The organism is Providencia sp. LY12 (assembly GCF_057621555.1).
In genome coordinates this window covers 692,055-1,153,427 of record NZ_CM172594.1, presented here as the reverse complement: position 1 = coordinate 1,153,427, position 461,373 = coordinate 692,055, and the positions used below count along the sequence as shown (strand labels likewise).

At 42.8% G+C, this 461,373-nt stretch carries 411 protein-coding genes, 2 tRNA genes, 1 other RNA gene, 15 pseudogenes and 1 other annotated feature (2 of these 430 running past the window's edge); of the genes and pseudogenes, 171 read left to right on the top strand and 258 right to left on the bottom strand.

Going from position 1 to position 461,373, the window contains the following annotated elements; genetic code table 11:
- The 4 genes from proB to gpt form a co-directional block, all read right to left on the bottom strand.
- Positions 1-32: the 5' end (the start) of a glutamate 5-kinase gene (gene proB / locus ACY3ZI_RS05210; RefSeq protein ID WP_211886773.1), read on the bottom strand. The gene continues 1,072 nt to the left of window position 1, outside the view; only the first 32 of its 1,104 coding nucleotides appear in the window; the start codon lies at positions 30-32; its stop codon lies off the left edge, out of view.
- A gap of 115 nt (positions 33-147) precedes the next feature.
- The gene (crl, locus tag ACY3ZI_RS05205) at positions 148-549 is read right to left on the bottom strand and encodes a sigma factor-binding protein Crl (protein ID WP_036954207.1); all 402 of its coding nucleotides are present in this window, start codon (positions 547-549) and stop codon (positions 148-150) included.
- A gap of 71 nt (positions 550-620) precedes the next feature.
- Complete coding sequence (frsA, locus tag ACY3ZI_RS05200) at positions 621-1,871, bottom strand: esterase FrsA (protein ID WP_487376323.1); 1,251 nt, start codon at positions 1,869-1,871, stop codon at positions 621-623.
- A gap of 169 nt (positions 1,872-2,040) precedes the next feature.
- Positions 2,041-2,505, bottom strand: coding sequence for a xanthine phosphoribosyltransferase (gene gpt, locus ACY3ZI_RS05195; protein WP_108479429.1), 465 nt, complete (start codon positions 2,503-2,505; stop codon positions 2,041-2,043).
- Positions 2,506-2,824: 319 nt separating this feature from the next.
- Here gpt and pepD point away from each other — a divergent pair, with 319 nt between their 5' ends.
- A complete protein-coding gene (gene pepD, locus ACY3ZI_RS05190; protein ID WP_036954204.1) occupies positions 2,825-4,285 on the top strand; it encodes a beta-Ala-His dipeptidase in 1,461 nt (486 codons plus the stop codon).
- Between the two features lie 81 nt (positions 4,286-4,366).
- On the opposite strand, the gene dinB is transcribed toward pepD, so the two are convergent.
- A complete protein-coding gene (gene dinB / locus ACY3ZI_RS05185) occupies positions 4,367-5,422 on the bottom strand; it encodes a DNA polymerase IV (protein ID WP_487376320.1) in 1,056 nt (351 codons plus the stop codon).
- 233 nt (positions 5,423-5,655) lie between these two features.
- Here dinB and ACY3ZI_RS05180 point away from each other — a divergent pair, with 233 nt between their 5' ends.
- Both ACY3ZI_RS05180 and ACY3ZI_RS05175 read left to right on the top strand, forming a co-directional pair.
- On the top strand, positions 5,656-6,552 hold the full coding sequence (locus tag ACY3ZI_RS05180) for a glycerophosphodiester phosphodiesterase family protein (protein ID WP_487376318.1): 897 nt from the start codon (positions 5,656-5,658) through the stop codon (positions 6,550-6,552).
- Positions 6,553-6,761: 209 nt separating this feature from the next.
- Positions 6,762-7,127 carry a hypothetical protein gene (locus ACY3ZI_RS05175; RefSeq protein WP_487376316.1) on the top strand — a complete coding sequence of 122 codons (366 nt, stop codon included), beginning with the start codon at positions 6,762-6,764 and terminating at the stop codon, positions 7,125-7,127.
- Between the two features lie 104 nt (positions 7,128-7,231).
- Here ACY3ZI_RS05175 and nqrM read toward each other — a convergent pair whose 3' ends face one another.
- The 8 genes from nqrM to ACY3ZI_RS05135 all read right to left on the bottom strand — a co-directional run bounded on the left by nqrM (position 7,232) and on the right by ACY3ZI_RS05135 (position 14,576).
- Positions 7,232-7,459 (bottom strand): (Na+)-NQR maturation NqrM, encoded by a 228-nt coding sequence (nqrM, locus tag ACY3ZI_RS05170; RefSeq protein WP_006657399.1) that lies wholly within the window; start codon positions 7,457-7,459, stop codon positions 7,232-7,234.
- 15 nt (positions 7,460-7,474) lie between these two features.
- On the bottom strand, positions 7,475-8,506 hold the full coding sequence (locus ACY3ZI_RS05165; RefSeq protein WP_036954198.1) for an FAD:protein FMN transferase: 1,032 nt from the start codon (positions 8,504-8,506) through the stop codon (positions 7,475-7,477).
- Between the two features lie 231 nt (positions 8,507-8,737).
- Positions 8,738-9,964 carry an NADH:ubiquinone reductase (Na(+)-transporting) subunit F gene (nqrF, locus tag ACY3ZI_RS05160; protein WP_036954195.1) on the bottom strand — a complete coding sequence of 409 codons (1,227 nt, stop codon included), beginning with the start codon at positions 9,962-9,964 and terminating at the stop codon, positions 8,738-8,740.
- A 15-nt stretch (positions 9,965-9,979) separates the two neighbouring features.
- Positions 9,980-10,576: an NADH:ubiquinone reductase (Na(+)-transporting) subunit E gene (gene nqrE / locus ACY3ZI_RS05155; protein WP_006657396.1), complete on the bottom strand. Its 597-nt coding sequence runs from the start codon at positions 10,574-10,576 to the stop codon at positions 9,980-9,982.
- A 4-nt stretch (positions 10,577-10,580) separates the two neighbouring features.
- A complete protein-coding gene (locus ACY3ZI_RS05150) occupies positions 10,581-11,210 on the bottom strand; it encodes an NADH:ubiquinone reductase (Na(+)-transporting) subunit D (RefSeq protein WP_036954193.1) in 630 nt (209 codons plus the stop codon).
- Positions 11,203-11,997 (bottom strand): Na(+)-translocating NADH-quinone reductase subunit C, encoded by a 795-nt coding sequence (locus tag ACY3ZI_RS05145; protein ID WP_036954191.1) that lies wholly within the window; start codon positions 11,995-11,997, stop codon positions 11,203-11,205. Before ACY3ZI_RS05145 ends, ACY3ZI_RS05150 begins: the two co-directional genes overlap by 8 nt.
- On the bottom strand, positions 11,990-13,228 hold the full coding sequence (locus tag ACY3ZI_RS05140) for an NADH:ubiquinone reductase (Na(+)-transporting) subunit B (RefSeq protein ID WP_036954189.1): 1,239 nt from the start codon (positions 13,226-13,228) through the stop codon (positions 11,990-11,992). The genes ACY3ZI_RS05145 and ACY3ZI_RS05140 overlap by 8 nt, the downstream gene beginning before the upstream one ends.
- Positions 13,229-13,232: 4 nt before the next feature.
- Positions 13,233-14,576, bottom strand: a complete 1,344-nt coding sequence (locus tag ACY3ZI_RS05135; protein WP_487376310.1) for a Na(+)-translocating NADH-quinone reductase subunit A — start codon at positions 14,574-14,576, stop codon at positions 13,233-13,235.
- A 415-nt stretch (positions 14,577-14,991) separates the two neighbouring features.
- On the opposite strand from ACY3ZI_RS05135, the gene ACY3ZI_RS05130 reads away from it, so the two are divergent.
- Positions 14,992-15,729: a L,D-transpeptidase family protein gene (locus ACY3ZI_RS05130; RefSeq protein ID WP_036954185.1), complete on the top strand. Its 738-nt coding sequence runs from the start codon at positions 14,992-14,994 to the stop codon at positions 15,727-15,729.
- Here the strand turns inward: ACY3ZI_RS05130 and ACY3ZI_RS05125 are convergent.
- Both ACY3ZI_RS05125 and lpcA read right to left on the bottom strand, forming a co-directional pair.
- Positions 15,700-16,467 (bottom strand): class II glutamine amidotransferase, encoded by a 768-nt coding sequence (locus tag ACY3ZI_RS05125; protein WP_036954184.1) that lies wholly within the window; start codon positions 16,465-16,467, stop codon positions 15,700-15,702. The genes ACY3ZI_RS05130 and ACY3ZI_RS05125 overlap by 30 nt on opposite strands.
- A 26-nt stretch (positions 16,468-16,493) precedes the next feature.
- Positions 16,494-17,072 carry a D-sedoheptulose 7-phosphate isomerase gene (gene lpcA, locus ACY3ZI_RS05120; RefSeq protein ID WP_036954182.1) on the bottom strand — a complete coding sequence of 193 codons (579 nt, stop codon included), beginning with the start codon at positions 17,070-17,072 and terminating at the stop codon, positions 16,494-16,496.
- 340 nt (positions 17,073-17,412) lie between these two features.
- Between lpcA and fadE the strand changes: the two genes are divergently transcribed.
- The gene (gene fadE, locus ACY3ZI_RS05115) at positions 17,413-19,878 is read left to right on the top strand and encodes an acyl-CoA dehydrogenase FadE (RefSeq protein ID WP_487376306.1); all 2,466 of its coding nucleotides are present in this window, start codon (positions 17,413-17,415) and stop codon (positions 19,876-19,878) included.
- A 94-nt stretch (positions 19,879-19,972) separates the two neighbouring features.
- Here the strand turns inward: fadE and lysA are convergent, their stop codons facing one another.
- Entirely contained in the window at positions 19,973-21,247 is a 1,275-nt protein-coding gene (lysA, locus tag ACY3ZI_RS05110; RefSeq protein ID WP_211886501.1) for a diaminopimelate decarboxylase, read from the bottom strand.
- A gap of 123 nt (positions 21,248-21,370) precedes the next feature.
- Here lysA and ACY3ZI_RS05105 point away from each other — a divergent pair, with 123 nt between their 5' ends.
- A complete protein-coding gene (locus tag ACY3ZI_RS05105; RefSeq protein ID WP_211886502.1) occupies positions 21,371-22,306 on the top strand; it encodes a LysR family transcriptional regulator in 936 nt (311 codons plus the stop codon).
- Here the strand turns inward: ACY3ZI_RS05105 and ACY3ZI_RS05100 are convergent.
- Positions 22,286-23,200, bottom strand: a complete 915-nt coding sequence (locus ACY3ZI_RS05100) for a LysR family transcriptional regulator (protein ID WP_487376302.1) — start codon at positions 23,198-23,200, stop codon at positions 22,286-22,288. The genes ACY3ZI_RS05105 and ACY3ZI_RS05100 overlap by 21 nt on opposite strands.
- A 125-nt stretch (positions 23,201-23,325) precedes the next feature.
- Here ACY3ZI_RS05100 and ACY3ZI_RS05095 point away from each other — a divergent pair, with 125 nt between their 5' ends.
- Positions 23,326-24,198, top strand: coding sequence for an MBL fold metallo-hydrolase (locus ACY3ZI_RS05095; RefSeq protein WP_211886504.1), 873 nt, complete (start codon positions 23,326-23,328; stop codon positions 24,196-24,198).
- A gap of 149 nt (positions 24,199-24,347) precedes the next feature.
- Positions 24,348-24,992 carry a DsbA family protein gene (locus ACY3ZI_RS05090; RefSeq protein ID WP_487376299.1) on the top strand — a complete coding sequence of 215 codons (645 nt, stop codon included), beginning with the start codon at positions 24,348-24,350 and terminating at the stop codon, positions 24,990-24,992.
- On the opposite strand, the gene ACY3ZI_RS05085 is transcribed toward ACY3ZI_RS05090, so the two are convergent.
- A complete protein-coding gene (locus ACY3ZI_RS05085; protein WP_211886506.1) occupies positions 24,985-25,662 on the bottom strand; it encodes a prepilin peptidase in 678 nt (225 codons plus the stop codon). The two genes, ACY3ZI_RS05090 and ACY3ZI_RS05085, sit on opposite strands and share 8 nt — an antisense overlap.
- 277 nt (positions 25,663-25,939) lie before the next feature.
- Between ACY3ZI_RS05085 and rsmE the strand changes: the two genes are divergently transcribed.
- The 9 genes from rsmE (at position 25,940) to hemW (ending at position 32,767) form a co-directional block, all read left to right on the top strand.
- Positions 25,940-26,671: a 16S rRNA (uracil(1498)-N(3))-methyltransferase gene (gene rsmE, locus ACY3ZI_RS05080; RefSeq protein ID WP_211886507.1), complete on the top strand. Its 732-nt coding sequence runs from the start codon at positions 25,940-25,942 to the stop codon at positions 26,669-26,671.
- A 9-nt stretch (positions 26,672-26,680) separates the two neighbouring features.
- Entirely contained in the window at positions 26,681-27,628 is a 948-nt protein-coding gene (gene gshB, locus ACY3ZI_RS05075; RefSeq protein ID WP_154604536.1) for a glutathione synthase, read from the top strand.
- A 150-nt stretch (positions 27,629-27,778) separates the two neighbouring features.
- A complete protein-coding gene (locus ACY3ZI_RS05070; protein WP_211886508.1) occupies positions 27,779-28,342 on the top strand; it encodes a YqgE/AlgH family protein in 564 nt (187 codons plus the stop codon).
- Entirely contained in the window at positions 28,342-28,761 is a 420-nt protein-coding gene (gene ruvX, locus ACY3ZI_RS05065) for a Holliday junction resolvase RuvX (protein ID WP_036954161.1), read from the top strand. Before ACY3ZI_RS05070 ends, ruvX begins: the two co-directional genes overlap by 1 nt.
- A gap of 128 nt (positions 28,762-28,889) precedes the next feature.
- Positions 28,890-29,582, top strand: a complete 693-nt coding sequence (locus ACY3ZI_RS05060; protein ID WP_283092569.1) for a YggS family pyridoxal phosphate-dependent enzyme — start codon at positions 28,890-28,892, stop codon at positions 29,580-29,582.
- Between the two features lie 16 nt (positions 29,583-29,598).
- A complete protein-coding gene (proC, locus tag ACY3ZI_RS05055) occupies positions 29,599-30,420 on the top strand; it encodes a pyrroline-5-carboxylate reductase (protein ID WP_487376295.1) in 822 nt (273 codons plus the stop codon).
- A 21-nt stretch (positions 30,421-30,441) separates the two neighbouring features.
- Positions 30,442-31,026, top strand: a complete 585-nt coding sequence (locus tag ACY3ZI_RS05050) for a YggT family protein (RefSeq protein WP_187128812.1) — start codon at positions 30,442-30,444, stop codon at positions 31,024-31,026.
- A 15-nt stretch (positions 31,027-31,041) separates the two neighbouring features.
- Positions 31,042-31,635, top strand: coding sequence for an RdgB/HAM1 family non-canonical purine NTP pyrophosphatase (gene rdgB, locus ACY3ZI_RS05045; RefSeq protein WP_211886511.1), 594 nt, complete (start codon positions 31,042-31,044; stop codon positions 31,633-31,635).
- Entirely contained in the window at positions 31,628-32,767 is a 1,140-nt protein-coding gene (gene hemW, locus ACY3ZI_RS05040; protein WP_211886514.1) for a radical SAM family heme chaperone HemW, read from the top strand. Before rdgB ends, hemW begins: the two co-directional genes overlap by 8 nt.
- 95 nt (positions 32,768-32,862) lie before the next feature.
- Here hemW and ACY3ZI_RS05035 read toward each other — a convergent pair whose 3' ends face one another.
- From ACY3ZI_RS05035 to trmB, 5 genes are all read right to left on the bottom strand, one after another.
- On the bottom strand, positions 32,863-33,813 hold the full coding sequence (locus ACY3ZI_RS05035; protein WP_487376291.1) for a siderophore ABC transporter substrate-binding protein: 951 nt from the start codon (positions 33,811-33,813) through the stop codon (positions 32,863-32,865).
- Positions 33,814-34,028: 215 nt separating this feature from the next.
- Positions 34,029-34,760: a YggN family protein gene (locus tag ACY3ZI_RS05030; protein ID WP_108479448.1), complete on the bottom strand. Its 732-nt coding sequence runs from the start codon at positions 34,758-34,760 to the stop codon at positions 34,029-34,031.
- A gap of 42 nt (positions 34,761-34,802) precedes the next feature.
- Positions 34,803-35,771, bottom strand: a complete 969-nt coding sequence (glsB, locus tag ACY3ZI_RS05025; protein WP_487376289.1) for a glutaminase B — start codon at positions 35,769-35,771, stop codon at positions 34,803-34,805.
- Between the two features lie 36 nt (positions 35,772-35,807).
- Positions 35,808-36,137, bottom strand: a complete 330-nt coding sequence (locus tag ACY3ZI_RS05020; RefSeq protein ID WP_036954142.1) for a YggL family protein — start codon at positions 36,135-36,137, stop codon at positions 35,808-35,810.
- A gap of 2 nt (positions 36,138-36,139) precedes the next feature.
- Complete coding sequence (trmB, locus tag ACY3ZI_RS05015; protein ID WP_108479449.1) at positions 36,140-36,856, bottom strand: tRNA (guanosine(46)-N7)-methyltransferase TrmB; 717 nt, start codon at positions 36,854-36,856, stop codon at positions 36,140-36,142.
- Between the two features lie 237 nt (positions 36,857-37,093).
- On the opposite strand from trmB, the gene mutY reads away from it, so the two are divergent.
- The 5 genes from mutY (at position 37,094) to ACY3ZI_RS04990 (ending at position 41,246) form a co-directional block, all read left to right on the top strand.
- Positions 37,094-38,161: an A/G-specific adenine glycosylase gene (mutY, locus tag ACY3ZI_RS05010; RefSeq protein WP_487376285.1), complete on the top strand. Its 1,068-nt coding sequence runs from the start codon at positions 37,094-37,096 to the stop codon at positions 38,159-38,161.
- The gene (locus ACY3ZI_RS05005) at positions 38,158-38,427 is read left to right on the top strand and encodes an oxidative damage protection protein (RefSeq protein ID WP_006657365.1); all 270 of its coding nucleotides are present in this window, start codon (positions 38,158-38,160) and stop codon (positions 38,425-38,427) included. Before mutY ends, ACY3ZI_RS05005 begins: the two co-directional genes overlap by 4 nt.
- A gap of 123 nt (positions 38,428-38,550) precedes the next feature.
- Entirely contained in the window at positions 38,551-39,624 is a 1,074-nt protein-coding gene (gene mltC, locus ACY3ZI_RS05000; protein ID WP_036954136.1) for a membrane-bound lytic murein transglycosylase MltC, read from the top strand.
- A 190-nt stretch (positions 39,625-39,814) separates the two neighbouring features.
- Positions 39,815-39,890: transfer RNA gene (locus ACY3ZI_RS04995), tRNA-Phe, on the top strand.
- A gap of 177 nt (positions 39,891-40,067) precedes the next feature.
- Positions 40,068-41,246 (top strand): tyrosine-type recombinase/integrase, encoded by a 1,179-nt coding sequence (locus ACY3ZI_RS04990; protein ID WP_006662598.1) that lies wholly within the window; start codon positions 40,068-40,070, stop codon positions 41,244-41,246.
- Between the two features lie 156 nt (positions 41,247-41,402).
- Here the strand turns inward: ACY3ZI_RS04990 and ACY3ZI_RS04985 are convergent, their stop codons facing one another.
- The 7 genes from ACY3ZI_RS04985 to ACY3ZI_RS04955 all read right to left on the bottom strand — a co-directional run bounded on the left by ACY3ZI_RS04985 (position 41,403) and on the right by ACY3ZI_RS04955 (position 49,533).
- Positions 41,403-41,660, bottom strand: a complete 258-nt coding sequence (locus ACY3ZI_RS04985) for a hypothetical protein (RefSeq protein WP_006662597.1) — start codon at positions 41,658-41,660, stop codon at positions 41,403-41,405.
- Positions 41,661-41,843: 183 nt separating this feature from the next.
- Entirely contained in the window at positions 41,844-42,971 is a 1,128-nt protein-coding gene (locus tag ACY3ZI_RS04980; RefSeq protein WP_006662596.1) for a hypothetical protein, read from the bottom strand.
- Positions 42,968-43,231 carry a PAAR domain-containing protein gene (locus tag ACY3ZI_RS04975; RefSeq protein ID WP_006662595.1) on the bottom strand — a complete coding sequence of 88 codons (264 nt, stop codon included), beginning with the start codon at positions 43,229-43,231 and terminating at the stop codon, positions 42,968-42,970. The genes ACY3ZI_RS04980 and ACY3ZI_RS04975 overlap by 4 nt, the downstream gene beginning before the upstream one ends.
- A gap of 12 nt (positions 43,232-43,243) precedes the next feature.
- A complete protein-coding gene (locus ACY3ZI_RS04970; protein WP_006662594.1) occupies positions 43,244-44,206 on the bottom strand; it encodes an SEL1-like repeat protein in 963 nt (320 codons plus the stop codon).
- Positions 44,188-45,987 carry a phospholipase D-like domain-containing protein gene (locus ACY3ZI_RS04965; protein WP_487376276.1) on the bottom strand — a complete coding sequence of 600 codons (1,800 nt, stop codon included), beginning with the start codon at positions 45,985-45,987 and terminating at the stop codon, positions 44,188-44,190. Before ACY3ZI_RS04965 ends, ACY3ZI_RS04970 begins: the two co-directional genes overlap by 19 nt.
- A gap of 2 nt (positions 45,988-45,989) precedes the next feature.
- Positions 45,990-48,716 carry a DUF2345 domain-containing protein gene (locus ACY3ZI_RS04960; RefSeq protein WP_006662593.1) on the bottom strand — a complete coding sequence of 909 codons (2,727 nt, stop codon included), beginning with the start codon at positions 48,714-48,716 and terminating at the stop codon, positions 45,990-45,992.
- Between the two features lie 319 nt (positions 48,717-49,035).
- Positions 49,036-49,533, bottom strand: coding sequence for a zinc-ribbon domain-containing protein (locus ACY3ZI_RS04955; RefSeq protein WP_487377449.1), 498 nt, complete (start codon positions 49,531-49,533; stop codon positions 49,036-49,038).
- Positions 49,534-49,934: 401 nt separating this feature from the next.
- Here ACY3ZI_RS04955 and ACY3ZI_RS04950 point away from each other — a divergent pair.
- Positions 49,935-50,093 (top strand): annotated as a pseudogene (locus ACY3ZI_RS04950) (IS3 family transposase); the annotation flags it as partial.
- A 141-nt stretch (positions 50,094-50,234) separates the two neighbouring features.
- On the opposite strand, the gene ACY3ZI_RS04945 reads toward ACY3ZI_RS04950, so the two are convergent.
- The 11 genes from ACY3ZI_RS04945 to ACY3ZI_RS04895 form a co-directional block, all read right to left on the bottom strand.
- The gene (locus tag ACY3ZI_RS04945) at positions 50,235-51,401 is read right to left on the bottom strand and encodes a GTPase family protein (protein ID WP_487376274.1); all 1,167 of its coding nucleotides are present in this window, start codon (positions 51,399-51,401) and stop codon (positions 50,235-50,237) included.
- Positions 51,402-51,678: 277 nt separating this feature from the next.
- On the bottom strand, positions 51,679-52,011 hold the full coding sequence (locus ACY3ZI_RS04940) for a hypothetical protein (RefSeq protein ID WP_006662590.1): 333 nt from the start codon (positions 52,009-52,011) through the stop codon (positions 51,679-51,681).
- 45 nt (positions 52,012-52,056) lie between these two features.
- Complete coding sequence (locus tag ACY3ZI_RS04935) at positions 52,057-52,548, bottom strand: hypothetical protein (protein ID WP_006662589.1); 492 nt, start codon at positions 52,546-52,548, stop codon at positions 52,057-52,059.
- 286 nt (positions 52,549-52,834) lie between these two features.
- Entirely contained in the window at positions 52,835-53,338 is a 504-nt protein-coding gene (locus tag ACY3ZI_RS04930) for a hypothetical protein (protein ID WP_487376271.1), read from the bottom strand.
- A 486-nt stretch (positions 53,339-53,824) separates the two neighbouring features.
- Positions 53,825-54,769: a COG2958 family protein gene (locus ACY3ZI_RS04925; RefSeq protein WP_487376269.1), complete on the bottom strand. Its 945-nt coding sequence runs from the start codon at positions 54,767-54,769 to the stop codon at positions 53,825-53,827.
- A gap of 2 nt (positions 54,770-54,771) precedes the next feature.
- The gene (locus tag ACY3ZI_RS04920; protein WP_487376267.1) at positions 54,772-57,672 is read right to left on the bottom strand and encodes a type I restriction endonuclease subunit R; all 2,901 of its coding nucleotides are present in this window, start codon (positions 57,670-57,672) and stop codon (positions 54,772-54,774) included.
- A gap of 68 nt (positions 57,673-57,740) precedes the next feature.
- A complete protein-coding gene (locus tag ACY3ZI_RS04915) occupies positions 57,741-58,976 on the bottom strand; it encodes a restriction endonuclease subunit S (protein WP_006662585.1) in 1,236 nt (411 codons plus the stop codon).
- Positions 58,973-60,583: a type I restriction-modification system subunit M gene (locus ACY3ZI_RS04910; RefSeq protein WP_487376265.1), complete on the bottom strand. Its 1,611-nt coding sequence runs from the start codon at positions 60,581-60,583 to the stop codon at positions 58,973-58,975. The genes ACY3ZI_RS04915 and ACY3ZI_RS04910 overlap by 4 nt, the downstream gene beginning before the upstream one ends.
- A gap of 274 nt (positions 60,584-60,857) precedes the next feature.
- On the bottom strand, positions 60,858-61,283 hold the full coding sequence (locus ACY3ZI_RS04905) for a putative zinc ribbon protein (protein WP_071524955.1): 426 nt from the start codon (positions 61,281-61,283) through the stop codon (positions 60,858-60,860).
- A 128-nt stretch (positions 61,284-61,411) separates the two neighbouring features.
- Positions 61,412-61,651 (bottom strand): helix-turn-helix transcriptional regulator, encoded by a 240-nt coding sequence (locus ACY3ZI_RS04900; protein ID WP_006662583.1) that lies wholly within the window; start codon positions 61,649-61,651, stop codon positions 61,412-61,414.
- Positions 61,652-61,750: 99 nt separating this feature from the next.
- Positions 61,751-62,374: an inovirus Gp2 family protein gene (locus ACY3ZI_RS04895; RefSeq protein ID WP_487376262.1), complete on the bottom strand. Its 624-nt coding sequence runs from the start codon at positions 62,372-62,374 to the stop codon at positions 61,751-61,753.
- Between the two features lie 862 nt (positions 62,375-63,236).
- Here ACY3ZI_RS04895 and ACY3ZI_RS04890 point away from each other — a divergent pair.
- The 6 genes from ACY3ZI_RS04890 (at position 63,237) to ACY3ZI_RS04865 (ending at position 67,230) form a co-directional block, all read left to right on the top strand.
- Positions 63,237-64,055, top strand: a complete 819-nt coding sequence (locus ACY3ZI_RS04890; RefSeq protein WP_006662581.1) for a hypothetical protein — start codon at positions 63,237-63,239, stop codon at positions 64,053-64,055.
- Between the two features lie 82 nt (positions 64,056-64,137).
- Positions 64,138-65,022 (top strand): GTPase family protein, encoded by an 885-nt coding sequence (locus ACY3ZI_RS04885; RefSeq protein WP_487376260.1) that lies wholly within the window; start codon positions 64,138-64,140, stop codon positions 65,020-65,022.
- 124 nt (positions 65,023-65,146) lie between these two features.
- Complete coding sequence (locus ACY3ZI_RS04880; RefSeq protein ID WP_006662579.1) at positions 65,147-65,431, top strand: hypothetical protein; 285 nt, start codon at positions 65,147-65,149, stop codon at positions 65,429-65,431.
- Between the two features lie 33 nt (positions 65,432-65,464).
- Entirely contained in the window at positions 65,465-65,779 is a 315-nt protein-coding gene (locus ACY3ZI_RS04875; protein ID WP_196718019.1) for a hypothetical protein, read from the top strand.
- A gap of 89 nt (positions 65,780-65,868) precedes the next feature.
- On the top strand, positions 65,869-66,309 hold the full coding sequence (locus ACY3ZI_RS04870; protein ID WP_487376257.1) for an antirestriction protein: 441 nt from the start codon (positions 65,869-65,871) through the stop codon (positions 66,307-66,309).
- Positions 66,310-66,393: 84 nt separating this feature from the next.
- Positions 66,394-67,230 carry a DUF932 domain-containing protein gene (locus tag ACY3ZI_RS04865; RefSeq protein ID WP_487376255.1) on the top strand — a complete coding sequence of 279 codons (837 nt, stop codon included), beginning with the start codon at positions 66,394-66,396 and terminating at the stop codon, positions 67,228-67,230.
- 456 nt (positions 67,231-67,686) lie between these two features.
- Here ACY3ZI_RS04865 and ACY3ZI_RS04860 read toward each other — a convergent pair.
- The 3 genes and pseudogenes from ACY3ZI_RS04860 to ACY3ZI_RS04850 all read right to left on the bottom strand — a co-directional run bounded on the left by ACY3ZI_RS04860 (position 67,687) and on the right by ACY3ZI_RS04850 (position 69,098).
- Positions 67,687-68,393, bottom strand: a pseudogene (locus ACY3ZI_RS04860) (ArsR/SmtB family transcription factor).
- Positions 68,390-68,782, bottom strand: a complete 393-nt coding sequence (locus tag ACY3ZI_RS04855; RefSeq protein WP_046050479.1) for an amino acid-binding protein — start codon at positions 68,780-68,782, stop codon at positions 68,390-68,392. Before ACY3ZI_RS04855 ends, ACY3ZI_RS04860 begins: the two are co-directional and overlap by 4 nt.
- A complete protein-coding gene (locus ACY3ZI_RS04850) occupies positions 68,775-69,098 on the bottom strand; it encodes an antibiotic biosynthesis monooxygenase family protein (protein ID WP_487376253.1) in 324 nt (107 codons plus the stop codon). The genes ACY3ZI_RS04855 and ACY3ZI_RS04850 overlap by 8 nt, the downstream gene beginning before the upstream one ends.
- Positions 69,099-69,486: 388 nt before the next feature.
- On the opposite strand from ACY3ZI_RS04850, the gene ACY3ZI_RS04845 reads away from it, so the two are divergent.
- Complete coding sequence (locus ACY3ZI_RS04845; RefSeq protein ID WP_487376251.1) at positions 69,487-72,096, top strand: AAA family ATPase; 2,610 nt, start codon at positions 69,487-69,489, stop codon at positions 72,094-72,096.
- A 309-nt stretch (positions 72,097-72,405) separates the two neighbouring features.
- Here ACY3ZI_RS04845 and ACY3ZI_RS04840 read toward each other — a convergent pair.
- From ACY3ZI_RS04840 to ACY3ZI_RS04815, 6 genes and pseudogenes are all read right to left on the bottom strand, one after another.
- A pseudogene (locus ACY3ZI_RS04840) lies at positions 72,406-73,839 on the bottom strand (IS1182 family transposase).
- 374 nt (positions 73,840-74,213) lie between these two features.
- Positions 74,214-75,494 carry a hypothetical protein gene (locus ACY3ZI_RS04835; protein WP_487376249.1) on the bottom strand — a complete coding sequence of 427 codons (1,281 nt, stop codon included), beginning with the start codon at positions 75,492-75,494 and terminating at the stop codon, positions 74,214-74,216.
- Complete coding sequence (locus ACY3ZI_RS04830) at positions 75,494-77,911, bottom strand: TcfC E-set like domain-containing protein (RefSeq protein WP_487376247.1); 2,418 nt, start codon at positions 77,909-77,911, stop codon at positions 75,494-75,496. The genes ACY3ZI_RS04835 and ACY3ZI_RS04830 overlap by 1 nt, the downstream gene beginning before the upstream one ends.
- Positions 77,912-78,055: 144 nt before the next feature.
- Positions 78,056-78,571 carry a CS1 type fimbrial major subunit gene (locus tag ACY3ZI_RS04825; protein ID WP_487376245.1) on the bottom strand — a complete coding sequence of 172 codons (516 nt, stop codon included), beginning with the start codon at positions 78,569-78,571 and terminating at the stop codon, positions 78,056-78,058.
- 109 nt (positions 78,572-78,680) lie between these two features.
- Positions 78,681-79,436, bottom strand: a complete 756-nt coding sequence (locus ACY3ZI_RS04820; RefSeq protein ID WP_487376243.1) for a hypothetical protein — start codon at positions 79,434-79,436, stop codon at positions 78,681-78,683.
- Positions 79,437-79,561: 125 nt separating this feature from the next.
- Positions 79,562-79,861: a helix-turn-helix domain-containing protein gene (locus tag ACY3ZI_RS04815; protein WP_487376241.1), complete on the bottom strand. Its 300-nt coding sequence runs from the start codon at positions 79,859-79,861 to the stop codon at positions 79,562-79,564.
- 659 nt (positions 79,862-80,520) lie between these two features.
- Between ACY3ZI_RS04815 and ACY3ZI_RS04810 the strand changes: the two genes are divergently transcribed.
- The 5 genes from ACY3ZI_RS04810 to istB all read left to right on the top strand — a co-directional run bounded on the left by ACY3ZI_RS04810 (position 80,521) and on the right by istB (position 86,479).
- Positions 80,521-80,868 (top strand): carboxymuconolactone decarboxylase family protein, encoded by a 348-nt coding sequence (locus tag ACY3ZI_RS04810; protein WP_487376238.1) that lies wholly within the window; start codon positions 80,521-80,523, stop codon positions 80,866-80,868.
- 802 nt (positions 80,869-81,670) lie between these two features.
- Complete coding sequence (locus ACY3ZI_RS04805; RefSeq protein ID WP_487376234.1) at positions 81,671-82,936, top strand: tyrosine-type recombinase/integrase; 1,266 nt, start codon at positions 81,671-81,673, stop codon at positions 82,934-82,936.
- A 481-nt stretch (positions 82,937-83,417) separates the two neighbouring features.
- Complete coding sequence (locus tag ACY3ZI_RS04800; RefSeq protein WP_487376231.1) at positions 83,418-84,002, top strand: antirestriction protein ArdA; 585 nt, start codon at positions 83,418-83,420, stop codon at positions 84,000-84,002.
- 267 nt (positions 84,003-84,269) lie between these two features.
- On the top strand, positions 84,270-85,751 hold the full coding sequence (istA, locus tag ACY3ZI_RS04795) for an IS21 family transposase (RefSeq protein ID WP_487376228.1): 1,482 nt from the start codon (positions 84,270-84,272) through the stop codon (positions 85,749-85,751).
- A 2-nt stretch (positions 85,752-85,753) separates the two neighbouring features.
- Positions 85,754-86,479 (top strand): IS21-like element helper ATPase IstB, encoded by a 726-nt coding sequence (istB, locus tag ACY3ZI_RS04790; RefSeq protein ID WP_487376225.1) that lies wholly within the window; start codon positions 85,754-85,756, stop codon positions 86,477-86,479.
- Positions 86,480-86,551: 72 nt separating this feature from the next.
- On the opposite strand, the pseudogene ACY3ZI_RS04785 reads toward istB, so the two are convergent.
- The 14 genes and pseudogenes from ACY3ZI_RS04785 to ACY3ZI_RS04720 all read right to left on the bottom strand — a co-directional run.
- Positions 86,552-87,061: pseudogene (locus ACY3ZI_RS04785) on the bottom strand (IS66 family transposase zinc-finger binding domain-containing protein); the annotation flags it as partial.
- Positions 87,062-87,142: 81 nt separating this feature from the next.
- Positions 87,143-87,487 carry an IS66 family insertion sequence element accessory protein TnpB gene (gene tnpB, locus ACY3ZI_RS04780; protein ID WP_487377446.1) on the bottom strand — a complete coding sequence of 115 codons (345 nt, stop codon included), beginning with the start codon at positions 87,485-87,487 and terminating at the stop codon, positions 87,143-87,145.
- Positions 87,488-87,523: 36 nt separating this feature from the next.
- Complete coding sequence (locus tag ACY3ZI_RS04775; RefSeq protein ID WP_487376222.1) at positions 87,524-87,874, bottom strand: hypothetical protein; 351 nt, start codon at positions 87,872-87,874, stop codon at positions 87,524-87,526.
- A 261-nt stretch (positions 87,875-88,135) separates the two neighbouring features.
- Positions 88,136-88,330, bottom strand: a complete 195-nt coding sequence (locus tag ACY3ZI_RS04770; protein ID WP_487376220.1) for a hypothetical protein — start codon at positions 88,328-88,330, stop codon at positions 88,136-88,138.
- A gap of 960 nt (positions 88,331-89,290) precedes the next feature.
- Positions 89,291-90,127, bottom strand: a complete 837-nt coding sequence (locus ACY3ZI_RS04765; protein WP_487376216.1) for a reverse transcriptase domain-containing protein — start codon at positions 90,125-90,127, stop codon at positions 89,291-89,293.
- Positions 90,120-90,659, bottom strand: a complete 540-nt coding sequence (locus tag ACY3ZI_RS04760; protein WP_487376213.1) for a fimbrial protein — start codon at positions 90,657-90,659, stop codon at positions 90,120-90,122. Before ACY3ZI_RS04760 ends, ACY3ZI_RS04765 begins: the two co-directional genes overlap by 8 nt.
- Before the next feature lie 9 nt (positions 90,660-90,668).
- On the bottom strand, positions 90,669-91,208 hold the full coding sequence (locus ACY3ZI_RS04755) for a fimbrial protein (protein WP_487376211.1): 540 nt from the start codon (positions 91,206-91,208) through the stop codon (positions 90,669-90,671).
- Positions 91,208-91,747, bottom strand: coding sequence for a fimbrial protein (locus tag ACY3ZI_RS04750; protein ID WP_487376207.1), 540 nt, complete (start codon positions 91,745-91,747; stop codon positions 91,208-91,210). Before ACY3ZI_RS04750 ends, ACY3ZI_RS04755 begins: the two co-directional genes overlap by 1 nt.
- 19 nt (positions 91,748-91,766) lie before the next feature.
- Positions 91,767-92,399 carry a fimbrial protein gene (locus ACY3ZI_RS04745; protein WP_487376203.1) on the bottom strand — a complete coding sequence of 211 codons (633 nt, stop codon included), beginning with the start codon at positions 92,397-92,399 and terminating at the stop codon, positions 91,767-91,769.
- 25 nt (positions 92,400-92,424) lie between these two features.
- Complete coding sequence (locus tag ACY3ZI_RS04740) at positions 92,425-93,162, bottom strand: fimbria/pilus periplasmic chaperone (protein WP_487376201.1); 738 nt, start codon at positions 93,160-93,162, stop codon at positions 92,425-92,427.
- A gap of 132 nt (positions 93,163-93,294) precedes the next feature.
- Positions 93,295-95,811 (bottom strand): outer membrane usher protein, encoded by a 2,517-nt coding sequence (locus ACY3ZI_RS04735; protein WP_487376199.1) that lies wholly within the window; start codon positions 95,809-95,811, stop codon positions 93,295-93,297.
- A gap of 42 nt (positions 95,812-95,853) precedes the next feature.
- The gene (locus ACY3ZI_RS04730; protein WP_487376197.1) at positions 95,854-96,393 is read right to left on the bottom strand and encodes a fimbrial protein; all 540 of its coding nucleotides are present in this window, start codon (positions 96,391-96,393) and stop codon (positions 95,854-95,856) included.
- Between the two features lie 63 nt (positions 96,394-96,456).
- The gene (locus ACY3ZI_RS04725; protein ID WP_487376194.1) at positions 96,457-97,002 is read right to left on the bottom strand and encodes a fimbrial protein; all 546 of its coding nucleotides are present in this window, start codon (positions 97,000-97,002) and stop codon (positions 96,457-96,459) included.
- Between the two features lie 378 nt (positions 97,003-97,380).
- Positions 97,381-97,872: a helix-turn-helix domain-containing protein gene (locus ACY3ZI_RS04720; protein ID WP_487376192.1), complete on the bottom strand. Its 492-nt coding sequence runs from the start codon at positions 97,870-97,872 to the stop codon at positions 97,381-97,383.
- Positions 97,873-98,462: 590 nt separating this feature from the next.
- Between ACY3ZI_RS04720 and ACY3ZI_RS04715 the strand changes: the two are divergent.
- The 8 genes and pseudogenes from ACY3ZI_RS04715 to arsC form a co-directional block, all read left to right on the top strand.
- Positions 98,463-99,190, top strand: a pseudogene (locus tag ACY3ZI_RS04715) (tyrosine-type recombinase/integrase); the annotation flags it as partial.
- Between the two features lie 159 nt (positions 99,191-99,349).
- Positions 99,350-99,486, top strand: a pseudogene (locus ACY3ZI_RS04710) (integrase); the annotation flags it as partial.
- A 491-nt stretch (positions 99,487-99,977) separates the two neighbouring features.
- A complete protein-coding gene (locus tag ACY3ZI_RS04705) occupies positions 99,978-100,898 on the top strand; it encodes a hypothetical protein (protein WP_487376189.1) in 921 nt (306 codons plus the stop codon).
- Between the two features lie 392 nt (positions 100,899-101,290).
- Positions 101,291-101,626 carry a metalloregulator ArsR/SmtB family transcription factor gene (locus tag ACY3ZI_RS04700; protein ID WP_487376186.1) on the top strand — a complete coding sequence of 112 codons (336 nt, stop codon included), beginning with the start codon at positions 101,291-101,293 and terminating at the stop codon, positions 101,624-101,626.
- Positions 101,627-101,673: 47 nt separating this feature from the next.
- Positions 101,674-102,039, top strand: a pseudogene (arsD, locus tag ACY3ZI_RS04695) (arsenite efflux transporter metallochaperone ArsD).
- Between the two features lie 13 nt (positions 102,040-102,052).
- Positions 102,053-103,794: pseudogene (gene arsA, locus ACY3ZI_RS04690) on the top strand (arsenical pump-driving ATPase).
- 55 nt (positions 103,795-103,849) lie between these two features.
- Positions 103,850-105,139: an arsenic transporter gene (locus ACY3ZI_RS04685; RefSeq protein ID WP_487376183.1), complete on the top strand. Its 1,290-nt coding sequence runs from the start codon at positions 103,850-103,852 to the stop codon at positions 105,137-105,139.
- A 10-nt stretch (positions 105,140-105,149) separates the two neighbouring features.
- Positions 105,150-105,602 carry a glutaredoxin-dependent arsenate reductase gene (gene arsC / locus ACY3ZI_RS04680; RefSeq protein WP_487376181.1) on the top strand — a complete coding sequence of 151 codons (453 nt, stop codon included), beginning with the start codon at positions 105,150-105,152 and terminating at the stop codon, positions 105,600-105,602.
- 74 nt (positions 105,603-105,676) lie between these two features.
- Here the strand turns inward: arsC and ACY3ZI_RS04675 are convergent.
- Positions 105,677-106,893, bottom strand: a protein-coding gene (locus tag ACY3ZI_RS04675; protein WP_487376179.1) for an IS3 family transposase whose coding sequence is annotated in 2 segments (ribosomal slippage) — positions 105,677-106,578 and positions 106,578-106,893 — 1,218 coding nt in all. Because the reading frame shifts where the segments join, the coding sequence is not laid out codon by codon here.
- Between the two features lie 242 nt (positions 106,894-107,135).
- Here ACY3ZI_RS04675 and ACY3ZI_RS04670 point away from each other — a divergent pair.
- On the top strand, positions 107,136-107,483 hold the full coding sequence (locus ACY3ZI_RS04670; protein ID WP_278979136.1) for a carboxymuconolactone decarboxylase family protein: 348 nt from the start codon (positions 107,136-107,138) through the stop codon (positions 107,481-107,483).
- Between the two features lie 268 nt (positions 107,484-107,751).
- Here ACY3ZI_RS04670 and ACY3ZI_RS04665 read toward each other — a convergent pair.
- The 6 genes and pseudogenes from ACY3ZI_RS04665 to ACY3ZI_RS04640 form a co-directional block, all read right to left on the bottom strand.
- Positions 107,752-108,662: pseudogene (locus ACY3ZI_RS04665) on the bottom strand (IS481 family transposase).
- 231 nt (positions 108,663-108,893) lie between these two features.
- Positions 108,894-110,177 carry an NAD(P)/FAD-dependent oxidoreductase gene (locus tag ACY3ZI_RS04660; protein WP_407901150.1) on the bottom strand — a complete coding sequence of 428 codons (1,284 nt, stop codon included), beginning with the start codon at positions 110,175-110,177 and terminating at the stop codon, positions 108,894-108,896.
- A 453-nt stretch (positions 110,178-110,630) separates the two neighbouring features.
- A complete protein-coding gene (locus tag ACY3ZI_RS04655; RefSeq protein ID WP_487376173.1) occupies positions 110,631-110,885 on the bottom strand; it encodes a helix-turn-helix domain-containing protein in 255 nt (84 codons plus the stop codon).
- A 152-nt stretch (positions 110,886-111,037) separates the two neighbouring features.
- Positions 111,038-111,385, bottom strand: coding sequence for a helix-turn-helix domain-containing protein (locus ACY3ZI_RS04650; RefSeq protein WP_487376170.1), 348 nt, complete (start codon positions 111,383-111,385; stop codon positions 111,038-111,040).
- Between the two features lie 1,915 nt (positions 111,386-113,300).
- The gene (locus ACY3ZI_RS04645; RefSeq protein WP_487376168.1) at positions 113,301-113,516 is read right to left on the bottom strand and encodes a hypothetical protein; all 216 of its coding nucleotides are present in this window, start codon (positions 113,514-113,516) and stop codon (positions 113,301-113,303) included.
- Between the two features lie 699 nt (positions 113,517-114,215).
- Positions 114,216-114,371 (bottom strand): hypothetical protein, encoded by a 156-nt coding sequence (locus ACY3ZI_RS04640; RefSeq protein ID WP_487376166.1) that lies wholly within the window; start codon positions 114,369-114,371, stop codon positions 114,216-114,218.
- 33 nt (positions 114,372-114,404) lie between these two features.
- Between ACY3ZI_RS04640 and ACY3ZI_RS04635 the strand changes: the two genes are divergently transcribed.
- Positions 114,405-114,572 carry a hypothetical protein gene (locus ACY3ZI_RS04635; RefSeq protein ID WP_487376164.1) on the top strand — a complete coding sequence of 56 codons (168 nt, stop codon included), beginning with the start codon at positions 114,405-114,407 and terminating at the stop codon, positions 114,570-114,572.
- Positions 114,573-114,924: 352 nt separating this feature from the next.
- Here ACY3ZI_RS04635 and ACY3ZI_RS04630 read toward each other — a convergent pair whose 3' ends face one another.
- Entirely contained in the window at positions 114,925-115,902 is a 978-nt protein-coding gene (locus ACY3ZI_RS04630) for a Wzz/FepE/Etk N-terminal domain-containing protein (RefSeq protein WP_487376162.1), read from the bottom strand.
- A 335-nt stretch (positions 115,903-116,237) separates the two neighbouring features.
- Entirely contained in the window at positions 116,238-116,582 is a 345-nt protein-coding gene (locus ACY3ZI_RS04625) for a helix-turn-helix domain-containing protein (RefSeq protein WP_487376160.1), read from the bottom strand.
- Between the two features lie 2,476 nt (positions 116,583-119,058).
- On the opposite strand from ACY3ZI_RS04625, the pseudogene ACY3ZI_RS04620 reads away from it, so the two are divergent.
- Both ACY3ZI_RS04620 and ACY3ZI_RS04615 read left to right on the top strand, forming a co-directional pair.
- Positions 119,059-119,826, top strand: a pseudogene (locus ACY3ZI_RS04620) (IS3 family transposase); the annotation flags it as partial.
- A gap of 59 nt (positions 119,827-119,885) precedes the next feature.
- Positions 119,886-120,583, top strand: a protein-coding gene (locus tag ACY3ZI_RS04615) for an IS1 family transposase (RefSeq protein WP_487376158.1) whose coding sequence is annotated in 2 segments (ribosomal slippage) — positions 119,886-120,135 and positions 120,135-120,583 — 699 coding nt in all. Because the reading frame shifts where the segments join, the coding sequence is not laid out codon by codon here.
- Between the two features lie 1,055 nt (positions 120,584-121,638).
- Here the strand turns inward: ACY3ZI_RS04615 and ACY3ZI_RS04610 are convergent.
- Positions 121,639-121,857, bottom strand: coding sequence for a hypothetical protein (locus ACY3ZI_RS04610; RefSeq protein ID WP_487376156.1), 219 nt, complete (start codon positions 121,855-121,857; stop codon positions 121,639-121,641).
- 123 nt (positions 121,858-121,980) lie between these two features.
- Here ACY3ZI_RS04610 and ACY3ZI_RS04605 point away from each other — a divergent pair.
- Both ACY3ZI_RS04605 and ACY3ZI_RS04600 read left to right on the top strand, forming a co-directional pair.
- Positions 121,981-122,480, top strand: a pseudogene (locus ACY3ZI_RS04605) (transposase); the annotation flags it as partial.
- Between the two features lie 554 nt (positions 122,481-123,034).
- Positions 123,035-123,661: a hypothetical protein gene (locus ACY3ZI_RS04600; RefSeq protein WP_487376154.1), complete on the top strand. Its 627-nt coding sequence runs from the start codon at positions 123,035-123,037 to the stop codon at positions 123,659-123,661.
- A 392-nt stretch (positions 123,662-124,053) separates the two neighbouring features.
- On the opposite strand, the gene ACY3ZI_RS04595 is transcribed toward ACY3ZI_RS04600, so the two are convergent.
- On the bottom strand, positions 124,054-124,572 hold the full coding sequence (locus ACY3ZI_RS04595; protein ID WP_487376152.1) for an H-NS histone family protein: 519 nt from the start codon (positions 124,570-124,572) through the stop codon (positions 124,054-124,056).
- Positions 124,573-125,007: 435 nt separating this feature from the next.
- Positions 125,008-125,523 (bottom strand): hypothetical protein, encoded by a 516-nt coding sequence (locus ACY3ZI_RS04590; RefSeq protein ID WP_487376150.1) that lies wholly within the window; start codon positions 125,521-125,523, stop codon positions 125,008-125,010.
- Between the two features lie 301 nt (positions 125,524-125,824).
- On the opposite strand from ACY3ZI_RS04590, the gene ACY3ZI_RS04585 reads away from it, so the two are divergent.
- Positions 125,825-126,439, top strand: coding sequence for a DUF2913 family protein (locus ACY3ZI_RS04585; RefSeq protein WP_487376148.1), 615 nt, complete (start codon positions 125,825-125,827; stop codon positions 126,437-126,439).
- A 1,668-nt stretch (positions 126,440-128,107) separates the two neighbouring features.
- Here the strand turns inward: ACY3ZI_RS04585 and hdeA are convergent.
- The 4 genes and pseudogenes from hdeA to ACY3ZI_RS04565 all read right to left on the bottom strand — a co-directional run bounded on the left by hdeA (position 128,108) and on the right by ACY3ZI_RS04565 (position 130,044).
- Positions 128,108-128,410 (bottom strand): acid-activated periplasmic chaperone HdeA, encoded by a 303-nt coding sequence (hdeA, locus tag ACY3ZI_RS04580; RefSeq protein ID WP_487376146.1) that lies wholly within the window; start codon positions 128,408-128,410, stop codon positions 128,108-128,110.
- A gap of 351 nt (positions 128,411-128,761) precedes the next feature.
- Positions 128,762-128,980: pseudogene (locus tag ACY3ZI_RS04575) on the bottom strand (ATP-binding protein); the annotation flags it as partial.
- Between the two features lie 29 nt (positions 128,981-129,009).
- Entirely contained in the window at positions 129,010-129,213 is a 204-nt protein-coding gene (locus ACY3ZI_RS04570; protein ID WP_487376144.1) for a hypothetical protein, read from the bottom strand.
- A gap of 558 nt (positions 129,214-129,771) precedes the next feature.
- Positions 129,772-130,044, bottom strand: coding sequence for a hypothetical protein (locus tag ACY3ZI_RS04565; RefSeq protein WP_487376142.1), 273 nt, complete (start codon positions 130,042-130,044; stop codon positions 129,772-129,774).
- 663 nt (positions 130,045-130,707) lie between these two features.
- On the opposite strand from ACY3ZI_RS04565, the gene ACY3ZI_RS04560 reads away from it, so the two are divergent.
- Together ACY3ZI_RS04560 and ACY3ZI_RS04555 are read left to right on the top strand one after the other, a co-directional pair.
- A complete protein-coding gene (locus ACY3ZI_RS04560) occupies positions 130,708-131,007 on the top strand; it encodes a helix-turn-helix domain-containing protein (protein ID WP_487376140.1) in 300 nt (99 codons plus the stop codon).
- Between the two features lie 264 nt (positions 131,008-131,271).
- Positions 131,272-132,006, top strand: a pseudogene (locus ACY3ZI_RS04555) (IS5 family transposase); the annotation flags it as partial.
- Here ACY3ZI_RS04555 and ACY3ZI_RS04550 read toward each other — a convergent pair.
- From ACY3ZI_RS04550 to ACY3ZI_RS04535, 4 genes and pseudogenes are all read right to left on the bottom strand, one after another.
- Positions 132,006-132,404, bottom strand: a pseudogene (locus ACY3ZI_RS04550) (DUF4277 domain-containing protein); the annotation flags it as partial. The pseudogenes ACY3ZI_RS04555 and ACY3ZI_RS04550 overlap by 1 nt on opposite strands.
- A 464-nt stretch (positions 132,405-132,868) precedes the next feature.
- Positions 132,869-133,444 carry a hypothetical protein gene (locus ACY3ZI_RS04545; RefSeq protein ID WP_487376138.1) on the bottom strand — a complete coding sequence of 192 codons (576 nt, stop codon included), beginning with the start codon at positions 133,442-133,444 and terminating at the stop codon, positions 132,869-132,871.
- A gap of 71 nt (positions 133,445-133,515) precedes the next feature.
- Positions 133,516-133,725, bottom strand: coding sequence for a helix-turn-helix transcriptional regulator (locus ACY3ZI_RS04540; protein WP_487376137.1), 210 nt, complete (start codon positions 133,723-133,725; stop codon positions 133,516-133,518).
- A gap of 105 nt (positions 133,726-133,830) precedes the next feature.
- Positions 133,831-134,418: an inovirus Gp2 family protein gene (locus tag ACY3ZI_RS04535; protein ID WP_487376135.1), complete on the bottom strand. Its 588-nt coding sequence runs from the start codon at positions 134,416-134,418 to the stop codon at positions 133,831-133,833.
- Positions 134,419-134,908: 490 nt separating this feature from the next.
- Here ACY3ZI_RS04535 and ACY3ZI_RS04530 point away from each other — a divergent pair, with 490 nt between their 5' ends.
- The 8 genes and pseudogenes from ACY3ZI_RS04530 to caiF all read left to right on the top strand — a co-directional run bounded on the left by ACY3ZI_RS04530 (position 134,909) and on the right by caiF (position 140,644).
- Positions 134,909-135,676: a hypothetical protein gene (locus tag ACY3ZI_RS04530; protein ID WP_487376133.1), complete on the top strand. Its 768-nt coding sequence runs from the start codon at positions 134,909-134,911 to the stop codon at positions 135,674-135,676.
- Positions 135,677-135,728: 52 nt separating this feature from the next.
- Positions 135,729-136,592: a GTPase family protein gene (locus ACY3ZI_RS04525; RefSeq protein ID WP_487376131.1), complete on the top strand. Its 864-nt coding sequence runs from the start codon at positions 135,729-135,731 to the stop codon at positions 136,590-136,592.
- Positions 136,593-136,683: 91 nt separating this feature from the next.
- A pseudogene (locus ACY3ZI_RS04520) lies at positions 136,684-137,109 on the top strand (antirestriction protein).
- A gap of 240 nt (positions 137,110-137,349) precedes the next feature.
- Positions 137,350-137,784 carry an antirestriction protein gene (locus tag ACY3ZI_RS04515; protein ID WP_076914455.1) on the top strand — a complete coding sequence of 145 codons (435 nt, stop codon included), beginning with the start codon at positions 137,350-137,352 and terminating at the stop codon, positions 137,782-137,784.
- Between the two features lie 101 nt (positions 137,785-137,885).
- Positions 137,886-138,707, top strand: coding sequence for a DUF932 domain-containing protein (locus tag ACY3ZI_RS04510; RefSeq protein WP_060561440.1), 822 nt, complete (start codon positions 137,886-137,888; stop codon positions 138,705-138,707).
- A gap of 17 nt (positions 138,708-138,724) precedes the next feature.
- Positions 138,725-139,207, top strand: coding sequence for a JAB domain-containing protein (locus ACY3ZI_RS04505; RefSeq protein WP_368875295.1), 483 nt, complete (start codon positions 138,725-138,727; stop codon positions 139,205-139,207).
- An 8-nt stretch (positions 139,208-139,215) separates the two neighbouring features.
- Positions 139,216-139,437 carry a DUF987 family protein gene (locus tag ACY3ZI_RS04500; RefSeq protein ID WP_004917300.1) on the top strand — a complete coding sequence of 74 codons (222 nt, stop codon included), beginning with the start codon at positions 139,216-139,218 and terminating at the stop codon, positions 139,435-139,437.
- A gap of 814 nt (positions 139,438-140,251) precedes the next feature.
- Positions 140,252-140,644, top strand: coding sequence for a carnitine metabolism transcriptional regulator CaiF (caiF, locus tag ACY3ZI_RS04495; RefSeq protein ID WP_036954132.1), 393 nt, complete (start codon positions 140,252-140,254; stop codon positions 140,642-140,644).
- Between the two features lie 96 nt (positions 140,645-140,740).
- On the opposite strand, the gene caiE is transcribed toward caiF, so the two are convergent.
- The 6 genes from caiE to caiT form a co-directional block, all read right to left on the bottom strand.
- Complete coding sequence (gene caiE, locus ACY3ZI_RS04490) at positions 140,741-141,334, bottom strand: carnitine operon protein CaiE (RefSeq protein ID WP_211886522.1); 594 nt, start codon at positions 141,332-141,334, stop codon at positions 140,741-140,743.
- Between the two features lie 33 nt (positions 141,335-141,367).
- On the bottom strand, positions 141,368-142,153 hold the full coding sequence (caiD, locus tag ACY3ZI_RS04485) for a crotonobetainyl-CoA hydratase (protein ID WP_211886524.1): 786 nt from the start codon (positions 142,151-142,153) through the stop codon (positions 141,368-141,370).
- 27 nt (positions 142,154-142,180) lie between these two features.
- Complete coding sequence (gene caiC, locus ACY3ZI_RS04480; RefSeq protein WP_487376126.1) at positions 142,181-143,740, bottom strand: crotonobetaine/carnitine-CoA ligase; 1,560 nt, start codon at positions 143,738-143,740, stop codon at positions 142,181-142,183.
- Positions 143,741-143,812: 72 nt separating this feature from the next.
- The gene (gene caiB, locus ACY3ZI_RS04475) at positions 143,813-145,033 is read right to left on the bottom strand and encodes an L-carnitine CoA-transferase (RefSeq protein WP_108479453.1); all 1,221 of its coding nucleotides are present in this window, start codon (positions 145,031-145,033) and stop codon (positions 143,813-143,815) included.
- Between the two features lie 70 nt (positions 145,034-145,103).
- Positions 145,104-146,246, bottom strand: coding sequence for a crotonobetainyl-CoA dehydrogenase (gene caiA / locus ACY3ZI_RS04470; protein ID WP_036954121.1), 1,143 nt, complete (start codon positions 146,244-146,246; stop codon positions 145,104-145,106).
- A gap of 80 nt (positions 146,247-146,326) precedes the next feature.
- Entirely contained in the window at positions 146,327-147,844 is a 1,518-nt protein-coding gene (gene caiT, locus ACY3ZI_RS04465) for an L-carnitine/gamma-butyrobetaine antiporter (protein ID WP_487376123.1), read from the bottom strand.
- A 527-nt stretch (positions 147,845-148,371) separates the two neighbouring features.
- Here caiT and fixA point away from each other — a divergent pair.
- The 5 genes from fixA to ACY3ZI_RS04440 all read left to right on the top strand — a co-directional run bounded on the left by fixA (position 148,372) and on the right by ACY3ZI_RS04440 (position 153,143).
- Positions 148,372-149,145, top strand: a complete 774-nt coding sequence (gene fixA, locus ACY3ZI_RS04460; protein WP_211886527.1) for a putative electron transfer flavoprotein FixA — start codon at positions 148,372-148,374, stop codon at positions 149,143-149,145.
- Between the two features lie 11 nt (positions 149,146-149,156).
- Positions 149,157-150,098, top strand: coding sequence for an FAD-binding protein (locus tag ACY3ZI_RS04455; RefSeq protein WP_211886529.1), 942 nt, complete (start codon positions 149,157-149,159; stop codon positions 150,096-150,098).
- 55 nt (positions 150,099-150,153) lie between these two features.
- Complete coding sequence (fixC, locus tag ACY3ZI_RS04450) at positions 150,154-151,440, top strand: FAD-dependent oxidoreductase FixC (RefSeq protein ID WP_487376120.1); 1,287 nt, start codon at positions 150,154-150,156, stop codon at positions 151,438-151,440.
- On the top strand, positions 151,437-151,724 hold the full coding sequence (gene fixX / locus ACY3ZI_RS04445; protein WP_036954107.1) for a ferredoxin-like protein FixX: 288 nt from the start codon (positions 151,437-151,439) through the stop codon (positions 151,722-151,724). Before fixC ends, fixX begins: the two co-directional genes overlap by 4 nt.
- Positions 151,725-151,820: 96 nt before the next feature.
- Positions 151,821-153,143 (top strand): MFS transporter, encoded by a 1,323-nt coding sequence (locus tag ACY3ZI_RS04440; protein WP_108479456.1) that lies wholly within the window; start codon positions 151,821-151,823, stop codon positions 153,141-153,143.
- A 32-nt stretch (positions 153,144-153,175) separates the two neighbouring features.
- Here the strand turns inward: ACY3ZI_RS04440 and ACY3ZI_RS04435 are convergent, their stop codons facing one another.
- From ACY3ZI_RS04435 to ACY3ZI_RS04405, 7 genes are all read right to left on the bottom strand, one after another.
- The gene (locus ACY3ZI_RS04435) at positions 153,176-153,757 is read right to left on the bottom strand and encodes a hypothetical protein (protein ID WP_211886530.1); all 582 of its coding nucleotides are present in this window, start codon (positions 153,755-153,757) and stop codon (positions 153,176-153,178) included.
- A gap of 456 nt (positions 153,758-154,213) precedes the next feature.
- The gene (locus ACY3ZI_RS04430) at positions 154,214-154,996 is read right to left on the bottom strand and encodes a sulfite exporter TauE/SafE family protein (RefSeq protein WP_132496240.1); all 783 of its coding nucleotides are present in this window, start codon (positions 154,994-154,996) and stop codon (positions 154,214-154,216) included.
- Positions 154,997-155,002: 6 nt separating this feature from the next.
- On the bottom strand, positions 155,003-155,845 hold the full coding sequence (locus tag ACY3ZI_RS04425; RefSeq protein WP_036954098.1) for a MurR/RpiR family transcriptional regulator: 843 nt from the start codon (positions 155,843-155,845) through the stop codon (positions 155,003-155,005).
- A gap of 15 nt (positions 155,846-155,860) precedes the next feature.
- Entirely contained in the window at positions 155,861-157,225 is a 1,365-nt protein-coding gene (locus tag ACY3ZI_RS04420) for a PTS transporter subunit EIIC (RefSeq protein ID WP_286270962.1), read from the bottom strand.
- 53 nt (positions 157,226-157,278) lie between these two features.
- Positions 157,279-158,199 (bottom strand): N-acetylmuramic acid 6-phosphate etherase, encoded by a 921-nt coding sequence (gene murQ, locus ACY3ZI_RS04415; RefSeq protein WP_211886534.1) that lies wholly within the window; start codon positions 158,197-158,199, stop codon positions 157,279-157,281.
- A gap of 187 nt (positions 158,200-158,386) precedes the next feature.
- Positions 158,387-159,079: a carbohydrate-binding family 9-like protein gene (locus tag ACY3ZI_RS04410; protein ID WP_249215462.1), complete on the bottom strand. Its 693-nt coding sequence runs from the start codon at positions 159,077-159,079 to the stop codon at positions 158,387-158,389.
- A 192-nt stretch (positions 159,080-159,271) separates the two neighbouring features.
- On the bottom strand, positions 159,272-160,183 hold the full coding sequence (locus ACY3ZI_RS04405) for a LysR family transcriptional regulator (protein WP_487376115.1): 912 nt from the start codon (positions 160,181-160,183) through the stop codon (positions 159,272-159,274).
- 103 nt (positions 160,184-160,286) lie between these two features.
- On the opposite strand from ACY3ZI_RS04405, the gene ACY3ZI_RS04400 reads away from it, so the two are divergent.
- The 7 genes from ACY3ZI_RS04400 (at position 160,287) to ACY3ZI_RS04370 (ending at position 167,235) form a co-directional block, all read left to right on the top strand.
- Positions 160,287-160,886, top strand: a complete 600-nt coding sequence (locus tag ACY3ZI_RS04400; protein ID WP_211886540.1) for an FMN-dependent NADH-azoreductase — start codon at positions 160,287-160,289, stop codon at positions 160,884-160,886.
- A gap of 521 nt (positions 160,887-161,407) precedes the next feature.
- Entirely contained in the window at positions 161,408-161,707 is a 300-nt protein-coding gene (locus ACY3ZI_RS04395) for a helix-turn-helix domain-containing protein (protein WP_211886542.1), read from the top strand.
- A gap of 92 nt (positions 161,708-161,799) precedes the next feature.
- The gene (locus tag ACY3ZI_RS04390; RefSeq protein ID WP_487376112.1) at positions 161,800-162,378 is read left to right on the top strand and encodes a fimbrial protein; all 579 of its coding nucleotides are present in this window, start codon (positions 161,800-161,802) and stop codon (positions 162,376-162,378) included.
- Between the two features lie 59 nt (positions 162,379-162,437).
- Entirely contained in the window at positions 162,438-163,148 is a 711-nt protein-coding gene (locus ACY3ZI_RS04385) for a fimbria/pilus periplasmic chaperone (RefSeq protein ID WP_487376110.1), read from the top strand.
- Positions 163,149-163,188: 40 nt separating this feature from the next.
- Positions 163,189-165,816 carry a fimbria/pilus outer membrane usher protein gene (locus ACY3ZI_RS04380; RefSeq protein WP_487376107.1) on the top strand — a complete coding sequence of 876 codons (2,628 nt, stop codon included), beginning with the start codon at positions 163,189-163,191 and terminating at the stop codon, positions 165,814-165,816.
- A 54-nt stretch (positions 165,817-165,870) separates the two neighbouring features.
- Positions 165,871-166,392 carry a hypothetical protein gene (locus tag ACY3ZI_RS04375; RefSeq protein ID WP_211886548.1) on the top strand — a complete coding sequence of 174 codons (522 nt, stop codon included), beginning with the start codon at positions 165,871-165,873 and terminating at the stop codon, positions 166,390-166,392.
- 30 nt (positions 166,393-166,422) lie between these two features.
- Positions 166,423-167,235 carry a patatin-like phospholipase domain-containing protein gene (locus ACY3ZI_RS04370; RefSeq protein WP_211886551.1) on the top strand — a complete coding sequence of 271 codons (813 nt, stop codon included), beginning with the start codon at positions 166,423-166,425 and terminating at the stop codon, positions 167,233-167,235.
- Positions 167,236-167,356: 121 nt separating this feature from the next.
- Here the strand turns inward: ACY3ZI_RS04370 and ACY3ZI_RS04365 are convergent, their stop codons facing one another.
- From ACY3ZI_RS04365 to ACY3ZI_RS04320, 10 genes are all read right to left on the bottom strand, one after another.
- Positions 167,357-167,698 (bottom strand): helix-turn-helix domain-containing protein, encoded by a 342-nt coding sequence (locus ACY3ZI_RS04365; protein ID WP_211886554.1) that lies wholly within the window; start codon positions 167,696-167,698, stop codon positions 167,357-167,359.
- 71 nt (positions 167,699-167,769) lie between these two features.
- The gene (locus tag ACY3ZI_RS04360; RefSeq protein WP_211886560.1) at positions 167,770-168,456 is read right to left on the bottom strand and encodes a fimbria/pilus chaperone family protein; all 687 of its coding nucleotides are present in this window, start codon (positions 168,454-168,456) and stop codon (positions 167,770-167,772) included.
- Between the two features lie 35 nt (positions 168,457-168,491).
- The gene (locus ACY3ZI_RS04355) at positions 168,492-170,906 is read right to left on the bottom strand and encodes a fimbria/pilus outer membrane usher protein (RefSeq protein WP_487376100.1); all 2,415 of its coding nucleotides are present in this window, start codon (positions 170,904-170,906) and stop codon (positions 168,492-168,494) included.
- Positions 170,907-170,946: 40 nt separating this feature from the next.
- Complete coding sequence (locus ACY3ZI_RS04350) at positions 170,947-171,597, bottom strand: hypothetical protein (protein WP_211886564.1); 651 nt, start codon at positions 171,595-171,597, stop codon at positions 170,947-170,949.
- Positions 171,598-171,632: 35 nt separating this feature from the next.
- Positions 171,633-172,292: a fimbrial protein gene (locus tag ACY3ZI_RS04345; protein WP_211886566.1), complete on the bottom strand. Its 660-nt coding sequence runs from the start codon at positions 172,290-172,292 to the stop codon at positions 171,633-171,635.
- 57 nt (positions 172,293-172,349) lie between these two features.
- Positions 172,350-172,976, bottom strand: coding sequence for a DUF1120 domain-containing protein (locus ACY3ZI_RS04340; protein ID WP_211886568.1), 627 nt, complete (start codon positions 172,974-172,976; stop codon positions 172,350-172,352).
- Between the two features lie 825 nt (positions 172,977-173,801).
- A complete protein-coding gene (locus ACY3ZI_RS04335) occupies positions 173,802-174,194 on the bottom strand; it encodes a hypothetical protein (protein WP_211886570.1) in 393 nt (130 codons plus the stop codon).
- Positions 174,191-174,733, bottom strand: coding sequence for a LemA family protein (locus ACY3ZI_RS04330; RefSeq protein ID WP_036954057.1), 543 nt, complete (start codon positions 174,731-174,733; stop codon positions 174,191-174,193). Before ACY3ZI_RS04330 ends, ACY3ZI_RS04335 begins: the two co-directional genes overlap by 4 nt.
- A 1-nt stretch (position 174,734) precedes the next feature.
- Positions 174,735-175,778: a hypothetical protein gene (locus tag ACY3ZI_RS04325; RefSeq protein WP_487376097.1), complete on the bottom strand. Its 1,044-nt coding sequence runs from the start codon at positions 175,776-175,778 to the stop codon at positions 174,735-174,737.
- A 21-nt stretch (positions 175,779-175,799) separates the two neighbouring features.
- Positions 175,800-176,360 carry a LemA family protein gene (locus ACY3ZI_RS04320; RefSeq protein WP_211886574.1) on the bottom strand — a complete coding sequence of 187 codons (561 nt, stop codon included), beginning with the start codon at positions 176,358-176,360 and terminating at the stop codon, positions 175,800-175,802.
- A 555-nt stretch (positions 176,361-176,915) separates the two neighbouring features.
- On the opposite strand from ACY3ZI_RS04320, the gene ACY3ZI_RS04315 reads away from it, so the two are divergent.
- From ACY3ZI_RS04315 to ACY3ZI_RS04300, 4 genes are all read left to right on the top strand, one after another.
- Positions 176,916-177,989, top strand: coding sequence for a zinc-binding dehydrogenase (locus ACY3ZI_RS04315; RefSeq protein WP_036954051.1), 1,074 nt, complete (start codon positions 176,916-176,918; stop codon positions 177,987-177,989).
- 170 nt (positions 177,990-178,159) lie between these two features.
- Positions 178,160-179,020, top strand: a complete 861-nt coding sequence (locus ACY3ZI_RS04310) for an ABC transporter substrate-binding protein (RefSeq protein WP_414153954.1) — start codon at positions 178,160-178,162, stop codon at positions 179,018-179,020.
- 178 nt (positions 179,021-179,198) lie between these two features.
- Positions 179,199-180,683: a sugar ABC transporter ATP-binding protein gene (locus ACY3ZI_RS04305; RefSeq protein WP_036954047.1), complete on the top strand. Its 1,485-nt coding sequence runs from the start codon at positions 179,199-179,201 to the stop codon at positions 180,681-180,683.
- 10 nt (positions 180,684-180,693) lie between these two features.
- Positions 180,694-181,665 carry an ABC transporter permease gene (locus ACY3ZI_RS04300; protein ID WP_036954045.1) on the top strand — a complete coding sequence of 324 codons (972 nt, stop codon included), beginning with the start codon at positions 180,694-180,696 and terminating at the stop codon, positions 181,663-181,665.
- A 58-nt stretch (positions 181,666-181,723) separates the two neighbouring features.
- On the opposite strand, the gene ACY3ZI_RS04295 is transcribed toward ACY3ZI_RS04300, so the two are convergent.
- The 6 genes from ACY3ZI_RS04295 to ACY3ZI_RS04270 all read right to left on the bottom strand — a co-directional run bounded on the left by ACY3ZI_RS04295 (position 181,724) and on the right by ACY3ZI_RS04270 (position 186,740).
- A complete protein-coding gene (locus ACY3ZI_RS04295; protein ID WP_211886580.1) occupies positions 181,724-182,728 on the bottom strand; it encodes a LacI family DNA-binding transcriptional regulator in 1,005 nt (334 codons plus the stop codon).
- A 259-nt stretch (positions 182,729-182,987) separates the two neighbouring features.
- The gene (locus ACY3ZI_RS04290) at positions 182,988-183,803 is read right to left on the bottom strand and encodes a sulfite exporter TauE/SafE family protein (protein ID WP_487376093.1); all 816 of its coding nucleotides are present in this window, start codon (positions 183,801-183,803) and stop codon (positions 182,988-182,990) included.
- Entirely contained in the window at positions 183,791-184,204 is a 414-nt protein-coding gene (locus tag ACY3ZI_RS04285) for a thioredoxin family protein (protein WP_487376091.1), read from the bottom strand. The genes ACY3ZI_RS04290 and ACY3ZI_RS04285 overlap by 13 nt, the downstream gene beginning before the upstream one ends.
- A 41-nt stretch (positions 184,205-184,245) precedes the next feature.
- Positions 184,246-184,911, bottom strand: a complete 666-nt coding sequence (gene ccmB, locus ACY3ZI_RS04280; RefSeq protein WP_036954037.1) for a heme exporter protein CcmB — start codon at positions 184,909-184,911, stop codon at positions 184,246-184,248.
- Entirely contained in the window at positions 184,911-185,528 is a 618-nt protein-coding gene (gene ccmA, locus ACY3ZI_RS04275; RefSeq protein WP_036954035.1) for a cytochrome c biogenesis heme-transporting ATPase CcmA, read from the bottom strand. Before ccmA ends, ccmB begins: the two co-directional genes overlap by 1 nt.
- A gap of 33 nt (positions 185,529-185,561) precedes the next feature.
- On the bottom strand, positions 185,562-186,740 hold the full coding sequence (locus ACY3ZI_RS04270) for an NAD-binding protein (RefSeq protein WP_036954033.1): 1,179 nt from the start codon (positions 186,738-186,740) through the stop codon (positions 185,562-185,564).
- 368 nt (positions 186,741-187,108) lie between these two features.
- On the opposite strand from ACY3ZI_RS04270, the gene cptA reads away from it, so the two are divergent.
- The 3 genes from cptA (at position 187,109) to ACY3ZI_RS04255 (ending at position 192,013) form a co-directional block, all read left to right on the top strand.
- Positions 187,109-188,818 (top strand): phosphoethanolamine transferase CptA, encoded by a 1,710-nt coding sequence (gene cptA, locus ACY3ZI_RS04265; RefSeq protein ID WP_211886585.1) that lies wholly within the window; start codon positions 187,109-187,111, stop codon positions 188,816-188,818.
- A gap of 207 nt (positions 188,819-189,025) precedes the next feature.
- On the top strand, positions 189,026-189,481 hold the full coding sequence (locus tag ACY3ZI_RS04260) for a hypothetical protein (protein ID WP_036954029.1): 456 nt from the start codon (positions 189,026-189,028) through the stop codon (positions 189,479-189,481).
- A 525-nt stretch (positions 189,482-190,006) separates the two neighbouring features.
- Positions 190,007-192,013 (top strand): BCCT family transporter, encoded by a 2,007-nt coding sequence (locus ACY3ZI_RS04255; protein WP_487376087.1) that lies wholly within the window; start codon positions 190,007-190,009, stop codon positions 192,011-192,013.
- Positions 192,014-192,162: 149 nt separating this feature from the next.
- Here ACY3ZI_RS04255 and hpaR read toward each other — a convergent pair whose 3' ends face one another.
- The gene (gene hpaR / locus ACY3ZI_RS04250) at positions 192,163-192,615 is read right to left on the bottom strand and encodes a homoprotocatechuate degradation operon regulator HpaR (RefSeq protein WP_036954025.1); all 453 of its coding nucleotides are present in this window, start codon (positions 192,613-192,615) and stop codon (positions 192,163-192,165) included.
- 461 nt (positions 192,616-193,076) lie between these two features.
- On the opposite strand from hpaR, the gene ACY3ZI_RS04245 reads away from it, so the two are divergent.
- The 25 genes from ACY3ZI_RS04245 to ACY3ZI_RS04125 all read left to right on the top strand — a co-directional run bounded on the left by ACY3ZI_RS04245 (position 193,077) and on the right by ACY3ZI_RS04125 (position 217,742).
- Positions 193,077-193,706, top strand: a complete 630-nt coding sequence (locus ACY3ZI_RS04245) for a fumarylacetoacetate hydrolase family protein (protein ID WP_036954023.1) — start codon at positions 193,077-193,079, stop codon at positions 193,704-193,706.
- Positions 193,707-193,708: 2 nt separating this feature from the next.
- Positions 193,709-194,476, top strand: a complete 768-nt coding sequence (locus tag ACY3ZI_RS04240; protein ID WP_211886587.1) for a fumarylacetoacetate hydrolase family protein — start codon at positions 193,709-193,711, stop codon at positions 194,474-194,476.
- Positions 194,476-195,942, top strand: coding sequence for a 5-carboxymethyl-2-hydroxymuconate semialdehyde dehydrogenase (gene hpaE / locus ACY3ZI_RS04235; protein ID WP_006657319.1), 1,467 nt, complete (start codon positions 194,476-194,478; stop codon positions 195,940-195,942). Before ACY3ZI_RS04240 ends, hpaE begins: the two co-directional genes overlap by 1 nt.
- Before the next feature lie 234 nt (positions 195,943-196,176).
- Positions 196,177-197,058 carry a 3,4-dihydroxyphenylacetate 2,3-dioxygenase gene (gene hpaD / locus ACY3ZI_RS04230; RefSeq protein ID WP_036954019.1) on the top strand — a complete coding sequence of 294 codons (882 nt, stop codon included), beginning with the start codon at positions 196,177-196,179 and terminating at the stop codon, positions 197,056-197,058.
- A 9-nt stretch (positions 197,059-197,067) separates the two neighbouring features.
- Positions 197,068-197,451, top strand: coding sequence for a 5-carboxymethyl-2-hydroxymuconate Delta-isomerase (locus ACY3ZI_RS04225; protein ID WP_154604480.1), 384 nt, complete (start codon positions 197,068-197,070; stop codon positions 197,449-197,451).
- Between the two features lie 56 nt (positions 197,452-197,507).
- Positions 197,508-198,737, top strand: coding sequence for a Bcr/CflA family multidrug efflux MFS transporter (locus ACY3ZI_RS04220; RefSeq protein WP_181478056.1), 1,230 nt, complete (start codon positions 197,508-197,510; stop codon positions 198,735-198,737).
- A complete protein-coding gene (locus tag ACY3ZI_RS04215) occupies positions 198,734-200,197 on the top strand; it encodes an NAD-dependent succinate-semialdehyde dehydrogenase (RefSeq protein WP_036954015.1) in 1,464 nt (487 codons plus the stop codon). Before ACY3ZI_RS04220 ends, ACY3ZI_RS04215 begins: the two co-directional genes overlap by 4 nt.
- 192 nt (positions 200,198-200,389) lie before the next feature.
- Positions 200,390-201,193 carry a 2-oxo-hept-4-ene-1,7-dioate hydratase gene (gene hpaH / locus ACY3ZI_RS04210; protein WP_036954012.1) on the top strand — a complete coding sequence of 268 codons (804 nt, stop codon included), beginning with the start codon at positions 200,390-200,392 and terminating at the stop codon, positions 201,191-201,193.
- 10 nt (positions 201,194-201,203) lie between these two features.
- Complete coding sequence (gene hpaI, locus ACY3ZI_RS04205; protein WP_036954009.1) at positions 201,204-202,010, top strand: 4-hydroxy-2-oxoheptanedioate aldolase; 807 nt, start codon at positions 201,204-201,206, stop codon at positions 202,008-202,010.
- 154 nt (positions 202,011-202,164) lie between these two features.
- Positions 202,165-203,535 carry a 4-hydroxyphenylacetate permease gene (gene hpaX / locus ACY3ZI_RS04200; RefSeq protein ID WP_036954007.1) on the top strand — a complete coding sequence of 457 codons (1,371 nt, stop codon included), beginning with the start codon at positions 202,165-202,167 and terminating at the stop codon, positions 203,533-203,535.
- 280 nt (positions 203,536-203,815) lie between these two features.
- The gene (gene hpaA, locus ACY3ZI_RS04195; protein ID WP_211886589.1) at positions 203,816-204,703 is read left to right on the top strand and encodes a 4-hydroxyphenylacetate catabolism regulatory protein HpaA; all 888 of its coding nucleotides are present in this window, start codon (positions 203,816-203,818) and stop codon (positions 204,701-204,703) included.
- A 451-nt stretch (positions 204,704-205,154) separates the two neighbouring features.
- Positions 205,155-206,717 (top strand): 4-hydroxyphenylacetate 3-monooxygenase, oxygenase component, encoded by a 1,563-nt coding sequence (gene hpaB, locus ACY3ZI_RS04190; RefSeq protein ID WP_108479482.1) that lies wholly within the window; start codon positions 205,155-205,157, stop codon positions 206,715-206,717.
- 19 nt (positions 206,718-206,736) lie between these two features.
- Positions 206,737-207,255: a 4-hydroxyphenylacetate 3-monooxygenase, reductase component gene (gene hpaC, locus ACY3ZI_RS04185; protein WP_036953999.1), complete on the top strand. Its 519-nt coding sequence runs from the start codon at positions 206,737-206,739 to the stop codon at positions 207,253-207,255.
- Between the two features lie 198 nt (positions 207,256-207,453).
- The gene (locus tag ACY3ZI_RS04180; protein WP_487376077.1) at positions 207,454-208,272 is read left to right on the top strand and encodes a winged helix-turn-helix domain-containing protein; all 819 of its coding nucleotides are present in this window, start codon (positions 207,454-207,456) and stop codon (positions 208,270-208,272) included.
- Entirely contained in the window at positions 208,262-208,744 is a 483-nt protein-coding gene (locus ACY3ZI_RS04175; protein WP_036953993.1) for a FidL-like protein, read from the top strand. Before ACY3ZI_RS04180 ends, ACY3ZI_RS04175 begins: the two co-directional genes overlap by 11 nt.
- Positions 208,745-209,101: 357 nt before the next feature.
- A complete protein-coding gene (locus ACY3ZI_RS04170) occupies positions 209,102-209,653 on the top strand; it encodes a fimbrial protein (RefSeq protein WP_154628270.1) in 552 nt (183 codons plus the stop codon).
- 41 nt (positions 209,654-209,694) lie between these two features.
- Entirely contained in the window at positions 209,695-210,252 is a 558-nt protein-coding gene (locus tag ACY3ZI_RS04165) for a fimbrial protein (RefSeq protein ID WP_487376075.1), read from the top strand.
- Between the two features lie 36 nt (positions 210,253-210,288).
- Entirely contained in the window at positions 210,289-212,778 is a 2,490-nt protein-coding gene (locus ACY3ZI_RS04160) for a fimbria/pilus outer membrane usher protein (protein ID WP_487376072.1), read from the top strand.
- Positions 212,779-212,790: 12 nt separating this feature from the next.
- A complete protein-coding gene (locus ACY3ZI_RS04155) occupies positions 212,791-213,519 on the top strand; it encodes a fimbrial biogenesis chaperone (protein ID WP_036953984.1) in 729 nt (242 codons plus the stop codon).
- A gap of 27 nt (positions 213,520-213,546) precedes the next feature.
- Positions 213,547-213,912: a hypothetical protein gene (locus ACY3ZI_RS04150; RefSeq protein WP_487376070.1), complete on the top strand. Its 366-nt coding sequence runs from the start codon at positions 213,547-213,549 to the stop codon at positions 213,910-213,912.
- Entirely contained in the window at positions 213,905-214,441 is a 537-nt protein-coding gene (locus tag ACY3ZI_RS04145) for a fimbrial protein (protein ID WP_036953980.1), read from the top strand. The genes ACY3ZI_RS04150 and ACY3ZI_RS04145 overlap by 8 nt, the downstream gene beginning before the upstream one ends.
- 10 nt (positions 214,442-214,451) lie before the next feature.
- Complete coding sequence (locus ACY3ZI_RS04140) at positions 214,452-214,958, top strand: fimbrial protein (RefSeq protein ID WP_036953978.1); 507 nt, start codon at positions 214,452-214,454, stop codon at positions 214,956-214,958.
- 15 nt (positions 214,959-214,973) lie between these two features.
- Complete coding sequence (locus ACY3ZI_RS04135; protein WP_036953976.1) at positions 214,974-216,041, top strand: MrpH family fimbial adhesin; 1,068 nt, start codon at positions 214,974-214,976, stop codon at positions 216,039-216,041.
- Positions 216,042-216,062: 21 nt separating this feature from the next.
- Entirely contained in the window at positions 216,063-217,451 is a 1,389-nt protein-coding gene (locus ACY3ZI_RS04130; RefSeq protein WP_487376067.1) for an O-antigen ligase domain-containing protein, read from the top strand.
- Positions 217,452-217,484: 33 nt separating this feature from the next.
- A complete protein-coding gene (locus ACY3ZI_RS04125) occupies positions 217,485-217,742 on the top strand; it encodes a helix-turn-helix domain-containing protein (protein ID WP_036953973.1) in 258 nt (85 codons plus the stop codon).
- A 205-nt stretch (positions 217,743-217,947) separates the two neighbouring features.
- Here the strand turns inward: ACY3ZI_RS04125 and ACY3ZI_RS04120 are convergent, their stop codons facing one another.
- The 12 genes from ACY3ZI_RS04120 to dnaQ form a co-directional block, all read right to left on the bottom strand.
- Complete coding sequence (locus ACY3ZI_RS04120; protein ID WP_211886594.1) at positions 217,948-218,223, bottom strand: VF530 family protein; 276 nt, start codon at positions 218,221-218,223, stop codon at positions 217,948-217,950.
- A gap of 173 nt (positions 218,224-218,396) precedes the next feature.
- Positions 218,397-219,473, bottom strand: a complete 1,077-nt coding sequence (gene fbaA, locus ACY3ZI_RS04115) for a class II fructose-bisphosphate aldolase (protein WP_132496207.1) — start codon at positions 219,471-219,473, stop codon at positions 218,397-218,399.
- Positions 219,474-219,533: 60 nt separating this feature from the next.
- Positions 219,534-220,697 (bottom strand): phosphoglycerate kinase, encoded by a 1,164-nt coding sequence (gene pgk, locus ACY3ZI_RS04110; protein WP_036953968.1) that lies wholly within the window; start codon positions 220,695-220,697, stop codon positions 219,534-219,536.
- A gap of 103 nt (positions 220,698-220,800) precedes the next feature.
- A complete protein-coding gene (gene epd, locus ACY3ZI_RS04105; protein WP_211886595.1) occupies positions 220,801-221,820 on the bottom strand; it encodes an erythrose-4-phosphate dehydrogenase in 1,020 nt (339 codons plus the stop codon).
- A 337-nt stretch (positions 221,821-222,157) separates the two neighbouring features.
- Positions 222,158-224,152 carry a transketolase gene (gene tkt, locus ACY3ZI_RS04100; RefSeq protein WP_211886596.1) on the bottom strand — a complete coding sequence of 665 codons (1,995 nt, stop codon included), beginning with the start codon at positions 224,150-224,152 and terminating at the stop codon, positions 222,158-222,160.
- A gap of 481 nt (positions 224,153-224,633) precedes the next feature.
- On the bottom strand, positions 224,634-225,869 hold the full coding sequence (locus ACY3ZI_RS04095) for a beta-barrel domain-containing protein (RefSeq protein ID WP_487376063.1): 1,236 nt from the start codon (positions 225,867-225,869) through the stop codon (positions 224,634-224,636).
- Position 225,870: 1 nt separating this feature from the next.
- A complete protein-coding gene (locus tag ACY3ZI_RS04090) occupies positions 225,871-228,087 on the bottom strand; it encodes a type I secretion system permease/ATPase (protein WP_487376061.1) in 2,217 nt (738 codons plus the stop codon).
- A gap of 3 nt (positions 228,088-228,090) precedes the next feature.
- Complete coding sequence (locus tag ACY3ZI_RS04085; RefSeq protein WP_211886600.1) at positions 228,091-229,350, bottom strand: TolC family protein; 1,260 nt, start codon at positions 229,348-229,350, stop codon at positions 228,091-228,093.
- A gap of 82 nt (positions 229,351-229,432) precedes the next feature.
- Entirely contained in the window at positions 229,433-235,447 is a 6,015-nt protein-coding gene (locus ACY3ZI_RS04080) for an Ig-like domain-containing protein (RefSeq protein ID WP_487376059.1), read from the bottom strand.
- Positions 235,448-235,512: 65 nt separating this feature from the next.
- Positions 235,513-236,022, bottom strand: coding sequence for an OmpA family protein (locus tag ACY3ZI_RS04075; protein ID WP_036953956.1), 510 nt, complete (start codon positions 236,020-236,022; stop codon positions 235,513-235,515).
- 1,088 nt (positions 236,023-237,110) lie between these two features.
- Positions 237,111-237,187, bottom strand: a tRNA-Asp gene (locus tag ACY3ZI_RS04070).
- Between the two features lie 122 nt (positions 237,188-237,309).
- On the bottom strand, positions 237,310-238,071 hold the full coding sequence (gene dnaQ, locus ACY3ZI_RS04065; RefSeq protein ID WP_211886602.1) for a DNA polymerase III subunit epsilon: 762 nt from the start codon (positions 238,069-238,071) through the stop codon (positions 237,310-237,312).
- A 54-nt stretch (positions 238,072-238,125) separates the two neighbouring features.
- Between dnaQ and rnhA the strand changes: the two genes are divergently transcribed.
- Positions 238,126-238,596: a ribonuclease HI gene (gene rnhA, locus ACY3ZI_RS04060; protein ID WP_487376056.1), complete on the top strand. Its 471-nt coding sequence runs from the start codon at positions 238,126-238,128 to the stop codon at positions 238,594-238,596.
- A gap of 12 nt (positions 238,597-238,608) precedes the next feature.
- On the opposite strand, the gene ACY3ZI_RS04055 is transcribed toward rnhA, so the two are convergent.
- The gene (locus tag ACY3ZI_RS04055; RefSeq protein ID WP_108479261.1) at positions 238,609-239,334 is read right to left on the bottom strand and encodes a class I SAM-dependent methyltransferase; all 726 of its coding nucleotides are present in this window, start codon (positions 239,332-239,334) and stop codon (positions 238,609-238,611) included.
- Between the two features lie 34 nt (positions 239,335-239,368).
- Here ACY3ZI_RS04055 and gloB point away from each other — a divergent pair, with 34 nt between their 5' ends.
- From gloB to ACY3ZI_RS04035, 4 genes are all read left to right on the top strand, one after another.
- Complete coding sequence (gene gloB / locus ACY3ZI_RS04050) at positions 239,369-240,121, top strand: hydroxyacylglutathione hydrolase (protein ID WP_487376052.1); 753 nt, start codon at positions 239,369-239,371, stop codon at positions 240,119-240,121.
- A gap of 82 nt (positions 240,122-240,203) precedes the next feature.
- Positions 240,204-241,583, top strand: a complete 1,380-nt coding sequence (gene mltD, locus ACY3ZI_RS04045) for a murein transglycosylase D (RefSeq protein WP_487376049.1) — start codon at positions 240,204-240,206, stop codon at positions 241,581-241,583.
- 527 nt (positions 241,584-242,110) lie between these two features.
- Complete coding sequence (gene tomB, locus ACY3ZI_RS04040; protein ID WP_036953942.1) at positions 242,111-242,479, top strand: Hha toxicity modulator TomB; 369 nt, start codon at positions 242,111-242,113, stop codon at positions 242,477-242,479.
- Positions 242,480-242,551: 72 nt separating this feature from the next.
- Positions 242,552-242,755 carry an HHA domain-containing protein gene (locus ACY3ZI_RS04035; RefSeq protein WP_004905417.1) on the top strand — a complete coding sequence of 68 codons (204 nt, stop codon included), beginning with the start codon at positions 242,552-242,554 and terminating at the stop codon, positions 242,753-242,755.
- 369 nt (positions 242,756-243,124) lie between these two features.
- Here ACY3ZI_RS04035 and ffs read toward each other — a convergent pair.
- Together ffs and ACY3ZI_RS04025 are read right to left on the bottom strand one after the other, a co-directional pair.
- An RNA gene (ffs, locus tag ACY3ZI_RS04030) (signal recognition particle sRNA small type) lies at positions 243,125-243,221 on the bottom strand.
- A gap of 180 nt (positions 243,222-243,401) precedes the next feature.
- Positions 243,402-243,860: a YbaY family lipoprotein gene (locus ACY3ZI_RS04025; RefSeq protein ID WP_036953939.1), complete on the bottom strand. Its 459-nt coding sequence runs from the start codon at positions 243,858-243,860 to the stop codon at positions 243,402-243,404.
- 238 nt (positions 243,861-244,098) lie between these two features.
- On the opposite strand from ACY3ZI_RS04025, the gene tesB reads away from it, so the two are divergent.
- On the top strand, positions 244,099-244,965 hold the full coding sequence (gene tesB / locus ACY3ZI_RS04020; protein WP_211886612.1) for an acyl-CoA thioesterase II: 867 nt from the start codon (positions 244,099-244,101) through the stop codon (positions 244,963-244,965).
- A gap of 157 nt (positions 244,966-245,122) precedes the next feature.
- On the opposite strand, the gene ACY3ZI_RS04015 is transcribed toward tesB, so the two are convergent.
- The 3 genes from ACY3ZI_RS04015 to ACY3ZI_RS04005 all read right to left on the bottom strand — a co-directional run bounded on the left by ACY3ZI_RS04015 (position 245,123) and on the right by ACY3ZI_RS04005 (position 249,195).
- Positions 245,123-246,907 carry a SmdB family multidrug efflux ABC transporter permease/ATP-binding protein gene (locus ACY3ZI_RS04015; protein ID WP_487376036.1) on the bottom strand — a complete coding sequence of 595 codons (1,785 nt, stop codon included), beginning with the start codon at positions 246,905-246,907 and terminating at the stop codon, positions 245,123-245,125.
- Positions 246,904-248,649, bottom strand: coding sequence for a SmdA family multidrug ABC transporter permease/ATP-binding protein (locus ACY3ZI_RS04010; RefSeq protein WP_211886616.1), 1,746 nt, complete (start codon positions 248,647-248,649; stop codon positions 246,904-246,906). The genes ACY3ZI_RS04015 and ACY3ZI_RS04010 overlap by 4 nt, the downstream gene beginning before the upstream one ends.
- 84 nt (positions 248,650-248,733) lie before the next feature.
- Positions 248,734-249,195, bottom strand: a complete 462-nt coding sequence (locus tag ACY3ZI_RS04005) for an Lrp/AsnC family transcriptional regulator (RefSeq protein WP_036953928.1) — start codon at positions 249,193-249,195, stop codon at positions 248,734-248,736.
- A gap of 229 nt (positions 249,196-249,424) precedes the next feature.
- On the opposite strand from ACY3ZI_RS04005, the gene queC reads away from it, so the two are divergent.
- Positions 249,425-250,126: a 7-cyano-7-deazaguanine synthase QueC gene (gene queC, locus ACY3ZI_RS04000; protein WP_211886618.1), complete on the top strand. Its 702-nt coding sequence runs from the start codon at positions 249,425-249,427 to the stop codon at positions 250,124-250,126.
- A 54-nt stretch (positions 250,127-250,180) separates the two neighbouring features.
- Here the strand turns inward: queC and ACY3ZI_RS03995 are convergent, their stop codons facing one another.
- From ACY3ZI_RS03995 to bolA, 9 genes are all read right to left on the bottom strand, one after another.
- Positions 250,181-250,609, bottom strand: coding sequence for an acyl-CoA thioesterase (locus tag ACY3ZI_RS03995; RefSeq protein WP_487376030.1), 429 nt, complete (start codon positions 250,607-250,609; stop codon positions 250,181-250,183).
- 214 nt (positions 250,610-250,823) lie between these two features.
- Positions 250,824-251,195, bottom strand: a complete 372-nt coding sequence (locus tag ACY3ZI_RS03990; protein ID WP_211886777.1) for a ComEA family DNA-binding protein — start codon at positions 251,193-251,195, stop codon at positions 250,824-250,826.
- A gap of 163 nt (positions 251,196-251,358) precedes the next feature.
- A complete protein-coding gene (gene ppiD / locus ACY3ZI_RS03985) occupies positions 251,359-253,227 on the bottom strand; it encodes a peptidylprolyl isomerase (RefSeq protein ID WP_211886622.1) in 1,869 nt (622 codons plus the stop codon).
- Between the two features lie 173 nt (positions 253,228-253,400).
- Complete coding sequence (gene hupB / locus ACY3ZI_RS03980; RefSeq protein ID WP_006662768.1) at positions 253,401-253,676, bottom strand: nucleoid-associated protein HU-beta; 276 nt, start codon at positions 253,674-253,676, stop codon at positions 253,401-253,403.
- Positions 253,677-253,914: 238 nt separating this feature from the next.
- Positions 253,915-256,344 (bottom strand): endopeptidase La, encoded by a 2,430-nt coding sequence (gene lon, locus ACY3ZI_RS03975; RefSeq protein ID WP_211886624.1) that lies wholly within the window; start codon positions 256,342-256,344, stop codon positions 253,915-253,917.
- Between the two features lie 233 nt (positions 256,345-256,577).
- Complete coding sequence (gene clpX, locus ACY3ZI_RS03970) at positions 256,578-257,855, bottom strand: ATP-dependent protease ATP-binding subunit ClpX (RefSeq protein ID WP_006657220.1); 1,278 nt, start codon at positions 257,853-257,855, stop codon at positions 256,578-256,580.
- Positions 257,856-257,972: 117 nt separating this feature from the next.
- The gene (gene clpP, locus ACY3ZI_RS03965) at positions 257,973-258,593 is read right to left on the bottom strand and encodes an ATP-dependent Clp endopeptidase proteolytic subunit ClpP (protein ID WP_006657219.1); all 621 of its coding nucleotides are present in this window, start codon (positions 258,591-258,593) and stop codon (positions 257,973-257,975) included.
- Between the two features lie 516 nt (positions 258,594-259,109).
- On the bottom strand, positions 259,110-260,414 hold the full coding sequence (gene tig, locus ACY3ZI_RS03960) for a trigger factor (protein ID WP_036953907.1): 1,305 nt from the start codon (positions 260,412-260,414) through the stop codon (positions 259,110-259,112).
- Between the two features lie 339 nt (positions 260,415-260,753).
- Positions 260,754-261,092: a transcriptional regulator BolA gene (gene bolA, locus ACY3ZI_RS03955; protein WP_132496192.1), complete on the bottom strand. Its 339-nt coding sequence runs from the start codon at positions 261,090-261,092 to the stop codon at positions 260,754-260,756.
- Between the two features lie 262 nt (positions 261,093-261,354).
- On the opposite strand from bolA, the gene ACY3ZI_RS03950 reads away from it, so the two are divergent.
- The 9 genes from ACY3ZI_RS03950 to ACY3ZI_RS03910 all read left to right on the top strand — a co-directional run bounded on the left by ACY3ZI_RS03950 (position 261,355) and on the right by ACY3ZI_RS03910 (position 271,676).
- Positions 261,355-261,936, top strand: coding sequence for a YajG family lipoprotein (locus ACY3ZI_RS03950; protein WP_211886628.1), 582 nt, complete (start codon positions 261,355-261,357; stop codon positions 261,934-261,936).
- A gap of 184 nt (positions 261,937-262,120) precedes the next feature.
- Entirely contained in the window at positions 262,121-263,641 is a 1,521-nt protein-coding gene (gene ampG / locus ACY3ZI_RS03945; protein ID WP_487376023.1) for a muropeptide MFS transporter AmpG, read from the top strand.
- A gap of 283 nt (positions 263,642-263,924) precedes the next feature.
- Positions 263,925-264,698, top strand: coding sequence for a nucleoside-specific channel-forming Tsx family protein (locus ACY3ZI_RS03940; RefSeq protein WP_211886632.1), 774 nt, complete (start codon positions 263,925-263,927; stop codon positions 264,696-264,698).
- A 426-nt stretch (positions 264,699-265,124) separates the two neighbouring features.
- Complete coding sequence (cyoA, locus tag ACY3ZI_RS03935; RefSeq protein ID WP_487376021.1) at positions 265,125-266,117, top strand: cytochrome o ubiquinol oxidase subunit II; 993 nt, start codon at positions 265,125-265,127, stop codon at positions 266,115-266,117.
- 4 nt (positions 266,118-266,121) lie between these two features.
- A complete protein-coding gene (cyoB, locus tag ACY3ZI_RS03930) occupies positions 266,122-268,113 on the top strand; it encodes a cytochrome o ubiquinol oxidase subunit I (protein WP_487376019.1) in 1,992 nt (663 codons plus the stop codon).
- On the top strand, positions 268,103-268,717 hold the full coding sequence (locus tag ACY3ZI_RS03925; protein ID WP_036953890.1) for a cytochrome o ubiquinol oxidase subunit III: 615 nt from the start codon (positions 268,103-268,105) through the stop codon (positions 268,715-268,717). Before cyoB ends, ACY3ZI_RS03925 begins: the two co-directional genes overlap by 11 nt.
- Positions 268,718-269,050 carry a cytochrome o ubiquinol oxidase subunit IV gene (locus ACY3ZI_RS03920; protein ID WP_006657209.1) on the top strand — a complete coding sequence of 111 codons (333 nt, stop codon included), beginning with the start codon at positions 268,718-268,720 and terminating at the stop codon, positions 269,048-269,050.
- 12 nt (positions 269,051-269,062) lie between these two features.
- Positions 269,063-269,950, top strand: coding sequence for a heme o synthase (gene cyoE, locus ACY3ZI_RS03915; RefSeq protein ID WP_036953887.1), 888 nt, complete (start codon positions 269,063-269,065; stop codon positions 269,948-269,950).
- Positions 269,951-270,314: 364 nt separating this feature from the next.
- Positions 270,315-271,676, top strand: a complete 1,362-nt coding sequence (locus ACY3ZI_RS03910) for an MFS transporter (protein WP_487376017.1) — start codon at positions 270,315-270,317, stop codon at positions 271,674-271,676.
- Between the two features lie 76 nt (positions 271,677-271,752).
- On the opposite strand, the gene ACY3ZI_RS03905 is transcribed toward ACY3ZI_RS03910, so the two are convergent.
- A complete protein-coding gene (locus tag ACY3ZI_RS03905) occupies positions 271,753-272,244 on the bottom strand; it encodes a YajQ family cyclic di-GMP-binding protein (protein WP_036953882.1) in 492 nt (163 codons plus the stop codon).
- A gap of 174 nt (positions 272,245-272,418) precedes the next feature.
- Here ACY3ZI_RS03905 and panE point away from each other — a divergent pair, with 174 nt between their 5' ends.
- Positions 272,419-273,330 carry a 2-dehydropantoate 2-reductase gene (gene panE, locus ACY3ZI_RS03900; RefSeq protein WP_036953879.1) on the top strand — a complete coding sequence of 304 codons (912 nt, stop codon included), beginning with the start codon at positions 272,419-272,421 and terminating at the stop codon, positions 273,328-273,330.
- Positions 273,293-273,886: a protein deglycase YajL gene (gene yajL / locus ACY3ZI_RS03895; RefSeq protein ID WP_211886638.1), complete on the top strand. Its 594-nt coding sequence runs from the start codon at positions 273,293-273,295 to the stop codon at positions 273,884-273,886. Before panE ends, yajL begins: the two co-directional genes overlap by 38 nt.
- 54 nt (positions 273,887-273,940) lie before the next feature.
- Here the strand turns inward: yajL and thiI are convergent, their stop codons facing one another.
- A complete protein-coding gene (thiI, locus tag ACY3ZI_RS03890; protein ID WP_036953873.1) occupies positions 273,941-275,392 on the bottom strand; it encodes a tRNA uracil 4-sulfurtransferase ThiI in 1,452 nt (483 codons plus the stop codon).
- A 223-nt stretch (positions 275,393-275,615) separates the two neighbouring features.
- On the opposite strand from thiI, the gene xseB reads away from it, so the two are divergent.
- From xseB to dxs, 3 genes are all read left to right on the top strand, one after another.
- Complete coding sequence (gene xseB, locus ACY3ZI_RS03885; RefSeq protein ID WP_036953869.1) at positions 275,616-275,867, top strand: exodeoxyribonuclease VII small subunit; 252 nt, start codon at positions 275,616-275,618, stop codon at positions 275,865-275,867.
- 3 nt (positions 275,868-275,870) lie between these two features.
- Positions 275,871-276,788: a (2E,6E)-farnesyl diphosphate synthase gene (gene ispA / locus ACY3ZI_RS03880; RefSeq protein WP_211886640.1), complete on the top strand. Its 918-nt coding sequence runs from the start codon at positions 275,871-275,873 to the stop codon at positions 276,786-276,788.
- 174 nt (positions 276,789-276,962) lie between these two features.
- Positions 276,963-278,828, top strand: coding sequence for a 1-deoxy-D-xylulose-5-phosphate synthase (gene dxs / locus ACY3ZI_RS03875; protein ID WP_487376013.1), 1,866 nt, complete (start codon positions 276,963-276,965; stop codon positions 278,826-278,828).
- Positions 278,829-278,895: 67 nt separating this feature from the next.
- On the opposite strand, the gene ACY3ZI_RS03870 is transcribed toward dxs, so the two are convergent.
- The 19 genes from ACY3ZI_RS03870 to queA form a co-directional block, all read right to left on the bottom strand.
- Positions 278,896-279,999 (bottom strand): hypothetical protein, encoded by a 1,104-nt coding sequence (locus ACY3ZI_RS03870; RefSeq protein ID WP_487376011.1) that lies wholly within the window; start codon positions 279,997-279,999, stop codon positions 278,896-278,898.
- 15 nt (positions 280,000-280,014) lie between these two features.
- The gene (locus ACY3ZI_RS03865; protein ID WP_487376009.1) at positions 280,015-282,597 is read right to left on the bottom strand and encodes a fimbria/pilus outer membrane usher protein; all 2,583 of its coding nucleotides are present in this window, start codon (positions 282,595-282,597) and stop codon (positions 280,015-280,017) included.
- Positions 282,587-283,336, bottom strand: a complete 750-nt coding sequence (locus tag ACY3ZI_RS03860) for a fimbrial biogenesis chaperone (RefSeq protein WP_211886646.1) — start codon at positions 283,334-283,336, stop codon at positions 282,587-282,589. Before ACY3ZI_RS03860 ends, ACY3ZI_RS03865 begins: the two co-directional genes overlap by 11 nt.
- Positions 283,327-284,079, bottom strand: coding sequence for a fimbrial biogenesis chaperone (locus ACY3ZI_RS03855; protein WP_487376007.1), 753 nt, complete (start codon positions 284,077-284,079; stop codon positions 283,327-283,329). The genes ACY3ZI_RS03860 and ACY3ZI_RS03855 overlap by 10 nt, the downstream gene beginning before the upstream one ends.
- 56 nt (positions 284,080-284,135) lie before the next feature.
- Complete coding sequence (locus ACY3ZI_RS03850; RefSeq protein WP_249215465.1) at positions 284,136-284,672, bottom strand: fimbrial protein; 537 nt, start codon at positions 284,670-284,672, stop codon at positions 284,136-284,138.
- Positions 284,673-284,683: 11 nt separating this feature from the next.
- Positions 284,684-285,250: a fimbrial protein gene (locus tag ACY3ZI_RS03845; RefSeq protein ID WP_336431242.1), complete on the bottom strand. Its 567-nt coding sequence runs from the start codon at positions 285,248-285,250 to the stop codon at positions 284,684-284,686.
- Complete coding sequence (locus ACY3ZI_RS03840; RefSeq protein ID WP_487376004.1) at positions 285,231-285,959, bottom strand: fimbrial biogenesis chaperone; 729 nt, start codon at positions 285,957-285,959, stop codon at positions 285,231-285,233. The genes ACY3ZI_RS03845 and ACY3ZI_RS03840 overlap by 20 nt, the downstream gene beginning before the upstream one ends.
- A 63-nt stretch (positions 285,960-286,022) precedes the next feature.
- A complete protein-coding gene (locus ACY3ZI_RS03835) occupies positions 286,023-286,562 on the bottom strand; it encodes a fimbrial protein (RefSeq protein WP_211886654.1) in 540 nt (179 codons plus the stop codon).
- 762 nt (positions 286,563-287,324) lie between these two features.
- Positions 287,325-287,834 carry a phosphatidylglycerophosphatase A gene (gene pgpA, locus ACY3ZI_RS03830; protein WP_211886656.1) on the bottom strand — a complete coding sequence of 170 codons (510 nt, stop codon included), beginning with the start codon at positions 287,832-287,834 and terminating at the stop codon, positions 287,325-287,327.
- Between the two features lie 10 nt (positions 287,835-287,844).
- Positions 287,845-288,816, bottom strand: a complete 972-nt coding sequence (gene thiL / locus ACY3ZI_RS03825) for a thiamine-phosphate kinase (RefSeq protein WP_211886658.1) — start codon at positions 288,814-288,816, stop codon at positions 287,845-287,847.
- Positions 288,817-288,945: 129 nt separating this feature from the next.
- Positions 288,946-289,362 carry a transcription antitermination factor NusB gene (gene nusB / locus ACY3ZI_RS03820; protein WP_036953841.1) on the bottom strand — a complete coding sequence of 139 codons (417 nt, stop codon included), beginning with the start codon at positions 289,360-289,362 and terminating at the stop codon, positions 288,946-288,948.
- 70 nt (positions 289,363-289,432) lie between these two features.
- Positions 289,433-289,906: a 6,7-dimethyl-8-ribityllumazine synthase gene (gene ribH, locus ACY3ZI_RS03815; protein ID WP_036953837.1), complete on the bottom strand. Its 474-nt coding sequence runs from the start codon at positions 289,904-289,906 to the stop codon at positions 289,433-289,435.
- 102 nt (positions 289,907-290,008) lie between these two features.
- Positions 290,009-291,124: a bifunctional diaminohydroxyphosphoribosylaminopyrimidine deaminase/5-amino-6-(5-phosphoribosylamino)uracil reductase RibD gene (ribD, locus tag ACY3ZI_RS03810; RefSeq protein WP_487376000.1), complete on the bottom strand. Its 1,116-nt coding sequence runs from the start codon at positions 291,122-291,124 to the stop codon at positions 290,009-290,011.
- Positions 291,125-291,129: 5 nt separating this feature from the next.
- Positions 291,130-291,579: a transcriptional regulator NrdR gene (gene nrdR / locus ACY3ZI_RS03805; protein WP_006662792.1), complete on the bottom strand. Its 450-nt coding sequence runs from the start codon at positions 291,577-291,579 to the stop codon at positions 291,130-291,132.
- A gap of 116 nt (positions 291,580-291,695) precedes the next feature.
- Positions 291,696-292,664: a protein translocase subunit SecF gene (secF, locus tag ACY3ZI_RS03800; RefSeq protein ID WP_132496178.1), complete on the bottom strand. Its 969-nt coding sequence runs from the start codon at positions 292,662-292,664 to the stop codon at positions 291,696-291,698.
- 10 nt (positions 292,665-292,674) lie between these two features.
- Positions 292,675-294,522, bottom strand: coding sequence for a protein translocase subunit SecD (secD, locus tag ACY3ZI_RS03795; protein WP_211886662.1), 1,848 nt, complete (start codon positions 294,520-294,522; stop codon positions 292,675-292,677).
- Between the two features lie 27 nt (positions 294,523-294,549).
- A complete protein-coding gene (gene yajC, locus ACY3ZI_RS03790) occupies positions 294,550-294,882 on the bottom strand; it encodes a preprotein translocase subunit YajC (protein WP_006657183.1) in 333 nt (110 codons plus the stop codon).
- Positions 294,883-295,098: 216 nt separating this feature from the next.
- Positions 295,099-296,226: a tRNA guanosine(34) transglycosylase Tgt gene (gene tgt / locus ACY3ZI_RS03785; RefSeq protein ID WP_487375998.1), complete on the bottom strand. Its 1,128-nt coding sequence runs from the start codon at positions 296,224-296,226 to the stop codon at positions 295,099-295,101.
- A gap of 75 nt (positions 296,227-296,301) precedes the next feature.
- Positions 296,302-297,384, bottom strand: coding sequence for a tRNA preQ1(34) S-adenosylmethionine ribosyltransferase-isomerase QueA (queA, locus tag ACY3ZI_RS03780; protein ID WP_132496176.1), 1,083 nt, complete (start codon positions 297,382-297,384; stop codon positions 296,302-296,304).
- A 193-nt stretch (positions 297,385-297,577) separates the two neighbouring features.
- On the opposite strand from queA, the gene ACY3ZI_RS03775 reads away from it, so the two are divergent.
- From ACY3ZI_RS03775 to ggt, 3 genes are all read left to right on the top strand, one after another.
- On the top strand, positions 297,578-298,189 hold the full coding sequence (locus tag ACY3ZI_RS03775; RefSeq protein ID WP_211886665.1) for an acyl carrier protein phosphodiesterase: 612 nt from the start codon (positions 297,578-297,580) through the stop codon (positions 298,187-298,189).
- A 206-nt stretch (positions 298,190-298,395) separates the two neighbouring features.
- A complete protein-coding gene (locus ACY3ZI_RS03770) occupies positions 298,396-298,998 on the top strand; it encodes a peroxiredoxin C (protein WP_036953813.1) in 603 nt (200 codons plus the stop codon).
- 214 nt (positions 298,999-299,212) lie between these two features.
- Positions 299,213-300,979 carry a gamma-glutamyltransferase gene (gene ggt, locus ACY3ZI_RS03765; RefSeq protein WP_211886667.1) on the top strand — a complete coding sequence of 589 codons (1,767 nt, stop codon included), beginning with the start codon at positions 299,213-299,215 and terminating at the stop codon, positions 300,977-300,979.
- Positions 300,980-301,053: 74 nt separating this feature from the next.
- Here ggt and brnQ read toward each other — a convergent pair whose 3' ends face one another.
- The 3 genes from brnQ to phoB all read right to left on the bottom strand — a co-directional run bounded on the left by brnQ (position 301,054) and on the right by phoB (position 304,909).
- On the bottom strand, positions 301,054-302,382 hold the full coding sequence (brnQ, locus tag ACY3ZI_RS03760; protein WP_211886669.1) for a branched-chain amino acid transport system II carrier protein: 1,329 nt from the start codon (positions 302,380-302,382) through the stop codon (positions 301,054-301,056).
- Between the two features lie 494 nt (positions 302,383-302,876).
- Positions 302,877-304,196, bottom strand: a complete 1,320-nt coding sequence (gene phoR, locus ACY3ZI_RS03755; RefSeq protein ID WP_211886671.1) for a phosphate regulon sensor histidine kinase PhoR — start codon at positions 304,194-304,196, stop codon at positions 302,877-302,879.
- 23 nt (positions 304,197-304,219) lie between these two features.
- A complete protein-coding gene (phoB, locus tag ACY3ZI_RS03750; RefSeq protein ID WP_036953802.1) occupies positions 304,220-304,909 on the bottom strand; it encodes a phosphate regulon transcriptional regulator PhoB in 690 nt (229 codons plus the stop codon).
- Between the two features lie 333 nt (positions 304,910-305,242).
- Between phoB and sbcD the strand changes: the two genes are divergently transcribed.
- The 4 genes from sbcD (at position 305,243) to ACY3ZI_RS03730 (ending at position 311,710) form a co-directional block, all read left to right on the top strand.
- Positions 305,243-306,457, top strand: a complete 1,215-nt coding sequence (sbcD, locus tag ACY3ZI_RS03745; RefSeq protein WP_487375997.1) for an exonuclease subunit SbcD — start codon at positions 305,243-305,245, stop codon at positions 306,455-306,457.
- A 2-nt stretch (positions 306,458-306,459) separates the two neighbouring features.
- Positions 306,460-310,143 (top strand): AAA family ATPase, encoded by a 3,684-nt coding sequence (locus ACY3ZI_RS03740; protein ID WP_487375996.1) that lies wholly within the window; start codon positions 306,460-306,462, stop codon positions 310,141-310,143.
- A gap of 216 nt (positions 310,144-310,359) precedes the next feature.
- Positions 310,360-310,959, top strand: coding sequence for a nitroreductase family protein (locus ACY3ZI_RS03735; RefSeq protein WP_036953792.1), 600 nt, complete (start codon positions 310,360-310,362; stop codon positions 310,957-310,959).
- A 451-nt stretch (positions 310,960-311,410) separates the two neighbouring features.
- Positions 311,411-311,710, top strand: coding sequence for a type 1 fimbrial protein (locus ACY3ZI_RS03730; protein WP_154637598.1), 300 nt, complete (start codon positions 311,411-311,413; stop codon positions 311,708-311,710).
- Between the two features lie 263 nt (positions 311,711-311,973).
- On the opposite strand, the gene ACY3ZI_RS03725 is transcribed toward ACY3ZI_RS03730, so the two are convergent.
- Positions 311,974-313,923 (bottom strand): bifunctional 2',3'-cyclic-nucleotide 2'-phosphodiesterase/3'-nucleotidase, encoded by a 1,950-nt coding sequence (locus ACY3ZI_RS03725; RefSeq protein WP_181478013.1) that lies wholly within the window; start codon positions 313,921-313,923, stop codon positions 311,974-311,976.
- Positions 313,924-314,569: 646 nt separating this feature from the next.
- The gene (gene mak / locus ACY3ZI_RS03720; protein WP_211886678.1) at positions 314,570-315,475 is read right to left on the bottom strand and encodes a fructokinase; all 906 of its coding nucleotides are present in this window, start codon (positions 315,473-315,475) and stop codon (positions 314,570-314,572) included.
- Between the two features lie 176 nt (positions 315,476-315,651).
- On the opposite strand from mak, the gene rdgC reads away from it, so the two are divergent.
- Together rdgC and ACY3ZI_RS03710 are read left to right on the top strand one after the other, a co-directional pair.
- Positions 315,652-316,557, top strand: coding sequence for a recombination-associated protein RdgC (gene rdgC, locus ACY3ZI_RS03715; RefSeq protein WP_132496167.1), 906 nt, complete (start codon positions 315,652-315,654; stop codon positions 316,555-316,557).
- 236 nt (positions 316,558-316,793) lie between these two features.
- Positions 316,794-317,309: a GNAT family N-acetyltransferase gene (locus ACY3ZI_RS03710; RefSeq protein WP_487375995.1), complete on the top strand. Its 516-nt coding sequence runs from the start codon at positions 316,794-316,796 to the stop codon at positions 317,307-317,309.
- Between the two features lie 40 nt (positions 317,310-317,349).
- On the opposite strand, the gene yedF is transcribed toward ACY3ZI_RS03710, so the two are convergent.
- The 4 genes from yedF to exbB all read right to left on the bottom strand — a co-directional run bounded on the left by yedF (position 317,350) and on the right by exbB (position 321,537).
- Entirely contained in the window at positions 317,350-317,589 is a 240-nt protein-coding gene (gene yedF, locus ACY3ZI_RS03705; protein WP_006657165.1) for a sulfurtransferase-like selenium metabolism protein YedF, read from the bottom strand.
- On the bottom strand, positions 317,586-318,800 hold the full coding sequence (gene yedE / locus ACY3ZI_RS03700; protein ID WP_211886684.1) for a selenium metabolism membrane protein YedE/FdhT: 1,215 nt from the start codon (positions 318,798-318,800) through the stop codon (positions 317,586-317,588). Before yedE ends, yedF begins: the two co-directional genes overlap by 4 nt.
- Positions 318,801-320,158: 1,358 nt before the next feature.
- A complete protein-coding gene (exbD, locus tag ACY3ZI_RS03695) occupies positions 320,159-320,590 on the bottom strand; it encodes a TonB system transport protein ExbD (protein ID WP_036950331.1) in 432 nt (143 codons plus the stop codon).
- 5 nt (positions 320,591-320,595) lie between these two features.
- The gene (gene exbB, locus ACY3ZI_RS03690) at positions 320,596-321,537 is read right to left on the bottom strand and encodes a tonB-system energizer ExbB (RefSeq protein WP_487375994.1); all 942 of its coding nucleotides are present in this window, start codon (positions 321,535-321,537) and stop codon (positions 320,596-320,598) included.
- 353 nt (positions 321,538-321,890) lie between these two features.
- Here exbB and metC point away from each other — a divergent pair, with 353 nt between their 5' ends.
- From metC to ACY3ZI_RS03675, 3 genes are all read left to right on the top strand, one after another.
- Positions 321,891-323,075 (top strand): cystathionine beta-lyase, encoded by a 1,185-nt coding sequence (gene metC / locus ACY3ZI_RS03685; protein WP_487375993.1) that lies wholly within the window; start codon positions 321,891-321,893, stop codon positions 323,073-323,075.
- A 138-nt stretch (positions 323,076-323,213) separates the two neighbouring features.
- Positions 323,214-323,888, top strand: a complete 675-nt coding sequence (locus ACY3ZI_RS03680) for a DedA family protein (RefSeq protein ID WP_211886690.1) — start codon at positions 323,214-323,216, stop codon at positions 323,886-323,888.
- Between the two features lie 137 nt (positions 323,889-324,025).
- On the top strand, positions 324,026-324,925 hold the full coding sequence (locus ACY3ZI_RS03675; RefSeq protein ID WP_211886692.1) for a PhzF family phenazine biosynthesis protein: 900 nt from the start codon (positions 324,026-324,028) through the stop codon (positions 324,923-324,925).
- Positions 324,926-325,012: 87 nt separating this feature from the next.
- Here the strand turns inward: ACY3ZI_RS03675 and ACY3ZI_RS03670 are convergent, their stop codons facing one another.
- The 9 genes from ACY3ZI_RS03670 to ribF form a co-directional block, all read right to left on the bottom strand.
- On the bottom strand, positions 325,013-326,038 hold the full coding sequence (locus ACY3ZI_RS03670) for a MerR family transcriptional regulator (RefSeq protein WP_487375992.1): 1,026 nt from the start codon (positions 326,036-326,038) through the stop codon (positions 325,013-325,015).
- A gap of 166 nt (positions 326,039-326,204) precedes the next feature.
- Positions 326,205-329,426 carry a carbamoyl-phosphate synthase large subunit gene (carB, locus tag ACY3ZI_RS03665; RefSeq protein ID WP_487375991.1) on the bottom strand — a complete coding sequence of 1,074 codons (3,222 nt, stop codon included), beginning with the start codon at positions 329,424-329,426 and terminating at the stop codon, positions 326,205-326,207.
- Between the two features lie 14 nt (positions 329,427-329,440).
- The gene (carA, locus tag ACY3ZI_RS03660) at positions 329,441-330,604 is read right to left on the bottom strand and encodes a glutamine-hydrolyzing carbamoyl-phosphate synthase small subunit (RefSeq protein ID WP_211886699.1); all 1,164 of its coding nucleotides are present in this window, start codon (positions 330,602-330,604) and stop codon (positions 329,441-329,443) included.
- 448 nt (positions 330,605-331,052) lie between these two features.
- Positions 331,053-331,874 carry a 4-hydroxy-tetrahydrodipicolinate reductase gene (dapB, locus tag ACY3ZI_RS03655; RefSeq protein WP_487375990.1) on the bottom strand — a complete coding sequence of 274 codons (822 nt, stop codon included), beginning with the start codon at positions 331,872-331,874 and terminating at the stop codon, positions 331,053-331,055.
- A 223-nt stretch (positions 331,875-332,097) separates the two neighbouring features.
- Positions 332,098-333,051 (bottom strand): 4-hydroxy-3-methylbut-2-enyl diphosphate reductase, encoded by a 954-nt coding sequence (gene ispH, locus ACY3ZI_RS03650; RefSeq protein WP_211886702.1) that lies wholly within the window; start codon positions 333,049-333,051, stop codon positions 332,098-332,100.
- A complete protein-coding gene (gene fkpB, locus ACY3ZI_RS03645) occupies positions 333,032-333,502 on the bottom strand; it encodes an FKBP-type peptidyl-prolyl cis-trans isomerase (RefSeq protein WP_036950308.1) in 471 nt (156 codons plus the stop codon). The genes ispH and fkpB overlap by 20 nt, the downstream gene beginning before the upstream one ends.
- A gap of 102 nt (positions 333,503-333,604) precedes the next feature.
- On the bottom strand, positions 333,605-334,108 hold the full coding sequence (gene lspA, locus ACY3ZI_RS03640; RefSeq protein ID WP_036950306.1) for a signal peptidase II: 504 nt from the start codon (positions 334,106-334,108) through the stop codon (positions 333,605-333,607).
- Positions 334,108-336,918, bottom strand: a complete 2,811-nt coding sequence (gene ileS, locus ACY3ZI_RS03635; RefSeq protein ID WP_487375989.1) for an isoleucine--tRNA ligase — start codon at positions 336,916-336,918, stop codon at positions 334,108-334,110. Before ileS ends, lspA begins: the two co-directional genes overlap by 1 nt.
- Positions 336,919-336,946: 28 nt before the next feature.
- Positions 336,947-337,885, bottom strand: a complete 939-nt coding sequence (ribF, locus tag ACY3ZI_RS03630) for a bifunctional riboflavin kinase/FAD synthetase (RefSeq protein WP_211886704.1) — start codon at positions 337,883-337,885, stop codon at positions 336,947-336,949.
- A gap of 599 nt (positions 337,886-338,484) precedes the next feature.
- On the opposite strand from ribF, the gene rpsT reads away from it, so the two are divergent.
- Positions 338,485-338,745, top strand: a complete 261-nt coding sequence (gene rpsT / locus ACY3ZI_RS03625) for a 30S ribosomal protein S20 (RefSeq protein WP_036950300.1) — start codon at positions 338,485-338,487, stop codon at positions 338,743-338,745.
- A 77-nt stretch (positions 338,746-338,822) separates the two neighbouring features.
- On the opposite strand, the gene nhaR is transcribed toward rpsT, so the two are convergent.
- Positions 338,823-339,746: a transcriptional activator NhaR gene (gene nhaR, locus ACY3ZI_RS03620; protein ID WP_036950297.1), complete on the bottom strand. Its 924-nt coding sequence runs from the start codon at positions 339,744-339,746 to the stop codon at positions 338,823-338,825.
- Between the two features lie 190 nt (positions 339,747-339,936).
- On the bottom strand, positions 339,937-341,124 hold the full coding sequence (gene nhaA / locus ACY3ZI_RS03615; RefSeq protein WP_487375988.1) for a Na+/H+ antiporter NhaA: 1,188 nt from the start codon (positions 341,122-341,124) through the stop codon (positions 339,937-339,939).
- Between the two features lie 394 nt (positions 341,125-341,518).
- Here nhaA and ACY3ZI_RS03610 point away from each other — a divergent pair, with 394 nt between their 5' ends.
- Entirely contained in the window at positions 341,519-342,367 is an 849-nt protein-coding gene (locus tag ACY3ZI_RS03610; protein WP_036950292.1) for an EamA family transporter, read from the top strand.
- Between the two features lie 137 nt (positions 342,368-342,504).
- Positions 342,505-343,872 (top strand): amidohydrolase, encoded by a 1,368-nt coding sequence (locus tag ACY3ZI_RS03605; RefSeq protein WP_442959124.1) that lies wholly within the window; start codon positions 342,505-342,507, stop codon positions 343,870-343,872.
- Between the two features lie 62 nt (positions 343,873-343,934).
- Here the strand turns inward: ACY3ZI_RS03605 and dnaJ are convergent, their stop codons facing one another.
- Complete coding sequence (gene dnaJ / locus ACY3ZI_RS03600; protein ID WP_036950288.1) at positions 343,935-345,083, bottom strand: molecular chaperone DnaJ; 1,149 nt, start codon at positions 345,081-345,083, stop codon at positions 343,935-343,937.
- 110 nt (positions 345,084-345,193) lie between these two features.
- Entirely contained in the window at positions 345,194-347,107 is a 1,914-nt protein-coding gene (gene dnaK, locus ACY3ZI_RS03595) for a molecular chaperone DnaK (protein ID WP_036950286.1), read from the bottom strand.
- A 351-nt stretch (positions 347,108-347,458) separates the two neighbouring features.
- Here dnaK and satP point away from each other — a divergent pair, with 351 nt between their 5' ends.
- On the top strand, positions 347,459-348,025 hold the full coding sequence (satP, locus tag ACY3ZI_RS03590) for an acetate uptake transporter (RefSeq protein WP_211886709.1): 567 nt from the start codon (positions 347,459-347,461) through the stop codon (positions 348,023-348,025).
- Positions 348,026-348,129: 104 nt separating this feature from the next.
- On the opposite strand, the gene mog is transcribed toward satP, so the two are convergent.
- Positions 348,130-348,714 (bottom strand): molybdopterin adenylyltransferase, encoded by a 585-nt coding sequence (gene mog / locus ACY3ZI_RS03585; protein WP_211886711.1) that lies wholly within the window; start codon positions 348,712-348,714, stop codon positions 348,130-348,132.
- A gap of 221 nt (positions 348,715-348,935) precedes the next feature.
- Complete coding sequence (tal, locus tag ACY3ZI_RS03580) at positions 348,936-349,889, bottom strand: transaldolase (RefSeq protein ID WP_211886712.1); 954 nt, start codon at positions 349,887-349,889, stop codon at positions 348,936-348,938.
- 450 nt (positions 349,890-350,339) lie between these two features.
- Between tal and yaaA the strand changes: the two genes are divergently transcribed.
- From yaaA to ACY3ZI_RS03560, 4 genes are all read left to right on the top strand, one after another.
- Complete coding sequence (gene yaaA, locus ACY3ZI_RS03575) at positions 350,340-351,116, top strand: peroxide stress protein YaaA (RefSeq protein WP_036950277.1); 777 nt, start codon at positions 350,340-350,342, stop codon at positions 351,114-351,116.
- A gap of 207 nt (positions 351,117-351,323) precedes the next feature.
- Positions 351,324-352,319, top strand: coding sequence for an aldo/keto reductase (locus ACY3ZI_RS03570; protein ID WP_211886713.1), 996 nt, complete (start codon positions 351,324-351,326; stop codon positions 352,317-352,319).
- A 224-nt stretch (positions 352,320-352,543) separates the two neighbouring features.
- Positions 352,544-352,762 (top strand): hypothetical protein, encoded by a 219-nt coding sequence (locus tag ACY3ZI_RS03565; RefSeq protein WP_154602774.1) that lies wholly within the window; start codon positions 352,544-352,546, stop codon positions 352,760-352,762.
- Positions 352,763-352,820: 58 nt separating this feature from the next.
- Positions 352,821-353,483: a hypothetical protein gene (locus ACY3ZI_RS03560; protein ID WP_487375987.1), complete on the top strand. Its 663-nt coding sequence runs from the start codon at positions 352,821-352,823 to the stop codon at positions 353,481-353,483.
- 80 nt (positions 353,484-353,563) lie between these two features.
- Here the strand turns inward: ACY3ZI_RS03560 and thrC are convergent, their stop codons facing one another.
- The 4 genes from thrC to thrL all read right to left on the bottom strand — a co-directional run bounded on the left by thrC (position 353,564) and on the right by thrL (position 358,408).
- Positions 353,564-354,859 (bottom strand): threonine synthase, encoded by a 1,296-nt coding sequence (thrC, locus tag ACY3ZI_RS03555; protein ID WP_487375986.1) that lies wholly within the window; start codon positions 354,857-354,859, stop codon positions 353,564-353,566.
- A 3-nt stretch (positions 354,860-354,862) separates the two neighbouring features.
- The gene (thrB, locus tag ACY3ZI_RS03550; RefSeq protein ID WP_487375985.1) at positions 354,863-355,792 is read right to left on the bottom strand and encodes a homoserine kinase; all 930 of its coding nucleotides are present in this window, start codon (positions 355,790-355,792) and stop codon (positions 354,863-354,865) included.
- Between the two features lie 3 nt (positions 355,793-355,795).
- Positions 355,796-358,255: a bifunctional aspartate kinase/homoserine dehydrogenase I gene (gene thrA / locus ACY3ZI_RS03545; RefSeq protein WP_487375984.1), complete on the bottom strand. Its 2,460-nt coding sequence runs from the start codon at positions 358,253-358,255 to the stop codon at positions 355,796-355,798.
- A gap of 24 nt (positions 358,256-358,279) precedes the next feature.
- Positions 358,280-358,401 (bottom strand) — a sequence feature (Thr leader region).
- Entirely contained in the window at positions 358,340-358,408 is a 69-nt protein-coding gene (gene thrL / locus ACY3ZI_RS03540) for a thr operon leader peptide (RefSeq protein ID WP_108479263.1), read from the bottom strand. (Overlaps the previous feature by 62 nt.)
- Before the next feature lie 1,123 nt (positions 358,409-359,531).
- On the opposite strand from thrL, the gene arcA reads away from it, so the two are divergent.
- Together arcA and ACY3ZI_RS03530 are read left to right on the top strand one after the other, a co-directional pair.
- The gene (arcA, locus tag ACY3ZI_RS03535) at positions 359,532-360,248 is read left to right on the top strand and encodes a two-component system response regulator ArcA (RefSeq protein ID WP_004905684.1); all 717 of its coding nucleotides are present in this window, start codon (positions 359,532-359,534) and stop codon (positions 360,246-360,248) included.
- A gap of 197 nt (positions 360,249-360,445) precedes the next feature.
- Positions 360,446-360,736 (top strand): hypothetical protein, encoded by a 291-nt coding sequence (locus ACY3ZI_RS03530; RefSeq protein WP_487375983.1) that lies wholly within the window; start codon positions 360,446-360,448, stop codon positions 360,734-360,736.
- A gap of 14 nt (positions 360,737-360,750) precedes the next feature.
- On the opposite strand, the gene ACY3ZI_RS03525 is transcribed toward ACY3ZI_RS03530, so the two are convergent.
- A complete protein-coding gene (locus ACY3ZI_RS03525; RefSeq protein ID WP_487375982.1) occupies positions 360,751-361,665 on the bottom strand; it encodes a helix-turn-helix domain-containing protein in 915 nt (304 codons plus the stop codon).
- A gap of 250 nt (positions 361,666-361,915) precedes the next feature.
- Between ACY3ZI_RS03525 and ACY3ZI_RS03520 the strand changes: the two genes are divergently transcribed.
- Positions 361,916-362,698: an LEM-3-like GIY-YIG domain-containing protein gene (locus tag ACY3ZI_RS03520; RefSeq protein WP_487375981.1), complete on the top strand. Its 783-nt coding sequence runs from the start codon at positions 361,916-361,918 to the stop codon at positions 362,696-362,698.
- A gap of 113 nt (positions 362,699-362,811) precedes the next feature.
- On the opposite strand, the gene creA is transcribed toward ACY3ZI_RS03520, so the two are convergent.
- Positions 362,812-363,249: a protein CreA gene (gene creA / locus ACY3ZI_RS03515; RefSeq protein ID WP_487377442.1), complete on the bottom strand. Its 438-nt coding sequence runs from the start codon at positions 363,247-363,249 to the stop codon at positions 362,812-362,814.
- Between the two features lie 251 nt (positions 363,250-363,500).
- Between creA and robA the strand changes: the two genes are divergently transcribed.
- Positions 363,501-364,403, top strand: coding sequence for an MDR efflux pump AcrAB transcriptional activator RobA (gene robA, locus ACY3ZI_RS03510; protein WP_132496141.1), 903 nt, complete (start codon positions 363,501-363,503; stop codon positions 364,401-364,403).
- A 188-nt stretch (positions 364,404-364,591) separates the two neighbouring features.
- Here robA and ACY3ZI_RS03505 read toward each other — a convergent pair whose 3' ends face one another.
- A complete protein-coding gene (locus tag ACY3ZI_RS03505) occupies positions 364,592-365,029 on the bottom strand; it encodes a GNAT family N-acetyltransferase (protein ID WP_132496140.1) in 438 nt (145 codons plus the stop codon).
- A 372-nt stretch (positions 365,030-365,401) separates the two neighbouring features.
- Here ACY3ZI_RS03505 and ACY3ZI_RS03500 point away from each other — a divergent pair, with 372 nt between their 5' ends.
- Positions 365,402-365,806 (top strand): RidA family protein, encoded by a 405-nt coding sequence (locus ACY3ZI_RS03500; protein ID WP_108479220.1) that lies wholly within the window; start codon positions 365,402-365,404, stop codon positions 365,804-365,806.
- A gap of 133 nt (positions 365,807-365,939) precedes the next feature.
- On the opposite strand, the gene gpmB is transcribed toward ACY3ZI_RS03500, so the two are convergent.
- Positions 365,940-366,587, bottom strand: coding sequence for a 2,3-diphosphoglycerate-dependent phosphoglycerate mutase GpmB (gpmB, locus tag ACY3ZI_RS03495; RefSeq protein WP_211886719.1), 648 nt, complete (start codon positions 366,585-366,587; stop codon positions 365,940-365,942).
- Between the two features lie 52 nt (positions 366,588-366,639).
- On the opposite strand from gpmB, the gene yjjX reads away from it, so the two are divergent.
- Positions 366,640-367,176, top strand: coding sequence for an inosine/xanthosine triphosphatase (yjjX, locus tag ACY3ZI_RS03490; protein ID WP_006657125.1), 537 nt, complete (start codon positions 366,640-366,642; stop codon positions 367,174-367,176).
- 104 nt (positions 367,177-367,280) lie between these two features.
- Here yjjX and trpR read toward each other — a convergent pair whose 3' ends face one another.
- Both trpR and sltY read right to left on the bottom strand, forming a co-directional pair.
- Entirely contained in the window at positions 367,281-367,598 is a 318-nt protein-coding gene (trpR, locus tag ACY3ZI_RS03485) for a trp operon repressor (protein WP_036950344.1), read from the bottom strand.
- Positions 367,599-367,729: 131 nt separating this feature from the next.
- Positions 367,730-369,646 (bottom strand): murein transglycosylase, encoded by a 1,917-nt coding sequence (sltY, locus tag ACY3ZI_RS03480; RefSeq protein WP_487375980.1) that lies wholly within the window; start codon positions 369,644-369,646, stop codon positions 367,730-367,732.
- Positions 369,647-369,978: 332 nt separating this feature from the next.
- Here sltY and ettA point away from each other — a divergent pair, with 332 nt between their 5' ends.
- Entirely contained in the window at positions 369,979-371,646 is a 1,668-nt protein-coding gene (gene ettA / locus ACY3ZI_RS03475; protein WP_108479217.1) for an energy-dependent translational throttle protein EttA, read from the top strand.
- 44 nt (positions 371,647-371,690) lie between these two features.
- On the opposite strand, the gene nadR is transcribed toward ettA, so the two are convergent.
- The 3 genes from nadR to serB all read right to left on the bottom strand — a co-directional run bounded on the left by nadR (position 371,691) and on the right by serB (position 375,701).
- On the bottom strand, positions 371,691-372,935 hold the full coding sequence (nadR, locus tag ACY3ZI_RS03470; protein ID WP_181477997.1) for a multifunctional transcriptional regulator/nicotinamide-nucleotide adenylyltransferase/ribosylnicotinamide kinase NadR: 1,245 nt from the start codon (positions 372,933-372,935) through the stop codon (positions 371,691-371,693).
- Positions 372,936-373,141: 206 nt separating this feature from the next.
- A complete protein-coding gene (radA, locus tag ACY3ZI_RS03465; protein WP_487377440.1) occupies positions 373,142-374,524 on the bottom strand; it encodes a DNA repair protein RadA in 1,383 nt (460 codons plus the stop codon).
- Positions 374,525-374,723: 199 nt separating this feature from the next.
- Positions 374,724-375,701 (bottom strand): phosphoserine phosphatase, encoded by a 978-nt coding sequence (serB, locus tag ACY3ZI_RS03460; RefSeq protein WP_036950248.1) that lies wholly within the window; start codon positions 375,699-375,701, stop codon positions 374,724-374,726.
- Positions 375,702-375,842: 141 nt separating this feature from the next.
- Here serB and ACY3ZI_RS03455 point away from each other — a divergent pair, with 141 nt between their 5' ends.
- Positions 375,843-376,604: an AhpA/YtjB family protein gene (locus ACY3ZI_RS03455; protein ID WP_211886723.1), complete on the top strand. Its 762-nt coding sequence runs from the start codon at positions 375,843-375,845 to the stop codon at positions 376,602-376,604.
- A gap of 13 nt (positions 376,605-376,617) precedes the next feature.
- Here ACY3ZI_RS03455 and ACY3ZI_RS03450 read toward each other — a convergent pair whose 3' ends face one another.
- A complete protein-coding gene (locus ACY3ZI_RS03450) occupies positions 376,618-377,400 on the bottom strand; it encodes an energy transducer TonB (protein WP_211886725.1) in 783 nt (260 codons plus the stop codon).
- Between the two features lie 165 nt (positions 377,401-377,565).
- On the opposite strand from ACY3ZI_RS03450, the gene ACY3ZI_RS03445 reads away from it, so the two are divergent.
- The 5 genes from ACY3ZI_RS03445 (at position 377,566) to ACY3ZI_RS03425 (ending at position 386,529) form a co-directional block, all read left to right on the top strand.
- Complete coding sequence (locus tag ACY3ZI_RS03445; protein ID WP_132496135.1) at positions 377,566-378,102, top strand: RNA polymerase sigma factor; 537 nt, start codon at positions 377,566-377,568, stop codon at positions 378,100-378,102.
- Entirely contained in the window at positions 378,102-379,103 is a 1,002-nt protein-coding gene (locus ACY3ZI_RS03440; protein WP_211886727.1) for a FecR family protein, read from the top strand. Before ACY3ZI_RS03445 ends, ACY3ZI_RS03440 begins: the two co-directional genes overlap by 1 nt.
- Positions 379,104-379,221: 118 nt before the next feature.
- Positions 379,222-381,996 (top strand): secretin and TonB N-terminal domain-containing protein, encoded by a 2,775-nt coding sequence (locus tag ACY3ZI_RS03435; RefSeq protein ID WP_487375979.1) that lies wholly within the window; start codon positions 379,222-379,224, stop codon positions 381,994-381,996.
- Positions 381,997-382,043: 47 nt separating this feature from the next.
- Positions 382,044-383,750: an ABC transporter ATP-binding protein/permease gene (locus tag ACY3ZI_RS03430; RefSeq protein ID WP_211886731.1), complete on the top strand. Its 1,707-nt coding sequence runs from the start codon at positions 382,044-382,046 to the stop codon at positions 383,748-383,750.
- On the top strand, positions 383,740-386,529 hold the full coding sequence (locus tag ACY3ZI_RS03425; protein ID WP_211886733.1) for a M16 family metallopeptidase: 2,790 nt from the start codon (positions 383,740-383,742) through the stop codon (positions 386,527-386,529). Before ACY3ZI_RS03430 ends, ACY3ZI_RS03425 begins: the two co-directional genes overlap by 11 nt.
- Before the next feature lie 81 nt (positions 386,530-386,610).
- On the opposite strand, the gene ACY3ZI_RS03420 is transcribed toward ACY3ZI_RS03425, so the two are convergent.
- Positions 386,611-387,864 (bottom strand): hypothetical protein, encoded by a 1,254-nt coding sequence (locus ACY3ZI_RS03420; RefSeq protein WP_211886735.1) that lies wholly within the window; start codon positions 387,862-387,864, stop codon positions 386,611-386,613.
- 254 nt (positions 387,865-388,118) lie between these two features.
- On the bottom strand, positions 388,119-388,652 hold the full coding sequence (locus ACY3ZI_RS03415) for a hypothetical protein (protein WP_211886737.1): 534 nt from the start codon (positions 388,650-388,652) through the stop codon (positions 388,119-388,121).
- A gap of 214 nt (positions 388,653-388,866) precedes the next feature.
- Between ACY3ZI_RS03415 and ACY3ZI_RS03410 the strand changes: the two genes are divergently transcribed.
- Positions 388,867-389,367, top strand: coding sequence for a GNAT family N-acetyltransferase (locus ACY3ZI_RS03410; protein ID WP_336431243.1), 501 nt, complete (start codon positions 388,867-388,869; stop codon positions 389,365-389,367).
- 50 nt (positions 389,368-389,417) lie between these two features.
- On the opposite strand, the gene ACY3ZI_RS03405 is transcribed toward ACY3ZI_RS03410, so the two are convergent.
- From ACY3ZI_RS03405 to ACY3ZI_RS03345, 13 genes are all read right to left on the bottom strand, one after another.
- Positions 389,418-389,777 carry a helix-turn-helix domain-containing protein gene (locus ACY3ZI_RS03405; protein WP_154637990.1) on the bottom strand — a complete coding sequence of 120 codons (360 nt, stop codon included), beginning with the start codon at positions 389,775-389,777 and terminating at the stop codon, positions 389,418-389,420.
- Between the two features lie 2 nt (positions 389,778-389,779).
- The gene (locus tag ACY3ZI_RS03400) at positions 389,780-390,085 is read right to left on the bottom strand and encodes a type II toxin-antitoxin system HigB family toxin (protein WP_211886739.1); all 306 of its coding nucleotides are present in this window, start codon (positions 390,083-390,085) and stop codon (positions 389,780-389,782) included.
- Between the two features lie 139 nt (positions 390,086-390,224).
- Entirely contained in the window at positions 390,225-390,941 is a 717-nt protein-coding gene (deoD, locus tag ACY3ZI_RS03395; protein ID WP_006657106.1) for a purine-nucleoside phosphorylase, read from the bottom strand.
- An 83-nt stretch (positions 390,942-391,024) separates the two neighbouring features.
- Complete coding sequence (deoB, locus tag ACY3ZI_RS03390; RefSeq protein WP_036950225.1) at positions 391,025-392,248, bottom strand: phosphopentomutase; 1,224 nt, start codon at positions 392,246-392,248, stop codon at positions 391,025-391,027.
- A gap of 80 nt (positions 392,249-392,328) precedes the next feature.
- Complete coding sequence (gene deoA, locus ACY3ZI_RS03385) at positions 392,329-393,651, bottom strand: thymidine phosphorylase (protein ID WP_036950222.1); 1,323 nt, start codon at positions 393,649-393,651, stop codon at positions 392,329-392,331.
- A 101-nt stretch (positions 393,652-393,752) separates the two neighbouring features.
- Positions 393,753-394,532 (bottom strand): deoxyribose-phosphate aldolase, encoded by a 780-nt coding sequence (gene deoC, locus ACY3ZI_RS03380; protein ID WP_108479208.1) that lies wholly within the window; start codon positions 394,530-394,532, stop codon positions 393,753-393,755.
- A gap of 460 nt (positions 394,533-394,992) precedes the next feature.
- Positions 394,993-396,288, bottom strand: a complete 1,296-nt coding sequence (locus ACY3ZI_RS03375; RefSeq protein ID WP_036950218.1) for a NupC/NupG family nucleoside CNT transporter — start codon at positions 396,286-396,288, stop codon at positions 394,993-394,995.
- A 295-nt stretch (positions 396,289-396,583) separates the two neighbouring features.
- Entirely contained in the window at positions 396,584-397,369 is a 786-nt protein-coding gene (locus ACY3ZI_RS03370) for a TatD family hydrolase (RefSeq protein ID WP_487375978.1), read from the bottom strand.
- The gene (locus tag ACY3ZI_RS03365; protein WP_211886743.1) at positions 397,362-398,438 is read right to left on the bottom strand and encodes a patatin-like phospholipase family protein; all 1,077 of its coding nucleotides are present in this window, start codon (positions 398,436-398,438) and stop codon (positions 397,362-397,364) included. The genes ACY3ZI_RS03370 and ACY3ZI_RS03365 overlap by 8 nt, the downstream gene beginning before the upstream one ends.
- Positions 398,439-398,580: 142 nt before the next feature.
- On the bottom strand, positions 398,581-398,994 hold the full coding sequence (locus ACY3ZI_RS03360; RefSeq protein ID WP_036950212.1) for a BON domain-containing protein: 414 nt from the start codon (positions 398,992-398,994) through the stop codon (positions 398,581-398,583).
- Between the two features lie 267 nt (positions 398,995-399,261).
- Positions 399,262-399,378 (bottom strand): Hok/Gef family protein, encoded by a 117-nt coding sequence (locus tag ACY3ZI_RS03355; protein ID WP_224061125.1) that lies wholly within the window; start codon positions 399,376-399,378, stop codon positions 399,262-399,264.
- Between the two features lie 338 nt (positions 399,379-399,716).
- On the bottom strand, positions 399,717-401,306 hold the full coding sequence (gene prfC, locus ACY3ZI_RS03350; RefSeq protein WP_108479204.1) for a peptide chain release factor 3: 1,590 nt from the start codon (positions 401,304-401,306) through the stop codon (positions 399,717-399,719).
- A 256-nt stretch (positions 401,307-401,562) separates the two neighbouring features.
- Entirely contained in the window at positions 401,563-402,210 is a 648-nt protein-coding gene (locus tag ACY3ZI_RS03345; protein ID WP_222784923.1) for a LexA family protein, read from the bottom strand.
- 117 nt (positions 402,211-402,327) lie between these two features.
- Between ACY3ZI_RS03345 and ACY3ZI_RS03340 the strand changes: the two genes are divergently transcribed.
- From ACY3ZI_RS03340 to eexS, 7 genes are read left to right on the top strand one after another with little or no spacing between them, the layout of a single operon-like run.
- Complete coding sequence (locus ACY3ZI_RS03340) at positions 402,328-402,579, top strand: helix-turn-helix domain-containing protein (protein ID WP_000451746.1); 252 nt, start codon at positions 402,328-402,330, stop codon at positions 402,577-402,579.
- Positions 402,580-402,634: 55 nt separating this feature from the next.
- The gene (locus ACY3ZI_RS03335) at positions 402,635-403,504 is read left to right on the top strand and encodes a hypothetical protein (protein ID WP_025515463.1); all 870 of its coding nucleotides are present in this window, start codon (positions 402,635-402,637) and stop codon (positions 403,502-403,504) included.
- On the top strand, positions 403,491-404,153 hold the full coding sequence (locus tag ACY3ZI_RS03330; protein ID WP_004249403.1) for a DUF6475 domain-containing protein: 663 nt from the start codon (positions 403,491-403,493) through the stop codon (positions 404,151-404,153). Before ACY3ZI_RS03335 ends, ACY3ZI_RS03330 begins: the two co-directional genes overlap by 14 nt.
- On the top strand, positions 404,140-404,688 hold the full coding sequence (locus tag ACY3ZI_RS03325) for a lytic transglycosylase domain-containing protein (protein WP_004249402.1): 549 nt from the start codon (positions 404,140-404,142) through the stop codon (positions 404,686-404,688). Before ACY3ZI_RS03330 ends, ACY3ZI_RS03325 begins: the two co-directional genes overlap by 14 nt.
- On the top strand, positions 404,685-404,984 hold the full coding sequence (locus ACY3ZI_RS03320) for a flagellar transcriptional regulator FlhD (protein ID WP_000210563.1): 300 nt from the start codon (positions 404,685-404,687) through the stop codon (positions 404,982-404,984). The genes ACY3ZI_RS03325 and ACY3ZI_RS03320 overlap by 4 nt, the downstream gene beginning before the upstream one ends.
- A complete protein-coding gene (locus tag ACY3ZI_RS03315) occupies positions 404,981-405,514 on the top strand; it encodes a FlhC family transcriptional regulator (protein WP_024008816.1) in 534 nt (177 codons plus the stop codon). The genes ACY3ZI_RS03320 and ACY3ZI_RS03315 overlap by 4 nt, the downstream gene beginning before the upstream one ends.
- Before the next feature lie 54 nt (positions 405,515-405,568).
- Entirely contained in the window at positions 405,569-406,000 is a 432-nt protein-coding gene (eexS, locus tag ACY3ZI_RS03310) for an entry exclusion protein EexS (RefSeq protein ID WP_032194320.1), read from the top strand.
- A gap of 32 nt (positions 406,001-406,032) precedes the next feature.
- Here the strand turns inward: eexS and ACY3ZI_RS03305 are convergent, their stop codons facing one another.
- The 19 genes from ACY3ZI_RS03305 to ACY3ZI_RS03215 all read right to left on the bottom strand — a co-directional run bounded on the left by ACY3ZI_RS03305 (position 406,033) and on the right by ACY3ZI_RS03215 (position 426,380).
- Positions 406,033-409,602, bottom strand: a complete 3,570-nt coding sequence (locus ACY3ZI_RS03305; RefSeq protein WP_487375977.1) for a conjugal transfer protein TraG N-terminal domain-containing protein — start codon at positions 409,600-409,602, stop codon at positions 406,033-406,035.
- A gap of 3 nt (positions 409,603-409,605) precedes the next feature.
- Positions 409,606-410,994: a conjugal transfer protein TraH gene (locus ACY3ZI_RS03300; RefSeq protein ID WP_004249395.1), complete on the bottom strand. Its 1,389-nt coding sequence runs from the start codon at positions 410,992-410,994 to the stop codon at positions 409,606-409,608.
- Positions 410,995-410,996: 2 nt separating this feature from the next.
- The gene (locus ACY3ZI_RS03295) at positions 410,997-411,941 is read right to left on the bottom strand and encodes a thioredoxin family protein (protein ID WP_004249394.1); all 945 of its coding nucleotides are present in this window, start codon (positions 411,939-411,941) and stop codon (positions 410,997-410,999) included.
- A gap of 240 nt (positions 411,942-412,181) precedes the next feature.
- Positions 412,182-413,609 (bottom strand): 5-methylcytosine restriction system specificity protein McrC, encoded by a 1,428-nt coding sequence (locus ACY3ZI_RS03290; RefSeq protein ID WP_004249393.1) that lies wholly within the window; start codon positions 413,607-413,609, stop codon positions 412,182-412,184.
- A gap of 3 nt (positions 413,610-413,612) precedes the next feature.
- Positions 413,613-415,256 carry an McrB family protein gene (locus ACY3ZI_RS03285; RefSeq protein WP_004249392.1) on the bottom strand — a complete coding sequence of 548 codons (1,644 nt, stop codon included), beginning with the start codon at positions 415,254-415,256 and terminating at the stop codon, positions 413,613-413,615.
- Between the two features lie 19 nt (positions 415,257-415,275).
- Positions 415,276-416,028, bottom strand: coding sequence for a hypothetical protein (locus tag ACY3ZI_RS03280; protein ID WP_040132802.1), 753 nt, complete (start codon positions 416,026-416,028; stop codon positions 415,276-415,278).
- Positions 416,029-416,117: 89 nt separating this feature from the next.
- Positions 416,118-417,191: a DUF7146 domain-containing protein gene (locus ACY3ZI_RS03275; RefSeq protein ID WP_004249390.1), complete on the bottom strand. Its 1,074-nt coding sequence runs from the start codon at positions 417,189-417,191 to the stop codon at positions 416,118-416,120.
- Between the two features lie 90 nt (positions 417,192-417,281).
- Complete coding sequence (locus ACY3ZI_RS03270; protein WP_024008818.1) at positions 417,282-417,623, bottom strand: hypothetical protein; 342 nt, start codon at positions 417,621-417,623, stop codon at positions 417,282-417,284.
- A complete protein-coding gene (gene radC, locus ACY3ZI_RS03265) occupies positions 417,623-418,120 on the bottom strand; it encodes a RadC family protein (protein ID WP_000797298.1) in 498 nt (165 codons plus the stop codon). The genes ACY3ZI_RS03270 and radC overlap by 1 nt, the downstream gene beginning before the upstream one ends.
- Positions 418,121-418,203: 83 nt before the next feature.
- Positions 418,204-419,859, bottom strand: a complete 1,656-nt coding sequence (locus ACY3ZI_RS03260; RefSeq protein WP_250250880.1) for a VWA domain-containing protein — start codon at positions 419,857-419,859, stop codon at positions 418,204-418,206.
- Between the two features lie 69 nt (positions 419,860-419,928).
- Positions 419,929-420,369: a hypothetical protein gene (locus tag ACY3ZI_RS03255; RefSeq protein ID WP_004249386.1), complete on the bottom strand. Its 441-nt coding sequence runs from the start codon at positions 420,367-420,369 to the stop codon at positions 419,929-419,931.
- A 61-nt stretch (positions 420,370-420,430) separates the two neighbouring features.
- The gene (locus ACY3ZI_RS03250; RefSeq protein WP_370602776.1) at positions 420,431-421,384 is read right to left on the bottom strand and encodes a DUF3150 domain-containing protein; all 954 of its coding nucleotides are present in this window, start codon (positions 421,382-421,384) and stop codon (positions 420,431-420,433) included.
- Positions 421,385-421,482: 98 nt separating this feature from the next.
- Positions 421,483-422,127 carry a hypothetical protein gene (locus tag ACY3ZI_RS03245; RefSeq protein ID WP_442959075.1) on the bottom strand — a complete coding sequence of 215 codons (645 nt, stop codon included), beginning with the start codon at positions 422,125-422,127 and terminating at the stop codon, positions 421,483-421,485.
- A 122-nt stretch (positions 422,128-422,249) separates the two neighbouring features.
- Positions 422,250-423,209, bottom strand: coding sequence for an AAA family ATPase (locus ACY3ZI_RS03240; RefSeq protein ID WP_108479196.1), 960 nt, complete (start codon positions 423,207-423,209; stop codon positions 422,250-422,252).
- A gap of 230 nt (positions 423,210-423,439) precedes the next feature.
- Entirely contained in the window at positions 423,440-424,435 is a 996-nt protein-coding gene (locus ACY3ZI_RS03235; RefSeq protein WP_487375976.1) for a YqaJ viral recombinase family nuclease, read from the bottom strand.
- A 60-nt stretch (positions 424,436-424,495) separates the two neighbouring features.
- Positions 424,496-424,639 carry a hypothetical protein gene (locus ACY3ZI_RS03230; protein WP_008844794.1) on the bottom strand — a complete coding sequence of 48 codons (144 nt, stop codon included), beginning with the start codon at positions 424,637-424,639 and terminating at the stop codon, positions 424,496-424,498.
- Positions 424,640-424,720: 81 nt separating this feature from the next.
- A complete protein-coding gene (gene bet, locus ACY3ZI_RS03225; protein WP_487377438.1) occupies positions 424,721-425,539 on the bottom strand; it encodes a phage recombination protein Bet in 819 nt (272 codons plus the stop codon).
- 79 nt (positions 425,540-425,618) lie between these two features.
- Positions 425,619-426,038: a single-stranded DNA-binding protein gene (locus ACY3ZI_RS03220; protein ID WP_394229997.1), complete on the bottom strand. Its 420-nt coding sequence runs from the start codon at positions 426,036-426,038 to the stop codon at positions 425,619-425,621.
- A 15-nt stretch (positions 426,039-426,053) separates the two neighbouring features.
- Positions 426,054-426,380, bottom strand: a complete 327-nt coding sequence (locus tag ACY3ZI_RS03215) for a plasmid-related protein (protein WP_088585952.1) — start codon at positions 426,378-426,380, stop codon at positions 426,054-426,056.
- A 367-nt stretch (positions 426,381-426,747) separates the two neighbouring features.
- Between ACY3ZI_RS03215 and ACY3ZI_RS03210 the strand changes: the two genes are divergently transcribed.
- The 3 genes from ACY3ZI_RS03210 (at position 426,748) to ACY3ZI_RS03200 (ending at position 429,294) form a co-directional block, all read left to right on the top strand.
- The gene (locus ACY3ZI_RS03210; RefSeq protein WP_487375975.1) at positions 426,748-427,350 is read left to right on the top strand and encodes a hypothetical protein; all 603 of its coding nucleotides are present in this window, start codon (positions 426,748-426,750) and stop codon (positions 427,348-427,350) included.
- A 108-nt stretch (positions 427,351-427,458) separates the two neighbouring features.
- Positions 427,459-428,145 carry an endonuclease gene (locus tag ACY3ZI_RS03205; protein ID WP_487375974.1) on the top strand — a complete coding sequence of 229 codons (687 nt, stop codon included), beginning with the start codon at positions 427,459-427,461 and terminating at the stop codon, positions 428,143-428,145.
- 51 nt (positions 428,146-428,196) lie between these two features.
- Positions 428,197-429,294 (top strand): hypothetical protein, encoded by a 1,098-nt coding sequence (locus tag ACY3ZI_RS03200; protein ID WP_487375973.1) that lies wholly within the window; start codon positions 428,197-428,199, stop codon positions 429,292-429,294.
- A gap of 82 nt (positions 429,295-429,376) precedes the next feature.
- Here ACY3ZI_RS03200 and traN read toward each other — a convergent pair whose 3' ends face one another.
- The 7 genes from traN to ACY3ZI_RS03165 form a co-directional block, all read right to left on the bottom strand.
- Positions 429,377-433,069, bottom strand: a complete 3,693-nt coding sequence (gene traN, locus ACY3ZI_RS03195) for a conjugal transfer protein TraN (protein ID WP_487375972.1) — start codon at positions 433,067-433,069, stop codon at positions 429,377-429,379.
- 2 nt (positions 433,070-433,071) lie between these two features.
- Positions 433,072-434,052 carry a TraU family protein gene (locus ACY3ZI_RS03190; protein ID WP_001980908.1) on the bottom strand — a complete coding sequence of 327 codons (981 nt, stop codon included), beginning with the start codon at positions 434,050-434,052 and terminating at the stop codon, positions 433,072-433,074.
- A gap of 31 nt (positions 434,053-434,083) precedes the next feature.
- Positions 434,084-435,154 (bottom strand): TrbC family F-type conjugative pilus assembly protein, encoded by a 1,071-nt coding sequence (locus ACY3ZI_RS03185; protein WP_487375971.1) that lies wholly within the window; start codon positions 435,152-435,154, stop codon positions 434,084-434,086.
- A 64-nt stretch (positions 435,155-435,218) separates the two neighbouring features.
- Positions 435,219-435,731 carry a S26 family signal peptidase gene (locus ACY3ZI_RS03180; protein ID WP_272530998.1) on the bottom strand — a complete coding sequence of 171 codons (513 nt, stop codon included), beginning with the start codon at positions 435,729-435,731 and terminating at the stop codon, positions 435,219-435,221.
- Positions 435,715-436,062, bottom strand: coding sequence for a hypothetical protein (locus ACY3ZI_RS03175; protein WP_487375970.1), 348 nt, complete (start codon positions 436,060-436,062; stop codon positions 435,715-435,717). Before ACY3ZI_RS03175 ends, ACY3ZI_RS03180 begins: the two co-directional genes overlap by 17 nt.
- Entirely contained in the window at positions 436,055-438,454 is a 2,400-nt protein-coding gene (traC, locus tag ACY3ZI_RS03170) for a type IV secretion system protein TraC (RefSeq protein WP_487375969.1), read from the bottom strand. Before traC ends, ACY3ZI_RS03175 begins: the two co-directional genes overlap by 8 nt.
- Positions 438,454-439,146: a DsbC family protein gene (locus ACY3ZI_RS03165; RefSeq protein WP_001228924.1), complete on the bottom strand. Its 693-nt coding sequence runs from the start codon at positions 439,144-439,146 to the stop codon at positions 438,454-438,456. Before ACY3ZI_RS03165 ends, traC begins: the two co-directional genes overlap by 1 nt.
- A 241-nt stretch (positions 439,147-439,387) precedes the next feature.
- On the opposite strand from ACY3ZI_RS03165, the gene ACY3ZI_RS03160 reads away from it, so the two are divergent.
- Both ACY3ZI_RS03160 and ACY3ZI_RS03155 read left to right on the top strand, forming a co-directional pair.
- On the top strand, positions 439,388-439,534 hold the full coding sequence (locus ACY3ZI_RS03160; protein ID WP_162838621.1) for a hypothetical protein: 147 nt from the start codon (positions 439,388-439,390) through the stop codon (positions 439,532-439,534).
- Positions 439,535-439,577: 43 nt separating this feature from the next.
- Complete coding sequence (locus tag ACY3ZI_RS03155) at positions 439,578-440,234, top strand: hypothetical protein (protein ID WP_025611037.1); 657 nt, start codon at positions 439,578-439,580, stop codon at positions 440,232-440,234.
- Between the two features lie 270 nt (positions 440,235-440,504).
- Here ACY3ZI_RS03155 and traA read toward each other — a convergent pair whose 3' ends face one another.
- The 17 genes from traA to ACY3ZI_RS03070 all read right to left on the bottom strand — a co-directional run.
- Positions 440,505-440,891 carry a TraA family conjugative transfer protein gene (gene traA / locus ACY3ZI_RS03150; RefSeq protein ID WP_000180225.1) on the bottom strand — a complete coding sequence of 129 codons (387 nt, stop codon included), beginning with the start codon at positions 440,889-440,891 and terminating at the stop codon, positions 440,505-440,507.
- Positions 440,888-441,460 (bottom strand): type IV conjugative transfer system lipoprotein TraV, encoded by a 573-nt coding sequence (gene traV, locus ACY3ZI_RS03145; protein WP_001944091.1) that lies wholly within the window; start codon positions 441,458-441,460, stop codon positions 440,888-440,890. The genes traA and traV overlap by 4 nt, the downstream gene beginning before the upstream one ends.
- A 74-nt stretch (positions 441,461-441,534) precedes the next feature.
- Positions 441,535-442,791 (bottom strand): TraB/VirB10 family protein, encoded by a 1,257-nt coding sequence (locus tag ACY3ZI_RS03140; RefSeq protein WP_487375968.1) that lies wholly within the window; start codon positions 442,789-442,791, stop codon positions 441,535-441,537.
- A gap of 35 nt (positions 442,792-442,826) precedes the next feature.
- A complete protein-coding gene (locus ACY3ZI_RS03135) occupies positions 442,827-443,726 on the bottom strand; it encodes a hypothetical protein (RefSeq protein WP_487375967.1) in 900 nt (299 codons plus the stop codon).
- On the bottom strand, positions 443,707-444,321 hold the full coding sequence (locus tag ACY3ZI_RS03130) for a TraE/TraK family type IV conjugative transfer system protein (RefSeq protein ID WP_001922895.1): 615 nt from the start codon (positions 444,319-444,321) through the stop codon (positions 443,707-443,709). Before ACY3ZI_RS03130 ends, ACY3ZI_RS03135 begins: the two co-directional genes overlap by 20 nt.
- 8 nt (positions 444,322-444,329) lie before the next feature.
- On the bottom strand, positions 444,330-444,611 hold the full coding sequence (gene traL / locus ACY3ZI_RS03125; protein WP_000433891.1) for a type IV conjugative transfer system protein TraL: 282 nt from the start codon (positions 444,609-444,611) through the stop codon (positions 444,330-444,332).
- 109 nt (positions 444,612-444,720) lie between these two features.
- Complete coding sequence (locus ACY3ZI_RS03120) at positions 444,721-445,449, bottom strand: hypothetical protein (RefSeq protein ID WP_487375966.1); 729 nt, start codon at positions 445,447-445,449, stop codon at positions 444,721-444,723.
- Positions 445,449-445,913: a Panacea domain-containing protein gene (locus ACY3ZI_RS03115; RefSeq protein ID WP_487375965.1), complete on the bottom strand. Its 465-nt coding sequence runs from the start codon at positions 445,911-445,913 to the stop codon at positions 445,449-445,451. The genes ACY3ZI_RS03120 and ACY3ZI_RS03115 overlap by 1 nt, the downstream gene beginning before the upstream one ends.
- A gap of 80 nt (positions 445,914-445,993) precedes the next feature.
- Positions 445,994-446,629 carry an IncC plasmid conjugative DNA transfer DtrJ family protein gene (locus ACY3ZI_RS03110; RefSeq protein ID WP_487375964.1) on the bottom strand — a complete coding sequence of 212 codons (636 nt, stop codon included), beginning with the start codon at positions 446,627-446,629 and terminating at the stop codon, positions 445,994-445,996.
- The gene (locus ACY3ZI_RS03105) at positions 446,616-447,176 is read right to left on the bottom strand and encodes a conjugative transfer protein (RefSeq protein WP_487375963.1); all 561 of its coding nucleotides are present in this window, start codon (positions 447,174-447,176) and stop codon (positions 446,616-446,618) included. The genes ACY3ZI_RS03110 and ACY3ZI_RS03105 overlap by 14 nt, the downstream gene beginning before the upstream one ends.
- A 9-nt stretch (positions 447,177-447,185) precedes the next feature.
- Positions 447,186-449,006 carry a conjugative transfer system coupling protein TraD gene (gene traD / locus ACY3ZI_RS03100; protein WP_169650383.1) on the bottom strand — a complete coding sequence of 607 codons (1,821 nt, stop codon included), beginning with the start codon at positions 449,004-449,006 and terminating at the stop codon, positions 447,186-447,188.
- A gap of 48 nt (positions 449,007-449,054) precedes the next feature.
- Entirely contained in the window at positions 449,055-451,205 is a 2,151-nt protein-coding gene (mobH, locus tag ACY3ZI_RS03095) for a MobH family relaxase (RefSeq protein ID WP_487375962.1), read from the bottom strand.
- A gap of 94 nt (positions 451,206-451,299) precedes the next feature.
- Positions 451,300-452,169: a restriction endonuclease gene (locus tag ACY3ZI_RS03090; protein ID WP_487375961.1), complete on the bottom strand. Its 870-nt coding sequence runs from the start codon at positions 452,167-452,169 to the stop codon at positions 451,300-451,302.
- Complete coding sequence (locus ACY3ZI_RS03085) at positions 452,166-454,916, bottom strand: phospholipase D-like domain-containing anti-phage protein (RefSeq protein WP_487375960.1); 2,751 nt, start codon at positions 454,914-454,916, stop codon at positions 452,166-452,168. Before ACY3ZI_RS03085 ends, ACY3ZI_RS03090 begins: the two co-directional genes overlap by 4 nt.
- 75 nt (positions 454,917-454,991) lie before the next feature.
- Complete coding sequence (locus ACY3ZI_RS03080) at positions 454,992-458,012, bottom strand: anti-phage-associated DUF1156 domain-containing protein (protein ID WP_487375959.1); 3,021 nt, start codon at positions 458,010-458,012, stop codon at positions 454,992-454,994.
- A 119-nt stretch (positions 458,013-458,131) separates the two neighbouring features.
- Complete coding sequence (locus ACY3ZI_RS03075; RefSeq protein ID WP_487375958.1) at positions 458,132-459,214, bottom strand: anti-phage-associated DUF3780 domain-containing protein; 1,083 nt, start codon at positions 459,212-459,214, stop codon at positions 458,132-458,134.
- A gap of 45 nt (positions 459,215-459,259) precedes the next feature.
- Positions 459,260-461,373, bottom strand: partial view of an anti-phage-associated DUF499 domain-containing protein gene (locus ACY3ZI_RS03070; protein WP_108717267.1) — the 3' portion only. 1,012 nt of this gene lie beyond the right edge of the window; only the last 2,114 of its 3,126 coding nucleotides appear in the window; its start codon lies off the right edge, out of view; its stop codon occupies positions 459,260-459,262.

Genomic DNA, 461,373 nt, shown 5'->3' with positions numbered 1-461,373 from the left:
AGTTTGACCACGAGTGTTTGGCTATTTTTCATCATTTTTCTGCCATTAGGATTAATAAATACAAAGTGGGTATCAGTTTTATCAGGAGATGCGCGTTATGCCAACAGGCATAACGCAAAATTAAACAAAAGTTGGTTTAAAACAATTTTATGCGCTTAATTCCAGCTTTAATTCTGTCATTAAGGGGGATGGGAACAAGCTTAACTCTAGGGCAGATAATTGCTGGGTAAGGCGTTGATGGAAGGCATGCAGATTCTTTTCGACGGCTTCCGTCGTTGCGGCATCTTTCAAGGTTTTTGCTTGCCAACTTCCCTGATTGTTGTAGATCCCTAACTTGTAAGCAAATTCGAAGCCTTCATCCATAGGGGCTAGTTCTAACCACCATCCCCAAAACTCACGTTTTTCAGGCGCGATATTCGCATTAACACAGACAACCAAGCTATCAAAAAAGTAGCAGTTTTTGATAGATTGTTGCTCACGTAAATAAGGCCCTATCGCAGCAAATTTCTTTAAAAATTTTCCATTTGTGTAATCAGTCGGTAACGCCATATTAAGGATCTCCTTCTTGGGAAGATCCCTTTTTAGCAAATGTTAAAAAATAAGCAAGCTATTCAATACAATTATAATATTTTACTTTCTAACCATTTGGTTGTATCTGACATTGATCGCTCGAAAGCCTCTAATATAGGGCTACTCGGCAACGTCAACAAATGACTATCCATAGACGAACGAGCGATTAAGTCTGAGTCAGCTTTCGGACTGTAGGGATCATTTTTAAAACATACTGACATCATCGGGACTTGGTTACGGCGACCTAACAAACCTTGATTACGCAGTGAATAGCAGCTGAGTTCATGGCGTAACGATTGACCATCAACTTGATAAACCCCTAAGCGGCTAGCAAAAACATCCAGCACCATACGGGGGATATCTTTTTGGTATTTTTCTTCATGCAATAGGCTATGAACGATAGGACCAATCACCGCAACTGCTTTGATTTTATCTGGGCACATATACGCTAAACGAACAGCGATATTCGCGCCAAAACGGATCCCTGTGATGGCAAATCGTGTGTGGTCAATCCATGGAATGGTGTCGAGCTGGCGAACAATCTGTTCATGCAACGTGCTGGTTTCTTGTGAAAGGCTGTATTTACTGGAATAACCGATAGATGGCATATCCAGCGTTAACATCGCAATCCCTCGAGGCTCTAAATACTCTCTAAAGTAGCGGCTGTAATCTGTCTGTAGGCTATCAAGCATGCCACAAACCATCACGGTTGGATAAGGACCTTGAACATTCGATGGTATGTGTAAAAAGCCACAGACTTCTTTACCACCATCGACTTTGAATGAGATTTTTTTCAATTGGTACTGTGAGAATTTTGCCGCGCTATCATAAGCCTTACAGGCTAATACAATCGCTTGGTCCGCCAGTTCATCCCCTTTAATAAACGGGTAAGCCGCAATGCTGTATAAGTTAGCGGCCCGCAGCCACGCATCACACGCTTCCTGACCTTTTTCAAATTCTAAGGCTTTTTGCTGCCAGCGCATGGCTTGATTAGACCATTCAAAACACCAATTACCACGGCGATTGCCAATGACAGTATCAAGCCATTCATCACGGCTGCGTTTAGCATCTGAGATGGCAATACGGCTTAAAACTTCTTCAATTTCAATCGCATCAATACCACGCCAAATCCACATTAACCGGTTGAGAGTACGATACCAATGATTATGTGAAGAGCCACTTAATACACTGTGGTTCTCTAATTGGGACAAAGTATGGGAGGAATAAGAAACCAACGTTGATGTTTCAACTTGTCTAACGCGAGGTTTAAAAAGTTTTTCGGATAAATTTTGCTGAGTCATGTGGGTTCCCTACTTTTACCTATTAAATCTGTCACATAAACAAAAAGGGAGTGCATTTCGCACTCCCCTCTATCATATCGTGTTTAGCTCAAATCACTTAGGTAATAATGTGTTGTTTTTATCAAACAACCCTATCACGGCTAAACAGATTTAAATTATTTCGTTCGGACTACTTATCTTGTTCGCACAGAGGATCGATAAACACAACGCCCATATCCCAAGGCTGTTCAATCCAAGTGTTTTGTGGGATATCAACCACATAATCATCCACTAATGGGCGACCTGCTGGTTTTGCAAAGATAGTCACGAAGTGTGCTTTTGGATACATGTCGCGGATAGCTTTCGCTGTGCCACCAGTATCCACTAAATCGTCAATCACGATAAAGCCTTCACCATCGCCTTCAGCGCGTTTGATTACATTCAATTCGCGTTGGTTATCATGGTCATAGCTAGAGATACAAACGGTGTCAACATGACGAATACCCAGCTCACGCGCTAACAGTGCGCCAGGGACTAAACCACCACGGCTAACTGCGATGATACCAGTCCATTGTTTTGCTGGTAATAAACGTTGTGCGAGTTTACGGGCATGTATTTGCAACATATCCCACGTTACGACATATTTTTCGCTCATAAAATTCGGGTCCCGAAGGTGAGTAAAACAGAAATGTGTCTTGCGGAAAAAAGGTTGCGCGAGATTATAGTGATTTGACGCAGGAAAAACCAGCGAAACCATCCCACTAAATGAATTATTCTTATTAACGCTCTCCATTATTCGATAGAAAGTGTTATGCTGAATCAATACTTAAAACCGCTTAAAACCTGAGTTGTTACACTTAAGTGCAATCTTAAATTAAGCGACCAACGCCGTCAGTCGATTGTTTTGGGTGTAAGCCAATCCCCAGCTTGAAATATGACGGAAAGATTACGATCAAAGTGTCAAGGAGAAGAACGTGTCACAATTATCAACGCTAAAACCACAGCCACTGTGGGATATTTTCGCTAAAATCTGCTCCATTCCTCACCCATCAAAACACGAAGAAGCTTTGGCTGCCCACATCATGGAGTGGTCTAAAGGGAAAGGTTTTCACGTTGAGCGCGACCAAGTTGGCAATATCTTAATCCGTAAACCGGCGACAAAAGGCTACGAAAACCGCAAACCAGTTGTACTGCAAGCTCACTTAGACATGGTGCCGCAAAAAAATAACGACACAGAGCACGATTTCACTAAAGATCCTATCCGCCCTTATATTAATGGCGAGTGGGTCACTGCTGAAGGCACAACACTAGGCGCAGATAACGGCATCGGTATGGCATCCGCATTAGCGGTATTAGCGGATGACAGCGTTGAACACGGCCCACTGGAAGTGTTACTGACCATGACCGAAGAAACCGGCATGGACGGTGCTTTCGGTTTACAACCAAACTGGTTACAAGCTGATATTCTGATCAACACCGATTCCGAAGAAGAAGGCGAAATTTACATGGGTTGCGCAGGTGGCGTTGATTTCACTGCCACATTTGATTTAACCCGTGAAGCATTACCACAAGGTTATAAAACCTTCACCATGACCTTAAAAGGCCTTAAAGGCGGTCACTCTGGTGGCGACATTCACTTAGGTTTAGGTAATGCCAACAAACTGTTAGCACGTTTCTTAGCGGGTCACGCTGAAGACTTAAGCTTAAAACTGCTGGAATTCACTGGCGGTACACTGCGTAATGCAATCCCACGCGAAGGCCACGCAACTTTCGCGGTACCAGCTGATAAAGTGGCTGAATTAACCGCGCTGAGAACTCGCTACGAAGGCATTCTGAAAAATGAATTAGCCGCAGTAGAACCTAACTTAGCTTTACTGTTAGATGAAACAACAAGTGACTTAAAAGCCCTGACGAATGATTGCCAACAGCGTTTAGTGTTCTTTCTGAACTCTGCGCCAAGCGGCGTTATCCGTATGAGTGATGTGGTGAAAGGGGTTGTTGAAACTTCTCTGAACGAAGGCGTTGTGAAGATGACTGAAGACAAAGCGGAAGTAATCTTCTTAATCCGTTCACTGATCGATTCAGGTAAAAATTACGTCGTTAATATGCTGACATCACTGACAAAACTAGCGAAAGCTCAACACCGTGCTGAAGGTGGATACCCAGGTTGGCAACCAGATGCAGACTCACCAGTCATGCATATTGTTAGCGACACTTACCAAAAACTGTTTGGTAAAATTCCAAATATCATGGTTATCCATGCCGGTCTCGAGTGTGGTCTGTTTAAAAAGCCTTATCCATTAATGGATATGGTCTCCATTGGACCAACCATCCGTGGAGCACACTCACCAGATGAGCGCGTTCACATTGAGAGCGTGGGTCAATACTGGACACTGTTAACTGCTATCTTAAAAGCTATCCCAGTAAAAAACTAAGTAGGCTTTAAGCTATCAATATCAGGGTCATAAGCGACAATTTATGACCCTATTTCTCTCATTCTTTAAACATAATAAAAACTATAAAAGTAATGAAAGCTGCCTTTCAATTTGTGGATTCTGCAATGTCACATGCAGACCAACTAACCTAACCCCCCGCCCTGCTCGTCGATTTTCCCAAGCCTGCTGTGCCAACCGAATAAGATCCTGCTTATCTATAATGGGATAAACATGCTCTTGCGTCGTTTGCTGAAAATCCTCAAATTTTAATTTCACTCCTTGGCGAGCAATGCGCAGATCTGGCTTCACTTTCTCTAAGCGAAAATGTAGCTCATCGTATAAAGTATCGAGTAAAGGCAAACACTCTTCCCACTGATGAATATCTTTGGCGAGAGTGCGTTCTACCCCAACGGATTTACGTAAGCGTTCGGTATTTACTGCTCGTTCATCAATGCCATGACAGCGTTCCCACAGAGCTTGTCCAAATTTACCCATGCTTTTTACCAACGCCAGCATGTCATAGCGCTGAACATCCGCGCAGGTCAATAACCCCATATCCGCAAGTTTTTGCGCTGTCACTTTTCCAACGCCGGGGATCTTTTTTAATGGCAGCGTGGCAATAAACGCCGGTAATTCCTGTGGAGTGATCACAAATTGCCCATTGGGTTTATTCATATCAGAGGCAATTTTGGCGAGGAATTTAATCGGAGCAATTCCCGCAGAAGCTGTGAGTTGAAGTTCATCAAAAATTTGCTGGCGGATAGCCTCGGCGATAAGAGTGGCAGAGCCGTGAAGCTGCTGGCAATCAGTCACATCCAAATAGGCCTCATCTAAAGATAATGGCTCAATCAGATCGGTATAGCGGGCAAATATTTGGCGAATATGATGGGAAACGTCTTTATAAACCGCCATACGACCGGGTACGACTTTCAGGTGAGGGCATAATTTCAACGCCAATGCCGTCGACATTGCACTGTGAACACCGTAGCGTCTCGCTTCATAATTTGCGGTACTCAATACGCCACGCCGGTCTGCACTCCCCCCGACAGCCAGTGGAACATTGCGCAATTTTGGGTCATCACGCATCTCTATCGCAGCAAAAAAGCAATCCATATCAATATGAATAATTTTACGCATGATAGCCGCCCCAACCAATGATTACTGAATAAATATACAGTTATTTTATTAGCCATGCAACTTATTCATCTGATTGAAATGTATTCCTGCAATACTGTAAATGACCGAAAAAGTAAAAAGTTACTCCTAATTTATAGGCTTATTGCTTACAAAACGGATAAAACATATTACAACAACCACTCGGTCAATCTTATGTTAGTTCATTGAATTTTCTATTATTATGGATTATATAAATGCAAATTATATCAACATCAGTGTTCAAAAAATCCGCCGCGATAGGCTTACTGCTTTTGGTTAGCCAATCCGCTTCCGCATTAATGCCACAGATTGTGGCACACCGCGCAGGTACCGCAGATGCTCCTGAAAATACCCTTTATGCAATCGAGCAAGCCAAAAGCAATAAAGCTGATGCAATTTGGTTAACTGTTCAGCTCAGTAAAGATAATCAATTAGTTCTGTACCGCCCAAGTGATTTAGACGCGTTAACGGATAAAAGCGGTGTTATTTCTGATTATTCCGCCAAACAATTAAGCCAGATAAATGCGGCGTATAAATTTAATCAGAAAAATAACCAGCAACTGCCCGCTGCGCAAAACACTATCGTCACACTAGAAGATGTTTTAAAAAAATACCCCGATACGATTTTTTATATCGACTTAAAATCCCCTGATGCAGACCCTAATGTTCAAGCTCAAGCTATTTTAGCATTGTTGAATAAAATCAACGCATTTAACCAAGTCCGTTTTTATTCCACCAATGATACATTTTTAAAAGCCCTTAAACCCCTTTCTACTAAGTTGCAGTTATTTGAAAGCCGAGATGAAACTCGCACCATGCTGGCAAACAGCGTGATGAGCCATCAATGCACACTTGATAATGATAAATCTGCGACTCGCTGGTATGGTTTTGAGCTGCATCGTAAAGTTGAAGTCGTTGAGAAATATACCCTTGGGGAAGCTCGCTCCCCAGCAACGCTCTCATGGGATAAAGAAGCTATTGACTGCTTTAGAAAAAATGGCAGCGCTTACATTATTGTTTTTGGTGTAAATAGCGATAGCGATTATCAATTGGCTAAAGAAATTGGTGCTGATGCCGTTATGGTTGACTCACCAAAAGCTTTCAAAAAATAAATTCTGACTATTAAGCTACTTTATTTTGAGAATGATTTATTCGATTTAAGTAGCTTATTTTTATTACTCATCTTTTCTACCCATACATTTCCCTATCTTATCTTTCCTTCTTTTTTAATAGTAAATAACATTCAATATTAATTACTTAGTAAAGTATCGATGCCAAAATAAGTAAATACATTTAAACTCTTATTCATAAGGAATTTAACATGGCGATATCAAAAGGCTTGCTTTCTATCGAGAATCTATGGAATGAAGACTTAAAAAAGGTGGAAATTTCTTTCAAAAATAATGCGAATGAGTATGGAAATGTTTTTATTTTTTATAATCTTATGAATGAAAAAAAATTAAGTGATATCACAGAGTTCACTTTTTCTTCAACCGAACAGAGCTATTGGATGGGAGTAATCACAACAAAATCAGGAGAAAAATGGAGTAGCATCGCTGACTTAGCATGCAAGCTCAATGAGAAAGATAATGGCAAAGTCACTCTCAGTTTCAAGGGAAATACGCGACACATGTTTGTTCACTACCCTGTTTCCACATCATGCTCGACTTCATTACATAAAATTTAGTTTGCAATGAAATATATCACTATTTTTATCAAAATAACCTTAAAATAAAAAACCCTAGCAGCTCATTAAAGCAACTAGGGTTAATATTCACAACAGAGTAAAAATTACAAAATGCGGTTTTTCTCTAGCATTTTTTTGCGCGCTTCTTCCCGTGCCATACGCTTTTTACGCGCATCGCAAGGCTCAGGGCAGTCACAAACTTTCTCAACCCCAATGCTACTTAAACCGCCGCAACTGCCTTGGATACTTTTCCGCTTAATAATATATCCAAGGGACATACCTAAAAACGCCAACAAAAATAAGGCAAAGGCTGCAAGAAAAACATTCAACATTCTGCTTTCCTCCTTTTACTGTTTTTTCTGTAAAAATGGCTCGAATGCTTTAGTGTAACGCTCTTCGAAGCCTTTATCTGTCTTCACAATCATAAAAACAGGAATATTCATCTTTTCAGCAAGTGCAAGACCCGCATCTGGTCCCATCACATTAAAACCTGTAGATAATCCATCCGCACTCATGCAATCGTCGGCTAATACGGTAATTGAGACTAAATTGTGGGAAATTGGCTTACCTGTTTTTGGGTCAATTGTGTGTGAGAAATGCACACCATTTTGTTCAAAATAGTTACGATAATCCCCTGAAGTGGCGATAGATAAATCTCCCGGCTCGATAATCTCCTGTGCCGTTTGACTCACACCATCCGTTGCAGGTTTTTCAATCGCAATACGCCATGGTGTATCTTTGCCATTTTTACCTTTTGTACGGACTTCGCCACCAATATCAACCATATAATCCTTGATACCGATGGACTCTAAATATTCCGCTACCACATCAACACCATAACCTTTAGCAATGGAAGATAAATCAACATACAGCTCAGGAATGGTTTTAATTAAGTTGTTGTCTTGTACAGAGAGTTTATCGATACCCACCCATGCACGACGTTTTTCAAGCTCCTCATCTGTAGGTGCTTTTGTGACTCGCCCCTCTGGACCGAATCCCCATAAATTAACCAGTGGACCAACAGTGACATCCAGACCGCCATCCGTTAATTTATTAATCTCAATGGCTTTACTGACCACTTTTGCCGTCGCGGCAGAAACAGGGAATGGCACATTAACTTCATTGGATTGATTGAAACGACTTAATTCGGAGCCAGGGCGATAAGTCGACATTTGGTCGTTCACTTCTTCCAAACGCTTGTCGATTTCGGCTTGGATAGCTTCCGATGAAGGCTCTGAAGAGTCTGTCACGAACTTAACAGAATAATAGGTTCCCATGGTTTGTCCCTGAAGATTCTTTTGTTCAGGTCCACCACATGCGGCAAGAAGAAGAGTGGCTGCGAATAGCAGCACAGGAGCAAATACTTTTCTGTTTAGCATAAATTTTCTCAGCGTTAATTGTAAGCGCCCACTAGAGAAAGAGTAGGTGCTGAGACGTCTAACAAACTCAACATTCACAAATCTAGAGAATACTCACGTTTAAAAATTGAATTGCCTATTTGGCGATTCACAGTTTACAACCAAAAAGAGGAAAAAAACCCATTTTTTCCTCTTTTTAATCAACAAGCGCCCAGTTTCCTGAGCGCTTAATAGATAATTCACAGTAACTAATCAGCCACCAAAATCATCCAGTAAGATGTTTTCGTCCTCAACACCAAGGTCTTTTAACATCTTAATGACTGCGGCGTTCATGACAGGAGGTCCACACATGTAGAACTCACAATCTTCTGGCGCAGGGTGATTTTTGAGGTAGTTTTCATATAGGACATTATGAATAAATCCTGTGTAACCGTCCCAATTATCTTCTGGCAAAGCGTCAGAAAGTGCAACATTCCATGTAAAGTTGTCATGCTCTGCGGCTAATTGGTCGAAATCTTCGGTATAGAACATTTCACGTTTAGAACGCGCACCATACCAGAAACTGATTTTACGCTTAGAATCTAAACGACGTAATTGGTCGAAAATGTGGGAACGCATCGGCGCCATTCCCGCACCACCACCGATAAAGATCATTTCCGCATCAGTTTCTTTCGCGAAGAACTCACCAAACGGACCAGAGATAGTGACTTTATCACCCGGTTTCAGTGACCAAATATATGATGACATAATTCCCGGCGGTACATCTGGATTACGCGGAGGTGGCGTTGCAATACGCACGTTCAGCATAATAATACCGCGCTCTTCTGGGTAGTTTGCCATTGAGTAAGCACGTACTGTTTCTTCTTTGACATCAGAAACATAGCGGAACAGATTGAATTTGTCCCAATCTTCACGGTATTCCTCAGGCACATCAAAGTCTGAGTACTTCACCACATGAGGCGGGCATTCAATTTGAATAAAACCACCCGCACGGAATGGAACCACTTCGCCCTCAGGAATTTTTAACTTCAGCTCTTTAATGAACGTTGCTTTGTTATCATTGGAGATAACTTCGCATTCCCATTTTTTCACGCCAAAAATTTCTTCAGGTAATTCAATTTTCAGATCTTGTTTTACGTTAACCTGACATGCCAGACGGCAACCTTCTTTCGCTTCACGTTTATTGATGTGTGAAAGCTCAGTTGGCAGGATGTCACCACCGCCCTCTTTGATTTTCACACGGCACTGACCACATGAACCACCGCCACCACAGGCAGAAGAAACAAAGATACCCTGGTTTGCTAACATACCTAACAGCTTATCGCCTGCTGGAGCATCAAAGCTCTTCTCAGGATCGCCGTTGACTTCAACTTTAATGTTCCCTGTATTGACCAACTTGGACTTTGCAAACAGGATCAGGCCTGTCAGCGCCAAGACAATCAGGGTAAACATAACTACGCCTAGAATAATAATATCCATGAATTCTTCTCGCCTTTATAGCTGCACACCGGAGAAGGACATAAAGCCCAATGCCATCAAACCGGTCGTGACAAAGGTGATGCCTAACCCTTTTAGACCCGCTGGAATGTCTGAATACTTCATCTTTTCACGAATCGCGGCCATTAAGACAATCGCTAACATCCAACCAATACCGGAACCAAAGCCATAAACAATGGATTCAGTAAAGTTGTAGTCACGCTGAGCCATGAAAGATACACCACCAAAGATTGCACAGTTTACGGTGATCAACGGTAAGAAGATCCCCAATGCGTTGTACAGTGATGGGAAGTAACGATCTAAAATCATTTCCAGAATTTGAACCAGTGCCGCGATAACACCGATAAAGGTAATGAAGTTGAGGAATGAGAGATCCACGCCTTCAACTAGCGCGCCGTCACGTAACACTAAGTTGTACACTAAGTTGTTCGCAGGGACGGAAATCCCAAGCACTACGGTTACCGCAATACCCAGTCCAAAAGCAGTTTTTACGTTCTTCGATACCGCAAGGAATGTACACATCCCTAAGAAGAAAGCTAACGCCATGTTTTCGATGAAAATGGCTTTTACAAACAAGCTAATATAATGTTCCATGCTCTTAATCCTTCTCTACCTGAGCTGGTTTCAGAGTACGTAGACCCCAAATCAGCATACCGATGATAAAGAATGCACTTGGTGCTAACAGGAATAAGCCGTTTGGCATGTACCAACCACCATTTTGCAATGATTCAAATACCGTAATACCAAACAGTTTACCGGAACCAAATAGCTCACGCAGGAAGCCAACCAGTACCAGAATCACACCGTAACCAAGACCGTTACCGATACCATCCATAAAACTTTCGATTGGTGGTGCTTTCATCGCATACGCTTCAGCACGTCCCATCACGATACAGTTGGTGATAATTAAACCAACGAATACGGAAAGTTGTTTCGAAATTTCATAGGCATAGGCACGTAAGATTTGGTCAACCACAATTACCAATGATGCAATAATTGCCATTTGAACAATAATACGAACACTGCTTGGAATGTAATTTCTAATTAATGAGATAAAAAAGTTAGAGAACGCGGTAACTAACGTTACGGCGATAGTCATAACCAATGCAGTTTCAAGTTTAGTGGTCACCGCTAATGCGGAGCACACACCCAAAACCTGCAATGCAATCGGGTTATTATCTAACAATGGTCCAAGTAGGACGCGTTTTACTTCTTTAGAATCAGCCATTATTCAGCGCTCCTTCACGAACTTTTTTCAGGAACGGACCAAAACCGTTATCGCCTAACCAGAAATCAAACATATGTTGAATACCGTTTGAAGTCAGGGTTGCACCTGAAAGACCATCGATACCAAATGGGTTATCGGTGGCACCACCACGTACGATTTTGATTGCAGGAATCCCCTGCTCATTGAACAGTTTTTTACCCGGCCATTGCGCTTTCCATTGTGGGTTGTCAACTTCACCACCCAGACCCGGCGTTTCACCGTGCGCATAGTAGGTAATACCGCGAGAGGTTACACCATCGATATCCACGGCGATAAAGGCATACATCACTGACCATAATCCTGAACCATAAACTGGCAGAATCACTTGGGTCACTTTCCCTTGTTCATCTTTAACCAGATAAATTTCAGCGCTATTGGCACGACGGCGAATTTTCGCAATGTCTTCTTCTGGAGATAGCGCGATGCTGGTCTCTTCGCTACGCAGTTCGCTGTTTAAGTCAAAACGACTGACGCTGTTGGATAACTCATTGGTTTTGAAATTCAGCAGTTTAGGCTCGATACGTTCGCCATACACTTTTTGAATTTCTTCCGCGCTCATTTTTGGTTGCAGCAAACCTGCAACACTTAAAATATTACGTTGAGTATCTAACATCATTTGTTCTTGCTGCTGTGGTTTAAGACCCACCGCAGCACCTGCAACAACGACGGAACAGACTAAGCAGAGAATGAAAACAACGATAAACGTTCTGCCGACGCCATCTTTATTTACTGGTTTATCATTAGCCACGGGCTTTTCTCCGTTTAATATTTGCTTGAACGACCATATAGTCAAACAGAGGAGCAAACAGGTTGGCGAACAGGATTGCGAGCATCATCCCTTCCGGATATGCAGGGTTCACAACCCGAACAAGTACGCACATTACGCCGATCAAGATCCCGTAAGCCCATTTACCTTTATCAGTAAAAGAAGCGGAAACAGGGTCTGTCGCCATAAAGATCATACCGAAGGCAAAGCCGCCTAAGACCATGTGCCACCACCATGGCATAGCAAACAGTGGGTTGGTGTCTGAACCGATAAAGTTGAACAGGTAAGACATGGCAATCATGCCCAGCATCACACCCGCCACGATGCGCCAAGAGGCGATACGGAAGAAGATAATAAATGCGCCACCGATGAAGATCATCAGGGTAGAAACTTCACCAATTGAACCCGGCATGTTACCTAAGAAAGCTTGCATCCAAGTGATTGGCTCGCCAGTTACTGTGTTTACCAGTGAACTCACACCACCCGTCGCCCATTGTGATAGAGGCGTTGCACCCGAGAATCCATCAGCCGCAGTCCAAACTAAGTCACCTGAAATTTGTGCAGGGTAAGCAAAGAAAAGGAAAGCACGACCCGCTAATGCAGGGTTAAGGAAGTTACGACCTGTACCACCGAAAATCTCTTTTGCAACAACCACACCAAAGGTGATACCGAGCGCCGCTTGCCATAATGGAATGGTAGGCGGAACAATCAGCGCAAATAAGATAGAGGAGATAAAGAAGCCTTCGTTGATTTCATGACCACGGATCATGGCAAACAATACTTCCCAGAAACCACCGACCAAGAATACCACTAAGTAAATTGGCAGGAAGTAAATCGCACCTAGCAGCATTTTGCTACCCCAGCCTGCATCAGGAGCTAAAGACGCGCCTAATAACTGTGCCAGAGAATAGTGCCAGTCACTCGCTAAAACTTGCTGTAGCTCAGCGCCACTGTATAAATGATGCAGTGCGGGAATAGCTTGGTTACCGACGTTATACATACCCCAGAACATTGCTGGGAAAACCGCAAGCCAGACTAAAATCATCATTCGCTTGAGGTCGATAGTATCGCGTACGTGTGAGCGACCTTTTGTCACCGTGCCCGGTGTATAGAAGACTGTCGCAACAGCTTCATACAATGGATAGAATTTTGCTAATTTTCCACCGGGTTCAAATTGGTGCTCATATTTTTCAAATAAATTTTTCAGACCCATGGAATTACCCTTCTAGCTCAATCTTGGTCAGGACATCACGCAGTACTGGACCATATTCATACTTAGCTGGACACACATAGGTGCACAGTCCCAAGTCTTCTTCATCGAGTTCCAGACAACCCAGTTCCTGAGAAGTATCGGTGTCCCCTGCAAGCAGATCACGCAGTAAGTGGGTGATCATAATATCGAGAGGCATTACACGCTCATAGTTACCAATTGGTACCATTGAACGCTCACCGCCATTCATCGTCGTGGTAAAATTGAAGCGTTTATTCTTCAAGAAATGCCCGATGGTGGTACGCGTGATAGTGAACTTGTTCACTCCTGGCATAATCCATCCAAACAGCTCTTTTTCACGACCTTCCGCTAATACAGAAACTTGGTTATGGAAACGACCAAGATAATGATGAGCATCATCACAAGTCACGCCCCACAGTACAGAACCAGAAATAATGCGGTTCTCACCTGCTTTGAGCTGACCTTTGGTTAATTCATAGATATCTGCGCCAAGGCGAGTACGTAGCAAGCGAGGTTTCTCAACTTGCGGACCTGCGACAGAGACAACGCGATCAGTATAAAGATGACCAGTGGTAAATAATTTACCGATGGCAATCACATCTTGGTAATTGAGGCTCCACACTTTTTTGCTAATGCTAACAGGCTCAAGGAAATGAATATGAGTCCCTGCTAAACCCGCTGGATGTGGTCCTGCAAATTGTGTGTATGTGATTTGTGCATTAGCAGCTTGTTTTGGAAGCTCGCCCGCACCATGGCAAACATGCACCTTGCCTTCAGTCAGTCGGCTCAAAACGATGAGGCCGTCAGTAAAGGCTTGTGCATTTTCACCAACAATAATCGAAGGATCAGCAGCAAGAGGATTGGTGTCAATTGCAGTCACAAAAATCGCTGCGGGGGATGAACCAGGCTCTGGCGAACGACTAAATGGTCGCGTTCTTAAAGCAGTCCATAAACCGGATCTTAAAAGATTTTGTTCAACCTGCTCTTTCGTCAGTGATGGGAGTTGGTCAGTAGAATAAGACTCAAAAGTCTCTTGTTCGTCACCATCGATTTCGATAACAACGGACTGAAGTACACGACGCTCACCACGATGAATAGCAATAATTTTACCGCAGGCTGGGCTCGTAAATACCACGCCAGGATTCTTTTTATCTTCAAAAAGAACCTGCCCTTTTTTTACACGCTCACCTTCTTTAACCAGCATCGAAGGACGCATTCCGACATATTCTTCACCTAGCACCGCTACGTGTTGAATTTTCGGGCCGTCTTCTATCACTTGGGCTGGCTCACCTGCTATTGGAAGGTTAAGGCCTTTTTTAATTTTAATCATAAGATCTGCACAAGTTTATCAGTTAAACCCTAAGCTAACGATTCAGCAATGAATGATAGCGACTCAATAATAAAAATAACTCAAGTTGCTTTCGCCACTCGAGTAAGTAAATCTAACAATATTGCTACACTTTCTCTTCTTCTGCCGAGGTCAATTTTATCAGTTCCCTCGTCCTCTGTCCGGTTATAGAAGTGACCTAGTTCAAGCAAATTGCAATAAAATTTAAAATTTTGTTGTAACAACTCGGAAATGCCTACATATTGGCTCACATTTATCGAGCATCGATTAATTTGTAGTCAATAATGATTCATTAGAAAATTATTAACTTGATATATTAAATTTTGTTCCATTCGTCTAAAATATGCTGAATTTGGTCCATTTTTAATCAGCTTATTTTTCAACATTTGGCTTAATTATGCATATAAGTAAAACCATCGGTGTTTATTTACTCTTCACATTTGCAGCGTCTGCATTTGCTCAAGAAGAAAACACATTATTCTCCCTTAATAGTAAGCCAACTGCTCAGCCTGATTCACCGATATTTATTCAAATATTTAAGCAAGAGGGTGTGCTTGAGCTCTACCAAAAAACAGCCGTAGGAAAGTATAAATTAGTCAAAACCTACCCTATCTGTAAGTTTTCTGGTGGACTAGGTCCTAAAAAGATAGAAGGCGACTTGAAAAGCCCTGAGGGGTTTTATCAGATCACGCGCTCGCAACTCAATCCAAATAGTCGATATTACCGATCTATCAATCTTGGATTTCCTAATGAGTTCGATAAGACGCAGGGGTATTCTGGTAACTATCTGATGATTCACGGTAGCTGTGTGTCTGTCGGATGTTATGCAATGACAGATAAATCCATGGGGGAAATTTATCAAACCGTGGAACAAGCACTTCAAAATGGTCAACCTGCCGTTGATGTGAGCATTTATCCATTTCGCATGACTAAAATGAATATGCTGCGTTATCGCAATTCAACGCATTATGCTTTCTGGAAACAGCTTCAACCTGCTTATGATTATTTTGAGCGAACCGGCAAACCTGCTGAAATATCAGTAACATTAGGTAAATATCATGTTAACAGCATGCCAGAAACGCCCACTAAGTTATTGGGATCTAAATCACAGTATGCGTTGGCCACGGTCGAATAGCACAAATTCACCGGGTTCAATTTTTTGCCACGTCTCGTTACCTGTTAAGGGAGCCGTGGCAATAACTGAAACAATATCACTTGGCGTTGTGCACTGTTGGAAGTCAATCTCGATGTCCTGATCCAACAGTTTCGCTTTACCAAACGGTGCTCTACGCGTGATCCAATGCAGCTTTGTTGAGCTAAACGCCATCAAATATTGCCCATCGGATAACAACATATTAAATACCCCTTTTTCACGCAGTTGCTGCGCAAGAGTGCCAATAAAACGGAAAACAGCTTTCCAGTTTGTTGGTTTTCTTGGATATTTTTGATTCAGTTGATGTAAAATCCAGCAAAATGCCCATTCGCTATCAGTTTCACCGATTGGTCGATAGTGTCCCGTCTTTAATGAACGAAACCCTTTCAATTGCCCATTATGCGCATAAGTCCAGTTTCGTCCCCATAATTCCCGCGTAAACGGATGGGTATTCACCAGTGAAACATCCCCTCGGTTCGCCTGACGAATGTGCGCCACAATGCTTTCTGATTTGATGGGGTATTCCTGCACAAAACGCGCCACAGGGGAGACAAAACTCGGTTGAGGATCTTTAAATGTGCGACAACCTAATCCTTCGTAAAACGTGATCCCCCATCCATCTTTATGTGGGCCAGTCTGCCCACCACGGGAAATCAGTCCACTTAGGCTAAACGTAATATCGGTTGGTACATTGGCACTCATGCCAAGCAACTCACACATTTAAAGTCTCCTGCTACTAAAAATGGTTACTTAACCATCTCTTTTTCAATTAATTGGATCAAAATATGGATCACTTTGATGTGGATCTCTTGGATACGATCTGCGTAACCAAAATGCGGAACGCGAATTTCAATATCAGCGCTTCCAGCCATTTTTCCGCCATCTTTCCCTGTCAGGGTGATGACTTTCATGCCTTTCGCACGTGCCGCTTCAATCGCTTTAATAATATTACCAGAGTTACCTGAGGTAGAAATGCCAAGCAGCACATCACCTTTTTGCCCTACCGCTTCCACAAAGCGAGAGAAAACAAATTCATAACCAAAGTCATTACTCACGCAAGAAATATGACTAACATCGGAGATAGCGATCGCTGGGTAGCCAGGACGGTTTTCACGATAGCGTCCAGTTAACTCTTCCGCAAAGTGCATTGCATCGCAGTGAGAGCCACCATTACCGCAAGAGAGAACTTTACCACCCGCTTTAAAAGAGTCCGCCAGCAACACTGCTGCTTTCTCAATTGCTTGCAGATTTGCATCATCACTTAAAAATTTTGATAGCGTATCTGCCGCTTCAGTCAGCTCACCACGGATCAAGTCTTGGTACATGAGTTTCCCCTTAATTTTCACGAATGCTTGATGGAGATAATTACGTCTTTATAGGTAATTTATCTTTGATTTCTCGATTGTTGCACAGGGTACATTTTGTTTCTACTTTTGATTGTACCGTATGGGGTATGGTTGACGAAATCTCCAGCAGTGCGCTTCTGGTCTGAGGCTAGCTAAATGCAGGCTATTTTTTCATCCGCTGTCCCTTTACAAAGGCAACTGATGATTTTGTGAGCCAAGTTGTAATTAAGATGTAAATATCTTGCTAATTGTTTATTACCAGATATAGATTAATAAAACAAACAGGTCAGACCTCTTACAAGTAGACAGGAGTTTCACTATGATCCTTCTCAGTATTGTTTTATTTATTGCGTTAATCGGCGTGCTGAGCTACCACAAAAGCTCACTTATGCTGAGCACAATTGTGTTATTGGCTTACACCGCAGCAATGGGAGCCGCCAATGTCTGGAGCTACTGGATGCTGTTACCCGTCGCTCTGGTTTTACTGCCATTTGTCATCACGCCAATTCGCCAATCACTGTTTTCATCAAAAGCGATGACAATGTTCCAGAAAGTAATGCCACCGATGTCTAGCACGGAAAAAGAAGCGATTGATGCTGGAACCACTTGGTGGGAAGGTGACCTGTTCCGTGGGGCGCCAAATTGGAACAAGCTTCATAATTACCCAAAACCACAACTCACCGCTGAAGAACAAGCTTTTATGGATGGTCCAGTGGAAACGGTTTGTGGCATGGTGAATGACTTTGAAGTCAGTCATGAACTTGCCGATTTACCGCCAGAAGTCTGGCAATACCTACGCGATCACCGTTTCTTCGCCATGATCATCAAAAAAGAGTATGGTGGATTAGAATTTTCAGCCTACGCCCAATCTCAAGTCCTGCAAAAATTAGCGGGTGTTTCCGGTATCCTTGCTATCACTGTGGGTGTTCCAAACTCATTAGGTCCGGGTGAATTACTGCAACATTATGGTACCGATGAGCAAAAAAATCGTTATTTACCAGGCTTAGCTACTGGTGAAGAGATCCCATGCTTTGCATTAACTAGCCCTGAGGCGGGTTCTGATGCAGGTGCCATTCCTGATGCTGGTGTTGTCTGTATGGGCGAATGGCAAGGCGAACAAGTTTTAGGTATGCGCTTAACTTGGAACAAACGCTATATCACCCTTGCGCCAATCGCGACTGTATTAGGCTTAGCCTTTAAATTAACTGACCCAGATAAGTTACTGGGTGGCGAGAAAAACCTCGGTATTACCTGCGCTCTGATCCCAACGAACACCCCAGGTGTTGAAATTGGTCATCGTCACTTCCCATTAAATATACCATTTATGAATGGTCCAACTCGCGGGAAAGATATTTTCGTACCTATCGATTACATTATCGGTGGTCCGCAAATGGCGGGACAAGGTTGGAGAATGCTGGTGGAATGTCTGTCTGTTGGACGTGGGATCACATTGCCATCCAACTCAACAGGTAGCTTGAAGAGTGTCGCAATGGCAACAGGGGCTTATGCTTATATCCGTCGTCAGTTCAAACTTCCTATCGGAAAAATGGAAGGTATTGAAGAGCCTCTAGCCCGTATTGCAGGTAATGCCTATTTAATGGATGCCGCAGCAACTCTAATTACCTCCGGTATTATGCTGGGCGAAAAACCAGCAGTGCTCTCCGCCATTGTGAAATACCACTGTACTCACCGTGGTCAACGTTCAATTATCGATGCGATGGATATCACGGGTGGTAAAGGCATCTGCTTAGGAAGTTCCAACTTCGTTGCCCGATCCTACCAAGGCGCACCTATCGCCATTACCGTTGAAGGCGCCAATATTTTAACCCGTAGTATGATTATCTTTGGACAAGGCGCTATCCGTTGTCACCCTTATGTTCTCGAAGAAATGGCCTCAGCTCAAGATAATAACCTGAATAAGTTTGATAAAGCGATATTCGGTCATATTGGTCATGTGATCAGCAATAAGTGCCGTAGTTTCTGGTTAGGTTTAACCAATGGACGCGGCAGCAGCGCTCCAACTAAAGACGAAACTCGCCGTTATTACCAAATGCTTAACCGCCAAAGTGCTAACTTAGCCCTGCTCTCCGATGTGTCTATGGGGGTTCTAGGTGGTAGCTTAAAACGCCGTGAGCGTATCTCCGCTCGTCTTGGGGATATTCTGAGTCATCTGTATCTTGCTTCTGCAACCTTGAAACGTTATGAAGATGAAGGTCGCCAAAAAGCGGATTTACCTCTGGTGAAATGGGCAGTTGAAGATTGTCTGTATCAATCAGAAAAAGCGATGGATGATTTACTGAAAAACTTCCCAAATCGCTTTATTGCTGGCGCATTACGTATTGTTCTGTTCCCGACAGGCCGTGCAATGTCGATGCCATCTGACCGACTGGATCACAAGCTGGCGCAGCTAATGATGGAGCCATCGGAAACACGCGACAGAATTGGACGTGGTCAATTCCTAACCCCTGTAGAGAACAACCCGCACGGCTTAGTGAACCAAGCACTGTATGACATCATTGCTGCAGAGCCAATCTTTGAACGTATCTGCCGCTTAAAAGAACGCAAATTCAGTTTCACGCGTTTAGATAAGTTAGCCGACCAAATGTTGCCAGAAAACATTATCACCCAAGAAGAAGCAGATATTTTACGTAAAGCAGAAGCCAGCCGATTACGTACTATTAATGTCGATGAGTTTGATTTCGATGATTTAGGTGTGGTTCCATCAAAAAAGCCACACGCTGAGTCAGAGGATGAATCTCAGTCGAAAAAGAAAAAAGCGGCATAATTAATTTAACGCGCTTAAAATTGTCACTGTACTAAAAACAACAAGGGAGCCAATAGCTCCCTTGATTTATATTCATCTATTAATATGAATTAATTTACAGCTCTAAAGCTAATAATTCTTGAATAGTTTGACGGCGACGAATCAGCGTCGGTTTTCCGTCAATGAACATAACTTCTGGCAATAATGGGCGGCTATTATAGTTCGATGACATTGATGCGCCGTAAGCCCCTGTGTCATGGAAAACCAAATAATCGCCAACGTTGACTGCTGGCAGTAAACGCGTTTCCACCATCCCGCCTTCTAGCTGGGTAAACACATCCCCAGATTCACACAATGGCCCCGCCACGATCGTCTCTTTTAATGGCTGATTGCCTAATGAACAAAAAACAGCGCTACTACCGTCTGCTGGCAATACCGAAATATGGTGATAACTACCATACATCGCAGGGCGCATTAAATCGTTAAAACCGCTATCCACCAGCACATAATGGCGGCTGCCCATATCCTTAACCGCGCGCACTTGTGCCAATAAAACACCCGACTCCGCCACTAAATAGCGCCCTGGTTCAATTTCTAATTCAATAGAGTGACCTAAGTGCTGCGCGATACGCTGGCGAGCGTTATCCCACAGGCTGTAATAGTGCTGAACATCAATAATTTCATCCTGTTCGCGATAAGGCGTTGATAGACCACCACCCGCCGAGATAGCCTCAATATCCACGCCCGCAGACATCACTAGCTCCACCATAGAATCACACACATTAGCAAGATGCTGGTAGTCAACACCGGAGCCAATGTGCATGTGAATGCCCACTAACTTCAGGTTGTACTGCTGTATTTTCGCTAATGCTTCAGGTAAATCTTGGTACCAAATCCCATGCTTGCTGTTCTCTCCGCCCGTATTGGTTTTTTGGCTATGACCGTGCCCAAAGCCCGGATTAATACGCAGCCAAACTGGATGACCCGCTTTATGCTCACCAATCTGTTGCAGCATATCGATAGAGCCCGCATTCACAGGAATATCTAACTCTGTCACTTTCAGTAATGTTGCTGGATCTAACACATCCGCCGTAAATACAATTTCGGACTTTTCACGACCCGGCTGAAAACCCGCCACTAGCGCACGCTCAATTTCACCCAATGACACCGAATCCACTTTCACCCCCTGCTCACGCATCAGACGCAAAATATGAATGTTTGAACACGCTTTTTGAGCAAAACGAACGGTATCGAACACTTTTAACTGTTCAATACGGTCAATAATCACTTCACTATCATAAACCCAGACAGGCGTACCAAACTGCGCAGGCAGTGCGCGTAAATGTTCAGGAGTGAGATACTGGCTGGTGGTATTGGCGAATGTGGTCATCGGAACCTCGTTGGCAAGTTTTATTATAGTGAGTTTGATTATTAGACGAATAAAACGGGAAAAAAAATATCCTTTTTGCTAAAGTCTATTCATATTTGATATAGAAATACGAGAGGAGCAATCATGCAGGCAATTTCTTGGCGACATATTGAAATTTTTCGTGCGGTAATGACCACCCCCAACCTCACGGAAGCGGCAGCATTGCTAAATACCTCTCAGCCAACCATCAGCCGAGAACTGGCGCGACTCGAGCATTTATTACAGTTTAAATTATTCGATAGAGTCAAAGGTCGCTTACACCCCACGGCACAAGGCTTGCGCTTTCACGAAGAAGTCGAACACTCCTATTATGGTTTGGAGCGTATTCGCAACTCAGCAGAAACTATTCGCCGCTTTGAATACGCTCAAATTTCCATTGCCTGCTTGCCCGCATTTGCACAATCTTTACTACCACAAGTTTGCCAAGCCTTTATGGAAAATTACCCAGATGTGAACTTAACAGTGATCCCGCAAGAGTCCCCCGTGTTAGAAGAGTGGCTATCCGCCCAGCGTTATGATGTGGGGCTAACTGAGCACTTACAAACCCCGCCAGGTACGGAACAACTGACTTTAGGTTCCTTAAATGAGGTTTGTGTGCTGCCCGTTGGGCACCCTTTAGAACAGAAAAAAGTTCTCACTCCACAAGATTTTCATCAGCAGCGCTTTATTAGCCTGTCTCTGACAGATAGCTATCGGCAAATCATTGATACCACCTTTGCCGAGCATCAAGTGGAGCGCAAAATGGTGATGGAAACCCACTCCGCTTCCTCTATTTGCGCTATGACATTGAAAGGAATTGGTGTCTCTATCGTTAATCCACTGACTGCATTGGATTTTTATCAGCAATCGGCAGGCAAACTGGTGATCCGCCCACTCAATTTTTCTATCCCTTTTACCGTCAGCTTAATTACGCCGAATCACCGACCGTCTTCACAAGTCACCCAGATTTTCACTGAGCATTTGCAGCGGACTTTCACACAAATTGAGCAAGATCTCGCCTTAGCGCTGCGACATCAATGAAAGCCAGTGAGGTGATGTTTTAAACCAATTGGCAAGGAAGTCGATCACAGCACGTAATGGCGTTGGCATATACTGCCGGCTGGTATAGACCCCGTAAATACCAAGGGGCATCGGTGTATAATCCGGTAACAGCTGAACCAACGCCCCCGATTGCAAATAACTCGCCACCGAATAGTAAGGCTGCATCGCGATACCCGCGCCATTTAATGTCGCTTCCATTAAAAATACGGATTCATTGGCGCTGAGTCGACCATCTACTAGCACCGTCGAGGTTTCCCCCGCTTTTTCAAAGCTCCACATGCTACGCCCAAAAAAGCTGTAAGTTAGGCACTCCATCAGAGCCAAACCTTCGGGTTTGGTGGGTAAATTTTTGCCTTGTAGAAACTTCGGCGAAGCACAAATCACGGAATGGCAGGTTGATAGCGGCTTGGCAATTAAATTCGGTTCTAACTGATTGGTAATACGGATAGCCAGATCGATACGTTCCTCGATTAAATTCACCGATTTATTCGAGATCTGCATATCAATCATCATATTGGGATACATCTGCAAAAACTCAGAAATGGCTAGAGACAATGCACTTTGAGCGATGGATTGAGAGCAGCTAATCCGCACCAACCCCGCCAACTCTTTCGTATCAAGCTTTTGCTCAACCGGAACGCTTAAAGAGATAGCATTTAGCTGCAATGATTGCTGATAAACCCCTTCCCCCGCTGACGTTAAACTTAAGCGCCGCGTGGTACGGTTAAGCAAGCGCACCCCTGCCCACTGTTCCATTTCAGCCAAATAGCGCGTCACCATTGCACGGGACATATCCAATTTATCTGCCGCACCGCTGAGGCTACCTTGTTCTACAATAGTAATAAACACCTGCACCGCTTTGAGTCTATCCATATTATTTGACCGATTTATGCAACAAAGATGACCTAATTATGGCGTTTTTCTTACCTTAATTGCAATTTAATATACACACCAAGCCAAATCAGGCACACAACATGACTTAACATTAGGATAAGAAAATGAAATTATCGACTGTATTAACTGCAACCGCCTTTGCTACTGCCACGCATTTTGCTCAAGCTGCAAATTTAACTTTAGATGTTTATAACCCGGGCAATAACAGTGTATTCCCAGTCTCCTCTGAAATTATCAGCGGCGATAAAGAAGTGGTTTTAATTGATGCACAATTCCAAAACAATGATGCCCAGCAGTTGGTCGATAAAATCAAAAAGCTGGATAAAAAGCTGACCACCATTTATATCAGCCACTCTGACCCAGATTACTATTTTGGTTTAGAAACGCTGACTAAAGCCTTCCCTGATGCCAAAGTGGTCGCAACTCAACAAACCGTTGATGCGATTAATGCGACTAAAGATGGCAAACTGGCTTACTGGGGCGGCGTCTTAAAAAATGAAGCACCAAGCAAAGTTGTAGTGCCTGAAGTTATCAAAACCAATCACTTCACGGTGGATGGTGAAACGTTAGAGATTAAAGGGTTAGATGGCGCATCACCAGACAGAAGCTACGTTTGGGTGCCTTCACTCAAAGCGGTTGTTGGGGGTGTCGTTGTTTCTGACAATATCCACGTTTGGGTTGCTGACACACAAACCAAGCAATCGCGCCAAGATTGGCAACAAACACTAGAAAGTATCAAAGCGCTGAAACCAAGTGTGGTTGTTCCGGGACACTTTACAGGTAAATCCAAAATGGATCTGGCGAGTGTGACCTTTACCCAAAAATATTTAACGGACTTTGAAAAAGCTAACAGCCAAAGTAAAGATTCCGCAGAACTTATCAATAAAATGGAAACGCTCTACCCAAGCTTGGATGATAAATCCAGCTTAGAATTAAGCGCGAAAGTAGTGAAAGGCGAAATGCAGTGGCCGCAATAAGCCGCTGCTCAGTATAAAGACTGTCAATAACGGAGATAGCGACGATTAACTCGCTATTTTCCGTTAGTTCGATTTGTTTTTTTTTAACGACTAGCTTTTCAGCGATTCGAATAGAATGATAAAACAAAGAATTAGAGAGAATAAAAACCATGAACACAATTACCCTACATTATATTTATGACCCATACTGTGGTTGGTGTTATGCCGCTGCACCATTAATCGCTATTACGGCTAATCACCCAAATATTCACCTAGAATTGCACGGTGGCGGAATGCTTGCGGGTAGTGCACGCCTGCATCTTGACGACCAATTCCGTCAATATATTTTGCAATCAGATAAACGCATTGCCGCAATGACGGGACAAGTTTTTGGTGATGATTATATTGCCATGTTGCATCAGCCAAACGTCGTGATGGATTCCGCGCCGCCACAAACTGCCATTTTAGCCGCAACAAAACAGGGCAAAGGCGTTGAAATGCTCAAAGCATTGCAGAAAGCCCACTATATTTCGGGTCGCCAAATTAAACAGCCCGAAGTCTTAGCGGAAGTGGCGCAAGAAATTGGTTTGAATATTGAACAGTTCCCAAAAGACTATGCCCAATGTGCACAAACGGAAACCGACGCACACATTGCCCAAAGTAAACAATTACTTGGTCAATCTGGCTCATCGGGCTTCCCAACACTACTGATCGAACAGCAAGGCAAATGGCTGCGCGTACCACTGCAAAACTACCTTGGCGAGCCCGAAAAATGGCAACAGTTTTTAGACTCGCTGGTGAAAGCTGCTAATTAGGATGCCAGCTAAGCAACAGCCAAAAACTGGCACTACAAATAATGGCGGGACCAAACGGGATGCTCTGCACGAATTTCTGTTTGCCTCGCCGTTCCTTTTTTTCTCGCCATGTGCGCCAAAGAAAATGCAGTAAACCTAAGCTCGCGGCAAGCCCTAGAAAATAGGGAAGATTGAATACACCGAGCCACGTCGCGCACGCAGCAATTAATTTAAAATCCCCTCTTCCCATTTGCGGACGCCGACGAATTTTCTCTACTAACGTCGTGATAGCCACTAACCCAATGTAACTGAACAGCAGCGCATAAATAGCGGATAACAAATTTCCCGTTGGTATTCCCCATTGAAATAACAGGCCAAAAACCAATAAAGGATAATTGAGGACATCCGGTAAATAGCCCGTTTTTAGGTCGATTAAAGCTAATGGAATAACCAAGTTAAAAAACAGAAATAATACAGCGAGAACTGAAGGTGGATAGCCAAGGAGCACAATCCCTGCCCCCAATATCCAATAACCTATCCATACCCAATTGAAGCCAATGATAATACTCGGTAAATCAAAATAACGGGCGGGAATCTCCCTCAATAGCAGAGTTGTCAGCCACGCTGACAAGAGCGACAATACAGTGATTAGCGATATAGGTATTAAAAATCCATTTACGGCATCAATCATGGTGTTCTCCTTTTCCATGAGCACTAAAGATAGGTTTACTAGACAAAGACAGGGCTTACTATACGGCGATGAATGCAGAAACCAACACTATAATTTCGTGGTTTGGGGTCGGTTTTATCGACAAATTTAGCGTGGATATGAGAGTGTGAAATGCAAGGCACAGACGAGCTAAAAAATCCCTCTTTTTAGTTATAAACTCAGTCCGTCCTCTTGTTTTTCGAGATTTTGCCCCCATATCCTGCATCAGTTATCTTAATTATTGGACTAAGGAAAAATCATGCGCGTTCCACGCATTTATCACCCAGAGCCACTCCAAATTAACACCACCATTTCGCTTTGTGATGATGCAGCCAACCATGTGGGTCGAGTTCTTCGCATGACAGCCGGACAACAGCTAGAATTATTTGATGGAAGCAACTATATATTCCGCGCTGAAATTACAGAAGCAACGAAAAAAAATGTGTTTGTCACTATCCAAGACAGCACATTGGATGACCGTGAATCCCCATTAGATATCCATCTTGGGCAAGTGATGTCCCGCGGTGAAAAAATGGAATTCACCATTCAAAAATCCGTTGAACTTGGCGTTAACACAATCACACCACTACTTTCAGAACGTTGTGGCGTACGCCTTGATGGCGAGCGTTTAGAGAAAAAATTACAACAGTGGCAAAAAATTGCCATTGCCGCCTGTGAGCAAAGTGGTCGCAACCGCATCCCTGAAATTCGCCCCGTTCAATCCCTTGAAGTGTGGTGTGCAGAAAATGACGGCGCGTTTAAAATTAATTTACACCCTCGGGCAAGTGAGAGCATCAACACGCTCCCCGCTGATTTAAAGCACGTAAGATTACTGATAGGTCCAGAAGGTGGCTTATCTGCTGACGAAATTGCCATGACAGCCAATTATCAATTTACTGATATCCTGTTAGGGCCACGAGTATTACGAACTGAAACGACCGCGCTAACCGCTATAACGGCATTACAAGTGCGTTTAGGTGACTTGGGTTAAGGAGATAAAATGATCAAGCTCGGCATAGTAATGGATCCTATTTCATCCATTAAAATCAAGAAAGACACCAGTTTTGCAATGATGCTGGAAGCTGCACGCCGCGGTTATGAAATCCATTATATGGAGATGAACGACCTGTACCTGCACCAAGGCGAAGCCCGTGCGACCACAAAGATCGTGACGGTCGAAGAGAACCCAACCAAATGGTATGAGTTCCATTCAGAACAAGACATCGCCCTGAGCGATCTTGATGCCATTTTAATGCGTAAAGACCCGCCATTTGATACTGAATATATTTACGCGACTTACATTCTTGAGCGAGCAGAACAAGCGGGCAGCTTGATTGTCAACAAGCCACAAAGCCTACGTGACTGTAACGAAAAGCTGTTTACGGCATGGTTCCCTGAGTTAACGCCAGATACCTTAGTCACTCGTAGCTCTGAAAAACTGCGTGAATTCCATAAAAAACACGGCGACGTGATTTTTAAACCGCTGGACGGTATGGGCGGTGCATCGATTTTCCGTTTGAAGAAAGAAGATCCGAACGTTGGCGTTATTATTGAAACATTAACCGAGCACAATTCCCGTTATTGCATGGCACAAAACTTCTTACCTGCAATCAAAGATGGCGACAAACGCGTGCTAGTAGTTGACGGTGAACCTGTGCCATATTGCCTTGCGCGTATTCCTGCTCAAGGGGAAACCCGTGGAAACCTCGCCGCTGGTGGTCGTGGTGAAGCACGCCCATTAACAGAAAGTGACTGGGCGATTGCTCGCGCTGTCGCACCGACCTTAAAAGAAAAAGGTTTGATTTTCGTGGGTCTGGATATTATCGGTGACCGCTTGACTGAAATTAACGTCACGAGCCCGACTTGCGCCCGTGAAATTGAAGCTGCATTTGATATCTCCATCACCGGTATGTTGATGGATGCGATTGAGCGCCGCCTGAAAAAATAATTTTTATGAAGGATCGTGTATAAATAAAAACACATCATTCAAAAGGCAGCCTTTCGAGGTTGCCTTTGGTGTTATTTACCATCACAGTAACAAGCTATCTTTATCATAACGACATAACGAATAGGAACATAACCCCTGAGCTTGCCATTTATGAATTTACAGAATCATTTTTTAATTGCCATGCCTTCACTGACGGATCCCTATTTCGACCATTCCGTGGTGTATATCTGCGAACATAATGAAAATGGCGCAATGGGACTTGTGATCAACAAGCCTATTGAAGATTTTTCTGTCGCAACCATGCTGAAAAAGCTCGAAATTGACGTGACTGACAACACCAACACGCGAAACCTTGAAAAAATGGTAATTGCGGGCGGACCTGTTTCTGAAGAGCACGGGTTTATTATCCATACCCCTGTTGCGGGCTATGCTGCAAGTTTGCGCCTCAATGACCATGTTATGGTAACGACCTCTAAAGATATTCTAGAGACGTTAGGCAGCGATCAGCATCCCATGAATTCCTTAGTGACCCTCGGTTATTCAAGCTGGGAGCCAGGGCAGTTAGAAAATGAAATCATGGAAAATAGCTGGTTGACTGTTAAAGCGGATCCTAAACTGATTTTTGATACGCCGTTAAACGAACGATGGAAAGCCGCAGGTAACCTTTTAGGCATCGACATTCATAATATCTCCATGCAAGCGGGGCATGCTTAATGTCAGCAAGAACTTTATTAGCGTTTGATTTTGGAACGAAAAGTATTGGTGTTGCTGTCGGTCAAGAGATCACCGGTACCGCTCGCGCGTTAGCCTCATTAAAAGCCAGCGATGGCAGACCCGACTGGTCACAAATTGAAAAATTGCTCAAAGAGTGGCAGCCACAGCTGGTGATCGTCGGGCTTCCATTGAATATGGATGGCACTGAGCAGCTCGTCACCAGCCAAGCACGTAATTTTGCCAATCGCATTCACGGGCGCTTTGGTGTACAGGTTCAGCTGCATGATGAAAGATTGTCTACGGTGGAAGCTAAATCAGGGCTGTTTGAACAAGGTGGCTATCGCGCACTGAGCAAAGGCAAAGTGGATTCTGCCTCTGCGGTGGTGATTTTAGAAAGTTGGTTCGAACAAAATTACTAAAAGGCATATCTTTACGTTTATTTTCCCCATTCAGTTGCTGCAAAGGTGCCGTTCGCCCTTAATATGTTTTACACTAGGGTTAATTCTCACTATTCACCGAAAGCAACTGAAAAACGGTATTGAATAACATGACCATTCAAAAAAACCTATCTGATGTCACTGAGCGTATTCATCTTGCAGCAACCGAGTGTCACCGCTCCCCTCAAGATATTACCCTGTTAGCTGTGAGTAAAACCAAGCCTTGTGAAGCCATTATGGAAGCCATTGACGCAGGTCAGCGCCAATTTGGTGAAAACTATGTGCAAGAAGGCGTTGAGAAAATTCAATATTTCGCAGATAGAACCGACCTAGTTTGGCACTTTATTGGTCCACTACAGTCCAATAAAAGCCGCTTAGTGGCAGAACATTTTGATTGGTTCCATACTTTAGATCGCGCCAAAATCGCTCAACGTTTAAATGAGCAACGTCCTCAAGATAAAGCGCCGCTGAATGTGCTGATCCAAATTAATATTAGCGATGAAAACAGCAAGTCTGGAATAACCCTTGAGGAAGTGAATGAGCTTGCGGCTCAAGTCGCCCAATTACCCAATTTAGTGTTGCGTGGGTTAATGACCATTCCAGCCCCAGAAACCGATTATGAGCGCCAATGCGCAGCGTTTCGCCAAATGGAACAGGCATTCGAGCAGTTGAAAGCTAACTATCCGACTGTGGATACCTTATCCATGGGAATGACCGACGATATGCGCGCCGCAATCCACTGCGGGTCGACACTTGTCCGCATCGGCACTGCAATTTTTGGCGCCCGTCAGTACCATAATTAATCTTTAGGAGAACAACATGCAACATCGCAAAATTGCCTTTATTGGCGCGGGAAATATGGCGAATGCCATTATTGCGGGTCTTGTGGCTCATGGCTATCCTGCATCGATGATCACCGTCTGTTCACCAACCCCTGTACGCCGTGATAAAATGGCGCAAGATTACGGCATCATTAGCACTAATGATAATTTCACTGCCGCCCAACAAGCAGACGTGATTGTGCTTGCCGTCAAACCGCAAATGATGAAAGAGGTTTGTGAGCCATTACAGAAACTCACAAACTTAGAAAACAAGCTGATTTTAACCATCGCTGCCGGTATTCCTGCCGCTCGTTATAATGACTATTTCGCCCATTCGCTGCGTTTAGTGCGCATTATGCCAAATACCCCGTCACTGGTGGGTAAAGGTGTTAGCGGCTTGTTTGCCCAATCGAATGTTTCTGAAGATGATAAGCAATTTACCCAGCAATTGATGGAAAGCGTCGGTTCAACAACCTGGTGTGCCAAAGAGAGTGAAATCAATAATATCATTGCGTTAACCGGTAGCTCCCCCGCTTACTTTTTCTTGTTCATGGAATCCATGCAACAAAAAGCCGAGCAGCTTGGCTATGATGAAAAACAAGCCCGCGAGCTGGTTCTTAATGCCATTGAAGGCTCCGTGGCGTTAGCGAAATCACAGGGAGATACCCCATTTTCAACCTTGCGTGAGCAAGTCACCTCTAAAGGCGGTACCACCGCAATGGCTTTAGAGCAATTTTACCAAGGTCATCTACCGCAAACCGTCGCCAACGCTATGCAAAGCGCGATTGACCGTGCGGAAGAAATGGAAAAACTTTTTTAATTTATTTTTTTGGGATAAGCCATGCAGACTATCGTTTTTGTTGTTACCACCCTAATTCAACTGTACATCTTTGTACTTCTGCTCAGAGTATGGATGCAGTGCGTTCGCGCCGATTTCTATAACCCATTCTCGCAGTTTGTGGTTAAAGCCACTCAACCTATCGTGGGGCCTTTACGCCGCCTAATTCCATCCGTTGGCTCCATTGATACTGCAACCCTGCTGGTGGCGTTTGTACTAGCAATTGCTGACATTATCTTTGGCATGTGGGCAACCAATATGCTGCCGGCCATCGGTCTAACCATACTGCCAATGGGATTAATTCTCTTACTGACTTATATCGGTAAATTGATTTTCTGGATGATCTTAATTCGCGCCATTTTAAGCTGGGTCAGTCAAGGCCGTAACCCTGTCGATTATTTACTGTTCCAATTAACTGAACCGTTAATGGCACCGATTCGTCGTATTATCCCAGCCATGGGTGGGTTAGATTTCTCCGCGATGATTGTGATGTTTATTTTGATCGCCCTGAACTACTTACGCGTTGATGTCTCTTTAATGATTGACCCTGCGTTAACCGCTATGCTGTTCTCTGTCGGCATTATGTAAGGGAAGAGAGAAACGATGCAAAAAGTTGTATTAGCCACTGGTAACCCGGGCAAAGTTAATGAATTAGCGGATTTACTTCGCGAGTTCGGCATGGATATTGTCGCTCAAACGACCCTTGGGGTTGAGTCTGCGGAAGAGACCGGATTAACCTTTATCGAGAACGCAATTTTAAAAGCTCGCCACGCTGCGGCACAAACAGGCTTACCCGCCATCGCTGATGATTCCGGTATTTCTGTTGATGCATTAGGCGGCGCGCCGGGGATTTACTCTGCGCGTTATGCGGGGGAAGATGCGACCGACCAGCAAAACCTCGATAAGCTTCTCGATGCCATGAAAGATGTGCCGGATGACCAACGCCAAGCGCAATTTAACTGCGTGTTAGTGTATCTGCGCCATGCCGAAGACCCAACGCCGTTAGTGTTTCATGGTCGCTGGCACGGAGTTTTAACCCGTGAAGCAAAAGGTCAAGGTGGCTTTGGCTATGACCCGATTTTTTACGTACCAGAATTAGGCTGTACCTCAGCAGAACTAACTAAAGCGGAAAAACAAGCGGTATCACACCGCGGTAAAGCCCTTGCGATGATGTTGGATGCTCTGAAAAATGCTTAAGCTTCCTCCATTAAGCCTGTATATCCACATTCCTTGGTGTGTACAAAAGTGTCCGTATTGTGATTTCAACTCACATACTCTTAAGGGGGAAATCCCTCAAACTGAGTATGTTGAGCATTTACTTAGCGATCTTGATAAGGACGTGGCGCTGATTGGCGCCCGTCCTGTCAAAACCATCTTTATTGGTGGCGGTACACCAAGCTTATTAACTGCTGAATCCATGCAAATGTTGATGGATGGCGTTCGTCAGCGAGTAAATTTAGACCCTGATGCGGAAGTCACCATGGAAGCTAACCCCGGCACTGTAGAAGCTGACCGCTTTGCAGGCTACCAAGCCGCGGGGATCAACCGTATCTCCATCGGTGTACAGAGCTTCGGAGACGACAAGCTGATCATGTTGGGGCGCATTCATGGCCCTAACGAAGCTAAACGCGCCGCTCAGCTCGCCACCAACTTAAATCTACGCAGTTTTAATTTGGATTTAATGCACGGCTTACCGTCACAAACTCGCGACGAAGGGCTATCGGATTTACGCCAAGCTATCGAACTCGCTCCGCCGCATCTTTCTTGGTACCAGCTAACCATTGAGCCGAACACGCAGTTTGGTTCTCGCCCGCCGCATTTACCGGATGACGATACTCTATGGGATATCTACACCGAAGGGCATAAATTACTGACAGCGGCAGGTTATCAGCAATATGAGACTTCTGCCTATGCCAAAGCGGGTTATCAATGCGAACATAACCTTAACTATTGGCGGTTTGGGGATTATCTGGGTATCGGCTGTGGCGCGCACGGTAAAATCACCTCAACCGATGGGCAGATTTTACGCACCGTCAAAACCAAGCACCCGCGGGGTTATATGGAAGGTCGTTATCTTGATAATCAATATAATGTCGAGAACGAAGACCGCCCATTCGAGTATTTTATGAACCGTTTCCGGTTACTTGAAGCGATGCCTCGCCGTGAATTTACTGAATATACCGGTCTGGCAGAGTCTGTGGTTCGCCCTGCTATCGATGAAGCCTTAGCCAAAGGCTATATCTCAGAAACCGCTGATGAATGGCAAATTACCGAACATGGAAAATTATTCTTAAACTCCCTTTTAGAGCTATTTTTAGGGGAAGAATAATTTCTATTTCTCCATAAAAAAGCCAGCTTGCGCTGGCTTTTTCTTTTACTAAAGGTAATAAACAAGGGTAATAAACGAAAATAATAATCTATCGATCACAGTGCCTTGGTGACTGCATCGATTTGTTCGGTGAGGCTGACTAAACCGCCACCGGAGAGATACCACAGGTCAGATTGCAAATAGGTAATTTTGCCATCTTTATACGCTTTGGTTTCTTGGATGTTTTGGTCTTCAAATACCGTTTTTTCCAATTTACCTGCGCCAATCGCTTCACTGCGATCCACAATCAAAATCACATCAGGGTTCGCTTGTGCGATAGTTTTGGTATCTACCACACGGCGTTTGGATTTATCAGCATCCGCTTCAACCGGTAATTCAGCACGTTGTGCTTTTACCACATCGTAAACAACCGCTTGGTTATTTGGGATTAATTTGCCGTCATTGTGCAGTAAAACCAGCACTTTTTTATTGGATGCAGCCGCTTTTTTCTGGGCTTCAGTAATGGTTTTATCCAATTGAGCCAGTTGCTCGTCCACCGCTTTTTGGTCACCGTATAAATCGCCAATTAAACGAATGTTGGCTTTCACTGACTCAATATAATTTTTGCTGTCAGAGCCTAAATTCAGTGTCGGGGCAATTTTTGATAGCGCATCGTAAGATTTACCTTGGCGACCCGTGATCACGATTAAATCGGGCTTCAATGCAGCGATCTCAGCTAAGTTTGGTTCTTTCATGCCGCCTGCATTTTTGACTGTCGCAGGGATACCCGCTTTTACATAAGCAGGTGCATTACCCATCGGCAGAGCAACAACCTTGTCCCCTAACCCCAGTTTTTGCATTGAGTCATAAATACCGAAATCAAACAGAACCACTTTTTGTGGTTTTTTCACCACTTCCGTTTCACCGGAAAGGTGTTTAACCGTGACTTTTTCAGCACCTTGTGCAGTGATTGCGTTTGGCGTAAATGCAGCAGACTCAGCACTCAGTGCGTAAGGCGCGGAGAATGACAGGATGGAAACCAGTACCGCTGGAATAAACTTTTTCATATGAATAACACCCATTTAGTCGTTAAGCCAAACCAGCATTCTAAGGAGAGTTACTCATAAGTCAATTAAATGATAATGATTCTTAGTATTGTTTTTATTTATGTTAATGTCGTCATGGTTTGATGAGACTTTTAATGTAAAAGGCAGTAATCAGTTTCCCTATTACTGCCTTTCATTACCGATGATAGCGTTGAGGACACATCAAACTATCTGAATTATTTACCGTTAATTGAATTCAGTAAGCTAATGCGTTGTTGCTCTAATGAAGTGACTTTAGAACAGACTTGCTGACCAAACTGCTGGAAGCTATTTTCTTGGTTTTTCCATTCACTATCAATTTCTTGCTGTAACCCACCAAGGCTACCTAACATGCCTTGCAGCATTTTGTTGGTATCACCACCAGCAAGTAACTGTTTGCGCCCCATTTCATTGATACTGTCTTGTAAAATCCCACCTAAGCTTTCATTGACTAATTCACGCCCTGAAGTTTCTACTTTCTTGATGCCTTCATGGTGGAAAGCGTAGCCGTTTGAACGAGTTTCAATGATTTGGTTAATTTGACCGTTTAAATCTTTTTCAAGCTTAGTCAGGCGGTTGCGAATATTACTATCGCTGCCAATCACTTTAACCACCACTTTATCGAGAGATTTACGCGATGCCGCTAATTTCTCTTCAGATTCTTTTTTGATCCACGGTAAATCCTGACGGATAGCCGATTGATAACGCAGTGCTTGCTGCTGTTGCTCAGAGGTCAGTGCAACTTTTTGGCCATTCAGCGTGACATCACCATTTGGGGTGATTTTTAAATCCCCACTGCGACCGACGACTTGGACATTATCAGGCGTCATAAAAATATCGTCTTTAGGGGTTACCGAGCAGTTGTAATCCGCCGCTTGGCTAGTGGCGCAGGCCAGTAATGAAAACGCAATTAAAGTACGGCGTAACATAAAATCTCCTCGTCGATTACCTCTATATTTATTGAGAGGTAATTAGAAAACAGAACGTCCAATTCGCTTAGATAAAAGCTCTAAGGCAGCACAACCCACCAAAGAGTTTCCGGCTGAATCTAATTCCGGTGACCATACTGCCACCGTAAATTGGTTAGGAACCACACACACAATACCGCCACCGACGCCTGATTTACCGGGCATTCCAATACGAAATGCAAACTCACCGGAACCATCGTACATACCACAAGTCATCATCAACGCATTGATTTGTCGAGATTGTAGCGGCGTGATAATTGGGTCTATCGAACAAGGCGACTCACCTTGATTCATTAAATAGGTAAAACACCTAGCCAGTTCGACACAATTCATACTTAGAGAACAATAATGAAAATAAGTTTCTAAAACCGTTAAAACATCATTATCAAAATTGCCAAAAGATTTCATTAAATACGCGATAGCTGCATTACGGCTCGCGTGTTCCATTTCTGAGCGAGCGACATTTATGTCGTAGCTAATGTCGGGTTCGCAAGCGAGTTTTCGGACAAACTCCAGCATCCGCTGTTTTGGTGCACTCAAACGAGATTGCAGCATATCAGCAATTACAATCGCGCCAACATTGATAAAGGGATTACGAGGAATACCTTTTTCCATCTCTATCTGAATCAATGAGTTGAACGGCAACCCTGATGGCTCTTTACCTACACGACTCCAAATTTCTTGCTCTTCGTAGCGCGTCATTGCCAAGGTTAAACTCAGAACCTTAGAAATGGATTGAACTGAGAAACGTTTTCTCGCATCTCCCGCTGTGAAAATATCGCCCTCTGCGGTATGAACCGCAATCCCCAAATGATGTGAAGGAATACCGCCAAGCGCCGGTATGTAGTCAGCCACCTTCCCTTGACCTATCAGGGGGCGGACTTGCTCCAAAATATCATGCAGTAATTGGTCAGAAAACTGGGTGCTCAAGTGTTTTGCTCCAGAATGGATTACTCTAGAAAACAAAGGCATCCAATTGGATGCCTTTATTAATAATCAAACTAGTTATTATTCCCACCAAACATCAAACAGTTCAGAAACAACAACGTCGTTCATCCCTTTTGATTTTAGCCAGTTTTCAACGATTTGACGGTGTTCTTCAGTGCATTTACCAATTTTCTGTAGGCAAACAATCCCTTCCCAGTTCATGTAGCCGCTAGCTTCAAATGCCAGACCGTTTGGCTCGATAGCTTCAGCAATCAGTTGGTCAACGACGCTGTCCACTTCTTCTATTGGCGTGCCTTCTTTAAAGTTCCACTTAACAATGAAACCTAATTCTTGGAACTCGTCCAAACGCATTTTTTTACGTAAACGGCGACTACGTTGTTGTTTAGCCATGATTAAACCCTCTTAAACATTAAATCCCATACACCGTGCCCTAACCGCTGGCCGCGCTTTTCAAACTTTGTTTCTGGTCTTGATTCTGGACGAGGAACGTAGTCCCCTGACGTGGATACGTTTTCATACCCAGCCACGCTGGTCATTACCTCAAGCATATGTTCTGCATAAGGTTGCCAGTCTGTCGCCATGTGGAATACGCCACCATCAATTAATTTACTGCGAATTTTTTCGGCGAAAGGCACCTGCACAATACGACGTTTATTGTGTTTCGCTTTATGCCAAGGATCAGGGAAAAATAACTGAACCATTGCTAAGCTGCCGTTCGGGATCATGAAGTCTAAAACTTCAATGGCATCGTGGCACATCACGCGTAGGTTGGTGATGTTCTCTTCTTTTGCTGATGCCAAACAAGCCCCAACGCCCGGTGCATGCACTTCAATACCCAGAAAGTTTTGATCTGGGTTTTGTGCTGCCATCGTCACTAATGAGGTGCCCATTCCAAATCCAATTTCCAGAGTGACTGGATTTGAATTATTAAATAGTTTTGCGAAATCAAAGGGTTCGTTGACAAAATCGATGCCCATTTCTGCCCATTCGCTTTCTAATGCCTCTTCCTGACGTTTTGTCAGACGCCCTTGACGGCGGACAAAACTACGGACACGGCGCATAACCCGCCCTTCTTCATTATATTCGGGGGAGATAACGTTATTGATCATAATAAAGTTCTAAAAAATTCGTTGTCCAGTTAGATAATGTGCCAACAAGAGTATAAAAAAACCCAAACATACCTAATTAATTAATATCTAAGTATGGTGGGAAAGGGAGTTTAGCAAAACTTCAAGGATCTTGCAGTTGATAATTGGATAACTTTACACAAGAAGCGGTTTACAGCTATCACCGTCTATGTTGCAATCCTCTCCATGACTGAAATCGCGATAAAAATATTATAAATAATGGAAGCTCAACAATTCTCAAGTGCAGTGCTCAAGTGGTATCACAAATACGGTCGTAAAACCTTGCCATGGCAGCAGGAAAAATCCTCCTACCATGTTTGGCTCTCTGAAGTCATGTTGCAGCAGACCCAAGTCAGCACAGTCATTCCCTATTTTGAAAAATTCACCCAACGCTTTGCGGATGTGACCGCGCTGGCGAATGCGCCCCTTGATGAAGTTCTGCATTTATGGACAGGGCTCGGCTATTACGCGCGAGCGCGTAATCTGCATAAAGCCGCGCAGGTGATTGCCACCCAATATAATGGTCAATTTCCTACCACGTTTGAGGAAGTGAATGCGCTTCCAGGGGTGGGACGTTCAACGGCAGGCGCCATTCTATCCCTTTCTCAAAAACAACATTACCCAATTTTGGACGGTAACGTAAAACGCGTGCTTGCTCGCTGCTATGCTGTCGCGGGTTGGCCGGGTAAGAAAGAAGTAGAAAATCGCCTGTGGGAAATCAGCACCAATGTCACCCCCAAAGTGGAAGTGGAATATTTTAACCAAGCCATGATGGATCTTGGGGCGATGGTGTGTACTCGCAGTAAACCCAAATGTGAGTTATGCCCACTCAATACCGGCTGTATTGCTTATGCTAACCACTCTTGGCAAGAATATCCGGGGAAAAAACCTAAGCAGAAAATTCCGGAAAAAAGTGCATGGTTTTTGATCCTTCAACATCAAGATAATGTCTGGTTAGAACAGCGCCCACCTTCGGGTATTTGGGGCGGCTTATTCGCATTCCCACAGTTTGAGAGCCATGAGCAACTGGCTCAGTGGCTGGCTGATTCTGGTCTGCAACATGACACGCCAGAACAATTAATTGCTTTTCGCCACACGTTTAGCCATTTCCATTTAGATATTATCCCTGTAAAAGTTAATATTCAGGCATTTAACTCTGCCATGGATGAAGGCAACGGACTCTGGTATAACTTACACCTAGGCGCAACCGTTGGGCTTGCAGCTCCGGTTGAAAGTTTACTAAAACAACTTGCCTTACTACCTGATATTCGAGGAAAAAATAAATGAGTAGAACCATTTTTTGCACTTTCTTACAACGTGACGCTGATGGGCAAGATTTCCAGCTTTACCCAGGTGAATTAGGAAAGCGTATTTTTAATGAGATTTCGAAAGAAGCATGGAGTCAATGGATGACAAAACAGACCATGCTGATCAATGAAAAGAAATTAAACACCATGAACCCAGACGATCGCAAAATGCTGGAACAAGAAATGGTGAAATTCTTATTTGAAGGTCACGATATTCAAATTGATGGCTATACCCCGGAAAAATAGTTTTTAGGTCTATACCTATCGAACCTCAAGTTGCATGGCTCGGTTTACTAACCTCCTGCAACTTGAATGTTTTAGAGTAAACGACCAAATAAGTAGCTAGCTTGCATTAATATTGTGGATCGTATGAAAAAATTATTTGCACTCACATTGTTGATTCCCCTGATTGTTTCTTGCTCCAGTAATCAGAAATCCGACTTTAATCCCGACTACGTCAAAGATACTAATGGCTTTGATATTTTGATGGGGCAATTTGCTCATAACATCGAAAATATTTGGGGAATAAAAGAAGTCCTCATTGCAGGGCCAAAAGATTATGTGAAATATACCGATGAGTATCGTACTCGTAGCCACATTAACTTTGATGCAGGGACTATCACGGTTGAGACCATCTCTGCCGTTGAACCGTCAGAACACCTGAAAAAAGCCATTGTCACCACTTTATTGATGGGCGATGACCCAAATTCCATCGACCTCTATTCTGATATTAACGACATTCCCTACAGTAAAGAACCATTCCTGTTTGGTCAGGTGATGGATAATACAGGGGAACCGATCCGCTGGGAGTGGCGAGCCACTAAATTTGCAGATTATCTGATTAGTAATAAAATGCAGCGCAGACAGTCTGGTATGAATATTGTTTGGTCGGTGACCATGCAATTGGTACCAAACCACTTAGATAAACGCGCCCATAAATATCTGCCTTATATTAAGAAATCCTCCGCAAAATACGGCGTGGATGAATCATTGATTCTGGCGATCATGCAAATTGAATCGAGCTTCAACCCATACGCGGTTAGCCGTTCTGATGCGCTAGGCTTGATGCAAATTATGCCAAACACGGCCGGTAAAGATGTGTTCCGCTCTCAAGGTAAATCTGGAGTACCAAGCCGCAGTTATCTATTTGACCCTGAGCAAAACATTGATACGGGCACGGCATATTTAGCTATCTTACAAAATAGTTATTTGGGGGATATCAGCAACCCAACTTCACGTCGCTATGCGGTCATTACGGCTTATAACGGTGGCGCAGGCAGCGTGCTACGCGTATTCCACAATGATAAAAAACAAGCGGCTCAGCGTATTAACAACCTCGAGCCGGGGGAAGTTTACGAAACGCTTTCCACCAAACACCCTGCGGCGGAGTCTCGTAATTATCTTATTAAAGTGAATAAAGCGCAGAAAAAATATCTACGCTAATAAATCCTTAAAATAGCGATAAAAATGCCAGTAAACCATCACGGTTGCTGGCATTTTTTTCACTTTTTGTGAGTTTTTGCATTGATTTGCTTAAAAATTAATTGAAACGCTGAAAAAAAACGCATTCAATCAAAAGTTTTTAGAAACCGCCTTGACTCACTCTCTTAAATCAGGTTTAATACGCTCCGTTGCCCGGATAGCTCAGTCGGTAGAGCAGGGGATTGAAAATCCCCGTGTCCTTGGTTCGATTCCGAGTCCGGGCACCACTTTCACTTCTACAGTGGTCTCCTCAAGTCAAGTAAACTCCTTTATATTCATTGAATTACCTTGTATTATCACTCATCGAGCTCCACCTAACTCAACACGACTCAACCTAAATCAAGTGTCTGTTGGGGGCTTTTTTGGGGGCTCTTCGTGTTCAATGTAATTTAGGGGCCCCCATTATGGCACTCAGCGCCCGGCAGATACAGACTGCCAAACCTAAAGACAAAGATTATAAGCTCTCTGATGAGCGTGGGCTTTACCTTCTCATCAAACCTAATGGCTCCCGTTACTGGCGTATGAAGTATCGCTTCGCAGGTAAAGAGAAAAAATTATCGATTGGTGTTTACCCTGATATTTCTCTTGCTGATGCCCGAGCTAAACGTGATGATGCAAGAAAGCTATTAGCCGAAGGTAACGATCCTGCCGAACAAAAGAAACTAGAAAAACTCACTAAACAACTCACCGTTGAGAATACATTTAAAGCGATTGCCGTTGAATGGCACACACATAAGTCATCCGAATGGTCGGAAAGCTATGCGGAAAGTGTCCTTGATGCTTTAGATAAAGATATCTTTCCTTATTTAGCTAAACGCCCCATCGCCGAGATCCTTCCATTAGAAATGTTAGAAATCTTACGGATGATTGAAAAACGCGGTGCTTTAGAGAAAATGCGTAAGGTTAGGCAATTTTGTAATCAAATCTTTCGTTATGCGATTGCAACAGGGCGAGCAACGATGAATCCCGCCGCAGAGCTCACAGGAACGCTTAAAGCACCAAAAACACAACACTTCCCTCACCTTACAGCTCAAGAGCTTCCTGAGCTGTTACAGAAGCTTTCTGAATATACAGGAAGTCCTATTACCCGACTCGCGACAAAGTTATTACTGTTGACTGGAGTCAGAACCATTGAGCTTAGGGCCGCTCACTGGCGTGAATTTGATTTTGATAATGCACTTTGGTTAATTCCCGAAGAACGAATGAAAATGCGTCGACCACACTCCGTTCCGCTTTCCAAACAAGTGATTGATATCTTAAAAGAGCTACATACTTTTACGGGTCAATATCAACTGGTTTTTCCGGGACGTTGCAATATCAATCAGCCCATGAGTGAAGCCAGTATCAACATGGTGTTAAAGCGAATTGGGTATGATGGTAAAGCGACAGGGCATGGCTTTCGCCACACAATGAGTACTATCTTACATGAGAAAGGATTCAATAGTGCATGGATAGAAACACAACTGGCGCACAGGGATAAAAACTCTATTCGTGGAACCTATAACCATGCGCAATATTTGGAAGGGCGAAATGAAATGATGCAGTGGTATGCAGATTTTATTGATGAGTTAGAGCGAACTTAAATGTACCGAATTGAATATCTATGTGGGTTTCCGCATAGATATTCTGAATTCATGTGTTTTATTTTTTAGGAGGATACCTTTTTACTCAGCTCTAAATTAAGAAGGTCATTGATGCACCTATTTTTAATAAAAAAACATTACAATAGTTTTGTCAATTTATCGTCCGCTTTTTATTCTAGCTAGATATATTTTTATTTTTGAAACAATTTTATTTATGTTTTTCTCCGAAGGAAAGAAAGCCGTAATGAGTGCAAGCATGAGAAATATCAAGCTTGTGGTTTCTAGTGATGATATATTTTCCATACAACCTTTCCCACATCCCGAGCCGCTAGCAGAAATTCCCGGGGCAATCAGTGCTATAAAACCATTAAATATACCTATAACAATAAAGATTAAAACCAATAATATTTTCATAGCACCTATTCCCCTCACTGATAAAAATCCAGTACATTAAATAAAACCAATGAAATGTTGTTTTTATTTATCTGTTAATCGTATTTAATCTAATAGATTTTATTTTGCAGTTGTTATTTTATTAATAACGACAATTCGCATTTCTTTTTATCACTAATTTAATAGTCTTCTCATAACTAAACTTTAAACCTGAATTTGTTGCAACAAAAGTTGCGTCCCATTTTGATGGGTAATAAGGCTGTAATGTGAATATTCATACACCAGTGACAAAGCCACCACATGACGCGCGATACCGCCTTTGCCTAAAAGGGCATCAATGTCATAAAGGCGTTCTGATAAATGAGACACATTCTGTCGGGCATAGTTTTCGATACACTTTCCTTTATTATCATTATCCTCTACGCCACTGTGCCAAATTCCATCTAATTGTTCGCCTGAATACTGGAATTCACACTGTGTTTTTAATGCGTCAGGGAATGACTCTATATCCGTGGATATAGGGCGCAGGAGCTTCGCTTTAATAGGCGCGCGTAAACGCTCGTAGAACCCTTGGGGTGCAAGTAATAGACTCCCTGCTTCTTCACTCGTCGTTGAGTCTAACTGAAAAGCTAAAATAGCGTATAACTTAGGTTCAAAGGGATTTTCATACAGCGCTAACAACCATTCACTTAATGAGTCATATGGCAATGTTTCAATAGATTCAAGCTCTAATGATAAGCGCGTGGCTTCCTGCTGAATGAGAGCCTGCCAACTAGCCTCATTATCTTCAGCTTGCCAATATAGGGTAATCGGCTGAGTAAGAGCATGTTGATGGTAATATTCGGCAATGGGGGCAAGTAACTTCCACACCACCATTTCTTGTTTTTCCCATGAAGGAAGTGATTTGAAGGCGCTTAATTGCAATATATTACCTTTATTAGGCGGCAGTGAAGACAAAACAACGTTTGTTTGTTTTTCTTCATCAAATTGTGTCAATCGTGTATACGCTAAAATTCCTAGATGCTTCCTAGCCCAATATCCCCATTCTTGACGTGCATCATCAAGCATATCAGTAAACTGCCGATGATCATATGACACTATCGAATAGGCCAATAAACGAATAAACAAAATAACAATCACGGGAAGAACAACAAATAAAGCGATTATTTGGTTGTTACTAACGTCACTAGACAATACCCCAATTGAAGAGAAATAAACACCTATGCCAAATCCGATAAAACCAATAATCGCGACTAAAAAGAACCAAAGCATCAAGCGAGGTAATTTAGGCTTAGGTGGGTGTTCTAAAGAGGGAATTTTCCAGCTTATCATGATTGCTCACCCGACGATGACAGACTAGCAATAAGCGTACAGCCACATTCGGTTTGAAAACCATTGAGTGCTGCCTGACGACCGGATATTAAAATACGCGTTGAACCGGGTAAAATAGCATTAACACCGTGTCCTTTTTTAGGGCAACTGACTTTATCTCCCACTAAAGCTATCGGTTTGCCGTACATCACCGAACCAGACGCGGAGATCACTTCGCCGCCATGAGTAGTTTTGTCACCTAATCGAACAAGTGCGCGCATGATAAAATCCTTTTATTGATTATCTGGTTGTTTTTTATATTCAAACGTACCATCCCATTCAGGGAGCTCGGCAGGTGGAAGAGGAACGATTTTATCGATATCGGGGAATTTGGCTCTAGGATTACGTCTCAACTCATTTTCTATCATTTCATAGCGACGAACTCTTTCTAGGTCAACCTGTTGCCCCATATAATTGAGCCTATCTTGATTATCTGATGTATTAAATACTTTTGCTAATTTGTATGCTGATTGCTCGTGACCATAACGAATAGCTAATTGAAAATAACGAACAGCTAGTACATATTGCTTTTCTAGAACTTTATAGTGCATAGCTAAAGAATATGCAGCATCAGTATTTCCTTGCTGGGCAGCACAATCAAGCATACTTTTCCCTAAAGAGGGTTGATATAAAGAAGTTTTTCCATCAAGGAATAATTCACCAATTGCAAGTTGACCATCTGGGTTTCCCATTACCGCGGCCTTTAAAAAATAACGCATCGCTGCATCTGAGTCTTGTTTTACTCCGTAACCTCTTTGGAGATAAGTACCCATAATGTAATAGCCAAATGGAATATCCATTTGTATCAGTTGCTCAACTAAATCAATCACCTCTTCAGAACGCTTTTTACCCATCATAGGTTCAGCTTGGCCTGTTGCTATCATATTCTGTAAGTTACCGATCGCTTTATAATGTTTTTTTTCAGCCGCTTGACGATATAGCATTGTGATACGTTTAAAATCCTTGGATCCTTTTTGTATTTGTAGCTGACGAGCTTCCTTAAACCAAATATCGGCTTCAGAATCAAGAGGTGGTAAATTCTCCATTTCGTGAGTACACGTAAATTGAAAATTTTTTAAAGTGTCATTCATCTCACTCACATCCTTTTTTTCGCATCCAATTAATAACAATAGAAATAACATGGCAAAGTACAGATTTATCTTCTCCGCTTTTATTGTTAATCCATATTTTTCCATTTTTTATTTCCATCAAAAAACTCAATTAAAGATGCAACTGGAGTTGCAGGAATACTACTGTTACTTAATTTCTTATTTTCACTAATAATATCAAACCAATGATTAAACTCTTTGCTCATATCATCACTAGACTGTTTTGTATGCATTTTCCATAAATGCTGTCGGATAGGCGGTATAATATTTGTCACATCAGTATCTTGAATGGCGATATTAAATTCGCTGTCAAATAACATGCTGCGCAAATTCACATTACTAGATCCCAATGTCATAAAGGTGTCATCAATCATTAGCACTTTGCTATGAACATAAACAGATTTCCAATGCGGTGTTGTTGAATCAGGTGAAACCAATGTGCAAATATGCGATTTTATTCCAGGAATTGAGCCTGCGGCTATTGGTTCCTCATCACCCAATTTATGCTCTTTGCGATGATAATTTGGCACCATATCTGGGCGTTGTAACGCTTCAATCATTTTATACGTTTGATAACTTCCGGAATGGATCGCTGCATCATTAGAACTATTAGTGACAACAAAGAGGTGGAGCGGATTTTGTTCTATATCATAACCTTCTTTAACTCGCTCATTGATAGCGTCTTGCAATAACTTAACGAAAGGAGGATAGCGAAAATATTGATTTTCAATATAAATATAGTTTCTTGCTCTCACTAATGTATGCTTATATAAGCGTAAAACATCGAACTCCTTATATTGAGGTTGGGTACGGCAGATTTGAGCCATCACTTTTTTTAATGGGATCATTCCATCTACAGTGACTGAATGAATCAACCTGTTATTAATTTTATCCATTCGCTGTTGGGTGAATTGATGGTCCTCCTCGGTAAAAGATGACCGTCGACTCAGTTCAGCATCTTCCCCAACATTTTTTTCCCATGCTTCGACAAAATTGTGATTGATATGCGCCAAAACGGCACCACAAACACATGATGAGTTATCTTGCCATGCAGTATCAGCATCTCGACCAATAGCTGCTGAAAACTGGTGTTCAGAATGAGAATCCTTATCCCAATAGGTGGAGAGGGAATTGTGCCCCATGACAAATCCGACAGAATCATCTGGCACTTCATAATCAACCAGAATCACTTTTTGATGGTGAGTTGGGTATAAAGCAAGTAGCCGCCCTTGAACATAACCAATATCGCCATATTCTTTTACGTGATGGCTTGTTTGTCGTTCAGTCGCTTCTTGAATATCATTGGTCCAATTTAATTCTCGATGTCTGACAAGGATATTCCCTTTTCCTCTTTTCTTGATTGAAATCTCCCAATGCCACTGACAGTCATATTCATAATCTTCAGGTGTTTGGTATGGTAACTGGTTACCGGAAGCACTGTAAACAGCAGGCGTAGCTGGTGTATAAACAGCGAAATTACCATAACCAAAGTTTTTAGGAGTAGCTTTCCATCCCGGAAAGTTAGGATCTTGACTATCCCCCCCTAATGTATACCAGACTAATATACGCACCTTAACACCGCGATCTGCCGCTTCAACAAGTAGATCTCCCACTCTTTTGGCTTCGTCTTTGCTCCCCCGTGTAAAATACATGGATGATTGAAATCCCCATGTAATAATATCAATACTTTTTTGTGCCTGTTCAATCGCTTTAGCTATTGTGGCAAAAGCACGTTCACCATTAATTAAAGGGGCAAAACCTGCAGCAACAGGTGCATATTTACCACTGATAAACCATTGAGGTGTCAGTATTGCACTATCATTTTCCCCTAACACGAGATTGATGGTTTGTTCCGTTGCATCGCTCATGACTATTTTTCCTCTTGGTTATCTTTCAGTGATTCACTCATCAATAATTTTTTGAAAATATCTCTATGTGTCATACCTGAAAGTTTTTTGCCTTCCATGCCCGGCATTGGTTTGAGAGCACGAAATCCCTCCCTTGAAGCCTCATCTTCTTGAGTATTTTCTGAGTCTGCTTTTAAAAGATTGATGGTGAATTTTTCACCGTCCAATAACTCTACTCGATATTTTTCTATGGACGTATCATGTTCAATCTGAATATTTCCATTTTCATCGGTGAATCCTTTCGCTAATAGCGCTCCATTACCATATAAAGTATACGGCTCAAACGCACGCGCCTTCATTGGGCTTTGCGGCGACGAGCTCAGTTGAAAGCGTAAGGTTTGTTTTGGCATTGACTGTGGGAACTGTGGATGAGTGACATCCATTGAGGCAGGGCCTTCAACCACCCAGTTAGTCGCTTTGACCGTTTGGTTATTGGGGCTGCCGTACTCAATTTGTCCGCCTTTTAAACGAATATAGGCACCACCGCAGGTTAGTAATAGTTCGTCTTTCGCAGCGACCACCGTTTTACCGCCGGTACTGGTGACGGTCATGTCTTTTAGGGAGGTGAGGTGCATCTCATCACTTTGTGCTTGAATTTCGACTTTGCCTTTTGCGGCAAAGGCCTTAATTCCTAGAGTGTGAGCAAATAAGCTAATTGCTTTGCCCGCCGCTAAGGTGATTTTTTTACCTACCGAGATATCGGCCTGTTTATTGGCCGTCAGGGTGATATTTTCACCGCTGTTCGCTTGTACGGTTTTGGGTGAGGTTAAGGCGATACCCGCGGGTGCACTGAGTAATAGCGCCGCTTGTTGCAGTTCGTGAATCGATTGGGTGAGTAACGTTTGTTGGGCGTTTAAATCGGCCAGCTCCGCTTTCGCGACTTCGGCAACCTCCCGTAAAGAACTCACCAAGTTCAGCGCATCATCCAATTGCTGCTTGGCTTCGCGCATATCCAGTTGTTCTGAAGAGGCTTTCGTGCGCAAATCGGTGCTGATAAACAGCCCTTTACCTGCTCGAATGGCACCCCAACTGTCAGTGCGCAATTCAAAGCCATCCCCACGTTTTTCCCGTCCTTGATTTACCAAGTGCCCTAAATTGAGTTGGGATTTACCGCCGTATTCAGTGCTGAGTTTGATGTGCTCTTGCCCGCGCTTATCTTCCATACGCAGTTTATTATTTGCCGGAGTACGAATGACGTTGCGGGTATTATTTTTGTCAGTGATGTGGTCGGGGCGATGGGAATCATGCAAGGCATGGGCGATATACGGCCTATCCGGGTCTCCCTCATGGAATGCGACTGCAATCTCTGTCCCTTGGATTAACGGAAAGTGCATCCCGTAGGTATCGCCTGCATAGGGTTTCGCCAGTCGCACAGGCATACTTTCATAGCCCGTGGGTTTTTCATCACGGTCGGCATCGAATTTGACCCAATAAAACCCGTGTTCATTTTGATGGGCGTAGATATCGTGGGATTTGGCACTGGTAATGCGCGCCATTAACGTCCCTGCAATCACGGGACGAGGCTTTAGAACGGGTCGCCAACACAGTGCTTCGGTGTACGGTGCCGCATCAAACTGAATAGTTAATGCGCTACTGCGACTGCCTGAAAAGCGCAATCGCGTGATTAGGATTGCGGATTGAAAGTCCGTGGGTAAGGTTGACGGTAATTGGCTATCGATGACTTTAAAAATCATCAACGGCGTCAGGCGAGGTGAATTACTTTTGCCTCTCAGCAACGTTTGACGAGCGAGAAAGCGTTCATGGTCTAGCCGTGACCAAAAATGGGCGGTTTCCGTTTCAGGTTGGTATTTCTCACCGCGCTCAAGATGGCGGGCTTTGTAGTGGTAAACGTCGCCATAGTTTATATCGTCCCCATCTCCACGAGTCATGTCCGTTTCAATGGATAGCAACGTTTGCATCGCTTGCCGGTGATTATAATCTTTAGTCACGACACTGCGTTCCACCACTTGGTGACGTAGCGATAACCCCCATACGCTTTCAACGCCATTGTCATTCATGCCAGAAGGGCTATTGAGTGGCAGCTGTAAATCATACACATAGGCGCGTTGGCTATCGCCAAAGTGAATAATTTCCGTCTTGGTATCTGTTTGCAGACTAAAGGAATAGAAAATGCCCACTTCACTGAGTAAACGCTCAATAAATTGCCAGTCATTTTCATTGATTTGGTTGATTTGTTCCCGCTTAGGATATTGGCGCTGTAAATGAAACTCAAACTCCCAGCCTTTCATGTCATGCTCACGTAAAATGAGGCCAATGACTTCCGGCACCGACTTATTTAAGAAGAAACGGTGGGAACGCAGTTGATGGCGCAGTAACGAAACAAAGGGTTCAATGACAATTTGGTACTGGGCTTCATCCGCTGAACCGGACAACCGCTTAAAGTGTGTCACCACACCATGCACTCGCTTTTGCGGTTCATTCAGTGAATGTAACTCGGCCAATGGAATAGTGGGTGATGAAAACGTAAAGTGCGCGGTACGGCGAAGAAACTGGGAGGCTTGCAGATTTTGGGCTGAAGAGGTGAACGTTATCTGATAACGATAAGTTTCGCTAATCGCTTCTCGCCCAATGAAAGATTCAACATCCAATAGCGCATCGCATCCTTGGACTACCAATTGATAGCGATTGTGGGATAAAAAAGGTGCTTTGAGGGGCTCTATCAGACTCATCGAATGTCCTTTTGAGGTTATTCCATGGGTTACGCCCGATAATCAAACCTCAAGCGCGACCAAGATAAATAGTATTTATTTTGGTTACGCTAACATTAACGTTCAACAAAAAACACACTAAACATGAAATAAATTGACGAATTCCACATAAAAAAGAGTAATCCGAAAGTAACAACACGTATGATGATTAAATCGTCACAACGCCCGTTCACAACTGGCGACGCTCGTGACTATTTCTTTTGAGGTAAATATTTTTTCCGCGTTTTATCACTTCGACACAATGATAAGTAAACACACTCAGGGCACCAAGTACCGTCTTTCACATGTGCTGGCGTGGTATACCAAACATGCCCCCGTGCACATAGCCAACCCACCTTATCATTCGCTGTCGTATAAACTGTTGCCAAACACTGTCCGCCTCGCTCGGCGGCAATAGACTGCAACTCTGCCAATGAGCCTCGCATCGCCTCAATCGGGCAAACAGGACACCATGAGCCTTGAGCATTACGCGTAATATGCGGCGAGGTTTCCCATTCATGACCGTGAGCACAACGGAATTTGAGTTTACTTTTAGTATGAATGTATTTATCGGATAAACATTCCCCCCACGCGCTTTCGCCATGGCCTTTATCTCTGCAAGATATTGCGCTTGCTGTTGAACGCGCAAGCACTGAGGACACCACCGTCCCATCTTGACCGAATCCGCCAAAGCCTCCCAAGTGTGGCCCTGTTCGCATTGCCAAGTGAGTTTTGAGTTGGAATTAATGTACACCGTTGACAGGCAGATTCCCTGACGCTGGGCCGCCCATGCCTGCATCGTGCCAATCGAATGCCGCTTACTGTCAATATAGGATTGCGCGCACCATACACCTTGCCGTAAATAAAATGGACGGGCATTAATAAGATGCCCTTGAGCACATTGCAGCTTTAGTTTCTGATTGCCGTCTTCAGGATTGAGCCATATACCGCCCCATACGTCCACCATTTGCTCAATTTTGGCTTTAAGCTGCGCAGAATAGGATTGGGTACTTTGGCCCACATTACTCGGTCAGTTTTCAATCACGGCAAGAAAAGCCTGTTGTTGTTCCGGTGGAGCATGACGTAAAGCAAAACCTGCATTTTCGGGTAAATCAAGGCGCGTCATAATAACCATCTTTATCTCAATAACCTATTCCACCCAAACTTAACCGATATTATTACATTTGACTAGCATTCTTCCCTGCCTCAAAGCGAGCGCATACTGGCAGAGTTGTAGTGAATAAAAGCAGCCAACGTTGGTGTTAAGATGGTTTTGAGTTACGATGAGATAATGGTGAAAAACTGCGCGTCACGTTCGCTTTAGACTGTTGTGACCGAAAAACTCTGCCTTGGAGTGCTGTAGGCTCTAGATCTTGAGGCCTGCAATAAATAACTCAAGTCTCCGTTCTTATTCATACTGACTGAGTCTACTTTTTCTCATGGAACTATCCTAGATGCCCTTAGTTATCGAGGATAGTCCCAAAAATAAAGCGGGATTGTCTACCCAAAGAAAAAATTCCATACTTTCTTCACCGCCGAAACTACAAGCTTTTTCGCTGCCTTAGCAACGCTCGCTACCGGTTTAGGCAAATAATGATCAATAATATCATCCAGTGCCTCATCCACGGTTTCTTCGAAACCGCCTTTTGCCTCTTCGACAATTTCCGTTGTTTTTACGTCATTTTTGACCTGTGCTACTACGCCACTTTTTGCTTCCTTTGGGAGCGCTCTGACCATCGTTTCGACCAGTTTTGAAATATTGTATTTTTCATTTGCAGACACGGAGATAACCGGATGCTCAGTAAAGCCAAACCGCTCGATTAAATACGCTTCTTTTTTTCGTATGTTAGTCAGTTGGTTAAGTGAAGGCTGATTGTGCTCTATATCCCACTCTCGAAAAGGTTCGATTTTATCGATTTGGTTTAACACAAATACGGTTTTTTTATCGCCACCGGCAGGCTTTAAAACCTGTTGGTAAAAATGTTCATCTGCAGAAAAAGCACGATCATCACCTTTAACAACCCAAAGAATTAAATCCATTTTGGGTAGCAAGCGTTTATATAATGCTTCATATTCATTATCCCGATTCGCATTCTCGCCCACGCCCGGGATATCAATTAATCGAATTGATCTGTGACCAAATTCAATCTTAATTTCTTTCGTTTCCCTCGTGCAAGCTTCAACATCACTCACTGGGCAGACATCCCCCTTAAATATTGCGTTAATAAGACTTGACTTACCAGCCCCCGTTTTTCCCATAACACCAATAACCGGTTCATAGTCAATAATATTTTTAATTCGATTAAAAACAGACTCTCTAATTTCTTTAGGTAGGATATCTACCGCATTTTTAATTAATTTACTGCCTTGGCTCTCATTGTCCATTTCAACCCCATTCACTGTGTTTTTTTCTGTTATTTCTATTTTTCTTTTTATTATAATTAGATTACTTTTTATTTCTTTTAGCTTATTTTTGATGTCTATTGATATATCTTGATTACTATAGAGTTTTTCATTAACTTCACGATCTATATTTTCCAACTGATTTAGTAATGATTTTTTGATATACTCACTACGTCCTTCGCTATTATCCCCAAAAATTAACTCTTTGTTTTTTTTAACAATAGCATTGACTTCTTTTCGTTTCATCAAACAAAAGTCATTCATAAAAATATATCCTTAATGATTATCTAATCACTCACAAAAAAACTCACATCAATGTCAATTCAAAAATATTTTTTCATAAAAGAGAACATGCATCATGAAAATTACGCTCATCGTTGCCCCACAATGAAGTCACATTCTTTTACTTCAATCACTTTAACTAAAAAGATATCGCAATGATTTTTTGATTAAAATCTTCTCAATATTTAACACGATCGTGCTGTAAATTATTAATCTTCAGTGAATCCACAAGATTTATGATATTGATAAGATGATAAATTTAATCTTCTATTTGAACAAAAAATTGACCTTTTTTATTTTCATCCAAAAAAACAGAGTAGTTGATAACTTCAGAGGTCATTCTACCGTTAGTCCCTCGTAAAACAACGCGAGCTTCACAGGAATACTCTTTCGCTTTTTCATGTTTTTCAATTAAATCATGTCCTGTCACTGTGGGTGTAACATCCATAACACCTAGCTTATTAAAATAATTAACAATAACTTTATTTAAAAGTTCTTTTGTTTCTTTACTATCACATTTAGGCGGCATATTTTCACTACAACCCAGCATGATAAATGAAGTCAGTATCATTAATAAAAATTTAAATCTCATTGCATTGCCTCTTAATTAAAATGTGTGTATTTTATTTCTCTAAGATTACTGAATATATGCAACATTATGAATACCTTTTTCAGTAAGGGATTTCCCAAGCCTAATCGTATCGGGTATACATTTATCCTCTATATTTTTTCCCGTCATTTTATTCTGACTAATAAATGTCATCTCATTCGTATAAACATGTTTGACCCCTTCATTTCCAAGGAATATCTTTGTATCTCGTAAGAATGAAACCACAACCGCATCATCACTATCAGGACTATCTCCCCGAAGACCAAAAAAATGTATTTGTCCATCGTAATATAAGATATCTTGTTTAACTTCACCCGATGGAATATCAAGTTTAATCACGCCCCCACCTTCATCAGGATCATCTCCGGGAGCAAAGAACGCGATATAGACGGTATTACTGCCATGACTGACTGTCATTTTTACACCATCATCGAGCGTACATTTCAAATCAAAATTATCATCAGCAAAAGAAGCGGTTGTAAATAACATCCCTATAATCATTAAAATAATGTTCTTCATTGTAGTTTGCCTATTAAATAAAATTTACCCAGCAATAAAAAATAAATTCTGGCATTTTACATATCAAAACCATCAAACTATAAAAATATCAAAGGTGTTCGCCTATAATCAGTATGAATTTCTATTCTATTTTTATCTATCGTGAACGATATTCATCCCTATACTCTCTTTAATGCTTTTATATGCATTTCATGAAATTGCAATATATTAAAATATGCCCGTTGTGTACACTGTATGGCATCGTTCTAATGTTACTTTATTATCAATCTATTTAAAAACACAGTCATTACTCATTTTCATGATTGGTTTTTTTCTCATTTTGTAAATAAGCTCTTTGAACCAAATCGCTTTTTTCTTTTATTTCAGAAATAGAATTAATTAAAAAATTGATGTAGTACGTGGAGAATAGCAAGGTATAAACTGCATTAGGTTTTATATCCACACCATGAACTTTTAAATAATACATTTGTAATACACTTTTCGCTTTGAACGCCCAAACAATTAGCGCAATGAAGTACACTTTTGAAAGAATGATGGAGAGACTATAAAAATCACTGCCCATTGACATCACCAATTGTGCATCCCCTAAGAACATGCTCCAACCCAGCAATAAGGAAGGGACAACAAAATAATAGGGATGGATAATGACGCTCTGAGTTTCCGACCCAATCAATTTACTGGCGTTGTACAACCAGATAACTGGGTAAATACCCGCCGTCACTAAGGTTAAGAACACAAATTGAAGCGTTGTCGTGCTAAGCTTTTTAGATAAGTCATCAATATCAGACATGCAATTTCCTTATATTCAAGGTATGAGATACCACGTTGAGTTTTTAGAAAAACCAACGAACAGATGTGAAATATTACTCTAATATTAACAATATATCAGAGTATTCAACCATTATTATCGGTAAAGTTAGGCTGTTGTTAATGTACACAACAACCCCGCTCGGTTCAAATAGGTTTAGCAGATCAATAAATTGAAACCGATCGGTTTCAACGATCGATTTTAAATCGTGATAAAAATCAATCAATTAAAACCATAGCAATCCTAAGCCAAATAAAAATGCCCTTTTTATTTAAAAAATAAATGTCATACGCAGGCTTCAGCACACCTTTAATAGGGACTTTACGAGAATATAGGTCGGGAGATTATTCAGGGGTCGAGGTAAAGATAAAAAGCGAGAGAGCCATACTGTTCGAGTTGTTGGTTGCTTTTAATTGTGAAAAGAGTGAGTACTGCAGCACTCACCCTAATAAAAATTAAAGGGGGGCATTACTGGCGCCATTTCCAATCACTTTTTTTCACTTCACCGAGTTTATAAAATTCACTGACTAACTCAATATAATGTTCAAAATCAGGATTGATGGAGATAAGACGATTACAAAGCTCCCAGTCTACATTTTCTTTTTCGGTGGCTTGAATGAGGATTTGGGTATTCGCAATATCCTCTTTATCCAGCAAAATAATGCCAATGTGATGAGCAGCACACAGCATCCTCAGCTCTTTAAGCGTCTCATCTCCCGTGATTTCGGCGGCGACTAAATAGCCGACATTGGCCCATGACGAGTTAGATAGGGTTTGAAAGAACACCTCTCTGACATTACTCATATTAATTCTTTTTTTGACTTCAAAAGACCATAAGCGAGTTCGTGGTTCACTGTATTCATTCACACAGGCTTTTAATGTCGCTTGCCAGTGCTGCCCTTTATCTTCCAACCCCACTAAGTCAGGATGAAGCCATTTATTGCCATTTTTACCTTGTGTATTTTGGCTTTTCTTTTCATTAACGCGCAGTGAATAGACATTCATATAGCGCACCAACCATTCATTCAGCAAAGGATAAAGGTCATGCTCCGTCCACTCATTGGGATGAGCCGTGATATCAGTAATTTCGCTTTGAGCGATTTCCTCATCATCGGTCATCTCACTGTAATAATATTTTCGAGGACGTTCAATTGTGGTTTTTATTCTGACAGGCCGTTGTTTTTTCGGGGTTAGCCATGCGGGGGTTAAGGCACCAATTTCCGCGGCATACTGTTTCACTGCATCGTCTAACGTCGTGAGTGTTTGGCTTTTATTGATTTTCTCTTTGGCCCAATCCGGGTCTTGCCTCACCAACTGCTCAGCAATGTCCCGTGCCGTATATTGCTTCCCTTGATTTTGTTTGAGAAAAGCTAATGTTCTATCATACAGCGAACGTGTTTTTGAGGTGCTCACGGTTACAATCCTTCTAAGCCATCAATAAAGGTATCGAAAAAGGTATTAAGTTTTTGACTCACATTCGCAAAGATTTTCTTACGTTGTAAAATCTTCGGTGGATGGATTAAGGCATCCGCCATTTCTTCTGTCCGTGGAAAACGCCCTTCAAAGAGGTACGTTTCTATCATGCGACGGATAACATCCGGCTTAAGCTGCTCACGCTCACACAAATCATCAATGGCTTTTTGCTTCTCGGTATCCAAGTAGGCTTGGAAGCGTTGCCGAATGTCGTCATTTTGCTTTAACTGAGACAAATCATTTTCAATAAATTGTTGGATCAGACCTTGTTTACTGCGTAAGCGAGTGTCCCCACTGATGATATCGAGGACTTGTTTTTTCCGCTCTGCTTTTTTATCGTCAGGCATATCCCGCATTTCACCGAGTAACCGTAAGATATACCCCACATTAATATCATCACGGTGAATTAAACTTAATTCAAAATCAATGTCAGTTAATGGGGAAGGTTGTGTGGTATCACCTTGTTGGCTGCGGCGAACGCTGTCATAAATATCGAGGTATTTACTTTTGAAGTCTTCCAACATTTGAACTGGTACAACTAAATTATCATCACTGTGTTCAATAAAGGTATTCATGATATTCCGCAAGCGAAGAACATCGCGATACGCTTTCACAAAGGCCTCTTTTTCTTCATCCGTGTGCAGTCGGTCTACCGCGGCCGGATTTTCAGCAATATCGAGTAATGCTTGCAGTTTTTCACGGTAATCAATCAAATATTCATTGTACGGTTGAACCAGTACGATGGTCTTCGCATTCTTATTTGAAAATAAACGAATAGCATCATCGGTGTTTTGTTTTAGGTTTCGAAAACACACAATGTTGCCTTGCTTTTTTTTGTTACCCAAAATCCGGTTAGTACGAGAAAAGGCCTGTATCAAACCATGGTAACGCAAGTTTTTATCTACATATAACGTATTGAGTGGTGGGCTATCAAATCCGGTTAAAAACATATTGACGACCAATAAGATGTCAATCTCACGATTTTTTACTCGCTCAGCAATGTCAACATAGTAGTTGCGAAAACTATCGCTGTCTTTGGCACTTTGGTTCGTTTTAAAGTCGCGATTATAGTCGAGAATAAACTGGTCTAAATAGTCTCGGCTGGAAGAAGGGCCTTTTGATTCCGGCAAGACTACATCTTCTTCATCCAACATGTCACTGGCGCTTTCTTTATCCAGTGGCTCATTGGGGGCATAAGTAAAGATAGTCGCAATTTTTAATGGGCGGTAATGGGGATTTTGACGCTGTCGTTCGGCCTGTTTTATTTTAAACAGGTGATAATAACGAATGAGTAATTCAACACTGCCCACACAAAACAGCGCGGTGAACTCACGATGAGCCGTTTTTGCATCATGGCAACCTAAAATATAATCAACCACTTGAGACAAGCGTGTTTCACTTTCTAAAACGGTTTTGCTTTCCGTAGGCTGTGTCAAAATGGCATCACAGTGGTTGGGATTAACGGTGCGATTTTCCCCTAAATACTCCACGGAGAAACGCAGTACATTTTCATCGCGTATCGCATCAACAATCACGTATTTATGCAGGCATTCATCAAACAGCATTTCCGTGGTTTGCTCTATCCCCATGGTCATGTTGACATTTTCCGCAAAAATTGGCGTTCCTGTAAAACCAAATAACTGTGAGTTACGAAAGAATTTGCGAATATTACGGTGGGTTTCGCCAAATTGACTGCGGTGACATTCATCAAAAATAAATATGACGCGCTTGTCTTGTAAATATGCCAACTTAGCCACGTGGTTTTCTTGGGTGATTGTCGTGTTGAGCTTTTGGATAGTGGTTAACACGAGCTTTGTATCTGTATCAACCAATTGATTGACTAAGGTGCGGGTGTTGTTGGTGGTGTCGACACTGTCTTTTTTAAACGCATTAAACTCGCGCGCGGTTTGGTGGTCGAGGTCTCGACGGTCAACAACAAAAATTACTTTATCGATTTCCGCCATCCCCATAATCACTTGACTGGCTTTGAATGAAGTTAGCGTTTTACCCGAGCCTGTAGTATGCCAGATATAGCCATTGCGAGCCGATGCCTGAACATGCTCAATTATCGCTTCACACGCATACATCTGATAAGGGCGCATGACCATCAGGCATTTCCCCGTCTCCTTCAACACCATGTAGTGTGTTATCATTTTGGCGATATGGCACGGTTTCAAGAATTCAGCCGTAAACGCATGTAAGTGAGTGATGAGGTTATTTTCTTTGTCTGCCCAGAAAAACGTTTGCTCAAAACTCAACGACTTATTGTTAGCATAATACTTGGTGTTGACGCCATTACTGATAATAAAGATTTGGGTAAACAGGTAAAGACCACTGCCCACCCAAAAGGCATCGCGGTGATAACGGTCAATTTGATGAAAGGCTTCTTTAAGCTCTAACCCTCGACGCTTCAGTTCAATTTGTACCAGTGGTAATCCATTAATCAATAACGTCACATCAAAGCGTGTTTTTCGCGTTTGCTGCTGAGCATTGTATTGTCGGACTTGATTGGTGACTTGAAACTCATTACAACACCAATCTTCTTTATTAATAAACCGTATCCACTTGGTTGACCCATCATCACGGGATAACGAATAATAATCTCGCAAGACTTTCGCCCGCTCAAAAACTGTATTACCTGCAGTTAAATGCAGGTAAATTCGCTCAAATTCGCCATCCGTTAAGGGAGCATGTTGCAGCTTATTATGCACCTCAATTTGCACACGAAGGTTCGCTTTCATTGACGCTTCATCATGCACATCCACCCAGTCATAATGCAAATCAGTGGTTAAACGTTGAATTAAATCCTGCTCTAATTCAAATTCACTCTGTGTTTTTTGCATATGACGGGCTCCATTATTTTTATTCGATTGATATCAATAGGGTAAAATATTCAAATCACAGTAACTAATTACACAAACATTTGTTGTAGTAATCCCTGTTTCCACTGTTTTAATTGATTGAGCTGAGTGTTCTCGAGGGTGATTTTATCATCAATCGATGAAAGACAATTGGCAATTTTACGCTGTTCTTCTATACAAGGGAGATCAACCTTAATCTCCATAAATTTATTTTTAGAAATATTGAAACGAGTGCTTCCTTGAGCTAATAAAATTACTTTTTTTCTAAAGCTTTCATTACCAAATAAAAATGGAGAAAATTCAGGCAACAATTTGTCAAAAGAATCAGGCCTAAAACCGAAACAAAAGCTATTGAGATAGGTTGATTCTAATAATTCATCTAAAAGCGTAGCGCTAAACCCTACCTCGTTAGGTGTTTCGGAAGAAGTTGTAAAAAATGAATCACCAAATTTCACAGTAGATTGGCTTTCATTAGCATCGATATTCACCTTTTCAAATTTAGTGACATCAATAACTCGATCATCAAAGATTTGTTTATATGTAATATAGTCTGCCCCTTTACCAAAATCTTTAGCTGTTTTTCCTGTTAGTCCATTGAATGATTTTCCAATTTCAGATAAACGGAAAGTCATCCAACCTTGAAAGTTATCACCGTCATTACCTTTAAACCGAATTTTTTGGCTAAACAGCTTTTGCATCATCCCTTTTTTATACTGCTGTAATAACTCTACTTTACGATTTTGTAGAGCTATTTTTTCATCAACAGATGATAAAAAGTCAGCGGTCTTAGCTTGAAGTTCTATACAAGGGTAAAGAATTTTTAAATTTTTTAATGAATCAGTTTCAAGTTTTCCAGCACCGATCCCCGTTCCAACGACCATTCCTAGTAGTTGATGTTCTTTGGCTAATAACCATTGCAATAAATACTGTGGTAACAATTGATGATTACAATTGATTGATTTAACGTCTTGATTAAAAGCAGCCGGTCTACTTAACATACCTATAGGGATTTTCTTAAACAGAATACTTCCTCTAACAAGCAAAAGGATTGAATTCGCTTCTGCTATCCTAGAACCATTTTCCAACCCTAATTTAGATATTTTTGTTTCAGAAAAGTGAAGGAGCGTATTTTTTAAACTGGATGCAGTATGCCAATCAATATTACCATCCCAATAATCAGGATTTGATTTTGAGGGAGTTCCTCCAGAAAACCATTGGGTTACTTCCCCCAATCGTTGCTCTTGGTATAATTCATTGTTTTTGAAGTTTAATCTGGGAGACTTCATTTCAGACTCCGTTTATTCTGAGAGAAAGGTGCTAATATTCCCAGTTCTTGACAATACTGAGCAATTTTCTCATCTACACTAGCCATATTGGATTCAAGGCTAATAAGGTCATTTGCAATGGCGTTTATATCAATTTCATCTTCAGCTTCAAAGGTATCCACATAACGGGGGATATTCAGATTGTAGTCATTACCTTTAACTTCCTCTAATGTAGCTAAGTGACTGAATTTCTCAATTTCAGTTCTGTCAGTATAGCAATCAATAATTTTATCAATGTGATTAGGGGATAAAAGGTTCTGCGTTTTGACCTTATCAAACTCTTGGCTAGCATCAATAAAGAGAATATGGTCATCATCTTTACGGCATTTTTTCAGCACTAAGATACAGGTTGGAATACTGGTGCCGTAGAACAAGTTTGCAGGCAATCCAATCACTGCATCAATACAGTTGAGCTTTTCAATCATGTATTGTCGAATATGACCTTCTGTTGCCCCTCGGAATAACACACCATGAGGGAGTACAACCGCCATCGTGCCATCTTCCGCTAAGTGATAATACATGTGCTGGACAAAGGCCATATCTGCTTTCGTTTTCGGCGCTAATTTACCGTATTGACTAAAACGTGGGTCACTGAGCATTAAGCTATCCGCAGACCAATGTGCTGAAAATGGCGGATTGGCTACGATTGCATCAAAGCGCTTTTCAAGATGCTGCGGTTGAGTTAACGTATTTTCTTGGACAATTTCAAAGTCTGCATAATGAACCCCGTGCAATATCATGTTCATTCGCGCCAAGTTGTAGGTGGTACGGTTTAATTCTTGTCCGTAAATTTTACCTACTGAATGCGCTTCACGTTTAACTCGCAACAGTAATGAGCCTGAACCGCAGGTTGGGTCATAAACGTTCTTTAATTTGAGTTTATGTGCAGTAACAATCTTAGCTAACAGTGTAGAAACAGGTTGGGGTGTATAGAACTCACCCGCTTTTTTCCCTGCACCACTGGCAAACTCACCAATTAAGTATTCATAAGCATCGCCCAGAATATCCGTGTTAGCATCGGTTAAATTAAAACTCAATTCATCCAGCTTATTAATGATGCTCGCAATCAATTCATTTTTAGCCGCTTCCGTATTACCCAGCTTACTGGAGGTTAAATCTAAATCTTCAAACAAGTTACTAAAATCATCGACAGACTCTGAGCCCAATGTGCTTTGCTCAATACCGCGTAGTATTTTACTTAAATCCTCTAAGATAAAACCTTGTCCAACCCCTTTCGGGTCAGCTTGAACACGTTTAGCCAGTGAGTGAAAAAGAGATTCAGGGGGAAGGTAATACCCAATCGCTTCAATGGCATCACTTTTCACGGCCTCAAGGATGTCGGCATAATCCGGTGAGTGAATGTCCAGTGAACTATAGGTTAAGCCGTCTTGTTTCAAAATATGGTCTGCATAGTTAGCAAATTGCTCAGACAAATACTTATAGAAAATAAAGCCTAAACAGTAATCTCGAAACTCATCTGCATGCATCTTCCCACGTAACGAATCTGCGATATCCCATAATTTACCCTGAAGTTCACGCAATTGCTGTGCGTCATTTGCCGTTGTCATGTCATTACCTTGATGATTGAAAAACTGCCACTCACATCCCCTAAATAGTGGGGGGTGAAAGTCACGATGGACACAAAATATCATAACGCCATCTTATCATAAAACCACGATAGAAACTGACTATGGCTGACAGCCCTACGGACTAAAACATAAGATGGCTACTTAAAGTTTTCAATTCTAAGTTACTGAAGAATAATTGCCATAACACCAACTGAATACTTAACACACTCATCCATCCGATGAGCCCTTAGATAGATGAGTGGGTAAGTTGAAATTAATACGGCAATGACCAATCTGATTTTGTTGCTAATGAAGTATCCCTTAATGCTGCCTCCGTACTGTAAACACTATGCTGACAATAAGGGCAACCTTTTGGACCATGATAATCGTGCTGACAAAGAGTACAGAACCAATGTCTTACAGGCACGAGTGGAGGAAGCCAAGCCCACCATCCTGCCAGCTTAAAATGTCGATAAAGTGGGTTTAGTTGTGCTTGGCAGTATGAACACTTTAGCTCCTCTGAGTTATTCACATGCATAAAATAATATTCTCGTCCTTCTTTGTGCAGAGAAAGTGCCGCTTGGCAGTGATAGCACTGGTACTGTGTGAGTGGTTGAGTCCCGGCTTCTTGAGCCCCAATGATTTTTAAGTCAGGATTTAACGCGAGATAAAGTCGTACTGGTGAAGGCATTAGCATCATTATAATTTAACTCCAATGAACTCCCCTCTTCTCAATAGGCGCGTCAAAACACCGCATACTGATGGGCTATGCATTGATATCAATGACGGGAAATAGCTAAAAAGAAGAGGTGGCTGAATAAGGGGGATTTATGACATGCGAGACATTTCAATACGCGCAGATAGCCACTGCTCAACTTCACTTTTAAGCCAACGAGAGCTACGGCCTAATTTAATGGGTTTGGGAAACTCGCCATCTTGAATGAGCTTATAAAACCATTTATCGGTTAACCCGGTTAATTGGGTAATAAATTTCATATCGATAAACTGGTCATTTAGTAATGGAGACAATGGCATTGCGGTCGTTGATGCTTCGATTGGATTTGTCATGAGGAAGAACTCCTGTCCTTAAAATTAAAGTCAGAAGCGATACCAGTTTGATAAAAGGGATATCACTTCACGTCATGACATCCCTTCTCCAGTTTTTAATTACCGACTGCATCCAAATGACCGTTCACCCTCTACATAAAACTTAGTATGCAACTTAGCGAGATACCGTATTCGATTTACAATGATATTTTGGGATTGATTCGTCACAATGTAGGTATAAATGCCATCTTCAGTTTCTTCTTGCTCCACACGATATAAATACGTGACATTTTTACCCGCAATGTTGACTAATGGGCGAGACGGTAAATACCTCATTTTAATAGCGCTGCACCAAGCTTGTTGTAACATGGCATAAAGGGTTCCACTGTCTTTTTTGAAATCCCCTAAGGAGTGATAGATATCTTTGTTAAGCAGCAACATCACGTGGTAGTGCTTTTGTTTATTCTTCTCGCCAATCTCTTTCACCCAAGAATAATGTAGTTCACAGGAAAGATTACGTTTCCAAGCATCTTTTTTCTTTTTAAGGTCATTTTTGATTTTAGCCTTAAGAGATTCAAAGAATCGGGTAATTGCTGCGGAGTCATCTGCGACGTCTTCGTCCTTTGTCGTTATAGGAAAGCGTAAATCAAGGTGTATGGCAGTTAAGCGCTTATGTACAGCCAGCGCCTTATTGATGGTACGGTTAATTTGGTTTACATAGTGTTGGTTAAGCTTTTTTGACATGACAAATTCCTCTTATGTTGATTGGATGTCATATCAATGGGAAGGCTTGTTGCTAATTACAGTTTCGTTATTAGGAGAATAAGCTCACCAATCTAAGTCTGCTGCTTAAGGCTGCTACATCGTCATACTGAGTGAACTTTTAAGGGAATAGTAGATTGGTAAGTCACTGTAGATTTATAAGGTATGTGCTTAACCATGTAGGTCATCTATGTATTAACAGGTTTATAGTGGATGATGTCACTCTAGGTCTATAGGTATCGTTTTAGATGTGTAGGTTGGTTTTTGTATTGGAGTCGTATTGTTTATATTTAAATGTATTGTTCATATGTAGCATGTATATTTATATAACTATACCAACACATCGATGAGGCTATTTTCGTTAAAAGGCCTCAGTAAGTACTCCAGCGTAAGGACGATAACCTGAAATTAAGCTGAGTTTAAATGCATTTTTTCAATAAAAACCACAACTCACTACTCTGATATTAGCCCCCTATTTTCACCTCTCAATGACCTCATTTTTATACTCTTCACTCTTAAAAAAACATACAAATTTTAATTGCTATCCTCATTTTTTCGCGGGTCATCACGAATAGCGTAAGCCTGAAGCCTTCCAGCCAATATCATCAAAAATAAATACATTAAATTATAATTATATAATAATATAGATATTTTATTAAAGTGCGCACCTTTGCGGTGTACGATAATCCAAGTAAAAATTAAGCTTATCGCTTATCCGTGGCTTTGGAAGTAGAACGTTTTTACCGAGTAACGCGTATTATTTTTTTACGACATAATGCATCTATTGGAGCTTGTTTCATTGTGTCATACTCGTTCATTTGACAGTGCGGATTAGGAAGGGACGATGACAAGTGAATACCGAGTTCATATTAATTTTAAAAACCAGCACATCTATGATCACATCCGTAAAGGTGCGGAGCGCGCTAATACAACACCAGGAAAATTTGCAGAACAACTTATTGAGAAAGAGATTAATCGTTCTATCACACACTATGACAGTGATAATGCCGATTTGAATCAAGCTTATAAGGACATGACATGGGTAAAGTCGAAAGAAGGATTGATGTCGAGACCAACTAAATTCTGGCCTGGAGGTGTCAATAAAGATTACACAGTAGAAGAATTTAATACTCGATTCATTAAATCTAAGAAAATCAATAGAACGGCTGTATCTGAATTAATTAAGGGTGAAATTATCAATCTAAAAAATTATCCTGCTAATCTCATCAAGCCACTTGCTGATATAACGCTTATACTCATAAAAGAAGCCAGCGTGCATATCTTAGATGTAAAAACCAGTTATCATGATGAAAAAGAATCTCAGCCAAAAATTAGAATTGCCTTGAGCTATGAGGCAGAAATCGTGCCTGTGTACTTACATGATGACATTTTAGAAATAAATATTCTCGACATTAAGCACTATACATTTGCCCAGTTATTTCAAGAAAATCGAGCTTATCATTTAAAAAAATTATTCTGTGTTCAAATAACGCGAAAAGGGGGATATTTTTTGAGGGCGCTCAATTCACCCATTTACCGTGGTGACGTGCTGTGTGAAATTCAGGAAAAATATCAGCATAAAGTGAAAGCTCACATTGAAGATAAAAATGTCAGTATAAAAAACCGTTCGGAGCAAGTTAAGCAACTTATTACACTTTATTAGTTATCACTTAATCATAACCCCTTTCAGTTAGATATTTTTTCAAAACTACATTATCTCCTTGTAAAATCACAAGGAGATTTTTATGTCTGCTGAACATATTGTTTCATCATTAATCAAAGCCACCCTACCTAACTCACTGTCACACCTGCAGTCCCAGCTCTTACATGAAGTGAACCAACTTGTTCACTATTCCCCCACGATTGGTCTTATGGGCAAAACGGGTGTGGGGAAATCAAGCTTATGTAATGCTTTGTTTCAATCTCACGTTTCTGCGGTGAGTGATGTCCAAAGTGGCACACAAACTGCTAAGCGGCTGCAAATGACGTTAGGAAAACGCACATTAACACTGATTGATTTTCCGGGCATCGGTGAATCACTGTCGTGTGATAAAACGTATCAAGCGTTATATCAACAAATGTTACCAGAACTGGATTTGATTATCTGGGTATTAAAAGCGGATGATAGGGCGTGGACGTCGGATGAGGTAACTTACCGTTTTTTAACACAGCATTGTGGGTATCAAGCTACGCAATTTTTATTTGTGATTAATCAAGCTGATAAAATTGAACCTTGCCGTGAATGGGATGTTCATGCTTGTCATCCCTCCCACAAACAAGCTAACCATTTACAGTTAAAAATCGATGCCGTACAAAAAGCATTTTCCCTGCATCATCCTGTCATTGCTATCTCCGCGAAAGAAGGCTATCAAATTGATGTGTTCGTTGAACATTTCATACACGCCTTACCCGCAAAAGCCAGTAGCAGTACCTTGACGCAATTAAAGCCAGTCTACCGGACAGAGTACATCAATTCACAGGCGAAACAAGATTTTGGGCAATGTGTGAATCAGGCGATGGATGACCTGATTTATCAACTGCCTCTCCCTATGGGGGTAAAAGACACCTTTATCCAAATCAAAGACACGCTGGTTTCTGCTGTCATCTCACTTTGGCGATGGCTATTTTAATCATTCTAACCGTTATTCATCAAAACACAGTTAATCATCTTATCTCGCTCCCATTGATTCTACACGTTATCAACCAAACTCATCATTTTTCATAATGATTACATCTTATCAATAAGGAATAACAATGAACCTAAATCCTATGTTCTCACCACTCAAAGCAAAATTTGTCCTATTTAGTGCAGCCCTATCATTCAGCACTCTACTGGTAGGATGTGGTGAAAATGCCTCCTTCATCACGCAGTGCAAACTTCAAGGGGGAAGTCGTGCAATGTGTGAATGTTCGTGGGATAAAATGGCTGAAAAATACCCCACGAAATACTTGGTTGCCATCGGAGAAGGCAAAGCTATGCCACCAGCCGACTTCACTCAGCAAATGCGAAATGCCTTTATTCAATGTAGTCAACAATAATCCGTTTAACGTCTAATCAGAAGGTCGTTAACTATGCTCTCCCTTTTTTTAAAGTACCTGGCTATCGCATTTAGCCTCGCCTTTATTATGCTCATTTTTAATGTGTTTAGCGCGACAGGTCATGTTCGTGGATTCTGGCATGGCGTGAGTATTTTATTCTGGCTCACGCTGAGCCCAGCGATAGGTATGACATTAGGTGCCCTGATAAGACAATGGCTAATGCCTGATGCAATTTATACTCGTGAAGGTTCATTAGGCATTGCTAAAGCTAAGCTCTTTTGGGCGATTGGACCACAAGGTATTGGTTGGTTATTCGGCGCCCTTGCTGTTGCCGATAAACTGGCTTAAAGCTTAATCAGTTATTTCATTCATTTTACCATCACGCCAACAGGGGAAACCTTGTTGGCGTTTTTCTTATTTCTGTAACGGAGAAAATTATGACGAAATCCTCTTTAGTTTCTAGAGACATCAACATCATTCATAGCAGCGCAGTTCCACTTATGCAGCGTTCTGATTTTTGGCCTAATTATTTTAAAGGCATCAAGGGCTGGCACACATTTGAAGTCGTCATATTTACCACGATGGGGCAGTTTTGTGACGATTACGAAGGCGGATATTGGGAGTATTGCACCTTATCGAATGGCGGTGCCTTTATTTACCCGGATTTAAACCGAGAAAAACTGACATTATTTAACCCTCATAACGGCAATGAAGCTGACGTAAGCTGTGAAGCCGCAGGCATTGCCGTGTGTTTAATGATGTACAGTTTATGGTCATTTCAAATCGAGAGTGAATTATTAGTCGAACGCTTTTATCAACTGCGTGATTATGCGGCACAACACACAGAAAGTTCAGCTATTTTCCATCTTATTGACTAAATTATCTTTCATCTCTTCAATCCCCTAACATCTCGCTAATTGCTTCAATTTTAAATTAATTCAACTTATTTAAAGGAGTTCCCTATGACTCGCTTAGCGTCCCGCTTTGGTGCGGCGAATAGCATTCGCCGTGACCGCCCGTTAACCCTCGAAGAGTTATTTCGCACAGTACCCAGTGTATTTTCAGAAGAAAAACACGACTCTCGTAGCGAAAAGTACACATATATCCCAACCATTACGCTACTCGATAGTTTACAGAAAGAAGGCTTTTATCCGTTTTTTGCTTGCCAAACTCGTGTGAGAGATGAAAGCCGTCGCGATCATACTAAGCATATGTTGCGCCTCAGACGCTATGACCAAATTACAGGAAGTCAAGTCCCCGAAATCATCTTACTCAATAGTCATGATGGCTCAAGCAGTTATCAGATGCTACCCGGCTTTTTTCGCTATGTTTGCCAAAATGGGCTGGTTTGTGGTGATACCTTTGGGGAGGTCAGAGTACCGCACAAAGGCAATGTCGTCGATAAAGTGATTGAAGGGGCTTATGAAGTATTAGGCACCTTCGATGCCATCGCAGATAAACGCGAAGAAATGCAAAGCTTGGTATTACCGCCACCAGCACAACACATCTTTGCTCAATCTGCTCTCACATATCGTTATGGAGAAGCGCATCAGCCGATCACCGAAGCGCAAGTATTACAGCCACGCCGCGTAGAAGATAAGAAGGACGATCTTTGGACGGTGTACCAACGTTTGCAAGAAAATTTAATTAAAGGGGGATTATCAGGCAGAAATGCGAAAGGTAAACGCGCTCGCACGCGTTCAGTGAATGGGATTGATGGGGATATTAAGCTCAATAAAGCGTTATGGGTACTGACAGAACAAATGCACGCCCACTTTTCTGGACGCGAACGACTATAGCCACAGTACACGTTAAATAATCGGATCTTACGGTGAACGCGATGAAACTATACAGAACGGCAACTAAAAACCTTGAGTAATGTGAAACTCAATTATGGCTCACTCTGTAACAAAAGGACGCTCGACTTGCTAGAGAAAAAAAGCTTAATCCGGTGGCATACATCTAGTCGTTAGATCTTAACTTAATTAGGTTTTCATATGCTGAATAACATAAAAGAGGTTCTTTAAACATTGAGGTATTAAATAATTCATCCCCCTAGCTTCCCCTTCCTATATCTATGACTTACATTAGCTCAGGCTTGAACCGACATGGTTTATAGTAGAACACAATTAAACCTGAAAGTCTGGTCTGAGCGAACAGTGGAAGTTCGAAGTTTTCCCACAGCTGGCAACGGTAATATTTAATCCTCGCTTTTTAAAATGCGGAGAGCAAACCACGATTTTCATTTGCAAAAATTAGATTGTCAGATCAAAGAAGTAGTTAAGCGCTTTTTTTCCACTATTGGTGAACACTACTTCTCTATAACCGCTTACTCTGGATATCCATTTTTTTGCTCGAATGTCTCCAGTAACACCGCACCAGCGCTTCCGCCAAGATGATACCTACGCTCACTCCAGTCCAGACAGCCACATGCACACTTGCGCCTGGTTTGAGGAATATAATTTATGCCAAGTTCCTGAAACCTCCTGATTCCAATGGGCGACAACGAATCTTGATCAGTGAGTAACCACTCCTGCTCGACCATAAAATCATATATCCCTACAGCGATTTCACCCGCCAGGTGATCATAACAAGTTCTCGCCTTGCGCAAATGTGCCGGAGTTCTGGTATTCAACTTTGGCTCTGACTTCATTGAAACCCCCATCAAGGTTTCAAGTAATGCAGCAATGTCTTGTCCTGAGAGTCTGTAATAACGATGACGCCCCTGAGACAAACAACTCACCAGCTTGTTTTGTAGGAGTTTTGCCAAATGAGCACTTGCTGTTGAGGGAGCAATTTCAGCAACAGCGCTTAATTCCGTTGCCGTCCATGCCCTGCCATCCATCAGGGCACAAAGAATACTGACCCGGGAAGGGTCAGCAATTGCAGTCGCTATATTTGACACAGATTGTTCGAGACAATCTGTGTCATCGGAAGGCTGGGGCGCTTTAAGAAGCTTCACTGTGTGGAAACATCCCATTTGTGGGTGACCTGAGCTGCCAGTTCATCATTGTCAGTTAAAAGAATCAATTGATTACTATGATCACTGTATTGCACAACAATATTGATGTTGTGACGTGCGAGCACATCAGCTATCTCGCCTAACTCACCAGGGCGTTCTTGCTTGAGTTTTCTGATAAGTGGTTTCGTGACCTTTTCAACATGTAAGCCAACCTTAGCCAGAGCCGTACAAGCCCCTTCCCCATCTTCAACCAGAAAATGAGCGTGGCTTTGTTGGTCTATGGCAAAGACTCCGCCACCTTCAAGCCCAATTCCATACTGACCAAGCGTAGTCCCCAACAACGCAAGGCCACCCGGCAAGTTGTTAAAAACGACGTGAATATCATACATTCGGGCCACTCCTGTTCTCTGATGAATACTCGCGCAAGACATGTGCGACTCTTATTCTGTAATGCGCAAAGATTGTTTGTTGTCCCTCTTTTTGCGCCGCCTGATGCCTCATGTTTTTTTTCCATTCGAGTACTGATTCTTCGTTTTCCCACCATGAAAGTGAGAGAATTTTGCCGTCGGTACTCAGGCTCTGAAAGCGTTCGATTGAAATGAATCCTTTTACATTATCGAGCTCAGGTCGAAGTTCACCCGCAAGTTGTAGATACCTTGCCTGATGTTTTGCAACTGCATCTGCTTCAAAAAGTACTGCAATCATGACTATCTCCCCATAGCGAACGAACCCACTATAGTGAGAGAAATAATGAATGCTTCGTTGGGGAACGAAATGTTGAAGACTATTACCTGACCATTATGTTCCCAGCATAACAGATGTGCTGAGACGGTGCTTGAGAGATATGCAACGTCCGCTGTTGGCGCGGAGCGCACTGATTTAAGGCGATGGAGGTCAGTGTTGAGCGAAGAGCTGACATTGGTATAACTATCGAAATCGTGGTGATTTATCCCGTATTCAACTGAGATCAGTTCAACACGAGAACAGAATTGTAGATATTTGACTTACAGTTCATTTGAATACATAAGCAGAAAGTGTATCTTGTAGCATTTCCTTACAACGAGAGAAAACGACAAATCAAAAAGGATTCATTATGCTCAGTAACGAGTTTTTGCGCTTTTTCCAAACCTTAGACGCAGCAGACGTACCCAGCAATGTCAGAAAAATGGCGAACCTAGTGTGGGATAATTTGGATAGTATTATCCCGTTGGGTACCGCGCAGGGCCAGCGGATTAGGCGTATCGTAGAGCTGGCGCAGCCCGCCTGGGATACCCTAAGCTTGGAAATCCAGCCACTGCCTGAGCAGAACTCCGAACGCGTCTCCACGTTCAGTCGGTTGAAAAAGCTGTCCGTTGGACCGTTCAGAGGATTTGCCAGACAGGAGGAATTTGATTTGGATTCGCGTCTGGTGCTGATTTATGGCCCCAACGGTACCGGGAAGTCCAGTTTCTGCGAAGCACTTGAATACACATTACTAGGAAACGTAGCTGAGGCTGCAAGTAAACGCTTTCGTAATCAATCCGACTATTTTAGAAATGCATACGTCAATCAATTTTCTGCACCTGTGATTACTGGTGTTGGAGCTCAAGGGCAGGATGTGGCTATTGAGGATAACGAAGCACAGCACCGCTTTTGCTTTGTTGAAAAAAACCGTATCGATAGCTTCTCAAGAATTGCGGCGCTGGCCCCTGTAAGACAGACCGAACTTATATCAACGTTATTCGGCTTGGATGCATTCAATGATTTTGTCCGAAATTTTACTGCGGAAATTGATGCAAAATACATCGATCTAATAGGCGTAAAAGCCGTTCAACTGGCAGAAAAACGCCGCACACTCGAGGGAGCCATTCAGCAACTGAAAGCGAGTAAGACTGATCTTGAAGGACTGGCTTCTGAGGAACAGGCGCTAGCTTCTAGATACCGCGAGGGCCTTTCTTTTCAGCAGATGATGATTGAATTAAAAGGAGATGAGCAAAATATGGGGGCTATCCGGCAGCTTGAGACAGAGCTACAGACCCCTCTTCCGAACAAGAGTCATCTGACCGGTTCTATGTTGAAGGACTTAAGCGGCTCTGTTGAAACTGTTTTGGCGACTCTGTATGGCAAACAGAAGCAACTGGCAGAAGCGAGTATGCAGGTTTCATTTAAAAGTTTATTCGAAGCAGTCGTCCAGTTACAGAGCACCAGCCCAGAACAGTGCCCTGCATGCCATACCCCACTCCAGCAAACCATAAAAAACCCCTACAGTCATGCCAGTGAAGAATTACTGAAGCTTGAGTTTTTGTCAGCCTTACAGGGTGAAATAGCTCAGCTGGAACAATCATTCAGCCAGAAGATGCACCTTGTCTTGCAAATTATCGGCACCTGTTGCCAGTTTCTTCATCATGAAAATGTACTCGAAAGATTCCGAAAAGATAATGGCATCACTTTGTGGCATGATCTGCATCAACCAGCAGACGATGGTATCACTCCCTGGTCTCTTCTGGAGAAACAGGTACTGCAGTTGGAAGATGAAGATAAAAAAACAGAAGCAACTGCTAAATCGCGGGAGTCACGGCAGCGTGATCTTGTGGGTCTGCGTGAGTCAGAACACCAAATAATAATACTACAGACAAGAAGAAGTACTACAGAAAGAGCTATCGCGACAGCTCAGTTGTTGATTGATAACTTTGATACAGAAAACAGGCAGCTTGTTGAAGAGGTTGCACTTGAGGAATCCGTTGTAAGAAAAAACGAAGAAATCTCAGCAGCCTATGCCCAGTTCGTATTGCAGTTGAATACCTATAAAGAGGGTTTGCCTCAGCAGTTGGTTGCGAATCTCGGAGACGACATTGTTACTCTGTACAATGCATTCAACCGCAATGACCCTCCAGGCGAAAAACTCGCTGGTGTTAAACTCCCTCAGATGCAAAACCAGCGTCTGGAGGTGGCATTCCAGAACAATCCAACTCAATATTTTGATGCTTTGCATGTGCTCAGTGAGGGGCATGTACGCTGCATAGGGCTGGCTATTTTATTGGCAAAAAACATCAGTGAGCAATGCCCACTTTTGATATTTGATGATCCGGTCAATGCTATCGATGACGATCACAGAGAATCTATTCGACGAACGCTGTTTGAAGATGCTTTCTTTGCAGATAAGCAAATCATCCTGGCATGCCACGGAGAAGAGTTTTTCAAAGACATTCAGAATTTATTGCCTGCGTCAGTGGCTGCACAGTCCAGAACTTTCAGCTTTTTACCGCGTCTGGACGAATCGCATATCCGAGTGGATTTTAACTGTGCCCCCAGGAACTATATTATTTCTGCGCGAAGCCATTATGGACGTAATGAAATTAGGGAAGCGCTAACTAAATGCCGGCAGTCACTTGAATCTCTGATGAAAGGGAAGGTCTGGCGTTATGTAAACAAGCACGGTGACGGTAACCTCAGTCTTAAACTGAGGTCAGCAACTGCACCTATTGAACTGCGTAATCTCTCAGAGCAATTGAAAAAACAAATCTGTCGTGCCGATTTTAATGACCCAAATAAAATTGCAGTGCTTTCTCCCATAGATGTTTTGACTGGCTTTAGCGGAGAATCACGTGAATGGAGATACCTCAATAAAGGTACACATGATGAAAATGACAGAGCAGAATTTGATAGGGCAACTGTAGAAGCCATGATAGGTGCAATCGAGGCGCTCGATCAGGCCGTGGGTTAAGACTAGTACTAAATCCCTCGTGTGATGTGATTCTGTAGAGGTATAGCTATATGAAGTGGTCGATAAAAGTTGACCACTTCATGAGAGTTTTTTAAAACCACGATAGGTCCGCTCTTGGCACAGACTGTGTAAAAACCATGATTTCACCCAACAAACACCAATTTGAGTTGCATTTAAGCATCCGAATAGCTCTCATTACATTCATAATATTCTGATTAAGATTGGTGACTTGTAATATGAAGTCTTTTAAAAGCAGCCTGCCTTGAACGTTGGGGGGCAGATTTTGGTTAAACTAAGCGACTTTATCACTTAGTTTAGATTGATAGCTGTCATCAAACCGACAGTTCCCAGTATGGTCATCATACGTTTCAGGTTGTAAGCAAGAACGCTAAGGCTGATTTCAGTGCTCACATTTTTGAGGCGTTTAGTCAAAAAGTGAGTCGCTCCCATCCACATTTTTATCGTACCAAACGGATGCTCAACACTCTGTTTCCTTGTCACTGGGAATTCCGGATTTTCGTCCAACCGTTTTTGCATATCATCAATAATCGATTCATGTACCCATCGTCTTATGCGGCGCGGTTCTTTTTTTGATGTCGTGCATTGAGATCGAATTGAACATTCATTGCACGCTAAATTGTTGAAGTAAACATCCAGTTCAACGCCTTTCTCCATTACCTTCATTCGCTTTTGTAAACCTTTATCCGCAGGACAAATGTATACATCACTGTCGTTGTCGTACTTGAAGAGAGATTTGTTAAAAATGCCTTTGCTCTTTGAACCTGAAGTATCAGTTTGTGGTACATTCACCGTGATACCTTGATCATATGCATTTTTGATATCATTTCGGCTGAAGTAGCCTTTGTCGGCTAACACTGTAATAGATTTCTTTCCCAAAACCTTTTGGACTTGCTCGGCAACTAATGTCAGTTGACCTCTATCTGTTGTCATGACGATATCGTGGCAAACGATGAGATGGTGCTTTGTATCGACTGCGGTTTGCACGTTATAGCAGACTTGTCTTTCCATGTGGTGTGTTTTCATCAAGCGGGCATCAGGATCTGTCTGTGATATCTGTTTATCCGGATGCTCATTAACTTGTTTTTCGAGTGCTCTTAGTTCAACTAAGCGCTGCTTTAACCAAGCTAATTTCGATGCAGCGACGGTCGGATCAGACTCTTTTTCGTTCTCATCCTTGGCATCCATCAGGCTTAAATATTTTTCGATGTTTTTTTCAACCCGCTAGATATGAAACAGCACTTTACTGGGGGTATAATTTTGGGATTTATTATTGACGACTTTGAATTTACTCCCATCGATAGCGAACACTGCATCTTCAAACATGTTGAGTTGTCTGCATAACTCGACGAATTTGCGGCAAACATTTTTAATTCCCTTGCCATTATCTTTTCTGAAGTTTGCAATCGTTTTGAAGTCGGGAGATAAACGTTCAAGCAGCCACATTAACTCGACATTGCGGTTGCATTCCTTCTCCAACCGCCGCGATGATTGAATTCGATTTAAATAACCGTAAATATAAAGCTTGAGCATCATGGCAGGGTGATAACTAGGGCGGCCAGTTGACTTGGGGGTCACTTTTTCAAAACCTAAGTCGAGTAAATCGAGATGTTCAACAAAGGCATCTATAACTCGCACTGGATTATCTTCGCGAACAAAGTCGTCCATGATTTCTGGAAAGAGCGTGGATTGATGCCTTGATTGACCTGTAATATGGTGAGACATGTGAGAATCTCCATGATTATGCTTACCAATCAGATAATACTGGATTTTGCTTTGAAATTGGATCGGTAGCTAAGACCAATTGTTCATAAGTACATCGCACTTAGGCCAAAAGGTGATCAAGAGTTTTTACACAGTCTGGGCACAGAGCGACCTATCAGATTACATTTAGTTTTGTATCACCGCCATACTAGATTAAATCTGAGCTAGTACATATAACTTAATGAAGTTTACTTTAGTGATCACAAGAACTACCTCCACTGAAGTCCACTACAATCAATGGAGATATTCATTTGATAAAATTATTCAACTTGATGTTGAAAAGCATCCTTGAAGTTCGCAACCAGTACGATTCCGTATTAGGATAGCCCCTAAAATTAATATATTTGCGGATCAAAAATGACAGTAACTGTTCCACGGTAAGTGTCGGGTCTTGTCATCAGCATGGTATCGACATCTTGTTGTGTCACCAAAAAATCAATACTTCCCTTGCGATTATACCCAATATCCCTTGTTAAAAACGTATTATTTAAAACATCTTTATTAATTGCCATAGGGGCGCGCAAAACCGTACTATTGGTTTGTTGATTAATAATATTATCTGGCATGCTCAAATACGCTTTCACTGGGACCAGTTGACCATTGTTGTCACTTTTAATAGCACAATGTTCACCTTGGATATATTCACATTGCAGATAAGTGGTAAACGCGCCCGTCGAAGATAACCAAAAATCACTACGAGCCGTAAGCTGAGGGGTGATTTTCGTTATCATCCAACGTTCCCAGTTTTGTTTTCCTTGTTCTTCCGTGCAAACTTTACCTGCACTGCATGGCTGTAATGATAAAGCGCGACTTTCTGGGGTTGTGGTGACGATTAAATCATGATTAACAGAAAGAATGAGATTGATATCAACAACGCTGTCATTGGCTTGGTAGTTATCGCCAAAATCAAAGTCGCCGCCTGGTCCTACAGTAAATGACAATTTCCCCAAGTAGGTTCCTGAACCTACCGTTAATAAGCTATCTTGAGCCTCCAATGAGTAACCCATACTTAAGTCGCTCAATTGTGAAGGGCTTTCCTTTCTCTCTATGGCACTAATTAAAAAACAAGGGGTTGTATTGTTTAATGCCTTCCAGAGAAACTGAACCCAACCCACGTTGCCCCAAGGGGCAAGCCCATAAGCGCAACCCGTTCCCGAGTCTGTTGGGTACCACCAGTCAGTGCGAGATGATAGATCGCTGGTTTGAGCAAGCCAATCATAGTCATTCTGTTTATTAACATAGGCACTAAAATGCGTTATTCTGAATGAGACAGAAAATGACTCCCCAGTTTCATTATTTGTAACGACAATATTTTTTTGTGTTTTTGGCAACCCGAAATAAATCCCTGCTCTGCGTTCATTAAATGCGGGTATAGGATATTGCATAGTAAGCGTTAGTGGCAGTTCCACACTAAATAAATTGTTAGCTACACATCTTGGGGCGGACCACGGTTTTATACAAAAACCCGACTGCGGTGTTGTATTGGTAAAAACGCCGTCACTGTTACTGTTATTTATCGCCGGTGTGAATTTTGCGGTTAGATTAACCGTTGCACTGTGGGCAACTGCGCTGAGTGCCAGCATGACGATACCAAAAATGTAATGAGAATAACGCATTATAAACCTTCCATTGATGAACAATGAATGACAGGAAAAAACTGTACAGCTTTTTCCGGTGACAGGGCGTCCGGTAACTGGCACGATAAGGCGGGCAATTGACCATCGGCTAAGACCGTGAGTGTTTGGTTATTGATGCCCGTATCTAATGTTAAAACGCCTTCAGCATTAATCACGCCACTGCTGATATCACTAGTCACCTGACGATGCCGTAACATTTGACCTCGCTTGTCTTGCAGCATCCCCACGAGCACCGTTGTTTTAACGGCTTTTAATTTTAAATATTTCACACTGCCTCGGTTCATTTGCACTGATTCATGCTCAGGAAAAACTTTGCCATTATGTGTCCCCATGCTGTAAAACTGGATGGACTCATTTTTCCAGACATCTGCCGGGATAACATTGCGACCGTGGAATAATTTTGTTTCGCTGACACTGTCGGCGGCGACAATTTGCATATCCGGAGAATCCGATTCCAAGTCCACAATAAATGCCGAATCCATGCCTAAACCGCGTTCGCCACTACTCGCCGCAAGCTTTCCATCCCCAAAAAGTAGTGTCTGACTTAAATTGACGCCCGCCGTGGTGCTCTTGTCTTGCACGTAATGCTGGACATAAGCATCCCCACTGAGTGCTCGACTTTCCAAAGCGCCATTACCATTAATGAGTGTGTTTCCGCCACTTTGCGATATGCCAGCGCCTAGCCAACGAAGTGCGCCGTCATCCAGAGGTTGCCATTGATAATTTAAACTCGAATAACTGTTGCTGTCGTTCACGCCAGCATCCACCGACAATGTATGTTTCGCGCTGGGCATTAATGACATGCTTACCCCGAATGTCACACCTTGCTCCCGATTTTTTTGGTTAAAGCCGGGGCGGTCATATGCACTGACCCGAAAATTAACATCTCGATGCGCCAAAACCGCTTTTGTTGCCAATGCTGCATCAATCCCAACCCCTTCTCTTGACGGATTTTTCATGTATTGGCCATTCAATGTCAGTGAACTTGCCCAAGGTAATTGGGTAAAGACTGACATGCCCCACGCATTCCCGACTTGCGAAGAGGAGTCTGTCGAGCGATAACTGTCATGGGAAGTTCGGCGCCAAAAGACATTCAAGGAGTTGCCCGGTGAAAGTGTTCGATAATAACGTAAATCCACACTTGAATTTTTTTGTGAATCGTCATCAGTCAGGGTATATTGCGCAAAAAGGCTATCATCGGAAGACAACGTGACCGTTGACCGTGCACTGAGTTGATATTTAGCTGCCGTCATTAACAGGCTGCTCCCCAAGATGACTCGAGGGGTCAATAAGTAATCGACGGTACCGCCACCGATGAGCGCGTTATCATTCTCGGTGGTGTTCTTACGGCTAATCACTAAATCTCTTTTTTGCCCACCCCAGAAATTTAAGCGCCATTTTTGATTGGGATTTCGCCATCCTAACGGCTTGTATACTTGAGCCGTTTGAGTATCGACAATTTTGCCATTCTCAAGAATATTAATGGTGATGTCATAAACGCCACTGGGTAAACGTCGTGTATCTAGCGCTTGCATTCCAGGTTGAAGTTGTTGTGAATAGATGAGTCGATTATCTAACCAGACTTCAGCTGTCGCTTGATTGGCTGCGGTGACATAAATAGGGGACGCACTGACACTTTCGTTATTTATCAATAATGCATTTGATGTTCCCCACATCGCTCCAGCGACAGAGCCGGTACTAAATCCATTGGTTTCGACATTTCCCTTATCACTGTCCGGAGAAAAAACACCCAAGCGGACAAAGTGACCTTCTAATTCTTTTTGGGTGTATAACGCATAAATATTGGTTTCTTGTGTCTGGTTGGCTTGACTCGAACCGTAGGTTTGTAGTGATATTTTTTGAGTCCATCCTAAAAGAGATGACACGATGGATGAGGTAAAATTCCATGTCTTCGCTGAAGGTACTGAAACAGCAGACAAATTATTGTGCATAATGACCCCATTGGGCAGAGTGCTGGGTAACTGTAGGTAGTCACTTTTCACTTGTTCCGTTTCATAGTGTGATGTAAATAATTTCAATGCAGAATTATCCAGTCGATATTCCGCTGAGACCAATCCCGCGGGGCAAGATGACTCACAGGTGCCCAGTGAGATACCGTTTCGTAAAATATCGGCCCATTCACTTTTGACTTGCGGTTTAATCCCTGCATCTTCATCTAAAATACGTAGGAGATGAATTTGCCCATTTTCATGAAGCGTAAAGACGGCATCGAAAAGGGGAGCGTCATTGAGGTAAACTTGAGAAACAATTTCTGAATTATAAAAATATTGCTTAAATTCACTGGGGATTTTCATCGTATTACTTGCCAGTAATAAATTTGACCCCAAAGCAATTCCTGGTGTTAAAATTAATGCAAATAATACTTTCACTTTCATACTATACTTCGCTAAATCACAGAATACAGACACAACAAAAGCACTCTGCAGCTCAATAAGTGCGGCAGTGCAATCATCAGAATGAACGTAGTCAGTCGAGGTAACAAGAAGGAAGGCTCCAAAGAGCCTCCTCAATTGAATTACTTATTCGCCACCAGACACTTCGACCACAGGCTCAAAAACCATCGCCACTTGACCGGTAAAAGACCCAGTTACCGTCAGAGGATTATCGTCTTGTTGTGTGATACGCAGGTTAGTACGACCGCCTGTTTTTGCATCAGCGGCATTAACTACCGTGGCGGCGGTATTACTGAGTGCAACGCCATTAAACGTCACGGCTAATGGGATAGTGTCGGTCCCATTCGATAAAATTGCCTTACCGGTTGAGTCGGTATTCGTTAAGGTTGCTTGAATACCCCCGGATGTGTTTTTATATTGAAATTGCTTGGAGAAATCTTGCAGCTTGCTGGTTCCTAAATCGTATACCATTTCTTGCGTTTGATTCACCCAGCCGCTCTCAACAGGAATAATTTGAAACGCTTCTGTTGGAATGGTGGCCGTTAAGTCAATAGCGTAGCGTTGTTCATCCGCCGCGTGAGCCCCAATTGAACCTAAAACAGCACAAGACATGAATACAACAGATAATGATTTTTTTAACATGTAAATACCTCATTTATGATGATTGACAAAAAAGAAAATAAATAAACTTCATTTATTTCCCATAACTGAAAATTAAGTTTAAATTAATGATGTAAAATAATACCTAACATTAATAATCAAGCGCTTTAGATGTGTCGCCTTCCATTAATGTGAGGTTGATTTTATTATTTTGTTTTTTGGGCAGAATAAATGTTCGTCCGGGTAAGATAATTTCTCGTGATTTATTCTCGCAGTGTGATTTTGCATTTTCACAATAACGGATATTATCTAAGACAATGGTGGCATTGCCTTTATTCGCGATGGAAATCTGTTTACTCGTATCATTAATGACCGTATTAAATAAAGGGTTTTTAGGTTGCATCACAACCACACTGCCATACCCCGTCAATACATTCACCCCCACATCCAAGGCGTTTTTCTTGTATTGATTTATTTCATCCTTATTCATTCCAAAGCCATCATTCTCTTCAGGAAGAACCGGGGTAAAACGCACTCGAAAATAGCGCTCTTTTTCTCTATCCCCCGGCCAAAGTATGCGTACTGATTGAAAACCCGATGGTGGAATAATTAATCGTAATGGTGAGACAATCAGTCGTTCTTGTGTTAGTGAACCGGCTTTAATTTCTTTTTGCGCGGATTCACGTTGATTCATTTTGGGATTTGCATCAATTTCCAATATTTCAACACGTACAAATGCCGTTGAGGTTCCGGTGTTATATACTCGCTTAGTAAGACTTTGGGTATCGGGCGTAAAAACATCATACATACTGCCAATGCCAATAGACGGTGAGGCATATACTGATGTTGTTATGCTTATAAATGATAATGCGGAATAAAATAAAATAACTTGAAGACGCTTAAGCATATATAATCCAATCGTCATGCAATCAAATAAAAGATAAAATCTTAATAAAAAAACAGAAATAGTCAGTCTCGGACATCTTAAAATTTAAGATAATCCCATTAAACTTCATTAAGTTAAAATGCGGGTTAATTTGCCAGGATCAAATCAGTATGACTTTCATGCTGATATATAATTAAGTTTTCATATGTACTGTCTTCATAAAGCACTTCAGCAATTAAATCAGAAATGCTCTTATCGATAGCATTCAATAAATGCAAAATAAGCTCGAATGAAAATACCGTTTGACCTCGTTCTAATCGAGAAATGTGTTGCTGGGAAAGACTTAATTTTTGACCTAGGTTTTTTCCAGACATTCCGAGCAATATTCTGTGTTTTCGAATAAACGAACCGATGCGAATATTAATGTTCAATGTATTGTATTTCATTAACACGTTTCACCTGTTTCATTGGAATGAAATATAGCTAATACCACAATTATCGGAGGAAAGACTAAATGAAATTAATCAGCATGGGAAATAGTTTAAGACGATCGATTTAATAAAAACCAATAGGGAGTGCCAATTGATAAGGTTAAAATTGATCGTCGCAATCAATGAGAATCATTTAAAAAAGAGTTAGGCGCTGATTTAAAAGAAATTTCAAAATAAAATATAAAGTAACGCTAAGGATAATAACGTTGGTGATTAGCGGGGTATTGACATATTAATATATATAATGAAACAAAATCTAACGATACACTCATTAGCGGTGTTTTGGTCATTAAGGCTTTAGCGTTTCTTATTTTGTGAATTACATTTAATAAACACGAAGACTATGTTTAATTAGATAGTGCTAACTAATATTAAAATATAAGTGGTTATTAAAATGTTAAGAGCTTATCTCTAAGGGAATTATCGTATAATAAATTCCAATAATCTTTGAGGATAAAAAGTGTCTGGAAATATAGGGTCAAATACATCGAGTGCCTATATTTGAAGTTAAATAGCGCATAGAAACTATGCGTAGTCGCTTTTAATTTATGCTAATATATTATATAAAATCAAATATCGTTTTATCTCTAACTCTCTAAAAAAAGGAACACGGTATGACTAAATTTAAAATGATTACTCACAACATTTCAACTAACTTAGCTGATCTTGGACAGCATATTCCTGACGTGATGAAAAACTTTTCTGGGTTAGTCTCTTCAGGAACAAAAGACGGTGCGTTAGATGCCAAAACAAAAGAACTGATTGCTATTGGTATTGCTGTTGCTAACCGCTGTGATGGATGTATTGGTTTTCATACAAAAAAATTAATTGATTTAGGTGTTACCGAGCAAGAGCTGGCTGAGGCACTCGGCGTTGCTATTTTTATGGGAGGAGGCCCTTCAGCCATGTATGCAGCAGAAACCATGGGGGCTTTTAAAGAGTTTAACTCAAAAACGGAATGAAAATAGTGGGGCTTACGCCCCATTTTTCACAACTACATGGTCATCTATTGGTTAAAAATGAATATGTTATTCTTTAGCCAGCATATAGAGATCGGTCATTGGCCCTTTGATTCTCTCTCCGACTTTGTTCATTTTGAACAAGGTATTTTCGCCCACAAAGAACTAATTTGGTTCATTATCCATGCCTTGCAGCGTAATGATGTGTCCGTTATCCTTCTAAAATATTTTCCTTTTAAAATAACTGATTAGCTATTTTTAACACCTACATAATGTCTAACTAACGTGTAAGTATCATTACTATCCAATGTTAATGTAACTGAACTCTACTATTATCTATCAATGCCAATGCAGAATATTAATTTGATAAAATTATGCTAAAATTCTTAAGTGATGATAAAAAGCATCCTTGAAGTAGGTAACCAGTACGATTCCGCGCTACGAACCCAAACTGCAATTCAGGATGGAACAGAAAAGTACCCTGTTCGACTTCAAAATCAATGCAAAAACATCTCGGGGCCCTAACGGGGGCTCTTTTGTTTTTGACTTTCGATAATTATAGGTATATCAATAAACTATACTGCGAGTTCTATTCTGAGTCCGGGCACCACCTTATTATCAACAGACGTCAACCGACGTCTGTTTTTGTTTGTAGCGCCCGCTAAAATCAACACTCTCCCAAAGTTTCAACTCAACTGAATTCAACTCGATTCTACCCGTATCAACCTCATTGCGTGGGTACAATTGCGGGTATACACTAGTTCGATAGAATTTTGTACCCATTTTATCCCTCAGGAAGCTCACTATGGCTCTAACTGACGCTAAAATTCGGGTCGCTAAACCCGACGTAAAATCCTACAAATTAACCGATGGTGCAGGATTGCACTTATTGGTTCACACTAATGGTTCTAAGTACTGGCGATTACGCTATCGCCACTTAGGTAAAGAGAAAACCTTAGCATTGGGTTTATACCCTGATGTGTCTTTATCTGAAGCAAGGCTTAAACGCGATGAAGCGAGAAAGCTGATTACTGACGGTATTGACCCCTGCGAGCAAAAGCGTGTCTCTAAAGCGGTTACAGATACCAACCTGTCTTTTGAGGCAATTGCAAGGCAATGGCATGCCAGTAATAAAAAGTGGTCAGAGTCCCACAGTGAAAAGGTTTTAAAAAGTTTAGAGTCGCATGTATTTCCTTATATTGGATTACGCGATATCACCACCCTCAAAACACCTGATCTACTGATTCCTATCCGTGCAGCAGAAAGTAAAGAGATTTATGAGATAGCTGCGCGTTTACAGCAACGTATCGCTGCTGTCATGCGTTATGCGGTGCAATCAGGTATTATTGGTTATAACCCTGCCATTGATACCGCAGGGGCTGTAACGACCGTACAACGCCAACACCGTCCAGCTCTTAACCTTGACCGTCTACCTGAACTCATTGCCCGTATCGATGCTTATAAAGGGCAACCCGTCACTCGCCTAGCCGTAATGTTAAATTTATTAGTATTTATTAGGTCAAGCGAACTTCGCTACGCTCGTTGGTCTGAAATTGACTTCGATAAAGCCTTATGGACTATTCCTGCTCAGCGAAAGCCTATACCCGGCGTTAAATTCTCTCACAGAGGCGCTAAAATGCGCACTCCGCATTTAGTTCCCCTTAGCCACCAAGCCATCACTATACTGAAAGAAATTTGGGCATGGACGGGTGAACATGAATTGATCCTAACGGGCGCTCATAATCCCTTTAAGCCTATGAGCGAAAATACAGTCAATAAAGCCTTACGTGTGATGGGCTATGATACGAAGACTGAAATTTGTGGACACGGTTTTAGAACGATGGCGTGTAGTTCATTAGTTGAATCAGGTTTATGGTCGAAGGATGCAGTAGAAAGGCAAATGAGCCACCAAGAACGTAACTCAGTGAGGGCTGCTTATATTCATAAGGCAGAACATATTGATGAACGCCGATTAATGGTGCAATGGTGGGCGGATTATTTGGATGCTAATCGGGAACAAACGATTTCGCCATTCGATTTTGCCAAGTTGAATAATCCAATGAATCACTAAGACTTTAGCCATGTCATATAGGAGATTCATTTGCAATACGAGAAGTCAAGTAATGCGGTAATATGCCGACTACATGGATTATTTACATTTGGAAAGCCAAAATAAAGTGATTTCGAAATAGCTTATGCCTAAAAACGTAATCATGATCACAGTTTTATTATAATGCATTTTAGTTTGTAACCCATATTCCACCAAAGCAAGAGCCTCTGTCCTGATGAACTGACCCTAGTTTATTAGACAGGGGCTTTTTTCGTTTTAACCCGCGCAAAATGAAATCATGATAGAAAGCATAACATGTTATCGGGACTGTAAGGCAACTCATTATCCTGCTCTAAAACGTCATTAATCATTTTTAAAGTGAGTTGCCTGTTTTTCAGCTGATTAGCTTTTTATATCAATATCATCTTCTAAAGGGAAATAGATCCCTTTATCAAAATATCGCCATTAATAAAACTCAATACATCAATAATAGGACATGAATATGCACATAGCTGCAACGGCTTCCCCATGCCTAAAATCGGGGATGATTTCTGTTTTTATTACGAACTTAGGAAAATATAACGAAGGTGAACTACTTGGTGAGTGGCTTGAGCTTCCAGCAACCTCAAAAGAGATCGAACACTGTTTAATGCGGATTGGTATTGATGGTATTCACTATGAAGAGTATTTCTTGACGGACTATGAATCTTCAATTGATGGCCTTTCTTCTTACATTTCAGAATATAGCCTTTTAGATGAGTTGAACGAGTTAGCCACCCAATTAGCCATGTTATCGCCTGATGAAATTGACCTTTATCAGGCGGCAATTGAAATCGGTTCTTCAGCGAGTTCAATCCATGATTTAATTCATTTAGCGGATAATTTAGATTCTTTCCAGCAATTATCGGGGGTCAATAATGATTACGATTTGGGCTATTACTGGCTTGAAGAAAGTGGTTGTTATGATTTAGCACAACTCGGTAACTTATCACACTATTTTGATTATGAACGCTATGGACGTGATGTTTGCCTTGAACAAGGGGGAATTTTTTACGGTGGGGGATATGTTTATCATACGGGCGGGTAGATAGGACAACAGAATAAGGGTAAAGCCGCTTTCCTCCCTTAGAGGGGAGAATAAATGAAGCGGTGGGATACCGATAACATAGATGAGTTGGAGTACGGGGTAGGGAATGTGGTTAGTGTGAATTTTTGATAGGTTTAGCCATCTTAATATAAAGATGGCTGTTAATGATCATGCAAAACTCCACCAAATTAGGCAGGAAAGATCGTGTAAAAATAATCCACCTGATAGCTCTGCTACACTCCTTGTTTTTGCAAGGGATAATTTGGAATGCTTTGTATGGAAACCATCACCAAAGTCCGACGTCTTTTTCATAAAGATAGGCTCTCTCAGCGGGAGATTGCTAAGAAATTACAACTCGATAGACGTACTGTTCGTAAATATTTAAATTCAACTGAAATCCCTCGTTATCAGCGTGAAAATTATCTTTCACCTAAGTTAGGTCCTTTTAAAGCTCGCCTCATTGACCGTTTAGAAGCGCAAATGTTATTGCCTAAACATCAACGACTCTCTGCCGTCCGCCACTTTGAGTGGCTATGTAGCATTGGATTTGAAGGAAAATACCCTTGTGTATCACGTTTTATTAAAAAGTTTCATCATGAATATCAGTCTGTTAAAACTGTTTTTATTCCTCAGTCCTTTCCGTGTGGGGAGTCTTATCAATTTGATTGGAGCCATGAGAAAGTCTCTATTCAAGGCGAAATCATTAAACTAAATGTGGCGCATTTTAGACTTTGCCATTCCCAAGCTTATTTTGTTAGAGCTTATCCACGGCAAACGGTTGAAATGCTGATTGATGCCCATAATCATGCCTTTCAATTTTTCGGTGGAATACCCCAACGGGGGATCTACGATAATCCCCAAACGATTGTGAAAAAAATTGGTCGAGGGAAAGAGCGCATTTTTAATGATGCTTTTCTCGCCATGATGAACCATTTTTTAATCGAGCCTGTTGCTTGTACGCCCGCTGCCGGTTGGGAAAAAGGCCAAGTTGAGCGTCAAGTCCAAACGTTACGAAAACGCTTTTTTATCCCCATGCTCGCCTTTGATTCCTTAGATGAACTGAATACCTATTTGCACTCAAAATGTCAAAAGCGGTTAGAACAGCCTTGGAAAGACGATAAACACCAAACAATCAACGAGAGGTTAATCAAAGAACAGCGCCTTTTTTCACCTTACATCCCTTATTCAGGCTATCGAACAGAGCGTTTACTTGTGAATACCTGTTCACTGATTTTATTTGATGCTCATCGGTATAGCGTGCCTTGCCATCTTATCGGGAAAGCTGTTACAGCTCAAATCACAGTGGATACGTTACGTATTTTTTATGAGCATGAAGAAGTGACTCAGCATCCGCGGAGCTTTTTAAAAAATCAAACTACCTACAATCCTTACCATTATTTATCGGCTTTGGCGAAAAAACCGGGGGCATTACGCCACGGTGAACCCTTTATTCATTGGCCCTTACCGGAATGCATCAAAACGCTACAAAAACACCTCATGTCACAGCCCAAAGGCGATAAAGCGATGGTCAAGCTATTAAGTTTAATTGCTGATTTTGGTGAGGACATCGGTATTACTGCGGCTGAGATTGCCTTAGAACAAGGCGTTCCCACAGTAGAAGCGGTTCTGAATATTATTCTTCGGCTAACTGAACCGACAATCCCTGAATTTGAATCTCAACATATCCCGTTAACGTGCCCTCCGGTGGCAACATTAAATCACTTTGACCAATTATTGGTAAGGAAATAACCATGGAAAGACAAGATTATATCGATGCATTAAAAACACTCAAACTCAGCACGATGGCAGAGGCTTTTGATGACGTGGTGATTGATGGCGTCAGACGAAAAAGGCCTACGTTGGATATTTTAGAAAAACTGCTCAATGCCGAAATGACTCAACGGCAAATCAATCAGACGGAAGCGAGGGTAAAGCGAGGACGCTTTCCCCAACAACGCCATTTTAGTGATTTTAATTTTACTCACAGTACGCTTGACCAAGCGCATCTCGATTTATTAATCATTGGTGATTATGTCAAACAAAAAAAGAATATCCTGTTTGTCGGTGGACCAGGGACAGGAAAAACGCATCTGGCGACAGCATTAGGGCTTCATGCTGCCACGCAAGGGTATAAAGTTCGATTTTGGAATGTGCTTGAATTAGTGAATCAATTGGAGTTAGACAGTGATAGCAAAAATTATAAGTTAACACCGCAAATGCAGAAACAGGACGTCGTCATTCTCGATGAATTAGGTTATTTACCCTTTAGTCAGCGAGGAGGGACATTATTATTTCATTTTATCAGTCAGTTACATGAACAAACGAGTTTAATCATTACAACTAACCTTGAATTTTCAGAATGGGCAAAATTATTCACGGATACAAAGATGACAAACGCATTATTAGATCGATTAGTTCACCATTGCCATATTCTTGAAACAGGGAATGAATCTTATCGTTTTAAACACCGAGATTGAGATTATTTTTTTAGGTGTTAGGTGGAGTATTTTTTAATGATCATTGTGGTGGACTTTTTGAAGATCATTGACATCAATGGGTATCGCGGGTAAGCGAGCTTGGCGGATTTGAACGGCGGTTTCATGCTTTTCACAATGGCGACAAGTGTATTTTGGACGAATGTGTTCAATCACTTTAACTTGTGCGGGGATAAATTCCAGTTTTTCCGATTTATCTTCGCCCATTTGATGTAATTCATGGCCACAGCAACCACACGTTTTATCCTCGATATCATGAATAATCTGTTCGCGAGGTAAATCGTTAGAGAGCGGATGGCCAGAAGGTTTATTGCGTGTGTAATTAATCGACTGTTTTTCGGCTTCAGGCGGCACTTCGTCCGCAATCACTTCCGCTTCATTAAACAAATCCCCTTGACCCGCAAAGTGCTCGGCACTTGGCACAAATTGGTTTTGTCGCACCAAAATAAACTGCTCATACAAATAGGCAATCTGCGCTTCTTTCTGCGCAATTTCTAAATCCTTTTGGATGAGCAACGTTTTAAATTCAGCGATTTGCTGTTGTAGCTGGGCAAGGGTATTCATGACGCTGATTATAGCGGAAATCGCCGTTTGAGAAGTCAATTAAACGCAACGTGATTGATGATCGTCAACCGATCATCCAAGTTAAAGGACAGCTTTATTATAGAGGTCAATGTGGGCGTGCCCGATGACATCAAAACCGGAGAGCAGCCATTGTAATTGCGCTTCCGTTAAGTTCAAGGTCGAGCTTTGCAGTTTCGGCCATTTAAATTTTTGTTTATCTAACCGTTTATACCAAGGTGCAAAGCCCGTTTGATCCCAGTACAAAAGTTTTAATTTATCCCGGGCTTTATTACAGAAGACAAATAAAGCCCCGCTGAGAACGGGCAATTTAAGTTCGGCTTCGACGAGTGCTGCAAGGCCATTAATGGATTTGCGAAAGTCGACAAACTCCGCACAGAGATAAACCGTTGGGGTATTTACGAACATTTGCACGGTGCTATCCCTTGAAGAAGCAATACCCCATCAGAAATGGGTACCGAAGCTGGCAATGTGAGCACACCGGGTGCGGGTAATATAGGTGAAGTTTGTTTGCATTGAATGAGCCGTTGCTGGATTTGAGTATTGCGCGGTAGACGATAAGACAGGAATAAAGCGAGGTGGGCCCGCCGTTGACTCAGCATGCGAAGGCGCCGAGACAGACGCCGTTGTGTGATCGAGCTCATTTAAAACGTTAGCGGCAAATTGAACCCGTTTTTTATAAAACATTTTGACGGAAATGTGATGTTTTTTACAATACTCGATATTGGAGCCATTAAAGAATTGCCGCCGATGGATCAGCTCTCGCCACTGCTCAGGTGTTTTTTGATTACGCATCGTGTTTCCCCTCCATCAGATAGGGAACATTGCGCGGATAAGGAGACGCAATTCGCGAGCCGGGGGTTCACCGGACGCTTACGGTTTATTAGACCATTACAAGTTGAAACTGAAGCATAACCGAGAGGGTCGGTATTTGCACCCCCCATTGTATTACGTTGGACATTAAACCCTAGGCGGGGTTCACCGGACGCTTCAATAATCCGAACACTGACGGCTGGAAAAAATATTAACGACACCGCCCCCAAAAAGCCAGCATATTTATTGATTATTGAGAAGAACAATGACGTTTCCCTCGAAAATTCCAGGTTGATTTCCCGCATCGGAGATATCGGCGGTAAAAAGAACATCGCTCGCGCCGTTGACGATACCAGTCCATCCAGATACTTTATTCCCGTTATCAATTTGCATCGATAGCGTAGCATAGACCTCGCTTCCGTTGACCGTGTTAGACATAATAATTCGGTCGTTGGTAGTTTGGTACGCTATTCGGAGCGATACCATATTAGGCGACGGGCACCGTATTGACGCTAGAACGGATCCAACAGTCGCCCCCCCTCGCCCGACCATTCCCAGGTCTATAGATAAGGGCCCAACTAGTGTACACGTTTCGGCACGGGTTCCGATAATAGAGCAGCTACTTTCGCCCGTTACATACCCGTGCGTTGAATTGAACCAATTCCCTCCATAATTCGCCCATCTATCTTGAGTGCAAATTCGCAGTTGATCCCCGGCTGTGAACCCCTGGTCCTTATACACGATGGCATAATCCTTTCCCGGCAAAACCTTGACAGGAGCAGTCTCGCCTATGTGCGCGGTACACATGTAAGGCGCTTCGTTCGGGGGAGCATCACGGCCCCATATCTCGGAATCCATATAGAGGTATTTACCCGGATTTACTGCCAGATACCCGTCAGACGATGAAAGATATTTGCCCGTGGTAACGTTGAACGCAGAGGAGATTCGGACAAACACGGAGCAGGAGACCATCGTATTGGTGAGATTTGAACACGGAGTGATAAATCCGGAAGTGGAGGGATTTGCCCCTGTCAAGCAGTCACCATTGATAGGGGGAACCGGACCCACGAACCCCGATACCGGTCTGATCTCTATCGCATACCCTCCTCGAGGTTTATAGTCATAGTAGATTTCACCTAGCACAGGTGAGGTCGTCATCACCAGCGAGCTGGTGATGATGGTTTCCCATAACATTGCCCGGTTATTCTTACCCGCTTTAATCCATCCAGCCATAGCGATTCCTCATCTTGTTTTTTCGATTATAACGTTTATATTATGTGATAATTATCATAGCTCGATCCTCACTCCTTCACACAAGAGCTGCTCCTAAAGCTGAGGTACTATCACATTCAGTATTCAATTTTACTTTGGTAAAATATTGGCAATCAAAGCAACACGTCACAACAGCGCTTTTGTCTTCATCACCACCTCCGAATTCTCCGTAAACCATCGTCCCAGCCAACTAAACCCGTTCTCGATCCGCCCTATCTGCGTCTTCTTCGGATGCCGCTCAAAACCCTCATCCGACAAATAGCCGTTTAATTGCGCAATTGCCCGTTTCAAGGGCCAACGCTTAGCTGACAGCACTAAAAAATCGTCCATATACCGTTCATACACGATATCCTTATGCCCACTGAGCTCGGCATCAACATGGTAAAGGTAACTGCCCCCAATAAGCGGACTCAACGAACATCCTCGACAAATCCCTGATGTTGGCGTAAAAAATTCACCACCCTGTTCAACCGTGTAGTCGATGTATTGATGAAGCAGTGATAAATAAACGTCATGTCGAATCCACTGTTTTAGCCAGTTCCACAATCGCTGTTTTGGAAAATGCCCGTAATACCCACGAATGTCAGTTCGAAAGACAAAACGATAGCGACCACTGGCTAACGCTTCACGGGTTTTGTGTAAAGAGCCTGCTACACCGCCATGCCCTTTCAGATGTCGACATCTGGGGTGCTTAGGCAGGGTTGGCGCAATGCACAAGGTCAGCCATTTCAACACGAGCGCATCACTCGCCGACCACATCACCACGCTTCCTTGTCGGGTCTCAAACCGTTGCATCGGCATTAACCGGTACCGCCCTGCAATCACTTGCTGATATAAGGCGTCTTTTCTCTCATGCCAATGAAAGCGTAAGTGCCACACATCGGCATTTGCAGGCACATATCGGCGTTGATAACACAGCCAATCATATGCCTGCTGCCAAGCCGTTTGTTGCCCTTCACTCATAACTCAGCGCATACGTCAGCGTCGCCCAAAATAACCCCGGCGTAATGCTCTTCGCCGCGATAGCCGCAGAGTCGCCTTGCACATAGGCCCTAAACCTCAGCGTCATATCCCCCTCCGTCAACGGAACCGAATACACGGTGCTGCCGTCAATACGTAACGGAACACCACTTGGCGTCTCCAGACCGATTAAAGCGCCGGAGGCTATACTGTCACTGTCAAATGCCAACAATCCCTGTTCATTGACTTGTGCCCCTGAAAAGGTCGCCGTCACCGTACTCCCGAGCGAGATGTCGCAATCCTCTAACACAAACGAAAATTCTGTGCCAGGGGTGCGAGTGTAGGTATACAAGTTTTGAGTAAAGACCTCCCCCATATCAATATACAAATCATACATAACCGGCTGTACGGTGCACGGTAACGCAATCAGCTTGCCACTGTAATTGACCGTGGCTGAGCCATCGGGTGCCGCCGAAGCCAGTACCGGTAATCCTATCAACAAACTCATCATGGCGGATTTGGGTGATATTCTCATGCTCCCTCCCTACGGATACTGCAGTTCAAACGTGGCCGTTGCCGTAAAGTCCCCTTCCAGCAAATCAGCTCCTACCGCCTTTACCGGTACGGCGTACAGACCTATCGACGTGGAACTTCCGCCTGACAGGGTCATCAGATACCCTGAGTTAATCGGAAACACCCCAGAATCACTGCTGCGGTATAACCGAATACCCAATCCGTCACGGTCAGTCTGTAAGGCATCCTTATCAAAACTGGGTGGTGCCGCCATCCCATCATACTGAAGAAACAGAGCCGTATCCCCGTCCATGGAAGCGTCACAATTGAGGGTCAGTGTCAATGACTGGGCATAGGCCACCCCGTCAATTTTCGTGATACCCACCTCACCAAACGGCACATCCACGGGGTCACCGTTATTCACCGTACACGGCGGATTATCAATCAGGGTACCGCTGAAATTAACGGGCACCGCTTGTCCCCCAAACGCGATAAAAAGAGCGCCAAATGACAGTAGACTGAAGGCGGTTCGCAATAAAACTCGGTTGTACACTGAAAATATTCTGCGCATTACTGATACTCCACACTCAAGGTGCCGGAAGCCGTAAACGTTCCCGCATCAACCCCGCCTTTTCCCGAAACAACCGGGATCACCCACAATGATGGCGCCGAATTATAATTAAACGGCGTCCAGGTGTTGAATGCCCAACTCGTTTCCCCAGCCATAAAACGCAGCCCCAGATTATCCTCACTGGTGCCCATATAGGCCGTGTTAAACTCCGCCGGTGTCCCTGTAAATTTCAATTTCAGTTTAGGGTTCTCCGCGGCATCCTCGCACTGCAAGGTATAAGGTATGGCCGTTTTACCGTAAGCAGTCCCATCAATCCGGCGGATAACCAGCGCCTCACCGTCCATCGCATCGGACAGAACAACATTAATGGGCTGGTTATTATTGATATCACAGGTTTTCTCCACCACCGTCACCTTCACTGTCAAGGTATAGGTTTCTGCCAGCCCCACCGAGCAAGCCAACAACGACACCGCGGTCACCGCACTTTGCATCCATCGGTAAGTCGGGCGCGAGTTCCCTAAATCTCGTTGCTTTTTCACTGAGGTCTCTCCGTTCGCCCTATTCATATAACATCTCAAACGTTATCACGGCCGAGTAAGCCCCCGCCTGCAGTGCCCCTGGGGTTCTGACGGGCGTTACGTTATACGTCAAGGTATTCTGTCCCGGCACCAGCAACCGCGGATTATCGGTTCCCCCTGCGTACAAAGGCTGCACCTGCCCCCGCGCATTATGAATTTCAAGCCCCAGGCCCTGAACCCCGCGCACCTGGGCCACGTTAGGCATCATCAGTACCGTCGGGGCGGTAAAGCGAATTTTCACTGCCGGTTGGGTACTGCTCCAAACGGTCTGCCCCGTCTGGAGGTTACTGAGCAGACTGACCATTTCCAAACAATCTTGCAGCTCAATCTGAAAAGACACCGGCTGACCGCGTGAGCCAACGGCGCGAAGCGCCGCAGTTTCGGTATTTCCCATCACAACCGACTGGTCAGCAGACGCCATGGTTAATCGGCATGGACTTTCCGTCAGTGTCCCGGTGACATGCAAAACACCGTTCGCGCCGTCAACCTCGGCGTTATTCGCAGGTATGAGTAACCCTGGCGGGGGTTCTGCTGCGATACCCGCGAGACTGTAGACCATGACACTGGCAAACCAGACCATCTGCCCATATCTTTTCTGTTTTTTGCTCATCATCCAGCACTCCCCCAACCGCGTTCATTTATTGTTGTGTGGCAACCTGACAGGCGGTGCCCTGACAAGTGAATTTCAGTGCCGGTCTTCCGCCGTAATCATTGATATACGTCAGTATCGGATGGTCACCCAGTACGGATGTACTGACGCCCAACGTGTCCTCACTGAAGGGTGAGAGCATCACGGGCGCAAAATCCGCCACAGCCTTTGTGGTCCCCGTCACCGCAATTAACGTCACGTAATACGGCGTCGGATTTTTCACTAAGACCTGTTCTCCCTGTTTCTGCAACGTCAGTTTTTCCTCCCACGGCGCCGCATTTTTCTCAGGAATGATGGCTTTTGGTCGATAAAACAATTTCACCCGTGTCTGTAACGCAATCTGCAACGTATTGGGCTTGTCCGTTTTTGGCGGAATTTCCCGCAGGTTAAAGTAGAATAGGCTCTCTCTGTCTTGTGGTAATGCACTGATCGCAGGCAGAGCCTCAATTTTCACCTGACTCGCCTTACCCGGTTCAATTCGCTGCACTGGGGGGAGTACCACTAAAGGGGACGTCACCTTTTGCCCCTGGGGATTCTCTATCCACCCCTGGGCCAAATACGGTAATTGGGTATTATTATTGCTCACATTGAGTGAAATCGATTTATGGTTACCGTCAAAAATAACCCGGGTCCGATCGATAGACACAGCCGCTTGTGCTGCACTGCATACCAACGTCACCATCACCGCGACGGCAATTGAAATCTGTTTTTTCTGATGCGGTTTCATCGTTTTTATTCACCTTGATTGTCAGCCTGTATCCCTGAGACCTTCTCGCGGGTGATACAGATTATTCACTATTCTTCATTTACCAGGCGGTATGACCGCCTACCCGCGGTCGCTTTCGTCTGCCCGGCATAATTAGGCATCAGGGGCACGCGAACACGGCAGTAACAATTCCTGTGTTAAATCGCCCAGAACCGTTGGGAACGTTAATTGGCACGTTTTATCATCCCCCCACTTGACGTTCATGATTTCACCGGGACTAATACCACTGATATACGCACTGCCAGCATCGCCCACTATCCCAGTCTGTCGACCTTTCGAATTCAGAACCTGCGCCCCAAAAGGAGGATAACGCCCATCGGTAAAGCGCAGGGTTGTCATCGCCTTCTGCCCCGAAATAACCTCAAACTGCCGATACCCCACGGCCCCTTCAGTCAGGGTCGCCTGAACCACCGATTGTTGAGCATCAACGTCATCCGGCAGCGTATTTAAGTCAATATTTGCCTTGCTGCGGTAGTAGCTGTTCATGTCACCAATGACCGCTTTACCAAACACATTAGAGACCACAGGGGCACCGACACCCCGCACTGGAACCCCCGAAACACCATCCGTATCAACCAACAAACGTGTCCCGCCAGGCATTCCCTCCCGGTGTAATGCCCCCCCTTCTGGGGTTACCGTCAATCCCCCGTTCACAGAAAAGCCTGCCGCGGTGTACTGCCCATGTTGATAACCGGCATTCGCACTTAACCTTGCGATATCCCCTTGATATGACACAAAGGTGCTACCGCTCCCCCCCCGACGACTGTTGCCCACGGCGGCCTGCCAAGAGGTTCTATCATTCAGTCGGTCCGAATACGTCACCCGATTCACCGTATCATGGCTAAATGTGCTCAAAGAGTAGCCAAGGTTAGCGCCATTCCCCAACGGGGCAGATAACGACACGTACACACTGTCATCGTGAACCCCACGATATTGACTGCGATTTGCCGATAACGTGGCACTGATGTTCTTCCATGACCCGATGTCAAAGTACTTCGACAACACCAAGGAGTAATAATCATTATTAGGGGCATCCCAATACGTTTGGTGGTTGTAATTCAACGACATAGACATGCCTATGTCACGAAAGCTTTTACTCAGCGACACGGTATACAGCTCCTTGCTGCTACCGTAACGCTCTCCCGACTGTTTTGCGGCGAGAAATTCTGACATACTCATGAAATTGCGATCGGAGAAACGGTACCCCGCAAATTGGATCTGACCGTCAATGGCATCAAACCGCTTGGTGTAGTTCAGTCGGTATGATCCGCCATTCAGCGCATTCTTTCCGGGTAATCTCGCCACTGAGTGAGTGATATCCAAGGAAAAAGCCCCGAACATCAGTAAATCACGCCCAATCCCCACCGCCGCCGCATTGTAGTTCTGGCTATTTAACGTGCCCCCAAACAGAGACCAACCATTGTTCACGCCCCAAGAAAACTCCCCGGTCGCAAACGTATCGCCCTGACTGTGGCGATGTGTATCTGTCGGTTGCCCTACTGCGACCTTATACTGCACCCGTCCTGGTCGCGTCAGGTAAGGTAGGCTAGCGGTATCCACCTGAAACGTTTGAATATTGCCATCTTCACCTTCTACGCTGACATCCAACGTTCCGCTCACCGCGTCATTCAAATCTTGAATGCGAAATGGACCCGGGGCCACTTGAGTACTGTAAATGACTCGTCCTTGCTGGCTGATTGTCACTGTCGAGTTGGCATTGGCAACCCCCGTCACCTCAGGGGCATAACCGCGCAGATTCGGTGGCAGCATATTCAAATCGGACTCTAGCCGCCCCCCAATAAACCGAAAACTGTCAAATATTCCTGAGTTTAAGTAATTCTCACCCACCGTTAACTTCGCTTGCAAAGCCGTTAATGCGCGGTAGGCATAAAATTGATTCCAATCAAACGATTTATCGGTATTCCGGCCGTTACCGTACCCGGTCGAATGGCGATACTGCCCTTGCCAATCCGCCCGAACACGCCATGCCCCCAGATTGATACCCGCGACCCCATTCCCATTGAGAGACCGGTCATCGCCGCCCCCATTCTGGGAGTGGTTCATATTGCCGGACACACTGTAATCGAACAGCAATGCCGAGATCCCTTCATCCCAACGCGAAGGCGGATCCCAGTTGGGCGCGGTGTATTCTAAATACGCTTGAGGAATTGAAATATATAAGGACGAGGTGCTTAAATCCCCACGCAATTGCATGCCGGGTAAGCTGGCAGGATCCAGACACTGACCATCATGCCACCAAGTGACCTTCCCAGCGGCATCCGCGGTCAATCCCAACTGATCTGTCACCGTCGGTGACAAGCACGGAACACTCCCCTGCGGGTCGTTCTCTGGAGTGTAATACGGGACCGGAGCGTCAGGTAGGGTGTCATTATTGACTTTAAGCGCCAGTGAATACTGACCGGGCATGATATAACCCGCGCGAGAAAACTGTTCAAGGTCAATGTTCTTTTTGTCTTCCACATCCAGCACATCCATGTTAAAACGGATGGTATCGGTGGGGAGTGACGCCGATGCCGGACACACCATTCCAGCAACAACTAACTGTGCCAATAGTTTCAGCTTAAAATCAAACCCGCTAGTCAAAGACATAAAGAACCCACCTCAGCCTAGAAAAAATTAAAATAGCCGCCCTCATTCGTAATCCATTCGAAAGCGGATCGCTGTCCTGTAGTGCCCCGGATGGGGTGGTGTATGGTCACTCACTAACCGTAATCGGTAATACAACCGCATATCAGAGGGAATAATGGCCTGTCTGGGCAAGCTTTTTCCCGGGATGACCTGCCGGTCAGCACTATCTGACAGTAACAATCCGACACCTTGAGCCTCCCCAGAAACTTGAAACAATGCCCCCTCGGAGTGACCGTCAAAAGTGACCTTAACGCCCTGCCATTGCTGTCCCGGATCACTGTCTTTATCCAAACGGCAGTTAATCAAACGGATTTCAACCGGCCTAACAGGTCCTTGCCCCTGCGAACGGATAATCCCAACGGGCAATACCCCCATATCAATCTCCTGCTCTCGAGAACCGGTTTCAATTGCACAGGCCGCATCAATAATCTGTCCGTTTACCGTGACCGTTCCGCTACCCTGCGAAACGGCCTCGCCCGGTGGTGACAAAAAAAGTAGGCCCGATGCAACCAACAGCATCCGTGATATTGCAAAACGTGTCATACAGGCCCTCTTTTATTCATGTCACCCACACAGGGAAGAAAACGGAAACGGACAGTGTCTCTATTACTGGTAAGCTAAGGTGTAGTTAGCCAGAGCCTCAAAAGAACCCGGGACAATCGTGTCACTGTTACCTTGGAGATAAGCTGAATAGAATAAGGTCGCCTGACCGTCCTGCAGAAATGCTGGAGCTGTCGCCACGGAGCCGTCTAACTTGACCGGGGAACCATCTGCCGTGATCACCACACCCGCACCGGATGCATTACCAACAATCGCTAATTGAGTCTGGTCGGTATCCCCCTCAGACAGGATCCCCGTGAACGTTGCGGTTACCGTCTTAACTGGGTCAGTGCCGCCTGCTGGAACGAAAGCCATATCACAATCTTTTAACTCGATTTTAAACGACGCAGGTGTAGACGCACCTCCATCTGCCAATGATGCAGAAGTGACAGCCCCCAGTTCAACGGTCTGATCTTGTGAGCCCGGCGCAATTGAACACGCCGCCTCAATGATAGAGCCCGTAAACGTGACCGTACCAGAACCTGCATCTACAGCTAAAGCGGAAGCACTCATTGCACCAGAAATTAATGTTGCTAAAATAACTTTTTTCATAATTAATCCTTAAATAAATAGATAGATTGACAATTAATAAAAACAGTATTAATAAACGAAAAGCGTCTTCATTAAATGAATAAAAAACATCCCTTTTAATTTCACTGAAAAATGAAATTAAAAAAACTTAATCTAATCACGATATATTTATCGCCGTAGTTTTTTAATTACACTCATCAATAAAATACATACCCCAAAGCAATTAAGAACAGCCGGCCCTTGGCAATAAATGACCATTGCGTATTTTTAATACACAACTTTATTTATCACGCGTATTTTATATTCCTATAAAATAAAATCGGCCTACCCAAATGATGTATTTTTACGCTTTAAAACCGTGTGAATTAATATTATTCCAAACAAGACCTCATTTTATTTTCAGTCATTTATCTCTGCCGTGAATGCGTTATCACCATAGAGATAGTTACGTAATTCATCCTCCGCATTAATCTCCTGTGTATTAATCTCCGGTGTATTAACATCCTGTTCTCTTTCTATAGCTGAGGGTAATACCTCTGGGGGCGATACCTTTTGACTCGCCGTATCCCGACCATCCATCATCCGACATAATTCATGGATAAACTGGGGAAAGGTTAGTTCTAACGCAGTCGCGAAAAGCCCCACTGTGGACAAGGTCAACTCCGTATCGCCTCGCTCATAGCGCAGAGCTTGCAATCGATTCATCCCAACCCTGTCACCTAACTGCTTTCCCGTCAGACCCAATTCACGGCGACATTGCCGAATGAATGCCCCTGCCTCCATCAGTAACGACTTCTCGGCGATAGAACCTCGTGACGGAGTTTCAACATTTCCCTCACTCACCACACCGATGGCATGGATGTCTTGTGGACGCTTATGCGCTCTTCCCATCGCACCTTCCCAATGATTAACAAAATGTTGAGCTGTTATATCGCTGCTTAGTTTAATCATGAACGGTAGATTGTCAAAACTCGCCTTCGTGTTGTTTCCCCTCGTTTTATTACCCATTACAAACTGTAAATACCCCATTTTGAGTCGGTAATTTCTTGTTATTCACTGTAAAAATAATCCGTCATTGATACTCTTCTTTTCAGACGGCTTTTGCTTGATATGGTTTTTTATCTCGAGAATCACTGTTTTCGATATAAATTTAAGGTATTAATATTTTATTTATTTGCAATTCATAAACGTTAATATTTCCATCACCAAGACCGCACATTTTGTCTCATTTTGTTACATCTTAAATCACCAATAACTTACGTTATCCCTTTAAATTTTAAAGCATTTATTCCAGACTAGGTAAAGGGATAGGCGGTGACGCAAACGCCTTTTTCTCACGATGAATACACATAAAACATCCGAAATAGGCGTAAATGCTAGGGTAATAAAAGGAGGTGGTGGTCATTTTAAGATTAACATTGGGCATGACTATCAGAAACGAGTCGAGGAACTGCGTAAGGTAAGTTCAATTCTGTCATCAGATTTTTCGCTATGCAACTACAACAGGACGCGCAACCGTTAACCCTGCCGCAGAGCTTGCAGGATCACTTAAAGCGCCAAAACACAACACTTCCCTCACTTAACGGCTCAAGAGGTTCCTGAGCTGTTACAGAAGCTTTCTGGGTATTCCGGTAGTCCTATACCCCAACTTGCGACAAAGTTATTACTGTTGGCTGGAGTCAGAACCATTGAGCTTAGGGCTGCTCCCTGGAGTGAATTTGATTTTGATAATGCATTTTGGTTAATTCCCGAAGAAATAATGAAAATGCGTACACCCCATTTAGTCCCTCTGAGTAAACAAGCAATAATGATACTGGAAGAACTCTGGACATGGACTGGTGAACATGAACTTATTTTAACGGGCGCTCATAATTCCTTTAAACCCATGAGTGAAAATACGGTCAATAAAGCCTTACGCGTCATGGGCTATAATACTAAGACTGAAATTTGTTGGCATGGTTTCAGAACCATGGCATGTAGTTCATTAGTTGAATCAGGGTTATGGTCGAAGGATGCAGTAGAACGTCAGATGAGCCACCAAGAACGTAACTCAGTGCGTGCCGCTTATATTCATAAAGCAGAGCATATTGAGGAAAGGCGATTGATGGTACAGTGGTGGGCAGATTATTTGGGTGCTAATCGGGAGCAAACAATATCACCTTTCGATTTCGCCAAATTGAATAACCCAATGATTAATACTAATGGTTGAAAATTAAACAAAAAAATAGTTTGATTCTTTCATCTGGGGGCCTATTTGGTGACCTCTGTATTCGATATAGACAAGAGCCCCCATACAGTCTAAAAAAACACTATAAATTAAAATGTTAATCAAGATTAATCTACAAATTGCATCTATTTCTACAATTTGACTATGAGTACGCTCTTACATGAAAAAGACTTTAACAGCGCTTGGATTGAAACACAGCTGGGCATAGCAATAAAAACGCTATATGTGGAACCTATAATCATGCGCAATATTTGGCTGGGAGACGTGAAATAATGTAATGATATACCAACTACATAGATTCTATGGAAAGTCAAAGTAAAGCAATTTTAGAATAGCTTATGCCTAAAAACGTAATCATGATAACTATTTTATTATAATGCATTTTAGTTTGTAGCCCATCCCCACAAAAGCAAGAGTCCCTGTCCTGATGGAAAGGGACTTTTTTCGTTTTAACCAGCGCAAAAGGAAATCATAGTTGAAGGTATGTAAATCGCTTGAAGATGCTGAAACCCCAGATGTATGGACGAGCAGGGTTCAAGCTACTGCGACAGCAGATAATGAGTCCTCTGACATAAAGGCTCCCCCCAAGTTGCGGAAAACCCGGTTTTGCCTCGCTGGTAACAAATAAAAATGAAATAATGATACTCATAATAGTAAATTGAAATATATTTCTACGTTTATCTATTTTTTTTACATTATTGATAACAAGTCATCATGATTAATGAGGTAAATTAATAAAACTCCTTCAATTAATTTAGGAATGACTAAAATGACAAACGTTATACTTTCCTCCAGTAATAATGCACCTGCTATCGCTATTGGTCCGCTGACCTATTACGCAGAGTTTCGTGTTTCCCTCCCCTTCAAAGAAGTCTTTAATAACGCAATAAAAAATTTTTCCAAGATTATGCTGCAACGGGGGGGGGGGTTAACTTTTAGTCTCAAGCAAATGATTGGTGATTCCACTATGGTAAAAAATTACCCAGAAAGCTATAAAGGGATCCTGAAAGATGTTTATGCCGAAGCGGCGCAAGCAGGTACACTTCCCCTATATTACAGTTTGTTTATGCGTTTTTCGTCAGCGAGTACATTAGTAGAAGCCAAGCCTGACGATATTTTTGACACTGAGGTACTTCCATATTTGCACGGTGCCATAATGCAAGATGGTAAGCTAGTGAAAACCCCCGAACCGATGTCTGTATATCGTGGTGTATTCGAAACAATTGCTGCTGGTGATCATCATGGCATTTATACAAATCATTCTGATATTATGGACTTTTTGCTTAAACCAGTTGATGCAATATCAAACAATAACTTTATTACAGTCGAAAATCATGTGTTTATTTCAGATAGTGTCATATATCCCTTTGAGCAAAAGATAGTCCCGTTATTGACGGTGGCACAAGAAACTTTTCAGCCAGAAACTGCGGTAGATGGTATCGGTCAAGCAGGCTCTGCTGACAATCGCTTCTACCGTAAGGCTCTCAGTACTGAAATCCTGCGCAAAACTACACCGGATGGGCAGTTACGTGCTTATATCATGCATGGTATCTGGGAATCAGTGTGGGACCACGAGAACTCTCACTTAGATCCTCGTTTTAAGTTAGCAGCGGCTCCTCTAGGTGCCATGGTAGAGATTGGTCCAGTAGAGCCGTTTTATACTACACAGCTGACAGCTCTCAAGGCATAGATTGGTATGGAGAAATTACTTTATATTTGACAGAAGCCAGCAACAAAAAACTATAAGAGCAGGATCGTCTACCGTTCTGGGATCAGTCCCCCTATTCAGGCGATCAAATTCATTAAACTACTATTATTGTCATGTGTGCTTACAATACCCTAGGTTGAAAAAATCCTTTATGAGATTAAGTAGCCATGCCTCTGAAATGCTGCAAAAGACGCAATAACTGCTTCTGCTCCTACATTAGCACTGATTTATCTGATATCGAATGGTACATTATTCTACTTTTGGGTACCCAAATGTATTTCTAATGAAGTCACTCTTATTGTATAAATAACATATATGTTTCTACGGATATTATTTTTTAGCTATAATCTAAAGGAAAGACTAAAGAGGTACATATGGAGCCATTACAATTGTTTAAAATTTTAGGTGACCAAACCAGATTGGATATCGTATTGCTTTTGAAAGCATCTGGTGAACTGTGTGTCTGTGATATCTATACGGCCTTGAATTTATCGCAACCAAAGACTTCTCGGCACCTAGCAATGCTAAGAGAATCAGGTCTTTTGCTCGATTCAAAACATGGTAAATGGGTTCATTATCGATTATTTCCAGCATTACTACCGTGGGTGAAAAGTATCATTGATGTCACCTATGCCACAGAGAAAAATAGAGTTGCAGGTTTGCTTAAGAGTCTAGAGACAAAAGAGTCTGCGAGTAGCTGTTCTATATAAAAATTTTTAAATTAACATATATGAAAAAACATATTTAAGGTTGAAGTATGAAAAAACTAGAAGTCTTTGACCCAGCGTTATGTTGTAGCACTGGTGTTTGCGGAACCGAAGTCGATCAAGCACTGGTAGACTTCGCAACAAATGTGGATTGGTAAAAAAAACAAGGGGCAAGTATAAGACGTTTTAATTTAGCGCAAGAGCCTATGGCGTTCGTTAACAACACAAAAGCAAAAACATTTTTGGAAACCACAGGTGCCGAGTCACTTCCACTATTGATTCTTGATGGTGAGATTGTGCTGACTGGTCGATACCCAAAACGACATGAGCTAGCCAGATGGTTTGGTATCCGACCGAATATTGAAAAAGCCGAAATTGTTAAATCGTGTTGTGGTAATGGTAAAACGTGTTGTTAACAGGAGCAATAAAATGAAATTTTTAGATAATACACCTAATTATTTATTTTTTACTGGAAAAGGTGGTGTGGGTAAAACATCTATTTCCTGTGCGACCGCAATTAAGTTGGCTGAAAAAGGGAAAAAAGTCTTACTGGTGAGCACTGATCCAGCTTCTAATGTTGGGCAAGTATTCTCTCAATCGATAGGCAACAATATTAAGCCAGTAACATTGGTTCCAAATCTATTTGCTATTGAAATAGACCCTCAAGCCGCAGCCGAAGAATATCGAAACAAAATTATTAATCCAATCAAAGAAAGTTTACCTGAAGCGGTAATTCAAAGTATTACGGAACAGCTATCAGGTGCCTGTACAACAGAGATTGCAGCTTTCGATGAATTTACTGGGTTGTTAACTAATACCGAAATTACGGCGCAATTTGACCATATCATTTTTGATACCACACCAACGGGGCATACCATCCGCTTATTACAACTCCCGAGTGCATGGAGTAATTTTATTAGTGACAATCCTGATGGTGCGTCATGTTTAGGGCCAATGTCTGGTCTTGATAAACAACGTGAGCAGTACAGCATGGCGGTGGAAGCGTTGAGTGATAAATCACTAACAAGGCTAGTCTTGGTTGCGCGACCTCAGTCTGCCGCATTGAGGGAAGTCGCAAGAACCTATAGCGAGTTATCATCTCTGGGTATCAAAAATCAGCAATTGATTGTCAATGGTGTTTTCCCTGAAATGGCGGTAACTGAAAATGATAAGTTATCCCATGTGCTCTACTCTCGTGAACAAGCGGCATTAGCGTCTATGCCTGAAGTACTACGCTTGTTACCTGTCGATATTCTTTATTTACAAAATATCAATATGGTGGGTGTCGATGCACTGAAGCAGTTGTTATCTAATGACATGCCACAAATTCCAACTATTACCCCGACAAAACAACCTATTTCTTTACCTACCTTGTCAGAACTGGTTGGCGAAATATCTCAGCAGCAGCATGGGCTGATTATGTTAATGGGTAAAGGTGGTGTAGGGAAAACAACGATTGCGGCATCAATCGCAGTTAAATTGGCAGAAAAAGGGCTTGATGTACATCTGACCCAGCCGCGCATATTGAATCAACCCTCGATGGTGTTTTACCTAATCTTCAAGTTAGCCGAATTGACCCTATCGCTGAAACTGAGCGTTATCGTAATTATGTCTTAGAAACCAAAGGGAAAGAGTTAGATGAAGAAGGGCGCGCATTACTTGAGGAAGATTTACGCTCTCCATGCACAGAAGAAATTGCGGTATTTCAGGCTTTTTCTCGCATCATTAGAGACGCGGGTAAACGTTTTGTCGTCATGGATACTGCGCCGACTGGGCATACATTATTACTTCTGGATGCAAGAGGGGCATATCATAAAGAAATTGCTAAAAAAATGGGCGAAAAAGGCCATTATTTAACGCCGATGATGCAATTACAAGATCCTGAACGCACCAAAGTTATTATTACGACACTCGCTGAAACTACGCCTGTGCTTGAGGCGGAGAACTTACAAAATGATTTAATACGGGCAGATATACATCCGTGGGCGTGGGTGATCAATAACAGTCTATCTATCACGGAAACAACATCACCATTGTTACTTTCAAGAGCTGAACAGGAAGTCGCTCAGATTGAAAAGGTGACATCAACATTGGCAAAACGTGTTGCTATCGTTCCTTTACTTGATGCAAAGCCTGTGGGGATATCCGCATTAAGTCAGCTCTCAGAATAAGTTTTATTTTCTAAAAATAAAAGGTGCGCTAAAGCACCTTTTAAACGAGGTTGTTATGTTTATTGCCGCATTAATTTTTATTTTAACGATCACCTTTGTTATTTGGCAACCCAAAGGACTGGGTATTGGCTGGAGTGCCACAGTAGGGGCTGTATTGGCACTGATCTTTGGTGTGATCAGTTTTCAAGACATCCCGATTGTTTGGAACATTGTTTGGAATGCCACGGCGACATTTGTTGCCGTCATTATCATTAACCTACTTTTAGATGAAAGTGGTTTCTTTGAATGGGCTGCATTGCATGTTGCTAAGTGGGGCGGGGGTAAAGGAAAACTGTTATTCAGTTATATCGTGTTACTTGGTGCAACGGTTGCGGCCTTGTTTGCCAATGATGGCGCAGCATTGATATTAACGCCCATTGTGATTGCGATGTTATTGGCACTTGGTTTCAACAAAGGCACGACATTAGCATTTGTCATGGCTGCCGGGTTTATTGCAGATACGGCGAGCTTGCCGCTGATCGTTTCGAACCTCGTGAATATCGTTTCTGCGGATTTCTTTAATATTGGATTTACTGAATATGCATCGATTATGGTGCCAGTGGATATTGCTGCAATTATTGCAACATTAGCGATGCTGCATTGGTTTTTCCGCAAAGATATTCCTAAACAATATGATGTTACCAAACTGATTGAACCGACTTTAGCCATTAAGGACATGACAACGTTTAAAGCAGGTTGGCTGGTATTGGCACTGCTACTTATTGGTTTCTTTGTCTTAGAACCATTAGGTATTCCAATCAGTGCAATTACGGCTATTGGCGCTTTAATTCTTTGGGTGATTGCAGCCAGAGGCCATACGATTAATACCAAAAAAGTATTACGTGGAGCACCGTGGCAAATCGTCATTTTTTCTTTAGGTATGTACTTGGTTGTTTATAGTTTAAGAAATGCTGGGCTGACTGACTATTTGTCTGAAACGCTCAATTACCTTGCGGATAAAGGGTTATGGGTTGCAACAATTGGTACGGGATTTATAACTGCATTTTTATCCTCAATAATGAATAACATGCCAACGGTATTAATTGGTGCCCTGTCCATTGAAGGAAGTGAAGCATCAGGGTTAATTCAACAAGCGATGGTGTATGCCAATGTGATTGGCGCCGATTTAGGTCCAAAAATCACACCAATAGGTAGCTTGGCGACATTGTTGTGGCTGCATGTTTTATCGCAAAAAAACATGACAATTACATGGGGATATTATTTCAAAACCGGGATTATCATGACTATCCCTGTGCTCATTGTCACACTCGTTGCTTTAGTACTTCGACTTTCACTGTTAAATTAAAGGTAACCCCATGAATGAGATCACTATCTACCATAACCCCAATTGTGGTACTTCGCGTAATACCCTTGCCATGATCCGCAATAGTGGTGTTGAGCCAACGATTATTTATTACCTAGAAACACCTCCGACTAAGGATGTGTTAGTGCAACTTATCGCCGATATGAAAATCACAGCCAGGGAGCTATTACGGAAAAATGTTGAGCCCTATGAGCAATTACATTTAGAAAATAACCTTTATTCCGATGAGCAATTGATCGATTTTATGTTGCAGTACCCGATACTGATTAATAAACCGATTGTCGTCACTCCGCTAGGCGTAAAGTTGTGTCGGCCTTCAGAGGTAGTATTAGATATATTGCCTAATCAGCAACAAAGTGAATTTATCAAGGAAGATGGTCAAATAGTGATTGGTGGTCACGATGTAAAAATGAAAATGAAGAGGCCAGTTAAGAAGAAACCCTAAGAAAGTGAATGGGATTGAGTGTTGCATGAACATTAACATATTGAATGTAGTTGCCCCCGCTAAAACGGACAGTACTAACTTGCCATTTTGAGAGCTCGATACTCTCGCGGTGACATCATTTTCAATCCGCTGTGCGGATGGAAGCTATTATAATCTTCGAACCACCCAGCAAGCTGATCCATCACCGTAGCTGCATCAGGCCGCTCGCTCAGGTACACATAATCACGCTTGAACGTTTTCACGAATGCTTCAGCCATGCCATTGCTTTCAGGACTTCTGACAGGCGTTGTGCACACTTTAAAGCCTAGCGTTTTGGCGAACTTTCGCGTTTCTTCGGCAATATAGCAGCTACCATTATCCGTTAGCCACTCAATTTCCTGAGGCAGCCTCTGGGTATTACCAAACCGTTTTTCTATACTTTCCACCAGGATATCTTGCACCATAGTCGCATTGATACCCGCTGTGGTAGCCACGTAGCTCATGATTTCTCTGTCACAGCAATCCAGACTAAATGCCACCCTGACTTTCTCTTTGTTCCAGCATTTTATCTCGAAGCCATCAGAGCACCAGCGCGTGTTTGAGTGAAGTGTTATAACTTTCCCCTCATGAGCACGGTGCTCGCCAACACGACCTATGTGCTTGACCAGCAGTAAATTATTCAGCCGCATGATGCGATAAACCCGCTTCGGATTAACTCGTGATATCGCATGCCCGTCTGTCTTCAACTGACGATTTAAGTGAGCGGTAATGCGTCTGTATCCACGAGTTTCACATTTACCGCAAAGCGCCTCAATCAGCAGTAGTAACGTGGCATCATCAGCCTTGCTATAGCGAGCTGAGCGTCTGGGCTGACGGCTGTTTATACGCTGATACAAGTTTGATCGCGACACACCAAGTGCTGCTGCTATTCGGATGACAGGGAATCGTCCGGTGGTAGTAATGGCATACGCGATATCAACTTTTTTGACTGGGCTATCTCCAGTGCCTCTTTAATAATTTCAAACTCCATGGTTTTACGACCAAGCAGTTGTTCAAGTTGTTTTACTTTTTTCTGAAGTGCTTTGTGTTCAGCTGCGCTTACAACTTCATCACCGGATTGGATTGCGGACATGCCACCATCTTGCATGAGTTTCTTCCACTTAAACAATAAACTAGGGGTAATACCATTTTGTCTGGCTACTAAAGACACCGAATAACCTGGTTGCAAGATCATGGCAACAAACTTGGCTTTCTCTTGGGGAGTATAACGACGGCGACGCTGTTCGCCAGTTAAAATTTCAATACGCTCCATAGACACTCCTTAAGATAGGTCTAAGCCTATCGCTTAATTAAAAAGTGTCCGTTTTAAAAGGGGGCTATTACATTGAATACTCATTGAAAATATGTACTCTATTTTATCATAATGCTGATAATCTCTTTTTGACTAGATCAAGTTAAATAACCGAAAGGTACAATCGTAATAGCTTTTTAGTTTATTAGTATATATTATATTAAATGATATATTTTATGGTACTCTCTAAAAAGGAACACTCTATGACTAAATTCCAAACGATTACTCACAATATTTCAGCAAACTTGGTAAGTCTTGGGCAGCACATTCCAGATGTGATGAAAAACTTTTCTGGGTTAGTCTCTTCGGGAACTAAAGACGGTGCTTTAGATGCCAAAACAAAAGAACTGATTGCCATTGGTATTGCTGTTGCTAACCACTGCGATGGGTGCATAGGTTTTCATACAAAGAAATTGATTGACTTAGGTGTTACGGAGCAAGAACTGGCTGAAGCACTCGGAGTTGCCATTTTTATGGGGGGAGGTCCTTCAGCAATGTATGCCGCAGAAACCATGGGAGCTTTTAAAGAATTTAACTCAAAAACGGAATGAAAATAGTGGGGCTTACGCCCCATTTTAACAGATGGTTATCTATTATTTAAAAATGAATACGTTATTCTTTAGTTATCATATAGATGATTAACCATTATCCTTTCAAAGAATCTTACCTTCCGAAATATCAGCTTGGCTATTTTTAGTAGATTCTAGATTGATCCCTTGGCTCTCCAGACATACGCTGAGAATATAAATCCATTACGATAGCCAGATAGAGCCAGCCTTCTGGTGTTGTGTCACTCAGAACCTCGGCTGACGTTTAGTCTTAAAGACCAAGTTTATTTTTTAACACTTCATACGGTGTTTTACCAGCATGAGCTGAGTGGGGGCGATGACAATTATAAAATGCCTCCCATTCAGCTAATTTTTCATGTAAATCGACATCATCCTTATAATCGATTAATTGATAAAATTCCTGTTTATCTGTTAAATGAGAACGCTCTACCTTCCCATTCAATCTGGGGGGAGCTGGCTTGATATAAACATGCTCCATCCCGAGATCATGAATATGCCAATTAAATTTTGATTGGAATTCGTGGCCATTATCCGTTCTAATCGTTTTGATTCTAAAGGGAAATTTATTTACAACATAATTAATAAAATCAATAGCATTATAGCTTGATTGTGCCTTTCATAAATATTAAGTGCTCTGATCCGTGTCGCATCATCAATCGCCGTATATTGAAAACGTTTAATTCGTTGTCCATCAGGCGTATTAAAAAATAGGAACTTCACATCAACCTGAACATGGTGCCCTGGCACTTGTTTCTGATAACGTTTAAATAGTGTTTTAGAGCGACTTCGCTGATTTTGGGGAAGTTGGTTTAATTTGTTTCTTAGCAATACATAGTAGCAGCCAGAGCGTGATATTTTGATGTTATGAAACCGGAGAAGATACCAAGCGATGCGCTGGGGATCAAAATGGTAAGTCGTACGCAGATAAATAACCAGCTCTTCGATGTGTTTTGCAACTCTTCTGGTTGGATTTTCAGGGCAGGGTTTATTGTTGATTAATCCTTTCTCGCCATCCCGTTCATAAGCTATTTTCCAAGTATAAAAAGTTTCTCTACTGCTCCCAAAATGACGACAAGTTTTAGCAATATTTTTGCTCTCACGGGCATGATTTAAGATTTTTGTTTTATGTGCAATATCTCGTTTAGCTTTAATGTTCATCATATCTGACCTCCGGCTACAATTAGAAAAAACTAATTGTCAACCGACGTCCAGACTTTCATAATAAGCATTCCCCTATAGTTTAACTAAGAATATAACTTATATTTAATGAAGTAATAACGTTATAACTTAAGAATAGAAAATCCCGCCATTTTTTGGCGGGATGATTTCAAATGAATTTTATCTATATAATTCGAGATTTTTTATTGGGTGCCCATACTTGATAACATCAAATTAGAGTTTTTCAGCCATAATTTCTGCAACGCTATCACCCCAAACGGGTACTTTACCATCGGTTTCAAAGAAAAGCGTTTTATATTGCATTTTGAGCATATAAGGAATGCGTCCCATTTTTAGTACTTGCGTATCTCCACCGAACCAAGAGTTTGAACGGATATAGAAACCTTTGTTGCTACCGATATCGCCGATACAAAAAACCCAAGGTTTTAGTGGTTCATTGGCTTTTTCTGCATTCATCTTTCCAAGATCAAGAGCTACTTGTCGAGCGATGATTTCAGATTGCTGATGACCAATTGCACCCAGTTTAGGCATCGTTACTGCAGCGCAATCGCCAGCGGCAAAAATATTCTTATATTTAGGGTTACGCATTAAAAGGTCAGTAATAATAAATCCCTGATTATCACTAATCTCCAACTCTTTGAGAAAATCATGGGCGATCCAGTCAGGGAAAATAATTTTTAATTCTGCAGGTAACTCAGTACCATTAGCAAAGATGATAGAATTTTCAGTTAATTTGATTATATCTTTAGTGTTATTAATGTAGTTAAATCCCATATTACTGGCAACTTCAAGTAGTTGAGACACTACTTTATCGCCAGCATCTTCCGCAATTATTTCTGCAGGTGTTGTAATTGTAATTTTCGATGCATCCCCCATTTTATGTCGTATAAGCCAATCAGCTAAACCCAGACTGATCTCAACAGGTGGTCCTTCACAAGCTGCCATGGCATCTGGAATTTGTCCTCCAGGATAAGGTTCCAGCCCTTTAGCTCCATCACCTTGATGAAATCTTGCAGAACCAACGACTATTGGTCCTCCTTTGTAAGTACCATCATGCAATTTTTTTCGGAGTTTATTTCCATGAAAGAAGTCAGAAACAGTATCACCATATTCTGCAAATCCTTCAATTCTATCGTAGGCTAGCTTTGCTCCCAATGCGATCACAAGGTAGTCATATTTTAATTGTGTATGCCCTGAACCAGGGCGCTCATTAGGAATGATAGAAACTGTTTGTGTTTCAGGATCTATTTTAGTCACTTCTGCGTTAATAAAATCGATATGGTCTTTCTTTAAAGTTGTTGGAAGATCCATTTTGAGGGAATCTTCAGGATTTCGATTTTCCAGCACTTCTGCCGGGATATTAGGTATATATAGCAAGTAAGATTTACGATCGATAACCGTGATTTCAACTTCATCTTTGGCATACTCTTTAATTTTTTGGGCTGCCCCTAAACCAGCAAAGTTACCACCTAAGACAAGAACTTTTCTTTTCACCATAAGTTATCCTTTATAGTATTAGAGTATAAATAGTTACATATTTTTAAGACTAATGGTTAATTAATATAAATTACCACTAGATTAGAGGCATTTAGATTTAACAAGTACATTATGATTATGTCTACTTGTAATGGTCTAATAAAGCTATAGAGATTTATCGCCTATATTGTATTAATTTCTTAGTATTTTTAGATTAATTTACATTGTCCTCCTTAAAAGTTATACGTTTGCCATATTTGATTAAGCCAGATGGCGTAATAAATTCTCTATTAAAATTAATTTTTTCCTAAAAATGCGTGTATATTAATAGTTAATGCCAATAGGATATTAAGAAAAACGAAATCAATCATACCATTCCATTTATTAAAATGTCATAAAAAATATGAACAGCACGTTTTTGCAATCAAGAAAAATTAAAACTTTAAAGCTAATAACATATCTCGGATTTTTATTTTAACTCTTTACACATTCATTATTAACTTCATAAATTAACTCATCGAAGAATACTTGAATATCAACACCAAGAATATTTAAAGCCGAAACCAATGTATCAATATCTATTCTATTTATACCTCTTTCATATCGACATAACTGTTGCTCACTTTTATGTATTAATCGACTAAAGTCTGTGCGTTTATACCCCGAAGACTCTCTTAATGCTTTTAATTTTCGTCCCGCTACCATGGCAAAAATATACTTTGACTCCATAAAATAACCTATAGAAAAATAAAAAATTAATTTAAACCTTTAATAATTAAAGGTCGAAGGTGAAAACCTAAAAGCACACTTAACTAAGCGTAAAAATAAAAAATATCATGTATCATAATTTATGATGTATGTAACGCATATCTTAATAATAATTAAGATTCGTTTAAGTCTTTTAATCTAGTTATAATGTCACTTTCCATGTCTGGGTCATTTTGTATTAAAAGCGAAGGAATGTTCTGTTTACAAGCGCCTTTCACAAAGCAAACCTCAAATAATTCATCCATAAATTGACGAAATGTTAACCCAAAAGCCGAAGCAAAGAGTTCTACATTCGACAATGTAAGGTCACAACAGCCTCGCTCATAACGAGAAATATGTTGTTGACTTAATCTAACAATACGTCCTAACTCTGTACCAGTCATCCCCAGAGCTTCACGATGTGCTCTTATCAAAGAACCTGCTGCTTGCTGTAATGATAAACATTTTCCTTCCTTAACCATTTAACGTAACCTCCACAATTAACGTCCTATATGACTATAATAAATTAATTTATTTTCCTGAATAATTATTACAATAAATAACATAATGAAATAATGATTAAAATAATATACAATTTATTATCACTTTCATTCTTCACATTAATATGAAAACAAACAATTAAATTACTCAGGATAAAAATACTTATATAACACACTCTCATTTTGTGTATTATTTTATTCGTGGAAATTTTATTTTTCAACCACTCATAATAATTGTTTTTCGAACCAACTTTACTCGTAAAATTTGTAACACAACCCAATTATGTCTGTAATTTATTGTTTATAAAAAAATAAGTATTTTCACGGATTACATCACTCACTTCTCATCTCAACTTATCATGGGATTTAATCCTTGAAAATTCTTTTTATGAGAACAAAAAAAGAACTTAAATCCAAAAAATAATGCAATTAATACTTTTTAACATTATAAATACCCCATAAGACAACATATAAAACCAATGATGAATAATAACTTTTCTCATATCAATTATATTAATAATTGGATATTATAGATTTTTTATTACATTCGATTAACAGAATTGCAACCCACCAAAGCAGCCGAATAAAAACATTTATTATCAATGAGTTAAAATCATATTGCTATAATCAAAAGTAAGATATCAATAGACTCAGGGAAGCTAATAATTTATATATTACTCAATACGTAAAGAGTGAATCTATTTATAGGCCATATGAATAATTTAAATTTATGAATCAATCAATATAAATACAAATGCTTTATCTGTAAGATAAAATAAACACTCCTAGTTAGAGTAATAAAGTTTTCATCAATAGTTATCATTTTCATTTTTTAACCCAGAAAATAGTGATGATACAAAAATATAATAGCCTACGAAATTTATAGTTTGTAATTGCGCAAAATATAATAAGAATCACTATTCCGTATTACCGTGAAGAAGGCGCGTGAGTAACAACTTTTTTCAAGCTTGTAATAGCACAGATCTCAAGTAACGGTTAAAACGATTTCGCTTTAGCAATATAAGGACGACAAACGATCAGGTTAAAACCATAATTCTGAGCGAGGGACAAAAGCTTAGAGCCCCAATGATGTTCCCCTATTTGGTAAGCATCACATTTGAGGATAATCACGCTTGCATTACCAAAAAGCGTTTCATGAGAAACGCCACCAAAAACTCGAAGCTACGGACTAATCCATCAATCCACACATCAGTTCGTTCATTGTCATAAAAATAATAGATTCGAGAAAAATAAGCGTTGCAATAGACACCTTTAATGCCTTTTTGAATTACCCCGTCGAATAATTGTAACATCGACTTACAGCGGCTTTCCTGGCTCTGTTTCAAATCGCACACGAGTTTCTGGCTATGCTTTAGGCTTAAAAGCGGCTAAATACCCACTCAATATTCGACGTTTTCCTTGATACCCCAAAGCAAGGCGTTTTTAATAAAGAACGGATGCGGATAACCCATCAGAATGAACTGCGTCAATCCGAGACTGAATATAGTCTTTAAATGGGTCCCGTTTACTTGGTCGATAAATTTTTCGCTGATAAACAGTTTTCGCTCCAGTACGTTGCAAATTCTTTTTAGCAGTACTGTTCGCTGGACCTCTTTCATTAGCGAACCTTTTGCTCGATTTTCCCTGATGTTTGAGAACCTTTATCGCCCCCTCTCCTGAGTTAACATTGGGAAGCGCTCTCGCAAGTAAACCAGCTATATTACATCAAAGACCAAGATTCAATCGCCACTATGGGGGAGCATTTTTACGCTGCCAGTAATATCTGGTCTCCAAGAACAACATTTGAGTGTCCGGAAAAATAATTCCAAGTATGAATTATCATTGCTGACCTTGAGGTGGGAATAACAACTTAACACACAGAGAACGTGCATGTTCGCTAACAACGTATAACTGCGCATTCGACTGCCGTTAATCGGAATGAAGCACTTCGTCGACAACCCAGCAATGAAACCAATGCACTGATGGAACCGTGTTTTATATCCTCGCGTAAAATTTTTTCGAGTTCGCGTAATCGGCTTTCGATTTTTCTTAATGCTTTGTTAATACGAAGATTTTCTGTCATTTTCATTTCATGGACTTTAATAGAGATCATTCGCCGTTCTTTAACCTGCTCGGCAAATAAGCCCATGCAACAACAATAATCTGCCAGTGCCATTTCAGATAATTACAGGTGAAATTTACACCTTACCTAGGACAGCTCACACAATTATACGTCCAAAATAAAAAAGCGACGGGAGGGATGGTAGAGGTCGAAGTCCTCATGATGAGAGTGATGACCATGCTCATATACTAAATATGACCGAACTTCCTACTTATGATATCGCTGAGTTTGTCAGCAATTTCTTATCGGATAAGTCATTGTTCACGGTCATCCCATTGTATAGTGCCACTGTAAAATTTTTGTATCCCTTATTATTCAGGGAGATTTTACCCGATATTGATATGGTCATTCATTTCTTTGGTATGCTGAAAACAGATTTTATACCAGACTACCATATTGTTATTTTTTGTTTAGGTGAAATCAAGAGAAATACCCATCAATATTCGCGTCAACACGTTTAATCGCATCGGAAAACGAAGTAATTCGAAAACGGGATACCATGTTGATTTTTCCCAGCGAAATAACCACCATTGTTGAAAAGGCGCATCATAAGATATGAGTACGATATTTTGTTGATAGATTATTGGTATCATTGGTGCCGAAGGTGATAGTGTGTGCCCTGATTAATGCAGTATCAACATTGGTCAGTGCCGAGTCAAGGGTAAAATTATTGTTTTCGAAGTTAGCCATTTAGCCGCCCAGGGTGATGGGTGCAGCCGCAAAGTTCAGGATGTTGTCAGTAAAAGCATCATAAGCGGTCGCCGAAGCGATTCGGTAAATAAAACCGCCATACAGAGAACCTAAAACCTTGGCAGTGTCATTGATGTTGACGGTATTTCCCGTCACACTGACAGAGCCGTTGCTAGAGTCAAAGCTGCCGTGAACATCAGACTACACAACACCCTGAACGGTCACATTATTGTTGTTGCTATTCCCCTGTTGACTGGCATTCTGTATAATACCGGCGCCTTCACAGGTCATATCGACCCCGCCGTTCGCATTGGGGGTATTGCTGACGGTGCAGTCCGCCCTGGCGGGAGCGGCTGAGTAAAATAATCCGCCGACAAACAGAGGCAATGCCGTCCTAGGAAAAATCCGACGAACCTTGTGCTTTTGCACAAACACACATCGTGAGATACTTGATGCATAAATTTATCCTTTAAGAAATTTTAAAATAGCGTCTTTTCATTGCATTACGTCATTGAATACCCATAACTTCAATACGTTTTAAATGAAAACACGTTAATCTTGCACTCCCATTTTTCGATACGGCGTCGTGATATTAGCGGGACTCATTAGCCAAAGTAACCGTTTAATAGGAACCATAATCCCCATAAGCACCCGACACTCGCCAAAAACAAGCCCACCATAAACAGTTTGGCTGACACACTCAGGACTTTCATGATTTAGACACCTTATTCTCCGGTTTAAATGAAAGACGTCCCCCGCTAGCCCTTAATGCGCCCCGGGCAAGTACATACGCACCACCAACCAGTCCCCCCAATATCACCGATAGCACCATCACCAGTGCGACCTTGGGGCTAGTCCGACTCACCGCCAATGACGGTGGACTCACCAGGGCAAAAGCGTGAAAATGACGCTCATCCAAACGAAAATCGGATAACAACATGAGCCACACTTGGTCGTCATAATACTCATCGCTCAATGGCAAAGGCCAATTCTGCGCTTGTTTAAGCAATGCCTCTAAGGCAGGCGCCCCCATCATGAACAGCGCTTCATCAGGAATAATGTTAGGCAATTGCTTAATTTCATTTGTGTTTAACTGCGTTTCTTTGGCAATCTGTAACGCGTTTTCCAATCGCATAACCTGCTGTTGTTGTTTATCTTTGGCTATGCCTTCTTGTACTCGAAGCTGTTGTTGTAGGGCTTTTCGCCGATTGTCGAGCTCTAACGACACGGTCCGATATAATGCGGTACGAGTTTGCTGATTTAACTCCGCCAATAAATCCGTTAATTCAAGCTGTGCGGTTTTGGCATTCTGTGCCGAAAACGAAATCACGTAATATCCCATTTCTTTGGATTTGGTGATACTCACTGGGGAGGTCGTTTTTTTCTGCGCAATATAGGCATCGATACTGGCTAAATAGCGATTAAACACCGATGTGACGAGTTCATTTCCGATAGGGGGATCCGTCCTCGGTAAACTTAAATTAACCGCTTGCGGGTAATTGGCTAACTGACCCATATAGGGCGGTAATAGGATAGCCTCAGACACCCATTTAGGTTTAGTGAAAAGTAAATACACACACCCCACCATATAAAAAAAGACGACACTAATAACAAGTGTTTTTTTATTTTGCTGCAGTTGATGAAGGAGTTGAAATAAATCAATCTCATCATGATTATCATTTTTCATATTGATATCTGTAGTGTCATAGTTAATTTGGTCACCAACTCAGAGGTGATATCATCACCTCATAAACAGTCTATGTGCATGATTCCATTCGCATCAAGAATGCACTTGGCGCGTTTAAATCATTAAGGTTATTTAGTTCAATTAAAACTAAAAAAATGAAAGGATATTTAATGCAATGGGAGAGACATGTTTATCTTATTTAGAAATAACGCTAAAAAATCATTGAGTGCCTGATATCCCTACTGAAAAAAGACAAGGCTTTTTTAATGAAGTATTATTCCTGAGTCAACCGTATCACATATACTATCCACATTTAATGTCTTTATTTTTATCGCTTATGTCGATATATCATGACTCCCCGCGTCCTGAACATAAACAACCCGAAATAATTCATTGATAAACTGCGGAAAGGTGAATCCAAGCGCGGTCGCAAAAAGATTTACTTTGGATAAGGTCAACTCTGTGTCTCCTCGCTCATAACGCAGAACATGTTGTTGACTCATCCCAATCCTGTCACCTAATTGCTTACCTGTCAGCGCCAATTCACGTCGACATTGTCTAATTAATGTGCCTGCGGCTATCTGTAGGGAGTCACCTTCTTGGTGCGGGATTTTAATCCGCCCCTCATCCTCAACAACAATCATATTGATATCTTGCTTAACTTGACGTCGTCTCCCCATCGTTCCTCCGAACCTTCACAAAATGCGATAACATGTTTAGCCGCTATTTTATGCTCACTATAACAATGAAAGGCGGATTATCAAAAACCGCCTTGATACAATTTTTCCGTGTTTTATCCTTTGTAACAAACGCTAAACTACCGACTTTAGGTAGATAACCTCTTGTTATTTGGTATAAAAACAATCTATCCTTGAGCGTTATCTTTTGAAATACACTGTCTAAAAATAGTTTTTTACTCTCATAACAACTAAATTTGATATACATTAAAGTTATTCATGCTTTTTTATTGGTAATTCATAAATATTAATATTTTCAGCGCCTGAATAGGCTATTTCATCTCATTTTGTTACATTTAAAATTCACCCTAGATTTATTTGAAGATTAATTAATCGGGATTAAATAAAGCTAAAAAAGAAAGTTATACGAATACTTTTTTTTCATAATAAATAATTATAAAACATCCGTAATAAGCGTAAATGGTAAGGTAAGCAACAGGAGAGCAGTCATTTAAAGATAAGCATTAAATGTAACCGACAGAAAATAACGGAGGAAATACGTTGTCACGTATTTTTCAATCACCACTTGACAGCAATGAACACGCTTTTGAGATTTAAAGCCTGTAAAACCCCTTTTTCATTCCGTTCTCTAAAAAATGTTTACGTCAAATCTAAAAATAAAAAGTTTCTCCCGAAGGGACCACAAAACGAGATTGTGAACCATTCAAAAAATAATTCTCCTCTATAAATCGAACGAGAAACTAAAACGAGATGAGAAAAAACACATTCCAAACATTGACACATTGACCAATATCGGTATAAGGACAGTGTGTTATATATTCACCGTTGATTGTAATTTGTACGACTTGACTTAATTTATGTTTACGTCCTTTGTTTCATCAAATACTGAAAGAAGGGCGCTATTCAAGAAGCGTACTCCAAACATGTTGTGCTTAACCACAAACGTCACCCTTTACGATATTCCTTTTCGTCATATCCATTCCGTATTTTGTTACATTTTATTTGTCGATAAAAAAAACGAAGGGGGTATTATTCATATACCCAATGACATCTGGGATGTTCAGTTTCAGAAACATTCTTTTAGCACATTCACCCTGCCCTATGCAGGGCCTTTTTTTCCTTTGCCGTTCAATTTTTCCCATGATTGTTTGGCTAACCTCAATAAGTTTCTTGGCTGTGCTCAAGTCAGTTATCACTTATCCGAACGAGCCGGACACTTCAATATGGTCTTAACGAAACCCACGCGTTAGGAAACGGCTCTAACCGAGCCTTTGCAACTTGCTAAGATTTCAGATTCCCGAATTCATTTCTAGCAGGAAGCTGCTGCATTGGTTTTACTCATTTATTCTTCAAACGATTTTGAATTGCCTGTATCATTAATTCAAAAAATGAATACCCTTTCGTTATACGAGAAAAGCCAATCGCTGCCCCACAAAATTCTATTGGTAACGTCCCCTCATCAGTATATCCACATCGAGATAACCTCCACTCTATTTTTATCTGGTATAGGTCTATCTTCTCTGACTGGGTTTTCACTTTATTGCGGTAATAAAAAACCATCAATCCATGAAATATGTTGAATTTGCTTTACAAGCGCTATAGGCGAAAAAAACCACATAAGGCGACCGCTGAAATAAAAGACTGATATAACACACTCTGACAAACTTGGACTAACAAGATAGTATGACTACAGAGTATGAGGGCTAGTCATAATTCATCGTGAGTTGATCTATAGAGCCATTTAGTCATGACGCCATTGCTAAACAAACAATTGCATGTTCCAGGCTTACCCCTAATGAGAGTTCATTTCGATTTAGATCAATATTTGTATAAGTAAGGTTAGATTAATATTTTAAATTATCTTCAATTACTGATATATTCAGTTGGCGTTTTGAGTATTTTTCAATTCATATAGATCTAGAATTAGCCTTTTGATCAGTAATTTTTGTCACTCCCTATGTGGGGTGGCATTTTTTTGTCTGCTAATTAGCTATACCTGCCTTCAAACTATTTTTCTAATAAAATTCACCTTCACCAAACAGACAGTTCCCTTATGAATAAGATTTCAACACTCTCCTGAGTTATCTGACACTATTTTTACCCTAATGCGCTAATATCATCGCACGATGCAAATTTTTATTCCCTCATAACTACGGGTGGTTTTATATTGACAAGCCAACAAATCATGTAACGATGATATGATAAGGTAATGGTACGCATTGAAATTTATGAGACATTAAATTATAGCCTTGAGACTTCAATACTAACTCAGATGAATACAGGCTCCATCTTCATAAAAGAACATTCAGTATCAGGCAAGACCGGTCCCCCATTCTAACGTGATTTATGATAACCAGAATCACTCAGTAGACTGGTCCCTTAGATCTCCAGACAGTTAGTATCACTTTAATTAGTGATAATCTTAATACTAGTTTTTAGACTAGTTCTTGGAGATAAAATGATCGAGATATTAGGTCCTGAGCGCAGAAAACGACGTTCCCCACAAGAAAAAATAGCCATTGTTCAACAAAGCGTTGAGTCGGGTATGAGTGTTTCCATGGTTGCTCGCCAATATGGTATCGCTGCAAGCCAGCTTTTCCTTTGGCGTAAACAGTATCAAGAAGGAAGCCTGACCGCGGTAACAGCAGGTGAACAAGTTGTTCCTGCCTCTGAGCTAGCCTCAGCAATAAAGCAAATTAAAGAGCTACAGCGGTTGCTCGGTAAGAAAACAATGGAAAATGAACTTGTTAAAGAAGCAGTCGATTATGGACGAGAAAAAGTGGATAGCGCTCGCGCCCTTATTACCCAAGGATGGAAAATAAGCTTAGTAAGCCTAACCTTATGTGTGTCACTAACGCAGCTATACGTTCTAGCAAAACGAAAAAGTGATTGGAAAGATAAACGAGAACGACACCCTCAAGATGATAGCGATACGCTTGCTCGTATACACAACGTGATTGATAAGCTGGCTATCGCCGCGTCTGGGCGATGTTACGTCGGCAATCTGAGAATGAAAATATCGCGATTATTAATGCCAAACGTGTTTACCGTATCATGAAGCAATCAACATTATTATTGGGACGTAACCCCGCAATCCCAGTCTCGAAACGAGCACATATAGGAAAAATGGCAGTGAATGAAAGCAACCAACGTTGGTGTTCAGATGGTTTTGAGTTGATGTGATAATGGTGAAAAACTGTGCGTCACGTTCGCTTTAGACTATTGTGGTCAAGTATTCAATGAGTTGATAATGAGGTAAACTAAGCTTTTCTGTTGAGGTTTAGTATGGCTACCATTTCAGTAAAATGCCGATTCTGTGGATTAACCGACCCTGTTAAAAAACATGTCACCGGCAATGGTGGGCATCCCCGTTATCGCTGTCAGGCCTGTTGCCGCTCTTTTCAACTCGATTATACTTACAACGCTTGTCAGCCCAGCATCAAAGAGCAAGTGGTTGAGCTTGCCATGAATAATGCGGGTATTCGTGACACCGCTAGAGCATTACATATCAGTATCAATGCCGTCGTCCGCACTTTAAAAAACTCTCGCCACGGAATGTAACAACACTGCCCCTAGATAATCTACAAATTCAGCTCATTTGTGAGGTCGATGAGATGTGGTCATTTATCGGTAACAAAAAGCGTCAGCGTTGGTTGTGGTATGCATGGGAGCCTCGCTTAAAGCGGATTGTCGCTCATATATTTGGTTCCCGAAGCAAGAAAACACTGGGTAAATTGTTAAAACTGTTGTCTGGGTTCCGTATCGCTTTTTGGTGTGCTGATGGTTACAGGGTGTACAAAGAGGCACTCCCTAGTGAAAAACATATTTTAGGAAAGCTATACACACAGCGAATTGAGCGTGAAAATCTGACGTTGCGTAACCGATTGAAACGACTCAATCGCAAGACGTTAGGGTATTCAAAATCATCCGGCATGCATGACAAGATCATTGGGACTTTCATTGAGCGAGAGTATTACGTTTGAAATGCCATCACCCCTTTGGATACGTGACCCTATTTGCACTAACTGTAATTTCTAAGAAGTAAGTCGCACGGGTGCATTATTCAGAAATTTCGGAGGCTTGAATTTGTAAGGATTATTTACATGTTGGAATTAATACCCGTTGTTACCACTTTTTGTTTACTGCCTCGAATTCGGGGGGAGTTAGAATCCTGCAAACTCATCAAACATACAAACCTCAATCGTGACAATGAAAAGAACACAGCACCTATAACGACCAGTGAAACTCAACAGTGCTCTTTCCATTGTAGAAATAGCCACCAAAGTGATTTTTAGATAATTTTGCGAAATATAATTCAATTTATAATTGTTAATTTAACTCCCCCAGAGAGTTACATGAAATCCAGATCAATATATATATAGGTAAGGTTAGACTAATGTTTTTCATTGCATTGCCTTGGTGATATATTTGAAGGGTATTTTGAGTACTTTTCAATTCATATAACTCTAGCTCCAGCATTAGCTTTTGATCAGTAATTTAGCCACTCCCTTTACGGGGAGTGGTATTTTTTTGTCTATTAGATACGGCTGGCGGGCAAAGCGAAGAGGAATAACTCATTTTGTGGGTTGATAGTATCAATCTGCTGGTTGATTCTTCAATCCTATTTTTTATCCAGTAATTTGGGTTTTAATGTCTTTGCACCAACTTATACGGAGTTAGGCACATGAGCACCAAATAAAAAACGCGCTAAAATCAGTACTCCTTACCCTATGAACGATTACGCCCATATACGCCACACTGCCGACTTTTTAGGTATTTCTGATGTTACTCGTTATCGTTAGGAACGTGATGGTAAATTACCTACGTCATTTGAGATTGAGAAAAGTTTTTTGTCTATGATGCTGCTGAGATTCGAGCCTGGGTAGAGTCTAAAAAAGCACAGAAATAAGCTGCGACAAGTTACTTATAGAAAATCACCAACGTGCAAACTCCCACAAATGCAGCAAACAATACCATGAAGAACCATGGCCAGCTTGGCATCTACCGTGTTTACATGACACTTCTTACAATTAGGTAGTCACTCACTCAATGCGATAATAAAACAAAAAAAACAATAAATACCAGCCCCAAGGGCAGTAAATACTATTGTCAAACCGCTAGACAGAGTTGCCCACCCACCAGAATTACGATGAGGGGACAAAAATTTATAGCCAATAAGATTGGTAAACACTAGGAGTCCATACCCAAACGCCTTTAACGATCTTTTACCAACCGCTTTATATTCAGGTTCATCCATGCCTACAGCTTCATCTTTAATATATCTTAAGCCAAATATACTATATTTTAAGAAATCTGAACTATCCGTAAATTCCGGAGAATTGAAACTTGAGTTAATGAGTGATAGAGCATAGCAATTTAACTCGTTTCCGAGCAAAAAGTCACTTTACCGCTTCAGGTTCAGCATTGTGTTGATGATCTTCTTGAACACTTTTCGCACATTGAAGATAGACTGATTAACTATAACCAAATCTTGCCTGAAATGGTAAAAACCGATCATCGTAGTCAACGACTGATGAAGTTTAAGGGAATTAGACCAACAACAGCCTGTGCGTTAGTTGCTAACATAGGTAACATGCATGATTTTAAAAATGAACACCAATTGGCGACTTGGCTAGGTTTGACTCCATCCCAATACAACAGTGGAGGAAAAGCAAAACTTGGCAGGATCACCAAAGCCGGCGATTCGTATTTATGAACCCTGTTAGTACAAGGAGCGCATTCAGCCCTGATTGGCGCCAATAAAAAACGGATCCATTCAGTCGCTGAGTTTATTCATTCGTTGAACGTCGAGTGTATTGGCGCGCTGTAGTTGCTATAGCGGCTAAAAATGCACAATTATGCTGGGCATCATTGCACTAGGGAGATGATTTCAAACTGTACTCAGCTAACTAAAGTACGAAGTAATATCACTACCTGACCAACAACTTGTTGATGATAAAGGGTTAAACCCCGTGAGAACGATCTAACGATTGTACAGGATATATATCCGCTTAACGAACAAGAGCCGCACGCGCGTCTTTCATCAGGGTCCGAATTGATAACGATTTATAATGACCGTTTGTAGTACCGCAGTTTCTCCCCTTTAACTTTCACGATCCTTCAGAGAGAAATTATGAATATCGGTGTTGACATACTGGGGAAGCTCTTATAATACAATAAATTTCGATATCCAAACTGCCCCCTAGTAGGCCTATTTTTTCAATGAGGGCAATTTTGAGAGCATAATTTTTCACAATTTCTCTTTTATGTCTTAATCCTGCGGCGGTTATCTGATATACTTAAGTGTTGTACTTGGCGCATAAAGAAGGCGTTATAACTTCTTAAGTGTAGAGTTTCAACTACAAGGAATTATTTATTCATCCCTTCCAGTTCTCCATTTTACAACTCAAAATCCAGAAAATGGACGTATTCAAATGAAAAATTTAAATATAATTTCTTTCTTACTTATATCTATAGTATCGATAAATGCTTGGGCTAACTCAACAAGTGACTTAAATTCAGCTCCATTTGGATTTAGATGGGGCGACGATTTAAATGAAGTTAAAAGCAAGCTAACTGAACAATATGAAATAATTGAAGATCTAGAAATATGTCCATTTACAATTGTAAAAACTAATAACTTAAATGAAGAAACAAAAGACACAGGGGAATATGAGTTACTCATTTTGCAAAAATATAACGGTATTACTATTTTCAGTGGATTAATAGCCGTCAGCTATAAAAGTAAGCCTGCTAATATCGGGGACTATTATAGGCTTCTTCGTAAAATCACGAATGATATAAAAAGAGAATATGGCATACTACAATATGCTAGAAGTATAGATACACAGGAGAGCTATTATTTTTTTGAAGGTAAAAACCTGACCATTAACCTTACTGCGGAACAATACAAAGATTATTTTTTTATTGATTTAGAATATGCCTTCACAGGGTACAGAAAAAATCCAGAAACAGAATATGGTTATTCTCGATACTATCGAGATTATACTATCGCAGAAGAAATATGTAAAAAACAACGAAGTCAGCAATTAAATCAATAAAATATTCCCCGAGGCACAGATATAAAATTAAATTTATTAAAAAATAGGTGAAAATATAGAAAAAAGAATATATATACTTAGCATTATTATACCAACAATTTTTTTGAGCAACCATGTATCATGCATACCATAATAACCCTACATCTTCATATAAAACAATATCACAACCTCAAGATAATTTTATTCTTGAAGCATCTGCGAGTAATATAAAAAAAACAAGGTCATTTAATTATCAGTATTCCATCTATGGGTGGCGATGATATTATTTTCTCTCTGGTGCTAGCGCATGATTGATAGAAAAATAAAATGGGTTATAGTTGATGAATCACCGTTCACAACATGCTGACATTGCCTAATAAAAGACAATGTCAGGAGAAAGTCAAAGAGGACCGTTAACCTAATGATGCGGGATGATTTTTAAACACATTTTCGGCTTCTTGAAATTCGCTTTTCACCTCATGGGCTTTTTCAATTAAGAATTCATCAAGGGTATGTCCGGCATTCAGTAGTTGCTGTAAACCTTTTTTCATGCGACCTATACCTGTGTATGTCTCTATTTCTCCTGTTTCAGGGTGTTTGAAGCGGTACTTTGGTGATCTTTTGTTGAGCTTTCTTTTTTTATCTTTTTTCTTTGCCTTTGTATCAAAGGTTGAAATATTAATGGTTTCAGGATCTAAACCCAACGCTTCTATATATTTAATGGCGTTAAGGCGCTTTTCCTCCAGTTCGGCAAGCCTTAATTTGTGTAACTCAAATTCTTCGCGTTGTTCCTCCACGATACTATTGAGTTGATTGGCCAGGTTTTCCAACCATTCAAAGTTTTTCGTTTTTACAAATTTTCTTAACTCTGTTAATCCAGTTAGCGTTTCCGACGTAATTTTATATTTTTCTTCACGGGTTAATTCAATCATGATTTACCTCATTGTATTGTTAATGAAAACGTTACTTTTTTTCATAGAGACTTAACTTACCCATTTATTGTCATTTAAAATGGGCTCAGTATCAAAGTTTGCCAGTTTGAAGCTTACATCCTTTAATAACTACCCTTTAATGACTACCTTTTCTGTGTTTAATACGTTATTCCATTTGCTCAGTGTATTTTTTTCACTCCAAAATGATGATTAAACTATCTTGTGTCTATTTGTTATTGAATATCACAAAATTATTTATTTTTAGTTTCCTTTATCTTTTTCATCACTAGAGAAAATAACATGTAATAGTCCCTTATTTGTTTGCTCCCCGTAGATTTTAATTAAAAAACCGATTTCTTCAATACTCATACCATATTCAATTTTTAGTACGCCATCTTTAACCCAATAGCTAAGCAACATATCAATATCAAATGATTATTTTTCATCATCAGTAAAATAGTTTATAACTGCTTCCCGTAAATAATTCGCTCGCCCCTTCCATTTCATTTCATCTAAAGTCATTTCACTCAACATATAGTTAATTTTACTTGGGTAATCATTCTCGCTTGATGGCTTCTCAATGTTTAATGTTTCCGCTATTTTAGTTAAAAATTCATCTTGTAATCGTATCCAATTGATCACCCACCAATGCGATTTAATAAAATCCGCATTTTCGTGACACAGTAAGTCTAACAGCGCTTTATTTTCGTCAATCCGTTTATAAATCCCTCGTTGATAGGTCGAACAGACTATTTTAATATTTTCAAGCATCTCAATATTGGCTATTTTTCTCTCTTCAAGAACGTCTAATTTTTTCCTCGTAGAAAAAAATAAAAAAACTTTAATACCTAACAATATCAATGTAATAAAAACACTCACAACCAAAACCAGATTCACAATAAGAGAGATTAAAAATGCATTACCCATAATAAAATCAGTTAAATCAAACATAGTCTGTCCTTACGTTTCATTTTCGTCAATGAGTAACAAGCTAGATCACCTTGGTAAATGAACATGCAATTTGTATTCATCGTAACCTTTTATCTTCTTATCCCATGTGATATAAGATAAAAAATGTTCAAAAAAGTAGATAATATAAGGTATAAAATGATTTTTTATATCGTTAAATGACATGAAATAAATGGATGTATATTGTTAGACATACATTAATACTGATATTTAATAGTATCATGTTGACGTATTTAGCCCGCCATGATTAGTTCCCTAAAGGCTGGAAGGAGGTCCAAGAATTATGTCGACAATAATTTCTGTTGAAGAAAAAAATCATGCTTTAGGCAAATTAGCATTTGCAGCTCTGGTTGCACTAAAGTTGGCTCAATGGGATGGGAGCGTTACCAGAAATACACAATCCGATAATTTCTTTCTCTTACGGTGGTTACAAACCGCCTTAAAACAAAAACGCTTTCACCGCTGTATTGCGCCTGATTTTGCGTGGCTAATTCACCTTGGGCAACAACGGCTGATAACCTCTCAATTGAAATCCCGACTAGAGTACTTGTGGCGTGCATGCTGTTACGAGATTGAAAGCCAAAGTGACCTATTTCGGTTATCAACGGCCACTAAAACACTCAACGATTTGGGATGGAAGAGTGTGGTACTCAATGATGAACTTTGGGAAAAATTTGTGACTGAAAAACCGGATATTAATGGGGGACCAAGCTTTTACGTTGCGGGAACGGCATTGACCGCCGGATTTAATGATGAGGGACAGCAAATACTCCCTGTGGATTTTGGGGTATTGGGAAATCAGCAGCAATTCGATGTAATCATGAAGCAACACCATCTTTTTGGCTGTTTTGATGCACCTTCCCGATGCTATACTTTGTTGACACTGCACTTACGCTAGCGGGATATTTTAGCTTAATATATCCTGTGATTTTCTATTTTTCGGCTTGGAACAAACGCCATTAGGCGCATCGCGCCGGCGATTTTTGCTCTAACAACATTTCATTGCGTATCTTTGTGGCATTTTTTCATTGCCTTCAGCTGATAAAAAAACGTGCTCTTCCCGATGCGTTTTATGAGGATTTTTCATAAAAATTCGTCATAAAGTAATGGGTTCATCAACCAGCGATCCCCTCTATCCCCAAGTAATATCTGTTTCGATAGTCCGTATCAACTAAACTCTTTCCTATAAGAGTTAATTACACCTATAGCCCCGTTGATTTGCCTGAATGGGCAAAGTCGGCTGAGATTAAGGGCGCTATTGCGGCGCTTCAGGACAAAAGAAAAGGTCGTGTCACTTTGGTTCTGAAAAACACAGGCTGGTCTGCCGAAAAATAACCCTCAAACTATTTGGGTTTACTTAACCACTTGCTAATCCAGCGAGTCACATAGGTGTAACTGAGAATAATAAAAGTAATCATAAAAATGTCTTTGTTCAGATCTTCGGTATTGAAACCAATTATGGTAATAAAAATAAATGGGGATAAAATCAGTAACAGCAAATCAAAAAAGATCTGTAAACGATATTGACTCCCCATAATCCAATGTCTTATAGCTTTAGTGATATTCATGTTTCTATTCTGAATGTATTCAATATGGGAATGTATACTATTATTTATATCTCAATGGCTGGGTAATTACTGCAACAGATCTAACAGTTTTTTGTGTTAACAGTGAGTACAACTACAAAATCCCTCCAACAGGACGCAACTGCCATTCCCCCCCCCTTGTATAACAGTTAGCTCGATACCCGTCAGAAGCATAATCAAAAATCAGCAGCCTGTTTTATTCGTCTGGTAACGGAGTCACTATGCAAAAAATAAATAACGGTCTAAAGACGATGGCTGACAGCAATAGCTATTACTTTCATCTACAGATATACACCTAACCAACATCAACATCAGTTTCACCTTGAGCGAATCCGCTGAAGCACCCCAAGCATAACCTAGCCCACATGCGTGTTGTAAATGGATTGATATACTTCGTTGAAAGATCCTCGACGTTTAGCCGCCCTTTTCTGCATGGCGGTAATTGGAATGTCACGAGGTACAGCATGAGCTGGTAGAATTATTTAGATTAGAACACATTGTAAGTCGGCTATTTAAATGGGGTAGACTTTTTTGAATAAATCGATCTTTTAGGTGATCGGCGGAGTTGATCATGACAACCTTTTCAATATCAGAGGATCAGACAAAAAAAGTGTAAAATCACCAACGGATTCACCTACCACAACTCACTCAAACTCCGCGGTTCACTGACTGCTCTATACTTGATGAGCTTTCCCTTACGCTCCCCAGATGACTCATTAGCCAACAGATAAGCAACGATAATACCCGATGGAAAAATAAAGTTATCCATCAACGGCGTTCAATGCCAAAAGCCTCAATTTTCCGGATTAAACCCTTTCGTGTGTTTTTTAATCGTCTTCTCGGTCAATTATTGGAAGATCATTGACATCTCATGATTCGGTGAAAAAAGGACCAAGCCTGATACAGGGCTCAATCCTTGGAGCTCACTGACCCAAAACATACGACGATTTGGGGTCCGATCACTGGATGTGTTTTTAGCCCTACAGTTTTTTCAAATATTCTTCAACTTTTTGAATAAACGATTCTTTAGGGGCTTTTTTACACGCATCAATAATAAGTGGTGTTGAGGTTTCGATACCGCTAATATCTAAGGTTGGATCTTCTACTTTTCCTTTTTGAGTCACGATCTCAGCGGCTCCAATTGCTGTTGGATAAAAACTGTCATCAATGGCTAAGAAATCTTCACACTTCCATTGAGATAAAGGCTTAGTGTCTGTCGCTGCAAAAACTGAAGTCGTCATCAAAGACATCGCAATGACCCCTGTAAATAGTACTTTGTTCATAAAAATACCTCGTTATCTATAGTGATATTGACCTTACATCGGTTTAAATATAACCTATTATTTTAAAAAGGAAAATATTCGAAATTTGAATATCTTTTTTATCCTCACTGTGTATCTAATTATCCCAAAAAGCGATAACGTGCTAATTTTAAGCTTGTTTTTAAATAATAACTGACCACTACACTTTTAAAATTTATCAATAAAAAACGCGATGTTTTAACAACGCTCTGCTTTTTAGTTTTGTACTGTGGATTTAACGAACTGAGCTTAGGTATGGCTTCGCTTAACCCCATCCCATTTACGATTTGAGTGATGTTTGAGAATATATCGTCTTGCTGCCGCTTCATTAAAATTTTCCTGCTTCGCTTTCGTCCGTGTCGCTACCAGCCAGTCTAGTGACATGAACAGAACTCGATGCCCAGCATCAGCGGTTTTCACTCCAAGAGCAACGGCTAGACTTTTTTCCACATCTGGTGGTTCTATCAAGATCTCATCCTCACAGCATTCTACGAACGCTAGCCCAGCGGCCACTCTGCCGACCTTGCGATCGATCCCCTGCGGGAATCTGAACCTCTTGCCCTTTAATGCGTTTAGCAAGGTCACGATAGTAAGTAGTAGTTCTGAAAACAGTTACCGTCTATACTGAAATTAGTTTCAAACTGAGTATCGTAATGACCGATGGCTGATTCCAGAAACTCCCTAGCACTGCTGTTCATGGTCGAGACATCAAAACTTTCATCGTTAATATCACCGACCACATCCAGATCTTCATTGGTGACAAAGGAAAATCTCACTGGGAACATTGGAATCAGAATATTATTACCTCAATAAATATAAAAATGAGGACAACTTAAAACGCGACGTCATTGATCATCATAACCAATTGAAAATAAAGAAAAATATGACCACCTTAGTCCTGTGCAATATCAATTAAGTCAAGCTACATAAGTAGGCCAAAATTTGGGTCGCAGTTCATTAATGATGTCTATTATTTTCCCAGAACTGGAGGAATTCTGATAAATGGCCTAATTGAGCCGCATACAAATTAGTGATCATGAAAAATCTTACGAAAGCCTTCGAGCATAATAGTGAATGGCATTCCAACAGTGTATTAGGCTATTGTTCTCCGCTGGAATATCTGTGGTGTCAAACCCATAATGAAATAAACGATAAAAAATGTCTGGAAATATAGGGACAGATACACAAAGCCTCCCTCTCCTGAAGTATTTTTAGAGCGTTATCTAAATCGAAAGGTTGTGTAATGAGTCACTCCTTTTTGAGGTAGTTTACTGGAATGACTCAGGATTTCTGACACTCCCATATGAGCCCCTGATAATGCCATACAAGGCTTTTTCTACTAATTACAATTGATAAGAACATGCTTCAGATACATTATTTAAACCTTGTTGCATGTGTTCAAAGTGAATATTTTTTGCACCTTGTTCTCGACTAATTCGTAAAACATAAATGCTGTCAAAATCATCCCCCGGCCATTCAAGAATAACCTCAGGGTTCCCCTCTTCACTTTTCATAATCGCCTTAGCAACGTTCTCTTTATGATGCCATGCACCCTTAATATATCTAATCCGATAATTAGCTTGTAAGGTGGGGCTAATTACCGGAGAGATATTCATGATCATCCGTTGGACTAATCACTTGTAAGACTTTTAATAAAACCACTTAGAACCTATTTCAATAATGATGTCTCTAGACAATAAGACCACCGGAGAAATGGAGCATCACCTCATCATTTCCCAACGTTCGTCATTAATCTGCCACTTATGGCTTATCATATTTTTCCCTCAAAGATTATCGGAATTTATTATACGATAATTCCCTTAGAGATAAGCTCTTAACAGTTTAATAACCACTTATGTTTTTATATTAGTTAGCACTATCTAATTAAACATAGCCTTCGTTTTTATTAAATGGAATTCACAAAATAAGAAACGCTAAAATCTTAACCACTAAAAAACGCCGCAGGTGAGTATATCGTAAGATTTTGTTTCATTATATATATTAATATGTCGGCACCTCACTAATAACCAACGTTATTATTCTTAACATTACTTTATATTTTATCGCGAAATTTATTTTAAATCAGCGACTAACTCTTTTTCAAATGACAACCATTGATTGCAACGATCGATACTTGGCACATTGATTGGTGAAATCTATTTTTTATTAAATCGATCGTTTTAAACTATTTTCCCTGCTGGTTAATTTCATTTAGCCTTTGTTCCGATAGTTATGGTATTAACCATATTTCATTCCAATGAAACAGGTGAAACGTGTTAATGAAATACAATACATTGAACATTAATATTCGCATCGGTTCGTTTATTCGAAAGCACAGAATATTGCTCGGAATGTCTGGAAAAAACCTAGGTCAAAAATTAAGTCTTTCCCAGCAACATATTTCTCGATTAGAACGAGGTCAAACGGTATTTTCATTCGAGCTTATTTTGCATTTATTGAATGCTATTGATAAGAGTATTTCTGATTTAACTGCTGAAGTACTTTATGAAGACAGCACATATGAACACTTAATTGTATATCAGCATCAAAGTAATACTGAACTCATCCTGACAAATTAGTCCATATTTAAAATCAACGTATTTTATTGGAGTTATCTTGAACTTTAAGATGACCTAGACTGACTAGTGTATTTGACCCTATATTTCCAGACACTTTTAATCCCTTCCTCCAACTTTATTTCCGCACTCTTTTGATATTTCATTATTTTCAGCTAACAGCTGATATAGATTGGCCTCTTAGATCACCAAAAAGTTGATATAACTAAAACCTATCCCAAAATGAATTGTCAGATAATACATAATGATAATTTCGGAGGGCGAAGCGTGGGGGGCAACAAGTGGCAGATCAGTGATGGACTCTGGGAGAAAAAGGCTCATCTCATCCCGGGGCATAGAAATCAACACCCGCTGAGTACGCACCGCAAGCGGGTTGATAATCGCTCTGCAATGAACACCATTTTCTTCGTACTCAGGACGGGTTGCCAGTGGAATGCGCTGAATGCAACCGGTATATGCTCGTCAAGCTCTGCTCATCGCCGATTTCAGGAGTGGCGGGATGCTGGAGTATTTGAACGCTTCTGGCAAAACGGGTTGCTTGCGAACAGTTGGACGCTATTGACTAGTCGTGGCTGTTGATGGATGGTTGTATGACCAAATCACCGCTGGTAGGCTCAAAAAACAGGCAGGACCCCTACAGACCGGGGGAAACAGGGCGTAAAGCGCAGTCTGATGACTGACGGGAACGGGCTTCCGCTTGCACTGGTTGTCGCCGGAGCAAATACATACGACATAAAGCTGGTTGCGGATACGCTCGATGCCCTCCAGACGGGCTGACAGGGCAAGAGGTTCCGGTTGTGCATGGATAAAGGGTATGAAGCGGAATGGTTGGAATCGTATCTGAAAAGTCGTCGCTATGAACCTCATATCCAGTCACGGAAGGATGAGTCAGAGGCCATCAAAAACACTGATTTTAAGGCTTACCGCTGGGTTGTAGAGAGAACACACATTTGGATGAATCGCTACCGTCGTGTCCTGACTCGTTGGAAGAAGAAGGTCAAGCTGGTGATATCGAGAGGGACGGCGGTGCTGTTCAACCCCAGCCGGGCGACGACCAGCTCAGCCATGACCTGATAAAGCGCGGAAACATCGGTCTCGAACAGCGCATCGAGACAACGACCCAAAGCATCATCATTGAGATGTTCGGGCTGAATACCGGGGTGGAGCAGGCGTTCGGTAAGTTTATCGGCAAAAAACTGAGGAAACATGTGCAGAGTGCGACTGTGAAATCCCAGACCATTGATGATCATGGCCACCAAGGCTTCACCATGCGAGACTTGATAATCTCCTTGCTTCGGTATAATGGCATCGACCATTAGGGCCAGTCCCAATTCACGGCACATTCCTGCCACTAGGCCCAAATGATCGAGGTTTTTAATGCGATAAGAAGGAGTTGCCATAATGCTGCCGCCAAATAGTAGTAATAGATCAAACAGGCGGATCTGTGTCAAGCACCAAAAATCAGAAAATTAGGTGCGGAATGACGGAAGTAACCCAGCAATATTTTTTATCTATTTATTTTATTATTTTAAATAGACATGAATACTCACATATGGAGTTATACGTGCCCTGTTAACAACAGATAAAAGGTGGATATTATGCAACTTAGGAGGATTTTCATGTCAGTGGATTCATTACCTTCGACAACACCATGAGTTAAGCCACTGAAGACGGTTATGCATATAGCAGTGACATCAGTTTGCCTGATTGATTGCCATCCGCAAGGTAATTACAAAAGTGTCTGAAGTGAAGGCATGACGTTATCAGATATGAGATTTATCATGAGAAAGAACATCAGCATATCTTAGATAGCCGTACATTAATGATATTGTTCATGTTGCTCTCCATATTGTGCATCCGTATTTTATCGGCTGAACAATACATATTCATCCATAATAGTTGTTAATCCCCAATTTTCGGCTTGCCTATCAATCACCCATTCCACGAGTTGTTCTTTGGATTTCAACTTAAGTGTATGGTTCCAATCGTCTAATGGTGACCCTAACTGCAAATCATACCAACATAACCAGACCAATTTCGGTCGTATTTCCGGATCATTAAATTGCTGAAATAAACTGATTAATTTGTTCGCAAAGGAATGCTGTTTAAGACGCTCACATTCACTCAGCAGTATACCTTCCAGCATAGGGTGGTAGCGTAACAGCCGTTCATCAATATGAAAACTCAGGTTTAAATCCTCTTCTTCGGTGAGCTTGTCAGGGTAGGCATTGCCATACACCAGTCGATAGAGACGAGCAGGAATAACCGCCACCTGGCAGGCTTCATGACTCGAAAAACGAATGTACGACACCATCAAATAGTGGCTATTTTGAATGAGTGAATGACACATACCTTGGCAAATGGACAACTTCGTATACCCATTTAACCAACGTTGATAATAACTCAATAACTCTTCATAACGAGCGGGCAGCTTTTTCATACTCTCGGTACTCCATAAATTAATTCATACAACAAATTGGGGTTAAATTGAATATGTTGACTTCGAAAGGGTTAATACCGAGAAGCCACAAGACGCGCTTGCAGCCATTGCTCCACTTCACTTTTTAACCAACGAGAGCTACGCCCCAGTTTGATGGGTTTAGGAAACTCCCCCTCTTGGATTAATTTGTAAAACCATTTATCCGTCAAGCCGGTTAGGCGAGTTATAAACTTCATATCAACGAATTGGTCATCTAATAAGGGGATAGCTTGAGTATTCATTATTGAACTCCTGTCTTTAAAGTCAAAAGGCAGAAGGGATATCGATAAGTGTTTAGGGATATCTCTCTTCCAAAAGATATCCCCCTCATGTTTTTTATTGGTAGATTAACGGCTGCATCCAAAAGAACGCTCACCATCACCATAATATTTTGTATGTTCTTTGGCTAAGTAACGACAGCGTTGGTTTAATTCGAATATCGTACTTTCATTGTTAGCATTATTGTTATCTAGCCAAGTAACAGCATTGTCTGGGATATGAACTAAATAACGCTCCGCAGGGTAGTTAACACCAATTGCACTACACCATGCTTGTTGTACTAATGCATAAAGCGTTCCTTCCGTTCTAGTGTAATCACCTAAACTCCAATAGACGTCCTTATTGACTAGTAGCAACAAGTGATAATGTTTCCGACAACTGATCTCACCAAACTCTCTGACCCAAACATAAGATAAGGGGCATGAATAATTACGATCCCATACTTTATTTTTGCGTTTTAGGTCTGCATCTATTTTGGCTTTCAGGGATTCAATGAAGCGAGTTATGACTGTTGAGTCCTCACGGTAATAAGTTGTCGATGATGGGAAGCGTAAATCGACGCGAATAGCTGTGACACGATTATTGGTGAGGAGTGATTTATGGATAGTGCTATCTATCTTACGAAGATAGTCCTCATTGTAGGTATAGCTAGACATGATTTATTCCTTATGGTTTTTAAGTCATATCTAGTTCGATGGATGTAAAAAATAGATAAGTTAGTCAAGATTGCTTGAGTGATCTTTAGGCCTATAAAATGCCATTCTTACCCTACTAAATATATAACTATACCAGCACCGTTTTTACACACGGAAGTCCTGTTAGTCAGAGGCTCAGATGACTCATCTCATTAAGAAGTACTCTGATATTAATTTTCTAACGAAAAAATGGATAACAGTGTCACTTTCACAACATTAGAATTATTTTTTTAGTATGCTTATCAATAAATACAATATTATTGTACTAGTATAAGCCTAATAATCTATGCATAACCCTTTAAAGATGAGGAATGATAAAGTATGAATATCACGATTAAATCATGAAAAAAAATGTATTTTAATTAGCTATATATTGGTAGTTTCAATAGTATTTTATTATTGTAAAATAAAATACTTATCATGTTTTAATCTATAAAAAAATGAGGCTTTCATGACGATGAATTATTCATATATAGAGAACGAAGTTTATGGTTATATGAGAAAGAATAAAGTTTTTTGTTACCTCATATGGCGTGTGTTGAGCAACAGCAAAGACGCTAATTTTTATATGTTTAAAACACGAAATTATTTAAAAGATCTCACGGTTAAGTACGATTTTAGTCGTGTTATAAAAACAGTAACGAATGATTTTTTCGACAAGAAATTTCTTTTTGAGCCGAAGAGCCATGAAGGGCGATATGTTGAAAGTATCGAATATATTAACTTTGTTGTTACAAAACTTAATGCTTATAACTACCCAGATTATGTTACTGATATTTATAGAATGCTTGACTATTTGAGAAATGACTTAGTCAAAAAGACCTGCCGTTACAGATATTTTGATTGGTTAAAAGCGTCTGATAGTAAAACTTGCGAGTGGGTCTATAACTACCTAATCAAGAGCAGAGTAATAGATAAAACTCAATATCAAGATAATGAAGAGCTGTATCTTTACATTGTGACTGGTTTTTATTTATGGCAACCACCCCAAGAGGAAAGAGATAACCGTTATAAAAAATTACTCCTAGCTCGAAATGAGCGAAAACACAGAACAACTAGCCAATCAAAAGGTTCGGTAAGGCCAAAAAAATCACCGAAAGATATTCAACTTTCAGCAGAAGCAAGAACTAAATTGACAGAGTTAGCCCTTAATTATGGTGTACCCGCGTCGGAATGGTTGAATAGCTTCATTATTGATGAATATGAAAAAATGAAATAAATTTCAAATATATATCATCTATGCGAACTTAACATATATTAAGGTTGCAACGATGAATAAACTCGAGAATCATTTTCTTTTCCTCCCTAAAGGGGCTAAGGATGTGTTTTTATCCCATTTGAATAAACTCATCAACTACTCCCCCACCATCGGTCTGATGGGTAAAACAGGGGCTGGAAAATCCAGTTTAATCAACGCCCTATTCCAATCTGCCCTATCGCCCGTCAGTAATGTCTCTGGCTGCACACGGCAAGCCCAGCGCTTCAGCATAACGATGAACAACCATACTCTCACTTTTGTAGATTTACCCGGTGTGGGGGAAAGCCTTCAACGAGATAGAAAATACTATCAACTCTATCGTAACTTATTATCCGAACTGGATTTAATCATCTGGGTGCTTAAAGCCGATGACCGAGCTTGGTCTTCCGATGAGCAATGCTATCGCTTTCTCACGAAGGAATGCGGTTATCCCCCTAATCAATTTTTGTTTGTCTTGAACCAAGCTGATAAAATAGAGCCTTGTCGCCAGTGGGATGAACACAACCACCTGCCATCCTCAGAGCAAGTCGCTAACTTAAAATTAAAACAACAAACCGTCATAACCGCCTTTAAGCCACATCATCCTGTGATGACTGTTTCTGCGGTCGAAAATTATCAGCTCACTGAATTAGCAGAGCAACTCATACAGGCGTTACCGGCGCAAGCCAGTAGCGGGGTAGCTAGGCAACTGAACACCCCTTACCGGACGCAATCGGTGGAGAACGCCGCCCGTAACGATTTTGGTCAATGTGTCAGTGATATTGTGGATACCTTAATCAATATCATTCCCTTGCCACCATTGATAAGAAGTACGATTAGCACCGTTAAAAACAGTATCGTATCCGTCGCTAAATCCCTGTGGAGCCTGTTCTTTTAACCTCTTACATTACCCCATTAATTATCACTCTCAGCGTCAGTCCTTAACAGGATTGGCGCTTTTTTATTTCTTTTTCTTGGAGTATCAACTGATGAATAATTCAACTGAATGTGCAATTACAATGACACTCGTTCCCGATGAGCAACGCCTGGATTTTTGGAGCAACCACTTCGGAAGCGTGAAAGGCTGAACCACCTTTGAAGTGGTCATCTTTACCACTATGGGGCAGTTTTGTGATGACTATCTGGGTGGGTATTGGGAATATTGCACCTTATCTAATGGTGGCGCCTTTATTTATCCCGATTTACCTCAAGAGACACTGACGCTGTTCAACCCACATAACGGTAACGAAGCCAACGTCAGTTGTGAAGCCGCAGGCATTGCCGTGTGTTTGATGATGTACAGTTTATGGTCATTTCAAACGGAAAGTGACATCCTCGTCGATCGCTTTTATCAATTGCATGATTATGCGGCGCAACACCCAGAACGTTCCGCCATATTCCATCTAATCGATTAACCACGTCCTTATTTACGCCTTCGTATTATCTGATTCATTATAAAAGCATCATCAGACTAACCCATTAATTAACTTACATTTATTTTTATATCTATATTATTTTAGTGAATCAATCATCAGAATGAGTCACTAAAAATGATACTCAATATACCTATCATTTCTAGAAAGCTCTGCACCGCAAGGTGTAGGGCTTTTTTGCTTATTACTGTCTATCAATATCGACTGAATTGGAGTTCTATTATGTTTACCTTACAAGAGCAAGAATCAACGGTTATCAAAACCAACCTCGTCAATTCCCGTGGTCGTAGTACCTTCTGGCGTTTCTATTTCAGCACAGTACCTGATTGGCAGCGTTTAGAAGGCGATATCTTTAATCTGATGGATAAGATGTGTGAGGTCTATCATGGAGCCTTCTGGGAGTTCAGTATGCTGTCTAATGGCGGCGCATTTATCTGGCCTGATATGCTCGAACCCTCCCTGCAAATGTTTAACCCGCATAACGGAAATGAAGCCGAGTTAAGCCCGGAGGCAGCCGGTATTGCAGTCTGTCTAATGGTGTATAGCATCTGGTCGTTTAAAACCGAGAGTTCTGTGCTGGTAGAGTATTTTTACCAACTTCGTGACTATGCGATGCAACATCCCGAGCAAGCACAAATCTTTCACCTAATTGGCTAAGTTATTGATAACGCTTTAATACAGCGTCCACCAGCTTATCACCTCACTTATTTCCTTTATCTTATTTTAATTTATCAGTGTTATCACTGAGGAGAACCCCTATGTCTCGTTTAGCTTCTCGCTTTGGTGCGGCGAATAGCATTCGTCGTGATCGCCCATTAACTATCGAAGAACTGTTCCGTACTGTACCCAGCGTGTTCTCTGAAGAAAAACACGAATCCAGAAGTGAACGTTATACTTACATCCCAACTATTACCTTATTGGATAGTCTTCAAAAAGAAGGCTTCTATCCGTTCTTTGCTTGCCAGACTCGTGTACGTGATGCTAGTCGCCGAGAGCACACCAAGCATATGTTACGTCTACGTCGTGAAGGTCAAATCACCAGTCAGCAAGTGCCTGAGATTATCTTGCTCAATAGTCATGATGGCTCATCGAGTTATCAGATGTTACCGGGGATGTTCCGATTCGTTTGTCAGAATGGCTTAATTTGCGGACAAACCTTTGGTGAAGTGAGAGTACCGCACAAGGGCGATGTGGTAAATAAAGTCATTGAAGGGGCTTATGAAGTATTAGGGCTATTTGAACGCATGGATGAGCAACGTGATGCCATGCAGTCCCTATTATTACCGCCACCAGCCCAACACATCTTTGCTCAATCTGCTCTCACATATCGTTATGGTGAAGAGCATCAGCCGATCACCGAAGCGCAAGTATTACAGCCACGCCGTGTAGAAGATAAGAAGGACGATCTTTGGACGGTGTACCAACGTTTGCAAGAAAATTTAATTAAAGGGGGATTATCAGGCAGAAATGCGAAAGGTAAACGCGCTCGCACGCGTTCAGTGAATGGGATTGATGGTGATGTGAAGCTTAACCGAGCCTTGTGGGTGATGGCTGAAAATATGCTTCAACTAGCCTCGTAATGATGGAGATATTAACGATGGAGAGTATCAATACTTATACGAATACCTTAACACTGCTTCCTAATGAACAACGTACTATCAAACGTGCGTTGACCATACTGGATAAGTATCTGCGTGAACCGGGTATTGCTTTTACATCAACGCAAAATGTGAGGAATTGGTTACGGCTAAAAATGTCAGCATTAGAGCGTGAAGCGTTTATTGTGCTCTACTTGAATCAACAAAATCAGTTGATAAGCAGTGAAACCCTGTTTGCTGGCTCGATTAGCAGCACACAGGTTTATCCTCGTGAAGTCGTCAAACGAGCACTTCATTTTAATGCTGCTGCCGTTATCTTTGCACACAACCATCCGTCAGGCGATATCACGCCAAGCCAAGCGGATAAATCTATCACGCAACAATTAATAAAAGCATTGCAGCTAATTGAAGTACGAGTGCTTGACCATCTGATCATCGGTGGTCAGCAAATCTTCTCTTTCGCTGAGCATGGCTTAGTATGAGGTGAACCATGAATATCATCCGTAAATCCGCAGCAATGAAGATCCATCAGCAACATTTAGGCTCTCGCCTTGCTCGTTATTGTAGGGGAAAGTATAAATGGGTTGGTAATAGCGAGCATTATATTGGTAAGGAGGTGCCAGATTGTCGTGGCGTGTTAGCTGTTTATGTTGAACGTCGCCAAGACAGAGATGGCCCTTATGCGTGTGTCATGTGTGTGACTTTGAATTGAATAAGTACTGATCACTTTGAGTTTATCCTATATTGGATGGATAAATTAAGCCTACTTCCACTTTGATTAGTATTCAATGGCACATATCAAACCGTTGGATCTTAACTGAATTAGACATTGAGGAATTAAACAAAAATGACACAATAAGACATCATTAAACATGTCAAATTGGCAATACCATGATTCATACTAGAAACAATTAACATGAACATGATCCCCATTAAATGTATACTTAAAAAGGATTCGAATACGTTATAATTACACCTGTCATCTGTGCAAAAAACCAATCTATTTGCTGCGCTCTATCGCCCCAACCGTGCTCAACAAAACCCACCAAACGGACCGAGGGTACAAAAGAGGGTATAAATAAAATCAAATTCAATTAATAGATTTAAATACAACCAGTTATAATGAAAAGTCGATTCCGAGTCCGGCACCACTATTTAAAGAACCCGCCCTAGTGGCGGGTTTTTGCTTTTTAGCCTTTCCAAACTGATTCAACCCCAATCTACTCAGCAATCACCTTAACTTAATCTAAATTTCATAAATTCAGATCTTATTTGATTTAGCTCCACATTTGCGTTGATTTTATAGCGTATAAATAACTATATGATAAAAGTTGTTTTGTAACTTATTGGTAAACAACAAAAAAACAACCCAGAGTTAATCTTCTCTCAACGTTTTTAACCAACTTTTAATCATTAATCATGGCTATTTATAGTCTAATAAATATACAAGACATCATAACAACAAGATTGGCGTATAGTTTCTTATTGCCTTAATCACTTTTAAGCAATGAGCTGAAGGAGCGCTTATGTGTAAAGAATCAGTGAAAAGCCCGATGTATTTATCCATTGCAAACTGGGTAATGAAACAGGGTCGCTGGATCACCGCCAGAGAAATCTCGAATAACTTTGAAATTCCGCATACCAATGCGGTGAATATTGTCTCTTATATTCTTTCAGATGTGGCTGAAATACAGTGTGAAGTCAAAATGATCCCGAATAAATTATCGGGACGAGGCTGCCAATGCCAACGGCTGATTAAAGTGACTAAAATTGATAGCCAGCTTTATTCGCGACTAAAAAATTACACTTCCGAGAAAATGACGATTGAGTCACCAGTGAAAACCAATCTCGTCCCACCAACAGAACTTAATCGTGAGCAGAAATGGCAGTGGATGCTATCTAAAGCCCAGCGTCGTTAGTATTATTTTCATCGACGCCATAACGAAAAAACGCAGGCTTAAAGCCTGCGTTGAGGTTACTGACAAAGTATTATTGACGATTTTTGCACATTGGTATCATTGACCTTTCGGTTTGACATCCGTGGTTCCCTGCAACCGAGGGCGATTCTGCTCTATCTCAGTTAACGGTATGGCTTCCTCTAAACTTTGAAGATAACGTCCCGCTAAATCTTGATACTCTTTGGTATTTAGCTGTTTCCAATGAAGCTCTTCATCGCTCACATGGCGAAAAAAACGCGCAGGTGCGCCGATCAACATTTGTCTTGGCTCACCTTGAAAACCCGCCTTAACGAAACTCATCGCACCAATAATGCTCTCGTCACCGATGACAGCGCCATCCATCACTACGCTATTCATGCCGACCAGTGCATCACGCCCAATAATACAACCATGTAAAATTGAGCCATGACCAATATGTCCAGATTCCCGCACAATAGTCTCAACATCACTGTAACCATGCATGATGCAACCGTCTTGAATATTCGCCCCTTTTTCGATGGTTAGGCGCCCATAATCCCCCCGTAATGAGGCATTTGGACCCACAAACACATCGGCACCAATAATGACATCACCAATCACCACGGCGGAAGGATGAACGTAGGCCGTTGGATGCACCACGGGTGTCACCCCTTCAAAGCTATAAAAACTCATAATCACCTCACAGTCATCCAATCACTGGTAGGATTAGCGCCCTGTCCAATTTGGCTCACGCTTCTCTGAGAATGCTAAAGGACCTTCCGTTGCATCTTCGGAGTGCAATACAGCCGGGTAGTTTTCTAACACACCACTGCGCATCAATTTATAGCCCTCTTCCACCGTTAATTCTCCGGTTGTACGGAAAATTTCTTTCAGTGCAGCAACGGCTAGCGGTGCGCTTTGTGTGATTTTTTCAGCCAGCTCTCGCGCTTTATCCATTAAATTCTCGATAGGCACCACTTCATTCGCAATACCCCAACGCAGCGCTTCTTGAGCATCCATTCGGCGCCCTGTCATCACCATTTCATTGACGATAGGCGCAGGCAGAATTTTTGGTAAGCGCAGAACGCCGCCGCTATCAGGCACAATACCTAATTGCGCTTCAGGTAGCGCGAAACTGGCATTTTCAGAGCAGATAATCATATCTGCCGCTAGCGCTAGCTCAAAACCACCGCCAAACGCATAACCGTTTACTGCCGCGATCACGGGTTTATTTAAGTTGAAAATCTCGGTTAACCCCGCGAAACCACCCGGACCAAAATCAGCATCAGGGGCTTCCCCTTCCGCCGCAGATTTTAAATCCCATCCCGCAGAGAAAAAACGTTCTCCAGCCCCCGTAATAATGGCTACTCTCAGCGTTGGGTCATCACGGAAATTAAGGAAAACTTCTCCCATTTTAAAACTGGTTTTTGCATCAATGGCGTTGGCTTTAGGTCTATCGAGTACAATTTCTAGCACGGCACCATGACGGGTAACTTTTAATGATTCGCTCATAGTTTAAACCTTTAGGTTGTTATTCGATTATTTCAGATGTTTTTTCAGCACCTTACCAGAGCAATTACGAGGCAAACCTTGACGGACTTCTACCAATGAAGGCACTTTGAACTTCGCCATTTTCGTTTCACAGAAGGCGAAAAACTCTTCTTGAGTTAGCGTAGTTCCCTCCTCCAGCACGATAAACGCTTTGATAGCTTCATCACGAATGGCATCCATCACACCGATAACCGCGACATCTGCAACCGCCGGATGGGACGCAATGATGTTCTCAATTTCACTACAAGAGACATTTTCCCCGCCGCGTTTGACCATATTGCTACTACGATCAACAAAGTAGAAAAATCCATCTTCGTCTTGATAAGCAAAATCGCCAGTGTGCATCCACCCTTCACTATCAAAGGTTTTCTCTGTGGCTTCTGGATTGTTGTAATAGGCTTTAAATAAGGTTTTACCCCGCTCGCCTTTTACACATAGCTCGCCAATTTCGCCGGTTTTTAACGGTTGATTATGTTTATCTCGAATTTGAGCTTGATAACCAAATCCGGGGCGTCCAATGGACGGCCAGCGCCGTTCATCCCCGGGTCTATCACCAATCAGCCCAACAATAGTTTCAGTCATGCCATACGAAGTGAGAAACTGCGTCACGGCAAAACGTTCCATAAACTGCTGCTTTTCTTTATCACTTAAATTGAGATAGAACATCACTTCCCGTAAACAGTGTGCTTGCTCATTGTCGGCAACCGGTTGACTCATTAAGGTGCGGATCATCATTGGGATCAGCTCCGCCACTGTCGCGCGATGCTTCACAATCTGTTGCCAGAAACGCCGAGCACTGTATTTCTCAAGGAGAACAAAGGTTGCCCCAGCGGAAAATGCCGCCATAGCCGCTGTGCATTGGCAATCGATATGAAAAGCGGGCATCACCGTCAAATAGACATCATCAGAACGTAATGCACATTGCCAAGAGGAGTAATAACCAGCAAAGCGCAGATTATAGTGGGTGATAATGACCCCTTTTGGTTTAGAGGTCGTCCCTGAGGTAAATAGAATTTCGGCAGTATCATCCACACTGAGTTCAACCTGCTCCGCCAGCACAATCGATTGTTGAGCTAGTTCAACGGTAAAGTCAGTTATACCTTGCTGCGTTGGTAATTGGGTGTCTGAAATTAAGAAGATATGTTCGAGCGCTGTTGCTTTGTCATCAACAAGAGTTTGGTAAATATCGGCAAAATGGGGACGAGTGACAACCAGCCGAGGTTGGCAGTTTTGGATGATCCACGCGCTCTCTTCGTACTTAAATCGCGCATTGACCGGCACCATGATCGCCCCAATTTTGGCAAGACCAAACCAGCAAAAGAAAAACTCTGGGCAATTATCTAAATGTAACGCAACTTTATCCCCTTTTTGGATGCCATAGCTTAAAAAGAGGTTGGCAGTGCGGTTAATCTGCTGATTCATTTCTAAATAGCTGAATTCACGCACATCGCCATCACAGGATTCAAAGATAAGCGCCTTTTTATTGACGTGAGTTTTCGCAAAATCATCCCACATTTGACGCAAATTTTGTTTACCGATTACATCCATTAATTGTTATCCCATCATTTCCCTAATGTCTATTCAGCCCAACAGGAATGATTGAACTGAATAGTCATTGAATTACTCAACAATTTTAGCCAGCCCTTTCTCGACCAGCCCCCTAATCTCATTTTCGTTATAACCAATGTTTTGCAGAATATCCGACGTGTCCATGCCGTGAGATGGCATGCCGCGCCAGATTTGCCCCGGATTGTTTTTGAATTTTGGCATCACATTTGGACCACGACAGGTACGCCCGTCCATGGTTTGCCAACTGGTGATAGATTCGCGGGCAATATATTGTGGATTGGTTTCTAATTCTGGAATGGTAAGCACCTTGGCACTGGCAATATTCAGCTCCGCCAAACGCGCTAAAACCACATCAATGTCACGCGCCCCTAGCCACTCATCTAATTTTTCTTCAACAAGTGGACCATACGGACACTCAACACGGTGAATGAGCTGCGTACCTTCAGGAATTTCCGGTGTACCCAATAAGTGAGCAAGGCCAATATCTTTGAAGATTTCTTGGATCTGAGTGATACCCACAATCTCCATTACGATATAACCGTCTTTACAGCTATAGAGGCCGCAGCCGGCATAATACGGGTCTTTCCCTTTCGTCATTCGTGGGCAAATTTCGCCGCCGTTAAAGTAGTCCATCATGAAATATTGCCCCATACGCAGCATTACTTCGTACATGGCAATATCAATACTTTCGCCTTTACCTGTTTTTTGAACTTTATACAGAGCCGCTAAAGCGGAGGTGGTGGCGGTCATGCCAGAAAAATAGTCTGCGGTATATGGGAATGCCGGCATTGGCTGGTCTTTATCACCGTTTTGAATTAAATAACCGCTGAATGCTTGCGCAATGGTGTTATACGCCGCAAGGTTGGTGTATTGCGGGTCTCCGTATTGTCCGAAGCCTGATAAGTGGGCGATCACTAACTTCGGGTTGTGCTCCCACAGTAATTCATCGGTGATCCCTCTGCGTGCAAAGGCTGGACCTTTACTGGCTTCGATAAAAATATCCGTCGTTTCCATCAGTTTAAGGAACGCTTCTCGACCTTCATCTTTAAAGATGTTCAGCGATAGCGCCCGTAGATTGCGGCGAGATAGTTGCGGGTAGTTAGGTTGAACGCGAATAGTGTCAGCCCATGCGACGTTTTCGATCCAAATAACCTCTGCGCCCCACTCTGCGAACATTTGTCCGGCAAATGGGCCTGCAATTTCAATCCCTGAAAATACCACCCTAACCCCAGATAGCGGGCCAAACTCGGGCATAGGTAAATGCTCTGCCATTTTCTCATCTCCTGTGAAACTAAAGTGATCTCCCGAAAATCTCAGGAGATCAATCAACGACAAACCTCGATTAGCGGTACTGTTTCAGTACGCTACGACCTAATGTCAGTATTTGCATTTCATCTGAACCGCCCGATACACGATCCACACGCAGGTCACGCCAGAAACGTGCGATACGGTGTTCACCTGCAATACCCACACCACCGAGGACTTGCATTGCTGAATCCACAACTGCAAATGCTGCGTTTGCACAGAAGTATTTACACATTGCCGCATCACCAGAGGTGATTAAACCGTTGTCACTCTTCCATGCAGTTTCATATAACATGTTGCGCATCGAATTGAGCTTGATCGCCATATGTGCAAATTTTTCTTGAATTAATTGATAACGACCGATGGCTTCACCAAATTGAACACGTTGGTTGGCATAACGCGCCGCATCTTCAAACGCACACATTGCCGTACCGTAGTTGGTCAATGCCACTAAGAAACGCTCATGGTCAAACTCTTCTTTCACACGGTTAAAGCCGTTGCCTTCACGACCAAACATGTCTTTTTCATCAAGTTCCACGTTGTCGAACGTAATTTCGCAGCAGCTATCCATGCGCAGACCCAGTTTTTCAAGTTTGTTCACCTTGATACCCGGCTTGCTCATATCTAAGAACCACTCAGTGAAAACAGGTTTATCCGGTGAATCCGCATCGCGGCTCATCACCACGATGTATGGGGTGTACGCACTACTGGTGATAAAGCATTTGCTACCATTTAAGTACACTTTTCCATTACGGCGAGTGTATGTCGTTTGTAAACTACCAACGTCAGAACCTGCGCCCGGTTCAGTAATAGCGGAGTTCCACATCTGTTTACCCGTACCACGGAACGCCATGATTTTGTCGATTTGCTCTTGAGTACCTTCACGCAGAACCGTATTAAAACCACCCGGTAATTGGTACAGAACATAAGTAGGAGCACCAAGGCGACCTAATTCCATCCATACCGCAGCAACCGTAATAAACCCCGCATTTAAGCCACCGTGCTCTTCGGGGATCAGCAGGTTATCGATTTCCATATCCGCTAAGGCTTTTACAAAACGCTCTGGGTATTTGCTTTCGCGGTCACATTCAGCGAAATAGCTTTCCCAGTTCTCACTTGCCATCAGTTCACGGATCCCTGCGACAAACAGTTCCTGCTCATCATTCAATCTAAAATCCATATCAATAACCTCTTCAATGTTGTTTCTGAAATATTGTTTCTGAGTAAAATTGTTTCTGATTAAAATTGTTACTTAGTAAATTAATCGTTTTTCCAATGCACTCTTGCATCTTTAATAAAGGAGAGCGTTACCATGATGTTCACGAAAAAAAGTGGGCATCCTCCGGCAATAATCGCCGTTTGAATGGGTTTCAATCCGCCTAATGCCAGTAAGACAATGCCAATCACGCCGACAAGAACAGACCAACCAATACGCACTAATAACGGTGGCTCCTCTCCATCTTTCACTGCGCGACAAGTCGACATAGCGAGAGTGTATGAACAGGCGTTAATCAGTGTGACAGTGGCGATAAAGCAGAGGATGAAGAAGCCCCAAATTGTTACAGTGCTCAAAGGTAAAGCGGCCCAAGTTTCAATGATGGCTCGTGCAACACCGAACTCTTCAATCAACTTAGGAATGTTAATGACATTTTTATCAATCAGTTGGAGCGTGTTACTGCCGAGAATGGTCCAAATTAAGGTAGTACCTGCGGTTAAGCCCGCAACCATACCTAAACACAGTTCACGAACAGTACGTCCTTTGGAAATACGTGCGAGGAAAATACACATTTGAATCGCGTAGATAACCCACCAAGCCCAGTAAAACACGGTCCAACCTTGAGGGAATCCACCTTTGCCAACTGCATCGGTATAGAACAGCATGCGTGGCATATACATTAATAATACGCCGACAGAGTCTGTAAAATAGTTGGCGATAAAGCTCGCACCACTGACAATAAGCACCCATCCAAGCATTAAGAAACTTAAATAGCTGCGTACATCACTGGCGGCTTTCACCCCTTTTTGCAGACCAAATGCTACACACACCGCATTGAGGATGATCCAGCTGAAGATAATGATCGCATCAAGCTGCAAGGTATGTGGAATACCGAACAGATATTGAATACATTCAGTCACCAGCGGTGTTGCCAGACCCAAGCTGGTTCCCATCGCTAAGATCAATGCAACCAAATAGAAGTTGTCGATAATGGTACCGAACCAGCCATTGGCACGCTTCTCACCCACTAGCGGAGCCAGCGTACTACTTGGGCGGATCACATCCATTTTACGAACAAAGAAAAAGTAAGCGAAAGCAACAGAGAGGAAGCTGTAAGTTGCCCACGGCAGCGGTCCCCAATGGAACAAGCTGTAAGCTAACCCGATACTTTTGGCTTCATTAGAATACGGTGCAAAATCAAACGGCGGCGATGAAATATAGTAATAAATTTCAATCGATCCCCAGAACAGCACCGCGGCTGAAGTACAAGATGCGAACATCATAAAAATCCAGCCTGCACGGCTAAATTCAGGCTTTTCATCCCCTAAACGTTTCTTCGCGTAAGGTCCGAAAATTAACCAAAACCAACCACCAAACATAATGACCATATACCATTCAAATGCCCATCCCCAGACATTGGTGACATAGCTAAAGACTTGGTTAATCACTTCGTTTGATGCATCGAGGTCACGTACTGTTAACCAGCACAGTAACCCGACAATAATTAATGGTGGGAAAAAAACTTTCGGTTCTATTCCGACCTTTTTATTTTCTTTGCTCATAGGTCTATTCCAATTTATTATTTAATACATAAGTTTTAAAACAATAAATATTTAACATTCATTTAATGACTTCTAAATAAACGCCTCTTAAATATGCCCAATTACTTATTATCAATAGCCAATTAAAGATTAATTAATTTATTTACTATTTGAATCATGTCGGCTCACCAATAACAATTCTGTTATTAAGGTCACAATATTATTCGTGATAAAAATTTGTTATTAATTTTTACTTTGAAAATAAAAAAATAAACCAATAAAAACAAAGCAATAAAATATAATGTTAGGTTAATGTTATTAAGCTCATTCAGTATTGGTGATTAAGCTAGCAATATTGAACATTAGCTTGCTAACTTGATGATTTTTACAGTATTGGTGAGTAATGTAACAGTATGAATATTTAAACCCGCTTTAATTTAAGGTGTTCAATATTGGTGATGTAGGTTTTATTTTTAAATATCCAGTTTGTGATACTCATATAAATATTAAACCGCAACTGTTCCATTTATTTTATTCTAGGAGATGTAATGAATATTATTACATGCTACAAATCTGTTCCTGATGAACAAGATATTGTTGTTAATAGCTCAGATGGCTCTTTAGATTTTTCTCGCGCTGATACTAAAATTAGTCAATATGATTTAAATGCCATTGAAGCTGCGAATCAAATAAAAGCGCAGCAACCAGAAAGTAAAGTTATTGCGTTAAGTATTGGTGGCAAAGCGCTGACCAACATGAAAGGTCGTAAAGACGTTTTATCCCGTGGTCCTGATGAATTAGTCGTGGTGGTTGAAGACCAATTCGAATATGCCCTGCCGCATCAAAGCGCGATTGCCCTTAGTGCCGCCGCCAAAAAGGTGGGCTTTGATTTGATTCTGTGCGGTGATGGCTCTGCTGACCTCAACGCCCAGCAAGTCAGTATTTTAATGGGAGAAGAGCTGCAAGTTCCTGCCATTAATGGGGTCAAAAAAATCCTCTCTATTGCACCAGATGCCATTGTTGTTGAACGTGAACTCGAAGACGAAATCGAAACGTTATCCATTCCACTGCCTGCGGTTCTTGCAGTGACTTCAGACATTAACGTCCCTGTTATTCCATCGATGAAAGCCATTTTAGGTGCTGCGAAAAAACCGGTTCAAGCTTGGACGGCTGCTGATATCGGTCTTGGCGATGTGGCGGCGTTATCGGCTCAATCGATTGCTGCACCAAAACAAAAAGTTCGTCAGCGCATCATTATTGAAGGCGATGGCGATGACCAAGTTGCACAGTTCGCTGAACACTTAAGAAAAATCATTAAATAATAGGGGGAGTTATGAGCAAATTATCAACCGTTTGGGTACTGAGTGACATGGCTTCTCGCTTACCTGAACTGATCGGCGGCGCACAGACTCTTGGTGAACATGTCAACGTTATCGCATTGGATGACGCGCAAACTACGCAAGCTTTTCAACTCGGTGCAAACCAAGTTATTCAATTATCCGGCAAACCGGATGACCGTATTATCGAAGATTATGCAGATACCGTCGTCGATGTGATCAAGCAACATGGTGATACCGGACTGCTGTTACTGCCAAATACACGTCGTGGAAAACTATTGGCGGCACGTTTAGGCGCAAGACTGCAAGCCGCAGTCTCGAATGATGCAGCCACTGTCGTCATTGAAGATAACAAACCGGTTATCAAGCACATGGTCTATGGCGGCTTGGCGTTCGGCAGTGAAACATTAAGCAGCTCATTTTCCATCGCCACAGTGGCGACTGGGACTTTTGATGCCGCATCAAGTAATGCATCACTTAGCGGCACAGCCCAAGTTGCACAATGGATTGAACCAAAACAATCTGTTGTACGTACCTCGGTTCAGCAAAAAGCCGGTAACTCTGTTGAGTTAGACAAAGCACGCCTTGTGGTCAGTGTGGGTCGAGGCATCGGTAGCCAAGAAAACATTGCCATTGCTAAAGCATTAGCGGATTCCATTGGTGCTGAAATTGCGTGTTCCCGTCCTGTGGCTGAAAACGAAAAATGGATGGAGCATGAACGCTATGTAGGTATTTCCAACCTGATGATCAAACCTGAACTGTATCTTGCAGTCGGTATTTCAGGGCAGATCCAACACATGGTTGGCGCTAATGGTGCTCAAACGATTGTTGCCATCAACAAAGACAAAAATGCCCCTATCTTCCAATTTGCAGACTACGGGATTGTTGGGGATCTCTTTAAAATTCTTCCAGCACTGACTCAGCAACTGGCCAAATAAACATCCTAAGTAGTGGGGGGAACTCCCTCACTACTGCATTAAGTTTGGAGACACTATGTCCGATGATATTTTTGATGCAATCATAGTAGGAGCTGGTCTGGCTGGCTCAGTTGCTGCACTGGTACTTGCCCGTGAAGGTGCTCAAGTTCTCCTAATTGAAAGAGGAAACTATGCGGGCGGCAAGAACGTAACAGGTGGGCGCATGTATGCTCACAGTTTAGAGCGGATCATTCCTGGGTTTACCAAAGAAGCACCTATTGAGCGCATGATCACCCATGAAAAGCTCTCTTTTATGACCGAAACCGGTGCAATGACGGTGGATTACCAAAATGGTGACCCACAAAAACCCGAAGAAACCTCATGGTCCATCCTGCGTGGAAAACTGGATCCATGGTTAGCTGAACAAGCTGAAAATGCAGGTGCACAATGCATCACTGGGATCCGCGTTGATAAGCTGGTTGAACGTGATGGCAAAGTCGTTGGTGTCGAAGCTGACGGTGATGTACTCGAAGCCAAAGTGGTGATCCTCGCTGACGGCGTAAATTCCCTTCTAGCAGAACAATTGGGCATGACAAAACGCGTCAGTGCCGAGCATGTCGCTGTCGGCGTCAAAGAACTGATTGAGCTACCAAAAGACGTTTTACAAAACCGCTTCAACCTTCAAGGCAACGAAGGTGTTGCATGGCTATTTGCAGGCTCGCCAACCGATGGTTTGATGGGCGGTGGTTTCCTTTACACCAACGAAGATACTATTTCGTTAGGGCTGGTGTGTGGTCTACACCACATTAAAGACACCAAAAAATCCGTTCCACAAATGCTCGAAGATTTTAAACAGCACCCTGCTGTCGCGCCATTAATTGAAGGCGGAAAAATGATTGAATACGCCGCCCATGTAGTGCCTGAAGCCGGTTTAAAAATGCAATCTGAACTTGTTCGAGATGGTGTTCTTGTTGCTGGCGATGCCGCAGGTATGTGCATGAACTTAGGCTTTACAATTCGCGGTATGGACTTAGCCGTCGCTTCAGGTGAAGCCGCAGCTCAAGCCGTACTCAGCGCAATGAAAAAAGAGGACTTTAGCAAGCAAGGCCTAAGCGAATACCTCACTTTGCTGGAACAAGGCCCATTGCGCGATATGAAAGCCTACCAAAGAATGCCTGAATTCTTAGATAACCCGCGCATGTTCACCGCATACCCGGAGATGGCACTTGGTATTGCCAAAAAACTGTTCACCATCTCAGATGAAGCCCCTGTGCCTCTGCGCAAAACCATGCTGCAACATGCGAAAAAAGTCGGCTTTATGAATCTAATTAAAGACGGAATTAAAGGAGTGAGAGCGATATGAGTGCTCCCGTAAATGTTGATGTCAAACTCGGTATTAATAAATTTAATGTCGATGAAGAGATCCCCCATATCGTTATCAAAGAGCAACCTGATATGGCGGTACTCGAAACATTAACCAAAGCCTGCCCAGCAGGTTTGTATAAAAAACAAGATGATGGCTCGGTGCGTTTTGATTATGCCGGCTGTCTTGAATGTGGGACATGCCGCATTCTGGGTCTCGGTAGCGCACTGGAAAAATGGGAATATCCACGCGGTACCTTCGGTATTGAGTTTCGATACGGCTGATATAACTAGCGCTTACTCTCGAAGCGAAGTTATCCCATAAAGTTATGTTGCTTCGAGAGTTTTTTTTATTTTATTGCGCTAATGCAGGTAACGACTATGCAACCTAAAAGCTTTGATGACATCCAGTTTTCCTCAGTCCACCGCCGCATTATGTTGTGGGGCAGCGGTGGGCCTTTTCTTGACGGTTACGTATTAGTCCTCATTGGCGTTGCCTTAGAGCAGCTCACTCCAGTGCTTAATTTAAGTAATGAGTGGATTGGTTTACTCGGTGCAGCCACGTTAGCGGGGCTGTTTATCGGTACCTCTTTATTTGGTTATATCTGCGACCAAGTCGGTCGCCGTAAAATGTTCCTGATTGATATTGTGGCGATTGGGGCAATCTCCGTCGCTACGATGTTTGTTTCAACGCCTTTACAGCTTCTGTTAATGCGCTTTTTAATAGGCATTGTCATCGGGGCTGACTACCCGATAGCCACGTCGATGATCACCGAATTTTCCAATACTAAACAGCGCGCTTTTGCTGTCGGGTTTATTGCTGCAATGTGGTACGTCGGTGCCACTTGTGCCAACCTTGTGGGCTATGCTTTATATGATGTTGAAGATGGCTGGCGCTGGATGCTTGGGAGTGCCGTAATCCCCTGCATCGTGATTTTGATTGGTCGTTTTGATTTACCTGAGTCGCCACTTTGGCTGATCCGCAAAGGTCGGCATCAAGAATGCCAAAAAATGATGACCAAATTATTCGGTCAGCCCGTGGTATTTGAGGCCGAAGAGCAAAAGAAAACCCGCTTTATTGATATTTTTACCAAGCGGCACTTCTCTTTTGTCTTATTCACCGCAGCGATTTGGACTTGCCAAGTGATCCCCATGTTTGCCATTTACACATTTGGCCCGCAAATTGTCGGGGAACTTGGTTGGGATCAAGGGAAAAATGCCGCACTCGGTAATGTCGTCATTAGCCTATTCTTTATGCTCGGCTGCTTACCTGCAATGTACTGGCTCAACAAAATGGGCAGAAGGCCATTACTGATAGGCAGCTTTGCAATTATGACCTGCGCACTGGCTATCCTCGGTTTATTCTCCAATCTGGGGATCTGCTTAGTGATCATTATGTTCGGTATTTACGCTTTCTTTTCTGGCGGTCCAGGGATATTACAATGGCTGTATCCGAACGAGCTTTTTCCGACCGATATTCGTGCTTCCGCTGTTGGCGTGATTATGTCTATAAGCCGCATCGGAACCATTTTTTCAACGTGGGCACTGCCTGTCTTTATTCACGAATATGGCATTAGCCATGTGGTACTCATGGGGGCTGGCGTTTCGTTAGTCGGCTTAGTGGTTTCCATCCTGTTTGCGCCAGAAACCAAAGGATTAACCTTAGCGCAAACCTCCAAGATGAGCATAATGAAAAGAAAATAGCCTAATACCCATTTTAAAAATCTTTCGTCTAATCACAACGAAATCTCGGGGATTAAATATCCCCGTGTCCTTGGCTCTATTTCAGGCTCTTTAGATATTAATTCAACTTTATCACTTCTTAAAAATTGAATACCCGTAAGATCATGTCCATAAATATCTTTCAGCGCCCATTCTTTTTTTAAAAAATGGCCGCTTAATAAGGAATCTAGCCGAGCTAAATCAACTTTTATTTTCTCATTAGAATAAGTATTGAGTTTTGTCTGTAATTTATAGCGAAGAAATTCCAACATAATAATGCTTGCATTACATATCGCATATTGGTTTATTGACGCTAAATTCCCACCAATGACATAACATTCCCAGTTATGATGAACATCAACAATCGCATCCACTTCACTATTTTCATATAATGGTATAAAGCCATAAAACATCTGAAGAAGAAAAAGAGTTTCACACTCAGTTAAATAATCATCCGAAGATGAAAAACTAGGTAGCTTATCTCTAATTAACTGAATATAAGCACACGCTTGTTGAAATTGCTCTAGGTTTAAGTTTGTTTCAACACCATAAAACTGTGTTGATTGGCTACACATATGTGTTAACTGATATTTCATAATATAATCATTTGGGATTGATGCTTTTCAATACTCTTGAAAAACAAATAATGTGTTTTCCAAAATATAAATCGCAATTTAAAGTTAATTACACACCGTATCTTTATAAGAGCATCCACTTCAATATCAATTGTTTAAAGCAAAAAAACAACATCAATTATTACATATACAAAAAAGATAGCGCCATATTTTAAAATTCAACAATGAAAATCAAAAATAGATTCACTTTCAATTAATAAAAATTTATTATAGTCCAACATTTTATTAATGATAATATTTTTTCAATTAAGAGAACAAGAAATCAATTATATTTATAAATTTATTAAAAATTGATTTTCTTTTTTAGATGGGAATTAAATAGAAACCAATGTTGATAGTTTAAATATAACGATATTTAAACTATCAACTTCAGATAAATGAAATAAAGTAGACGAGCAAGAAAAAATCATTTCACCTTTATGGCATAATCACTTTCCATGTCATCATCACCGCACTGCATAAAATCAGCAATAACGTAATATATTGGAAAGTTCGCTCAGATAATTTCACCAGCAAATATTTCGCTAGCGGCATCACTAACAGTGCCCCTACACATAAAATTAATGCCAGTTTTAAATCCGTGTGACCATCTTGCGCATAAGCCAGCGCCGAAGAGCCTGATAACACCGTCGTCACCACAATTGATGTGCCAATGGCTTGCTTAATATTTAAATCCATATAACGCAATAACATGGGTAGAACAACCACTCCGCCGCCAACCCCAGTTGCGCCTAATACAATTCCCGCCAATACCGCCGGGATCGCCATCGCTTTCAATTGGTTTTCTTTCACAGCAACTTTTTTACGCGGATTAGCAAAAAACATCCGTTGAATAAATAAATACAATGAAAAAATAATCGCAGCGGAGACCAACACATTAATGCCCCACTCCACCTGTTTTTCATAAGCAGGGATACTACCGAGCCACGTCACAAACAGGCTGGATAAAAACGTACTTGGCAACATAATCGCCAAGACAATCAATGCCCCTTTTAGTGGAATATTGCCTAACCGAAAATGCATGTATGACGAAGAGACCTTCATCAACATGGAGAGAAAGTTGGCCGTTGCTACTGCGGCTAAGGCGTTAAGCCCAAAAAAGTAGGTCAGTATGGGTAAAACAATCACACCACCGCCCACACCGGTTGTGCTTATAATCAAGCCAATCAGTGCGCCGATGGCTAACTCTGTGACAATCATGGTGGTTTATCCTGCCTGAGTAACGGCTTGTCGACCTTTTTGCAATGCGATGTCTGCATCTTCATTGGCAAGGGTTAAATATTTGAAAAATAACGTATCGAATATCACCATCTGCAACACTTGAGGTGTGATCACCCCCAGCTGAGAGTGTTGTTCATCATAGTAATATGGCAGCGTTAAATCCGCGAGACGCGCCGCGTCATCTTGCCCAAAGCGCGTTAAAGCAATCGTCGTGCAGCCATTTTCATGCGCCGACTTCAGCATTCGGTTAACTTCTGGCGTATTTCCCCTTGCCGTCACGGCGATGGCGAGATCCCCTTCACCTAAATTTGCCGAATAGCTCAACTGCACATGCAAGTCAGGGCTAAATAACGCCGATTTATTAACGCGAATAAGCTTATGGAAAATATCATTCGCTACAATCGCGGACGAGCCAATACCAAATAGCACAATGCGCTTGGCTTCAACTAATTTTTGCGCGACGGCATCAACCGCGGCGGGCTCTAGCAGCTCTAAGGATTTTTCAATGGCACTAATAAATAACTGCCCAGATTTAGCGATAATCTGAGCCGTATCATCGTTACGGCTCAGATTGCCATACAAACTTTCCGCTTTGTGTTGCTTCTCATCAGATAAATAATCGACTTTGAATTCAGGATAGCCACGATAGCCCATTTGCCTTGCAAAACGAATGACGGATGCGCTGCTCACGCCAGCCTCACGAGCCAATTCAGCGGCATTCATTGCCACAAGGCTATCGCGATATTCCAGCAAAAACTTTGCAATACGCTGCTCTGTGCCTTTGCCTCTCGTCAATAAGCTTTCCAATTTTACTGTCAGTGCTGACATGGCTATACCTTCTTATTATTTTTCTGGATCGTTGAAGCCTATTATCATACTGGCAATGAAACCGACAATCCATGCGCCTGCTACCGCAATCAGAAAATCCAGAATCTGCCCATCACCCACCAGCGGAATTAAGGATAAACCCGCGGTACCAAATGGAATGATAATACCCACATGGAAGAACGCCATCAGCGCACCGCCCGCGGCCCCACCGATACAGCCTGCAATAAACGGTTTACCCAGCGGTAAGGAAACCCCGAACAGTAATGGCTCACCCACACCGAAGATACCGACGGGTAATGCCCCTACTAAGGTTTTCTTTAAACGCTGGTTTTTGGTTTTCAGGAACACCCAGAAACATGACCCCACTTGCCCCATTCCGCCCATGGCTAAGATTGGGAATAAATAGTTCAAACCAAAAGTTTGTAGAATTTCCGCATGAATTGGTATCAAACCTTGGTGCAGACCAGTCAGTAATAAGAATAGGAAGCTGCCACCTAAGATGCCGCCCGTTGCTACTGCCCCGCCACCACTACTCAGTAGCGCCACAGAAACCCCTTGTGCCAGCACTTGGTTCAGATAATGACCCGCCGGTTGGAAGACGACTAACGCCACCATTGCAGAGACTAAAATCGTCACAAATGGCGTCACAATCAGATCTAAACTCTCTTTAATGATGCCCCTAAACCACACTTCAAACTTAGAGGAGAACACCACCACCATCAGCACCGCGAAAATTCCGCCGCTATTCGGTTGGAGTTTTTCACCAAATAAGGTGATATCAGCTAAGCCCGGCATCGCTAAAAGCCCCGCCATCACAGCACCAATCGACGTGGATGCGCCTAATTCTTTCGCGGTATTTACCCCAATCATAATGGATAAATAGGTAAATACTGCGCTACCGATCAGCTTTAATAATTTAAACAGCTCAGGGAACTGCTCAACCACGCCTGGTGCCACTAAACGCACAATATTAATTAGCCCCATAATTAGACCACAACCAATTAACGCAGGAATGGTTGGGACAAAAATTGCGGCTAATGTATTCAGCATACGGCGGATAGAAAACGATTTTTTCTCTGGCGCTGATGGTGTACTTTCATCACTCGCCACGCCGCTGTTTTGCATTCTTTTATTCATCACAGAGAAGACTTTCGCCGCCGTCCCCATGCCCACAATCACTTGCTGTTGTTCACCATTAAAGACAACGCCCTTCACGCCCTCCACTTGCTTGAGAGCATCTGCATCAAATTTACTATTATCTTTTAAAACCAGACGGATACGAGTCATACAGTGGGTTAAGGTACCCACGTTTTCAAACCCGCCCGCATATTTTTCTATTTCTCTGGCGAGCACTTCCAGATGTTCTATCTTATTAGCCATAGGATTTCCCCGGTGTCGACTGAGTTATGACTCTGTTTATGTTATGTTTTACGCTATTCACTGTGACTGTTTAGCATCGAATCCAAACTGGTGTTCGGGTTACACTGAACAATCTCTGTCGCTTGTTGTGCAGTAATATTCAATTCATGCATCAAAATGGCGCGGCGCGGGTGATAATCCACTTGCTTCAATAATGCTGCCGCAGTGTCTACATCAATCCCGCACACTTCCCCAACAATACGTTCAGCACGACGCAGTAATTTAATATTACTCGCCATCACATCGACCATTAAATTGGTATGAATTCGCCCTAAGCGTCCCATGACACAGGTGCTTAGCATGCCTAAAATCATTTTTTGTGCAGTGCCACTTTTCATGCGCGTAGAGCCAGAAAGTACTTCCGCCCCCACATCCGGCGCAATGGCATACTGCGCTAACTCACTGAGCAAACCGTGTCCACGAGTGGTTATCCCCACGGTTAATGCCCCGATTTGATTACCATATTCAATCGCCGCTAAGGTAAATGGCGTTCGTCCACTTGCCGCAATACCAATAATCACATCTTTTTCCGTTGCACCGCGTGCCCGTAGTTCTTCTACCGATGCTTCCGTTGAGTCTTCAATATTTTCAACGGCTTTCAACATAGCCGAATGACCGCCCGCAATAATCGATTGCACCATTTCTGGCGATGTACCAAATGTTGGCGGACACTCTGCGCTGTCTAATACCGCCAGTCGACCACTGGTGCCAGCACCCACATAAAAGATCCGCCCGCCTTGTTTTAAACGATCCGCAATCACATCCACCACATTGGCGAGCTCTGGCAATACCGACTGTAATGCCGTTGCTACCGTGCTATCAGCCTGATTGATCACCGTTAACATCGATAAGGTATCTAAGCGAGAAAACTGCAATGTGTCCTGATTAAGTTCATTGTTCAAACAATCACTAAGCGTATTTTCGGTTACTGACATGGCACACCTCAATTGAAACTATATTTCATTAAAAAATACTATTTATGAATTTTAATTTCAATCCTAATCATAACAAGTTATTCACTTGTGATGATTTACGTGACTGGTCTCACAACAACAACATGAAAAAGTGTGAAAGAACCGGTGGCAACTTTATAAACCGTTTAAGACTGCCACCGGATGAGGACTATTTGACGAGCTTACAACTTCCGAAAGCGGAAGGGATATGGAAGTCTGGCTTCACTGAATCCGGCTTGATCCAGCTGATCCACTTACGCACTTGCTTAGGCTCACCGGCACTAAACTCACCGCGCAGAATGGCGCACATCAAGGTTTTCTTGTCATTATCTTGCCAAAGATTCAACTTGGTGAATTCATCCAGATCGATTTTCCCCGTTAACACATAACCTTCAGGGGTAATTTGCCCGACCGTTTTTAATGTTTCCCAATTCCAGCTTGGATCCACTTCGCGGTAAAAATTGGCTTTCGCATCAAATGTACGCCCTGATGGGTCCATTTCCGCTGTGTAATACGGTTTTAACTCAGGGCTGGTTGCAAAAAATAATTCCACACGGTCTGAGTCCAATACCGCCTGATCTTTATCAGCATCTTTGCCTAGCTGGATATCTTTATCGTCAGCAATAAAGCGAAAATAGAGCGCATTATCGCTCCATAATGCACGGAAATCAGTTTTTGGTGGCGTCTCATTTTCCCACGGATAAGTAAAGTCAGTGAGCACTTCAGCCTGCTCCCAAACCGCTACTTTTTGAGCATCTTCAAGGGAATTAATCTGCGCAGTATGATGAATGGGGTACTCTTTTGCCGCCACGCTGGCGGTCACTAACAAGGTTGTTGCTGCAAATAGGGTGGTTAATTTCATGCCTTGCCTCACTTTATCGGTTTTATAATGTGCGAATAACATCATGGTGTTTTTTATAACAGAATCGTTATGATTGTTTAAGAAATTAAATTTCATAATATATAACGAATATAGAATTAAAATTTCACCAGGAGCAAGGCATGTTCAATAAAAAACCTCACATTGTGAAGAGGCTCACTGTTTATAATTTCGCTATTCTGACCTTAAACTTAAGGCTAACTTTTCACGGATCGCATCGATTACCACTCTTATTTTTAGCGGTAAAAAGGACGTTGCGACCCACACGACAGAAATTGGGTAACGAGCACTTTGATAGCCAGATAAAATCTCAACAAGCTGTCCCGAATGTATTTTTTCTTGTGCCAGCCACTGAGGCAAATACGCAATTCCCGCCCCTTTTATTGTCGCCAGCATAATGGTTTGCATATCATCCATAATCAATTTACTGGTGGGTAAATAGCGGTGCTCTTGCTGAGCTTGGTCATACACTTGCCAAGGCAAAATATGTCCGCCCTGTGTGTAGGCAATAAGCTGATATTTTTCTAATTCGCAGAGTGCCGTCGGCGTACCATTTGCCGTTAAATAATCAGGTGATGCACAAAAAATCATTTTATGGTGGCCAATTTCATGTGCAATCAATTGGTTTGAATCAGCAAGTTGCCCCACTCGCACTGCAACATGAACCCCTTCTTGCTGTAAATCTACATTCCTGTCATTCAATAACGTCTCAATTTCCAATTTAGGGTAAAGGTTCATTAACTCAATCAGTAGCGGGATAACATATAAGTTTCCCAATAGCCGAGGCGCGGTAATGCAGACTTTCCCTTCGACATTACGCTTGCCACTTTCCAAGAAGTTTGACGCTTCTTGCAGAGAATTCAGCGCATGACTCGCATATTCATACAGCACCATTCCATCATCCGTTAATGCTTGCTGACGGGTGGTTCGCTGAAACAATGCAACGCCTAGGCTATTTTCTAAACGCGAAATACTTTTGCTCACTGCTGAACGAGTTACATGTAGCCGCTCAGATGCCGCGGTAAAATTTCCACTTTCAACCACTGCAATAAAAATAGGTAAACAGTTCAAATCTAACTTGTTCATATTGGTGCTCATTTGGAAACAATATAAGGAAAGAATATCACTCATTGTCAACTTATCAAGCCAGATATACTGGTCACATCCTAAATTGATAAGGAAAAATTCCATGAAAATTTTAGTTATCAAATCCAGTATTAACGGTGCACAATCGCAGACCAACACTTTAATTCAGCAATATCTGGATGAACGTAAAGCCCAAGGCTATCAAGACTGTATTATCGAGCGTGATGTGGCAGAAAACCCATTACCCGTTCTCAATCAAGCCCGTTTCGCAGCATTAAGAGGCGCGGAAATTAGCAACTCTGATTTAAAAAATACCGCTGAACTTTCTGACCAACTTATTGCTGAGCTTAAAGAGAGTGACTTACTGATCCTTGGTGCGCCAATGTACAATCTCAATGTACCAACTGAATTGAAAAATTGGTTTGATTTAGTGGTTCGTGCTAGAGAAACTTTTCGCTATACCGCAACCTACCCACTAGGGTTAGTTGAAAATGTCAAAGCACTGGTATTTAGTGCTCGAGGCGGTATTCATTACGGACAAGAGACCGATGCAATTACCCCTTATTTAAACTCTGTATTAGGGTTAATGGGTATTAAGGATGTTCAGTTTATCTACGCAGAAGGTTTAGATATGAAGCCCGAAGGTTATGAGGCTGGGCTCGCCAATGCTCAACAACAATTAATGCTTCTCATTCATCATTAAGTATCATAATAAAAGAAATCCCCACTCTACATTATTTAATTCGTGGGGATTTTGTTTTCATTAAATTAACTATTAATACTCGCTTACAATTGTTAATTGTCAGCTAATGGACTGTATTAATTAATATTTAAATAGTCTATTTCTTTATAAAAACAGACAGTGTCGCAATACAGTACACCATAAAAACTCTCATAATGAGTAACTAAAAGTGCAAAATGAAAACAAATATTATATATTGTATCATTTTATTTCATTTCGGGATTAGTAAATAGATTTTATTTATTGATCTGCGTCATTATTCAAAAATTCTTTTATTTCACTTAAGTTTTAACTCAAAAAAAGAGTAATTTAATAGCCAATATTCTAGGTTTTTTATTTCATTTGAATGTAACATTATATTTCATCATATTTTGAGTATTTACATCATTATTTAACCTATCTACAATTCGCCTCGTTTTGAAATCATCAAATTATACAACTCATATTTAACCAACCTAGGTAATTAACTAATTATCAATATAATGAAACTAAATGAAAAAATAGGAACATTTATTAGAAATGCACGGATAAGCAAAGGGTTATCTGAAAAAGAATTAGCATCCTTAATATCAGTCAGTCAGCAGCAAATATCAAGATATGAAAGAGGAATATCAACATTAAGTATTGAGAATATTTTAAGAATTTTAAATTCATTAAATATTCCCTTCGATGAATTCAGTAGCAAGGTAATAAAGCCAGAGCAAAATAGACTTTTCAATTTGCTTATTGATGAGCTAGAAACTGACGGTGTAATTCATGTAGGCAATCTCAAAAATACATAGATGTATTTTTCGGAGTGCATGCTTTATTTTGAATGCAAGCACCAAATAAGAAATAAATCCTTTTAAAATTTTATCTAATGGAAATTAATATAATGAAATTTAAGTTAATCGCTATCGCATTGCCTATTTCTCTAGCTTTATCTGCAAATGTATTTGCAGACGGAGAACCTAGTGCTCCAGAAGAATTAGCTCCTGTAACTGTCAGTGGTGGCGTTGTTAATTTTGCGGGTACCATTGTGAATACCCCTTGCGTTATTGATAATGACGATGCTTCACAAACTGTTAATTTAGGTCAATACCGCCAAGATGGTTTTAATGGTAAAGATTCAGTGTCATCACCCGTTGGTTTTGATATTAAATTAACCGGATGTGCAACTGAAACATTCAAGAATGTCTCTCTGACGTTCGCGGGTATTACCGTTCCTGACGAAGAGAAAATCCTTGCTCCAGTGGCATCTCAAAGTGGACAAACAACCGCAACGGGCGTGGGTATCCAAATTTTACAAAACAGTAAATTAGTCAATGTTGATGGCCTGAAAGCAACAGATGTTATTAAGATGAATGAAGGTGATAGCACATTACGCTTCCAAGCACAGTACATCGCATTAGCGGATGAAGTTACTGCGGGTTCAGCTAACGCATCTGCCGATTTCACGATTACTTATCAGTAATATTTCTGTCTTTGCACCCGTGTCATAGCGGGTGCGCATTATTTATATCCGGAGTTTTTATGTTTTCGTTACCTAAAACAAGTCATTATTATCAATGGCTGGTTTCGTTATTCTATTTTGGTTTTTCTTCTCTTTGTTTAGCTGGTGGAATTACACTGGATAGCACCCGAATTATTTACCCACAAGAAAGTAAGCAAATTACCACGGGTATCCGAAACACCTCAGATAAATCAGCTTTTCTAGTTCAAACTTGGATTGAGGATGCTAAAGGAAATAAAATAAGCGATTTTATTTCCACGCCACCTTTATTTACTAGTGCACCAAGAAATGAAAATACCATTCGACTAGTTTATGTGGGTGAAAAATTAGCGAAAGATAAAGAATCTCTATTTTATTTTAATGTTAAAGCCATTCCATCCATTGATCGAAATGAATTAGCTGATAAGAATGCATTAATCCTTGCGGCTGTAACTCGAGTTAAACTTTTCATTAGACCAAAAGGATTAAAAATCACACCAAAGGAAGCTGAAAACCTTATCCGATTTAGCAAGATTAATAACCAGAAAATTAAAATATCAAATCCATCGCCGTATTACATGACCTTAACTGACCTTCGTTCAGGAAATAATGAATTACCATCAACGATGATCGCGCCATTTAGTCATATTGAGGTTAATGCACCAGCAGGATTTGACACCAGTAAATTGACGTTCAGTTCAATCAATGATTTTGGTGGGATCACTTCACCAAAACCAGCCATTTTCAATTAAGAATTAATCTATTTTATTTCAAATGGAAATAAGGTTTTCTATGTTCGTTTCACTAAAAAAATACAAAAAAATCATCAATAACCATTTGAGCCCCTCATACTTATTTATCTGCCTTTTTGTAATACAAAGCACTAACGCCCAAGAGGGAGAAAATTACTATTTTCCACCTTCATTGATCTCTATCGATTCAGAGCATATTGCTGATTTAAGTACTTTCGCAAGCCAAGGTTCACAATTACCAGGAACCTATGACGTTGATGTTTCATTGAATGGCAATCTCAAATACAGAAGAAATATTACCTTTGTCAAAGCACAAGATTGCCAAAAGCAAGATGACCAATTACCCCAATTAGTAGCAGACCAAACAGGGTTAATTCCACTGTTAACGCCGCAGGAACTGGCTGAGCTGGGAGTCAATATTGATAACCTTCCATTTCTGCAATCGGATAACCATCAATGTATTCCTCTGGCGCAGTTAATCCCTAATGCGCGCACTGAATTTGATTTTCCGAAAATGAAATTGAATATCAGTATTCCGCAGATAGCATTAAATAATTTAGCCAAAGATGAAATTCCAACTACTCAGTGGGATGAAGGAATTAATGCATTATTTACCAGCTATACATTAGGTGTTACTGATAACCAATATCAGCACGATTTCAGTAAAAATATCTATTTGAATCTAAGAAATGGCGTCAATTTAGGGAGCTGGAGATACCGTGATAACCGCACATGGACCAGCTATAAAAGCAAACATAATCAAGAAAGTAACTGGCAACATCTCAACAGCTATGTCGAGCGAGGGATCATCCCTTGGCGAAGCCGTTTAGTATTAGGCGACAGTTCAACTAATAATACAGTTTTCGATTCACTGGCTTTTCGAGGCGCACAATTGCGAACGGACGAAAGTATGTACCCTTCTAGTCAACAAGGGTTTTCGCCGATTATCCGCGGCGTAGCAAACAGTAATGCGACCATTGAAATTCGCCAAAATGACTATTTAATTTACCAAGCTAATGTCGCACCTGGTGAGTTCGCCATTACCGACTTAAACGCCATGAGTTCGAGTGGTGACTTGCAAGTCAGTATTCTTGAAGCTAACGGCGATATTCAATCATTTATCGTGCCCTACTCCTCTGTTCCGGTGTTATTACGAGAAGGTCGAATGAGTTATAGCCTGACCGCCGGTGAGCTTCGCTCGGATAACAGCCATTATGATACGACTCAATTTGGAGAAACGACGCTTATCTGGGGAGCATCGTCATTAACAACGCTGTATGGCGGCGTTCAATATGCTAAAAACTATCTGGCAGGAGCAGTTGGTACCGGATTTAACTTAGGGACATGGGGGGCATTTTCAGCAGATATCACCCATGCCAATAGCCAATTAACCGATGGGAGTCGCTATCAAGGGCAGTCACTGCGTTTTCTATACGCACGAGCCTTCCCTGAAACTGGCACTAATCTCCAACTCACTGGGTATCGCTACTCAACCCGAGGCTACTATACCCTACAAGAAACCTCGCTAAATCGGATGTCTGGTTGGCTATCACAAAATGAAACCCTTGATACCAATGGGGAACTGAAAACCAATAATACCGACTATTTCAATCTTTACGATAATAAGCGAGAAAGAATACAGACCAATATCTCACAAAAGATAACGGGGGTTGGTTCTATTTATTTAACCGGTGTCCGCCAGAGTTTTTGGGAGCGAAATGGCAGTTCGGTATCCATACAATCAGGGTTGAGTAGCCAGATTGGCGATATTAATTACACGCTCTCGTATGGATTAAATAAAAGTGTTGACCAATACGACGTAAAAACAACGGATAGGAATATTTTCTTAACGGTATCCATCCCTTTACAGAAATGGTTACCTCAAGGAGCGCCGTCAATGTATGCCTCTTATAGTGTTAACCACGATAACCAAGGAGAGTTGGTCCAGCAGACCAGCTTAAGCGGAAGTTTACTGGCTCAGCAAAACCTGAATTGGAACGTTGCTCAAGGGTATTCATCGAGTAATGGAAATGACGGGAATATCAACTTAGCTTACCAAGGCGGCTATGGAAATACACAAGCTGGTTATAGCTACGGTCAGGATTACCGTAAAGTTTCAACGGGTATTTCTGGTGCAGTGACCCTGCACTCTGACGGCATCATTTTTAGTCAACCCCTTGGTGAAACCAACATTCTGATTTCGGCACCGGGAGCGAGCGATATTCCCGTTGAACATACCAGTGGTGTGAAAACAGATTGGTTCGGTTACACCATCAAGCCTTACGCAACACCATATCGTTTAAATCGTATAGCACTAGATAGCAGCGAATTAGATGAACAGACGGAAATTGAAAATAGCGTTCTTACGACGGTGCCGACTCGTGGTGCTATCGTCAAAGCAAACTTTGTGACTCGCCAAGGTGCTCGTGCACTGGTTCACATCGTAAAAAATGGCAAAAACTTACCTTTCGGCACCTTGGTCTCGATTGGGCACCAAACGGCAATTGTGAATGATGATGGACAGGTTTATTTATCTGGGCTCGAATCCTCTGGCGAGTTAACTGCCAAATGGGGATATGACGATGAAAACCAGTGCCAAGCCATATACTCGTTACCTGAAAATGCAGATCTACAATCATTAATTCGATTCGATGTTAATTGCCAATAACCATTGGTCAATAACAAAACTATTTTAATCATTTATTTAAATAACAGGCTTAATATGAATTTAATTATCAATAAACTCATGAAATTAATTTTGGTCATCACCTGTGTTAGTGGCGCAAATATCAACTTAGCCAGCGCGGAAAGTGCAAGTGCGTTAGTTAAAATAAAAGCGACTGTTTTGGCAGGCTGTTCACTTGATGCACCCGATACCGTTTCTTTAGATAAAATTCCGAGTTCTGCATTCAATGGTAAAACAACCGGAGATGACCTAGATACTTATTCTAAAATATTTACGTTGACCGCCACCTGTTCAGGCACTAACAAATATAAATACACCTTCAAAGCAAATGAAGCAGATGGTTCCTGTATTAAAACAGATGCTGACTTTATGCGCTATTGCTTAAAATTCAATGACGATTACCTTGATTTATCGTCTACCACAGCCACCTTGGAAAGAGATAGCTCCAAAGATGGGGGTAAGACTGAAATCACTGTCGTTCCGCAGGTGTCCTCTACTTCAAGTACCCCTGTTGGTGACGTTAATGGACAGATTACTGTCACTATCGAGCCGATGTAAATTACGAATTAACCAGTAAGGTCAACAACATTGCGCCAGTTATTTATTTTTATTGTTTCATTGTTTCCGCTGTCTGTTTATGCGGAAACAACATTTATTCCAACAGAACCTCAATCTGTAATTTTTGATGAACTTACGTCCATATTAAAAAGACATGAAGTTCGATTTACGGTGAATTACACACTCCCTCAAAAAGCAACAGGTCACGTAATTACCTCATGTTGGTCAGGCTTTGACGAAATGAAAAATGCAATTAATAGTGTTGGCTTAGGCCCTAACCAAAGAACATATAGTGATGGAATGTTAAATGTTCGAGGTAGTAATCCAATGTCATTCATTGGCACTAATGGCTCCATTAATGGTGTCGCTTATCTCGATGCTGCATCCGGTTTTGAGAATAAAACATGGACTTTTTATTGTACAGCGGTAAACAGCGCAGCTATGAATGGTAATGATGAATATTTTCGTCCAAGCACAATTACCTATACCGAGATTAATGTACGCGCATCAAGTGCTTTTCCTCATATCAGCGCACCAGCTGTCATTGATTTAAAAACTTGTTCACCCAATGACAATCTAGAAGCGGTTATTCCATTAACAGTAGGTTTTGAGGGATATATGGGACAAAGTAAAAAAATGGATTTAACCGTAAGATCTCATGATTTACCTGATGATTTTGATATTGTTCTTGATAACCAAAGTATTCTCAATAAACCGCCCCAAGTCATTCAAATGCCAGCAGGGCAAAAAGAGAAACAGATTGAAACTCACTTAAAAGGAAAATGCCCAAATCAAGCAGGAGAATATATTTGGAATGCAGAATACATTACAACTATTCAGTAAGCTTGATTTCGCATTTCATGAGTCACTCATTAATATAAAAAAATCCGCCTAATGGCGGATTTACAATCAAGATGAATGTAGAAAAGAATAAATAAAGAAAAGTTCTTAATAAGATTAAATCCTAACTTGTTTTATCAAAATAGCTTTCAATATCCTTGTGAGTATCACTTAACTTCACATTTGGAATTTCACCGTGATAATCATTATTCAGCAGGAACCTTAACTCACTAAAAAAGTCCCCAAAATCAAAATCTAAAATAAAAAGAACACTTAATAATGTATCAACAGAAATACGGCATTTCCCACATTCATATCGCGAATAGTGCTGCTGTGAAATACCTAACTGGCTAGCCACCTTAGAGCCTGAGAAACCTTTCTTTTTACGAATTCGTTTCAGCTCTTTGCCGATTATTACGGAGTAAACATGATTTTCGGGTTTACTATCTTCATCTACGCTCTTCATATTTTATATATCTCCCTGTACAGGAACGATTAAATTAAAAATTTAATTCTCGATCCTACTGATAGATAAAGTTATCCATTATGAGTGACTTTGATGGTGTCATTATTTTGAGTTTTAAAACCGTAACGACTTAATGGCGAAATCACTAACTCCTGTACTGTGTTTTTCACATTAATAGTTTTGCTTTCATTCGGTCTTAAATAAAATTGATCAATGGTATAAGCGTCATTGCTCGGTAATGTCGTGACTGAAGGTGATAAACGAATAACTTGATCCCCTGTATTCGTCAACGTCAGTTGATTATTTTTTTGATTAACGGTGATATTTTTCCAAGGTGTTTGGCTTAATACCCCATTTGCTGGAGTAATCAGCATGGCCACATCTTGGCGAATAGGCATTTTTGCAGAGTTTTGCTTAACGGCACCGACACCTTGGAAAGAAACACGCAAAATCTGTTCTTGTTTTAAATCTAACCCTTTCTTTAAAACAAAATTAATTTGCTGGCTTTCATTTGGTTCAATTCTAACAATAGGCGGAGATACCATAACATCTTTAGCCATAGGCTGAGAACCATCTAAGTCAGAAACTTTTGTTGATAATAAAATAGGCTCTTTCGATGTATTTTTTACACTAAATACTTTGCGCTCTTCACCTGCATCTAAAATAACAGTCATCGTTTCTAATTGGAAACTCGCTTTTGCAGATACACTCATTAAGCCCATTAAACTTAAAAATGCGATATAAATTAACTTTTTCATTAAAACCTCAAACTTGTATTCAAATAATATTAAGATTATTGGCAGATAGCATCTGCCTCTTCATAAAGTGATTCAGCGGAAAAAAATTCCGGTACGTTATATTTAATAATGCAATCATCAGAGTTAGGTGAGCGCAAAATAATGTCATCGCCAATTTGCTCATTACTGAGTAATAAATTACCTTCCCCCATAATCACACCCATATAATCACCTTTTTTATTGAGCACACTGGCACCAAATGGAACGTCATTGCCATTGGCCATTTTGATGCTCAACAATAATTGCCGCATTGTGGTTGCCTGAATGCGCTTCGTCATAACAGTACCTCTCGCCGCAGCAACATCAAACGACGTTGTATCCAAACGCACATTCAGAGGAAGTTTCTCCGTATTTAGCTGCACGGTAGATTTTTGGTTCTTTGGTAACGATGAAATCGCTGCCGTCCCAAAATGATTGGTTATCGTGGTGCCACTGCCCATCGTGTTGACTCTAACCCCTGGCGCATCAGGTACATACACGATGCCAAAGGTGTCTCCTAAAGGTACGGATGACGTTGCAAATAACCCATCGGAATACGCCATGCCGCCTGATGCAGAGGCCGTGACTGAGTGCGTATTATTCTGGGACATCGAACCGCTCAGCGAAATATTGCTATACGCATTGGCATTATTAATACTGCCATTCACTACACTCGTGCCATCATTACGACCAGCCCCAACGGAGTACCTTAAATTATCGCTGACTTGCTGATTATAATTTGCCATTACCATGGTTTTATCTTGGTAATATTGGCTCTGCATACTCATGCTTTTTTTCTTACCTAACGGCATCGATGCATTAATAAAAATTCGGCTATCTCGATCATCACCCGTTTGGTAATTCACATTCAACGATATATCTGCAATTTTTCGGCTATAGCCCGCTGAATAAAAAACGGTATCAGATTTATCGCCATAAAAATGATTATGGTTTACGTTAGCGCTAAAGCGCCCCCATGTAACATCACCCCAACTGGCAAATAACGAGGAGGTAGTTTGCAATTCGCCACTAAACCATCCATTCGTATTTTCTTGCTCATCCTGAGCGGGCTGCTTTTTTAATAATGAGCTATCCAAGGTTGGAAATTTATTCGTACGATATAAAACAGATGCTCCGAATGTCATTTTTTCAAATGCAATATTGCTATTGAAATCGATCTGCTCCCCGCGCTTTTCATTATTTCTCGCACTTTGAACGCCAATCCCCGTAGAAATCGGTGTTGAAAAATCAAAATAAGAGTTAAGTCGTCCACTCACCGCTTGAAATTGATTTGAATAAAGTACGCCTGCCCCATAATTTGACATGCCATATTGCTGGCTGATTTCTGCACTGCCAATAATGGGTTTATCCGTTTGCAGATCACTTTGACTACGATAACGCCCCACTGAAAATTGATAGCTCATGGGGAAAACCGCAGTTTGCTGGTTGGCCGTCACCACCTGAAACTGCTGTTTTTCACCATTATCTTGGAAAACTGTGACATCCAAAGGCGAACCAATCACCACATTATTAATACGATTTAACTCAAAAGGTCCTGCTGGCACCATCGTTCGATATAGCAGTCGCCCATTTTGCTGCACTTCAACCGTTGATGGTGTACTTGCAAACCCAGTCACCGGAACAACTAAAATATTCGAACCTTGCAAAGAGCTATCTGAGTAAATTTGCACACCATCCAGCGGTGTTCCCCCAAAAAATGCGCCTTGCGTATTAAGTTGCCCGATATCTAATAACGACTGCAAAGGTTCGATGCTTTTTGACAGTACAGTTTCATTAAATTGATATTGTGATTTTGAATCTCCAGCAGAAAGGCTACTGTTATTTCGTAAAACCCAATTGTTCCAGTTAATACCCGTTTCAAACTCTCCTTGATAGAAACGCTGACTGTAATTACCGTTAATATGCATCCCGTATAACTGATAGTTACTGACAACACCAAAACCACCGTAAGTTAACTCATTGCCTTGTAGTTTTGGGTCTAAATTCTCTTCGGCAACCACCATATCAATTTGGTAGGAGCTAGGATGTAATGCAATTTTTGCCTCAGGGTAAATTTGTTCGAATGTATTACATCCGTCAGTTAAGTTAACTTTTTTTAACCTTAACTTACTCATTAACCCGTCAGTCAAGCAAAGCTCACCGTTTTCATTGATTTCAATATTCGCAGTATATTCATTACTGCCATTTAATTTTATGGTGACATCATGATTTCCGGGTAAAAACTGATTACCCTTCATAAAGAATTCAGCGACCTCTGCCCCATACCCTAGTGATTTTAAAGAGTCGATATCAAAATTAATTGACGATCCTGTGTTACTCTTTATTGATTCAGATGCATCGGAATTATTTACATGCAGTACGACAAAAATTAAAAATAGCTGGCAATAAGAAAATTTATTTTTCTTATTCATTATTATTTTTATTTCCAATATAAATTACTAAGAATTAAAGCTATATTCCAAATGAAAATATAATATCTGCACTGCCATCTAATTCCACAGCCTCAATAATTGGACCATTGGTTTCTTTAAGGCTGTTTAATATAGGCTTAACGGCTATATTAACGGTGAAATTTTTTCCACTGGATAATACGTTTTCATTTGTAAACCATGCATATTTTTTCCCTTTTAATACCGCTCCTTGAATGCGCTGAAATGGCCCTGCGCCTTCCACCACTCCGATTCCAACCGATTGACCATCCACTTTTGGTTGGTTAAGTATCAGCTGGTAATTCCCTAATCGTCCTTGGTTATTCACCTTCCCTAACCCAAAGTAATCTTCATTTCCCAATTGTGATGAATCACTTCGGTTATCCGAGAACTGAACAAGCAATTGAGTTGGTGTATTACACGACACTTGCCATGTTTTGGTAATCTCGGGTATTTCCGTTGCGTTAATCGCATTAAACTGGCGAGCATGCAATTGATTAAATTGATATTGCCCGCCATCAGGGATAACGATTTCACACGTAGGGGGTGACTCAACCTGTTCAATAATATTTCTATTTTGAAAAGTATGCGAATAAACTGCTTCACTAAAAAACAGACTACAATATGCAAACAGCAATGTAGCTTTAGTTACTGGAGTGACAAATAAACGCATATATTCCCCAAGAAACAAATTTCATTAGAATTTAATTAAATACCAAAGTTAAACGCCAGCACAGCCTCTGCTTGATAATCAACATTAGACGTCAAATCGATACCCGCTGTCGTTAATTGGTTGATTGAGCTAATATAAACGCTGGTTGTTACAAAATCCGCAGAGAATACTTTTCCCGCTGTTAATTTATTGGCGAATATTGTTGAGCTCTTTGTACCAAAACCATTAAGTATTTTCTTAGTCATGACAGAGTTATTTGCTGTAACACCATCACTTGCAATAAAAGCAGTTTTAGAATCAATCGTGACATCAGAAACAGCAAACATCACTGCACCGACGGATTTATCTGGGCTATCCGAATGCACCATGAAAAAATAAGTATCGCCAGATGCTGTAGGCCATGGCGTACTTTGATACGTATCCGTTGCACGATAGGTTAAATATGTCTCCGCATCACAAGTCACAGTGACATTCTTTTTAACCGGTGATTGTAATACCGTATAAGATGTTTGACTCAAATATCTTGGCGATGTTTTTGCTAATTCAAAAATAACATCTGACTGTTCATTTCCATTAATTAAACAGGTTGGCATTGCAACTTTGCCGGATACTTTTATATTTGCAGTTGTATTGGCAAATACAGCTGGAGATATTAATACCGTCGATAATATTAATGGTGTTATTTTTTTAATCATAGTTCCGTTCCATAATGAATAGATATAAATTTATATCTATTCATTTCAATCAAAAAATTAGAGAGAGAAAGCAAAGGCTAATGTTGCATGACCATCTAATTCCGCATCACCCGAGCTTGTTTTCAATTCAGAACTCAGCGTTGGTTTTACATCAAAGTCTGCTGCAAAAATTTGCCCAGCTCTTAATGTGCTCGTAGCTGTTGCCCACGCCATTTTTTTCGTTTTATCAATAGACATTGCTGTTGCATATGTTGCACCATTCGAAATACCAACAGCTTGAGCAGCACTTGAAGAATCCGCTTTGACTGTCGCATTCTTCATAGTAATTGTATAGAAACCAACTTTTTTATCGGTATCAAACAGACCTAGACCAAAGTTATATACACCCGCGGTTAATACAGAACTCGCACGATTATCAGTAGAGGAGAAAGTTAAATAAGTCGCTGCATCACAAATCACTTCAATGCTATTTGTTTTTGCATCAAGTCCTAAATTACCTGAAACAGGGAACATTCCAGGTGACACATCAAATACATATTCTAGATCAACTTCATTCTGACCTTTAATAGTACAAGTTGGTGGTGTAATTGAACCTGATACTTTTAAATTAGCCACAGGTGCAGCTGCTAATGTCGCGCTTGAAACAGAAATTAAAGATAATGCAATTACGGTTCTCTTAAACATGAAATAAATCCTATAAAATAAAAATAATATTTAAACGAATAAAACCCCTCCTATTGGAATTTTAAAATTAAAATCCTAATAAGAATATTTTAGATATTTATTTGGTTTTATTTGTTTTCAATATCGATTTAGTGCTAACAAACTCCATTAGCCTAATTAACTCGATGGAGCCATTATAAGCATATATTTTTAAGATTTGAATTAGGCTAAATAAAGCAAATTATTTAATTTTGCCTTATTACAAAGTATTTCAGTATGTTTCATCATAGAAAACAAACAAGTAAACTCAATTACTCGTTTTAAGATTATCTGTTGAATATATTTAAACCTAGAACCATCATAAAAAGAATATAAATACAATATTTTATATCAAATATACTTTTTTTTTGTTCCGATCAGCGAAGAATTACAATTTTACACACATACGGAGTAAAAATAAAATGTCGATAATTGACGAAAAAAGACAGAGATAACTTTATTTAGCCATAAATCAATAAGATACTGACAGGTAGCCAAATAAACCATTCACACTTATACACAGTAAACTAAAGAAACTATACAAACTTGTGAAGTTACACCAAAACCATCGCCAAGTTGTTACGCCAATGAAGAGTAATAATGGTGGTTTTATCTAGCCACCTCTTCCGATCGTCATATTTAGAGCATCTTTATATGATCACCTCTACTTACTTCTTGTGTTTTATACTAGTAGCTGATTTTTATTTGGTGAATTATGAAGCCATTATCTTACAGTTTGATAATTTATTTTTTGACTTACGCTATAAAACAGTCAGATATAATCTAATCAATAGTAAAAAACGCCTTTTATTTTTTCCGTTTTTTTCTCGCCGTCACACTCTTTTTCTTTTTATCTTCTCGGCTTGATGACCAAATCTCAATGTAATCCATATTCGTTAAGAAAAAGACAATACAGCTTCCTAGAACCACCATCCAAACTAACATCGCTTTTGGAATATTATCGAAGCGGAAAATTAATAACAGTGGAATAAGCACCATCATGCTGATAAACATTGAGCTAATCATGCCCAACACCACAGGAGCGATAAATTTCTTCATCCCGATCATTCTCATCACTAGCGTGAAAACAATACAGGCAGGGATCATTCCAAACGTAGCAAACATCACGATCAACCCCGGCTCCCCTTTATTCACCAACCAATCGGTGAAACCAAACCATGAAAAAGGAATTGTGATCATGATGCAGACTCCTGTTGAACATACAGCAAGGGAATATCTTTAAAACGGAATAAAAGTGTAAAAATGAGATTCGGGAAAAGACGAATGTTGGTGTTGTATAACGTGACTGTTTGATTAAAAAATTCTCGGCGATCCGCAATTTGGTCTTCTAACCCTTTTGCTGACGTTTGTAATGCTAATAACGCCTGCTGGCTAATCAGCTTGGGGTATTTTTCTGCCAGTAAAAAAATCGGCTTTAAATGTGAGCGAAATTGGTTTGCGGAATCCACTTTAACGTCGAGCTGTTCCGTGGATAAATAGTGCTGACGACTTTGCAGTAATTCGCTAATTAAACGCTTTTCATGAGTCATTGCCCCTTCCGCTACGATTGTTAATTGTGGCATTAAATCTGCCTGTTTTTTTAGGAGCACATCAATATTGGCAAATGCTTTGTCGCAATTATTTTTCAAGAAAATAATATTGTTGTAGATCCCCACAATATAGCGAACCAAAATGGTGCCTATCACCGCGACAAAAATCCAAAAGATAATCTGATTCATATCATTCACTGTCAGATAACGAAATTTGGTTAAAATGGAGCGTTAAGTATCCATCTTGATAACTCACTGGCGTCATTAATATTAGTGCAATCAGAATAGCTGCAATCATTGCTGTCACTCCAATATTCCGACGCATTGGCGCGGATTTATTCCAGCTAGTCACATAATCTGATGGCGAAACACCTAATAACATGTGTGGCGCTTTACGGGTGATCACCACTTTGCCATTCTCACTGTCCGCTGACCCAATCAATAAATAACTCTTCCCACTTTCAAGTAAATACTCTTTATAACGACGATTGCCACTCTCATAATCCATATGGGGGGATAATCCGGTATGGACAAAATAATCTGGGTCACAAATCACATTCACAGAGCCAGTATCATCCGTCATGGTGAAATTATGTAGCTGAACACTGCTGTCTCTGAGGGTATAACTTTTTTTACCTTCTTTATCCGTAGAGATGGAGTACTCGTAATAAAAAGCACCATAACAGCTACGATTACCTAACTTACTTTTGACTTCCTTTCCTGAGGTTATTTTCCCTTCTACTTCTACGAGCCCCATCGCAATTGAGCGAATTTTTGACGTTGCGAGGTTCTTTTGAAACTTTAGAAAACGTTTTTCGGGGGTATTTTGAATAAAACTGAAAACAAACAATAAGACGAAAGCCACAAAAAAGAGGCGAATATCGATAAAAAAGCCCATGGTTAAACACCCAGCCAATGCCGTGCCAACAAGGGTTTTTAATAACGCAGTAAATTTGGAGGAGCCTTCCTTTTGCAAACGTTGATAGCGATCATACGCACTTTCCGTTATTCCAACGACAATACGACTAGCCGCAAAAGCCATTCCTACTGCCACAGCATAGAAAAAGTAGCGTTCATATTCGCCAGGTCTCGGCGAGATAGTTTCCCATGCCCCAAATAGCACCGCAGTAAAAAGAATAATGCCCCAGTTTAATTTACGCTTTTTTGAATATTTTCTGTCTAAATAAAAAAGAATGCCACCTAATATGGCACCTAAAAAATAGTAGATATTCACAGATGATACCTTTAACGGTGATTATGATTTGAATTGAATACCATCATATTTTTTCTCAGCTTCGGAGATTTCCAATAAAGGCAACGCAGTAAAACCAAAAATATTGGCAAAAATACTGTCTGGGAACATTTGGATCGCCGTATTGTATTCCGTTGTTGCATCATTAAAACCTTCGCGGCGCTGAGCAATTTTATCTTCCACTTCGCTTAGTGCGATTTGTAATTGGGTAAATTGCTCTCCCGATATTAGCGTTGGGTAGTTTTCAGCAACCGCGACGAGGCTTTTTAATGCTTTATCCATTTCATTTGATGCTGCAATTTTTTCATTCACATTTTTAGCACTGAAATAATTTTGGCGAGCATCACTCAATGAAGTAAATAGCGCTTTTTCATGCTCCATGGCTTTTTCAACTATCGTGACTAGCTGGGGAATTTGGTCAGCACGCTGTTTTAAAATCACATCAATATTGGCAAATTGATTGCTAACTTGGTTCCGAGTACTCACCAAGCGGTTATAAATAGAAATTCCCCATCCCGCTAAAATAAGCAGTAAAACCAGAAGAACAATCATTGTCGTTGCCATTTTTATGCCTTTTAATTAAAAAAATCATTAATGCTAAGATATTTAATTTAAGTTATCGATATAACACTTTTTATTCAATCGGAAAAATAGCAAAGAAAAGGATTAATAGAGATTTATACACCATGCCAAATCGATCATGATCACATTAATGACGCAAACTAATTCAAATTTCACCTTAAAGTGTTAGCTGAAATGTTTTTTCAAAGATTCTTCACTTCTGAAAATAACGAAACTAATTATACTCTTTCGAAAATCATCGCATCCACTATAGTTTGCATTTTGTCTGGCAAACAAACCTCATAAACAAAAGAGTTTTTAAATAAAAAATAGGATTTGAATCACAATTATCACTTTTTTATTTAGCATCTCTCAAAAATGACGACGTCGTCATATTAAAAACCAAACAATTTATTTATAACAATAGAGCATCACTTTTCTCACACTATTATTATTTTTAGCCGTCAAGCGTTACAAAGAGAACGGTTTACTTACAAAAACGACGTTTAATGTTGACGTCAACATTATAGCCAACATCCAGAATGAGGTTATTAGAATATGAGTACCCTACCTGAAAAAATGAAAGCTGTTGTATGTCATGGCCCCCATGATTACCGCTTTGAAGCGATTAAAAGACCAACACCAGGATTTCGTGAAGTGGTCATCAAAGTAGACGGATGCGGTATCTGTGCAGGTGACTGTAAAGCGAATGATGGCGCTCAAATGTTCTGGGGTGAAAACCCATGGATCAAAGCCCCTGTCGTACCAGGACACGAATTTTACGGACGCGTTGCTGAGCTGGGCGAAGGTTCTGGCGAAAAATATGGTCTGAAAGTAGGTGATCGTATTTTAGCGGAACAAATCGTGCCTTGCTGGGAGTGTCGTTTCTGTAAGTCAGGCAAGTATTGGATGTGCGAAACCCATGATATTTACGGCTTCCAAAAAGAAGTTGCCGATGGTGGGATGGCGGAATATATGCGTTTTTCTGAGCGTGCCATTATTCACAAAATTCCAGATGAGCTTTCAGAAAAAGATGCGGCGTTAATCGAGCCAATGGCCTGTGCTATCCATACCGTTCGTCGCGGTGATATCGATTTAAATGACGTTGTCGTTATCGCAGGCGCAGGTCCACTGGGTCTGTGCATGATCCAAGTCGCGAAACTCAAAACCCCGAAAAAATTAGTTGTTATCGATGCTATCGATGAACGCCTTGAATTAGCGAAGAAATTTGGCGCTGATGTGGTGATCAACCCACTGAAAGAAGATGCCATCAAACTGGTGAAAGAGATGACCGAAGGTTACGGTTGCGATGTGTACATCGAAGCGACTGGCGCTCCAATCGGCGTGACTCAAGGGTTAGAAATGATCCGTAAATTGGGTCGCTTCGTCGAGTTCAGCGTTTTCGGTAAAGAGACCACCGTAGACTGGTCAATTATCGGTGACCGTAAAGAGTTAGATATCCGAGGTGCTCACTTAGGCCCATACAGCTACGAGGTCGCCATTGACCTATTTAGCCGCGGGTTAGTATGTGCTGACGATATCGTTACCCACTTCTACTCAATCGATGATTGGGAAGAAGCATTTGTTATGGCGAAATCGGCAGACTCTATCAAAGTCGTTATCAAGCCATAATGCTGTTGTAGTGCAATATAGTGAAATGCAATATCAGCATAATTAAAGTAAGTCATTAATAATCATAAATATTAGCAGTACCCTATAACACTAAAGGCTCTTTAGGAGAACATCTTATGTTGAGTAAATTTAAAAAGTTAGCTGTTGCAGCAAGCGTTTTAACACTGGGCATGGCTTTTAACGCGACAGCAAAACCGGTTTCTGTCGGAATGTCGTTTCAAGAACTGAATAACGAATATTTCGTGACCATGAAAGAGGCTTTAGAAAGCGCAACAGGTGAAATGGGCGCTCAACTTTATATCGCTGATGCGGCACACGATGTCTCAAAACAAACCAGCGATATCGAAGATATGCTTCAGAAAAAAATCGATATTCTGCTGATTAACCCAGCAGATAGCGTGGGTGCAGAAACAGCTGTATTAGCTGCGAAAAAAGCGGGTGTCGTGGTGATTGCAATCGATGCACAAGCTAACGGTCCAATCGACTCATTCGTGGGTTCTAAAAACTACGAAGCAGGTCTAATGGCGGGTAAACGTTTAGGTGAATCATTAGGCGGTAAAGGCGAAGTGGCTATCCTTGATGGTATCCCTGTCGTGCCAATCCTTGAGCGTGTTCGTGGTTTTGAAGCCGCCATGAAAGAGTATCCAAACATCAAGATTGTGACCAAATTAAACGGTAAACAAGAGCGTGATACTGCGATGAACGTCACTGAAAACATGCTGCAAGCTAACCCTGGCTTGAATGGTATCTTCAGTGTGAACGATGTGGGTTCTTTAGGCGCATTAGCGGCAATCGAATCTGCGGGTCGTGATGTGAAACTGGTGAGTGTTGATGGTTCTCCTGAAGCCGTCGCTGAAATTGCCAAAGGTAATTCACCGTTTATCGCTACTTCCGCACAATTCCCACGTGACCAAGTACGTATTGGTTTAGCCATGGGCTTAGCAAAACACTGGGGAGCTAACGTACCTAAAGAAGTTCCTCTGGATGTTAAGTTAATCGATAAAACCAATGCTAAAGATTTCCATTGGTAATCAGCAATTAATAAAGTAAGTAAATAAGTAAGTCGAGCTCGGTATTGCGCCTACGGATTATTCCCCGGCGCAATACTCTTAATAAAAATGAATGACACTCTGTTTATTGGAAAGCATTTCACTTTCCAACTCGCTTTGTTACCCATTTTTAAGCGGTAAAGAAAATAAGGGAAGCAACATGATGCAATTGTTAGCATTAAAAGATGTCAGTAAAACTTTCCCTGGGGTTAAGGCGCTAGATAATATTAATCTCTCTTTAGAAAAAGGAGAGGTACACGCACTGCTGGGTGAAAATGGTGCGGGTAAATCAACGCTAATGAAAGTGCTGTGTGGAATTCATAAACCAGATAGCGGGAAAATACTTATCGAAGGCGAAGAGTACACCTTCCATAATTATCGTGATGCCATTAAAGCGGGCGTCGGTATTATTTTCCAAGAGTTTTCGTTAATCCCTTATTTAAATGCTTTTGAAAATATCTTTTTAAACCGGGAAATTAAAAATAAATTTGGCTTATTAGATAGAAAGCTGATGCGTGAAAAAGCGCAGATAATCCTATCTGAGTTGGGCGTTAATATTGATATTGATGAACCCATTAGCCATTTAAGTATTGCTGAACAACAATTTGTGGAAATTGCCAAAGCGCTTTCTCTGGATGCCAAAATATTGGTACTAGATGAGCCAACGGCAACATTAACCCCCAAAGAAGCCAATCACCTATTTGATGTGATGCGTGACCTGAAAGCAAAAGGCGTCGGCATGTTCTTTATCTCTCACCACTTGGAAGAGATTTATGAAATTTGCGACACCATTAGCGTATTGCGAGATGGTCAATATATTGGATCCCGTAAGGTGGATGATACCGACCTTGATGTGATCATCGAAATGATGGTGGGTCGTGAAGTCGAAAATATCTACCCGCCAAAACGTCATTTTGATGGACAAGAGGTCATTCTCGACGCTCAAATTCAACGGTTTGCTTCTAGCCCAACCAATCGCATTCAATTGAAAAAAGGCGAGATCCTCGGTCTTGCAGGCTTAGTCGGCTCTGGCCGCACTGAAAATATTCTCGCCATGATGGGCGCGGATAAAGCCTACAAGAAAAAAGTGGTTCTAGAGGGGCAAGAAGTCAAAATGAAATCTGCGGCACAAGCGCTCCAGTTAGGCATTGGACTTTTACCTGAAAGCCGTAAAACCCAAGGTTTGGTTTTGCCATTCTCAGTTAAAGAAAATATTTGGCTAAATAACCACGCTCAAAAACTGTTCTTAATTCAAAATAAAAAAGAACATTTGTTATCTCTTGATTTAATTTCGCAAGTCAAAGTTAAAACACCAGAAGCAGATACAGCGGTTTCAACGCTTAGCGGTGGAAACCAACAAAAAGTGGTGATTGCACGTTGGCTGAATAAACAAGCCAAAATTCTTATTTTCGATGAGCCTACACGGGGTATCGACGTCGGAGCAAAATCAGAAATCTATCAATTAATGCGTTCACTTACCGAAAAAGGGATCTCAATTATTATGATTTCCTCAGAGCTGCCTGAAGTTATTGGCGTGAGCGATCGGGTTTTGGTGTTTCGAGATGGTGAAGTTGCTGCTGAATTAAGTGGGGACGAGATTAACTCAACCCAGATTATGTTACATGCGGCCGGCAATATTATATAGGATCATGACTATGTCTAACCAAAGTACAATTCCACTAGCGAAGAATAAATTTAATTTTGCCAAATTAACCAAGATACCGGCATTTTTACCTCTCGTTGGGTTAATTATTTTATTTGCTTGCATGTCCATTTTTAATGAGCATTTTTTAACGGTAAATAACTTATCTACTATTGCCCGCCAAGTTTCTATTAATGCAATCATTGCTATCGGGATGACATTTGCCATCTTAACCGGAGGGATCGACCTTTCCGTTGGGGCGGTGATGGCGCTATCTGGTACATTGATGGCTGGATTAATGAAATATTATGGTATGGATCCTTCCATTGCCATTGCACTGGGTCTGTTATCTGGTATCGCGTTTGGATTTATTAATGGGATTTTAACTGCTTACGGTAAAATGCCGCCAATTATCGTGACCTTAGGCGCCATGATTATTGCGAAAGGCTTAGCGCTAATTTACACCGGTGGCTACCCTATTTCTGGCTTACCTCAAGAGTTTGCTTTTTGGGGTCGTGAAGAATTGATGGGAATTCAAGTACCTATCCTGTTAATGCTGGGTCTGTATCTAATTTTTTATGTGGTGCTTAATCATATTCCATTCGGTCGCTATATTTATGCCATTGGCGGTAACGAAGAGGCTGCGCGTTTAAGTGGTATCCGCGTTGAGCGCTATAAAATGTTGGTGTACGTCATCAGTGGTTTCACTGCGGCATTTGCCGGGCTGATTTTTACTTCTCGCGTTATGAGCGGACAGCCTAATGCCGGTGTCGGTTTTGAGCTTGATGCCATTGCAGCCGTGGTTTTGGGTGGCGCTTCTATCGCAGGTGGTCGCGGGATGATCATCGGTACGTTGATCGGCGCAATGATTTTAGGCGTGCTAAACAATGGCTTGAACCTGCTAGGTATCTCACCGTACGTTCAATATATTGTAAAAGGCTTAATTATCTGGGGCGCAACCTTAATTAGCTCAATGAAGCGTTGATTTTCACGCTGTTACGAAAAACAACAAATAAGGATTTCATGATGAAATCCTTATTTTTTTAATCGTAAGTCACAAGTTTTCCATTGACGAAAATTTGCTTGGAACCCGTTTCTTTAGTGGTACCACCTTCTATCTCTGCAAACAGTAATTCCGCTGTTCGTTTACCTAAATAAACTGAGTCATGGTGAACGCCTGAAATCGATAAATGATAAGTATCAGCATAAGGCGGTAAGTCCACCGAGAAATAACGGCAAGATAATCCGAGTTCAGAAATAATTTTGTACATCCCCGCGGTAATAATTCCGTTTAACCCCACGATATACATATTGGGTGTATAGAGTTCTTTTATTTTATCTCTTAAATACTCTTCATCTTTCTTACTAAAAATATAACTACTGTACAGAACATGAATATTTTTACGGTTGGTAAATTGGTCATAAATACCCGCTAAGCGTGAAAGACTAATTTCAGAATGCTCAGGCCCTGAGACAATTAAGGTATTTTCGCTGCGTTGCTGATTGAGATATTTACCGGTTAATGCCCCGATTTCAAAGTTCTTCAAAAATAGCCCAGGGTAATCTTTGCCATAAATAGAACGGTCAACAAAAACCAGAGGGACTTTATGCTGATCAATCAGTGATAAATAACTCGGTTGATAGGCTTTATCGTCACGCACAGGCGAAAGTAAAATACCGCTAGCCTTATAGCTGACTAAGGTTTCAATAGCCGTTTGCTCGGCTTTTTCATCGCTATCGGTATCAAAGATCATCACCTGATACCCTTTCTCTTTCGCTAAGCGGGAAACCGTCTGGATTAATACAACATAGAACGGGTTAAAGGTACTGTCCGTAACAACCCCAATAATGCGGCTATTTTTATTCTTTAAATTCCGAGCAAATACATTGGGGACATAATTTAATTCTTGCGCGATAGCGAGTATTTTTTCTCGCGTCTCTTTTTTTACCAATTCTGGGTGATTAAAAGCTCGAGATACCGTAATATCGGTCACATTCGCGCGTTTGGCGATATCAATGATGGTTGTTGAACTATCTTGTTTAGTCATATTTGTGCTAGTCAACCTGTAATGATTATTGTATTTGGTAGGGTATAGCGTGTTCTGTTGATGTCGCTGCTGAATAAGAATTGCGATTAATCCATTATACCTGTTTATCATTGAAGATAAATCAGTTTTCTTTCTTATACATCAAACCAATAGCATCTTATGCCTAATATTCTTAATTTGAATCAAGCCAAATATAAAAATTGTTTTAAAAGTAAAATAACTGAAAAATCACTAATAAATGAGTAATGGAATGAAATTTTTATATTAAAAAATCGGGAATTCCATTATTATTTATAAAAACAAAAATTGAGTATAATAAATAAAATGAAACAAAAACAACCAATAATGCAAATATAGTTTGAACAATATTAACAGGGATATAGCCAATCAAAAAACGCCCAATAATCAACCCAAAAACGCAGGCTAAAATAAAGGTTGTACTCACCTCTAATGGATATTCAAAGCCATTCAATATATTAATTGAAATACTAATGCTGCCAATGAGAAATATCACCATCAGCGAGGTGGCAATAATACTTTTAAGGTTTAAATTGGTGAACTTTTTCATTGCAGGCACAATAATAAACCCGCCGCCTACGCCTAATAGCCCCGTCAGTAATCCAGCAACTAATCCAATTCCCCCTAATATAGATGCCGTTTTGATATTCCAAATAAATTTTCCCGTTTGCTGATTTATTTTGCACGGAGCATCATCATCTTCAATTACCTGTTTAAAAACAATACGATATACAACCACCAGCATGACGAAGCTAAATGCTAAAGTCAGCCATTGGGGTGAAATAATGTGTGCTAAATAAACCCCATATTTCGCGGTAGGAATGCTAATTAATGCAATCCAAATAGCCGCTTTATAACGAATATTCTGCTGAATAAGCCCTTGAATAACACCGACCAGTGCTGCCAATGTAATCGCCAATAACCCTACAGGCGCGGCGAGTGCGACACCCCATCCTTGAGATGTCATCAATGCAGGAACCGCTAAAATACCGCCACCAGCGCCCGTTAATCCTAATAGGCAGCCAATTACCAAGCCTTCTAATATTAATGTGAACATAGCAACCTATTTTCTATTTGGGTAACCAGCGATGAAAGTTGATATTCCCCCGCCATTAAATCCACAAGACGAGAATCGAGGAAAAGGGCAATGGACGGCACGGATTTAATTCCATACTGAGGGGCTATTGTCGGAGATTGAGCGATATCTACTATTCCAAAATTTATACTGCCACCAAAATTTATACGACCGCCAAAGTGCGTACCATTATCAGAAAAGTAATCCGTGAGTTGTAAATAGATAGGCTGCATGGTCTTACATGGCTGGCACCATGATGCACAAAAATAGATTAACGCCCATTGCCCGCTCGGCTGCATCGGGTCAGATAACAGCCGGCTAAAATTATCGCTACTGATGAGGGGAACAGCGGGCATGACGTTTTTTCCTTTTACACTGAGCATCACATCACCGACTGTATCAGCTCAATTAGAAAAAATCTCCCCTAGCTGTTACTCACGTTGATCTTCAATGCGGCAGCAATTGCCAACGGAGAAAAGGTGATACTTGCGGCAAATAGTGCGCCAAGGATCGCAAAATATCCGCCAAGAGGCATATTAAAACTGTATGCTTCCATCGTGCCCGTCGCATAAATTAACACCGGAATATACAGCGGTAGCACCAGTAAACTGACCAGTACGCCCCCCTTTTTTAATGATACGGTGAGCGCAGCACCAATCGCACCAATAAAGCTCAATACTGGCGTTCCTAGCAGTAACGTCCCCGCTAGCACCAATAATGTGTCGCCATTAATTGATAACATTACCGCTGCAACAGGAGACAGTAGCACCAGAGGCAGTCCTGTCACTAGCCAGTGGGAAATCACTTTGGCTAAAACCGTGATAAACAGAGGGTGTGGTGCCAGCAATAATTGCTCTAACGAGCCATCCAGATAGTCATCTTTAAATAAACGTTCTAACGAAAGCAACGACGATAAAATGGCGGCAACCCAAAAAATCCCCACAGAGATCCGAGCCAATAATTGCGGTTCAGGCCCAATACTCAATGGAAAAAGCGTGATGACGATTAAGAAAAACCACAGTGGGTTAACCAATTCGGAGAAGCTACGAAAGGCAATTTTAAGCTCTCTTTTTATTAATAGCCAAAACATCACTCGTACCCACCTGTCAGTTTTAATGTCCCAAAGTGCCCTGTCATCGCTTGGTGCGACGTAAATAAAATCATGCCACCTTGCTCTGCATGTTGATGAAAACACTCAGTTAAACGATTTACTCCCGCCACATCAATAGCCGTGAATGGCTCATCCAAAATCCACAGTGGCGCATCGCTTAACCATAAGCGGGCAAGGTTGACTCGGCGCTGTTGCCCTGCTGAAAGCTGCCCGACAGGAATATCCTCATACCCCATCAAAGAGACTTCTTCTAGCGCAGACCAAATTTTGTCGCCTTCAGGTTCTTGGTGGTGCATTTGGTAATAAAACTTCAGGTTTTCATAGGGGGTTAACAGTGATTTTACAGCCGGTTTATGCCCCAGATACAGCAAGTGGCGAGTAAACTCTTCCTTAAGTTTTTCAATGGAGTGCTGCTGCCATAAAATTTCACCTTCATCCGGCTTTAATAACCCAGCCATCATGCGTAACAGTGTGGTTTTCCCTGCCCCGTTGGGTCCTTCGACCTGCAAAATTTGGTTCGGCATAACCGAAAAATCCAGCTGCCGAAATAGCGTTCTATTTTGTCGATGGCAGGTAATTTTATCCGCACTTAACATGGGGCTGAGTTCCTTTTAACATCCGTGAGGTCGCTAGCTTTTTGTAATTTTGTTCAGCAGCATATCACTAATGCTGTCATTAGAAATTGTTTCACCGCAAAGCACTTGCATCAAAACTTCCGAGCCAAGGGACGAGAGTGAAAACAGCATATCCGGGTTCAGCAAACGGATTTTATCCATGTTTGACTCTTGGTTAACCAATACCACGGTTTTTGCTTCGCTTTTACTGCCCGATTGCGCTTTTACACCGAGCAAGGCAAAGGTACTTAACGAGTCACTATCGGTCATGATCAGCACACATTTCGCCTGTTTCACATTGGCTTCTGCCAATAAAGCGGAGTCCGTTGGGTCTCCTGTCACGATATTATCTTTTTCGGGATAGTGGCTGCGGTGACTTTCTTGGCAAATCACGGCGACAGGCAGTTCCCGTTTTTTCAGTGCTTGATAGACGTTAACCGCCATCGGTGTACTACCAATCACCACATAATGATTTTTCATATATGAAAACCTCTTGCGAACAATCTCTTTGGTACCTTTGGCTAATACGCCTACCACATACACTACGGAGGTCGTAAAAATGGTGATCCCTAAGATAATTACAGTCACCGTAAAGACCCTAGCATCCAGGGTGACAGGAACAATATCGCCAAACCCTACGGTCGTCATACATACCAGCGCAAAATAAAATGCCGTGGTGCCATCCTTCACAACGGGTAAGAATTCATCGCCGATATACAGCGTACCGAAAATGGAATAGAGCAATAATGAAATAATACAGGTGAGCGCCACAAACCCCGCGCTACTGATACTGTGTCGAGGGTACAGTTTCCAAAAGAGTGTTAATGCGACAAACAAGCCAAAAGAGAAATAACCTTGTCGCACATGTTCCGTCGCCACTTTTAAGTCAACAAAGGCAATGATTGCCAATAATAAGAGTGCGAAAACCCATGCAATGCGCGCGCCATTGATCATAAATAGCGAAAGAAAGATAAGCGAGATACCCAACAAGAAGCGGGGAATATCCAGCAATTTCATAAACCCTAAGGATTTTAACCACTCGGTAAATCCACTTTGGCGCCAATCGATATAGTCTGTGTAAGCACTTAAGATGGGCTTTAAGATGAGCCCGCCATCAACGATAATCAAAATGGAGAGCAGAATTCTCACGGCTAAAGCGGATTTCAAAAAAGCCACAAAGGCGTTATCTAGCATCGTTTATGCCTCGCATTAAGCATCCCCTATCAATTAAATGCCATCAGTATTTCTAGCTAATAGATTAACAAAGAATAATATCAATTCCATTGCTTATGCAATAAATGAAAAATGTGAAGGAAAGCCTCATTTCTTAATAGGTTAATCATTAAATGAGCGCCAAAAAGAAAAATTTATAAATGATTTAAAAATCATTGATAAACAATGTAATAAATTAGTCCTTATCTGCATCTACAATAAACAATAAAACAGTAAACACATTCTTAATATAATTTGAACTTACTCGATAACTATCTATCTAAAAAACGATTTTTCGACTATGTTTTGATTGTTACTTAACGAAACTAATAATTAAGAGCTAAAAATTTATGGTTAATTCGATAAAAGCAGGAAAGTTTAGCTGGATGTCCTTGTTCTGGCTGTTAATATTTTTCTGGTATTTTTCATCTTTACTACAGCTGTATGTGGTTGTTACCGGGCAAAGCAACACCATCGGGTTAAGAGATTCTTTACTCTATAGCTCACTCTGGCTCGTTCCCGCGCTATTTTTCCCTCGAAAAATCAAACTCGTGGCAGGCCTAATCGGGATTGTTTTATGGCTATCCTCGGTCGTCGCTCTCGCTTATTTCGTGGTGTATGGACATCAATTATCCCAAAGTGTGATGTTTGTGATGTTCGAAACCAACACCAACGAGGCGGGTGAATTCTTACGCCAATATCTGAGCTTTAAAGTGATTGCAGTGATTTTGGCTTACACCCTCGGCGCTATTTTCCTATGGACTCGTTTGAAACCCGTCACGTTGCCAGTGACTGGGCGCGTGATTGTGTCCGCGCTCGTTCTAATCGTGCTATTTGGTGTGCCTTACTACAATAAAGCCATCAAACAGCAGCGTCCTTTTGAGAACGTCGTTTCCTACGTTAACAGTAAATTAGCGTATGCCGCACCGTGGCAGTTTGTAAGTGGTTACTTCCTGTATAAGAACCAACTGGCAAACATGGAAGAATTAATCCGCGACAACAGCAAAATTCCACCGTTAGAAAATTTTGTTGATGCCAATGGCAATACCCCAAGAACGTTTGTGTTGGTGATTGGTGAATCCACCAGCCGCGACAGAATGAGCTTGTATGGCTATTCTCGTCAAACAACGCCAGAGCTTGATCAACTGGAAAAACAGTATCCAAACAATTTGACGGTCTTTAATGATGTGGTCACGCCACGCCCTTATACCATCGAAGCGTTGCAACAGATTTTAACTTTTGCTTCAGAAACTGAGCCTGATCTGTTTAATTCCCGCCCATCGATTATGAATATGATGAAGCAAGCTGGCTTTAAAACGTTCTGGATCACCAATCAGCAAACCATGACTGAGCGAAACACCCTGTTAACGGCGTTCTCTCGTCAAACCGATAAGCAATATTATTTGAACAACGATATGGCGCAAAGCTCCCGTATTTATGATGACGTGGTGCTCGACCCATTCAAAGAAGCCTTAGCTGATCCTGCTGAGAAGAAATTTATTGTGGTGCACCTGTTGGGTACCCATATGCGCTATGAGTTCCGTTATCCTGAAGATAAAGCCATCTTCACCGATAGCAATAGCCCAGTGCCAACCAACTTAAAAGGCGACCAAATCAAAGATTACAATGCCTATGATAATGCTCAGCATTACAATGACTATGTGGTTTCTACGCTGATTAAAGATTTCGATTCTTCAAAAGAAAATGGCTTCTTAGTCTTCTTCTCCGATCACGGTGAGGATGTTTACGACACACCACCACATGAAATGTTAGGCCGTAGCGAAGGCAAGCCAAGCAAAGTGATGTACAACGTTCCATTCTTAGTATGGCAGTCGCCAGAATGGTTACAGACTCATCAATTTGACTTGAAAGATAAAACCGCACGCCCATACAGCACTATGGACTTTATCTATACATGGTCTGATTTGGCAGGTCTGAAGTACACCGGATTTGAGCCACAAAAAAGTCTGATTAACAATGAGTACCAACCACAGCCTCGTTGGATTGGCGACCCAGAAAATAAAGCATCCATGATGCTGTATGACGACTTAAAGAAATAACCCTCAATTAGCGCAAGTGGGTGTTTACTCACTTGCGCTCTCTCTCATTCCCACACAAGCTCCATCCCACACATCTTTACAGACGCTACATGGATCTTTCGCCATTTCGTGTGCTACATTTTGATGTGTCTATGTCGGTATTTTAGCCACAAATGAATTTACCGTTTAATTAGTATTTTTCTAACATGACCTGTTAAGGAATTAATAATGAAACATAAAATCATTTCTTCTCTTGTTGTTGCTGGCGTTTTAACCCTTGTCGCTGGTTGTGATGATTCATCAAAAAAAGATGACGCGGTTCAACAAGTCGAAGAAAAAGCTACTCAGTTAAAAGACGCGACTGAGCAAAAAGCGACTGAGTTATCTGATAGCGCAAAAGCCACCGCGCAAGATGTGAAAAACGATGCTTCAGACAAAGCATCTGAACTCTCAGACAAAGCCAAAGAGTTAGCAGACCAAGGTGAGAAAAAAGCGGATGAGCTGAAACAAGATGCATCCGACTCCGCCGATAAGCTCAAAGAACAGTATGACAAAGCATCTAGTGAGTTTTCAGAAAAAGCGCAAGACATGAAAACGGATGCTATAAACAAAGCTGACGAACTCGCCACTGACGCTAAAGACAAAACTGAAGCGTTAAAATCAGAGAATGATGCGAAGAAATAAATCATCGCATTTTCCCCTTTTTTCATTCCAAAGCAGACCGATATTGTCTGCTTTTTTTATACGCATAAGCGTTAATTCATTTTGCTATTTAGCCCGCTTTAAGGCTATTTTTAACCACATAATTATCTCTTTCGCTCACTTGGCTACATTTCTATAAATAACACCAAAATACAGTAAGATAAATAAACAATGAATTGATAAATAACATGAAATTTACACCCTTTATTTATTTTCATTTTACCACTTAGGTTGATCATTGATGCCTACCATGGCAGTATACCCTTTCGTTTTTTGTTCATCACAGGGTTCAAAGGGGGTCACCACTTACCAATTTTTGTTGATAATTCAGCCGTAAATCACCGTTATCAACACTCACAATTTAGCCATTTTATTGTTCTTTCTATTTCGTTTCCTACAGGGAAACCCTTTCGCAATAACCTATTGTTTCATTCAGAAGGACAGCTCGCCGCATGCCCCCTTAAGATTGGTATGCAAAAAATAAAATAAAAATCAAAGAAGGTCGTTATGAGTCAAAACGTGACTGAAAACAAAAAAGTACGCTCCAAAATCAGCCCCCCTGTATTTTACAGTTCGGCTATCATTATTCTGCTTATCGTCGGTTTTGCCGCCTTAATGCCTGAAATGGCAGAATCTCATCTAAGTCATCTTCAAAAGAATTTATTTAACAACGCCAGCTGGTTTTACATTCTCGCTGTCGCCATCATTTTGTTGAGTGTGACTTATCTGGGACTCTCGCGTTATGGACAGATAAAACTAGGTCCTGACCACGCACAGCCCAATTTCAGCTATGTCTCTTGGTTTGCCATGTTGTTCTCCGCAGGTATGGGGATTGGCTTGATGTTCTTCGGCGTTGCCGAGCCCGTCATGCACTATCTCAACCCGCCAGTAGGGGATCCGCAAACCGTAGAAGCCGCCAAAGAAGCCATGCGCCTGACGTTCTTCCATTGGGGATTACACGCTTGGGCTATCTACGCCATTGTTGCCTTGATTTTAGCCTTTTTCAGCTATCGCCACGGTTTACCGCTCACCCTGCGCTCAGCTCTATACCCGATTATCGGTGACCGAATTTATGGCCCTTTAGGTCATGCTGTGGATGTGTTTGCGGTGGTGGGTACTGTGTTTGGTGTCGCGACCTCTCTTGGCTTTGGGGTACTGCAAGTTAACGCCGGAATGAATCATCTGTTCGGTTTACCGGTGAATGAGACCGTGCAAGTTGGTTTGATTATCACCTTCACGGCTCTTGCAACCTTATCCGTCGTCTCTGGGTTAGATAAAGGGATCCGTATTTTATCTGAGCTGAACCTCGGTCTCGCCTTCCTATTGTTACTGTTGATTGTGATCTTAGGTCCGACGGTCTTATTGCTAAAATCCTTTGTGGAAAATACGGGGGGATATCTCTCAGAGATCGTCAGCAAAACGTTTAACTTGTATGCCTACGAACCTAAATCCAGTGATTGGCTAGGGGGTTGGACGTTGCTGTATTGGGGCTGGTGGTTATCATGGTCACCATTTGTTGGGATGTTTATCGCAAGAATTTCTCGCGGTCGTACCATTCGTGAGTTTGTCACTGGCGTGCTGTTTGTTCCTGCGGGCTTTACCCTGATGTGGATGACGTTCTTTGGTAATACCGCCATTGATTTAATCAAAAACCAAGGAGCGACCCGACTGGCAGAAACGGTGCAGTCTGACGTGTCTCTCGCGCTATTCGAGTTTTTGACTTACTTCCCGTTCTCAACGGTATTATCGTTCTTCGCTATGCTGATGGTCGTCGTGTTCTTTGTCACCTCTGCGGACTCTGGCGCTATGGTGGTTGATACCCTCGCCTCTGGCGGTGATTCCAATACCCCTATTTGGCAACGTATTTTCTGGGCGGGCTTAATGGGCGTGGTGGCGATCACCATGTTGTTGGCGGGTGGCTTGCAAGCACTGCAAACTCTGACAATTGCCAGCGCCTTGCCATTTGCTATCGTTCTGCTTATCTCTATTTATGGGTTATTCAAAGCACTGCGCGTTGATGCCTATAAACGGGATAGTCAGCAATTAGCCACCATCGCCCCAACCGCCAGCCGTAACCCGATTCCGTGGCAGCGCCGCTTACGTAATATTGTTTATTTCCCGAAACGCGCTCATGTAAAACGCTTTATGGAAGAGTCCGTGAAACCATCCATGGAGATGGTTTCTGAGGAGCTCGCCAAGCAAGGTACGGTTTGCCATATCCATACCGATAAAGACGATAGGATTGGATTTGAGGTGGATTTAGGCGAAGATATGAACTTTTTATACGAAGTTCGCCTACGTTACTATATTCAGCCAGCCTTTGCCCTAGCAGGTATGGGAACAGACAGTGATGAAGAGCGCAGTGAAGAACAAAAATACTATCGCGCAGAAATTCACTTAAAAGAAGGTGGGCAGGATTACGACGTGATGGGCTGGGCGAAAGAGCAGATCATTCATGACATCCTCGACCAGTATGAAAAACATATTCACTTCTTGCACTTGCTCGGCAAGTGATCACTAAAATATGCCAGAAAAACAATACTCTAAATAATTTGAATTGCAGCTAGGCGGTAAGTGAAGCTATCTCGGGGAGCATACACAAGTATGTGACCCGAGTAGCTGAGCGCAACCAACAACGCTGCGGTTCAAAGTATGACGAGTATTTAGGCTGTCTTGCTTCTATCCATAATACTACTATAATCCGGGCTCTCCAGCGCAATCAACTCATCCAGCAGAGCCGTCAGTTGCTGCATTTTCTCTTGAGAGAAAGCCTGTTCAATCTTTTGATAACCCTCTTCAACTTCCTGACGTGCCTTGTCATACAACTCTTGCCCTGTAGGGGTCAGTGAGACATACAGTTTACGTTGGTCATTCAATGGCTTTAAACGGAAAATAAGCCCTTCGCGTTCCATACGAGTCAAAATCCCCGTTAAGCTTGGACGCAAAATACAGGTTTGCACTGATAATTCATGAAAATCAATAGAGCGATTATCCGCTAACACGCGAATGATACGCCATTGCTGTTCGGTCAAATTATAGGACTTTAATATCGGTCGAAAGAAGCCCATTGCGGTCTCTCGCGCCTGTAATAATGCAATTGTCAATGATTCATGCATAAGCTTAAAACTCACCACGCTATTTAAAGTTATGAAACACCCACTACCGGGGGTTAGTCAGCCTCCGTGCTGGTTACCATTTTTAACGCTGCCATTTTTAACGCGACGGTTTTTAACGTCGCTTTAGGGTTAGCAATAAATCATAGGGTAACTGCAACACACTCAATTATCTTAAATGCAAGAGTAGCATGCAGTACTAACAATCACAAAGAAAAACACCAAAATATTAATGAGTAAATAAATTTTATCAAAAAATCAAAGTTAATATATTGTAAATTTTTAAAAGTTAAAAAAATAATAAACTCATTATATACAGTCAGTTACATGAAGACCCCTTTATTATGTTAATAAGATCACAATTAAAATTAACATTTCCATAAAGCTATTGCTTATTACAAAATAATACTTTATTAATATATTAATAATTACTCAGAATCGATCTCTTTAATAAGGAGTTGTCAATGAAAGGCACTGTTTTTGCCGTTGCCCTCAACCATCAAAGCCAACTTGATCATTGGCTCGAGGCGTTCCAGCAAGCCCCTTATAAAACCCCACCGAAAACACCTGTGTGGTTTATTAAGCCGCGTAATACACGCATTAATTCCGGGGATAACATCCTGCATCCTGCTGGTGAAGAAGTACAAAGCGGTGCAACGCTGGCGCTGGTGATTGGTAAAGATGCACGCAAAGTGACTGCACAAAATGCGTTGGAGTTCATTGCTGGCTTTGCACTGGCGAATGAAGTTAGCCTGCCAGAAGACACCTTCTACCGCCCTGCGATTAAAGCAAAATGCCGTGATACTTTCTGCCCAATCGGCGAGTTAGTGAAAACGTCGTTATCTTCACCTGTTGAGATAGTGACACTGATTAACGGCAAAGAAGCTGACAGATGGTCAACCAAGGATCTCGTTCGTAGCGCAAGCGAATTAGTGGCTGCATTGAGCGACTTCGCAACCCTAAAACAAGGAGATGTGATTTTACTGGGTACCCCTCATCAGCGCGTCACCATCAAACCGGGTGACCAGGTTGAGATCCAAGCAGCTGGCTTCCCAAGCCTCAAGAACAGCGTTGTTGCGGCAGGAGGACAATAATAATGAAACACGCAAAAATTCGTTATCAAGGCACTGAATATTCCGTCACTGTCGGTGACAACGAAGCCATCAAGCTGCCAAACGGCAACGTGATTTCTGGCGATAACACAGATGTTGAGTGGCTACCACCTGCACAAGGTACCTTATTCGCGTTAGGTCTAAACTATGCCGACCACGCCACTGAATTAGAATTTAAGCCGCCTGAAGAGCCACTAATTTTTATTAAAGCAGAAAACAGCTTAACAGGTCACCGCCAAGTGTCCGTTCGTCCAGACAATGTTGAATACATGCACTATGAGTCTGAGCTGGTGGTGATTATTGGCAAAGCGGCTCACAAAGTTTCCCAAGAAGATGCCATGGATTACGTCGCGGGTTACACCGTGTGTAATGACTACGCTATCCGTGACTATTTAGAGAATTACTACCGTCCAAACCTGCGCGTAAAAAGCCGCGATACATTGACGCCAATCGGCCCATGGATGGTAGACAAATCAGATATTAAAGATCCACACAACCTCGCACTGTACACCTACGTTAATGGTGAATTGCGTCAAAAAGGCACCACCGCGGATCTGATTTTTAATATCCCATTTTTAATTGCCTACCTGAGTGACTTTATGACACTGCAACCAGGGGACATGATCGCAACGGGCACGCCAAAAGGGCTGTCTGATGTGGTTCCAGGTGATGAAGTGATCGTTGAAGTTGAAGGTGTGGGCAGGCTGATCAATACCATTATCAGCGCAAAAGAGTATGAGGAGCGAGTGTGATGACTAAGATTAACCATTGGATCAACGGCAAAAACGTTGAAAGCAAAGAGTATTTCGAAACCACTAACCCAGCAACGGGTGAAGTATTAGCGGAAGTGGCATCCGGCGGTCAAGACGAAATAAACCAAGCGGTTGCCGCTGCAAAAGAAGCCTTCCCTAAGTGGGCAAACACGCCAATGAAAGAGCGCGCACGCTTAATGCGCCGCTTAGGTGAGCTGATCGACGAAAACGTTCCGCAAATTGCTGAGATGGAAACCAACGATACCGGTTTACCTATCCACCAAACTAAAAACGTTCTGATCCCTCGCGCGTCACACAACTTTGAATTCTTTGCTGAAATTTGCCAGCAAATGAATGGTCGCACCTATCCGGTTGACGACAAAATGATGAACTACACCCTGATCCAACCTGTGGGTGTGTGCGGATTAATTTCTCCGTGGAACGTGCCATTTATGACGGCAACATGGAAAACAGCACCGTGTTTGGCGCTAGGTAACACCGCGGTTCTAAAAATGTCTGAACTGTCTCCGCTGTCTGCAAACCGTTTAGGTGAATTAGCCCTTGAAGCGGGTATCCCTGCGGGCGTACTGAACGTGGTGCAAGGTTATGGTGCAACAGCCGGTGACGCTCTGGTAAAACACCATGACGTTCGCGCAGTCTCCTTCACTGGGGGCACAGCAACGGGTCGCGCCATTATGCAAAACGCGGGTCTAAAAAAATACTCAATGGAATTAGGCGGTAAATCTCCGGTTCTGATTTTTGAAGATGCCGACATTGAACGAGCAATGGATGCCGCGCTGTTCACTATTTTCTCTATCAATGGCGAGCGCTGTACCGCGGGTTCACGTATTTTCATCCAAGAAAGCATTTACCCTGAATTTGTGAAGCGCTTTGCTGAGCGTGCAAATCGCCTGATCGTCGGCGACCCAACCGATCCAAAAACCCAAGTGGGCGCCCTGATCAGCCAACAGCACTGGAACAAAGTGTCTGGTTATATCCGTATTGGTATGGAAGAAGGTGCAACTCTGTTAGCGGGTGGTCCAGACAAACCAACGGATCTGCCAGCTCATCTGAAAAATGGTCATTTCCTGCGCCCAACGGTTCTGGCGGATGTGGACAACCGCATGCGTGTGGCTCAAGAAGAGATCTTCGGACCCGTCGCTTGTTTAATTCCATTCAAGACCGAAGAAGATGGTCTGCGTATGGCGAACGATGTTGAGTATGGTCTGGCGTCTTATATTTGGACTCAAGATGTCAGCAAGATCCTGCGTCTTTCTCGCAATATCGAAGCGGGCATGGTGTTTGTTAACACCCAAAACGTCCGTGATTTACGTCAACCATTCGGCGGCGTAAAAGCCTCTGGCGTGGGTCGTGAAGGCGGCGAGTATAGCTTCGAAGTCTTCGCCGAAATGAAGAACGTTTGTATCTCCTACGGCGACCACAACATCCCACGCTGGGGTGTGTAATTTATTGAAATACCATTATTCTTCAATCAATTAAGTAATCTATACGATTTGAATTATATGTAATTTTGAATCAATGATAATTAATTTAGCTACTTATCCTAAATAATTCGTGTTGTAGCTAGGCGGCAAGTGAAGTTATCCCTAGGAGCATACTGAAGTATGTGACTAGGGTGACTTTATGAAGCCAACAACGCTACAGCGCGAAGTATGACGGATAAGCGAAGGGGAAAAGACATGGGTAAGTTGGCATTAACCGCAAAGATCACACACGTCCCATCAATGTACCTATCTGAACTGCCGGGCAAAAACCATGGCTGTCGCCAAGCCGCCATCGATGGGCACAAAGAAATCAGTCGTCGCTGCCGTGAACTCGGCGTCGACACCATTATCGTTTTTGACACTCACTGGCTGGTCAACAGTGCTTATCACATTAACTGCGCCGATCACTTCAAAGGCATCTATACCAGTAATGAGCTGCCACACTTTATCCGCGATATGGAATATGAGTATGACGGCAACTCTGTATTGGGTCAGATGATCGGTGAAGAAGCTCGCAAGCTAGGCGTTCGTGCTCAAGCTCATGAAATTCCAAGCCTAACTCTAGAGTACGCGACGCTGGTTCCAATGCGTTATATGAACAGCGATCGCCACTTTAAAGTGATCTCTATCTCAGCATTCTGTACCTCACACAGCTTTGAAACTAGCCGTAAATTAGGCGAAGCCGTACTGACTGCGATTGAAAAATATGACGGTACAGTGGCGGTACTCGCGAGCGGCTCCCTGTCTCACCGCTTTATCGATGACCATCGTGCAGAAGACGGCATGAACAGCTATACCCGCGAATTCGATGAGCAAATGGACAAACGCGTCGTCAAACTGTGGCGTGAAGGCCGTTTTGCTGAGTTCTGCAAGATGCTGCCGGAGTACGCGGATTACTGCTATGGCGAAGGTCACATGCATGACACCGTGATGCTGCTGGGTCTGCTGGGCTGGGATAAATATGATGAGAAAGTGGAAGTGTTAACCGACCTGTTCGCCAGCTCCGGAACTGGGCAAATCAACGCGATTTTCCCACTACCAAAGTTTATCACTGACAAACAAACAGCCAACGCATAAGGAGCAGATATGCCTCATTTTTATGCTGAATGCACCGACAACATTCGTGAAGAAGCAGCCCTACCCGAGCTGTTCGCTAAAGTAAACAGCGCGCTAGCTGGCACTGGAATTTTCCCATTAGGGGGCATTCGTAGCCGTGCAATCTGGTTGGATACTTGGCAAATGGCGGATGGCAAACACGATTACGCGTTTGTGCATATGACCTTAAAAATTGGTGCGGGTCGCTCCCTCGAAGATCGCCAAAAAACCGGGGAAATGCTGTTTGATCTGATCAAAACCCATTTTGCCGATTTAATGGCAAAGCGTTACTTGGCACTCTCTTTCACTATGGAAGAGCTTGATCCTGTTCTGAACTATAAGCAGAACAATGTGCATGCACTGTTTAAATCATAAAAAGCTTAAGTCATAAAAATTTAAATCGTGATTGATGAATATCGATAGGGGGCAATATGCCAATTTCATTTACCAATAGACCGATACCGCGCTGGTTGATCCCGTTACTGGGTTCACTGGTGGCGTTCGGTCCCCTATCGATTGATATGTACTTGCCAGCCTTGCCACAAATGGCGCAAGCGCTGAATGCCACCCAAGGACAAATGCAGTACACCCTCGGGGCGTTTTTTGCGGGCTTCTGCGTCGGCATGCTGTTTTATGGTCCCCTAAGCGACCTGCTGGGTCGCCGTAAAATGTTGCTCAGTGGGCTGGTCATTTTCACCCTCGCTAGCCTGTTATGCGCTCAGGCCACCAGCTCAGAAGCCTTAATTACCTTTAGAGCATTGCAAGCATTTGGCAGTGGTGCAGCGATAGTGATGGCGCGCGCCATTGCCCGTGATGTGTATCCTTCTAGCGAGCTGCCTAAAGTGTTATCACTGATGACATTAGTCACCATGATAGCCCCATTATTAGCACCATTAGTGGGCGGTTTTTTATTAATTCATTTTGAATGGCAGGTGATTTTCTATGTTCTCGCGGCCGTGGGGCTGTGCTCTGTTTCAGCTATTTTCTTACTGCTGCCTGAAACCTTGCCTCATCAGCGTGAATCCCGCAATTTAGTCGGTGTCGCCTTTCATAATTATCGGTTGGTGCTCACAGACCGAGAAGCACTGAGCATTATTGGTACTATGGCATTCTCTTTTGCCGGTATGTTCGCCTTTATCAGTGGTTCACCGTTTGTGTATATCAACTACTTTGGTGTTTCTGAACAGTATTATGGGCTGCTGTTTGGCTGCAATATTTTGGGCATGATTGCCATGTTGCTGCTGAATGTCCGATTGCTCAAGGTGTATAGCCTGCCACGAATTTTGGGCATGCAAAGCGGTATCCAATTGATTTTTGGTGTTCTGTTGTTAATTTTCTATCAACAAAGCCTACCAATTATTGTTATCCTAGTGGTTCTGTTCCTATCGATGGTTAATGCTATCGGCACCAACAGTTTGTCACTGTTACTGCAACACCGCGGGAAAATCGCAGGCAGCGCCAGTGCGCTCGCCATCTCAATTCAGTTTGCCTTGGCAGCCCTTGCCAGTGTTGCAGTGTCCATACTACAAGATGAATCCCCATTTGCTATGGCACTCGTAATGGCGATTTGTGCCGGACTGAGTTTTTCAAGCCAACGCTTGTCCGCTAAAAATGTCCACGCGCACGTTCATTCAGTGTCTTCGGAGAACAACGAAAAATGAGCTTAAACACCAATTCTAAATTATTCCGCCAGCAGGCTTACATTAATGGTCAATGGGTAAATGCCCAAGACAGTAGCCAGTTTGATGTGACTAACCCGGCAAATGGAGAAGTGATTGCTCGCGTCAGTAATGTGGGTGCAACTGAAACTCAACAAGCCATTGAAGCCGCAGAAAAAGCATTGCCAGCATGGCGTGCAAAAAGCGCGAAAGAACGTAGCCAAATTCTGAACAAATGGTTCCGTTTAATGATGGAAAACCAACAAGAACTTGCGCAGATCCTGAGTACTGAGCAAGGTAAATCCATCAATGAATCCATGGGCGAAATTGCCTACGGAGCCAGCTTTATTGAGTGGTTTGCCGAAGAAGGTAAACGTACTTACGGTGAAACTATCCCATCCCCACTGCCGGGTCGCCGCTTAGTGACCATCAAGCAGCCTGTGGGTGTGGTCGCTGCTATCACCCCTTGGAACTTCCCGAATGCGATGATCACCCGCAAAGTCGGTCCTGCCCTCGCAGCGGGTTGCACCATGGTATTAAAACCTGCGGCTGAAACCCCATTATCGGCGCTGGCATTAGCAGCATTAGGTGAAGAAGCCGGTATTCCTGCTGGCGTATTCAATATCGTTCCAGGTACCGATGCCAAAGCGATTGGTGCGGTCATGACATCTAGCCCGATTGTTCGCAAGCTGACCTTCACCGGTTCTACCCGCGTGGGTAAATTGCTGATGGAACAGTGCGCAGATACCGTGAAAAAAATGTCACTGGAATTAGGCGGTAACGCACCATTTATCGTATTTGACGATGCGGATTTAGACGCTGCGGTTCAAGGGGCTTTAGCCGCTAAATTCCGTAATAGCGGACAAACTTGCGTGTGTGCAAACCGTATTTTAGTGCAAGAAGGTGTTTACGATGAGTTTGCGGCTCGCCTAGCGAAAGCTGTGAGCGCATTAAAAATTGGTCCAGCAACCCAAGCTGATTCTGAGCAAGGCCCGCTTATCAACCAAGCTGCCGTGGATAAAGTGTCTGAGCACATTGCGGATGCCGTTGCTAAAGGTGCGAGCATCGCTGCGGGCGGTAAATCATCCAGCCTTGGTGGTCTGTTCTTCGAACCGACGGTATTAGTCAATGTGACTGAATCCATGAAAGTGGCGAAAGAAGAGACATTTGGTCCATTAGCACCATTATTTAAATTCCGTGATGAACAAGAAGCTATCGACCTTGCCAACGACACTGAGTTTGGTCTGGCTTCCTATTTCTATTCACGTGATATCGGACGTATCTACCGTGTGGCTGAAGCATTAGAAAGCGGCATGGTGGGTATTAACGAAGGCATTATTTCAAATGAAGTGGCTCCGTTTGGTGGTATTAAGCAGTCAGGACTTGGTCGTGAAGGCTCCCGTTACGGAATCGAAGATTATCTGGAAGTGAAATATCTCTGCTTTGGTGGTCTTTCTAATTAGAAAGAAACATTAGCTGGCGGTCTTCGCTTTTAAAATCTTAGCTCTAAATAATTCAAGTTAGAACAAAACAGTAAATGAGACTAATCCCCTAGGAGCATACCGTGTGACTAGGGGATAGGCGCAAGCCTATCGTGAAGCTAACGTAGTTATAGCTCGAAGTATGACGAGCTGAGGTGCAAAAGGAAAAATAAGATGTTGCAACAAGATACCATTTCAACAATCGCTCAACGCCTAAACCAAGCGGAAAAAAGCCGCCAGCAAATCCGTCAAATCTCACTGGATCATCCCGAAATGACCATTGAAGATGCCTATGCCATTCAAAAAGAGTGGGTTGGCTTAAAACTGGCGGAAGGGCGCGTATTAAAAGGGCATAAAATCGGTCTGACATCCAAAGCGATGCAAGCCAGTTCCCAGATTGATGAGCCTGATTATGGCGCACTGCTCGATGATATGTTCTTTGATGATGGCTGTGATATTCCAACGGATCGCTTTATCGTTCCGCGTATCGAAGTTGAACTGGCATTCGTTTTAGCAAAACCGCTGCGCGGCCCTAACTGCACCTTATTTGATGTGTATAACGCCACGGACTATGTGATCCCCGCTTTAGAGCTGATCGACGCCCGTTGCCACAATATCGATCCTGACACTAACCGCCCACGTAAAGTGTTCGACACCATTTCAGATAACGCGGCAAACGGCGCGGTGATCTTAGGTGGGCGTCCGATTAAACCTCGTGATTTAGACATGCGTTGGATCAGCGCCCTGCTTTATCGTAATGGCGTGATCGAAGAATCTGGCGTTGCAGCGGCGGTTCTCAACCACCCAGCCAATGGCGTGGCATGGTTAGCCAATAAATTAGCCCCACACAATGTGGAGTTACAGCCGGGACAAATTATCCTTGGCGGTTCATTCACTCGCCCTGTTCCTGCTCGTAAAGGGGATGTTTTCCACGTTGACTACGGCGTGATGGGCTCAATTAGCTGCCGCTTTGCATAAGGAGTTCACTGTGGATCTGTTAGAAAATAAATTCAAAAAAGCCCTGAAAACAGGCAAACCACAAATTGGTTTATGGCTAGGATTGTGCAGCCCATACAGTGCTGAGCTGGTTGCTGGTGCTGGATTTGATTGGCTGTTGATCGATGGTGAACATGCACCAAACAATGTGCAAACGACCTTAGCGCAATTACAAGCAATCGCCCCTTATCCATCACAACCGGTAGTTCGTCCGGCGTGGAATGAGCCAGTGATTATCAAGCAATTGCTGGATATCGGTGCACAAACGCTGTTACTGCCGATGGTGCAAAATGCAGAACAAGCAGAGCAAGCGGTACGCTCAACTCGTTATCCACCCGCGGGAATTCGTGGGGTGGGCAGTGCCTTAGCGCGCGCCTCTCGCTGGAATCGTATTCCCGATTATTTAAAACGCGCCAACGATGAAATGTGCGTGATTGTCCAAGTGGAAACCCGCGAAGCTATCAAAAATCTGCCTGAGATCCTCAAAGTTGAAGGCGTTGATGGTGTCTTTATCGGTCCTGCGGATCTGAGTGCGGATATGGGCTTTTCTGGCAATCCAAACCATCCTGAAGTGAAAGCGGTGATTGAAGATGCCATTAAGCAAATTCGTGCGGCAGGTTTAGCGCCAGGAATTTTGATGGCGGCACCGGATATCGCAGAACACTATATTAAGCTCGGCGCCTTGTTTGTTGCCGTTGGCGTGGATACCACATTACTAGCGCGCACCGCTGAAGCCCTTGCCGCAAAATTCGGTAAAACGGTTTCCGATATGGATAACAGCGCATCTAGCGTGTACTAAAGCAATCTGAACTCCTCTAGGTCGCTCAATTTTACCCTACGCTCATGAGCGACCTAGATAGTAAGCAATAAAATCGCAACCACAACAAGGCAGCCCAAATGACTGCCTAGTAGACCCTTGTACCTATAATAAATTGTAATTAGAGGGCATTATAATGAGTCATTCACAGAATGTTGCTAGCACCAACCCTGCAGAGCAACATAAGAACCTTACCGAACCGCAACAGCGGGTAATTAATAAGCTTTTTAAACGACTGATCGTATTTCTGTTTGTTCTGTTTGTTTTCTCGTTCTTAGACCGAATTAATATCGGCTTTGCGGGGCTAACAATGGGGAAAGACATTGGTCTAACGTCCACCATGTTTGGTCTGGCAGCGACGCTGTTTTACGCCACCTACATTATTTTTGGTATTCCAAGTAACATCATGCTTGGCATTGTCGGTGCTCGTCGCTGGATTGCCACTATCATGGTGCTATGGGGTATTGCCTCTACTGCCACTATGTTCGCGACTGGGCCAACCAGCTTATATATTTTACGCATGCTGGTGGGTATTGCTGAAGCTGGTTTCTTACCAGGTATGTTAGTTTACTTAACTTACTGGTTCCCCGCTTATTTCCGCGCACGAGCTAACGCTCTGTTTATGATTGCCATGCCAGTTACTATGGCATTTGGTTCACTAGCTTCTGGTTATATTTTAGGGCTAGATGGTGTGTTAAATCTGAAAGGCTGGCAATGGTTGTTCTTACTGGAAGGTTTCCCATCCGTTCTGCTGGGTATTTTAGTGTGGTTCTATCTGGATGATTCTCCGAAGAAAGCAAAGTGGCTAACTCAGGAAGATAAAGACACCCTGCAAGAGATGATGGATAAAGACCAGTTAGAGCTTGTGCAGCCACACGGCTCAAAAAGCCAGACTGCGCTGCAAAATAGCAGCCTGTGGAAAGAGATTTTCACCCCGGTGATCTTAATGTATACCGTGGCTTATTTCTGTCTAACTAACACGTTGAGCGCCATTAATATTTGGACGCCACAAATTATGCAGAGTTTTAATCAGGGCAGCAGTAATGCCATGATTGGGCTATTAACTGCGATCCCTCAGTTCTGTACGATTTTGGGGATGATTTATTGGAGTCGCCGCTCAGATCGCTTGCAAGAGCGTAAGATGCACACTGCGTTACCGTATTTGTTTGCGGCGGCAGGTTGGATCATCGCAGCGATGACTCATCAGCCGATACTCCAATTATTGGGGATCATTATGGCGTCCACCGGTTCGTTTACTGCTATGGCCGTTTTCTGGACCACGCCAGATCAGTCGATCAGTTTACGCGCTCGCGCAATCGGTATTGCCGTAATCAACGCAACAGGTAATATAGGCTCCGCGGTCAGTCCACTATTAATCGGTTGGTTGAAAGATCAAACGGGTAGCTTCAATTCCGGTCTTTATTTTGTGGCTGGTTTGCTGGTGGTCGGCGCCCTTCTGGTCATCGCCATCCCAATGAAAAACTCAAGACCAAGAGCCACGCCGTAAACGGTCGAATTGAAGAAATGAGTGCTGCAACAGATTGGAAAAATTGAATTTATTTAATCCCCCTTAAATATTGTTCAAAATAATTCGAGTTGCAGTTAACCATGCTACAGGCAGAATTCTCAGTGGCTGCCTAATGTTCACAAATCTGTAGGTTAAAGGGGAGTAATTCCCCAAAATAATTCGAGTTGCAGCTAGGCGGCGAATGAGTTAATCCCTGGGAGCATACTTGAGTATGTGACTAGGGTTGACTCATGAAGCCAACAACGCTGCGGCTTGAAGAATGAAGGGGAAAGAATTGATCAATAACATAGATATTGGGAAGGACTACGATGACGTATTGGGCAACGACGACGTCCACTACCAAACCTTCGGCAAACTCGCCGCCTTCTTCGGCCGCGACATGCAGGCGCATCGTCACGATGGCTATTTCCAATTACACTATCTAGTCACTGGGCATATCACGCTCCAGCTGGATGAGTCTCGTTATTCTGTGCAGGCACCGTTATTTATTTTGACGCCCCCTTCTGTCGCCCATGCGTTTTTTACTCAAGAAGACACTGACGGGCATGTATTAACCGTGCGGCAAGATTTAATTTCGCCGCTGTTGGAGTCTCTTTATTCAGCCAATCTGGATAGAGTCGATATTCCGGCGATTTGTTTATCTGTCGCGGATAAGCCCCAAGACATTGAAACTTTTAATCACTATTGGGATTTAATGGCGCGGGAATCTGCGAATAACTATATTGGTCGAGACCAAGTGTTATCTTCGCTTGCCCAAGCCTTATTTACCTTTTTACTGCGCTCTGTCCCCCTTGACGAGCATCATGTTAGTGGCGTTCGTGGTGAACATCGATTATTCCAACGTTTTAACCAGCTTATCGATATGCATTATCGCGAGCATCTCTCTGTCCCTGACTATGCGGATAAACTCGGTGTTACTGAATCTCGCTTAAAAGATATGTGCCGGCGATTCGCCAACCGCCCACCAAAGAAGCTCATTTTCGATAGGATTTTGCGGGAAGCTAAACGCATGCTGCTATTTTGCGATAGCCCCGTTTCTGAAATTGCTTATCAACTTGGATTTAAAGACCCAGCCTATTTTGCCCGCTTTTTTAATCGCTCTGAGGGAACCTCTCCGAGCCAATGGCGTGAACAAAATATCCACTAGATCGCGGATATCAAAATTTTAGCATCCCCTTTAAATTATTTTACATAATGCAAACATTTTTGATGTCTTGCATTTTTATTTTTAAAGTTACAACTTGTACTATTAGAAGCAAACAAAAAGTGAATGCATGGCGCAAAAAATGATCAAATAAAATAATGGCAAATAAAATTCATTAAGTTTTTAATAAAATATAATTCAATGATAAATAAGGACTTATATATTGAAATTGAAATAGCATTAATATTAAAATATCGATAAGATCACATTTCTTTCATAAAACCATCTCACCAACGAAAAGTACCAGCTTTCCTTTGGAAAATCTCTTTTAAAACCCCACAGAAAACGATTCAATTAGTAAACACAAAACAAACATAAAATTAACATTATTCAAGCTTGCAACCTTTGTACGCCGACAACCCGCAAGCCCTCTTTGTTCTAAAACGAGGTAGACATGAAACCAGAAGATTTTCGTTCCGATGCTAAGCGCCCATTTAATAGCCAAGAATATCTAAAAAGTTTACAAGATGGTCGCGAGATTTATATCTATGGTGAGCGTGTTAAAGATGTCACCACGCACCCTGCTTTTCGTAACTCAGCAGCTTCTATAGGACAGTTATATGATGCGCTTCATGATAAATCGACTCATGACCAGCTTTGCTGGGGCACAGATACAGGCAACGGCGGGTATACACACAAATTCTTCCGCTTCGCAAAAAGTGCAGATGACCTACGCCAACAACGCGACGCCATCGCAGATTGGTCACGCCAAAGCTACGGATGGATGGGACGCACTCCAGACTATAAGGCGGCATTCGCCAGCTGTTTAGGCGCTAACCCAGAATATTACGGCCAGTTTGCCGACAACGCCCGCAACTGGTACAAACGTATTCAAGAGAGCGGTTTATACTTTAACCATGCGATTGTTAACCCACCAATCGATCGCCATAAGCCTGCCGATGAAGTTAAAGATGTTTATATAAAGCTAGAAAAAGAAACTGATGCAGGTATTATCGTCAGCGGTGCAAAAGTTGTTGCAACCAACTCTGCGTTAACACACTACAACTTTATCGGTTTTGGTTCTGCACAAGTCATGGGTGATAACCCTGATTTTGCGCTGATGTTTGTTGCGCCAATGGATGCGGACGGTGTGAAATTAATTTCCCGTGCATCTTACGAGTTAGTTGCTGGTGCAACAGGAGCTCCGTTTGATTATCCGTTATCAAGCCGTTTTGATGAGAATGATGCCATTCTGGTCATGGATCACGTGTTAATTCCATGGGAAAACGTGCTGATTTATCGTGATTTCGACCGTGCTCGTAACTGGGCGGTACAAGGTGGCTTTGCTCGCCTGTTCCCATTACAAGCTTGTGTACGTTTAGCCGTCAAACTGGACTTCATCACAGGTCTTCTGCAAAAGAGCCTTGAATGTACGGGTGTTATTGATTTCCGTGGTGTTCAAGCGGATCTCGGTGAAGTGGTCGCTTGGCGTAACCTGTTCTGGTCACTGACTGATGCTATGTGTTCAGAAGCAAAAGCTTGGGAAGGCGGTGCGTTCCTGCCAGATACTCAAGCCATCCAAACGTATCGTGTTATGGCACCAATGGCCTACACCAAAATCAAAAATATCATCGAAAGTAACGTAACAAGTGGTTTGATCTATCTGCCATCAAGCGTTCGTGATATGAATAACCCAGAGATTGACAAATATCTGGCAAAATATGTTCGCGGTTCAAATGGGATGGATCACGTTGAACGTATTAAAATTTTAAAATTAATGTGGGATGCTATCGGCAGTGAATTCGGTGGTCGTCACGAGCTGTATGAAATTAACTACGCGGGAAGCCAAGACGAAATTCGTCTGCAATGTCTGCGTCATGCATACGGTTCTGGCAACATGAAAGCCATGACTGACATGGTTGACCGCTGCCTGTCTGACTATGATCAGCACGGCTGGAAGCGCCCTCACCTGCACAACAACAACGATATTAATCTGTTAGATTCGCTGCTGAAGTAATCGGCAGCAGGAGGTCAAAATGTCTTTAGAAAATGAACATCGCTTACGTTTCAGAGATGCGATGGCAAGTCTCGGTGCCGCTGTTAACATCGTCACCACGGATGGTCCAGAAGGTCGTTGCGGTATTACTGCCACTGCGGTTTGTTCTGTGACTGATACGCCACCGACTTTGATGGTATGCGTTAACCGCAACAGCTCTATGAATGCGGTTTTTCAAAAGAATGGCCGCCTATGCGTTAACGTTCTCAACCATGATCAAGAAGATTTAGCTTGTCACTTTGCGGGCATGAAAGGCTCGACAATGGATGAGCGCTTTGGATGGGATATGTGGGATAAAGGTATTTTAGAACAACCATTGTTAAGAAATGCCCTTGCTAATCTTGAAGGTGAAATTACCCAAGTACAAGATATTGGTACTCACTCTGTCTATATGGTTGAGATGAAAAAGATTGTTGTTAGCGATGATGGACATGGCTTGGTCTATTTTAAACGTAAATTCCATCCCGTTTTGCATAAAATCTTAGAGCATACAGCCTAATTTAACCTCCATTTTATTACGCTATTCTAAGCCCCTAAATACATCATTTAGGGGCTTTTTTATTATATCTATCGAATGTAACTTTCTTAAATCAAATCCATTATCAGACAATTTCTGTCTAATTGACACCGACCAAATTAGAGGTATACACTGGAAAAATACTTATATGACATCCTAATAAATAAAATAAAACAAAATATGAAATATCTTATAAATAATATTATTTATGACAGCCATCAGGGGTTGTTATATCGCGATAATATCTGCGATGCAATTAAACTAACTACCACACTAAACCGCTTATTATTGGTGTTAGTGCAAAATAATGGTGAGGTTTTAGATCGTGAAACATTATTAAGCCGAGTGTGGGATGAACATAACCAAGTTGCATCCGATAATAACCTTAACAGTAGCATTTCTGTTTTACGCCGTCATTTGTCCTCATTTTGTGAGGATGAAATAATTACGACTATACCTAAAGTGGGTATCAAGCTTAATGCGCAATTGCAGTTGCTATCATCAGAATTAAATCATGATGTCCAGCAAAAAGAACCTCAAAAAATATTACTTAATGAACCACATAAAGCAGCCGTTATAGAAGAAATACCAAAAGAAAAAGCGCAAACAGTAAAGAAAAAAAGTTACATTCTCAATAACCGTTTTATTGAGCTAGCCTTAGTTGTGATTATTATTTTTTGCTTACTTTATCTTTTTAAAAGCTATTTTTTTGCTACGCGAACAGAATATCCTGAGGTGGGTCGCATTGATCAGTGCAGCATACGCTATATTAATAGTTACCATAAACCCGATACGACGACGATTAGTTTTACTGATTTACAAAATCAGTTAACACGGTTAAACATTGATTGCAAAAAACCGGCTACATTATTTTATTACAATGTTGGAATCGTCACGAATGATAAAAACCTCTATGATAACTTTTTATTTTTATCTTATTGTCCTAACACCCCCAAAGATAGTACAACAGTGAGTTGTGAGAATTTTTATGTCAAATAAGAAATCTATCAGGGCTTTTTGGCTACTGATTATTTCAACCATCTTAGTCTTCATTAGTAGCTATGTTTATTATAAAAACAACACGGCCATTGTTCCGAGTTGCAGAGCAACACTGAAAATTGATATTTCAGATAGCCGTTCAGACTTAAAAGGCTATTACCTACTTAGTATTATTCCAAATGAGCATGACCCTGAGCATCATACCTTTGTGATGAATGGAACCATTAGCAACGATGGTAAAAGTTATGTTATCGCTCGCAAATTTTATATGAAATATGTCTACCAAGGCGGGCATTTTTTCTCACAAGTCGAACGAGTTGTTATTGATCCTAATGACCAAGCTCAAAATAAAATAAAAATACGGGGTATTCCGCAAGAAGGGCAAATTTATTTTGTAAACATAAAGCGTTTGAGTGAAAAAAACTATATTTTTGAAGAGAACTTCTCCCCTCTTTTTATTTGCACAATTTAATTTAAATCAGCAAACATTTCATCATGACAAATATAGAGCATCGAATTATGACATTTGATGCTCTATTTTTTTAATTTTTAAAAATTACTTATTAATTTACCTTAAAGCAAAAGTGATTAAAAACCCCATACATTACCACAGCGAAATAAAAACATTAAAACTCACGTTAAAAATATTAATACCAGAATTAAATATTTTACTTTATTAAAATACCAATACTTTATTTCAAAAAACTCTCCTGATGGATAAACTTGTTTTCGTCGAAATGACTTACACAAAAAGCCGATGCATGGATGCACTAGGCAATTTGCATTCACTTTAGGGACTAAAAATTACTTATCTTTAAGGATCTATCACATGAAATTAAATAAATTATCTGTTGCTGTTTTATTTGCAGCTTCTACTCTGTCTGCATCTGTTTTAGCTAGCGGCAACACGGGTGAATTACATTTTAGCGGTCAAGTTGTTAACTCCCCATGTAATATCGAATCTGAAAGCACCAAACAAGAAGTTCCATTTGGTCAACTGTCACGTGCTTCTTTAGAAGCAGGTAATGCAGCAGAGAAAGATATCTCTATTAAATTAAAAGAATGTAACTTCGACGAATTCAGTAAGGATACTGAAGGTAAATGGGTTGCAGTTAAAGATATCAAAATCACTTTCGGTGGTAAAAACTACGTTGGTACTAATAAAGAGTTCTTAGGCGTGACTGGTACCGCTAATAACGTTGGTATTCAAATTAAAGATTTTAAATTTGATGAAGCTAAATCTGTACTGAACCAAATTCGTAACAGACAAGGTGAAAACGTTCTGGAATTTACTGCATTAGCAAAACGTGTTGATGCTGCTACTCCAGTAACTGAAGGTGAATTCAACTCTATCGCTGACTTCAAAATCACTTACGAATAATTTTTATGGGAGGGGAAACCCTCCCAATAAAAAGGTTCATTATGCGAAATTTATCTTTCTTATGGTCAACACTATTATTAGCTCCTTTTATTTCTAATGCAGAATATACAGTTGATGGCGGAATTCGTGGTGAAACTGTTATGCGCGGATATATTGTTGCTGCGCCCTGCTCAATAGAAACAGACAGCCAATATCAATATATTAATTATGACCTTGTTTCTAAAAGTGACATCAATACAGAAGAAGCAAAAAATAATAATAGAAAAACATTTAACATTAAATTAAACAACTGCATCAGTGAATATGACAAAGATAATAGTAAAGGCATAAAAATTAAATTCTTTGCCAATAGTGACATCTACAACAATGCAATCAAACTGTCAGGTCCTACGGATGGTGTCATTGTCTATATTTATGACACCAATAACAATTTAGTCACTCCGAATAAATCGTATTCTATTTCAAATAGCGCTATTTACTTTGATAGAAAAACAAAAGTCAGTTTTTTGAAATATGAAACAGAAATTGACACTATTAATAATGAGATTGAACCCGGAAATTACTTTGCCACGATTAAATTCAATGTAAGTTACGACTAATAAATATTTTAAATTAATTTATATGATAAGAACACTATGGCTAAATTTAATATTTTTCACCAGTTAATTATTATATCTTGCTTATCCAGTATTCCTACTGTTGCTTTTTCTGTTGAATTTAATACAGATATGCTTGATACCAAAGATACTCAGAATATTGACTTTAGCCAGTTTTCTCAGGCCGGATTTGTTATGCCTGGAAATTATCATCTAACGATTAAAGTCAATAATGAACGTTTGGGTAATGCCCGCGATATTACTGTGGGTGCGCCAACTTCTGCTGAAGATTCATTATTTAGCGTTGTCTGTGTTCCGGCAACCATTACAGATCAGCTAGGCTTAAAACCAGAAGCGGTTCGCCTAATTAAATACCGCGATAACGATCAGTGTATCGATTTGTCTGCGCTTGAAGGCAGTACCATGAGCGTGGATTTATCCACGTTAACACTGACGATCTTGATCCCGCAAAGTTATTTGGAATATACCGACCCTAGCTGGGTGCCACCTTCTCGCTGGGAAGACGGTATTAACGGCTTTTTACTCGACTACACCTTAACGGGTTCCTTTACCAACCGAAATAGCGGAACTAAAGAGTCCTATTTATCCGCAAACGGAACCACAGGGTTAAACCTCGGTGCGTGGCGTTTACGTGGGGATTACCAAGCGAACTACCGTAAATCATCGGGTAACTATAACAATGAATATAGCGATGCCATATTTAGCCGTTTATATGCTTATCGCTCATTAGCGAATATCGCCTCGGTTCTAACGTTGGGGGAAAACTATTTCTACTCGGCTATTTTTGATTCTTGGCAGTTCACGGGTCTGTCATTAGAGACCGATGAAAATATGCTACCGCCGAAACTGACGGGATATGCCCCGGAGATCATCGGGATAGCTCAGACTAACGCCACGGTCATCGTCAAAAGCCATGACCGAATTGTTTTGGAGACGACGGTTCCCGCAGGCCCATTCCAGATCCAAACGTTGGATAGCTCAATCCGTGGAACCTTAGATGTCACGGTGCGTGAAGAAAATGGCGAAGAACAAAAGTTCAGCATTACTACAGCGGCGCTGCCTTATTTAACGCGTCCTGGACAAGTTCGCTATAAGTTTGCCGTTGGTAAACCTCGTTACGATGGGCGTCACCTTGAAGGGGATATGACCGCATCGGGTGAACTCTCTTATGGACTTAATAATATTTGGTCTATTTATGGTGGTTCGATTTTATCCAAAAACTACCAAGCATTTTCAGCTGGTTTTGGGCGTGACTTATTTACCTTCGGGAGCTTGTCATTTGATATAACGCAGTCCCATGCAAAGTTACTCAGCAATACCTTAACAGGTCGCAGTTACCGTTTAAGTTACTCAAAATCGTTTGATGAGGCGAGAACCGATATTACCTTCGCAGGCTATCGATTCTCGGATGAAACCTATCGTTCATTGCAACAAACGTTGGACGAACGCCGTACAGGGATTGAAACCCAAGCACACAAAGAGAGCTATCAGGTCAATATTAATAAATATTTTGATGCATTCTCTCTGGGTGGAAACTACCAATACAACACGTATTGGAATAGCCAAACGGAAGAGCAATTTGGGGCCTATATCAACACCGCCTTCAATATTGCCTATTTAGGGTTAAAAAATATCAGCTTAACTGCTTCTGCGACACGCTCCAAAAGAGCGGGATATCAGGATGATGCCATTACGTTGTATGTCACCGTTCCCCTCACAATGGGCAGCAGCATGAGTTTCTCTGAGGGTTATACACGTGACCAAAATGGACGCCGTTCTTCAACCCATAACGTGGGCTATAGCGGCTACAACGATCAGCGTAGTTATAACCTGAACGTAGGTTACCAAACGGGACAGTATCAAGACTCACAAACCAGTTTCAGTGGTTATTTGAGCCAGAACTTCCCAACGGCATCACTCTCGGCCAATGCCAGTTATGTTCCCAATGAGTACCACACCATTGGTGGGTCGATTAACGGCGGGATCACATTGGTCAAAGAAGGAATTGCGCTGCATCAGGCAGCTTATGGTGGAACGCGCTTAGTCGTTGAAACACCGGGAGCGAGCAACGTGCCATTAAACGGCGGTGTTTATAAAACTAACCGCTTTGGATTAACCGTGCTCCCTAACGTGAGTAGCTATCGCAAAACAACAGCATCAATTAATACCAGTAAATTACCGAACAATATCGAAGCGTTAGAGAGTGTTACCGAAGCCACATTAACCCGTGGAGCCATCGGTTATCGCAGCCTTAATGTTATCCAAGGGGAAAAAACCTTTGCCCGTTTAAAACTGGCAGACGGCACTTATCCACCCTTTGGCGCCAGTGTGCGTAATAAAAATAACATTGAGCTCGGCATTGTGGGTGAGCAAGGGATCACATGGATTGTCGGTGTGATGCCAAATGACCTGCTTAACCTTTACTGGGGAAATAAATTGCAATGCAGTACGCAAGTCACTGAGTTTAAAAACAGTGCAGAAAGCTACCCTGTATTAATTTGTCATTAGGAAACAATTTAAATGAAATCAAATCTTTTTAATTTACTTCGCACCAGTGTCTTATTGACCTCTATCGGTGCAATGGGCGCCACTTACGCCGCAGTTACATTGGATCGTACTCGTATTATTTTTGATGGTGATCAGCAGTCTATTAACATCACTATTCGCAATGATAACCCCGAGCTGCCTTACCTAGCACAATCATGGTTAGAAGATGCGTCAGAGAAAAAATTGGAAGCTGGCCCGATTATCGCGACGCCACCGATTCAGCGTATGGAGCCAAAATCCACTAGCTTAGTTCGTTTAAGCACTGCGCCAGATATCAGTAAGTTACCTCAGGATAGAGAGTCTCTGTTTTACTATAACTTGCGTGAGATCCCACCAAAATCAACGGAAGCAGGTGTTCTACAAATCGCCCTACAAAGCCGTGTAAAACTGTTTTATCGCCCAGAAGCAATTGTGGCGGATAGCAAAAAAGAGTGGGCAAAACAGGTAACACTAACCCCAACAGCCAATGGTTATCAGCTAAATAACCCAACAAGTTTTTATCTGACCGTTATCGGCATTGGTAATAGCCAGAAGCAGTCTGAGCAAAGTGATTTTGATGCTGTTATGGTGCCACCGAAATCAACCCATAACCTAAAATCAGCGAAATTTGCGACGCCATATCTCACCTATATCAATGATTATGGTGGAAAGCCATCACTGGCGTTTAAGTGCCAAGCATCGCAGTGCACAGTCACACCATAGACGTAACGGATAAACAGGAATATCAACATGAAACTGTATCACTTTGGGTTATCGCTCATGTTCGCCATGCCTGTATTGGCAGAAACGCCATCGCAACCCTCATTATTGGAAACAACAGGCACTGTTTATGTTCATGCGCGTTTTCTCATAACACCTTGCCAGCCTCATGTAACGATGACAAGAGCGGTCAATCATGTCAATGAACCTGTTTATCAATTTACTGTGAGTTATGCCCATTGTGTCACCCGCACTTATAACCAAACGTGGGCACCATTCACGTTGAAATTTGCGGGTCAGCAATATGTTTTTTCAAAGCCGCAGACAAATAAAAGTATGACTTTTTTACTTCCAGCCGAAAGCTCAGCACGCCGTTTGGAGATGATTTATGACTAAAACATTCGCACTTATGGTTGGCATGAGTAGCTTGTTATTTACCAGCTACGGCAGCTTGGCAAATAGTCTATCCGTCTATTTTGAAGGGACACTGGTGCCTATCGGTTGTCGCTTATCCGACGATGACACGAAGAAAACGGTTTACTTATCAGGTCTGCGCTTTTCTGAACTTGAAAATCTGGGGCGTTCTGATGTTCAACCTTTTCAGTTGGATATCGTCGATTGCTCAACCGCGGCATTAAATAAGACCATCAAAATTACGCTAAATACTCAAGATACTGAAACTCACAATGGCGTCACCTATTTGAAAACAACCGGCGAGTCCAATGTGTTACTGGCGTTAACTGATGGCAAGAATGCTCAACCTTTGAAATTTAATACCCCGATTGATATCAGTACCGTCACGGAATCGGGAAAAGGCTCCATTAACCCACTGCAATTTGGGGTATATGCACAAAAGCCCTTTAACGGACGGCTCAAAACAGGGAGTTTCTCATCCTTAGTCACTTTCAATCTGGACTACCAGTAGGAGAATGCAGATGAAAATATCCGGTTTTTTAGGGGCGATTTGCCTGCTAATGAGCAGCTTTTCACTGGCTGATATTTTAATTACGTTGGAAACCACATTAGTGCGTCCATCCTGTGTGATCACCAATGAAAATGGTGATAAAGAGCTGTATGTGAATTTTCAAAATGTCGCATTAGATCGCATAACAGAAGAAAAGCAAAACTTTGGGATCCTAATTAAACAGTGCGATCTGCGTAAAAATTTACGAATTTATTTATCCCCTAAAGAGGGTTCGACCCTCACGATTAATAACGAAACGGTATTAAGCACCACGATCCAAGGATTAGGGATCCGCTTTTCCCAAGCCAATAGAAATACCGCTATCAATCTACTGAAATGGGAGCCCATCTTCCCGTCAGTGAGTGGTGACACCGCCACATTGACCTTACAGTCACAATTAGTTACGAATCAAGTGCCTGAAACACTTGAAGTCGGCCCGTTTAGTGCGGCACTGTCAGTGATGATTGATTATCTCTAAAGTTAGGTAACGACAATGAAAAAAACATCTAAAACTTCGCTAATTTCATTAATGACCATGCTGATGTCACTGTTTCTCTATAGCCAAGTGTCTCATGGGTTAACTCGCTACTCGTCCAGTGGTGGAGGTTATAGAATGAATCTTGTCTCCAATAACTCGGTCATCGCGAGCACTCCGACAATTGGAAGCAATGGCGAGAAATACTACTCCGTCGCTCCGCCAAATAAAGAGGGTATTGTGATTAATGAAAGTTCATCACAGCCCTACGGTACTGTCTATTGCACTGTGAATTTTTTAGCGGGTAACTACCAAAACGGACTGGCATGGAACTATGCCTTTCATCGTGTTTTTGCTTATATGCCAGAGGCTGGCTTTAGCATTAAGGGGCTAACCGCTTATAAAATTAATGCGAATACTTATTTCACACTGTATTCAGACAATGGAATTACTCAGGGTTGGAAAAACATTTCTGGACGTGGGTGTTCTTCCGAAGAAATGGGGCCATTAGACGCAGGATTCTTCACCGTTCAATTCCCATTTGAAGTACGTATTTATGTGAAAGATATTCCCATTGATGGCAAAGTTGTTATTCCACCAGCAATGATTGCAGGCTATACCCGAATGTTCCAATATCCGGGTACACCTGATGTATTCGTTCCAGCGGATAAAGCGAGTGTAAAACTGGATTTAACTCAGTCGGTGATTAACTACCCATCAAACTGTAAATCCAATATTGATAACTTAAATATCAATCACAATACACTGGATGCCATTGAATTTGATAGTAAACAAACCCGTACTGCAACCTATCAATGTGATAGAAGTCAGGGGGTTAGAGTGAAATTCGCCTTAGATTACGTTATGGATAACGATCCACAAAAGCGTGTGCCGCTGAAATCAGGTAATAACACGATTTACTCTGAGTTATCACTGTACGATGCAGAGAATAACCTACGCGGTAAAACTATCGAAACCACCATTGATAAAGTGAAAAATATTGAAATCGAAAGCCACCTTTATGGATTAGATGCTGAGCCAGGAAAATACACTGGTAATGCGTGGTTAATTGCAACTTATTTATAATTAACATGCAGTATAAATTTTATGATTATGCTTTCTCGTGCTGTATTTATTAGTATTTTTATTATTTGGAATCTCGCCAGCATAATTTACATTGATAATTTAGGTAGCTTAAGGCAATCGCTGCCACAAAATATTATTAGCTGGTTAGCGATTGCATTAATTATTTCCATCATTGCATTTACCGTATTTTATAGAAAAAATCGGATTTTCATTACGATTCCTGCAATGTGTTTTTGTTTAGCGCTAGCCATATTAAGCATCAATCTTTTTTATCTAAAAGAAAGTAATAATGTTATATTTTGGTATTGGTCTGGTATTAGCGCAGGAGTCATACTGTATATTGTTGGACTACAAATACGGGAGAAGTGGCTAATTCAATCTTTCTGTATTTATTGTTTTATCGCTATTAATGTTATTCAGTGTTTATTTACTATTTATCAATACTTTTTTGAAACCAACATTTTTTATTTTGCAACAGATATGCGGTCATATGGTTTGATGCAACAAATTACCATTTTGTCGGTTAACATGGCAATGAGCTGCATGTTTTCATTGATGACCCTTGTGTTATCACAATTTAAACTTGCATCACTTATCCAAGAAAAATGCCGCATCACACTATTAAGTTTCTGCATTTTCTTGTTTACGGTGACGCTGATTGTTCTGCAATCCATCACCACAACATTGAGTTTTGCAGTGTGTGCATTTATCTTTATCTGTTTGTTTTATCAAAAGAATAAAGTAAGGGTCAGTGTCAGCTATTTCATTATTGCCGTCGCTGTATTTATTGGAGTTTACCTTATTCAGCTATGCCCAAAGTATATCGACAGTGAGATAATCAACCGCTTTCACCTTAAGCAGATGTTACGGTTTTCCATTTCACTGTTTATCTACCCACCAGCTGAAGTTTGGGAACAACCTTTAATTATTAATGCGAGCATGGAGAAAAATCAGCTCCCATTTTTAAGTTCTGAAAATTATATTGTCCCTCATATTTATAATGAGATATTGCGTTGGATTATGACTGGTGGGTTTATCAACCTTATTTTTATGTCATTAATAATAACGGGGGGTATATATGTTATTTATCAGTCAATTATTAAATATAAAAAAAACGGGAACGGTTATTCAATATCCTTGGTATTAGCATTAACGCCTGTGGTTATTAATAGCAATTTAGAACACCCATTTTTACAATCGGTATTACATTGGGGAATGATTATATTGTTTTTATCATTTTCAGATGCTTCATTCCCACTGAGAGAACAATCCAGTTTCTATATTAATAAACATCTTTCTTTATTGTTTAGTTTTAGCACTTTTATTATTGGCCTCATCGTTTTTATTATTGGATTAAATTTATTTAATGGTCAATCTTTCTTTCACACCAATATTTTCTCATTTTCATAATGAGAAAATTAAAAGATAAACGAGGACAGCATAATGACTCTCTATGACAATCAAATCTCCAATACAGATATTGGTGCAAAAGTCCGTAAACGCCGACTATTATTGGGCTGGAGTGCCAGTATTCTTGGTAAAAAAACGGGCTTAAGCCAACAGCAGATCTCTCGCTATGAACGTGGAACTCAAAATTTTACAATCCACCGATTATGTATTTTTGCCAATGTGCTTCAATGTGATTTAAATTACTTTTTAGAACGTAGAAATTCTTCGGTAACAGTACCGATTAATCTGTAATGCTGTTGTATTTATATCGCCGAAAACCTTATTTGATCGCGACATAATCATGCCCTCTAAGTCTATTTTTAGGGGGTATTTTTATGAGTAAAAGTAACCTAAACTGATATTTCTACATCACTGAAATCTGCTAACCCACTCATTAGAAAAAACAAATAATAACAATGCATTATAGCTCAATTAGAGGCTACATTTCGTCGAGGTATTAAACGCGGTGATTACCCCATGGATCATCAGACAAATTAGCATCATCCATTGAATCGTCTTCTAGCATATCAAGATAGAGCGCTTCAACTTCAGCCCGCGCCCATGGCGTTCTTCGTAGGAATTTTAAGCTTGATTTTATACTGGGATCTTTGTTGAAGCAGTTGATTTTGATAATGTTGCCTAATTTTGCCCAGCCATAATGGTTAACTAATTCTGTTACCTGCATTTCAAGTGTAACCCCATGTAATGGGTCTTTAGATTTATGTTCAGTCATTTGCATTACCTTATAGGGCATTTCGGAGTGTTTAAAGCACGCGAAGATTACAAGAAATGCAAGGCGCTAGCAATCAATACAGGCAAGTCACAGGCACCTTAATGAAAACATAAAAAATCCCCCAGCAAGTTACCCTGCTGGGGGATGATTTATTCACAAGTTAAACTCGTAAATTACAGAACGTCTACGCAGTTCAGTTCTTTGAATGCTTGCTCTAAACGAACAACCATTGAGTCTTGTGCTTTACGCAGCCACACACGTGGATCGTAGTATTTTTTGTTTGGCTTATCATCGCCTTCTGGGTTACCTAACTGAGATTGCAGGTAGCCTTCTTTCGCTTTGTAATACTGTAAAATACCATCCCATGTTGCCCATTGAGTATCGGTATCGATGTTCATTTTGATAACACCGTAGCTTACTGCTTCTTTGATTTCAGCAGCGCTTGAACCGGAACCACCGTGGAAAACGAAATCTAAGCTGTTGTGTGGCAGGTTAAATTTCTCAGACACGTAGTCTTGGGAATTGCGCAGAATTTTTGGCGTTAATTGTACGTTACCTGGCTTATAAACACCGTGTACGTTACCAAAAGAAGCCGCGATAGTGAAACGTGGGCTGATAGCGTTCAGTTTTTCGTAAGCGTAAGCCACGTCTTCTGGTTGGGTGTACAGCGCTGAGCTGTCCATGCCAGTGTTATCAACACCGTCTTCTTCACCACCAGTACAACCTAATTCGATTTCCAGAGTCATGTCGATTTTCGCCATGCGCTCTAAATATTTAGAACAGATTGCAATGTTTTCTTCCAGAGATTCTTCTGACAGGTCAATCATGTGAGAAGAGAACAGTGGTTTACCGGTTTTCGCGTAGTGTTTTTCACCCGCATCTAACAGACCGTCAATCCATGGCAGTAATTTCTTCGCACAGTGGTCAGTGTGCAGAATCACTGGCACACCGTAGTGCTCTGCCATTTGGTGTACGTGGTATGCACCTGAAATTGCACCTAAGATAGCTGCTTGTTGCCCTTCAGCTTTCAGGCCTTTACCTGCGATAAATGCAGCACCACCGTTAGAGAACTGAACAATAACCGGAGCGCGTACTTTAGCTGCCGCTTCAAGTACGGCGTTAATTGAATCAGTACCAACACAGTTCACAGCTGGCAATGCAAAGTTATTTTCTTTGGCAACCGCGAAAACTTTCTGTACATCATCACCAGTGATAACACCTGGTTTAACAAAATCAAAAATTTTAGACATGTGAAAAGGTCCTGTGGTGAACAGGCAGCCTACGCTGCCTGTTGTGTATGAACAAATTAATTACGCTTTAGCACGTTCTTCTAGCATCACAACGGCTGGGAGCTTTTTGCCTTCAACGAATTCAAGGAAAGCACCGCCACCGGTAGAAATGTATGAAATCTTATCAGCGATACCGAATAAATCGATCGCCGCTAGGGTGTCACCACCACCAGCGATTGAGAAAGCGTCACTGTCTGCGATAGCACGAGCAACGATTTCTGTTCCCTTACGGAAGTTAGGGAATTCGAATACGCCCACAGGGCCGTTCCAAAGAATGGTTTTTGCATTTTTCAGAATTTCAGCCAGACGTTCTGCGGATTCATCACCTAAGTCCAGAATTTGCTCATCATCTTTGATAGCATTACTTGCTTTCAGTGTTGCTTCAGCAGTTTCTGAGAACTCGGTAGCCACGCGAACATCAGTTGGCACTGGGATTTGGCAGTTAGCCAATAATTTTTTCGCTTCTGGGATCAGGTCCGCTTCATACAGAGAACGACCCACATTGTTGCCTTCTGCTGCGATGAAAGTATTCGCGATACCACCACCCACAATCAGTTGGTCAGCGATTTTAGACAGGGAATCTAAAACGGTCAGTTTAGTGGAAACTTTAGAACCGCCTACGATAGCAACCATTGGACGCGCTGGGTTACCTAACGCTTTGCCTAATGCTTCTAATTCGTTGCTTAACAGCGGGCCTGCACACGCAACTGGTGAGAATTTAGCCACGCCGTGCGTTGATGCTTGAGCACGGTGAGCCGTACCGAATGCATCCATAACGTAGACATCACACAGTGCTGCATACTGTTTAGACAGCGTTTCGTCGTCTTTCTTCTCGCCTTTGTTAAAGCGCACGTTTTCTAAAACAACTAATTCGCCAGCAGCGATATCAACACCGTTCAGGTAGTCTTTAACTAAGCGAACTGGGTTGTCTAATTTTTCTGCCAGATAGTCAACAACAGGTTGCAGTGAAAACTCTTCATTGTACTCACCTTCCGTCGGACGACCGAGGTGGGAAGTAACCATGACTTTAGCACCTTGTTTCAGCGCTAATTCAATTGTTGGTAATGAAGCTCGGATACGTGCATCTGAAGTAACTTTACCGTCTTTAACAGGAACGTTTAGGTCCGAACGAATGAAAACGCGTTTACCCGCTAAGTCCAAATCGGTCATCTTAATTACAGACATGGTGAATCCTCTTGTTGATTCTCTATAAAGTTTTCATTAGCGACTGTGCGAGGTGGTCAATAGCGTTTTTATCTATTGTGCCCCGCTGTCTGTCAGACGCCAATTAGTTTAAACCTGTTGCTGCCATCGCTAGGGTTGTATCTAGCATCCGGTTAGCAAACCCCCATTCGTTATCACACCAAACCAGGGTTTTGATTAAGTTCTTGCCGCTAACTCGTGTTTGCGTGCCATCAATAATCGCGCTGTGCGGATCATGATTAAAATCCATCGAGACTAACGGTAGTTCAGTATAGTCTACTATACCACGAAAATGCCCGTGCGCGGCGCTCTGTAATAGCTTGTTAACTTTATCAACACAAACATCCGCATCTACAGTGACGCTTAAGTCAATGGCAGTGACATTGGTGGTTGGAACGCGTACAGAAATCGCTTCGAAGCTGCCTTGGAATTTTGGAAAAATTCGCGTGATCCCCGCTGCCAATTTGGTATCAACAGGAATAATCGATTGGCTCGCTGCGCGCGTTCTGCGTAAATCTTTATGGTAAGCGTCAATCACGGGTTGATCATTCATGGATGCATGAATGGTGGTGACTGTGCCTGACTCAATACCAAATGCATCATCCAACACTTTGATGACTGGAATAATACAGTTGGTGGTACAAGATGCATTGGAAACGATGTTATCACTTTTTTGTAGGCTGTCATGGTTAACGCCATACACAATGGTCGCATCGAGGTCATCGGTTCCCGGGTGAGAAAAGAGCACTTTTTTCGCGCCGGCTTGCAGATGCTTTAACCCATCTTCGCGAGAGCCGTAAACGCCCGTGCAATCTAACACCACATCCACACCGAGCTCTTTCCAAGGTAGCTTGCTGATATCCGCTTGATGGAAAAGACGCATACTGTCATCTCCAACTTGTAGCTGGTCGCCATTAAGGCGAACATCCCACGCAAAGCGTCCGTGACTTGAATCATATTTCAGCAAATGAGCGATACCTTCAGGTTCCGCTAATTCATTGACCGCAACAACGACAATTTCTGCCCGGCGACCTGATTCATATAACGCTCTGAGAACACTTCGACCAATTCGACCGAAGCCGTTTATTGCTACCCTGATTGCCATTCTACACCTTGTATCTGAGCAAAATCACACGGTTGCTAAGGATAACTGACTACCACCAACTCTACTGCTCATTTTAACTGTCAAACATCAAAAGTGTGCTTCACTCGACATTTTTAAAATTTATTTACACTATTTCAAATGCAACTGAAACGGTTCAGCTTATTGAGTTTTAGATTAAGGGATATATTTAGAGAACGCAATAGAAAAACAAGAAACGGTGCACAAAAAAACAACGCCCCAATACCAAACTTGATATTGAGGCGTAAATTAGGTTAATTCACTTGATTTTCAGAGGCGCGACCGTTTATTCAGAACACACCTCAAGCAATTAAATGAATTATTTCAGCAGAGATTTTGCAGCTTTAACGGCGTTTTCAACCGTAATGCCAAACTCTTTGTACAGTTGCTCAGCGGGTGCTGATTCACCGAATGAGTGCATACCGATGATAGCACCATTCAGACCAGTGTATTTGAACCAGTAATCTGCAATACCCGCTTCGATAGCCACACGAGCACTGACGTTTGCAGGCAGAACCGCTTCACGGTAAGCCGCGTCTTGCTTGTCGAATGCATCTGTAGAAGGCATAGAAACAACGCGAACTTTACGACCTTCCGCAGTCAGTTGGTCAGCCGCTTTCACCGCTAATTCAACTTCAGAACCGGTCGCAATAAAGATCAGCTCAGGCGTGCCTGCGCAATCTTTCAGGATATAAGCGCCTTTCTCGATATTCGCTAATTGCTCAGCGGTACGAGGTTGCTGTTCCAGGTTTTGACGAGAGAAAATCAGCGCGCTTGGACCATCTTTACGCTCAATTGCATATTTCCATGCAACCGCAGATTCCACTTGGTCACATGGACGCCATGTGCTCATGTTTGGTGTCACACGCAGGCTCGCCAGTTGTTCTACTGGTTGGTGCGTTGGACCATCTTCACCCAGACCGATAGAGTCATGAGTGTAAACGAAGATGCTGCGAATTTTCATCAGCGCTGCCATACGTACTGCGTTACGTGCGTATTCAACGAACATTAAGAATGTTGCGCCGTAAGGGATGAAACCACCGTGCAGAGCGATACCGTTCATGATAGCGGACATACCGAATTCACGAACACCGTAATGGATGTAGTTACCCGCTTTATCTTCGTTCAGAGGTTTAGAGCCAGACCACATGGTTAAGTTACTTGGCGCTAAGTCCGCAGAACCGCCCATGAATTCTGGTAATACTTTACCGAATGCTTCTAACGCATTTTGAGATGCTTTACGGCTTGCGATATTCGCAGGGTTTTGTTGCAGGTTTTCAACGAATTTTTTCGCTTCTGCATCAAAGTTCGCTGGCAGTTCACCCGCCATACGACGTTCGAATTCTTTCGCTAATTCTGGGTGTGCTTTTGCGTATGCCGCAAATTTTTCATTCCAAGAATGCTGTTTTTCTTTACCCGCTTCACGCGCATCCCAAGCTTGGTAGATATCTGCTGGGATTTCGAATGGACCGAATTTCCAGCCCAGTGCTTCACGAGTTGCTGCGATTTCTGCATCACCTAAAGGTGCGCCGTGAACCGCTTCGGTGCCTGCTTTGTTTGGTGAACCAAAACCGATAACGGTTTTGCACATAATCAGCGTTGGTTTGTCTGATTGTTTGTGTGCTTCGTTTACTGCAGCGTTGATTTGGTCTGCATCGTGACCATCGATGTCACGGATAACGTGCCAGCCGTATGCTTCGAAACGTGCTGCGGTATCATCAGTAAACCAGCCTTCGACTTCACCATCGATAGAGATGCCGTTGTCATCGTAGAATGCGACCAGTTTATTTAATTTCAGGGTACCCGCTAATGAACACACTTCGTGGGAGATACCTTCCATCATACAACCGTCACCCATGAACACATAAGTGTGGTGGTCGACAACGTCATGACCTGGACGGTTAAATTGTGCCGCTAAAGTACGTTCTGCAATCGCAAAACCCACTGCGTTTGCAATACCTTGACCTAAAGGACCGGTAGTGGTTTCAACGCCTGGCGTATAACCATATTCTGGGTGACCCGGGGTTTTAGAATGTAATTGACGGAAGTTCTTTAACTCATCAATAGATAAGTCATAACCGGTCAGGTGCAGCAAGCTGTAAATCAGCATTGAACCGTGACCGTTAGACAGTACGAAGCGGTCGCGGTTAGCCCAATGTGGATCTGCTGGGTTATGATTCATATGGTTGCGCCAAAGAACTTCAGCAATATCAGCCATGCCCATTGGTGCGCCAGGGTGCCCTGATTTTGCTTTTTGAACCGCATCCATACTTAGAAAGCGGATAGCATTAGCAAGGGTTTTACGAGTCGTCATTAGTATACTCCAAGTAGGATAGAACGTACTTAAACCAATATTCACAACGCAATAGGGAATCATTGCGGTTTATAGAGTTAGCCTCAATAATTCGAGCCGCAGGTGCATAAAAGCTTATTAGACCTACCCACAACTTGAAGTTTAGCGATGAGACCCTACGAAACTAGCGCAATTTCATCCATACAGCAATTATTTGAAACAATATGACAGCAGACTGCGGATCTTTATCGCAACCGTCAAGCTGAATCCTTTCCATTGCGCAAAATATCCCTTTGAGTTCTTCGTTTTGCGCAATTGCCTGACCGTATTAAACCTGAGTTCACCACTTAGGATCAAGGTGATTTATGCATCTTGAGTAATTAGCCGCAATATTAGTGATATTTGGCAAATTTTTTACTGGAAAACCCGCACAAAACAGCAAGGGCGCTCATCTTTGCGCCCTTGTTTTCACATTGCTTTCTTTTTGATTTTTTTATCGCGATTAACGCTCTGTCATCGCCTGTTTCATCCGCGTGATAGGCTTAATCAGGTAATCAAAGACGCTTTTCTCACCCGTTTTGATATCCACCGATGCCACCATACCCGGAATGATTTCCATTTTATGGTTATTTTTGTCTAACAAGTAATTGGTATCTGTTTCGACAAGAATGCGGTAGAACGTTTCATCCGGATTAAGCTTCAATTCACTTCGACGATTATCATTACTCAGCGTGTCTGGGCTGATTAACTTCACGACCCCATTTAAGCCACCATAAATGGCATAATCATAAGCAGTTACTTTAACGACCACCGGCATTCCTGGTCTTAAAAAGGCCACGTCTTGTGGGCGAATATAAGCTTCCACCATCAATTTGTCATCGAGGGGAATAATCTCAAGGATGTCTTGCCCCGTATTCACCACGCCACCGATGGTATTGATCTTAATATTTTTTACGATGCCGTGAACGGGCGCGCGGATCTCCGAGCGAGTGACAGGATCTTCACGCATACTCATTGTCTCTTCCGCTTGATCCAGCTCCGATTCCACTTTCACCAACTCAGCGTTTGCTTCCGCAAGGTAGTTATTCATGCGTTCATTAATTTGCGTCGCTAATTCAACGGACTGTCTTTCCATACGCAGAATTTCCACATTGGAAACTAACCCTTCTTTCGCCAGCGGTTTGGTAATAGCGATTTCTCGGTCTAATAATCCTTTGCTTTGACGTAAGCCTGCAACAGCTTGATCACGCTGCGTTTTTTTCGCGTTATAAGCATTGGTTTCACGCTCTACTAAGTCTTGATCCGTTATCTTTGAAAAATCAGGAACTTCGTTGCGAGATTCTCCCTGCAAACGCGCTGAGATGGCTTCAAGGTTTTGCACTCGCGCTTGGCTTTCACGCAATAATGCCATACTGCGCGCATCATCCAGCTTCAGCAAAATCTGCCCTTTTTCGACAATATCCCCTTCTTTGACGTACATCTCTTGGATATTGCCAGGGTCGATACTTTGAATGACTTGCTCACGGCTACTTGGAATAATGGTTCCTTGCCCACGAATGATCTCTTCTAAGTGACTGTTATACGCCCAGACCACAAAAATCGTCAGTAACAGCGCCAGAAAGATAATAGGCAAAAACAGTAAGTTACTGCGCTCTTTTCTCATTACCGATTCTAAATCGTGAGAAAAGTCACTGGAAAAAGTGCGATGCTCTTTTGGCGCTTTACCATATTGATCCATTTTAAATCGCCCCTTCTTCTTTATTAATTACGTGCCTAACCTGTGAAACGACTCGCACTTGTGGCGTAGACTGTGGAGCGGGTTTATCTGTCGTTACCGTGCCAGTGGCTTGCTCCGTTTGTCCTAACGCTTTTAAGACTTTCTGCTTCGGTCCATCAATTAAGATTTTGCCTTCATCCATCACAATAATGCGGTCAACTAAACGTAAAATTGGCAATTTGTGGGTGACGACAATCAGCGTTTTATCTTTCGTCCACGTTTCTAACGCATCGAGTACCAATTTTTCAGTATCCACATCAATGCCCGTGGTTGGCTCATCCAGTAACACCACATTTGGGTTATGCAGGGTTAACTGTGCCAGTGCCACCATCTGTTTTTGTCCACCTGAAAGCCCTAAACCATCTTCACCAAGGGGCATATCAAGCCCTGCTGGATGCTGACGAATAATTTTATCGAGCTGGAAGCGTTTGAGCGCACGCACTAAATCGTCATCACTGGAATAGCCATCAAGACGTGCTAAATCCAAGTTTTCACGCAGGGTTCCGAAGAATAAACGCGGCTTTTGCGTCAGCATGCCAACTTTGCTTCTGAGGAAAATCGGGTCAATTTGGCGAATATCGAGATCATCTAAGTTAATATTTCCTTGTTGTTGCTCATACAAGCCTGTCAGTAGCTTCAGTAATGTACTTTTCCCGCCACCGATTTTACCGAGGATCGCGACTTTCTCCCCCGCTTTGATCTCTAAGTTAATGTTGTTTAATGCAGGCTGCCCATCTTTACTATATTGATAAGTCACATTCGCCAGTTGTAATGCCCCGTGAACTGCAGTTGGTGAAATGTATTTCTTATGATCTTCGCGTTCAATAGGACGGCTAAAGATATTTCGCACACCGGCTAATGCCATACGCGCTGATTGGAAACGTGTTGCCAGACCCGCAATTTGCCCCAGTGGCGCTAATGCTCGACCCGATAAGATCACACTGGCGATCAGCGCCCCCATCGTAATACGCGAGTTCACATCGTTCGCGTGGATCAGGTAAGTTCCCAAGCACACTAACCCCACGGTATTGAGCTGCTGCATTGCCGCGCTAAAGTTGACCATAAAGTTGGTTAGATTGCGCACGGCGATGGATGAAAATGCCGTTTTCTCGGTAAGCATTTCCCAGCGTTGTTGCGCCCAATTCACCGCATTATTCAGCTTTAAGGTTTCGATCCCTTCAATGGATTCCACCGCTAAGCCTTGGCGTTGAGATGTTTCTTTCATTGAGGCGTTGATCCCTTTCGCCAGTGGCTTTTGAATCAAAAGACCTGCGATCACTACAATCGGGATAATCGTCAGTGGCACTAATGCTAGGTAGCCACCAATCATGCTGATTACGCCGATAAACAGCAAAATAAACGGCAGGTCGACGAGAGCTAATAAGCTCGCGCTGGTCATAAATTCACGAATGGATTCGAAGTCACGTAAGTTGTTCGCATACGATCCTGATGATGCTGGGCGCTTATCAAGGCGGATCCCCATCACGCGGTGGAAGAGCATCGCGCTGATCACAATGTCCGCTTTTTTCCCTGCGATATCTAATAGATAAGATCGCAACATTTTGGCGAGAAATTCAAAACCGATTGCCAGCACAACACCGATGGTCAGTACCCATAAGGTTTCGTAAGCTTGGTTTGGGATCACTCGGTCATACACGTTCATCACATACAAGGAACTGATTAACGCTAATAAGTTGATCACAAATGATGCGACGATCACTTGGTAGTAATATTTTTTATAACGCCAAATCACTTTCCAGAAACCGCTAGTTTCGTATTTATCGATTTCCGAACGAGTTTCCGAGCGAATATTGCGTTTAATAAACCAGCTGTAGCCGCTGTAGTTCGCTGCCAGATCTTGTACGCTTAATACTTGACGTAAGCCTTCTTCCGTTAATATCTCAAAATGGCGTCCATTTTCGCCATCTTCAATTTTACTGATCACCACTGATTCATTATTTGCTAATAGCACCAGAAACGGCGCCGCAATCGTCGGGATCTTATGCAGATCGATTTCAATGATCTGGTTATCAAATTGATGGGAATTCAACACATTCACTAACGAGGCATAATCAAAAGATTTCGATTCCGTGCGTTTAGTTTGTGCTAATAAAATTTCTGGTGAAAGGGTATAACCCAAACGCTTGGTAACTAAAGATAGGTTATTAATAATATTCATAATTTATCTAGAAGCCAATTCTTGGTTCATCCATGCAGACATTTTTGCCTGCACACTGAGGTAATTGAGTGTCGCGTCACGGAAGTCGTTTTGTAAGATAACAGCGCTGGTTTGAATACTTGCTAGCTCGTTATACGCATCAAGCAAATCAATCAAAGTGCGGCGGTTGATCGTAAATTGCTTTTCATAGTTACTGATCACCACTTTTTGCTCTGCGATATAGGCTTTGGCTATATTTCCTTGTTTTTCACTTTGCGCCATATTGATCGCCGCAGATTGGCTCATCTCTTTAATTTCACGGAATGTTTTTTTAATACGCTCATTGGCTGCGGACAGGGCATACTCTTTCTGTGCTTGGCTGTAATAGCTCGCTTGGTCAAAAATATTCCAAGAAACACGTAAGAAAACTTCGCTATTATCTGGTGTCGCATTAACTTCTAAATTCAGTGCTGGCTTTCTCATGGCGCTGGCGACTTTAACTTCAGCATCAAGGCTTTGAGCATCGGCCACTTGGGCTTTATAGCTTGGGTTATTTTCTAGATTATCTTCTTGAAATTTGGCTAAAATCGCACCGCTAGTCGTGGCTCTGAATGGGTCAACAAATTGGTCAACAGTTAGCTGGCGTTGAGTCAAAATCGATAATTGGCTCAGGGCTAAATTCAGGTTTCTTTCTGTTTCAGCGCGGCTCATTTCCACTTTTAAGGTACGCGCTTTCACTTGCGTTAATTCGCTCATTCGACCAGAGTCATGCTGAACAATCGAGGTCAGTTGCTTTTCAATTTGGTGATGACGAACAAGGTTTTCATCAATCACATCAAGGGTTTCTTTGTGGCGTAAAACCTGCAAATAAAGCTGGCTGATGCGCACGCTGATATCTTCTTGAGAAAGAATATATTGGTTTTCATAGTAGCTTTGCTTGGACTGTTCGCGGTCTACACCCGCTTCAATTCCACCCCAAGCATAAATGTTCATGGTCGCTTTGGTACCAAGGTGAAACCCCGACTCCATCGCGTTACTTTCGTATTTGTGTTGCTGCGCAAGAGGCTGAGTTCCCATTAAGCTGACGACTGGGTAATGCCCAGCTTCCGCTGCACTAACGTTGCTTTGTGCCGCTTGATAATTGGCATAAGCCTCTTGGACTTCTGGGGCATTATCGAGTGAATCTTTTAATAAGTTTTTTAATTCAACCACATCTGCCACAGCAGAAAGGGAAAGCATCTTCACGAGGAATAGCGCTAAGATGCTATTAATTAGAGATTTCATAAAGTTGGCACAAAGTAAATAAAACTGGTGTTGGCGAAATAAAATATTGAGGGCTACCCGTGGTAACCCTCAATCATTAGCCTTAAATAATGGCGCTCTGAGTTTCTTGTAACGCATCTAATGATGAGTTCATGAAACCAGTAGAGTGACTTGATGTTGCATTGACATCGGTGTCTACTCCATGTAACTCCATTGCACTTTCTGGCGAGAAGAGTTTCAGGGCTGTTAAATCAGTATCGTTTAAGCCCGTGTTACCAGACTCTTTTAACTTACTGATATCCACTGAAATTGATGACTTACCGTTGGTACCGTCGTTATCGGTTAACGTCAGCGTAAAGGTCTCTTTCTCCATTCCCGTCGGGCGTGTTGCCCCCGGACGATAGGTTAAGTGACCAAAGTTTTTCTCACCTAAAGAGATAGAGAGTAAACCGCCCGCATCGGTTTTAACGGCTAATTCACCCTGACCAAAATCAACCCACATGCTCTTATCAAGGTTATCCGACGTAATTCCCTTGGTTGTTGGATCGTATTTGTAAGTATGGCCATCCACTTCAATGCTGATAGATTTCATGCCATCTGCGCCGAAGCTCAAGGTTTCTTTACCATCATTCGCTTTTGAGAAGCTGCTTTCGATGGTGTTTTCGTTCGGTACATATTTGCTCAGGATATTGCCTAAAGAGCTCATATCTTTTAGAACGATAACGTCGTTAGCGTCGTTGTTTTCGCCTTTTTGTCCATCAAAAGCGATAGGCTTGATAAACTCTTCACCGGTTTTACCACCCACGCTCTTGAGCATGTCTTGACCAATACCAATAGCCACAGAACGAATACCTTTTTCTGTTAAGAAAGCCTTCCAGCTATCTTCACCAATATCAGTATTTGGGCTTCCTGGGACAAAACCATTTGGCGATGTGGGTGCGATACCATTTCCAGCAACAGGATCCTGACTATTGCTTTGGTTACCATAGTTCGGAATACCATCAGTAATCACAAACAATGTGTTATCTAGTTTTCCATTAATATCTTTTGCATCAATCGGTTCCATGCCACTACTGGATGTTTTTTGGAAAATACTGATCACCTGCTGCAATGCTGCATCATAGTTAGTATCTACACCGATAACATGCCAATCTGGGCGTAGCGTTTGAGCGCCACGTAAACCTTCAATAATTTGTTTTGCCTCAGAGATGGTACACCAGTATGGTTGATCCATTGGGTAACCCGGCGCCCCACCAATTGCCGATGCTTGCTTAGCAAAACCATTAATGCTAACGCGCACTTCTCCTGCATCAGCGCTGTTTAGACGCTCTTCATAACTACTTAACACGCTATCAATTGAATCTAACGCAGCGTCATATCGCGTTTTCATTCCTGATGCAGTGTTACCGCCTTGAATACCACTATCATCTCTACCCATGCTACTGGACAAATCTAACGAGATAATCAAGTTAGCATAAAAGGTATTTTCAACTGGTGGTTCTACTGATAACTCAACATTCGAGGCTTCAGGCTTATCATCATGAACCACGATTTCAGTTTTCACTTCATCGGTGCCATTTTTCACACCAAACTCAATATTCAGAGAGTCTTTGCCTGCTGGATGATCAACAAGGCCTTTGAGATTAACTTCATAATTAACCTTTGTGCTGCCATCTGCGGTTGGGGTATCTGTCACTTTAACGGAAATCACTTCTTTTCCATTTGGTATTTTACCCACAAAACCATTGTCAGTAGATTCCCATGAAATAGGCTCTCCACCTGAAGTCAGCTTGGTTGTCGGCTCAATGATCTTAATATCGCTTGGAGTTGTTGGTTTATCTGTTGGATTAGATAACTCAATAACGCCATGCACAGTCACAGGCGATTTATCACCCGCAGTTCCATCCGTTCTTAAGCCTTTCTCGAAGACTTCCGTCGGTGTCGTTTGCGTTGGTGTAATATCAATAGTGACAGTCGCTGTATTTGAGATACTGCCATCCTTATCTTTCACGGTATAAGTGATGGTATCTTGGCCTGTAGCACCTGGTTTTGGTGTATAAATCAGTTTGCCATCTGCATCAAACGTCGCGGTACCTTTGCTGCCATTCTTTTCAATATGCAGGGTTGATTTATCCAACTCCCCATCAGGGTCTTTGTCATTGATCAACACATCAATAACTGTCGGAACACCTTGCTTAGTTTGACCGTGGTCATCACCAGCAACAGGGGGTTCATTGATTACAATGGTCACGGTCGCTTTATTGGAAACATTACCGTTAGCATCCTTCACTGTGTAAGTGATGGTGTCCGTACCCTTCGCATCCGCATTAGGTGTGTAAACCAGCTTGCCGTTCACAATACTCACGGTGCCTTGTGATGGCTGCTCAACAACTGCTAACGTATTTGGATCGATATCATTATCTAAGTCAGTATCATTACCGAGTACATCAATCTCAACAGGTGTCGCTTTATTGGCTTTTGCTGAGTCATCAACTGCCACTGGCGCCGCGTCGATATCGACTGTCACCGTCGCTTCATTGGAGACGTTACCGTTTTTATCGAACACTTGGTACGTGATGGTGTCGGTGCCCACTTCACCCGCATTTGGGGTATAAACCAACTTGCCGTCGACAATGGTCGCGGTGCCTTTGCTGCCATTGGTTTTGATCACCAACGTGCTTGGGTCGATGTCTTTGTCTAAATCGGTGTCGTTCGCCAACACATCGATGGTCACCGGCACGGATTCTTTGGTCGTTGCTTTATCATCAACTGCCACTGGCGGTGCATCGATATTGATAGTTACCGTCGCTTCGTTGGAGACATTACCGTTTTTATCGAACACTTGGTACGTGATGGTGTCGGTGCCCACTTCACCCGTATTTGGGGTATAAACCAACTTGCCGTCGACAATAGTTGCCGTGCCTTTGCTGCCATTGGTTTTGATCACCAACGTGCTTGGGTCGATATCTTTGTCTAAATCGGTGTCGTTCGCCAACACATCGATGGTCACCGGCACGGATTCTTTGGTCGTTGCTTTATCATCAACTGCCACTGGCGGTGCATCGATATTGATAGTTACCGTCGCTTCGTTGGAGACGTTACCGTTCTTATCGAACACTTGGTACGTGATGGTATCGGTGCCCACTTCACCGGCATTTGGGGTATAAACCAACTTGCCGTCGACGATAGTGGCGGTGCCTTTGCTACCGTTGGCTTTGATCACCAGCGTGCTTGGGTCGATATCTTTGTCTAAATCGGTGTCGTTCGCCAACACGTCGATGGTCACCGGCACGGATTCTTTGGTCGTTGCTTTATCATCAACTGCCACTGGTGGTGCATCGATATTGATAGTTACCGTCGCTTCGTTGGAGACGTTACCGTTCTTATCTTTCACAGTATAAGTGATGGTGTCTGTGCCCGTTGCCCCTGGATTTGGGGTATAGATCAGCTTGCCATCTTCACCGATGGTTACGGTGCCTTTGGTGCCCGGCTGAGTGATCACTACGCTGTTTTTATCTAAATCGCCATCGAGATCGGTGTCGTTCGCCGTAACATCAATTTCAACTGGGGTATTGTGGCGAGTGTCGGCTTTATCTTCGTTCGCCACTGGCGGTGCATCGATAGTGACGGTCACGGTCGCTTCTTCTGACACGTTACCATTCTTATCTTTAATGGTGTAGGTGATGGTGTCGGTGCCGTGCTCACCCTTATTTGGGGTGTAGATCAGCTTGCCATCTTCGCCTATGGTCACGGTGCCTTTGGTGCCCGGCTGGGTGATCACCACGCTGTTTTTATCCAGATCGCCGTCTTTGTCGGTGTCATTGGCGGTGATATCGATTTCAACTGGCGTATTGTGGCGAGTATCGGCTTTATCTTCATTCGCTACTGGTGGTGCATCGATAGTGATGGTTACCGTCGCTTCGTTGGATACGTTGCCGTTGCTGTCTTTGACAGTGTATTTGATGGTGTCGGTGCCATGCTCACCCTTATTTGGGGTGTAGATCAGCTTGCCATCTTCGCCGATAGTCACGGTGCCTTTGGTACCTGGCTGAGTGATCACCACGCTGTTTTTGTCCAGATCGCCATCGAGATCGGTGTCATTGGCGGTGATATCAATTTCAACTGGCGTATTGTGGCGCGTATCGGCTTTATCTTCGTTCGCCACTGGCGGTGCATCGATAGTGATGGTTACCGTCGCTTCGTTGGATACGTTGCCGTTGCTGTCTTTGACAGTGTATTTGATGGTGTCGGTGCCGTGCTCACCCTTATTCGGAGTGTAGATCAACTTGCCATCTTCGCCGATGGTCACGGTGCCTTTTGTACCTGGCTGAGTGATCACTACGCTGTTTTTATCCAGATCGCCGTCTTTGTCGGTGTCATTGGCGGTGATATCGATTTCAACAGGCTTATTATGACGCGTGTCCGCAACATCATTGCCCGCCACTGGTGGTGCATCGATAGTGATGGTTACCGTCGCTTCATTCGACACGTTGCCGTTCTTATCTTTCACGGTATAAGTAATGGTGTCGGTACCCGTTTCCCCTGGATTTGGGGTATAGATCAGCTTGCCATCTTCGCCGATAGTCACGGTGCCTTTGGTACCTGGTTGAGTGATCACCACGCTGTTTTTATCTAAATCACCGTCGAGGTCAGTATCGTTCGCTGTGACATCAATTTCAACTGGGGTATTGTGGCGAGTGTCGGCTTTATCTTCGTTGGCGACTGGCGGCTCAGTGATATCAATGGTCACGGTCGCTTTATTAGACACGTTGCCATTTTTATCTTTGACCAGATACGTAATCGTATCTTGACCCGTGGCATCTGGGTTCGCAGTGTACACCAGCTTACCATCAACAACTTTGACGGTGCCTTTGGTTGGTTCACCCACAACAACTAATGTTGTTGGGTCAATATCACCGTCGAGATCGGTATCATTATCCAAAACATCTAATTCAACTGGCGTTGCCTTGTTGGCTTTAGCTGAGTCGTCGTTCGCTACTGGTGGCGCATCGATGTTGATGGTGATCGTCGCATCTTCAGAGACGTTACCGTTTTTATCTGTCACGGTATAAGTGATGGTGTCAGTACCCACTTCGCCTTTATTCGGCTGGTACACTAATTTGCCATTAACAAACTTCGCAAAACCCTTACCACCATTGGTTTTAATCGCTAAAGAGCTGTGATCAACATCGCCGTCTTTATCGGAGTAATTGTTTTCCATATCGATGGTGACAGGCTTAGATTCTTTGGTTGCCGCAGAATCGTCTTTCGCTTCTGGAGCCGCGTCAATTTTTACGGTGATGGTCGCAACATTCGACTCATGGCCAGCGCGGTCTTTTACCACGTAAGTGATGGTATCAACGCCATATTCACCTTTATTTGGTGTATAGATAATCTTTCCATCTTTACCGATTGTCACGGTTCCTTTAGAACCTTCTTTAACAATACGAATAGAGTTTGGATTTAAGTCGCCATCAACATCACTGTCATTCGCAGTAACATGGATAGTAACAGGGGTATTATGTTTTGCATGTGCAGAGTCATCACCCGCGATAGGTGCATGGTCGACAACTTTAGAGTGACCACCACCACCGCCGCCGCCACTGATTGCCACAGCAGGAATACCAATAAGAGGAACCAGTGCAGCTAACCACCATGGGTTAAATGCCCACAATGGAGGTAATGCATCGCCACCAATGGCTTGTCCAGCCGCTTGTCCATCAGCTAACTGGCTGATTGCATCTGCTTTTACTGCACTTTCCGGAACGTATGGGAAGTATTGGCCATTTTCATATTGACCAATAATGAGGTTTGCATCGCCTTCTTGATAACCAATGGCGCCATTCTCAGCAAAGTAATTTTCGATAATTAAATCAGGACTTTCTACATCGCCGCCTTCAAATGCGATGACAAGATTTTTATCAACACGCTTAACCGCAATGTTTTCTGGTGCGAATTGTGTACTTTCATCAATTAATAAATAATTTACATCTTTTTGTGCATTAATATGCAGTGGTTGTTTTAATTGTCCTGCACCGTTTTCCCCACCAGTAACAGAATATTGCTCAATCGTCTCTTTGCTATTATTAACTTTAATTGATATTTTTTTAATAGACATAGTTATCCATTGCCTCGTATCGGACAATTATTTATTGAATTAAATTTAGTTTAAAATCGTGTTAATTATTGGCAGCTTTGAGCTACATCCACACGCGGTAAAGTATGAACTTGGGTGCTAACTTTCCCTTTAAATTCATTAACTTCTTTTTCTGTCATTGGTTTTAATGATACTGTTCCATTGGTTTCAGTAACCAAGAATGCATAGGATTTTCCTGGCTCTAGTGGCTTATTATCGATTTCGTTTAATTTGGTATTATAGCGCTCGCTAACATCTGTCTTATATGCAGTAAAATTGTTATTTCCAGAGCATAATTTAATTTGTTTAGTCGCATTAGGCTCTAATGAAGTGAGGTACTGTTTATTCACAAATATATTAATTGTTTTCCCTTCAACTTGATTATCTATTCTATAGAAAGAGACTAATGCTTTATTACTTTCAACTTCCTTGCTTTCTTTAAGAATATTCTTATTCTTCCATGTTTCGTTATTATACCCGTGCAATCCTTCATTACGCACACAACCCGTCAATGCTGCAATACATAATAGTATTACAACGCTAGTGATCTTTTTCATATTAATCCTTTCAACGCTATGGTGTTTAATTTATGCAAAGCAAAATCCCTCTACGTAATATTAGAGAGAATAAATATCGTAGTGATTTGAATAAATACTAAAGCTGGAAATCATTTAGTCTCCAGCTTAAAAATAAAATGCTTATAATTATTTTTGCTTCAACTTAACCCATTAAATGGGTACCTGAAGCATTTTGTTACATGATGAAAACTTCAGCATTATATCGTTCAAAGTTGATATGCGTCAATTTTACTCCCCCGAATTTTACCAATCCAAAGAAATGCTATCAATTTTAGTCGCTATTCTATCAATTGATTCATAATATACTGTTTTTATTGAAATAATTTACATGTTAAAAAATTATTTATTTTTCTAACTCATATAGTGCGTGAGCATAAAAACCATAAAATTGATAAAAATAAAACTTAAATTCTATATACATATAAATACAAAGAGTTTATGTCTAAGTTAAAACCATCCTAAAAGAGGGGTCTATAGGCGGTGTTAATGCCTATTAACATTCTGGTAAAAATACCTTAATACGAGTAAATAACTTATTATCACGAAATACTCCCGCTGCGTGTAAAATATAAGTTTATCGCATTCTAATTAAACACCTTTATCATTTAATCGCCTTCAAAATAGTCAGAGCCCATAATTAGTAATATATATCATCTATTAATTTTCATAATTTCACTTAAATTCCATATTTAAATACAAACTAAGAACATTCCCTTATAATTCTAAATTTATCTAGGAATTATTCTTAGTTCATAAAATGAAATGTTAATTTAATATACATTGATGGCTCCTATTTCAATAATCGAAAATAACAATATCTCAGTAATAACGTCTATCGATAATAGAATTAATTATCGTTCCTATAAATAATTTGATGACTGTATATGCCCCCGAAAGTACAGAAAACAGAGTTGGCTGTAATAAGCCACCTAGCTTTCCCCTGTAAGGGTGAGAATGAGTGTGAGAGCGAATTGAGGCATGTACATCCAAAGGCCTGAGATGTCATGTAACGGGTGATTTTGCAGCAAAAAAAAGCCCCGAGTCGTAAGACTCAGGGCTTAATAAATTGGCGGAACGGACGGGACTCGAACCCGCGACCCCCTGCGTGACAGGCAGGTATTCTAACCAACTGAACTACCGCTCCGAAGTTCCCTACTGGGAACGCCAAGCATATTACGAATACTTGATATGACAGTCAACTCTTTTTCTTGAAAAATCGTACGGTTGAGCAGTTTTTAGCCTTATTAGATTACAAAACTGTCGCCATTAATGAAGGGTTTCGTCATCTTGCTCAGATTGCCGCCATAAACAGGGTTTTCCCCCTTTTTTATCCACGATATCTAAGCGGGCTTCATGCTCTGCAATTTCTTCATCAGAAGCATAAATAATTTTTAATCCACTTACTGGACGCTCAATACGTTGAATTTCATTGGCTTGTTCCGTATTGCTGGATTCAGATTCCATTGAAAATGCAAGAGAGGTCTGCCCCCCTGTCATCGCTAAGTAGACGTCAGAGAGGATCTCAGCATCGAGTAAAGCTCCGTGCAATGTTCGCTTGGAGTTATCGATAAGGTATCTATCACATAAGGCGTCTAAGTTATTACGTTTACCGGGAAAAATCTTGCGAGCTAATACTAAGCTGTCGGTAATGGTGCAGAATTCTGAGGTTGGAGGAATGCCTCTGTTGAGCTTACGAAACTCGTAGTCCATAAAGCCGATATCGAAGGGTGCATTGTGAATGACGAGTTCTGCACCGCGAATAAATTCGATAAACTCATCGGCTATATCGGCAAATACCGGTTTGTCTTGCAAAAATTCATCACTGATTCCGTGGACTTCGAAAGCTTCTGGGTCAACGAGACGGTCTGGTTTGATGTAGACATGGAAATTGCGCCCTGTTAAGCGGCGATTAATCACCTCTACAGCACCAATTTCAATGATATTGTGCCCTTCATAATGAACACCAAGCTTGTTCATACCTGTGGTTTCAGTATCGAGGACAATTTGTCGGGTTATCGCCGTGCTCATAATGTTTTTTTGTGTCAAACTAGAAGTTGATGAATAAGAAAGAGTGTAACAGAAATGACAAAGCAGGTAGAAATTTTCACTGATGGGTCTTGTTTAGGGAACCCAGGCCCCGGCGGATACGGTATCGTACTTCGTTATCAGCAACATGAGAAAACACTCAGTGATGGTTTTTTCCTCACCACCAATAATCGCATGGAATTACTCGCCGCAATCGTTGCCTTAGAGTCACTGACCCGACCTTGCGATATTATCCTGACTACCGATAGCCAATATGTACGCCAAGGGATCACTCAGTGGATCCATAATTGGAAACGTCGTCAATGGAAAAAGGCGGATAAATCGTCAGTGGTCAATGTGGATCTTTGGAAGCGTCTCGACCAAGCAATTACACGCCATACTATCGATTGGCGCTGGGTGAAAGGTCATGCTGGTCATGCTGAGAATGAAAAATGTGATGAATTAGCTCGCGCCGCGGCCAATGCGCCAACAAAAGAAGATACAGGCTACCAACCTACTCAAGAATAGCCAGGTTCAGATTTAACGAAGTTGCTTCGATTTACTGATTTCTTTCGTTGCACCCAACGCTGTTGAAATTTTCACTTTAGGTTGCTTAAATTTCAAGGGCGTTGGCGTTAATGGATATGTACGCTTTCTTGCAACAATCACGCTGATCACACCAATTCCACCACAACGTTTATTTACCCGTTTCTCCGATGAGATCCAAGGTAACACTTGGCAATTTCGGTGATATAGCACCTCATAATTGAGTAACCCTAGCCAATCAAATACCCGGAGAGAAGGGAAAAAACGGCTACAGTAAGGCTGCTGCTTACGTAAAATCGGTACTAATTTTGCCATTCCAGCTAAGCTGAATGGGTTAAATCCCGATAAAATCAGCCAACCATCATCGATCAATACCCGATCCACTTCCCGTAAGATCCAATGTGGATCATGGCTATAGGCGAGCAAATGAGGCATTAAACAGGCATCAATTGTCTTATCCGCAAAAGGCAAAGCTTCAGGATTTGCCGCAACATCAAATAAGTGAGGATCTTCACCTAACGTGAATTGATGAGGGATCATGCACTCTTTAGTGTGGATTTCTGTACTCAAATGACCTAATTTAAGCAGGTGAAAACCAAACATTTTTTGCCACCAAGGCGCTAACTGGGCTTCCAAGGCTTGGCGATAGTGTTCACCAAAAGGAATATCAGACCAACTGGCGGGCATTTGAATCTTTTCTTCAATACGCGCAGGTTTCATAACATTCCCCTTAAAAATCGGATCGAGGTTGATTATGGAGTTAATTCGAGTACCAGCGTTAAATGATAATTACATTTGGCTACTAGCAAACAACCAGCAGTGTATCATCGTTGACCCTGCTGAGTCAGAGTCGGTTCTCTCAATATTAACGGCTAACCAATTGACCCCTGTTGCAATTTTACTCACCCATCATCATAACGACCATACTCAGGGTGTAAAAGCTATTATTGCTCAATATCCAAAACTCCCCGTATTTGGCCCCCAAGAAACCTTAGTTAAAGGGGCGACAGAGCTGGTATGTGATGGCGATTCCGTCATTATTGGTGACTTCAATTTTCAAGTCATTGGTCTCCCTGGTCACACGCTTGGGCATATCGGTTTTTACCAAGCTCCTTACCTATTTTGTGGTGATACATTATTTTCAGCTGGCTGCGGGCGGATTTTCGAGGGTACCCCCGACCAAATGTATCAATCGATTCAAAAAATCGCAGTGCTTCCTGATGATACTCTCATCTGCTGTGCGCATGAATATACGCAGTCTAATTTACAATTCGCTCATCATATTTGGCCTGAAAATGAGACAATTACGAATTATTCCGAAAAAGTAAGGACTTTGCGCAACAATCAGCAAGCAACAGTACCTAGTACATTGAAAACTGAGAAAAATATCAACATTTTTTTACAATGTGACAATCCGAAATTACAACAAAAACTGAACATTAATGTGACAAATCCATCATTACGTGCAGTTTTCACCTTATTACGTAAATTAAAGGATGAATATTGATGTATAATCGTTGTCAATAACAGCTAAAGCCAGTATTATCTGGTCAACTTTTAAACATTAAAAACAAAGAAAAACAGAGCTAATGAAGATAATCGCGCCCCTCATCGCCATTGTTTTGCTTGCGGGCTGTCAAGGCACTTCTAAAGTCACCGTTAAGCAACCAAAATCTTCAGCCAACCACTCAATTGACACTGTTGCATCCCATAACCAAGCAGCAAGTAGACAGGTTTCCAAAGTCGATCATGACCTTTGGGGTTATATTAGTGGTGAGCTGAAGATGGATATCCCCGAAAACGCAACAATTCGGGAAATGGCCAATAGTTACTCCAATAAACAAAGTTTTATCTATGATGTGGCAGTAAGAGCTGAGCCTTACATGTACTTAATTGTAGATGAAATCAATGATCGTAACTTACCAATGGAATTAGCCTTAATTCCTGTCATTGAAAGTTCATATAATCCTAAAGCCACCTCTCCCGCGCAAGCGGCAGGTCTTTGGCAAATCGTTCCCATCACTGCACGTTCATATGGGCTAAAACAGACACAATGGGTTGATGAACGCCGTGATGTTGTGACATCCACAAAAGCGGCTTTAGATCTCCTTGAGAATCTGAATATTATGTTCGGTCACGATTGGGAGCTCACACTTGCTGCTTATAACTGCGGTGAAGGTTGCGTTCAAAACGCGATTAAAAAGAATGAAGCTGCTGGCTTACCAACAGATTTTTGGTCTCTTCAATTACCAAAAGAAACCAAACAATATGTTCCAAAGATCCTTGCGCTTAGCCAAGTGCTGAGACAACCAGAACGCTATCAAGTCAGATTACCAAAAAGTAATAAGAATAGAGGGTTAACGCAAGTTGATGTGGGACAACAAATCACATTGACTCAAGCAGCTGAATTAACAGGTTTAACGGAAGAATCTATTAAAACCTATAATTCGGGTTATACCCGAGGCGTTACGTCGCCAAATGGTCCACATTATATTATGTTGCCAACAGCAAAAGCTGAGCAGCTAAAAGTTTCACTGACGGATCAAGACGTATTAAATGATATTCGCAACGCAGTAGCACAAAATCGTTATGCGCAAGCCGCGGCGAGTAACATCCAGACAGCAAAAGCGAACTCGAAGCAAGCTAAAACCTTTAGTTATAAAGTTCGCAAAGGTGAATCTATCGCAAGCATTGCTAAAAAATTCAATACAACAGCTAAGAATATCCAACAGCTAAATGGGTTAAAAACAGCTAAAGCAAACATCGTTCCAGGACAAACATTAAAAATTTCAGGTACGACACCGACCAGCAATAATCGTAAAGGTGGAACTTACAAAGTCAGAAAAGGCGATACTTATTACAGTATTGCTAAGCGTCATGGAATTAAACTTAACGACCTGATGAATTGGAACTCAGGTGTTAAAATGGCAGATTTAAAGCCAGGTGTTACATTGAATTTATATCTTTAAATTAAATATTTCAAAAATCCCCATAAAGGTTAAACCTTAGGGGATTTTATATTAAATAAATTTCAATGATTAGAAATAAACTATTTAATTAGCCTTAATCTCGATATCAATCTGGATCACAATTTGAGTTGTAACATATCATCAAATACACTTAATTGCCGAAATCGCACAATATCATTTACATTCTTGATTAGGGTGTGATAGAAAAAATAATTATCCCGATTTTTCCTAGTTTCCCCTTACGATTCCCTGCTTAAAAAAGTCATTATTGGGTGGTGACTTATGAAATAAAAGTGCTATTATTATTGATGTGGCGAAAGCAATCTGAGCAATCAGTTTATATTTGAATATTACTTTTATATTAGTGACAACCTAAAACTCTCTCAATTAGTGATAATCTTATATTTATCAATATACTAACCATGTTTGTTTATATTGAAAACAGATGCTTATATTTAGTTGATGTGACATTATTTTTGATACAAAAATACGCAAAGTAAAAGTCAGATTCGCCCATGGAGGTGATTATGGATGAATACTCACCCAAGAAACATGATATAGCCGAATTAAAATATCTGTGTAACAGTTTGAATAGAGACGCAATATCAAGTTTACAAAAAACAAACACCCATTGGGTAAATGATCTTAGTTCGGCACAAAGCATCAGCCTCAATGAGCTCGTTGAGCATATTGCAGCTTTTGTCTGGCGATTCAAAATCAAGTATCCGAAAGAAAATCTCGTTATTTCTCTTGTTGAAGAGTATCTTGACGAGACATATAATTTATTTGGCAGCCCAGTAATTACTTTCAGCGAAATCATTGACTGGGAAAGTATGAATCAAAATCTTGTCGCAGTGCTCGATGATGATCTAAAATGCCTGACAAGTAAGACATAGAATCACCATTTACCTTTAATTTCACTATCCTATAGTACATTTTAGGTTATCGACACATAAAGAAAGGGCGTTATGACCAAATCCGATTATCTGATGCGTTTAAGAAAATGCACCACTATTGAAACACTTGAGCGCGTTATTGAAAAAAATAAGTATGAGTTATCTGATGATGAATTAGAGTTATTTTACTCCGCAGCTGATCATCGTCTTGCCGAACTCACTATGAATAAACTTTACGATAAAATCCCAGCATCTGTTTGGAAGTTTGTTAGATAAATACTTATTTACACGCATAGATAGTGAATGGTTATAGCCGGTAATACTTTATCGGCTCAATGAAAATTCCTTACTTATCTTAGTTAGTATTCACTGAATACTGGCAGCCTCTTTATATCCTTTTATTTTTACCTTTCCCTAATCCCAATTAATTTAACATTTCATGCGATAATAGCTATTTCAATATCAATTGAACCATTGTAAATACCAATTAAGAATAGCAATCAATTTCTTATTATTAAAATATAGTAAACTAAGCGCGATAATAACAAGAAAGCATAGCTAAAAGGCAATGATTATTGCTACTGAACATTTGATTGATGAAACAGGGATATGAAGATTAAGAGAGGGCTTAATATTGGGTGGGAGCCCTGCCAGCGACATCCCGGCACACACGACCCCTGCTATGGCTGCTTCCTTCCGGACCTGACCTAGTTAACAAGTTAGCGTTGCGGGAGAACCAACAGAGCCCCCATTGATTGCTTCTTTCAAAGCACGGGCATTATGCTTGATAGATAGCTAAATAGCAAGAAAGTGGCGATCAAGTGCTGTTTTATTACACAAAAATCTGAAGGGTTATTTAATACAGATTGGTATGAACAATAAATATTGGTAGGAATTAATACTTACTAATAAGAACCAGCCGCTAGTTAGCAGGAACCAGAAGTAAATCAATATTTTCAACCATGCCATTATTGATCACTTCAGTCGACGATTCTGTAATATAGATTAATTTTCCATCAGCGTGTAACGTCGCACTAACCGTGATTTTAGCTTGGTTTCTTATTTCATTTTTGTGGTATGTCAGCTGATACGGAAGCGTCACTTGATTGTTCAAGTTAGTATAGTGCTTTTGAGATAATATCAGCGCTGGCAACTCAACAAATGAGTTATCTACCATGGTGACTGTAATATCCACGTTTTCAGATAACCCTTTATTTTTAGCAATAAGGATATTTCCGCTAATCGTACCGATGTCTACTTGCTGATTTTCGCGATTACTTTTCCCTTTTACCCTTTTTTCAGGGGGATTGGCGTTGTTTCCTTCACACCCTACTAAGAAAATAAGTATCAACGAACTAATCATGTAGCGATAGAATGTCATTATAATTACCTATAATATTTTGATTTAATTAGACATTTTAATATGATTATTCTTGATATATTAGAGTTTATCTAAACTTAGAAAATTATATCTAATACAAATTAAATAATGAAATTATATTTCAAATTGTAACCAAAAACGATTGTCAATTAATCCGTACACAAACTGCCTACCTATTTCTGTGGATTAATGGGAAAATAGCGACATCTGATATTTTTTAACCATCTTCAAGGTAACTATGAGCACAGAATTACAAAACTTAATTAGCCTAATAAAACTCGAAAAAATTGAAGAAGGTATTTTTCGGGGGCAAAGTGAAGATCTTGGTTTGCCACAAGTTTTTGGTGGACAGGTTGTTGGACAAGCGATGTATGCAGCGAAACAAACCACGCCCGAAGATCGCATCATAACCTCATTTCATAGCTATTTTCTGCGTCCAGGAGATAGCCAAAAACCGATTGTCTACGATGTAGAAATTTTGCGTGATGGTGGCAGTTTTAGTACACGCCGTATTAGTGCCATTCAAAATGGTAAACCGATCTTCTTTATGACGGCCTCATTTCAAGAACAAGAAGATGGATTTAATCATCAAAATCTAATGCCTGATGTCCCCACACCAGAGCAATTGATTTCACAGGATGAAATCATTCAACGCTTCGCAGATCAGCTTCCTGATGCTGTCAAAAAATATGCACTGCGCCCTAATCCTTTCGAGTTTCGCCCGATTCAGTTCTATAGCCCGTTTGATAGCGCACCTCAAGAGCCCTTTCGCTATATTTGGTTTAAGGCCAAAGGACAACTTCCCAATACACCAGAGTTGCATGATTACTTGTTAGGCTACGCATCGGATTACAATTTCCTTCCCGCAGCATTACAGCCTCATGGACGTGGGTTTATGGAACGCGATTTACAAGTAGCAACGATTGACCATTCAATGTGGTTTCATCGTCCTTATCGCCTCGATGAATGGTTACTGTATGCCATTGAAAGCCCTTCTGCTTCTGGCGGGCGTGGTTTTGTTAAAGGGCAAATTTATAATCAGCAAGGGGATTTAGTGGCAACAACAGTACAAGAAGGGGTCATTCGTAAAAGAAAACCTCGATAATGTCCCGATTTATATCAGCCCGAAAAAAGTAAGTCGTTACTAACTTTAAGACAAGAAAAGCCTCAACTATATAGGAATTCCTAATTGTGAGGCTTTTCCTTGCTTAGTAACTTAATCAACTCGTCAATTCAACATAAAGTATGTCAGTAAGCACTAACTAAACTAATAATGCTTCTGCAGCCGCTTCATCACGAGAGTTCAGTGACTCGCCCACTTGTTGTAATTGATACATCTGGTAATAGCGACCTTCCTGCTGAAGAAGTTCAGCATGATTTCCTTGCTCAACGATCATTCCTCGATGAAGAACAACAACTTGATCAGCATCCACAATCGTTGATAAGCGGTGAGCTATCACCACCAGCGTCGTATTTCGACGAATAACACGTAGCGCCTTTTGAATTGCCTGTTCAGTGCCAGAATCTATATTCGCGGTCGCTTCATCCAATATCAGAATTTTCGGTGTTACGACGAGTACTCGCGCCATCGCCAATAGCTGTCGTTGCCCAACAGATAAAGTGTTTCCTTGCTCACCTAACAATGAATCCAATCCATCTGGCAATTCACGGACATGCTGAGCTAATTGTACAGTTTCAAGGACTTCCCACACCTTTTCTTGGGAAATATCACGTCCTAGAGCAACGTTATCAAAAAATGAAGCCGCGAGTACTACCGGATCCTGCTGCACCATAGCAATGCCATTTCGTAATACTTGATGGGACAGTGAATTTAAATCCCGTCCATCCAGTAAAATTTCCCCTTCCTGCCATGGGTAATACCCCATGATTAAGTTTGCAATGGTACTTTTTCCACTTCCCGTGTGCCCAACAAGTGCCACGAAATGGTGTTCTGGGACGGATAAATTAATATCATCAAGGACTTTTTTATCATCTCGATAAGCAAAAGAGAGGTGTTTGATCTCAATTGCTCCGCCCTGTAATGGCGCAATATTTTCGCCATAACCTTGCTGTGGGCTATCCATCAATTCAAAAACACGTTCACCGGATACAACCGCTTGTTGCAACATGGACTGCTGAGATGTTAGCTCAATTAATGGTTCGTTTAAACGACCTAAGTAGTTAATGAAAACATACAGAACCCCGACACCGACAGTACTGGTACCATCAAATCCAAATAGCAATAATAACCCACATAATACGCAGGCAGAGAACAAACTCAGTAGTGGTCTGAGTAGTAATCCATCTAATTTCAATGCTTTCATTCTGGAATGATAGTGATCTTCACTTGCTTCCAGCATTTTTTTGCCAAATCTGGCTTGCTGTAAAAATTGCTGGATAACCGTCATACCATTAATGACTTCATTGAAACCATTATTAATATCTGCAAGATACGCCCTAACACGGCGCACAATTGGCGTGCTAAGTCGCTGATAAACCAACATGACGATCAGAACCGCAGGAAAAATGAGTACCGCAATGGATGCCATTCGCCACTCTAAAGAAAACATGGCGACTAGCATGGCACAAATTAATGCCAAACTGCGAAATACTGTTGGTACTACCATGACAAACAAATCTTTAATCACTTCGGTGTCGTTGGTCACACGAGAAATAATCTGCCCCACTGGCTGCTTATCAAAAGCACTTAATGGCTGGCGCAGAGCCGCATTCATCACATCAGTTCGTAGATTTTGCACCACTCCAACAGAAGCTTGATTAAACAGAATTTTTTGATGATAGTGAAGAAGTGCTGCAATGATTTGCAGCGCAATAAATCCAATCACCATGTACAGCGTTAGCGGCATAATGATCTGTTTTTTCGCGACCATATTGTCAATAAAGTAGCTAATCAGTAAGGGCCCACTCACTTCTGCGGCGGCAGCCAACCAAAGCATAGCAATCGCTATCCCCATAGTACCGCGGTAAGGTTTACCGTAAGATAATAAACGTTTTAATGCTGGCCAAAGCGGCTTTCTCTGGTTCATAGATCACCGTCCAAAGCGGCTTCAATTTGCTGATAATGATACATATCGCTGTACCAACCAGATTGCTGAGAAAGTACTTTATGAGTGCCTTTGGCAACTATACTCCCATGACATAAAACAATAATATTATCGGCATCCACCAAGGCTGATAGACGATGGGCGCTAATAATCAACGTTCTCCCCTGTCTCCAACGACTCAAATTCTGCAAAATAGTGTGCTCTGTCTGCCCATCAACGGCGGACAGCGCATCATCCAAAATAAGGATTTCCGCATTTTGTAAAATCGCCCGTGCAATGGAAATTCGCTGTTTTTGCCCCCCCGAGAGCATAACACCACGCTCTCCCACTTGGGTTTGATACCCTTCGGGGAGGCGTAGAATATCTTCATGCACACAAGCAACCCTAGCCGCGTCTTCTATCTGCTCCATTGTTGCATTTGGCTGCCCAAGAGCGATATTGTTTGCGACCGAATCAGAAAATAGGAATGGAGATTGATTCACTATTGATAACCTTGCCCGCCACTCATCGAGTCGAATATCTGTCAGTGATTTATTTTGATAAATAATTTCACCTTCATTCACATCAAAATGGCGTTGTAACACAGTAATTAATGTCGACTTCCCTGATCCCGTTGGTCCACATAACCCAAGGAAGCGCCCAGGTTTTACATCAAACTGGATATCATGCAAAGCATGGCGCTGAGTTTCGGGATACGAAAATGTTCTGATATTGACGTTTAACTCGCCTTTTTCCGCAAGCAAACTTTGGTTACCATCTTTAATCACTAAAGGCTCGTCAAGCAGGCTTAAAATCCGGCTATATGCTGCGCTTCCTCGTTCAACAATATTAAACATCCATGCAAGGGCAAGCATTGGCCAGATCATCAACCCTAAATACATGACAAAGCTGGTGAGCTCCCCGAGGGTTAATGTGTCATTCAACACCATCCAGCTTCCGCCCGCGATGGCTAACAAGTTTGCCATTCCTATCGCCATAAAAATGGTCGGATCAAAGCGAGCATCAATCTTCGCTACATGCATATTCCTGCGTCCAGCTTCAGTGGCAACTTGCTCAAATTGATTGGATTGATGCGTTTCAAGACCAAATGCTTTGATCATTCTAATACTGGTTAAGCTCTCTTGTGCGTGGTTATTTAATGATGAAAAAGCACCTTGAGCATGTTTAAAACGATGATGAAGCTGGTCGCCATAACGCTTAATGACCAGTGCCATAATAGGCATAGGAATCAAGGCAAGGAGTGTTAGCTGCCAACTTATTTCGATGCTCATCATAATAAGGACGGCACATCCCATCACCAGAGAGTCAACTAGAGTTAAAACGCCTTCACCTGCGGCAAATACCACACGATCCACATCATTCGTGGTACGCGCGATAAGATCTCCTGTGCGATATTTCAAATAAAATGGCTGATTTTGTAAGCTAAGCTGCTGATAAATTTGTTGTCTTAGTCGGACAGCCAATTTGTAAGAAGCACCAAATAGCCATAAACGCCAAACATAGCGCAACCCATAAACTGTTAAAGCAATTCCGAGCATGGATAATACATACGTCACAAGTTGTTGATTCGTCATCGACCCTTTGCTAATACCATCCACTATCACACCAACAAAGCGTGGTGGGATCATTTGTAAAATAGCAATGACCACAAGAAAACAAATAGCGCCAACATAGCGACGCCATTCGCTTATAAAATACCAACGTAATTGTGAAAATAATCGCACGTATTACTGCCTTGAATGATGTTAGTGACTGCTTGCTCTATTATTAGGAGCTCTGCGCTCTTGGGCTAATATATGACTTTTGGATTAGTCAGGGATTGGCAAAACGGTTGTATATTTGATTTTTTCCATTGCAAAACTGGAGGTTACATCAATTAAGCCATGAACGCCATTAACCAATTTCTTATAAAATAGATCATAGGATTTCATATCATGAACTTCGACTTGCATCAGATAGTCATATTCACCAGCCATGCGATAAAACACTAAAACTTCAGGTAATTTTTCCACAAATGAAACAAATTGCGCATACCATTCGCTATTATGTTGTTGGGTTTTAATCATGACAATCACCGTCAGCCCCAATCCCAGTTTTTCGCCATCTAATAGCGTGACTCGTCCTCGAATGTATCCTTCATCCTCTAACCGTTTAAGTCGCTTCCAGCATGGTGTCGAGGTTAAATTGACGGCTTCTGCTAATGAGTTTAATGATAGGCTGCTGTCATTTTGTAATAAGCAAAGTAGTTTTTTATCTATTTTATCCAGCATGTTTAGCCCCTGAGCGAATCCTGTTATCCGCAAAATTCTATCATGATGAAATAATAAAGCTGTTACGAATTGCTAGTATTGTAGAATAACTTTGCATGAATAACCGAAACATAGCATAAATTGCTTATTTTAGAGGTTGAAGGTACAAAAACAGACTGTTCATTCCCCTCTTGGCTCGTTAACATAGATCTAAATTAATATTCTCATTATTTAATCTTAGGAGAGACTCATGAAACGTGCTGTTGTTGTCTTCAGCGGAGGACAAGATTCAACAACCTGCCTAATTCAAGCACTCAAACATTATGATGAGGTTCATTGTGTCACCTTTGATTATGGCCAGCGCCACCGCTTAGAAATCGACATTGCGCAAAAGCTTAGCATACAATTAGGCGCAAAAGCGCATAAAGTTCTTGATGTTACCTTGCTCAATGAGCTAGCGGTTAGTAGTTTAACCCGTGATAACATTCCGGTTCCTGACTATGAAGAAAGCGAAGCCAGCGGGTTACCAAGTACTTTTGTACCCGGACGTAATATTCTATTCCTAACACTCGCCGCTATCTATGCTTACCAAGTACAGGCAGAAGCGGTGATCACCGGTGTCTGTGAAACCGACTTTTCAGGTTACCCTGATTGTCGTGATGAGTTTGTCAAAGCGCTCAATCATGCGGTTAGCCTAGGGCTAGCAAAAGATATTCGTTTCGAAACACCACTTATGTGGTTAGACAAAGCACAAACATGGGCTCTTGCTGACTACTATGGGCACCTTGAGACTATCCGCACTCAAACTCTCACTTGCTACAATGGTATTCCAGGTGATGGCTGTTCCGAGTGTGCCGCATGCCATTTACGCAGCAAAGGCTTAAATTATTACCTAAATAATAAACAAGCCGTTATGGATTCATTACTTAAGCAACTCAACGTAACGATGTAATTCTAAAAGCCAACTATGGTTAGTGCTTCCTGGTTGGCTATACTGCTAATTTGCCTATACTTCGATAAAAGCATCTGTTTTATTTTTCAGCGACTCAATTTTTTCTCGAAGCTCATCCTCGATCACCATGGCTTTATTGACTTTACCGTCAATGAAGACAAGCGTGACATATGCATCGGATACCACTTCATCAACACCATTACGATGGCGAATAATTTGTTGGTAACAGACAGCACTCTTCACTCCGATTTTATCCATTCGAGAAATAACGGTTAGCTCATCACCCAACCCAACGGCTTGGAAATAGTTAACATTAATATTCACTGCCGCCATCACGATTCTATGCTGAATAGCCCATTCAATGAGATTAGCTTTTCCCATCCAATCCCATCTATCCGCTTCATAGAACTCTAAATACCTAGCATTATTGACATGTTGAAAGACATCAATGTGATAACCGAGCACTTTTATGCGTATCGCCATAACTACTCCGACCAGTTGAATTATTTGATAACATAAAAATAACAAATATTTGAAAGGGCTGCTTAAAAAATATCACTAATCAGACTTAGCTCTCATATTCGTGCTTTAAATTAAATTTAATAGCACAAATATTACCCACAATTTGTTTTTAATCTGATAACGCTACTTTCTATTTTCTAAAAAATAGCCCACGGTGAAAGTGGGCTGTTTTTGCTTATAGGACAAGTTTATTACGATTTTTCTCTAAAAATGCAGGTCCAATTCCCTGTACTTCAAGGATATTTTCAACTGTATTAAAAGCGCCATATTTTTCTCGGTATTCAACAATAGCCTGAGCTTTCTGTTTACCAATTCCATTGAGTTTTCTCGCTAACTCTTCAGCAGTGGCTTGATTAATATTCACTTGGTCTGGAGATGTTAAACTCGCCACGTTTTTTACTTCATCACTATTTTGAGGTTGCACTATCGCCGTGGCTGGTTTTTCAGTTTCTGCTTTTTTAACCACTGCAAATGCAGATAAAGGGCATAACATTACCACCATTAACGCTGTCCCTAATCCTTGTTTAATGCTTTTATTCCATTTCATCATTGTTCTCCTATGTGTGTTGAAACATCACAATGCCAGAGAATTTTTTCAAAAACCTTTCTTCAGTTTATACAATGCGAAAGGCCACCCAATGGGTGGCCTTCTATTACAGATATTACAATTTTAGTTGCGAAGCGCTTCGCAATTATTCCATGCAAATAACTTATTCTAAGCTTTGCACTTCAATTTTTGCATTCGCGCGTAAATTCAGCATTAACGCTTCATTCACCGCTGAGCTCATTGCACCACGATATTCGTTTGACAACTGGCTCAGTTCATCAGCAGTTGGCTGACCTAAAGTCACTTTATCTAATTGAACAATTAGTAGATTATCTTTTTGGTCATAAGCGATTGCGTAAGTTGGTTTACCATCAGTTGGCGGTGTCATTTTCATCGCAACGCCAGTCACATCCGTTGCAGGAGCAAGGAATGAAACTGTTTGAACAGCACCAAACTGAGTGTCTGCAGCTTTCAATGCTTCATCACCTTTACCAGCTTGTAACTCTGCCAGTAATTTCTCACCATTCGCTTTTAATTGTGCGGATGCTTTCTGACGCTTAACTAATGCTTCAATATCCGCTTTTACTGTTTCGAATGGCTCTGTTGATTCCGCTTTATAGTCAGTCACACGCAGGACAAATGCACGATCCCCTTCAACGTTGATCACGTCAGAGTTGATACCGGTTGTACCTTTTTTATCGACTAAACGGTCGCTGAAAACTTCATTAATGACTTTCGGGAAATTCAGTTGTGCCGGTGGGTTTTGACGATCAAACCAGCCAGTAGTCGCAACTTTCAAGCCAGAAATGCTTTCAACTGATGCTAATGATTCATTATCATTAGTCGCAGCTTCACTCACTTTCTGTTGTAAATCGTAAAATTGTTTGACGCTTTTATCTTGGATTAAGCTAGTTTCAATACTGGATTTAACGTCATCAAAAGGCTTAATCGCTTCTGGCTTAACATCATCCAAACGGAATAAGACATAATTATCTTGGACTTTGATCGGTGCAGAAATTTGACCTTTTTCGGTTAAATTCGCACTGACGATTTCGCTTGGTGTAGAAGTTGCTTCCATCCAACCAATCACGCCTTTGTTGCCTGCACTGAATTTATCTGTGGACTTTTCGGTAGCTAACGTTGCGAAATCAGCGCCGCCTTTCAGCTCCGCTTCTAAGGCTTGCGCATCTTTTTCTGATGCGACTTGAATCATGCTATACAGCTTTTGTTCCGCTTTCGTGAAATTCTTTAGATTTTCATCATAGTAAGCTTTCACCTCATCAGCCGTCACAGACGCTTTTGGCATAGATGCCGCATCCATTTCTACATAGCTTACTTGAACTTGTTCAGGTGAAATAAAACTGTTTTGATTTGCCGCGTAATACGCTTTTAATTCATCTTCAGAAACGGTTTGTTTAGCTTCTAGCGCAGCTAACGATAAGCTTGCCGTACGGACTTCACGCTCTTGCATAAACAGTTCTGCATATGCTTTTACTTCTGAAGGCAGTGCAAATTCTGTTCCGGTGAACGATTTACCTAATTGCGCACGAACTAAATCTTGGCGAATTTGTGCCGCAAAATCATCTGCATTAATATTGTAACGTTTTAAAATTTCGCGGTATTTTTCACTATCAAAATTTCCATTCGTTTGGAAAACTTGCATAGCAAAAATAGCTTGCTCAATTTGTTGGTCGCTAGCAGAGAGTTGTAATTCATTAGCGTATTGGTTAATCAATTGATTATTGATTAAGTTATTCAAAGCTTGGGTACGCAGCTCTTTCATGTAGTTGTCATTACTTGCAACTTCAGAGAATTTATCTCCTAAGTATTCTTGTAATGACTGGCGCTCTTGCTGGAAAGCTTGCTGTAATTGTTCCTTGCTTATTGGCTGTCCATTGACTTCAGCAGCATTATTACTTGAGCCACCAATCACATAGCCAGCAACACCTGTCAGCACGAATGACAAGATAATAATAGCTAACAACACTTTAATAAAAGGACTGTTCGCCTTCGTGCGTAGATCTTCCATCATAAAAAGGCTTAACTCCGCTTTGCTTTGTTGAATTTCTTAATATTACGCTAATTTTAACTCAGATAGAAAAAAAAGCGCACCATTTCCATGGCGCGCTTATATATTAGCTGATTAAAGACATTACGTCAGTTTGAGTTTTCGCAAAAATGCGTGAAAGACGAAACTAAACTCAATTAACCGTTAACAGCGTCTTTAAGACCTTTGCCTGCACGGAATGCAGGAACTTTTGCCGCAGCGATTTTAATTTCTTTACCTGTCTGCGGGTTACGACCTGTACGTGCTGCGCGTTGACGTACATTAAAAGTACCAAAACCAACTAAAGTAACATCATCACCCTTGCTCAGAGAAGTCGTTACAGAAGCAACGAAAGCATCGACTACGCGACCTGCTGCGGCTTTAGAAATGTTCGCTTCTGCAGCGATTTTTTCAATCAGTTGAGACTTATTCACTATTATCATCCCCATATTAGTTTTGACTTTATCGGTTAATTAACCAACTACAGTATAGTTAACATTACTAAGTATAGTTAATTAATGATGCAGCCGTTATATCAATCCTGAATATTAATGGCAAGAAAACAGATAGCACGCTAACCATTATCAGAATCTTCGCTAAAGTAACCACGAAAAAAAAGGCTGACAAGCCCTAAATTAGCTGTCAGCCTTAATTTTATACAAGCTTCTTGATTCAGCTCACTCTTTTAGCTTTCTTTTGGACCACTTCAGCCCCAAAAGGAGGATTGACTAATGCTAATGAGAGGACTTCTTCAATTGTCTTAACAGGATGGATTTGCAAATCAGCAATCACATTCTGAGGAATTTCTTCTAAATCACGTTTGTTATCATCAGGGATAAGAACCGTTTTAATACCACCACGATGAGCTGCCAGTAATTTTTCTTTCAGCCCACCAATTGGTAATACTAAACCGCGTAACGTGATTTCACCGGTCATCGCCACATCCGCTTTTACAGGGTTACCCGTTAAGCAAGAAACCAGTGCCGTTGACATTGCGATACCCGCACTTGGACCATCTTTCGGTGTTGCGCCTTCTGGTACGTGAACGTGAATATCACGTTTTTCATAGAAGTCACCGTTAATACCCAGTTTTTCTGCACGAGCACGTACCACTGTCAGCGCTGTTTGAATTGATTCTTGCATCACTTCACCCAGAGAACCAGTGTAAGTTAACTTACCTTTGCCCGGTACACAGGCTGTCTCAATGGTAAGTAAGTCACCACCAACCTCTGTCCATGCTAAACCAGTCACTTGCCCTACTCGGTTTTCGGTATCAGCATGACCGTAGTCAAAGCGACGAACACCTAAATAATCCTTCAGATTATCCGCAGTGATCTCAATATGCTTCAGTTTTTTATCCATCAGCAATGCTTTAACGGCTTTACGGCACAGTTTAGAAATTTCACGTTCTAATCCACGCACGCCAGCTTCACGAGTGTAGTAACGAATGATGCTCATAATTGCGCCATCATCGATAGATAACTCGCCTTTTTTCAAGGCATTACGCTCAATTTGCTTAGATAGTAAATGTCTCTTAGCAATATTCAGTTTTTCGTCTTCGGTATAACCAGACAGACGGATCACTTCCATACGGTCTAATAATGGTGCAGGGATATTCATCGAGTTCGATGTTGCCACAAACATCACGTCAGACAGGTCATAATCAACTTCCAGATAATGGTCGTTGAATGCAACGTTTTGTTCTGGATCTAACACTTCTAACAGTGCTGATGCAGGATCTCCACGCATGTCTGAAGACATTTTATCGATTTCATCCAGTAAAAATAGTGGGTTTTTAACCCCTACTTTCGCCATTTTCTGGATAAGTTTACCCGGCATTGAACCAATATAAGTACGACGGTGACCACGGATTTCCGCTTCGTCACGAACCCCACCCAGAGCCATACGGGTATATTCACGCCCTGTTGCTTTAGCGATAGATTGCCCCAGAGACGTTTTACCAACCCCTGGAGGTCCGACTAAGCATAAGATTGGCCCTTTGATTTTACTAACACGGCTTTGAACCGCGAGGTATTCAAGGATACGGTCTTTAACGCGCTCTAAGCCATAGTGATCTGTATCGAGCACTTCTTGCGCTTTCACTAAATCTTTTTTGACTTTACTGCGCTTATGCCACGGAACCTGAACCATCCAATCAATGTAGCTACGAACCACAGTCGCTTCAGCTGACATTGGAGACATCATTTTCAGCTTCTGCAATTCCGCTTCGGCTTTTTCTTGTGCCTCTTTTGGCATTTTCGCTTCTTCGATTTTGCGTTTCAGCGATTCATTTTCATCTGGAGCATCATCCATTTCGCCAAGTTCTTTTTGAATCGCTTTCATTTGCTCATTCAAATAGTACTCGCGCTGGCTTTTTTCCATCTGTTTTTTCACGCGGTTACGAATGCGTTTTTCAACTTGCAGTAACTCAGTTTCTGATTCCATCATTGCCATCAGGAACTCAACACGTTCAGCAATGTTTGCCATTTCTAAAACGCGCTGTTTGTCTGCCAGTTTTAACGGCATGTGTGAAGCAATCGTATCAGCCAGTTTATCTAGCTGGTCTTGCTCAATCGCATGCAGTGAGGTCAGAACTTCAGGTGGAATTTTTTTGTTCAGTTTGATGTAGCTTTCGAACTGGCTAACAATCGTGCGATATAATACTTCTTGCTCTTTTTCGTCAACCAATTCCGCAGTGCTTGGCACTTTTGATGCGTCATCATAGATAGCCGCTTTCGCACTATCATTTGCTAGATATTCAGCTTGTGCTAAGAAATACTCGCCGTTATCGGTCAGGCTAGTAATGCGAGCACGACGTAGTCCTTCAACTAGCACTTTAACAGTACCGTCAGGTAGTTTCAGCATCTGGATCACAGATGCAATTGTCCCAACAGTAAATAAATCATTCACCCCAGGTTCATCGGTTGAGGCTTCTTTTTGCGCAACCAGCATCACTTGCTTATCATGATCCATTGCTGCTTCCAGACTGTGAATGGATTTTTCACGTCCAACAAACAGTGGGATCACCATATGTGGGTACACCACTACATCACGCAGAGGCAATACTGGTATTTCAATGCGTTCGGAACGCTCTGGATTCATAAAGCTCTCTCTTCGTTTAGCACACGCCAGTTAAGGGTTTCTGCTTATAACAGAAAAAATTCTTGTAAAACACTGTGATATAAACAGTGCTCTTTCAAAATAAGGAAACCACAACTAAGAATATAAACTATATGGGGACAAGATTTTAGCATTCAATGGTTAGTTAAGCATAAAAAACAAAATGAGGGTTACCCCTCATTTTGATTGATTATTTATTGAACACAGACGAGAAGTTAATTATCGCCAGAAGCTTGAGCATCCGGTTTGCTGTAGATTAACAGTGGTTCTGACTGTTCATTAATCACATTTTCATCTACAACGACTTTCTCAACATCACTCATTGAAGGTAGATCGTACATGGTGTTAAGTAGAGCAGCTTCGACGATTGAACGTAAGCCACGAGCACCGGTTTTACGTGCCATCGCTTTTTTCGCTATCGCCGTTAATGCTTCTTCACGAAACTCTAACTCAGTGCCTTCGAGGTTAAACAGCGCTTGATACTGTTTAGTCAATGCGTTTTTAGGCTCTTTTAAGATCTGAATCAGTGCTTCTTCACTCAGTTCAGTCAAGGTGGCAACCACAGGTAGACGACCGATAAACTCAGGAATCAAACCAAATTTAATGAGATCTTCAGGCTCAGCTTGAGTGAGTAACTCACCTTCGGTTGCCTTCTCTGATTCACCTTTAACTTGCGCCGCAAAACCAATACCTGAACGAGTATTCAGACGTTGACCAATAACTTTATCCAACCCGGCAAATGCACCGCCACAGATAAACAGAATTTTCGAGGTATCTACCTGTAAAAACTCTTGTTGCGGATGCTTACGACCGCCTTGTGGCGGAACCGCGGCTACAGTGCCTTCAATCAGTTTCAGTAATGCTTGCTGCACCCCTTCACCTGATACGTCACGCGTGATGGATGGGTTATCGGATTTACGAGAAATTTTATCAATTTCATCAATATAGACGATACCACGTTGAGCTTTCTCAACATCATAGTCGCATTTTTGTAGCAGCTTCTGGATGATATTTTCAACGTCTTCACCCACGTAACCCGCTTCAGTTAATGTGGTCGCATCCGCCATAGTGAATGGCACATCTAAATAGCGAGCTAACGTTTCTGCTAATAAAGTTTTACCACTACCCGTTGGACCAATGAGCAGAATGTTACTTTTGCCTAATTCAACACCATCGCTGGTTTTATCGCCATTACGTAGACGTTTGTAGTGGTTATAAACAGCAACCGCTAATACTTTTTTCGCTTTTTCTTGACCAATAACGTAGTCGTCAAGATGCTGTCTGATTTCGTGGGGAGTTGGCAACTCACTACGCTCGCGATGCGGAGCCAGTTCTTTGATCTCTTCACGGATGATATCGAGGCATAAATCCACGCATTCATCACAAATATAGACTGACGGACCGGCAATCAGCTTACGCACTTCATGCTGACTTTTTCCGCAGAAAGAACAGTACAGCAATTTACCTGCTCCCTCTTTGCGTTTATCTGTCATCAGTAGACCTCACTTATATTTATAATACCTTGTTTTATCTAACTTTCGCAGCAAAACAAGGCAACAAATTTTCAAAAACTTTAGGATATAAACTAATTATATCAAAATATTTACAAATTAACGGCTGGTATAAATATGATCAACCAGACCATATTCTTTAGCTTCATTTGCTGATAAGAAACGGTCACGCTCTGTGTCACGACTAATTTCTTCAATGGATTTCCCAGTATGTTGGGCCATCAATTCATTCATGCGCGATTTCACTTTCAAGATTTCTTGAGCGTGAATTTCAATGTCTGTCGCTTGTCCTTGATAACCACCTAATGGTTGGTGGATCATGACGCGAGAGTTTGGTAAGCAGAAACGTTTACCTTTTGTACCTGCGGTTAATAAAAACGCACCCATTGAGCACGCTTGTCCCATACAGATAGTGCTCACATCAGGTTTGATAAATTGCATGGTGTCGTAAATTGACATCCCTGCAGTAATCACGCCACCTGGTGAGTTAATATAAAGTTGAATATCTTTCTCTGGGTTTTCTGCTTCAAGAAATAGCATTTGAGCGACAATTAAGTTCGCCATATGATCTTCCACCTGACCAGTCAGGAAGATAATACGTTCTTTTAATAGACGTGAATAAATATCATATGAGCGCTCACCTCGAGAGGTTTGCTCGATAACCATTGGCACAAGTGCCATTTGGGATGCTAACTGCTCCTGACCGCCAAAATGTGACATCGAAATCTCCTATTAAAAACTTTCTGGTGCTTGCGCCTAATTTGCTGTCTGTCCGCCATTTTGGGCAGGGCTCGTGCTACAAACAATATTTCTAAAAAACAATATTTCTAAAAAACACTCTTTCGAAGTTAGCTGTGTCTGCCTGCTTATACTCTTCACTTACTTCATTATTTTAGTCACTTTTTTAAATCTTAGTTAAAAAGTCGCTAAAGAATTAAGCCAGAATACAGTTGAAAACTCAGCGATAGGCAAGACGCTCTGTTACAGAGTTTAACACAAGTCTATCTAGTTACACGGTTTTATACTGTCGAAAAATGTGTTCCACACAAAAATCCCATCATCATCTAGCGAACGATATCTTGATGACTCTTATTATAATTAGGGTTTAAATGTAATTTTCAAGATGATTTGCACAAAGTCTAAATATTACGACGCTAATTGACAAAAAACCCGCAGTGAAACACCACGGGTTTTGCTTTGTACTTCTAAAAAGAAGAGTACTGCTAAAAAGAAAAATTAACCAGCTTGAACTTGGTTCATCAGCTCAGTGAAGTTAGTTTCTTTTTCAGTTACTTTAGCCGCTGCCAGAATAGTTTCTACAGCTTGCTCTTCTAATGCTAAGTTACGAACACTGTTCATCAGCTCTTCATTTTTGCTGTAGTATTCGATAACTTCTGATGGATCTTCGTAAGCAGAAGCCATGTCTTCGATCAGTGCTTTAACACGATCTTCGTCAGCTTTCAGCTCGTTAGTACGGATAACTTCGCCTAACAGCAGACCAACAATTACGCGACGTTTAGCTTGTTCTTCGAACAGTTCACGTGGTAATTCCATCGCTTGTTTTTCGTTGCCACCAAAACGCTGTGCAGCTTGACGACGCAGAACATCGATTTCACCATCAACAACTGCTGCTGGGACTTCGATTTCGTTAGCGTTAACCAGACCTTCCAGAACTTGCGCTTTAACACGGTTACGAACTGCATTTTTCAGCTCACGTTCCATGTTTTTACGAACTTCTGCACGCAGACCTTCTACTGAACCGTCAGCAATACCGAAACGCTTAACGAATTCTTCAGTAAATTCTGGCAGTTCACGCTGTTCAACTTTCTTCAGAACGATTGCGAATTTAGCCGCTTTACCTTTCAGGTTTTCTGCATGGTAATCTTCTGGGAAGTTAACTTCGATATCGAATTCTTCACCAGCTTTATGACCAACAACGCCTTCTTCGAAGCCTGGGATCATACGACCTTCGCCCATAACCAGTGCGAAATCTTCAGCTTTACCACCTTCAAATTCTTCACCGTCGATAGAACCTGTGAAGTTAATAGTGATACGTGAATCAGCAGCTGCTGCATCTTCAACTTCTTTCCACTGTGCTTGTTGCTTACGCAGAGTTTCCAGCATGTCGTTGAGGTCTTCGTCTTTCACGGTTACAGCTGGTTTTTCAACTTCGATAGTTTCAAAACCTTTTAATTCGATTTCTGGGTACACTTCGAATTCAACCGCGTAAACGAAGTCTTTACCGTCTTCGAACATTTCTGGCTTGTAGCTTGGCGCGCCAGCTGGGTTGATTTTTTGTTCAATGATTGCATTGATAAAGTTACGTTGCATAACATCGCCCAGAACGTCTTGCATTACAGACGCACCGTAGCGTTGTTTAACGATGTGCATTGGCACTTTCCCTTTACGGAAACCATCAACACGGACTTTTTTAGCAACGTTAACCAGCTCGCTATTCAGCGCTTTTTCAATATCAGTGGCAGGAACGGTGATTGTTACACGACGCCCAAGGCCTTGAGTCGTTTCAACAGAAACTTGCATCTTCTTACCTCAAAATAAATCTTAGTGATCGGTCTACTCCAGAGTTATGCCATTAAATCATAATGGCAATCTCCCTTCCAGAACCGGGGGCGTTACTTTCATAACGGTCATCCCTGATATCAGAAGCGTCCCGAAACCTTACTGAAAATTAGACGCAGCATTATACCGATGCATGCGCCCTGAGTCGAGAAAAGCCGATAAAAGAAGCGATCATTCCTCTTTATTTGTGACTTTTCTGACTAAAAATTCATTTTCCTCTCTCAAATTGAGGAAAAAACGATCACTTACAGCCACTTGATAAATACACTATTAATATTCATATGTCATCAAGATGCTTAATTAGCGATTCACACCACCAACACCACGACAAGCAGGTGATTTTAGCGCTGTACTCGCTAATTCATTCCACTCTTTCGGAGTATAAGTGTGTAAGGCTAAAGCATGGATCCCACCTGCAAGCTCGTCAGCCAAAATAGCATAAATTTCACGGTGACGACCAATCATACGTTTGTTTTCAAATTTATCACTGACTAAAACCACTTTGAAATGGCTCTCTGAACCGGGTAACACATTATGCTGATGACTTTCATTAATCACCTCCATGTGTTCAGGTTCAAATGCAGACTGTAGCTTTTCACTCACGCGAGACTGCATAGTTTGTGGCATATTGGCGTCCATAGAGACTCCTAAGTTAATTAAAAAACGCTAAAGCACATTTGAAAAAAATCACCCAATCACGCTGCTGGTAACTATCTTCTTATTATAGAAATAGCGGATAATAGCATCTACATTGTTGAAACTATGGTCTGGGAATGCAAAATGTTCATCGACTGCACATTTATGCGAATTTTTTCTCAAACTGTTGTCTAATAGTGTGAGTTGTTGCACCCCGAACCATAACGGAACATTTTCAATTAGGAAAGATGAACTGGGAAGAATTATGTTAAGAAAACTGTGTTTTCCACTTTTTGCGTTATTTCTATTAGCGGGCTGTACTGCACCGTCTAATACGCTGTCCCTCGAACCTAAAATTGCATTACCAGCCAAAAACCCGACGCTCAATGCAACTTCAATTAGTGTGAGTAGCGTTGATAACCGTACAAATCGCTCCTTGGCTGAAATTAACAGAAACGGTACTTTAGAGGTGCTTAATCCCTCTCGCGATCCGCGTTATCTAATGCAAGAAGCTGTAGAAAAGCAGATGGCCGCTCGTGGTTTCATGGTGACTTCTCCCGCCAATATCAACTTAGTGGTTCAATTAAACAAATTGAACACGCAAGTGAGTGAAGGAAGTTTACGCCATAATATTACGGTTAACTCCAGCGTTGTCGTTAATGCGACCGCACCAAATGGCTCAACTAAGAGCCGGACTTATACCCGTAATTACAATACCCAAGGAGCATTAGGCGCAACCAATGAAAAAATTGCTGCGGCAATTAACCTTGCTTTAAGTGATTTAATTTCAGATATGGCGAAAGACCAAGAGCTCGCCGATTTTATCAGACAAAATTCACGGTATTAATCGCGCATCAAGAATGATTTCATACTAGTATCATTCTGGTTCATTAGAGGCTGCAAAAAAACAGTCTACTGTGTCCTACTAACCCAAGTTATTTCTTTAATATAAATAGCTTGGGTTGTTTTATCTTTCTACTGCGCCATTCTTCGCGCAACGTAATACACTAGATCCAGGCGATGAGGGAATAATGCCACGTTTTACACTACCCAGATTTACACTGCCCAATAATGTGACCTTAATTTTACTGGGATTCGTCTCAGGGTTGCCCTTGGCATTAACTGCTGGAACATTACAAGCTTGGTTAACCGTTGAAAAAATTGACATTAAAACCATCGGTTTCTTTTCTCTCGTCGGTCAGGCCTACGTTCTAAAATTTCTATGGTCCCCCATGATGGATCGCTATACACCCTCATTTTTAGGGCGCCGCAGAGGGTGGTTATTAACAACGCAAATTTTGCTTGTGATTAGCATTGCAGGCATGAGTTTTATGAATCCGTCGGAACATCTTTGGTGGTTAGCTGCACTAGCAGTCACTGTAGCTTTCTGTTCCGCATCCCAAGATATTGTTTTTGATGCCTATAAAACAGATTTATTAAGCGCAGAAGAGCGAGGTATTGGTGCAGCAACATCGGTCATGGGCTATCGTATTAGTATGCTGGTTTCTGGGGGATTAGCACTTTGGCTTGCTGATAAGTTCTTAACGTGGCAACAGCTTTACTTGTTTATGGCTGGGCTAATGTTTATTGGGATCTTCGCTACCCTATTCGCAAAAGAGCCCCAAGAAAATACCGCCCCACCAACTTCATTAAAAGATGCTATTTATGAGCCACTTGCCGAATTTTTTAGCCGAAATAATGCATGGCTGATTTTGTTGCTGCTCATCTTTTATAAGATGGGTGATGCTTTCGTTATGGCGCTAAATACCAACTTTTTACTCAATGCTCTTGGCTTTAGTTTGAGCGAAGTGGGTACAGTAAATAAAACCGTTGGTATGGCGGCTACAATCATCGGAGCCCTATTTGGGGGGTATCTGATGAAAAATATGAGCCTATTTAAAGCATTATTTGTCTTCGGTGTGCTCCAAGGTGGTTCGAATATTGGCTACTGGTTCCTCGCAGTAACACCGCCAAATATTATCAGCATGGGATCTATTATCTTCCTCGAAAATATCTTTTCAGGAATGGGAACTGCGGCATTTGTCGCCTTATTAATGACCTTATGTAATAAGTCTTTATCAGCCACTCAATTTGCCTTGCTTTCAGCATTATCCGCTGTAGGCCGTGTCTATATCGGTCCCGTCGCAAGTATTTTTGTCAGCACCTACGGCTGGCCAATGTTCTACTTAATTTCCATCGGCGTTGCAGTACCGGGGGTTTTATTGCTACTCGCTTGCCGAACTTCATTGTTATACACCCAAGATACGGGAGAGTTTCAACGCAGAGAGTTTTTCCCTCGAGAATATAAAATCGCGGTTTATGCGCTAATGGCAGCAGCATCTATATTGGCGGTTTGGTTAATTAGTTTACTAATCACATCATTTGCAGGCGTGAAAGTTTACTTGTTTACTTCCCATATATCCCTGTGGTTAGCGCTCCCGACTTATCAGAATCTCATATTTAACATTGGTATAGCCATTGGTGCTATCAGCCTTATTGTTGGTGGAACCCTCGATTTCCTCGCTGTCCGCAAAGCCATAAAACATAAATAATTCTGATATTTTTGATTGATTCCCATTCTATTCAGCTCACGACTCCCCCAAGTTAAACTAATTAATTTGGGGAATCTCTCCTTTTTTCGCAAATTAGATCCCTCTTGCAAATATCGCTTAAAGATTGATAAAAGCGTGATGTAAATCACTAATTTTATGAAAGATATTTTTTAATTACAAATTGAAAGCTTAATATCTCACATGTTTGAGGATGGTTAGTTGACAAGCTAAAAATTTGCGTAACAACTAATTTTTATTAATACATAAACGAAAATAATGTCTTATGAAAAAAACACTACTCTGTGCTGCTGCTCTAGCATCATTGGCAGGGACCGCGAATGCTGAAAATTTTCTTGGGTATCAGAATGGTTTCGCAGATATCAACGTGAACTATCTCGACTGGTCCCGTCATACAGAAAATAAATCTAAAAATACAACCCATAAGGAAGATTTCGCTTACTTCGAATTAGAAGGTGGCGCTAATTTTAATTGGGGTGAATTATATGGTTTCTTTGACGTTGAAAACCCATTTAATAAACAGCATGAAGATCCAGGCAAAAACCAGCGTTATACGCTGAAAACAACAGCTCGCGTCTATATCGCAGATACTGGATTCAACTTATACGGCCACGTTTATGGTACTTGGTCTTTACCAGGTGACAAACACGGCGGCAACTTCCACGAAGTCAACACACTGTATGGTATCGGTTATAACACCTCAATTGGCGATCTGTGGTTCAAACCTTTCGTAGCTATGCACTATGTTGACCAAACCTATTATTCCGGTAATAACGGCTATGTGGTTGGTTGGGTTGCAGGTTACAACTTCAAAATGTTCCAAGAAGATTTCATGATCACTAACTGGCATGAAATGGAATTTGCACGTCATGAGCGTTATGGTAACGGTGGTCGTGATGGCGTGAACGGTGCATTAGCTTTCTGGTGGAACGCCACGCCAAATTTAGCTGCTGGTGTTCAATATCGTTATGCTGACAATAAGTTAGGTGATGATTTCTACCAAGATGCAATCATTTATACATTAAAGTATAACTTCTAGTGACTAAGGAAATATTGTTTATATTTTTAACATATTTCCTTTAGTTTCAAAAATGTAACAATTTTTCTTTATTATTTTGCCGGTAAAGTAGCCAATTTCACTTTATCGGCAATATAATCAGTAATTTCCCCTACGGAATATCTTAACAATCCAAGCAGTTTTCACATTTTTTTGTCAATTTTGTATATATTTTTCTTTGAAAAATTACCAAGATAATTTAGTATTCATACTGTTTTATCAAAACATACCTATAATTAGCAGCAATTTTAACTTTTTAGAAGCAAAAGCTTTACATGTGATCATATTAACATAAAGAGCTAACAATTCCGTTTCTTTACCTTACAATCATTTACACTCGCACAACCTTACCGTAAAATGCCCGCACTGATGAAACGACAATTAGATTCTTGTCATTTGGGGTCGTGGATGAGACTTATGAACTACAAAAAAAGCATTGGAGCAATCTCACTTGTTGCAGCAGCCTTATTATTAGGCGGTTGTGATATGGTGTTGATGGATCCGAAAGGCGCCGTTGGCGTAAAACAAAAAGAACTGATTCTTATTGCAATTGGTTTGATGCTCCTTGTTGTGATTCCTGTTATTTTCATGGCGATTATCTTCGCTGTAAAATATCGTGAATCCAATAAGTCAGCTACCTACCGTCCTAACTGGGCTCACTCTAACAAAATTGAGTTAGTCTGTTGGACAGTTCCTATCATTATTATCATTATTCTAGGTGCTATCACTTGGAAAACGACTCATGAGCTGGACCCGTATCAGCCATTAGTTAGTGATCAGGAACCTATTACCATTCAAGTTATTTCAGCTGACTGGAAATGGATCTTTATCTATCCAGATCAAGGCATTGCTACAGTCAATGAAATCGCATTCCCTACTGGTGTTCCTGTAAACTTCAAAATCACGTCTGATTCTGTGATGAACTCATTCTTCATCCCATCTTTAGGTGGACAGATCTACGCGATGGCGGGTATGCAGACAAAACTTCACTTAATCGCTAACGAACCAGGTACCTATAAAGGCTTCTCAGCAAGCTATAGCGGTCACGGGTTCTCAGATATGAAGTTTAATGCTATTGCAACAGCAGATCGCCAAGGCTTCGATGAGTGGGTACAGAAAGTAAAAGCATCACCAAAAACTATGGATACGATGCAGGCATTCGACGAAGTTGCTAAACCTAGCATGAACGTTCCTGTTACCTACTTCTCTAGCGTGAAACCTAAACTTTATGAAGACATTATTATGAAGTTTGGTCATGAGCACCATAAAGGTCACGCTCCTGTAGATGCGAATAATGAAGCAAATCATTCTATGCACATGGGCAACACTGCTCAAGCGCAAGAATCTACAGGTCAATCAATGCATATGAGCCATAACGCTCATGCAGGCGCTGAGGAATAAGGGCATGTTTGGAAAATTAACACTGGACGCAGTTCCACTTCATGAACCGATTATCGTTATTACACTGATTGCCATTGTCCTCGGCGGACTTGGCTTAGTCGGTGCAATCACCTATTTCGGAAGATGGAAATGGCTGTGGAAAGAGTGGTTAACCTCTGTTGACCATAAAAAAATTGGTATTATGTACATCATCGTTGCGATGGTGATGTTATTCCGTGGATTCGCGGATGCGATCATGATGCGTGGCCAGCAAGTGCTGGCTTCAGCGGGTCAAGAAGGTTTCTTAAACCCTCACCACTATGATCAGATCTTTACAGCGCACGGCGTTATCATGATTTTCTTCATGGCAACTCCATTTGTTGTCGGTCTGATGAACTTAGTTGTTCCTCTGCAAATTGGTGCCCGTGACGTTGCATTCCCATTCCTTAACTCCCTGAGCTTCTGGTTCTTCGTAGTGGGTGTTGTATTAATCAACATCTCATTAGGGGTAGGTGAATTCGCACAAACTGGTTGGTTAGCATACCCTCCTCTGTCCGGCTTGGAGTACAACCCGGGAGTCGGGGTCGATTATTGGATATGGAGTCTCCAGATATCCGGTATCGGTACGCTATTAACAGGTGTTAACTTCTTCGCGACCATTATCCGCATGCGTGCACCGGGTATGTCGATGATGAAAATGCCAGTATTTAGCTGGGCAGCATTCTGTACCAACATCCTGATTATTGCAGCATTCCCAATTCTGACAGTGACTATCACGTTACTGACATTAGACCGTTATCTGGGCACCCATTTCTTCACTAACGATATGGGCGGCAACATGATGATGTACATCAACCTGATTTGGGCATGGGGTCACCCTGAGGTGTATATCCTTGTTCTGCCAGTGTTCGGTGTGTTCTCAGAAATTGCAGCAACCTTCTCGAAAAAGCGTCTGTTTGGTTATACCTCACTAGTGTGGGCAACCATCGTTATCACCGTGATGTCCTTCATCGTATGGTTACACCACTTCTTTACGATGGGTTCAGGTGCGAACGTTAACGCCTTCTTTGGTATCGCTACGATGATTATCGCAATCCCTACAGGGGTTAAGATTTTCAACTGGCTGTTCACCATGTACCAAGGTCGTATCGAGTTCAAATCACCAATGTTATGGACTATCGGTTTTATCATCACCTTCTCTGTGGGTGGTATGACTGGTGTTCTGTTAGCGGTTCCAGGTGCGAACTTCGTTCTGCACAACAGCCTGTTCCTGATTGCTCACTTCCATAACGTTATTATCGGTGGTGTGGTATTCGGATGCTTCGCTGGTATGACTTACTGGTTCCCGAAAGCTTACGGCTTCACGCTGAATGAGAAATGGGGTGTTCGTGCCTTCTGGTTCTGGATCACTGGTTTCTTCTTAGCATTCATGCCGTTATATATCCTTGGCTTTATGGGTATGACCCGTCGTCTGAGCCAAAATATTGACCCAACCTATCACGGTATGCTGGTTGCAGCTGCGTGTGGTGCAGGTCTGATTGCTCTGGGTATTGCTTGCCAAGTTATCCAAATTATCGTGAGTATCCGTGACCGTCATGAAAACCGTGATTTAACCGGTGACCCATGGGGTGGACGTACTCTGGAGTGGGCAACTTCTTCTCCGGCACCATTCTACAACTTCGCTGTTGAACCACAGATTCAAACTCGCGATGCTTGGTGGGATATGAAAGAGAAAGGTATCGCTCATAAGAAACCTACTTCATATGAAGAAATTCATATGCCGAAAAATACAGGCGCTGGCGTTATCATCGCTGCATTTAGCTTGATTTTTGGTTTCGCAATGATCTGGCACATCTGGTGGCTGGCAATCGTTGGTTTCGGTGGCATGATTGTTACTTGGATTGCAAAAAGCTTCGACGAAGATGTTGATTACTACGTACCTGTGGCTGAAATCGAACAAATCGAGAATAAGCACTTTGAAGAATTACGTAAGGCAGGTGTGAACGATGTCAACTAATACAATGACTAATCATAATGTAGCCCATGCAGAGCATGGGCACCACGATGCGGGTGCAACAAAAGTATTCGGATTCTGGATCTACTTAATGAGTGACCTGATCCTGTTTGCTAGCTTGTTTGCAACTTACGTGGTTTTATCTGATGGCACTGCTGGCGGTCCTGCTGGTAAAGACATCTTTAGTTTGCAGTTCGTATTAGGTGAAACATTCTTACTGTTATTCAGTAGTATCACCTACGGTTTTGCAATGATTGCAATGCACAAAGAGAAAGTGGCTGCCGTTAACTTATGGCTGTTCATTACTTTCTTATTTGGTCTTGGCTTCGTTGTTATGGAAGTTTATGAGTTCCACGAACTGATCGCTGAAGGCTACGGCCCAGATCGCAGTGGCTTCTTATCTGCTTTCTTCGCATTAGTTGCGACTCACGGTATCCACGTAACTTGTGGTCTGGTTTGGATCATTCTGATGATTATCCAAAACTGTCGTCGTGGTCTGACTGCAGTTAACAAAACCCGTCTGAACTGCCTGAGCCTGTTCTGGCACTTCTTAGATGTTGTTTGGATCTGTGTATTTACCGTTGTTTATCTTCTGGGGGCTATTTAAATGAGTCATGCAAAAGATGCTCATACTGGAGCAAGCCACGGTAGCGTTAAGACATACCTGATTGGCTTTATTCTGTCAGTTATCCTGACTGTAATCCCTTTCTGGATGGTGATGAATGGAACAGCTTCACAAGGCGTTATTCTAGCAACTGTTGTTGGAATGGCTGTTGTGCAAATCCTTGTACACCTTGTTTGTTTCTTACACATGAATACATCATCAGATGAGCGCTGGAACCTGATTGCATTCCTGTTCACTATGCTAATCATCGGTATCGTTGTTATTGGCTCTCTGTGGATTATGTACAACCTGAACATCAATATGATGCTCGACTAAAGAGTTGCCGATATGTTTAAGCAATACCTGCAAGTGACCAAACCAGGAATTATATTCGGAAATCTGATTTCTGTGATCGGCGGTTTTCTGCTGGCCTCTAAAGGGTCAATTGACTACCCGCTGTTTATTGCGACTTTGCTGGGTGTATCATTGGTCGTGGCTTCTGGTTGTGTATTTAACAACTACATCGACCGTGATATTGACCGTATCATGGAAAGAACTAAGAATCGCCCTTTAGTTAAAGGGCTGATTGACCCGAAAGTTAGCCTGATTTACGCTGCTGCATTAGGTATTGCTGGCATGGTGCTGCTACTCGTAGCAGCCAATGCTCTGGCAATGCTCCTTGCACTCATTGGTTTCATTGTGTACGTGGGCGTGTATAGCCTGTACATGAAGCGTAAATCTGTTTATGGCACGTTGATTGGCAGCCTATCTGGCGCAGCACCACCGGTTATCGGCTACTGCGCTGTCACAAATGAATTTGACGCTGGAGCCTTAATCCTGCTGTTAATATTCAGCTTGTGGCAGATGCCGCACTCATATGCCATCGCAATTTTCCGCTTTAAGGATTACAAAGCCGCAAACATTCCGGTGTTACCCGTGATCAAGGGCATATCTGTCGCTAAGACTCATATCTTCTTGTATATCCTTGCGTTTATGGTCGCTACATTAATGTTAGCGATTAGCGGATACGCGGGCTATAAATATCTGGTTGTCGGCGCTGCGGTTAGCTTATGGTGGCTTGGTATGGCAATTTCTGGTTTCAAAACCGAAAATGACGACCGAGTTTGGGCGCGTAAGCTGTTCATCTTCTCCATCGTAGCGATTACTTCGCTGAGTGTGATGATGTCAGTTGACCCAACCGTTACAAGCGATACTGTTATAGCGTTAGTCCGATAATTTATTGCATTATTGACAATAAATGTGTTCAAACGGCGGGGAGTGCAAACTTCCCGCCGTTTTTCTTTGTCTGCGAATATTTTTGTGATGATTTTTATGGTTAAATAGCCGCCTGCTATCAATAAGCCAATGTCTTTATATAATAACAACCTAACTGACTGATTTATCTTTAAATTAACACCAAAACAGCTACAACCCGAAATAAAAAGAATAATTTAAGCTCATTAAGATTTAATACTCTAAATAGTTTGGGTTGTAGCAAGGCGGCAAGTGAAGCTAATCCCTAGGAACGTAGATAACTACGTGACTAGGGTTAGTGAGCGTAGCCAACACCGCTACAGCTCAAAATATAACGAGTATTTTTATGAATGATAATAAAATGACCCACCTAGAACTCCGCGCCACTTGGGGACTAGGATCCGTATTCTCCCTTCGCATGCTCGGCATGTTTATGGTGCTCCCGATCCTCACCAGCTATGGGATGCACTTACAGGGCGCTAACGAGTTTTTGATTGGCTTGGCGATCGGTATTTATGGGCTTAGCCAAGCTGTTTTTCAAATCCCTTTTGGTTTAATGTCTGACCGTATTGGTCGCAAACCACTGATTATTTTTGGGTTGCTGATATTTATTATGGGCAGCGTCATTGCCGCATTAAGCGATTCTATTTGGGGCATTATTATTGGTCGAGCTTTACAGGGAGCTGGCGCTATCTCTGCTGCCGTTATGGCCTTGTTATCGGATTTGACCCGTGAACAAAATCGTACAAAAGCGATGGCATTTTTAGGTATAAGCTTTGGCGTAACGTTTGCTATTGCCTTAGTTTTAGGACCGATTGTAACCCATGCCGTTGGTTTAAGCGGTTTATTTTGGGGAATCACTTTATTAGCCGTCGGCGCTATTTTCGTTACTATCTTTGTGGTACCTAACAATACTCACCATGTTGTAAACCGTGAATCTGCTTTTGTTAAAAGCAATTTAAAAGCCGTTTTACTTAACTCTCAACTTCTCAAGCTGAATGTTGGGATTTTAAGCCTACATACACTGTTAATGTCCAGCTTTGTCGCCCTCCCCTTGATCATGGCCGATGCCGGTTACTTGGCAAAAGATCACTGGAAAGCGTATTTAGTCACCATGTTAGTCGCCTTTGTTTGCGTACTTCCTTTTATTATTTACGCGGAAAAACAGCGCAAGATGAAGCAGGTTTTCCTGTTCTGCATTTTGCTCTTAGCGGCTGCGGAAATTGTTTTATGGCAATCAGGTCGCCAACTTTGGATTATCTTCTTAGGGATCCAACTGTTCTTTATTGCATTTAACGTGATGGAAGCCATTTTGCCGTCCCTGATCAGTAAAGAAGCGCCTGCCGGATACAAAGGCACAGCCATGGGCGTCTACTCCACCAGCCAATTTCTAGGAGTAGCCTTAGGCGGAATTCTGGGCGGCTGGTTGTATAAATTTGAAGGGGCCAGTACCGTATTTATCGGCGGATTACTACTTTGCGTTATCTGGTTCGTTATCAGCTTAACCATGAAACAACCGCCTTACGTCAGCAGTATTCGCATGGTTCTCCCGCATCGTTTTAAAAATATCAGTAAGCTTCAGGAACAGTTAATAGCCATGAACGGTGTGCTTGATGTGGTTGTGATTGCTGAAGAGATGAGTATTTATATCAAGATTGATAAAAAAGTGGTTAACCGAGCAGAGCTTGAAGCCATTGTTCATGCTTAATCATATGTAATCTTATAAATAACAAATAGCCCGCAATATCGCGGGCTATTTTCAATAACTAAAACACGCTTATCAATTAGTCGCGGAAGTTATTGAACTGGAATGGTTGACCTAAATTGCCGCCACGGACTAACGCCATAACAGCTTGCAAATCATCTCGCGCTTTGCCCGTTACACGCACTTGTTCACCTTGAATTTGCGCCTGCACTTTCAACTTGCTGTCTTTAATCAGCTTAACAACTTTCTTCGCCATACTCGCTTCAATGCCTTGTTTTAAAGTCACTTCCACGCTGTAAGTTTTACCACTATGTACAATATCTTCAGGGACATTCAGCACTGCGCCATCAATTCCCCGTTTTGCCATTTTCTCTCTTAAAATATCAAGCAGTTGTAAAACTTGGAAATCGGATTCACTGGTCACTTTGATAGACTCATTCTTATCGTTCAGTTCAAAGCTTGCAGTGATATTTTTAAAATCCCAGCGGCTAGTAAGTTCGCGCTGAGCATTTTCTACCGCATTGCGGACTTCACTCATTTCAACTTCAGATACAATATCAAATGATGGCATTTTAACGCTCTCCTATAATCAATAGGCTTATAATAGCTTATTTGCCCATGACACTCCATGTTGTCAGATTGGCTCACTTGTATAACACAACTAATTATTTGGATATCCTATTAAAATCGCTATGATGGCGGTTATTAATCCAAATCAACCGCTCTCAGATAGTAGGGAAAATCGATGAAAATAACCCTGATTGGCTGTGGTGCTATTGGTAAACTTTGGCTAGCCGCCCTTTCCTCACAAGGACACGATGTCCAAGGATGGCTGCGAGTTGCTCAATCCGACTTATTTGTTGATGTTAATGGACCTGACGATAAAATTTTCCGCGAATTAATTCCTTGCAATAATCATCAGCATCTACACACAAGCGAATTAGTGATTGTCTGTTTGAAAGCATGGCAAGTTTCAGATGCCTTATTGCCCTTGCTGCCCATCATTCCTGAAACTAGCCCGATTCTCTTACTGCATAACGGGTTAGGTACATTGGAAGAGTTAGGCACATTGCGCCATCCATTTTTGAGCGGAGTTACAACTCATGCGGCATGGCAAGATAACAACCAAGTTTTTCATATTGCTAGCGGCATCACTCATATCGGCGCCGTCAACTCTCAAGCAGAAGCTTATTACCCTATCGCCAATATTTTGCATGAAGCCCTACCGGATGTGGCATGGCATAATCAAATCCTCAATACTATTTGGCGAAAACTGGTGGTTAATTGCGTGATAAACCCGCTTTCCACGGAACACAATTGTACCAATGGGCAAATCATTCACTATCCAGAACAGATTGTTCGGGTCATAGATGAATGCTGCCAAGTGATGGTTGCCGAGGGATTGCATACTGATAAAGAAGAGATGACTGAACGCGTCTATGACATTATTCATCAAACCTCAGAAAACTATTCATCCATGCTACAAGATGTGCGACATCATCGCAGAACTGAAATTGATTACATCACGGGCTTCTTAATCAAAAAAGCCCGAGCTCATGGCTTAGCCACCCCTGAGAATGATCGTTTGTACCACTTAATTAAAAATAGAGAACAAAGTTATGACAACCTCCGTGCTGATATGCATCGCCAATGGTAGTGAAGAAATTGAAACCGTCACTACTGCCGATTTACTGGTTCGTGCCGGAATACAGGTGACATTAGCCAGTGTGACGGAAAACGGAGCGTTAGAGATAACCGCATCTCGAGGTATTAAACTCGTTGCTGACCTGCCCATCATCCGCGTTGCGGACGAACCTTTTGACGCCATCGTGTTACCCGGCGGTCTAGCCGGTGCAGAAGCTTTTCGTGATAGCCCACTGGTGGTTGAGAAAGTCAGGCGCATGCATTTAGATGGAAAAATTGTGGCAGCCATTTGTGCCGCCCCTGCATTAGTTTTGGAATACCACCAACTATTTCCTCTCGGAAACATGACTGGTTTTCCAAGCATGCGAGATAAAATTCCAGCCCATAAATGGGTCGATAAGCGCGTCTACTTTGATGAGCGAGTGAATTTACTGACTAGCCAAGGTCCTGCGACAGCCTTTGACTTTGCACTGAAATTAATTGAATTATTGCAAGGGCGAGAAACCGCTGCCAATGTCGCCTCACAACTCGTTTTGCCACCGGGCATTAATGATTATCTGGAAGATTAGAAACAAAAAAGCGAGCTAATCAGCTCGCTTTTTCATTCAATATCACCTGACAACTTACGGGCGATAAACCTTAATATTCTCAAAGCCTTGCTCTTTCAAGTACAATGCTTGCAGACGGCTCATTACACCACGGTCGCAATACAACAGGTACGTTTTCTCTTTTGGTAAATCACCAAATTGCGTGCCCAGTTTGTAGAATGGAATATGTTTAATTTCAATTCCTTCGACCTTCAATGGCTTATCTTCAAACTCATCGATTGAGCGAATATCTAAGATAACTTCATTATCTGCCGAAAGTTGGCTGACCATCTCAACTTCAGGTACTTTCTCAAGACTTTCTTGCGCGATCTGGCGAATATCAATGTTTTGTGCCTGCTCAACGACAGACTCTAAGATACCAAAATCAAAGTTCTCTTCTTCCGCTTCAATACGTGCTTTCACCGCTTTCACGGTTGGGCTTTTCGAAATCACACCGCAATATTCCGGCATGGTTTTCGCGAAATCTTCCGTACCAATTTGACGAGCTAACTTGATAATGTGTTCTTTATCGTGAGAGATCAGCGGACGTAACACTAAGGTATCTGACGCATTATCAATTAAACGTAAGTTAGTTAGCGTTTGGCTAGAAACCTGTCCCAGTGCTTCACCCGTTACGATAGCTTGAACGCCATAGCGCTCAGCCACTTTAGAAGCCGCACGTACCATCATACGTTTTAATACGACACCCATTTGACCGTCATCGACTTTCTCTAAAATCTCAGCCACAACAGGTTCAAAGTTAACGGCAATAAAACGCACTTTATGGGAGCTGCCAAAGCGGTTCCATAAATAGTGAGCAATTTGCTTTACGCCAATTTCATGGGCAGCACCGCCGAGATTAAAGAAGCAGTAATGCACTCGGCAACCACGGCGCATTAACATATAGCTGGAAACCCCGGAGTCAAAACCACCTGAAATCAGTGACAGTACATCTTCTTGTGTACCAATTGGGAAGCCGCCGATCCCTTCGATACGCGCTTTCACGAGGATCAAATTGTCATCTTCAATTTCCAGATGTACGGTGGTATCAGGATCTTTCAGTTTCACTTTTGCGGAAGCGATATGCTGATTTAAACCGCCACCAATATAACGCTCTGCATCAATGGATGAAAATTCGTGTTTACCACGGCGCTTCACACGCACACAGAACGTTTTGTTCTCCACTGATGCCCCGTAGGCTTCCAGTGTCATTTCAAAAATATGGTGTAAACTGGTGAAAGGCTTCTCTTCCACTTCTAAGATGTGGTGGATGCCGGGAATGCGGCTCAGCATGTCACAAATTTCGTCGTGCTTTGATTCCCCTTTAACACGCACTTCAATGTTATCCCAATTACGGACAACCGAGATCTCTTCGCCAAGACTCTTCAATACATTGCGGATATTACTGGTTAGAATTTTAATAAAACGGAGTCTAACTGTTTGGCTTTTGATAGTGATTTCTGGGAATAACTTAATAATAAACTTCATAGTCGTGGCATGTTCTTGGTTAGTGGGGCAAACGGACGTTGCGAAAAAGTGACTGTCGTGCACTTTACCAGTTGTCAATAAAGAGGCGTATTATAGCACTATCTTGCGTACTGAATCTAAAAACACCAATAATAAATTGTAACCATTGCGAGACTAAGTTAGTCTGCACAATAATTAAAGTTTCCCCCACTTTTAAGTGATTTAACATTAGTGATTAACGATTATGGCTAAAGAAAAATCTCAGCAAGTTCCCACTGTTAGTTTTGAAAACTCCCTTCAAGAGCTTGAGCAAATTGTCGCTCGCCTAGAATCCGGAGAGCTACCTTTGGAAGATGCCTTAAACGAATTTGAGCGAGGCGTCCAAATTGCTAAGCAAGGTCAAAAAGTCCTTCAGCAAGCAGAGCAACGTGTACAAATTTTGCTGAGCGATGACGAAAATAAAGCCCTCGACGATTTCTCACCTGATACAGAATAAATTATGTCCGAACAACACCCAGACACCTTTGTGCGCCAGCAACGCCAAGCTCACGATAGAGTTAATCAATACTTATTAACCTCATTAGATGCGCTCCCTTTTGCTGATCTGCCATTAGCACAAGCCATGAAATATGGCACTTTACTTGGTGGTAAGCGCTTACGCCCTTTCTTAACGTATGCCGTCGGTGAAATGCTGGGCGTTAGCCTGGATAGCTTAGATGCACCCGCTGCCGCTGTAGAATGCATCCATGCTTATTCGCTGATCCATGATGATTTACCTGCTATGGACGACGACGACCTGCGTCGTGGGCAACCAACTTGCCACATAAAGTTTGGTGAAGGTAATGCCGTACTCGCCGGAGATGCCTTACAAACATTCGCATTCCAATTACTCTCCAGCGCCCCTATGTTCGATGTGTCCGATAAAGACCGCATTGCGATGATTGCAGAACTGGCTTATGCCAGCGGTTTAGCGGGTATGTGCGGTGGACAAGCATTGGATCTTGATGCTGAAGGCAAGCACGTTGATCTGATTTCACTCGAGCGTATCCACCAGCATAAAACTGGCGCATTAATCCGAGCCGCTATTCGTCTCGGCGCCTATGCCGCAGGTCATAAAGGTCATCAAGCATTAGCTAGTTTAGATAAATACGCCGAATCTATTGGGCTTGCCTTTCAAGTTCAAGACGATATTCTAGACGTCATCGGAGACAGCGCAGTGACAGGCAAACGCCAAGGTGCTGATGAACAACATGAAAAAAGCACTTATCCATCACTGTTAGGTCTTGAAGCTGCCCAACAAAAAGCCAAAGAGCTCTATCAAGATGCGATCGCGGCTTTAGAATCATTGCAATCCCAAGGTTACAATACAGAGTTATTGAGAGCTTTAGCCAATTTTGTCATTGAGCGCAAAAGCTAACAATATACTTTGCCTTTTGGTATAGATAAGACCGATAATTATAACATTGATTACCTGAGTAACTTAGAGCCGTTGTGACAACTTATAAAATACGTTCAACACACAAAAATCACGGTCAGCAACCGCTCGACGTTAACAGGCATCGCCCTAATTAATTTAAGTAGTGAGCACCTAATGAGTATAGATACCGCGAAATATCCAACGCTGGCACTGGCAGAGACGCCTGATGAACTGCGCCTTCTGCCAAAAGAAAGCTTGCCAAAGCTTTGTGATGAACTGAGACAATTTCTATTAAATAGCGTCAGTCGCTCGAGCGGTCACTTTGCCTCTGGATTGGGCGCCATTGAATTAACTGTTGCTCTACATTATGTCTATAAAACCCCGTTTGATAATCTTGTTTGGGACGTCGGTCATCAAGCGTACCCACACAAAATTTTGACTGGGCGCCGTGACAGAATCGACACCATTCGTCAAAAAAATGGGTTACATCCATTCCCATGGCGTGCTGAAAGCGAGTACGACATTCTTAGTGTTGGTCATTCCTCAACCTCCATTAGTGCCGGTTTAGGTATGGCTATCGCCGCGGAAAAAGAAGATAAAAACCGCAAAACAGTTTGTGTTATCGGTGATGGCGCCATTACTGCGGGTATGGCTTTCGAAGCCATGAACCATGCTGGGGATGCTGCGCCCGATATGCTGGTGATCCTCAACGACAATGAAATGTCGATTTCAGAAAACGTTGGCGCGCTGAATAACCATTTAGCCCATTTACTTTCCGGCAAGCTATATACCACGCTGCGTGAAGGTGGAAAGAAAGTTTTCTCGAATATTCCGCCAATCAAAGAGTTACTCAAGAAAACGGAAGAACATATCAAAGGCATGGTTGTGCCTGGCACCATGTTTGAAGAATTAGGCTTTAACTACATTGGCCCTGTTGACGGACACGATGTGATTGCGCTGATCCAAACGTTAAAAAATATGCGCGAGTTAAAAGGTCCTCAATTCCTGCACATTATGACCAAAAAAGGTCGTGGCTATGAGCCGGCAGAGAAAGACCCAATTAGCTGGCACGCCGTACCTAAGTTTGACCCTGCCACTTTTACGTTACCAAAAAGCAAAGATACCAGACCGACATTCTCCAAAATTTTTGGGGATTGGTTATGTGAAGAAGCTAAAGACGACGATAAACTGATGGCCGTCACCCCAGCGATGCGTGAAGGTTCTGGTATGGTGCGTTTCTCGAAAGAGTACCCAGACCAATATTTTGATGTCGCGATTGCCGAGCAACATGCCGTCACTTTCGCCGCAGGGCTTGCCATTGGGGGTTATAACCCGATCGTGGCAATTTACTCGACCTTCTTACAACGTGGTTACGACCAAGTGATCCACGATGTGGCCATCCAGAAACTCCCAGTGATGTTTGCCATTGACCGTGCCGGTATCGTCGGTGCTGATGGTCAAACTCACCAAGGATCATTCGATATTTCATTCTTACGTTGCATCCCAACAATGGTGATCATGACGCCAAGTGATGAAAATGAATGCCGTCAAATGCTGCACACTGGCTACCATTATCAAGAAGGTCCTACCGCGGTTCGCTACCCTCGTGGCGCAGGTACAGGGGCTGAGCTAATGCCATTAGCACCGCTTGAAATTGGTAAAGGGATTGTCCGCCGCCAAGGCGAAAAAGTGGCGATCCTCAGCTTTGGGACATTACTGAGTAACGCCTTAGAAGCCGCAGAACAAATCAATGCCACCGTCGTCGATATGCGTTTTGTGAAACCATTAGATGAAGCGCTGATCTTAGAAATGGCCAATACCCATGACCTGATCGTAACGTTGGAAGAAAATACGATTATGGGCGGTGCAGGCAGCGGTGTGAATGAATTCCTAATGAGCGAGAAGAAAATCCTGCCAGTTCTGAATTTAGGTCTACCGGATTTCTTTATTCCTCAAGGTACTCAAGATGAGTTATTAGCAGATCTCGGTTTAGACGCGACAGGGATCGTGAGCGCCATCAGTACTTACCAGAATAAATAACTTATAGAAAAATTAAGGCGTTACCACAAAAGTAACGCCTTAACTCATTGACTAATTTATCTTACTTTTAGCGCATAATTATTGATAATTCTGCACTGCCACTCACCTTACCCGCCACATTATTACCACGAGAATAAAGCTCATACACTAGCTCATTATTAAAGCTAACATTGGTTTGCAGTGCGGTAATTTTAGCTAAATCAATCGGCTTCTGATCTAAGGTAATCGGTGTTTTATTACCATTCACCATGACGTACATTTTGACATACGCACCGGCTTGCTGTTGAGCATTCAATAAGTTCACTTCCAGATTATTGCCTGCGTAATATTGCGGTTTCACATTGCCTGATAACGAAATCGTCGCTGCGACCTTATTCACGATTTGATCGCACTGCACTGACATGTTGTTTCGCATAGTCGAAAGCAACTCATTACTTTTGCTACTCGCGCTGTGAGAACCAAAATTCACATAAGATGGTGTATTTAAAGTGCAAGTTAGCCCTGATACCGTCACGATAATATTTTCCGCTTTGGAGACGATTTGCCTCGCCGTCGTTCCATTTCTAGGATTTTGAATAACAATCCCAATATCATCCGCTAATCGATAAGTTCCATTGCGCTGATTACCTGTACCATAAATCAACATACGCCCTGTCGCAGTAACGGAATGGCGTATTGCTGGTGTTGGAGTACTTTGGCTCGGTGACCAAAGACACCCTCCCGTACCGAGCTGTTCATTCGTGCCCGAACCCCATCCATTAAAATGGCCTGTAATAGTGTCAATGTAAGTATTCAGTAGTGACTGCCTTCTTTCATCAACAAACACAAATTCGGGTACCATGATCATATCACCACCCGCAATAGGCATCCCTCTGACACCATCAATATTGGTGACTAACCCTCCACCATCAACACAGTAATTTATGATCCCATTAAAGTTATTATAAAACTGTACATAGTGAAAATTGGCAGTTTCCCCCCAAGATGGTGCACTTGTCGTTCCCGTTAGCGAGGTATTATATTCACCATAAACACCAATCAATCCACGCCCATTCATAACCGTCACTGTTTTTGCAAAGCTGGGTGCACTCGCCATAAAAACGAGCAAACCGCTCAGTAGTACGCTTTTCCATCCCACAAATGTCTTTTTCTTGATTACATTGGTTTTCATAAAATATTCATCCGATTAGTGGCATGACAAGGTTAAATTACGTAATGACGAATAGGCATTTTCTGTGGATTTATCCATACTAAAAGGCGCTTCACAGCGCTCAGAACCACTTTTGCCCCATTTGATAACTATCTGCCCTGACTCTGGCAATCCACTTAAATAAACGCGTCCGTTATCACTTACAATGCCTGAAATGATGGCATCATCTGTATTATCATCTTGGTGCAACGAGGCGATTGCGCCCATTGGAACATTGTTCGGTTGCTGCAAAGTGATCATCGCTTGATACCCTTTTAAGGTTTTAAAGTTCGCTCTCACGATTGCCCCTTTAGTTGGGTAAAGGTTCAGCGCATTCTCTTTGCTTTCAACGTTCTCAGGTAATGTATTCACATCCAAATTTGCAATATTTTGCGTATAGTCTGATAAATGCGGAATAATACCGTAACCATTGGCATCGATAACCGTTGAGCCATTATTCACCTTAGTTCCCGCTGCATCTGGGGCATAAACTATGGCTGCCGAATTACCTAAATACTGACTTAGCAAAACACCACCTGAATGGATAACTATTCCACCTGATGCATTGGTATACATCATTTGGCTATCACGGCCATAGCTATATCCACCGCCGTAATACCCTTTACTGCCTTGATAGCCCACATTCACCGAGCTTGTCATTTTTTGATCGCGATTATCGCCACTTTCAGCCAGCTGATAACTCAGCTTGTTATCTAATAACTGGCCATTAATACCAACCTGCTGGTAAGTGCGCCCTGAATTATCATGGCTCACTTGGAACGTACTATTAATGTTCTCAATATTCTTGTGTTCACTGAAAATACTGAATGGAATACTCATATTCACACTAACTTGCTTATTTTCAGGCCAATTTCCATTACCTTCGGTACGGCTAATGCTGTAATCAATGCCATAGTTGATACCACGATAAAAACCGTTATAACCAATGCCTAGCGTCGTTACTGTGTCAGATTTACCCCAATAATCACTGCGCATTCCGCGTAAATAGATAGAACCCCATTTACCCAGAGATTGGTTAATATAGGTTTGGAAACTGCTACGCTGGCGACCATTAAGCCACGGTGCAACGTTCTCTTTTAACTGATAACCCACTTGGTTGAAATCCGCAAAACTGTAGTATTCTTTCGTTGAGTAGCGCAGTGCGGTTAAATCAACGGATGTGCCACTTTCTGATAAGTTTTTAGAATAGCGAACACGAAGAGATTGCCCTTGCTTACTTTCATGATTAATTGAGGCTTGTGCGTGGGTAATATCCATGGAAAGCGCACCAAAACTACCGAGTGAAATCCCAGTTCCAACCATTCCGCTCCAATAATGATTTGCCCCGAGTAAACCTGTATACAGAGTGATTGCCTTCGGTAAACCATAGATCAGCGTTCCCATAATAAATTGCTGCTCTTTAGAACCATCCGTGAGCCCTCCATCATATTTACCCGCAGCAACTTCATATTTAACTCCACCAGCGCGTTGCATGACGGGTAATGAAGAAAATGCCTGAGTGAATACTCGGGTTGTTCCATCTTCCTCTTGAACTGAAACCTCTAAGTCCCCTGCCGTTCCTGTTGGATAAATATCATTGATGACAAAAGGCCCTGGAGCCACATAGGTTTGATAAATAATGTTGCCATTTTGTCTGATGATGATCCGCGAGTTAGACATGGCAACACCGCGAATTTCTGGCGCAAATCCACGATCCCCTTTGGACAGCATGAGTTCATTCGATAACAAGCGAACACCTTTAAATGGAACGCTATCAAAGACATCGCTGAGAGTACTGGTTTCCCCAATCACTAACTCAGAATCTAAACGCTGAATGTCCCGTGAAACCGTTGTGCGCGAAAACTCGCTTTCCCGATGACTGGTGCTGTAGCCATTGCTCTTGGATTTGTTTTCCATATACAGAAAATTTGAACGCAAGCGCCACGCCGCCAAGTTAAAACCACCGCTAATATTGGCATACAACGAATCATTGGTATTTTTACCACTTGCACTAGAGCCACTGTGCTTTTGTTTACTGCCATTGATTTGATAATTAAACAAAAACGCAGTAATCCCTTGGTCCAATAAACTCGGGTCTATCGCACCACGCGCTTTATGACGCATAGCGACTTGAGGAATATTGATATTGAGATCCAACTTAGATACATCAAACTGAACTTGAGAATCTGGTAGAACCGCCTCTAAAGACGCGATCGGTTCATCTTTTGGTAAGGATCTTAATGTTGGAATACTCTCAACATTAACGCCATATTCATCCAATAATGCTGGCGTAATTTCCGGCACGATATTTCCCGCCGCATCCGCAGAAAAATAGATCTCTTTTTGCCCTTGATCTTCTTTGTTGATCCTCAGCGTAACCACATAACGCCCCGCCGTTACCGATTCAGAGCGCGTAAATGCAGATAAATCAATGCTATCTATGCTAGTTCCTTCAGGTAGATTTAAGAGTGTTGGATCAAAATAAGGTTCTGCCGCCGCATTTCCCATGGATAAACAGCATGCAAGAGCCAAAGCAATTGGAGAAACGGTAAAAGCGCCATCACGCATTTTAGCTTTCATTCTCGCCCCTCACTTCAACCTTTGTCGGTATGCTGTATTCGTTCAACACACGCCATGAGATCGTACCTGATACATTTTTTTCGAGAAAAATAACTTGTTGCCCAAAAGGGGCAATTCCATGAGTGAATTTTTCTACTGGCACCTCATAATCCCCCACTGACAGACTGGCTAATGTCATAGAGAGTGGCGTTGGATTAGTAATCGTGATTTTTCTACCTTGCGCGGTGACGCCTAACTTTGCGGTTTGAGCATCTAAACGCAATTCTTCAATTTGTTTCGGGCGATACAACATTTTTAAATAAATAGTTGGCGCCAAAATAAATTGTGATGAGGCCTTATCATTCGCACTAGATTCTGGGATCACTTTCAGTGCAACGTAGAAAACAGTTTCTCTGTCGGTAGCGAGTTTTCCATCATTAACACGCTGAATACGCCAGTTAAAACGCTCATTGATATCTAATTTATGTAATGGCGGCGTAATCAAAAAAGCCTCATGACTTTCCCCTTGATGTTCAGTCAAAGGTAAACCCGTTTGAAGATCCGTCGGTACAACCTGCGCCTGGATCAATGCCGCTTTTGAGGTGCCATTTTGTAGACCCGCAGAGATCCCTTTGGTATTACTTTCCAAATAGACCAAACGTTCAGGTGAAAAATGAAAACCTTCATTTGTCTCTGAGGCAAATGCAGGGCTTAGCCCCATCATCAAAACCCATCCACACAGCAATTTCATTACTGACATAACAGCCCCTTATTCTCCTTCACCGAACCGGAGTAAGGTGCAGTGTCACCACCGTAATCATTGATGGCTTGCCAACGCATCGGCGTTTGTACAGAAATGGATTCTGAAATCGCCAATGTCTGCTGACTAAACGGCGCCACCATCGTGCCAGCTAACTGAGCAAATACTTGATGACCCACTTTGACTTCGCTGAGCGTAATAAAATAAGGGGAGTGATTCGCAACACATAAACCTTTCGGCAATGTGTGAAATTGCAAATTAGCAACGGCAGCATCTGGCGACTGAGTAAATTTAACGGGACGATAAAATAGCTTAATGACTAAGCGAGTACCGATAGATAATTGCGCCGCTGCATTTTCTGTTAATTCAGGAGAAACACCCGGAATAGCAATCGCGCTAAAATAGAAAACTGACTCTCTATCTTGAGGCAATGATTCTGGAGAGCTTTGTAATAAGACTTTCATCGTTTGCTGTTTATTCGCATCTAAACGATATAAAGGTGGAATAACAGAAAACAGTGGCGATTCTTGAGTGCCCGTTGGTGTATTAAATACACCGGACTGAATTAAATAAATGTCATCACTGTCATTGGTTAATGCCACTGATTGCTGAGTGTCGGAATCACTCCAAATAATACGACTTTTTTCTAGACGTAATCCCGCTTGTGCTGAATTAACGTTAATGCTAATTAACAGCACCAATAAATGAGAAATAAAAAATAATGCACCTGTTTTCTTAAACATTTTTGAAAGTATTCCGTTATTTTTATTATGAATAGATTTATCACTCAATAAACGGCTCAATAAGCTAAAACGGTAAACATCATGGTGGCTTTAAATGTGCCTAATTGAATTTTCTGAACGTTTTGACAATTTCCACATGAAAGTGCCGTGACCACTGTAATTTGACTTCCTTGATTACTGGTCGTAGACAAATCCCAAACTGAATCTCCACTGACCTTATTTTTTCCATCTGCTTTTAATCGAATCCCCACACCGCCTGAAGAGCCACTTTCCTTAAACAAGGCTTCCCCGTTCATGACTTGACTAGGGCCAGTCACAATGACTTTGCTACCATTTAATGTTCCCAGTCCTGAGCAGTTAGCTAAGGTTAAAATAACATTACGATTCAGAGCGGTACTGGTACCTAAGTCATTATCAACAATGGTTTGAGGTTTCACTTTTCCATAAGCCACCACACTTTCGGAGAGGTTTACATCGCACGTTCTGCGATATAAATGCGCATCAAAGTTAATGCTCACCGAATTTGAAGCCGCAAACAGTTCCCCTGTAAAAATAAACAATAAAGCCATGAGAAAATATGAATATTTGTTCATATCGCCTCCATTTATGGCATCACGACAGTAAATAAAATGGCTGCTTTCACGGCACCTGCGGTGACGGTGTTATTACCAACTTGGCGAATAAAACCTACCGTAAAAGGTTTTTCTCCATCATTAGCCCCTGCGGGTAGGAGCACCGAATCACCATTAACGACTGTTTTTCCTGCATTGTAATAACCAGAAAGCTCCTTCACCGCGCCATCTTTCAGCATAAAACCAACGCCTTTGGCGCCTTTTGGATCAGCTGTTAAAAACAAATTGGTATCGGCAGCTGTATTCCCTGTCACTTTTATTTCAGGGCGAGCATTGGTTTCATAGCCCGTACATTTATACGACAAGCTTAATAGCTGGATATCTACCGCATCATTCGCCGCAAATTCGCCCACAGAAGGACGCCGTTTGAATTCTATCAACGAAGGGCTAATCGCAATATCACACTCTCCTGCATTGTCAATTTCTGCGGTCAACTCTAAGGTATTCGCTGCATTCACTTCAGGTATCGCCACAATGGAATATATCCCAGCGAAAAGCACCCATCGATACTGTCCTAATTTAAGGTTGTGAATACTCACTTCGTCCCCCAAGATCATTGATGACAGCCCAGACTTTTTTGCCTTTTTTCACCGGGGTTGGGTAATCCATACTGCTAAAAGGCGCTATCATGGTGTTATTCATTTCAGGGTTTAACGTCACCGCTTTTCCCCCCACACTCAATGATGACAATGTGATGTAATACGGCGATGGATTAATCACTTTTATTCCGCTCGCTGTCTCTTCAAATGTCAGGCTGCTTTGAGCTTGATCTACGGTTAACGTCAGGTTTTTAGGGCGATAGAAAACTTTAATCACGCTCTCTAATGCAATTTTCACTTCACCTTTCATCGCTGCATTCTGCTGCCCAGCATTCTTTTCACTTGCCGCAATGGCTCTAGCATGAAAATAAAAAACAGATTCCCTATCTTTCGGTAATGCAGATGCTCCAGCACCTTCCACTAAGCGAACATCGCGCTGTTGTTTTGATGCGAGATAGAACATAGGAGGAAGCACATCTAAAGTTTGGTCTTGAGCCGTACCTTTGGCGGTTTTTGTCAGATAAACCTGAACCAAATATTCTTCCTTCTCTGTACTATTGCGCAGAGTGACAGGGACTGACTGATTGCCTTGGTTGAAAATGACTCGAGTGGCATTGATACCGACGCCAGCCGCAGACGCTGTTCCTACTTGAATAAAAAACAGGGTTGCAAAAACAGGGAGAGTACGAAGTAAATTTAATAATTTCATGTTTTACCTTCTCGTGATGCGTTAAAAAGTGAAATGGCAGAAACCTGCCATTTCACAACAAACTTACTCGTAGCTTACAGAGAAAGTAATCGGCGCTTCGATACGCTGTGAAGCGGGTTTGATCACAGTTGAGTTCAATGCCACATTCATTGGGATCACAGCAGAACCGCCTTCAGCCAGAGACTTAATGCTGCTTAATTGAACGTTTGTATTTGGCTTTACTTCTTTACCGTCAGCAGTCACTGCCACACCAACAGTTCCTTTTTCAACATTGTTAAATAAAGAAGTATTCGCTGCTAAAGCAGTACCTTTCGCATACATTTGTACGAATTTACCACTTTCACCATCAAACTCTTGGCTACAGTTAGATAAGCTCATATCAAAATTATGAGTGCTACCTGCAATCGTTCCGATATTTTCAATATCTGAAGAGATAAAAGTCCCTAAATCGATATTGGTATTTGTGACGCTTAAATCACATGTTGCAGCAGCAATATTTCCAGTCACTGTTACTTGTGCGTTCGTTGCAGACATTGCTGCACCTGAAAAACCTAAGCCAGCAGCGATAGATAATACGATCAGATTTTTTTTATTAATTAACATAGTAAACCCTTATTAATAGATAATATAAAATTGAGATAAATATATTTTTATCAAAACAAAACCGAGATGACTTTATTAAAAAATAACAAGCCAAATAGAAAAATTTAATTTTTCTAAAAAAAAATAAGGCGTGTTTTATAAAAATTAATTCTTGCTTGTTATTTCACAAGCATACTACTTGAATATCCTTACTCGGTATACGCACCTCAGGAGTCGCATCAGTAACAATCTGTAAATTGCCATTTCATAATAAGACCCCAAAAATACACCTATGATTAGTAAATTTAATTGAGAATTTTAACTTTACCTCACTTTTGATTACATTAAACTCACAAAAACAACCTAAATAAATCATACTTGTAATTTTTGCGTTTGGATAAATGAAAATTATTCTCATTAAAATAATCAGAGAAATATACCAAACATCACGTATACGTGAATTTGACTAAGTTATTTTTTTCTCCAAGCAAAAAAATAAAAAATAAAATATCAACCCAAAATTCGAGTTAATATTAATTCTTTTTTTTTACATTTTTAAATAAATAAGAAATCATGATGAAAAGATAATTACAATGAAATTAATTTTTACAAATAACGAAATTTTTATTTTTCAAAATAAAAATAAATTTAACTTTAATCATAAAAATAAAATTAAAAATGAAAAATTAGTTTAGGATAAGAATAAAGACCCAGTATTTAACTAGGTCTTTATTTGTCGAGAAAAGGTATGTTTTTATCTTTAAAGAAGGGAATTAGCTCAAATCAAAAAGGCATCACCTGATAATGCACTAATAGCCAAATTGTCACATAGGCAAATATGGCAGCAATAATGTCATCAATCATAATGCCAAAGCCGCCACTGACTCGGCGATCAAAGATACGGATTGGCCAAGGTTTCCACATGTCGTAAACACGGAAAATCAAAAAGCCAGTGAGAACCCACTGGATACTCACCACTGGGATCGCCATTAACGTGATCCACATACCAATAAACTCATCCCAAACAATGCTGCCATGGTCATGAATTTTCATATCATCGGAAGTGCGTTGGCAGATCCAACATCCAAACCAGAATCCAACGACAATAATAACCCAGAGGCTCCAAACAGGGAGTTTGTCCATTAGCAACCAAAATGGAATAGCGGCTAATGAGCCCATTGTGCCGGGAACAATTGGCGATAAACCACTTCCGAACCCCGTCGCTAGCAGGTGCCACGGATTACGCATATTCAATCGTTTTTTTGCTGCTGCTTTTTCTTGAGCGGTCGCCATGGACATTTTCCTAAACAAAATGATCGAAGCCCTTGAGGTCAACCTCAACAGCTTGGTTATCACAAAAATAACTGATCCCTTCAGATTGAGGCTTGATTTGGCCAATACAGGTAAAACCTGATCCCGTATGAGCAAGCGCCACTTCTAAGGCTCCCCGATTCATTTCAGGTACCGTAAAGCATAGCTCATAGTCTTCACCACCACTTAGCGACCAAATCCTTGCTTGCTCCACAGAACAGTTCTGCTTCAACGCATCGGACTGTGGTAGCGCATCGAGATTGATTCGCGCCCCGCAACCGCTCGCTTTTAATATATGGTTGAGATCGGACACTAACCCATCAGAGATATCAATCGCAGATGAAGCCAAATTGCGTAAAGCCTGCCCCTGCAAAATACGCGGTTGTGGGCGTAAATGACGCTCAATCAACCACTCCTTATGCTCTAGGCTTTCAGGATGTAGTCTATTTTGCAGTATCGCAAGCCCCGCAGCACTGTCTCCCAACGTGCCCGTCACGTAAATCCAATCGCCATTACGTGCACCAGAGCGAGATAACGCTTTGCCTGTCGGCACAAGACCATGAACAGTATAGGTTAAGCTCATTGGTCCACGGGTCGTGTCTCCCCCAATCAGCTGCATTCCGTAGTAATTCAGTTGTTCAAACAACATATCGCTAAAAGATTGCAACCACTCATGGTTTACGCTCGGTAGGGTAATAGCTAAAGAGACCCAAGCAGGATCAGCGCCCATCGCAGCAAGATCACTTAAGTTTGAAGCTAGGGATTTATAGGCAAGGTCAGCGGGAGAGATATCGGGTAGAAAATGAATACCGGAAACTAGGGTGTCGGTACTCACAGCAAGTTGCTGTTTTTCAGGGATAGTCATTAGCGCACAATCATCGCCAATACCGATATTAACATCACGTCGGTTTATAGGTTGGCGATTAAAAAAACGTGCGATGAGGTCAAATTCGCCATATGACATGGTAGATTTTCCATTTTCGCTATGCCTAGCTCGTCAATAAACTGAAAAGCCAGACATAAGTACTAGGATAGACTGGAACCCAGCCTACCCATTATGACTTACGTATTACAGGAGGGAACCTGATTAAGTTTATTTCTTACGACGTACCGCTGGCGCTGCTTTATCCAACACACCGTTGACAAATTTATGGCTATCTTCAGCACCAAAAACTTTAGCCAATTCAATACCTTCGTTGATAGCAACTTTGAAAGGTACATCTTCTCTATAGCTTAGTTCATACATTGCTACACGTAAAATCGCTTTCTCCACTTGACCTAACTCTTCTAACTGACGAGATAAGTAAGGTGACATTAATTGGTCCAGCTTTGTAGCATTGTTTGCAATACCAGAAATCAGCTCACGGAAATAGGTTACGTCAACGTCAGACATGTCCTGTTCAGCGATAAACTCATATTCTACGTCGGCAATAGGATTACCGGATAATTGCCATGAATAGATGGCCTGTACAGCACACTCACGAGCGCGGCGACGAGCAGCAGGTTTCACAAGATTCCCCTTAAATAAAAAAAACTACACAGCATATCTCGAACTCACAGAGCCCGAGATATGGCGCGCATTATTTGCCTTTTACAGCTTTAATCACATTAATCATTTCGAGAGCGGTCAGTGCAGCTTCTGCACCTTTGTTACCCGCTTTAGTACCAGCACGCTCAATGGCTTGCTCGATATTTTCAGTGGTTAATACACCGAAAGTCACAGGAACTTCGCTATTTAATGCAACATGAGACAGACCTGAGCTGCACTCACCCGCAACAAATTCAAAGTGGGCAGTACCGCCACGAATAACAGTACCTAATGCGATAACTGCATCATATTTTTTGGTTTCAACCAATGCTTTCACGGTCAGTGGTAATTCATAAGCACCTGGCACCCAAACAACGGTGATGTTATCTTGAGCAACTTGGCCAATACGCTCTAACGCGTCAACAGCACCGTCCAGCAGGCTATCATTAATAAAGTTGTTAAAACGAGCGATAGCGATAGCAACACGCGCTTTTGGCGCAGCAACAACACCTTTGATTACGTTCATAATCTTCCTCAAATATTAATTACAACCCGCGGGGCGCGGATTTTATCACATTCTTTAGGTAACCGTACGAGTGAATTTCAGCAAACCGCTAAAAAAACACATTTACCATACAGGCCGTAACCTGACGCGAAGGTCATTTCCGACTTTTTCAACATCAGTAAATTCAAATTGAGGCGCATCTGATAATGCGCTTAATTCAGGGAGACTCACTAACCCACGCGCAGTATCCCCAAGTAATTTCGGTGCGATATAGACGATCAATTCGTCGACTAAACCGAGTTTTAATAACGAACCTGCAAGCTTAGCGCCCGCCTCTACCCAAATACTATTCACATTACGTTTCGCTAATTGCATCATCAAAATCACTAAGTCGATGCCATTATCATCAGCAGGAATAGCAAGCTGTTCGACATTCCCCTGCCATTTTTCTGTGGTATCCGGCGTTGGGCGAATTAGCCAGCATTCACCGTCTAGCTGCGTCACTTTATGTTCGGGTTTCACGCGATTGTGTCTATCTAACACGATACGAATAGGTTGGCGCAGCGTTTCTTCTGGGTATTGCGCTTGAACATCCGCAGGTAATTCGTTCCAGCGCACTGTTAAAGCAGGGTCATCAGCAAGCACGGTATTACTGGTACTTAAAATAGCGCTGGCTTGAGCACGTAGAACTTGAACATCTTTACGCGCCGCAGGGCTAGTAATCCACTTGCTTTCCCCATTCGCTAATGCGGTTTTGCCATCTAGTGATGCGGCAAGTTTTAATTGAATATAAGGGAATGCGGTACGCATACGTTTTAAAAAGCCGCGGTTTATTGCTTCGGCTTCTTCCAACAGAATATTGCTGCCAGTTTCTATTCCCGCTTGGGATAGCATAAATAAGCCGCGGCCAGCCACTTGAGGGTTTGGGTCTTGCATTGCAGCGACGACACGGGTGATCCCCGCATTAATTAACGCCTCAGCACAAGGTGGGGTGCGACCGTGATGGCTACAAGGCTCAAGAGTCACGTAAGCTGTCGCGCCTTTCGCTTTATCACCCGCCATTCGAAGCGCATGGACTTCCGCATGCGGCTCTCCTGCTTTTTGATGATAACCTTCGCCGACAATTTCACCTTCGCGCACAATCACGCAGCCCACATTTGGGTTCGGTGATGTAGTAAAACGCCCTTTTTTTGCCAATTCAAAGGCTCGGGCCATGTAGATATGGTCTTGTTCAAGCATCGGTATTAGTCCTGTAACTTGGCAATTTCTTCGCCAAATTCACGTACATCTTCAAAACTACGATAGACCGAAGCAAAGCGAATGTAAGCCACTTTATCGAGTTTTTTGAGTTCATCCATCACCAAATTACCAATTAACTTCGAGGGAACTTCGCGTTCGCCAGTCGCTCGTAGGTGGGATTTAATAGAAATTATGGCTTGATCGATAGCATCAGAACTGACAGGGCGTTTTTCTAGGGCTTTCAACATGCCTCTGTTGAGCTTTTCTTCATCGAAAGGCTCGCGAATGTCATCACTTTTAATTACCCGAGGCATAACAAGTTCCGCCACTTCAAATGTAGTGAAGCGTTCATGGCAAACCAAACACTGGCGGCGCCTGCGCACTTGTGAGCCTTCACCAACCAGACGCGAGTCAATCACTTTCGTATCTACAGCTGAGCAAAATGGGCAATGCATAGGAATTCCTGATTCTATTTTTGTAGGGTAGATAGTGTAACTCAGACCTGAAATGAAAAACACCCTGAGGATTATTTATCCGCAGGGTGTTTATGATACACGAGTGTCTGTATTCGTTATGGTAATAAAGACTCTTGATCTGCGCCTTCTTTCTCGACTTTCGCCTGAATTAAGTGCTCACGCTTCATACCCATCTTCAGTGCTAATGCAGAAGCCACATAGATAGATGAAATCGTACCAATCGTCACACCGATTAACATAACCAGTGAGAAGCCTTCTAACATCGCGCCACCAAACAGATACAGCATCAGAACCACTAATAATGTCGTTGCTGATGTCATGATGGTACGGCTCAATGTTTGGGTCAAAGAGACGTTCATGATTTCGTAAGGTGTACCGCGACGGATCTTACGGAAGTTTTCACGGATACGGTCAGATACCACGATACTATCGTTAAGGGAGTAACCGATAACTGACATCAATGACGCCACGATAGTCATATCAATCTCAATGTGGAATAGAGACAGAATACCTAAAGTGATCACCACGTCATGAGCCAATGCCAATACGGCACCTGCCGCTAAACGCCATTCAAAACGGAAGCCAACGTAAATCAGGATACAGATAAGCGCTGTTAATAACGCTAATGCCCCTGTTTGTGCTAACTCAGCACCTACGCTTGGTCCCACGAATTCAATACGCTTAACCGTCGCTTGCTCATCAACGTTTTTATTGATGATAGTAATGATCTCTTTACCGACTTCTTGACCCGCTACGCCTTCAACTGGCGGTAAACGGATCATGATGTCTCGGCTGCTACCAAAATTCTGAATTAATGGATCTTTATGGTTCGTGTTAGACAGGCTATCACGAATTTTATCCAAATCAGCAGGCTGACTAAGGTTGATTTCAATGACGGTACCGCCCGTAAAATCGAGTCCCCAGTTAAAACCTTTAACACCGATAATCACACAAGAAGCGATCAGTAAAATGATAGAAATGCTAAAGGCAACGTTGTCCCAGCGCATAAAGTCATAGACTTTACGACCATAGTTCAATTGTTCAACAGTATAATCCTGTGCCACAACGTGCTCCTTAAATTGACAGCTTGTTAATACGTTTACCGCCGTATAGCAGGTTCACGATTGCACGTGTACCAACAATAGCTGTAAACATAGAGGTTGCGACACCAATCGCTGTCGTAATCGCAAAGCCTTTAATCGAACCAGTACCCACTGCATACAGAATTATTGCGGTGATTAAGGTCGTTAAGTTTGCATCGGTAATACTTGAGAAGGCGCCTTTATACCCTTCGTGGATCGCTTGTTGCACTGAGCGTCCGTTACGAAGTTCTTCTTTAATACGTTCGTTTATGAGAACGTTGGCATCGACGGCAACCGCAAGGGTTAGGACGATACCGGCAATACCAGGCATAGTCAGTGTCGCCCCTGGTAACAGAGACATCACACCCACGATTAAGACCAAGTTAGCCATCAGAGCACTACTCGCAATCAGACCAAATTTACGATAGTAAATAATCATAAACAGGATAGAGGCTAACAGACCCGCGATACAGGCTTTCAGACCTTGCTCGATGTTTTGCATACCCAATGTTGGACCGATAGTACGTTCTTCAACAATTTGGATTGGCGCAATCAGAGCACCAGCACGCAGCAGTAAAGATAATTGACGCGCTTCGTTCGCGTTATCAATTCCCGTAATACGGAATTTGCTACCGAAACGAGCTTGGATACGCGCGGCGTTAATCACTTTTTCATCTTTAACTAAAATCGCACGACCTGCGGCATCTTTTTTACCACTGTCTTTGTATTCAACAAACAGGGTTGCCATCAGCTTGTCTTGGTTGTCACGAGTAAAGTCAGACATGATTGAGCCACCGGCACTATCAAGGCTAATACTCACTTGCGGATAACCATTTTCATCGGTTTCAGATGTAGAATCAGTAATATGGTCGCCCGTTAAGACAACACGCTTATACAGCACATAAGGCACGCCATTACGGTCTGATTTAAGCTCTGAGTCACCTGGGATACGGCCACTTTCAGCTGCTGCGCTATCTACGCCAGTATTCACTAAGCGGAATTCTAAGGTTGCAGTCGCACCTAAAATTTCTTTCGCACGAGCAGTATCTTGGATACCCGGTAATTCAACAACAATGCGATCCGCACCTTGGCGTTGAACCAGTGGTTCAGCAACACCTAATTGGTTAACACGGTTACGGATGATTGTGATGTTTTGAGAGACGGCATAGTTACGCGCTTCACGTAAGCGCTCATCAGTCATAACAGCAATCATGGTGTTATCGCTGCCGTCAGAAAACACTAAGTCTGGGTATTTACGCGCCAGTGTTTTCTCAGCAAGACTGCGATCGTCAGCGTTACGGAAGCGAACTTCGACGCTGTAATCACTGCCTTTACGAATAGAAGAGTACGCAATACCTGCTTGGCGCAAGTCATTACGCAAACCATCCATGTTTTGTTCCTGCAATTTACCTAATGCAGTGTCCATATCAACTTCCATCAGGAAGTGAACCCCACCACGTAAGTCCAGACCCAGCTTCATCGGTTCACCACCGAGAGCTTCAAGCCATTTTGGTGTAGCAGGTGCAAGGTTTAATGCAACAACATACTGGTCACCCAGTGCGTTCATGATGACTTCACGAGCACGTAACTGAACGTCAGAGTTGTTGAAACGGGCTAAAATTGCCCCATTTTCGAGAGCAACAGATTTGCTCTGAATTTTGTCTGTTTCTAAAGCTTTTTGGACTTGGATCAGCGTTTGTTCATTGGCGGCGGTTCCCCGCACGCCAGTGATCTGAACAGCCGGATCCTCACCATATAGGTTTGGAAGTGCATACAGCAAACCGATGAGGATCGCAGCGATCAACATCAGATACTTCCATAAAGGATAACGGTTTAGCACGGCAGTTCCCTTCGGGAAAATTCAGAATTAGATTGCTTTCATTGTGCCTTTAGGTAGAACAGCAGCAACGAAATCACGTTTGATAGTTACTTCAGTGTTCTCACTCAGTTCAAGAACAACATAACCTGTTTCAGACACTTTAGTCACACGACCGATTAAACCACCAGTGGTTAAAACTTCGTCACCCTTAGCGATTGATTCCATCAGTTTACGGTGATCTTTAGCACGTTTTTGCTGTGGACGCAGGATCATGAAATAGAAAATCAGCGCGAAAACAACCAGCATAATAATCAGAGAGTACGGGCTACCTTGAGCGGGTGCGCCTGCTGATGCCGCTGCTTCAGAAATAAAAAAACTCATTCAACTTTCCTCATTGTTATTGAAAGCAATTTCAAACTTACACTTTAACTAGTTCAAGTTACATAAAATACATCAAACCATCATGTAACTAGAACCAAAAACTATAATTTGCACTAAATAATTCTTTTGGCTGATGCCAATAACCACAATCAGCTGCAAGAACGAAGGGTACAGCCCGATATGCTACACAGTTCGGGCTAACTTCGCACTTTAAATTCACTCTCTATTTAATGAAGGCTGGGCTTTGCCAATCTTCTGATAGAAATCCGCAGCAAACTGCTCAAAATTACCCGTTTCAATCGCTTGGCGAATACCCGCCATCAAGCGTTGATAGTAACGTAAATTATGGATGGTATTGAGTCGTGCACCCAAAATTTCATTACAACGGTCAAGATGATGCAAATACGCGCGGCTGTAATGACGACAAGTATAGCAGTCACACTCTGCATCGAGAGGTGATGTGTCTGACTTATACTTCGCATTACGGATTTTTACCACGCCGTTGGTGACAAATAAATGCCCGTTACGTGCATTTCGTGTCGGCATCACACAGTCAAACATATCGATACCACGACGTACACCTTCCACTAAATCTTCCGGCTTACCAACGCCCATTAGGTAACGTGGTTTTTCTGCCGGAATTTGCGGGCATACATGCTCTAAAATACGGTGCATATCTTCTTTTGGTTCGCCGACTGCTAAGCCGCCTACAGCGTACCCATCAAAGCCAATTTCCACCAGCCCTTTCACAGAGATATCACGTAAATCTTCGTAAACACTGCCTTGGATAATCCCGAACAGCGCATTTTTATTGTTCAATTCATCAAAACGCTGACGGCTACGCGCAGCCCAACGTAATGACATTTCCATTGATGTCTTTGCGTAATCCCAATCTGCTGGGTACGGCGTACATTCGTCGAAAATCATCACGATATCGGAACCGAGGTCATACTGAATTTCCATCGATTTTTCGGGGCTTAAGAAGACTTTTTCACCATTAATTGGATTACGGAAATGAACGCCTTCTTCTTTAATTTTACGCATTGCACCAAGGCTAAAGACTTGGAAGCCACCTGAGTCCGTTAAGATAGGACCTTGCCATTGCATAAAGTCGTGCAGGTCACCATGTAATTTCATGATTTCTTGACCCGGACGTAGCCATAAATGGAAGGTATTACCCAGTAAAATTTGAGCACCGGTTTCTTTCACTTCTTCAGGAGTCATTCCCTTAACCGTGCCGTAAGTTCCTACTGGCATGAACGCCGGAGTTTCTACCACGCCGCGTTCAAAAATCAGGCGACCACGACGCGCATTGCCGTCGGTTGTCTGTAATTCATATTTCACGTTTTATCTCCTAGCATCAGAAAAACAGTCTGGTGCTATTGGTTACTGAATCTAAGCAAGCAGCTACGCCGCCACTTATTCTTGTTCTGCCGAGCCGACTTGCTCAAAACGAGCATTGGCGTTTGGCGTAATAAACATGGCATCACCATAGCTAAAGAAACGGTATTTTTGCTCAACAGCTTCTTTATAGGCTTGCATGGTGTTTTGATATCCCGCAAACGCAGAGACCAGCATAATTAATGTGGATTCTGGCAAGTGGAAGTTAGTGATCAAGGCATCAATCACTTGATATTCATAACCCGGATAAATAAATATCTGGGTATCGTCAAAGAATGGAGCAATTAAAGCGTTTTCGCTGGCTTTCGCGGCACTTTCGAGTGAACGAACTGACGTTGTTCCCACTGCAATCACACGATTTCCACGTGCTTTACACGCCAACACGGCATCGACCACCTCTTGCGGAACTTCTGCATATTCAGAGTGCATAATATGGTCTTCGATGGAATCAACACGCACCGGTTGGAACGTTCCCGCCCCGACATGCAATGTCACAAATGCCATCTCAACGCCTTTTTGGCGTAATGCTTCTAATAAAGGCTCATCAAAGTGTAAACCCGCTGTTGGTGCAGCAACCGCTCCCGGACGCTGGCTATACACGGTTTGATACAGCTCTTTGTCAGACTCTTCATCTGGACGGTCGATATACGGCGGTAATGGCATGTGACCAATTTGGTTAAGAATACTTAATACATCGCGCGCATCATCAAAACGTAGCTCAAACAGAGCACCGTGACGAGCGACCATCGTCGCATTCACACTTTCATCTTCACCCAGTAGCAGCGCTGCACCTTCTTTTGGTGCTTTAGAGGCTCTAACATGAGCCAAAACACGATGTTCATCGAGCATACGCTCAATCAAAACCTCAATTTTACCGCCGCTCGCTTTACGACCGAACAATCTAGCAGGGATCACGCGAGTGTTGTTGAACACCAGCAAATCCCCTGGCTCCAATTTTTCAAGAATATCGGTAAACACACCATGCGTGAGCTGTCCCGTGGCACCATCAAGACCAAGTAAGCGACATGAGCTACGCTCAGCCTGAGGATAGTGGGCAATAAGTTCTTCTGGTAATTCAAAAGTAAAATCGGATACACGCATTGTATTGACATCAATCTAAAAAAATAAGGCGACTAGTCTAGTGCTGCACTGCCTTTGGCGCAAGAAATAAGCGCTATTTTGTATAAAAAAACACCAATATTCTGCAAATATTTTCAGAAACCGCACGGAATGTGTCGGCTGCCTTTTTTCTTTCATTTTTTCGTTTCTGACATTTTTCGTTTATAGTACCGACATGAACTATCTTGCTCATCTTCATCTTGCCCATCTTGCCAAAAGCTCCCTATTGGGAAATATGATGGCAGACTACGTACGCGGTAATCCTGCGGGAGCTTATTCCCCTGAAATTGTTGCAGGGATCCGCATGCACAGAGCTGTAGATAGAACCACAGATACCCATCCGCTCGTGAAACAAGCTCGTCAGCTATTTCGCGAAGAATACCGCCGAGTCGCACCGATCACCTTGGATTTAGTCTGGGATCATTTTCTTTCTCTGCATTGGGAGCGTCTCGTTCCCTCGCATTCACTCTCTGATTTTGTGCATTTTGCCAGGAAAACCATTGAACCGGATTTATGTCATACCCCTGAAAAATTTCAGGAGTTAAATGAGTATCTCTGGCCTCAACAATGGTTGACCCGATACGCAGAAAAAGCGTATATCGGTAAGTCACTTAATGGTATGGCAAGGCGCCGCCCAAAACTCGCGGCTCTAAGTGGCTCATTCGATGATTTTCTGCTTAATTATCTAGAACTTGAACATATTTTCTTTCAGTTTTATCCACAAATGATTGAGACGGCAAAACAGCAACTTTTTGCCCAAGAGTTCACATTACGTGCATCCGAATAAATTAAAACTTGCACTTTAATGGAATAAAACTATCTTATTGATATTAATCTGCCAAATTGATACCATTGATAGGTAAAAGCTATCATATCAATTGGTTTTAATGTCTTTATTCTCCAAGGATAAAACCTTATCCTTAGGTTATATTTATCCGCATGCCCCATTTCGATTGCGGAGATAGAAACCCTTAAAACTCATAGGAGTACATTATGGTTCTGGTTACACGTCAAGCCCCTGACTTTACTGCTGCAGCTGTTCTTGGTAATGGTGAAATCGTTGAAAACTTCAACCTGAAAAAACACCTGAACGGTCGCCCAGCTGTGATCTTCTTCTGGCCAATGGACTTCACTTTTGTATGTCCTTCAGAACTGATTGCATTCGACCATCGCTATGAAGAATTCAAAAAACGCGGCGTAGAAATCGTTGGTGTTTCTTTCGACTCAGAATTCGTTCATAACGCATGGCGTAAAACTCCTGTTGATAACGGCGGTATCGGTGAAGTTAAATATCCGATGGTTGCTGATATCAAACGCGACATCATGAAAGCTTACGGCATCGAGCACCCTGAAGCGGGCGTTGCTCTGCGTGGTTCTTTCTTAGTAGACAAAAATGGTGTTGTTCGTCACCAAGTGGTTAACGACCTGCCATTAGGCCGTAACATCGACGAAATGCTGCGTATGGTTGACGCGCTGCAATTCCACGAAGAGCACGGTGATGTTTGCCCAGCTCAGTGGGAAAAAGGTAAAGAAGGCATGAACGCATCTCCAAAAGGCGTTGCTGCTTACCTGACTAAGAACGCAACTGGTCTGTAATTTGACCTGTTAAGTTTTCAAGTGCCGGCTTAATGCCGGCATTTTTGTATCTATACCTATCTGAAATTTTTTTCCTACCGCGTTAACACTTTTTCACTTTTGTTATTCAACCCCTCAAACCATTCATGCTATATCTGGATGATACAAATATTTAACAAATTATTTATTTGTATTACATCTACGCGTTACTTCCTCATTCAATCGGGAGATACCAATGATAAAAAATGTATGGCGCCCTTCTTTACTACTGATTTCGTTGCTGACTTCAAGTCAACTTTATGCCGCTTCGGAACCTGCCGTTGAAGCAACAAAAGGCATGGTTGTCTCCTCTCAACACCTTGCTTCACAAATTGGTGCTGACATTTTAAAAGCCGGAGGAAATGCGGTTGATGCGGCAGTGGCTGTGGGTTATGCCCAAGCCGTTGTTAACCCTTGCTGTGGCAATATTGGTGGTGGTGGTTTTATGACACTGCACCTTGCGGATGGCAAAGATATCTTCATTAACTTCCGAGAAACCGCTCCAAAAGCGGCCAGCGCCGATATGTATTTAGATAAAGACGGCAAACTTATCAAAGATGCCAGCTTATATGGCTACCTCGCATCGGGTGTACCAGGTACAGTGAAAGGCTTAGATTATGCCCTTGAAAAATACGGTACCATGAGCCGCCAGCAAGTAATGGCACCCGCGATTAAACTAGCTCGAGAAGGCTTTGTCCTAACCCGTGGCGATACCGATGTACTGGACACCACGACCGAGCGCTTCAAGCAAGACCCCGAAGTGGCTAGGATATTCTTAAAACCGGATGGAAGTGCTTATCAACCAGGGGACTTGCTAGTACAAACCGATTTGGCAAACACACTGGAAAAAATCGCCAATAAAGGCCCCGTTGCATTCTATGAAGGGGATATTCCTAAAATCGTAGAAGCCGCATCGAAGAAAAATGGCGGGATCCTAACAGCTCAAGACTTTGCTGATTACTCCATCTCAGATACCACTCCCGTTAGCTGTACCTACCGTGGTTACAAATTTATCTCTGCCCCACCACCAAGTTCGGGCGGCGTCACTATCTGCGAAACCCTCAATATTTTAGAAGGTTATGATCTCAAAGAGATGGGTTTCAACTCGGCTGAATACATTCATACGCTGACAGAGGCGATGCGCCACGCTTATATGGATCGCAATACATTCTTAGGCGACCCTGCATTTGTAGATAACCCGACAGATAAGCTGCTCAGCAAACAGTACGCCGCTGATCTGCGCAAAGAAATTGTGCCAAATAAAGCGACACCGTCCACTGAAGTTCAACCGGGAATAGGACCTCACGAAAAACCAGAAACGACCCACTATTCAGTCGTAGATGATAAAGGCAATGCCGTTTCAACCACTTATACAATTAATGGTCGATTTGGCTCTGTGGTGATCCCACCAGGTACAGGTTTCTTCCTGAATGATGAAATGGATGATTTCACCACCAAAGTTGGCGAGAAAAATCTGTATGGGTTAGTGCAAGGGGAAAGAAACTCTATCGCCCCCGGTAAGCGCCCACTATCATCAATGAGCCCGACAATTGTCACTAAAGACGGCAAAGTCTTCTTAGTACTCGGCTCTCCGGGAGGCTCAAGGATCATTTCAATTACCTTGCAAACTGCACTAAACATTATTGACCACGGCATGCCGCCACAAGAGGCGGTAAATGCCCCTCGCATTCACCATCAATGGCTACCTGACGAGGTTTATTATGAGCAACGCGGTGTGTCTAAAGACAGTTTAGCGTTACTCGATAAGATGGGTTATAAAATGGTAGAGCAGACCCCATGGGGCGCTGCTGAGCTAATTATGATCGGTATTCCTGACGGTGCGGGTGTGAGTGCGAAATCTTCCGGCAACGACTCTGCCGTTTCTGGCAAAGTCCGTGAAGGCTTTATTTACGGATCTAACGATGTTCGCCGCCCTGCGGGCAGTGCGGTGGGTGTGAATTAGTTAGTCGATAACTAAAATGAAAAATGCCAGTGGATTTATCATCTACTGGCATTTTTTTAGGAATTTACAATATATTATGCGTGCTTATGGTGCTCACTTGATGGTGTGATAAGTCTGTCACATAGCGCAGCAACCACTAACACAACCACCGATGGTAATAACCACGCTAAATCTTGCTGATATAATGGAATAGACGTCATCCAGTCTGGGATATAAGTCTTCAAGTTATCAGAGGCTTTCACAGCACCAATCAAACCGACCACAAAGCTTGTTAACATCGTTGGAGCAATTACGATGGTTGGGTTACGCCACCACTTCAACGTAAAGCTCATTAAAATCAAAACGATACAAGGTGGATAAATCGAAACCAATACCGGCAATGAGAACGCAATCAGCTTACTCAGTCCTAGGTTTGAAATCACCATAGAGAACAAGCCTAAAATCAATACCAATTTACGGTAAGAGATTGGCACATAGCGGCTGAAGAACTCAGCACATGCGCAGGTTAGCCCTACAGCAGTTACCATACAGGCAACAAAAATCAATACCGCTAAGAAGAAGCTACCGTAGTTACCGAACGTGTATTGAACATATTCGTGAAGAATATCAGCGCCATCAGCTGGATTTGGAATCAATGATCCACTATTTTCGCCCAGTTTAAACAACGATAAATAGACCAGAGTTAATAACACACCAGCAATTAATCCTGCCCACATGGTATAGCGAGTTAATAATGATGAGTTTTCAATACCGCGGGAACGCGCCGCATTCACAATGACAATACCAAAAACCATGGCACCTAATGTGTCCATCGTTAAATAGCCATTAATAAAGCCATTGGAAAATGCCATATTTTGGTATTCTGGGGTTGCCAGGATCGGTTCTCCAGCAGGCCACATAACCGCAGCAACGCCTAAAATTGCCAGTGCCAACATTTTGACTGGCGCCAAAATGTGCCCAACACTATCTAGCAATTTACCTGGGTATAACGAAATACCGATCACCAGTACAAAATAGATGGCGCTATAAATCAGCAGTGATATTTCCGATTCACCGCCCAGCAATGGTGCAATACCCACTTTATAAGAAACGGTTGCCGTTCTTGGGGTCGCAAAAAGAGGCCCCACCGATAGATATGCAACGATAGCTAATAGCAGACCGGCAGTTTTACCAATTGGCGTGCTAAGCGCTTCAATACCGCCCCCCACTTTCGCCAATGCAACGACGGTAAGAACAGGAAGACCGACACCTGTGACTAAGAAACCAAGTGCCGCAGTCCAAACTTGTTCACCGGCTTGTAAACCGACCATTGGCGGGAAAATAATATTTCCAGCCCCAACAAACAGCGCAAAGGTCATAAAACCTAAGGCGAGGATATCTCTGGATGATAAACGATGAGCCATATTATGTTAATTTTTAGTAAATTATGAAATAAAAACAGGTCACTTCATCCGTAACCTGTTGGAACATATATGACGAAATAGAGTTCTGATTAACATTACATTAACAACACAAAATGCATGTCTTGGTTAGCTTTGCAATACTAAACATCAAAAAACAGTAAAAATCGCCAATAACTGGCGACAAGTAAAACTTTTATAGGGAAAAAAGGCAAGAGCAAACCCGAAAACAAGAACAATGCACCAAACTAAATTTAAGAACCAGTGATTACTGTCAGTAAAATTGCAATATCCCTTATATATTCAGGCTAAAAAATCATCAATAAAACATTTTTTAACCATACCGAAGAAATATTCACAGAATAAGATGAAGAAAATTGCAGGATAAAATTGAAAATATAGCGTAGGCGTTAGAAATAGCACCAATATAGGATGAAACACAAAACAAAAAACCTTGCTAATACAATGATTTTATTAGCAAGGTTTCAATTTTTCGATTATTTCGCGCTTAATGTATTCACTTTCTTGTCTGACACAATAAACACTGGCGGTAATGTGAATGAAAACTCACTGCCCTTACCAACCTGACTGGTTACGGAGAGCTGGCTACTATGATGCTGAACCGCATGCTTAACAATCGCTAAGCCCAGCCCTGTTCCGCCACCACCTTGTCGAGAGCGCGCTTTATCCACACGATAAAAACGCTCTGTTAAGCGAGGAAGGTGCTCAGTTGGAATTCCTGGACCATTGTCACTCACACTAAACTGCGCGCCATTACTGGTTCGCTGCCATTTTACCTTAATTTTCGTGCCGTCTGGCGTATGGTTTATGGCGTTATACACTAAGTTAGCAACCGCACTTCGTAGCTGCTCTTCATTTCCATGAACTCGAAGTTTTTCATCAATACTGAATTCAAACTCGTGCCGCCCTTGGCTTAAGCTAATCGCTTCTTGTTCAATCATCTTGAGAATGACCGGCATATTAATCTGTTCGTCTAAATTAATTTGAGGGGCAACCTCTATACGGGATAATTGCAGCAATTGCTTCACTAGGTTATCCATTCGATGAGTCTGTTCTTGCATCACCGACAACGCTTTTTTATTCATCGGTGAAGTGCCTTCTTGATCATCCATGACTTCAAGATAACCTTGTATAACCGTTAATGGCGTTCGTAACTCATGGCTCACGTTAGCAAAAAAGTCTCTACGTGCTTTTTCTAGACGGCGTTTTTCAGTCACATCTCGAGCCACCATCAAAAGCTGATCACTTGCATACGGTAAAATTCGAAACTCAACAATTTCGCCACTATTAAGCTCAATCGTCAGTGCTTGGTCATAGTTTTTCACGGTGAAATAACGACTAAAATCAGGATAACGTAGCAAGTTAAAAATATGCTGTCCGTTATCCTCAGGCCAGCGAAAGCCTAGAAGCTGTTGAGCGTGGCGGTTACACCAGAAAATATTGCCTTCGGTGGTCATAATTACCACCGCATCAGGCAAGGATTCAGCTCCGCTGCGAAAGCGCTTAATCAACTGACCTAATTCACGGCGACGCTTACGGTTGCGCTGCTGCATCTGATAGATACCATAAAATATCGGCTCCCATCCCCCTTTGCCATCCGGCGGCAGCATACTTCTATCCAACCAGAGCCAATCTGAAAGTTTTAGCAGGTTATATCCGTGCCAAATGAGTGCTGCGAGCAGTGAAATCACTAATAGCCACGGAAGATGCCCAATAAAAACAGACAGTATCAATGCGGGTAAAATAAATAAAAACAGCCCCCAAATCAGCTGTTTTAAGGATAAGCGTTCAAGCACCCATGTTTCTCCCTAATGGTTTCTCAATAGCGAACAGAGAAGCGGTAGCCAGTACCACGAACCGTTTGCACCATCTTATCATGCCCATCTAACTCTAACGCTTTTCTTAAACGACGAATATGCACATCCACCGTTCTGTCTTCCACATACACGTTTGCGCCCCAAACATAGTTGAGTAACTGTTCGCGGCTATATACTCGCTCTGGATGGGTCATAAAGAAGTGAAGTAACTTGTATTCGGTAGGCCCCATATCAATGGGAATTTCTTTGCTGGTAACGCGATGAGAAGTAGGATCAAGAACTAACCCGTTCATCTCAATAATGTCTTCTGTCGCCATTGGAGAGATACGTCGTAAAATGGCTTTAACTCGAGCTATCAATTCTTTTGGTGAAAATGGTTTGATTAAATAATCATCCGCACCCACTTCTAATCCTTTCACGCGATCTTCTTCTTCGCCCCTTGCAGTTAGCATCATCACGGGGACATCACGCGTGGCACTATCACGCTTCATATGTTTAATGACTTGGATACCGGAACCACCGGGGATCATCCAGTCCAATAACACTAAATCAGGAAGGGGATCAACCAATTGCGCTATTGCAGAATCATAATCATCAGCCTCTGTGGGCTGAAAACCATTCTGTTCCAATACAAAACAAACCATTTCTCGGATGGGCGCTTCATCTTCAACGACTAGAATGCGTCTTGCCATGATTGTTCCTGTAAATAAGAAGAGATTTTTAATGTGACCGCATTATGCGTCAGTTTTGTGACAGAATTATGAATATCTTAACGCGCATTCAAGATCTATCATTAGATTAACAGCTTAATGTCATGTAAGTGAAATATTAACACCACATCTGGCTATCATTGCGAAGCGCTTCGCAACTCTCTTATTTTTACTGTTTAATTTGCCATACCTTTGCTTTCACTGAACCTATATACAGTATACTGTGACACAGCAAACCAAATGGTTTGAGTATTAGTATAAAGCATCAGAATATTAATATAGTAAAAGCGTCATAATTACAGGAACCGCTAGCTCATGCGCATCATCCACACTTCAGACTGGCATTTAGGTCAGTATTTTTTCACTAAAAACCGATCTGCTGAACACCAACACTTTTTGCGTTGGTTAATAGAACAAGTCAAACAGTACCAAGTGGATGCCCTGATTGTGGCTGGTGATGTCTTTGATACTGGCGCTCCGCCAAGTTATGCGCGTGAACTCTACAACCAGTTTATTGTTGATTTACAAAAAACAGGCTGCCAATTAGTTATCTTGAGTGGTAACCATGATTCTGTCTCTGTTTTGAATGAATCCAGCGCGTTATTACGCTATTTAAATACTCACGTTATCACATCAAACAGCGAATCCCCTGTTATCACATTGAAAGATAAGCAAGGGAACCCAAATGGACTGGTGTGTGCGATCCCCTTTTTGCGACCACGAGATATCCAAGTCAGCATTGCAGGGCAAAGCAGTGAAGAGAAACAACTTTCATTACAAAATGCCATTCATGAACACTACCAAAGCTGTTATCAAAAAGCCGTTGAGCTACGCGCTGAGCTGGGCTTAGATATCCCGATTATTGCCACGGGACATTTGACCGTCGTCGGTGCAGAACTGACAGACTCCGTGCGTGAGATTTATATCGGCACATTGGATGCCTTTCCTTCCGGCGCATTCCCACCTGCGGATTATATTGCACTCGGACACATCCATCGCCCTCAACTAATTGGTGGGCAAGCGCATATTCGCTACAGCGGCTCTCCGATTTCACTCAGTTTTGATGAGTCACAACAACAAAAGAGTGTCTGCTTAGTGGAATTTAATCAGCACCAATTTGCTAATGTCACTTTGCTGCCAATTCCCGTTTTCCAGCCGCTATTGAGTTTAAAAGGCTCTTTGAAAGAACTACAAAAACAATTAATGGACTTACCTGTCCAAGAAAATGAGCTCCCTATTTGGTTAGATATTGAAGTCGCCACCCAAGACTATCTTGGTGATATCCAACAACGTATTGAAGCTCTTACTCAAGAACGTCCTGTCGAAGTTGTTCGTTTACGCCGAGCTCGGCGGGTACAAACAGGTCAAAACCTCACGCCGCAGAATGAAACATTAAGTGAACTGACTGCCGAAGAAGTTTTTACTCGACGACTTACCGAAGAGTCATTGGAAGACAAAGCGTTAGAGCAGCGTTTATTGCAGCTTTTCAAGCAATCCTACGCCAACTTACGCAATGAGCAGGGAGAATAACTTTGAAAATCTTAAGCTTACGCCTGAAAAACATTAACTCCCTAAAAGGTGAATGGAAGATTGATTTCACGGAAGAGCCTTTTGCCAGTAATGGGTTATTTGCCATCACAGGCGCGACTGGCGCGGGAAAAACCACGTTATTGGATGCCATCTGCCTAGCACTTTACCACCAGACTCCACGGTTAGGCGCAATATCAAAAAGCAAAAATGAGTTAATGACCCGCCATACGGGTGAATGTTTAGCAGAAGTCGAGTTTGAAGTTAAAGGCATCGCTTATCGCGCATTTTGGAGCCAACGCAGAGCAAACAATAAACCTGATGGTAACCTGCAAGATGCAAAAGCAGAGCTAGCAACCGTCGCTGATGGGCAGATCATCGCAGAAAAAATCAGTGAAGTGCGTGAAAAAATTGTGCAAATCACCGGACTAGATTTTGGGCGTTTCACAAAATCCATTTTGCTCTCCCAAGGGGATTTTGCTGCCTTTTTAAATGCAACCGAAAAAGAGCGCGCCGATTTGCTGGAAGAGATCACCGGCACCGAAATTTACAGCCAGATTTCGGTGTATATTTTTAACCAACATAAACAAGCTAAAACCGATCTCGATATTCTTCGGGCACAAGCCAGTAGCATTAACTTACTCACTGAAGCTGAACATCAAGAACTGGTTGAAAAACAGCAACAATATTCAGCGCAAGAACAGCAACTGAATCAGAATAAAAACCACCATCAGCAAGCCCTAACATGGCACCAGCAACATCAACAACTGGTGCAAAATACCCAGCGATTACAGATTGCACAGCAGCAAGCTCTACAGCAATATCAAGCCGCCGAACCCCGCTTACATAAGCTGGCACAAAGCGCCCCAGCAGAAGCGCTACGCCCTGATTGGTTGGCAGTACAAAGCTTGCAAACCCAACTCGATGAACAGACCCAAAAACAGCAGCGCACCACATTACTTTTAGAAGACGCTCAAAAGCAGCGCTTGCCATTAGTTGCCCAACATACTCAAGCTCAGTTGGAGCAAAACCAATATAAAGAGTGGGTACAAAAAGCCACGGCGATGATTGATAACGAAGTGCGCCCACTCGACAATTTGCTCGCACAACTTAACCAGCAAAAAATCCAGCTAACTGAGCAGTTAAACCAACTAAATGGCGAATATTTACAGAAAAAATCGATTATAGAAAATATTCAGCAGAAAATTCTTCATGCTAATAATGAATTGAATAAAACCCAGTTATTTCTACAAGAACATCAAAATGATGCCCAGATTGTCGCGCAACTTGGAAGCTGGCAGCAGCAAGGGAAGTTTATTTATGAATTCACAGAACGCCTAACCCAAAATCAGCAAAAGCAGAAAGCTATCCACCAAGAATGGCAAACCCTACAACAGGTTCAACAGCAAAAAGCCAAAGAATCTCAACAGGCTCAAAGCCATTTAGAAGAGCAGCATTCTCGCTTTAATCAGCTTGAAAAGCAGTTTCAGGAATATAAAGAAAAGCATAATATCGAGGAAATTAAAGCAGCAATTTCACAGCAGCAAGAGCGTTTGCAGCATGCGAAAATACTGCCTGTTTTACTGACTCAACATGAGGAAAAACAGCTGCAATTACAGTCACAAACACAGTTGCAAAACCAACTCAGCGAATCTATCAACCTATTAGAGCAACAGGTTGCCATTACGCAAGATAGAGTGACTCAGCTCCTACCTCAACGACAAATTTTGGAGCAAAAACTTCAGCTAGAACAAAAAATTGTCAGCTTAGAACATGAGCGCCAACAGCTCATTGAAGGAGATGCATGCCCTCTTTGTGGCTCATTGGAGCATCCTGCTTTAGCATCATATCAAGCCGTTATGCCCAATAAGACCCAGCAACAACTGACGACGCTGATCACTCAAATTGAGGCCGAAAAACAAAATCTCACTGAGCAGCAAGCCTTATTACAAGCAGACAAACGCCACCAGCAAGATAACGAATTGGCTCAAAAACAGCTACAAGAGCAGTTCAACAACCTGAATCGTCAATGGCTGAAAGCATGTGAGCAAGCACTTACACCTGAACTAGCCAAAAACGCATCTGCAATAGAACAATTTCTCATTGAATTACAAGAAAAGCTTACCGCTCAGCAAACCATCATCAATGAATTTGCACAATTAGAGCGTCAGTACCAAGATGCTAAAAGCCAATATTATGAACAGCAAACCCAAGCTAAACAGCTGTTTTCTGAGTTATCTCTCCTTGATGAGAAACTTAAGCATCTGTCCCTACAATTAGAAGAAAACCGTGCTGAGCAGCAATCTCTGCAACAACGCTTAGAACACCAAACACAGCAACTTACAGACTCGCTGGCGCCATTCAATCTCATTCTTCCAAGCCAAGCGCAATTTACCACTTGGCTACAAGAGATTGAGCAACGCGGGCAATATTATGAAGCACAAAAAAACACCTTTCTGCAAATCACCAAAAATATTGAAGTTGATACTGCTACGCTTGCAGCCGAAACAGCTAATGCTCAGCAATTAACTCAGCAACTTTCTGCTCAACAGCAGCAATTAGAGCAATTAAATCAGCAAATTGAACAAAAAAATATGCAGCGCCAGAATCTGTTAGATGGCCAAACAGTTGCTGTTTTTGTTCAAAAAATGCAAGAAAAACAAGCTCAATACACACATCAAGTTGATACGCTTTCAGAGCAAATTAGCGCAATAGATAAAAATATTGCTGCACTCAACGGGAGTGCCCAAGAACTTGATTACCAATTGAAGCAACTAAGCCAACGACAGTTAGCCGCTCACACTCAGTTTGTTGCTGCACTCAGTAGCAGCCCTTTCGATACTCAAGAGCAGTTCCTTAATGCCTTACTGCCGACTGAAGAGAAAATTGAGCTGGAGCAGCTTAAACAGCGAGTCACTCAACAGCGGCTGGAGGCGGAAACTCGCTACCAAGAAAGCCAGTCAGCCATAGCAAATCATGAGCAACAGCGTTTAGTGGAATTCACTGAGTTCTCTGTGGAAAAAATTCAGCAAACTCTCGAACAACTAGAGAGCCAAATAAAGATCTTGAACCAGCAACAAGGGCAAATCATTAACCAGCTTGAGCGTGATCAGCAGCAACGTCACCAGCAGCGTGAGTTATTGAATAAAATTGAACAGAGCCAATTAAGCTACGATGATTGGAGTTATCTCAATACCTTAATCGGCTCCGCCGAAGGGGATAAATTCCGTCGCTATGCTCAAGGGCTAACTCTAGACTGTTTAGTCTCGCTCGCTAACCAACAACTCGATAAATTACATGGTCGTTATTTGCTACAGCGTAGCCATTTAGCCAACCTCGAGTTGCAGGTTATTGATGGTTGGCAAGGGGATAGTATTCGTGATACGAAGACCCTTTCAGGAGGGGAAAGTTTCTTAGTCAGTCTCGCCCTAGCCCTTGCACTCTCTGACATGGTGAGCCATCGAACACAATTAGAGTCACTCTTTTTAGATGAAGGTTTCGGTACGCTAGACGCTGAAACTTTAGACATCGCCCTAGATGCATTAGAAAGCCTAAATGCATCAGGAAAAACCATTGGTGTGATTAGCCATGTAGAAGCGATGAAAGAACGAATTCCTGTACAAATTGCGGTGAAAAAAACTAACGGACTCGGCTTTAGTGAACTTCCAAGCCACTATCGTGTTAGTTAATACAATAGGCTAGAAAATAAAGATAACCAAATGAATTTATTTAATTTTTATAACAACATGCAAAAATTTGAACATTAAGGTTAAATTTTTTTTCTATGATTTGGTTGGGATACCTTTATAGTTGTTCACATCGAAACAATTTACTTCGAAACAAGTTACGGCTTCTGAGGTTGTTCAATAAATTGCCGTGCTCTAAACAAAAGCAAGGGGACACACATGTCTAACGCATTTATCGAAATGATTAAAAATCGTCGCACTATCTATAACTTAGGCGATTCATTACCAATCTCGGAAGAGAAAGTGGCTGGGCTTATCAAAGAAGCGGTTAAGCACTCCCCATCAGCATTTAACTCACAAACGTCACGTATTGTGGTGCTATTTGGTGCAGAACATAAAAAACTGTGGAATATCACCAAAGAAGCGTTACGCGCTATCGTACCAGAAGCAGCATTTGCGGGAACTGAGCAAAAAATTAATAGCTTTGCAGCAGGTGCTGGTACCGTTCTTTTCTTTGAAGATAAAAATGTCGTCACTGGTTTACAAGAACAATTTCCACTCTATGCAGATAACTTCCCTATCTGGTCAGAACAAGCGAGCGGTATGGCTCAACTGGCAGTGTGGACAACATTATCTCAGGAAAATGTAGGTGCATCATTACAGCACTACAACCCATTAATTGATAATCAAGTTCAACAAGAGTGGGATATCCCAGCAAATTGGATCTTACGTGCTCAAATGGTATTTGGGTCAATTGAGCAACCAGCTGGTGATAAAGACTTTATGGACGACGACGTTCGTTTCAAAGTATTCAAATAATTCATCACTGATCGTTATTATCTTTATTGCCTCTGCAAATATTTGCAGAGGCTTTATTTTATTTATTCACCCAAACCATTATATATTTATTTATATAATACATTTGAATTTCATTAAATCATTAACAATATAAAACCCTCAACTATCACAAATTATCCAAATAGAAAAACACCCTCGGAATATTAATCAAAATCAATCACACTTATTCAAAAATAATATTTCATTTTTATATATTGGTCGCAATTTTATAAAAAATAGCATTTTTAATCACTTACATGAAACTGAAAAACAACCTTAATTTGATTGACATCAATATGTTATATCCTCAGGGTAATAGTATTTACTTATAGACTAAACTTTTATTTTTGCATTATCGGCATTTGAACTACACTAAAAATAAGAGCACAGAAGCAGTATTGGATGGTGGTCAGTGTTATTAAGGGGGTGGACTATGAAACGTTTATCTTTATTAACTACTGTAGTGGCAATCTTCATTTCGAGTTGTTCTTTTGCAAGTAATATCAACCCATCTTCAGGAGGTACAGTTTCATTTGGTGGTTATATCTATGAGCCTCAGTGTGAAGTCAATATCGTGAATCAAACCCATGCAAATGTGGATTGTTATCGTAATGGTAAAACAGTCACTGCATCAGGTTCATTGAAAAATGGTAAAAAAATCGAATCCGAGTATGTCAAAGTTGAATATGACAAACACAGTAAATTACCTATGTTAAACGTGACTTATGAATAAGTTAATTGAAGATCTAATAAGCATAATATTTCGGGGAGCTGCCATTTACTCTTAAGTTTAAACTCCCCGAACTTTATTTCTATATTAATCCGCTTTTGTTATCACATAGCCAGTCAGCTATTTTTCTGTTCTTCTATGCACCTTTCCGCCATGATGCTTTCCATAATCTTTTTTTCATACGAATGTCATCGAATATACATTTCTATGAAAAAAAGCCTGACACAAGTGACAGGCTTTCGGTTATCAATATTTTATGACTGCTATTACTTAGCGGTTAAATCAACTTGGTAAATAGCAAAACCGATATCGTCAGTACCCACTTTTTTCATTGGATATTGAGCATGTTGCTGAATAAACTCGGCAGCCTTTTCACTTGGTGAAGTTTCAAAACGTACATCGAGTTTTTTATCGGTTTTAATTGGCGTGAAGGACCAGTTATTATCCGCCTTCGAAACCACTTCGCCTTTTTCTTTAGACACTTTAGCGATATAAGCCGCTAAAATTGCACGGTTTTCATCTGGTGAAGCAAATGCAATATGCGCATCACCAGTACCTGCAAATTTACCGCCGTAACCACGATAGTTATTAGTCGCGATTAAGAATGCCGCTTTAGGATCGATTGGTTTGCCTTGGTAAGTCACATTTTTGATACGATTTGCATCTTTATTCACCACTTGGCAATCGGTGTCATATTTAGCTGGCTGAGTCAGGTCAATTTGGTAATTCACACCACTAATGGTGTCAAAGTTATAGGTTCTGAAACCATCCCAGTTGATCAGGCTTTGTGGCTTAGTTGATTGTGCATCAATTTGGTTGAACATGCCCGCAGAGCACTCTAACCATTCAACCACATCCGCACCTGTTGCTTTTACTACCACTAAGGTATTTGGATAGAGATATAAGTCCGCCGCATTACGGAAAGTTAAATCCCCTTTCTCCACTTCAACAAACTCAGAAGGCGCATTTTTACGTCCACCGGCTTTGAATGGTGCCGCTGCGGCCAATACTGGTAAATCAGCTAAATCTGGGTCGCCTTGGATAAAGTTACGGGTGTAATCCATCTGAGCATCATTCACAATCTGAACCGTTGGATCGCTTTGAACTAATGCCAAGTAGCTGTACATGTTTTCAGAGGCTTTACCAATCAGTTTACCCACGAAATCACGGGTACCTTGATGCTGCTCTTGGATGATTTTCACGAGTGATTCATCGCGCTCAACCAGTGCTTTCTTATTGGCTTTATCATAAACAGGGCGGGCATGGGCTTGAGCTTCAACCACTTTCCAATCGCCGCTGTCATTGTTAACCACCAAATCAACCACGCCTAAATGATCACCCCACTGTCCTGGCATAACTGCTGGAATGCCGTTGACTGTGCCTTTGGCAACATCGACGCCTTTAATATCAGCAAATTCTTTACTTGGGAACACACCGTGAGAGTGACCAAACATAATGGCGTTGATACCCGGGACTTCGCTGAGATAGTACACAGAATTTTCTGCCATCGCTTTGTATGGCTCTTGTGAGAATCCTGAGTGAGGAATTGCCACAATCAGGTCAGCGCCCTCTTTCTTCATTTGCGGCACAAACTTTTTAGCAGTTTCAGTGATGTCATTCACCTTCACTTTGCCTTCTAAGTTTGGTTTATCCCAAATCATGATTTGTGGCGGAACAAAGCCGATATAACCGACTTTAATGGTATGTGTTTTACCATCACGGTCTTTTACCGGAGTATCAACAATAATGTACGGTTTGAAGTAGTTTTCACCGGTTTTAGCATCAACGATATTGGCGTTGACGTAAGGGAATTTCGCGCCTGCAATGGCTTGTTTCAGGTAATCTAAACCAAAGTTGAATTCGTGGTTACCAAAGTTACCGACGGTGTAGCCCATGGTGTTCATTAAGCTATGAGCAGGGTGAGATTCTCCCTCTTTTAAGCCTTTGTTCGCCATATAGTCAGCCAGTGGGCTGCCTTGGATTAAGTCCCCGTTATCTACGAGGATAGCGTTGGTGGCTTCATTTTTCGCGGCTTTGATTAATGTCGCAGTACGTACTAGGCCAAATTGTTCAGTAGATTTGTCTTTGTAGTAGTCGAAGTCAATGAGGTTGCTGTGTACATCGGATGTTTCCATGACACGCAAGTCAACCGTGGCAGCGTTGGCATTAAATGCCACCAGCAGTGCCAACGATGAAAGTTTTAGAGCCTTTTTCACGTTAAATCCCCTTTGTTGCCTTTTGAGAGAATGCCTCTCATAAAGTCCAGATTCATTTCATGGTTATTGGTCAAGAACCCAACCATACCCGAAATTGAGCCTGTCACTGTGTGTTGGATATCAAGTTTTAATGATAATGCCTGCAAACAGTAACCATTTTTTGTGACTAAATCACGGTTTTAGTCCATTTATGAATCCCGACTTTTATATAGCTCACAAAAATAGATTTATCCGATAAAAATCACCGCTATTATTTGAGTTATCGATAAAACCCGCTATTCCCCGAATAACTCACCAACACTCACTTTATAAGTAGACAAATCCACCAGCTCATTTTCACTTTTGCCCTTCTTTTGCTTTTGCCTTGCTTTTATCTTTTGCCTTTTTTAACTCTAGAACATGCTCTAAATAATTCGCGTTGTGGCAAGGCGGCAAGGGAGGCTAAGCCCTAGGAGCATACACAAGTATGTGACTAGGGTTAGCGAGCGTAGCCAACGCAGCTACGGCGTGAAGTATGACGAGCAACCTTCATTCATGCTCAAACTAATTTACCTCATGACTAGGCAGCCAACGAACTAGACCCTAGGAGCATACATAAGTATGTGACTAGGGCTAGAGAGAGCAGCTAACAACGTCATGGGGCAAATTAGGAAGAGCATAGCCAGGCCGCCCCCCGCACCCCACTCGAATCCCCATGCTCCGCCTTCCTGATTGGCGTATCAAACTCCCTACCAAACACCCATTGACGAATTTTTTCTGGCAAATTTTCATAGAGCTCATCGACGTTGCTCATTCCGCCCCCTAACACTATGACGTCTGGGTCTAGCATGTTGACGGCTTGTGCTAACGCTTTTGCTAGACGATTTTGGTAATGTTCAAAGGCTTTTATCGCGTGTTTATTGCCGTTTCGCGCCAATTGAATAATTTCGGTGCCTGTTTTGGATTCTCCGGCCAGTTTTTTGTAATCCGCCATAAATCCCGTACCGGAGACAAATTGCTCTGTACAGCCACTCAGCCCGCAATAACATTTTTCGTCAGCCAGAAATAGTCGGTCTTGGTCATCTTGCCATGGCAAAGGGTTGTGTCCCCATTCGCCTGCGACGCCATTTCCACCAGAATGAACTTGCCCATTAATGGCGATTCCAGCCCCACAACCCGTTCCAATGATCACGGCAAACACCACTTTAGCGCCTGCCCCTGCGCCATCAACGGCTTCTGAAACAGCAAGGCAATTGGCATCATTGGCCATTTTCACTGGACGACCTAAACATTGAGCAAGGTCTTTATCGAATGGTTGTCCGTTTAACCACGTGGAATTGGCATTTTTCACTTTTCCCGTCACTGGAGAAAGTGTTCCAGGGATCCCTAAACCCACACTTCCAACTTGACCCGTTGCCGCTTCCGCCTCATCAACTAAATGCTTAATTGCATCGAGAGTGCCTTGATAATCACCTCGTGGCGTTGGCATACGCTGACGAAATAGAATATTGCCACCATCATCCAGCGCGACCACTTCAATTTTTGTACCGCCTAAATCAATCCCTATTCTCATAATGGCACTCACTTATTATCTATTTTTCATTTAATTGCCTGCTTACATTATTAGACGACCTTTATAGAAAGTAAAACACCGCAAAATGGCGGGCATTTTTTTTCGCTTAATAACGGACAATTCGCTATCATGTCCGCCTTGCTAAACATGTTTTTAATGACAAAGGTAGGTTTTTCATGTGGTTCAAGAATATATTGGTCTATCGCCTGAATCGGGATTTGGCACTCTCCGCGGATGATCTGGAAAGACAACTTGCGCCGCTAGCTTATACCCCTTGTGGAAGCCAAGACATGATGAAAACGGGCTGGGTGCCGCCAATGCGTGGCGCAGATGCACTCACCCATGCTGCAAATAACCAAATTCTTATTTGTGCCAAGAAAGAAGATAAAATGCTGCCATCCCCCGTGATCAAGCAAGCATTACAAGAGAAAATTGAAAAATTAGAAGCGGACCAAGGTCGCCAACTGAAAAAAACTGAAAAAGCCTCGCTAAAAGATGAAGTGGTTCATGATTTACTTCCGCGTGCATTCAGTAAATTCAGCAAAACCTACATTTGGATTGATACCGTTAATCAGCTAATTATTGTTGATGCCGCTAGTGCTAAGCGTGCCGAAGATAATTTAGCGTTATTACGTAAAAGCTTAGGCTCGCTTCCTGTTGTTCCCCTGACCTTTAAAGACCCAATTGAGTTAACCCTGACTGAATGGGTGCGTTCTGGTGCATTACCTCAAGGTTTTGCCGCTATGGATGAAGCGGAATTAAAAGCGATTTTAGAAGAAGGCGGGATCATCCGTTGTAAGAAACAAGACCTAATTTCTGACGAAATTGCCACCCATATTGAAGCTGGCAAATTAGTCACTAAATTATCGTTAGATTGGGAAGAGCGCGTTCAGTTTATGCTGTCAGATGATGGCTCCCTGAAGAAACTGAAATTCAGTGAAAAACTAAAAGAACAAAATGACGATATTCCTAAAGAAGATTTCGCTCAGAAATTTGATGCTGATTATATTCTGATGACAGGCGAACTCAGCGCCTTAATCGCTCGCTTAATTGATGTTCTGGGCGGTGAAGCCGAACATTAATATTATTTAGCTTTTTATCCTAACTTCACGATGGCAACGGGCATTTACGCAAGTTGCCATTTTCTTTTTAGACCCCGCTTGCATAGCCACAATTAAGTCATTGACTGCCTCCTCGATCTCTGGTTGATTAAATTACATCCATGTAACAAATCAGTAGCAATTTTGATTATTCAATAATAACAACTCAAGCAGCTTCCTCGTGAAGCTTTGGTCAATATTCGAGCGAAGGAATGGTTATGATAGAGTTCATCGAGCCAGAAGTGGATGAAAATTCCGTTGTCTCCTTGCAGAAGGTAACAGCTGAAAACTTTTCGGAAATCTGTTTACTGAGCCATACACTCAGTGAAGCACAGCGTAGCATGGTGGCAGATAATGCCTATTCCATGGTTGAGGCGCAATTCTCTGACTGTGCTTGGTATCGAGGCATTTATGCGGATGATATCCCTGTAGGATTCATTATGCTGCATTCTGGGCTAGATGATGATGAGCTTGAATACGATGGCATTATGCTATGGCGATTTATGATAGCCGAGCCTTACCAAAAATTAGGATTTGGTCGTGAGGCGTTAATTCAAGTGATCCGTTACTTGAAAAAGAAAGGTTACCCACGGCTGTATAATAGTTGCGGTGAAGGAGAAGAGAGCCCATTTGAGTTTTATCAGAAACTTGGCTTTATTCCGACAGGTGGCTATATCGATGATGAGTGCGAGCTTGTGCTGGATATTGCGAACTGGCAGGACATTGAAGAATAAATACTGAAAAAGGCGGGGTTTCCCCGCCTTTTTCAGGCTTCTATTTCTGAATTAAATAGCGGATAGTTGGACCATCCTGTTGAATATCCAACACTTTATAACCATAGTTTTTGGCATCTAAAGGGATATTATTGATAGATTGCGGGCAATCACTCACCACCTCTAATATCTCTCCAGGTTTTAACGATGGCATCGCTTCTAACGTCGCAACCGCAGGGTATGGGCAAGGTTCGCCCACCATATCTAATCGATAATCCGGTACTATTTCTTTATGGCTCATGCGGCCTCCATGAAAGTATTCGCCAGTTTTTGGGCACGTTTACGGAAGAAATATTTTTCCCATACCAGCATCAAAATAAATGCAATGGCTAATAAAGCGTATGTGACGAGCAAGCCGCCTTCCGGACCAAATGTCTCTAGCAAGTTCACTTTGTCAAAGTCTGTAGCTAGCCATGGACCTAAATCATCCCAGTAATACGCTAAGATAGTCGCACCGATAATGTTACCGAAACCAACCCACCAGTAATGAACTTGACCTTCAACGGCACGGTACATCCAACCAGTTTCACAACCACCCGCTAAGACAATACCAAAACCGAATAGTAATCCACCAATCACGGCATTTGGACCTGCCCACATAATCTTAGGTGTCGCGCCCAATTGCACATAACTAAAAATACCTATTGCACTGACCGCCATACCAATGATAATCGCTTTCGCCATATGAGTACGACCAGTGATCCATAAATCACGAAACGCGGAGGTAAAACAAATTTGAGCGCGTTCAATCAGTAAACCAAAACCAATCCCACATAAGATAGCAAAGCCCATGACTGGTGCATCCAGCAGTGTATAAAAGCCCCACGCAAGTGCGACAGCAAAGATAGCCATGCCTAATTTAAAGCGTTTTTTAGCTGTATTCGGATTTTGAGTTAATGGCGATGCTGTTGAGACTTTTTTCAATTTTACCGCAATACGGAACATTGGCAGCAGGGTGAATTTAGCACCGAAGTAAGAGCCGACGGCAGTCGCTACAGCAAAGAACCAAGCGTGTAACGAGAATTGTGGAATACCCGTAAAGAATGCGGCTAAGTTACATCCCATCGCTAGACGAGCGCCGAATCCAGCAATGATCCCACCGAGGATGGCTTGAAAAATTCGAACTCGATGCTGCGGCATGCGAATTTTGACATTATTTGCCCAAAGTGCCGCGGCAAAACAGCCAGCAAACATACCGATAATCATCACGCCATCAATTCGATCAAGTGGCGAACCTTGAAAACCAATAACTTTGAAATAGCCCCACTCTTCTGGATGCGCACCAAATAGCTGCATGATATGCCCGCCCCAGCGAGTAAACTCACCGGTTACAGCCCAAAAAGTGCCTGTTAAACCAAAATAATAAGTCGATAAGATACCTGCCGCAATCACCGCAGGTAACGGTTTCCAAAAACCGATGAGATAGTGAGATTTAAACTCAGACCAAGTCATTTTTACTTCCAGAATGTTTCAAGCCAGTACCTGGCAAAGAATTTCGCTGTTGTATGATGTGTTGCTACATGGTGTATAGCTAAATGCCCCACAGCGAAGAGGTGCACATCATACTCTGATACTTTTTATCATTAAATAATAAATTATGAATACTCTCAGAAAGATTGATTTAACCACATGCTTAATCACACAGCATATCACCGATTCTTCACATAAATTCTGAGGGTACAGTTGATGCTTGAAAGATAAATAAATATGCATAAAAAAACGCCATCTTAATGATGGCGCATGGAAGTATAGTCTTATCTTATTTATAGAGGAGTATAATATGAAATATTTTTATTACATCATTTTGCTGTGTGTCGTCTAAAGTCAGCCCATTTGACTTCAGTAATAACATCCAAACTTACTTCTAACAACTGAACATCGTACACTCGAGTATGATTGATTATATTTATTTTTAATATAAAGCCTAATCAAACAGCAACTAGTACTTTATTTATTCCCTAGCATTAGTAAATTGAAAAATAAAAAACTCGAGATGAAAAGTTATTAAAAAGTATTTCCAAATGTTATTGGCTGCATTATAGCGCTCATGAAATGTTGCGCAAGTGTTTTTTTATTTTATTTAGGAAGCATTGGCAGAAAGTCAAAAAAACAATAAATAACAATGCATTGAACAAAAAAAACGAATAAACGTATCAACTTTGCATTTATAACACTAATTACATATTTATATTTCATTGTTCAAGTACATTTAAAATAATTTTATTAATAGCACTTATATTAATAAAATTACCTAGCTTATTTACTCGCTTTTTTTATCATTTCAATTAGAGTTAAATGTATTAATAATTTTTATTATTCTCTCTTTTTGTTTTAATTTCATCTAACGAGTTAACCCTGCTGTTATTTTGAACGATGATATCGCCTTTATTCATGATTATTCTAATAATCAGCAAGTTCCATGATAACTCACACAAAAGACTCCAAAATAGATACTCCTAATTAGAGTATCTAGCAAAATTACTCTGTATATGAATAATCCCGCACAATATGGATGGTTTATTTTCAATTAACCTTATCAAGTCTTTTTTAAAAGTGATTTTATGTGAGCAGAATTTAAAATCACTCTAACTTAAATAAAATCAGAAGAAATTCCGCATAAAATTAAACCTTTTGTTTGTGAAACTATAAAGAGAGGGCATTTTTTTATCAAAAATGTTGCAAGAATATGCAAAAGATATGATGAATAAAAATTGATAGGCATAAAAAAATGCGTTTTATCTCAAAGCATCAACGTGAAAATGTCACCCGCGATACAGAGATAAAACGCATGATTACGTGAAACAACTTAGCTATTTAGCGTTAGCCGCGGTTGCTTCCATACCGACTAAACCAATCTTGAGATACCCCGATTGACGCAACGCATTCATTACATCCATCATCGTTTCATAATCCACACTTTTATCCGCTTGGAAGAAAATTGTGGTTTCTTTATTGGTGTTTGTGGCTTGATCAAGGGTTGAACCTAACTGCTCTTTACTGACCGCTTGCTCGCCGATAAATAGCTGACTATCTGATTTCACAGTTAAGAATACTGGCTTTTCTGGTCGAGGCTGAGGCTTCGCAGTGGAAGCAGGTAAGTCGACTTTAATATCAACGGTAGCCAGTGGCGCTGCAACCATAAAGATAATCAGCAGAACCAACATAACATCGATAAACGGTGTTACGTTGATTTCATGCATTTCACCGCTATCGTCTTGTTCGTCACCTAAACGCATTGCCATAATAATTACCTTGCTTTGCTGTTTGCCAGATCGAGGTCACGCCCCAGTAACAATGCTGCTTGTGCAGCAACATCACCCACTTGACCACGATAGTTGTTGATCATACGAGCAAAAATATTATAGATAACCACCGCAGGAATCGCGGCGATAAGACCGATTGCCGTTGCCAGCAGCGCTTCTGCGATCCCTGGAGCAACAACCGCTAAGTTGGTGGTTTGAGAGTGAGCAATACCAATGAAGCTGTTCATGATCCCCCACACGGTACCGAATAGACCGACAAATGGAGAAATCGCACCAATAGTTGCTAAATAGCCATTTCCACGTCCCATATAACGGCTGATTGCAGCAACCGCTCTTTCTAAACGGAAACCTGTACGGTCTTTAATACCCGCAAGATCTTGGCTGTTTGCCGAAAGCGCTCTTTCAGTTGTCGCTTCAGCTAATAACATGCGCGTAATGCTACTGCCTTTAAACCCTTCAGCGATAGATACCGCTTCATCAAGAGATTTTACTTCTGCAATTGCTTTTGCTTCATCTTTTAAACGACGGCGTGCAATTAAAATCTCACTTCCTTTGGATAAAAATAGCGCCCATGTAATCACGGATGCGAGTAACAGACCAATCATCACCGTTTTTACAACAACATCTGCGTTTTGGTACATACCCCAAACCGATAAATCCTGATCAAAACCGCCACCGTGAGCTTCAGTCGCAATCTCAACATTTTCAGTCACTACCGTATTTGTCACGACAGATTCCGGTGTTGCTGCTGGAGTTGTCGTTGCAGGAGTCGCAGTCACTTCCGTTGTGGAAGGTGTATTTGCAGGAGCTGCTGTTGAACCTTGGCTAGCTACTGGTGTAGTAGGTGTGACAGCGGGTGTTGTTTCTGCGGATGCCGTGCCCATTAAGCCGATCGCCAATAGAATAGAAGCTGTTAATTTACGCATCAGTTGGCCTTTACTCTCTTATTTTGTGTTGTATAAAAAAATTTATATCGATGATTGTGCCATTCATCGACTAACCATTAAAAGCGAAATTTGATTCACGCATTCATCTCTTTTCGTCAAGATGTCAGATAATATCAAACACACCACGAATTGATAGTAATTATCATTAGTATTCGCAATTTTTTGTCGCTTATCAACATAACCCTTCGAGAGACGACTCGATTTGCCGCTTGATAATGAAGAAAATTCAGCTAACCACTTTAGTTCTTGCTCTGGTAGACCAAAATCATTTAACGTCAGGTGATAACTTAGCCAATCATTTGATTTTCTATCGGTAAATAAGGGATAGCTCAATGGCAAACATAAGACCAGAAACCCAGCTCGTGCATCTTGGTAGAAACCCTAAATTCACTCAAAAAGGGGTAAACCCAGTTATTCAACGCACCTCTTCCGTGATTTTTGATTCGGTAGAAGATAAAAAGCATGCTGTGCGCAATCGCGCAAATGGCGTATTAATGTATGGTCGCCGAGGTACACAGACCCATTTTGCTTTCCAAGAAGCGATGACCGAATTGGAGTGTGGTGCTGGCTGTGTTCTTTATCCTTCAGGTGCAGCAGCGATCACTAATGCCATTATGTCATTTATCAGCGCGGGGGATCATATTCTGGTCACGGGGTCTGCTTATGATCCGACACAAAACTTCTGCGACAAAATACTCACTAATTTGAATGTTGAAACGAATTATTTCGACCCATTGATTGGCGCAAAAATTGCCGATTTAATCCGTCCAAATACCAAAATTGTTTTTTTGGAATCGCCAGGTTCTATCACTATGGAAGTCCATGACCTTCCTGCTATCGTAAAAGCCATTCGTCAAAAATCCCCAGAAATCATTATCATGATCGATAATACATGGGCTGCGGGTGTCTTACTCAAACCTCTTTTATTTGATGTAGATATCTCTATTCAATCCGCGACAAAGTACATTAATGGTCATTCAGATGGCATGTTAGGGGTCGCTGTTGCCAACCAGCGCTGCATCGAAACCTTGCGAGAAAATTCATATTTATTGGGGCAAACCGCCGATCCTGATACCGTTTACATGGCAGGTCGAGGGCTTCACACCCTACCAACCCGCCTCAAGCAGCATGAAGCGAACAGTTTAGCCGTCGCAAACTGGTTAGATGAGCATCCCGCTGTGGCACGTGTTTTTCATCCTGCACTTCCGAGCCACCCTGGGCATGAATTCTTTAAACGAGACTTTAGTGGCTGTAACGGTTTGTTTTCGTTTCAATTAAATTCGCGGTTATCCCCTAAACAGTTCAGCGATTTTCTCGACCACTTTAGCCATTTTAAAATGGGGTATTCATGGGGCGGGTTTGAATCACTGATCCTTGGTTATCAAACCGAAGATTTACTCAGTATGCGCCAATATGATTATCAGCCTGATAGCGGGTCGTTTTTCCGTCTACATGTCGGCTTAGAACACCCGCAAGATCTCATTGATGATTTACAACGTGCTTTCGCGCGTATTTAAACATCAACATTCCTTCCTTAATTATTAGGCAGTTAATCGCTGCCTTTTAGATAATTACCCAAACAAATCAAACTAGGCTGACATTTTTCCTGTAATATAGAGCCCAATAATTCGCTTTATGCAGATACAGGAACGATTATGGAAGTCATACGCGAAATCGTACTGGCACTTTGGCAACACGATTTTATGAAGCTCGCCAACCCAGAAGTTCTCTGGGTCATTTACACCGTACTCTTTGTGGTGATTGTATTAGAAAATGGCGTGCTCCCCGCCGCATTTTTACCCGGTGATACCCTTTTACTGCTTTCTGGTGCACTGATTGCCAAAGGTGTTTTGCACTTTTTCCCCACAATCTTGCTGTTGGCAACGGCTGCGAGTTTAGGCTGCTGGCTTGGATTTGTTCAAGGGCGTTGGTTAAGCGAAACGAAGATAGTTAAACGCTGGCTTTCTCAACTCCCTGAGGAATATCATAAAAAAGCCAATGATATGTTTAACCGACAAGGTTTGTATGCATTATTGATCGGGCGCTTTCTGGCATTTGTGAGAACGCTACTGCCATTGTTAGCGGGATTATCCGATTTAAGCCACCGCCGTTTCCAGTTATTCAACTGGCTTAGCGGGTTATTGTGGGTCGGTATTATTGTGACTTTGGGCTATGCCGTTAACCAAATTCCTTTCGTTAAAGAGCATGAACAAGTCGTGATCACCGCGCTGATGATCATCCCTGTTGTGCTGTTGGTCAGTGGTTTGATTGGCTCCATTATCGTCTACTGGAAACATCGTAAAGCTTTAAAAGGCAGCAAAGAAAGCTAAATTGCACGCCTAAATTTCACGCGACCAACACAAATTTTAGTGTTTGGTCGCCGCGACAAACCCACATCTACCTCTCAATATGCGCCCCTTTCATCCCCATAAATAATAAAAAAGCGCTTAATTAGCTTGGAGTCACTATGCAAAACTCGGTAATGCCTACAGATAAACACACGCTTGACGTTCACCTTGTAAACTCATTTACTCGAAATAACACGGGTGGAAACCCCGCAGGAGTCGTGCTCAATCCCCCGAAACTCAATGATGCACAAAAAATTGCGATTGCTCGCCAAGTGGGATTTTCCGAAACGGCGTTTGTCTATACCGATGCAAGTGTAGGTGAAAAAACGGATTTTAAAGTGGATTTTTTCACCCCTGAAAGTGAAGTGGACTTTTGTGGACATGCGACATTGGCGGTCTTTTTTACCCTATTTTCACTAAACCAATTGGGCGCAGGTACCTATTCCCAAAAAACCAAAGCAGGGATTTTAAATGTTACGGTCAGTGCTGATGGGGTCATTATGCAACAAACTCTTCCCGTTAGCCGCCAAGGACCTGATGTGAATGCCGTCGCTGCCGCATTAGGTATCCCAACTGAGACAATCACGGAAACAGGCTTACCCATTGAAATTATCTCCACTGGATTACCTGATATTTTAGTCCCCGTGCAATCCAATCAATTAGATAATTTAAAACCTAATTATGATGCTATCGCACAACTGAGCCGTGAATTTGACTCGATTGGTTTTCATGTCTTTGAGTTAAGCCAGTCGCCTTCCTTTACTGCTCATTGCCGAAATTTTGCTCCGCTATACGGGATTAATGAAGAGTCCGCAACTGGTAGCGCCAGTGGTGCTCTTGGCTGCTATCTGGTGAAACATGTCTTCCCCACAGAAACCCATTTTCTGTTAGAACAAGGGCGGGCAATGGGATGCTCCTCGCAAATTCAAGTGGAAATTTCTCATCAAGATCAGGCTATCGGCCGAGTTTGTGTGGGTGGACAAGCCGCAACAATCGGTATCCAAACCGTCCATTTTTAGTCTACTAACCCACCCAAAACAAAAAAGTCGCGGCATATTCTGTCGCGACTTTGATATCAAAATATGGATTGCTAACTTACGCTATTATTACTTCGCCAATAAGCAACTAATGGCAGAAAATAGATACTGCCCAATTTCTGGCGTCATCCAAGTTCCTTGAGAAATCACCGGATCTTCACGATAAATCGTGCGGATTTTTTCCTGCAATAGCGGATCGCCCCCAGTAAATTGGTTAAACATGGTTAACCACATTCCCGCCAGCTTCTGTACATTTGGCGAATCTGGAGTATCTCCCGCTTTCAATGCATTATAAATTCCTGAAATAAATTCAGGCCACACTTTGCCAGATTCAAAATAATGCTGACTAACAAAAGTAAATTGCTCTGCGGTTAAATGGGGTTTAAAACGCGATAGTTGGTACTCACTAAAGCCCCGAGCTACAAAGTCAATCATCGCTTCGGTGATCCCTGTCGAGAACATTAGCTCATTATCGGTTAAGTGAATTTGATTTAAACGCGCAAAGAAATCAGGGTTTCCGCCCGTATCTCTTTCCAAGGCAGTCATCCACTCAACAGCGACAGCTTGTACTTCGGCTGATTTCGGTGATTCACCTTTTTCCATTAACGATTTTACTGTGGCGACCCGCTGCTGCCACTCTTGATTTTTCAATGTGTTCGCCGTGTATAGCGGCAATTGCTCAAGCTCTTGAGGGGTAAAATATTTATCAAACATCGACATCATCTCCAATAATGAAAACCAATCGGCCTGAGTAGGGTTATCTCCCTGCTGCATTTGCTGCTGTAAGCGCTCGAGGCGTGAACGCAGTTTTTCAATCTGCTTCATCTGCTCGGTTAATAGACTAATACGCTCTTGCAACAAAAGAGAGATATCGCCACTGTGACCATTAAGTAACTCACCGATGTCTTTCAGTTTAACTCCCACCTGACGCAGCATCTGAATTTGCGTCAAACGTTCAATACATTGCATATTATAGAGTCGATAACCTGCATCGGTTCTGGCAGTCGGCAGTAATAAACCAATCTCTTCATAATGATGAAGGGTACGAATGGTTAATCCTGTTTTCTCTGCGATCTCACCTACTTGAAATAGCATCTTCGCCTCCTGTCCTGAAATGCAGGTTAGTGCCTCACGTTACGTGAGGGTCAATCACTATTGTGCACTATTTTTCATTTATATTAATTTATTCCACTTTTCGCTAACCATAAAAAAACCCCAGAGGTGATAACACCGCTGGGGTTAATAATCATCGAATCAATAATTATTTAATTAATGCGTGCATCTCTTGTACAGAAATCACTTTATCCGTTGGGTCTGCGCTCAGAGATAACGCCGTCGCAAAGCCACCGTTGAGGGTTGTATCATAGTGAACTTTGTAACGCAGTGCGCTACCACGAATGAGTTTTGAATCTTCAATCGCTTGACGGCCTGCCGTGGTATTCACGATGTAGTTGTACTCACCATTCTTAATACGGTCTTGAATGTGTGGACGACCTTCGTGAACCTTGTTCACTAAACGTGGGTTGATACCCGCTTCACCTAGGACAATCGCCGTTCCGTGAGTCGCATCTAACTCAAAACCGTGTTTCAGCAGTTTTGCTGCTAAATCAACAACTTTCGTTTTATCGCCTTCACGAACAGATAGCAGTGCGCGACCAGATTTCTTCATGGTTGAGTTGCTGCCTAACATCGCTTTAGCGAATGCTTCAGCAAATGTGCGACCAACACCCATCACTTCACCCGTTGAGCGCATTTCTGGTCCGAGGATTGGGTCAACACCTTGGAACTTGTTGAATGGCAGAACCACCTCTTTGACTGAGTAGTAAGGCGGAATAACTTCTTCTGTCACGCCTTGCTGAGTCAGTGTTTGACCCGCCATAACACGCGCCGCAACTTTCGCTAGTGGTACACCTGTTGCTTTAGAAACAAACGGTACCGTTCTTGCTGCACGCGGATTCACTTCAATCAGGTAAACTTCGTTATTCTTCACCGCGAACTGGACGTTCATCAGACCGCGAACGCGTAATTCGAATGCCAGGCTGCGCACTTGTTCACGCATTACATCCTGAATTTCTTGGCTTAATGTATAAGCTGGCAGTGAACATGCGGAGTCACCTGAGTGAACACCCGCTTGCTCAATGTGCTCCATAATTCCGCCAATCAGCACCATTTCACCGTCGCAGATTGCATCTACGTCCACTTCAATCGCATCATCAAGGAAGCGGTCTAATAGGACTGGCGCATCGTTAGACACACTCACCGCGGTTTGGAAGTAGCGACGCAGGTCAACTTCGTCATAGACGATTTCCATCGCACGACCGCCCAGTACATAAGATGGACGAACCACCAGCGGATAGCCGATACCCGCTGCTTTTTCAACAGCTTGTTCAATAGTTGCAACAGTGGCGTTTTGTGGCTGTTTCAAGTTTAAGCGGTTAACCGCTTGTTGGAAACGCTCACGGTCTTCTGCACGGTCAATCGCATCTGGGCTCGTACCAATAACCGGCACACCCGCGGCTTCTAATGCACGCGCTAATTTCAGTGGCGTTTGACCACCGTACTGAACAATCACCCCTTTCGGCTGTTCAATACGGACGATTTCTAACACATCTTCCAGTGTCACTGGCTCGAAATAGAGGCGGTCAGAGGTGTCGTAGTCCGTTGAAACGGTTTCAGGGTTACAGTTGACCATGATGGTTTCATAACCATCTTCGCGCAGCGCTAATGAAGCGTGTACGCAGCAGTAGTCAAATTCGATACCTTGCCCGATACGGTTTGGACCGCCACCTAATACCATGATTTTTGGTTTATCGCTGTTCGGATTGGATTCGCATTCGTCTTCATAAGTCGAGTACATATACGCAGTGTCGGTCGCAAACTCTGCCGCACAGGTATCTACACGCTTATAAACTGGATGTAAATCATAACCTTGACGTAACTTACGTAATTCAGCTTCAGACACACCCACTAAACTTGCCAGACGTGCATCCGCAAAACCTTTGCGCTTCAGTTGGCGTAAGAAATCTTTAGTTAGACCATTGATACCTAACTCTGCCACTTCGTTTTCTAAGCGCACCAGCTCTTCAATTTGCACTAAGAACCAGCGGTCGATATTGGTCAGGTTGAAAATACCGTCGATAGATAAGCCTGCGCGGAATGCATCAGCGATGTACCAAATACGGTCAGAGCCCGCATCTTTCAGCTCACGGCGAATGCGAGTTAACGACTCTGGGTCTTCCTGACTCACTTTCGGGTCGAAGCCTGTTGCGCCGACTTCCAGACCACGCAGTGCTTTTTGCATAGATTCTTGGAATGTGCGACCGATAGCCATCACCTCACCCACTGATTTCATTTGGGTGGTCAGACGATCATTGCTTCCTGCAAATTTTTCGAAGTTAAAGCGAGGAATTTTGGTCACAACGTAGTCGATTGACGGCTCAAATGACGCAGGAGTACGGCCGCCTGTGATGTCATTCATCAGCTCATCGAGGGTGTAACCGACCGCTAATTTTGCAGCGATTTTAGCAATTGGGAAGCCCGTTGCTTTTGACGCGAGTGCGGATGAACGAGAAACACGCGGGTTCATCTCGATAACGATTAAGCGACCATCTTTCGGGTTAACGGCGAACTGAACGTTAGAGCCCCCTGTTTCAACACCGATTTCACGCAGTACTGCCATCGAGGCATCACGCATGATTTGGTATTCTTTATCTGTCAGTGTTTGCGCAGGCGCGACGGTGATGGAGTCACCCGTGTGAATTCCCATTGCGTCGAAGTTTTCAATGGAGCAGACGATAATGCAGTTATCTTTCTTATCGCGAACCACTTCCATTTCATACTCTTTCCAACCAATTAACGATTCATCGATCAACAGTTCGTTAGTTGGGGATAAATCTAAACCACGAGTACAGATTTCTTCAAATTCTTCACGGTTATACGCGATACCGCCACCGGAACCACCCATAGTGAATGATGGACGAATGATACACGGGAAACCAACATCATCAGCAACGGCGTTGGCTTCTTCCATTGTGTGTGCGATACCTGAACGCGCAGTGCCTAAACCGATTTTTTTCATCGCTTTATCAAAGCGTTGACGGTCTTCTGCTTTATCAATCGCATCCGCAGTTGCACCAATCATGGTCACACCAAATTCAGCCAGTACACCTTGGCGTTCAAGCTCAAGGGCACAGTTCAGCGCGGTTTGCCCACCCATAGTTGGTAATACTGCATCTGGGCGCTCTTTTTCAATGATTTTACGTACCACTTCCCAGTGAATTGGCTCGATGTAGGTTGCATCCGCCATTTCTGGGTCAGTCATGATAGTCGCAGGGTTCGAGTTCACCAGAATAACGCGGTAGCCTTCTTCTCTCAGAGCTTTACACGCTTGTGCACCTGAATAGTCAAACTCACACGCTTGGCCGATAACAATCGGGCCTGCACCGAGGATCAGAATGCTTTTAATATCTGTACGTTTTGCCATTTTCTTGCTCCCGATTATTTTGCGTTTGAACGTGGTGTGTTTTGACGGTATTCGTTGATTAAATCAATGAAGTGGTCAAAAAGACCTGCAGCATCATGAGGACCAGAACTGGCTTCTGGGTGACCTTGGAAACTGAATGCCGGTTTATCTGTGCGATGGATACCTTGTAAAGTGCCATCAAACAGCGATTTGTGTGTCACACGCAATGTGTCGGGTAGTGTGGATTCATCAACCGCAAAACCGTGGTTTTGAGCTGTGATCATCACCACGTCTTTGTCTAAATCTTTAACTGGGTGGTTAGCACCGTGGTGACCAAACTTCATCTTCACGGTATTGGCGCCGCTTGCTAATGCTAGTAATTGGTGACCTAAGCAGATGCCAAATACTGGAATTTCAGTTTTTAAGAATTCTTGGATGGCATTAATAGCGTAGTCACAAGGAGCCGGGTCACCAGGACCGTTTGATAAGAAAATCCCATCTGGGTTCATCGCTAACACCGCTTCTGCTGGTGTTGTTGCTGGAACGACGGTTAAGCGGCAACCACGGTCAACTAACATACGCAGAATATTGCGCTTTGCACCAAAATCGTAAGCAATAACGTGTAATGGCAGCTCATCTTCTTTGCTTGCTGCTGGTTGTCCTTCTTCTAAGTTCCAAGAGCGTTGAGTCCAGCTGTAAATCTCTTTGGTGCAAACTTCTTTTGCTAAATCTAAGCCATTTAAACCTGAGAAGCTGCGTGCTTTTTCTAAAGCCAGCGCCGCATCTGGGTTATCCCCTGCGATGATGCAACCGTTTTGTGCGCCTTTTTCTCTTAACAGGCGGGTTAATTTGCGCGTGTCGATATCCGCGATAGCCACCACATTGTGGCGTTTCAGATATTCAGACAAGCCTTCCTGACCACGAAAGTTACTGTAGATTAATGGTAAGTCGCGAATGATAAGGCCTTGAGCGTGTACGTTAGGAGATTCTTCGTCATCAGCATTAGTGCCGACATTACCAATATGGGGATAAGTGAGAGTAACAATTTGGCGGGAATAGGAAGGGTCAGTAATTATTTCTTGATATCCGGTCATTGAAGTATTGAAAACGACTTCTCCAATAGCGGCCCCTTCAGCACCAATGGCGCGCCCGTGGAATTGGGTTCCGTCTTCCAGAACCAATATAGCTGACTTAATCAAAACATCCTCCGGAGAATAATCAATCATATTTTTTGCATATTAATTCAGATTTTACGATCTAAATCAATGCCAAAATGAGTTTTTAAGCAAATTTTTGGCAAATTGCGCGCATTCTAATGATGGGATAGAGTCTTGTCTAGAAAAAAATGCATTTTTTTCACTTTTAGCTTACTTTTTTGCATTCTTACCTGTTTTTTCTATAGAAGGCTAATGAAATAACTATTCATGGGTAAAAAAGCAAACGGTTAATAGCGAAGAAAAGTGCAAAACGGATAATAGCGCAGACAAGGGAGGATCTAAAGTGCAATTTTTGAGTAAAAAAGAGAAAAAGCGATATGGAAACAATGAAAAATGACAAGCTAGATTTAATTTAATAGATAAAAAACTATAAATCAGAGGCTTCAAATAAAGCCATCTGATTTTAAACAAGAAATTATTTTAAATAAAACTATAAATCATCAAGATTAAGGACATCCTTCATATTATATAGCCCATATTTCTTAGCATTAACCCAAGAAGATGCTCTTATCGCACCTTTTGCAAAGGTCATACGACTGGAAGCCTTGTGGCTTATCTCTACACGCTCGCCAATATCGGCAAACATTGCAGTGTGTTCACCAACAATATCGCCAGCACGCACCGTAGCAAAACCAATCGTACCCGGTTCACGCTCTCCGGTATAACCTTCCCGTGCATACACCGCGCACTCTTTTAGGTCTTTGCCTAATGCATCCGCGATAGATTCCCCCATCGCCAACGCAGTGCCTGAAGGGGCATCAACTTTATGACGATGATGGGCTTCAATAATTTCAATATCGGTGTAATCTCCCATCACTTTCGCCGCTTTTTCCAGTAATTTCAGCACCAGATTCACACCGACGCTAAAGTTGGCAGCGAAGACAATTGGGATAGATTTTGCGGCTTCAGCAATGGCCAATTTTCCTTGTTCATCAAAGCCTGTGGTACCAATGACCATGCCTTTTTGATGAGATTGACAGAATGCTAAGTACTGTAATGTGCCTTCAGGGCGAGTGAAATCAATCAGTACATCAAAATCATTAACCACAGAATTTAGGTCGCTAACGACTTTCACACCAATTAGTCCAATTCCCGCCAACTCGCCCGCATCAGTTCCTACAAGCGAAGAGCCCTCACGCTCAATGGCTGCGCCAAGTTGAATTCCATCTTGTTCTTGTGCTGCTTGAATTAATTGGCGCCCCATGCGCCCACCCGCACCGACAATCGCAACGCGTACAGTTGAATCTGCCATTTTTGATCCTTTCGTGAATATTGAGGCGAAAACCAAAATAAAATCTTGGTTATACCTTAAAGAAACTTGAATCGGGACGCCAGCACTAATCTGGAGATATTAATAAAACCGTATAGAGGGGAATGATTATCAGAAAAAATTGTATTGATATAGGATGGGATGTTGAAAAATAGAAAACCGCGGCGGCTAAATCAGCCGCCACTATAATAAGTAAATCAATGTATTAGTTAATTTCTTTAACGTCCACACGCAGCTCTTTAGGTACTTCAAAAACGATATTCTCTTCTCGTCCTTGTAGCTCAACCACGGAGTCTGCACCCAACACTTTCAGTCTATCAATTACTTGGCGGACTAAAATATCAGGTGCGGATGCCCCCGCAGTTAATCCGATAATTTTCTTATCTTTTAACCACTCAGTTTGAATATCTTCAGCACCATCAATCAGAAATGCGGCCTTCCCCATTCGAGACGCTAATTCAGCTAAACGGTTTGAGTTTGAGGAATTTTTCGAACCGACAACTAATACGATATCGGCTTTTTCCGCGAGCTCACGCGCCGCTTCTTGGCGGTTCGTGGTCGCATAGCAAATATCGTCTTTACGAGGTCCCACAATATTTGGGAATCGACGAGTAAGTGCATCAATCACATCGGAGGTATCATCCACTGAAAGCGTCGTTTGCGTCATAAAGCTCAGGTTGTTTTCATCTTTTACCTGCAGCTTCCAAACGTCTTCTGGACTTTCAACGAGATACATCCCCCCTTCAGGGTTATTGTATTGCCCCATTGTCCCTTCCACTTCAGGGTGTCCTGCGTGACCGATTAAAATCGCTTCTTTGCCTTTACGGCTTGCACGAGCCACTTCCATATGCACTTTAGTCACTAATGGGCAGGTCGCATCAAATAGCATGGTTAAATCGCGGGAACGGGCTTCTTGGCGAATGGCTTGTGAAACACCATGAGCTGAGAAAATCAGAATAGAGCCATCGGGAACTTCAGAGATTTCTTCAATGAAGATAGCGCCACGCTGACGTAAATCATCAACCACATAACGGTTATGCACCACTTCATGGCGAACGTAAATCGGTGCGCCATAAATTTCTAAGGCGCGTTCAACAATACTGATTGCACGGTCAACACCCGCACAAAATCCACGAGGATTAGCCATTAATATTTGCATGGTGACTCTCCAATTGTGGGTCTATTTCTAGCACTTCAATTTCAAAGGTAATTTGTTGCTCAGCAAGAGGATGGTTAAAATCAACAGTAATTGATTCCCCTTCGATTGCCTTCACAACACCCGGCATTTCGCTTCCATTCATGCCCGTAAACAGCATGATGGTACCAATTTCAGGGATCCCCGTTTCCATAAAATCACGCAATGAAAAGTATTGCACTAAGTCTGGATTATGTTTCCCGAATACCGTATCCCCTGCTAAGGAAAATGTTTTCTTTTCACCTTCAGATAGCCCAATAAGTTGTGCTTCTAATTCTGGCGACAGTGAATCATTTCCAAGAGCAAACAACGCAGGCTTTCCTTGTGCGTGAGAAGAATCTGCCGTGGAGCCATCTTCTAATTTCAGAGTGAAATGCAGTAAAACAGAACTCTGCGCCTGTATTTGAGTAGACATAATCTAAACCTGTTTTTTATCATAAAGTTCAGCCCGACTATCGTCGGGCTGAGATGACTAATATGCAATATTGTGTTTTATCAACCTATCGCGCTATCTGTTCTATTTGGCATCTTGCTGTTTGGGTTTATCCGGCAAAAAGCCTTCAAAAATCACCAATGCCGCACCAATACAAATGGCCATATCCGCCAAATTGAAGGTCGGCCAGTGCCAGTTGCCTACATAAAAATCAATATAGTCAACCACAAAGCCATGCACTAAACGGTCAAATAAATTACCGATCGCACCACCAATAATTAACGCATAAGCAATATTGCTCAGGCGTTTTTTCACGCTTTGGCGATACATCATCACCATTAACGTAATGGAGATGGCAATAGCTATTCCAGCAAAGAACCAGCGCTGCCAGCCGCCTTTATCCGCCAGAAAACTGAATGCCGCACCAAAATTTTGAGCGTACATAAGGTTAAAGTACGGAATTAAAGGGTGTGGATCGTACAAAGTCAGCTCTTTTAAGACCAATTGCTTAATTGCTAAATCTGCAACGATAATCACAACCGTCAGCCACAGCCAACGCAAACCAGTAGAACAAATAGGTGTCTTCATTAAGCAAACTTACGTAATTCACCGTTTCCGGCTACGTTAGTCACACAGCGACCACAGATTTCAGGTTGTTCTGCCGCTGCACCAATATCACTTGCATAGTGCCAGCAACGAGGGCATTTTTCCCCAGCCGCTTTACTGAAGGCAATTTTCAGGCCTTTCAGTTCACTGTCTTGTGCATCCGCAGGCGCCGTTGCAATATCAGCCACATTCGCTTGAGATGTTAACAGTGCAAAACGCAGTTCATCACCTAAGCTATTTAATTTAGCGGCTAATACGCTATCTGCATATAAAGTTACCGATGCTTCTAACGAACCACCAATGTGCTTGTCTGTACGCGCTTGTTCCAGAACTTTGTTCACTTCACCACGTACGGCTAACAGTTCAGACCAGAATCCATCATTCATCGCTTCAGATTCGTCTAAACCGAATAAACCCTGATACCACTCTTCAGTGAGAACGAATTGAGCACGTTTACCTGGTAATTCATTCCAGATTTCATCAGAGGTGAAGGACAGAACAGGTGCAATCCAACGAACCAACGCTTCCACGATATGGAACAGAGCAGTTTGGCAGCTACGACGCGCAACGCTATCACTTTTCGCGGTGTATTGACGATCTTTGATAATATCCAGATAGAACGAGCCCATCTCGATAGAGCAGAAATGCATTAAGCGTTGGATAACACCTAAGAAATCATACTCATCGTACGCTTTTGCAATCTCTTTTTGTGCTTCTAATGCACGACCAACCGCCCAGCGATCTAACACCACCATATCTTCTGGTTTCACCATATCGGTTTCTGGATTGAAACCATTTAAGTTTGCCAGTAAGAAACGCGCGGTATTACGGATACGGCGATAAGAGTCCGCTGCACGTTTTAAAATTTCATCAGATACCGCGATTTCGCCCGTATAGTCAGTTGATGCCACCCACAGACGCAGGATATCAGCGCCCAGTTTGTTCATCACATCTTGCGGACTAACCGTATTACCTAAAGATTTAGACATCTTACGGCCTTGACCATCAACGGTAAAACCGTGGGTCAAAACTTGGCGGTAAGGTGCTTTACCTTTCATCGCAGTAGACAGCATCAGAGAAGACATGAACCAACCACGGTGTTGGTCAGAACCTTCCAGATACATATCTGCGGAGTTACCATGGAATTCAGGACGAGCGTCAACCACAGCAAAGTGAGTCGATCCTGAATCGAACCAAACGTCTAGTGTGTCTGGTACTTTACGATAAGTTTCAGCATCAGCGCCCAGCAATTCAGCAGGGTCTAAATCCCACCATGCTTGGATACCATCAACTTCAACGCGCTTAGCGACTTCTTCCATCAGCTCTAAAGTACGCGGATGCAGTTCTTCAGTCTCTTTATGCACGAATAACGACATTGGGGTACCCCAAGTACGTTGACGTGAAATACACCAGTCAGGACGGTTTTCAACCATTGACTCGATACGTGCACGACCCCAACCTGGAATCCACTGAACAATGTCGATCTCTTTCAGAGATTGTTCACGCAAACCGTTTTTATCCATGCCGATAAACCATTGTGGTGTCGCACGGAAAATAACTGGGGTTTTATGGCGCCAGCAACATGGGTAGCTGTGGGAGATAGCTTTTTTATACATCAGTAAGCCTTTCTCATTCAGGATTTCCAGCACCACATCGTTAGCTTTGAAAATAAATAAACCGTCTAAGCCTGGGTAGGTATTTGGTAAGAAGCAGCCATCTGGCCCGACTGGGTTCGCCGTTTCTAAACCATATTTTTGTCCAACAACATAGTCTTCAGGACCATGGCCTGGCGCTGTATGTACCGCACCTGTACCCGCATCTAGCGTGACGTGATCGCCTAAAATTGCAGGCACATCAAAGCCCATAAATGGATGAGCGAAACGCAGTAACTCTAATGAGCTACCTTCGCACTCGCCTAGTACCGTCCATGACTCAACACCGACAGTCTTCATGACTTCTTCAACTAAGTCAGTTGCCAGAATGACTAAATCACCATTCGCATCCACCAGAGAGTATTTGAATTCTGGGTTCAGAGAGATTGCACGGTTAGCAGGTAACGTCCAAGGCGTTGTCGTCCAGATCACTAAAGATGGTGTTTTATCGCTAGCAACACCAAATTTTTCGCAAACAGCTTTGCTATCTACCGCAGGGAAGCGAACGTAGATAGATGGGGATGTTTTGTCGTAATACTCAACTTCCGCTTCAGCCAATGAAGAACCACATGCTGTACACCAGTGAACGGGTTTTGCCCCTTTCACTAAGTGACCATTTGCAACGGTTTTCGCCAGAGCACGGATGATGTTCGCTTCGGTTTTAAAATCCATGGTCAGGTAAGGTTTGTCCCACTCACCCAGCACACCTAAGCGGATAAAATCAGCTTTTTGCCCTTCAATTTGCTCTTTGGCATATTCACGGCATTTTGCACGAAATTCAGCGGCGGAAACTTTTTCCCCTGGTTTACCTACGATTTGTTCAACTTTGTGTTCGATAGGTAAGCCATGGCAATCCCAACCAGGGATGTATGGGGAATCAAAGCCCGCCAGCCCTTTGGATTTAATAATAATATCTTTGAGAATTTTGTTTACTGAGTGACCAATATGAATACTGCCGTTAGCATACGGAGGACCATCGTGCAGAATAAAGGTTTTCTTGCCCGATTTTGCTTTACGGATTGCCTGATACAAACCTTCTTTGTACCAGCGCTCTAACATCTGTGGTTCGCGTTTAGCGAGATCGCCACGCATTGGGAACCCTGTTTCTGGTAGATTCAGGGTATTTTTATAGTCACTCATCGATTCTCAGTTCCAATTTTCCGCTAAATTATCTGATTCCAATTGCTGCGAGATATTCTCTGGCTGCAACTACATCATTAGCAATTTGCTCCTTCAGCGCGTCCAACGAAGCAAACCGCTGTTCGTCACGTAATTTTTTACGTAACACAACATCAATATGACGCCCATATAAATCCATATGAGCATCAATCAGATGGACTTCTAACTGGGTACCTTTTCCAGATACCGTTGGACGTGTGCCAATGTTTGCCACGCCCGGTACAGGCTTATCGCCTAGACCATGAACTTCTACAGCATACACGCCAGTCACCGGTGTGACTAAACGTTTTAACGGTAGGTTTGCTGTCGGAAAACCTATCGTACGACCTAGCTGATTACCGTGAACCACACGCCCACTAATGCGGTATGTGTGACCTAATAAATTTTCAGCTAATGCCAGATCGTTGTTTTGTATTGCTTTACGGATTGCAGTGCTGCTGACGCGCACACCTGAATCACAAAAGCTTTCGGTGTCTGCAACTTCAAAACCAAATCTTTGACCGGCTTGCTGTAAAAAAGAAAAATCCCCCATCCGATTTTTTCCGAACCGGAAATCATCACCAATGGCGAGATATTTCACACCGAGTTTGTCGACTAATAAGTCAGACACAAAAGCATCTGGCGTTAATGAGGCAAAATGCTGGTTAAATTCCACACATAATAGATAATCGACCCCGCTATCAGCAAGGTACTTCACTTTATCTCTTAGGCGTGTCAAACGCGCAGGAGCCTTATCACCCGTAAAAAATTCAAGGGGTTGTGGTTCAAATATCATCACAACAGTTGGCAAACCTAACTGTTTACCCTTGAGCTTCAAATTTTGAAGTAATACTTGGTGCCCACGATGAACACCATCAAAATTACCAATAGTCAGTACGCAACCATGATGGTACGACCGGATATTTTGTATACCGCGAATTAGCTCCATAACTGGCTCAATACCGAGGAAATTGCAGGATTATACCTTGTACGACGCATAAGGTTAACCTAAGTTCGTAAAAGCTTTCATTAAACCCTATTTTTTTGATCACTACACTATTTAATCAGATGATTTTACACTGCTAAGCATCTTTCTGCACGACACCGCGCCGCTGAATCTGATCATTGTCGATAGGCAAATCAAAAAAGTTTGGATAACCAATAGATTATCAATACAACAAATTGACGCGGAGATCTCTAAAAATATTTAATTTTTATAGTTTTCTTATCATCCATTTTGTATAACAAACTCAAGTGTACAAAAAACACTCTAGTTATCATTCAATTTCATCTTGATGAACGTTTGATATCACTAAAAAAATTTTTTCTGAAAAATGATTTAAAATATCTTCTATCAATTATGCTTTTTTTCACGCGCAGATCTGTATTCTTCTGATATTTGCTGGTAGAATCTTGCACCATTCACAACGCATTGACATCGAAGTACACGATGTTTATTTGCACAAATCCATTGACAAATGAAGGGCGAAAGGGCATATTCCTTGACCTTTAAATTGTCCTCAATAGAATACATTTGGGAGTTGGACCTTGGCTAATATCAAATCAGCTAAGAAACGTGCCGTTCAATCAGAGAAACGTCGCCAGCACAACGCTAGCCGTCGCTCTATGGTACGTACTTTTATTAAGAAAGTTTACCTTGCTATCGCTGCAGGCGATAAAGAAGCAGCTCAGAAAGCATTCAATGACATGCAACCTCTTGTTGATCGCCACGCTAGCAAAGGCCTGATCCACAAAAACAAAGCAGCACGTCATAAAGCTAACTTAGTTGCTCAAATCAAAGCAATGTAATTTCGCTTCTTGATTATAAAAAACCGGCTTAGGCCGGTTTTTTTGTCTGCTAATTTCTTACCTTACACTTTCGTGCTCTAAACTTTCTGTTCTAAATTATCGAACGGAGCTGAAAATAACTCAGAAAAATCTTTATTGCAGACACGTTGTACTGCTGGGTGCTGGATCATTCTTTCCGCAAAAATCACGTAATACTCTTCTTTAACGCTATCTAAGCGGCCAATTTCTTGCACTTCATTATCAGCAAAAATATCTTTTGCATACAAAGATGGCGCCACGAAAATGGCATTGTGATACATTCCAAATGCTTTCATTAATGCTGCATCATCAAATTCGCCGAGTACTTCAACTTGCAGGTTTTTATTGCGGATCCATGTTAATAAATGGCGGCCTAGCATAGAACGACGACCTGGAATTAATAACCTACGCTCTTCTAGACATTCAGGGAATGGTTTCTTCGGTACTGGCTGACGGCAGAAAAAGCTCACGCTGCATTCACCTAATTTAACGGAGAACAAACCCTCTTGCTGTGAAGAGTCCACAGGGCAATCCGATAAAATCATATCCAGCTTGTGCTGGCTTAATTGCTCCAGTAACAGCTCATGAGTCGATTCAAAGCAACGTAAATGAATTTGCTCATGTTCTACAACTGCTGTTTCTAGTACACGGCTGACTAAACGTTTCGATAATGCGTCAGCCACACCCACATCAAACAGTAGGTTAGATTCTCGGCTGTAGTTGACGATATCCAGCATTTCTTGGCTGAGCATAAACATTTTGTCAGCATAACGAAAAATCAGTTGTCCCAGCTCTGAAGGCACGAGCCCTCGACCTTGGCGCTTAAATAATTTTCCACCTAACCGTTCTTCGAGTGCTTTAATTTGCCCAGTAATTGTCTGTGGTGTCAGGTAAAGAGCCTCGGCAGCACCGACAACAGAGCCTTCTTTGCAAACATGCCAGAAATAGTAAAGGTGGTTAAAATTAAGATGTGAAACCCGCATATCGATTCCTTTTGTATCGCCAATAATGACCGCAGTACTTAATGACCACAGTACATACTGACCATACGCTTTACCCGTACCCCGTAATCGGGAGTTATAAGTTAAAATACCCGCAGTATGCAACTCATACCGCGGGCATATCATAGAAGATTAACTCGAAAATTCTTACTAATAATTACGTCTATTATGTTTATTTTGCATCACTGTGCGAAACTTTTGGTTTCGGTAACACTACCCTTAACATAAAGTACCCTAACAATGCTGCTGTTGTTGAGCCAATTAAAATACCCAGTCTCGAGTAGGTACTATACACTTCATCAAGCCCTTCAAAAGCGAGGCCGGTGATAAAAATAGACATAGTAAAACCGATTCCACAAAGCACAGAAACAGCAAACACTTGCTTCAAGTTAATCGATGCTGGCAATTTAGCCAACCCTACTTTTACCGAAATCCAACTAAATAAGAAAATACCGACTGGTTTGCCCAGTATCAAACCCGCCGCAACGCCAAGTGGTAATGGGCTCATTAAACCATCAAAGGTGACGCCATTGAGCTGTACGCCTGAATTTGCAAATGCAAAGATAGGCAAAATGAGATAAACAACCCAAGGGTGCAGCACATGCTCTAGTTCTTCCGACGGTTTTGTATTATTAGTCCCTCTTAATGGAATTAAGAAACCAACAATCACCCCAGCCAGAGTGGCATGAACCCCTGATTTTAGAATACAAACCCACAAGATTAAGCCAATCACTAAGTAAGCTGCGGTGTTTTCAACTCGTCTCCAGTTCATTAGACAGAGGATTGCCGCACACAGTGCCGCTAAACTTAGCGCTACCACAGAAACTGAGCTGGTATAGAAAAAGGCAATGATCACAATGACACCAAGGTCATCAATGATAGCTAATGCCAATAAAAACACTTTGAGCTCTGTAGGCACTCGCTTACCCAATAACGCCATTACGCCTAACGCGAACGCAATATCTGTTGCTGCTGGGATAGCCCAACCTTGACGAGTAATATCGTCAGCACCATTGAACGCTAAGTAAACTAACGCTGGTGCAATCATTCCCCCCACAGCCGCAATTGCTGGAAATATCGCTTTATCACGTCCCGCAAGGGATCCTTCCAATAACTCGCGTTTTACCTCTAAACCAACAACCAGGAAAAACACGGCCATTAAGAAATCATTAATCCATAGAATCAGAGGTTTATCTAATTCAAATGTTGAAATTTTAATGGTTACCGGAATATCTAAAAATTGCTGATAAGCTCCTTGTAATGGCGTATTAGCCATTATTAAAGCGACAATGGCAGCAATAATTAGGAGTAGCCCTCCTGCTGCTTCTAACTTTAAAAATTTACGAATAATTGCTGTCATATGAATAACTCCAAAAAATACTTTTGAATGTTAATATTATGATAATCATTAATTCGTAAAAAATCGTTTATTTATCCATTAATGATCGTAATTTCCGAGTATTTAGCAATCGAGATCACGACGAATGATAATAAATCGTTAATTTAACTATAGGCAACTATTCTAAAAACCAACAATAAATTTATTGGGTAAAGCGCTTTAAATATTCAATTTTTTTAGAGACTAATGAAAAATGACCTTTACAGATAGTCAAAAAAATCGTTTATTTTTTTATTTTCGAAGCCCTTCGCAAAAATAAAAGTCCCCACTCTCTCTTTCTTGCGTGCCGCTTCATAAAAAAGACGCTTTATGTGATACTCGAGCCATTCTTAGGCAATCACTATCTCTCTATATTATGTCCCTATACGTTCTGCTTTCTGTGCTGTTTGCCGCGTTTTGCCATGCCAGTTGGAATGCTCTGGTTAAATTTGGTAATGACCGCTTCTTTGGTTTGATAATGATTGCCGTTTTTTCTGGAATTTTAACTATTCCAGCTCTCTTTTGGTTTGGGCTGCCATCTCCCGATGCCGTCCCGTGGCTAGCTTTGTCAGTATTATTTCACATCGGTTATATCTATTTTCTCAGCCAAGCTTATAACCATGGTGACCTCAGCCAAATTTACCCTATTTCTCGCGGCTCAGCCCCTTTAATCACCGCGTTATTAAGTATTGTTTTATTCAATGAATCCTTACCATTTATGAGTTTTGTAGGGATTATTTTCATCATTTCAGGCGTGGTAGCCATCGCGTTTGCAGGTCGAAAATTTACTTTGAATATCAAAGGTAAAGCGCTTAGCTTTGCATTGTGCACTGCCTTTTTTACGGCTTGTTATACCCTCTCAGATGGATATGGCGCTAGAGCCAGTCAAGATCCCGTTGTTTATACCCTATGGCTGTTTTTATTAAATGGTGCGGTACTCGCCATCCCCGGAGTGATGAAATACAAAAGTTCATTACTACACGGGTTTAGGCAATATTGGCGCTCAGGGTTGCTTGGCGGGTTAATGCAGCTAATTAGCTACGGCATCGCAATCTGGGCAATGAGCCAAGCCCCCATCGTACTCGTTGCTGCTATTCGTGAAACTAGTGTCCTTTTTGCTATGTTTCTTTCCATTGTATTTCTTAAAGAGAAATTTAATGGAATGCGAGTCCTCGCCTGTATTGTCATCTTACTTGGGGTGTTACTGGCGAAACTATCCAGTTAAGATAGCGGTGCTTAGAAGATAAGTTTTACATCCTATATTTGATGCCCATAATATTTGATACAAATAATTTTTAGCCCTATTTTTCATTGAGTCATGAGGTAAGAATGACATTACTCCGATCTCTCGTTGCCATATCGATGATGGCAGCACCTATCGCGGCACTTGCCACCACTCCAGCGGATTTAATCATTGTTGATGGTACTGTTTTGACAATGGATGCCAATAATCAAGTTATTGAGAATGGGACCGTTGTTATTGATAAAAATAAAATTATCGCTGTTGGCGGCCCTGAGCTTGCCACGCAATATACCGCCAAAAAACGGCTAAATGTTGATGGCGATATAGTCATGCCAGGGTTAATCAATACCCATACTCACGCATCAATGACTGTATTTCGTTCCCTTGCCGACGATGTCCCCGACCGTTTGCACCGCTATATCTTCCCATTAGAGAGCAAGATGGTTTCCCGTGAAATGGTGCGAGTAGGCGCTAACTTAGCCAACGTCGAAATGGTCAAAGGTGGCGTTACAACTTACGTGGATATGTACTATTTCGAAGATGAGGTTGCAAAAACCGTCGATAAAATTGGTATGCGCGCGATCCTTGGAGAATCCGTGATCAAATTCCCTGTTGCTGATGCTAAAAATGCAGATGAAGGTATCGCTTATGCCGTGAAATTTATCAACCAATACAAGGATCATCCTCGCATTACGCCAGCTTTTGCGCCTCATGCACCTTATACCAACACCACTGAACATCTACAGAAAATTGCTAAGCTTTCTCAAGAACTGAATGTTCCCGTGATGATCCACTTAGCGGAAACCGACAGAGAGCAAGAAGAAATTGCCAAACGTACTGGCGGCAAAAGCCCGGTTCAATATATGGCAGACATCGGCGTCCTGAATAACAAAGTGATTGCCGCTCATGCCATTATGGTTGATGAAACCGATATCGACCTGCTCAAACAGTATGATGTCGGTGTGGCACATAATGTCAGTGCGAATACCAAATCAGCCAAAGGTGTTGCTCCAGTGACCGCGATGTTAGCAAAAGGTGTTCGTGTGGGTTTAGGAACTGATGGTCCGATGTCCAGCAATACCTTAACGACCATGAACGAGCTAAATTTAGTGGGTAAAATTCATAAGCTTGAAAATAAAGATAGAGCTGCAATGCCACCCATCACCGTGGTTGAATTAGCGACCAAAGGCTCTGCAAAAGCCATTCACATGGAAGATAAGTTAGGCTCTCTAGAAGCGGGGAAATTGGCAGATATTATCGTTGTCGATACAAAATCACCGAATATGGTTCCGATGTATAGCCCTTATGCCGCACTGGTTTATGGCGCGAATGCTTCCAATGTACGCCATACCATTGTGGATGGAAACCTATTAATGGAAGACCGCAAAGTACTCACAGTTGATGAAAATGCGATTGTGAAAGAGGCTCTACAATTTGCTGATCAAGTTCGTAAAACCGTGGTTGCCAGCGGTGAAACAGTGAAATAAAAAAAATGGCTGATTCAGTATTTCACTGGATCAGCCATGATTCTTAACTTAGCGATTAACCCTTATTTATTGGTTAAATCATCAAAGAATTTTTTCACACCATCTAAGAAGCGTTTTGAACGTGGGCTATTTTTCTCGCCACCCGTACCGCCTAACGACTCACCAAACTCTCTGAGTAACTCTTTTTGTTTCTCATTCAGTTTGACTGGGGTTTCGACAACAATGTGACACATTAAGTCACCTTGCATACCACCACGTACTGACTTCACGCCCTTACCTTTCATACGGAATGTTTTGCCCGTTTGGGTTTCCGCAGGAATTTTCAGTTTAACGCGACCATCAAGGGTTGGGACTTCAATTTCGCCGCCCAGCGCTGCCGCAGCAAAGTTGATTGGCACTTCGCAATGTAAGTTATTACCATCACGTTCAAAAATATCGTGAGGTAAAACATGCATTTGAACAAATAAATCCCCTGCTGGAGCGCCATTCGCACCAGCTTCACCTTCACCGGATAAACGAACGCGGTCGCCCGTATCAACCCCTGCTGGGATCTTAACGGATAAGGTTTTGTATTTCTCAACACGACCTTGACCATGACATTTGTTGCATGGGTCTTTGATGACTTTTCCGCGACCGTGACAGGTTGGGCAAGGTTGTTGTACTGAGAAGAAACCTTGGCGCATGTGTACTTGGCCCATACCGTGACAGGTTTGGCATGTATCTGCGCTAGTGCCTGGTTTTGCACCGCTACCGTGGCACACGTCACAGCTTTCGAGCGTTGGAATACGGATCTCTTTGGTCACTCCACGGACTGCTTCTTCAAGAGTCAGTTCCATGTTGTATTGCAGATCAGAACCACGGCTTGGGCGCTGTTGACGACGACCGCCACCAAAAATGTCACCGAAGATGTCACCAAAAATATCACTGTTGAAATCGCCGCCACCAAAGCCGCCGAATCCACCTCCGCCACCCATACCGCCTTGTTCAAACGCGGCATGACCATATTGATCGTAAGCGGCACGTTTTTGCTCATCGGACAGGACTTCGTAAGCTTCTTTTATCTCTTTGAATTTCTCTTCAGATTCATCTTTGTTTTCCTGATTGCGGTCAGGATGGTATTTCATTGCTAAGCGCTTATATGCTCGCTTAATGTCTTTTTCTGAAGCATTTTTTTCGAGGCCTAAAACCTCATAAAAATCTCTTTTCGCCATTTATTTTTCCCTTAACATGCAGACACGGGCGCAGAGTTCCCTCAACGCCCGTGTCCGGTATCAGTCACTATTTAACATTATTGCGATAGTCACTGCGCCCGCTAAGGGCCTTATTTTTTGTCTTTGTCGTTAACTTCTTCGAATTCAGCGTCAACAACATCGTCATCTTTCTTCGCTTCTGCACCTGCACCCGCAGCGCCCGCTTGAGCTTGTTGCTGTGCAATTTCCAGAAGTTTCGCAGATGCCGTTACCAGCGCTTGGATTTTCGCTTCGATTTCAGCTTTATCTTCACCTTTAGAAGCGACTTCTAATTCTGAAGTTGCTTTTTCGATGTTCGCTTTATCTTCAGCTGGTAATTTGTCGCCTGCTTCTTCGATTTGTTTACGAGTACCGTGAATCAGTTGGTCTGCTTGGTTGCGAACCTGCACTAACTCTTCAAATTTACGGTCTGCTTCAGCGTTAGCTTCTGCGTCACGTACCATTTTTTCGATTTCCTCGTCATTCAGACCAGAAGATGCCTTAATGGTGATGTTTTGCTCGCGACCGCTGTTTTTGTCTTTCGCAGAAACATGCAGGATACCATCCGCATCGATGTCAAAAGTCACTTCGATTTGCGGCATACCACGTGGCGCTGCTTGAATACCATCTAAGTTAAACTGACCCAGTGATTTGTTATCACTTGCACGTTTACGCTCACCTTGCAGTACGTGAATGGTCACGGCTGCTTGGTTATCTTCCGCAGTAGAGAATACTTGGCTGTGTTTAGTTGGGATTGTGGTGTTCTTCGAGATTAACGAAGTCATCACGCCACCCATGGTTTCGATACCTAAAGACAGTGGAGTTACGTCAAGTAACAGAACGTCTTTAACATCACCCGCTAATACACCACCTTGTACTGCTGCACCCATTGCAACGGCTTCGTCTGGGTTAACGTCTTTACGTGGCTCTTTACCAAAGAAATCAGCAACAACTTTCTGAACCATTGGCATACGAGTCTGACCACCAACTAAGATAACGTCGTTGATGTCACCTACGCTTAAACCAGCGTCTTGCAGAGCAACTTTAACTGGCTCCATAGAACGTTTAACTAAATCTTCTACCAGTGACTCCAGTTTTGCACGAGTCACTTTGATGTTCATGTGTTTTGGACCTGTCGCATCCGCAGTGATGTATGGCAGGTTAACGTCAGTTTGTTGAGCAGAAGACAGCTCAATTTTTGCTTTTTCAGCAGACTCTTTCAGACGTTGCATTGCCAGTGGATCGTTACGCAGATCAACACCTTGTTCTTTCTTGAATTCGTCAACTAAGTAGTTGATTAAACGAGTATCGAAGTCTTCACCACCCAAGTGAGTGTCACCGTTGGTTGCCAGAACTTCATAGGTTTTTTCGCCATCAACTTCATCGATTTCGATGATTGATAAGTCGAATGTACCACCACCTAAGTCGTAAACCGCGATAGTACGGTTACCAACTTCTCTATCTAAACCGTAAGCCAGCGCTGCTGCTGTTGGTTCGTTGATGATACGTTTTACTTCTAAACCAGCGATACGACCCGCATCTTTGGTTGCTTGACGCTGAGCATCGTTAAAGTAAGCTGGAACAGTGATAACCGCTTCAGTTACTGGTTCACCCAGATAGTCTTCCGCTGTTTTCTTCATTTTTTTCAGCACTTCAGCAGAAACTTGTGGCGGTGCCATTTTTTGGCCTTTTACATCTAACCACGCATCACCGTTATCAGCCGCTACAATTTTGTATGGCATGATAGACACGTCGCGCTGAACTTCTTCGTCTTGGAAACGACGACCGATCAAACGTTTGATCGCAAATAATGTGTTTTCTGGGTTAGTGACAGCCTGACGTTTTGCTGGCTGACCAACTAAAATTTCACCATCTTGTGTATATGCAATGATGGAAGGAGTAGTTCTATCACCCTCGCTGTTCTCAAGAACACGCGCAGTAGTGCCATCCATAATTGCAACGCATGAGTTAGTTGTACCTAAATCGATACCAATAATTTTACCCATTTAAAACGCCTCCAAAGGAATTCTTTTCATTTAATTTCGATATCAATCTATATAAGGCTCAATATTTCATTTTCAAGGGAGTTTTTACTTCAACCTTGATTTTTTTTGCAACCTTACATCTTTTGCAATTCGCAATAATTTAGATTGATAACTGTTGATGTCTTAAAGATGGGGTCACAAATTCATTCATCAAGGGGCAAAACTAAAAAAGTTTTACATTTAATGCAAAAAAACCCGTCTCTTGATCATTGTTTCGACAATTAAAACTGCGTATTATTCGCCTCCCCGTCCTATGGGGCTACAAATATTCATTGTATCTATTTGATTTTTAAAAACTTTACCAGAGGTTATATGCAATCTAGTTCGCTTGCCAATCCAGGCCCACTCGGTTTATTGGGCTTTGGTATGACAACAATCCTGCTGAATATTCATAATGCAGGCTTTTTCCCTCTCTCATCTGTGATTTTAAGTATGGGGATTTTCTATGGTGGTATCGCGCAAGTGATTGCTGGGCTTATTGAATATAAGAAAGGCAATACGTTCGGTGCGACTGCATTTACCTCTTACGGCTTCTTTTGGCTTGCGTTAGTCGGTCTGCTATTTTTACCGACCATGGGATTAGCCGAAGCAACTGACCCTGCATTTTTAGGGATGTTCCTGCTTTTATGGGGGATCTTTACTTTCTTTATGTTCTTAGGCACCTTCAAAGCAAATTTCGTGCTGCAATTTATCTTTGGCAGCCTAACTGTACTGTTTGCAATGTTGGCGGTGGGTAATCTGACCAACGATGCCACGCTGCTTCAATATGCGGGCTATGAAGGAATTATCTGCGGTGCGAGCGCGTTCTATCTGGCTGTCGCTGAGATCTTAAATGAACAGTATGGCAAAACCATCCTGCCAATTGGTCAGCGTAGCTAAATTTATATACGGCTAACCTGATAGCCTATTAAGCAAGATAGACAGAAAACTGTAACAAGAATTATCAGGCAGACATGACGTTCTGCCTGATTTTTTAGAAGAGATTACTCGGCAGTGCGAATAGCCGACTTTGGACGGAAAGCTTTAACGATGCTTTCGTCTGTTTCAACGTATGGGCCATCAAGTAGTTGAATACAGTATGGCACACTCGCAAAAATGCCTGATACCAGCACATTTCCTTCTTTATCTTTCAGCCCTTCTAAGGTTTCAGCAATCGCCTTTGGCTGTCCCGGTAAGTTTAAAATCAGTGACTGATTGCGGATCACACCAACTTGGCGAGATAAAATCGCCGTCGGCACGAACTTCAGGCTAATTTGGCGCATCTGTTCACCAAAACCAGGCATTTCACGATCGGCAACTGCAAGCGTTGCATCTGGGGTGACATCTCGACGAGCAGGACCGGTGCCGCCTGTAGTCAGGACTAAATGACATGAAAATTCATCCACCAGCTCACACAACGTTTGCTCAATCATGACTTGCTCATCAGGAATCAAACGAGTTTCTAAACGAAAAGGGGTGGTAATGGTTTTCGTTAGCCACTCTTCCAGTGCTGGGATCCCTTTATCTTCGTAGATACCGCCTGAAGCACGATCAGAAACCGACACCAGACCTATGCGCAACTCATTCATACAAACCTCAAAAATTAATCATTTAAATTTGTTCATTTGGCGAGAAAATGCTAATTCAATTAATACTAAGCCAATAATGATAAACATGGCGTATCATACCATGAGGTCAAGTGCTTGACAGCGTCGTGTTTGTGTCGAAATATGGAATTGAGAGTTTAATCAATGAAAAAACAGCATAAAAAAACCCAGCCAATTGACTGGGTTTTCTAAGAAAAAGGAAATTACAGCAGAGCTGCGATCATTTTTTCCAGTTTTTCTTGGTCTACAGCAAACTTACGGATACCGTCAGACAGTTTATCAACCGCCATTGGATCTTGGTTATGCTGCCAGTAGAACTCAGCTTCAGTCAGTTTAGCGCCTGGCTCTTGAGTTTTACCTTCATCTTTCAATTTACAAACCAATTCGCCTTGTGATTCAGACAACTCTTTCAGCAGCGCTGGAGAGATAGTCAGACGGTCACAACCTGCCAGCTCAATGATTTCACCTACGTTACGGAAGCTTGCGCCCATCACGACGGTTTTATAACCATGTGCTTTATAGAAGTTGTAGATTTCAGTCACAGAAACCACGCCTGGATCTTCATGCGCAGCAAACTCTTTTTTATCGGTGTTTGCTTTGTACCAGTCAAGGATACGACCTACGAATGGAGAGATCAGGTAAACACCAGCTTCCGCACAAGCACGCGCTTGAGCAAAAGAGAATAATAAAGTTAAGTTACAGTTGATGCCTTCTTTTTCCAGTTTCTCCGCCGCGCGGATACCCTGCCAAGTAGAGGCTAGTTTGATCAAAATGCGGTCGTTGCTGATACCAGCTTCGTTGTACATTTTAATCAGACGACGAGCTTTAGTAATACACGCTTCTTCATCATAAGAAAGACGTGCATCAACTTCAGTTGAAATACGACCTGGGACTAATTTCAGAATTTCTAAGCCGATATTAACAGCCAGTTTGTCACATGCATCGACAACTTGTTGTTCACGGTTATTACTTTGCTTACGTGCCCACTCTACCGCTTCATCAATTAATTTACGGTACTCAGGAATTTGTGCAGCATTTAAAATCAGCGATGGGTTAGTCGTCGCATCTTGTGGTTTGTACAGCTTCATCGCTTCGATGTCGCCAGTGTCGGCAACAACAGTTGTCAGACTACGTAAGGAGGTTAGTTTGTCGGTCATTTCTTTAATCTCGTTGTTATACCCGTCATACTTCAAGTTGTAGGGGTGTTGGCTACATTCACTCACCCTTGCTATCTACCCATAACAAGAATTATTTAGGGGAAACCCGCCATGCTTCGAGTCGTAGGGCTGTTGGCTACGCTGATTAGCCACACATCTGCAACTTAAACTACTTTGTGTATTATTAAGGAATTGAGGCTAGCGCCGCACCGTCCCATGATAATATCACGCATCTACGTTGCTGCAAGCGAGGAAATATCCTTGAAAGCAACTATTTGATCAGCAATCGTTTTCGCAGCATCCCTAATAACTGAATGCATTTAGCTAGGTTGATTCATCTCATCAGTAAACCAGATAACCATCATAAGCGCGACTTATTACAGCGATTCGCCATTTCGTCTGATTTTTTGTTAAAGTAACGGGTAAATTTACTATCATAAGGGTTAAGTTATGCTGATTACTATTTCACCTGCCAAAACATTAGACTACGAAAGCCCGCTCGCCATCGACACGTTTACTCAACCCGAGCTCCTCGCTGAGTCTGAAAAACTAATTAAAACATGCCGAAAACTCACACCAGCAGATATCGCGAGCTTAATGAAAATTAGTGATAAACTTGCAGGGCTGAATGCGGCGCGTTTCGGTGAATGGCAGCCAAACTTTACCCCTGATAATGCACGCCAAGCCATCCTCGCCTTCAAAGGGGACGTGTATACCGGCATGCAAGCCGAAACGTTTTCTCCCGCTGATTTTGAATTTGCTCAGCAACATTTACGTATGTTGTCCGGCCTATATGGTGTGCTGCGTCCATTAGACTTAATGCAGCCTTATCGCTTGGAAATGGGAATTCGCCTTAAAAACAGCCGTGGTAAAGACTTATATGAATTCTGGGGAGATATCATCACTCAGCATTTAAATAAAGCACTGGCAGCGCAAGGGGATAATATCCTTGTTAATTTAGCTTCTGATGAATATTTTAAGTCTGTGAATACCAAAAAATTGGACGCTGAAATTATCAAACCCGTTTTCTTAGATGAGAAAAATGGCAAATATAAAGTCATCAGTTTTTATGCAAAAAAAGCTCGCGGATTAATGAGCCGTTTTATCATTCAAAATAAACTGACTAAATCTGAACAGCTATCTGACTTTAATTTAGAAGGCTACCAATTTGATCAAGCGCAGTCGAAAGGTAATGAATTAGTCTTTACACGACCTGAGCAAGCCTAATCATAGACTCACTACGTTGGCTTATGGGGAATGCATCACACCCTATAAGCCTCATACTCAACATACGATATCTTATTTCAAATCCCCGTCACAATCTGGCGATAAAATAATCACCTCTTAAGCTGTATAGCATTCTTTCACCAGTGAGCTCAACAGAGTTATGCCAAAATTCGAGTAAATCTTTGCCATTTATTTTGGAGGTGAGCCATGCCATATTCTGCTGCGTCACATCGTTACACAGATATGGAATATCGTCAGTGCGGTCGGAGTGGATTAAAGCTCCCCCTTGTCTCTTTAGGACTCTGGCATAATTTTGGTGACAACAAGCCAATTGATAACTGCCGAGCCATGTTAAGACATGCGTTTGATCACGGGATCACCCATTTTGATCTCGCCAATAATTACGGACCGCCTCCTGGCTCTGCAGAACAACAATTTGGTCGCATTCTACAACAAGATTTTCGTCCTTATCGCGATGAAATGGTGATCTCCTCCAAAGCAGGTTACACCATGTGGGAAGGCCCTTATGGTGATTGGGGCAGTAAAAAATATTTAGTTGCTAGTCTCAATCAAAGTTTAAAAAGAATTGGCGTCGACTATGTAGATATTTTCTATCACCATAGACCCGATCCTCAAACCCCATTAGAGGAGACCATGGCAGCCCTTGATTTGATTGTTCGCCAAGGGAAAGCGCTTTATGTGGGAATTTCGAATTACCCCGCAGAAACGGCGCAAGAAGCTATCCGTATTCTCAATCAACTGGGCACCCCTTGCCTTATTCACCAGCCTAAATACTCCATGCTAGAACGTACCCCAGAAGAAGGTCTCCTCGATTTGCTCGAAGAGGAAGGTGTCGGCTCGATTGCCTACTCACCACTGGCCGGAGGTATTTTAACGGATCGCTATCTCAATGGTATTCCCGCTGATTCTCGTGCAGCAGGTAATCCATCACTGCCGCCTGAAAGACTTACATCCGCTATTTTAGCAAAAGTGAAAAAACTCAATGAATTAGCCTTAAATCGTGGGCAAAAATTGAGTCAAATGTCTTTAGCGTGGTTACTGCGCCACGACCGCATTACTTCCGTGCTTATCGGCGCAAGCCGTATCAGCCAAATCGATGATGCTCTCGGCATGATGGAAAATCGCGATTTTAGCCAAGAAGAATTAAAAGCCATTGAGCTGATCCTCGAAGACTCAATCTAAGCCCTTCTTATCGCTATCTCTTAAAATATATTTAAGGGATAGCGTTCTATTTATTACCTTTAATTTAAATACAAACGAACGAATAACATCTTAGTTTATTATTTTATATTCATTTAAAACAAATTTGATCCATTAATTAACCGACAACATTCTTTAATTATTTAAGTGAGTCATTTAAGCTTTATTTGCAGTTTAATTAATTCACTTTATAACGAGGAATTTATATGCGTAAAATCTCTACTCTCTTAATCACCTTATTATTCCCTTTATCCGCTCTTTCCATGACTATACCGACCGACTCTCAGCAAACCGCCACCGAATATCTATGGAGTAACGGCGGTAATGGCGGTAACGGTGGACATGGCGGCAATGGTGGTAACGGGGGAAGTGGTGGTAGCGGCGGGCATGGAGGCAATGGTGGAAACGGCGGTAATGGAAATTAAATAAACCCGATTATTTAATTATTTCCCCCTTCACCCACGAAGGGGGATGGAGGAAAAAATGACGAATCAATCTCTATTTAAATTCATCTCTATTTTAGTTTTTTCTGCAATACCAACATTAAGTCATTCCAATTATCTTCAGTTTAATAAAAACAGCCTATTTAATTTAAATAAACCTATTATTGTCGATAATATTTTATCACCTAATTTTTGCGTTCCTGTTTATTGCCAAAATTATTATTTTCATTTTTCCGAAAATGGCATAAATGGAACCCATGGGCAACATGGCAGTGGAGGAAACGGCGGTAATGGCGGAATCGGTGGTAATGGCGGCAGCGGAGGTAATGGTCAACACGGTGGAAATGGCGGCAACGGCGGCAGTCATGGCCATGGTAACCACGGAGGTCACGCGACTCCCGGCAGTAATGGAAATGGTGGCAACGGCGGAAATGGTGGCGTGAATGGTGGAGACGGTGGGCACGGCGGTAACGGAGATGGACGAGGCAACGGCGGCAACGGCGGCAATGGCTCCGTCAATGGCAATGGTGGTAATGGCGGACACGGAGGCAGTAATGGCGGTCATGGTGGTGATGGAGGGGATGGCTCCGGCAGTGGCGATGGTGGCAATGGAGGAAATGCAGGTATTGGCGGACAAGCGGGCAAAGGCGGTAAAGGTGGGCCGGATGGCGGTCAAAATGGCGCTGATGGCTCAATCAATTGATGTCTCAACGCTCCACACCATAAAAAACGGAAGCCTATTTCGCTTCCGTTTTTTATATTTTATCTAACCGTAAATCTCAATTATTGCTTTGGCGCTAATTTCATTAAGAATTCGCGTAATTGAGCAAAATCAGACGGTAAGAAGTGAGAAAGCAGTGGTAAATCCGCACGTTCCGCCAGCTCTTTTGGCAGTGGAATTTGTTTATTCAAGATAGCTTCCACGCTCTCTTTAAATTTCGCTGGGTGAGCCGTTCCTAAGAACAGACCATATTCCCCATCTTGCAGCTGATCACGCAGGACTCGATAAGCAACCGCTGCATGAGGCTCCGATAAATACCCTTTCTTATCTAACTCACGTACGGTTTCTTGAGTCACTTCATCACTCACTGCACCGTAACCTAACTCTTTCAATGACCAACCTTTGCGACGGAATAACTCTTCAATACGCGGCCAGTTATTTGGCTGGCTGACATCCATTGCGTTAGATAAAGTCGCAACGGTTTGATGTGGCGCCCATTTACCATCAACTAAATAACGCGGAACCGTGTCATTAACGTTAGTGGCAGCGATAAAACGTTTCACTGGTAATCCCATAGATTTCGCCAGCAAGCCTGCCGTTAAATCCCCAAAGTTACCACTTGGCACAGAGATCACTAGTTGATCGCGTTTTTCTGCTGGGATCTGAGCAACCGCTTCAAAATAATAACAAATCTGCGCTAACAGACGGCTAATATTGATGGAGTTCGCAGAGTTCAAATACAGGGCTTTTTTCAGTTCTTCATCATCAAAAGCGTGTTTGACCATCGCCTGACATGCATCAAAATCATCTTTGATAGCCACAGTATGGATATTTTTACCCAGCGTACAGAATAGCTTTTCTTGCAGTGGGCTGATTTTGCCTTCTGGGTATAAGATAACCACTTGAACATTATCTAAACCATAGAATGCATGGGCTACGGCAGCGCCGGTATCACCAGATGTCGCGGTTAAGATAGTGACTGGCGCACCACCAGCTACTTGACCTAACGCTTGCGCCATAAAGCGACCGCCAAAGTCTTTAAATGCCAGTGTTGGGCCGTGATACAGCTCTAACGTTGCCACATCATCCTCAACTTTGGAAACGGGTGCAGGGAACGCAAAAGCCGTTTTAACACGTTCAGCGAGCTGCTCAGCAGGGATTTCATCCCCGATAAACGCGCTTAAAATACGGCTACTACGAGTGACAAAATCCAACTTCAGTAATTCATCAATTTCACTGGCGCTAAACTCAGGTAAGTCTTGAGGGAAAAATAGCCCTTGTTGCTTACCTAACCCTTGTTTCACGGCTTGCGCGAAGCTGACTTGCTCGTTGTTATCTTTTAAATTATACAGTTTCATCGTTTACCCTATTGTCCTTGCACCCGCCATATCTAAACGACAGATATGCACAAAGCCCTCATCATTTTGAATGTAGTGTTGTTGTAGGTACTGCACCATCTCTTCTGCGATTTTTTTATCATCACAGATGGTAAAAATTGTTGGCCCTGACCCCGAAATACCACATGCCAGCGCACCAATTTGCTTAGCATGTTCCCGTGCCTTCGCAAAACCTGGTAGCAACTGAGTACGGTACGGCTCTGCGACGACGTCTTTGATCATTGTCACCGCTAGCTCTGGCTGGTTAGTATGGCAAGCATGGATAAAGCCCGATAAATAGCGTCCATGATTCACAATATCATGACGAGAATAGCTATCAGGTAAAATGGCTCGCGCTTCTGCGGTAGAGACTTTAATGCCCGGATAAGCCATCACCCAATACCAGTTCTCAAAAGCTGGCACAGGTTGAGAAATAATGCCATTTTGCTCGATGATCAACTGTAAGCCACCCAAGTAGCAGGGTGCGACGTTATCATAGTGAATGCTACCTGAAATACGCCCTTCTAGCTCGCCCATCATGCCAAGCAATGTTGTTTGGTCAAATGGCTTCTCTGCAAACTCATTGAGTGCCATCAGCGCAGCGACGACAGAGCAAGCACTTGAACCTAACCCTGAACCTATTGGCATATTCTTTTCAAGGGTCATCGCCACGTTCAGCTTTTTACCAAGACGCTCGCAAAACAGTTCCCAGCATTGGTAAACAATGTTGTGTTCCATTTTTTTCGGTAGCTTAGAAACAAATCGACCTTGGTTTTCTAATGAAAATGTTTCTGCCGCTTCAATGCTGACACAGTCACCGAGCAATGAACCATCAACCGGAGAGACTGCTGCGCCTAGCACATCAAATCCAACGCTCACATTACCAATTGAAGCGGGTGCATAAACTTTGATCACTTCTTAAACTCCCAATTTCCATGATAGGGTACGCAGCATATCCGCAAATACACCCGCCGCAGTTACATCATTACCAGCACCGTAACCTCTGAGAACTAAAGGAATTGGTTGATAGTAGCGTGTGTAGAATGCCAGTGCGTTTTCGCCATTTTTTACTTTAAACAGTGGGTCATTTCCATCAACGGCAACCATTTTCACCTGACAGCGACCTTCTTCGATAAGACCCACATAGCGTAACACTTTTTCCTCTGCTTCTGCCGCTTTTATCCTCGCAGCAAACTGGGCATCAAGTTGTGGTAAACGCGCCATAAACTCGGCAACACTGCCTGAACTGTCGAAATCAGCAGGAAGTACAGATTCAATATTGATGTCGCTAAGTTCTAATTCATAACCCGCCTCACGAGCTAAAATCAGTAATTTACGCGCCACATCCATGCCGGATAAATCGTCGCGTGGATCTGGCTCGGTGAAGCCTTTTTCCTTCGCTAACGTTGTCGCTTCTGATAAGGACATTCCTTCATCCAATTTACCGAAAATAAATGACAAGGATCCTGACAAGATTCCACTGAAATGAACTAATTCATCCCCTGCGTTCAGTAAGTTTTGTAGGTTTTCGATAACCGGTAAACCCGCCCCTACGTTGGTATCATAAAGGAATTTACGTTTTGAGCTCTCGGCGGCAGCACGAAGTTGATGATAATAATCCATCGACAATGTGTTGGCTTTTTTGTTCGGCGTGACGACGTTAAAACCGTCTTGTAAGAAGCTAGCATATTGCTCTGCGATCTCTTGGTTGGACGTACAGTCGATGATCACTGGGTTTAAAAAGTGGAATTCACGCTCTAAACGGATCAGACGGCTGAGGCTAAACGGCTCTTTAGCTTCGGCTAATTCTGCTTTCCAATTATCTAAATCAATTCCTTGCATATTGATCAGCATCGCTCTTGAGTTCGCTATCCCACAGACACGTAGATCAATATGTTTTTGTTTCAGCCACTGTTGTTGACGGTGGATCTGTTCGATCAACGCATTACCGACGCCGCCCACTCCGACAATAAAGGCTTCAATCACTTGCTCAGCATTGAACAGCATTTGGTGACATAAACGCACCGCTGAAGTGGCAGACTCATTGGCGATAACCGCAGAGATTGAACGCTCAGACGAGCCTTGCGCAATAGCAACGATGTTGATATTGCCGCGGGTTAATGCTGAGAAGAAACGTGCGGAGATGCCTTTTAATGTACGCATACCATCCCCAACAACGGAGATGATGGACAGTTGCTCCATCACATCTAACGGGTCTAATACCCCGTCTTTAAGTTCTAAATAAAACTCTTCTTCTAATGCGCCACGAGCGCGCTGTAGCTCATTTTGCGGCACACAGAAGCTGATACTGTATTCCGACGATGATTGCGTGATCAGCACCACGGAGATCCCTTTACGGGACATGACCGAGAAAATACGTGCTGCCATACCAACCATGCCTTTCATACCCGGACCTGAGACGTTGATCATCGCCATATTATTCAGGTTAGTGATCCCTTTCACTGGTGTACTAACATCCGTTTGACCATCACCAATCAGCGTACCCGGTGCACTTGGATTAGTGGTGTTTTTGATCAGGCAAGGGATTTGGAATTGTGCAATTGGGGCGATAGTACGAGGGTGTAAGACTTTCGCGCCAAAATAAGAAAGCTCCATCGCTTCTTGGTATGACATCCCTTTGAGTAAACGGGCATCAGGCACTAAACGTGGGTCACAAGTATAAACCCCATCAACATCTGTCCAAATTTCACAGCAATCTGCACGTAAACATGCCGCTAATACCGCAGCCGAATAGTCGGAACCATTACGTCCTAACACCACCAGTTCACCCTTCTCATTTCCAGCCGTAAAGCCTGCCATCAACACGAAGTGATCTTTAGGGATGTTCAACTCTGCAATACGTTTAGTGGATTCATTGATATCAACGGTGGATTCAAGATAGTGGCCTTTTGCCAGCAAGCTTTTCACCGGATCAATCACGGTGACTTTGTGACCGCGAGCTTTTAATACAGATTCCATGATGGCGATAGAGAGCTTCTCACCACGGCAGATAATAGAGGCGTTGATGCTATCAGGACATTGGCCTAGAAGAGTAATACCATGCAGTACTTGTTTGATTTGCGCGAATTCGTGTTCGGTCAGCTTTTTCAGTTTGTCATATTCAAACCGGGGCTGCTTTTCTTTCAATCCCTTTAAGAGATTAGCAAAAATCATTTCCGCATCACTCACATGCGTGATGACATCCTGACCTGCTGCCGTTTTTTCAATCATTGCCACCAAATGGTTGGTGATTTTCGCGGGTGCAGATAGCACCAACGCAACTTGCCCATCTGCCAATTTGCTTTCCGCGATATCAGCAACATTAAGTACCCGTTCGTCATTTGCGACTGAAGTACCGCCAAATTTAAGCACACGCATGGTATTTCTCTCCTGAATTAGCGCCAAAAAAAAGCCCACATCTTTTTAGGATGCGGGCTTTTTCATTTTTATTTTTTGGATGCGTCAGCCCGCCCCGTTTCCTGTGGTCACGGTGGTGGTGGTAATAATCGTAGTCAGGCTGATGTTACGCATAAAATTTGTTTGTCTCGTAGGGAACATTTCGGTTTCTCCCTATACGGTTAAAGTAATCACACAATAATGTCAAATTTATTTGTATTTATGACCTCAAAAGAAGCGGTAATTCAGCTCGGAGATCCACTGTATTCATCAAAAACATCTTCATAAAAAGAGAGCTAGCCTAGATATTCCAGTTGTAAAATTCATTAATTCTAAAATTAATAGATTTTAATTTTATTTAAAAAATTAGCGCCTCACATGTACAAAAAACAATCAAACACCAAATTTGATGACGGTATTTTAACCGTATTTCTCAACAGTAAATTTGAAATAAATTGCCACTGATGTCCTATCTTTCTCTCTTCGATTAATCTTGATCAAGATTTGCACCAACCTTAAAGAAACCTACTTAGTTTCAGATCAAAATTGCACATAAGAAACAAAATAGTCATTTAGTTAATTATAAGCATGCAAACATTAATTCAGATAGTTCTGAGGAGTCTTGTTATTTTTTTGTAAAACAAAATAGATTCACGCAAAGCGAGTAAGTGTAATCACCTAGTTTTTCTTATAAAAAACCAAAAATACTTTTTTTACGCGATTTTGATGTGCTAAACGAAATTTTACTCTCTGACAATTTTAAGGTGTTCTAAAGACACAAAAATCACTTACGTGACTTAGCTTAAGTTAAATCCAAATATCTTCATCCCTATTCATATCGACCTTTCTGTACGGTATCACGATGAAAAACGTGCATTATCTCTCTTTTTTTCTCTTATTTTTATCGTCTATTCGATATCTCTATAACAAATAATTTTGGTATAATTATCTGCCTAACAATCATTGTTAACGTGCTACAATTGATTTTGATATGTATCAACAAAAGTTAGTTTTTTAGGTGGTAAATGCAGTATTAGCTGTTATATTGCTGTTAACAGCCCAATATTGGGAAAGTGCTTAAGTTTTGGTGAGTTTTATGACCTTCAGCCTAATGGATAGGCAACGCTAAGTCACTGAAAAATGTAAAGACAAATTTATACTCATAGACGTGTTTTTCCAGATAATCATACCAACAACCACCTAACTGGAAACGGCCTATGGGTTCAGTATTTTTATTTTAATACTTTAGGTAGCAAATATGCAGACCCCACACATTTTGATCGTTGAAGACGAGATTGTCACACGTAATACGCTGAAAAGTATCTTTGAAGCGGAAGGTTATGTTGTTCATGAAGCCACTGATGGTGAAGAAATGAACAATGTTCTTTCTGAACATGACATCAACTTAGTGATCATGGATATTAACTTACCAGGCAAAAACGGCTTACTGCTGGCTCGTGAACTACGAGAGCAAGAAAGTATCGCATTAATGTTCTTAACTGGTCGTGATAACGAAGTTGATAAGATTCTTGGTCTTGAAATCGGTGCTGATGACTATATCACCAAACCATTCAACCCACGCGAATTGACTATCCGTGCACGTAACTTACTGTCCCGTACTATGAATTTAGCGGGCGGTACAGAAGAGCGCCGTCTGGTTGAGAGCTATAAGTTCAATGGTTGGGAATTAGACATTAATAGCCGTTCTTTAGTGAGCCCTGCTGGTGAGCACTACAAATTACCACGTAGTGAATTCCGTGCAATGCTTCACTTCTGTGAAAACCCAGGCAAAATCCAAACTCGTGCAGACTTACTGAAGAAAATGACTGGCCGTGAGTTAAAACCTCATGACAGAACAGTCGATGTGACTATCCGTCGCATTCGTAAACACTTCGAGTCTACGCCAGATACCCCAGAAATCATTGCCACCATCCACGGTGAAGGCTACCGTTTCTGTGGTGATTTAGACGAGTGATTTCATTCTGATTAATGAAAAGCCGGCGCAAGCCGGTTTTTTTATGCCTAAGTCATTTTTTTTACAGTATAGTTATTTTCCCTATAACAATCCGTGCGAAAAACTTTTGCATCCTATCATTTGCATTCAAATCTTAAATTCCGTTATGTTATACTCATTCACCCAACGATATTGATATATATAGCCAAGGCAATACCATGTTTAATCTTATAAAGTGGATAACATCACCACTTAGAAAATTAAAGATTGACGACCGAAAAAATTTATCCGATTTACGAAATTTAAGCTCAGAAGAAAAAATAGCTTTAATTTTTATTTATGAAGGCGACAATCATCAAGCTTATGGTTTACTAGATAAAGAAATACCATCATCACTCGTTGATAATGGGTTTATCGATATTATTCAAAATGAAACACATAATGAAAAAACATTATTTAGAATTTCAAAAAAAGCAAAAGCGATTATTAAACGATATTATTTTGAATAAAATAGAACTACCAATTATTTTAGAATAACAGGTATATAATATCTTAATTCTTTTATATATTTATATGGATTGTCCATGAAATCTTGATAGTTAACTTTTGCTTTTAAAACATATCGTTCGATATCTCGACCATCTGCCCTAATGATGTCCATTCCAGGTACAAGTTCGCCATAAGCATAATGAAATATATCTTTAAAATCAATATCCTCAACATTCCCAGTAAACTTAATTTCGATGTAATCCCCTCTATGTATTTTTACTTTTTTGAGATCTTTTAACTTATGATTAGATTCAATTTCATTAATACTCAGTGCGGTCGTATATAAAACACTTTGCCCTGAAAGATCGCTGCTATCAATATCATTAATCGCATACAAGTTCTTAGTAATAACTTTATTTCGCTCATGAAAATTACGCCAATACTTTAATCTTAATTGATCTGTTTCACTTATCCAGCGATTAATGTTTCGCTTATATCTATGATCCATGCCGACTAAGCTTAATTCTGGTAGTCGAATAAGCTTAGATTGAAATACTCTTTTATTCTCTTTCTGAGCAGGTAAACAAAATCCATCAAGCTTAAAACCATCCGTTGTTCTATATCGAGATGGTGTAATTTTAAATTGCTGCTTAAACGCACGAGTAAAGGTTTGCTGAGAATCAAAGAAATATTTAATGGCAATATCAAAAATACTGTCATTTGTCATCCGTAATGCCACGGCAGCACAAGATAATCGCCTTGCTCGAATATAAGCCCCTAACGCTAATCCAGTATAATTCCTAAACATGCACTGAAAATGCCATTTGGAATATCCAGAATGGCTAGCAACAGCATCTAACGTCAGCTTTGTCTCTATATTGTTTTCAATCCAAAGAATGATCTCCATGATGATATTTTCTTGCAGTAAATTCGACTTCTTGATTTTCATGAAAGATCTCTTTATTTAATGGCTTATTGAAGCCCCATTATAAAGATGATGCCTTTTTACGACCTTAGTTATCCGTGCTGCATAATAAAACACAACCAATTGATATTTAAAACATTTAAAAAATTAAGTATAAATGTCTATTTTCCGTTTGATTATTGTTGCTCCTCTCATTTGAAAATACCGCTAAGAAATTAGGCTAATTTACCGATATATATCTATCTATAACTAAATGATTAATAGGTAGAATTCAATGAACGATTTTAGCCAATATAAAAATACACTAAGCAAACTAAAATTCTATGTGTACGCCCTGTGTGAAGTTAGAGGCAACACTCGAATTCCCTTTTACATCGGAAAAGGTACTGGTTCTCGTTGTTTAAAACATATTACCGATGCATTCGCTGATATTGATGGCTTAGAAGAAAACGACAATAAAAAATTTGAATTAATTCGTGAATTAAGTAAAGAGAACCTACTTGGTATTGATATTCTCTGTCACGGTTTAGATTCAGAAACCGCTTTCATGGTAGAAACAACCTGTATAGATTTAAAAGGATTAGAAGGCTTAACTAATAAAATCAAAGGCAAAACAACGAGTAAAGATGAAGATGTTTTAAAATTGGGGCGCCTGACCATTGAAGAAGCCGCTTCAATTTATTCTCAGCAAGATACTGAAGTTTCAACTGAACATGCAGGTTTAGCTTTTATCTTAAATAAATTATATCGATTCAATATGAGCGAACTTGAGTTATTCGAAGCGACTCGTGGTGTATGGCATAATCCGCCTCGTAAAGATCAATCGCTAAAATATGCATATGCTATTTACAACGATATCGTCAAAGAAGTCTATGAAATTCACTCTTGGGTAGAAGCTGGCACGCAACAATATTTTACTCGAAATATCAATAAAGGGAGTGGGCGTTGGGAATTTATTGGTAGAAAAGCGAGCGATGACATCCGTAAACTTTATGTTGGAAAGCGAATAGATAGAGATAGAAGCTATGGTACTCCATTTGTAAAAGTTGGCGCTTAAATATCGTTGAAACTGCTGATATACAAATTTAGCAGACTACACACTTTAAATACCTTCAAAAATCGCCACTCATTTTAAACATAATCAGTGGCGATTTTTATATTAAAGCACTATCACCACGGCATAATTGGTACGGCGCTTAGCGCATTTTTAGGCGAGCCGTCGATCATCTTATCGGAATAGGTCAAATAGACGAGTGCATTACGTTTTGGGTCGTAAAAACGAACCACTTGGAGCTTTTTAAACACCAGTGACGTTCTCTTTTGGAAAACCACCTGCCCTTTTTTCGGGTTACGTTTCACTCGTTCATTTAGCTCAATAGGGCCCACCTGTTGGCAGGAAATGGCAGCATCCGAGGTATCTTCAGCTAATCCAAGCCCACCTTTAATCCCACCCGTTTTTGAACGGCTTAGGTAGCAAGTCACATTGTCCACATCCGGGTCATCAAAGGCTTCTACCACTATCTTATGGTCAGGTCCAAGCACCTTGAATACAGTATCAACTGAGCCGATTTCCTCTGCGACTGCCATAAAAGATAGTGCAGACAACATTGATACCAAAATGAGGTTTTTCAGTGTATTACCTTTCGCAATACCTTTTTTAAATTTGGAAGAACCCATACAGTATTCCCTTTTCAGCTTAACATCTGAATTTTAAATAACCTAAACGGCAATAATTCTGTTTATTAACTAATTCTTAAATACAACTCATTTACTATAAACGAAAAAGGTAACTTGTTATAGAATAGCCACTCATTGATTACTCATATCGGTTCTATGAGTCGTATTGCCTGGGGATATCCATGGATCAAACAAATATTATTCGCGACCTTCTTCGTTGGATAGATGATAACCTTGATAAACCATTGTCATTAGATAATGTTGCCGCGAGAGCGGGTTATTCAAAGTGGCATTTACAGAGAATGTTCAAGGATGTGACCGACCAAGCAATTGGTGCTTATATTCGCGCTAGACGCCTATCTCGTGCCGCGGTTGCATTGCGCTTAACGAGCCGTCCCATTCTTGATATTGCATTACAGTATCGATTTGATTCACAACAAACTTTCACTCGCGCTTTTAAAAAGCAGTTCAATCTGACGCCGGCGTTTTATCGCCGTACTGAAGAATGGTGCGCGACCGGTATCTGCCCGCCGATTGTATTAGATGAACATTCTCCATTAGATTATGAATTTGTCACGATGGTCGAGCAGCCATTGGTTGGTTTGGAGCAAAGTTGTTCCTATGTGCTTGAAGAGTGGTCAACTGCCTGCTCGCAAATGCGTCAATCTTTCTGGCGCTATTATTTAGAGCACACCACCAAAGTGGCTTCTGAAGTCTTTGGCTTACATCATGCGATTCATAGTGCCGAGAAAGATGATGAGCAAACGGTGTTTTACACCACCGCGGTGAAACCCGAAGATGCGAGCTTTAGTAACACCGAATATAGCCATGTTACGATCCCCGCAGGCGAATATGTGAAATTTAATTATCGCGGTGAGACGACGAGAGAAAGAATGCAGGAGTTCCTTTACCATGTTTATGGGGTCTACTTGCCAAAACTGAATCTCACTCGCCGCCCAGGCTATGATGTAGAACACTACAAAATCAAGAATGTGACGCACAATGAGATAACGGATACAGATCCAAGAACTCACATTGAAGCATTCAGCTATTATGTTCCGATCAAAAAAACAGAAACTCACTAAACACTCGAACCAAGGCGCTTCATACACTGAAACGCCTTTTTCTTTTTCGCTGTTTGATTTATTAACGTGAAGGCTACTTCAGCTCCCTCTCAGTCGAGGCATGAGGAGAAATGACACAGGCTGTTGTTGCTTTTTGTCAGCCCAACAATTGATGTGATGTGGTGTACAGCCTAACAAGAAAAAGAAAGCTAAAATAAAATAACAGCGAGCATTTCTTCTCCCTCATCATCTAATCCAATTTCTTTGAAACCAAAAGATGCATAAAAAGACTTTGCTATAGGGTTTAATGGGTCATAACAGATTTCAATTTCATTTATCTGTGTGTCTTGTTTGATTTCACTTAAGGCCAACTCCATTGCCTTTCGCCCAATTCCAAGCTTCTGATGCGATTTATCCACCATGAAACGCCAAATCTCTATTTTAAGATCTGAGGCCTTTTTCCACATTAAAAAACCAACAGGTATATCACCATTGTAAATACCTCGAACAGTAAGGGTTTCATCATAAGCCGCTTCTACCAAAGAAAACATATTAGAAGCGACAAATTCTTCTTGGGTTTCAGTGACTTCAAGCATGATAATAGATTCATAATTTGATTTATCTATAGGCTTTAGATGGATATGCATATTTATCTCCCTCAAATTCATCACTCTATCAAGGTGTTTTAAGGTGATCAATTGTGAACGGTAGGAGTAGCACATTTGGAGCTAACAACATAGAAATGATCGAGTTAGCCACTCTTCAAATAGACGAGGATTTTGCAACTAGAAAGCAAAACTCAGCCCTCGAATATATCTTAAAATAAGAGACACTCTCTTCACTTATGCAAAAATCAGTCATATGTTTTCATTCGCCAACTAGAAATTCCTATTTAGCGGCTCAATGGCTGGCTAAGTCTTCAAAAAAACACTGGTTGTATTGGAGTGTGAGAGTTGACGCTAGCAGAGAGTATTATGTGGGCTTATGCTTATCCTCTATTTTTATTCCGAGAATGTACAATGACTAAAAAATTAATAAACCCTCCTTCTGTGTTTAATTCTTTACAGTATGGCTTTAGCCAAGCAATAGAAACAACAGGAACACGCCAATTATTCCTTTCCGGGCAGGTTGGTGTGAATGCTCAACAAGAAACCGTGGCAGGTGGAATGTATGAGCAAACAGTTCAATCGTTGATTAATATTGAGCATGTATTACGTGAAGCTGGCGGTGATTTATCCAACGTAACAATGTTGCGTATTTATATTAAGAATGGTTTTAATAGTCATGAAGAGCAGCTTGATATTGCAAATGCACTAAAAGAAAAATTTGGTGATTTCCCACCAGCGTCCTCTTGGGTGATTGTCTCAGGGCTTTCATTACCCGAATGGCTGATAGAGATAGAGGCTCATGCAGTTTTAGATTAGAGATATTGACTAGTCCTATAATAGGGGCACAAGTCACCAAACCTCTTCAAGTGTCTTTTCAAGGGTCTGAAACACCCAAAACAAAGGCGCTTCATACATTGAAACGCCTTTTTCTTTTTTGCTGTTTTACTTCTTAACCTTGCTGCTCATCAAGGGCGGGCTGAGAAAGATGCGTCACCTCCCCCGCAGTTTCCACAATCCAGCCATTGGCTAACCATGGGCTATTTTGATAATCAACGCGAGATAACGAGCAGTTACGCAGACGTAAACGTCGTGGAGAGTTTGCTGGCACACCTAAGATACGGCTTAACAATGTGCTGAGCGCCAAGCCGTGACTGACTAACAGTGGACGGCTTCCTTCTGGCAGTTCAAGGCAAGCATTTAATGCCGCAAACATACGCGTGAACAGTTCATCCATCGATTCCCCTTCAGGAATACGACCACCTTCAGCACCATTTATCAGGCTTTGACGCCACTTTTCTTCCTGCTCAGACAGGGAGCCAATCTCTCGTTGCTCCAAGACACCCATATTTAATTCACGCAGACGCGGTTCTGTGATAATTTCACACCCGCACACTTGTGCAATAATTTGTGCAGTTTCAAGTGTGCGTCCCATATCACTAGTGATAATATGGGTAATACCTTCGGATTTAACCCGTTGAGCGACCTGCATGGCCTGTTGACGACCAAGTGCGGTCAACGGGCTATCAGATTGTCCCTGTATGCGACGTGCAACGTTCCATTCAGTTTCGCCATGGCGAACAAGATAAACCTGTAACATAGATGTGTTCCGTTATTACTGTACAAAGTATGTGTTCAAAGGAAAATAATTAATGTACCAAGTTATAGCTGCAACGACGAATCCAGCCAAAATTAAAGCGATTCATCTTGCTTTCGATGCCGTTTTTGGGCCTGGCAGTTATCAAATTGAAGATATTAATGTCGATAGCAGTGTTCCACAGCAACCTATCGGTAATAATGAAACCCGTACAGGAGCAAGACAACGTGTGATGGCATCACGCCAAGTACGCCCAGAAGCTGACTTTTGGGTAGGTATTGAGGCGGGAGTTGAAGATGACATGACATTTGCATGGATTGTGATTGAGCACCATCAAATCCGTGGAGAATCACGCTCTGCCAGTATTATGATCCCAGAAAAAGTGCTTGCGGGGATCCGTGAAGGTCGTGAGCTGGGTGATGAAATGGCTGACCTTACTGGTATTGATAATATCAAACAACAAGGCGGTGCGATTGGCTTCTTCACCAATGGCGTATTGACGCGCACCAGCGTTTATCAACAAGCACTCATACTGGCTTTAGTTCCTATTAAACACGAAATTTATAAAGAGCTAAATCACATAGAAGACTAATTATACTCAAAACGATTTAAAATGCATGTGGGGCTCTTAGCAATAAGAGCCCCACTTTTATTTTTAGAGAATAATCATTGGCTGCTATAAAAGATAATCAAAAACTACAGTAGCTTAGATTCCAGCCACTCTTTTACCGGAATAGGGGCTGACTTCAAACTGTTTGAACCACGAGTAATGGTAGCAATACCTACACCGAGCTCATTTTTTAATTCACGCTGGCTCATTTCACCGCGCATTAATTCTTGAACAATCCTAACGCGAGTCCCTAAAGCCGTCCGTTCATCCGGTGTGAGTAATAGCTGAAGAATCGAATCCTGTATATTTTGCTCAAAGGCCATTTGTAGCAGTTCCACAAAACGTTGCCAATCCGCATTTTCATCGGCGGTTAACGCCGGGTCTGGTTTATATTCTACAGTCATCATTCTACCCTTCCATACTATTAAACTAGTACAAATAATAGCACAGAACACTATTTCGTATAGTTAAAAATACAGCGCTCATCTTGTTGGAGGTAAACCAAACCGACCAACAAGATGAAGCTCCATACAAATTAATACTTCATATTCCATTCATTCGCGGATAACACATTGCCTTTTTCACCTAAGAAATGTTTATAAAACAAATCATAAGAGAGAACATTCTTCACATAACCACGGGTTTCTGCAAACGGAATACTTTCCACAAAAGCCACCGCATCGATACGCCCTGCGCTGTTGCCTAACCAGCGAGTCACTCGTGATGGGCCGGCATTATACGCCGCACTGGCTAAAATACGGTTATTGCCAAATTGCTGATAAACATCGTCAAGATACGCGGTACCTAACTCAATGTTCATCACCGGGTTAGTCAGTTGCCCTGCATTCACATAACCAGTGATGCCTTGCTTTTGCGCAGTATGTTTTGCTGTCGCAGGCATTAATTGCATTAAGCCTGTCGCGCCAACTGGCGATTGCGCTTGCGGGTTCCATGCGCTTTCTTGACGAGCAATGGCCATGGCATAGCTTTTTTGGATCATTTTACTGCGAGTGTAATTATCAAACTGTTTTTCCCATGCCAGTGGGAAACGCTCTTCTAGATGATCCCACAGTTTTGCGGTGATCGTGGCTTGAACGCTCAGATCTGCCCATTTATTATCGAAAGCATAACGGGCGAGCTGCTCTTGTTGATTAGGTGATATGGAAGAGACCAAATTGATCCACTCGGAGCGCGCCAGATTGTCCATCTCCCAATACATTAACTCACGGATGCGCTGAATTTGCGGCATGCTGTGAATACTGGAATCAGGTTTCACGGCTTTATTCACCATGACTGGGTAATCCATTTTTAACTGCTGAGCGGCAACCATTGGGTAGAATCCACGCTTCGACGTTAACTCTCGCAGTATGCTTTCACCTTCAGCCGTTTTACCTTGGTCAATCAAGGTGATAGCCTGCCAATATTGCCACTCTTCCTTATTTTTTACGTCGTTCGGTAGTTGTCGCAACCATGATGCTAATCCCGTTTTATCCCCTTCTCCTAGCGCTAAACGTACACGGCGCTCTTTTAAGGCGGCAGAATTAGTTTCACGGATCACTTCATCACGCCACATTGCCTGCTCAGGGGTAACATCAACCCCCATATATTGCCACGCAATGCTGTCTTTCATTTGCTGGTTTTCTGCCATATTCATTTTCTGAGCAGAGCTAATCCCTGCTAATGCAGTACGGGCTGCATCAGGGGATTGACGTGCATAGCGGCTAAATCCAGCTAATGTGGCTTGACGCGTAAAATCGGTCGGCGTCAATGTTTTCGCAAACGTGACAACCGAAGCGGGGTCATTTTGTAGTTTAACCAACGCATCAGAGATAGTTTTGTAGCTGCTTGGTAAGCGTTTCGCGAGGTAAGTTGCCGTTGATGTATTACCATCTTTGATAGCAAGGTGAATACGCGCCAAAATCATATCCGTTGAAAGATATCCGGCTTTTTCCCATTCAGTAAACAGTTTGTCGCATGCTGCTGGCATGGAATTACCATTGAGCCACATTTTTTCAGCACCTTGCCACGCGACCTGTTTATTTCCTGTCGCCCAATTCGCGAAATAGAAATTACATTGTGCTTCAGCAGGTTGTGGCGGCTCAGGGCTAAATGCCAATAACGATGTCCACTCTTGGCGACGCGCCAGCTCATTCACAAACCGGCTTTTGAGGGTTTTCGCCACAGGCAACGTTGGGTATGCATCGATAAATTCTTGCGCTTGTTTTGGCGAGATAATATCTAAATCTTGTGACAGCTCGCGGTATTCTAAATACGGATACAGCGGATAATCACGTAAAGTTGGCAATAAACGTTCGACTTCATCCATCTTATTGGCATCCCACGCGACTTTAATTGCTTGATAACGTTCACGTTGTGCCTGTAAAGAATCTGCCCAAACTGTTGTGGATACCAACAGCATGGTGACCGGAACTGCCGCTAACCAACCTTTCATGTTTATTCGCTCCATCGCTTAAATCTTGTTAGAGATTGACCTCAAACATACTCAAAGCATTTATTAGATATATCAATAATGTTAATGCTACCTAAAGTTTTCAGCCAGCGACAGAGGAGATTTCTTGAAATGGTTGGGTTTACAATCTTTTACTTATTCGATTCGTTAACTCTGACAACACGGATAACCTAGACCAGCCTAGGGGCGATCGGGTATAGTTCATGACAAACCGTTTATGGCTGTTTTTCCTTGTTAATGGGTCACACTAATTGATAAGGATAAAAAACAGAGAAAACTTAAAATTCCCTTTATAAAACAAAAGGTAAAATAAATTGGCTCAATACGTTTACAGTATGTATCGAGTGGGAAAAGTGGTTCCCCCGAAACGTCATATTTTAAAAAACATCTCTCTGAGCTTCTTCCCTGGGGCGAAAATTGGTGTTTTAGGTCTCAACGGCGCGGGTAAATCAACGTTACTGCGCATTATGGCTGGTATTGATACTGAGATTGAAGGGGAAGCACGCCCTCAACCGGGTATTAAAATTGGTTATCTGCCACAAGAACCGAAACTGAATCTGGAACATACCGTTCGTGAAGCCGTTGAAGAAGCGGTTAGCGAAGTTAAAAACGCTTTAACTCGCTTAGACGAAGTGTATGCGCAATATGCCGATCCAGATGCTGACTTTGACAAGCTTGCGAAAATCCAAGGCGAGTTAGAAGCTATTATTGCCGCACAAGACGGTCATAATTTAGATAACCAACTGGAACGTGCTGCTGACGCACTACGCCTGCCAGCTTGGGATGCGGTTATCGGAAACTTATCTGGGGGTGAACGCCGCCGTGTGGCTATCTGCCGCCTGCTGCTGGAAAAACCAGACATGCTGCTGCTCGACGAACCAACCAACCACTTGGATGCTGAATCCGTCGCTTGGTTAGAGCGCTTCCTCCACGACTACGAAGGTACCGTTGTGGCGATCACCCACGACCGTTACTTCCTCGATAACGTTGCCGGTTGGATCCTTGAACTTGACCGTGGTGAAGGTATTCCATGGGAAGGTAACTACTCTTCTTGGTTGGAACAAAAAGATGAGCGTCTGGCGCAAGAAGCGTCAACAGAAGCGGCTCGTCGTAAATCCATCGAGAAAGAACTTGAGTGGATCCGTCAAAACCCGAAAGGTCGCCAATCCAAAGGTAAAGCGCGTCTGGCTCGCTTTGAAGAGCTTAACAGCGTGGAATATCAAAAACGTAATGAAACCAGCGAACTGTTTATCCCACCTGGGCCGCGTTTAGGTGACAAAGTTATCGAAGTGGAAAACCTGAGCAAGTCTTATGGTGATCGCGTTCTGATCGACAACCTGAATTTCTCAATCCCTAAAGGGGCGATTGTTGGGATCATCGGTCCAAACGGTGCAGGTAAATCTACCCTATTCCGTATGATTTCCGGCCAAGAGCAGCCAGATTCTGGTTCAATCACCTTGGGTGATACCGTGAAAATTGCTTCTGTGGATCAGTTCCGTGATGCAATGGATGACAGCAAAACGGTGTGGGAAGAGATTTCCAACGGTCAAGACATCATGCGTATCGGCAACTTCGAAATCCCAAGCCGTGCTTACGTCGGTCGCTTTAACTTTAAAGGCGTTGACCAAGGTAAACGCGTGGGCGAGCTGTCTGGTGGTGAGCGTGGTCGTTTACATCTAGCAAAACTGCTGCAAGTTGGCGGTAACGTATTGCTGCTCGATGAACCAACCAACGACCTCGACGTTGAAACCTTACGTGCACTGGAAAACGCCCTGTTAGAATTCCCAGGCTGTGCAATGGTTATTTCCCATGACCGCTGGTTCCTTGACCGTATCGCAACGCACATCATCGACTACCAAGATGAAGGCAATATCACCTTCTTCGAAGGTAACTTCTCTGAATACGAAGATTACAAGAAACGTACTTTAGGTGCGGATGCGCTGCAACCACACCGCATCAAGTACAAAAAGATGACTAAATAATTCGTTTATTACGATCAAAAATGGCACCCTTAGGTGCCATTTTTTTATGCGGAAAGTGAATCATCCAGCATCAATAATTGCTGAACTAAAGAAACGCACTCTAAGAAACGAGAATCGTAGTCTGACGACTCCACGTGCACAAATTCAATATTATTTTTCTTCAGCATTTCAATCAGTAATGTTTGAAACTCCATTCGGTCTTTATCACTGCCTAAGCTGCGTAGGCCATCCGCTACCCATGGGGTATTATTTTCCAGCAAGATAACGAGATCAAAACGGTATTCATCGATCAGTGCCTGCACAAACGGGTGTTCTCGCCCTTCATAACGCAAACAGAACGCTTGCGTAGTGACAAAATCCGTATCAATAAATGCCACTTTATTCGCATATTTAATTGCAAAATCAATATATTGAGCGTGACCCAACGCAATTTTATCGTAATCAGAATATTGCAGCGCCATCTCATCACCACCAAGGTGACTAAACACATAATCGCGCCCATATTCCCACGCACTGGTGGTATTGAAGATATTGGCCAACTTATTGACGAGGGTGGATTTACCGCTTGATTCGCCGCCTAATACCGCCACTTTACGCACAAAGAATGGCTTCACTTCGGTTGGAATATATTCCCAATAGCGGAATGGCGCTTGGCGAATTTGGTTGCCGCTAATATTCATAAATGTGCGTTCAGGATCGATAAGAATAGTTTCGATCCCAAGGTATTTTTTATAACGATGTACATCGTGAGGTTCGCCGGAATAGATAAAGCTCGGGTTGATATTGTGCTTTTTCATAAAGCCTTTCATCCCGTCGCTCCACACTTCCCAACCGTGAGGGTATGGCTCTATCCCTTGCTCATCAAAAGAGTGAATATGAATATTTTTCTGATACTTAAAGGTTTGTAATAACCAACGCAGGCGGTCACTGACAGTAGGTTGTTGTGACATGGAGCTATTCACAAACAGCTCTTTATCACGAGGTTCATCGTGACAGAGGATCACATGCAGCTCATCCACTTGGCTACAAGCGCGTTGAATCAAATAGATATGCCCCGTATGGAGCGGATAAAACTTACCGAAAACAACGCCGATAGTTTTTTGTTGAAGCGGATACTCTAAGCCTAAAAAGCGATGAAGCGCCGCAATTTTGTGCGCGCTGGGGCTTTTAATTTTGTCGTTAATTAACTGGCTGAGATAGCCTTTGGTCATCTCGGTCGCATCCGCTACTTGCTGCAATGTGTAACCCGCACCTTTGATGGCACTCTTTAGATAGTCAAATTCAGCCATATTATTTATCCTTTCGCTTTTATTCCCTTTTTGACAGAGAATCTTTTCTCTCGCTATCTCATCATTATCTGAACATTATATTATCTAAATGATCCGTGTTGTCGCTAGGCGCTAAGTGCCGCTAATCCCTAGGAGCATACACAAAGTATGTGACTAGGGTTAGCAAGCGCAAGCAACAACGCGACAGCGCGGAGCATGACGATAATTTAGAACTCATCGAGAATACTAAGTGCATCCGCCAACTTCTTCACCCCATACACTTTCATATCGGCAGGTAACTTTTTCGGCATATTGGCGTGAGGCACAATGGCGCGCTTGAAGCCATGTTTTGCAGCTTCGGAAATACGCTCTTGTCCGCTTGGGACTGGGCGAATTTCCCCAGCCAGCCCCACTTCACCAAATACTACAAGGTCGCGAGGTAATGGGCGATCACGAAAACTTGAAACTAACGATAATAGCAGCGCGAGGTCGGCACTGGTTTCCGTCACTTTTACCCCGCCCACAACATTTACAAACACGTCTTGGTCGGACATTTGTAATCCACCGTGGCGATGCAATACCGCCAGCAAAATCGCTAAACGGTTCTGTTCCAGTCCCACCGCCACTCGGCGCGGGTTGGACATCATGGAGTGGTCGACAAGGGCTTGGATCTCCACCAGCAATGGTCGCGTACCTTCCCAAACGACCATCACAGAACTGCCCGAGGTAATTTCATCTCCACGACTTAAGAAGATGGCGGACGGGTTACTGACTTCTTTTAAGCCTTGTTCCGTCATGGCAAATACGCCCAGCTCGTTGACGGCACCAAAGCGGTTTTTGTGGCTGCGTAAAGTGCGAAAACGGTTGTCGGCATCACCATCGAGCATAATGGAGCAGTCGATACAGTGTTCAAGCACTTTGGGTCCTGCCAGCGAGCCATCTTTAGTGACGTGACCCACCATAATAATCGCCACGCCGCGAGTTTTTGCGAAGCGAGTTAGATATGCCGCGGTTTCACGCACTTGCGCCACACTGCCCGGCGAGGATTGAATATCCGCCATGTGCATCACTTGGATGGAGTCGATGACCATCAGCTTGGGTTGCTCTTGCTCTGCGGTCAGGCAGATTTGTTCAATACTGGTTTCCGACAGCATATTGAGTGAATCAGTCGGTAGTCCTAATCGATGGGCACGCATGGCAACTTGCTGTAAGGATTCTTCCCCCGTGACATACAGGGTTTTCATCTCCCGCGATAGCAAGCACATGGTTTGCAGCAGCAAGGTACTTTTCCCCGCTCCGGGGTTCCCCCCGATAAGGATGGCACTACCTGGCACAACCCCACCACCCAGCACGCGGTCAAATTCTTTAAATCCGGTGGTAAAACGAGGTAGTTCTTCGAGGCTAATTTCAGAGAGTTTTTGGACTTTACTGACGCCCGCCGCATTACCGGCATAGCCCGTCAGCCTATCCGTACGTGCCGCAGTCGTCGATGCCAAACGCACTTCCGTAATGGTATTCCATGCATTACAGGCACTACACTGCCCCTGCCAGCGCGGATAATCCGCCCCACACTCATTACACACAAATGCCCTTTTCACACCTTTCGCCACAGCCACTCCTTAATCACCTAATAAAAATATTTAGCTCTTTATCTTTAATTCTTTGACTTTCAACTTCCACCAATTTTCTAAATAGTTCGGCGTTGTAGGCAGGCGGCAATTGAGGATATTCCTAGGAGCATACACAAGTATGTGACTAGGATAGCCGAAAGAAGCCAACACCCCTACAACCCGAAATATGACGAAAATTTTAGCGCTCCTCGTGTTTGAGTCCCCCGCTTAGAACGCATAGGACGCCCATGAGGTCTGCATGCTTAATCCCCACTTTCGCCCTTGCAAACACTTTTGGTTTCGCGTGGTACGCTATCCCCAACCCTGCTTTTCTGAGCATTTTCAGGTCGTTTGCCCCGTCACCGATGGCGACGGTTTGCTCCATTGGGATGTTCAGTTTTTCTGCCAGTTTAACGAGGGTTTGCGCTTTGTATTTAGCATCGACAATTGCCCCTTTGACTTTGCCTGTCAATTTGCCATTTTTGACTTCGAGGTGATTGGCAACTGCCGCGACCAGTTTTAATCGCTGGCGTAGGTTATCGGCAAAGAACGTGAATCCGCCGGAGGCGATGGCGATATGCCAGTCCATCGCTTGTAACTTACGAACTAAGCTGGTTAAGCCCGGCATTAACGGCAAGGTTTCAAGGACTTGGTCGAGAATAGCTGCATCGGCACCTTCGAGTAGTGCCACGCGAGCACGTAGACTTTCTGTGAAATCGAGTTCTCCTTGCATGGCGCGTTCGGTGACTTCAGAAACTTGGTCACCCACACCGGCTAGTCGGGCGATTTCATCGATACACTCGATTTGGATCGCCGTGGAATCCATATCCATAAGTAAGATCCCTGGGGATCGTAAACGAGGAATTTTACCGAGTGGTACCACATCCAATTGGCTTTCATCTGCCAGTTTTTTGATGCGAGGGGTAATGCTGCCCGCGATACGGACAACTTGGTAATCATCAATGCGCCAAGAGGAGACAATCACAATCGCTATCCCTAAACGCTGCTGGAAATCACTGATGCGTGCTTTATCTAAGCCGCGACCATATAACAACCACCCAGTGTCCCCTGCACGATAATCCAATGGCATCACTTCTTCACCACTTAGCGATAAGGGCAAACCTGGCCATTTTTGAATTTCATCAGGCAGATAACAGTAGGTCAAACTCGTTGGCATGAAAATTAGCTCCTGTAGTGGATACAACTTTTTTTATAATGTATACCCTGCATAAAATTACTATACTTAAATTTTCCAGCAAGTTAACGCTTCATGACTTTGCTAATTGCGATAAAACAGACAAAGAGCACGATTATTCCTATGAAACTCCCATTTAGGCTGCACAAAACCGTTATTATCATTGTTTGCGTTGCGCTGATAACCTTTCTAATGCACGGGGTTTCATATTTAGGTTATAACCAAAGCCAGAGCAGACTAGAGCAATTTAAGCAATTAACTCAAGTATTAGCTGAGCAAGTGGCATTCAGCTTATCCGATTATGTGGTTCCCGGCAGCAAAGATTTTAATTTAGAACGAATTAATGCCAATTTAAATCATCTAGCTAAAGATCACTATATTTTGGATGTCGGTTTATACACGGCGGCAGGCGCGTTGGTCACCCAAGTGGGGGAACCCGCCACGGTCAAAGAGCGACTTTCCCTCGAAGGAAACACTGGACTACAGAATTTTCAGTATCAATTAGTGGTGCCAGTTCAAGGCGCCAAAGAACCTAAAGGCTATTTACGCCTTACCATCGATACGGAATCACTGACTACCGATCTTCAGCAAGCCGATAACACCGTTAATATCATGCGCGTATTTATTTTATTATCTTTATGTATTGGCTTTATTTTGGCGAACACCCTAATGCGCCTAAAGAAAAAGAAAGGTCAGCAGCAATTGATTATCGAACCTGACGAAAACACGGAAGAGAGTGAAGATAAGCCCGAAGTGCAGAACAATGGGGTAAAAGGGCCGCAAAATACGCGCAGCCCCTTAAAATCACCACGCGCCAAACGCCGTAAAGAGCCGAGTCCACATCGACCAAGACGGGTGGCGCGAAAATATACAGAAAAGCAGTAATCGTTAATTACGACTAAATTGACGTCGTATCAAACACGATCGGCGCAATTACCTCCACCTTTCCGTTAGTTAACAAAGATTCAGGTGGCATCGGGAATGGTGCAGCACGTTCAATAGTGGCTAACGCTTCTTTATCGAGGATCTTGGTGCCTGACGAGTTAATCAAACTAGCACTCACTACCTTGCCTTGATTATCCACAATAATTTTAACTTGAGAAACGCCGGTTGAACGAAAACGCAATGCGGCGCGTGGGTATCGCTTTGCTTTCGCTAATCGTTGATGAATGTCACTTTCCCAGCCATGATGACCACTGACGGGGGCAGCAGCACTGCTCGCAAAATTCGCACTGCTATTCGACGCGCTGCCAGAGGTTGGAACCGACGTCACTTCCGATTCTTGAGTCGAAACAGGGGCTTCTTCCACCACTTTTTTCTCTTGAACTGGCTTTTTCTTTGGCGGGCGTTTTTTCTCGGTAACGCGTGTCAATGTCCCATTATCAACTAGTGGTGTTTGGGGTAACTTTTCTGCTTTTTCAACAACTTCAGGCTCGACTTCTTCACGGGTTGCCATCTGCTGTTTGGGTGCATTATTGACTTCAGGCTCCTGCTGCTGTTCCAGCTGATAAAGCCCTAATTGTAAAGAGATTGCGGGTGGTAAAACCCCAGTTTTAGGTAGGTTTGCTGTAAACCACCCAATAAAAAGCATTGCCAGTATTCCATGGAAAACAAGACTTCCACATAAACCGCCCAGAGGACGAAAAATTGGGCTTCCCAGCTGCCCCACACTGCTGTTCATATTTTGCCTCACATCTTTATTTTTCGCTGATTATAGGCATAATACAAATCAAAATGATATTCATTATTATTAATAAAATAACAATAGTAACTACAAGGTATTGATTTAATTTATAAAGTCAATTTGAGCTAATTATTAAACTATTTTCACTTTTGACACCAGAAAATGACTATCGATAAATCCCTTGCCCGCAAAATCAGCGGCGCATATCAATCAACCTATGGTCAGCTTGTGCGATTTTTCCGCAGTCGACTAGGTAATAGTAACGATGCGGATGATTTATCACAGGATGTGTTTACACTATGGCTAAACCGTAAAGCGCAGGATCCTGTGAAGGAGAACCGTGCTTATCTGTTTAAAATCGCTAGCAATGTGTTAATTGACCATTGGCGACGGAATCATCAACAGAGCCAGTCCCATACCTCGATTGATGAAGTGGTGCATGAACAAAGTTTTGAGCAAACCACCGCCGACCCTAGCGAAATTTTAGAGCACCAACAGCGAATTGCGCGACTTGGCGAGGCGATTGATCTTTTGCCTCCACGACGTAAAGAAGCCTTTTTGCTGTATCGCTTTGATGGGTTATCTCAAAGTGAAATTGCAGAGCGTATGGAAATTTCGATCAGTATGGTGGAAAAACATATTGCAGCGGCATTAGTGCATTGTAAAAAATATCTAGACGATCAGAGCAATCATTCGTAATGGCAAACAACCAAACCCAGCAACCAGAAATTACCTCGTCAGTCGAACAACAACGCATCGACGAAGACGCGGCGCTGTGGTTTACCCGTGTCCATAGTCAACAACTCAGTGACCAACAATCTCAAGAATTTAAAATTTGGTTACGTGCTTCAAAAGCCCATGAGGATGCCTATGAAGCAATTGCGGGAATTTGGCAAGATATTGAAAAAGTTCCGCGCCCTGCGCCTGTTAAATCGACAGCGTCAAAATTTGGTTTTTCATCGTTTTGGAAGCCTCTCGGTCATCTAGTTGCCGCCTGTTTTATTGCTGCCGTCCTGTTTTTACCTTACAGCCAGCTTCCCTCCATGTTGCTCAATAACATGACGCTGGTTTCCACTGACTCCACCAAAGAAGTGACGTTGTCAGATGGCTCTCAGCTTTTTCTCAATCGCGATACCCGCATTCGAGTCGCTTATGAAACGCCAATCCGCCAGCTCTACTTAGACCAAGGTTCCGCTTATTTTAAAGTGAAATCCAACCCTTATCGCCCGTTTGTGATCAACGTGGATCAGCGACGTATTCAAGTGGTGGGAACGGAATTTGAAGTGAATAAAAAAGGCGAGCAAGTCGCGGTCAATGTTAGCCAAGGCATTGTGAGCTTTCAAAGCGTCAATAGCCCAAAACCCGTATTACTGCTTGCTGGACAAGGGGCGCTAAGCCCGAGTATTAATGGCAAAATCGCCCTCAATTCAGTCACCCCGCAAGAGGTGGCAAGATGGCGTTTTGGTGAGCTCAGCTTTGTGGATAAGCCCCTTGGTGAAGTTCTGTCTGAATTAAAAACCTATTCCGACTTTCAGGTTGAACTCTCTCCGAGCAATTTAGCCAACCGGAAAATATCCGGACGCATTAACCTTCAGCAGCCAGATGCCTTTTTTCAGGCACTTCCCTCGCTCCTTCCTGTGCAAGTCGTGTATCAAGATAAAAATAACCTTTTGATTATCCAAAACAAAAAAAATAAATAAAAAATATTTTCATTTGCAGGTGAGGATAATTCTCATTTCACCCTCTTCTTAAGTAGCTTCATTTTTATTGAATACTTTTTAGCACATTTTTCGTGCAGCTTAAGAATAAGGGATATCCATGGCAATTCAATTCACACTCGGTCGATTCAAGCCGATTGCGCTGTCACTGGCGGTCACCAGTGCATTAGTCAGCCAATCTGCTATCGCCCAACAAATCACTTTCTCATTACCAGAACAAGGATTGGCGAGCGCTATTGATCAAATCAGTCGCCAAGGTCAAGTTTCACTGCTGTATGACAAAAGCCAGCTCAGCGGCCTACGCGCCCCCGCCCTTTCTGGCCGCTATACCCCGCAAACCGCATTACAAAAAATTCTTATTGGTAGCGGGTTAGAGCTGGTTAACGAAAACGGCATGCTGGTTATTCGTCCTCAAAACTTAAACCAAGGCACGTTAGTTTTACCTGAAACCCAAGTGTCGGGCGTGGTGCAAAATCACCCTGCCATGGATGTCATGTCTGCGCCGCAATACGTCACCTCAGAAGAAATCAGCCAAAAAAATACTGGTGACGGCAATATTACCGATTTAATGAAAACCAACCCTGCCGTGCAGTTTGCGAATAACGATAGCAACTCCATGAACCAAGGGGAAATTAAGCCTTCCCGTATTTCTATTCATGGTTCCAGTAGCTACCAAAATGCCTATCGCCTTGATGGCGTGAGCTTCAACAATGACTTTGACCCTGCCGACAGTGGCTTAGGTGAAACCGCCACGCGACTGAGCAGCAGCGACCAAGGAATTTACATCGATAGCCGCTTGATTGATAGCATGGCCGTTTATGATAACAACATCCCTGTGGAATTCGGTGGCTTTACGGGAGGAACCGTTGAGGTAAACAGCCGTCGTTGGCAAGGTGAAAATAGCGCCCACGCATACTACCGCTTAACCCGTTCTGGCTGGAATAATCTGTTCCATGATTCGACTCAATCTATCGATACCACCAAAAACGACACCGCCAACCCAGCTCGCTTCCAGAATCGCTACGATAAAAATGATTTCGGTGGCTGGTTTGAATTGGGCGTGACGGAAAATTCAGGAGTGGTGTTCTCAGCATCTCGTCGTAGTTCGACGATTCCGATGACAGTAACGGGTGGCGAATCCTTTGTTTTAGAGAATAATACAATTGAGCCTATCTACTCAGACTCGGGTAAAAAAAATCAGCGCCGTACCTCCGATAACTACTTCTTGAAGTATTCGATGAATTTATCAGAGAAGAGCTCATTAGATTTATCAGCCAATTACGCTTCTTATGATAGTCGCTTATTTTCTTCATCAATCAGTAATTCTGGCTATGACTCAACCCATGATGGGTTAGGCTTGACCGCTGTCTTCAAACATCAATTCGATTTAGGTCAATTCGAAGCGACCGCTAATACACAAAGCTTGAAAGATGACCGCAAGAATGACCAAAAATACTCGTTAATGGTTCGAGCAATCGAATTCGATGATGACTACAACTACCTTGGCACCACGGAACGTAATAGTGGAGGACTAGGGGATTTAGAGTCGAAACAAAATACCCATAGTCTGAAAACGGTCATGCGTTTTAATCCGCAAGAAGATAGCTTAGGGTTCACTCACCAACCAACCGCAGGGGCTGAAGTCAATTACACCAAAGGGACTTATGTCCGTGACCATGATTATTTCCAGTATACCTACTCTGGAAATCTTATGGGGGATGACTACTCTGGGACCTTAACGAATATCAGCCGCTTCAAAAAAGGCAGCTACTCCGCGGATTACACCAACTACGCCATCTTCCTTGATGACAATATTCAATACGGAAAATTAACCCTACGCCCAGGCGTTCGTCTCGATCGCGATGACTTTGTTAATCGTACCAACGTTGCCCCTCGAATTTCAGGTACCTACGACTTATTTGGCGATAAGAAAACGCTATTAATTGCCGGTGCGAACCGCTATTACGGTCGTTCAATGCTCACTTATGCTCTGTACGGGGCACAAAATGGTGGCATGCAAACCTGTGCAGGATATTTCGAGCCATGTTCGCTGATCCCTGAAAATAATGAGTGGGACAACAAAAAAGACTACGAAGGGATCGATTCTCTTAAAACCCCTTATAACGATGAGTTAACCCTCGCACTGCAACAAGAAATCTTATCGACCACTTGGCGCTTACAGTATGTTCACCGTGAAGGTTATGACGAAGTTCGTACCCGCACCAAATACGACAGCCGCGATGCCAATAAACGCAGCATCCGTATGTATGACAACGGTGGACGTAGCTCTCACGATACCGTGACATTATCCGTTAACAATAGCCAACCGTGGGAATGGGCAGAGGCATCACATGTGATGACCGCCTCGTTCACGTGGCAGCAAAGCGAAAGTAATACGCCGAAAGACTCTGGCTATAACTCATTCGATCCGGGTAACAAAGTTAACCTCAACAAAGTGTGGTATGACGGCAAAGTGATTGATTCATCAAAACTGCCATCCACCAGCTTTAACTCGCCGATTAAGCTTAACCTAGAGATGACCAGTGTTTGGGATGAATATGACGTCACATGGTACAACCGCCTGCAATGGTGGGGGTCTCGTGACCAAGCGGTTCGTTATGACAACGCTTACTACACCGATCCTGAATATGGTCAGTTACGCAAATACACCAAGCAAAACTTTGCGAGCAAATACACATGGGATACCCGCCTAGGCTGGAAACCTGACTTTGCTTACGGCTTTGGATTCTCGGTTGAAGTAAATAACGTACTGAATAATAAAAATATTGCAGACCGCTTTATGTTCAATGACCGCACGATCAAATCTTACGATCCGGGTCGTCAGTTCTGGCTGCAAGTGAATTACGATCTCTAAGTGATAGCCGTGCGCAATGTCAAACACATAACCTAAGAAATCGAGTCATGAAGACCATTAAACAATTTCTCTATTTAGTTAAACCTTTTTGGGGGCAGCGTGCTGCCCTTTTGTGCTGGGTGCTGCTGTTTGCCTCGTTAGGGCTTACCCTTTCTTCCGTCTGGTTCAATGTCAAAATGAACATGTGGAACGGGGATTTCTATAACGCCCTGCAAAAGCTGGACGGACAAGCACTGTATGGACTGCTGCAATACTTTGTGATTTTAGTCAGCGGGCTGATTTTTGTGGTGGTGATGGGTACCTACCTCAAGCAGATGCTAATTATCCGTTGGCGTAAAGGCATGACCGAGCAAGTACTTGGTCGCTGGCTTTCGGGCAACAGTAAGCACTATATGCTGAGGCTCGCCTCCCAAGAGCCAGATAACCCAGACCAACGTATCGCAGAAGATATCCGCTTACTGATTGAATCCACACTGAATCTGTTAGTCACCTTCCTGCACTCAATGCTGACATTGATCTCCTTTGCCGCGATTTTGTGGACCCTTTCAGGAAGCCTTTCATTTAATTTCGCCGACAGCGATTGGACCATTCCAGGCTATATGTTCTGGGCCTGTATTATTTACACCATCATCGGCATCGCGCTAACCCAGCTCATTGGTTTCCCACTGCGCCGCCTGCATATGGATAAACAGCGCCGTGAAGCAGATTACCGTAGCTCGTTAATCAATTGCCGCCAACATGGGGACGCTATCGCAGGGCAACGGGGTGAGCCACAAGATCGCAAAGAGTTGATGGCCCGCTTTAGCGAAATTATCCGTAACTGGAACCAACTGATCCGTTGTGAACGTAACTTATCGTTCTATACCGTCGGTTATCAGCAAGTGACCGCCCTCGCCCCTGTTTTACTGGCATTACCTAAGTTTTTAGCGGGTGAAATTATGCTGGGTGGATTAATGCAGCTACGCCAAGCGTTCACCAGTGTTGCGACTTCATTGGGCTGGTTTATTTTTGCCTATAAAGAGATTGCGGCATGGCAAGCCACCGTCGCGCGTCTGTATAACTTCGTGGTGTTATTGGAGAACGATAAAACCCCAGAAGCTACTATCAACGAAGATAGCCTACCGTTAACAGCAAATGTAAGCCTGTTTACGGCAGATCATCGCCCACTACTGAGCACCGTTGATCTTAGCATCAATAGCGGTGAGCTGATGTTAATCTCCGGTCGTTCTGGTATCGGTAAATCCACGTTACTGCGCACATTAAGCGGTCATTGGCCATTCTTTGACGGCAAAATTACACGTACGGGTAACGTCATGTGGATCCCGCAGCGACTCTATTTGCCGATAAGCCGTTTAGATAATTTATTGGCTTACCCACAAGATGCCAGCCAATTTACAGCTTCGGATCTGAAATATGCGCTAACCCTTGTTGGGTTGGAAAAACTTCATTCACAACTGGCTTTGGAAACCGATTGGAACAACCGACTTTCTGGCGGTGAACAGCAGCGCATTATGTTTGCGCGACTGCTTCTGAATCGACCTAAGTTAATGCTATTGGATGAAATGACCTCCGCTCTTGATGAGCCAAGTGCACTCACTTTACTGAACATGCTGAAAGCTCAGCTTCCCGCCAGCAGCATCATTTTGGTTAGCCACCAAGGCTTTATTGACCAATTAGCTGACAAGCATCTGCGTTTATCTGAAACAACGCGAAATACCCCATTTATGACAGGAGCCCCAGAATATGCTTCGTAAAATTACCTTGGTCGCCATCATTGCCGCACTTTTAGGCGGCTGCGTTAACGGCGCACCTCGACAATCTGGTGAGCAAACATTGCTGCCAGTACGCCAAGATCTGCAACATTATCAACTCGATAATGGGCTGCAAGTTTACTTACTTCAGCGCAACCAACCAGGCGTTGAGCTGCGTTTACTGGTCAATGCGGGTTCATTGCAAGAAACTGAGCAACAGCTCGGTTTAGCTCACTTCACTGAGCATATGGCGTTTAAAGGCACCCAACATTTTCCGGGTACCACTGGCTTTAAGCAATTAGAACAACAAGGGCTGAAACTCGGTAGCCACGTCAATGCGATCACCAGCATCAACAGCACTCTATATAAATTATCCTTGCCAAATGCCACGCCAGCGCAAGTCAGCACAGGATTACAAGTGATGGCGGATTGGGCGGCGAATATGACCTTCGATGCAGAAGCATTTGAAAAAGAGCGCCCTGTCATTATTGAAGAGTGGCGCTTACGTCAAGGCATGGGCTATCGCATTAATGATAGCCTCGAAAAATTGCGTTACCACGGTAGCCGCTACGCAGAGCGTAACCCTATTGGCTCTCTTGATGTGGTTCGCCAAGCCCCTATTGAACAAGCCAAAGCCTACTACAAAACGTGGTATCAACCTCAGCGCATGAGCTTATTGATTATTGGGGACTTCAGCGCATCAACAGTACGTGATGAAGTAAAAACCTTGTTTGCGTTACCGAAGCCGGAAACAATTTCCCAAGATTCTCCAGAATGGAAGCGCTTTGCTGATTCCAACAATATGCTTGTTCAAGGGATATTTGATAAAGAACAAGGTGCGCGCTACGTTCAGTTTTCACTACAAAAAAATGTCTCCGCGCCGCTGAATACTCGCCAAGGTCAAACCGACGATCTGATGGATAATTTATGGTTAACCATCTTGAATCAACGTTTTTCTGTGATGGTCGATAACGGTATTTTGCCGTCCATTAGTATTAATGAACAAGGGGCAATGCTAGATAACCAACGCCTTCAGCAGCTGATGATCATCCATCCCAAAGGCAATGACTACGCGGGCGCCACCGAAATTCTGTTTACTGAGCTACAACGCTTAGCGACCGAGCCTGTAACGCAACAAGAGTTGGATAGCGCTAAACAAGGCATGCTGAAGAAACTCAGTCAACAAGCGGGTTCCGAGCAGCGTTACAGTAATGAATACTTAGCAGGACAACTGACCACCGCACTCGAATATGAGATGCCGATGTGGAACAAACGCCAGCAGTTGGATAATAGCTACCAATTAACCAAAAATATCCAACCTCAAGACTTACAGCGCCATGTAGCTAGCCTTTTACAGGTGGCATCCCCACGCTTAGCACTGATTGGCCCTGATACCGATGAAAAGGCCGTCAACAAACAGACCTTCAGTGAACAGTGGCAACGTATTCGCCAAACACAGCCGGGGCCATTCACGCTGCGTTCTCAAGCCATTAGCCTGAAATTACCCGTTGTAGCAAAAGGCACAATTACCGAACAAACGTCACTTCCTATCGAAAAAACGGAACAGTGGACACTTAGTAATGGCATCAAAGTGATTGTTAAAACGGATAAAAATCTTAAAGATGATATTCAGTTTAACTTACAGCTACCGGGTGGTCGTTCCCTTGAAACCCTGCAAACCGCAGGCTTAACCGACTGGGCAATGAAACTGCCAGAAAGCAGTGGTTATGGCAATTACAGCGCCCGCGACTTAGCGTTATTGGCGAAACAAAATCAGATCAGCGTTCGTCCTTATAGTGAGTTGCTCAACCACGGCTATCGCGGTAAAACCCCGATTGATAATCTCGAAACGGCGTTGCAGTTACTGAATTTAAAGCTGACCGCACCGCAGTTTAGTGGAGAGAAGCTCGAACAGCAGAAGCAGGCTTTTGCTCTGAATTTATCGAAAATGCCTGTAGAGCGCACCTTCCTCGACCATATTAATCAGCAAAGTTACCAACATGGCGAGCTGTTAGTGATCTCCCCTGAAGGAGCTTGGAAAACCTTTACCGCTCAACAGCTTCAACAAGCCAACCGTCAATTACTCACTTCTACTTCAGATATGACGCTGGTGATCACTGGTGCGATGAATGCCCGCGAACTGAAACCATTATTGGAGCAGTGGGTTGCGACGTTACCTGCCCATGATGGCAAACTGGCATGGCGCAACCAAGGGATCATGCCGAAGATGGCAAGCTTTAATCAGCAATATCCAATCAGTAGCAGCGATAAGAGCATGATAAGTATTCAATTTGCTGCACCTGCCCAGTGGTCTCAGCAAGATCAGCTGGCTCTACAATTGATTGATACTATTGTTAGTCAACGCCTACGTAGCGAATTGCGTGAAAAAGCCAGTGGTATTTATGCCCTTAGCTTCTCGCAAATGTTAGCCAAAAAACCACAACCGTATTACACCGGACGCTTAAATTTCACCACAGCGCCTGAACGCGCTTCAGAGATGGTGACGTTGGCACACAATACCGTTGCGCAGCTGCGCCAAACAGGTGTAACGGAAAAAGAGTTAACGGAAGCCAAAAATATTTGGCTCACTGAAAATGCGCAAGTCACTGATAGCGCTAGCTATTGGACTGAAGCCCTCGCACAAGTTGCGGCGGATGATGGGCAATATCAACGCCTCACGCAAGAACGCGCGGTGATTGAGTCCTTAACACTCCCACAGATAAATCAATTAGCTAATAAATACTTAGGGCAAAATCAGAAAGTATTTATGATGACACCTTAGTTAGAGAAAAATCAGCCCGTAAATACAACGGGCTGATTTATTTATTTTTCACCGTATTTCTTAAGAAAATAAAATTCATAATTAATTTTTGGAAAAAAATCTTCGTACATTATCAATTACTCTCTTGAACACATGTGAAATCATCTTCTTTAAACTTAAACTCTTCATTAACTCTTCTATATCGATATTTTCTTTAGGTTTCAATAACTCAGGTTTACTTTCAACACTAAATTTTTCATATCCATTCAATTCGTTTACTCTATCTCCTGAATAAACCGTTATGAAATCATTAACCTGATCAGCAATATTTTTATGTGTATAACTTGATATTTTCTGCATTAATTTTGATGAATATTCTTTAATATCTTCAATTGGTTCCTCTTTCAAGCAATCTGTGATTGCCATTTTAAATTCATTAAACTTACGGGGTGTAATATCTTGTAATGAATTTACGGAATTTATTGCATACCAAAATCGACTTATCGGACTTTTATTTTCTCTAATATAGACTTCATGTTTATCCAAATATTTATTAATAATATTATTGATTTTTTCACAAACCAATTTATTATCGTATTTTTTTAGTATTCCCTGTGCATTAAACATTTCTCTTTCAAAGAGTTCAGGAGTTTTACTTGACTTTAACTCATTAAATTTCGTTTTAATTTTAGACTTAATCAAGTTTAATGACCTATCCGAAACCCCATCAAAAATCACTTTAATTTTAATGGCTTCCTCTATCGTATGACTAGGAAGAATTCTTTGAGGTTTAGGTTCTTTTTCACTTGAATTCAGATAATTTAATTTATTTTTTATTATTGAAAGCCTGCTTGTAAAACTATTTACCTTCTCACCAATTACTTCATCAGTCACACCTTCACAATGTTCCATCTTTTCGATAGTTACATCATTTTTAGCATCACCCTCTATTGGCGTAGTTTTTTTTATTGAATGATTAGATAAATCATCATCACATACTTTTCGAGTAACCACTTTATCGAGAGTATCTTTTCCTTGCTCTGTTTTTATTTCTTGAGTAGAAATTGTTTTTTCAGTAGGCAGAGAGAAATAATTTTTACTTGCTTTCGTACCTTCCATAAAATACTTGTTAGTTTTTCTTTGCGCTTCCTTACTCCCATTCTTAGCAATTTCCCATGCTTCATTTATTTTTTTTCCACCATCCGAACTATTATTGTTAACTTTTTTTATTTTATTGATGATAATATAGCTTCTCCCTTCGAAAATTGTTGGTTTTTTGACTATTTCCCTTACCATGTCGCTTAATGAATAATTCATTAACCTAGAATCTTGCAGTTTAGTTTGAAAAATTTTCATATATATTCCTTTCTGTATAAGCTAGTTTAATTTTAAAAAAGAGCTTATTCTTTGTTTTAATTAAGAAATAAGCTCTCTTTATAATGGTAAAATTACTTTATTAAAAATTATTTAATTAAAATTTTCATAACTATAAAATGATCGTGAAAATCTAATCCATTAATTTTAGCGCTATAATTCTCATATAAGTTAGAAAACTCTTTAGTTACTCCATTGACTTCATTTTCAAAAATGAAAGCATTATTTTCATCACCTTATTCTTCATCAACTTCCTTAATCGAAGGAAGAATGTTAATATTTTTACTGAGAATATATCTTTTATTTTCAGCTAAATTCATTTCAGCACCAGCATGCTCTTTATTATAATAAATATTAATTCCAAATTTACGATCAAGCATCGCAATAATTTTATCACGCACAGGTTTATTATATCCTCTCATTTTAGATATAATCGCTTCATTAATTTTCGGATGCTCTAGGAAAGATGTTTCCCTGTAAATATCCGTAATTTTACGCTTTATTTTTCTTAGTGATTTTTTTGAAATATTATTATTAGCTGATTTAAATTCAACGGCTTCAATGACTGAATGATAGCTTCTAATTATTTTTTTACGGAAAATTATTTCACTGATTGAATCAATTTTATTTTGAACAGATAAAATAAAGCATCCAATCTTTGAATTGGATACATTTCTTAGTTCAATTTTTTGCTGAACATCATAATTTATCAACTTTTCTAGGTACATGTTGTTGTTATTTTTAACTAAACTACTTTCGATAAGAGACATACTCACTTCCTTAATTTAAATGACATAAAATAAAATTAATAATATATTCCTAAATTCCCTCACGATATCAGATATCGCCACTTATATATTTTCCATATGAAAATTGATATTCCTTATATTAATCCAAGGAGATAAACCATTTACTTCGTTGACATACATTGCTTTTAATGTGATTAATATTCTTCTAAAAAACGATAATAAAAGGAAAAACTTTGTGAACAACGTAATGATACGTAGAGCCACCTTGGACGATGTCCACGCTATTACACAAATGCACGCAGATTACTCCGCTTATGCCAACACTTTGCAATTGCCTTATCCCACTGAGAAAACGTGGGAAGCGCGACTAGGTGCTAATGATCCGCTGGTGACTCAATTTGTCGCCACACTGGATAATGCAGTGGTTGGGCTACTTGTCGTACATCAACCAGCTCAAATACGTCGCCGACATGTAGCGAGTTTCGGTATTACTGTGAGCCAGGCTCATCAAGGCAAAGGAATTGGTTCAAAATTAATGCAAGTTATGGCGGATTACTGTGACAATTGGCTGAATGTTCACCGCATTGAATTAGAAGTCTTTGCCTCTAATGGTAGCGGCTTGGGTCTATATGAGAAATTTGGCTTCAAGCAAGAGGGGATTTTGCGTGATTACGCTTTTCGTGATGGTGAGTATGTGGATGCGATAGTGATGAGCCGAATTAAATCGAAAATTTAAGCAGATATATAAATTAAAAATGCCACTCGAAAGTGGCATTTTTAAGTCCATTAAACACCAACTAAGCTACGTAACGGGATCCCAAATTGGCAATGTAAACGCCGGATCATCGGTAGAGTTAACTTTCGCTTTCTATTTAAAATCTCGTAAACTCGATTAGACTTTCCAATCGCTGCTTCTAAATCTTTAACGGTTAAGCCTTGCTGCTCCATTCGGAATTTAATCGCTTCAATCGGATCAGGCGCTTCAATCGGATAATGTCTCTTTTCATACTCTTCAATCAATAGACACATCACTTCAAAATAGTCCCCTTCTGGGGTATTCAACTCTGGCTCGTTATCAAACATCGGAGAGACCGCTTTTAATGCCGCCTCATAGTCTTGTTCCGTTCTGATGGGTTTAATTTGCATAATCATGACAGTAACTCCATCGTTTCTGCGTCAATTTCATCATATTGTTCATGAGTTCCTATGAACTTCACAAATATCCATCCACGCTGATATGCAATCGCAACAATGAGTCGATAATAATTTCCCTTTATATTAAAAACCACACGCTTATTTTTTAAAATACTGGCGTTTCGGTACATTCCTTTTATATCAGCAGGTGTTTTCCATGCAGCTTTTACCGCTTCATCAACCCAAGCTTTCAGTGGCTGCTCCGTTTCAGGGTATTTAACCCAAAAATCTTTCAGAGTTTTAATGGATATGATTTTCATACCGCATTTATAGTCCCATTTCGGGAGCATGTCAAATTTAAGTCCTATTTTGGGACTATCAATAAATATTCTTCTTTCCCAAAAAAAATGCCACTCGAAAGTGGCATTTTTGTATTCAGATTAGAGCGTTAATCAACGATTATTTATCGCCTAGCAGAACTGAATCCAGTGCGATTTCAATCATTTCATTGAACGTTGTTTGACGCTCTTCTGAAGTTGTTTGCTCGCCAGTTTTGATGTGATCAGAAACGGTACAGATAGTCAGTGCGCGGGCACCAAATTCAGCAGCCACACCGTAGATACCTGCGGCTTCCATTTCCACGCCGAGGATGCCGTATTTTTCCATCACTTTAAACATGTCTGGATCTGGAGAATAGAACAGATCCGCAGAGAACAGGTTACCAACACGAACGTTTACGTTACGCGCTTTTGCCGCTTCAACCGCGTTATGCACTAAGTCATAATCTGCAATTGCCGCAAAATCATGGTCTTTGAAACGCTGACGGTTCACTTTAGAGTCTGTGCATGCGCCCATACCGATAACCACGTCACGCAGTTTCACGTCATCCATGACTGCGCCACATGAACCAACACGGATCAGCGTTTTAACGCCAAAATCAGTGATCAACTCTTTTGCATAGATGGAGCATGAAGGAATACCCATTCCATGACCCATAACGGAAATTTTACGACCTTTATAAGTCCCTGTGAAACCTAACATACCGCGTACGTTATTCACTTGGCGAACATCTTGAAGGAAAGTTTCTGCAATGTACTTCGCGCGCAGTGGGTCACCCGGCATCAGTACGACGTCTGCGAAATCACCCATTTCTGCATTAATATGTGGAGTAGCCATTCGTATTCCCTTTTAATCATTAAAATTGTGCACAATAAATAAGGCAGTTTCCTGCCTTATTTTCAAATCACCCTGTCGCAAGCTTAAAACATCGGCTTACCGTATTCCATTGGTGATAAATCAAAATAATTCGCGACTGTCTGGCCAATATCCGCGAACGTTTCACGGTGACCTAAAGAACCAGGTTTAACTTTTGGTCCGTAAACCAGCACAGGGATGTGTTCACGAGTGTGGTCTGTGCCTGGCCAAGTTGGGTCGCAGCCATGGTCAGCGGTTAAGATCAGAATGTCGTCTTCTTTAACCAGTTTCAGCATTTCAGGTAAGCGGCTATCGAATAACTCTAATGCTGCGGCATAACCAGCAACATCACGACGGTGACCGTATGCAGAGTCAAAATCTACAAAGTTAGTGAAAACGATGGTGTCATCACCCGCGATTTTCATCTCTTCTAAGGTTGCGTCAAACAGAGCATTAATACCTGTTGCTTTGATTTTTTTGGTGATACCAACGTGTGCATAGATATCGGCAATTTTACCGATAGATACCACTTCACCTTGTTTTTCTTCCACTAATTTTTGCAGAACGGTTGGCGCTGGTGGCTCTACCGCTAAGTCATGACGGTTACCCGTACGCTCAAAGTGACCCGCTTTGTCGCCAACAAATGGACGCGCAATGACACGACCGATGTTGTAACCACCTTTGGTTAACTCTTCACGGGCAATTTCACACAGCTCATACAATTTGTCTAAGCCGTAAGTCTCTTCATGGCACGCGATTTGGAATACAGAGTCCGCAGAGGTATAGAAAATTGGCTTGCCAGTTTTCATGTGCTCTTCACCCAGTTGGTCCAGAATGACCGTACCCGATGAGTGGCAGTTACCTAAGTAACCCGGTAAATTGGCTTTTTCTACCAGTGTATCCAGCAATTCTTGTGGGAAACTGTTTTCGTGTTTTTCGAAATAGCCCCAATCAAACAGAACAGGAACGCCTGCAATTTCCCAGTGACCAGACGGCGTGTCTTTACCTGAAGATAACTCGCTTGCATAACCATATGCACCGATAATTTCTGCATTTGGATCCAGACCCGCAGGGAATTTTCCGCTTGATTCTTCCCCTGCTTTTCCTAAACCTAATTTTGTTAAGTTCGGCAGGTGTAATGGACCTTTACGACCTTTGTCTGCTTCCCCGCGAGCACAAGCTTCTGCGATATGACCCAGAGTGTTCGAACCTTCGTCGCCGAATTTGTGGGCATCACCTGCAGCGCCGATCCCGAAGGAATCCAGTACCATGATAAATGTGCGTTTCATATTTATTCTCCTGCGATACAGCTTATCTGTTCATCGCGTCATCTAACCCGCACCCTTCTGTGAAAGATGCGGATATCGGTTTATTCACTAATTTGACGATAGACCATTGGTGTCGCTTCTGGGGCTTTATCCCCAATAATCATAGCAGCGCGAACTTCTTTCGCCGCCTCTTCCCAGGATTTTTCGCTATTGGCATGAATGATCGCAAGTGGAGTTTGGGTATCAACTTTGCTACCTAATGCTGCGATATCACTTAAACCAACGCTGTAATCGATAGAATCTGAAGCTTTACGACGACCACCACCTAACGTTACCACAGACATACCCAGTGCTCGTGTGTCCATTTGTGTGATAATGCCCGCTTGAGGCGCGTAAACGGCTTTACTGAGGACAGCTGTTGGCAGATATTTGCTGTAATTCTCAACAAAATCTTTTGGCCCTTTTTGTGCTGCGACCATACGCCCAAACACTTCAGCCGCTTTACCGTTATCCAGCACCGCTTGTAATTTCTGACGCGCATCGTCACGATCCGATGCCAATTTACCTGAAACAAGCATCTCCACACACAGCGCCATGGTGACTTCGAACAAACGTGGGTTACGGTATTCGCCCGTCAAGAATTGCACGGCTTCGCGGACTTCAACGGCATTACCGGCGCTAGATGCCAGTACCTCGTTCATGTCAGTTAATAATGCGGTGGTATTGCAGCCTGCTCCATTGGCGACTTGCACGATAGATTCAGCCAGTTGCTCTGATTTTTCGTAGGTTGGCATAAATGCACCAGAACCCACTTTAACGTCCATCACTAACGCATCTAACCCTTCGGCTAATTTTTTACCTAAGATAGACGCAGTGATAAGTGGAATAGAATCCACAGTCGCCGTGATATCGCGAGTCGCATAGAAACGCTTGTCAGCTGGGGCTAGAGAGTTAGTTTGACCAATAATCGCTACGCCCACATTTTTGATAATGTCGCGGAAACGTTCATCATCAGGGAAGATATCAAATCCAGGGATAGCTTCGAGCTTATCAAGGGTTCCACCGGTGTGACCTAAGCCGCGACCGGAAATCATCGGAACATAACCACCACATGCAGCGACCATTGGGCCTAACATTAATGAAGTCACGTCACCCACGCCACCGGTGGAGTGTTTATCCACGAGTGGGCCATTAAGATTCAGTGATTTCCAATTTAATACGGTACCTGAGTCACGCATCGCTAGCGTTAGCGCAACACGTTCTGGGGTTGTCATATCATTGAAATAGATGGTCATTGCTAGGGCTGCAATCTGACCTTCAGAAACCGTGTTATCACGCACACCATTAATGAAGAAGCGGATCTCTTCCTCGCTTAATGGTTTGCCATCACGTTTTTTACGAATAATTTCTTGAGCGAGAAACACAATAGGCTCCTTAATTCACATCGAATTCTTCGGCTAAATAGTCACGGCTGTTACCCAAGTGAGATTGGGCAACAGTCTGATGTCACTAATAATTACGATTATTAATAGCTACTAGAGGATTTTTTAACGTCAAATCCCAGCGTATTTAATAAATTCGCTAATAAGCTAGATGCGCCGAAACGGAAATGGCGAGCATCAGCCCAGTTATCGCCTAAGATTTTGCTTGCTAAGGCTAAATATTGTGCTGCTTCTTCAGCGGTACGAACGCCGCCAGCAGGTTTGAAACCAACACTTTTCGCAACGCCCATATCATGAATGACTTGCATCATGATTTCTGCGCTTTCTAAAGTGGCATTTACAGGCACTTTACCTGTAGATGTCTTAATAAAATCAGCACCTGCATTAATTGAAATTTCAGACGCTTTACGGATTAAAGCGGCATCTTTTAGTTCGCCAGTTTCAATGATCACTTTAAGTAATACATTTGCAGCCGCACAAGCATCTTTACATGCTTTCACTAAATCGAAACCGATTTTTTCATTACCAGCCATCAGTGCACGGTATGGGAATACAACGTCAACTTCATCCGCACCATAAGCAATGGCAGCTTTAGTTTCTGCTAAAGCAATCTCAATATCATCATTACCATGTGGGAAGTTGGTGACGGTTGCAATGCGGATATCTGGCGTTCCTTGCTCACGTAAAGTTTTACGTGCGATAGGAATAAAACGAGGATAAATACAGATAGCAGCGGTGTGACCTGCTGGGCTTTTTGCCTGGTGACATAAGGCGATCACTTTTGCGTCAGTGTCGTCGTCATTTAACGTGGTTAAATCCATCAGGGTCAGTGCGCGTTGCGCTGCTGCTTTTAAATCAGTCATATAACTCTCCAACGATGTTAATTCTTTCAGAACGATACGTTCTTTGTTGGCGAGCGGGCTTGTTCCATAAAGATGCTAGTTAGGTTTTCCAAACTCAGCAGCTGAGATCCATCTCACCGCACGATGCCCTAGAGCCAGTTGACTCTATGAACTATCAGTTCCGTGGCAACTTACTGTTACCTATTTGACCACGTAACTGGGGTATTTTATGCGCTACAAATCACATTTATCGACTGAACGTTACATTATTAAATATATATTCGTGAACGATATCACAATTCCACGGGTAATTGCTCACTCTTTGTCAGCCATTATACAGGCTGCAGCCTTCTCGTCTTAAATTGATTACGTTAAGAATAGTTGAAAAAGTAAGAGTTACGATAAAAACCAGAAAAAGAATATCGCAGAAGAAAATGACAGCGGAAAGACCAATCGCCTTTCCGCTACACAAACAGGGGGATTACATTGCGGTCATTGCAGCTAATGTTAAGAAGAAGCCAGCAATCGTTGCACTCATTAAGTTAGAGAGTGTACCCGCCATAACAGCTTTCATACCTAAACGAGCCACATCACTACGGCGATTTGGTGCCATTCCACCTAAGCCGCCCAGCAAAATTGCCACAGAAGATAAGTTCGCAAAACCACACAGCGCGAAGGAAATAATCGCTTTAGTGTGATCAGACAGAACTTGTTTGCCCGCCGCAATCACATCCGCATCTGCTTTCATATATTCGCCGAAGTTCATGAAAGCAACGAATTCGTTTACAACCACTTTTTGCCCGATGAAAGAACCGGCAATTGTCGCTTCGCTCCACGGCACACCAATCAGGTATGCGATTGGGGCAAATACCCAACCTAGTAATAATTCGAGGGATAATTGCGGATAGTCAAACCAGCCACCCACGCCACTTAAAATACCGTTAATTAATGCAATTAATGCGATGAACGCCAGTAACATTGCCCCCACGTTCAGAGCCAGTTGCATACCGGATGCTGCACCAGATGCGGCTGCATCGATGATGTTCGCTGGGCGATCTTCTTCTGCCACTAAATCTTTAGCATCCACATCATCTTTAGCAACTTCAGTTTCAGGAACCATTAACTTAGCAAACAGTAATCCACCCGGTGCCGCCATGAAGGATGCCGCAATCAGATATTCCATTGGAACACCCATTTGCGCATAACCCGCTAATACTGAACCCGCTACAGACGCTAAACCACCACACATGATGGCAAACAGCTCAGAGTTAGTCATGGTAGAAATATAGGGACGAACAACCAGAGGCGCTTCAGTTTGACCGACGAAAATATTCGCGGTTGCAGACAGTGATTCGGTTCTTGACGTTCCCAGTACCTTTTGCAGACCACCACCTAGAATTTTGATGACCAGTTGCATGATGCCGAGATAATACAGGACTGCAATCAGAGATGAGAAGAAGACGATGATCGGCAATACACGGAAAGCAAAAATAAAGCCGCCGCCGCCAAATAATTCAAACATTTTGTCGGAAACTAGACCACCAAAGATGAAACTCATCCCATCTTGACCGTAACCGATAACTTTAGAAACACCGTCGGACATGCCTTGTAAAACGCTACGTCCCGCAGGGGAGTAAAGAACGAATGCGCCGATAGCGACTTGGATTAAAAAAGCACCGCCGACTGTACGAAGTCTAATTGCGCGACGATTGCTGGAGAAGAGAACGGCTATCGCAATAAGCACCGCCATCCCAACAATACTCAAAATGAGTTGCATGGAAGTATCCCTGTTCACTTAATTCTAGGTTAATGTATAAAGAAACTCGCAAGATTCCACGAATCTTAGTTCGATGATTATAACCAGTCATCATTAATAACCCCCAACATTCATCACAAATCCAAAGTGCAATAAGTAACATAAATTCAAATATTGTGACGAAAATCACAATAGAAGATCAGTTTAGTCTGGAAAGGCACTAAAGCGATAGTCGAAGAGGTAAAAAGCTGAATGGATTTACTCGGATAAATACATAAAATACTTAAGGAATAATTATTAATTGACTAATTATAGTCTAAATTAGATTAAATAACGTCCGGCTATTGTTGTAAAGTTGTTGTGCTATTTCATCCGGAGATTCGTGGCGCAGCTCACACAAAGATTGAAATACCCACTGAATACGCTCAGGCCGATTAGGTTCACCTTGAAAACCGGATACAGGCATATCCGGTGCATCGGTTTCAAACACAAGACAACTTAGCGGGAGTTGAGCCATCACTTGGCGGGTTTTATTCGCTCGTTCATAAGTGATTGTCCCTCCAACACCAATGTAATACCCCAGTTTCACAAAACTTTCGGCTTGAGAAAGGCTGCCAGCAAAACCATGCACGACACCACGTGCGGGGACTTCATAGCGACGTAACATCGCCACCAACTGGTCATGGGTTTTTCGTGAATGCAGAATAACGGGTAAGTCAAACTGCTTAGCTAGCTTCAACTGGCGTTGAAGCAATATTTGCTGCCTTTCAAATTGAGGATCTTCCATATAGAGATCAAGCCCAATCTCTCCTACCGCCACGCACTTCTGGCTTTTACACATCAGAAAATCCGTCAGTTTTTCAAAATGGGATTCTTGAAACTGGCTTAAATATAGAGGGTGAAATCCCATTGCTGCGTGGAGTTGAGAATACTCATGCGCTAAATTCCAGATGCGCTGAAAGTTATCCTGACTAACTGCAGGAATAATAATATCCGTAATTCCACCTTGCTTCGCGGTTTCTAGGCTTTCTGTAATTGCCTCACTGAACGGCGGAAAATCAAAATGACAGTGGGTGTCAATAAATCGAATATTATCACTCATGAGCAGGATTGCCTTGCAGGGCGCTAGCACTTGCTGCCTCGGCCGTCTTTCCTGCCAATAAAGACTCTCGCTGATCCTCCATATGCATCAATTCTAATGAATTGGTGTTCTTAGAAAATCGACTGAAATCAGCATCATTACTCGCAAACTGTTGAGCTAATGCGGCAATAAAGTAACGCCCACAGCGTCGTCCGACATGGTAATCTTGGTTTAAGGCGCTAATTTTGCTGCCTAAAGCACTGCTTTTCAGTGGTGTCGGTGGGTATATTTCAAAAATCTGCACGCCATCGGGTGGATTTTCGATGAATTCCTGGGTTTTTCGGTAACTCTTCAAGTGAACTTTTAACATGGCCGCCATGCGTTGCAGCGCCGAATTGTCACCTTCAAGCCAGCGTGTCATGCGTTTTACCCACTCAGGTGTAAAGTACATTTGAGAAGGTACAGTACGGATCACAACTATCGTATCAGCCCCACGCCGATAAGCTTCTTCGACAGGGATCGCTGCGCTTATCCCTCCATCGTGGTATCGCACGCCGCTAAACTCTACGCCAGTTCGATAAAATCCTGGGATGGCGCTGGAAGCACGAATGATATCCAACCAAGAATCCGCATCAGGCTGTAAAAATGCAGCAGAAAAATCATCGCTACGACTGGCTCCCATATAGAATTCACGACCAGAATCTAACAATTCAAGCCCTGCATCCATATTAAGTGGAAACTCTTTCGCCGTCGTTTCAATTAACCAATCAAGGTCAATTAAGTTCCCGCCACGAATAAATCGCAGTGGGTTAAAGAAATTAAGATTTGTGGTATAGCGAGTAATAACTCGGCGGGCATATCCGGCTTGACCACAAATATAAGCGGATAAATTTTGGGCACCCGCAGACGTCCCTATCATCAAATCAAAAGGGTTAAAGTTTTCTATCAGAAATTCATCCAATACACCGGCCGTAAAAATACCACGCTGACCGCCACCTTCGCAGATAAGGGCAGTTTTTCTTCCGTTAATTTCATCAGAAAACGCGAGTGGCTCAATCGTGCCTAAAGTGACTGGAACATGCTTTCCCATAGTAACCCTTTCTCTATATTGACGTGTATTTAATCAATCCCATTATAAATATGATTAAATTAAATGATTCTCATTAAACCGCTTTTCTCAGGGAGAGCAAATAGTAAAATGAGCTTTCGGCTGAAAGCCCATTTAAAAGAAATTACTTGTTCGTCAGAACTAAACCATTCTGTACTGATTTTACCCCTTTCGCGGTCGATGCAATCTGTACAACTTGATTTATCTGCTCGCTAGATTTGAGAAAACCAGAGAGGTAAACCACACCCTGAACAGTTTTCACCGACACACTATTACTTGGGAGCCCACTGGTACCTAAGAGTTTGCTTTTAATATCCGCAGTAATGGACGAATCATCAATATAGGTATCGGTGCTTTTCACACCACTAGAGATGGCATTACCTGTATCTTTTCCTGCCATTTCAACAGTTTTAGCTGCGCTGTCCCAAGTTTCTGAAGCTTGTTTTTTCAAGGCGCTATCAGATGATGAGCTACAAGCAAAAAGTGCCCAGCTCAATCCAATGACACCTAAAGAACGTAAAACGGCGATCTTTTTCATTGGAACCTTCCTCTTGGTATGATTAATAAACTAACAATGTCATAGCCTAAGTAAAAAACAGGTAAAAATAAAGCCAAATAACTTATCTTCTAGAGTATGACTCAAGGTAATTTTCAGTTTTGAGAGAAATGCTCTTAATTGGATGATTTAAATAAGAAATTAAGAAATAATTGTCTAATACCTATCAATGAGAAAAACAGAAAAAGGGTGCCTGTACCACCTAACCCGCAATCAGAGAGAAATGTGGGGGATCGCTCCCCCACCAGACTACTCAACGCATAACAGAGTAGCTTGAACCATTGTGTTTCCACTCACAACGTTAACCGAACAAAGTCGGTCCCGCAGCAGCAGTGAAAGGCACAATACCGTGGCGCACACGGTCATTAGCCCGATAAGAGCAAACTTGGTCATTCCTCTTGACTCCTGTACAAAAAGGAGACAGAATCCAATTGTCTAGGTTGGAGACTGCCTCGAGTTACTGTTAATGAAACTCGGGGCTTTCGTCTTTTTGGCCTCACAACTTATTATTCACTTAAACCAATAGTTTGCTTGAACCAAAATGATCCAAGCACCCACCGCCATCATAGCAGCATGCTCATCGCGAAAAAATACTGATTCGATTAGTTATAGCATTGAAAATATTAATAATTAATAGAATAAATAACAAAAATGGCCAACTCGGTTGACCATTTAAATATAAACACATTAATTAGAGATAATGATTAGTGTTCGCGTGTTTTGCGGAATCTCACTTCAGGATAACGTTCGCTGGTTAAATTCAAATTAACCATTGTCGGTGCAATATACGATAAGTTATCACCACCATCTAAGGCTAAGTTTTGCTCATTTTTGCGCTTAAATTCTTCGAATTTCTTCACGTCATCGCATTCAACCCAGCGAGCAGTAGAAACGTTAACCGCTTCATAAATCGCTTCAACGTTATATTCGCTCTTCAAGCGAGAAACCACCACGTCGAACTGGAGCACCCCTACCGCGCCCACAATCAAGTCATTATTGATTAATGGACGGAAAACCTGCACAGCCCCCTCTTCGGATAACTGCACCAAACCTTTCAGTAGCTGCTTCTGCTTCAGCGGATCACGCAGACGAATACGACGGAATAATTCAGGTGCAAAGTTCGGGATCCCTGTAAATTTCAGCTCTTCACCTTGCGTGAAAGTATCCCCAATTTGGATAGTACCGTGGTTATGTAAACCAATAATATCCCCTGCATAAGCATTCTCAACTTGAGAACGGTCACCCGCCATAAAGGTCAGTGCATCAGAAATCACCACGTCTTTCTTAATGCGAACTTGGCGCAGTTTCATCCCTTTTTCATAGGTACCCGAGACGATACGCATAAACGCAACACGGTCACGGTGTTTTGGATCCATATTCGCCTGAATTTTGAATACAAACCCAGTGAATTTTTCTTCTGTGGCTTCAACTTCACGCACATCAGTTTTACGTGCCTGAGGTGCAGGTGCCCACTCAACGAGACCATCAAGCATATGATCCACACCGAAGTTACCTAAGGCGGTACCAAAAAATACAGGGGTCAGTTCGCCCGCTAAGAATGCATCGTGGTCAAATTCATGGGAAGCCCCTTGAACTAGCTCCAGCTCTTCACGAAGCTGAGAAGCTAACTCATCACCAACAGCCGCGTCTAATTCAGGGTTATTTAACCCTTTAACGATGCGAACTTCTTGAATTGTGTGACCTTGACCTGTTTGGTACAAAATGGTTTCGTCACGTAGTAAGTGGTAAACACCTTTGAATAATTTACCGCAGCCAATCGGCCATGTGATTGGGCAACAAGCAATTTTCAGCTCATTTTCCACTTCATCTAACAGCTCCATTGGGTCGCGAATATCACGGTCCAATTTGTTCATAAAGGTCAGAATTGGCGTATCGCGCAGACGAGTAACTTCCATCAGCTTACGAGTACGATCCTCAACCCCTTTACCGGAGTCGATGACCATTAAGCAGCAGTCAACGGCGGTTAATGTACGATAAGTATCTTCCGAGAAGTCTTCGTGTCCTGGGGTATCTAACAAGTTCACTAAACAATCATTATAAGGAAATTGCATCACAGAGGTGGTGATTGAGATACCACGCTGCTTTTCCATTTCCATCCAGTCTGATTTGGCATGCTGGTTAGAACCGCGACCTTTTACCGTTCCCGCACGTTGAATTGCGTGTCCGAAAAGTAATACTTTTTCAGTGATCGTGGTTTTACCTGCATCGGGGTGAGAGATGATAGCAAAGGTCCTTCGCTTATTGATTTCATTGAGAAAATCTTGGTTTGCCATGTATAAATTCTTTTAGTTTGTACACGGATTTGTACACACTTTTGGAAGTACTCTCTTTTCAGTTCTTCGCTTGTCAAATCCGTCGTGTTAATCGTAATTGGCCGCTATTTTCGCTGATCTTGACTTTATAAACAATCAATGGTTATCTAATCGGCTATCATTTACTCTCAGCGTGCGCCAATGCTCAGTTGTAGCTGTTTGCAATCGTTGCTTCTTCAGCTCATGAACAACTGTGGCTAAACCACAAATTCCTTCGCTACCAGAAATCGATGATAGCTTGTCGTACTACACCGATGATGGTGCAGTTGCCGTTGATCGGTATTGCAGGGTATTGCGGGTTCAAAGGTTTTAGGTACTTCTGTTCACCATCAATAACTAACTGCTTAAAGGTTGCTTCTTTCGAATCATCCAAACGCGCAACAACCAATGAACCTGAAGAATAAGGTAACTCAGGATCAACAACGATCACTGCCCCCTCAGGTATGGATTTTTTTCCGTTTGGATTTTCCATACTGTCGCCTTTTACGCGAAGTGCGAAACAACCCTCATGTGCTTTCCCAGTGACTTCACGCCACTCCTCAGCATCTTCATGGGCAAATCCCTCCGCTATTTCAGTCCAATCACCGGCCTGAACCCAGTTAATGAGAGGAATTCTTCCCTTAATGTCAGGCCCGACTTCTACATTACCGACCCCCAAGCCAATCTCGCCATCACCTGTGGCGAGCCAATGAGCATTCACGCGAAGCGCCTCCGCGATCTGCATGGTGTAACGAGACCTAGCCGATTTACCAGAGCAAATCTGGCTGATCGACTGCTGTTTGATACCAATGCGACGAGCCAACTCAGACTGAGTCACCCCAGTAAGCTGCAAGGCATGGTTTAGTCGTTCGGATAAAGTTTTCATAAGCCCGTATTCTACAAATAAAACTGTAGCCTTTCAACAATTTTAACTGTTGACTAATCTACAGTTTAAACTGTAACATTCAATCTTGTAACAGTTATTATTGTAACAGGAGACGGTATGGAAGTGTTCAACACGACACAAAAACATCTCCGCCGTGCCATTGACTTGGTCGGCGGGCAATCAGCATTAGCACGAGCCATCAACTCAAAACAGCAAAACGTCTGGTTTTGGTTGAATAAATCAGGGCGTGTTCCCGCTGAATTCGTTTTACCCATCGAACAAGCTACGCAAGGACAGGTAACCCGATCTCAGTTAAGACCGGACATCTATCCCGAATGCCCAAGCGAGCTGAAAGCCAGTAACCAGTAGGATTAAGGGCAAATAATGGTCAGCATTTTACGTAAACACAAAAGCGAGTTCCTCCATGCGTGACTATGGCAAGGTCTATACCCGCTTTTGGCTAAAGCAAAACGTTTTGTCCTGGAGTGACTCAGCGAAGTTGCTAGGACTGTATTTGCTTACATGCCCACATTGTAATTTGCTTGGCTGCTTTCGACTGCCGATTGGTTACGTTGCTTCTGACTTGAACTGGGATGAGCAACAGGTTGCCAAGGCTCTAAAGGAGTTAGAACAAGATCAGTTCCTCATTCGTTGCGAGGAATCCGGTTGGACTTTGATTCGGAGCTTTCTGAAGCACAACCCAATCGAAAACCCGAACCAAGGTAAAGCAGCCTTTCGGTTGCTTAAAGATGTACCTGCCGACTTCATTGGTATGGCATCGCTTTTGAAATCTCTTGCCGCTTTTCAAGCTCGGCTACCAGAAGAATTTTCATCATTGTTTATGCCTGATGGCAACCCGGTAAGGGACTCTCAACGGTCGGATGACTCTGAGAGAAGCAATAAACCAACAGTTAAAACTGTTGACCACATACAGTTTGAAGACTTCTGGGATGTACAAATACGCAAAGAAAAAAAAGCGAAAGCCAAAGAAGAATGGCTACGCATGGGCCTCAATGAAGACCATGAACTCGCCTTGGAAGTGCTAACACGCTGGAAAGAGCAACGAGACAACCGATTGCAGTATCAAGATCGGACTAAGACCCCTATGCCACATAACTGGCTTTTAAACCGCCAATGGGAAGACGAGTACGTTCGCATTGATGAAGTACAGCAATCATCGACGAGCCTAAAGGGCAGCAATCACCAGTTGAACATTGAAGAAAGCAATCGCCGCATTGCTGAAAGCTGGGCCGGACCAGGTATTCGGGAGGTTCGTTCAAGTGCAGGAGGTTGATAAACGCGAGTTTGCTGAAGTTTGGGGAGCTGCTTGGGCCATGTATGGCAAAAGCGTATCACCACAATTGCTATCCATCGCATTTGAAGCCCTTCGTGCTTATAGCATTGAAGAAGTGCGAATCGGTCTGACTCGGCATATTCAATCACCGGATACTGGGCAATTTTTTCCAAAGCCCGCTGACGTCATCAAGCATATCGATGGTAACTCGGGTTCAAGAGCCATGGTTGCTTGGAACAAAGTTGACAAGGCTGTTCGTCAGGTTGGCGCTTGGACATCCGTGATGTTTGACGATGCGCTTATTCACCGCGTTATTTCAGACATGGGGGGATGGGTTGAACTCTGCAAGGTAGATGACAGGGAATACCCCTTTAAACAAAAAGAGTTTTTAACACGCTACCAGGCTTACTTGTTGCGGGACGAAGTGGGTGAATACCCAAGGCTATTACAAGGTATTGCAGACCATCAGAACCAGCAAAAAGGATTTGATATGCAAGCGCCGGTTGCCGTGGGCGACTGGTCAAAAGCAGCACAAGTTTATACAAGAGGCATCACCGACTTTATCGCAGTGCCTTTGAAAAGAATAAGCCCGAAAGCCATTCAGGCGCTTCTCGGAAATCAATTAGAGGACAAAAATGAAAACGATTAAATCAAAAACCATTGCCCTAGTGATAGCCATGTCCGCAAGCACTTCAGTCTATGCGTTTCCGGGCTATCAGTGGGAAAAAGCAGCACAAAGCGTTGGTATTGATCCAGTCATGCTCTACGCCGTTGCCTTGGCTGAGTCGGCCTCACATCGTGGTCTCAACATGACCAGTCCATGGCCATACGCAATTCGCAATGGTTCAAACGCAACCTACGCCAAATCTAAGACAGAAGCAGAGAAACTGTTAAACCAAGCACTGCAAGAGACTGAAAAATATCAGCTCGATATTGGCCTTATGCAAATCAATTTGCATTGGCATGGGCATCGGGTGAGCTCAGCAGCGGAACTGCTAGACCCCATCACAAACCTTACGGTCGGCTCCAGTATTTTGGCCGAAGCAATCAAGTCTTCACCAAATGATTTAGAGCTTGGCATAGGCCGCTATCACAGTTGGAACGAAGAGCGTGCACGCTGGTATGGGCAAAGAGTGCTTTCTATCTATCGCAATATTTTACATGAACTGGAGGTCCGTCAATGACAACCAATCAACAAGACTTCTATCAATTAAATTTGGCGTACCTGCACGCAGCACGCGAATTAGCGCGCATTGATCCGCAAGAGGCTGTCTTGCGCTTTGGACTTACACGCGATGTGGTGGATGCACTGATTAATGCCGGTGTTGACGACCTGCAACGAGTGGCGACCTCATCATTCATGCTGTTTCAACCAAGGGGTAACCAAAGCCAACTGATTGAGATGGTGAAGAGCAAAGGCACAGGTATCCCAAGAATCGCTTATTTATTATCAACCCTAAACAACAAGGGGGATGCATGATTGATAACCTGTCCAAAAGTGAGCTGTTTACCCGAGCCTCACTGCTTATTAAATACGGATTTCGAACAACGATCATCGCGCTCGATACTGGTTTGCCAATCCACATTATCAGAAGGCTGCACAAAGAAGTGACTGGCAAGTCACCTTGTCCTGGTCAATTACCAGAATCTGATGCCATTGTTAAAAGCAGAAGAGCCCTAGTTGAAGGCTCCCTGCTGATGGCGCTTTATGTCAATATTGGTGGTGATAATGTCTACAAGCAATTAAATATTGATGCTTTGATGAAGGCTTACGATGCGTACTTGGTTGCAAGGGAAGAAGCAGATCTTCCATCTGAGATCCCCTGGAAAAAACTAACCATTAATGAAGGTTGGGTTCTAGCTCGTGATTTAAGATCACAGCTAGCATCCTTACACCGGTGTCGATGCGGCAGTCTGTATTTGACGGTATCTCAACAGCGCATTCAGCTTAAATGTCCTGTGTGCGAGATTATGGCCGAGCAAACCACTAGAGCACTTTTTGAGAACTAACATGCTGATGCATGATTTGATTGTGCACCGCCCGTGTACTTTGAGAGTACTAAGATGACAAACTTACTTAAATCTTTACCAGCACGCTGCTGGGTTATATCACTGGGGCTTTTTCTGGCGACTTTGGCTGCGGCTCATTTTTTTCCATCAGAAATATTAACGGCATCTGCCAAGTTCGCGGCTTTGCCATTTCTGTTCTGCACCATGTTTTTTTTCAGCTACCTGGGATTTAAAGCAACTGCTAGTCCTATCGGACTTATAACCATCACCACTATGCTTTTAGCAATCGCATATTGGCAAGCGAGTTGGACAATTGTTGGCTTGGGACTCTTTTTCTTAGCTATTTGCACTGGAATTAGATTCTTGATTAGCCAAGTTAAAGATTCGGGTAGAACTTTGAGCATTGAAGAAAAATGGTATTGGTATAAGCTCCATTCGTTTTTTGATGGCTTTTATCCAAGGTATCCCAAAAAGCCAAAAAAATAGCCAGCCAACCACAAGCTGGCTACCTTCTATTTTCAGTTCCTTCCTGATGCCTGGTTATAAGCCCTAATATCGATCAAGTTGTTCTGAGCATAATCTCCCGCAAGCGATGCATTTGAGATCACCGCTATCTGCTTATCCACAAATGCTTTATCTTCTTCGGACACACTGTCAGAAATGTAAGCGCCACTCTCATCCTTTTGACGATACTCATTTAGCATTTGCTCCCTTAGACCTAGCATTTCAGGCGACCAACTCGATGAGTCTTCAGAGTTGAATACGCGCCCCGCCAAACCTTCATTGAAAGCTTGAGCGAACACTTGACTTTGAATCGGGGTCAATCCCATTCTCTGCCCTTCGCTGTATGCTTCCTGTTTAAAATCATCGGCGTACTGTTCTAAAAACTCACCGTATCGATTGTTAACTGCCGCACCGAATGCCCCAGCCAACATGGCTTCAGACTTAGTGCCCCAGTTAACTTCGGAGGCATACTGCGAACTCGATCCACTGTATGCATCATTAAACGCCGTCAAAGGATTTTCCAAAGAGGTTCCGGCATCAACGGCTGCTTTTAACCCATCCCAGGTTGATTTGCTGGCCACCGTTGCATTGTGCAAGAAACCTCGTGAGCCAGGTTCTGCAAGGGCTTTCTCCTTGTAACTCTCATAGTCTTCGCCAAAATGATTCAAGGTATGCAGTGCTGCATCAGTATGCTTACCACTGAAATCACCAATAGCACTGGCGCTGTTGAAGAACATTTCAGCACCAGAGACTCCGCTATCATCAGCCATAATGCGAGATCGCCACTGAGAGCCAGCTTCACTGTTTAGTCCAGATTGATAGGTACTTGTGTCAGAAGCTACGGCCTGCTGGGCTTGTTGCTGATGCGCATTCAGCTGTCCATCTACACCAGAAAGATTGGTTTGGTAAGCGGATTGAGCCGAATTGAACTGCGTTTGAACTGTTGCAGCATCCCCATAGCCTCCCAGAACACCGGATTCAACTTGGCTTTGAGTGCCACCAAAAGTAGGTGCAGTTGATGACAAGCTTTCATTAGAGCGTGGCTGAATAGATCGTAAATCGGCTCCGGTAGCCATGGCCATAACAGTCATTGCTGCTTGATAGTCATTGTCTCGTTCAGCGGGCGTCGAGGAGTTGCTATAGGTTAAAGACTCCATAGCTGCGGCCACATACGCCTGATTATCATCAGGTAGCAAGCGCTGATACATTGGAAGGTTTTCACGTAATCGGTTACCTGCTTCAACATGCTGGTTCATATAGCGACCTAAATAATCCATGACTTCAGGATTATCCGCTGCTAATCGAGTTAACGTCGCACCATCCGTGTTCCTTTGTCCTGATAGACTGTAGCTGGCCTGATCAAGCTCACTAAAGCGGTTTGATGCCGTGATAACGTCTTGTGCTGAACTCTGAAGTGACTGATAGTCTTGATTAGACAACGACATCTCAACGCCAGAGCGTCTTGAATCTGAAAGGTCCTTAACCATCGCATCGCGAAACTCAGCACGTCGTGAATCACTTGATGCCAAGCTTTGCATCTCCCCAGTGAGCGTATTTGCGGTCGTAGATCGAGAACTGCCCTCTGATGACTCAACTTGGCCACTAAAGTTACCACCTAAATCCAAGCCTGCTCGTACCCTTGATAGTTTTGGTACACGAGATGAGTCTGGCTTATCGACTCCTGGCAAGTTGCCCTGTGGAGAATCATTGCCGCCAGTACCAAGAAGCCTTCCAAGAAAGCCCTTATCAGCAACTTCTTTCTCACCGGGATTAGTAATAGTTCCATCGCCACCGACCCTTAGGCCTCCCGATAGCACGCCCGATACCAAGCCACGTACAGCGTCTTTTTTATCGTCTCCGAAACCATACCGTGTTTGAAGATCATCAGTGACCTGATTAACAACGGCGCTAGATGCGGAATTAGAAGAACCGATTTGACGTCCAACTGAAGATAGATTGTCGTAACTTAGCTTTTCACCAAAAGTTCGACTCATGGTATTGCCAACCTGACGGCTAAAGGCTTGAGTTGCCTGAGTCATGGATTCTTTTGCAGAGCCGACCATTGACCCCACTGCGTTTCCGACAGAGAAACTGCTTAGTAGGTTTGACGCGCCGGTCATAGCAGAACCCGTAAGGGCTGAATTTTGGAACATTGACTGTGATTGCATTACCGGGGCATTTTTCGCGACATCTGGACTAGCCAGCTTTTCATCAATGGCATCACCGTTTTGAAGACGCCCAGCCAAGTGGGTAGCGGTTATTGCTGAGCCATAAACGAGCATGAGCGAAATAGCCGGAACACTCGACGCCAACATGCCACCAGTAGCTATCCAGGTTTGCAGCACTGAATCCATCTGCATCATCCCAGCAAAAGATGGCACTTCTGTACCTGCAAAGGCATCAAGAGCCGACATTTTCCCTGCAACGGTTAAATGAATATACAGGTTAATGATGGCCATGACAGGCATCCAAAGTTGAATCCAAAGCAGGATTAACAAGTACTTCCCGGCCATTCGCATCCCGATTTGGCCAAGGGCTATCACAAAGGCCATCAATGGGGTGATGGCGTAAATGAAACCCTCAAAAAACGTCATCATCGGACGAACGATACTTTGGAACAAGGTCTGCTCCGCCGCCCATTGCGTATTGCGCTGCTCAATCGCTTGGTTAACCATAACGGCTGCGGTGAAAGCTTGATCATCCATATACTTGCCCGTCACGCTTTGCTCATAAATAGGCAAAAGCACTGACGCGCTCATGTACTCTTGGGTGTTAACCGAAGCCAAACCAAGATTATTCAGTGCATTTCGGATCACGTCATCAGTGTCCGTTGCTGACGAAGTCCCCAATGAGGCCGACAGAACCTGTTTAAGCCTTGGAATGAAGGTTGATTCTGTCATGAGTTTCAGTTGGCTGTAAGCGTCGGTGCAGTCCAGATCGCTACTGCTACCACTGAGCATGATTCGAGTGCCATAAATGCGCGAATCAAACCTAATCGCAGTCATCGGGTTAGGATCACTCAGCACCTGATCTAGATTCTTTTGGCCAATGTCGATACCAATCAAGGTGCACTCTTTGATGTAGTTAAACCACGATTGCTCGATGTCCGAACCGGCGACACGATTTGCATCACCCAAACCAGAGCGATCCATCACCTGTTTTCTCACTTTAATCAGTGACTGTAAACTGGATGCAAAGCCGTATTCCGTCATGGCGGGAGTTGAGAACGCCGTTTCAAACAATCGCGTGATTTGAAAGCCAACAGTCGAAATCGTACTACCTGCGGCAGCAACACCGATGGGCACATTATCAACCACTCGAACTTGTCCCGTGTACGCATCCTCAATGCTCACTCGGGTACTGGGTCCAAACATGGTTGCAAAGACTAGCCATGAGACTAAAACGTGTTGAAAGTTAATCCCACGACCGCCTTGCATTAAGGCCTGAACAGAGACCATCAATACCCCAATGAGCAAGCCAATGCGAACCATTGAAGTAAAGTCGCCTGTACCAGTTATCATCGCGACAGCGTTCAGGACCTGCTCTAAAAATGCCGAATCCCCGATGGAATAGATCTCCCACATGACCTATTCCCCCAGTGCCGTAGATTTAACGGTGTAATAACGCTGTTTGCGAATGGTCTGAATCACCTGGTTAAAATGTGCCAGCAACTCTTGCTCTGAGCCGTATCTTCGCTGCAACGCAGCGTACTCCTCATTGATTTGGCGACGTGCACGTTCAAGGTCTTCCGTTAATAACTTCGCATAGGCATGATCTTCCACACCGGAGGTACTTCTAGCTGCATTGAGCATGTCTTCAACCAATGCTCGGGCCATCTCAACAGCAATAAATGGCGCAGCTCTTGAAGCAAACGACCTAGCAGCCCCTTCATTTAATGCAGAAAGTGTTCGAATCATGCCGCCAATGCTTGCAGGAGCCGAGGTCATAAAAGCCTTTTCGGTGGTGCTAGCTGCCCCAGTATTTCGAGCAAACTTAAAAATAATGCCGTTACTAGAACCTGTACCAAGAAGTAAATTTTCGACCTGAGTTGATAACCCGGCTAGGGTCACGTTAGTGATTGTCGGATTTAGACAGCCGTCTTGTGTCACTGTGTCACATCGGTACATAGCGACGTTACCGCCATGAATTAGATGCTCAATAGTCACTTTATTGCCATTCAGTCTGGTCAGTTTTGGGGCTTTACCTTGACCATCAGCCGCATTAGCTAGATCACCAACGATGATCGAGCCCGTCACGGACATAACCGCTTCAAGAAAACGGTCATCCCCAGATGCAAACCAGCTTGATGCCGAGTGACGTTTCAGTGCTCGCCAAACCAAGTTGCCTTTAATCGTTTTGTTCACATCAGATGCCGCGACACTCGAAGCGTTCTCATATGGGTTCTTACCATTGGACTCACTCCAACTGGTAAAAACGTCTCCAGCCCCTTTAAGTGAGCTCAACATGCTGGCTTCTGTTTGCCCCTTTTTACCAAAAGCGGCCAGGGTATCGTTCACGACTCCCTGAGCCATTTGACAGGAATTGCCAAAATACTCGTTCAACTGCTGGATTTTCTTTTGCAGTGTCTCCATGTGCTGGGAGCATTTCTCACACATAGCACTGAGCGCCAATTGGAATGCGTACCCCTTGGCGTTTGCAGCAACAGAGCGAAGTAATTGAACAAACTGATCCGCGTTAACAAATGACAAACTTCCCGCGAACATATCAATGCCACCACAACCGGCTTGGAATGACGGAGGCACCATAGAGACGAGGTTCTCGTTCATGATTCTGTTACGGACAACAACGCTTCCACCAGATATAACGCCACGCCGCTGACTCTCGAATACACCTGGCGCAGTGGTGTTGGTCATTGAACCAAACAACTGGTTCATCTCCTGTTGCAAGCTTGCTTGGCTCATAGATGAAAAACCAATCGCACAGGCGATTAGCGATACTCGGATTACTTTTTTCATCGTTATAACCCTCCTTGTGCACGCAGATAGCGAACAAGGAACTCAGGGTCCTGTAATATCTTTTCGTTAAGCTCTTGGGCTGACATCGCGAGTGACACGCCGGGTTGAACAGGTCTGGTGGCATAGTAAGTTTGATCGTCAATCCAACCGGCTTGATGGGCTGCGAGAATAATTCGATTATTGAGCTCATCAAGGCTCATTGCACCCTGACCAATGGGAGTGATGACATTAGGTGGATCAACTAAGAACACGGCAGGGACAGTCGTAACGGACAATGATTGAGCTTGTCCTGAATCGACTTTGAAATTGGGAAACTCTCCACCCGGTAAAGGCAAGCCATCGACAGCAATAGCAAATACCTCGAAACCGTAGTTTAAAGCCATTGATTCGATGATAGGCGCTTGAGCGTGGCAATAAGGGCAATCCGAACGATAGAAGAAGAACAAGCCAGCCCGTTTTGCTACCTCACCTAAAGCAACATCCCGTTGAGCGCCAGCTTCTCGATCCATCCGATTGGCAGCATAGGTCGCCAAGGGTCTGCGACTGATTTCATCCAAAACTGGATCGCCCATGACCACCTGCTGACTAACATCAGCAAACTGTGAGCCCTTATCCATCATGACGCGCTGGAGGTACAGATAGGCTCTGACGTTCTCATTCGTAGGCTCATCAATTGCCTTGTCCATGAACGACTGCATGTGCTCACGAAACCAGGCAGCACTGAAGGGCTTCAGCTCGCTCTGAATCGACTCTGCCGCACCAGATTCCGGCTTAATAAGCTCTTCAGCCTCCGCTGGCTCAGGAATGACCTGATACCAAAACCAGCCTTCCTGGCCACGCTGATAGAATTGCCCATCACTAGCATGGGCGGGCAAGATGAATAGAAAGAAAATAATGATTGGGATGGTCACCCATAGGATGAACCAAGGTAACAAAGGGGTTCTCATTGTCAGCTCCAGAAAATTTCACAGAGCTAACATGCTAAAGATCCTCGCCAGTGCCATTGGCCAGATAGATGAAGGAATTGTGTGTGTTTCTGACTATAGGGAACTGTCAACCCAACTCAGCTGACTTGTCACTATCTCGATAATGCCTATGATATAAAACTGATACCCAACTCAATAAACAATCTCGACTTCAAAAAAATGACATTTCGTTGAACAATGGCCTTTCTCCACAAAAAAACGTCACCGATTAAAAACCTTAGAATAAAGGGCATTAATAAAAATGCTGCACTGCTCTTTCATTTTCCTATTAAAATCAATATACGTATCTTCAGGGATTTTTAGAAAAAGCACATGGAACGGTATCTCTTGTCCTTGCTGGTGAATAATATCTGAAATCACACCCTGTGTTTTTTCAAGGTTAAGTGAAGCCCATCGTTCTTCTGATATAGGGTAAATAAATCCACATCCCTTGATTGCGGCAACATTTCCATACTGCCCTATGTAAGTATGTAGCTGAAAAAGATCTTCACGCTTCACCCCAAATTGTGAATCAAATGCTTTATACTTCACATCAAATACGAATAAACTCTCATCGATTTCTATAACAAGATCAGGTTCAAGTTTTCTCATATAACCACTGAGAGCACCAGATGCTATTTGCTGACGTTGCTCGAACTTACCTAGCAGGCGTAGCCCATCTCGCTTAATGAGCTTACGAATGAAATATTCAAACAACATCGAAATATCGAAAAAGAAAGCACTCGAATCCTGCTGCGAATCAAAATCAGAGCCCTTCCGGTCAATGACTTGCTTAGATAAGTCAATGAGCACGTTATAATCATTGTAGAAAGGGTTGGTGAAATGAGAAGTCCTCAAAATTTCTTGCTGTGACCTTTTAATCCCCTGATTGGCAGTCAGAAATGCACTATAGATATTTCGTGTTTGGTGACAAAATGAGTAATGTGCGACTGCTTCATAAGCTTTTATAAAAAGTGAAGTTGCAGGGCTGTCGTAGCTGTGCTCTCGGTACGAGCATAAATATTTTCCAGATGACTTATTCTGGAAATAATCTGTAGCATTTATAGTTCCCCTTACGCGGGAAATACGATCATTTCTTGTAATATAAGTCTTTGGCAAGCCCAGGCGGTATGCTCTCTTAAACTTAATGTTCCATAGATATGCTAAAAGCCACTCGTAACCGTCTGCGTGACTTTCTCCTCCAATGTTTTCTAATTCGAGAAATCCATCGGCATCTGCAATGATGTATTGAAGGAAAGCATCACCAAAACGTGAGCTGATCTTCAGAGAGTAATCTCCTCGCTTAACAAATCCGATTAGATTGCCCGTGTCGAGATTAAAATTTCTTGCATCCGTACCAGAGACACCGATGAAACCGCCATCTGTATTGTGTTCGTAATCTTCATCATTGAAGAGTATTAAAGCATCGGAAATATTATCATTCAGCGTTTTTTCGACATCACGAGATACCGAATTCAAAAAGTGCCAAATTGCAGACTCGTCGTTATGAGGATAGGTCCATTGTCCTTTTGATTTGGCACTAAGGGTTATCGACTTTCCTAAACGTCTATTTGTCAAAATGCCTTCGCTGACAAAATAGGACTGGTTATCGACCAGTGTGCCGTTCTTAATGATATCGAAAAGCCACACAGTTTAAACCCCAAATGCCTTTCCGAAGGAGCTAATCAGTTCAGTCTCCTTACCTGTTCCACGAAGATACTCCTGTAATAACGGACGAATACAATCATCCCATACACGCTCTCGTACCTCCGAAACTGTAAGGCTGGTTGCATACTTCAAGTCCATCAAATAGGCATGACCAATTTGGTAATCATTACCAAGCAAAGGTTCTTTAGCTATCAATTCATTCAAGCGTTCAAGGTTATCCACCAAGGGCAGCCAAGCTTTGCAAAATTGGTTCAAATGGTATTTCAATAGCGCCATATCAGGCACCACTTCTTCCCAACGGAATCTTCGACGCAAAGCGAAGTCAAAACTTTCGACACTTCTGTCTATCGTGTTCATCGTTCCAATAAGATAGATGTTTGTTGGGATGAAGAACAAATACCCTTGTGCGTCCTTAAGCATACCAGTATGTTCATTGTTCAGATTGGAATATTGGGTTTTAACGCAACCTCTAGTGCCTCGGTATTCCAGACAGTACATTAACTCACCAAAAACGCGAGACAACTCAGCTCGGTTTACCTCATCAATTATAAAGAAAAATGGTGGTACTGCTTCCGATACAAGCTTGGATATATCTGATATTTCGAAAATATCCTGCCAATGCTCGCCTGATAACTTTTCTCTAAACGGGAGAAGTTCCTTGATAGTAAGAGACTCCCACTTCTGAGTAAGTCCAAGCCCATACACATCGATTTCCCACTTACCAGCGCTTCGGCAAAACTCTTTAAAAACACCATTTTGCAACGTTAATTGAGAGTTCCCATCACTGTCCAAAACAGGACGTAGCCCTTCCATAAAGTCTTCATAACTGAAAGAAGGATGAAATTGAACCAACTCAATCTGACTTGCATGTGTGAGACGGCTGTAGGGAGCAAATTCCTCTTTCCAGATGTCAAACAAGAGCGAAGTTTGCAGGCGAGCTTGATAAGTTTTCCCTGTCCCCGGCGCACCGTATTTAACAATCTGCTTCTTTAAACTGAATGGGTTTGACAAATTCTCGTAAAGCACCCAAACAAACTGACTAAGATAAAACTCATCAGTTTTACCTTCCCGAAGCTCATTATCAAACTCGCTTTTGATGCTCTTTAATAGAAAAATGTTTTTAGCAAACCAACTTTGATTTTCTTCTGCTGGGTATGCTGGAATTATTCCTTCGCGTATAAGCCAACTAAAAACCTGATTAAATTTACCGGAATCAACCGTTGTGGAGACTTCGAGCGTACAAGCTGCTGCCACTCGATTAACGAGAACAGGGTTGTTGGATTTACCTTGGTTAGACCACGAATCAGAAAAAATCGTGAAGTTTTCACTGTTTGGAATCAATATAAATTTTTCTAATGCGGATATGAAATTCTTGTTTTTAATGAATGACTGGAAGTTGTCATTGCTCAACACTGACTGTCCGCGAGAAGCGATACCGTTGCTCTTCTCATAGAGTAACTGCTTCAGAAAGGCTTCATCATTTTGAGACAAGCCTTCTCCAGATGTGATTCGCTCACGGATTTGAGCGACCTGACTGTAAAAGTCACGATAGGCTTTGTGCCATCCATTGACTTCATGCTTCCTGTTCTCAATAAGATATTTATATAGGTTTTTCAGTCTACTTTTCATTTATTCCCTTGTTACTGGATTATCGGACACACATCTTGAATTCATTTTGCGCTTTTGTGAGAGACTCATTTAGCCTGTAAACAGTAACCAAAGTCTTCATCGCTCCTGACGGAACGACCACAAAATGCAAATCACTGTTACTGTGCCGCCAAATATCAGCTTTGTTACTATATTTTTGGTTCTTATGAAGAGCTACCTTTTCAGGCAAAATTGCTTTTGTCAATGATGAGCTAAATAACCTTGAAGTCAAAGCCTTCCAAGGATGCTTAGGTACGCCGTCTGAAAGCCGTTCCACAAATCGTTCTAGCGCGTGACGAGTCACCACGACAGGCCCAATATTCGGAACGTTGATGACCTCATCGATTTCTCTCACTGTAGCATTATCGACGCTGTATTCTTCGAAGGAATGTGAGAGCCAATCGTCCCGCTTCTCTACCGAGATCTGTGCTTCCTGGTATCGAGTGAGCAAAAACCTAGTCAGGCTGTAAAGTAAATGCTTAGTTGAGCGTTGTTTCTGTAACTTTTTGATAGCTCCTTTACTAACTCGGATTTGAAGCCCATTACCGCTTCGGTTACTCCCCATCACCTCTTTCACTGACAGTAGGTGATGAATAGCATAAAGCTCAGCTGCAATTGGCTTTTGCTGCTCAGGTAGCTTGTCGTATTGCTCACCTAAATCGACCTTTAGCTCACCACCTCTTCGAAGTCCGGTCTTCCAGTAAACCTTAAACTCACCATCAATCTGCTTTGTTAACAGGGTTAATACCATCATGTTTGTTTCTCCTATTGGTTATCTATTTTTCATTCTCCATGTTTTTTCAAATATGCAAGGCGCAAAAAAAGGGGCCGAAGCCCCTTGGATCAGATATGAACTTTAGGAAAGCCCATGGCACCGTAAACATTCAGCACATCATTCCAATCCCAACTTTTCACGCCGAGTGACGTTGGTATCGGAGGGATCAAGACTTGTGTCAGAATGCCTTTTTTCCAGGCTTTTTTCTTGAGTTCATTCGCTGCATTCAGGCCGGTCTCAGAGAGATCGTGATCTGCCCAGATGTACAGCATTTTCACATTACTTGGTGGTTCAAACCTAGCCAGTAGCGTTGCATTCACAACCGACCAACATGTTTGCCCCGTTGCTCTGGTAACCGCTAAAGCCGTTTCTATACCTTCAGAAACACCTAGTACTTCACCAGGCTCACCTATAGGAATGGCACCACCAGTGATTGTTCTGTCACTTGGTATCGGCATCATCTTTTTAGGCTTTTCAACCGGCGCTTTGAATCCATCTTCACTTAGGTAGATCCGATGAAACGTGGCCGAACGCCCTTGCTGAGTAACGATTTTACCTAGCAGCGCTGGGTAGCTATCGATAAACAGGCCATCTTCATCATGGTAAGGCAAGTTTGGATGAAACCTCAGCACCGAATCCCATTCAGGACTAAGCCGGGTAACAATGCCACGACGATGCATGTAGTTCCAAACTGGTTGCGCACGAGTATCTGCAAGAGAAAACGTTTCTCCCCAGGTTTGATTCAAGCGATGGATAATCGCTTTGTCCTCGTCCTGCTTTCTAGCCTTCCAATCAACTGCGTTACTCGGTATTGGCCGAATAGGGGCTTGTATTTGTCCGGGTTGAATACAAAGAACCTGGCCGATTGCTTCAATAGACTGAGCAAAGTTCCATCCATTAATCCAAGACAACAGTTCAAAACCATCATGAAAGATACCGCAGGTATTACAAACGCCACCACCGGTATATTCAGCATCTTTGAACAGCCTAAAGCCATCACGACCGCCATGAACAGGACAAGCCACATGACGGCCTTTTCGAGCAATAGCGGCATCAAGTTCTGGCACCAACGCCGCCAGTATTTGAAGCCATTGGCCATTAAGATATGGCCTCACTGTTTCAATCTGTAAAGGTAACGCCATATAACCTCCTTAAATAAAATGCCGACTCCTACCACAGGTGGCAAAAGTCAGCTTGGGTCCTGCATTAGCCGTTCGGTTAATACAGGAGCGTTAGTCAAGCTGGATACCATGTCGTCTTAATAGCCACATGATGGACTCACGAAGCACATCAGGATCGACAACCGCAGCCATCGCGCAAACACGAAAGCAAAATGGCGTTAATTCGTCATTTTGAATCCACGACAACACATCCTTGCGCAACCGAGTGCTGACACGACCGTCCAGCAACACACGGATCGCATCCAAAAGAATGCCTTCGCGTAACTGCCAGATTTCCGTGTCAGACCAAGTGACTGGGGCATCATCAAACTCAAATAGAAATTCGAGCTGTGATGACGTGTGTTGATGGGACTGCTTTTGTGATGAAGGAGAATGGGCAATGCGCCCATTCATTAAAGATAACCGCGTTCGGCAAGCGAAACGCAGCCCTCGGATGCGACCACGACATGGTCAAGCGTTCGAATATCAACAAGTGACAAGGCGTCACGGAGTCGATGAGTGATGCGTTTATCAGCTTCACTGGGTTCAGGATCACCCGATGGATGGTTATGAACCAGTATCACTGCTGCCGCATTAAGTTCTAGCGCTCGTTTTGTTACTTCCCTTGGATACACGCTCGCCGCATCTAAAGTGCCTTTGAATAGCTCTTCAAATCGAATAACGCGATGCTTTGTATCAAGAAACAGCACACCAAAGACTTCGTGCTCATACTCGTGCATCAGTGTTTGCAGGTATGAGAACGCCGACGATGGCTGTTCAATTTTGCGACCTTTACTCAATCGACCACGGGCAAGCTTGAGCGCCATATCTAAGATATCCGCTTCAGTCACTTGCTCAGGAACGATATAAGTACCGGCTTCTTCGCCAGCTAAGAACTTTCTGTTTTTCATAGGAGTCTCCCAAAAAAAGCGGAGACGAACCCATGCCCAGACGGGGACGGAATCGTCCCCGCAGGGTGGTAAAATTGATGTGGTTACTGAATTAACAGTTGTTGTGTTACTTCAAATAACTCACGCTTTAGATCTTTGACGTCGTTAATCACGATGCTTTGTGGAAAGAATCTCTCAACACTGCGTGTTTGAATCCCGATCCCCAGTAGCTCAAAGCCACTGCGTCTGCACCTGTCAACAATGTCATGCGTAGCAGCCCAATCATCTGGGTCACCATCCGTTAGCACTATCATTAGCTTTCGCTTCTGTTTTTGTGCTAACAAACTGTTTGCCGCAAACCACATCGCTTGTGCCATAGGCGTACAACCTCGTGGTTTTTGGTCAAAACAGGCGGCCCGATGTCGAACCGATTGCTTGGGCAATAACGCGATAGAAACTTCCTGATGAATACCAGGAAAATAACTGACCGCAGGTACAACACCCGGTATACCTTCCAATGCCATGGCCAAAGCCAAAGCGGCTTCATTGGCAACATGAAAGTACTTGCGATTACCTTCGCCAATGGGCTTACCCATTGAGCCCGATATATCGACAAGCAAGTGCACAGCAGCATTAGGCGCAATGCGCGGCTGCCTTTGAATAAACAATCTCGATTCACCTGCTTGTGAGGCAGCAAGACGATGGGTTGCAACTCGAAGACCGTGCCGTTTGGCATGATTCCGATTGTCCTGACTGGACTGAACCATGCCCCTAAGCCTGGCTCGAATTTGAGCGGACTCAGACGCCGATAAGGTCAAAATGGCCTCATCACCCAACATAGCCTGCTCTGCTTGGGGCAAACTGAGTGGAGTGACGCCCTGATGTCCTTCAGCTTGTTCCGACAACACTTCTGCCACTTGGGCAAAGGTATCGGGTTCAAACTGAGCGGCACTGGCCTCTAAGGCTTGTCGCAAATTGTCAGCTTGATCAGAGTTATCTGAATCCCCCGTTTCAGCAGCATCCCCCATTGCAGACGAGTCTGCTTCCGGGGTTTGACTGTCACTACTGTTATTGCTGTCATTACTCGCATCTTGTCCAATGTCATCACCGCCATCAGCATCAGACTCATCCTGTGGTGGACGAGATTCTTCTTCCAACATGGCAACGATGGCATCGACAAGTTTCAGCACTTCACCTGTAGATGCCAGGCTAGGCACTGCTGTCAGCATGGCGCTTAACCGGCTCATCGCTGCGGCAGGAAAGAGTTGTCTCACTCTTTCATCAACAGCTTGATACAAAGGCGTCAGCGCTTTCTGGCCCAGAAAATAGCATCTCAAGCGAAACAACAACCAGGCTTGCAAGTTAGATGCAGGCTCAGGCTGTTCAGGTACACACATTTGCTGTGTGTCCACCATGTATTCAATCACTTGCGAAATACTGCGCCGGGTTCCGGGGTAATCCTTTGCCAATTCGTTTTCAATGCGCACATCCTCAATAATATTGAGAAGTGCCTTACGGATCGGCTTAGACGACGCCTTCTTCACCATGTCAAAATTGGTATGCCGAATATGCGCCGCTTCATGAGCCAGATAACCCCAAGCTATCTGTTGATAGTGTGGGTCGTCTGGGTTTGCTGTTGGGATCACAATCCGCTCACCATCGGTAAACGCATCTTGTCCTTGAATAAGCACCTTCACACCAAACTTTTCGCCGTAAGCGGCGGCAACGATTGGCAGTGCGTTTTTTAATGGATGATTCATGGGAGTCTCCTAATCATTAGGGGGAATACTCCCTCAGCGGGAGCGTTTCCCCGCTGGGAATGTAAGTGTTTAAACCAGTGCTTTTAGCTTATCCAGGTCGTATTTTTGACCTAACCAAGCCACCAATTGAGCTGGATTCTCGTGCTGCTCAAATGACGTTTTAAGCTGGTCTAAACTCATGATGTCATCCAATGTCAGACCGTACTGGTCTTGTAACTGAGTAGACACCTCGTGTTGATATTGCAGCCAGGCCCGCTCAAAAGCGGTTTGCTGCAATGCCATGTTTGGAACAAACACCATGGCCGTTACCCAAGCTCCTTGTGCGTCTGCATCTGCGATCAGCACAGGGTTCTTTGGGATCACGACACTATGTGTTGAGTACGACCGTTGTACTAACGTTCGACAACACGCCACTTCTGGTATCGATTCACTTTCAACCGCATCAGTCACACCACGAAAATGTGCTTCAAACTGCTTCAGTTGGCTGGGGTTATGGATGGTTGATTGCATAATTTCCTCTTACATAGTTCAGAGGACATGCGCCCTTTAGGGCGACATGCCCTCAAGGACGTTAAAAATAAAATGAGTTTGGTACAGTCGAACCAAGGTTTGGTCTGACGGTTGGTTGTGGTATTGCACATAAGTTATCTGGCTGAGCAGATACTGGCTGTGCGGGTTTAGGTTCAGGTTTGGGCATCAGTTGTCTGATATCCAATTGACCTTCACCGTGCATTCTCATCTTGTCTGGATCAGACAAAATTAAAATGGTCGCCATCAGTTCGTGATAGAGATTGTCTGTCACAGGGCCGGTCTTCGGCAGACGAACAAATAAATTGTCCATCGCTTCGACCATCGGCTGGACTCGATGATCCAGGAATGACAAACCATCCAACTTGTCTCTTAACCGCTTCAGAGGATTAAGGGCTCGCTGGCTGATTTGATTCTTACCTGCAACGGAACGCTCAAACAGTTCATTGGCATCACGAGCCACCTCCCTAAAGAGGGTGTGTCCCATGCCATTGACCTTGTCATCTAAGCCACCAGCTTGTTCAGCCGGTTGCATTCGATAGATGGCATAATCGAACTGAAGCCGTTGTTCCACATCTTCAATGGGTGACAGCGCACGCCGGATTGCATCTGCAAATTCCGGGTGTTTTGCAACCCAGTCAAACGTCACCTGATCATAGTTGTCCAAGAACAACTGCTTGCACTGCGCAAACTCCTGACCGATCCGGTCAAGCTCTGTAACAATCTGATCAATTCGGTCCTCAGGGACGGCATAGCCACCTAAAAACCGCACACCGACTTGCTCACACAAGCGCTGCGCTTCTTTCTTAAGCCTTTCAAAGTTCGCCAATGCCTCAGGGTCGCAAATTTTTTTACTCCCTAAGCTGGCAACATCCTTCGGTGGAAGTTGGCTGCCATTGGCTAGTCTGAAATCTTCAGGCCTTAGTTTTTTTCTACCGCTCCAGATGGAACAGTCGATGTGACAAATCAAAAGTTTGTCGAGGGTTTGAATACTCATAGTACATCCTCATGCGAGATGGGGACGCACCACTCCCAACAGGAGCAATGGCCCCCGTTTGGGTGGTAGTAGTTGACGCGCTAATGGCAATACCACTATCAGAAATAGTAATTTTGCGAATCAGGCGACGATTGGTTGAGATCGATTTTCACAGGCATTAAGTCCAGTGCTTCAGCAATCGGGCGAACCCGCTCTAAATCACTACCTAATAGCCTCAATACATCTTTTTCCAACTTCAGTTGGTCGGATACTTCTATCCCTTCAGGACTCGCTACTGTGAGCGAACACAGAGGTGGTAATTGACGCTTAAAGGCCAGTAACAGCAACAATGGCCATGGGCCATCATCCGTGTTAACAATGCCAGCGCCTTCACCTGACACCATGCTGATTTGATTGGTACTAGGTAATCTGCTTTTGCAAAACCCTAATGACCATTCTCCAATCCTGACCTGGTTATCATCAATAACAGCCAAGCCATAGGCTTCAAGCAGCTTTGCCATATCGAACAACGCTTTTTGCGCCAGCGAGATTTGGCCATTGACGTCCTTGCGAGTACGAAACTCCCAACTGACGTTATTGGCGCACGCGACGCTATCTAGCGCATTTGAGAGTTCAAATGGCCGCCCTTGATGATCAATGCCGACTTGTCCAACCAATCGATAACCCTTGTTGATTTTCTCATTGATTCGTCGGTCTGCTTCAGCGTTAGGATCAGTCGAATCAATCAATCGCTGCTGCGACAATTGACCAGCTTTTCCAAACCGAACTTCAATCTCCTGGGTGTCTGATCCAACGTAAATGGCCCATTCTTTGGCTGTCCCATCAGAATGACTGTAACGGTAAAGAGCAAAGCACTTTTCCATCATCAATCCTCCCAGTGGTCACCGAAGACATCAGCGGCAATACGGTGAATGGCTTCACGTTGCTCCAACTCAGCACGAGCCGTCAAAGACCGAACCAGTGCATACTCCACTGCGTTAGGAGCGCCTTTAAAAGCAAGTGTTAACTTTGCCCAGCGCACCAAAGTCCGAGTGGACATGGTGATACTAAGCTCTGCACCGCCATCCGTACCCCCAATAAAAAGACGACGGATGTCACCAGCCACTTTCACCATTTTTTGGCGAAAGACTTCTGGCAAGCCAGGCGCAACGTTCTCCAGAATGGCTTCCTCTACAGAAGGCTCTGCATAGGTCGCTTCGATGATTCTAAAGCGATCAAGAAAAGCCAAATTCTGTTGGAGCACACCTTGATACAAGCCCGTTTGGTCACCGCTGCCCGCACTGTTGCCGGTTGCGATAAAACGAAACTTGGTATGTGGCATGATGATCTCTCCGCCATTTTGTGCGATGACCAACGGGGCACCTTCCAAAATGTCATTGAGCCCAGCCAGTTCAGCAGGCTCAGCAAGATCCATTTCATTAATGATCAGCAAATGGCCATGCTTTACAGCCAGTGCCAGCGGTCCATACACAAAGGTCATGTTGCCATTAACCAGCGTGTGGTGACCGATAAGATCGGACAACTCCAATCGACCGTGCGCAGTAATTTGCTGAACAGGCCAATTCAATCGAGAAGCAACTTGGCAAATTAGCGAGGTCTTACCGCATCCAGTGGGGCCTGTAATATACAAACCGTCACCGTCTGGGTTAGACAAAAACGCTAATACGTCACGTAAGTCTTCTTTTCTAAAAACATACTCGTCCTTGCGAACGGGAATGTTTGGATGGGTAGTGTCGGCACTAAATCCTTCCAGAACGAAAGCATCAGGAGCCGGGACATTAAACGCTTGATTCACTTGAACCAAAAATGGAGATTGTTCAGTCATGGTAAACCTCATCAGTTTTGACGAGGCCCCATGCCCCAACAGGGAATGAAGTCCCCGTCGGGTAGTGTGTTGATTGTGGTATGGCTGTGTATGTAAGAGTTCAGCTCGCTCTATCATTCGTATCCAGCATTGGCTACGAGTGAAACTGCTTTCTGATGCACTTGGTATAAGCGCATTAGAAAGGAGCCGAAATCGGCTCCAAGTGAACGTTAAAAATAAAATGAGCTCGGCTAGTCACCTGGCAGAACCAAGTTCTCTTGCTCAAGGCTGATTTTGATTGGTGTTTCAACGGGCTGCTCTGGCTTATTGGTGCTGATGCGCAACCGCTCTTGTGGCGCTTTTCTGTAAGCGGCTAAAACCTGTTCATCCAGCTCGCCTAACTTATCGGTGGCCAATTGCTTATAGTCCACCGTGCCCGCCATCATGTAGCGGCTGAGTTTGACCCCAGCATAATCCGCATGAGCGTAGTTACCCATCATGGCGACCAATTTTGACTGAGCGTCTCGCATTTCCTCTTTCAAAGATTTGATGTGATTTTCCAGTCGGACCACTTCGGCATGTGCTGAGCAATACTGGCGAGACAACGATGTCCAGCGGTATTGAGCTTCACCCTTGGGAACAAAACAATCTTGCTCTGGGCATTTTGACGGTTCTTTTTGGGTCTGTACTAACTCCCAAAACTGAAGCGCTGTTTCTTGCAACTCAGTTAAGAACGCCGCGTCTCGTTGTATTTCAAACTCAATCAGTTGATCCTCAAAATAGAAAACCAACCAACCACGCGTGCTATTGGCGACCAGTATTTGATGCTGTACCTGCACCCAATACAACTGGTACGCCTCGCTTTGTTCTCTGTGAGCTTGCACATCCTCAAAAACTGGCTGGCAAGGACATTTCAGTTCAACGGGTTCGCCCGCATCGTTGATGCCATCAAAGCTGGCTCGAAAGATTGTGTTATGATCGGCTTCTGCACATAACGGCAGAAGAATGTCATTATGCGCATTCTCAAATGCTCGCCTTGCTTGAGGCTCCAACCGTATACCGCGAAGCACATTTGGATTATTAGACAGGTCTTCCGGTAATACGAATCCGGTTTTTTCTGCCCATAATCGCCAAGGTGTTTTGTAGGGTGAACGCCCCATAATAATTGGGGCTTCAGATGCCGTAACCCCTGCAATGCGCCACTGGTGCCATGCAGGAGTACGTTGTGATAGGTCGATAACCTTCATATTGCCTCCTTTGAGGGGAGACTCCCCTGAAAGAGAGAACTCCCCTTCAGGGTTAAGTGGTTACTTTGCAGCTTGTGCTAACGCTGTTTGGTGCTGAACAACACTTGCTTGAACCGAATCAATTGCCGCTATACCGGCTTGAATCGAACCTACGACAAGGGCAACAACCAATACCAAGCGAAAAAGTGAGGCTGATTTAGTCATGGAAGATCTCCAAAAAATGACGAGACCTTCCCCCTGACGGGAGAATAATCCCGCCAGGGTTAGTAAAATGAATGCGTGGCGCTAAGAAGCTAAAGGCTGTGTGAGCGCTTTGGCTGCTTGTTGCTGTGCATCAAATATTTCTTGTTTCGCAAACGTCAGTTCAACACCTTGAAAATGTTCATTGGCATATTCCAATGCACTATTCCAAGCGTTTGAAGCTTCCGCCCGCTCGATAAGCTTGTAAACAAGCCCTCGGGTTCGATCATCAACTTGCTCGGGTGGAATCACAGATGGCTCAACAACGTGTGTTGCTTGGCCTTCGATAATTCGCTCCGCTTCGTCTTGATCGAAAATTCCAACAAAGCCAAACGCAATGCGGGAACACTGGATCATGGATTTATGCCTTAGCATTCGCTTAGTGTGCGTCTGCCATGGACCATCCACACGGTAAGGGCCATTTTTGCCGTTACCTTCAAAAGGCGGTCGATAGACTTCATCCAGGTACTCAGTGATTTTGACTGGGTGCGAACGGTCGCGCCGGTAGATGATGCATTCCATCCATTCCGGGCATTCTTTCGCACCATCCAGGGAGACTTTGTTTTCTGAAGTCTTAAACTCCATGCCATCAAACTGGTCGTGTTGATTGATGATGCGAGACCATCCATCGACACCTACCACTGGAATAATTCCAGCTTGCTTATCAGGGAACGCAAAAATCTCTTTGGTGAAAGGGTTCAAGCCGTACTGATCTGCAACCACCAAGAGCGCCATCATCTGCTCATTGGTCGGTGCACTACCGTCACGTTGCTTGAATGCTGTTGCTTTTAGGGTATCGAACAGTTTGTTTGGATCGACACTAAAGCGCTCAGCAAAGCGTTGGATTAGCTTTGGTTTTTCCATTGTGGACTCCGACAATCAAAGTGGGAGTCTGACCCTGACGGGAAAGTACTCCCGGCTGGGTTAAAGCGTTTTTGCTCGGTTAAAAATCTGGTTCAGGATAAGTTTGTGCCCAATTAGTTTGGGAGCCCGCATCATCCGTCGCTGATGGCTCAGATGCTTTGTTCACACTATCAAGAAGCAGAAACTCGTCCGCGTCCACTTCGGTCAATCGATGCTTAATGCCATCTTTCTCCCATGAGCGCGTGCGCTGAGGCCCTTGAACAAAAAGCTTCGCTCCTTTTTGGATTAAATCTTTTGCCCTGAGCCCTAACTTAAATCCACCACGATCTCGAAAAACGACCCGATGCCATTCCGTATGCTCTTTGAGCTCATTGGATTGACGGTCGCGCCATTTCTCAGAAGTGGCCAGCGAAATGCTGGTCACCAAATCACCTGATGGATAGGCTCGCGTCTCTGGCTCAGCGCCAACGTAGCCTATGAGTGTTACTTGGTTTTTCATGATGTTCTCCTCGTCTTAGTTGAACTCTGTGCACACAGTCGCTTCTACCCGGCTGGGCAAAGAAGACTGACGACGCAGATAGGTTGGTATTTCGAGTAAAGCCATGTCGTACTGATGTGGCTCTTTGTAAAACGCAGATGTCAAACGGGGCATACCAGGAGCTTTAGGTACTGCCATTGGACGACGTTTTGGTGTTGGTGTGAGCAATCGCTTGATTTGAGTAAGTACAAATCGAAACGGGCGCACGCATTGACGAGCAAGCAATCGCAAAAGCGACCAGCTCAGTTTTGCAAGCAACATAATGCCTGCGATTTGGATAATAAACCCGAAGATATATTCCATTGGTGACTCCTTAATTTGGTTTTGAAGGAGTCACCCCCAACTGGGGAAAACTCCCCCAGTTGGGTGGTGAAAAGGCGAACCGTAAGGAACGCATGGTTGAGCATGTAGAAACATGCAGGCTATTTGTTTAAGGAGGCTAGCTACCTCTTAGTGCCACTGAGAAAACTCAGCGGCGGGCTTCCTTTGAGCTCATGCTCTCAGGCGCAGATATCACTGAAACAGATCAGCAATATTTGATAGTCAGTGTAACCGTCTTATCCAGACAGGATAGTTAGAAAGATGCTCAATTCTTCCACCTAGCTGAAAGGCCATTACCTCACAGAGGATTAGTCTAGGGACTGATTATTGTCATATCAGGAGCAAACTTATGGCCCAAGCAAAACCCAATTACTCAAAACCCATCTTTGAACAATCATTCACAATTAACAGCTTACAGGCGCAACGTGTCGTTGACCGTGTTTTTAGGCGCACGGTCAGTGCGCTTTACGGAATCGATGTCATCCTACGCATCATTGGCGATGAGAACGAAATCGATGAAGTGGAACAGATCATTAGCCAGTTGATCGAGGATTGCGCTAAGGCGGTAGACAACGAACAAGCTCGTTTGGACAAACTGATGGAGTCCAACGGCATCGATGAAGTACCTGACTACACCGACCCGATTACCTTCAACGCCAAAATCAGCTCGCCTCAGGTTGGCCAGTTTGTCGGCTTAGTTCGCAAACTCGATGCGTTGATGATCTCAATGGACACACTCTGGTTGTCTAGCGTGCTTAGCAACAAGCAACGTGTTGATGGCAACTACGCATGGCAACAGCGCATCATCAAACTGGCTCGACGCATAATTGATATCGAAATTCGAGCACGAAAATCAGCCCAAGCTAAGAGTAAAGAAGCAGAAGTTGAGCAAGCGGTGCCTTCAACCGATGACGATATCACTGAAGAGGAAACAGATAACCCCGCCAACTAGCCAACTAGGCTCCCATCAACCAGCCCCTCTCGAAGGGGCTCTTCATCTTGCTGTATTTTCTATCAAAATCATTAAAATGAATTTAACTGTCATTTTTGGCCAATTTACATGAATAGAACTAATTTTCTCGTTACCTTCTTAATAGCGTTGTTCGCAATCCCTGCATTTGCAGAACACCCAACATCGTTCAGCCAGGCAAAACGATTTGCCCGAGAAATTTACCAAGACAACCAGAGTACGTTTTACTGTGGATGTAGCTATAACAATGATGGTGCGATTGATGCTGCATCTTGCGGATATGAACCAAGGAAGCAACCGAAACGAGGAGAACGCTTAGAGTGGGAGCACGTTGTCTCAGCATGGGAAATTGGCCATCAACGCCAATGCTGGCAAAACGGTGGACGTCGGAACTGCGAAAAGAATGATCCTGAGTTTTCTAAAATGGTTTCGGATCTCCATAACCTCGTACCATCAGTAGGTGAGCTCAACGGGGATAGATCAAATTTTCGATTTGGCATGATTCCGAACGAACCAAGATCCTATGGTCAATGTGATTTCGAAGTTAATTTCAAAGACCGTCGAGCAGAACCACCAGCTAACCGTCAGGGTGATATTGCTAGAATCTATTTCTACATGCGAGATCAATACGGCCTAAGACTAAGCAGGCAACAAACTCAGCTTTTTGAAGCTTGGTCAAGAATGGACCCTGTTGACGAATGGGAAAAAGTACGTGATTTGAAGATTAAAAGTATTCAAGGTAATTCAAATTGCCATGTGAGCAATAGTTGCAGCTGAAATTAGAATTACTTAAATATAACTTGCATCATCTTTCTTAATGGTAAAACAATGGACGACTTTATCAGCGATAAAAAAATCAATAAATTTAGAGATCTAGTTAACTCAAATTCTGGCTTTGTTTATCAGACATACAAAAACAAAGATGGAAAGAACTTGTGGAATCTTATTTGCTCATGCATGGATTGGCTAACAGTAGCCACGAGACATTTGAGTAAAGCTGAAGGCCTTGACTCAAACATTGATATTCGTGTGATGCAGACATTTTCACTTATCTCATCAATCGATATTATATTCGAGTCAATAAATCAGCTTCATCGAGTATTTGTCAATCATAAAACGCTTCCATTTGAAGGTGAAAGCTCTTGCTTTGACAACAGACTATTCACTGAGGAAGATGACAACAGTTACTTCAAATCAATTAGAGCCTGCTTCGGAGCTCATCCTGTTAACTTAAAGCACAGTAACACTAAGAGATTTGCAAGTTGGCCTTTTGACAGTCATTTTGAAAGTGGTGAGCTAACAGTTCATTTATATAGCAACACAATCGGTGAAAGTGATTTAGTCATGCACTTGAAGTATTCGGAGCTGCTTAGTTTTTTGAAGTGCCGTTATGAATACCTAGATGTAATATCAGAGAAAATCGAGCTCGCCTATTCCGAGTTCAAAGACGCTCTTTCGAAACAACCCATTGAACTAAAAGAAGATCCACTTGAACAACTCAACATCCTAAAAAACGAATCCAAATTTAGGCTCAACAATGACTATTACAACAGCATTATTGACGAATTAATCATGATCTTCGAGGCTCCACCTCTGGATAATAGTATTGAAAACCTTGCCAATAATTACAGAGCATCATTAGTTCCGCTGATCACTGAAATCAGAGAAAACCTTCAAGCGATGAATATTTCTGATCTAGAAAAAAATTATCTTCTTGAGCCAAACTCAGAACTAAGTAAAACTTTGAGCTACGAAATCGGAAAATTCTATTCCTGGTTACACAGCAACCAATATGACCCACTAGTAAACTACTATATAGAAAGATTTAACAAATCATCAAATTCAAAATACAAATTTTCTATTGAAGATTCTGAAAGTTCGCTACTTCTAAAACTCAAGCTTATGCTAATCGATCAAGCTATTTAGTAAACTTTGGAAGAATGATGAATCAAACACTTCTATTGCTTCATCAGTACTGGTTCCATTAATACTGATGAAGCAGCTTCTTTTAATTATTCCCCGAAATTTCTTCCGTCGCCTCCTGACGCAGTTTCTGGGTATCCATTCCGTTTAGCCGTTCAATAGCTCTGTCTGCGGCACTTTGACGGTTTCCATCAACGTTTAGCGTACTTCCTGAGCCAGTGAGTCTTTCGAGATCCAGTGACGGTACTTCGGGTAGGTTGCCCGTGATCGACAAAATACCTATCCATTCATCCAAATTGACTTGGCTCCAATCTACCTGGTTTAACTGACTCGCGGTCAAACCTTCGCAGTTTGGTGACTTTGCACTGCCCCAGCCAAGGCCCAATTGAGGACGCACTTGTTCCTGAATGATCCGTGAAAGTGGCGAAGTAAAGCAGCAATATGACTGCCGTTTTTCAACACAGGCACCTAAGAACTTAGACTTGCAGTAAGAGCCTACATAGTGGCAACTCTTCAATACCCGCTTGGCGTTCATTTCAAACTCGCTCTGCTCACATTTCCAGATAAGCTGAATGAGGATCATAGTGACTGAATAAATCATGTAGGCCGTCATAACCGTACTCAGAACCGCGCCCGCAGCGCCACCCAGCGCAAAGTTACCACCCGAAACGACACCATCAGCTCCAACCGCGCCACCAACGTTACTAAACAGAGCCGATTGTGCCCCCGAACCAAAGGTCGTACCTACCCATTCAGCCGTTTTGTTGGTCAACACCTGCATGAAGCCTGTCGCTGCTTGCTCTGCTCCCGCGCCAGCAGCCGTTGATGGCCCAGCCCCCATGAGAGAGTCCCATGCAGACACAAAAGGCTCTTTAACCGCACTCCAGGTACTCGTTATTGGTTCCCTAAGCGTATTCCACGAACCATAGATTGCCGACGACGGATTCATGGCCATGACTGCCGTATCAAGCTTGTTGACCGCAACTATCATCGTGATGTAATCCGATAACGACACGCCACTTGGCTTTTCACAGCAATCCACTATGCCGCCAACGGCTTTTTTGCACTGGCCAGCATTACCTTTAAAGACCGAACAATCGACGTTATCTTGGCCATCAGCTCCCGTACATGACATATCATTGGTCATAAACTGCGCCGCATTAAGCATCGCTGCGGCTTCTGCAAAGTTAGCCTGCTTGATTGACTCTGGCTCTAAACAATCTGTGCCCATACAGCGAACTGGCCCCTCACAGTTGTATTGAGTTTCCATTCGTGCATTTTGCACTTCAACGCTTTGTCCGCAGTCATACACCAAACTTTGGATATAACAGAAGCCTTCATGACCAGCCCCGCCTTCAGTGCATTCGGTTCTGACGTACTGGCAGGCCAGGTTTTGCTCCAGCGCGGCACAAGTATTGGTGGTCGTGTTTTGTCCGTTATTAACGATGGTTTGTGTATTACCATTGGCATCTACCCAGCTATCTGAGCTGCCCATGTTGAACTCTGGATGAGCAGTCGAAGCATTGTAGGTTGCTCTTGCCCTCCAGCATGAGAGTCCCAGTCCATCAGAGCTGCCGCGACTGGTTAAATGAGCAGGAGACGAAACAACCGCTGGATAAAGGCTCCCAAGATTGGCCAACTCGCCACTACCAACCGTTAACCCGTCGATTCGTTTTGTGCCCGTATCCAAACACTGCCACTGCACGGCAGTAAACTGATCCGTTTGCATCAAGCATTGGTCTATGCCCGGATCACTTGATTGATGAACAACGTCCTGTTCTAAGTACTTGCCAGAGAAGGTCAATGAAGCGCTCAGTTTCGCTGGAGCCAAACACTTCTGAACTTCTCGGCTGCAAGTATCGAAATCGACTTTATTCCAGCCGGACTCACATCTGGAACGAGTGACTTCCTGGGGTTCATGCCACGAAATAATCGACCCATTGACGACTTTACACAATGAACCAACCAAGGTTCCTTTTGGACAGGTCATTTCAGGGTACTTAATGGACGGTTTCGTCTCAGTCACCGTTTCCTTATTGCCCGTCAGTGAGAGTGTCGTTTTCCAACCATTTGCCTTTGACGGTGACTCGGTGATTTTTATCTCAGTATTTTGATTATCAAACACTCTCAGCGTCGCGTTTCCAGTTTGCATAGTGCTGCTGTGCTGTGGAACAAAGCTGAGCGTTTCAGAGCTAAAGCAACCGCGCTCAATGGACCAGCTTTGTTGATGGGTTTCAGCGGATACACGTCGTTCTAACTGACACTCAGTAAGCGTGCTGATCTTCTCGCACACCTGGTAATCCGGTACATGCTTGGTTTCAGTAAATGGCGTAATCGTCTGAGTAGGCTCACAGGCCTCAAAGCTACTTGGCATAAGGTTGGATAGCACACACTTTGGATCGCTGGTTTGCAATCCACAGTCATAGGTATCGGTAAAACGAATGCATTCACCTTTATCATTGGTCTCGGCACATTCTGACGACATGAATCCACAGGAAGGATTCGCTTCAAGCACTTGGCAGGCCTGATTTTCAATCCCCTTATAGCTTTCATCATCCACACTGACTTGTACACGCCGACACAAAGGCGATATGCCAGCCACAGGGCTAGGGGCAAAGTAGGATTCACAAACTGAAACACCATTGACCACCGTACATCCGTTGGTTGAAGAAGGCTGATCCGTGCATTGAATGCTGTAGTCTGAAAACTTCGTCGGGATATCCGCTGCTTGTTCGATACAGGATTGTGGCGACCAACTATCATTCATCACCACCTTGGTTGGATCAAAGCGCACCTTGATGCGAGCATACCCCTCACCACTACCCGTAACCGATACGCGAATTTTGACTGGCACTTCTAAACCAGGCTCTACCGCTTTTAGCTTGGCAGTGAGATCGGTATTTGGATTGCGCTCCCAACTGGTACTGAGCTCGCAGCGACCTGCCGTTTCTGGTGGAAAGTTATTGTTCGGCCCAGACCAGACTTTCTGATCGCCAAGCCACACTTGCATGTAGTCATCCCATTTGGCGTATTCAAGAACGGCTGAGGTAATCGCATCGGGGTTCACGACTTTGAGTGTGATGGCCTGTTCAAACACTTTACAACGGCCACTCCAGTAGTTGTCGCCAATTCGTCCAATCCAAACTTCAAGACATCCCTCACCACAAGAGCGAAGGTTCATTGGTCCTGAAACATGCTCAATAATGCCTGCCGTGTAATCGTGAGTAATAGTGCAGCTGTTCACCGCTGTATTGAGCCTGTCGCATTGCTGGTAATTTGGGCGGCCCTCACCTTGAGACTCACAGCCTGGGAAGCTTTGGGTTAATAGATTTGGGTCAGTTTGAACCGCATCGGTTAATGCCCAAAGCGGATCATTGACCATATCTGGCCGCGACCTGTCTTTGATTTGCTGTAGCGAACGAAATGCTTCACCCGTAGCGCCACTTTCGGATGCCATGCTCTCTTGGCGCTGTGTCCCCAATTGATTCATGCTGGCATCAGAGCCATAAACGCCCGTTAAGACATCCAATGAGCCTTGATCCATACCAGGGAAAAGCTCTTGCAAGTTAATGGACTCATTACCACTGCCATTCGGCACCGACAATGTATTGCCATTGAGTGCGGGCATCGTCCAGTTTTGCAGCAATTGCTTACCATCTTGTTGTCCGCTTAGGCCGAATTGGCGCTGCACATCAGCGGCCACACCATGTAAGGGCAAGCACGCCATAGTGATTGATAAAACACCCGCTAACACTCGGGTAAAAAGTGTTGGTTTCATATTTAACCTCCCGAGTTACAGCAGTCTTGCCAGCGCCACAAAATGTAGAGCGCATCTTCACCGGCACCGGGGATCGTTCGCCACTCTCCCCATTTCATGGTGCTTTCACCGATGACATGCGCACTTTCAGTTTCTGGTACAGGGAAGAACATACTCATCTTGTATTGGGATTTCGGCAGCATGGGTTCGATAACAGGTCGGCATAGCGCACTGTTCCCCATTGTTCGCCTTGCAAGACCACGCCTGTGTTGAGCCGCGATTGCTCGCGCCGCTAAATGGCTGGTGTTTTCTGCTAATGAGCCAAAGGCTAAGGTGTGGCCAGATAAGGGATAGAGATGGCCCCAACTGCCAGCACACCAAAACAACTGGTCGATGGGTTTACCAAGCGTCGATGAGGCAGCGTCAGCGGTACAAGCCGAAATAGCCAATGGATTGGCAACGGCAGCCGCTTCAGGCTGAGTAAAAAAGGCCAGTTCATCGTTCAGCCATGTTGGGTCCAATTCGGACAAATACATCAAGTCAAAGTCCATGTAACCATCGGCATTGCAATTGCCATCCATGAACAAATCGAGCATGACCAAAAGCGGAAAGGCGTAATAATGGTAATGGTAGAAAGCAAGATCACCGGTATCGTATTCACCCTCGCCATGACCACCTTGCAATCGCCTATCACCTAACGGTAAGCGAATCCCTCCCAGTGAAGGCGAACAACCTGGCGTTCTGACCAGTTCAATCAAACGCGCGGGCTCCCACATGCTGGTAACAATACCTGGCCTTGGCACGCCTAAGTTGTCTTCACATAAGCAAAATGACTTGTTTGATGCGCCGCTAGGGACATTGCCGGAGCCAAGAGGAAGCCCTGCAACCCGGATAGGAAAAATGCATGACCAGCAAACATCCGTCAGCAACTTGCCGGACAATAACCCCGCGTCTGGGCAGGTCAGTTCGGCTTTTGCAGGAATAGATGCGCCCAAGACAAGCATGACAACGAGAGTCCGCAACAGACGATACGTATTATTGAGCTTTTTCATGAACAAGCTCCTTTGCTGGAATTTCTTCTATTTCAAACGCGAGCCCCTTTGCTTGCACAAACGATGGGGTGACTTGCAAATCAAAGCGCTGCTTTAGCGAGGCATTGAGAAGGTAAACCGGACTATCCAATGTCTTTTCGAGCGCATTGAGGCTATTCCAACCTTGTGCACGGTCGAGCTGCGTGGTGATAAGCGTAATGCGGCGCAGTGTCCTATCTTGCGTCTCAAGCCAATGCGCTACTGCGTCCACTTCTTCAGCGTTCGACGCATTAAACACCACAAGCTGCTGAGTAAACGGCAAGGCTTTTAGCGGGTTAATACGCGTTCCTGCTGGGATCAATGTTCGGCCATTGGCATCCAATAGTGGCCGCTGCATGACGATGGTTGGATCAACCGTTCTTATCCGATATTGCGTGGCTTTGGGTAAGTCAGTGAAAGTTTGGCGAGACCAGAATCGCTCAATGGCTTTTTTCTTTAATGCGCCCAGGTCTATCGACTGTAAACGCTGCATCGCCACTTGCATCAAATCCGGTTCTAAAATCGAATGAATAGGACCGCGTTGACCCAATGAACCGGTATTGCCTGTTTCAATTTGACGCTGCAACCAGTCCTTGCTGTAAACCCCTAGTGCACTTGCAGTCACCTTGTCATCGTCTATGCGGAAAATGGCAGGCACGCTAGTCACCCGCCAGTGCACAAAGGCTTTCGGATCGATTCGAACCTGAGGAACAGGATCAAGTCCCACCATCAGCGTATGCCAATCACGGATAGCCGCCCCCAAGGTCTTTCCTTCAGGAATTCCCCGAAACAACACAATAGCGCCGGTTGCACTGGCCTCTTTAAATAGCTGCTTCAGTGAGGAATCCCCCAGAGAAGACGACGCAAAAATCAACCATTCATCGCTGTGTTTAAGCGACGCAGGTTGTTCAATCGGTGAAAAAGGCTCGATAAATTCAGATGAACCATCCACAGCACTTTGTAAAATGCTGCGGCTCATTTCGACGATCTTTTTGTCTTCGTCAGACAACGGATAAGGCTCTTGTGCCCAGGACACTTGAACCCTAGATAATGCAGCAACCAACAAGAATAAGAGACATAGTATTTTCATCATCCACCTTCTACCAAAGCGGCCAAGCACGACCGACAATCTGCTCGCGCTTAACGGCATTCCAATAGCGGGAGTCGAAACTTGTTTCAGCCTCACCGGAAAACCAATATTCGTTCTCTTGCAGCGTCAATGAGCGGCTAAATTGTGATTCCGCCACACCAAGACGCTGGGCTAATGCCATGCCGGTAGAGACTTCAGCACCGTTCACCAGCACATGCTCAGGCGTCACATTGACTTCATCCCCAGGCATCCCTGTTAGGCGTTTCAGCATCCGAGTACCGTCGTTATATAACGGAGCGAGTCCTTTTGAGTGGAAGGCATACAAACCATCCTTAACGGGCTCTTTATTCCATAGGTCAATCAGATACACCGTGGTATCAGGCAGGCAGCGCTCTTGCTGGGTATCAATACCTATTCGGTAGCGCATCATGGCGTAGGTGCCTACCAAGGCCATGATTAACGCAAGAATGGTCAGCCGGATGAGGTAAGGCCGCCAAGGCATTCTTTTACGGAGTATCTGCATGAGACACCTCCTTTGAGCCTACTGGCACAAATACGGAATCATCAGCACCCACCACCGCTTGGGCATCCAGCACGATAAAACCAGCTGCTTTTAACTTTTCAATTTGCTGATTGGTCTGAAGCAACCTGGATTCGATGTCTTGTTCGTTGGCATTGGGGCCCAGTGACAACACCGCCTCCCCAAAATCCACGACTGCAATGGGCGTACTTAACGCCAACTGGCTGTGGATGGGTTCGAGTGTTTTCATTAAGAGCCAGCTGGTCATTAAACCGCTACCAGCAATAGACAAAGTAATAGAGGCCATAAATGGCCAAAGCGTGGTCTTATTCATAGCCTCGCTCCTTCAACAACTGAGAGATGGCATCAGCAACAGAAAGGCCTTTGCGCGTTAACTGTTTAATCGCGTTTACATCTTCTGCACGGGACGAGTACAACAGCTTGTGAAACGGATCGACGATGAGGCGGCCAATCCCGGTGCCCATTTCGGTAATAAAGAAAATTTCGGAATAGACACCAGTGACGGTATGAACCGTTTTCAGGTATTCATAGCCGCCTTCACCTAGTGGCAAGCGGCCTTCTTTTTTGAGCGCGTTGATGGTTTCAGCTTTTTGGCCAAGCAGGTACATATTGGCCGAGTTTTCAGCGATGGCTTTACCTGTTGGGCTGTCATACAAATCGTTGACCGACTGCGTTACCGTTACAGCACTGCCGCCATATTTTCGAAATCGACGGTAACCCGTCTCAATGAACTTACCGACATCACCTTGAGTCAGCAGATCCCAAGCTTCGTCAATGAACACAATCTTGCGACGATCCCGCTCACCTAAGTACATCTCTTGTTGGATTTGGTAGATAAGCTGAAGCAACACTACTTGTTGTAGATGCTTACGCCCCTTAAGCTCTTCTAACTCCAGAACGGTGAAACGGTTTTTGAAGCGAATATTGTTGTGGCCATTAAAGAATCGGCCATATTCGCCCTGTGTCGTAAACGGATAGAGCTGCTCACCCACATCCTGCACACGTCGGTCTTCGTGATTTTTTAAAGCCTCTGCCACATCATCAACCAACATAGCACGACCTTTTTTCTCCCACAGTTCACGGGTCTGACGCTTTAGGTTGGCCATCTGAAAATCGGTTAATGACTGCGTAGGTGCGGCCATTGCGGCCAATAACCCCACCAACACATCCGCTTCTTCGTCATAGTCCTCAACGATTTCAAACGGATTTAAGCAAATGCCACTGTCCCGCCCGAACTGTAAAAACTCACCGTCATAGACTTCACACAGCTTTTCATAGGAGCGGCCAACATCAATCACCCAGCATTGCCCGCCTTCTGATAAGTAGGAGGAGATGATTTCGTTCACCAAGAAAGACTTGCCCGACCCCGATTGCGCCGCGATGCAACAATTGTAATTACTGCCCGAGTCATAAAGGGACACACTCATGATCTGGCCATTACGGGAAACAAAGTTAATCACTGGCGTGCCAGTGCCTTTCCAATCCGCAAACAAAGGCAACAGAGGGATCACATGCCGTGTCGCCATAGTCTTGAATCGAAACAAGTCGTTCATCGCTTGGCGGTCAGCACCAAAAGGCAAGGCATTCAGGAAAATGGGCAAACAGAAGTACTTGTCTTCCATCAGCTCAAATCCGAGTTCTTTGAAATAAGTTCGAGCATTTGAAACAGAGCTGATCGACGTTTCTTCTGTTGGTGAAAACAGCGTTAAGGTCATATTTGCCCGAATAGGACGATCACCTTCTTGCAAAGCTTCAAAAAGAACATCAAACCCCTTTTTCTTGGCTGCAAGCACCGGCACAAACTTGAGCATTGGGCCATAGGCCTGATTGACCGCCCATTGACGCTTCGTCTCTAAACGAGATCGCATGGCCTCGGCTGAAGGAAAGTGAATGGTGACATTCAGCAAAAAGCTTCCGCGTAAACCGCGACTACCCGTCATCATATCGCCCGCAAAACTTGCGGCATGACCAAACCAGATCCGCTCAGGCAAGCGCTTAAACGATAAGGTTTTAACTCGGTAATCACCCAACATCAGACCTTGGCTATCCACTTTGATAGCTCGGTCATAATCCAACACTTGCTCTCGAAGTGGTTTATCAGCCTCACTTCGAATGAGTGATGGATTGCGCCAGGAAGCATCTTTTCCCCAGTTAAGCTGCGCACTTAATGCTGCGAGCCAATTTCGGTCGGTCATCTCAGTAACACGAAAACCAACCGTTGCCAGCGCTTGCGAGAAAGAAGCCCGCAGCGCGGATGCTCGACTCAATTCACGTTCAGTCGGCATAGGACTTTCCAAAGGCAATTTGCAGGTGACGATCAGTTGAAAGTTGCGCACCTGAGTCTGGGTCGATTCTTCTATCGGTTGAACCGTGCCCCCATCGAGGAAATCCGCACGTTTGCGTATCGACGCCCTAAGCAATGGATCGGATTGACGATGCCGTAAGCCCATCATGCGCTGAAGGTCGGTTTGAATATCAGGGGATGCGTACAGGCCAAATTGCAGCAAAGTGTCTTTTGGCCAGTCGTTGTTAAGTAGAACATTAACCCTGTCTGCAACAGACTCATCACCACCAGGCAATGGGTCACATAGAAAACCAAAGCCAACACTCTGGTCTTCCATGAAAAACAGTTGCTCATCGTCTGAATAGGCCAATACTGGCAAGAGCTCTGAAGCGCGTTGCCCTGAATACAAAGAGGCTTTCATTAACGCCCCTCCAACCAAGCAGAAAGGTCATAAGGACGGCCTCGGCTGATGCGACCATCATTGGCGACGATGAAAGGTACACCTTGAATGCCCAGAATTTGAGCCGTCACCAAAGTACGCTGCATTGGCTCCAAGTTGCACGCATCATCCTGTTCTAGGTTACCAATCCGGCCATTCAGCAATGCATCTGTGGCCGCTTTCTTGTCACGCGCACAGCCAAGCTGGCGAACCTGACGCTCTGAATCAGGACCAAGCACTGGCACAGGGAGTATTTGGAAGGTGTATTCTTTGGTTAACGGTAGGGCTTGTTTCAAAAGCTCATGGCAATGCGGGCACCGGGGGTCAACAAAGACCACCACTTTCTTTTTGCCTTCGCCTAAAGTCAGTGGGTTCAAATCATCCATTTTTAAGCCAAGACGACTTAAGTCCAGCGTGTTCCCCGCTTCACGAATTTCTTCGAGGCTAGTAAGCGGCTTTTTCGACCAGGCATCATAGAGCGTGCCATCAATGACGAACCGGCCACTGTCTGACATGAAAACAATACGGCCATTGCTTTCGACCGCTTTCATACCCGTGACCGGCAAAGAAACCATGCCATCAATTTTGCCAACGGGCGACACTTCAGACACAGGTTCAGCTTGAACCAATGGAGACAGCGCAAGCGCCAGAATAATTGGAGATAGTTTTCGCATGAGGAGTCCTCGTTAATGTAAATCGAGGCTCCAGTCTATGCAGTTGTCCTATGTGGACTCGGTTAGATAGATTGAAGAATTGGGTGCCTTGCTAGGCATCCTATTCTCCCGTTGACCTAGAAAAATTGAAAAATCAGAAAATATCAGTGAATATCACCAATTATCATCAAATCATCAGTCGCGTGATTTTTTGCCCTTGATAGCATGTGCCTTGTACTTTTACATAAACAAGGAGACAAAAATGTCTAAGCAAAACAATCACAACTCAGATATGACAAACGCCAATAAGGGTACGTCTGGTACTAACAAGACTTACTCACAAAACCAAGGAAATCGAGGGTGGCAGATGAACCCTCAAAATCCGCAGAATGGCGGTAAGAAAAAATAAGTTGTGAAGGGGGCTTAATGCTCCCTTTCCTTTAAGGGACTACATGGACAAGAGCAAAAACAGTAAGAAAAAACCGTTCAAATGGACAAGAGAACTTATTCGGCTTGCACTGAACGACGGGTGGACGCAACAAGAGATTGCCGAAAAATGCAGAACACAGCAATCCATCGTAAGTGCTTGGAACAAAGGTTCGAAACAAGGCACGGAACAACAACTGCTGCCTTTGCTCAATATCTATGGCAACAAAATTCGTCGAAACAGTTTTAAAGTTTATTGGTCATTAAACACTGAAACTATGGAGAAAACCTTTTACCGTGTTGAAGGAAAGGTAATTCTTAGCCAGGCATTTTATGATCCGCGAAGAGACCAACGAGGCAAACTGGTCAAAAAAGTTCCAGAGCTAAAACTTGTGGTACACCACCAAGGGGCCGATCAGTTTCGCGTCGTCAGTCAAAGTCGATTGACTTTCAGGCATACGAATGAAGAACTTGATCATAGCGTAGAGGATGCAGTTTGGAATTCGCATGTGCTCGAACCTTTAACTACGACGCAGCTAATCGATTTCATTGATCACTATTCCAATGAAAAGTTAAGCAGATACCCAAGTGATGCTAATACGTTGCCGTTTTTAATCAGACAATCTCTTTTAAACCATGGATTCCCAGTGTCGGGTATTGTTGAATATCCTGCCGTTTGGTAGTGTGTAAATCCAACCCAAAAGGAACGAGCGCCTAAAGCTCAAAATATCAGGCTAGTAGCCTGTTTGAATGTGCTCCCACAAGGAAAGCCCCGCTAACTGCCTTTTGCAGTGGCGGCGCTAGCATTCTTTTCGGTATTCATGGCCGCTGCTTGAAATCAAGCTAAGTGAATGGGAAACCTATTAACTGAAACGCCGTCATGATAAACGGGTACGGGGTGGGATGACGCCCAAGCCGTCAGATATCTGGCCGCTTGGGCGTTTTTGTTGTTATCAGGTGCCCAGTAAAACGGCGCTGATTGCTGGAACTGTTGTGCCAATGACTTCTTGAGTGCTGGCAACGACAGGTAAAGTTGCAGACATAACACTTTCAACGACTGTTGGCGTATTGTAGAGACCCATACCGCCACCAATGCCCAAGGCAAAAGCCATCAAGCTTTGGCGAGCGATACCGCCCACAATACCCACCAGTACCATGGCTCCCGCTACGATCCGTCCCAAAGTACCTTGGGTCCAGTCTTTTAGGGTATCCCACACATCGGTGAAAGCATCACCACCGGTGCCCGCAAATGAGGGCTCCGAAATCATTAACGCCATTAAACCAAGCGCACCAATGGTCATTAGGCGCTGAGTTTGAATGGTGCGAACTGCATTTGTCATTCGTTAGTTTCTCCGTAGATACTCAAGTTATCGCGCTTACCATCAGCTCCCGCTGAGGCTGAATCGCTTTGAGTCTGAAGTGGACGTAGCACTGGCGAAACCGTTCGAGGTGCTGACACCCCAATATCCCACCGGCGCGGTTCAATTTCGGTAAACACGTAGCTGGATAAATTCAGATCTCCACGGTCATCCTCCCAAGGCGCAATCCAAATTCGCATCACCCTTGAAGGAATGCGAATAGGTGCAGATTGCTGCGTCTCAGGTAATGCTGGATGGCTCAGCAGTCCTGTCTCTAAATCAGATTGTGAATACCCAGAGGGAGAACCAATTCGAGTCGCCACAGCATCAATCGTCTTGGGTGCAGCGCCATTACTGGTAAGCTCATAGACTTCTCGAGCGGATAAACAGCGCACACCGTCAGGCATACCTGGGCATCCATATTCACTACTCCCAAGACCCAATGAACTACAGCCAGACAATAAGGTTGAGCCGACTGCCAATAAAAGTAATCCAGCTTTAGACCACTGTTTTGACTGGTGCTTTGGGTTGTTCTGCATTGATGTCGTCATGGTTAACTCTCCTCTGGATACACATCTTATTGTCTGAAACGGACTTCGATCGGTTAGCAACATGCAGGATTTTTTCATCTTCTTGCACCTCCCCCTTGCGAAGTGGCCAACGACAACGAGGCCCCACGAGTGACTATGACTTCAATTTTCCTTGCAGCGTCTACCTCTATGACTGGGAACATATTTTCAGCCATGTCCAAATAGAACTTGGCCACTCGATCCAATGCTTTACCGGTGCCTTTAATCGCAGCGCCTTGTAATGCTTCTTGGCTCATGACTTGCTGGTACAGCTGAGTATCACCGGCATTACCCGTCTGAATCGTTGGTACAGGATTCACATCAAATGCGCCTGCCAAGCCCTGAAGGAATCCGGCCATCATCGATTTAGCCACCAGTTGGCCTTGTTTCGACACTAATCGGCCACGAATACCGGCTTTGCCGTCTTCACCCACGGCATAAGAATCCAGTCGTGTTTCAATGACGCCACCATCTTCTCTCACACATGAAATGGTCTCGCCTCGCAAATAGGCACGCTCAGAGCTCAAATCACCGTAACCTGCGGCGATCAAAAAACACTCTTTGATATCCGCTCTAAATCGGTTGGGTAAAATGGCTTCCTTTTGAATCCTCAGCAATGCAGGAAAAGGTTCTCGTCTTGCGGACTCGTGAGTAGGAGCATCCAAACCCGTGATCAAAGTACCCGAGATGATGCTGCCCGCCGGTAGATACAAAGGCGGCGCTTCTTGCACAACAACCTCTGGTTCAGCAACCACTTCAGGCTCAATCATACGAATCGTGATTGGCGGCAATGGAACATCTCGTGCTCGTGTACCTTGACCATTGACTGGCTGCTGATAAAGCGGATCAGGCAGCGGCGCATTGGCAAAATAGTCGTCTGGGTTAGACGGCAGTGGCTTTTCGTCTTTAGGCAATTCCATGGCAGATAAAGGCACTTCGAAACGGCTATTTGTGCCTTCAACTGCTGCATCACCTCCAGCGCGAACATCATCAAGTTCCGCTCGAAGGCGAGCCAACTCCGCGTTGACCTCACTTGGTATAGAAGGCGAACCTGGGCTTAGCAGTCCTGAATCGACGTCACGACGCAAGCGCTCAACTTCACGACGTAACTGTTCATTGCGCTCACTGAGTAGTTTTACGTTCGCAGCCAAACTATCGACCCCAACATCACGAGTATTGGTATCCGTAAGAATGTGCCGGATCGTTTCCTGTCGGTTCCGACTACTTGAGCCATCGTCAGGATTAGGTGAAAACACCATCACCATAAGGATGAGACCACCAGCAATACCAGCAACCGATAGGCCCCGCTTCATGCTCGGGCTCATTTGTTCCCATTGTGCTTTCATCGTTATTCACCTCCCACAAGAAGCGAAGGTCGCTGACTTTCCACCGCTTCTTCACGATGATTGCGAACAACCACATACAACTCAGTCTTTTCACTCGGCAACAAGATATTGCGAGGCCAGTAGGCGCTTGCCACTATATCTGGTGTATAACAAGCTATTTCACTGGCTTCTATCGGCTCATCGGCAAAGCTTTCAACCAGTCCTACATAGACGGTGAAGTAATGTCCCGTCACAATTTGCCCCTGCTTAAAACCAAACTTTAAGCCAGGCTGAAAACATTTCGGGCTTGTGTCAGTTTGGCCAGCTAAACGGATGTCATAGCCTTGTGGTAACTCATTTAGTGCAAGGCGTCTGAGTAAGTCACGTAGGTTATCGACGTATGGCTGAGCCGTTTCCCAAGTGGCGGCTTTTCGGTTCACGACGCCCTTAATAGGCCACTGCTGACCATCAATAGCTAAGGTGATTTCACGCGGTGGAATACGACGAGGTACTAAGGTGACAGATAACGCAGGCGCTTCCTGACCAGGCGGAGTGATGTAAAGTGAAACCGGTGATTCTTTGTCCGTGGCCACATATACAACATTCCCCTTGATTTGCGTCTGAGCATCACTGGTTGTTCTCACCTGAGGCGATTCAAACGGCGTTACAATCCGATTCAGATGACCAAGTGCTACAGGGATCAGTTCATTAACAGCCGGTGTCATCAGTAGCGTTGTTGGCGCATCGGTTGCAACCGTATTGCTTTGAACCGGTGGATTTGCAGTAGCAGACTGCTTCATCACACTGGCTGGCACAATTGGCAATTCCACGTCTGCATACGACGCTTGAGATAACAGGACGCCACTCAAGCTCATTGCGATTAAGCTTGGTGTCATCCATCGACTAATTTTGGTTCGCATCATTCACCCTCCGGTTTTGCTCTTGGGTCAACTTTTCACGAACTCGCTTCGTTCTAGCTTGCCCCTCATACGTATCCATCCAGCTAAGTTTTGGACGGTATTGCTCAATATCGATATCAAACTCATAGGTGCGAGTTTGGCGCTGCTCATCTCCAGATGGTCCAGAGACCAAGGAATAACCGGTCACAAAGACATGGCCGGTTTCATACTCATACTCCACTTGTCTGGGTTGGAATTTGAGCGTGACTCGGTCTTCCCGGATTTGTCTTGCCTGAATCTCCAGTGCATCGACCACTTGCTGGTACACCGCTGGAGAAAGCAGCGGCTCGATAGCAACCCGGATAAAAGACACATTACCCGGTGTCACGTTGCCCATAAGCTCAGCTAGGTAAAGTCCCCAGGACTCCAGGTAAGGTTGAGTGGCTTGGTTTCGTGACACTTCAGCCGTTTCAGACAAGGTTGGTGGTTGAATAGCTACCACGGTATTGCGAGAAAATGCCGCTACCGCAAGCAGCAAATTAGATAGCACCAGCACCGCAATCAGAAACCGTTGCCATCGATTCTCTAATTGCGTGCCTTGCCATGATTTTAAAAACACGTCGAACTTCACGGCAGATAGCTCCTGATAAATGGATTAGGGATCGTCTTGGCTTTGGTTGGCAACAGTCCGGCCCAGTAGATGGCGTGAAGAATAAAACCATCTGGGCGACCATCACGAAAACGCCGATAGAGCTTGGTTGTCACCAACCCCAACAGGCATAAAACCAAGGCATTACCGGTAAAAATGCCGATCACTAGCCCCAACAGAATGGGAGCCATCTCATCGGCACTCCAAAGCAGGAAGTGCGGCGGGTCATCGATATAGGACGGAATACTCACAGGTTCCATAGTCACTCCTCGTTGTTTGAATTGAGAAGTGAAGGATGACTTGAGATTAGCGGGTTAGGTGGTCAGATAGATTGAAGAATTTTGTAGTTATTAAGCCAATCTCGAAAAATTATGGCTTAAGACTTTCTATTCCTAGCAACAGTATGTCTGTTACGGAATACCCTCCGTCCTGTAGAGCGCACTCTAATTCTTGAATATCTTCATCATTCAAGTAATGCATTAGCACATTAGTAGAAATACTCATGGAATCGATCTTTGATAAGTCTTTAAATGTCATGCATTCTTCTGTGCATTTAGGGGATTTCTTTATAAGATCTAATTTATAGATCATGGAAGAATAATCGCAGCTTAATGGACTACAATCATCGACTCGATAAGAGTGGGATTTACTTGGCTGGATATTATGGAGCGGATCTAGAAGTACAACGTTGAATACGTTCCTTTCATCCCAAAACCCAACAACACGTCCTAAGGATTTTGATACTTGAAACTGCAATATGGGAAAATCTTCAGGATTATTCCTATAACAATCATCAATCCAAGTTAAGTCTTCGCGCTTAATTGGTATGTTCTTTTGATTCCAATTGATATTGTGGTAACGCCAGGCCTCTTTTTCAGCGGCATCCGATATAAATTTTTCAACTTCTTTTTGTGATAAATCCTTTAACTTATTTAGCAAAGAAACAAACCATTTAGACTCCGATTTATCCAAACCAAAATAGTCAATTTGTTCCCAATACCGTAAAGAAAAAGTCCACCTGATAGCTTCAGGTGAACTTAGTAAAACGGGCTCTTTAGATGACTTAGGTTCAAAATCTAAAACTGGTATTTTTTGCATTATTGCAAGCGCTTTGAGTAGCACTCCATCATGGTATTTTCATTCAATTCCACTTCACAACGTTCCCAAGAAGAATAACCTTCTCTGGCTTCTACCCATGGAGATTCTTTATGAGTCATTTCTTCAAGTTGCGGACCTGAATACTTTGCATAAACACTCAAAACACGATCAATATGACTCTTACAATCTGAATCCAGCTTTTCAGGATCAAAGTCTTGGCTGATATCTTCTTGATTAATATCTGAATATAGAGATTTTGTGTCTGAGAACCTTGAGTATATTTCTCGCGAAACAGGGCCATGCACCCACGCTTGAAACTTACCATTGAACAACGGCTTACTTTCAAAAGCTAAGTGCCACGACTGAACGTAATAAAGCAATTTTTGTAATTTTAGGTTACTTAGGCTCTCACCTGATTCAATAACCCTATGTATGACATAATCACACACATCATTTATATTCATTTATTACCCCAAAGCTCACATCAAGATATTATGACGCGTTAAAATTTTAGCAGATAGAAGCACGAATTTCATCACTTAGTTTAAACCCGTTTCTGCAAGTGGCTTAACGCCAACCCCGCCATCAATGCCAAGCCGATGATCAGCGAAGGTAGTACCACCGGAGGAATAGCCAGTGGGGCGAACAATCCCATAAAGAGCAAGATGACGCCTGAGCCCAGAATTATCATGCTGTAGCGGTGAATAATAGGGCTAGAAAAATCAAAGGTTGTTTTCTTAATCTTCCAGGTCATCAAGCCGTCCCACAGCGCCGGTAACATGAGAATAAGTGCAAAGGGCAACCAGACCATCAGCAAAGCAAATCGAGTGAACACTTGGTACAGCACATCAAAAAATGCCTGAATACGGTCTTCTACCCACACAAACCAAAAGCCGCCCATGTTCTCCATCCCTTTAGAACGCAGTCGCTGCTCTTCAGTGGGGATTAGAAAATCACGTACAGATTGCTCCATCTGCGTATCCACAACCCATGATTGATACCAGCCATGGCTAGTTTGACCAATCCAATAGCTTGTTTGTGAGCCCAATTGGTTTTGGATCATCTGCTTCTCTTTACTAATGACCCGGCCAGTCCAATCACCGGGCACTAACACGCCAATGGCAATAATCTCCAGCATCAGTGCCAGACACAGTAGCCAAACCGACTTATGCTTGCTCATGCCAAACATCCTCTTCTACTCGGGCCAGCATGGCTGCAACGGTCGGCGTCATAATCCGGGCTTTAATCACTTGTTGAAGCCGCTTTGTCGTCGTATGGCCACTGACATAACGCACATCGATGCGTCCTTCAGCCAAATACGCCATCCGATTTGGACGATTACGAATCCAGGTGTGGAAATACACACCATCCACGGCGGCCCACTCGAAATGGTCAGGATCACGCAGGCGAATCCCAGTTAAAGCACTGGCGGCAGTCCAGGTCAGTGCCCCAATGAAATGCCACAGTCGTACACTGTCATCATCACAACTGACTTCTTCATAACTGCCCAAGCCATTACACAGGCACAAATCAAAGATGGAGTGGCCATCTAACGTGAACGCATCCGTTAAATAGTCCGCCAAGCAATACACCGAGGCCAAAGCATGAGGCCAGTCGGTTTCAAGCAGTCTTAAGGCTTCCTTGAACTGGGGGTTATGTTGCTGCCACTGAGCGAGCATTTCTTTACTGGTAAGTGTTGTCATTTTCAGACAAACAGAATGATGCATAGAGACTCCTTATACTGCCTGTGTAGAGCTGGTTAAAATAGGAATGCGACCTTTGATCACGCGGCCACCTGAAAGCTTGGCGATGTACTCTAGGTTTGGGAGCTGGCCTAATAATTGCGGTGGAAACATATCGCCTTCTTCTTCCATCAAGCGTTCGCCATGATTGCCGGTAAACAACGCGGGGCTGTCCGAGTTGGACGACATACCTTGAGTTTGCATGATGTACTGCAACCGAGTCTTAGGCAGATTGTCAGTAATGTACTGCTGCGTTTCGGCGTCCATCACCCGAAGGGCTATCAAGTTGTTGATGTTACCTAACACCTGGCGAGCCTTAGCTTCACTGCCTGTACGAGCGGCAAAGTCAGCAAATGTCTGAGTAGCAATCACACAACGCATTTTTGCGCCACGGCCTTTGTTGAGCAGTTGAATGAAGGGATCGTTTACGACTTCAGCAGCCTCATCGATGAAGATATTTACGGGGCGATTTTCAACACCATAGTTATAGCGGTCACCGGCCACAGCAGTGAGATCCGATAAAAGCAACGAACCAATGGCGCTGCCAACCATGGCGTCGGTTAATGAATCCAAGCCGATATACGCCACTTGGGCATTGTTGATAATTCGACCAGAATCCGTAATTAACCGGCTGTCATCCACATCGTTTGCAATCGGTGATAACAGTGGGCCTAATTCACTTGAGGTGAGCATATTGAGCACCGGCATCAGTGAAGCCACCATCTTAGAATAGTGGGTTCTATCATGCTCAAACATGCTCAATAGCCCCTCTAAATCGGTATTGGCGGCAACGGGCTGAATGCGTTCGTAGTAGAAAAGCAGCATCGCCATGGCTTGTTTAGCCAAGGTATTGGCCTTTTCGGTAAAGCGCTTGATCTCCACACTAAAGTTCGGATACACCTGCTCCCCCCAAGCCGTGACGGCTTTTACTACCAAGCCTTCTGGGCCACCTTCCAAGAATCGTCTCAGTGTTTTCAGATCAGGACGCTGTGAAGTAAGCAACAAACCTTGCACGATGTTATTCAGTGCCATTTGGCCAAAAGCTTTAAATGGATCAGCACCGGTTTCAGATGGTATTAATGCCGCAATTCGGCTGGCGATTTCAGTACCCCGGTTAAAGTTCCTCAGGGGATTAAGCCGTACCGAATGCTCTGGAAACCCCGGATGAAAATACACAAAGCGCTCAGGACTACCGGCGGCAATACAGGCTCGCTGGGCATTATCCTTAAGTTCTTTGTCTCCCTTGGGGTCAATAATAATCACGGCTTCATTGCGCAAAATGGCCTGAGTGATCATCGCATCAAAGCATCGTGTTTTTCCCGCACCGGTGGTGCCGACAATTAAGGTGTGCCCCTCAGTGTGACCAACTGGCAGGTACACATCTTCTTCTTTGGGCTCGACACCATGAATCCAGGTCGACCCCATTTGCTTGCCGTGACCTTGGTTAAGCAAGGTTTGCTTATCCCGCTTTAGGATTTCATAAGCGCGTTGGGCATGACGTTGGTCCCACTCAAAGCCATAACCTAACCACAATTCATCAGGATGTTTTGCCATCACTTTTTGCAAATGCGACAGCTCCATAAAAGCCAAAGGTTTGCCTTTTAGCCCCTTCTGCAACTTATAAAGACGGTAAGCCTCAGGCAGGCGATACAACGCCATGCCCGAGGAAATCCCTGTCATCCACCAAAATGGCTCAGGTGGTAGCTCAGTCAGCATTTCTGCGGCAATCGCCCCAGTGGCCCCAACCAGCCAACCTGCTGCTGCCATGGCTTCATAATTCGTGCGCCAAGGCATCTCGTATGCGTTTTCTTTCATTCATGCTCCGCAAAATAACCGTTTGCAATCCGATTAATTTCAAATGGATTAACGCTTAGCGTGAGCGGTAAACAGAACCGTTTCCCCCTCATCAAACTGGCATTGGTCACTGGCCGAGATCCCCCGAAGCAGCTGTCCGGCTGGAATACCATGCTCATTGGCGACTTGGCGTAAGGTTTGAATCGTGACGCGAATACCATCGGCACTATGATCCACTTCTGGGTAATCACCATCGGTCAGTAAGATGGGCAAATCTTTCACAAAATTAACCATCTGTTGCCGCTGCGCGTGTTTGGGGTCGGTACTTGAGTTCGCATTGGCCGCAATCGGCTTTTGCTTTCGCTCCGTTCTTGTGGCGGGTTCTTTTGCTTGGGCATTGGTTGTCTCAGTTCGACTCGGTCGCGGTGAAGCCTCTTCGTTCTGAATTGCTGCCGCCGGTTCTGCGTCTTGTTTGGGAAGGTCAATCAGTGCAGTAAGCCCTTTAGAAATCGATATTTTCAGCAGCAACCCTTGCTCCTGAACGCCATCTTTCGTAGTAATAGTTCTGGCCTTACGTGTCGGGTTTGCGGGATCTAGTTCAAGCCAATCTAATCGACTGAGTTCAGCAAGCAGTTTTCGGGGAGCACACCAAGGTCTTACGGCATCGGGATAGCGGATCAGTATCTGTTCACCAACCACAACCAGCGCGCTACTGGCCTCTGGGAGCCATGCCAAAGATTCAGGCAGATTCAATGCTTCTGCATCGTGCTGGTTTACGTTATTTGAGATAGCGCCATCATATGAATTGTTAGGCTTTTCACATCCATCACCTGGAGCATTTTCAGTTGCCTGGGGGTTATTAACATCACTGGCAAGACGAAGTTCATCATCTTGTTCGGACGAGTTTGTCGATGGTGACTCATCCGATTTTCTATGTTCGATTGATGATGACGCTTCAGGCAAGTCTGAATGCTCACTGGAGCGACTCTGTGGCTCTGCTTGTGTTTGCTGTGTTGCTTCCCACTCAGATTTGCTAAACAGTCTCACACTACTTGGTACATTCGAGCTGAACAATAAATCGGCCTCAGATATATGCAGCATGGGTAACCAGATGGGCTTGTCGTCTTTGATCAGCACTTCAGGGGCAAGGCTTTCATATCGCTCATTCGAGGCGGATTTAGTGGCCAATCCTCGCTCAATGAGGATGTCCGCAAGGGTATCGGGATCTCTTGGAATGCCAGGTATCTTGTCTTTGGCCAACAGCTCAATGATGTCCTTAGCCGCGCTTTTCCACACCAGGTAAAGATGGGTTGATTGATTCGATTTTCGTATCCAAACTCTGGCATCTCGCTGATTGACCAACCACTGGGAACTGGCAAGCAATCGCCTCATGGCATCAAGTAGATAGCGTTCGACTGGGACACCAAGGGCATTGTCGTCAACGGAAATTCGTTGCGCTTTCAGGTCTCGCTGGACACTGGTTTGGTCGGCTTCAATGACCAGTTTAGACAGGACATGCTCGGGATCGGTATTGCCAATTGCCTCCAGCATGGCTTGCAAAATCTCAGGGCCCGGCTGGGTTAACCAGGCGAGTAACTCAGGTGTCATCACCCGGTTTAAAACCAGAATTGAAAATTGCTCGTGCCGCTTGCACCGTCCGTCGCGCCAGCGAATGAAATAGCGTTCAATGCTATTATTAGTGGCCCACTGAGATAAGGTTTCTAAAAAAGGGTTCCACTGATAGCGTCCATCTTCGTCTGTAATGGACAAGTCTGAAACAGGCTTACCAATATCATGGAACAAACCGCCAAGAGCCGCCGCGACACGCCACCTTGGCTCTAGCTCTTTTTTCTCAACCGGTGTGCCACTGGCAACAAAGATGATCCCTTCAGCTGCTTGTGCCGCCCAGAAAGCAACTTCCAACGAATGACGTAATAAACCACCAGCACCACTGTGATGATGATGCTCAGAAGCTGGCAACAAATGAACATAAGCAGCCAGATGGTCAATGCAGGGCTGAATCAGACGTTGAAAATCACGCTGGTTAAAGCCAAGTACCTGGCGCAGTTTGTCAATTAGCTCGTCTTGTGTGGACTGCAAATCCTCGGGGGACGCAGCTGGCAACCCCTTCAGGAATGGCGGGTAGCGTGGGATTTCTGCATCGAGTTGAGATGACAGTTCTGGTAGTGCTTTGGTTTGAAAAAATAGGTTTTTGAACATAGTGAACCTCCGACACGATAGTGTGAAGGTTCACTAACAATTAGGATGTTAGATAGTCGCAAGAAACATGCACTTATCTGTAGCGGTGATAGAGCTAAAGACTTAAAAACCAGTCTGGTTCAACTGTTACTTTTTCAACTAACTCTGTTTTAACACCTAAACTAAGTTCTTTGAGCTTATCTGCTAACTGATCACCATCAACCAAGTCAATCGGAGCAACACCATCACGGTTGGCTTCTTCAATAGCTGCCTTGGTGAAGCTTCCTGTGGTGATGAACATGCCTCGATCGGCGCGACCGACGATGGCGCCGCGAAAATTCCGAATCTCCGGTGCGCCCACAGAGCCTTTGTATTTTTTGCATTGAAAGGCGATGTGAAAACTCATTAAGCCATTGATTCTGGCGATGCCTTTGCCATCGATGCCACCATCACCGGTACGGCCGGTGACTTCGACATGAACAAAGCCTGATTCTCTGAGCATTCGTTGTGTAAGCCGCTCAAAGGCGTCAGGGCTCATTTCTTCAATCAGAATGTGATGCAACTTCTCTCGCCAGGCGAGAGCCTCTTCCGGTGACTCATCGACTGATGTGGCTGGATCGGCAGGATCAGCGCTGTCTTGGTTACTTTTTTTATCCAGTGACCGCACATAATTCACGATCTCTCGGCTATCAATTTCAGGCGCTTGCCTCGCTTTATCCGTAAGCGCCCAGACACCGCGTGATGAGTTCTCAAGAAACCCTGCCTTCTTCAGATAGGTTCTAGCCCAGGCCAAGCGATAGCCGATTTCTGTCTGGCTGCTTTTTTCCGGGTTGTGCAAAATGGCTAGTGTTGCTTCATCAAACTTCTCAAGCTCGACCACGGCCTCATAGATCTCATCAATGCTGCCAGAGCCACCCAGGTTAACCAGCGCCTTCATCAAAGGCAGCATAAGCTGATCGTAAGTCACCATTTTTCCAGAGCTCATTTGCTCTCACTCCATCCGGATGTCATCAGTTCAGTAAAATCGCGGCGTGAGAGTACGTTGGAGCAATCCCGCCAATCTTTTTCGGATGGAGACATGGTCTCGGTGTAGCGCAGGTCAAATCCATTGGCTTGTTTCTGAGCGTTGATGTACTCATCCATTTTTTCGCCCATGGTTTCGATATCCTCAATCCATTCATCGCGAATGGTATCTGGCAGTGAGCCAAACAGGTTGTAGCGATCCTGCATCCGCTCGGATAGCTTCTCATATACCTTTTCGTCGACGGTTTGTTCGTTGACGAGGTTCAGCATGTCGACTTTTTCGCGCACCTGGCCAAAGCGTTTGATACGACCAATACGCTGCTCTAAGCGAGTAGGGTTCCATGGCAGGTCGATATTGATCAGGGTGCCCAGCGTCTGAAGGTTTAATCCTTCGCAGGCGGCATCGGTAGCTACCATGATTTCAAGCTGATGCTCAGCTACCATGCGTTTCAGCGTTTCCCGTTCAATATTGACGCTGTCACCCTTTTGATACAGTCGACTGCGGCCTGCACCGGCATAGAGGCCTACTGCCTGGTCGGGGTAGCGTTCGGCAAGTGAATCTGCCACCCACTTCGCTGTGTCGTAGTACTGGCTAAAAATAATGACGCCAAACTTCAGCCACTTCTCTTTCTCGAGGTAATGAATTACAGCGTTGAGCTTTGGGTCTTCTTCGATGCGCTCAAGCCGGGCGATCATTCGTTCGAGAACGGCAATTTCATCCGGGCTTTCGGCTTTGACCTCTATCAGCTGTTCGTCACTTTCTTCACGAACAGTCCGGCCTTCCAGCAGCATTCGAGCCGTGTTCAATCCAGCCGTAATACTTGAGCAAATCCGTTGTTCCATCAGGTTTTTCATAAACCCGCTGCCTTTGCCACTTTGAGCAAGGGCTTTACCAAAGTGCCTCGCTTCAGCGTAGGCCTGCCTGAAATCCTCGCTTGTTCGCAGCGCTTTACCCTCGAACAAGCTGTTAAATTGGTGGACTTCCTTCGACAACTCCCGGTCAGGATGCAAGTCGACGCCTATGCGTGGTAAAAGTCCGGCATCCTCGAGCGTTACACGTTTACGTAAAACGACATGACGGATAAATGGGTTTTCCCGCTGAAAAAAACTGGCACCCGATATATTTCTATCCAGTTCATCTTCAAGGTATTCCAGCGAGTCATCTGACAAATCAGAGAGTGTGCTCTTAATGTCCCACTTGTCGTTTTGATTAATTAATCCAAGATCCTGACGAAGAGAGCTGAATAAGCGGCGTGCAAATTGTTCGTTGGTCGAGTCAACGACAGGCAGTGGTGAGCGGAGCAGCTCCCAAGCGAAGCTCGGCTCGGTAACGCGCTGTTCACCAGATAAAATAGGCAGTACCTCAGGTGGACGGTGCCATTTGGCAAAGTCGTTGCCGAGTACGAAATTGCCACTGCCCTGATGTAGGATACCAATCAAGTCCCACAAATCTTCGGGGCGGGTTTGAATAGGTGTTGCTGTGCCCAGAATGACATGGTCTGATCGCGCAGCAATCTCGCGCATAAAGGCCAGCAATTCATTGTGGGTGCCAGCGTCTTTGCCGAAACCCTGCCGACTGCGCGCCTTATGGGCTTCATCCAATATTGCCACGCCAAAGCGCAACCCCAGCAGATGCTGCTTTTCCAAAGAATCGCGCATCATTAGCCCGGTGGATACGATGCCAACGCGCAGCGGACACTTGGCAATGTGCTCTTGCCCTGAGGGAGAAATGATTCGTCCTTCAGGGTCCAGCCACGCTTTCTTTTGGGTTTGCCAGCGGGCACAGGGAATGCCCAGCTTATCAATCATTTCTACTTGCCACTGCTCGCAGAGGGTAGCTGGGGCGAAAATGATGACGGGCTTACGCTTCTTGTTCTCTCTGTCGCTCAGCAAACAAAGCGAAAGCGCCGCCGTGGCCATGGATAAGGTTTTACCCAGGCCAACCTCATCAGCAATCAGTAAACGTACAATACCGTGGTTGTGATAATGGCGAACACACTCGCTGACAAAGCCTTGTTGCCAGGGCTGCAATGAGAAGCCTTGGCGATACAGCGGGGACTCAATCAGCGCAGCGGGTGCAATATCATCGTCTTCGACAATATCTTCAAACAGCACCTCTCTGCGATAGCCACGGCGTTTCACCTCTCGGATCACTGCTTCAGGTAATGGGCGAGCAGCATTCCACAAAAAGTCGAATTCCTGCTCAATCCACTGCACACCTTCTGGTGATTCGTCTTCCCACAGGATTTCATAGTGACGTTGCCAGCCGCTGCTGGTCTCGTTCATCGAGCCAATGAAGCCAATTTTTTTGCCGTCGGCCAGCTCAATAACGCCCGCTTTGCCATGCAGAAAACCGCAAATGCTGTCGGGGGCAACGCGGATGACCTGGCCATGTTTGGCAAGGAAGCTGTCTAGGCGGCGATAGCGGTCACGGTTGAGCAAGCTTTCGGCTTCAATGTCCCGCTCATTCCAGCGACCGATCATCTTGGACTCACGCAGCTGAGCCACCTTCAGGTCGTCGGGATGGATATCCACATTGCAGACGATTTTCACATCGGGGATGGACTCAATCAGCTCGTTGGCCACTTCAAACAGCGAGCTAGTAAAGTAACCCGCAATACGCTTATAGCTGCGAGCACCTTTCAGGTGCTCTAGTAAAAAGCTACTGTCGAGCCTATGGGTGCGCGATGAAAATCGACGAATGCTCATTGCTGCGGAATCTCCATCCTTGATTGTTACTCAACTAATCGTTTCATTGGCTTCTCATCTTTGTTGACACCTTTTTTACTGGCCGAGCGCACGCATATTCTTCAAGCGCGCACCTAACACTTCAGCGGCATCGCGAGTGGCTTTTTCTGGGGCCTTTTTCTCAATAAAGGTCAACATGTCGATCAGTATTGGCCGGACCTCCATAAAGTCTGGCAAGTCTGCTTGTAATTGACTGATAACCGTCTGCGGCTCTTTCTCGTTGAGTATTTGTTGCAACCCAATAACTAGGTGACCTAGCCAAGTGGAGCCGATTTCAGTGCTATCTGTCAGGTCGCGAGAAGCAAACTCAGGAATCCGCTTCAGTTGTGCCTTGTTGGCAGTCATATTGCCCATTACCCGACCGTAATCTTCAACGCGGAAGGCTTTGGCAAAGTTCTGGTAGTTGTCGAGCTTAGAGGCGCCGGTGGTTTCAATGTCCATCATGCGCAAATAGAAGCGCTGAATGCCGTTGATCTTTTGCCAGGTATCGGCAGTTAAACCTTCCGGCACCAGCAAACTGTTTGCGGCTTCGGCGGCTTGTTGCACGATCTCATCCACAACCGTCACTTCTCCCTTGGTGCGTGGCCGCAGGGCAAAGCTAGTGACATCCTCACCGCCAATATGGGTGTAGGATGTTAGTACTTTGAGTGCTGCCGCATAACCGGCCATTTGCAGATCAGAATCGTTGAAAACAGGCTCACCCAGCTTGTCTTTCACCTCATCATTCAGGTGCATCATGGTTTCGATCTGGCGCTTTACCTCCGCTCGCACAGCGGGGAGCAGTCGCTGCTTAAAGCCCGCGTTTTCGCCGGCAGGACGCTTGCGTAACATCAGTATCACCGTACCTTGTACATAACCGCCTTTTTTCAGCTCGGTACTGGTTTCCGTGGCGATGTACCATGCGCCAACAACCTGCAAACCGGATGCCCAGAAAATACCAATCATATCCGACCAAACGCCGGTATCCTGGTGGGTGAACATCACGCATTGCATGCCGTTGTCGGGCATGTGGTCCGCCATGGCTTTATAGGCGTTGACCATACCTTTGCGGAAGTCGTCACCTGAACCTTTGATGGCTAGGGCGCGGCGCGAATCCCAGGTCCATTCATCAAATGGTTTGGGTGGGGTCTTACGTAGCCATGCGATGAAGTACTCGGTGATTTCGTGATAATGAACTGCGTCGGCATATGGTGGGTCAGTTATGTAAATGTCGTTATCTGCAACAATGTCTTTAGCTTCGTGACTTTGTATTTGGAAATGCGAAGTTATATTTTCTTCTTTGGCTATGCTCGCCTCAAATAAATCTCTAAAGGCTGATATTGATGCTCTGCAGCCGTAGTTATAAAAAGTATTCAAGGCCATGTTGTAGAATACATCCAACGCCAGATCGTGGCCGATAGCAGGTGACCACCTAGACATTTTTGACTCTACATTCAATATTCTGCAGAGCAATATGCTGAAATAAGCCTCATTTTTTCCTTTGACCACTTCGCGGTAAATTGCATTGATGAGCAGGTGCCGTGGCATATACATGTGGTGCCAGTGAGTCCAACCTCTGGTTCGGATTGGTTCTGCTGTTTTATCTCCGGGTTCAATTTCCATATCCGGAATTAGTCCATTCAATTGCCATTCAGAAATTTTTTCTGAAACAATTTTTTCGACCTTATGTTCACGATATAAATCTTGAGCCGTTACAGCTCTAAAATAAGTTATCTGACGAGGGCTATTAACGGTTTCCTTAGTTATCCAATGAATCGCATACAGTCTTTCTTGTAATATGTCATCCGGACTTGGCTTGAATTCTTCTTTCGCCCACAGTCTAAGGTTATTCCTTGTTATTCTTTCATCCCTATAGTCACCTCTGAGAGTTTTAATTGGTGTTTTATAGGTTTTTCCATCGAGCTTATAAGTCATGGCGCCATCAATGATGGTAGGCTTGTCAAGTTCATCAAGCTCAGCAGCTGACGAGGCTTCGTGCAGCTCTATATTGAATCTTTTTTGATCATAATTAGGCTTGAGTATCGCGACAACCTTTCGATTTTTAGAGACCACCCAGCTTGGAGAAAGAGGAATCATCCAGCCTGTTTCGGGACATTTTGCCTCTAAGCAGTACAAATAGGCTTTAGCGCGATTACCTTCTTCGTCGGTTTCTATTCCAAGCGCTTGGATTTTTTCATCTACTTCTTTTGCAATTTCAGCTTGTAGCTTTTCTATTTCCTCTTTCTGAGATGGTGACCCGCCAATTACCTCCAGTGCCCCCCAGGTCAGCATAAGTGCAACTGGGTTTAAATCAGATGCGTATACATCGCATCCTAATCTGGCTGCTTCAAACGGAATTGAGCCACCACCACTGAAAGTGTCAGCTACTTTGGGACGGTGCCCATAGCGAAGTTGACCAAGCTGCTCTATCAGTTCTTGATGTGATTTGGATTTAATGCTGAGGCTTTGATAATGTCGATTGACGCTGGACCAAATGTGTTCATAGAGCCACTCCTGATCTACTTCTTCCGGTCTTTTGCAAAGACTTGCCTTTGCCTCGTAGCCTTCGACGGTTTCTAAATAGTCACGATAAATAGCGAGCTTTTCATTCTCTTCAATGTCGCGACGCCAGCGCAGCTTTAAACCGAGCGCATCGCTATTGATGGGAAACTGCAGAGTATCAATATCATTGAAATTAGCGTCAGTGACTTTGACGTTGTGACTAAAGTAATCCCAGGGATTGTGCAGCTGAATACGTTCTGCGATTTCTGCGGGTTTAATGTCATTTTGAATGAGCGCGCGCTTAGCGAGGCTTTCGATATCAAAGCCCATTAGCATTTCGAATATTTCAAGATCTTTTTCAGTGTCTTCGGTTTGAGGTAGCAGCGTGCCGAGCACTACGGAGCGAACAAGGATCAGCGGCTTTCTACCTTTCCAGTAGGACCCCAAACCTGTAAGCGTTTGACCAAGATTGGCTTTGCGTTCTTTTTGCGCTTCGAATGATATTTTCTGCGCGGGATAGACCGCTTCAATGAGTGCGGGCGCATCCTTGAGTGCGAATGGTGTTAGTTCTGTCATTTAATATTCGTCTCCAAACATACTGAGCAAATGCTGATTTCTTGCTCCCGCTGTTTTTCGTTTAATTTTATATTCTTCAAAAGCCAAAAGTGTTTTCTAGCTATTGCAACGGCGGTTGTTCAGGCCTTTTTGCCATAGCCTAAATCTTTTAGGCTATGGCCTTGCAAATCTTTCCATGCATCCATGCCGCTGCGCGGATTACCAGCTATTACACAAGCGGCAGCACTGGGGCTTTTGAACAAATAATCTTGTGAGAAAGAATAAACTTCTCCTTGTTGAAGCAATATTCCTTGTTCAAGCATCTGTTGGCGTAAATCTCTAATAGCAGGACGTAATGATTTGGCCATTGCGATGTTTGCGGTAGACCCCTTTTTCACTAAAAACTCAGAGCTACTCTTATTGCCAACAGGAAGTCCGATCGCTTTGGCATGCTTTGCTTCAAACAGAAATAAGTTTTCTTCGCCTATCGCTAAATCATCTTGGTCAAGTTTGGTGCTTGCATGAGCTAATGGCAGCAAAGGGTTGTCATTCTCAGACGAGATATGAAGCAATAAGTCAGAACCATTATTGAGTTGCTTCTCGCCATAGGTTTCTGATGTTTCTTTAATATCTTTTGCTTGTGTCACTTCACGAGAATAATTAGTGCCTTTGCTTTGGGAAAATTCTACCTGTTCAGCCTGAACAATATCACCTAGGGCATGACGCAGTGCAATACGCCAACCGACGTCACGGTCTTCTGCAGATCCTGTGCTTCTTGCTGTCATACCGAATAACCACCAGCGCTCTTCCGGTACTAATGCCAACCAGTTACGCACAGCAACTGGAATATTTTCAACATCCATTCCTTCAATGGCCCATGCTAGAACACATAGCTCTTTGCCCAAAAGGCGATCAACGACGTTTTCTCCTACTTGCCATGAGCTTGTGTTTAAGCCATAGCTTTTCAGCCTAACATTAAATGTACGCTGGACTTCTGAGCGTATTGCTGTCCAACGGGAACGATCAAGCAATACCCTTTCAATCATGGCAAACTCGTCACTTTGAGCTTGTAAGCCTAAGTATTCATTAATTTGCACTTGACCGTTATTTGATTTGGGAATGATAACTTTAAAGTGATGTGGATCGCTTGTAGCGGGCACACCAAAGCCCAGCGTCGCATGCTTCACCGCTGTATTGCTTGTCTTTGATGGTGCCTTTGCCATATTTATTGCCTCTATTTCTTCAAACGTGTCGCTCAAATGCGACGCTTACTCGTCCTGAGCAATGTCTCCAGGTTTTAACTCAATACCAACTAATTTGGCGAACTCTTTTGCTTCAAAGCCGTTCTCAAAATCGATGCCGTCTCTGACTGCAATTGAGACATTGGCATCTGCTTCATTCAGTACATCGCGCAGGCTATTAACGGTCGCCTCGATCATAGCGGCGGTGATCTGCCGTTCGCCAAAGCGAATACCCACAGTGTTTTCACCTTCGCCAATCTCGATACGTACACCTTTGAAACGGGTGTTGGCCTGATCTTTAAAGCGGTTAATAACCGTGAAGACTTTGTCCGTTGTATCCAGTGGAACACGCTTGCCGCTGTTCAGGCGCGCGGGCTTGGAGTCATCAATCTGGACTGTTTTATCGCCGCTATGTGGGATCTGGAAGTCGGCTGTTTTGGTTGCTTCACCTGACTTTGCATAAACCAGCAATCGGGCCGCTTCCGAACCCACTTCGAACGGAGCGGTGTAGTGTTGCCCGTCTTTGGGGTTTGAACCATCCAACGTGTAGAACATGTCGGCTTTCGGTGTGCACTGTAGGGTGACCTTACGCTTATCGGCGGATGGTTCAATCTGGTGTCGCACCTTAAGGTCTGCCACCCAGCGGATGGCTGGTCCAGTCTCGTATTTTCCTGTCGGATCGGCGACCTTGAAATACAGCGTGCCTTCCGCAGTGCTGAAGTTTTCCAGATCGTCAATCTTAGGGTCGGTCTCGAGAACTTCAGGTTTGGTTGAGTAATAGATAACCGGACTCTCACCCGCATTACGCGGTGTTAGGCTGATTAGCGACTCTCCCGTATCAGGGCTGGTTCCCAACAGCGAGACGTTGACACTGGTTTTCTCTTTCGGGAATGGGCCTTTTTCAATATATCCGTCTTCGCCCAAGCGCCAGCGACCTTGTTTCAGGGCCTCGGTTTTTAAAGTATCCATGCCACCGCTACCCGGCATCCAAGGCCAGCCCGGATTGCATTTGGCGCGGTTGACGACATCTTTCCATGGGGTGCGACGGTTGTTCGCACCAGAAGGCCACAGTTCAGATTCGGCCATAGCGAAGTACTGCCCGAAGTCATCTTTCAGATCAGCGGCCAGTTTGTAGTTAGCCCGTGGGTCAGCCATCAGGTTTTCGATTTGTACTTCAGCTGATTGATCACCTTCACCCACTTTCAAACCATTGTCTATGGTAACTTTGAGCAGTCGTTCAGAGCCATCGATCTCATCTATACCAGGGAAAAGAATGGTGTTGTAAGCGGCGGAAAGTGCCTTGGTAAAGCGGCCTTCCGCTTCTTCGAGTCGGTCTCGAGCTTCTTCAAATAAAGTGTCGCCAGACTTGAGACGTTTCTCTATCTGCTCAATAGCATAGAGCTCGCGCAAGCGTTCTTCCACCGCATCGGCCATGATGCTGTCTTGGCCAGTAAGCACCAATAGATTGTTTTTTTCTTGCTGGAACTCGAAGAAGTTGATGAGTTCATTAGGTGGTACTTTGCCATCTGGCTTTATCACAATCAGTACACGAGGACCACTCAACTTGAGTTCGTCCATACGCGGAAGAATCTGCACTTCCTGATAAACGTTGCGCCGATTAGGTTGAAGAATTCCCTTGAGCCGGTTAATCAGAGCTTGATCAATTTTGGGCTGGGGAATTTCCTTAGCGTTACGCTCTATCTGGCGAGAGAGGTTTTCGGTTTCTTTAATAAAGAAACGCTGGTCTTCACGGTGTAAGTACCAAGCTTGCTCACGCAGCTTTTGAAGGGCTTCTAAGAATTCATCAGCTTTACGGTTAGGCGCAGCCAAGAATTCAATTACTTCACTTTCTGACAGGCCAATGCGCCCTCCCACAGCACGTGATAGTGAAGATGCCAATAGCAGTGTCATTAATTGACTGGCGGCATCGTTGCTTTGTTCGGCATCGATGCTTTCCGCAATGGAATCACCTTTATCTGCAATATCTCGAGTAACAGCTGGAATCAGTTTTGGCGAGATACGTTCAATCTCGTCTTTAACTTGTTCGTCATTTAGGTCTAGATGCTGAGTGCCTACTAGGAATACGTCATCTGTTTGGCGTTGCTCGACGCTTTTCAGCAGGCGAGCGGTAAACTGCATCA

What these genes read in the sequence shown, in the direction of transcription:
- ggt (WP_211886667.1), top strand. Translation starts at nt 299,213, where the DNA reads ATGATAAAAAATGTATGGCGCCCTTCTTTACTACTGATTTCGTTGCTG.
- ACY3ZI_RS03520 (WP_487375981.1), top strand. Translation starts at nt 361,916, where the DNA reads ATGAACGATTTTAGCCAATATAAAAATACACTAAGCAAACTAAAATTC.
- dinB (WP_487376320.1), bottom strand. Translation starts at nt 5,422, where the DNA reads ATGCGTAAAATTATTCATATTGATATGGATTGCTTTTTTGCTGCGATA.
- ACY3ZI_RS04525 (WP_487376131.1), top strand. Translation starts at nt 135,729, where the DNA reads ATGAATAAACTCGAGAATCATTTTCTTTTCCTCCCTAAAGGGGCTAAG.
- ACY3ZI_RS04865 (WP_487376255.1), top strand. Translation starts at nt 66,394, where the DNA reads ATGACTCGCTTAGCGTCCCGCTTTGGTGCGGCGAATAGCATTCGCCGT.
- ACY3ZI_RS04290 (WP_487376093.1), bottom strand. Translation starts at nt 183,803, where the DNA reads ATGTTCACATTAATATTAGAAGGCTTGGTAATTGGCTGCCTATTAGGA.
- yajL (WP_211886638.1), top strand. Translation starts at nt 273,293, where the DNA reads ATGACAACCTCCGTGCTGATATGCATCGCCAATGGTAGTGAAGAAATT.
- ACY3ZI_RS04545 (WP_487376138.1), bottom strand. Translation starts at nt 133,444, where the DNA reads ATGAAAAAGCTGCCCGCTCGTTATGAAGAGTTATTGAGTTATTATCAA.
- clpX (WP_006657220.1), bottom strand. Translation starts at nt 257,855, where the DNA reads ATGACAGATAAACGCAAAGAGGGAGCAGGTAAATTGCTGTACTGTTCT.
- ACY3ZI_RS04540 (WP_487376137.1), bottom strand. Translation starts at nt 133,725, where the DNA reads ATGAATACTCAAGCTATCCCCTTATTAGATGACCAATTCGTTGATATG.
- ACY3ZI_RS03570 (WP_211886713.1), top strand. Translation starts at nt 351,324, where the DNA reads ATGCCATATTCTGCTGCGTCACATCGTTACACAGATATGGAATATCGT.
- ACY3ZI_RS03230 (WP_008844794.1), bottom strand. Translation starts at nt 424,639, where the DNA reads ATGACTAAATCAGCCTCACTTTTTCGCTTGGTATTGGTTGTTGCCCTT.
- istA (WP_487376228.1), top strand. Translation starts at nt 84,270, where the DNA reads ATGCTTTGTATGGAAACCATCACCAAAGTCCGACGTCTTTTTCATAAA.
- ACY3ZI_RS03565 (WP_154602774.1), top strand. Translation starts at nt 352,544, where the DNA reads ATGCGTAAAATCTCTACTCTCTTAATCACCTTATTATTCCCTTTATCC.
- ACY3ZI_RS03335 (WP_025515463.1), top strand. Translation starts at nt 402,635, where the DNA reads ATGCGTGACTATGGCAAGGTCTATACCCGCTTTTGGCTAAAGCAAAAC.
- ACY3ZI_RS04245 (WP_036954023.1), top strand. Translation starts at nt 193,077, where the DNA reads ATGAAAGGCACTGTTTTTGCCGTTGCCCTCAACCATCAAAGCCAACTT.
- nqrF (WP_036954195.1), bottom strand. Translation starts at nt 9,964, where the DNA reads ATGGATATTATTATTCTAGGCGTAGTTATGTTTACCCTGATTGTCTTG.
- ACY3ZI_RS04955 (WP_487377449.1), bottom strand. Translation starts at nt 49,533, where the DNA reads ATGCAGGCATGGGCGGCCCAGCGTCAGGGAATCTGCCTGTCAACGGTG.
- ACY3ZI_RS03355 (WP_224061125.1), bottom strand. Translation starts at nt 399,378, where the DNA reads ATGACCGTGTGCGCCACGGTATTGTGCCTTTCACTGCTGCTGCGGGAC.
- hpaA (WP_211886589.1), top strand. Translation starts at nt 203,816, where the DNA reads ATGAAGGGGAAAGAATTGATCAATAACATAGATATTGGGAAGGACTAC.
- hpaH (WP_036954012.1), top strand. Translation starts at nt 200,390, where the DNA reads ATGTTGCAACAAGATACCATTTCAACAATCGCTCAACGCCTAAACCAA.
- exbD (WP_036950331.1), bottom strand. Translation starts at nt 320,590, where the DNA reads ATGGCAATGCGTTTAGGTGACGAACAAGACGATAGCGGTGAAATGCAT.
- ACY3ZI_RS04270 (WP_036954033.1), bottom strand. Translation starts at nt 186,740, where the DNA reads ATGCTAGATAACGCCTTTGTGGCTTTTTTGAAATCCGCTTTAGCCGTG.
- rnhA (WP_487376056.1), top strand. Translation starts at nt 238,126, where the DNA reads ATGACAAAGCAGGTAGAAATTTTCACTGATGGGTCTTGTTTAGGGAAC.
- ACY3ZI_RS04705 (WP_487376189.1), top strand. Translation starts at nt 99,978, where the DNA reads ATGACAAACGTTATACTTTCCTCCAGTAATAATGCACCTGCTATCGCT.
- mog (WP_211886711.1), bottom strand. Translation starts at nt 348,714, where the DNA reads ATGAATGAGTTGCGCATAGGTCTGGTGTCGGTTTCTGATCGTGCTTCA.
- ACY3ZI_RS04365 (WP_211886554.1), bottom strand. Translation starts at nt 167,698, where the DNA reads ATGAAGAGCGTAGATGAAGATAGTAAACCCGAAAATCATGTTTACTCC.
- traC (WP_487375969.1), bottom strand. Translation starts at nt 438,454, where the DNA reads ATGAAAGCCTCTTTGTATTCAGGGCAACGCGCTTCAGAGCTCTTGCCA.
- ACY3ZI_RS04870 (WP_487376257.1), top strand. Translation starts at nt 65,869, where the DNA reads ATGACGAAATCCTCTTTAGTTTCTAGAGACATCAACATCATTCATAGC.
- ispH (WP_211886702.1), bottom strand. Translation starts at nt 333,051, where the DNA reads ATGCAAATATTAATGGCTAATCCTCGTGGATTTTGTGCGGGTGTTGAC.
- ACY3ZI_RS03110 (WP_487375964.1), bottom strand. Translation starts at nt 446,629, where the DNA reads ATGAGCAAGCATAAGTCGGTTTGGCTACTGTGTCTGGCACTGATGCTG.
- ACY3ZI_RS03775 (WP_211886665.1), top strand. Translation starts at nt 297,578, where the DNA reads ATGAACTATCTTGCTCATCTTCATCTTGCCCATCTTGCCAAAAGCTCC.
- tnpB (WP_487377446.1), bottom strand. Translation starts at nt 87,487, where the DNA reads ATGTTCGTAAATACCCCAACGGTTTATCTCTGTGCGGAGTTTGTCGAC.
- queA (WP_132496176.1), bottom strand. Translation starts at nt 297,384, where the DNA reads ATGCGTGTATCCGATTTTACTTTTGAATTACCAGAAGAACTTATTGCC.
- ACY3ZI_RS04835 (WP_487376249.1), bottom strand. Translation starts at nt 75,494, where the DNA reads ATGCGTTATTCTCATTACATTTTTGGTATCGTCATGCTGGCACTCAGC.
- ACY3ZI_RS03115 (WP_487375965.1), bottom strand. Translation starts at nt 445,913, where the DNA reads ATGAATATAAATGATGTGTGTGATTATGTCATACATAGGGTTATTGAA.
- ACY3ZI_RS04395 (WP_211886542.1), top strand. Translation starts at nt 161,408, where the DNA reads ATGAAACTAAATGAAAAAATAGGAACATTTATTAGAAATGCACGGATA.
- ccmA (WP_036954035.1), bottom strand. Translation starts at nt 185,528, where the DNA reads ATGTTAAGTGCGGATAAAATTACCTGCCATCGACAAAATAGAACGCTA.
- ACY3ZI_RS04135 (WP_036953976.1), top strand. Translation starts at nt 214,974, where the DNA reads ATGAAAAAAACATCTAAAACTTCGCTAATTTCATTAATGACCATGCTG.
- ACY3ZI_RS03860 (WP_211886646.1), bottom strand. Translation starts at nt 283,336, where the DNA reads ATGTCAGTAATGAAATTGCTGTGTGGATGGGTTTTGATGATGGGGCTA.
- ACY3ZI_RS03835 (WP_211886654.1), bottom strand. Translation starts at nt 286,562, where the DNA reads ATGTTAATTAATAAAAAAAATCTGATCGTATTATCTATCGCTGCTGGC.
- ACY3ZI_RS03770 (WP_036953813.1), top strand. Translation starts at nt 298,396, where the DNA reads ATGGTTCTGGTTACACGTCAAGCCCCTGACTTTACTGCTGCAGCTGTT.
- queC (WP_211886618.1), top strand. Translation starts at nt 249,425, where the DNA reads ATGAAACGTGCTGTTGTTGTCTTCAGCGGAGGACAAGATTCAACAACC.
- nrdR (WP_006662792.1), bottom strand. Translation starts at nt 291,579, where the DNA reads ATGCATTGCCCATTTTGCTCAGCTGTAGATACGAAAGTGATTGACTCG.
- ACY3ZI_RS04390 (WP_487376112.1), top strand. Translation starts at nt 161,800, where the DNA reads ATGAAATTTAAGTTAATCGCTATCGCATTGCCTATTTCTCTAGCTTTA.
- ACY3ZI_RS04915 (WP_006662585.1), bottom strand. Translation starts at nt 58,976, where the DNA reads ATGAAGTCTCCCAGATTAAACTTCAAAAACAATGAATTATACCAAGAG.
- caiF (WP_036954132.1), top strand. Translation starts at nt 140,252, where the DNA reads ATGTGTAAAGAATCAGTGAAAAGCCCGATGTATTTATCCATTGCAAAC.
- ACY3ZI_RS03435 (WP_487375979.1), top strand. Translation starts at nt 379,222, where the DNA reads ATGGCAATTCAATTCACACTCGGTCGATTCAAGCCGATTGCGCTGTCA.
- ACY3ZI_RS04720 (WP_487376192.1), bottom strand. Translation starts at nt 97,872, where the DNA reads ATGGGAAGAGCGCATAAGCGTCCACAAGACATCCATGCCATCGGTGTG.
- ACY3ZI_RS03560 (WP_487375987.1), top strand. Translation starts at nt 352,821, where the DNA reads ATGACGAATCAATCTCTATTTAAATTCATCTCTATTTTAGTTTTTTCT.
- ACY3ZI_RS04960 (WP_006662593.1), bottom strand. Translation starts at nt 48,716, where the DNA reads ATGAGTCTGATAGAGCCCCTCAAAGCACCTTTTTTATCCCACAATCGC.
- ACY3ZI_RS03425 (WP_211886733.1), top strand. Translation starts at nt 383,740, where the DNA reads ATGCTTCGTAAAATTACCTTGGTCGCCATCATTGCCGCACTTTTAGGC.
- murQ (WP_211886534.1), bottom strand. Translation starts at nt 158,199, where the DNA reads ATGTCAGTAACCGAAAATACGCTTAGTGATTGTTTGAACAATGAACTT.
- ACY3ZI_RS04130 (WP_487376067.1), top strand. Translation starts at nt 216,063, where the DNA reads ATGATTATGCTTTCTCGTGCTGTATTTATTAGTATTTTTATTATTTGG.
- eexS (WP_032194320.1), top strand. Translation starts at nt 405,569, where the DNA reads ATGACAAACTTACTTAAATCTTTACCAGCACGCTGCTGGGTTATATCA.
- ACY3ZI_RS03730 (WP_154637598.1), top strand. Translation starts at nt 311,411, where the DNA reads ATGAAACGTTTATCTTTATTAACTACTGTAGTGGCAATCTTCATTTCG.
- ACY3ZI_RS05020 (WP_036954142.1), bottom strand. Translation starts at nt 36,137, where the DNA reads ATGGCTAAACAACAACGTAGTCGCCGTTTACGTAAAAAAATGCGTTTG.
- nadR (WP_181477997.1), bottom strand. Translation starts at nt 372,935, where the DNA reads ATGGCTGAATTTGACTATCTAAAGAGTGCCATCAAAGGTGCGGGTTAC.
- ACY3ZI_RS03325 (WP_004249402.1), top strand. Translation starts at nt 404,140, where the DNA reads ATGAAAACGATTAAATCAAAAACCATTGCCCTAGTGATAGCCATGTCC.
- ACY3ZI_RS04260 (WP_036954029.1), top strand. Translation starts at nt 189,026, where the DNA reads ATGAAACATAAAATCATTTCTTCTCTTGTTGTTGCTGGCGTTTTAACC.
- ACY3ZI_RS04560 (WP_487376140.1), top strand. Translation starts at nt 130,708, where the DNA reads ATGAAATACAATACATTGAACATTAATATTCGCATCGGTTCGTTTATT.
- deoC (WP_108479208.1), bottom strand. Translation starts at nt 394,532, where the DNA reads ATGACTGATTTAAAAGCAGCAGCGCAACGCGCACTGACCCTGATGGAT.
- ribH (WP_036953837.1), bottom strand. Translation starts at nt 289,906, where the DNA reads ATGAACGTAATCAAAGGTGTTGTTGCTGCGCCAAAAGCGCGTGTTGCT.
- ACY3ZI_RS04970 (WP_006662594.1), bottom strand. Translation starts at nt 44,206, where the DNA reads ATGGAAAAATATGGATTAACAATAAAAGCGGAGAAGATAAATCTGTAC.
- ACY3ZI_RS04885 (WP_487376260.1), top strand. Translation starts at nt 64,138, where the DNA reads ATGTCTGCTGAACATATTGTTTCATCATTAATCAAAGCCACCCTACCT.
- ACY3ZI_RS04515 (WP_076914455.1), top strand. Translation starts at nt 137,350, where the DNA reads ATGTTTACCTTACAAGAGCAAGAATCAACGGTTATCAAAACCAACCTC.
- ACY3ZI_RS04800 (WP_487376231.1), top strand. Translation starts at nt 83,418, where the DNA reads ATGCACATAGCTGCAACGGCTTCCCCATGCCTAAAATCGGGGATGATT.
- ACY3ZI_RS04905 (WP_071524955.1), bottom strand. Translation starts at nt 61,283, where the DNA reads ATGATGCTAATGCCTTCACCAGTACGACTTTATCTCGCGTTAAATCCT.
- ACY3ZI_RS04625 (WP_487376160.1), bottom strand. Translation starts at nt 116,582, where the DNA reads ATGGGGAGACGACGTCAAGTTAAGCAAGATATCAATATGATTGTTGTT.
- ACY3ZI_RS03525 (WP_487375982.1), bottom strand. Translation starts at nt 361,665, where the DNA reads ATGAAAATCAAGAAGTCGAATTTACTGCAAGAAAATATCATCATGGAG.
- ACY3ZI_RS03400 (WP_211886739.1), bottom strand. Translation starts at nt 390,085, where the DNA reads ATGAAAATCATATCCATTAAAACTCTGAAAGATTTTTGGGTTAAATAC.
- ACY3ZI_RS04730 (WP_487376197.1), bottom strand. Translation starts at nt 96,393, where the DNA reads ATGACACGTTTTGCAATATCACGGATGCTGTTGGTTGCATCGGGCCTA.
- lspA (WP_036950306.1), bottom strand. Translation starts at nt 334,108, where the DNA reads ATGAAGACACCTATTTGTTCTACTGGTTTGCGTTGGCTGTGGCTGACG.
- ACY3ZI_RS04980 (WP_006662596.1), bottom strand. Translation starts at nt 42,971, where the DNA reads ATGATAAGCTGGAAAATTCCCTCTTTAGAACACCCACCTAAGCCTAAA.
- caiC (WP_487376126.1), bottom strand. Translation starts at nt 143,740, where the DNA reads ATGGATGTAATCGGTAAACAAAATTTGCGTCAAATGTGGGATGATTTT.
- ACY3ZI_RS04510 (WP_060561440.1), top strand. Translation starts at nt 137,886, where the DNA reads ATGTCTCGTTTAGCTTCTCGCTTTGGTGCGGCGAATAGCATTCGTCGT.
- ACY3ZI_RS04385 (WP_487376110.1), top strand. Translation starts at nt 162,438, where the DNA reads ATGTTTTCGTTACCTAAAACAAGTCATTATTATCAATGGCTGGTTTCG.
- ACY3ZI_RS04655 (WP_487376173.1), bottom strand. Translation starts at nt 110,885, where the DNA reads ATGGAGTCAAAGTATATTTTTGCCATGGTAGCGGGACGAAAATTAAAA.
- dnaJ (WP_036950288.1), bottom strand. Translation starts at nt 345,083, where the DNA reads ATGGCGAAAAGAGATTTTTATGAGGTTTTAGGCCTCGAAAAAAATGCT.
- ACY3ZI_RS03920 (WP_006657209.1), top strand. Translation starts at nt 268,718, where the DNA reads ATGAGTCATGCAAAAGATGCTCATACTGGAGCAAGCCACGGTAGCGTT.
- ampG (WP_487376023.1), top strand. Translation starts at nt 262,121, where the DNA reads ATGCCACGTTTTACACTACCCAGATTTACACTGCCCAATAATGTGACC.
- cyoE (WP_036953887.1), top strand. Translation starts at nt 269,063, where the DNA reads ATGTTTAAGCAATACCTGCAAGTGACCAAACCAGGAATTATATTCGGA.
- ACY3ZI_RS04875 (WP_196718019.1), top strand. Translation starts at nt 65,465, where the DNA reads ATGCTCTCCCTTTTTTTAAAGTACCTGGCTATCGCATTTAGCCTCGCC.
- fixC (WP_487376120.1), top strand. Translation starts at nt 150,154, where the DNA reads ATGTCCGATGATATTTTTGATGCAATCATAGTAGGAGCTGGTCTGGCT.
- ACY3ZI_RS04775 (WP_487376222.1), bottom strand. Translation starts at nt 87,874, where the DNA reads ATGCGTAATCAAAAAACACCTGAGCAGTGGCGAGAGCTGATCCATCGG.
- ACY3ZI_RS03120 (WP_487375966.1), bottom strand. Translation starts at nt 445,449, where the DNA reads ATGCAAAAAATACCAGTTTTAGATTTTGAACCTAAGTCATCTAAAGAG.
- ACY3ZI_RS04805 (WP_487376234.1), top strand. Translation starts at nt 81,671, where the DNA reads ATGGCTCTAACTGACGCTAAAATTCGGGTCGCTAAACCCGACGTAAAA.
- caiD (WP_211886524.1), bottom strand. Translation starts at nt 142,153, where the DNA reads ATGAGCGAATCATTAAAAGTTACCCGTCATGGTGCCGTGCTAGAAATT.
- xseB (WP_036953869.1), top strand. Translation starts at nt 275,616, where the DNA reads ATGGCTAAAGAAAAATCTCAGCAAGTTCCCACTGTTAGTTTTGAAAAC.
- ACY3ZI_RS03285 (WP_004249392.1), bottom strand. Translation starts at nt 415,256, where the DNA reads ATGAAAAGTAGACTGAAAAACCTATATAAATATCTTATTGAGAACAGG.
- ACY3ZI_RS04985 (WP_006662597.1), bottom strand. Translation starts at nt 41,660, where the DNA reads ATGAAAATATTATTGGTTTTAATCTTTATTGTTATAGGTATATTTAAT.
- ACY3ZI_RS04315 (WP_036954051.1), top strand. Translation starts at nt 176,916, where the DNA reads ATGAGTACCCTACCTGAAAAAATGAAAGCTGTTGTATGTCATGGCCCC.
- ACY3ZI_RS03675 (WP_211886692.1), top strand. Translation starts at nt 324,026, where the DNA reads ATGCAAAACTCGGTAATGCCTACAGATAAACACACGCTTGACGTTCAC.
- ACY3ZI_RS04435 (WP_211886530.1), bottom strand. Translation starts at nt 153,757, where the DNA reads ATGAAATATCAGTTAACACATATGTGTAGCCAATCAACACAGTTTTAT.
- nhaR (WP_036950297.1), bottom strand. Translation starts at nt 339,746, where the DNA reads ATGCGGGTTTCACATCTTAATTTTAACCACCTTTACTATTTCTGGCAT.
- ribD (WP_487376000.1), bottom strand. Translation starts at nt 291,124, where the DNA reads ATGCTTGAACAAGACCATATCTACATGGCCCGAGCCTTTGAATTGGCA.
- thrC (WP_487375986.1), bottom strand. Translation starts at nt 354,859, where the DNA reads ATGAAACTGTATAATTTAAAAGATAACAACGAGCAAGTCAGCTTCGCG.
- ACY3ZI_RS05060 (WP_283092569.1), top strand. Translation starts at nt 28,890, where the DNA reads ATGACCATTCAAAAAAACCTATCTGATGTCACTGAGCGTATTCATCTT.
- yedF (WP_006657165.1), bottom strand. Translation starts at nt 317,589, where the DNA reads ATGAGCCATAAAGAAATAGTACCGGATTATCGATTAGATATGGTGGGC.
- ACY3ZI_RS04610 (WP_487376156.1), bottom strand. Translation starts at nt 121,857, where the DNA reads ATGGATGAACCTGAATATAAAGCGGTTGGTAAAAGATCGTTAAAGGCG.
- ACY3ZI_RS04830 (WP_487376247.1), bottom strand. Translation starts at nt 77,911, where the DNA reads ATGAAAGTGAAAGTATTATTTGCATTAATTTTAACACCAGGAATTGCT.
- ACY3ZI_RS03300 (WP_004249395.1), bottom strand. Translation starts at nt 410,994, where the DNA reads ATGAAAAAAGTAATCCGAGTATCGCTAATCGCCTGTGCGATTGGTTTT.
- ACY3ZI_RS04505 (WP_368875295.1), top strand. Translation starts at nt 138,725, where the DNA reads ATGGAGAGTATCAATACTTATACGAATACCTTAACACTGCTTCCTAAT.
- ACY3ZI_RS04700 (WP_487376186.1), top strand. Translation starts at nt 101,291, where the DNA reads ATGGAGCCATTACAATTGTTTAAAATTTTAGGTGACCAAACCAGATTG.
- lysA (WP_211886501.1), bottom strand. Translation starts at nt 21,247, where the DNA reads ATGACCACATTCGCCAATACCACCAGCCAGTATCTCACTCCTGAACAT.
- mltC (WP_036954136.1), top strand. Translation starts at nt 38,551, where the DNA reads ATGAAAAAATTATTTGCACTCACATTGTTGATTCCCCTGATTGTTTCT.
- ACY3ZI_RS03455 (WP_211886723.1), top strand. Translation starts at nt 375,843, where the DNA reads ATGAAACTCCCATTTAGGCTGCACAAAACCGTTATTATCATTGTTTGC.
- ACY3ZI_RS03430 (WP_211886731.1), top strand. Translation starts at nt 382,044, where the DNA reads ATGAAGACCATTAAACAATTTCTCTATTTAGTTAAACCTTTTTGGGGG.
- ACY3ZI_RS04400 (WP_211886540.1), top strand. Translation starts at nt 160,287, where the DNA reads ATGAAAATTTTAGTTATCAAATCCAGTATTAACGGTGCACAATCGCAG.
- ACY3ZI_RS03340 (WP_000451746.1), top strand. Translation starts at nt 402,328, where the DNA reads ATGGAAGTGTTCAACACGACACAAAAACATCTCCGCCGTGCCATTGAC.
- traN (WP_487375972.1), bottom strand. Translation starts at nt 433,069, where the DNA reads ATGAAACCAACACTTTTTACCCGAGTGTTAGCGGGTGTTTTATCAATC.
- ACY3ZI_RS03165 (WP_001228924.1), bottom strand. Translation starts at nt 439,146, where the DNA reads ATGCGAAAACTATCTCCAATTATTCTGGCGCTTGCGCTGTCTCCATTG.
- deoB (WP_036950225.1), bottom strand. Translation starts at nt 392,248, where the DNA reads ATGAAACGCACATTTATCATGGTACTGGATTCCTTCGGGATCGGCGCT.
- ACY3ZI_RS04845 (WP_487376251.1), top strand. Translation starts at nt 69,487, where the DNA reads ATGCTCAGTAACGAGTTTTTGCGCTTTTTCCAAACCTTAGACGCAGCA.
- ACY3ZI_RS04175 (WP_036953993.1), top strand. Translation starts at nt 208,262, where the DNA reads ATGTCAAATAAGAAATCTATCAGGGCTTTTTGGCTACTGATTATTTCA.
- caiB (WP_108479453.1), bottom strand. Translation starts at nt 145,033, where the DNA reads ATGGCAGAGCATTTACCTATGCCCGAGTTTGGCCCGCTATCTGGGGTT.
- gpt (WP_108479429.1), bottom strand. Translation starts at nt 2,505, where the DNA reads ATGAGCGAAAAATATGTCGTAACGTGGGATATGTTGCAAATACATGCC.
- ACY3ZI_RS03345 (WP_222784923.1), bottom strand. Translation starts at nt 402,210, where the DNA reads ATGAAAACTTTATCCGAACGACTAAACCATGCCTTGCAGCTTACTGGG.
- ACY3ZI_RS04295 (WP_211886580.1), bottom strand. Translation starts at nt 182,728, where the DNA reads ATGACTAAACAAGATAGTTCAACAACCATCATTGATATCGCCAAACGC.
- ACY3ZI_RS04810 (WP_487376238.1), top strand. Translation starts at nt 80,521, where the DNA reads ATGACTAAATTTAAAATGATTACTCACAACATTTCAACTAACTTAGCT.
- hemW (WP_211886514.1), top strand. Translation starts at nt 31,628, where the DNA reads ATGCTTAAGCTTCCTCCATTAAGCCTGTATATCCACATTCCTTGGTGT.
- tal (WP_211886712.1), bottom strand. Translation starts at nt 349,889, where the DNA reads ATGACCGACAAACTAACCTCCTTACGTAGTCTGACAACTGTTGTTGCC.
- ACY3ZI_RS04685 (WP_487376183.1), top strand. Translation starts at nt 103,850, where the DNA reads ATGTTTATTGCCGCATTAATTTTTATTTTAACGATCACCTTTGTTATT.
- tkt (WP_211886596.1), bottom strand. Translation starts at nt 224,152, where the DNA reads ATGACGACTCGTAAAACCCTTGCTAATGCTATCCGCTTTCTAAGTATG.
- ACY3ZI_RS03670 (WP_487375992.1), bottom strand. Translation starts at nt 326,038, where the DNA reads ATGCTATTTCAAGTAGGTGAGATCGCAGAGAAAACAGGATTAACCATT.
- ACY3ZI_RS04765 (WP_487376216.1), bottom strand. Translation starts at nt 90,127, where the DNA reads ATGAGTGAAGGGCAACAAACGGCTTGGCAGCAGGCATATGATTGGCTG.
- ACY3ZI_RS04340 (WP_211886568.1), bottom strand. Translation starts at nt 172,976, where the DNA reads ATGTTTAAGAGAACCGTAATTGCATTATCTTTAATTTCTGTTTCAAGC.
- deoD (WP_006657106.1), bottom strand. Translation starts at nt 390,941, where the DNA reads ATGGCTACTCCACATATTAATGCAGAAATGGGTGATTTCGCAGACGTC.
- ACY3ZI_RS04975 (WP_006662595.1), bottom strand. Translation starts at nt 43,231, where the DNA reads ATGCGCGCACTTGTTCGATTAGGTGACAAAACTACTCATGGCGGCGAA.
- rdgB (WP_211886511.1), top strand. Translation starts at nt 31,042, where the DNA reads ATGCAAAAAGTTGTATTAGCCACTGGTAACCCGGGCAAAGTTAATGAA.
- ACY3ZI_RS04015 (WP_487376036.1), bottom strand. Translation starts at nt 246,907, where the DNA reads ATGAACCAGAGAAAGCCGCTTTGGCCAGCATTAAAACGTTTATTATCT.
- ACY3ZI_RS04455 (WP_211886529.1), top strand. Translation starts at nt 149,157, where the DNA reads ATGAGCAAATTATCAACCGTTTGGGTACTGAGTGACATGGCTTCTCGC.
- ACY3ZI_RS04350 (WP_211886564.1), bottom strand. Translation starts at nt 171,597, where the DNA reads ATGCGTTTATTTGTCACTCCAGTAACTAAAGCTACATTGCTGTTTGCA.
- ACY3ZI_RS04760 (WP_487376213.1), bottom strand. Translation starts at nt 90,659, where the DNA reads ATGAGAATATCACCCAAATCCGCCATGATGAGTTTGTTGATAGGATTA.
- ACY3ZI_RS03950 (WP_211886628.1), top strand. Translation starts at nt 261,355, where the DNA reads ATGTTAAGAAAACTGTGTTTTCCACTTTTTGCGTTATTTCTATTAGCG.
- hpaB (WP_108479482.1), top strand. Translation starts at nt 205,155, where the DNA reads ATGAAACCAGAAGATTTTCGTTCCGATGCTAAGCGCCCATTTAATAGC.
- ACY3ZI_RS04725 (WP_487376194.1), bottom strand. Translation starts at nt 97,002, where the DNA reads ATGAAAAAAGTTATTTTAGCAACATTAATTTCTGGTGCAATGAGTGCT.
- mltD (WP_487376049.1), top strand. Translation starts at nt 240,204, where the DNA reads ATGAAGATAATCGCGCCCCTCATCGCCATTGTTTTGCTTGCGGGCTGT.
- ACY3ZI_RS04335 (WP_211886570.1), bottom strand. Translation starts at nt 174,194, where the DNA reads ATGATCACAATTCCTTTTTCATGGTTTGGTTTCACCGATTGGTTGGTG.
- ccmB (WP_036954037.1), bottom strand. Translation starts at nt 184,911, where the DNA reads ATGTTTTGGCTATTAATAAAAAGAGAGCTTAAAATTGCCTTTCGTAGC.
- fixA (WP_211886527.1), top strand. Translation starts at nt 148,372, where the DNA reads ATGAATATTATTACATGCTACAAATCTGTTCCTGATGAACAAGATATT.
- ACY3ZI_RS04745 (WP_487376203.1), bottom strand. Translation starts at nt 92,399, where the DNA reads ATGATGAGCAAAAAACAGAAAAGATATGGGCAGATGGTCTGGTTTGCC.
- panE (WP_036953879.1), top strand. Translation starts at nt 272,419, where the DNA reads ATGAAAATAACCCTGATTGGCTGTGGTGCTATTGGTAAACTTTGGCTA.
- ACY3ZI_RS04755 (WP_487376211.1), bottom strand. Translation starts at nt 91,208, where the DNA reads ATGCGCAGAATATTTTCAGTGTACAACCGAGTTTTATTGCGAACCGCC.
- ACY3ZI_RS04815 (WP_487376241.1), bottom strand. Translation starts at nt 79,861, where the DNA reads ATGAAATACAATACATTGAACATTAATATTCGCATCGGTTCGTTTATT.
- ACY3ZI_RS04150 (WP_487376070.1), top strand. Translation starts at nt 213,547, where the DNA reads ATGAAACTGTATCACTTTGGGTTATCGCTCATGTTCGCCATGCCTGTA.
- crl (WP_036954207.1), bottom strand. Translation starts at nt 549, where the DNA reads ATGGCGTTACCGACTGATTACACAAATGGAAAATTTTTAAAGAAATTT.
- robA (WP_132496141.1), top strand. Translation starts at nt 363,501, where the DNA reads ATGGATCAAACAAATATTATTCGCGACCTTCTTCGTTGGATAGATGAT.
- epd (WP_211886595.1), bottom strand. Translation starts at nt 221,820, where the DNA reads ATGGCAATCAGGGTAGCAATAAACGGCTTCGGTCGAATTGGTCGAAGT.
- ACY3ZI_RS04880 (WP_006662579.1), top strand. Translation starts at nt 65,147, where the DNA reads ATGAACCTAAATCCTATGTTCTCACCACTCAAAGCAAAATTTGTCCTA.
- ACY3ZI_RS04320 (WP_211886574.1), bottom strand. Translation starts at nt 176,360, where the DNA reads ATGGCAACGACAATGATTGTTCTTCTGGTTTTACTGCTTATTTTAGCG.
- traD (WP_169650383.1), bottom strand. Translation starts at nt 449,006, where the DNA reads ATGAAAGAAAACGCATACGAGATGCCTTGGCGCACGAATTATGAAGCC.
- caiE (WP_211886522.1), bottom strand. Translation starts at nt 141,334, where the DNA reads ATGAGTTTTTATAGCTTTGAAGGGGTGACACCCGTGGTGCATCCAACG.
- ACY3ZI_RS05005 (WP_006657365.1), top strand. Translation starts at nt 38,158, where the DNA reads ATGAGTAGAACCATTTTTTGCACTTTCTTACAACGTGACGCTGATGGG.
- ACY3ZI_RS03870 (WP_487376011.1), bottom strand. Translation starts at nt 279,999, where the DNA reads ATGAAAACCAATGTAATCAAGAAAAAGACATTTGTGGGATGGAAAAGC.
- ACY3ZI_RS03140 (WP_487375968.1), bottom strand. Translation starts at nt 442,791, where the DNA reads ATGAAGCGGGGCCTATCGGTTGCTGGTATTGCTGGTGGTCTCATCCTT.
- ACY3ZI_RS04140 (WP_036953978.1), top strand. Translation starts at nt 214,452, where the DNA reads ATGAAAATATCCGGTTTTTTAGGGGCGATTTGCCTGCTAATGAGCAGC.
- ACY3ZI_RS04220 (WP_181478056.1), top strand. Translation starts at nt 197,508, where the DNA reads ATGCCAATTTCATTTACCAATAGACCGATACCGCGCTGGTTGATCCCG.
- ACY3ZI_RS03295 (WP_004249394.1), bottom strand. Translation starts at nt 411,941, where the DNA reads ATGAGAACCCCTTTGTTACCTTGGTTCATCCTATGGGTGACCATCCCA.
- cptA (WP_211886585.1), top strand. Translation starts at nt 187,109, where the DNA reads ATGGTTAATTCGATAAAAGCAGGAAAGTTTAGCTGGATGTCCTTGTTC.
- fkpB (WP_036950308.1), bottom strand. Translation starts at nt 333,502, where the DNA reads ATGTCTACTCAAATACAGGCGCAGAGTTCTGTTTTACTGCATTTCACT.
- ACY3ZI_RS04585 (WP_487376148.1), top strand. Translation starts at nt 125,825, where the DNA reads ATGTCGACAATAATTTCTGTTGAAGAAAAAAATCATGCTTTAGGCAAA.
- mak (WP_211886678.1), bottom strand. Translation starts at nt 315,475, where the DNA reads ATGAGAATAGGGATTGATTTAGGCGGTACAAAAATTGAAGTGGTCGCG.
- ACY3ZI_RS03925 (WP_036953890.1), top strand. Translation starts at nt 268,103, where the DNA reads ATGTCAACTAATACAATGACTAATCATAATGTAGCCCATGCAGAGCAT.
- ACY3ZI_RS04910 (WP_487376265.1), bottom strand. Translation starts at nt 60,583, where the DNA reads ATGACAACGGCAAATGACGCACAGCAATTGCGTGAACTTCAGGGTAAA.
- ACY3ZI_RS03205 (WP_487375974.1), top strand. Translation starts at nt 427,459, where the DNA reads ATGAATAGAACTAATTTTCTCGTTACCTTCTTAATAGCGTTGTTCGCA.
- hpaE (WP_006657319.1), top strand. Translation starts at nt 194,476, where the DNA reads ATGACTAAGATTAACCATTGGATCAACGGCAAAAACGTTGAAAGCAAA.
- nqrM (WP_006657399.1), bottom strand. Translation starts at nt 7,459, where the DNA reads ATGTTGAATGTTTTTCTTGCAGCCTTTGCCTTATTTTTGTTGGCGTTT.
- ACY3ZI_RS04825 (WP_487376245.1), bottom strand. Translation starts at nt 78,571, where the DNA reads ATGTTAAAAAAATCATTATCTGTTGTATTCATGTCTTGTGCTGTTTTA.
- dnaQ (WP_211886602.1), bottom strand. Translation starts at nt 238,071, where the DNA reads ATGAGCACGGCGATAACCCGACAAATTGTCCTCGATACTGAAACCACA.
- dnaK (WP_036950286.1), bottom strand. Translation starts at nt 347,107, where the DNA reads ATGGGTAAAATTATTGGTATCGATTTAGGTACAACTAACTCATGCGTT.
- ACY3ZI_RS05090 (WP_487376299.1), top strand. Translation starts at nt 24,348, where the DNA reads ATGAACACAATTACCCTACATTATATTTATGACCCATACTGTGGTTGG.
- ACY3ZI_RS03255 (WP_004249386.1), bottom strand. Translation starts at nt 420,369, where the DNA reads ATGCAATCAACCATCCATAACCCCAGCCAACTGAAGCAGTTTGAAGCA.
- trpR (WP_036950344.1), bottom strand. Translation starts at nt 367,598, where the DNA reads ATGACTGTAGAATATAAACCAGACCCGGCGTTAACCGCCGATGAAAAT.
- ACY3ZI_RS03270 (WP_024008818.1), bottom strand. Translation starts at nt 417,623, where the DNA reads ATGAATGGGCGCATTGCCCATTCTCCTTCATCACAAAAGCAGTCCCAT.
- ACY3ZI_RS04735 (WP_487376199.1), bottom strand. Translation starts at nt 95,811, where the DNA reads ATGTCTTTGACTAGCGGGTTTGATTTTAAGCTGAAACTATTGGCACAG.
- ACY3ZI_RS05030 (WP_108479448.1), bottom strand. Translation starts at nt 34,760, where the DNA reads ATGTTACGCCGTACTTTAATTGCGTTTTCATTACTGGCCTGCGCCACT.
- cyoB (WP_487376019.1), top strand. Translation starts at nt 266,122, where the DNA reads ATGTTTGGAAAATTAACACTGGACGCAGTTCCACTTCATGAACCGATT.
- yedE (WP_211886684.1), bottom strand. Translation starts at nt 318,800, where the DNA reads ATGACTTGGTCTGAGTTTAAATCTCACTATCTCATCGGTTTTTGGAAA.
- yjjX (WP_006657125.1), top strand. Translation starts at nt 366,640, where the DNA reads ATGTACCAAGTTATAGCTGCAACGACGAATCCAGCCAAAATTAAAGCG.
- ACY3ZI_RS04535 (WP_487376135.1), bottom strand. Translation starts at nt 134,418, where the DNA reads ATGTCTAGCTATACCTACAATGAGGACTATCTTCGTAAGATAGATAGC.
- ACY3ZI_RS04255 (WP_487376087.1), top strand. Translation starts at nt 190,007, where the DNA reads ATGAGTCAAAACGTGACTGAAAACAAAAAAGTACGCTCCAAAATCAGC.
- hpaX (WP_036954007.1), top strand. Translation starts at nt 202,165, where the DNA reads ATGAGTCATTCACAGAATGTTGCTAGCACCAACCCTGCAGAGCAACAT.
- ACY3ZI_RS03365 (WP_211886743.1), bottom strand. Translation starts at nt 398,438, where the DNA reads ATGGGAAAGCATGTTCCAGTCACTTTAGGCACGATTGAGCCACTCGCG.
- nqrE (WP_006657396.1), bottom strand. Translation starts at nt 10,576, where the DNA reads ATGGAACATTATATTAGCTTGTTTGTAAAAGCCATTTTCATCGAAAAC.
- ACY3ZI_RS03530 (WP_487375983.1), top strand. Translation starts at nt 360,446, where the DNA reads ATGTTTAATCTTATAAAGTGGATAACATCACCACTTAGAAAATTAAAG.
- lon (WP_211886624.1), bottom strand. Translation starts at nt 256,344, where the DNA reads ATGAATCCAGAGCGTTCCGAACGCATTGAAATACCAGTATTGCCTCTG.
- ACY3ZI_RS03375 (WP_036950218.1), bottom strand. Translation starts at nt 396,288, where the DNA reads ATGCAACTCATTTTGAGTATTGTTGGGATGGCGGTGCTTATTGCGATA.
- ACY3ZI_RS04145 (WP_036953980.1), top strand. Translation starts at nt 213,905, where the DNA reads ATGACTAAAACATTCGCACTTATGGTTGGCATGAGTAGCTTGTTATTT.
- ACY3ZI_RS04375 (WP_211886548.1), top strand. Translation starts at nt 165,871, where the DNA reads ATGAATTTAATTATCAATAAACTCATGAAATTAATTTTGGTCATCACC.
- hdeA (WP_487376146.1), bottom strand. Translation starts at nt 128,410, where the DNA reads ATGAACAAAGTACTATTTACAGGGGTCATTGCGATGTCTTTGATGACG.
- ACY3ZI_RS05175 (WP_487376316.1), top strand. Translation starts at nt 6,762, where the DNA reads ATGGCGATATCAAAAGGCTTGCTTTCTATCGAGAATCTATGGAATGAA.
- ACY3ZI_RS04500 (WP_004917300.1), top strand. Translation starts at nt 139,216, where the DNA reads ATGAATATCATCCGTAAATCCGCAGCAATGAAGATCCATCAGCAACAT.
- ACY3ZI_RS04055 (WP_108479261.1), bottom strand. Translation starts at nt 239,334, where the DNA reads ATGAAACCTGCGCGTATTGAAGAAAAGATTCAAATGCCCGCCAGTTGG.
- gshB (WP_154604536.1), top strand. Translation starts at nt 26,681, where the DNA reads ATGATCAAGCTCGGCATAGTAATGGATCCTATTTCATCCATTAAAATC.
- arsC (WP_487376181.1), top strand. Translation starts at nt 105,150, where the DNA reads ATGAATGAGATCACTATCTACCATAACCCCAATTGTGGTACTTCGCGT.
- ACY3ZI_RS04085 (WP_211886600.1), bottom strand. Translation starts at nt 229,350, where the DNA reads ATGAAATCTCTAATTAATAGCATCTTAGCGCTATTCCTCGTGAAGATG.
- ACY3ZI_RS03075 (WP_487375958.1), bottom strand. Translation starts at nt 459,214, where the DNA reads ATGGCAAAGGCACCATCAAAGACAAGCAATACAGCGGTGAAGCATGCG.
- ACY3ZI_RS04890 (WP_006662581.1), top strand. Translation starts at nt 63,237, where the DNA reads ATGACAAGTGAATACCGAGTTCATATTAATTTTAAAAACCAGCACATC.
- ispA (WP_211886640.1), top strand. Translation starts at nt 275,871, where the DNA reads ATGTCCGAACAACACCCAGACACCTTTGTGCGCCAGCAACGCCAAGCT.
- ACY3ZI_RS04900 (WP_006662583.1), bottom strand. Translation starts at nt 61,651, where the DNA reads ATGACAAATCCAATCGAAGCATCAACGACCGCAATGCCATTGTCTCCA.
- gloB (WP_487376052.1), top strand. Translation starts at nt 239,369, where the DNA reads ATGGAGTTAATTCGAGTACCAGCGTTAAATGATAATTACATTTGGCTA.
- ACY3ZI_RS05050 (WP_187128812.1), top strand. Translation starts at nt 30,442, where the DNA reads ATGCAGACTATCGTTTTTGTTGTTACCACCCTAATTCAACTGTACATC.
- ACY3ZI_RS03735 (WP_036953792.1), top strand. Translation starts at nt 310,360, where the DNA reads ATGTCTAACGCATTTATCGAAATGATTAAAAATCGTCGCACTATCTAT.
- istB (WP_487376225.1), top strand. Translation starts at nt 85,754, where the DNA reads ATGGAAAGACAAGATTATATCGATGCATTAAAAACACTCAAACTCAGC.
- ACY3ZI_RS03175 (WP_487375970.1), bottom strand. Translation starts at nt 436,062, where the DNA reads ATGAATAAGACCACGCTTTGGCCATTTATGGCCTCTATTACTTTGTCT.
- ACY3ZI_RS04530 (WP_487376133.1), top strand. Translation starts at nt 134,909, where the DNA reads ATGACGATGAATTATTCATATATAGAGAACGAAGTTTATGGTTATATG.
- ACY3ZI_RS04215 (WP_036954015.1), top strand. Translation starts at nt 198,734, where the DNA reads ATGAGCTTAAACACCAATTCTAAATTATTCCGCCAGCAGGCTTACATT.
- ACY3ZI_RS05095 (WP_211886504.1), top strand. Translation starts at nt 23,326, where the DNA reads ATGAAATTATCGACTGTATTAACTGCAACCGCCTTTGCTACTGCCACG.
- ACY3ZI_RS04420 (WP_286270962.1), bottom strand. Translation starts at nt 157,225, where the DNA reads ATGGCTAATAAGATAGAACATCTGGAAGTGCTCGCCAGAGAAATAGAA.
- rdgC (WP_132496167.1), top strand. Translation starts at nt 315,652, where the DNA reads ATGTGGTTCAAGAATATATTGGTCTATCGCCTGAATCGGGATTTGGCA.
- ACY3ZI_RS04920 (WP_487376267.1), bottom strand. Translation starts at nt 57,672, where the DNA reads ATGCAAAAAACACAGAGTGAATTTGAATTAGAGCAGGATTTAATTCAA.
- ACY3ZI_RS04940 (WP_006662590.1), bottom strand. Translation starts at nt 52,011, where the DNA reads ATGAGATTTAAATTTTTATTAATGATACTGACTTCATTTATCATGCTG.
- ACY3ZI_RS05105 (WP_211886502.1), top strand. Translation starts at nt 21,371, where the DNA reads ATGCAGGCAATTTCTTGGCGACATATTGAAATTTTTCGTGCGGTAATG.
- ACY3ZI_RS04005 (WP_036953928.1), bottom strand. Translation starts at nt 249,195, where the DNA reads ATGCTGGATAAAATAGATAAAAAACTACTTTGCTTATTACAAAATGAC.
- ACY3ZI_RS03500 (WP_108479220.1), top strand. Translation starts at nt 365,402, where the DNA reads ATGACTAAAAAATTAATAAACCCTCCTTCTGTGTTTAATTCTTTACAG.
- rsmE (WP_211886507.1), top strand. Translation starts at nt 25,940, where the DNA reads ATGCGCGTTCCACGCATTTATCACCCAGAGCCACTCCAAATTAACACC.
- thrA (WP_487375984.1), bottom strand. Translation starts at nt 358,255, where the DNA reads ATGCGTGTGCTTAAATTTGGCGGTACTTCAGTCGCAAATGACGAACGG.
- bet (WP_487377438.1), bottom strand. Translation starts at nt 425,539, where the DNA reads ATGGAAAAACCAAAGCTAATCCAACGCTTTGCTGAGCGCTTTAGTGTC.
- ACY3ZI_RS03240 (WP_108479196.1), bottom strand. Translation starts at nt 423,209, where the DNA reads ATGACTGAACAATCTCCATTTTTGGTTCAAGTGAATCAAGCGTTTAAT.
- hpaR (WP_036954025.1), bottom strand. Translation starts at nt 192,615, where the DNA reads ATGCATGAATCATTGACAATTGCATTATTACAGGCGCGAGAGACCGCA.
- ACY3ZI_RS03090 (WP_487375961.1), bottom strand. Translation starts at nt 452,169, where the DNA reads ATGAGCTCTGGAAAAATGGTGACTTACGATCAGCTTATGCTGCCTTTG.
- ACY3ZI_RS04660 (WP_407901150.1), bottom strand. Translation starts at nt 110,177, where the DNA reads ATGGTGAAAAGAAAAGTTCTTGTCTTAGGTGGTAACTTTGCTGGTTTA.
- glsB (WP_487376289.1), bottom strand. Translation starts at nt 35,771, where the DNA reads ATGCCTTTGTTTTCTAGAGTAATCCATTCTGGAGCAAAACACTTGAGC.
- ACY3ZI_RS04670 (WP_278979136.1), top strand. Translation starts at nt 107,136, where the DNA reads ATGACTAAATTCCAAACGATTACTCACAATATTTCAGCAAACTTGGTA.
- ileS (WP_487375989.1), bottom strand. Translation starts at nt 336,918, where the DNA reads ATGAGTGACTATAAAAATACCCTGAATCTACCAGAAACAGGGTTCCCA.
- ACY3ZI_RS05180 (WP_487376318.1), top strand. Translation starts at nt 5,656, where the DNA reads ATGCAAATTATATCAACATCAGTGTTCAAAAAATCCGCCGCGATAGGC.
- nhaA (WP_487375988.1), bottom strand. Translation starts at nt 341,124, where the DNA reads ATGACAGCAATTATTCGTAAATTTTTAAAGTTAGAAGCAGCAGGAGGG.
- ACY3ZI_RS03260 (WP_250250880.1), bottom strand. Translation starts at nt 419,859, where the DNA reads ATGAATCATCCATTAAAAAACGCACTGCCAATCGTTGCCGCCGCTTAC.
- ACY3ZI_RS04740 (WP_487376201.1), bottom strand. Translation starts at nt 93,162, where the DNA reads ATGAAACCGCATCAGAAAAAACAGATTTCAATTGCCGTCGCGGTGATG.
- tig (WP_036953907.1), bottom strand. Translation starts at nt 260,414, where the DNA reads ATGCAAGTTTCTGTTGAAACGACTCAAGGCCTTGGGCGTCGTGTAACA.
- ACY3ZI_RS03160 (WP_162838621.1), top strand. Translation starts at nt 439,388, where the DNA reads ATGTCTAAGCAAAACAATCACAACTCAGATATGACAAACGCCAATAAG.
- ACY3ZI_RS03275 (WP_004249390.1), bottom strand. Translation starts at nt 417,191, where the DNA reads ATGGCGTTACCTTTACAGATTGAAACAGTGAGGCCATATCTTAATGGC.
- ACY3ZI_RS03840 (WP_487376004.1), bottom strand. Translation starts at nt 285,959, where the DNA reads ATGAAATTATTAAATTTACTTCGTACTCTCCCTGTTTTTGCAACCCTG.
- ACY3ZI_RS04380 (WP_487376107.1), top strand. Translation starts at nt 163,189, where the DNA reads ATGTTCGTTTCACTAAAAAAATACAAAAAAATCATCAATAACCATTTG.
- ACY3ZI_RS04650 (WP_487376170.1), bottom strand. Translation starts at nt 111,385, where the DNA reads ATGGTTAAGGAAGGAAAATGTTTATCATTACAGCAAGCAGCAGGTTCT.
- ACY3ZI_RS04305 (WP_036954047.1), top strand. Translation starts at nt 179,199, where the DNA reads ATGATGCAATTGTTAGCATTAAAAGATGTCAGTAAAACTTTCCCTGGG.
- ACY3ZI_RS04570 (WP_487376144.1), bottom strand. Translation starts at nt 129,213, where the DNA reads ATGTTCCCAGTGAGATTTTCCTTTGTCACCAATGAAGATCTGGATGTG.
- metC (WP_487375993.1), top strand. Translation starts at nt 321,891, where the DNA reads ATGGCAAACATAAGACCAGAAACCCAGCTCGTGCATCTTGGTAGAAAC.
- ACY3ZI_RS04820 (WP_487376243.1), bottom strand. Translation starts at nt 79,436, where the DNA reads ATGCTTAAGCGTCTTCAAGTTATTTTATTTTATTCCGCATTATCATTT.
- ACY3ZI_RS04080 (WP_487376059.1), bottom strand. Translation starts at nt 235,447, where the DNA reads ATGTCTATTAAAAAAATATCAATTAAAGTTAATAATAGCAAAGAGACG.
- pgpA (WP_211886656.1), bottom strand. Translation starts at nt 287,834, where the DNA reads ATGGCGACCGCTCAAGAAAAAGCAGCAGCAAAAAAACGATTGAATATG.
- caiT (WP_487376123.1), bottom strand. Translation starts at nt 147,844, where the DNA reads ATGAGCAAAGAAAATAAAAAGGTCGGAATAGAACCGAAAGTTTTTTTC.
- ACY3ZI_RS03190 (WP_001980908.1), bottom strand. Translation starts at nt 434,052, where the DNA reads ATGCTTGTCTTGGGCGCATCTATTCCTGCAAAAGCCGAACTGACCTGC.
- ACY3ZI_RS04095 (WP_487376063.1), bottom strand. Translation starts at nt 225,869, where the DNA reads ATGGATCAATATGGTAAAGCGCCAAAAGAGCATCGCACTTTTTCCAGT.
- fixX (WP_036954107.1), top strand. Translation starts at nt 151,437, where the DNA reads ATGAGTGCTCCCGTAAATGTTGATGTCAAACTCGGTATTAATAAATTT.
- ACY3ZI_RS03085 (WP_487375960.1), bottom strand. Translation starts at nt 454,916, where the DNA reads ATGAGCATTCGTCGATTTTCATCGCGCACCCATAGGCTCGACAGTAGC.
- ACY3ZI_RS03610 (WP_036950292.1), top strand. Translation starts at nt 341,519, where the DNA reads ATGTCCCTATACGTTCTGCTTTCTGTGCTGTTTGCCGCGTTTTGCCAT.
- ribF (WP_211886704.1), bottom strand. Translation starts at nt 337,885, where the DNA reads ATGGAGCTAATTCGCGGTATACAAAATATCCGGTCGTACCATCATGGT.
- traL (WP_000433891.1), bottom strand. Translation starts at nt 444,611, where the DNA reads ATGGAACCTGTGAGTATTCCGTCCTATATCGATGACCCGCCGCACTTC.
- ACY3ZI_RS04965 (WP_487376276.1), bottom strand. Translation starts at nt 45,987, where the DNA reads ATGAGCGATGCAACGGAACAAACCATCAATCTCGTGTTAGGGGAAAAT.
- ACY3ZI_RS03180 (WP_272530998.1), bottom strand. Translation starts at nt 435,731, where the DNA reads ATGCAGATACTCCGTAAAAGAATGCCTTGGCGGCCTTACCTCATCCGG.
- ACY3ZI_RS05140 (WP_036954189.1), bottom strand. Translation starts at nt 13,228, where the DNA reads ATGGGTCTGAAAAATTTATTTGAAAAATATGAGCACCAATTTGAACCC.
- ACY3ZI_RS04595 (WP_487376152.1), bottom strand. Translation starts at nt 124,572, where the DNA reads ATGATTGAATTAACCCGTGAAGAAAAATATAAAATTACGTCGGAAACG.
- ACY3ZI_RS03220 (WP_394229997.1), bottom strand. Translation starts at nt 426,038, where the DNA reads ATGAAAAACCAAGTAACACTCATAGGCTACGTTGGCGCTGAGCCAGAG.
- serB (WP_036950248.1), bottom strand. Translation starts at nt 375,701, where the DNA reads ATGCCAACGAGTTTGACCTACTGTTATCTGCCTGATGAAATTCAAAAA.
- trmB (WP_108479449.1), bottom strand. Translation starts at nt 36,856, where the DNA reads ATGATCAATAACGTTATCTCCCCCGAATATAATGAAGAAGGGCGGGTT.
- ACY3ZI_RS03450 (WP_211886725.1), bottom strand. Translation starts at nt 377,400, where the DNA reads ATGAACAGCAGTGTGGGGCAGCTGGGAAGCCCAATTTTTCGTCCTCTG.
- ACY3ZI_RS04155 (WP_036953984.1), top strand. Translation starts at nt 212,791, where the DNA reads ATGAAATCAAATCTTTTTAATTTACTTCGCACCAGTGTCTTATTGACC.
- proC (WP_487376295.1), top strand. Translation starts at nt 29,599, where the DNA reads ATGCAACATCGCAAAATTGCCTTTATTGGCGCGGGAAATATGGCGAAT.
- carB (WP_487375991.1), bottom strand. Translation starts at nt 329,426, where the DNA reads ATGGCAAAACGTACAGATATTAAAAGCATTCTGATCCTCGGTGCAGGC.
- mobH (WP_487375962.1), bottom strand. Translation starts at nt 451,205, where the DNA reads ATGTTCAAAAACCTATTTTTTCAAACCAAAGCACTACCAGAACTGTCA.
- yaaA (WP_036950277.1), top strand. Translation starts at nt 350,340, where the DNA reads ATGCTGATTACTATTTCACCTGCCAAAACATTAGACTACGAAAGCCCG.
- ACY3ZI_RS03415 (WP_211886737.1), bottom strand. Translation starts at nt 388,652, where the DNA reads ATGTCTCTTATCGAAAGTAGTTTAGTTAAAAATAACAACAACATGTAC.
- ruvX (WP_036954161.1), top strand. Translation starts at nt 28,342, where the DNA reads ATGTCAGCAAGAACTTTATTAGCGTTTGATTTTGGAACGAAAAGTATT.
- ACY3ZI_RS03680 (WP_211886690.1), top strand. Translation starts at nt 323,214, where the DNA reads ATGGAAGTCATACGCGAAATCGTACTGGCACTTTGGCAACACGATTTT.
- creA (WP_487377442.1), bottom strand. Translation starts at nt 363,249, where the DNA reads ATGTTGTCTGCACTATCTTTTATGGCAGTCGCAGAGGAAATCGGCTCA.
- ACY3ZI_RS04945 (WP_487376274.1), bottom strand. Translation starts at nt 51,401, where the DNA reads ATGAATGACTTTTGTTTGATGAAACGAAAAGAAGTCAATGCTATTGTT.
- sbcD (WP_487375997.1), top strand. Translation starts at nt 305,243, where the DNA reads ATGCGCATCATCCACACTTCAGACTGGCATTTAGGTCAGTATTTTTTC.
- ACY3ZI_RS03235 (WP_487375976.1), bottom strand. Translation starts at nt 424,435, where the DNA reads ATGAAGGTTATCGACCTATCACAACGTACTCCTGCATGGCACCAGTGG.
- ACY3ZI_RS04170 (WP_154628270.1), top strand. Translation starts at nt 209,102, where the DNA reads ATGAAATTAAATAAATTATCTGTTGCTGTTTTATTTGCAGCTTCTACT.
- ACY3ZI_RS04770 (WP_487376220.1), bottom strand. Translation starts at nt 88,330, where the DNA reads ATGTCTAACACGGTCAACGGAAGCGAGGTCTATGCTACGCTATCGATG.
- ACY3ZI_RS04410 (WP_249215462.1), bottom strand. Translation starts at nt 159,079, where the DNA reads ATGAAATTAACCACCCTATTTGCAGCAACAACCTTGTTAGTGACCGCC.
- ACY3ZI_RS04895 (WP_487376262.1), bottom strand. Translation starts at nt 62,374, where the DNA reads ATGTCAAAAAAGCTTAACCAACACTATGTAAACCAAATTAACCGTACC.
- ACY3ZI_RS03855 (WP_487376007.1), bottom strand. Translation starts at nt 284,079, where the DNA reads ATGTTTAAGAAAACAGGTGCATTATTTTTTATTTCTCATTTATTGGTG.
- ACY3ZI_RS04300 (WP_036954045.1), top strand. Translation starts at nt 180,694, where the DNA reads ATGTCTAACCAAAGTACAATTCCACTAGCGAAGAATAAATTTAATTTT.
- fadE (WP_487376306.1), top strand. Translation starts at nt 17,413, where the DNA reads ATGATCCTTCTCAGTATTGTTTTATTTATTGCGTTAATCGGCGTGCTG.
- ACY3ZI_RS05125 (WP_036954184.1), bottom strand. Translation starts at nt 16,467, where the DNA reads ATGTGTGAGTTGCTTGGCATGAGTGCCAATGTACCAACCGATATTACG.
- ACY3ZI_RS03850 (WP_249215465.1), bottom strand. Translation starts at nt 284,672, where the DNA reads ATGAACAAATATTCATATTTTCTCATGGCTTTATTGTTTATTTTTACA.
- pgk (WP_036953968.1), bottom strand. Translation starts at nt 220,697, where the DNA reads ATGTCTGTAATTAAGATGACCGATTTGGACTTAGCGGGTAAACGCGTT.
- traA (WP_000180225.1), bottom strand. Translation starts at nt 440,891, where the DNA reads ATGACAAATGCAGTTCGCACCATTCAAACTCAGCGCCTAATGACCATT.
- tomB (WP_036953942.1), top strand. Translation starts at nt 242,111, where the DNA reads ATGGATGAATACTCACCCAAGAAACATGATATAGCCGAATTAAAATAT.
- ACY3ZI_RS04935 (WP_006662589.1), bottom strand. Translation starts at nt 52,548, where the DNA reads ATGAAGAACATTATTTTAATGATTATAGGGATGTTATTTACAACCGCT.
- tesB (WP_211886612.1), top strand. Translation starts at nt 244,099, where the DNA reads ATGAGCACAGAATTACAAAACTTAATTAGCCTAATAAAACTCGAAAAA.
- ACY3ZI_RS05130 (WP_036954185.1), top strand. Translation starts at nt 14,992, where the DNA reads ATGCATATAAGTAAAACCATCGGTGTTTATTTACTCTTCACATTTGCA.
- ACY3ZI_RS04225 (WP_154604480.1), top strand. Translation starts at nt 197,068, where the DNA reads ATGCCTCATTTTTATGCTGAATGCACCGACAACATTCGTGAAGAAGCA.
- fbaA (WP_132496207.1), bottom strand. Translation starts at nt 219,473, where the DNA reads ATGTCTAAAATTTTTGATTTTGTTAAACCAGGTGTTATCACTGGTGAT.
- ACY3ZI_RS03155 (WP_025611037.1), top strand. Translation starts at nt 439,578, where the DNA reads ATGGACAAGAGCAAAAACAGTAAGAAAAAACCGTTCAAATGGACAAGA.
- thiL (WP_211886658.1), bottom strand. Translation starts at nt 288,816, where the DNA reads ATGTCATATGGCGAATTTGACCTCATCGCACGTTTTTTTAATCGCCAA.
- ACY3ZI_RS04025 (WP_036953939.1), bottom strand. Translation starts at nt 243,860, where the DNA reads ATGACATTCTATCGCTACATGATTAGTTCGTTGATACTTATTTTCTTA.
- ACY3ZI_RS04310 (WP_414153954.1), top strand. Translation starts at nt 178,160, where the DNA reads ATGGCTTTTAACGCGACAGCAAAACCGGTTTCTGTCGGAATGTCGTTT.
- ACY3ZI_RS03215 (WP_088585952.1), bottom strand. Translation starts at nt 426,380, where the DNA reads ATGGAATATATCTTCGGGTTTATTATCCAAATCGCAGGCATTATGTTG.
- ACY3ZI_RS03990 (WP_211886777.1), bottom strand. Translation starts at nt 251,195, where the DNA reads ATGAAATGGAATAAAAGCATTAAACAAGGATTAGGGACAGCGTTAATG.
- ACY3ZI_RS03605 (WP_442959124.1), top strand. Translation starts at nt 342,505, where the DNA reads ATGATGGCAGCACCTATCGCGGCACTTGCCACCACTCCAGCGGATTTA.
- ACY3ZI_RS05150 (WP_036954193.1), bottom strand. Translation starts at nt 11,210, where the DNA reads ATGGCTGATTCTAAAGAAGTAAAACGCGTCCTACTTGGACCATTGTTA.
- arcA (WP_004905684.1), top strand. Translation starts at nt 359,532, where the DNA reads ATGCAGACCCCACACATTTTGATCGTTGAAGACGAGATTGTCACACGT.
- ACY3ZI_RS04090 (WP_487376061.1), bottom strand. Translation starts at nt 228,087, where the DNA reads ATGAATATTATTAATAACCTATCTTTAGTTACCAAGCGTTTGGGTTAT.
- mutY (WP_487376285.1), top strand. Translation starts at nt 37,094, where the DNA reads ATGGAAGCTCAACAATTCTCAAGTGCAGTGCTCAAGTGGTATCACAAA.
- ACY3ZI_RS05165 (WP_036954198.1), bottom strand. Translation starts at nt 8,506, where the DNA reads ATGCTAAACAGAAAAGTATTTGCTCCTGTGCTGCTATTCGCAGCCACT.
- ACY3ZI_RS04160 (WP_487376072.1), top strand. Translation starts at nt 210,289, where the DNA reads ATGGCTAAATTTAATATTTTTCACCAGTTAATTATTATATCTTGCTTA.
- ACY3ZI_RS04855 (WP_046050479.1), bottom strand. Translation starts at nt 68,782, where the DNA reads ATGTATGATATTCACGTCGTTTTTAACAACTTGCCGGGTGGCCTTGCG.
- ACY3ZI_RS03210 (WP_487375975.1), top strand. Translation starts at nt 426,748, where the DNA reads ATGGCCCAAGCAAAACCCAATTACTCAAAACCCATCTTTGAACAATCA.
- ACY3ZI_RS04075 (WP_036953956.1), bottom strand. Translation starts at nt 236,022, where the DNA reads ATGAAAAAGATCACTAGCGTTGTAATACTATTATGTATTGCAGCATTG.
- ACY3ZI_RS03440 (WP_211886727.1), top strand. Translation starts at nt 378,102, where the DNA reads ATGGCAAACAACCAAACCCAGCAACCAGAAATTACCTCGTCAGTCGAA.
- ACY3ZI_RS04850 (WP_487376253.1), bottom strand. Translation starts at nt 69,098, where the DNA reads ATGATTGCAGTACTTTTTGAAGCAGATGCAGTTGCAAAACATCAGGCA.
- ACY3ZI_RS04590 (WP_487376150.1), bottom strand. Translation starts at nt 125,523, where the DNA reads ATGTTTGATTTAACTGATTTTATTATGGGTAATGCATTTTTAATCTCT.
- ACY3ZI_RS04440 (WP_108479456.1), top strand. Translation starts at nt 151,821, where the DNA reads ATGCAACCTAAAAGCTTTGATGACATCCAGTTTTCCTCAGTCCACCGC.
- ACY3ZI_RS03135 (WP_487375967.1), bottom strand. Translation starts at nt 443,726, where the DNA reads ATGATGCGAACCAAAATTAGTCGATGGATGACACCAAGCTTAATCGCA.
- ACY3ZI_RS04120 (WP_211886594.1), bottom strand. Translation starts at nt 218,223, where the DNA reads ATGACTGAACATAAATCTAAAGACCCATTACATGGGGTTACACTTGAA.
- ACY3ZI_RS03505 (WP_132496140.1), bottom strand. Translation starts at nt 365,029, where the DNA reads ATGCATATCCATCTAAAGCCTATAGATAAATCAAATTATGAATCTATT.
- cyoA (WP_487376021.1), top strand. Translation starts at nt 265,125, where the DNA reads ATGAGACTTATGAACTACAAAAAAAGCATTGGAGCAATCTCACTTGTT.
- ACY3ZI_RS05135 (WP_487376310.1), bottom strand. Translation starts at nt 14,576, where the DNA reads ATGATTAAAATTAAAAAAGGCCTTAACCTTCCAATAGCAGGTGAGCCA.
- ACY3ZI_RS04600 (WP_487376154.1), top strand. Translation starts at nt 123,035, where the DNA reads ATGAAAAATTTAAATATAATTTCTTTCTTACTTATATCTATAGTATCG.
- ACY3ZI_RS03905 (WP_036953882.1), bottom strand. Translation starts at nt 272,244, where the DNA reads ATGCCATCATTTGATATTGTATCTGAAGTTGAAATGAGTGAAGTCCGC.
- exbB (WP_487375994.1), bottom strand. Translation starts at nt 321,537, where the DNA reads ATGCGTAAATTAACAGCTTCTATTCTATTGGCGATCGGCTTAATGGGC.
- ACY3ZI_RS03305 (WP_487375977.1), bottom strand. Translation starts at nt 409,602, where the DNA reads ATGTGGGAGATCTATTCCATCGGGGATTCGGCATTTTTAGAGCAGGTC.
- ACY3ZI_RS05070 (WP_211886508.1), top strand. Translation starts at nt 27,779, where the DNA reads ATGAATTTACAGAATCATTTTTTAATTGCCATGCCTTCACTGACGGAT.
- ACY3ZI_RS03105 (WP_487375963.1), bottom strand. Translation starts at nt 447,176, where the DNA reads ATGCATCATTCTGTTTGTCTGAAAATGACAACACTTACCAGTAAAGAA.
- ACY3ZI_RS03370 (WP_487375978.1), bottom strand. Translation starts at nt 397,369, where the DNA reads ATGAGTGATAATATTCGATTTATTGACACCCACTGTCATTTTGATTTT.
- ACY3ZI_RS03250 (WP_370602776.1), bottom strand. Translation starts at nt 421,384, where the DNA reads ATGAGTATTCAAACCCTCGACAAACTTTTGATTTGTCACATCGACTGT.
- ACY3ZI_RS04330 (WP_036954057.1), bottom strand. Translation starts at nt 174,733, where the DNA reads ATGAATCAGATTATCTTTTGGATTTTTGTCGCGGTGATAGGCACCATT.
- sltY (WP_487375980.1), bottom strand. Translation starts at nt 369,646, where the DNA reads ATGAAAGGTTGGTTAGCGGCAGTTCCGGTCACCATGCTGTTGGTATCC.
- thiI (WP_036953873.1), bottom strand. Translation starts at nt 275,392, where the DNA reads ATGAAGTTTATTATTAAGTTATTCCCAGAAATCACTATCAAAAGCCAA.
- traV (WP_001944091.1), bottom strand. Translation starts at nt 441,460, where the DNA reads ATGACGACATCAATGCAGAACAACCCAAAGCACCAGTCAAAACAGTGG.
- yajC (WP_006657183.1), bottom strand. Translation starts at nt 294,882, where the DNA reads ATGAGTTTTTTTATTTCTGAAGCAGCGGCATCAGCAGGCGCACCCGCT.
- ACY3ZI_RS03200 (WP_487375973.1), top strand. Translation starts at nt 428,197, where the DNA reads ATGGACGACTTTATCAGCGATAAAAAAATCAATAAATTTAGAGATCTA.
- ACY3ZI_RS04565 (WP_487376142.1), bottom strand. Translation starts at nt 130,044, where the DNA reads ATGAATATCTCTCCGGTAATTAGCCCCACCTTACAAGCTAATTATCGG.
- radC (WP_000797298.1), bottom strand. Translation starts at nt 418,120, where the DNA reads ATGAAAAACAGAAAGTTCTTAGCTGGCGAAGAAGCCGGTACTTATATC.
- ACY3ZI_RS04345 (WP_211886566.1), bottom strand. Translation starts at nt 172,292, where the DNA reads ATGATTAAAAAAATAACACCATTAATATTATCGACGGTATTAATATCT.
- ACY3ZI_RS04930 (WP_487376271.1), bottom strand. Translation starts at nt 53,338, where the DNA reads ATGTCTGATATTGATGACTTATCTAAAAAGCTTAGCACGACAACGCTT.
- ACY3ZI_RS04425 (WP_036954098.1), bottom strand. Translation starts at nt 155,845, where the DNA reads ATGTCAGCACTGACAGTAAAATTGGAAAGCTTATTGACGAGAGGCAAA.
- ACY3ZI_RS05085 (WP_211886506.1), bottom strand. Translation starts at nt 25,662, where the DNA reads ATGATTGATGCCGTAAATGGATTTTTAATACCTATATCGCTAATCACT.
- frsA (WP_487376323.1), bottom strand. Translation starts at nt 1,871, where the DNA reads ATGACTCAGCAAAATTTATCCGAAAAACTTTTTAAACCTCGCGTTAGA.
- ACY3ZI_RS04035 (WP_004905417.1), top strand. Translation starts at nt 242,552, where the DNA reads ATGACCAAATCCGATTATCTGATGCGTTTAAGAAAATGCACCACTATT.
- ACY3ZI_RS04125 (WP_036953973.1), top strand. Translation starts at nt 217,485, where the DNA reads ATGACTCTCTATGACAATCAAATCTCCAATACAGATATTGGTGCAAAA.
- ACY3ZI_RS03320 (WP_000210563.1), top strand. Translation starts at nt 404,685, where the DNA reads ATGACAACCAATCAACAAGACTTCTATCAATTAAATTTGGCGTACCTG.
- hpaD (WP_036954019.1), top strand. Translation starts at nt 196,177, where the DNA reads ATGGGTAAGTTGGCATTAACCGCAAAGATCACACACGTCCCATCAATG.
- ACY3ZI_RS04355 (WP_487376100.1), bottom strand. Translation starts at nt 170,906, where the DNA reads ATGAATAAGAAAAATAAATTTTCTTATTGCCAGCTATTTTTAATTTTT.
- prfC (WP_108479204.1), bottom strand. Translation starts at nt 401,306, where the DNA reads ATGGCAAACCAAGATTTTCTCAATGAAATCAATAAGCGAAGGACCTTT.
- bolA (WP_132496192.1), bottom strand. Translation starts at nt 261,092, where the DNA reads ATGGACGCCAATATGCCACAAACTATGCAGTCTCGCGTGAGTGAAAAG.
- ACY3ZI_RS03995 (WP_487376030.1), bottom strand. Translation starts at nt 250,609, where the DNA reads ATGGCGATACGCATAAAAGTGCTCGGTTATCACATTGATGTCTTTCAA.
- ACY3ZI_RS03420 (WP_211886735.1), bottom strand. Translation starts at nt 387,864, where the DNA reads ATGAAAATTTTTCAAACTAAACTGCAAGATTCTAGGTTAATGAATTAT.
- brnQ (WP_211886669.1), bottom strand. Translation starts at nt 302,382, where the DNA reads ATGGCTCATCGTTTATCATCCAGAGATATCCTCGCCTTAGGTTTTATG.
- ACY3ZI_RS03360 (WP_036950212.1), bottom strand. Translation starts at nt 398,994, where the DNA reads ATGAAAAAGATCGCCGTTTTACGTTCTTTAGGTGTCATTGGATTGAGC.
- ACY3ZI_RS04430 (WP_132496240.1), bottom strand. Translation starts at nt 154,996, where the DNA reads ATGATTGTCACAGAGTTAGCCATCGGCGCACTGATTGGCTTGATTATA.
- ACY3ZI_RS03405 (WP_154637990.1), bottom strand. Translation starts at nt 389,777, where the DNA reads ATGCAAATTAAACCCATCAGAACGGAACAAGACTATGAGGCGGCATTA.
- ACY3ZI_RS03910 (WP_487376017.1), top strand. Translation starts at nt 270,315, where the DNA reads ATGAATGATAATAAAATGACCCACCTAGAACTCCGCGCCACTTGGGGA.
- ACY3ZI_RS03865 (WP_487376009.1), bottom strand. Translation starts at nt 282,597, where the DNA reads ATGAAAGCTAAAATGCGTGATGGCGCTTTTACCGTTTCTCCAATTGCT.
- clpP (WP_006657219.1), bottom strand. Translation starts at nt 258,593, where the DNA reads ATGTCACATTTTGGCGGTCAGGAGCAGTTAGCATCCCAAATGGCACTT.
- dapB (WP_487375990.1), bottom strand. Translation starts at nt 331,874, where the DNA reads ATGGCAGATTCAACTGTACGCGTTGCGATTGTCGGTGCGGGTGGGCGC.
- ACY3ZI_RS03280 (WP_040132802.1), bottom strand. Translation starts at nt 416,028, where the DNA reads ATGATGGTATTAACCCTGTTAACAAAGCAGATTGATGGTGAGTTTAAG.
- ACY3ZI_RS03080 (WP_487375959.1), bottom strand. Translation starts at nt 458,012, where the DNA reads ATGACAGAACTAACACCATTCGCACTCAAGGATGCGCCCGCACTCATT.
- gpmB (WP_211886719.1), bottom strand. Translation starts at nt 366,587, where the DNA reads ATGTTACAGGTTTATCTTGTTCGCCATGGCGAAACTGAATGGAACGTT.
- ACY3ZI_RS03710 (WP_487375995.1), top strand. Translation starts at nt 316,794, where the DNA reads ATGATAGAGTTCATCGAGCCAGAAGTGGATGAAAATTCCGTTGTCTCC.
- ACY3ZI_RS05100 (WP_487376302.1), bottom strand. Translation starts at nt 23,200, where the DNA reads ATGGATAGACTCAAAGCGGTGCAGGTGTTTATTACTATTGTAGAACAA.
- lpcA (WP_036954182.1), bottom strand. Translation starts at nt 17,072, where the DNA reads ATGTACCAAGACTTGATCCGTGGTGAGCTGACTGAAGCGGCAGATACG.
- ACY3ZI_RS03445 (WP_132496135.1), top strand. Translation starts at nt 377,566, where the DNA reads ATGACTATCGATAAATCCCTTGCCCGCAAAATCAGCGGCGCATATCAA.
- ACY3ZI_RS04645 (WP_487376168.1), bottom strand. Translation starts at nt 113,516, where the DNA reads ATGATCTCTATTAAAGTCCATGAAATGAAAATGACAGAAAATCTTCGT.
- phoB (WP_036953802.1), bottom strand. Translation starts at nt 304,909, where the DNA reads ATGGCAAGACGCATTCTAGTCGTTGAAGATGAAGCGCCCATCCGAGAA.
- ACY3ZI_RS04165 (WP_487376075.1), top strand. Translation starts at nt 209,695, where the DNA reads ATGCGAAATTTATCTTTCTTATGGTCAACACTATTATTAGCTCCTTTT.
- ACY3ZI_RS04240 (WP_211886587.1), top strand. Translation starts at nt 193,709, where the DNA reads ATGAAACACGCAAAAATTCGTTATCAAGGCACTGAATATTCCGTCACT.
- satP (WP_211886709.1), top strand. Translation starts at nt 347,459, where the DNA reads ATGCAATCTAGTTCGCTTGCCAATCCAGGCCCACTCGGTTTATTGGGC.
- ACY3ZI_RS04285 (WP_487376091.1), bottom strand. Translation starts at nt 184,204, where the DNA reads ATGCTCAGTGTAAAAGGAAAAAACGTCATGCCCGCTGTTCCCCTCATC.
- ppiD (WP_211886622.1), bottom strand. Translation starts at nt 253,227, where the DNA reads ATGATGGAAGATCTACGCACGAAGGCGAACAGTCCTTTTATTAAAGTG.
- ACY3ZI_RS03940 (WP_211886632.1), top strand. Translation starts at nt 263,925, where the DNA reads ATGAAAAAAACACTACTCTGTGCTGCTGCTCTAGCATCATTGGCAGGG.
- ACY3ZI_RS03315 (WP_024008816.1), top strand. Translation starts at nt 404,981, where the DNA reads ATGATTGATAACCTGTCCAAAAGTGAGCTGTTTACCCGAGCCTCACTG.
- dxs (WP_487376013.1), top strand. Translation starts at nt 276,963, where the DNA reads ATGAGTATAGATACCGCGAAATATCCAACGCTGGCACTGGCAGAGACG.
- ACY3ZI_RS05035 (WP_487376291.1), bottom strand. Translation starts at nt 33,813, where the DNA reads ATGAAAAAGTTTATTCCAGCGGTACTGGTTTCCATCCTGTCATTCTCC.
- ACY3ZI_RS04180 (WP_487376077.1), top strand. Translation starts at nt 207,454, where the DNA reads ATGAAATATCTTATAAATAATATTATTTATGACAGCCATCAGGGGTTG.
- caiA (WP_036954121.1), bottom strand. Translation starts at nt 146,246, where the DNA reads ATGGATTTTAGATTGAATGATGAGCAGGAACTGTTTGTCGCAGGGATC.
- ACY3ZI_RS04360 (WP_211886560.1), bottom strand. Translation starts at nt 168,456, where the DNA reads ATGAAAAAGTTAATTTATATCGCATTTTTAAGTTTAATGGGCTTAATG.
- ACY3ZI_RS04990 (WP_006662598.1), top strand. Translation starts at nt 40,068, where the DNA reads ATGGCACTCAGCGCCCGGCAGATACAGACTGCCAAACCTAAAGACAAA.
- ACY3ZI_RS04405 (WP_487376115.1), bottom strand. Translation starts at nt 160,183, where the DNA reads ATGAACAAGTTAGATTTGAACTGTTTACCTATTTTTATTGCAGTGGTT.
- ACY3ZI_RS04630 (WP_487376162.1), bottom strand. Translation starts at nt 115,902, where the DNA reads ATGAAAAATGATAATCATGATGAGATTGATTTATTTCAACTCCTTCAT.
- hpaC (WP_036953999.1), top strand. Translation starts at nt 206,737, where the DNA reads ATGTCTTTAGAAAATGAACATCGCTTACGTTTCAGAGATGCGATGGCA.